This is a genomic window from Aristophania sp. ESL1100 (assembly GCF_058511235.1).
In genome coordinates this window covers 90,001-515,000 of sequence record NZ_CP196394.1, presented here as the reverse complement: position 1 = coordinate 515,000, position 425,000 = coordinate 90,001, and the positions used below count along the sequence as shown (strand labels likewise).

Below are 425,000 nucleotides of genomic sequence, written 5' to 3'. Positions count from 1 at the left end.
CTGCTCCGTGATATGACATTGAAGGAGGAAAAATTCAAGCTTAAGACGCCTGATCCTTCTTTATCTTTTGCTGGTCGGGCTGCAATTGTTCAATTTGCCCCAGAAGGTCTTCTGCCAAATCAGCAACCTGTTGAAGTCTTTCTTCCTTACGTGTCTGGTTTTCAATAATCAGACGCGCATCTTCTATGGACTTCTGAGCATCATCGGTCAGCTGCCCTGCCTGCAGATCCTTGATTTCATCAGCCATAAGAAGTGCTGTCAGAAACAAAGCGTGAGTTTCATTATTTGGAGCAAGATTTGCCCTGACGGTATTTAAACGCCGTTCAACTTCCTGCGCGAGCGATTGAACGTGACTTTCCTCGCCATCCTTGCACCCGACGACATAGGTCGCCCCTGTGATATTGAGCGTAACCTGCGCCATGAATCACCCTTTCTTTTCTTCGACCGCAGCAGTCCCTTGCAGAATTGTGGTAATTCTGCTCTCCAAAGCATCAATCTGCGCTGTTACCCTGGCAAGTTCAGCCTCTTTCCGCTTCTTCTCCTCTGCAATGTAACTATCCCGCTGCTCAAGGATAAAGGCCATACGCACCAGCGCATTCTCCAGCCTTTCAACGGGATCATTATTATGGAGTTCCGACTCAGGATGCTCTGTCATATCCGCTTTAATTCCCTTATGTTTTTTCAACAGTATCAGGGGTTCTTCTTGTCTGAAAAGACTTTTCTTTCTCTTAAAAAGATTTCAGGCGGATTTTTGTATCCCTGCATGAGCAGGACTGGAAAGCCTTTCGAGACTCTGGCATCATGAGCCGAAATGAAAGATTTTGATCTCTACCCCTCCCTGACGTTCCAGAATGATAGCGAGTCTTTTGCGAACCATTTATCAGACATTGTCGCGCATCCTCGCGTCTCAGCCTTCCGGCTGGATTTCTCTGAATCCTTTTCTGGAACTTTCATCAAATCCCTGACGTCCCTCCTCCGCACTCACGACGTCGCCCTTATTCTGGCTCCCCCAGAAAAGCCCGACTTTGGAACACTTCCTCTAATAGAGAGTGACGGTATACATTTTCGTGACGTAGCGGCCCTTAAAGCGGGAATTTCAGCTTTAAAATCATTCAGACTGCAAACAGGCTGTTTCTGCCAGACCCTTGATGAGGCCATGTATGCCGGGGAAGCTGGAGCGGATTATGTCTCATTCCCAGCTGAAGCCCTGGACGTCATAGAGAAATGGAGCGGTTTTGCTGAATTGCCCTGCGTTGCCGAATTGCCTTCCTCTCCCGCCTCAGCTCTTGAAGCCGTGGGGAAAGGAGCGGAATTCGTCTCATTTTCCTTAAATGGAGAGGTTAGTGACCTGAACTGGCTCCGCTCTCTCACATCCGAAGAAATTTAATATTCCGTTGCCGACTGATCGGGCACAATCACGGTACTGACCACATATAAAGTCCCGTTGGATTGTGGATATGGCTGGCTTGTAATACGCGCTGTCGCCCCATTAGCTGAAATGACAATCACCTCTCCTGACGGGAGAGGTCTCAAAAAGATTTTCTTGCCCGTCAGAGTCGTTGCTTCAGCATTGCCGTCATAGAGACGTGCCAGATGACGCAAACGTGCAAGACTGTAATTGCCGCGCAAAATCGTATCGCCCATCAGATCAGACAGCCGCTTCTGGTTGGCTGGCGCCATCAGGCCACCTGACCAGTTATGGCCATAGGATTCGAGAACACCATTCGGTAAGGCAAGAACGGTATAAGGCCCCTCTGCCTGCAACCACCGGACCCATCCGGCCTGCTGCACCGCCGCGTAATAATCTGACAATTCGATGGACGAACTCAGATTCTCATCAAGGGTGTTATCCTCATAGGAAACGGTCGGCGTCATATGATAGGCCAACGGGCTGTTGGGAGCCTGCCCTTTTCCCGACGGAATATATTGATTGGTAACCGACTCCGCTTCCGGCAGAAGCTCCGCATAAGTCGACTGTTTGACATAATAATGTGTCTGTCGATCAGGCTCGTTGCTTCCACATGCGGATAAAAGCCCCATATATCCGATGAGAGATCCTATCTGACAGCATGTTTTCATAAATGACGCATTACGGGACTTCAACAGCCATCTCCTCTTTTGCGCCACGATATAACACGGTCATTCACCAGCTCAAACAGCGTCTGACATGATGTTGTGGAATAGCTGGGAGGAAGCCCCCCTGCCCCCCATGGGCCGGGGCCACCCCAGAATCCATAACCGCCGCCCCAGCCCCATCCCCAGTCTGGAGAGCCCGGGAAATATTGCGTATCCGTCACAAGATAAGACATGAAATCATGATTCTGCGTACGAAAAGTCGCTGAAGGGACCCCAAAAGTCCTCACGACTTCAAGCGATGACTGCCCGATAAGTGAATTAAGGAGCTTTTTCTGCTGCAATGGGGATGTTGCGCAACCTGACAGAAACAAACCCGTCAGAATTACCGAAAATGCGTATCCCCAAACGAATCGCCTACTCATTGTCCTCATTTCAGCCCCCTGCCCCTAATCCCTGATCCCTGATCGTATCATGATTCTGATCCTACCACGTGACGTCATCCAAACCAGAGAGTATCCTCAATCCGGGGTGCTCCTGTTGCGAGCATAACGAGACGATCAAACCCTACAGCGATTCCAGAACAAGGGGGCATATAAGGCAGATCCCGCAGAAGATCTTCGTCCAGAGGCCAATCACGCTCTTCGTAAAGCGATACTCTACGGGCTCTATCCTCTGTAAAACGCACTCTCTGCTCTGCCGCGTCTGTCAGTTCCTCAAACGCATTTCCCAGTTCCAACCCAGCCGCATAGAGCTCAAAACGAAGTGCCGCGCGCGGCTCCTGAGGATCACGTCTGGCCAGAGCAGCTTGCGGTGAAGGCCAGTGCGTCAGGAATGTGGGTCTCTCACGCCCGATATAGGGTTCTATTTTTTCCATCATCAGACGGAAAAACAGGTCCTCCCAGTTTTCACCTTCCCGCAAAGTAACACCGGCCTGACGTGCTAGCGCCGGGGCATCATGAATTGTGCCGAGCAGATCAGCCCCTACATATTGGCGGAAGGCATCCTGTAGCGTCAGACGTTCGAAAGGCTCTGTCAGAGTCACTTTATCCGGTCCATATACCAGAATCGGGGGCAAAACTGTTTTTAGGAATTCCTCGGTTTCATCCATCAGAGACGCAAGGTCAGCGCCGGGGCGATACCATTCCAGCATCGTAAATTCCGGCAGATGTGTCGCGCTTTTTTCACCATTTCTCCAGACACGGGCGAATTGATATAAAGGGCATTGCAAAGCTGCAAGAAGGCGCTTCATGGCAAATTCCGGACTCGTGTGCAGAAATCTTTTTTCTGATGGCGTGCCATCGGGCTTTTCGAGCCATGTTGAGAAGCAATGCAAATGCACCTCTTCGCCGGGCGTTTTCACGAGATAGGGTGTTTCCACTTCAAGATAATGACGTTCATCAAAAAATTTTCTGCCGGCACGCATCATTTCCATCCGTTTTTTAACGATGGGAGCCTTATCAGCCAGAGCACGTAAATGATGAGAAAGAGAAACCATAAACCCCGTCAGGTAAAATGCTGTATAATTTCATAGCAAAGCAGGAACAGTTTTTGTTGCATAACTCAGTCAAGCTTCGCTAGAGCCAATTTATGCAAAACGCCCATGAACCTTCTTCTCTCTCCACTCTTCGTACGCCTCAATCTCTCATAGACGCAGGACTGGCAACAGAAAAAGACTATGCCCTGCTTGAAGAAATTGGCCAGCATTATGCCACAGCCATTCCGCCAGCATTTCAATCTCTAATCGAAACTCCTTCAGACCCGATTGGGCGGCAGGTCATCCCCAGCGCTGAAGAGCTCGTTATTCAGGATTATGAAAGAGAAGATCCCATTGGTGATGAAGCCTATTCCCCTCTTCCAGGTTTAATTCACCGCTATGAAGACCGTGTTCTTCTCAAACCTTTATTAATCTGCCCTCTCTATTGCCGCTTCTGCTTCCGGCGCGAACATGTCGGCCCTGATGGCGGTCTCTTAAGCGAAGAAGCTCTGCTCAGGATTTTTGACTGGCTTCATAACCATCCGGACATTCAGGAAGTGATTCTCTCTGGTGGCGATCCTTTGATGCTTTCTCCCCGGCGTTTGCGATTCATCATGGAGCATCTGAATGCTATTAATCACATCCAGACAATCCGTATCCATTCCCGTGTTCCTGTTGCCGCACCTGAACGCATCACGAACGACCTGACAGAGGCTCTCGAAACCGAAAAAGCGCTCTGGATTGTCATCCATACCAACCATGCACGAGAGCTGAGTCCTGATGCCCGCATGGCAATCCGTACATTAGTCACATCAGGAATCCCGCTTCTTTCACAATCGGTATTGCTGAAAGGTGTGAATGACACCGTCGCTGCATTGGAGGAGTTGTTACGAGGTTTGATCCAGAACAGGGTGAAACCTTATTATCTGCATCATCTTGACCCCGCTCCCGGCACAGCTCATTTTCACGTCCCTATTGAGCAGGGCCGCGCGCTTCTCGCCGCTTTGCGTGGGCGTGTTTCAGGCCTCGCCTGGCCACATTATGTGGTTGATATTCCAGGTGGAAAAGGTAAAGTCCCCATAGGGCCAGAATATTTGCTCCCCAAAGAGAGCCCGGAGTCCCCTGAAGAGACTGTGAGATCTCCGAAAGGAACAATTCACCGGTTTCGTTAAAGAAGAAGGCAGAGGCGCCTTGCATCTCCCCCCTCGCTGACGCTAGAAACCGCTATAGAAATAAAACCGGGATTATCACCAAAGCGGAGAACCGACTTCCATGAAACAGCAAGCCAACCTTATCAGAGCTGGACAGGTTATTGAACATAACGGCCGTCGGTGGACGGTTCTGAAGCAGCAGATTCTTACTCCCGGCAAAGGCGGTGCCTTTATCCAGGTGGAAATGCGCGACCTGACAACAGGCAATAAAACCAATGAAAGATGGCGTACAGCTGACACGGTCGAGCGTCTTGTCACAGAAGATAAAGACTACATCTATTCCTACATGGATGGCGAAAATATTGTTCTGATGGATCCTGAGACCTTTGAGCAGACAATGCTGCATCAGGATATTCTGGGCGACCAGCTTGCTTTCCTTCAGGATAATATGCCGCTTAGCGTTAAGCTGGTGGAAGGTGATGCGGTTGCTGTAACGCTGCCTCCTCATGTCACACTGGAAGTTGCTGAGGCCGATCCTGTTGTCAAAGGCCAGACGGCCAGCTCCTCCTATAAACCGGCTCTGCTTTCCAATGGCGTCAAGACACTCGTGCCTCCTTTTGTTGAAGCTGGTGAACGTATTGTCGTCCGCACAGAAGACGGTTCTTACGTAGAACGCGCCAAGGACTAAGTTAATGCGCCTATCCCCCCATATGGCTGTTATGCACAATGCTGTGCAGAAAGCCGCCCGCTCTCTCTTGCGGGATTTTGCTGAAGTCGAACAGCTTCAGGTCAGTATCAAAGGTCCGGGAGATTTTGTCTCCCAGGCTGATATGAGAGCTGAAGCCACAATTAAAGAAGAACTGAATCGTGCACGCCCGGGCTATGCTTTCCTTATGGAGGAAAGTGGCGCATCAGGCAGCGATAACTGGAGCTGGCGCTGGGTTATCGACCCGCTTGATGGCACGACGAACTTTCTTCATGGGATGCCTCACTGGGCTATTTCCATCGGCCTGCAACGCCGTATGCCTGATGGAAGCATAGAGCTTGTCGCAGGCGTGGTTTATAACCCTGCCGCCAATGAGCTTTTCTGGGCAGAAAAAGGCGTTGGCGCTTTTCTGAATGAACGTCGCCTCCGCGTTTCTGCCAGACGCAAACTTTCAGAAGCGGTCTTTGCCACAGGGATCCCCTTTGCCAAAGTGTCTGAAGAACACAGAAAGCCCTTTGGTTACGTACTGGGTGCCCTGATGCCTAAAGTCGCCGGGATCAGACGCTTCGGCGCGGCAGCTCTGGACCTCGCATGGGTTGCAGCTGGCCGTTTTGAAGGTTATTGGGAACTTGGGATTCGTCCATGGGACTGCGCGGCAGGCATGCTTATCGTAAGAGAAGCAGGCGGCTACGTAACAGATGCGGCAGGAAATGATCTTAGCGCCCTCGATGAGGAAGAAATCGTGATCGTTGCGGGCAATCCGCATTTCCATGGGCCTTTGAAAGACCTAGTCCAAAGCTCGATTATCAAGGCCTCCACTCCCTGAAACAGACTTCCGGCAAGACATGAAGAGGGTTGCAGGAGAGAGCTTCCCCCGGTTAGGATTACATTATGAGAACCAGACTGACTGTCTCTTTCCTGTTATGCACTTCCCTTATTTCAGGTCTTGCCTGCTATAAGGATGCAATGGCGCAGATTTCGACCAATCTTGACGCCCTGCCTCCTTCACCCCCACCCTCTTCTCCAAAGACGCAGTCGGCAAAACCGGCACGGGTTCATACCCCCCCCCATGCGTCTGAGGCACATAGTTCGGTAAGCTCCACAATCTCCGCTGCACACAGATCGGAAAAAGCCCCCCCTTCTCCCCCCGGTTATACGACAATTCCTGCTGTGCCTGCCGCCGCCCCGACAAATGTCGTGATTGCGCCACCTTTTGTCCCTGTTCAGAAACATCCTCCAGTTGCTCCTGAAGAGGTTAAGGCTGATCCCAAGGCAAAAAGCTCTTTCGTGACGCTCAGCCCCACAGAGATACGAGTTCTTTTCGGCGCGCAATCGGCCGCCATTAATCAGGCGACCCTTGATTCAATCACGGCTCTTGCCAGAACACTCGCAGATCAGCCAACGAAACGGATCCGGCTTGAAAGTTATGGCGCTGCCGTAGCCGATGATGCCTCCATGCCGCGCCGTATTTCACTCGAACGGGCGATTATTCTGCGTTCTCTGCTCATGCTCAATCATGTTGCCAGCACGAGGATTTACCCAATCGCTCATGGTGCGCCAGAGGCTTCAGACAAGAATCCACCGGACCGTGTCGATATCCATATTCTTGAAAATCCTGTCAAAATTACGCCTGACTCTTCCATGCCCGAAGCGGCAGCCACCTCACATTAAGGAGAGCCGATAAGCCATGACACGCCCTACATCCTATCTGGTCAGAATGTGCCTGTTCCTTCTGATTATTACAGCTCTGGCTGGCTGGCTCTGGCCAATGCTTGTCCATGCGTTCATGTCCAATCCGGGACTGTGTGGAACGATCGTTGCAATTATGTTCATTGGCGTGATCTGGAATATTCATCTCGTCATCAGGCTTTATCCTGAAATTAATGGGGCCGAAAGTTTGCGTCAGGCTCGTTCCGGTCTGGCAACCCGGCGCAAGATGCGCCTGCTCGGCACCCTTTCTACTCTGGTCGGAAAAGTGGAGACTGATGAAAGAAAGCCTCTGGCACTTTCGCACCAGACGGCAGAAACAATTCTCGACAGTCTGAATATGCGCATGGATGAAGCGCGTGATATTTCACGTTATATAACGCAGCTTCTGATCTTTCTGGGGCTGTTGGGAACTTTTTACGGCCTGCTGCTCACGATCCGTTCGATTGCAGATGTCATTGGCGGCATGCCCTCAGCGGATTCTGACGTTGCTCTGATGTTCGACCATATTAAAAATGGTCTTGTAAAACCTCTCAGTGGGATGGCGACCGCTTTCTCCGGCTCCATGTTCGGGCTTGCCGGCGCTTTGATTGTTGGCTTTCTTGACCTGACAGCCGGGCAGGCTCAAAACCGCTTTTTCAATGAACTGGAAGACTGGCTCACCAACCAGACAACAGACATCGAACCGGCTGTCATTGCCGCAGCACCTTCTGCCCCTGTCTATGAAGCGGCACCTCTGCCTTCCAACTTGGAGAACTGGCTGCCTTACGTGCAGGATTTCATGAGCCTCACGACAGAAAATATTACGCTTCTACAACAAAATCAGGCTGTTTTACGTTCGATCGTGCGTGATAATCAGGAAAGCCAGCAGCAGCTTGTTGCCGCTCTGCGCGAGATATTGACGACCCTGGAACAACAGAACCGTGAGCAGGCCTCTATACAGATTCTTCAGGATATCGGCAGACAGATCAGAGTCATTCATGATGATTTGCGGGCCAGAGCCCATATGAGAGAAGAGCCATAACATCATGGCACGGCGCAGACGTAACGCACAAAAGGGAATCAATGCGTGGCCAGGCTACGTAGATGCCCTGTCCACACTTTTGATGGTCGTAACCTTTGTTCTGCTGATTTTTGTGGTTGGACAGCAGCTTCTTTCTGCATCGGTTTCACAAAAGGAACGCTCACTTTCTTCTCTCAAAGGGGAGCTTAGTCATCTGGCTGAACTTCTGTCTCTCAGTCAGAATGAACTCAAGCGGGCTCAAAATGATAACCAGCTTAAAGAAAGTCAGCTTGCCGCTCTTAAAACAGATCTTGCTGATAAAAGCAGTTCCATTGAAAAAATCAAAAATGAGAGTAACGCTTTCGAGGCCTCGCAACTCAACACGATGATCAGGCTTTCCAAACAGGTTACGGAACTCTCACGCCAGCTGGAAGTCCTTGCAAGTGCACTCGATATCGAGTCCAAGGCTGACCTTGCCAAAGACAAGCAGATTACTGATCTCGGGCAGAAGTTGAATATCGCTCTGGCCGATAAAGTCACGCAGCTGCAACGTTATCGCTCGGAATTTTTTGGCCGTCTGCGCGACATTCTTAAAAATAAACGTGGGATTGAAATTATAGGCGACAGATTCGTCTTCCCATCTGAAATTCTGTTCCCGACCGGCAGCGCTGAACTCACCGCTGAAGGCAAAAGGGAAATTCGGACATTGGCCCAGACCCTTCGGAGAATAGCCAAAACGATTCCCAACGATATCCCATGGATTCTGCGCGTTGATGGCCATGCGGATCTGCTTCCCATTCACACAATTTATGCCAGTAACTGGGAGCTTTCTTCAGCAAGGGCTATTACCGTTGTGAAAATGCTGATCTCAGAAGGGATTGACCCTCATCATCTTGCCGCGACCGGTTTTTCAGACTACCAGCCTCTGGCCAAAGGCTCGAGTCCGCAGGACCTTGCACGCAATCGCCGCATTGAATTCCGTCTGACAGATCGATGAGTCTTCATTAACAATCAGCCAATGCTGACAAACATTCCCGAATCACTTATAGACAGGCTATGACTGACACACCGCTCTCCCTTATCCGGAATTTCTCGATTATTGCCCATATTGATCATGGCAAATCGACTTTGGCTGACCGTCTTATCGAAGCGTGCGGTGCCCTGACCGCCCGTGAAATGAAAGGGCAGGTCCTCGATTCCATGGAGCTGGAACAGGAACGCGGTATTACCATCAAGGCTCAGACAGTCCGCCTGACATACCCGGCTAAAGATGGCAAAGTTTATACGCTTAATCTGATGGACACGCCGGGCCATGTGGACTTTGCCTACGAGGTCAGTCGTTCCCTGGCGGCCTGTGAGGGGTCTTTGCTCGTCGTTGATGCCTCTCAGGGGGTGGAAGCGCAGACATTGGCAAACGTCTATCAGGCTATTGATGCCAATCATGAAATTGTGCCTGTTCTCAATAAAGTCGATCTTCCTGCCGCTGAGCCTGAACGCGTCCGTGAGCAGATTGAAGAAGTGGTCGGCATACCGGCAGATGACGCTGTTGAAATCAGCGCAAAAACCGGCCTGAATATTGAGGGTGTGCTGGAAGCGCTGGTCCAGAAACTCCCTGCCCCTACTGGCGACGAAAAAGCCCCTCTTCAGGCTTTGCTGGTTGATAGCTGGTATGATGCCTATCTCGGGGTCATCATTCTCGTCCGCATCAAGGAAGGGCGCCTGAAACGCGGTGACAAAATCCGCATGATGCAGACTGGCGCCACGTATCATGTCGATCAGGTCGGTGTCTTCCTGCCTAAAATGAAGACTGTAGACTCCCTCGGCCCCGGTGAAATCGGCTATATCAACGCTGCGATCAAAACTGTGGCTGATTGTAATGTTGGTGATACGATCACTTTGGATAACCGCCCGGCAGAAAAAGCACTCCCCGGTTTTAAACCTTCTATCCCGGTTGTCTGGTGTGGTTTGTTCCCCATTGATGCAGACGACTTTGAAAAATTGCGTGACAGTCTGGGAAAACTGCGCCTCAATGATGCGTCTTTCCATTTTGAAGCTGAGACGTCAGCTGCCCTGGGCTTTGGCTTCCGTTGTGGGTTCCTTGGGCTTTTGCATCTCGAAATCATTCAGGAGCGTCTCTCGCGCGAGTTTGATCTCGATCTGATCGCGACAGCGCCTTCCGTTGTCTATAAAATTGAACGCACAAACGGCACGACTGAAGAGCTCCATAATCCTGCCGATATGCCTGATCTTTCCCAGATTGCTAAAATCGAGGAACCATGGATTAAAGCTTCAATCCTCGTTCAGGATGAATATCTTGGCTCCGTCTTGAGTCTCTGCAGTGAAAGACGCGGTATTCAGGAAGATCTGACCTATGTTGGCAACCGGGCCATGGCGGTTTACCGCCTGCCTCTCAACGAAGTCGTCTTCGATTTTTATGACCGCCTGAAATCACTGACACGCGGTTATGCCTCCTTTGATTATCAGATGGATGGGTATGAAGAGAGTGATCTTGTGAGGATCTCCATCCTCGTTAATCATGAACCTGTCGATGCGCTTTCATTTATCGCACATCGCTCTGCTGCTGAAATGCGTGGACGGGCCATTTGTGCCAAATTGAAAGATCTGATCCCCAAACAGCTTTTCAAAATTGCCATTCAGGCCGCCATCGGCTCCAAAGTGATTGCCCGTGAAACAATTGGCGCCTTGTCAAAAGATGTTACGGCAAAATGTTATGGTGGGGATATTTCCCGTAAAAGAAAACTTCTGGATAAACAGAAAGAAGGTAAAAAACGGATGAGGCAATTCGGTAAGGTCGAAATCCCTCAGAGTGCCTTCCTTGCCGCCCTGAAAATGGACTGAAATTTATGCCCAGAAGTGCAATCCTGCTCTGTGTTCGCAATGCGCGCAAAGACCTTCACTGGTGGATTGCACACCATCTGGCAGTGGGTTTTGACAGTTTATTGATCTGTGATGATCAGTCAGATGACGGTACATGGGAATTCCTGCAAATAGCGGCACACCGTTATGATATCAGGATTACCCGTACTGACCCCGCCATTTCCGATACCCTGGCGCGCCGGGAAGCCGCCCAGAGAGAACTGGTCCATCAGGCCAGTCAGTCTCTGAACTGGATTTTACCCTTATCTCTTGACGAATATTTCTACCCCGAAGGTGCTTCTGTCCGAGAATTCGTAAAGCAGTTGAAAGAAAGACATGGTGAAGAGATCTTCAAGCTGACAATGTCTTTTCCCATTAACTGGTGCATTTTCGGCTTAAACGGGCACGATGCTGATAAGTTGGATAGCCGCAGCCCTTCACCACGAAGTCTTTTTACCCATCACGCTCCCCGGGAGTTTGCAGACCACAGAATCGTCCGTTTTATCTGCCGCCCCGAAGCACTCCTGGAACATCTGCCGGACCCATTCAGCTGGACAGACCATGACGTGGATTGGTCGTTGGGGCGTATTTTACATGACGCCTCAGCAAGCTCCCAGGGGGCCATGCGTGACTATTACAACCATAATGAGGAATATTTTTCAGGCTCCAGGCGTTTCCTTGCTGAAAGTGATGCGATTGCCGCAAATCTTCTGCAAACCGCTCTTCTGGCTTTATCCTATCAGCTGAAAAACTCTGATCTTCCCGTCCCCTCAGAACAGAATGATCCCCCTCTCTTCAGGGTTTACGAAGTTGTGTCAGAGACCTCCCGCCTGGTGATCAATCCTGGTGAAGGGCAGCTTGTCTGGCAGGATAAGGATGAAATCGCCGAAACAATTTTCGTCCCATTCTATCTGATCGGTGATCTTAAAGATGAAGATCTCCCCGAGGAAGGATTATTTCTATGGGGATGGGCGCCCTCTGGAGACAAACCGGCTTCTTTCATGACGAAAAAGAATTCCGGCGGATGTCTTGAGACGTTACTGGACCTTCTTCCCCTCCATCTCAAGGAAGAAAAAGAGACAGCCTGTCTCATTAACAGACTGGACCAGAGCATCTTCCTTCCCGGCAAACCGGCTTTCTGGCTGGAAACTGTTGAAATCAATACGTCCCTTTTTCCTTCAGCGCCACGATTACTGACAAACTTGTCCTCCTTACTTCGTTATGGTCCTTCAGCATCAGGGCTTGTCAAAGCAATCAAGGAAAATTCCTGGGTCTCCCCGGCTCTTCTGGGGGCCGCCCTCTTCGCACTTTCTGACACGGACAGAGCGGCTTTGCTTCCCCCCTATCTTAGAGCGTTCTTCCGCACAGCATCAAACCCGTAACGGGACTCAGGGTTTCAGATGTCGGATATAACGTTTTCCAAGGCGATGATTCCTCCGTTCTATACATGAAAATACTATCATGATTTCCTCATGGCTTGACCGTTTTTTCCGCATTTCAGAACGCGGCTCCACAATACAGCGCGAGCTTACAGCCGGCCTGACGATTTTTAGTGCAATGGCCTATATCGTTGCGGTGAATCCATCAATTTTGTCTGCCACCGGTCTGGCCCGCCATGATATGGTGATGACCACCATCGCAGGTGCGATCGCCGGCACGTTGATCATGGCACTCTGGGCAAAATTACCCATTGCCCTTGCGCCTACCATGAGCAGCAATGTCCTGTTTACTGAAGTCATCATTGTACAAGGTCATTTTTCTCCCCAGATTGCCTTTACAGCTGTCTTTTTCAGCGGCTTATGTTTTACAGCCCTGTCTTTGACACAGATCAGGCAGAAAATTATCAGTGCCTTTCCTCCTGTCATTATTATCGGAATACAGGCCTCTATCGGGGCTTTTGCGGCACGATTGGGCCTCACAACGGCGGGCATCGCAGTCCCTTCCTCTGAAGGGCTGACATTTGGCTCTTTTTCAAACCCCTCCGTTCTGCTGACAATGGCAGGTCTCGTCCTTTGCGCCGTTTTTCTGATCCGCAAGATTCCGGCAGGATTTTTAATAACAGTTGCCCTGATGACCGTTATCGGGCTTTTCATCCCTGATAATCATGGGCATTTCATCACCCAATTGCCCGATCATTTTGCAGACTGGCCCCATTATCCCGTTCATTTGCTTTTCCCTTTCGATTTCGCCGGATTTTTCAAGCATATAGGGATATTGCTCCCTATCACGCTTTACCTTCTGCTCAGTGATTTCTTTGATGCAACCAGCACCTTGATGAGCGTGATACAACGCTCCAATGCCCAGAGTGCCTCTAAACCCTTAAAAGTGAATTCGCGCGCTTTTGTGGCTGACGGGTTCGCCAGTGTTATGGGCTCCAGCCTCGGCACCAGCACTGTTTCTGCCTATGTGGAAAACATCACAGGGGCAGAAATCGGTGCCCGTACGGGACTGACAGCTCTCATCGTTGCCTTACTCTTTCTCTGTTCCTGTTTTCTCTGGCCTTTAATCGCAGCCATTCCTCCCCTTGCAACAGCACCCGTGCTCATTATGGTTGGTCTTGGCATGGCAAGCTGCCTCGGGCAGCTTTCAGGCTCATTAGAGGAAATGCTTACCCCTTTATTGATGTTTCTGATTGCCGCTGTAACAGGTAATTTCATGCTCAGCCTGACGCTGGGGATGTTGTTTTACAGCTGCATCGCCTTCTTCACAGGGAAATTCTCTCGCCTGACACCGATCCTGCTGGGACTGGATGTACTGTTTGTTCTTTACCTGTTTCTACAAGGGCGTTTCTAAAAAAACCGTTTATCACTATATAAGAGAAATATGGCTTCAGCTCTGGACTGAAGCTATAACAGGCTTTAATGAGAAGCAGATTTTAAAATATGGTCAGACATTAATGATTTATGTATCAGTCTGGAGACAATTGAGGGGCTGGAAAAAAATGCTGCATCGCTGTAGATTCATTGCTCCATATTTATTTTTTCACAGTAAGCGGGCCTATTTGTAATTTGTCATGTCCCAGTCTGACCAGAAAACACTGAAATCTCTTTCTTTTGAAGAAGCTCTGTCCGAACTGGAGCGCATTGTGCGTGACCTGGAAAGCGGGCAATTAACACTGGAAAAAGCGATTACAGCTTATGAACGTGGCGCTCTTCTGCGCCAGCATTGTGAGGAAAGACTGGGCGAAGCTGAAATGCGTGTTAAAGCAATTGTACAGAAAAATGACGGGTCCCGGGCTGTTGAGGATCTGACTTCCACTCTTATCGCTCCTGAGGAGACTTCCTGAATGACTGCCCTTCCCCTCAAAGAAGCCCTCAGCCGATCCTGTCACGAAATTGAACAGACGATTGATTCTCTTCTTCCCATGGTTGAAGGTGATGAAAGCCTGCTCATCGAGGCGATGCGTTACGCCTCTCTCGGAGGCGGGAAACGCCTTCGCGGTTTTCTTGTGCTTGAGACCGCCTCTCTTTTTGGCGCCCCACATGACGCCGCGTTAAGAGCGGCTGCCTCGGTCGAATTTCTTCATGCCTACTCCCTCGTCCATGATGATCTTCCTGCAATGGATGATGATGATCTGCGCCGTGGACAGCCATCAACCCACAAGAAATTCAATGAAGCCATCGCCATCCTGGCGGGTGATGCTCTTCAAACAAGTGCTTTTGAGGTCATTCTGGACCCTGCCACCGGTCTGGACGCTTCCGTACGCGCTGAATTGGCTTTACACCTTGCCCGGGCCTCCGGAGCTGCCGGCATGGTCGGTGGGCAGGTGATCGATATTCGTGGAGAAGGACGCTCGCTGCCCTTAAACGAGGTCAGACGGCTCCACGCCCTGAAAACAGGAGCCCTGATCCGTTACTCGGCAGAAGCCGGTGCTATCCTGGCCGGGGTCGCTGTCAATGACCCACGGCGGCAGGCCCTGCAACGTTATGGAGCTGATATTGGCACAGCCTTCCAGGTTGCTGATGATATTCTTGACAGCACAGCCAGCACAGAAGAGCTGGGGAAAACAGCTGGCAAAGATGAAAATGCTCATAAATCCAATTATGTTGCCCTTTTAGGTATTGATGGAGCACGTGCAGAAGCACGTCGCCTCAGTGAACAGGCGCGCGAGTCCCTCTCTATTTTCGGACCACGTGCAGAAACTCTCCGCTCCCTTGCGGATTATTTTGTTGAGCGCAGGAGCTAAACGTCTCATGAGTCATTCAACTATTCCTACTTTTGGTCGTTACCCAACATTAGACCGCATTCATTATCCTTCTGACATGCGGAATCTTTCTGTTGAACAGCTCAAAAATCTCGCAGATGAATTACGCGCCGAGACCATTGATGCCGTTTCCTCAACCGGAGGGCATTTAGGGGCCTCCCTCGGTGTGGTCGAACTGACCGTAGCCCTTCATTCCGTTTTCAACACACCTGATGATCGTCTCATCTGGGACGTTGGGCACCAGGCTTACCCGCACAAAATTCTGACTGGCCGCCGGGAGCGTATCCGCACATTGCGTCAACCGGGAGGGCTGTCCGGCTTTACCCGCCGTTCTGAAAGTGAGTATGACCCGTTTGGCGCCGCTCATTCTTCCACGTCCATTTCAGCTGGACTGGGGATGGCCGCGGCACATCATATTCAGGCGAAAAAAGACCCGCGCTTTGAAGAGCGTAATGTCATAGCCGTCATCGGGGATGGCTCAATATCGGCAGGTATGGCTTATGAAGCCATGAATAATGCCGGTTATATGGGGGATCGCGGGGCCGATCGTCTGATCGTTATTCTCAATGATAATGAGATGTCCATCGCCCCTCCTGTTGGCGCGATGTCTAACTATCTGACGCGTCTCATGTCATCGCACCGTTTCCTTTCCATTCGTGATCTGGCAGGCAAATGGGCCAAGCGTCTTCCTTCAGGAATTGAACGCACAGCGAAAAAAGCTGAGGAATATGCCCGCGGAATGATTACGGGGGGCACCCTCTTTGAAGAGCTGGGCTTTTATTATGTCGGGCCGGTTGATGGCCATGACATGACCCAGCTTGTGCCTATTCTGCGCAATCTGCGTGATGCTGAGCATCGTGGCCCGATTCTGCTTCATGTCATCACGGAAAAAGGACGGGGATACAAGCCGGCAGAAGCGGCCGGGGACAAATATCACGCCGTCGCAAAATTTGATGTTGAAACAGGCAAGCAGAAAAAAGGCCCCGCCGGTCCTCCTACCTATACATCTGTTTTCGCTAAGGAACTGACAAACCGCGCTGCACAGGATGACAGCGTCGTTGCCATCACCGCCGCAATGCCTTCTGGCACAGGGTTAAATCTTTTCGCCGACAAATTCCCTGACCGCTTTTTCGATGTCGGAATTGCCGAGCAGCATGCCGTAACATTTGCAGCAGGTCTGGCAACTGAAGGACTGCGTCCTTTCTGCGCCATTTATTCCTCCTTCCTGCAGCGTGCCTATGATCAGGTCATGCATGATGTTGCCCTGCAAAATCTGCCCGTCCGCTTTGCGATTGATCGTGCCGGGCTGGTTGGAGCAGATGGTGCCACACATGCAGGGTCTTTCGATCTGAATTATCTCTGCTGCTTGCCCAATATGGTCATTATGGCCCCTTCTGACGAAGTGGAGCTGATGCACATGACCGCAACCTCATGGGCTTATGATTATGGCCCGAGTGCGGTACGTTATCCGCGCGGTTCCGGCCTTGGCCTCGAGCTGCCCGAACAGGGCGAGATTCTTGAGATCGGCAAAGGCCGTATCGTGCGCGATACAGACAAAGCCGGTGTTGCCATCCTCTCTCTTGGCACACGTCTTGAGGAATCCCTTAAGGCTGCCTCCCTCCTTGAAGCTGACGGCATTGCCGTGACAGTGGCCGATGCACGTTTTGCCAAGCCTGTTGACACAGCACTGATTGAACAGCTTGCCAAAAAGCATGATGTTTTCATCACACTTGAAGAAGGTGCCACAGGCGGGTTCAGCTCGCAGGTCGTGCAGCATCTGGCAGCAACGGGCCTCCTGGATAAAGTGAAATTCCGCCCCATGGCGTTGCCTGATATCTGGATTGATCACAACACGCCAGAAGCGCAATATGAAGAAGCGGGCCTGACTGCCCCCCATATTGCTGAAACAGCACGCAAAGCGCTTTCACGCTAAATGGCTAAACGCCGCGCAGACCAGCTCCTCGTTGAACGAGGGCTGGTTGAAAGCCGCACTCGTGCCCAGGCCTTGATCATGGCGGGACTGGTTTATGCCGGTCCTGATGGGGATAAACCCGTTAAAAAAGCAGGAGACCAGCTTCCTGAGGAGACGCCTCTCTGCGTTAAAGGTCAGGACCACCCATGGGTTTCACGCGGAGGCCTGAAACTTGACCATGCCATCAAGGCTTTCCAGCTTGATGTAAAGAATATGGTTGGTCTGGATGTCGGAGCTTCCACTGGCGGCTTTACCGATGTTCTTCTCACTCATGGCGCTGCGAAAGTCTATGCCGTTGATGTCGGTCATGGGCAGCTGGCCTGGAAACTCCGTTCTGATGAACGTGTCATTGTTCTGGAAAAAACCAATGCCCGTTATCTGAACAGCGAGCTCATTCCTGACACGATTGATATTGTTGTTTGCGATGCCAGCTTTATCAGCCTGAAAACAGTTCTTCCTGCCGCCTTGGACCTTGCCAAAGCAGGAGCCTGGGCCGTCGCACTCATAAAGCCACAATTTGAAGCTGGACGGGCCGATATTGGCCCTAAAGGTGTCGTGCGGGACCCTGCTGTTCATGAACGGGTCTGCCAGGAAATTACTGACTGGTTTAAGGCCCTTCCCGACTGGAACGTTATAGGACTGGAAACAAGCCCCATTACGGGACCAGAAGGAAATGTCGAGTTTCTAATCTGCGCAAAGAAAAGTGGCGCACAATAAAAGAATTCCGTTCTATTTTGAAGTATACTCAGGATAGAACTTATTCATATTCTTATTTATAATGAAATATTAATCATAAATACATAAAATAATATTTTTATTTGTATATCTTATATTCTTTCCCTATGCTGTAACCAAATCTGTTATATACTCATAAAGAGTAAGCGTGTAATATTTTTACTCAGTAGGGTTTGGAACATGGCGAACAACTCTAATAGTGATCAAAAAGAAATATGGCCATGGACCAGATTTCTAGCGCGTCTTGTCGATGCCGGAATATTCCTGCCAATTTATCTCACTATTGAGTTTTTTATATTATATGTGATCAATAGTAACTGGATAAAAAACTTTAATTTTGAAATTATAATTCTTTCCAACGAAACACTGAAAGCATCATTATCAACATACGGATTAATGATTCCGATCATTATAATAGCATTAATTTTTTATAGTCTCACTGATTCAGTCATATCTAAAAAATTTGGTCGCAATATCGGCCATAAAATTTTTGGACTTGAAATTGTAAATTTTACAAACCACGCCTTACATTATTCAGACTATCTTAAACGGTCCTTTCTCGTATCAGGCACATTATTCCTTCTGGCCCTCCCCGCCGGGATCATCGCTCTTCCGTTTTCTCTGGGAATTATCATCGCGATTCCGATTTATATCAATTACAGGAAAACCGGCAGCACATTCTGGGACAGGCGGTCATGTATGGCTGTTATGTCTCGTAATGCCAGCACAATGAGAACAGCGCTCTGTATCTCAGTGGGGCTAAATCTCTTTTTTATTCTATTGGTCAATCTCTGTATTTTCCTGGGATACCTATCCTATCATTTAAAAGCCACAACCCTGAACCCACAACAAAAGGCCTTTATAGAAACGCAAAATAGAGCACTTCCCCATCGTTTCAGTAATATTCTGATTGCTGAAAAAATTAATATCGAGGATGGAAATGTTGTTTTCCATTATGCCTTCCAAAAAGAAGGCAATGCTCCATTCACTAACAGAGATAGTATCAGGATGGGAATTATAAGACTGACTAGCCCCAGAACCGCTCTAAATTATTTATGTTCTTTAAAAGGAAGAAATGTTTTCATGTTTGGAAAGGAAGTCGTCTATATCTATACATATCAAGGAACAATCCTTTTTCAATATCGTATAAACCCTAAAATGTGCCCCCACTCATAAATAGATGCTTTGAATCCGTAAAACCTCCCGAAAGCGGTTACCTATGAGACCTCCTCTCCCCCCATTTACGAATGAAACTGCCACTATCAAGGTCCGCGCTGCTGAAAATGCCTGGAACAGCCGTGACCCTGAAAAAACTGCTCTCGCTTACACATCTGACTGTTTCTGGCGCAATAGGAATGAATTCATCCAGGGACGCAATGAGATCGTATCATTTTTGACCCGAAAATGGGCTCAGGAAAGAAATTACCGTCTCATAAAAGAGCTATGGAGCTTCCACCAGAACCGCATTGCCGTCAGGTTTGCGTATGAATGGCAAAATGACGCCGGACAATGGTGGCGCTCTTATGGAAATGAAATGTGGGAATTTGACGAAAAAGGTCTGATGTCCTCCCGTCACGCTTCTATCAACGACCTCTCCATTACAGCGAATGAGCGGAAATTTTTATGGGATACGCCCCAACGGCCGGATGATTATCCTTCTCTTTCCGAATTAGGTCTATAAAAGAAGGATTAACCAAAATGAATGAATATCAAATTTTAAATCTCTCCAATATTAAAGTCACTAACAAAAGAGTTATAATTAATGGATCAACTTATTTTATAAAACACATAAACTCGGTCTATATTAAATCTGGAAATGTTCCTTACAACGCAAGACACCCTTCAGATTATTATAAAAACCCTATGATGACAGGATCTGTTTTTACAGTTTTATTTATTTTCTTAGCAATGATGTTTTTAAATCTTTTCAACCTGTTTGCATTTTTATCTATATTTAGCTTTATATCAACTATTATATATCTTTGCTATTTAATGTTTATAAAATATTACTTTATAAGACTTATCATCGGGGGAGACGATACGGGTATATACACCACAAGAAATGAAAAATTGGCCTACCAAATTAAAGAGGCAATTGAAAGAGCCTGCCTTGAAACGACCACGTAGCTCAACTTCAACGAATTCTTCTTTAAAAATAGGGAAGACTTTTTAACAATTCACGCGCCCCTCTTCCCCAATAAAGATAGCTTTTCCGCTTTCTCTTATGCTATGGGACGCGCCTATGACTGATTTGGCTGCTTCTCCCCTTTCTTCTGACGCTTTGAACGATCTTAACGACGCGGAGCGTAAACGTATTCTGGCAAAATCCGCCCTTTTTGCCCCTCCTTCTGCCGTGACAGAAGACGGACGACGTGACCTTGTGGGCCTATCCCGGGAAGAGCTGGCAGAGCTTCTGGTAGAGATTGGGGAAAAGCCTTTCCGAGCCAAGCAGCTCTGGCACTGGATCTATCATCAGGGGGCAACTGACTTCTCCCTCATGTCCACAATCGCCAAGCCGCTCCAGGCAAAGCTGGCGGAACATTTCATTGTGGGACGTCCGTCCATCACGACAGAACAGACCTCCAAGGACGAGACGCGGAAATTCCTCTTCCGATTCCGCGACGGTCAGGAAGCAGAAACCGTCTATATCCCTGATCGCCGGGAAGACCGGGGCGCTGTTTGCATTTCTTCCCAGGTTGGATGTACCCTTTCCTGCACATTCTGCCATACCGGCACGCAGAAACTGGTGCGCAATCTCGGAGCTGCTGAAATCGTCGGGCAGTTTATGGCAGCGCGTGACAGCTATCATGAATGGCCCAGCCCCAAAGGGGAAACCCCTCGGCTGCTTTCCACCATCGTGCTAATGGGCATGGGCGAGCCGCTTTATAATTACGAGAACGTTGCCAAAGCCATGAAGATTGTCATGGATGGCGAGGGCATTGCTCTTTCACGCAGGCGCATTACCCTTTCAACCTCCGGCGTCGTGCCGATGATGGACCGTTGTGGTGAGGAACTGGCCGTTAATCTGGCAATCTCGCTCCATGCTGTCACAAATGAGCTGCGCGATGAGATTGTTCCGCTCAACCGGAAATACCCTATTGAAGAGCTGATGGCTGCCTGCCGTCGTTACCCGGCAGCTTCAAATTCGCGCCGCATTACGTTCGAATATATTATGCTGCGCGGCATTAATGACAGCGACGCGGACGCCAGAGAGCTTGTGCGCCTGTTAAAAGGGATTCCAGCTAAAGTGAACCTCATTCCCTTTAACCCATGGCCCGGTTCGGACTTCAAACCCTCGACCAAAGAGCGCCTGGCCCGCTTTGCCCAGATCATTATGGATGCCGGTTACTCCGCCCCCATTCGTATGCCCAGAGGCCGCGATATCCTCGCCGCCTGCGGGCAGCTGAAAACGCAGAGCGAGAGAGCACGCCGCGGAGCAAACGACATTTATAACGAGATGTCAGGCAACGATTAAAATCTGAAAAGGACATAACCTTGTTCAATGACAGGTTATGTCCGGAAACACGCACGCACCATTCCAATCGTCTTTCCTCTCGCCTGTGATGGGGAACAATACAACCTGATGGTTTTTATTTAAAAACTTTTCATACCCAGTGAAAATGATTAATGAATAATTAATGCAATCATATAGGCATTACTATTTTCTTTAACGGGTTCATTTTCACTTATGAAATTCAACGAGTCTTCTACAACATGCAGGATTTCTCTTCAGGCTCTTCAAAAGCTGCATTATCACTGCTCACAACTTAAGGACAGTTTACCTCTTGATGAGTCCTGCCAGGAAATTTCATTCAAGCAGCTCTTTACCCTTAATATTATTCTACTCTCCCTGCGTGATTGTCTTGCACGTTCAGGAGATCCTTTTACGATGTCCCTCCTTGAGCGGTTTGGTACACTTGATGAGGCCTCCATTACTGATATCCCTCCTAAAAGAGTCTGATTTATGTCCCTCCCTTTTTATGAAATCACGCGCTGGAAATCAGAGCCGCCTCTTTATTATCAGGTCAGTGCTGAAATCATGCAGAACCTCGCTCTGCTGACTTATTCACTGACGAAACTCTTTAATCGTTTTCTGGAAGAAGACGAAACCAATCAGGAAGATATTATTCTTCTTAGACTTCTCATAAGGCAAGTTGATTTTATTGTTTGCCAGATAGACTTACTTAACGAGAAGAATATATCATTTAATAAAATACAGAAAATTCAGATAAAGGAATAAATTAACTTCAAATTAACCGATTTAAAATTAAAAAAACACTTCTGGACAGGTCCTTATTATTTATATTTGATATATCCTCGCACAGCACAGAGAGCCGCACCTATAATTTCATAATGGCAATTTCCGCCATGCACTCTGGCCGTTTCCCCTTCTGCTATGGTAGTATGTCTCCAGCACTTTGTTGATAAATTCAAAAGAGGACAGGCGTTACATGGCTAAGACGTCAGATGTTAAAAAAGTTGTGCTGGCTTATTCCGGCGGATTGGATACGTCTGTTATCCTGCGCTGGCTGCAACAGCATTATGGGTGCGAAGTCGTCACCTTCACTGCTGATCTTGGCCAGGGGGAAGAACTGGAACCTGCCCGCAAAAAAGCAGAACAATTTGGCGTTAAAGAAATCTTTATCGAGGATCTGCGTGAGACATTTGTCAAAGACTTTGTCTTCCCCATGTTCCGGGCCAATACGCTTTATGAGGGGCAATATCTTCTCGGCACCTCCATTGCCCGTCCTCTGATTGCGCAAAGACAGATTGAGATCGCTGAAGCCGTTGGTGCCGACGCTGTTGCTCATGGCGCCACAGGCAAAGGAAACGACCAGGTCCGTTTCGAACTGAGCTATTATGCGCTGAAGCCTGACGTTAAAGTCATTGCACCCTGGCGCGAATGGGACCTGACGTCCCGCACTAAACTGCTTGATTTTGCTGAAAAAAACCAGATTCCTGTCACCAAGGACAAGCGCGGCGAAGCTCCTTTCTCTGTGGATGCCAATCTGCTGCATTCCTCTTCAGAAGGGAAACTGCTTGAAGACCCGGCCATTGCCCCGGATGAAATCGTATTCCAGCGCACAGTGTCTCCTGAAGCAGCCCCTGACAAAGCAACAGAAATCAGCATTGATTTTGTCAGCGGTGACCCCGTTGCATTGAATGGTGAGACACTCTCCCCCGCTACCCTGCTGACGCGCCTTAATGAGCTCGGACGCATTAACGGGATTGGGCGCCTTGATCTGGTGGAAAACCGTTTCGTCGGAATGAAATCCCGCGGTATCTACGAAACACCGGGTGGGACGATCCTGCTGACGGCTCACCGCTCCATGGAGACCATTACGCTTGATCGTGATGCCGGTCACCTTAAAGACAGCATTATGCCACGTTATGCTGAGCTGATTTATAACGGCCTCTGGTTCTCTCCTGAGCGCCGCATGTTACAGGCTCTGATTGATACGAGCCAACATTCCGTTACAGGGCGCGTGCGCCTCAAACTTTATAAGGGTAACGTCGTCTGCATTGGGCGCGAAAGCCCCAATAGCCTTTATGACGCCCGTGTTGTCACATTTGAGGATGATGAAGGCGCCTATAATCAGGTCGATGCCCAGGGCTTCATCCGCCTCAATGCGCTGCGCCTGCGTCTGGGCGCACAGATTGGCCGTAAAGGTGGTGCGCTCTGACGCACCTCCCCTTTCAACACTCTCCGCTCATTGATAAAATCATGTTAAAAAGGATGTCCAATATGCGCAGTCTGAGACGCTCTTCTAAAACGATTATCTCCGCCCTGGCTCTTACCAGTATGATTGGGCTCGGCGCTTGCAGCGCCCCTCCCAAACCTGCTCTGACCAGCGATCAGTTCATGGCTCAGGTTAGCAAGGAAAAGGGTGTTATCACCTTAAAAGACGGCCTGGCTTATAAAGTCCTCAAAGCCGGCCCCAAAACTGGCCCAACCCCCCATCAGGGATCAATGATGATGATCATTTACGAAGGTCGTCTGCCTGATGGCGGGATTTTTGACAGTTCTGAGCTGCACACAGGCGCTGCCTATATGGAAATGCCCCTTGATGGTGTGATTGAAGGCTGGATGGAGGGCCTGCCCCTCATGCATGTTGGCGATACATTTGAGTTTTATATCCCTGCCAAACTTGCCTATGGCAAACGCTCCATGGGGATTATTCCACCCAATAGCCCTCTGATCTTCAAGATCCAGCTTCTGGGACTTGATGATAATTCCGGGCTGTAAAACGTCCGTTATAATTTATATCCCTAAGCCGTCTTTTTCTCTTGCCCGAAAAAGGCGGCTTTCTTCCATCATTGAGGTATTTTATGCAACGTGTTTTTTCCGGTATTCAGCCCACAGGTGTCCCCCATCTTGGCAATTATCTCGGGGCTATCAGAAACTGGACCGCGTTGCAGGAAGAATATGAGAGCTTCTTCTGCCTGGTGGACCTCCATTCAATCACCATGCCCTGGGAGCCTGAAAAGCTCCGCCGTCAGACACTGGTCACCGCTGCCTGCCTTCTCGCCTGCGGGTTAAATCCAAACCATCTTTATAATCAGTCTGCCGTCAGCACACATGCCCGCCTTGGCTGGATTTTCAATTGCGTTTCCCGTCTTGGCTGGCTCAACCGCATGACCCAGTTTAAAGACAAAGCCGGCAAAAACAGGGAAAACCACTCAGCGGGGCTTTATGTTTACCCCAACCTCATGGCGGCCGATATTCTGGCATTCCATGCCACGCACGTCCCTGTAGGGGATGACCAGCGCCAGCATATTGAGCTTGCCAATGATATCGCGCAAAAATTCAATCATGATATGGGTGTTGAATTTTTCCCTGAAATCAAAGGTCTCATCCCACCTCACGCAGCCCGCGTCATGAATCTGCGTGATGGCACAAAGAAAATGTCCAAATCTGATCCATCAGAGCAAAGTCGCATCCTTCTGACAGATACTGAAGATGAGATCGCACTGAAAATCCGCCGTGCCAAAACAGATACTGAGGCACTGCCCAGTGAAACAGACGGATTGGAAGGCCGACCTGAGGCTTTAAATCTGGTGACAATTTATGCGTCTCTGTCTGATAAAACCCCACAGGACATCCTCACAGACTTTGGCGGCAAAGGCTTTGGTGATTTCAAAAAGGCCCTCACAGAGCTCATGGTCGAAAAAATTGCTCCCATCGCTCATAAAACAAACGACCTCTTGAACGACGAAGCTCACATCATCGCCCTTCTGCGCAAAGGCGCACACGCTGCCTCCGAAGTTTCAGAACCCATCGTGCAGGAAGCAGAACGTCTGGTCGGATTTATTCGGTAGAAATACGCTTTTTAAATTGGCCTGAGGCACTTTATAAGTTCAGCAGTCTCAGGCCGAAAAATTTTCTTCCGGGCCGCCGGAGCCAGGAACTTCCCCCTCTATCTCGACCTGTTCTTTTCCATCCAGAAGAGCCAGGATTTCCAAAGCCGCTGCATCAGCCGGGGTCATGCCAAAGGGCTGTTCCAACTTGTATAAAAGATGAGCGAAGGCCCCTTTCTGGGCACCTGCTGAAACGGGGTTCCGCAAAAGTTCCCCTACTTTTTGCGCAAGCATCTCGGGGTTACAATCTTCCTGCAATAATTCAGGGACGATTTTTGTTCCCATAAGCAGATTGACCATGGCAACATAAGGCACTTTTATCATTCGCCTCACCAGCATGGCAGAAAGTTTATTGACCTTATAGGTCACGACCATGGGCACACGCCCCATAGCCAGTTCAAGCGTTGACGTTCCTGATTTCGTTACAGCACATTGCGCTGCAGCATAAGCATCGTGCTTGTCCTGTAAGTCCGTGACGATACGGGGCTGGATTTCCCATTTTTCCACATAATGGCGCACCTGCACTGCCATAGCCGGCACAACAGGAATCACGAGAACAAGATCGGGAAAATCCTTCAGAAGCAATTTCGTCATATGATGAAACACCGGCATTAATTTCGGTATTTCGGAACGACGGCTCCCGGGCATTAAAATCAGCACCGGAGCCGTTTCGCTTATATCATGACGCAGGCGGAAACGATGGGCCTTACCTTTCGCGACCCCCGCCTGCAAAACGGGATGTCCTACAAAACGGGCTTCAAATCCCCTTTGCGCAAACCACTCCGGTTCAAAAGGGAATAGACATAAAAGCCGATCCCACAGACCTTTATAATGTTTGAGACGGTTTTCCCGCCATGCCCAGACCTGCGGGGCCACATAATGCACCCTTTTCAAACCCATGGACTTAATGCGCTTGAGTAATCTGAAAGAAAAACCCGGACTGTCAATCGTTACGACGACATCAGGGCACCTCAATCTGATATCAAACTCGGCTTCCAACAAACGTTGGGATAACAGCCTGACATGAGGCAGGACTTCAAGAAAGCCCATAACCGCAAGATCATCCATCGGGAAGAGACTTCTGAGGCCCAATGCCTCCATGCGCCCTCCCCCGACGCCTGCAAAAACAAGCTCGGGATCACGCTCATGAAGGGCATGCATGAGACGGGCACCGATCACATCCCCACTGGCCTCTCCAGCAAGAATCCAGACTATACGGCCCTTCTTCTCCATCTGCATCTGGCCTTGAACGGCAACTCTTGCCTCCATGGGGATGAACTCCTATGCCCGTCTTATTCGTCTCTTATGGCGCATTAACGTCTTAATGTCGCCCCGGTTGCTTTTTCCACGGCCTGTTCAACAGAACGAGCGAGTGTTTCAAGCTGCTGGTCTGTCAGACTTTCATCCTTAGGCTGAAGAGTCACCTCAATACCCAGAGACCGATAACCTTCAGGAAGTTTTTCCCCTTCATAGACATCAAAAAGTCGAACATCACTGATCAATTTCCGGTCAGCCAGACGGGCTGCCTTGAGAATATCCTGCACGGCAACATCAGCTCCGGCAAGAAAGGCAAAATCTCGCCTTACAGGTTGCAGAACGGAAAAATCCGGTGCTGTTTTGCGTTTCGCTTTAGGAGCCGGAACTTTATTAAGATCAACTTCAAAAATGGCAACCCGACCTGTCAGATTAAACGCCTGCACCAGCCGAGGATGCAGCTCACCAAAGCTTCCAAGCACAGATTTTGGCCCCTGACGCAACTGCCCTGAGCGCCCGGGATGGTAATAAGACGGTGCATCAGCCGTTGTGGAAAGAGAGGCTTCCGGCACACCCATAATTTCCAGAACAGCCATAAGGTCAGATTTTGCCTGCAACCAATCTGGCTCCCGTGCAGGAAGTCCTGGATAACGCGCGGTTACGCCTCCCCTGACGGCCGCCAGAAGTGTACGTGTGCCATTACGACCGAAAGCAGGCCCTATTTCGAAAAAAGCAGCCTCACCATTCTGACCCAGCCCACGAGCAAGATTGCGCTCAAGGGTGCGAAGCAAATTAACCAATGACGTTGGACGAAGCTGATCAAGATCAGACGCAATCGGGTTTACCAGACGCTCCGACAGGACTGTTTCTTCAAATAAAGACGCATCCTGATCTGAAACGAATGAAAACCCTACTGTCTCCATGAGCCCACGACCCGCACATAAACGACGCAGCATGGAAAGTGGTGCCTGTTGCAAAACAGGACGTTTATCCCGTTTCAGCGGTGGCAGAGGCTCTGGAGTGACATGCTCCAACCCCTTGAGACGAAGAACCTCTTCAATCAGGTCACATTCTGCTTCAAGCTGATTAACATGCAGAGCCGCTTTCTGTGCCTGCGCTTCTGAAAGGACTGGGGCCTGTGCCAAGGGCTGAGCCGCAGCAATATCATGACGCCATGAAGGCACCTTGAAACTGGCCTTTTCATCATTCCTTTCAATGACTTCAAAACCCAGATGTTCAAGATAATGCACCGCCTCGGCTGGATCCATATCCAATCCTGCGAGGGATTTCAGCCGTTCAAACCGCATAGAGGCGTGACGTTGCAGGAGAGGCTCTTTTCCAGCTTCGGTCACCGGGCCGGCTTCCCCTCCGCCCAGAGAGAGAATAAGCGATGTTGCTTTTTCAAGAGCATTGCGCACCATGGCGGGATCAACACCACGCTCAAACCGGTAGCGTGCATCTGTCTGCACACCAAGGCGGCGGCCACTCAGAGCAATCTGGACGGCATTAAAATAAGCCGCTTCAAGGAAAACATCAGTCGTGTTTTCATCAACAGCACTATTCTGCCCACCAATGATCCCCGCCAGAGACACAGCACCATTGGCATCGGCGATCACCATATCATTGGACGTAAGAGAATATTCCTTTCCATCCAGGGCAAGGAAATCAGCTGACTGCGCCTCTATGACATGCAGGACCTTGCCTTCAAGTCTGCCAGCATCAAAAGCATGCATGGGCTGACCGAGCGTCAGCATGACATAATTCGTGACGTCAACGAGCAAAGAGCGGGGCGTCAGCCCGACCGATTCAAGACGGCGCTGGAGCCATTCCGGGCTTGGACCATTTTTTACGCCACGAATAAGACGCCCAGTTATGAATGTGCATGCCCGATGATGGATTTCCCATTTGTACTCAGAGGTGCCTTTTCCCTCAACCATTTCAGTCAGGCAAGGCTTCAGATGCCCCACTCCAGCGGCTGAAAGGTCACGCGCAATCCCTCTGATACTCAGAGCATCACCTCGGTTGGGAGTAATGGCAATCTCTATGACCGGATCATCAAGTTGCGCATATTCCACATAATCAACGCCGATCGGCGCGGTTGGTGAGAGTTCAGCAATACCATTACTTTCCTCACCAAGGCCAAGCTCCCGAAGAGAGCAGAGCATTCCCTCGCTTTTCTCCCCTCGGATTTTGCCTGCCTTGATGGTGATATCGCTGCCCGGAATATACGTGCCTGGTGGTGCAAAAATGACATGCAGGTCAGCCCTCGCATTCGGCGCCCCGCAAACAACCTGTATATTTTCAAAACCGGCACCCGCATTGACACGACAGACCTGCAATCGATCGGCATCAGGGTGTTTGGACGCTTCGAGAATTTTGGCCGTGCGAAACCCGGCCAGTCTCTTTGCAGGTTCATCAACTGATTCAACTTCGAGACCGATATTGTTCAGGGTCGCGCAAATTTCTTCGAGGGAGGCTGTATAATCCAGATGTTCACGAAGCCATGATAGTGAAAATTTCATCTTAGAATCTCCCTGCGCCAATTTCATTCAAAGCTGAAAATCCATAATGTCGGAGCCAGCGCAGATCGCTTTCATAAAAGGAGCGTAAATCAGCAATACCGTTTTTCAACATGGCCAGTCGCTCAATTCCCATTCCAAACGCAAAACCCTGCCACTCTGAAGGATCGAGCCCACAATTAGCCAGAACGCGGGGATTTACCATACCGGAACCCAGAACCTCCAGCCAGTCAGAACCAGCCCCGAGCTCCCCTGTCTGACGAGACCAGCCAATATCAACTTCCATTGATGGCTCAGTGAAAGGGAAATAGGAAGGACGAAACCGGACAGGCAAATCAGGCTTATCAAAAAAGGCGCGCAAAAATTCGATCAGGCAATATTTGAGATGGCCTAACGTAATGGTGCGATCAATAACCAGGCCTTCACATTGATGAAACATGGGAGAATGGGTGGCATCATGATCAGCCCGGTAGGTACGGCCCGGGGCGATGATACGGATCGGCGGTTCCTGGCTCAACATGGTGCGAATCTGCACGCCTGAAGTCTGGGTCCGCAGGACAGGTGCTTCTGAAGCACCATTCAGAGCCGGGAGATAAAACGTATCCTGCTCTGTGCGGGCCGGGTGGTGATCGGGTGTATTCAGGGCCGAAAAATTATGCCACTGCGTTTCAATATCCGGGCCTTCAGCAACGACAAACCCCATAGCCCCAAAGAGCGCTGTCATCTCTTCTATCGTGCGGCTGATCGGGTGAATGAGCCCTTGTGGCATGGCAGGAGGCGGACATGTCACATCGACACGCTCAGCATTCAGGCGTGCCTGAAGTTCCAGCTCTTCAATCTCCCTGCCACGTTGTTCAATCAGAAGGGTTAATTCATCACGCAGACGGTTCAGATCCTGGCCCCGGGCTTTTCTCTCCTCAGCAGGAAATTGTCCCAACTGACGCAGGAGCATCGTCAGTTTTCCTGAACGCCCCAACGTGCCTACACGTACACTGTCCCACGCGCTTTGTGTGCTGACGTCTTTTAAAGCCTGAAGCGTTTCCTGCCTAAGAGCCTCGAGATCATTGGCCATTTACCCTGCATCTCCCCGGAATGGTTTTACCACAACAAAAAACGGGCCACCCTTTATGCAAGGACGGCCCGCCTGTCACGTTCCCTTCGACACAAGACGGAAGGGAAATAACATACTTACTGTAAAATTGCTCTTACAGAGCTGCCTGAGCCTTGCGGACAATCTCAGCAAATGCTTCAGAATTGTCAAAGGCAATCGCAGCAAGAACTTTACGGTCGATTTCAATACCAGCCTTGGCCAGACCGTTAATGAAACGGCTGTAGGTCAGGCCATGTTCGCGCACGGCAGCATTGATACGCTGGATCCAGAGAGCGCGGAAATCACGTTTTTTGTTACGACGATCGCGATAAGCATACTGAAGGCCTTTTTCAACGCGCTCCAGAGCAATACGATAGTTCGTGGAGGAACGGCCGCGATAGCCTTTGGCAAGTTCCAGAACCTTTTTGTGACGGGCGTGGGAGGTTTTGCCCCGTTTTACACGTGCCATGGTATCCTAATCTCCTTATGACAGCCCGTAGGGCGCCCACTGTTTGATTGTACGCGCATCCATCTCGGTCATGGTCTGAGGACCACGATTGGAGCGTTTCATTTTCTGGGGGCGATTGATCAGGCCATGGCGCTTATTGCCGGGTCCGCACATCACTTTACCGGTCGCGGTAATTTTGAACCGCTTTTTGACCGAAGACTTGGTCTTCATCTTGGGCATTTTACTCTCCCTGTAACATTCATTCAAACTTTCCACTTCATACGAAATGAAAAATCCCACGGCCGGGCATGCCACAATTCGCCCGGACGCGCGGCTGGTTTCTCCGTGCTTATAAGGAGCTTTTTCTTTCAGGGCAAGACAAAAAGAGCCCTGCCTTGCGCAACACTCCTCCCTCTAATCTCTGTATGCTACAAAATTTCATTTCTGTATTATAAAGAGATTATTAACGAAATAATCAGGTTAAATTTCCATAAATGATTCATAGTTAATTAATAATAAAGATACGATATATGATCGTTAATTATACTATTATTAATTATTTCATGAATTAACGAACTTATATGAATTTTTACCTGTATAAATATTCTTTTATAGAAGGCTCTTGCACCTTTTTAATATTCTTCTGATATATTTTCAGAGGGGAGGCTTTCTCTTCCTTTCCCTGAACAACAAAAATAGGGGGCGCTATGTCATCCATACCTGAAAAGAGAAATTCCGGGCTATCTTTCATTGCTCTTGGCGTTTCAGTCATTGGGCTGTTCTTCATCATTGGCGGCCTATGGGATGCCATTATAGGCGGCCCTCTCTATTATCTCCTTGCCGGAATTGGCTATTTCCTGACGGGTCTTTTCCTTTTCAGGAGAAACGCTGCAGGATTGGTTCTTTTCGCCCTCGTCATGCTGGGAACCCTGAGCTGGGCCATTATTCTTGTCGGGTTTGATTTCTGGTCCCTTCTTCCCTGGCTGGATGTTGCTCTCGTCGTTGGCATCATCCTTGCGCTCCCATGGGTGACACGCCCCTTATCAGCCCACATCATGACAACGGCTCCCCTCATCTCCATGATTATTGTGAGCCTTTCCATACTGGTTGCAAGCTGGTCGATGGACCCATCCGACATCAAGGGAAAACTTCCGACCCGTATTGCCAATACGGATCCTTATAACGGGAATCAGGTGCCCGACGATGAATGGCTGGCCTATGGGCGCACTTATGAAGGGGACCGCTGGTCTCCTCTGAAGCAGATCAATGACAAGACTGTAGGGAAATTAAAACTCGCCTGGGTCATGAGAACGGGGGATCACCCTACGGACCAGGATTCTGCTGAAGCTACAAATGAAGCAACGCCTCTTGAGTTTGATAACACCCTCTATTTCTGCTCACTCCATCAGAAACTTTTTGCCGTTGATGCCGCTACAGGAAAAGAAAAATGGGTTTTTGACCCGAAACTGGAGTCAAAACCCACATTCCAGCATCTGACGTGCCGCGGGGTAAGCGCACATACAGCGCCTGCTCAAGCGGTTGATTCGACGGGGGCGCCCGTGTCTCTCACAGACTGTGCCAAAAGAATCATTCTGCCTGTCAATGACGGTCGCATTATCGAGATTGATGCGGCAACGGGCAAAAAATGCTCTGCCTTCGGCAAAGATGGTGAACTTGACTTGCGTGTCAGTCATCAACCTTATGATGCCGTGGGCGATTATGAACCGACCTCCCCGCCGGTCATTACTGATAAATACGTCATTGTTAATAGTGCCATCACGGATAATGGCTCGGTACGTCAGCCTTCCGGCGCGACACGGGCCTATGACGTCTATACAGGCAAGCTGGCCTGGGTTTTTGATGCCGCCAATCCCGACCCCAATGAAATGCCAAGTGAAGATCACCCGGTTTTTCATGCAAATTCGCCAAATTCCTGGGGCGTTTCAGCTTATGATAAAGGGCTGAATCTGGTCTATATCCCTATGGGTGTCGGCACGCCTGATCAATGGGGTGGCTACCGGACAAAAGAAGCCGGACGTTACGTTCCGGGGATCCTGGCCCTGAACGCTGATAATGGAAAACTGGTCTGGTTTTATCAGACGGTACATCACGATTTATGGGATATGGATGTTGGCTCCCAGCCCAGCCTTATCGACATTGTGCAAAAAGATGGATCAAAAATCCCCGTCATTTATATTCCCACCAAAACAGGCGACGTCTTTGTTCTGGATCGCCGCACGGGCAAACCCGTTGTGGACGTCTCTGAAATCAAAGTCCCGCAACACCCTGTCACAGGGGATTATACAAGCCCGACTCAGCCTCATTCAGCCCTGAGCCTGCAACCCAAAGAACCTCTTGGAGACAAGGATATCTGGGGCGGCAGCACATTAGACCAGATGGTGTGCAGCATTTATTTCCACTCTCTGCGCTATAACGGACCATTCACGCCACCTTCGCTTCAGGGGACACTTGTCTTCCCTGGTGATTTGGGCATGTTTGAATGGGGCGGACTGGGGGTTGATCCACAACGTCAGATTGCTTTTGCCAATATACTGAGCATACCTTTCGTCTCGCAACTAATCCCTCGTGGCCCCAATAATCCCCTATGGCCCCCTTCTCACGCCGTAAAGGGCAAAGGCAGCGAAAGCGGTTTGCAGCATAATTACGGGATTCCCTACGCTGTAAAACTTTCACCTTTCATGAATCCTCTTTTGACGAAACTTGGCCTCAACATTCCATGCCGCACGCCACCATGGGGTGAAATTGCCGGGATTGATCTGACAACCAATCAGGTTGTTTATCGCCACCGTAATGGCACAATGCAGGATTCGCTGCATGGCTCCAGCCTGCCCATCGAGCTTCCACCTGTGACCATAGGTGTCCCTTCCCTCGGGGGCTCCCTTGTCACAGCCGGAAATCTTGCTTTCCTGACATCCACCATGGATCGTTACATCAGGGCCTATGATCTAACGTCAGGTCAGATTCTATGGAGTGACCGTCTACCAGCAGGAGCGCAGTCCACTCCCATGACTTACGCAATCAACGGAAAACAATATATTGTTACCTATGCAGGTGGACATTCGTCTTTTCATACAAAAATGGGTGATTATCTGATCGCCTATACACTTGATGAGGGAAATACTCAGACAAAATAGGAAAGAGGATTGATTTCAGGTCCATTTAACGGTTTTTTAAGATCGGGACGCCCTGGAAATAGGGCGTCCTTTTTTATTTTAAAAATCTCTCTTCACATTACAGAGCTTTAACTAGCCTTTTTTTTAAATTCGTCATAAAGTCCAGAAATCCTGTGATTTTACAGGGCTCATTTCCTATTCCTCATGAGGGGATTTATTATGACCTTACGTCGTTTTGCTGTTGCCGCTCTTGCCGTCGCCGCTTTCGGTGGTCAGGCTGCTCTTGCTCAGGACGCTTCTGAAGCTCCAAAGCATCACAAAGCTCATCACGCTCACAAAAAAGCTCATCATAAAAAAGAAGCTACAAAAGAGGCCGCTTCTCAGCAGACACAGGGTGATGAATCCAAAGCTGCTCCAGACGCCATGAAATCTGATATGGCTAAAGCTCCTGCTGACTCCGCTGCTGCTCCTGCTGCACCAGCACCAGCACCTGCTCAGTAAGTTCCGGACGGTCTTACATTTCAGTAAAAAACCCTGCTCCTTTAAAGGAAGCAGGGTTTTTTGTTGCCTTTACGTTTTTGAAAGACGATCAGGCAGAGTGAGCAAAACGTTGAATCGCCTGAGCCATTGCCTCCACACCGTTTCCTCTGTTGGTTGACAGGGCTTTCACCAATCCGAGGTCATGCAGAAACGTTGATCCTGTTGCCAGAATCTCCTCACGGGTTCTGCCTGAATAGACACGCAAAAGAAGAGCAACCAGCCCCTGCACGATTGACGCATCAGAGGCACCGGCAAAGAAGAGCCTGTCCTCCACTCTTTCCCCTTCCAACCAGACCTGACTCTGGCATCCAGGCACACGGTGAGCATCATTTTGCCATTGAGCTGGAAAAGAAGGCAGTTTCTTCCCCAGCTCAATGATATATTGGTAACGTTCCATCCAGTCATCGAAAAGGGAGAGCTCCTCACGAATTGCCTCGATCGCTTCCTGGCAGCTTTGTTCTTCAGGATTTACAAAAGGTGCCTCAGCATGGGTCATGACAAACTCTCTTCTCTTAGGGAACTGAAAAAGTGCTTTTTACAGAATGAAGCGACTTAAATCACCCTTTTCAGCCAATGGCGCCACTTTTTCCTTAACCTCCTGAGCTGTAATCCTGATCGCCTCGCCAGAACGTTCAGAGGCTGTGAAAGAGACATCTTCCAGAAGGCGTTCCAGCACTGTCGCAAGGCGGCGTGCGCCTATATTTTCAACCCGTTCGTTAATTTCTGCTGCCAGATCAGCCAACGCATCAATCGCATCTTCACTGAATGAAAGTGCAACCCCTTCCGTTCCCAATAAGGCAATATATTGCTTGATAAGAGAATGTTCAGGCTCCATCAGAATACGCCGTAGATCGTTACGGTCCAAGGCTCCCAGCTCTACCCGGATAGGCAGACGCCCCTGCAATTCCGGCAGAAGATCCGCAGGTTTGGCAAGATGAAAGGCTCCCGACGTGATAAACAGGATATGGTCGGTTTTAACGGGACCATATTTCGTATTGACCGTCGTCCCCTCAATCAATGGCAAGAGATCTCTCTGAACGCCTTCGCGTGAGATGTTCCCTCCGCGAACGCCTTGCTCGGATGAGGCGCAGACCTTGTCTATTTCGTCGAGAAAAACAATGCCATGACTTTGAGTATGCAGCAGGGCCTCATGATCCAGGACATCATCATCAAGCAGATTATCTGCCTCTTCCCGGCACAGCTGCTCTCTGGCACGGGCAACGGTCATTTTCCGTTTAACGGGTTTTTTCCCCATGATGCCACGCATCATATCGCTGAGATTAATCACCTGCCCGGGGGCAAGCCCTTGCGGCAGGTCACCATTACCCGCCTGGGCTTCTTTATCACTGCTTACTTCAAGCTCGATTTCCTTGGACTCAAAATCTCCATTCTGGAGCATCTGTCTGAAACGCGTGCGTGTATCAGCAGTCGCATCCTTCCCGACCAGAATATCAAGAATCCGCTCTTCCGCTGCTTTTGCGGCCTGAGGCTTAACTTCCTCACGCTTCTGTTTGCGCAACATGGAGCGTGAGACCTCAACCAGGTCACGGATGATACTATCCACGTCACGACCAACATAACCAACTTCGGTAAATTTGGTCGCTTCGATCTTGATAAAAGGCGCATTGGCAAGACGGGCCAGGCGACGTGCAATTTCTGTTTTACCGCACCCTGTCGGGCCGATCATCAGGATATTTTTCGGTACAATCTCCTCGCGCATCGCCCCATCAAGCTGCTCCCGGCGCCAGCGATTACGCAATGCAATTGCCACAGCCCGTTTGGCATCATCCTGTCCGACAATATAGCGATCCAATTCTGTCACGATATCTCTGGGCATTAATTCCTGACGTTTCATGAATTCTCTCCCTTGCCCATACCCAACGTTTCCACACGCACGGAATAATTTGTATAAACGCAGATATCTCCCGCAATTTTCATGGCTCTACGGGCAATATCTTCGGCCGAGAGTTCATCAAAAGGCAACAGCGCACGCGCTGCTGACAGCGCATAATTCCCGCCCGAACCAATCGCCACGATTCCATCTTCCGGCTCCAGGACGTCACCATTGCCCGTCAGGGTAAAAGAACGTTCCTTATCAGCAACGGCCATCATGGCTTCGAGACGGCGCAGGTAACGGTCAGTCCGCCAATCCTTTGCCAGCTCAACACAGGCACGTTCCAACTGACCAGGATAACGTTCCAACTTTGCTTCAAGGCGTTCAAGAAGTGTAAAGGCATCTGCTGTTGCCCCGGCGAAACCGGCAAGGATAGAGCCGCCCTGGCCTATCCGCCGAACTTTGCGGGCATTGCCCTTAATAACAGTTTGTCCAAGAGTTACCTGGCCATCACCAGCCATGGCAACCTGCTCTCCACGACGGACACATAAAATGGTCGTGCCGTGCCACCCGATCGGGTCATGCGAAGAATATGTCATCATTGTCTCCGTAAGTAATGTTTTGCTTCCATAACTCAAGAGGGGGAGGTGTGAGTTTTTTTCTCCATGACATCCTGCACAGCCCGTATCAACCGTTCCTGCGTAAACGGTTTGGAAAGAAGGGGGACACCTGCCAGGTCGAATTGTGCAACGTCACCACTCATAAAAAGAAACCCCATTTCAGGGAATTTTTCCTTGAAATAACGCGCACAGCTCGGCCCATCATGCCCGGGCATGCGCACGTCGAGCACGGCAAGGTCTGGCCTGTATCCTTGCGCAATCAGCTCTAACGCCTCTTCAAACGTGCCTGCCGTCTTTACAGAAAAACCATCCATTTCCAGAAAATTGGCCACGACAAGACGGACCATTTCTTCATCATCAAGCACAAGAATACGTGCTTTTTCTGACGTTGCGGACGTTTTGGCCCCTTCCTGTTCTATGGACCTGTTTTCCTGAAAAGCTCTCCGGATTTTTTGTGATCCACTCCCACCGTTTAAACCGGAATCAGCAGGCATGGCAGCCGTAATAGGCAGGTACAGCGTCATGGTCGTTCCCTGACCGCTTTTGCTTTGTACCTGAATATCTCCATGGCAGCGCGTTATAAAACCATACACACCTGAAAGTCCGAGACCCGTCCCCTTTCCCACTTCCTTGGTTGTAAAGAAAGGATCAAAAATACGGTCGATAATTTCCTGGGGGATGCCCTCTCCCTCATCGCTGACATCCAGCGCAACAGCATGACAGGACGAGCAGGAGGAAGGCACACCTTCAAGTGCATGCTCAACAAGACGCACCCTGATCTCTACCTTCCCACCACCAGGCATGGCATCACGTGCATTGACGCAGAGATTGAGAAGCGCCATTTCAAGCTGTTGTGGGTCAGTTAAAACCGGCGGAATTCCCTCAGGCACAGGGTGAATGATCAACTGGCACTTCTGCCCGGTCCCACGGAGGCTTTGTTCAAGAATATCCTGCAAATCAGCCAGACATTGCTTGATTGGCACGTCTTTCAGGTCATCCTGCCGGGAGCGTCCGAATTGCAGAAGACGGCGCGTCAGCGCAGCCCCTCGTTGCACGGCCTCCTGAGCCTGCGAAAGAATGTGCAGAGCCTGCTCATTGCCCTCACCAATATCATCTTCCAGAAGTTCCAGTGATCCTGAAATCGCTGCCAGAAGATTATTGAAGTCATGAGCAACACCTCCCGCCAGCGTCCCAAGGGATTCAAGCCGCTCTGCCTGACGCAACTGCGTTTCAACAATCACACGGCGCGTCACGTCACGATCAAGACATACCTGCCACATCTGATCGGGAGGCACATCTTTGGGCCAGGCAAGCGAAAGGCGGCTTAATTCGTGCCACCTTGTTCTGGTAGTTCCTTTCTGGGTTTCCACCACTTCAGGAACCAGACGTTCGGACTGTCCTTTCCGGGCGGTTTCCTCACGCATTTCCAGAATATCCTGCCTCAGGCTCCCGGGGTAATGCGTTAATTCCTCAGACCAGTTTTCAACCTTTTTATCGGGAAGATTGCTGCGAATGGCATGTCCCTCTGCGTCAGAAAAAACCAATCGCAGAGGCAGAGCGTCCATCAACCCCCTTAAAAGGGCCTGTTCGGTCCGCAAAGCCCTCTGGGAGAGAGAATGCTGCGTCACTTCCGCAACCAATGTGCAAAGCGCTCCGGCTTCCCACGGTTTGTGAATATAGGCCTGTACGTGACCATCATTCAGGGCTGAAACAACGGCATCAAGATCGGCATAGCCTGTGAGCAGAATACTTCTTGCATCTGAAATCTCTCCAGCCTGGGCAAGAAAACGGTCCCCCATCAGCCCTGGCATACGCTGATCAGAAATGATCGTTACAATTTCAGGATGTTCTGCCAGAAGCGTTAAGGCTTCATGGGGATTGGTCGTGCTGAGAAGTCTGTAATGATCTTCGAGAATATCACTTAAAGCTATAAGAATTTCTTCTTCATCATCGACCAGAAGAATCGTTGGCCTGTAATCATCAGGCAATGGGAATAAACGGTCCCTTTTTGCCAAACCTGTCGCCATTTATTTCACGCGTCCCTTCGCTCTCAGCCCTTCAGGCGTTTCTTCAACAGGAATAAAAAGCCTGAAATGAGTCCCCCTACGGCTCTCTTCCTGCCCGTTTGGGTCTTCCTGCCCTGGACCAACCTCAATGGTTCCCCCATGAGCTTCCACAACCCCATGAGCAATTGCCAGCCCTAATCCAGTCCCTTCTCCAACCGCCTTGGTCGTAAAGAAAGGGTCGAAAATCCTGTGACGGACTTTTTCATCAAGGCCCGGCCCATCATCACAGACCGACATAACATAAAAATTATTCTGTAAATATGTTCTGATCTCAATATGGCCTGATGGCATTTCCCCCGGACCGCTGATAGAGGCAATCGCATCTGCGGCATTGGAAATGATATTCATGATCGCCTGATTGATCAGCGATGCCTGACAAATCAGATAAGTGGGAGCCTCAAGTTTCTGTTCAACGATAATTTCCTTGCCCAGCTTGTGAGCCAGAAGCGTCAGAGTTGTTTCGAGGGCATCAGCAACATCCACTTTCTGAAAACTCGTTTCATCCAGGCGGGAAAAACGCCGCAAACCCAGCACAAGGTTCTGAATACGCTGCAAGCCGATTTTCATTGCCTTGAGGCGATCATATCCTTTTCCCAATTTCTGAAGGACATCATCCGGCAACGATTCTTTTTGCAGAATATGCAGATTTTTAGCCACGGTCTCAGCATGGCTTATGGTAAAGGCCAGGGGGTTGTTGATTTCATGGGCGATACCGGCCACCAGCTCACCCAAAGACGCCATTTTGGCGGTATGAACCAGCTTGGCCTGCGTCTGGATCAGTTCTTTATTCGTATTGGCAAGATCCTGGTTAGCCCGCTCCAGAGCATCTGCCATTTCTGCCTTGGCGCGAGCGGCTTCATAGGTAAGGGCGGCTTTCTGGCGCTCTGTTTCCTGCTGGCGGAAGCTTTCTTCCCCCATGCGGCGCTGGGCCAGAGTCCGGATGCGCAATGCCAGAACATCGAGCGAAATATCGCTGGGCACCAGATCATCAATGCCTGCTTCCAGAAAAACAACCGATGATTGCTGACGAAACAGGCCCGCTTCCACAATGCCCAGGATACGAAAAGGCGTCCCTCCTGCCCCCTGAATGGATTTCCTGCGCCTTTCAAGCAACTGACAGAAAGCAAGGTCATGACCACTTTTCCCCAGATCAACCAGTACCAGGCAATCAGGCGCAGCGCTCCCTCCCAGCCAGCCTCCCTCAATCAGATCAGAAGATCGCTCTACAGACGTGACGGTATAGCCATCACGCCATAAAAGCTCTCCCAGACCGGGCCCTTCATCCTCTTCTTCGTCATCCTGTTCTGCATCAGGCAATTCAAGCTGGGGATTATCCCAGAAACTTTGCAGCGAATCATCTGTGGGGGGGTTCACAATGACAATCCGCGCCCGTCTCAACTCCAGTGACGTTTCTTTCGGGAGACGTTCCACACCCGTCTGAAGCAAGGCCCGGATACGAAGTAATAACAGGTCCGGGTGAGCAGAACGTGAGATATAGGCATCAGCTCCGCTTTCCAGACCATCACGCTCCATGCCTGAAAGAACATCTTCCGTCAGCATCAAGACAGGGATGGAACGAAAACGGGAATCGAGACGAAGACGCCGGACCAGCTGCCCGGCGCTCATCCCATCAAGCCATGTACTCACGACAAGAAGATCGGGAACACGACCGTCTTTCAACCCGTTTTCCAGCTGAGGCAAAGCATTTTCCGCTGTGTCAACGCACGCCACCGTAAAACCTTGCGCACGCAGAAGCGCTTTAATCTTTCCTTTTTCCTCTCCCTCGGGCTCGACCAGCAGAATGGTGGTTTTTTCTACTTCTGAAGGGGAGAATATTTGCATAATAACCTCTTTATCTGCCAGGCAAGAGATAAGGGCAGGCTCATTGAACTTGCAGTTAACTACAACTGCACTAAAATCACAAACCCATCGGTGATACACGATCATGATGTACCGTCACACAAAGAGATTATGAACAAGGTCACAGGATATACGTTTATGGATCAATCTTCACACACCCAGAGTGACTCCCAGAAGGCCCCTTCGCCCGTTTCAAGATCTGAACGCATGGCCCAACCTCCTGGACCTTCCTCCTCTTTTCCCCGCCTCCCCGCGCATACTCCCTCTTCTGCTTCAGACTCTTTCGTCGTTTCGGGGGTAAAAACACTTCTCTGGGCCATCTTTCATTTTGCCTGCTGTTTTCTGCTTCAGGTCTGTGAATTATTTGCCCCGCTCATTTTGATTACCGGCTTTGGCTGGGCCTGTCTGCCGACATTGATCGGTGTGGTAAGCAAGAATGTTTCAAGCGTGAGTAATGACCCCCAGACAAAAGATCTCGTTGGCCATATCACCCAGTCCATTCCGACCAGACTTGAGTTTATGGGCCATGTCATCACCCCTCATGGGCTGATTTTCGATGGCTTTCTACTCATGGCAGGAGCCGCTTTCTGTGCAACAGCCGCCACCTGGCTGGGACGTCGCCTTTAACGACCCTCTATAACTCTTTTCCGCTCTATTAATGGCGACATCATGATTGATCTGCGCAACCTGACCTTGCCTCTTTCGCACGATTATCATCCACAAAAGCGACAGACACTCTCTCTCCACCTTGAAACCGGGAAGCATTACTGGCTGACCGGTCCAGCGGAAAGTGGCAAGACAAGTCTGCTTGAGATCCTTGCTCTGCAACGTAGTTTTTCATCAGGCTCTCTCAGCATGTTTGGTTTTGAGATCAATAAAAAGCTCCCTGCCGCAACTTTATCGCTTTTACGCGCCCGGACAGGCTACGTGGCTGACCAACCTGAATTTATTGAAAACTGGACCCTGTTTGATAATGTCGCTTTGCCTATGCGCCTTAATCACTATGACCGGAAGACCATTCTCCGTGATACAATGAGCCTGCTGAAATGGTTATCGCTTGATGACGCCGCACAAACCCTGCCTGGGAAATTATCTCATACAGAAAGGCTTAAACTCGCTATTGCCCGGGCGCTCATTATCAGGCCTGCTTTATTGCTCATTGATAAACTTGCCTTGAGTATAAACCCCACTTTACGGGACAAACTCTTGATCCTTCTCAAAGATATGATCGCTTCGGGAAAAACCATCATCGTAACGGCGACTGACACAACGGACATTATTCCCGCCTTGCCGGCGCCTCTCATCACACTCCCTGCTTCCAGCCCGGCGTCTGACGAGCCAGCGGTTTCTGTCCGTCTGGCTGAACGTTCTTTGACCCCCGGATATCAGAGACGGTGATATAAAGTGCCATGAGCCCTCTTAGAAACTTTCCACCGCTTGTTCCGCGCTTATGCTCAAATCTTCTCCCATTTTTTGCAGCATGTGCGCTTCTGCTCGTTGCGTCCGGTTTTAATGTCATGGTCGGAACAAGAACACTCGTCCAGAGCTGGCAAAATCGCCTGGTTAATCATGTTCTTGTGACGTTACCGCACTCATCATCCCCTGAGCAGACAGACAGTCCTTCGGAAAAAGAGACTCTCCTCCAGCTTCTCCACAACATCCCTCAGGGACGTGACGTAAAAATCATGACCAGAGGCGAAATCAGCCATCTGATGACCCAATGGGGAGGATCATGGACGGCTTCCTACCCTCTGGTGGCCAGTCTTACCTATAATGGGGACAGGCAGGTTTTTGAGAAGACCATTAAACAGACATTTCCACAGGCCATGGTCATTTTTCCGCCAGATATGATGCAATGGCTCCCAGGCGTTATCAAACCTCTTCAGCTGGCAAGTGGCGTCGTTTCGTTTTTCCTGATCTTTACAGGGGAAGCAATTTTTGCCCTGAGCTTTGTCCTCTCTCTCTCTCATGGCTGGCAGAAACACCTTGCTGCTATAAAAATCCTCTTTTACAGTGGGTGCCCGGAACGCGTTTTCTGGCATAGTGTGAGACGCCAGACAGGATGGCGTTGCCTCGTAGGAGGTTATGCAGGTCTCATAATGATGATACCACTTCTCAATAGCGTGGCCTCTATCTTGCGGCCTGTTCTTCACTTACCTGCTCAGCCGGACGGCCTGAGTGACATTTTCTTTCATAACCCCTTTGGGCCCTTCCTCACCGTTATCCTGCTTTTATGGCCCTTGCTGAACTGCCTGGCAGGATGGGGGATCGCTACCTGTTTTTTCCGCCATCCCTCCAGTCGTTTTTATGTATAAGGCCGGGAGCACTGCCAAACTACGCACTTGCGCAGTAAGGGCGGCTACCTGTCTGCTTAGCCTTTATCTTGTTGGCTTTATCATCTTCAGTGTTTCTGTCATGAAACAGACTTCAGCCCCTACTCCCCTTCTTTCGGGGAATTTTGACATTGTCGTGTTCACAGGCGGGAAGAACAGAGTCAAAACCGCTTTGACGCTCCTGGAACAAAATCCTTCTGCCCGTCTGCTCATTTCCGGTGTGGATAACAGGACTGGATTGCATCAGCTCCTTTACAGCACTGAGAACCAGGCATTTCCCGCTTATTTATATCCTCACATCACATTGGGACACCGCGCCCTCAGCACCACCGGAAATGCCGAGGAAACAGCTGATTGGGTCGCACAGAACCACAGCCATACACTCCTGATCGTCACGTCCTCCTACCATATGCCCCGCGCCCTGGCTGAGCTCCGCAAAGCCGAACCAGATGTGCAGTTCATCCCTTATAGTGTGCAATCTCCAGACACCGATCTGTTTTTCAGTCTGAGCGGACTTAAAATTCTGAGCCGTGAATATATAAAATTTACAGGTGTGCTTCTGCGGGATGTCCTTTAAGATTAACGCTTCTATTCAACCTAGGTAACATAAATTCATTTGCAGGAGATGTTATGAGCTTTCTTCGTGGTGCTGCTTTTAATCTTTACCTGCTGCTCCTGACCTTCACGATGGGCCTTGGCGCCCTGCCCATACGCTTTCTGGGCCGGGAAAAACTTGCCTTACATTACGCCCAGGCATGGTCTCGTGCCGTTTTATGGGGACTTTCCCATATCTGTTCCATCAAAATTGAGATTAGAGGACGCGAGAACCTGCCGAATGGCCCCTGTCTTATTGCCTCTCAGCACCAGTCTTTTTTTGATGGGTTTGTATGGATGAATAATGTCCCTTACCCTGCCTATATCATTAAAAAAGAACTGACGCGCATCCCCTTTGTGGGCCCTATGCTCCTTTTAAGCGGCATGATTCCCGTTGATCGCCAAGGCGGCTCCCAGGCATTGCGGGACATGATGGATGCAACCTCAAAAGCGCAGAAAGCTGGGAAACAAATTATCATTTTCCCACAAGGAACACGCACACTCCCCGGTCTCAAAGCTCCTATCCAGAACGGAATTGTTGCGATCGCCCGGCAAATTACGGGACCAGTCATCCCGGTCGTGACAAATTCCGGTCTGTTCTGGCCCCGCTCCCCCTGGCGCAAATATCCTGGCACCCTGATCGTCGCGATTGGAGAAGCGCTTCCTCCCGCCAAAGGACGAGACCTGATCCCGGCCCTCGACCATGCATGGGACGAGTTATGTGAAATCCACAACATTGCCTATCACTCTGTGGATAACTCTGTGGATTCAAAAATGGATAAAAAAGCACCCTCCCCATGACCTCCTGAAAAATCAGAAGGTTATGGTGAAAACACGCTCTTTCCTCTTTTTCCATAGTGCGTTTAAAAGCCGCAGAATTCCGCCAAACAAGGTTGGATAGCTCTTAAAAAGTCTTCTTGACAAATAGGAGGCTCATTTTTCCATGAACACAATGATGTTATTACAAACACTATACAAGAACTGGGGATAAAATCATGACCAATCACTCTTCGATTACTATAAAAGAGCGGACACCATCCTCTCTCAAACTAAAGATCTTTACCCTTATCGGCGTGATTGTCGCGATTCTTCTGATCATCGACACGGTCTTTTATTTCCAGTTCCAAAGCCGGATAAGCCATCACATTGATTTAATTAAAACCCAGGCCCGCTCATTAGGCGACAAAGCTGAGTTTAACATTACAAAACGTGGGGGCTGGCCCTTTGGTGCGTGGGTCAGAATAGACCAACCCAAATTTAGTGATAGCGATGAAAAAGGCACTGTTTCATTTCTTGGCACAGCAACACGGATCGGAGGGAGTTGGTCGGAATGGATGAAAGGATTTACCCGCTATCATGGAACTCCCATTACATTTGTCGGTAAAAACGTCATCGCCGTATCAGATGTGTCGGGCACGGCTACCATTCTTTTTGAAAATGGGCATTTCTATCAATCAGGCGATCCTTCTCATAAGGAATCCATCAATTCACCTTTTCATGTTCAGCTGATCCATATTGATTTTAAACAAATTGATCATACGGTCAGCTCAGTCACCTTTCATGATGTCAAAGGCCTTGTAAAATATAAGGGTGACACCACTGCACGGTCTACACAGGTCTCCCTGGAAAGTTCCAGCAAGCATGTTGAGACTATGTTCCATTATCAAAATACGCCCATACCACTTGAGGTCAGTCATATGCATCTGGCGTTTAACGCCCGTCGTGATGCTGATAAGGCGCTCGTTACGTTGCAGGATTATAGTTTCCAGATTCCTTCACTGGCACTTTCATCTCCCTCACCGGCATCCGGTCGCCCAGATAAGCCTACCCAAAACAGCAATCCGGTTCCTGCCATTGCCGTATCGGGCAAATATGCACCCGACACGAAATCAGGCGATATTACCCTCAGGATTGATGCCTGGCGTGACCTGATTCAATCAACCTATCATCATTTTGGTAAAGCGATTACGGGAAATGAGGTTTCTCCTTATGGAGATGCGTTATTAGCTAAGTTCTTCAGTGGCGATTACGATGAATATCGCAAGCCTCTTATCATATCAGCCACAATAAAGGATGATAAACTCGTCAATCTTGATATGGGCGTCCTTCAACCTCTTGTTGAAATGTTCTCTGAGCTCAGCAATTCAGGCAACCAATCTCAATAAAGGATCCAGCTCCATGCCCTCAATGCTGTGCGAAGTCGACCTGATTGCAATCCTCGTAACATTGGGGAAATCGGCTCCCATGGTTCTCATAAGAGGGCAGGATACGCTCCCCTCCGGCCCTCTTGATGCACAACGCGCCTCCCTTCAGCGCGGCTTTCATCATTGGGCTGAAAAACTGACGGACTGTGGTTCCATTAATGCAATGGAACAGCTCTATACTTTTGCTGACCAGACAGCTGATGGGGCTGCACGCCGCCTTATCAGCATTTCCTATCTGGCTATTTCGCGTAACCTTTCTGAGGATGCGACGGCTCTCAAGTCTTTTTATGAATATTTTCCATGGGAAGATCGTCGTTCTGAAAAAAATGCGGCGTCTCTTGAGGAACTTGTTTCACAATTACTGAAATGGGCAGGGCAGAATTCTCAGAAAATAGCACGTATTCATCATTATTTTGGTCTGCAGGCCAATGGATGGGATGATGAAAAGGTGCTTGATCGCTACGAACTATTATGGGAGGCCGGCCTCGTTGGCGAGTCATCAACCGGCGCCATATTACCTTTCAGCGGCTCTCCCATGGCGCATGATCATAGACGGATTCTGGCAACAGCATTATCGCGACTCCGTAGTAAAGTGCGCTATAGCGCCATGATCTTCAGCTTTCTCCCTGATATATTTACGTTTAATCAACTCCAGCATGCTATGGAAAGTGTTTCTGGCAGGCCTATTCATAAATCAAATTTCCGAAGACTGGTCCTTAATCAGAAATTATTAGAGGAAACCAGCCATTTTAAAGGCTCTTCCCCCGGTCGGCCGGCACGTTTTTATCGCTTTTGCCAAAAACGTGATGTGAGTTGTTACCTCGCTGGTGCTAATTTGCCCCTCAAAGAAAAATAATATTTCCTACATCTGGTTATTTGCCTTTTTTATGCCCACTTTATACTCAAATTGAGTATAAATAATTCACATGAATTTTTCAGGAACAACTCGATGCTTCGAGACACTAAGGTAACCTCCTCCACCGCTTCTTTCCTTTCCATGACGGGATCAATCTCACCTGAAAAGTGGGAGGCCGATTATGCTGAAGATGCTGCGGCGATCCAGAGACTGAAAAAAGAGCGCGATGCGGTCATTCTGGCGCATAATTACCAGACTCCGGAAATCTTTCTTTCTGTCGCAGATATTAAAGGCGATAGTCTGGCACTGGCGCGTGAAGCACAGAATCTGAAAGAACAGGTCGTCGTCATGGCCGGTGTGCATTTCATGGCAGAAACCGTGAAATTACTGAACCCGGAAAAGACCGTGCTCATTCCAGATCTGAAAGCAGGCTGTTCTCTGGCTGAGGGTATCACAGCAGAAAATGTGCGCGCTCTTAAGGCCGCACATCCCGGGGTGCCTGTTGTCACGTATGTAAACAGCACAGTTGCCGTCAAAGCCGAGACTGATATCTGCTGCACATCGGGCAATGCCCGCAAGGTTGTTGAAAGCCTGGGAGTGCCGGAAGTCATTATGATCCCTGACGAAAATCTGGCACGCAATATTGAAAAAGAAACAGGCATCAAAATGTATACGTGGCCTGCCTATTGCGAAGTTCACAGGGAATTCACACCAGAAGAAATTGCCACGTACCGGAAGAATTTCGCCCCTGTAACCGTTATCGCCCACCCTGAATGCAGCCCGGACGTTGTTGCCGCTTCAGACATGGCTGGTTCTACAGCAGAAATGCTGCGCTACGTTGCAGAAAAAAAACCGGAACGGGTTTTGTTGATTACTGAATGTTCCATGACGCGCAATCTGGCAGCACTTTATCCGCAGACCCAATTTATCGGGCCCTGTAATTTCTGCCCGCATATGAAGCGCATCACGCTCAAAAATATCAGACGGGCACTTGAGACCCTTTCTCCCGAAGTGACCATTGACCCCACCCTCCAAGCCCCGGCTCGCCGGGCCGTTGAACGGATGTTGCAGGTGTGAGCCCGCTCCTCCCCATCCTTGACGCCTACAAGGATTGGCCGGTCATTATCGGGGGTGGCCTTGCAGCCTATTCGACGGCTCTGCACCTTGATCGTCCTTGCCTGATTGTCACGCCCGACATTCAGGCAGAGCTTACATCCAGCCATTTGGCACAGGGAGGGATGTGCGCGGCAATCGGACCGGGAGACAGCCCTGCCTCTCATGCTGAAGACACTATCAAGGCAGGGGCCGGGTTATGTGATCAGGACGTTGTAAAGGCCTTTACAGAAGCAGGCCCTTCAGCAGTTGAAACACTTCTGGAGTGGGGCGTCCCGCTCGCGCGTGAGGACAATGGTTCGCTGGCGCTTCATCTTGAGGCAGCCCATCAACACCCGCGCATCGTGTTCGCCGGGGGGGATCGCACCGGCGCCAGCATCATGAAATCTGTGCTGAAACAGGCACAGACAAGGAACACGATTCATCACCTATCCCCCCATCATCTGATAAAGCTTGATGTTGAAGGAAACAGCCTCAAGGGGCTTTGGACGAGTGCGGGCTATATTCCCACAACATGCTGCATTCTTGCTGCCGGGAGCATAGGCGGTCTTTACCATCACACAACCATTCCCCTAACCAATAAAGGGCATGTCCTTGGGATGGCCCTGAGAGCGGGCGTTGAGGCGATTGATCTGGAATTTACCCAGTTCCACCCGACAGCCTTGCGAAGCCCTCTCCTTAAAGGACGCCTCCCTCTGGTCAGCGAAGCTGTACGGGGGGCCGGAGCGCTTCTGACGACAGAAGCAGGCGAACGCTTTATCGATGAGCTCGCCCCACGTGACGTCGTAGGGCGTGCCATCGCCGCCCGGATTACAGAAGGGCATGAGGTCTTTCTTCGGGGAATGTCCTTGCCAAAAGGACGTTTCAGCACACTTTTCCCCGGTATTACGCAATCCTGCCTTGCGATAGGCATTGACCCTGATACACAGCCAATCCCGGTGCAACCTGCCATGCATTACCATATGGGTGGTCTCAAGGTTGACCTGCATGGACGGACCTCTGTGAAAGGGCTTTGGGCCTGTGGTGAAATCGCCTGCACAGGCCTCCATGGAGCCAACCGTCTGGCTAGCAATTCTCTGCTTGAAGCGCTGGTCGCGGGGAAATGGGTTGCAGAAGATATCAGGGAGCATTCTTTCCCACAAAGTCCTGGGACACCGCCCACTTTAGAGTTTTCCCCATCTTCGTCGGAATGGACTGATCAGTCCCTCATGGAAACATCTCTGGGGATTATCCGCACTGGAAACGGGATCAGGGAATTTCTGGACCATACCCTTCCTCTGGCCTCTTCCAATGAGTGCGCTCTGACAGCGTCCCTTCTGGGATGGGCCGCCCTTAACCGTTCTGAATCACGCGGGGGGCATTGGCGGAGCGACTATCCTGAAACCCTGCCTGTTGCAAAAAGACATAGCTATACGATTAGCGATTTACCCATGCTACGGAGTTCGTGACATCATGACTGAAACGCTTTTTCTTCCCGATCTTTTATGGGAACCCATTATCGCAACAGCCTTGCGTGAGGATTTCGGCACAGGGGGCGATGTCACAACACAATCTTTGCTTGCAGGGCCTCAAAAACGCCTGAAAGCCTATTTCAAGGCCAGACAGAATGGTGTGGTCGCCGGTCTCCCCGGCGCACGCCTGACGTTCCAGCTCCTGGAACGGGATGTGCATTTCCATCATCTCAGACGTGACGGCGATATCATTGCACCCGGCGACGTCATTGCAACAATTGAAGGACCTGCCGCTGCCGTTCTGGGCGGAGAGCGTGTTGCATTGAACCTGCTCTCACATCTAAGTGGCATAGCCTCCACCACGGCAGAAATTGTTAAAGCTGTGGAAGGATGTCCTGTCGATATCTGCTGCACACGCAAAACTCTGCCTGGGTTAAGAGCCTTACAGAAATATGCCGTCCGTGCCGGTGGTGGAAGCAATCACCGCCACCGCCTGGATGATGCCATTATGCTAAAGGACAATCATATCGCCCTTTTTGAAGGTGACCTGACCGCCGCCCTAAAAGCCGCACGCCAAAGGGCCGGTCACCTTATGAAAATAGAGCTTGAGGTTGACTCTCTGGAGCAGCTGGAGACAGCGCTATCTGTGAATATTGCAGATGCTTATCTGCTGGATAATATGGATCCAGATACGCTGCGGCAGGCCGTTAAAATGATCAATCACCGTGCCATTGCTGAAGCATCAGGCGGCATCACACCTGACACCGCTCGCTCCATTGCAGAAACCGGCGTCGATGTCCTTTCTCTCGGCTGGCTCACTCATAGCGTAAAAGCCCTCGATATCGGACTTGATTCCCTACCGTAACAGAAGGGTTTCTGATCATTATGCCCAGGAGTTTCCAATAGGTTTCTTCTGGGCATAACGCTATTTTCCCCCAGAACTACTAGAGTCTTTAATGTAATGCCTTGGGGGCTCTTAACATGCCAACATCTCTTTTAACGCGCGCTCTTCCCATAATCGTTGGAAAGCCCTTTTCCATTCTCTCTGAAGCTTGCTCATAATTTCCTTTGAGAAAATCATTCCATAGGGCATATCAGAAGGAACTTTTATTCCTTGTAATAGGTATATCCTGCACACCCATAATATTTATCTTTAATATTAAGGTCATCTTCATCTGTTAACCGCATTGAAAACAAGCCGTCACTCATAAAAAAATAGGCAAACTTAATAGGTTTATCCCCACACAGTTGATTACTTCTTATAAGTATGGAAGTCGTGTCCCCAGAAATTTTATAGGCAACAGTATGTATACCGGTATCTGTAGTTAAATACTTTATGATTTTACTTCCTGCATACTCAGCCTCCATCACATGATGACCATAAAGAATCTCAATATGATGTTCATCAATCTTAATTGGCCCTGTTATCGAAATGGCCGTCGTTGAATAAGGCTGCCATAGTCCCCAGAATTGTTTGTTTATTCCTTTCGCTGTGGCAGAAGAAATAGGCATAACAAAAGCCAATATTATGAGAAGATAACGCATTATTCCTCCGGTAAGTTTTTCAGATTTAAGATTGCCTGCGCTCGCTTGGATATCTGCTCCCCTAGAACAGGCTCTCCGTTCTTACCTATTGCTGGGAACTAATCCGACAAATCATGAACTGCAATAATTGATGCTTTATTGGCCTTTTCTATTCGGGAAAAAACTTCTTTCAGAAAAGCTTTCATGTCCGGTGTGTTCTTACCTTTACGGATAAATGTCCAAACTTCCAAAGGAAAGTGTGGCATTTTCTTCTCTTTTAACCTATCAGACATTTCCTGGGCGAAAGGGCTGGTCGAGGAATCCTCAACAGGGTAGGTATAAATGACCATCCCTATCAAATTCCCCTCTTTGTCAAAAATATTGCTATGTATATTATCACTACAGGCATGTTTCTGACATATTGAAGCTAATGAGAATTTATCATTACTATATTCAGCATCTTCTATATCTGCCCCCCAATGAGTATTATTATAGGAATCCAGCAAATATTCTTGCATTTTTTTCGATTGTCGCAAAAAATTATTCGTCTTTATTGTTCTTACCTCGCAATCTATAAGATGCTTTCTATCTTTTTCGGAAGTTTCCCAATAATAATCAAGCATTGTTAAATAATTGTCATCTTTAAAATATTCATACTTAGGTTTAAGTCGTTTTAATAAAACATCAGGATTTATAAACTTACAATTAGATTGATCTATCAGACTATCTGCCTTCGCATTAACGATCAAACACATAGCTAACGAACAAAAAAGGGCAAAAATACCCATATATTTAGATAATTCTCTCATTTTTCACCTTTCAAGATTTTAATGTCATCGTCTGCTCTTACATGACCTATATTGTCCTCATATTTCTTTATTTCCACGACCGCCGTATCGACATCCCGATCAATAAGAGCCTGCCATAATGTTTGATATTTCGCAGAATTGCAGAAATTCTGTCCCAATGGATAAGCTAGATCAACGATAACTGTTCTCCAATTCTCAGGTAAATCGTCAAAACCTACTGAGGGATTACTATGATCGTAATGTTTCCCTATCTGATCCGATACCGCATTCAGTGTCAGTGACGATAAATAATCAACTTCATTCTCTGTAAAAGTGAGGGAATGCTCTGTAAGATACTTTCCTGCCGCATTTCCTGTTAAACCATATTCATGCTCCCCAGGGTGCGCCGAATTTGGACCATGCAGTAAAATATCAGGGATTTTATCAAGAAGTTTGTCTGGGTATCCCCATTGATGCAGTTCTTTCCGTGTATGCGCATGAAGATCAATCCCATAGCCAATCGTCGCACCTGAGTTCTTATCAGGAACATAACCTTTTGTTCTTTCTTTTACGCTTCCCCCCTCGTGATCATCAATCACATCGACTCTTATAGGGCCGTGCTTCACAGGAGCCATTGTGTATATTTTGCCATTGCCAGTTAAATGTTCTTTCCAATTAGCCACCTCCGGGCTATTGCCGATTTCGGTCTGGACGGTCTTCCAGTCTTTGCCCTGGGCTAATTCAGCTGAGTAGCGGTTTTTGAAGTCATCTGTCGCCTGGACACTATTTTGCGTGTAAGAGGCCAGAGTCTCATTGATTTTGTTCTGAGTCACATCGCTATAAGCAATATCGTGCTTGATCGTGTCAGACCCATTACCGGCATTCAGCTTATCATGATATTGCGCCATCTGAGCATCAGTCGCATCAGTGCCGGTCATCAGCTTTGTCTGGTCATGGAGCCATTTATTGACTTCATTGCAATTGAGAATCTGGTTGTGCATCTCTTCCCAACCCGTCCCCTGATACATCTCGTTCTGGTACCATTGTGTAAAATGATCTGAAGCCAGGGACGGGTCACCCGTTATATAGGTCAGGGCGTTATCGATTTGCTCTTTAGCCGCATCGCTATAGGCAATGTCATGTTTGATGGTGTTAGAGCCTTCACCAGCATTCAGCTTATCATGATACTGCGCCATCTGGGCGTCTGTCGCGTCTTTGCCTGTCATGAACTTCGTCTGATCATGCAGCCAGCCATTCAATTCGTTACAATTGAGAATCTGGTTGTAAATCTCGTCCCAGCTCGTGCCTTTATACATTTCCTCCTGGTAATATTGGGTGAAATGGTCTGAGGCTAAGGACACATCACCTGTCATATAGGTCAGCGTCTGGTCTATTTTCTGCCTGGCTTCTGCTCCATAAGCGATGTCGTGTTTGATGGCATCTGCCTTGTCCCCATCATGCAGGCGTTCATGATAGTAATTCATCTGGCTGTCAGTCGCGTCATCGCCCGTCATGAATTTCGTCTGATCGTGCAACCAGCCATTCAGCTCATTAGAATTCAGAATCTGGTTGTAAATCTCATCCCAACTTGCCCCTTGATCCATCCAGTTCTGATACCACTGTGTAAAATGATCTGAAGCCAGGGACGGATCGCCTGTTATAACCGTCAGCGTTTCGTCTATCTTATTTTTAGCCTCGCTGCCGTAAGCAATATCATGCTTGATGTCTGTAGAGCTTTTCCCATCACGCAGTCGCTCATGGTAGTAATTCATCTGACTGTCAGTCGCGTCATCGCCCGTCATGAACTTCGTCTGGTCGTGCAGCCAACCATTCAGTTCGTTACAATTGAGAAGCTGGTTGTGAATCTCATCCCAGCTTGCACCATGATACATCCAGTCCTGATACCACTGTGTAAAGTGGTCTGTGGCAAGGGATGGATCACCTGTCATGTAAGTCAGACTGCCGTTTATTTGTTCTTTAACGGCATCACTATAGGCGATATCGTGCTTGATGGTGTCAGAGCCTTCACCTGCATTCAGCGTATCATGATACTGCGCCATCTGGGCATCCGTCGCATCTTTACCCGTCATGAACTTCGTCTGATCGTGCAGCCAACCATTCAGCTCGTTGCTATTGAGAAGCTGGTTGTGTATCTCGTCCCAGCTTGCACCATGATACATCCAGTCTTGGTACCATTGCGTAAAGTGATCTGTGGCAAGAGACGGATCACCCGTCATGTAAGTCAGACTGCCGTTTATTTGTTCTTTGACGGCGTCACTATAGGCGATATCGTGCTTGATGGTGTCAGACCCATTACCGGCATTCAGCTTATCATGATACTGCGCCATCTGGGCATCCGTCGCATCTTTACCCGTCATGAACTTCGTCTGATCGTGCAGCCAACCATTCAGCTCGTTGCTATTGAGAATTTGGTTGTGGATCTCGTCCCAGCTGGCGCCATGATACATCCAGTCCTGATACCACTGTGTAAAGTGGTCTGTGGCAAGGGATGGATCGCCTGTCATGTAAGTCAGACTGCCGTTTATTTGTTCTTTAACGGCATCGCTGTAAGCAATGTCATGCTTTATGGTGTCAGCCCCTTCACCGGCATTCAGCTTATCATGATACTGGGACATCTGGGCATCCGTCGCATCTTTACCCGTCATGAACTTCGTCTGATCGTGCAGCCAGCCATTCAGTTCGTTACAATTAAGAATCTGGTTGTGAATATCGTCCCAGCTCGTGCCTTTATACATTTCCTCCTGGTAATATTGGGTGAAATGGTCTGAGGCTAAGGACGCGTCACCTGTCATATAGGTCAGGGTCTGATCTATTTTCTGCCTGGCTTCTGCTCCATAGGCGATGTCGTGTTTGATGGCGTCGGCCTTGTCCCCATCACGCAGTCGCTCATGATAGTAATTCATCTGACTGTCAGTCGCGTCATCGCCTGTCATGAATTTTGTCTCATCATGCAGCCAGCCATTCAGCTCGTTGCAATTGAGCAATTCGTTATAAACAGTGTTCCAGTCCTTATCTCCTGCCAGTTCATTCTGGTAATATTGTGCAAAATGATCAGAGGCGCGCGAAGGATCCCCTGTCATCTGGTTTAACGTATCCTTCAGATGATCTGCCGTAGCCTGACTGTGAGCGACCTGATCTTTAATGGTGGAAATTGTTGCTTTTGACTTGCGAATTTGCTCCTGCCAGGAGGAGATCGTTTTTTCATCCGGTGCTGTACCGGTATAGTCCTGATAAATCTGTTTTATGAGATCGTGAGCCTGACTGCTGTTGGCGACCATCGTTTGAAGGTTGCCCCGCATATCTTTTCCGTCATCACCTCCCCTATGATGCTTACCTCCCCATTGATAATTCCAACGATTATCTTCGGTGATGTTATTGACTAGATCATTCAGGCCCTCAGGGGTCGGTGCTGTACCAAGAAGCTTGTAGTTCATATCTACAGCTTCGCAGGTTTCTATATATTTCCAATTATCATCGATATATCCAATCGGGCCGTTTGTGGTCCAATTCCCATTGCTGGTATCCCCTCCGAGGTGGGAATTGGGCATACCATGCGCAACTGTTGCCGGATTAACCTTACCTTTTGCGACTCCTCCTCCATCATCTTCATCACTTCCGCTACTTCCCCCACTGGGGGGAGCGCTATGGTGGCTTCCACCGCCGCCATAGCCCCAATAGCCGGGATCCACCATCCCGTAATCTCCCCCGTCTCCATCAACTTCATAACCAAAATCACGAGTGCCGATGCCTGAAGAACGTGCTGACAGCTTACTCTGAGCGTTAGGCGCACCACCTACAGATTCAGCGGATCCCCTATGTCTCGCATACTGCGTCTGATTCAGGCTGCTTCCTCCCAGCAGGCTGTTGGTCATGCTATGAAGCGCTGCCTGTTTTTCTGCCTCCGTCGCATTGGGGGATAAAACCGGCATCTTCAAACCAGCATGAAGCGAGGTACCATCACCCTTTGTCGTAAAGGCACGCTCTGTTACAGAACTGCCTCCCTTTTCCCTACCAAACAACGTCCTTTTTTCTGAACCAGAGATAAACTCCTTCTGATGGGTCTCATCAGCAGGGGAATAGCCCGCTATTCTGCCCTCACCCAGAGGATTGGCCTGATGATTGGGTACAGCATGAGTCTGTGGCTGAAACAGGTTATGAACGTCAGTCATCACGTAAAGATCACTTCTATGTAAGTAAGGGGGTTATTTTGATAAAATTTTCCCGGAACTATAGAAGTGAAATGATTGATATTTTATTAAGAAAATACTATAAATTCAAATATACTTATAATTACTATAAAAACTTCTTGCGAATACATATAGCTCCTTGAAGGAAAATGCCGGATTTCCTTCAATTCAGAACCCTTTTCGAAATCCTAGAACTGGTCCTTCAACTTCCTGACCAAGGCAAATTCCTCGGACGTTTTTGCCCTGATAAACGGGTTATAAGCGCGCTCTATGCCTAACGTAACCGGCAATGTGGGTTTGTGCTCCTGGCGCAATTTTTTCACCTCTTCTTCTCTTTTTTGGAAAATTTTCTGATCAATTGACGAAAGTGAAGGCGGAAGAGATTTAATGAACTCCAGATTTCCCTGCGTATATTCATGGGCAGCGCAAAGAAGTGTCTTATCAGGAAAGACATCATAAGCTTTGATACTGTTAAAAAGCTCTGACGCTGTGCCCTCAAAAAGGCGCCCACATCCCCCACTGAAAAGAACGTCCCCACTCACCAGGGCCGGGATTTGCGGATTATAATAAGTCAGATGCCCCTTTGCATGGCCCGGGGAAGACAGAACATCAAGTGTGATATCACCAAACTCAAGCGTTTCGCCCCCTTTAAGCACATAATCAGGCACAGGATTACAATTTGCAGGGCCATAAATCGGGGCATTATAGAGTGTTCTGAGGCGTGCTGCCCCGGCGGTATGATCTCCGTGATGATGGGTTATAAAGATGGCTGTCAGTTTTCTGTTCTGAAGTGCCTGTTCAATCGGAGCGGCCTCTCCCGGGTCAAAAAGGAGCGCTGCTTCCTCTGAAAAGAGAAGCCATGCATAATTATCCTTGAGGATACTGATGGGCTCGATTTTGACGGACATTTGCAATACTCCTCCTAAAAGGCTATTCCCTTAACAGACTATATATCACATAAAGACAGACCTTCTGCCTCTTTTAACCGGCAGATTATCGAGAGCATAATGCCATGTCCCTGCTGAAATCCCTCAAACTTGTAATTTCCCGCCCGCATCCTGCCGGCCTTCCTTTTATCATGGGTGGGCTATTGGGAGGCATGATCGGCAAGGTGACACCCTGGCGCCTGAGCAAACGCCTCGGCTGTGCCAGCCTCTGGTTTGCTGCATTCAGTGCCTATTTTTTCCGTAACCCCAAACGCGTGACACCTCCTGGAGATGAACTTGTTATCGCCGCTGCTGATGGCCGTGTTACCGGGATTGCCCAGGTTCCCCCTCCTGCGGCACTGGAAATGGGATCTGCTCCGGTCTGGCGGGTTTCAATATTCCTCTCTGTGCTGGACGTTCATGTCAACCGCATACCCGTCAGCGGTGAAATTACCAAAATCGCCTATCATAAAGGGCAGTTTCTCAATGCAAGTCTGGATAAGGCTTCTGAGAAAAATGAGCGCAACGAACTGCGTGTTACCATGAAGGATGGCCGACAGGTCGCTGTTGTGCAGATTGCCGGATTGATTGCCCGCCGGATTGTGTGTGACGTTCATGAGGGTGACACTCTGCAAGCCGGTGAACTCTTCGGGTTGATCCGCTTTGGCTCCCGCACAGATATTTACCTTCCCCCAGGCGTGATGCCTTGCGTTCTTGAAGGACAGACCATGATCGGCGGGGAAACCATTATAGCTCACCTCTAATCGATAACATCAGACAACGCGACATTTATGGCTGCACACAAACCTTCACCATCTTCTTCACACAAGAAAGTCCATAACCGCCCCCGTTATATAAGGCGGCGGGCCCGGATCAGGGGGCTTTCTTTCAACAGGTTGATTCCCAATCTTCTGACCATGCTTGGCCTGTGTGCCGGATTGAATGCGATCAAGTTCGCTTTCCTGCATAATTTCCAACATGCGGTCATCGCTCTTCTGATTGCTGCCTGTATTGATGGACTGGATGGGCGTATTGCCCGTTTGCTGAAGGGGACGTCGCGTTTCGGGGCTGAATTTGACAGCCTCTCTGATTTCGTCTGTTTCGGGGTCGCGCCTCCCATCATTCTTGCAATGTGGGGGCTCCCTTTTGCAGGGCGCTTTGCCTTTATCCCCTGCGTCATGTTTACAGTCTGTATGGCTTTGAGGCTGGCTCGTTTCAATGCCGCTCTTGATGATAACACACCCCCTTACGCGGCTGGATTTTTCTCAGGCGTTCCGGCCCCTGCTGGTGGTGGCATGGTGCTTTTTCCGGTCCTGCTTGGTCTGGAAGCGCATCAGAACAGCTGGAGCGGAATTGAGGCCTTTTCTCACTCACCTTATCTCGTCGCATCCTGCCTGATTCTGGTCGCGTGCCTGCTTGTTTCCACACTCCCGGTCTGGTCATTCAAAAATTTCAAGGTTCCTGCGCCAGCAATCCTGCCTTTATTACTCGGCACTGGTCTTTATGCGGCGGTTCTGATTTCCGCTCCCTGGGCTGCACTGGCAGGGGCTTGCTTCCTCTATCTATGCCTTTTGCCATTTTCCCGCCAATCCTACTGGCGGATACGCAGGAATGCAGAACAGGCTCATTCCGGACTTCCTGACGACGATGCCCCCTCCCAGACGCTTTCAGCCAAAGTGCCTAAAGCCTGAAGGATATCCTGCGGTGATGGGGGACAGCCCTTGATGGCCTGATAATGGCGGCTCAGAGACTGGACCCCTCCTAAGACAGCATAACCTGCCGTAAAAGGCCCACCATTCAGGGCACATGCCCCCACGGCAACCAGCATTTTACGACGGGGCATAGCCTGCCATACTTCCAATAACGTGCCAGCGTTACTTCTTGTCACAGCGCCTGTTACAAGCAGCCAATCTGCTTCACCGGGAACGGTTACGAACTCAAAACCGCCTGACTTGAGTGCAAAAGCACCGCCTGCCAATGTTTTCAGTTCCATGGCACAGCCTTCGCAGCTCCCTGTTTCAAGGGCATAAAGCCGGATCAGGGATGACGCTTTTCTCTGCCCTGGTTGCAGGACCTTAAAATGTCGTGCATCCCATAAAGCCTGTAACCACGTGACAGGAGGGATATGTGAAGACATGATCAATGCTCCTATAAGGCCAGACCCGCAGGTGAAAACCCCAAAGAGGCCAGGATCAACGGTACCTGCTCTGGCAAAGCTCCCTGAAAAATCTCTTCAAAAGCTGTCATAACGGGAAGAGCCGGATCTCTGATCTGAAGCGATTCAATCCGCCCCTCTTTTAATATCAACCAATACCAGAGGTCGCCCCGTGCTGTTTCAACAACACCCAGCCCCTCCCCGGTTGCGCTAAAGGTGGTTGTTTCGTCTTCAAGGGAAAAACTGGCACTTATTTCATCCATTAAGGTCAGTGAATCCCTGATTTCTGAGAGGCGCTGCACATTGCGGCCATGCGCATCACCGCCATGCCCTCCTGATGACCGCAAGGCTTCCAGGCGCATACCCACATCCCCGCGGCGCATATCGATATAACGGCCACTGGCACGCCCGGCTGCCCCGCCAATAGCGTAATGCCAGACTGTATCATTTGATAAAATGCCAACAGATTTAAACCGGTCTTCGTAAAGCGGATAAAGATCTGAAATAAGCTTGCATTTTGGCTCTATAGCGTCTCTGAGAGCCTGAACCAGAGGAAGAACCTCTATCGTTTCACGTTTTTTTTCATCCAGCGTTATGATGTCGGTCAAGCGCCGTGTAAATCCATGCGCCTGGCATAGTGAAGCGATCATTTCACGAGCCTGGTCACATTGTGTCGCCAATAAATCAGCCTGAGCCAGACGCGCTGTCTGAGAGAGGTCGAATAAATGAAGACTGATTCTTTCAATTTCCAGCAATAATAAACGTGTATCACGCTCATGCGGAACGGGATAAATCCCTTGAGCCTGCTCTATAGCCCGCAGAAATGCCACGGGATGGGCAACAAACCCTCCCGCGCTGATCCGTGAAACCAAAGGCAAAGCGTCTTCAGGGGTTATCCCTTTTAATTGAGACAAAATACCGCGGTGAGCCGGTGCAAGAGAGGGGGTTACTTTCTCGAGCCGCCCTTTTTTGAGACTATATTCAAGCCCGATCAGCCCCGGCAACAACGTACAACAAGGCGCAATATGAGCGCCCTGTTGTTGAGCCGGTCCTGCCCCTTCCATATTAATGGCCTCTTTAGACAAAGGCCATGTTTTCGCCCAGCTTCCATCATCAAGGGCAGGAGCATCATCTGCGGCGGATAAGGCCTCAACGCCCCATAAATCACGCGCCATGCGCTCACCCCATGCTGCGACAGGATACAGGCTTGAAGGAGCGTGATAACGCCGCAATTCCAGAGCTGTGCTGACAAGAAGAGGCCTTTCTCCATCAAGAAGAAGAACTGTCGCTTTCTGCTCATCAGCCCATGAAGCCAATAGAGGAAGTGGCCGCCCTGGCAAGCTAAAGAACCTGATCCAGTCATCACGGTCCACTATATAGCGAAATAACCCTGCCCGGGTTCTGGAGCGCAGAAAGCCTATCATTTCACTCATGGATACCACCCGATTGGAAATGATTGCCCGGAGAATGTAAGCGCCGTAAGACTTATAACGATCATGACACCAGGCACAAGACAGAGTTTCAAAGCGGAATATTTACCCATATTCAAGGAAATATCGGGAGAAAAAACCTGTTGGAGAGATCTGAGATTGAACCCTGCCAGAAGAATCAGTGCCCCTACGTAAAGAGGTGACAGCTGTTGACCAATTAACAAAAGAGCCACGAAAATCAGAGGGATCACTGAATAGCTGATATCTGCCGACTTATCTTTCTGCCAGATCCTGAGTCCAAGCCCTCCCAAAGCGGCTGCCATAAGCAGAAGAAAAGCCATCAGGGATTGAGTAGACGCAGCCATCGTGGCCAGAGCCGCCAGGAAAGGAAGAAAAGCCTCATTACGCTGTTTGATAAATCCACTGAAGACCAGACCGATCAAACCGGCTCCCAAAAGAACAAAATGCGCTAACGGATAATGACCCAGCCGCGCCATCAGACACAAAGCAGCAAAACGCAATCCGCCATCCAGTAGGGCAAAAGAGGGTTTTTGTCCTGTAACGCTCCCAAGACCTGCCATCATACCCAGCCCTGTTACCAGGAATACCACACCCCATTGTGTCTTAACCCCCTGCGCGAGAGGAGGAGTGTCTACAGTCTGCAGCAAAGCCGCCCCAAGAACAGCCAGAATGACACCACATAATCGCACTCTTACCATAGCCCAGGCTGCCATGGCTCTACGAGGCGAAAGGCCATCCCACCATGCAAGAATGACGCAACCCGCTCCGATAAAAAGGCTTGAAAGTAACGCTGAAAACAAACTCAGCGCCATCAGAATACATCCTGTAATCAGAAATGGCAGACGCTCCCCCCTCACCTGCGCTGCAACACTCTCTTCCCCACTCTCATGGGTCTCGCTATCTTTCTGGATATCCGCAAAGCAGAAAAGCATCATAGGCAGGAAACCTGCCAACCCGACAGAGACTTTCCCCAACATATCAAGCCTGGAAGGAAAGAGGCATACGGCCCCTATTGTCATAACTGCTCCCGCAATTGCCAGGCTATGTACATGACCTGTGCGCCGTGAGATCCATAAAAGCCAGGCAACCAGAAAAGGCCAGCACAGAACAGCAAAAATCCCGGTAGACGGAAGAAGGGACGCAAAGGAGGAAAACATCAGAAATCCTCAATCTTTCGCCAGACAAGACGCGGCAGTAAAATAAAACCCAACACGGCCATAACGCCCCATAGACCCAGCGCTGTCAAAAAAAGCGGCCATGAGGAAATAATGGCCGCCTCCATAAACACGCCATCAACCGCCATGAGAAGCCCGCAAAACTGCACGAGGGGACCACCACTGGCCACAACACAGATCCCAGCGAGGATCAGACCAAGCGCAAGACTTGAAACCCCGCCTATGCCAGCGCCCCCCAAAGCCACAATGAGTAAAAGAGCAATGGTCAGGATCACAGACATCAAAAACGCCAGCTTTCTGAACCCATAAGCCTCATTACGGTCAGTAAAATTGCGTAGGAAATACCAGGCGAGGCTATTGAGGAAAAGAAGCATGAAGAAAACTGAACCTGCCAATCCACCTTTCCCCACCATGGCGACTGTCATGGCGCATGAAGCTCCGTAAAAGGCGAGCCATTTTGCCCCCTTTCCCAAAGACAAAAACAAAAAGACGAAATTCAGGGCAAATCCGAAGCTCACGATCCCAGCCGTCCAGACAGAGCGAAAAGAAGTCCCAACCCCAAGAACAGAGCAACACAATGAAGATTTCTCTCCAATCTGGTCAGACGGAAAATCGTGCATCCTGTAATGACCAGGAGAACCCGCCAGAAAAAGCTCCCTGAAAACGCACGCCATCCGCCCGTAGTGACTGGCAGCACGACAAGATCGCTCAGGAACATAATCCAGACTGCCTGAAAAAAGACAAGTAACCCACGCTTACGGTCAGATTCTGCCCGATTATAATGCCCAAACCCCGTTTCATTCTGTGGCAAACGACATAAATCAGAAGCCATCGGCAAAGGGACTGCAAGCATCAGTGCCAGCAAAGACGCCGTTAAGACTCCATTGACAGACGCATTCTCATGCTCTGCCAGAGTGAAAAAATCATAGCCGTGAGGGGCACTCAATAATAATAAAAGATAGAGCCATAATAATACAAATGCACCACTTGCCAGAAGAAACAGAGATTTCTCAGGAAGCAGATAAAACCGAGCCAATAAAAGACTGCTCCCAATCAAGAGAGGGTCTGAAAGAAAATTAACCGGCATTTTTCCTGAAATCTCATCTGGGAGAAAAAATCCCGGCAAGGATAAAAAAGCCAGCATGATGCAGCCGCAGCATAAGCCTTCTTTCAGATCTGTCCCTGTTTTCCCTATTTTTTTCAAAAAAGAGAAGGCCTGCCTATAACTGAGGTAAAGGGAGAACCCTTTTTGGCCTGAACAGAACACCGGTGCCGTTTCAACCAGCCAGCTCCCTAAAGGAAGGAGCGTCCATAAAATAATTAATTCTGCTCCCCAGCCTCCCACAAGGCCCAGTATATAAGGCCAGCTCATCATGATGAAAGCCCGATCATCAAAAAGAGAAATGCCAGAGCGCATAGCCAGACAAACAGGCTGAAATCAGGCTGCCCCTCCCACCATTCACTCAGTGAGAGTTTTATCGCCTTACTCTGTCTTTTCAAAAGGATTCCCTGCCAGACCATAGAACGATGAGGCTTGCAGAATGTCGGTAGGGAAACACAGAAAATCTCTTCAATTTTCATCTTTGCCGCCACAGGACAGGAAAGAAAAACCGGTGGTTTGCGAAAAGTCATGCGGGGATTAATACAGAAAAACCAGATAAGCCCCCATAATATCCATAATAATGGCTGAAATAAAAATGCCTGACCACTTTCGCTCTCATACCATAAACCGATCCACTCCCAGATCCGGCCATAAGAGGGCAGTAAGACCCCCACTCCATGAGGAGAGATGGAAAAAGCAATGACGGGCATAACGCATGAGAGCAAACCGGCAATCATCATAAAAGAACCATCAATACGCACGGCCGGAAGTGTGACCGCAACAAGAACCGTTTCAATAATGGATAAAACCCCAATAACAAGTCCCAGAGCCAACCCCAGCAACGTCCATGACGTATGGGGCCCCGCAAGTAAAAGGGCTGCATGGAGCCCAAACCATAACACCGCAAAGCCCGGCAGAAGCGGAAATGCCAGGAGCAGACTGCGCCATTGCACGCTCCAGCACGCGCTGACCTGGCATGTCACATCCAGCAAAAGAGCACATAAGGCTGCCTGAGCGCAGTCATAAAGAGGCACATGAAGCGCAATCTGCAAAAGCTCTACAAGAAGGAGGGAACGTATCAGCGCGCAAAATTGCAGCAAAAACGAAAAATTCTTCTCTGAATGTTTATAAACGCTCCACAACACAACCAGAAGTGCGAGCATAATAATCGCCAGGAACCCGAAGAACGGATCTCCTGCGGCATTTTTAAACGTATAACCGACAGCCAGAATATAGGAGATGCTGACCCCGTCTTCCTCCCTTCCGCTTTCCGCTGAGCTGTTCCCAATCCAGAACAAGGCCGGGATTACCAGGCAGACACTCCAGAATGAAGGATAAAGCCCGAAAACCAGCAAGGCCATCAGACTATAGGGCAGGAAAGCAATACGAGACCTGCCCCGATTGATCGAAACCAGATAAAGCCCCAGCCAGAAAACCTGAAAAAAAGATCCGACTGAAAAGAGGCTGAAGCAGGCTGCGAGAGACGAAAAAAATGGACGAAGGCCTGCGCCCCCTTTCAGACCACCTTCCTTAAAAAAAAGGCGTATCTGCCTGCCTAAAAGCAAAGCCAGAAGACCCGTCAGATAAATCAGAAAAGGATCACGATACCACATGACGCCCATCATCCCGCCTGCTGCCAGCCCTTAGCTTCCTGCTTCCAGTAAGCGAGCTTGTACCCCTCTTTTTTATATGATTTCCAACGGAGACGGGCCTGCGCGACAGCGTGCTCATCATGACCATCAAAAAGGTCAAAGACACGTTTGAATTTTTCTAAACCTGCCGTTTCTGCACCATTAATACGAAATAAAAAACCCGCCTCATTAGGAGGAAACCCAGTGTCACTCATCAGCCAGATTGGTTGCCGGGAAGCATGATCGCTCCCTTCCATCCCATGAGGGAGCCACAGATAGTGGGCGTTTTCCCACAATGACGTGTCTAACTGTTTCATTTCTTCTGCGCCAGCACAATAAATGACAGCGCGTTCCCCACTGGAGAGCGTACGGTCCAGCAACGCAGGAAGGGCTTCCTGCACGCTTGAACGCGTAAGATGGTAAAAACCGATCTGCGGGAGAGAGGTTTGTTCCCCCTCTCCTTTCTGTATGTGTGCAGAAGGAAGTTCCTGCCCATCGGCCATGTTTCTCTCTCCAGATAGCCGTCCCGAAAGACTTATTTTTCCCGGTCAGCCACAAACTGGTTCAGTAACTGAACACCAAAACCACTGGCCCCTTTCGGAATGCAGGCAGAGCCTTTATCGCACCAGGCTGTCCCGGCAATATCCAGATGTGCCCATGGCGTCTCTCCGACAAAACGTTTCAAAAATTCTGCCGCCAGGCTGGAACTGCCCGGACGTCCACCAATATTTTTCATATCGGCGATATCTGAATCAATGCGGCGGTTATAGGCTTCACCCATCGGCATACGCCATAATTTTTCGTCTGTTTTACGGCCAGCCTGCTCAAGCTCTGCGCTCAGGGCATCATCATTACTGAAAAGACCGGCATATTCATGACCCAGAGCCACAACAATCGCTCCAGTCAAGGTTGCCAGATTCACCATAAGAGCGGGGGCATATGTGTCTTTTGTGTAGGAAAGCAGATCAGCCAGAACAAGACGTCCCTCTGCATCAGTGTTCTGAACTTCAATGGTCTGGCCACTATAACTTCTGACCACGTCACCTGGACGTTGCGCGTCACCAGAGACCATATTTTCCACCAGGCCGATCACGCCAACAGCATTGATTTTAGCTTTACGGCGAGCCAGCACACTCATAAGCCCGACAACCGCAGCTGCACCCCCCATATCGGTCTTCATTTCCTCCATTCCCGCTGCAGGCTTGATGGAGATACCACCTGAATCGAAAGTGACACCCTTTCCAATAAAGGCCAAAGGTGCTTCAGCTTTATCATCCGCTCCCTGATAGCGCAGGATAATCGTGAAAGGCGGTTTTGCACTCCCCTGTGCCACACCAAGCAGAGCACCAAATCCGAGCTCTGTCATGGCCGCCCGATCCAGTGCCTCAATTTCCAGCCCCAAAGACTGCAAAAGCTCAATACGAGCCCGGAAACTCTCTGGATAAAGAATATTTGCAGGTTCACTCACCAGATCACGCGTAAGGGTAACTCCCTCTCTCAGAGCTTCCAGATTTTTCCACTGAGCTTCAAGAGCTGAAGCTGACAGACCGGATGGGTAAAATACGGTCAGAGCCGTTGGAGCCGCTTCTTTCTGTTCAGAACGATAAAGAGCAAACTCATAGGCACCTAATTGCGCACCAAAGGCGATAAAGGCTGCCTGAGCTCCCAGAGAGTCCGGGATCACAAAAGCGGCTTCACCGTCTTTCACTTTGGTTTTCTTCAATGCCTGAAACGCGTTCCCGCCCGCCTGCTGAAAACGCACCTGATCTGAAACGCTTTCTTTCCCTTTTTTCCCGACTCCAACCAGATGGAGCTGGATCATCGTTTCAGAAGGGGCGAGCAGACTGAGCGTCTGTCCTGTTTCTCCTTTGAATTCCTGCGCTTTTGCCGCCTGATTCAAACGGCCTTGCAGAATTTTATCGAAAAACTGAAAACACCCTTCCTGTTCAAAATTATTTCCGTCACAAAACAGAACAATTGAGCGACCATGCTCCGACAGAGGGAGGGAATAGTCTTTAAAATTAACAGATATCATTCTTTGACCTCATTTTCTTCAGGCGGTTCACATTAGCTTGAGGACTACGTTTTTAAAGCGTTAAGGAACACACAGACATTCAATTATTGCAACGTATCAGATAAGTGTTTTCGTGACGAACAGTCCTAAATAGGATAGCCTACATAAAATGAACTCTCCTGCTGCTGCAATGCCTGATCTCCATACTCTTATGGAATTGACTGTCGAAATAATATCGGAAGCATCTGCTATTATTCTGCAAATCAGGGAAAAGGGCTTTCAAACCAGGCAGAAAGCTGATTTCTCACCAGTAACAGAAGCTGACCAGGCTTCTGAAACATATATTCTCAGCCATTTGCGAAAAGCCTGCCCTGACATACCGGCTATTTCCGAAGAAGAGTTCTGCTCAGGAATTCACCCTGAAACCCGGAACCTCTACTGGTTGATCGACCCCCTGGACGGCACGCGCGGTTTTGCTGAGGGCGGAAATGATTATGCGGTCAATATTGGCCTTATTTATAATGGTGAACCCGTTTTAGGCACGGTCGCCATTCCTTCAACAGGACAGATTTATATGGGGGGGAAAGGTCTTGGTGCCTTTCTTCAGGACCAAACTGGACGCCGTAAAATCCACACCTCTCCCATCCCTGATGAAGGGATACGCGTTCTGGCCTCGCGTCATTTCGGCTCTGAACAGAAACTGCACGACCTTCTGGCCGGTAAAAAGGTTCAGTCCATCCATCATATGGGATCGTCGGTAAAGATCGTGAGAATTGCCGAAGGCGATGCCGATTTTTACCCCCGCTTCGGCCCTACCATGGAATGGGATACAGCCGCTCCCCAGGCAATCCTTGAAGCTGCGGGAGGACATCTTTATACAGAAGGAGGAGCTCGCATGACTTATGACAAGAAAGACAGGCTTAACCCGCCTTTTTATTGTTCAGGGCCTGTCATGATTGCCTCCTCCGGCCAATCCCAAGCGACTTAACGCTCAAAACAAGGACCTTATACTTCCGTGACTGAATGGCTTGATGCAGGCTTTGACCATATTCGCCGGGCGGCTGATATCATAAGCCAGGGCGGGATTGTTGCCTTCGGGACAGAGACAGTCTACGGACTTGGTGGCCTTTCCCGCTCCGCCTCTGCCATCAGCCGCATTTACGAAGCCAAGGGACGCCCCTCTTTTAATCCCCTCATCAGTCATTTCGCTTCAGCTGAGGACGCCTTCAGAGAAGTTGATCTTTCCGGCCCACTGGGACAGGCGGCACAGGATCTTGCTGCCCATTTCTGGCCTGGGCCACTGACGCTCATCCTCCCTCGCCACCCTGAAAGCCATATTTGCGATTCAGTCAGTGCCGCCCTTCCCACATTGGCCCTGCGTGTCCCTCGCGGGCGCGCTGTGCAGGAACTCCTTCAGCTCGTGAACGCTCCTGTTGCCGCCCCCTCAGCCAATCGCTCCGGACGCGTCAGCCCCTCCTGTGCCGCGCATGTCAGAGAAGAACTTGATGGGCGCATTGATGCCATCCTTGATACAGGACCCTGCACCATTGGTCTTGAAAGCACTGTGCTTGATTTAAGTGGAGAGAAACCGCGCCTTTTGCGGCCTGGCGGACTGACGCAGGAACGTCTTGAAGCTATCATCGGCCCTATTGAACGGGCTGCTCCTCTCGCTGCCGATGATCAAGCCCCCCATTCACCAGGGCAATTAAGCTCACACTACGCCCCGACCCTGCCTTTACGTCTTGACGCACGCTTTCCTCGCCCGGATGAAGCGTGGCTTGGCTTTGGTCCTTCAGACCTTGATCTGGCCAATATTCCATCCTGGAATCTCAGTTCAGAAGGGGATCTGAGTGAAGCCGCTGCCAGACTTTATACAGGGTTGCGCACACTTGATGAAAAAGGACTTTCACAAGGCTGCTCAGCCATTGCCGTGCAGACAATCCCTGACAAAGGACTTGGAGAGGCCATTATGGACCGCCTGAAACGCGCCGCTGCTCCCAGGCCGTCTTCGCAGATGTGACTTTATGGCCGGCCCTGCTCCCCCTCTGGATCCCAAGGAGTTACGGCTTCTTGCTGACATTCTTGCCCTTGTTCTCGATGACGAGGCAGGGCAGGCTCAGGCAGCATTGGAGCGGCTTCGTGAAAGAGCCAGAAAGCAGGATATTTCCGGGGGGACTTTCAAAAATCTGATCATCACTCTGGCTGAAACATCAGAAGGCCGATCTGACCTGCTCAAAAGACGCCATGAGCTGGAATTAAAGCGCTATCAGGACAGCCTGTCAGAGCTCGGTGCTAAACACAGGAAATTGCAGAAATACGTCGCTTATCTGGAGAAGGATAATCAGCTTATCCGTTATAACAGCGCCCAAAATGACACCCTGCCCTGGCAGCGTATCAAATTTATTCTCGCATTGATTACAGGACTTTTCATCGGTATAGCAGCCAGTCAGATTGTCCATGATATGGGCTCGTCACATAAGATAGACCGCGCCCTTTGCCTGCCCAAACCGCTTTCTGACAGTTCATCCTGAGCGGGTCATAATATCACCTGATTTGAATTTTACCCTTTTTTTGCTTTTCCCATAGACGTAAAAAGGGACCATGGCGAATCTGGACAACATTGCGGAAAGACGCTTTTTCCGGCTCATAGATGCCTATGTGCTCCGCCAGCTTTTCATCGGCCTTTTGGGATTAACGTTCGGGGCGATCGCCCTTATCTGGCTGACGCAGTCCCTCCATTTCATTTCACTGATTGTGCAGCATGGCCTGTCTTTGCGTGCCTTTTTGCATCTTACCCTGCTTATGGTGCCGTCTTTCGCCTCTGTCATTCTGCCAGTCAGCACCTTTCTGGTCATCCTCTTTATATACCAGAAGCTGACCCACGACCGCGAAATGGTCGTACTGGCTGCTATGGGCCTCCCCCCCCTCAGATTAGCCAGACCAGGCATTCTATGTGGACTTGCCGCCACCCTTATGGGGTATGTTCTGACATTATGGATGGCACCCACCTCTTATCACGCCTTTCATCGTTATGAATTTCAGATCCGCAATCGTATCGCTGCCTTTTTGCTTGAAGAAGGCGTTTTTACGCCGGTTTCCTCCAGCATGACGATCTATATCCATGAAAAAAAGAATGGCGATGAATTGCGCGGTGTCATGATACAGGATGAAAGAGACCCAAAAAATCCCGTCACAATTTTCGCCGAACGCGGCATGATCTTTTCACGCCCGGAAGGCCCACGCCTGATCCTTTCAAATGGCACAAGACAACAGCTGAATCGCAAAACCCTGAAAATCAACGAATTACAGTTTGCAAATGATACGCTTGATCTGACCAGTTCATCGGCCCATAAATCCACCTTGAGCGAAGACCCATCAGAGCTCCCTCTTCAAGCGCTTATTTCCCCTCCCGGCGACACACCTCCTGCCTTAAGTCATAAATTGAAAGTGGAAGGCTGGAACCGGCTTATCGCGCCTCTTTTCACATTTTCCTACAGTATGATTGGCATTCTCTGCATTTTAAGCGGGCGTTTTTCACGCCGCGGAAATGTTATTCTTCCCCTGCTTGCCATTCTGGGTGTCGTAGGACTTCTGACCCTTTCACTGATGTTCAAGAGTATGGCTCAACGCCATAATGAACTGATTTTCCTGCTTGCTTTCGAGGCGATCCTGCCGGCCTTTCTGGCGTTCCTTGCCCTTGCTTTAATGTCACGACGCGGATCCTCATATTTTTCAGCAGGAATTCGTTAACCATGAGCCACTTTATGGGAGCCGGGCGGTTCAGGCGCCCCTCGCTCCATCAACTCTATCGCGCTCTGGAAGAACAGGAAATTTCTGACAATTTTGGTTATTCATTCACATTTGCCCGTTACCTGGCCCGCTGCTTCCTGACTACCAGTCTCCTGATTGTCCTCGCTCTTACTCTTCTTATCTCACTTTTTGATTTTATTGATCTTTTAAGGCGCGCTGCCAGCCATCCTGCGGCCGGCTTTGCAACAGTGCTGGAAATTGCGGGATTACATGTCCCTTATTACAGCCTGTATGTTCTTCCCTTTGCCATGTTGCTGGCCGGGATTCTGTCATTTTCCCGCCTTGCCCGTTCATCAGAACTGGTCGTGGCACGGGGAGCCGGTATTTCAGCGTGGCAAATTCTCATAAGCCCAGCTCTCTGTGCATTCTGCATCGGCCTGGTCTTTACGATGCTTGTTTCACCGCTCTCTTCCATGATGTATGGAGAAGCGGACAGGCTGGATAATCTCTATTTGAAAAATGCGGTTTCCACACTCGATTTCAAACAGGATTCATTATGGATCTGGCAGAAAAATGATTCCATAAAAGGAAACACGCTTTTTCATCTCAAAGGGCTCCGCCTTAAAAACAACCATCTGACCTCATCACATGTCACGCTTTTTGACCTTGATTCCCATCATCATATTCAACAGCGTATCGAGGCTTCAAGTGGCGAGCTTTTTAAGGAAAAATGGTTTTTTAATAATAGCATTCGCCTTTCTGCCACAGCCAGGCCACAATTTCTGGGAACAATTTACGTTCCGGCTCATTTAAGCCTGAACCAAATGCTGAAACATGCTGCCCCGGCTGACACTCTTTCCGTCTGGGCTCTTCCGCGTGCAATTCGCCTTCTTGGACGGTCTGGTTTTTCGACAATTCACATGAAATTACGTTTTCAGTCCCTGTTGGCTCTTCCCTTCCTTGCTGGTACCATGGTACTGGTTTCAGCCGGATTTTCGATGCACCCTACGCGCAGGGGAGGCATCGCTCGACTCCTGGCGAGTGGTGTTTTAACGGGATTTGCGCTATTTGCAGTCTCCAAGATTGCTGAGCAATTAGGAAAGTCAGGTGCCCTGCCTCCTCTGATGGCGGCCTGGGCGCCCACAATGGCGGGGTTATGCGTTGCTGTGACCCTGCTCTTATTTATGGAGGACGGTTAATGCCTAAGCCCGGAACTTTTCCGTCCGGTATAAAGAGACGATTCTCGTTCCTTTGTTTTACCCTTGCAGGCACAGCTTTAGGCATGATGTCGGCACCTTTTTCGTACGCACAGACGGATTCAGCAAAACGGAAAACAGCCACGAATGCTGCCGCTCCACCGCAAGTCTCTTCCAAAGAGCCACTGACCTATCTCGCTGACCATGAGAGCTATGATAAAACCGGCCTTGTGATCTGGCAGGGAAATGTCCGTGTCTGGCAGGGTTCACAGGCTTTACGTGCCGATAAAATCACCTATGACCGTGCCAGCGGCATCATGAAAGCTGAAGGCCATGTTGCCCTTGTTCAGGACAGTGGCAGCACGACTTATGCTGACCATGTCGAATTTTCAAACGGGCTTACAGACGGCATCGGTTCTTCGATCTACATGAAAATGCAGAACAATGCCAAAATGGCGGCGACTGGAATGAGACGGACCAATACGCAAGTGACCGATTTCTCCAACGTCGTTTACACAGCCTGTAATCTCTGTGAAAAGCATCCTGATTTTCCTCCTTTCTGGCAGATCAAAGCCTATGGAGCGACGCAGGATAAAGAGCATGTCAACGTGGAATTCAACCACGCATGGCTGAAAATTCTGGGCCTTCCTGTTTTCTACTTCCCCTATTTTCTTGTCACTGATCCAACGGTCAAACGCCATAGCGGCTTTTTGATGCCGAATGTCAGCCCCCATGACCGTTATCTTGGAACTTATTTCAACATCCCCTATTTTCTGGTTCTGGATGACCAGCAGGATCTGACTCTCGACCCTCTGATTGCCACCAAGACCGGACCGCAGTTGACGGCCACCTACCGCAATTGGATGAATTTCGGGCGCTTAAACATTACTGGTGGTATTGCAGACGATACAAGACGTAACCAACCCTATATCAATACATTTGGAGACCAGCTTAATCGTTCAGGCCGACATGGTGCTCAGGGATATATTTTTGCCAATGGTGACTTTACCCTTTCTGACCATTGGCGTGCCGGTTTCAAGGCTAATGTCGCCAGCTCTGCTAACTATATGCGTGATTACCGTGTTCCCGGTTACGGTAATGACGTTCTTGATTCCAATATTTACCTCGAAGGTTACGGCGTAGGCTCCTACCTACGCGTGGATGCTCAGGCCTATCAGGGGCTTAACCGAGGGATCATCAATAACTCCGCGCTGCCTTTTGCCCTCCCACGCTTTACCTATGAATTTCAGGGCCAACCTGATGCTCTGGGAGGACGCTTCAGCCTTCATACAACTGACTTCTTTGTCTATCGTTCCAAAGGCACTGTTGACCAGCGTGGGGAACTCGCCATGCAGTGGGACAGGCCATTTACGAACAAGCTGGGGCAGAAATGGCTTCTGACAGCACGGCTTGATACCACACTTTATCACGCCAAACATCTTGAAGAACAACCAGGTTACGGCCATGGTGGCAGCCACCTCAGAGGCACGGTTCTCCCGACACTTGCCCTGAAAATGAACTGGCCCTTCCTGCGGACCTTCGACCAGGGACGTGGCAGTGAGATCTTTGAACCCATTATCCAGCTTATCGCGGCGCCCAATATGGGGAACTCCATTAACCGAAACATCCCCAATGAAGACAGTTTCTCATATGAGTTCAGCGATACAACGCTCTTTGCCCTTAACCGTTATATGGGTACAGACCGGCTTGATAGTGGGCTGCGCGCTAATGTGGGGATTCATCAGAACTGGACATGGAATGGTCACAGCATAGACATGCTTGTTGGTGAAAGCTTTCAGGAACATATTGACCATAACCGCATTCCCTATTCCGGTCTTGACCACCATATTTCAGACCCTGTCGGACGCATTACCATTACGCCGAATCAATATGTCGACCTGACCGCCCGCGGACGTTATAACCCATGGCGTGGCAACCTTGATTATGGTGAGGCCCTGGCATCGGTTGGTGTGCCACTTTTCCGCCTGACAGGTGGTTATGTCTATGAGCCGGTTACACCGTACTATATGTACCGCATGAACTACCGTGAATTGCGGAATCTGCCTTATCTGAAGCCAACCAGTGAATTCACAGGACGTGTGACGTCCCAATTCGGGCAGTATCATATCTCCGCCTATACAAGACGCAGCCTGCAAGCCAATAAAGCCGTCGCTTATGGTGGTGATGTCGGTTATGAAAATGACTGTTTCGGGCTGGACGTGATTTACATCAAGCAGTACACCTATGTCGGTGGCGAGAAAAGAGGTTCGACAGTTCTGCTCAATTTCTACTTCAAAACCATTGGCACATTCGGGGTAAACGGTTGAATTTATGTTAATATCTCTGCGTTCTGCTCTTCTGACATTTACAGCATGCTCATGTGCATTACTGGGTTTCTCCCAGCCTCTCCTTGCGGCGCATCATCACTCTGCGAAAAAGGACCAGGCAAGCTCCTCAACTAGGAAAGCTGATTCTGCAGACCAGGAAGAGATTATTGCTGTTGTAAACGGCCAGATTCTTACAAAACGCGATGTTGACGACCGTGCACAGCTTTTTGTGCTTTCCACCGGCCTGCCTGTCAGCCCTGAAATCATGCAGCGCATGCGTGGGCAGATTATTCATCAGCTGATTGATGAAAAGCTAAAAATGCAGGAAATCCTGGCGCGCCATATCAATATTGAGCCAGATCAGATTGCTGCGGCCATTGGCACAATTGAAGCCCGTAATGGCATGCCCAAAGGGGCTTTGCGTAAACGCCTCTCCCAAGATGGTATTTCACTGACCACATTGATTGACCAGATTCGTGTGCAAATTGCCTGGATGCAGGTTCTAAGGCAGGAACTTGGACCACGCAGTCGTGTCACACCTGAGCAGATTACCCAGCGCGAAAAAGCCTTGCAGGCTGAGGCAGGTCGCACCCAATACATGCTCAACGAGATCTTTGTCCCGGTCGAAGATCCCCGCCATGATGAGGCTGAGCTGGAATTCACGCAGACCATTATCAACCAGCTACGCAAAGGGGCGCCGTTCCCTATTGTTGCAGCGCAGTTCTCTCAGGATCAGAGCGCCCTGGATGGTGGCTCCATGGGATGGGTGCAGGAGGACCATCTGGATCCTGCTGTTGTCGAAATTGTGCGCCAAATGCCTGACAAGGCCATTTCCAACCCGATCAAGGTGCCTGGAGGCTACGTCATTGCTACGGTTCAGGGGCGCCGGCAGGTTGGCAAAGAAATGGGGACCTTGCTGGAATTGCGTCAGGTCTTCTTTCCATTTCAGACAGTCCTTGACCCGCAAAACCCGACGGATTCCCAGAAGCTGATTCTCCAACAATCAACGCGGGCTGCCCAGACACTGACAAGCTGTCAGGCTATGGAAGCCCTGAATAAATCACTTGGAGAGAAGCATCCCTCCAATCCTGGCGTGCAGGTACTTGAACGTCTCGCCCCTCAAATGCGTGAAGTGCTTGAAAAACTGCCTCTCAATAAATCAACGCACCCCCTCGTTGCGCGTGATGGCATCGCCCTTCTTATGGTATGTTCACGTGAGCAGAGGAATCTTGCCCAGCAATCTCCCGGTCAGATTGCCGACCAGCTCATGAATGAACGGATTGAACAATCTGCTCAGCAATTGCAACGCGCTTTACACCGTAGAGCGGTGATTAAAATCCGCCCCAGTGTGCAGGAATTCCTGAATCGTCGCAAACAGGAAGCCTCTGAACAGAATAATGAGGCGGCAGCGCAGTCTGAGAAAAACGCCAAAGTGCCGACAAAAAATACAACAAAAAAAGCTAAAGACCTTCTTCAAAAAGACGACTGAATGCCCACCGTTACAGAAAGACTGAAAACACTTCCCTCTCTTAAAGACTCTATTCTGCAGTATAGCCTTGATGCCCGAAAGGCACTCGGGCAGCATTTTTTGCTGGATCCGGGAATATGTTCTCATATTGCTGCTCTGGGAGGGGACCTGAAAGGGCGTCACATTATTGAGATAGGCCCCGGACCGGGGGGGCTCACACGGGCCCTTCTTCTCAGTAAGGCTGAAACCATCACTATTGTTGAGATTGATCCACGCGCCTGGCCACTTCTTGAAGAGCTCTGCGCCACGTTCCCGGACAGGCTTTCACTGGTTAAACAGGATGCCTTAACGCTTGATGCCACAACCCTGGCGCCTGCCCCTCGCCAGATCATTGCCAATCTGCCTTATAATGTTGCGACCCCTCTCCTCGTAGGGTGGCTTAAACAGGCTGCGCAATGGGAACGCCTGGTTCTCATGTTCCAGAAAGAAGTCGCTGACCGCATTTGCGCTACCCCCGGAAGCAGTGCTTATGGGCGCCTTTCAGTACTCTCACAATGGTGTGCTGACTGTTCAGTCGCAATGACGCTTCCGCCAGGGGCTTTTTCTCCTCCGCCCAAGGTCAGTTCAGCGGTTGCCTGCCTTATTCCGCACAAAGATCAACCCTCCCCCGCCCTCTTTAAAGCGATGGAACAGGTCACAGCCGCCGCTTTCGGGCAAAGACGGAAAATGCTGCGCGCGTCCCTGAAGCCTATCGGCGGAGAACGCTTACTTGCCCAGGTCGATATAGACCCGACACGACGGGCAGAAACCCTCACTATTGAGGAATTCAACAGATTGGCCACCCAGCATCTTATCAATAGTGGAAACTAGGCTTTATTCCGGGCAAACATATAATCCCGTGTTAATGGTACGGCATTGATGTCAGACGTCAGTTGCAACTGAAAATTCATATGTCCCTGAACACGGAATGCCTGCTCACTTGCCAGTAAATAGAGCTCAAACATTCGGACAAAGCGTTCGTCATAGAGCGCTTTTATCTTCTCACGATTCTGCACGAAACGTTTATACCATTCGGCAATCGTTTTCGCGTAATGCAGACGCAGAATCTCACAATCCGTGACCCATAATCCCGTTTTTTCAACGGCGGCAAAAACTTCACTCAAGGCAGGAGAATAGCCACCAGGGAAAATATATTTGGCAATCCAGGGATTTGTTGTCCCCGGCCCATCCATCCGGCCAATGGAATGGATTAAAGCAATGCCGTGTCGTTTCAGGCAGCGTTTAATATCCTGAAAGAACGTCTTATATTGCTTGAGCCCCACATGCTCAAACATCCCGACTGAGACAATCCGGTCAAATGTGCGGTGCAGATTCCGGTAATCCATCATTTCAAAGCGGACCTGTCCATCAAGCCCCGCCTCTTTTGCCCTTTGACGCGCCACGACCAATTGTTCAACAGACAAAGTAATGCCCATGACTTTCGCCCCATATTCACGGGCAAGAGTCAGAGCCATTCCACCCCAACCACACCCAATATCCAGAACGTCCAGGCCTGGGTGATCGAGACATAACTTGGCAGCGATATGACGTTTCTTCGCCGCCTGCGCTTCTTCCAACGTCATATTATCGCGTTCAAAATAGGCACATGAATATTGCAGATCCTTATCAAGGAACAAGGCATATAAAGCCCCATTAAGATCATAATGATGGGCAACATTCTTCTGAGAGCGGCTTAATGAGTTAAAGGGCTTAATCAATCGAAATAACTGCCTCAGACGTGCCCCTATTTCATTACTGAGCAATGTATGATTTTCCAGATTCTGCATCACAACATGAAGCAGCTTTTCAAGAGAGCAGCCTTTTGGCCGGACGTGCCCGTCCATAAATTCCTCTCCAAAAGAGAGGGCAGGATTCAACGCTATGGCATGTTCCGCTTTCAGGGTCGTAATTTCCAGAGCGGCTTCGTCTCCTGGGTTCTGCCCTACGTAACGACGAACCGAACCATCGCTATAAATTACAGTTAAAGCACCCGTTTGAATAAAATTCCTCAGAAGAATATCCAATACCCGTCTCATAGCCCGCCTCCTGATCATGATCTGCCTACAACTCACATAACATCACCATTATAAAAATAAACTTTACAAACCATGTAAAAACCAAAATATAAATTTCCTGAATACCTGACTTATATATTGGCCTTTACCTGCCTCATATCAAGATGGGCATAAAAAAACCCGGAAGATTTCTCTACCGGGCTTTTTACTTATAGAATCTGAAATTTGTTTCCAAAAACCAGATCTATATTACTTGCTTCGCAGGATTAAGAGGCAAGTTCAGCTTCTTCAGCTGCCTGTTCTTCTGCAAGCTGTTCTGCGTGCAGTTCGCCGAGGATGTTTTCCTCTTCTTCATGCACAACAGCTTCTTCACCGCGAGCCTGACGCTCTGCTTCTTCTTCAGAACGGGCCACATTGACCACGATCTTGATTGAAACTTCCGGGTGAAGAACGACTTTTGCTTCAGCCAGACCCAGGAACTTGATTGGTGAATCAAGCACAACCTGCTGACGTGTGATTGTCAGACCAGCTTCTGTGGTAGCGGCTGCAATATCACGGGTTGAAACAGAACCATAAAGGCTTCCGCTATCACCAGCCTGGCGGATAATGACAACGCTGAGCCCTTCCATACGTTCTGAAAGGCGTTCTGCCTCTTCACGTTTGTGAAGGTTATGCGCTTCAAGCTGAGCGCGCTCTGTTTCAAAACGCTTGCGGTTAGCCGCATTTGCGCGCAGAGCTTTGCCTTGTGGCAAAAGATAGTTACGTGCGTAACCAGGTTTTACACGGACGATATCGCCCATCTGACCCAGATTTTCAACGCGCTGCAAAAGAATGATTTCAGTCTGTGACATAACGCGCTCCTTAGCTTACAACATAAGGAAGCAATGCAAGGAAGCGTGCCCGCTTGATTGCCTGCGCCAGTTCACGCTGCTTCTTTGCTGAGACAGCCGTAATACGGCTTGGTACGATTTTACCACGCTCAGAGAGATAACGGCTCAGAAGTCTTACGTCTTTATAGTCAATCTTGGGCGCATTCGCACCAGCGAATGGGCAAGATTTACGACGACGGAAGAAAGGACGACGTGCCCCGACAGCCATGCGGCGTGTAGCGGGATTCACTTCAGCTGTATTGGTCGTATCAGACATGAATTTTACTCCCCGTCTTCGAAGGCAAGGTCACGAGCCTCTGGAGACTCATTGTTACGACGGCCACGACCGCTCTCAAAACGGCCACCGCCGGAACGTGAACCCCCACGGGAAGACCCACGCTCACCACGATCATCGCCCTTGCGGGACAGGATCGGAGATGGTGTGTCGTCAATTTCTTCAACGCGCAGTGTCAGAACACGCAGAACGTCTTCATTCAGGGAAAGCTGACGCTCCATTTCGCGCATAGCGGCAATCGGCGCATCGATTCCGAGAAGAACGTAATGTCCTTTACGGTTCTTTTTAATGCGATAAGCAAGTGTACGAAGGCCCCAGAACTCACGTTTCAGGACTTTACCTTCCTGCTCTGCAAGCTGGGCTGTGATGGTCTCAACCAGGCCTTCGACCTGGGCCTGAGAGACATCATTACGTGCAATCAGCACGGTCTCATAAAGTGGCATGTGAACCCCTTCGGATAAAATCAACCCGGACAAGCCCTACGCCAGTCTCACTCAGTCCGGTCAAACCAGACTGCGGGTATAGCCGAACATCGCCATAATGCGCGGCAGGGAAAGAGCGTTTTTATGTTACAAAACAGAGAAAATTACAAGAAAAAATCGCTAATACACGTCTCTTTCCACAGATGTTACGGAACAGGACGTAAAAAATACTTTGGAATTCAACTAAAAAGAAAACCCGATATCAGCATGACTGACACCGGGTTCAATAGATTCAGAAAAACGCAAAAACCTCAATCATCAAGGAATGAACGCAATTTCCGGCTGCGGCTGGGGTGCTTCAATTTACGCAGTGCCTTGGCCTCAATCTGGCGGATACGTTCACGCGTCACGTTAAATTGCTGCCCGACCTCTTCAAGCGTGTGATCTGTGTTCATCCCAATCCCGAAACGCATACGCAGGACACGTTCTTCACGCGGAGTCAAAGAAGCCAGAACACGCGTCGTGGCTTCACGCAGATTGGTCTGAATGGCGGCATCCAGCGGAATAACCGCATTCTTATCCTCAATGAAGTCACCCAGGTGGCTGTCTTCCTCGTCACCGATCGGGGTCTCGAGCGAGATCGGCTCTTTGGCAATTTTGAGAACCTTGCGCACTTTTTCAAGCGGCATACCGAGCTTCTCAGCCAGTTCTTCAGGGGCCGGCTCACGGCCGATTTCATGAAGCATCTGGCGTGACGTACGCACCAGCTTGTTGATCGTCTCGATCATATGCACAGGAATACGGATCGTCTTTGCCTGGTCGGCAATAGAGCGCGTAATCGCCTGACGGATCCACCACGTCGCATAGGTCGAGAATTTATAACCACGGCGATATTCGAACTTATCAACCGCTTTCATCAGACCGATATTGCCTTCCTGAATCAGATCAAGGAATTGCAGACCACGGTTGGTATATTTCTTGGCAATGGAAATCACCAGGCGCAAATTCGCCTCGATCATTTCCTTTTTGGCACGTGTTGAATCACGCTCACCACTGGAAATGCTCTGATAAACCACACGGAACTCGTCAACAGGCAGGCCCATCTCATAAGCCAGAGCCTTGATATCCTGACGCAGGCGTTTGAGCGGCTCGATATATTTGGTGGTCAGAAGCTTCCAGCCCTTACCGGGCAGGGCAATGATCTCATCAATCCAGTTCGGGTCCATCTCATGGTGACGATAATAGGACATGAACTCGTCACGCGAAATCTTGCAGCTTTCTGCCAGACGCAACATGCGCCCTTCAAGACCGTTCAGCCGCTGAACTTGGCCTTTAATCAGCTCAACCAGTTCTTCAATACGGTTATTATGAAGATGCATGCGCTCGACGATAGCGACCAGTTCGTTACGAAGCTGGTTATAGCTTGCTTCTGCCTCGTCTGATGTTTCCTGACCTTCAGCCAGTGACTTGATACGCTCACTCTGCATAGAAGAGAGTTTCTGATAAAGAGTCTCAAACTCCTCAAAGAGAAGCATGATTTCAGGTTTCAGCTTCTCTTCCAGAGCAGCGAGGGAGAGGTTATTGCCCTCTCCATTATTTCCATCACCCTCTTCTCCGGCGGAATCGGAATCATCACCTTCCTCTTCGTCGCTGTCATTCTCACTTTCATCAAGATCGTCACCGAGCTCGCCATCCCCTTCAGGATCGCTCTGGCTGGCTTCAAGATCGATAATGTCACGTAACGGCATGGAACCTGCCTGAAGGCTTTCATACCATCCAAGAATAGCAGAGAATGTCAGAGGGCTGCGGCAAAGGCCGCCAATCATCTCACTACGGCCGACCTCAATACGTTTGGCAATCGCAATCTCACCTTCGCGGGACAGGAGCTCCACGGCACCCATTTCGCGCAGATACATCCTTACAGGGTCGTCTGTGCGGCTTGCTGTTTCAGCATTAACATTGCCGCCGACTGCTTCGTCCGCATCCCCGTCACTGTCTTCAGAGGCAGAGGCTTCCTCCCCTGACTCATCATCACCTGACGAAGAACTGTCCTCATCGCGATCTTCGCTTTCAATGACCTGAATATCCATTTCGGACAAAGCTGCCATGACATCTTCAATCTGTTCGGACGTCATTTTATCCTGAGGCAGAACGGCATTCAGCTCATCAAACGTGATATTGCCGGTTTCCTTACCCTTTAGGATAAGCTTCTTAACGGCAGCGGACTGTATATCTAAAGGCGAACCATCCTGTTCCGGAACATTCTGACCCGATCCAGAAGCTGTTTTCGTCGCCATTCGTCTCTCCGTTGCGTTTTACTCAAAATCAAAAAATATGAGGCCAAGATGCAAGTGGGCAATTCCTGCACACAAGTCAAGACCGATCGCTCTTAAAAAGGCTCCCTATAAAGAGATTCGTAATTTTTTTTGAGTTATCATCATGGGTTCAGGCTGTTATCCCTCCCCCTGTAGCAAATCATTCAAGGCCTGCATCTTCGCCGTTAACTCAAGAGGAAACGTTGCGCCCTGAGACGATTCGTCCAAGGGGCGCTCATATGATTTCATAATCGCCTCCTTCACGGACCGATCAACATCCGCTTTAAAAGCCGCAAAATTGACCAGCCCGTAAAAATGCCACCACATCTCAGCGACACTTATAAAAAAGAGGTCCTCTTTTTCTTCCCGGCCTGCTTCTTTCACCACAGGCTTATTACGGGCTGCCTGAGGGAGAATGTCTTCCATGAGCTCTTTTGTAAGCTGTGACTGCCCCTGTTTTTTCATCCATTCCTGACAGGTCCGTGACGTAATTTTTTCCGCCTGACTGGCCCACTCCAGAAAAACGGACCGGTAACGAGACAGGTCTTCAGGCAAGGTCAGCTGATAAAAAGACTGTTCGACCTGCGGCAGGATTTCAGGATGAGCCACCAGCAGCGCCACAAGAATTTTCAGCCGCTCTGACGTCCCTTCAGTGATAAGGCGCGGTGTTTCATAACTGACTGCCTGACGCCTACCAAAAGAACCCTCTGTTTTTCTCCCATTATGATCCCGTTTTTTTGGCCTATTGCGGAAATATTCAAAGAACAGATCCAGCAAGGTACTTTTATATTCTCCCGCCAGAGAACGATCTGGAATTTGATAGGACAACTCAACCAGCTTTTTGCGGATAGCCGCACGTTCTTCAGGCCCTGCTCCAGTTTTACCGGCGACCATCAAGGCAAATAATTCTTCATATAAAGGGCGTGCCGACTGCAATAACGCTTCAAAAGCCTGCGGCCCCTCCCTCTGAACCAGACTGTCAGGGTCGTCCCCATTCGTCAGGCGGCAGAAGCGCAAACTCTGTTCTGGTGTGATCAACGGCAAGGCAAGCTCACAGCTGCGAAGGGCTGCTCTCTGACCGGCTGCATCGCCATCGAGGCAGATAATGGGTGCTTTTGTCTGACGCCATAAAAGTGTCAGCTGCTCTTCACCCAACGCCGTTCCCAAGGGAGCGACAGCTCCTTTAAATCCGGCCTGATCCAGGGCAATGACATCCATATACCCTTCAACAACAACCAGCTCAGCACCTTTTCTGACGACTTCAGAAGCACGATTGAGATTAAAAAGGGTACGTTTTTTAGAGAAAAGAACCGTCTCAGGGCCATTCACATATTTAGGCTGGCCCTCTCCTAAAATGCGCCCCCCAAAAGAGATCAACCTTCCCTTTCGGTCATGAATAGGAAACATCAGCCGGTTAAAAAACAACTCTCCACGGACTGCACCCTGTTCATCGCATCGTAACAACCCTACGCGAACAAGCTGCTCCTGGGTAATATCGTAAGGCTTAAGGGATTCCAGCAAAGAGCGCCCATCCCCGGACCACCCAAGCCCAAAACGGGCAATCGTTTCCTGCGACAATCCTCTTTTCTTCAGATAATTGCGTGCAGCTTCGCCCTGTTTCGCAGCAAGATTGCGCTGATAATAGGCCTGCACATGCCCCATGACCTCTTCCAGAGACGCGACCTGCCTGGCTCGTTCCTCGGCACGGGGGTCCTCTCGGGGCATCTCCAGACCCACTTCATGCGCCAGCCGTTCCACAGCATCCCGAAAGCTGACACCCTCACTCTGCATGACGTACGAGATCGCATCACCATGGACCCCGCAGCCAAAGCAATGAAAATGATCTTCATAAATATAAAATGAGGGCGTCTTCTCTCCATGAAAGGGACAGCATGTCTTCCAGTTCCGCCCCGAGCGCACCAGCTTGTTGCTACGCCCGATCAGAGAAAAGAGGGGCATCCTCTGGCGTAATTCATCAAGAAAGGCAGAGTCTATGGCCATAAATTTTATATCTGATATCTAACCCGAAATTGAAAATTGGCGCTCTTTATGCCAGAGAGCCCGGTCACTATAGCATTATTTCTGCAAAAAGGATTTTTCCGTGAGATCGAAATCTGCACTCGGTTTATTTTATGGGATCAGTGCAGGTGCTTTGTGGGGATTTGCCCTTTTGGCCCCTTTGCTCATTCGCCCTTTCTCATCGTTTCAACTCGCCTGCATGCGCTTTTTATTTTACGGCCTCATCGCCGGAATATTAAGCCTGCCCCGCTGGAAGAAACTGTTTGCACCACTGGGCCGTCAGGAATGGATGGGTCTTCTCATGCTCAGCCTGACCGGCAATATTATTTATTACGCTCTTCTTGGCACGGCGATTCAGTTCGCTGGCGTCACGATGCCGACATTAATCGACAGTCTCCTTCCGGTCTCCGTTATGATTATTGGTTCTCGTGAACCCGGCGCCGTCCCTTTGAGAAAATTAGTGCCGACAATTCTGCTCAGTATTGCCGGATTATTATGCGTCGCCTTCCACGCGTACCACCAGACGAACCATTCGGAAAATAGACATACCCTTCAGACGCTCATCGGCCTGCTCTGCGCTTTTGGCGCCCTGATTTCATGGAGTTATTACACGGTCAGCAATACAAGATGGCTCCATCGCCTGAGCACCGTGTCAGAACATGACTGGAGCCTTCTCACCGGTCTCGTGACGGGGCTCCTATCGCTTGGTCTTCTGCCTTTTGCTTTTATAGGCCATATGTCTTTCCCCCTGTTTCAGTGGAAATGGTTTTTGGGCATTACTTTTATAACGGCTTTCCTTTCCTCTATTCTGGGGAATGTCTTCTGGAACAAGATGAGCCGGCTACTTCCTATGACCATGGGAGGACAGCTTATTTTATTTGAAACATTTTTTGGGCTGTTTTACGGCTTTCTTTACGAAAAAAGACTTCCAGTTTTTTCAGAAATCATGGCGATCATCCTTATCTCCATGAGCATCCTCAGTTCTGTCCAGATTCATCGCCGACACGAAATGACACACATAAAAACGTCCTGACTATCGTCAATCCGGATTTTTCTCTGTTTATTTCGATTTTGTATTGAAATAGCGTTTACCTCTCTGCATAAAAGATAGTCACGAACACGTTATCAGGTGGGAAGTGTCTTTTATGATGGAGCGTAAAACAGCTCTGGGCTTTTTCTGTGGCGTCGCTGCCGGGGCTCTTTGGGGCCTGGCCCTATTGGCTCCCGCCTTGATTCGTCCCTTCTCTCCTCTGCAACTGGCCTGCGCGCGCTTTAGTTTCTACGGAGTTTTTGCAGCTCTGCTCATTCTTCCCCGGTGGAAAAAAGTCTTTTCCCATATTGGCCGTCAGGAGTGGCTTGGCCTGCTGGTTTTAAGCCTGTTCGGCAATATTATTTATTACGTTCTGTTCGGCACAGGGGTACAGCTTGCCGGCTCTGCCATGCCAACCCTGATTGTCGGGTTTCTCCCTGTTACGGTTACAATTATCGGCTCTTTGGAACATGGCGCTGTCCCCTTACGGAAACTCACACCTTCCATTCTGCTCAGTATCGGCGCAATGAGCTGCATTGCCTGGCACGCTTACATCCTCGCCCGCAATGCCCCTCATCATAGTGAAGCCCTTAAACTGGTGATCGGGCTTCTCTGTGCCATCGGCGCCCTTCTCTCATGGAGTGCCTATGCCATTAAAAACGCCCGGTGGCTGAACCGCCTGAATCATACTTCAGAGATTGAATGGAACCTTCTGACCGGTCTGGTAACCGGGATCCTGGCTCTCTGCCTCATTCCCTTCAGCTTTTTGGGAAATATCTCCCCGCTCCCGCAGGAAGGATGGCTCTGGTTCCTGACAGTCAGTTCTGCCACGGCTCTTCTGGCTTCCATTATCGGCAATGCCTTCTGGAATAAAATGAGCCGGCTTCTTCCCCTGACGATGGTCGGGCAAATGATCCTGTTTGAAACACTCTTTGCCCTGATTTACGGCTTTCTTTATGAAAAAAGATTGCCAGCTCCCTCAGAAGCACTGGCCATTCTGCTGGTGGGCAGCAGTGTCATTACCTGCATGCACGCCCACCGCAAACCCGTCGAATCAGTTGCTGAGGGGCATGGATAACGCCCCTCATTTCCCTTATTTTCAGCTCAGGCGAGCTTTCACCATGGCACTGGCCTTTGCTGGGTCAAGTGCTGCTCCGAAACGTTCTTTCAGAGCCGCCATAACACGGCCCATATCTTTCATGCTGGAAGCCCCCAGCTCAGATACGATTTTCTCTATTTCAGCAGAAAGGGCATTTTCATCCAGTTCGGGAGGAAGATAGTGACGGATGGCATTAATCTCTCCCTCTTCTTTCTCCGCAAGCTCAGGGCGTCCCCCTTTAAGATAGAGCGCGACTGACTCTGTCCGTGACTTGATCATGGAACGCAGAGCCGAAAGGATCTCCTCTTCAGTCACCTCAGCCTGTTTGGCACGTGCGGCAACATCCAGATCCTTTATTTTGGCAGTAATGCCACGTAATTGAGCCACTTTTTCAGACTGCCCGGCCTTCATGGCCGCTTTGAGATCATCCATTATCTGCGTGCGCAAGCTCATAATCGCTCCTGTAAACTATAATAAATCAGAAAAATTCACTCTCTCTGGGATTTATAACCCATAAACAGTCCGGAAGGAAAACATGGGAAAAAATTTCCCATATCATTAACTGGAAATTAATTTTTACATTGTCGGAAAAAACTTCCCATTTCCCCATTATCTCTCATATAAAGGAGGAGACTATCCCGTTCCTGAAAGCAGAGTGTTTCCCCATGGATATTGACGATCTTATCACAAAGGCAGGTGGTGCGGCCCGTATCGCGGAACTGACAGGAGTCGGCACTGAAGCGGTCCGTAAATGGCGCCAATCCGGCGTGATCCCGGCCCGTCACTGGCCCGCTCTGCTTACCATAACCGGCATCACTCTCACTGACCTCAATCGTGCCCCTTCCGAAAGTTCTGACATAATGTCCGACCCTACCCTCCCCCAACAACCTTCTGGCACAAATGCCGCTCTTGTCCTGGCTGACGGAAGCATCTTCTGGGGGCGTGGTTTTGGAGCCCATAGTGAAAGTGCGGTCGGTGAATTATGCTTCAACACAGGCATGACCGGCTATCAGGAAACACTGACTGATCCTTCTTTTGCCGGGCAGATTATCACATTTACCTTCCCCCATATCGGCAATGTCGGCACTAACACTGAGGATAATGAAGCCCCGCATATGGCAGCCTTAGGCCTCGTGGTGAAAGAGGATATCACGGCTCCAGCCAACTGGCGCTCAAACCAGCCTCTCCAGAACTGGCTTGTCAGTCAGGGGAAAAGCGGGATCAGCGGAATTGATACACGCGCCATCACACGTATTTTACGTGAAAAAGGCCCGCAAACAGCCGTGCTGTCCTTCCCCGCCAAAGGAACAATTTCACCGGAGGCGCTCCTGAAACAGGCTCGTTCATGGCCGGGTCTGGAAGGGATGGATCTTGCTAAAGACGTGACACGTCCAGCACGCAGCTGGGATAAACCGGTCTGGCATAATCAGCGCCCTGAACGTGATATCAAACGCAAGGTTGTTGCTATTGATTATGGTGCAAAAGACAATATCCTCAGATGTCTTGTCACAGCTGGATGTGAGGTGCATGTCCTGCCTGCAACAGCAACCGGCAAGGACATTCTCGAGCTGAAACCTGAAGGGGTTTTCCTCTCAAACGGCCCTGGGGACCCGGCTGCAACAGCTACTTATGCCCTGGGCGCCATCAGGGCAGTCCTTGATGCGGATATCCCCATTTTTGGCATATGCCTTGGGCACCAGCTTCTTGCGCAGGCCCTTGGTGGAAAGACCTACAAGCTGGAACAGGGCCATCGCGGCGCGAACCAGCCTGTGAAGGATCTGACCACAGGGAAAGTCGAGATCACCAGCCAGAATCACGGTTTTGCCGTTGATGAAAAATCTCTTCCCGCTGATGTCAAAGTCACCCATATCAGCCTGTTTGATGGCTCCAATGAGGGCATAGCCTCCACGACGAAAGACGCTTTCTCAGTGCAGTACCACCCAGAAGCCAGCCCTGGTCCCAGCGATAGTTTCTATCTTTTTGAACGTTTTGTTTCCGTGATGGACAGACGCGCCAACTCTCTTAAGTCTTCACCCAAAGCGGGAGCCTGAACCATGCCCAAACGCACTGATATCAAATCCATTCTCATCATCGGGGCTGGCCCTATTGTCATCGGGCAGGCCTGTGAGTTTGACTATTCCGGCGCTCAGGCCTGTAAGGCCCTGAAAGAAGAAGGCTACCGGGTCATTCTGCTCAACTCCAATCCCGCAACGATCATGACAGATCCCGGGCTGGCTGATGCGACCTATATCGAGCCGATTACCCCGGAATTTGTCGAGCGCATCATCCTCAAGGAAAAACCTGACGCCGTTCTGCCCACAATGGGGGGGCAGACAGCCCTTAATGCCGCCATGGCCCTTGATAAATCCGGCTTTCTGACCAAACATAATGTCGAGCTGATCGGCGCCCGTGCTGACGTTATTGACCGTGCCGAGGACCGGCAGAAATTCCGCGAAGCGATGGATGCTATCGGGATTGAAAGTCCCCGCAGCGCGATTGCCCATACACTCGAAGAGGCCCATGAAGCCTTAAAAACAGTCGGGCTCCCTACCATTATCCGCCCTTCTTTCACGATGGGTGGGTCCGGTGGCGGCATCGCCTATAACAAAGAAGAGTTTGAGCAGATCGTCCGTAGCGGACTTGATGCCTCTCCCACGACCGAAGTGCTCATTGAAGAATCCATCATTGGATGGAAAGAATTTGAGATGGAAGTCGTCCGCGACGTGGCTGATAACTGCATCATTGTCTGCTCTATCGAAAATATTGATCCTATGGGCGTCCATACGGGGGATTCCATTACGGTTGCCCCTGCCCTGACCCTGACAGACAAGGAATTCCAGCGCATGCGCGATGCCTCCATCGCGTGCCTGAGAGCGATCGGCGTCGAAACAGGCGGGTCGAACGTGCAATTCGGGGTGAACCCGAAAGATGGCCGCATGGTCGTCATTGAGATGAACCCCCGCGTTTCACGCTCTTCAGCACTCGCCTCCAAAGCAACAGGATTCCCGATTGCAAAAATCGCAGCCAAGTTAGCGGTGGGCTATACGCTGGATGAACTGAAAAACGACATAACAAAAACCACGCCGGCCAGCTTTGAGCCGACGATTGACTATGTCGTTACCAAAATTCCTCGCTTCACATTTGAGAAGTTCCCCAATACCCCGGCCCTCCTTTCCACCTCCATGAAATCGGTAGGGGAAGCCATGGCCGTTGGGCGCAGCTTTGCAGAATCCCTGCAAAAGGGCCTGCGCTCAATGGAAACAGGCCTTACAGGGTTGGACCCGGTTCCGGCACCGGGTGATGGCTCTCATGAGGCCTATAAAGCAGCCCTTTCAGAGCCACGCCCGGAACGCATACTGATGGCAGCACAGGCTTTCCGCGCGGGACTGACGCTTGAAGAGATTCAGGAAGCCTGTCAGTTTGAACCCTGGTTCCTGCGTCAGATCGAAGCTCTCGTTGCAACAGAACGCCAGATTGAAGCGGAAGGATTGCCACAGGATGCCATTTCGCTGCGGCATCTCAAAGCGCAAGGTTTCTCCGATCGCCAGCTGGCCCGCCTAAGCGGTAAGGATGTAAAAGAAGTTGCCGCTTTAAGGAAAAAACTGAACGTTACACCGGTCTATCGCCGCATTGATACCTGTGCGGCCGAATTCGCTTCGGACACGCCGTACCTCTATTCCACCTATGAAGGTGGGTTTGGCACGCCGCTTTGCGAAAGTGAGCCGACGGGTCGTGACAAAATCATCATCCTTGGTGGTGGCCCCAACCGGATCGGACAGGGGATTGAATTTGACTATTGCTGTGTCCACGCCGCCTATGCCCTGCGGGAGGCCGGCTTTGAAACCATCATGGTCAATTGCAACCCTGAAACAGTCTCAACAGACTATGATACGTCGGACCGCCTCTATTTCGAGCCTCTGACCGCTGAAGATGTCATTGCGCTTATTCGCACGGAAATGAGCAATGGTCGCGTCCTGGGCTGCATTGTCCAATATGGTGGCCAGACACCGCTGAAACTCTCTCACGCTCTGGAAGAAGCCGGGATCAAACTCCTGGGCACCCCTGCCGATGCCATTGACCGTGCTGAAGACCGTGAGCGTTTTCAGGCCATGCTCCGCAAGCTGGGACTGCGCCAACCACGCAATGCCATTGCCCGCGGACCGGAAGAAGCCCTGAAACTGGCTGAAGAAGTGGGCTATCCCATCGTCGCACGCCCTTCCTACGTTCTGGGTGGACGCGCTATGGAGATTGTGTTCGATCAGGCAGGCCTGACGCATTATCTCAACACAGTCCTGCGTCAGGCGGGAGAAGATATCGCAACCGGCCCCATTCTGCTGGATCATTATCTCAATGAGGCCATTGAAGCCGATGTGGACTGTATTGCCGATGGCGAGAGTGTCTATGTCGCAGGCGTTATGGAGCATATCGAAGAAGCCGGCATTCACTCTGGCGATTCAGCCTGCTCCCTGCCGCCCTACACGCTCTCACCAGCTCTGGTCACGGAACTGAAAGCCCAGACAGAGGCAATGGCGCGTGAGTTGGGCATAAAAGGGCTGATGAACGTGCAATTTGCCATCAAAAATGATGAAATTTTTGTGCTGGAAGTAAACCCTCGTGCCTCACGTACGGTTCCCTTTGTTGCAAAAGCAACTGGCATCCCTGTTGCAAAAATTGGTGCCAGAGTGATGGCTGGGGCAAAACTTTCGGACTTCAACCTTGATGAACGCCCGATTGTCCCGCACGTTGCCGTTAAAGAAGCCGTCTTCCCGTTCAATCGCTTCCCCGGTGTGGATGTCATCCTCGGCCCCGAAATGCGTTCAACGGGCGAAGTGATGGGACTGGATACAAGTTTTGAGATGGCTTTTGCCAAATCGCAGCTTGCAGCAGGTGTCAATCTGCCGCGGGAAGGAACGGTATTTCTTTCCGTGCGTGATAGCGACAAAGTGCATATCCAACCTCTGGCACGCAGACTGATTGATGCCGGCTTTAAGATTATGGCAACACGCGGCACAGCGGCCCGTCTTCAGGAAGCGGGACTTGACGTCATTATCACCAACAAGGTTGCGGAAAGGCGCCCCCATTGCGTGGATGCAATCCGCTCCGGTGACGTGCAGATGATTATCAATACCGCACGAGGCGGACAGTCCACTCGCGACAGTTTTGACATACGTCGTTCTGCCCTGACGATGGGTATCCCCCATTATACAACGATTGCAGGGGCTCGGGCTGCCATCCACGCTATTGTGGCTTTAAAGAATGGCAAAGAAAATGTTGCACCACTACAGTCATATTTCAGTCACACATTTTAATGGACTGAAAAACTTGCAGCATCTTTAATCTGCTGTATTCTACCGGGTCGAAATAACCTGGAACTCCCTTCCCCTTCCTTTATAGACAGGGGGAAGGGTTTTTCTGTTCAAAACTTGATGTTTTTCTTTAATTTGGGGAAAAAATGTGCAGAAAAGTCCAATGACCGCACAGGGACTAAAGAGGCTGGAGGATGAACTCTGGCGTCTGAAGTCAGAAGATCGTCCCGCTGTGATTCGCGCTATTGCAGAAGCGCGCGCCCATGGAGATCTCTCTGAAAATGCGGAATATCATGCAGCGCGGGAACGCCAGTCATTTATTGAAGGGCGTGTGCTTGAGCTGGAATCCCTGATTTCCACAGCCGAAGTTATTGATCCCTCCAAGCTTTCGGGCACGCGGGTGCAATTTGGTGCAACCGTCACACTCGTGGACGAAGAAACCGATAAGGAAAACACCTATCAGATCGTCGGCGTGCATGAAGCAGACATCAAGGACAGGCGGATTTCTGTCTCCTCCCCGATTGCCAAGGCTCTTATTGGCAAGGAAACTGGTGATACTGTTTCTGTCCCGGCCCCCGGTGGTGACAGGACTTATGAAATACTGAAAGTGGTTTATCAATAATGACACACTCTACCCCGCACCGTCTGAGCCTTGATGATGTCTATGATGCGCAGAAACGTATTTCTGCAACCATTACAAAGACACCCACCATCAAGAGCATTGCGCTCTCACGACTGACCGGGGCAGATATTACCTTAAAACTGGAAAACCTTCAGGCCATTGGTTCCTTCAAGGAAAGAGGCGCTGCAAACCGCATCGCCCTCTTAAGCCCTGAAGAAAGAAAACGGGGAGTCATTACCGTCTCTGCTGGCAATCACGCTCAGGGTGTTGCCCGTCAGGCCAGCCTTCTGGGGCTCGATGCAACAATTGTGATGCCGCGCTTTACGCCAGCGACCAAAATCGCTGCGACTGAAAGCTGGGGGGCCAAAGTGGTCCTGGCAGGTGAAAATTTTGATGAAGCCTGTGCCACAGCCGCTCAATTGCAGGAACAGCAGGGAAGCATTTTCATCCACCCATTTAACGACCAGGCGGTCATGGCTGGTCAGGGAACCTGCGCACTTGAACTTCTTCAGGATGCCCCTGATCTGGATGCTGTGATCGTTCCTATTGGCGGTGGCGGCCTTATGGCAGGCTTCGTGACGGTCTTTAACGCGCTAAGCCCCAAAACAAAAATTTATGGGGTGCAGGTCGCCTCTTATTCTCCTTTTGGCGATTATCCCGGCCCGCTCAGAGCTGCCAAAGGTGGCCCTACCCTGGCTGAAGGCATTGCTGTTGTACAACCTGGGGACCAGTGTATTCCGGTCTTTGATCATAAGCTGGAAAAAGTCTTTGTTGTCGACGAGCTTCAGATTGAAAGCGCGATTACCATGCTGGCAGAAAAAGCCCGGCAGGTTTGCGAAGGTGCCGGTGCCGCCCCACTGGCAGCCCTGGTTGCCAATCTGGATCTCTTCAAAGGCAAAAAAGTCGCCCTCCCCCTTTCGGGCGGCAATATCAATGCCCGCATTTTCTCTCATGTTATTTTCCGCTCTCTGCTCAATGAAGGGCGCATCCTCAGACTGGTCTTCCAGATCCCTGATCGACCGGGGCTGTTAGCTGACATTTCAAAGAGAATTGGCGATTCAGGTGGTAATATTATCGAAGTTTCTCACCACCGCCTCTTCGCTGCTCCTTCAGTGCAAACAGCAGAGCTGGTCGTCATGATTGAAGCGCGCGATACGCAACACGCCAAAGAAATCGAAGCGGAACTCGCCCGGCATTATACCGTTACCCGGGAGAAATAAATGACCAGGTTTCAGTGTGCCTGACCTTATTTTTAAAATAAAATTTAAACTTATTGTGTGAAATTTAACGACATTCGGCACACTGAAACCAGGTCATTTCAAATCAAAGCGAGCTTTCTTTCTCAAAACTTTCTCACAGGCTCGTCCAAAAAGCGATATATCCCGCAGATAACCAGGGATTACAGCGCTTTCATGTCTTTTCTGTAAAACAGGATTTTGATATATTCCGCGCCCTGCGGAAAAGCACTGCGTGTTGCCCCTACACCCTGATTAATCCCGCTTTACTCTTGTGGGCCTCTCATGCTCATATTGAAAAAACTGAAGAAGGTATCACCTTAATTTATTAGATAATCTGAGGTGATATCTTCTCCCTTTACATCTCTGCTTAGGGGAAAAACGTGACTATTAAAATTGCCATCCTGAGGGAAACGCAGCCTGATGAAAAACGGGTTGCCATGATCCCCGCAGTAGCCCAGCGTCTTTCCAAACTCGGGGCTACACTCGTTCTGGAAAAAGGTGCCGGAACAGCCGCGACTTACACTGATGATGCTTATAATAAGGCAGACGTTAAAACAGAAGCTGATCTTTCAACTCTGGTTTCTGATGCCGATATTGTTCTGGCTGTTCAACCGCCTCCTGTTGAAACAATTCAGAAAATGAAACCGGGCGCTCTGCTCGTGTCTTTTGTTCACGCACAGGCCAACCCGGACATCACCAAAGCGCTCCGTGACCATAAGATCACGACATTTGCCATGGAGCTGGTTCCCCGTATCAGCCGCGCCCAGGCGATGGATGCCCTTTCAAGTCAGGCAGCGCTTTCGGGCTATTATACGGTTCTGCTGGGCAGCACTCATATGCAGAAAATCCTGCCTATGATGACGACAGCCGTCGGCTCACTCCGTGCCGCTCGCGTTCTGGTTATGGGGCTCGGCGTTGCCGGTCTTCAGGCATTGGCAACCGCGAAACGCCTTGGGGCCATCTGCGAAGGCTATGATGTGCGCCCTGAAACCCGGGAACAGGCTGAATCCGTTGGTGCCAAATTTGTTGATACCGGTATCGATGCCCGGGGCGAAGGTGGCTACGCCAGAGAACTGACGGCCGAAGAAAAAGCAAAAGTCCGGGACGTTGTCTCCCAGCATATTGCTCAGGCTGATCTGATTATTACAACCGCTGCCATTCCCGGCCGCAAAGCCCCCCGCCTTATTGATGCCGGGCAGCTTGCCGCCATGAAGGAAGGATCCGTCGTTGTTGATATGGGCGCTCCCAACGGTGGGAACTGTGAAGGCACGAAAAACGGTGAGACTGTCAAAATCGGGCCTGTCACGCTCATTGGACCGACCAACCTTCCTTCCGCTCTCGCGCAGCAATCCAGCGAACTTTACGCCAAAAATATCCTTAATCTGCTCCAGCAGGTTCTCAAGGACGGTATCCTGAACCCCGACTTCACAGACGAGGTTATCAGCGGCACAACGCTCACACGCGATGGCAAAATCACAAACCAGGCGGCACAAAAAGCCATTGAAGGCACAGCCGGGGAGAAAGCATAATGGTCACTGCTACGTCCATGACGTTCATCATCGCTCTCTATATCTTCATGCTGGCCGCTTTTACCGGCTTCGTGGTGATCAGCAGGGTGCCGTCCATTCTTCATACCCCGCTCATGTCGGGCTCCAACTTCATTCACGGTATTGTCGTCGTCGGAGCGCTGGAAGCTCTCTTTAATGCGACAACATGGTTTGCGCAGCTGATTGGTTTTCTGGGGGTGTTTTTAGGCGCTGCCAACGTCATGGGCGGTTACGTCGTAACAGACCGCATGCTGGCAATGTTCCGCCCCAGTGCCAAAGACAAAACGGCCTCAAAAGAAGAAAAGAAAGGTCAGCAGTAATATGTGGATTGAATATATTGTTGGCCTGGCAGGGCTCGTGGCAGCAGGTCTGTTTATATACGGCCTGAAAGCCATGTCTTCTCCCGTAACAGCGGTCAAAGGGATTGTGACTGCCGGTTATGGTATGATTCTGGTCATTGCGGTTTCATTTCTGAATGTGTTCCGTGTCGGACCGGAGGCGCACCCTCACCTGATGGTCAATCTGGCACTGGCCGTCGTTGCTCTTGTTGCAGGTTGCTTATGGGCCGGCCTTAAAGGCAAAAAAGTCCAGATGACCGAAATGCCGGAAATGGTTGCCCTGTATAACGGTATGGGTGGTGGCTCTGCTGCGGCTCTGGCAGCCGTGTCTCTGATGTCAAACAACCCTGACGTCAGCAGCCTTCATCTTGGCATCACCTTTATTGGTGCTTTGATCGGCTGTATTTCGCTGACAGGGTCCGTCATTGCCTGGGCCAAGCTGAATGGCACAATCAAGAAGCCAACCCGCTTTGCCGGACAACGGATTTTTAACGGGCTTGTCTTTCTCGCAGCTATAGCCCTGGGTATCTTCACAGTTGTCAGTTACGGGACGTCTGCGGCTCTATTGCCGGGGATCCTGTTCTTCGTTGCGGCTCTCTTCTTTGGTATCTGCATGACACTGCCGATTGGTGGTGCCGACATGCCGGTTGTGATTTCCCTTTACAACGCCTTTACCGGTCTGGCTGTCGGGCTTGAAGGGTACGTAACCGATAACCCTGCCCTTATGATCGCCGGTATGGTTGTTGGTTCAGCGGGAACATTGCTCACCGTTCTGATGGCAAAAGCCATGAATCGCTCATTGACCAATGTGCTCTTCAGTAACTTCGGCGACACTTCCGGAAGCGCCAAAGGCCCTGAAGGAGAAATGAAATCCGTTGATGCCGCTGATGCTGCGACGTCAATGAATTATTCATCCAGCGTTATTATTGTCCCGGGATATGGTCTTGCTGTCGCTCAGGCCCAGCAGAAACTCTATGAGTTTGTAAAACTGCTGCAAGCTGATGGCGTTGATGTCAAATTCGCCATCCACCCTGTTGCAGGGCGTATGCCTGGTCATATGAACGTGCTCCTGGCCGAAGCCGGTGTTCCTTATGACATGATTTACGACATGGACGACATTAATGACAGCTTCGCCAATACCGATGTTGCCCTCATTATCGGTGCGAATGACGTTGTTAACCCTGACGCCCAGACCGATAAGTCCTCACCGATTTATGGCATGCCTATTCTGAATGCCTATAAAGCCCGCCAGGTATTTGTCATTAAACGCGGACAAGGCACAGGATATTCCGGCGTGCAGAACTCTCTGTTCTTCAGAGATAACTGCACCATGGTTTATGGTGACGCCCAGAAAGTCATGTCAGAAATGGTAGAGGCTGTGAAAGCCCTCGGCCACGCATAAGACGACCTTTTATACGCCATTAAGAAAAGGGAGCCGCCTTGAAAGAGGCGCTCCCTTTTCTTATGTCAGTCTTCCCATAGTTCTATCCTGCAAAAACCATCTTTTTCCTGATAAGGCATTATAAGAAACAGCTTTTACAGGCGCATGAATAAGAGTTAATCTGTCACACGATAAGTTGATTATGTTTTTATTTAAATAACAACCTCAATATCAAATAGATTAACATAGTAAATATACATATATTCATTATATAAGACCATATTTTTATTGATTTTTAAAATATAAATAAGAAATATAATTAATTTTAGACACATTATTATCATAATTATATATTTTATTTAAATTTTATGTATTACGATTATGTTTAAAAAAAATAATCTTCTTTCAAAAATTGTTTTTATACGAATTTATCATAATAAAAATGCCAGATATTTTCTTTTTTTATGAAAAAAATAAGGCAGTGCCGGATATTCCATGCTCTTGAAAAGTCCTGCTATATACTTAAGTCTTTAAATATTGATTTAAAAAAGAGGATGTTAAAATGGCTTATCAGACAATAAATCCCTTTACCGAAGAAAAAATCAAAACTTTCCCTGATGCAACAGATGCTGAAATTAACGCAGCTCTGGATACAGCAGAGAAAGTATTCCAACAGTGGAAAAAGACATCCTTCGCTGAGCGCGCTAAAGTCATGCAGAATGCTGCTGATATCCTCCGCGCCAAGAAAGATGAATACGCAAAGCTTCTGACCCTCGAAATGGGCAAAACCTTTGCTGAAGCAAAAGCTGAGACCGAGCTTTCAGCCGAAATCCTTGAATATTATGCTATTCACGCTGAAAGCCAGCTTGCTGCGGAAATTCTTCCAGTTTCCAACGCCCGTGGAACACGCGCACAGATCGTTTATGAACCACAGGGCATCCTGCTCGCAGTTGAGCCCTGGAACTTCCCTTATTATCAGATCGCCCGTATCATTGCCCCACAGCTTTCAGTTGGGAACGTCATGCTTCTGAAGCATGCTGCCAATGTGCCACAATGTGCGGCCAAATTTGTGGAACTCATGCACGAAGCAGGTCTTCCTAAAGGCGCTTTCCAGAATCTTTATGCGTCTCATGAGCATCTTGCCAACATCATTGCTGACCCACGCGTCCGCGGTGTTGCGCTGACAGGCTCAGAAAGAGCCGGCGCAATCGTCGCTGCACAGGCCGGGAAATCTCTTAAAAAATGCACCATGGAGCTTGGCGGGTCCGATGCCTTTGTTGTGCTGAATGATGCCGATGTTGAAAAAGCCGCTAAATGGGCTGCTTTCGGCCGTCATTGGAATGCTGGTCAGGTCTGCGTCAGCTCAAAACGCCTGATTGTTGAAGCCGGCATTTATGACAAATTCCTTGATCTTTACCGCAAATACGTCAAGGAACTGCGCATGGGTGATCCCATGAAAGAGACGACAACACTCGCTCCCCTCTCCTCTCGTGGCGCTGTTGACGCGTTGCAGAAACAGGTTAAGGAAGCTGTTGCCAACGGTGCTCATGCAGAAGAAATTCCTTTGGATATGCCTTCAACAGGCTGCTTCTTCCGCCCTGTTATCCTGACCAACATTGACGAAAAGAACCCTGCCCGTCACGTCGAATTCTTCGGCCCTGTGACATCCCTCTTCAAAGCCAGAGATGAGAAACATGCGATCGAAATCGCCAATGACTCTCCTTATGGCCTGGGTGGCTCCATCTTCACACAGGATGAAGAAAAAGGGGTACGTCTGGCTCGTCAGATCTATACCGGAATGGTCTATATCAACCATCCCACCATGGTTAAGTCAGATCTGCCTTTCGGTGGTGTCAAGAATTCAGGCTTCGGCCGTGAATTGCTTGAACTTGGCCTGAAAGAATTCGCCAATGCCAAGTTGATCGGTGTTGCTGAAATTGATTCAGCATTCTGATCTCTAAAGCCTGAGGCTTTAAGGGTGGGAGCATAATCGCTCCCACCCTTTTTTTTATGTACCGTAAAATCTGTCTCCCGCATCTCCCAGACCGGGCACAATATAACTGTCAGCATCCAGACCCTCATCAAGGGCGCATGTAATAATCCTGACATCCGGATGGATATTATGAAGATGCTTCACCCCTTCCGGGGCTGCGACAAGGCAGGTAAAGATAATATTCTCAGCCCCGGCCTGCTTTAGCCGCCGGATTGCCGCTACGGCAGAATGACCCGTTGCAAGCATTGGATCCAGCACAATTGTTAAACGTTTTCCGAGCTCTGGCGGAGCTTTGAAATAAAATTCTTCCGCTTCCAGCGTGGCATGATGGCGCTGCACAACAATATGCCCCACGCCAGCCGTAGGAACAAAATCGAGCATCCCTTCAAGCAGAGCACTCCCTGCCCGCAAAATAGGAATAAGACACAACGTGTCATTCTCCAGCTTATGGGTCAGACACGTTGAGCCATCGGGCAATGCAACCTTCTTTTCTTTCAAAGGCAGCCCCCGCGTTGCTTCATAAGCCAATAACAGGCTCAACTCTTTCACAAGAGCCCGAAACTCAACGATCGAAAGTGAACGGTCCCGCAAAAAGGAAAGTTTATGCTGAATGAGAGGATGATCAATAATCTGTAAATATGAGGACATGACCAGACATCTTTCTTATAGACTGAGTTGGTATCATGTCCTTATAGAGCACCCGGCTCATTTCAAGCAAAAGGATATAGCTGCTTTGAGAAAAAGAAGCTCTTATCAGGAAAAACAAAAGGTTTCCTGTTAAATGAGCCAGCCATTTTAAACAGGAAATGCTTCATCTCTAGTTTGTGGTTCAGGAAACAGAGACAGGAATAGTGACTTTCCCTCTTCCAAGAGCCTCAACACGCTTTGCTAATTTATGGGCATATTTCAACGCAGGTTTTTCAATAAAAAACCAGCTGATTACCGCAAAGGGAACCGTACAAAGAAGATTGATTATGAAGATTTCTAAATATCCCATGTGAGGAAAATAAGCGATTAACGTACGTTCTACCGGCCAAGCATAAACATATAGACCATATGAAAAATCATTTTTATTGTTAATAATGGTCGTAATGCCTTTATTGCTCAATAATGCAAAAGAAATAAGCGCGTAAGCCCCAAAAACAGACATCCCAAGTCCTGCATATTTTTCATAATTCAAACTCAAAATAAAACAAAAAAACGAAAGTAATGTCCATTTCCATGCAAGAGGTATATGCTTTCTATATACGAACATAATTGTACCGGAAAGAAACATCGTTACCAGTCTGAAGCCATTATCATCATGGTAAAATACAAATATAAAAGCAGACAGGGTCCATGCAGGAAACAACAGGTATTTCCTAAAAAATCCTAACAATCCAAATAACATTATTAAAATATAACACCGAAATTCATATTTTAATGTCCACATGGAACCATTCATAGATATCCCTGTTAATTTGGGTGCTTTTAAGAATAATAAACGATTCCACTCTTTTAATGTCTGGTGAAAAAGATGAACGTAATGCACGCCACCAATATGCCCAAATACAAGCATGCTAATCAGAAAAGCGACAACAAACCCCGGGTATAAGCGTCCTACCCTTTTAATCAGATATGAGTAAATACTACCGGAAGAAACCAAACTTTTTGTTATTAAATAACCGCTTATTATAAAAAACCCATCAACAGCAAAATCACCTATAGAAAGACTCCCAAACAAACGCACAAGCATGTCATGATCATTATTTTTATCTTTCATAAAAAATGCATGATTATTTATAACACATATTGCTAGAAATAACCTTATAAAGCCAAACGAGTTTTTATGTGTTATGTTTCCATCCATTATACAAACAACCTAATAACTAAATATAAATTAAGGTCGTCTGTAAAATCATAAAATATCAAAAATAACAATGATAAATTGTAAATTTATTTAAAAACAAACTCCAAACATATTATAACAACACAAAAAAGCCAAAATTAAGCCTTTTATCGAACACATTTCTTAATATATATCGACAAATTCACCCCTCCATAGGATCAGCAGGCGTCACGAAGTTTCTTTGATAAAAAGCCAGATCGAGCCATTTTCCAAATTTATAGCCTACTTCCGGTAATGTCCCGACGTGACGGAAGCCAAAGCTTTCATGTAATTTGATGCTGGCAACATTGGCAGCGTCAATTCCACTAATCATGGCATGCATATTCGGATCCTGTGCGAGATCAATCAGACGCTGCAAAATCATGCGGCCTAATCCATAACCACGCTGGTCTGCACGAACATAGACAGCCAGACTCGCTAAAGCCATACCACTATGATTTATATTAACCATCCAACCACGGTTAGATCAGCCTGCCTTTCAATAGGATCAAGGAGTCAGGCTCAGACACTCTTCTATAGTCTGTGTCGGTAGCATTGTGTCCTTATAGTACATACTTTCATTCAGCTGAAGAATATACGTGCTTTCAAGCAAACTGTCCCAATGCAAAAAACATAAAAATTTTCTGCATTGAGAATAAAGGCTTTTAAAAGGAGGCCTTCATTTTAATTACAACCCAAGGGGAAAACTCTACGCTATTTTGCTATTTCAGGGACAGGAATATTAACTTTCTCCTTACTATCAGCTATTCTGCGTTTTAAAAATTTGTGCACATAATTCAAGACAGGCTTTTCTACAAAAAACCAGCTAATAACCGCGCACGAAAATGCACCTGCAAGATCAAATGTAAAAAGTTCTATATATCCTATTTTAGGAATATAATATAAGAGCGCGCTTTCTATTGGCCATGCATAGAGATAAATTCCATATGAAAAATCATTTTTGTTATTAATATTAACAGAAAATCCATCATTATTTAGAATGGCAAATGAGATAAAAGTATAAGCTCCAAATATAGCTACTCCAATCTCTGCATATTTGCCACAGCATAGACTCAATATCATGCACAGAAATGCAGCAGCCATACCTCTCTTTGAAAGAGGTATATATGCTCTATACACATACATGGAAGCGCCAGAAAGAAACATTAAAAATAATCTAATATCTTTCTGCATTGGTATAAATGCATATAGAACCATAAGAAATATAATCAAAATAATTAATCTATATTTTTTAAGAATACCTAACATTGATAAAAATACAATAAGAATATAACACTTTGCCTCATAAAAAAGTGTCCACATAGCAGCGTTTGTTGTTCCATTATTGTAAGAAACAGTAGAAAAAATATGCTTTATCTTTGGTTTTTGCAAAAATAATATACGATAACACTTTTTTAATGTCTGAAAGAATAGGTCAGGATAATGACCTCCTCCGATATACCCAAAAAAAAGCATGAATATCAGAAAAGCAACGATATAACCGGGATATATTCGTGAAGCTCTCTTAAGAAAATATGCATAAATATCATTGGATTGTGTAAAACTTTTTGTAATCAGATAACCACTTACTATAAAAAATCCATCTACAGCGAGTTCTCCAAATGAAATACTATGAAATAACCATGTAAGTATTTCATGATCCCTATTCCCATCCCTTACCTCTACAATATGCGACAATATAACCCATATAGAGAATATCAACCTTAAAAACCCAAATGAATTTTTATGAAATATCTTATCATTCATTATGAAAACAGCCTAAATAATATATAATCAGGCTGGCTTTTAGGGAAAAATATACAGAAAAACAAGAAAAATTAATAAATTGTTAAAGATATTTATATATAATAGTATTCATGAAAAATATATTTTGAGAGATAATACGCTGCGTTATCCATCTCCAGGATCAGCAGGCGTCACGAAGTTTCTTTGATAAAAAGCCAGATCGAGCCATTTTCCAAATTTATAGCCTACTTCCGGTAATGTCCCGACGTGACGGAAGCCAAAGCTTTCATGTAATTTGATGCTGGCAACATTGGCAGCGTCAATTCCACCAATCATGGCATGCATATTCTGATCCTGTGCGAGATCAATCAGACGCTGCAAAATCATGCGACCTAATCCATGGCCACGTTGGTCTGCACGAACATAGACAGAATGCTCGACGGTATAGTGATAGGCTGGAAAGGCCCGAAACGTTCCATAACTTCCAAAAGCGACCAACTCACCGGCCTCATCTTCAAGTCCGATCACAGGAAAGCCGCCTTTTTCTTTTGCTGCAAACCATGAAACCATACTGTCCATGGTCCGCTCTTTATAATCATAAAGGCTTGTTGAATTGAGAATAGCCTCATTAAAAATGGCAAGGATAGGGGCCGCATGGCGTTCAAAACAGCATGAAACAAACCGCACCTTTCGTTCAGACACGAGCCTTCTCCTTAGCTTTTTTCGCGACTATTACGTCATACTAAGCGCTAACCCATATTGGGCAAAAGCAAAAATAAAATGGGAAACAATCAATAATTTTATTTCTTTGAAACGATTGGGAACTTTTGCTGCACAGAGCCCCCCTCCCAGACCAGGGATCAGAATAAACAGACCTGCAAAACTTGCCAACACAACCCCGATCAGAAAAGCCGGAAAGAAAGTTGGGTTCAGTCTGTAATGAGTGCCCCAGATCAGAAGGAGAAGCGCTGCATAAAACACACCTACCCCATAATGAAAAAGCCAGCCCAGAATGCGTTCCCAGCCGCTGGTCTCGGGGTGTGTATCCTGAAGGACAAGCTGTCCCCGCAACAGACCTAATAACCAACGCCCGGGCAGTCCCCAATTCATCACAGGTGATTTCGTCACTTTACTAACGAGCAACAACCATAAATCCAGAATAAAAGTCGATCCGACCCCTATAATTGCTATAAATTCAAAATTACCTGGCCCTTGAATCATATGCTGTCTTCCTCCTGCTGCATTGTATCATTATTCATGGAATAGAGATTCCTTAATCTGATACATTACTGAAGACATCACGTCACAATAATATGATTCATTCCTCTTCAGGACGAAAATCAAGAACGGCCCCATTCATACAGTAACGCTGCCCTGTAGGGGCCGGTCCGTCGGGGAAAACATGCCCCAAATGTCCCTGACATTTTGCACAATGCACCTCTATACGGTGCATGCCATGGCTTTTATCTTCGGTTGTACCGACGGCATCCTTTTTAACATCATAAAAGGAAGGCCACCCTGAACCACTGTCATATTTGGTCCGGGAGGAAAAAAGGGGCTCTCCACATCGGACGCAATAATAGGTGCCGGCCCGTTTTTCGTCATTTAATGGGCTGGACCCTGGTGGCTCTGTGCCATGATGATCCATAATCTGTTCCTGCACGGGGTTAAGTGAGCAACACGATAAATTCTTTGTCATAAAAAACATCCTCTTGCGAAGCGACGTGGCCGAAAACATATAATAATGAAGGGATCGTAAAATCATAAGCGGGGAAGCTGTGGCAAATTCTATTTCAGCCAATCGCTTTTCGCCATATGATGCGATAATAATCTCCTATCCCCTATTAAAGGGAGGGATCACTTCCTCCCCGGATTATTATAAACCAAACGTTGGCAGGAGCGGTTAACATGACCCAATCCACAACTCCCCGTCCCGTTATGCTCGTCATTCTTGATGGTTTTGGCTGGCGTGAAGATGCTGCAGACAATGCTCCCAGAATGGCCAGAATGCCCCACTTTACAAAGCTCTGGGCTGAAAGCCCGCACAGCTTTCTCCAGGCCAGTGGCGAGGATGTCGGCCTGCCAGATGGGCAGATTGGCAATTCAGAAGTCGGGCATCTGAATATCGGGGCTGGCCGTGTGGTCATGCAGGAGCTGCCACGTATCAGTAAAGCATGCGCTGATGGTTCCCTTGCAAAAAACCCGGTTCTGACAGGCTTTATTGAGAAATTGAAGCTCTCTGGAGGGACCTGCCACCTGATGGGACTAGCCTCAAAAGGAGGGGTCCACTCACATCAGGATCACATAATCGCGCTATCCAAAATCGTTCATGAAGCAGGTGTCCCTGTAAAACTGCATCTCTTCACTGATGGGCGCGACGTCCCCCCCCATTCAGGTGAAGCGTTTCTGCAGGAAATCCTGAAGTCCCTGCCGCAAGGGGTGGAGGTTGCCACGGTCAGTGGCCGTTATTATGCCATGGATCGTGACAATCGCTGGGACCGGGTGCAAAAAGCCTATGACGTCATTCGTTATGGTAAAGGGCCCCATTTTGCAAACCCCATCGAGGTTCTGCAAGACCAATATGCCAAAGATAAACGGGGCGATGAGTTTGTCATACCCGCTGTCATAGGACATTATGACGGGATGAAAGATGGGGACGGCATTTTATCTGCCAATTTCCGCGCAGATCGCATCCGCCAGCTTTTGAACGCATTTCTGCTGCCGGATTTTGACGGGTTTGACCGTGGCGCCCCCCTGACACTCGCTGGTGTCTGCACCATGACCTATTATTCTGACACGTTAAAACCATATGTCAGCGTTTTATTCCCACCTGAAATTCTGAAAAATCTTCTGGGAGAAGTCGTTTCGAAAGCGCATTTACACCAGATGCGTATGGCAGAAACGGAGAAATATCCACACGTTACCTATTTCTTTAACGGGGGGCAGGAAATCAAGCTGGAGGGGGAAGACCGTATTCTTGTCGCCTCTCCAAAAGTTGCAACCTACGACATGCAACCTGAAATGTCCTCAGCCGAACTGACCGATCAGGCCGTCAAAGCCATTTCATCGGGTAAATATGACATGATCATCCTGAATTTTGCCAATCCGGATATGGTCGGTCATACAGGCTCTCTTGAAGCGGCCATCAAGGCTGTTGAAGCAGTCGATGTAGGACTTGGACGCATTGGTGATGCCATCCAGGAAGCCGGAGGGGTGCTTCTCATCACGGCAGATCACGGTAATTGTGAAACGATGAAAGATCCTGAAACGGGGGGGCCTCATACGGCACATACTATCAATAAAGTGCCTTTTATTCTCGCTTACGATAAAAGCAGGATAACAGTCCATGATGGAAGGCTGGCCGATATTGCCCCTACGATCCTTCAGCTCATGAATCTTAAGCAGCCTCCTGAAATGAAGGGCCAGTCGCTGATTGATAAAGCATAACGTTTTAATGTGCCGCAACAAGCTGGGGGGCGTGTGCCTCCTGGCCTTTTTTATTTTTGGAAGTGGTTTCGCTACACAGACAGAAGCAACCCCTGAGCAGAATGCGCTTCAGAAAATTCAAAAAGCCCGTAACGACCTGCAGAAAACGCTTGAGGCTCAGCAGGATGCTGTTACGCAGCATGAAGCTCTGATGCGCAAGGCAACGTCAAAAGCCAGGCTCAGCTCCAGGCAGTTACAAGCTCTGAACAGAAAACAGAAAAGATTGGAGATCGTACTTCAGCGCATGAAACTGCGCATGAAAAACCTGACCCAACGTCAGGAACAACTGGAAAAAGGGGAGGCCTCCCTCAAAGACCAGCAAAATGACGCGACATTTGCCTTTGTCAGCGCTCTTCCCGCCGCTGAAAATATGCAGCAGGCCCCGGAATTACTTCTTCTCTCCCCTATGGCGGATAAAGCAGACCCCCTCCTTGCCCCTTCCCTTCTTCAGGCACGCTTAAATATGACTCAACAGGAAGCAGCCTCGCTGGAGACAGAAACAAAGCGCATCCATCAGCAACAGCAGGCACTTGACCATCAGACAGACCACCTTCAGCACCAGAGTCTGCTTCAGCAAAAGCGCAAAGAACGAGACGAGCAACAGGCACAACAGGTTTTAAAACAGAATCTTCTGGACCAGAAAAATCTTGAAATTGAAAAAAACAAGCTTCAGCTGGCACGTAAAAATATGGAGGATCTCACAAATGAGATCGAGCTTATTGCCAAACGGGAAGCCTTATTGAAAAAACGTCTGGAAGCTGAGGCAAAACGTCTGTCAAAACATCACAAAATTGCCCAGGCCCGCAAGGCCGAAAAAGCAGCCAGAGCCTTGAGCACAGGCAAGGGAATCACACAAGGACAGGGTGTTGCCCCTGTGCACGGTACGCTCGTAACACGGTGGCATCAGAATACTGAAGCAGGCCCTGCAACTGGCCTGACCTATAAAACGACCCATGCCGCTCCAGTCGCAGCACCATGTGATGGAAGGCTTCTTTATACGGGAGCGTTCCGCTCATTTGGAAATATGGTGATCCTTGATTGTGGCCATAGCCAGCGCTTTGTCCTTGCCGGGTTTGATAAAATTTCTGCCTCAACCGGGCAGCATGTTGCCCGCAAGGCCACATTAGGCACCATGCCTCCCTCAGAAGGTGCTCTTTTTGTCCAGCTGAGACAAGGCACACATATCGTAAATCCTTCACCTTTCCTGAGATAGGCTTTTTGTTTCATGATATTTGAGAATGGAAAAACCTCGGAAAGTTGTGAAGATTAACTCTTGGAGCGGGCACGTAAAAACTGTAGACTGCTCCCCCGTTACTGTGACTGGATGTTTATTATCCCTGACACCATATTCTTCCGCTTTCGCGAGGATGGCACGTTCATGAAGTTTAAAACGACCCTGCTTACGGGAATTGCCTTTACCGCAGGCATCGGCTTGACCAGTACTCTTTATTCGCTTCATTTTTCCGCTGGTTTTACACCGGCTCTGGCCAAAGAAGCCCCGAAGCAGACTCCAGACAAGACCGGGCAGAAAGACGCTTCTCAACAAGAAGAAAATAATAATGCTGAGACGGTTCGGCTGTTAACGTTATTCGGGACTGTCATGGATGTCGTGCATTCTGAATATGTTACGCCAATCAGTGACAAGACACTGATTACGAATGCCCTTGATGGTCTGGTAGGCAATCTGGATCCTCATTCCTCTTACATGACGCCCGAACAATTCAAGCGTATGCAGGATGAAATCTCGGGACAGTTTGGTGGGCTCGGTCTTCAGGTTCAAGCCGATGCCGGTCACGTTCGTGTTGTTTCTCCCATTGACGGCACACCCGCAGCCCGGGCCGGGATTATATCGGGCGATGTGATCACCATGATTGATCATAAAAATATTGCCGATCTCACGCTTGACCAGGCTGTGCGTAAAATGCGCGGCAATCCGGGCACTAAAATCAATATTACCGTGCTTCGTCCGAAAACCGGCAAAACCATTGACTATACTCTGACACGCGAGATCATTCATGTGCAGGTTGTCCGCTCTGCCTTATATGGCCGCGTTGGTTATATCCGCCTGGCAGAATTTGATGACACGAGTGAACATGAAGTGCGCGTCAATTATGAGAAACTTGTCAAGCAGGTTTCTAAAACACCAGGCAAGACGTTAATCGGCCTTGTCCTTGATCTTCGCGCTGACCCCGGCGGAAAGCTGGACCAGGCCATCGCCATATCGCGTGACTTTATCAAATCAGGTGAGATTGTCTCTGTAAGGGGCCGTCATCCGGAGAATAACCAGCATTGGCGCGCCAATGGCACTGATATTACGCACGGTCTGCCCATGGTGGTATTGGTGGACTCTGCCTCAGCGTCAGCCAGTGAAATTGTCTCCGGCGCGCTAAAAGATCATAACCGCGCCATCATCATGGGGGATCGCACCTTCGGGAAAGGCTCTGTCCAGACATTGATTCCTATTGGTGACCAGGGAGCCATTCGCCTGACGACCGCCCGCTATTACACCCCCTCTGGCAATTCCATACAGGGGCGCGGGGTCACACCGGATATCAAGGTCGCGGCAGCTCATGGTGAAAATGAGCTCTATACATACCGTGAATCCGACCTTGCTCATGTCTTGAGCAATATAGGGGGAACGGGCAAAAAAAATGCTTCTGAAATGAATATACCGGAAAGTCTTCTGAAGACGATTCCTTCTGAACCCCCTGAGAAATGGCCTGCCTTCAACCCCGAGAAACCTGAAACCGACTTCCAGCTCCAACAGGCTCTCCATCTTTTGAATGGTGTCTATTCCTTGAAATCTGCTTCCAAGGGAACAGCACATAATGACGCTGTGAAGGAAAAGAAATGACATCCCCTGTTGCCGGATTAAATCTACCCTATCGTCCCAATGTCGGGCTGGCTCTCTTTAATAAAGAGGGCAAACTTCTTCTTGCCCGCAGGACAGATCTGGCAGGAAATGTCTGGCAATGCCCACAGGGAGGGGTCGATCCCGGAGAAGACCTTCATGAAGCCGCCTGGCGGGAAATGAGGGAAGAGATCGGGACAAATCATGCTGTTCTGCTAGCCGAACACCCTGACTGGGTCACGTACGACCTTCCCCCTCATCTGCTCGGTCATGCCCTTGGGGGACAATTTCGGGGACAAAGACAGAAATGGCTTGTTTTTGGTTTCACCGGCCGTGATTCTGACATCAGGCTTGATGCCCAGACACCTCCTGAATTTAATAAATGGAAATGGCTGAGTATTCAGGAAGCGTTAAGCGGGCAGTATAATCTCGGCTTCAAAAAAGGGATGTATGAAACATTGCTTCCCGAATTAAAACAGCTTTTTCAGGATGCATCCTCGCCTGAAGACTGGGCAAGCACGAGCCGGGTATAAACACCATTCTTTGATAGCAGCTCCTGATGTGAGCCGCTTTCAACCATTTTCCCCTTTTCCATAACAATAATCAGGTCTGCGTGCCTCACCGTTGAAAGACGGTGGGCGACCATGATTGTCGTCCGGTTATGCCGTAAACGAGTCAGTGCGCTCAAAACGCGTAATTCCGTTTTGGAATCCAGCGCACTGGTCGCTTCATCCAGAAGCAGAATACGCGGATCACTCAATAAAGCCCGCGCAAGCGCCACACGCTGCCTTTGCCCACCGGACAGGGTCTGCCCCCCTGTTCCGACCCGTGTGTTCAGCCCTTCAGGCAATGATTCAAGAAAATCCAGCGACGCCCCATCACAGGCGATCTTTACCTCTTCACGCGTCGCCTGCGGTTTACCCAGACGGATATTTTCTTCAATCGTCAGGTCAAATAAGGCCGTCTCCTGGCTCACATAGGCAATAGAGGCACGCAGACTTTCCAGCGTTACGTCTTTTTGATTGCTCCCTTCCAGACAGACAGCCCCTGTACTCGCATCATAAAGGCGCGGTATCAGAGAAAGGGCCGTTGATTTACCAGAACCACTGGCACCAACCAAAGCCACCATCTGACCGGGCTTGAACGAGACCGTCAGATGGTCCAGCCCTATACGCCCATCCATATAACGATAGGAAACATCCTTAAAATCGACCTGCCCTTTTCCTTCAGGTAAGGGATACGCATCAGGCTTCTGGCTGATTTTTGAGGGCTCAGCCAACACGTCATAAATGCGTTCCATGCCCGCCATCCCTTCCTGCATCGCTGCATTGAGGGACCCCAAAGCTCTCAATGGCCGGGAAGCGGCAAATAACGCTGCAATAAAAGCTGTAAAACCTCCCAGAGTGGCACCTCCTGTTGCGGCCCTCCACCCGGCAAAACCAAGAACAAACGCTATGGCCACGCCGCCAATTGCTTCAAGCATCGGGTCAAGCCGGGCACGAGAGCAGGCAATATGAAGATAGGTGTCATGAAGCTGGTCAAGCGCTTTGCCAATCCGTTTTTTCTCCTGCGCTTCAAGACGATAAACGCGCACCTGCCTTGCCAGAGAGAATGTTTCAGTCAGTAAACCGGCAACAACACCGACATGCTCCTGCATCCCGCGTGATGCCCGGCGAATTCTACGCCCGAGTTTCTGCACAGGGATAATCGCCAGGGGATAAAGCACAAGCCCGATAAGGCTTAGTTCCCAATCCGCCCAGATCATGGCTACCGCGAGACCGAACAATGTTACAACGTCACCCAATGCATTAACCGCCCGGGTCAGGGCTTCTCTCATACTCAGGGCATCTGTCGTGAAACGGGCCGCCCATTGTGCCGGGGATTCCGTTTCAATGGTTGCAATATCTGCTTTGAGGCTATGATCGAACATCCGCTCCTGCAAGCTGCGGATAATCGTCCATATCAGGGATTGAACCGAGACATTCTGGGCATATTGCGCAAAAGCTTTCGCCCCTGTGATCAGAATCACAATAAGCGGAATTTGATACAGGATACGGGGGTCATGAGCTGTAAAGAGATCAATAGCATGCTTGATTACAACCGGGTAAGCCGCTGTTAGAACCGCCATGGCAATTGTCAGAAACAGGATCAGAAACAATTTGCCCTTATGATACCGTATATGATCACGCCATAAATATTTCAGTAATAAAGGCGTTGTTCGAGTGTCCGCAGAGCGTAATTTCATCATAAACGCGCCCCGTCAGGCGCCTGAAATTCTGAAGAAAGTTGCTCTTTTAACCATTTCTGACAGGCCTCTTTCCCCGGTCGGCAGCCTTGCTCAAGCCACCAGAGCTGGACTTTTTTCAGCCATGCTCCCAGATCCGGTCCTGCTTTTAACCCGCAAGCCAGCCCGTCCTTACCCGTCAGGGGAAAAACAGGTTGGGAGGTAGCCAGCAAATTCTCCCGGAAGTGCGACCATAAATCACTTTTCTGCCCTATCTCACGTGCCTGAACCAGCCATGAGCGATCAATCAACAGAGATATATCCTGCTGAAAGCGCAAACGACGAAGATCATCTTCTGAAGCTTCAGGCCATAAAACCGGTTCCGGTTCTCTATAGGCTTTCAACGCTGCCTGTTGCGCACGGGATAATTTAAAATGCTCACCAAGAGATCGATCTTCCGGAGCAAGCGCATATAAATAGGTCAGCGCCTTGGGAGGGGCGCCACAATTTAGAAGACGTTCCAAAAAAGAAAGATCAGTTTGTGGCAGGATTTCGCCTAATATGGCCGTCTCTTTCATGAGCAGGAGCGTTGGCCATAAGGCTGGTCCCTCAAGAATCCTGAAGAACTCCGAAACCACACGTTCAATAGAGAGTGACTGCACCAGATTACGGCACTCATAAATAGCCCTGATCGCTGCCTGATCAGGCTTACCCTTGCCATATCTGGCCTGAAACCGGAAAAACCGTAACGCTCTTAAAGCGTCTTCCCTGATTCTCTTTTCCGCATTTCCAACAAAACGGACACGTCCATTTTCTAAATCTTCACGTCCCCCGAAATAATCATAAAGCCGCCCATATTGGTCCAGTGACATGGCATTGATTGTAAAATCACGCCGTTCAGCATCTTCCTGCCAGTCATGGGTCCACGCTACCACAGCATGACGGCCATCAGTCTCGACATCACGCCGCAAACTCGTAATTTCATAAGGAATGTGGTCAATCAGGGCCGTAACTGTCCCATGATCCAGACCGGTTGGGATGGTTCTGATGGCATGGGCTTCCAGCAGTTTGACCGTCTCATCAGGAGCACAGGGAACAGCAAGATCAATATCATGAACCTCACGACCTGCAAGGAGATCCCTTACACACCCGCCGACAAGACGGGCTTGAGGAATCGCTGCCCAGAGACATTCAAGCCCGCCATATCCAGGCAGGTTTCTGATTTCATCATTCATGACTGTCTCTTTATTACAAACCAGTCGGTCCAGACTAGCCTTCAGAAGACAGACGCGATAGCGGGAAAAAACATTTCTGGCTCCATACCCCCAGGCAAGCCTGCCCCTCTGCATATCCTGGTGTCGCCAGAGCCGTCAGCTCCAATAAAACCGCCCGGCTGACACGTGCGAGAATCGGCTTTCCTCCCTCGCCATCGCGAACATGCAGGTAAGGAACCGCACCGTCATTAACAGGGTGTTTCCAGTCACATAATAATGGATTTTTAGGACCTACACATATCAATTCATCAATATTTGTTCTGAAGCATAGCGTCTGGCTATGATTGCACGACCCTTTAAAATCCAGCTCTGTCACAAGAAAAGGAACATCATCAACGTGAATCAACCCCGATTCAGTCGGTGTGTGCAGCCAGTAACAACCACGCTCATCACGTTCAAGCAATGAAGAGAAAAGGCAGATAACCGCTTTCCGGCGGATCGGAGTGCCCCGATACAGCCAGACTCCATCGCGCCGGATCTGAAAGGGCAGAATCGGCTCATTTAACTGTGCTCCTTCCCTCCTGTCAGGCTCCAACGACGCATCATTAACTTCGGAAAAGCAGGTAACCCCCGTTTCGCACTCCAATTCCAACTCCTTTCCATGAGCAATATGGCAATCAAATTTCCGACTTTTTGAGCTTAAATTTCAGTCTGATATGGCGTTTCTGAATTAAAGTCCCATTAAGCGTCTTTGATATAGGTCCAAATTCTGGCTTTAATAAGGGGATAAGAACTATATTTCCGTGCCTGGTCTCGTAATTCATGACACAAGTGCGTAAAAACGGAGAATACAGCATATTATCCAGAGGGCATATGACTGAGCAGACTGTAACCGATCTACAGGCTCCCTTACAGAATCAGGGACAGGACATCATCAATGACGTCGACTCGCTGGCACCGGGCCTCCAGGCTCTGAGCACGGAAATCAGCAGATTCGTCCTGGGACAGGAAAAAGTCATTGAACAAGTACTCGTAACACTTCTTGGGAGTGGCCATGCCCTTCTGGTGGGGGCACCAGGACTGGGCAAAACGCTTCTGGTCAATATCTGTGCCAGAATTCTGGGACTGCAAAATTCCCGCATTCAGTTTACGCCTGACCTGATGCCTTCCGATATTACGGGAGCCGAAATTCTTGAACAGGATCAGACCGGTCATCGGGAATTCCGCTTTCTGCCCGGTCCTCTCTTCAGTCAGCTTGTTCTGGCTGATGAAATCAACCGTGCAAGCCCCCGGACACAATCCGCCCTGCTCCAGGCCATGGCAGAGGGAACTGTGACACAGGGAGGGAAAAACTGGCCCCTGCCCCGTCCTTTTCACGTTCTGGCAACGCAGAATCCTATTGAACAGGAGGGCACCTACCCCCTTCCTGAAGCACAGCTTGACCGTTTCATGTTGCAAATTCCGCTGGAATTTCCTGCCCTGGAAGCTGAACGCGATATGCTGGTCATGACAACTGGCGCAACGCAGCCACAGGCTGAAACCATTTTAAGCGCTGAACATCTGATCAAAGCGCAAACGCTTGTGCGCAAGCTTCCCGTTGGTGAGAAAGTCGTTGAAACAATTCTTGCATTGGTGCGGGGACTTCGCCCACAGGATGGCACCGCCTCTGAGGCCGTAAAGCAGGCCCTTGATTATGGTCCCGGCCCCCGAGCCTCCCAGGCCTTAATGATGGCTTCACGCGCACGCGCTTTGTTAAATGGCCGACTTTCACCTGATCTAGATGATGTTTTCAGTCTTGCTCCGGCTGTTCTTTCTCATCGCCTTGGTCTTTCTTTTGCAGCACAGGCAGAAGGATTAACCGCAACGCAGCTCATCCAGACCCATCTGGCACGTTTTTCCTGAACGGAGTACCACGCTGAGTGTTACGCCATGTTTCTTTTCTGAATCGCATTCGCAAAAAAAGCCCGGCTCTTCAGCAGGGTGTTCCTGCGTTGCCCGACCTCATTCTGGCTGCGGGCAAACTTGCCGTCATGCTCCAATCAGGGCGGCATGGACAGAAAAGACACGGCACTGGTGAGGATTTCTGGCAGTTCAGACCCTATAGCCCGCATGAACCAGCCTCTCTCATCGACTGGAAACAATCAGCACGATCGCCAGATGAAACAGTGCTGTGGGTCAAGGAACGTGAAAAACAGATGCCTCGCCCGCTCTGCCTCTGGGTCGATCCCTCTCCTTCCATGAAATGGCGTTCCTCTCCAAAACTTCCGACCAAATACGAAACAGCCATGATTACAGCCCTGGCTCTGGGACAGGCTGCGTTACATGCCGGGGAATCTGTGACGGTTGCGGGGCAGAAACATTTTGTGAATGGCTCCCATTTCCTGCCCAGACTGGCTTTGGATTTAAATCATATTACGCACGACTTTCCTGATTTCAGGACTATTCCGGCTCACGCTACCATCATTATTATCAGTGATTTTTTCTGGAGTGATGCCTTATTGGAAAAACTTGCCACTGAGTGCCGAATAAGGCCGGGCAGGCTGGTACTTTTCAGAACTCTTGATCCTGCAGAGTTTACACTCCCCTATAAAGGCCTGCTTAAATTTACCAGTGAAGAAAATGAACCCCCTCTTGACCTGACCATTACCAGGGACGCTCAGCAAAATTATCAGACGCTCCTTTCCAGACAGTCGCAGATTTTATCGCATCTCTGCCAGACATTACCGGGGGTCTTCTATCACGCTCATCACACTGAAACGCCTCTTCTTCCCTCTCTCCTGGCGGTAAAAACCCTGATAGGAGACAAGGCATGAATTTTCTTTCTCCATGGATTCTGATTGCTTTCGGTGTTTTGCCTCTGCTCTGGTGGCTGATCCGCGCCTTACCACCACGGGCTCATATCCAGCCTTTTTCTTCCCTTATCATTCTTGAGAGACTCTCTATCCGTCAGAAAAAGGCCGTACACACGCCATTCTGGCTTCTGCTGTTACGGCTGCTGGCCGTAACGTCCCTGATCATCGGTCTGGCCGGGCTTTACAGAACGCCCACACAAAAAGGGCATATTTCACAAAAACTCCTGCTTATTATGGATAATGGCTGGGCTGCCATGCCACAATGGAACCAGCGACAGCGTGCTGCCCTGCATCTGGGGCTTCAAACCCTGCATAAGGGTGGGAAACTGATCCTTCTTCTCAGTGCAAAAGGCGTCAATGGGCAATGGGCCGAGCCTTTCGAAACGACGGATCCTCAACAATTTACGACGGTCATTCACCAGTTGAAGCCTTCTCTCTGGCCTTCGGACCGGCAACATCTGGTCTCACAATTATCGCATGGTCCCTTACGTGACTTTCTCAAAGAGTCTGATAGTGCCGTGCTTTCTGATGGTCTGGCTGAAACTTCCGATCCGGCACTGGAGCAGACACTGGCTGCCAGCCTTCACGTAAGGGATGTACGCTGGGCTGATTGTTCGCTCATAGGGCTCCATGCCGTTTTGCGGGACACGCAACTCAGGGTGATGGCTGAAACCATGGAGCACTGCCCGTTAAGAACAATCTCACTAAAGGGCCTTACGTTGGATAATAACGGGCACTTTACGCCTTTGACGGAATGGTCACTCCAAAGCAATACGCCGCAAACCGTGACCATTGACTCGGCACTTTATCCTTTCCTTCATGCCGTTGCTCTCTCGGACGTTCCTGCTCCTGCCGGGTTTTCTCTGCTGAAAACACCTACTTCCCTCCTCACTGTAGGGTTATTACGCCAGAATGGTGATGATAACCCTCTGATCGGGGATATGTTCTACATTAAACGAGCCCTGAAGAACTTTACAAAAACTCAGGATATTGCGCCCCTGCACCTTAAGGAACATTCTGTTTCCGTAATCTTTGCTTCTGACGAGACACTCAGCAGTAGTGAGAACCGTGCAGCCCTATCAGACTGGGTCCGCAAAGGTGGTATCCTGATCCGTTTTGCCGGAGCTGAGTTGGCAAAGGCCGCCGCCAATTCAGATGACACATCGTCACAATCCCTGATTACTGTTCCCTTGCGGTCAGAAATCCGTTCCATGGGTGGGACAATGTCATGGAACGCCCCCCAGACGCTCGCCCCTTTCCCTGAAAATACGCCTCTCGCGGGTTTGAGTATCAGCAAAGATATTACCATCAGGCGTCAATTGATTGCCCAACCATCAGAGGATTTATCAGAGCATGTCTGGGCGTCCCTGGCTGACGGCACGCCGCTTATTACGACGCGTCAGGAAGGGAAAGGCCGCATTGTCCTTTTTCATATCACCCCGACGGCCGACTGGTCCAATCTGCCATTGTCAGGTTTATTTCCGCAGATTCTGGAAAGACTGGTCAATCACATCCCGCGTAATGCCTCTTTAGCGGCCTCTTCCTCCAACCAGATGGAACAATTATTACTTCCCTGGAAGACCCTTTCTGCCGAAGGGACACTGAAAACGCCTCCTCCTTTTGTCATGCCTCTCAAAATGCAGGAAAGTGCGACCGTCAGCGCTGAGCATCCTGTCGGCTTTTATGGAACGTCATCAGTCAGCAATCCCTTGAACCTCCTTCCATCAGAAGCTCCGCTCACTCCTGAACCCGCATTGGGAGAGCTTACCAAACCGGACTTCAGCCCTTCGCGCATCTTATTGGGGCCTTTTTTCCTTCTCTGTTCCCTGATCCTTTTTTTAATCGATATAACATTCAGTATTGCAAAATCGGGCGCTTTGAGAATTCCTTTCAGGAAAACGGGAATGGCCGTTATCTGCCTTATCGGGCTTTCCTCTCATACCGCCCAGGCGGCGCCGGTTCCTCCTGAAGCATTAAACCCGGGGCTTGCTTTTATTCTCTCAGGGGACCCCGATTTAGACCAGCTTTCACAGGATGGGCTGAACGGCCTGACACGTTATATCAATCAACGGAGCACAACCCGTCTGGGCCCTCCACGCGGCGTTGACCCCGGACAGGATGATCTGGCTTTTTACCCCGTCATTTACTGGCCACTTTCTGCCTCAACACATATTGATGACCGTCAGGCGGCAGCGTTAAATGATTATATGGCCCATAATGGTTTGCTTCTCATTGATGAAATGGGCGCGGGAACAGCCATTAACCCGACCAGCCTGAGCACAATAAAGGGGGTTCTGGCACGAATTGGCCAAAAGGTAACAATTCCTCCTCTTACGGCCATAAATAATGAGAGTCTTCCGGCCCGTACTTTTTACCTGTTACATGATTTTCCAGGCCGCGTTACGGGAGAGAGTGTTTATAGTGCCAGGACCCATTTCAATGAAGGCGAAGATATCAGCCCGATTATTATCGGTAATAATGACTGGGCTCATGCCTGGGCTGTTGATGATAAAAACCATACTCTTTATGCCACGATCCCTGATGACGAAGAGCAACGCGCCCAGTCTTATCGTTTCGGCATGAACGTCGTTATTTATGCTCTTACGGGCAATTACAAATATGATCAGCGCTTTTACTCAGACATGCTGAAAAAGTTTGGCGGAGATAGCGCTACACAGACTGACCAGGAACAGAGCGATTACGGCATCTATAGTCAGGAACCCTACGCGCCATGAACTTCAGCTGGTCTCCTTCCCTGCCACTCTGGCTCCTTGTCTGCCTGGCTGTTCTGGTCTTACTCTTTGGTCTCTGGAGTGTGCTTGGCAGAGTTCGTGGACAGATTCCCAGAATAGCGGCGCTAGGGATCATAATCCTGTTTTTATCAGGTCCGGGTCTGCAAAAATCGAGTTTTCACACCCAGCCGCAAGAAGTTCTTATCCTTGTTGACCACAGCCCCTCCATGCTGCTCCGCCACAGGCAGGAAATGGTTGATAAAGCCGCTGATGAGCTGGAAAACAAGCTACGTCCCTTACCGGGCGTAACGGCCTATCGTGTCGTTGTTTCTGACAGTAATGACCATGACACGCGTCTTTTTGAAACACTGAAACAGGAAACCCAGAATCATCCTGATCTTTCGGCCGTCTTTTTGCTGACTGATGGTATGAATCATGACACTCCTTCCTCGCTTAAAGCTGCTTTCCCTTCTTTCGAACATAAGCACGTTCCAATTCATCTGCTTCTTGCCAGCAAAGGTGAAGAAACAGACCGCACCTTGCAGATCCTTTCAGCACCACCTTATGGAATGGTGGGGTCAGAGGCACATATACGCCTGCTGATTAAAGACCTCGGCAGCCAGACCGGGGAAAATGCCAAAATTTATGAACGCCAGAATAGTGACCAACAGCAACTGGTTTCTGAAGGTATGTCCGGGCAGACCATTGACGTTCCCATAAAGATTTCTCGTAATGGCGCCAATCTTGTAGAGCTTTCGGCTTCTGAACTGCCGGGGGAGGTTTCAACCCGGAATAATCACTCGGTGATCTCCATTCAGGGTATACAGAACCACCTGAAAGTCATGCTGGTTTCAGGGGCTCCGACCCCGAGTGCCCGTGTCTGGCGCAACCTTCTGAAAGCAGATCCTTCGGTTGATCTGGTTCATTTCATCATTCTGCGCTCGCCTGAATCAGCTGATGATACACCGAGCTCTGAGCTCGCCCTGATTCCTTTTCCAACACATGACCTGTTTGTCGAAAAAATAAATCAGTTCGATCTGATTATCCTGGACGGGTTTGATGCCTCCAACCTGATCCCTCAATCCTATATCGATAATATCACCCAATATGTCCTTAAAGGAGGCGGGTTGCTGGTCATATCAGGTAAGGATCTGGCACAGCTCGGCAGCCTTCAGGATACCTCTCTGGGCAGTATCTTACCGGCTCATGTCATGCCCAATAATACACGAACGGCTCTTATCACCCCAAAACTCTCTGCTTTGGGGCAGGTTCACCCTGTCACTAATATGCTCAAGCAGGAAGGACCATGGGGGAAGACATGGGGACCATGGTATCGTTTTCTGAAAGCCGACCATATCAAGGGATCTGTCCTTTTAACGACCGATGATAATGACCCCCTCCTCCTTCTGAATACGGCTGGCAAGGGGCGCGTGGCCCAACTCCTTTCCGACCAGATATGGCTCTGGTCACGAGGAAGTCATGGCGGGGGGCCCCAACAGGAACTCCTGCGTCGTTTATCACATTGGCTGATGAAGGAACCTGACCTCGAAGGTGAAAGACTACAGGCTCATCTTGAAGACCGTAAAATCATGATTGATCGATACAGTCTGACAGAACGTGAAACCCTGACGGCCACTATCCTTTCCCCCGATGGGAAAAATTACACGGTCAGTCTAGCGCCCCTTCAGGGTAACCATCATCATTTGCATGGAACGTTGGTATTAACGCCAAATGACAAGGAAGATCACGGAATCTGGACGATACAACAGAATGATCTGACGGCCACAATTGCTGAAACCACGCCTCAAACCCCTGAAGATAAAGATCTGCGCAGCACCGCTTTAAATCTGTCACCTCTGGTCAAAGAATCAGGGGGGGGAATTTTCTGGCTGGGACAAAATCCTGTGCCAGAAATCCGGCAAGTTAGTGAGAATGAAACGACATCGGGACGTGAGTGGGCTGGTCTGGCTTTGCATAAACAGAAACTGCCAGGTGCAGACCATTTTTACCCTCTTTTGCCCCCCTGGCTGGCTTTACTTCTCGCCCTGCCCTTATTATCACTTGGCTGGTGGCGTGAAGGACGCTAAGCAGTAAAGATTATTGCCTATTTACTCATCTCATGACTCGCCACTGACATTAGAAGAGGCTACAAAGAGAAGATGCGTTTGTTCAATTCCATCAGGCCTTGTCTGTTCCGTTCTGCTCTGGCTGCTTTTCTGGTAAGCGGGGCTTCTGTCTTCTATCACCCGCATTATGCCCATGCTCAGGCTGTGGATGAAGCTGAGGCTCAACAAGATGCCATGGCCGCACAGCAACGCGCTGAAGACCAGCAGAAAGCCAAGCATGCGGCTCCGCCTTCCGCTATTCCGGGAAGCGATCAGGAGGGTGAAGACAATTCCCATTCCCGGCTTGATCTCAACCCGACGGCCGCCTTGTTTGATGCCGTCAATAAAGGCTCAAGCCTCGCTACCAAGGAAGCCCTGAGCCGCGGCGCTGATATCAATGCCCGCAATTCCCTTGATCAGACCCCACTTGATCTGGCGATTGATCTGGGCCGTAACGATATTATGTTCCTTCTGCTTTCCATGAAAAGCTATAATCCAGATGGCCGTCTCATCACCTCTGCCGAGCATCAGACCGTGAAAGACGAAAAAGGGAACGGGAAAATCGTTGTCAGCGGACAGGCCAATATGACCAGAATGGCTCCTAAAAAAGTTCATTATGTCGGTAATAGTGGCTATCCGCAGCCAGGGGCAGGATTTTTAGGCTTTAACAGCGGGCAGACTACACACTATAGCCCTCAGCCTGTTGTTACGAAGAAAAAGACCAGATCCCATAAACACTACACTCATCATTGAGACATTTTCGGTGTTCTCAATAACTCTCAGGCGGTTTGCCTGAGAGTGTGTGTTTCCTGCCTTAAAAGATCTATGGGGTAAAGTTTTCCTTCCCTCTCGAAATACCAGAAGGTCCATCCATTACAGGAAGGGGCATTGGTCAATTGGGCCCCAAGCTTGTGAATCGAGCCACGCTGCTTTCCCGATACCAATGTGCCATCAGGAGAGACTGACGCCCGCAGACGTCTCTGACGATCATAAACATAGGTTCCTGCTGGCAATGAACCATTTTCGACGAAGAAACCAAAAGGAATACGCGGCATTTCCCGCTTTGCTGGCGTAATGGCCAGTTTATCAGGGGGAAGCACTTCCACCCCTTCAACCCGCCTGCGGGCAGCCTCCAGATAGGGCAGGTGACGTTCTATCCCGAGATAATGACGTCCCAGTTTCTTTGCGACAGCAGGCGTTGTTCCTGTTCCACAGAATGGATCCAGAACCACATCATCGGCTCTGGTTGAAGCCAGTAAAACGCGATGAAGCAGACTTTCCGGTTTCTGGGTAGGATGAAGTTTCAACCCCGCATCATCCTGTAAACGCTCTTTTCCGGTACAGAGAGGCAAGTACCAGTCGGAGCGCATTTGAAGATCGTCATTCAGGGCCTTCATCGCCTGATAATTAAAACAATATCTGCTTTGCGCACTTCGTGCCGCCCAGATCAATGTTTCATGAGCATTGGTAAAGCGGCGCCCCCTGAAATTGGGCATCGGGTTGGCTTTGCGCCAGATAATATCATTCAGGATCCAAAATCCCAGATCCTGTAAAATAGTCCCTAATCTGAAAATATTGTGATAGGAGCCGATCACCCATATCGTGCCATCCTTATCAAGCAGCCTTCGTGCTTCAGAAAGCCAATCCCGCGTGAAATCATCATAGGCACGATAATCTGAGAACTTGTCCCAGTCATCATCAACGCCGTCGACGACTGTTTCATCAGGGCGGCGCAATTCACCCTTGAGCTGCAGATTATAAGGAGGGTCAGCAAAAATGCAGTTTACACTACCCGATGCCAATCCTTTCATAACGTCTATACATTCGCCATGCAGTAATTGATCAAGAAATAAATCTTTTGTCATATGGAAGAAGCCTCAAGCGGAAGTAAATGACGTATAGGTGCAAAAGAACGCCGATGATGTGCTGTGATACCGCGCTTTTCCAACCCTTCACGGTGGAGGGCCGTGCCGTAACCTGCGTTACGCGCCCAGCCATAGTCCGGGTAACGCTCTGAAAGACGCTCCATAAGCCGGTCACGCAGGATTTTTGCCACGATAGACGCAGCCGCTATAGAAAGACTGATCCCGTCGCCTTTAATCACCATTTTGACCGGACAAGGAAAATTTTTGGGCGCATGTTTCCCGTCAACAAGAGCGATGACAGGAGGTTTTCCCACTAAGCGGGTCAGACGCTCCAATGCCCTCCGCATGGCCAGGTGCGCTGCTCCACTGATATTGAGTGTTTCAATTTCAGCAACAGACGCGGCTCCGGGAGCCACATAGGCGTAATTGGCTTCATAGAGGGCGTCAAAGGCTTTTTGACGTTTCAAGGCTGTCAGTTTTTTGGAATCATCCAATAATACTGCCAGCTCAGTTTCAGGGGGGGCGCTAAAAGCAACAGCAGCGGCAACGACCGGACCAGCCAGAGGGCCGCGTCCCACCTCATCCACACCAGCTACAAGCCCGTGAAAGGCTGATTCAAGCGTGTAATCTGGCATTCCCTCTCCTAAGACATCACGTTACCAACGGCACATCAACCGCTCTGCTTAGGTTTTGAATCAGATCGAATCGAAAGGGAAGGCCTAAAATGAAAAAAATTAATGAGTCAAGAAAAAATGAGTCTTTTCATGATGTTATAAAAGACCCAATAAACGCCTCAAAGCCTGATCTCATCCGAGTTTGATGAATCATGATTATTTTCAAGGCTTTTCTGCTCTGGACTGCTTTTCTCTGAAGGCGTCTGCTCATCCTGCTTCGTCTTTTCATGATGCGTCGCCCAGGGGAGAGTTTTTAGGTCTCCGCCCTGACTTTGCTCAACCTGAAAATTAAATTTCTCGGGATGCTGATATAAGTAATAGCCCCCCAAAGCAGCCATACCTGCCCACATGATAACCGCCAGGATCGCCTGAGCCATCCCTTTTTTCAGAATAAGGCAGCGCGACCATAAGTAGCATGGAGGACATAACCCCAAAAGAAGCAACCATAGGAACGTCGGTGGTCGATAACCATATCGGCTCAACGTATTTCTGTCCTGAAGCACGGCGGTGATCAGGATCATACCTATAAAGAAAATCCCCAGATTTGGGACATCGAAAAGTTCACGTTTCCTGATGACGGCGAGCCCATAAAGCAGGTAATTCAGCAAACCGGGCAATAAAATAAACCAGCTCCACACGGAGGGAACCTTGGCAGGATCTGCTTTTTCGGCAGGGACAGAGGGATCAGCGTTGTTCCCAGTGGTCATAAATTTAACGGATAGAGGCGCAATCAACCCTGCTTTTGCAGCCGGGCGCCACTGATCACCAAATTCAGCTGTCCATACAAGTGTATGGGGATGAATACGTCTTTGTATAATCAAACGGATGATTTCCGCCCGAGACACTGGCCCGACCTGTTGGCCATTATGTTCGTAATACCACTCCATAAATCAATTCAAATCCTGTTTCCCAACAATCGCGGTTTCATCTTCAGCACCGTCATCTCTATCATTATATAGTGAGGCGATCATGGGAGAAAATACCTCTTTCTCTCCTCACTGACAAAATCCTTTAATGATCTCTTCATTATCAGCAGGAAATCTGTCCTATAAATAAAAAAACAGGCCTGAGAGCGTTACCACCCTCAGAAACCTGCTTCACAAAAGACAATTTCTTATAAAATTCAGCGTTTTCTGAACAGTAGGCGCCCAATTACCAACCCGACAAGACTGACAATTATCAGAGAAACAACCGGACGATCCTGAATGAAGCTCGTTGCTGCTTCCAGTTTCGTTTCATTTGCATCATACAGATCAGAGAATTCCTGTTTGGCGTGCCCCCTGAAAGCCTGGGCCTTCCCACCCATCTGCTGACCGAGATCACCTGTCAGGCCACCAACAGCGTCTTTTACCCGACCACTGGCCTCATCAAGAAGACCCTCTGCTTTCATACTGACTGAGTCAACCATGAGATAATCCTTTTTGATAATGAGTGATAAAAGTCACAGCCAACAAACCACAACTCTCATCTCGTAGTTCTTATGATATGGGGCTTTTAGTATAAACTGCAAGAGGGCTAAAGTTAAACTTACCGTAACCATAAATTAAGATATTAATCATCGCTAAATAAAGTGTTTTATCTTGATTAATAGAGGTAATCCGCCTGATTATCCCCTTTTCATGCGCTAAAAAGTTCCTTGAAAGCGAACCTGCAAGTTTAGGTGCAATCAATTAAGGAACCGATTATAGTCCTCCTTTAATAAATCAGAATCATGAAGCCCTTTTCAGGAGCATACACTCTTTTATGACGACCCAAGATCCTGTCTCTTCCCCCGCCCCGAAAAGAAAAAGCCACAAAAAAATTATTCTGGTGGGCCTTATCCTGGTTTTTATTGTCTGCTGGCTGTTTTTTATGCACAACCCTTTTAAGAAGGCCAAAGGTCATAATCACGCCCATCCTCAGGCTGTTGCGATCGCTCTCGCCCATAAAGGGGACATGCCGGTTACGCTGCAATTATTAGGCACGGTCGTTCCTATCGCAAATGTGACCATTACGCCCCGCGTGAACGGCCATATTCTCAAAATCTCTTATCAAGAAGGACAACATGTAAAAGCTGGTGATGAGCTGGAACTGATTGACCCACGCCCTTACCAGGCAACTCTTGAACAATATGAAGGCACATTGGAGGCTGATCGTGCGCAATTGGCACGAGCCCGGATTGATAATGCCCGCTATCAAAGATTGATCAAGCAGGATTCAACTTCTGCCATGACAGCCAAGGATCAGGAATATACCGTCAAACAACTGGAAGGGCAGGTGAAATTTGATGAAGCCAATGTCGAGAATGCCAAACTGAATCTCTATTACTGCCACATCATCGCCCCGGTTGATGGACGCGTCGGGATCCGTGCACTTGATATCGGGAATTATGTCACGGTCGGACAATCCGGCGGATTGACAACGCTCACCCAGATGCAGCCTATTTCCGTCATCTTCACCTTGCCCCAGAATAACCTTCCCGACGTGCAGGAACAGCTTGGCACGCAGAAAACCCTGCCCCTTGAAGCCTGGAACAGTGATAATACCCAAAAGCTGGCATCCGGCACAGTCAAAGCTCTTGACAGCCAGATCGACACGTCAACCGGAACCGTGCGCCTGCGTGGTCTTTTCACAAATGAAGATGAGCGCCTTTTCCCCAATCAGTTCGTCAATGCCCATCTTCTGGTCAAAACCCTTCATAATGTCATTCTGGTTCCTGGCAGTGCTGTGCAGACAGGGCCTGATGGCACGTTTCTCTATCTTGTCAAAAATGATGACACGATTGAAATACGTCCTGTCAAAACAGGCGAAACTGACGATCAGAATACGGTCATACGCAGCGGTCTCAAGGGAGACGAAAAGGTCGTTACGGATGGGATCAACCATCTGAAAGAAGGAAGCAAGGTAACCATTGCTGCGACACAAGCTCCTCCCTCTCATTAATCTTCCAGCCCCTTTTCCTGACTGAAAGCGTCCCTCCGTGAATCCCTCTCGCCTGTTTATTAACCGTCCTGTCGCAACCAGCCTTCTGATGGTGGCTATTTTACTTGCAGGCCTGCTGGGTTACCATTTCCTCCCCATCTCTGCCCTGCCGGAAGTTGAATATCCGACCATTACCGTTTCAACTTTTTATCCCGGCGCCAGCCCGGATGTCATGGCGACGTCCGTCACGGCGCCTCTGGAAACACAGCTTGGGCAAATGGCTGGACTGGATCAGATGACCTCTCAGTCATCGGGAGGGGCCTCCGTCGTTACGCTGCGTTTCGGGCTGGACATGAATATTGATATCGCTGAGCAGGAAGTGCAGGCAGCGATCAATAATGCTGGTTCTCTGCTCCCTAACGACCTGCCGGCACCCCCTATTTACGCCAAGGTCAATCCAGCGGATACGCCCGTTCTGACGCTGGGAATTACGTCCCGCACCCTCCCCCTTCCGGAGGTTGAAGATTACGTCAATACACGACTTGAACAAAAAATCAGTCAGATCTCAGGCGTAGGGCTGGTCAGCCTGTCAGGTGGAAACCGCAAGGCATATCGCGTCCAGATCAATATTCCAAAGCTTACTTCCTACGGGATGGCCATTGATACAGTACGCACGATTATCGGCACTGTGAACGTCAATTCTCCTACTGGGACATTTGATGGCCCCCAACATTCCACCTCACTGCGTATTGATGGGCAGATCCAGTCTGTCAAACAGCTTCTTGACCAGGTCATTGCCTATCAGAATAACGGGCCGATCCGTTTGCGCGATGTTGCAACAGTTGTCGAAGATGCCGAGAATAACCAGCTGGCTGCCTGGGCCAATAACAAGCCAGCCCTGATTTTAAATGTGCAGAGACAGCCAGGCGCTAATGTGATCTCGGTTGCTGACAACGTCCGCGCCATGTTGCCCCGCCTGAAGCAGGATCTTCCTCCCGGTATTGAGATCACCCCCCTGACCGACCGGACTTCGACCATTCGTGCTTCAATTCATGATGTCGGGTTCGAGCTCGCCCTAGCGATTTTCCTGGTCATTGTGGTTATTTTCCTTTTCCTCTGGAACATTCCTGCAACCCTTATTCCGGGTCTTTCAGTGCCCCTTTCTCTCATCGGCACTCTGGCGGTCATGCATCTGCTGGGGTTTTCACTCGATAATCTTTCCCTGATGGCCCTGACAATCGCTTCAGGCTTCGTGGTTGATGACGCAATCGTCGTTATCGAAAATATTTCCCGTTACGTTGAAGCCGGAGAAGACCGCTATAGCGCCGCCTTGAAGGGAGCGCAGGAGATTGGCTTTACCATTATCTCCCTGACCATTTCATTGATCGCTGTGCTGGTCCCACTGCTTTTTATGAGTGATGTTGTCGGCCGCCTCTTTCATGAATTTGCCATGACTCTGGCCATCACGATTGTTATCTCGGCCATTATTGCCATTACGCTCGTGCCCATGATGTGCGCACGGATGCTCAGTGAGAAAAGAGAAACGCCAGAAGATTTATCGGGTCACAATCATTCTTTTTCAGGGCGCATGGTCTCTCTCATCCATAAGGCCATCACTTATTATGACCGCGCCCTGGCCGTCGTTTTCCGTCATCAACGCCTGACGTTACTGGTTACCGCAGGCACGCTCATTCTGACCGGAGTGCTGGCCTGGTCCATTCCTAAAGGCTTTTTCCCTGAGCAGGATACAGGGGTTGTGCAGGGTGTTTCCGTCATGCCCCAAAGCATTTCCTTTGAGGGGATGAAAGAGCGTCAGGCTGCGTTGGGAGCGCGCTTGTTGAAAGACCCTGACGTAGAGAGTCTTTCTTCCTTCATCGGGGTTGATGGACAGAACATGACGCTTAATGTCGGGCGTTTCCTGATTAATCTGAAACCAAGGGAAAAACGCACTTCCTCTCTCACTGCCATCCTACACAGGCTGGACGAGGTCGGGCATGATCTGGTTGGCACAAAGCTTTATGTCCAGCCTGTGCAGGATATTTCCCTTGATTCAACAGTCTCAGCCATGCGCTATCAATTTGTGCTCGAGACGCCTGATTATGACTCCTTCAAAACCTGGCTGCCCCGTTTTATGGACGTCTTAAAACAGCAACCCTCTATTGCAGGCACAACATCCGACCAGCAATCAGATGGTTTGACAGCCATGCTAACATTGGACCGCACGAATGGGGCCCGTTACTCCATCACCCCTCAAACCGTTGATAACGCTCTTTATGACAGTTTTGGCCAAAGACAGGTTTCCACGATCTATACTCAGGCCAACCAGTACCGGGTTATTCTGGAAGCGAAGCCGCGCCTGCAAAAGGATATAAGCAGCCTGTCACAGCTTTACCTGCCAGGGATCTCATCTGAGGCAGGCAGCAGCACCTCAGGCCCTACCAGAAAACCGACCTCAGGACTTGTACCGCTTTTACAGGTCACGCAGCTGAGCCGCACTACGTCACCTCTGCTGATCACTCATTTCGGTCAATTCCCGGCCGCAACCATTTCTTTTAACGTCACACCGGGTTACGCCCTGGGAGATGCCACAAGTGCGATCGAACAGACGAGAGATAAAATTGGACTGCCTGCCAGCTTCCAGACCAGTTTTCAGGGAACGGCGGCGGCTTTCCAGACATCAATGGGGCATGAACTGGCTCTGGTGGTCGCGGCAGTTGTTGCTGTCTATATCATTCTGGGAATGCTTTATGAGAGCTTCATTCATCCCATAACCATCCTTTCCACCCTGCCTTCAGCGGCAATTGGGGCATTGCTGGGCTTATATATTTTCAACATGCCGCTCGATATTATGGGGATTATCGGCATCGTCCTTCTGATTGGCATCGTCAAGAAAAATGCCATCATGATGATTGACTTCGCCCTCACGGCAGAACGGCATGAAAATCTCTCACCGCAGGAATCCATTCATAAAGCGGCCTTGCTTCGTTTCCGTCCGATCATGATGACAACATTAGCCGCCCTATTTGGTGCCTTGCCTCTGATGTTATCGACGGGAACAGGTGCGGAGCTACGCCGCCCTCTTGGCGTGGCCATCGTTTGTGGACTGACTTTGTCACAACTTCTTACGCTTTTTACGACGCCTGTCATGTACCTCTTTATGGAGAGACTGGCCCGTTGGGTCAAAACGCGCCTCAATCTGCCCGGGACAGCTGTCTCTCATCATGAAACTGAACCTTCGTGAAGCTCATAAGCTTTTTCGTTCATCGTCCTGTAGGGACCACACTGCTTGCCCTGGCAATATTTCTGGGAGGATTACTAGGATACAGGCTCCTCCCGGTCGCAGATCTTCCTAATGTGGATTTCCCGGTTATTATGGTGACGGCCACCCAGCCAGGTGGTTCTCCTTCCGAAATTGCCAGTACGGTTGCCGGTCCTCTTGAGCGCCATCTTGGAGCCATTGCCGGGATCAGGGAAATTACCTCCCATTCAACAGCAACGCAGGCTCATATTCTCCTGCAATTTGAACTCTCACGCGATATAAATGGTGCCGCCCGTGACGTTCAGGCCGCTTTGAGGGCCGCGCGGCAGGATCTGCCAACCAGCCTGCGGCAGGACCCCAAATATAAAAAGGCGAATGCCAACGGCCCCCCTATTCTTATTCTCACACTTCATTCCAGCACGCGCACACCGCAACAGCTTTTTGATTTTGCTAATAACATCATCATGACCGGGTTAAGCCAGGTGCAGGGCGTTGGCAATGTCGTCATAGGCGGGAGCGCCCTCCCGGCAGTGCGTGTTGAAATCAACCCTTTAAGGCTCTTCCGCTACGGGATTGGTTTCGAAGATATTCGCGCAGCGCTTGCCTCTGCCAATGCCCATACACCCAAAGGGTTTATCACACTGGAAGGGCATCGCTTCACCATTGCAACGAATGATCAGGTCTCGAAAGCCAAAGCCTATCATGACCTGATTATTGCCTATCGCAATAACCAACCCGTCCGGCTTTCAGACGTGGCTGAAATTGTGGATAGTTCCGAAGACATCAGACAGGCTGGTTTCGCTGATGGACAACCGGCGATTATCTGTGCCGTCTTCGCCGAAAGTGGTGCCAATATCATCAAGACCATTGACCAGATCAAAGCGCGCCTCCCCACTATTAATGCCAGTCTACCCGGCAATAGCGAGCTTACAATCAAGCTGGATCGCTCCAACTCCATTCGTGCTGCTTTAGATGATACAGAGAAAACCCTGCTTCTGTCTGTGCTGCTGGTCGTTATTGTCGTTCTGGCCTTCCTCCATGACCTCAGAATGACCCTCATTCCCGCTCTTATCGTGCCGCTTGCCACAATAGGAACATTCGGGGTGATGTACCTCGGAGGATATCAGCTTGATACGCTTTCCCTCATGGCGCTAACGATTGCAACCGGTTTTATTGTTGATGATGCCATTGTCGTTCTGGAAAATATCACGCGCTATCGGGAGAAAGGTCTTTCTCCACACAAGGCCTCTATTATGGGAGCGGGAGAAGTCGCGTTCACCGTTATTTCAATCACGCTCTCCCTGATTGTCGTTTTCCTTCCCATTCTGCTTATGGACGGTCTGACGGGGCAATTTTTTCATGAATTCGCCATTACAATCATTATTGCCCTGTCGCTCTCTCTCCTGCTCTCTCTGAGTCTGACCCCCATGATGAGCGCCTATTTCATGAAAGACAAAGCAAAAGGCGCCTCTGTCAGCGATCACGTTTCGACAGGTTATCTACTCACGCTTCAATCCCATCTGACGGTCTGTTTCGACAAACTTCTGGCACTTTATGAGCGTTCTCTCACAAAAGCGCTTCATCATTCACGCCTTGTTGCCCTTTCTCTGCCACTGACAATTCTCATCGCCGTTCTGCTCTTCATCACACTCCCGAAAGAACTTTTTCCCAAAGAGGATCAGGGACTGATTATGGGCAGGCTGGTTGCCGACCAGTCCATTTCCTTTCAGGCACTGTCTTCAATGACGGACAAAATCCAGCGGGAGTTACGTCACGACCCCGATATTCAGAGTGTCGTTACAAGAATTGGCCGCGACACGACAAATGCTTCAGATTTCTTCATTGCCTTACGCCCCCGCCAGACACGCAAGGACATCATTGATACGACGATTGACCGTCTGAACAGGCACTTCTCCCATTATGCCGGTGCGCGTCTGAGATTGCACCTTCCCCCCGCTATCGGCGGAGGGGCCCGCTCTTCTGATGGTGCCTACCAATATAGTCTTCAGAGCAGTTCTGCCGAGGATCTTGCCGAATGGACCCCCAGAGTTGTGAATGGCCTCTCTCAGCTCCCTTTTCTGACTGATATCACAACGGATATTGAAAACAGCAATAGTGCCATGCTTTTCCTGAACCGGGATGTTGAGGCACGGTATAAAGTCACACCACAACTGGCAAGCCAGGCTTTATATGATGCTTTCGGCCAGCGAACAGCTTCCATCATTTACGGAAAGCTCAATCAATATCATATCGTCATGGAGGCTGCTCCTTCTTTTCAGCGCAGCCCTGTGTTCCTCAAACAGATGTGGGTCAGTGTTTCCGGCGGGACCGCGCAGGGCGGCACAGCGTCCAATAATCTGCGCGTCAGATCCGTAAACAATAATAAATCCACGTTAAGCCAAAGCGAACTTTCCTACCGGAATGCCATGGCCAATTCCCTGGCAGGGGGAAAATCAGCATCAAACGGAGCCGCCGTTACAACCGCACGGGAAAATATGATCCCCTTGCTTCTGCTGGGCCACGTTAAAACAGTCAGCACACCACTGGCTGTCAATCATCAGGGGCAATTTGTCTCAACAACCATTTCGTTCAACCTGGCACCAGGCACAACAATCGGCACAGCGATAGAGGCGATTGAAAAAACGCTGGTCAGCTTGCATATTCCCCAATCAATTCAGGGTAGTTTTGCCGGAAATCTGGCCCAGTTCAAAAAAACCGTTAATCAGGAGCCCCTTTTGATTGCCGGGGCCCTGGCAGCTATTTATGTCGTTCTGGGGGTTCTTTATGAAAGTCTGATCCATCCTCTGACCATTCTTTCAACTCTTCCCTCTGCCGGCGTAGGGGCGCTCATCGCCGTCTTCTTCTGTGGGGAGCCCTTTTCCCTCCTGACCCTGGTCGGTATCATTCTGCTCATTGGTATTGTTAAAAAGAATGCCATCATGCTGGTTGATTTTGCTCTTCTTGAAAAGAAAAAGGGAACCCCTCCCTATGATGCCATTCTGAAAGCAAGTCTTTTACGGTTTCGCCCCATTCTCATGACCTCTCTGGCTGCTGCATTCGGAGCTGTGCCACTTCTGCTCGGCCATGGTTATGGCACAGAAATGCGCCACCCGCTTGGCCTCTCCATTTTAGGAGGTCTCTGTCTCAGTCAGCTTCTGACCCTTTATACGACACCCGTTATCTATCTTTATCTTGAACGTTTCAGTATTTTTTCAACAAAATGGTGTCGAAAGCTTCTTAATCGTTTCTCTGTTACGTGATCCTTTTCTTTAGTCCTGGGAATTTATTACGTGTCTCGTCTATCATTTCGCAGTTTTTTAATGTTTTGCCCCTTACTTCCTGCCCTGACAGGATGCATGGTGGGACCAACCTATCACCGCCCAAAAGCCATTATTTCCGAGCGTTTTAAAGAAGCCCCGCCCCCGCAAGGCTGGGTCAAAGGGCGCCCGGATATGGCGGCGATTCCAAAGGGGAAATGGTGGCTGATTTTCAATGATCCTACCTTGAATGATCTGGAAGACCGCGTGGATCATTCCAATCAATCACTCAAGCAATATGAAGCCCAATACCGCCAGGCACGTGCCATGATTGACTCCGTCAGGGCCAATCTTTTCCCAACCCTAAATAGCCAGTTTACCTTTAACCGTAATGGAAAAGGCACCGTTCTTCCTGATAGTAACGGAAACAGCTATACGAAAAACCTCGCGACCAATACATGGACCACAGGGCCTAGTGCAAGCTGGACTGTCGATGTCTGGGGGGCCATACGGCGCCAGGTCCAGCAACAGGTCACAGCGGCACAAGCCAGTGCAGCACTCCTTGCCAATATGCGCCTCTCCTACGAGTTGGAACTCGGCACGGAGTATTTTAATTTACGATATCAGGACAGTCTGATTGCCCTCTTCAGACGGAATGTCGGCCTTTACCAGCATAATCTTGATATTCTGGAAAACCAGCTTGCTGCTGGCGTGGCAGATCCCACCAGCGTCCTTCAGGCGCGCTATCAATTGCAATCCACACAAGCAAGCCTAGCCAATGCCCATGTCACACGTGCTCAATATGAACATGCTATTGCCGTATTAACAGGACGCCCACCAGCTGACCTCACCTTGCCTGAGGCACCATTACCTTCAACAGTGCCGCCCCCTCCTGAAGCTGTTCCTTCAATCCTGCTGCAACGGCGTCCGGATATCGCCCAGGCGGAACGTCAGATGGAAAGCTATAATGCTGAAATCGGCTATAGAATTGGCAGTTTCTACCCGGAATTCACTCTTAACGCGAGCTACGGTTATAGCGGCAATCCCTTAAATAAACTTATTCAGACCGCTATGAGGACCTGGTCTCTTGGCGCAGGAGCCAGTGAAACACTTTTTGCCGGGGGTGCCAGAACAGCCGCTGTGCGTGAAGCAGAAGCCGATTACGACAATGCCGTCGCCTCATACAGACAGACCGTATTATCCGCCTTACAGGATACGGAAGACCAGTTATCAAACCTGCATTATTTAGCGGACCAGATGAGCTATCAGAATATGGCCCTTAAAAGTGCCCAGGAAGCCATCCGTGTCTCTATGAACGAATATCTGGCCGGCACTCAGATTTATACAACGGTGATCGCTGCCCAACAGACAGCCCTTCAGTATGAAGAAACCAAATTACAGATCCAGCAACAACGTATCTTATCTGAAATTCGTCTTATAACCGACCTGGGTGGTGGCTGGAGTGTCAACAACCTGCCGAGCAAGGATTCGCTTCAGCGGGACAATCCTTTCCTTCCCGGCTTTATACAAAAAGATAAAAACTGATACCCGTCAGGCGCGTTACACGATGGGTATCAGTCCAAGCCAAAAAGGGCTCTTAGCTTTTTTTGGCTTTATTCCGGCGGCAGCGATGACGGCCCAGGAAAATCCCTACAACAAACAGGGCGCCAACCCACAACCAGGGATGATCGTTAACCATGTCCTTAACCAGGCACTTCTTTTCTCCAGTCATCGGACAACAAGTATCTTTCTGAAAATCACTCATCACACTAATCTTTCATGCTGAACGAAAATAATTCGCCTCAATAAAAAAGGGACGACACAGTAATGCCGTCCCTTTATTATCTGCTTTTATGAGAAAAAGCTCAAGCCGCTTCTTCAGCAGGAACCTGTACCGGGCCGCTATCTTTGCCTTTAGCTTCGATATCACGCTCTACGAGTTCAATGACAGCCATGTCAGCATTATCACCATAGCGCACACCTGCTTTCAGGATACGTGTATAGCCACCATTGCGGCTGCTATAACGATCTTTCAGAGCAGAGAACAACTTTGCGACAATGGCATCATCACGCAAAAGTGAATAAGCCTGGCGGCGAGCATGAAGGTCGCCACGCTTGCCCAATGTGATCAACTTTTCAGCAACAGGGCGCAGCTCTTTCGCTTTCGGCAGAGTTGTTGTGATCTGCTCATGTTTGAGCAGGGCAACAGCCATATTGCGAAACATTGCCGCCCGGTGAGTTGACGTTACGTTTAACTTACGTCCGCTTAGATTATGACGCATTTTTTATTCCTAATCCTTACCCAAAGCTTCCCAGCTGAGGCTTGTCAGAATGTCTCATCAAGACGACGAGCGAGATCTTCAATACTTTCAGGGGGCCACTCAGGTACACTCATACCCAGTGAAAGTCCCATACCTGTCAGCACTTCCTTGATCTCATTAAGTGACTTACGACCGAAGTTCGGCGTACGAAGCATTTCCTGCTCTGTTTTCTGAACAAGATCGCCAATATAAACGATATTGTCATTTTTCAGGCAGTTCGCACTACGGACCGAAAGCTCCAGCTCATCAACCTTGCGAAGAAGATTGCGGCTGAATGGTAGGTCATCTTCTGTCTCTTCCTGCTGAACAGGACGTGGCTCATCAAAATTAATGAAAAGCTGAAGCTGATCCTGCAGAATACGCGCAGCTAAAGCCAAAGCATCCTCAGGTGTGACAACGCCATTTGTCTCGACAGTGAGACGCAGCTTGTCATAGTCAGTCACCTGCCCGACACGTGTCGGATCAACCTTGTATGAAACGCGAGATACAGGAGAATAGATCGCATCAATCGGAATCAGACCGATTGGAGCATCTTCAAGCCGGTTTGCTGAAGCAGGAACATAGCCTTTCCCGGAATCAACCGTAAACTCCATGCCGAATTTAACATCGTCATCAAGAGTACAAATCACAAGATCCGGGTTCATGATTTCAATATCATGCCCTGTCTGTATCTGACTTGCCTTAACCTCTCCGGGCCCCGTCGCGGTCAGAACCATACGCTTTGGTCCCTCTCCGTGCATCTTGATGGCAAGCTGTTTGACGTTCAGAATAATGTCAGTGACATCTTCACGAACACCAGCAACTGAGGCGAACTCATGAAGCACACCGTCAATCTGAATGGCGGTAACAGCAGACCCCTGCAAGGAGGACAAAAGAATACGGCGAAGCGCATTGCCCATTGTCAGGCCAAAACCACGTTCCAGTGGTTCTACAATGACTGTTGCAATACGGGAGGGAACCGGGCCGGGCTCGACTTCAAGCTTCTCCGGTTTGATGAGGGACTGCCAGTTTTTCTGGAGAACCAAGGTCATGGCCTTTCAAACAACGAAGCCCACCTTAAAATTAAGGTGGTGCCTGGCCCGCACAATCGTGCGGTAAAACTACACCACGGTGGAGATTATTTCCTGATGGGAAATATCTCCACCCCTTTTAAAACCTCGAATTAAACGCGACGGCGCTTACGAGGGCGACAACCGTTATGCGGGATGGGGGTCATATCACGAATAGATGTAATCGTGAAACCAACAGCCTGCAAGGCCCTCAGTGCGCTCTCGCGCCCTGAACCTGGACCGGAAACTTCAATCTCAAGTGTTTCCATACCATGTTCACGAGCTTTACGCCCTGCATCCTCAGCAGCAACCTGAGCTGCATAAGGTGTAGACTTACGTGAGCCTTTGAACCCCTGAGCCCCGGAAGAAGACCACGCAATTGCGTTGCCCTGGGCATCAGAGATTGTGATCATTGTATTGTTGAATGTAGAAAGAACATGCGCAACACCGGAAATGATGTTTTTGCGCTCTTTCTTACGAAGACGTGGGGCAGGAGCCTTGGCCATATTATACTCGTCCTATCAGTTGGCAGATGCTTGAAAGATAAGTAACCGCTTAACGTGTTACTTTTTTCTTACCAGCGATTGCCACAGCCTTGCCTTTACGTGTGCGGGCATTCGTATGAGTTCTCTGCCCACGAACAGGCAGCCCACGACGATGACGGAGACCACGGTAGCAGCCCAGATCCATCAAACGTTTGATGCTCATGGCCACTTCGCGACGAAGGTCACCCTCAACACGATATTCACTATCAATAAGCTCACGAATCTTGACGACTTCATCGTCAGAAAGTTCGTTTACGCGCTTAGCATCAGGAATCCCGAGCTTACTGCAGATAGCCTGCGCGCTCGACGGACCAATGCCATAAACATAGCGCAGACTGATGACCACACGCTTGTTGGTCGGAATGTTTACGCCGGCAATACGTGCCACGCCAATTCTCCAATCAACGCGGCACTTTCACCGCGTTCCCATTAATTTCGAGCCCTATTGGAAAGTCTCTGACAGGGTTGTCAGCATACTCTCCCCTTAAAGGCGATTCCAGCTTTAACGTTAAAAGCCACACCAAATATCTGCTGGGCGAAATATACCGCCCTGCAGATTTAGTCAAATTTTATTGATCACTTTTTCGTGATTATACAGGAACTGTTACTTCCCTGCAACGTCAAGAATCCTATCAATTGATTGACCAACATCCCCGATTGCCTGCAATCCGTCAACCCTCTTAAGGCGTCCATCCTGCTCATAATAAGGCAGTATCGGTTTCGTCTGCGCATCATAAACTTCCAGACGGGACTTGAGAACCTCTGGAGTATCGTCAGAACGCTTTGAACCATCATCACCGACACGCCCGGCAATACGCTTCATCAGCTCTTCACGCGGAACGTCAATCAGGATGACAGCATCAATCGCGATATGTTTCCTCTTGAGCATTTCATCCAGTGCCACAGCCTGGCTGGTTGCTCTTGGAAAACCATCGAGAATAAAGCCTTTCGCACAGTCCGGCTGGCTGATTCTTTTTTCAATCATGGCAACCATGATTTCATCGGGAACCAGCTTGCCAGCTTCCAGGATCGCTTTCACTTCCTTGCCAATTTCAGACCCGGCAGAAACCTCGGCACGCAACATATCTCCCGTCGAGACCTGTTTCATGCCGCGTTCGGTTTCGAGTCTCTTGGCCTGAGTGCCCTTACCTGCCCCAGGAGGCCCGAGAAGAATGATATTCATTCCTACTTTCCTCTTTCTTTTGTTCGATAGGCGCTGCGTCCACGCTGTTTGCGGATGAGGCCCTGATATTGGTGCGCCACCAGATGAGACTGGATTTGTGTCACCGTATCAATCGTAACAGACACGATAATAATCAAACTCGTCCCGCCAAAATAAAACGGCACATTATAATGGCTGATCAAAATCTGCGGGAGCAGACACACCAGAACCATATAGGCTGCACCGATTGTTGTCAGACGAGAAAGAATTTTATCAAAATAACGCGCTGTGCTCGCTCCCGGACGAATACCAGGCACAAAGCCCCCCTGCTTACGCAGATTCTCAGCTGTTTCTTCCGGGTTAAAGGTTACCGCAGCATAGAAATAGGAGAAGAACACGATCATCAAGGCATAAAACGCCATATAAAGTGGCTGACCCTGAGAAAAGAGCTGTCCGACCTTACCGAGCATACCCGTATTATTATGTAGGAATCCTGCCAATGTGGCCGGAATCAAAAGCACGGATGACGCAAAAATCGGCGGAATAACGCCCGCTGTATTCACCTTTAAAGGCATATGCGTTGAATCACCGCCATAGATCCGGTTACCAACCTGCCTTTTGGGATATTGGATAATAACCCGTCGCTGTGCCTGCTCCATGAAAACAATAAAAGCAACAACAGCAAGCGCCATAACCAGAAAAATAGCCACAAATACAGGAGAAAGAGCCCCTGTACGCCCTAGCTCAAAAAGACTTGCTGTCGCATGGGGCAGATTGGCCACAATGCCGGAGAAGATGATCAGGGAAATGCCATTACCAATTCCGCGTGAAGTAATCTGTTCACCGATCCACATCAGGAACATAGTACCCGTCACCAGCATGACAACATAGGAAAAAACAAAACTCGGGCCAGGAGAAATAATGGCACTGAGGCCACTCTGGGTATGCAGACTTCTCAGCCCCATTGCAAAACCATAAGCCTGCACAATGGCAATCAGCACTGTGAGATAACGCGTATACTGGTTAAGCTTTTTTCTACCGCTCTCCCCTTCTTTCTTCAGGGCTTCCATAGAAGGCAGAGCCGTCGATAAAAGCTGAATAATGATGGAGGCGCTGATATAAGGCATAATATTGAGGGCAAACACTGTCATGCGCCCCAGTGCCCCACCTGAGAACATATCAAACATTCCCAGAATACCGCCTTGGTTCTGAGACATGATTTCACCCAGAACAGACGCATCGATCCCCGGCACTGGAATGAATGTTCCCAGACGGTAAATAATTAATGCCCCAAGGGTGAACCAGATACGTTTTTTCAACTCAGTCGCTTTAGAGAATGAGCCAAAATTCAGGTTCGCGGCTAGCTGCTCGGCTACGGAAGCCATATCCACGTCCTTTCATGAAAACAGCGTCACCGCACATAGTACGGGACGCTGTTTCAACAATCACTAAACCCTGAAAAGGGTTATGGTGAACATATTAAGCCTCAGGCTGAGTTGCGCCTTCAGAAGCTAAAACCTTTACAGTCCCACCAACTTTTTCGACTGCTGCAACAGCAGTCGCAGAAGCACCGGCGACCTCAAAGTTCAGCTTGGAAGTCAGCTCGCCTTTTGCGAGGAGACGGACACCTGCCACTTTGCGAGAACCAACAAGACCTGCTTTACGAAGTGTCTCAATGGTTACCACATCAGAAGCAGACAACTTGCCGTCTTCAAGGGCTTTGGAAACAGCACCGAGATTAACCGCAGCATATTCCTTGCGAAAAATATTCACAAAGCCACGCTTAGGCATACGGCGATAAATCGGGAGCTGACCACCCTCAAAGCCATTCAGAGCAACACCCTCACGGGCTTTCTGACCTTTATGACCTTTACCGGAGGTTTTACCCTTACCAGATCCAATGCCACGACCAAGACGCTTCTTGCGATAGCGGGCGCCTTCATTGTCGCGTAATTCATTCAGATTCATCTTAGTCCTCCACCTTCAAAAGATGAGCGACCTTACGGATCATCCCACGAATTGAAGGAGTATCCTCAAGCACACGGGAAGTCCCGATGCCACGCAGCCCCAAACCCTTGATTGTTTCAGCCTGACCAGGCTTGCGCCCGATCACAGAATAAATCTGTGTAACGCGAACAGTCTTACCTTGTGATTCAGACATTAGCAGCCTCCGCTTCCGCATTTTCACGACGGCCGAAGAGCTCAAATGTCTTTTTACCACGACGCGCAGCAACCTGGCGGGGGCTTGCAACACGTTCAAGGGCATCAAATGTTGCCTTGATCATGTTATGCGGGTTACGGGTCCCGGTGCTTTTAGCGACAACGTCACTAATACCGAGACTTTCAAAAACCGCACGCATTGGGCCACCAGCAATGATACCCGTTCCGGCATCAGCTGCACGGATCGTCACTTTACCAGCACCAAAATGCCCGAAAGCATCATGATGAAGGGTACGGCCTTCCTTCATAGGAACGCGGATCATGTGACGACGTGCACGCTCTGTAGCTTTACGAATGGCTTCAGGAACTTCACGAGCTTTACCGGCACCGTAACCGACGCGACCTTTCTGGTCACCAACGACAACAAGCGCAGCAAAGGCAAAACGACGTCCACCTTTAACAACTTTAGCAACGCGGTTAATGGTTACGAGTTTGTCAACAAGCTCATCACCCTGCTCACGTTCACGACCACCACGGCCGCCTTCTTTTGGCTCACGTGCCATGTGTGATCCTCCTTAGAACGAAAGCCCGCCCTCACGGGCCGCCTCAGCCAGCGCTTTCACCCGGCCATGATAAAGATATGCGCCACGGTCGAAAACGACTTCCTTAACGCCTGCCGCGAGAGCACGCTCTGCGACGAGCTTACCGATAACGGCAGCAGCCTCAATATTCGCACCTGTTTTACCAGCACTGCGAATATCCTTCTCAAGTGTTGAAGCACTTGCCAAGGTGTGACCATGCGCGTCATCAATGACCTGAGCATGAATATGTTTGCTAGAACGAAAGACCGACAAACGCGGCCGGCCGCCGCTCTTGCGACGAAGCTGGAAACGTAACCGCCGGCGGCGACGTTCCTGCAATCCTTGCAGCGATGCCATTACTTCTTCTTACCTTCCTTACGACGCAGAACTTCAGTCTCATAGCGAACGCCTTTGCCTTTATAAGGCTCTGGGCGACGGAAATTGCGAATATCCAGTGCTACTTGACCAACACGCTGCTTATCATTTCCCTCAACCATGATCGCCGTTGGACGCGGCGTTGTAATTTTAACATCCGAAGGAATCGGATAAATTACATCATGAGAAAAGCCAAGGTTCATGACAAGATTTGAACCTTGCACCGCTGCACGGAAACCAGTTCCCTGAATCTCAAGACCTTTTGAGAAGCCTTCAGAAACACCTTTGACCATATTGGCCAACAGAGCACGTGTGGTTCCCCACAACGTCCAGCTCTCACGGGAACGACCACCTAACGGCGATACGACGATCTTTCCATCCTCAATCTTGACGTCAACACGTGAAGAAAGAGAGAATTTAAGCTCACCGCGCTTGCCTTTTACAGAAACGACACCATCGGCAATCGTTGCTTGCACACCAGCAGGGAGCTCAACAGGATTTTTACCTACGCGAGACATTCTTCCCTCCCTTAGAAGACGCGGCAGAGGATCTCGCCACCAACGTTGGCAGCACGAGCCTCAATATCTGAAAGAACGCCACGAGGAGTGGAAAGAATCGAAACACCTAGTCCGGCATAAACGCGCGGCAATTCCTTGATTTTGGAATAAACGCGGCGCCCAGGGCGTGAAACACGATTGATTTCACGAATAACAGGCTGACCATCGCTATATTTCAGCTCGATACGCAGCTGTGAAATCCCTTTACGGACCTCTTCAGTCTGGTAACCGCGAATATAACCTTCGCGTTTAAGAGCTTCAAGAACATTGGCACGCAATTTCGAAGCAGGTGCAACGCAGGCAGTGTGACGAGCGCGCTGTGCGTTACGGATGCGGGTAAGCATATCACCCAGCGGATCAGACATAGACATTTAAACTATCCTCTTACCAGCTGGATTTTACCATACCGGGAATTTGACCCGTAGAAGCCAGATCGCGCAGTGCAATACGGCACAACTCAAACTTACGGTAATTCGCACGGGGACGCCCAGTGATTTTGCAGCGCAATCTCACGCGGGTCTGTGACCCGTTGCGAGGAAGCTGTGCAAGCTTCAAAGTCGCCTCAAAACGCTCTTCCATAGAAAGCGAGCGGTTTTTAATAATATCTTTTAATGCGGTCCGCTTCTCACGATCGCGCTTGGCTAATGCCGCGCGATGATTGTTGCGGAGAATCGCAGAGGTCTTCGCCATCTCGAATTTTCTCCCGGAACCTGTCAGGACAATCCCAACGGTTTTCCAATTGGTCATCATTTAGCGAGATTTAAGGATAAGATAAACCCCTAATCTCGCTAAAATGATTATTAAACTTCAGAGTTAGGACAGGAAGGGCAGATCAAAAGCCTTCAGAAGGGCTTTTGCTTCTGCATCTGTTTTCGCTGAGGTTACGAAAATGATGTCCATTCCGCGGACGGAATCAATCTTATCATAATCAATTTCAGGGAAAACAATCTGCTCTTTGATACCCATGGCAAAATTACCACGTCCATCAAAGCCTTTATTTCCTGGCAAGCCACGAAAATCACGAATACGTGGCATTGCAATCGTCACAAAACGATCAAGAAACTCATACATACGGGCACGACGAAGCGTAACCTTACAGCCGATTGGCAAACCTTCGCGAATCTTAAAGCCGGCAATAGCCTTTTTAGCTAAAGTCTTGACAGGCTTCTGACCGGAAATAAGCGTCATCTCAGCCACAGCAGCGTCAAGTTTTTTCTGATCGCCAGCAGCTTCACCAACGCCCATATTCAGGACGATCTTCTCAAGTTTAGGAATCTGGAAATCGTTCTGATAACCAAACTGCTCTTTAAGCTTCGCTTTTAAAACGTCCCGATAATGCTGTTGCAAACGGGGCAGCTCATGTTGATTGTTGCTCATCGTTTGCTCCTTAGCCTTCGATCACGTCGCCTGTTGCCTTGGCAACACGCACTTTGCGACCATCCTCAAGCACACGGAACCCAACGCGTGTCGGCTTACCGCTTTTAGGATCAATCAGCTTCAGGTTGGAAAGATGGATTGGCATTTCCTTGTTGATAATGCCGCCATTCTCACCCATACGATTAGGCTTTGTGTGACGTTTTGCCACTGCAACACCGCGAACCAGTGCCTTTTCTGTTTTTGGAAAAACAGAAAGCACTTCACCACGCACGCCTTTTGAGCGACCAGTCAGAACCAGAACCTGGTCCCCTTTTCTGATACGTGCAGCCATTATAGCACCTCCGGAGCCAGGGAGATGATTTTCATGAACTTGCGTGCACGCAGCTCACGAACAACCGGGCCAAAAATACGTGTTCCGATTGGTTCCTGCTGCTTGTTAATCAAAACGGCAGCATTGCGATCGAAACGGATCGCTGAACCATCAGGACGACGTACCGGGTATGAAGTGCGGACGATCACTGCCTGATGCACATCGCCTTTCTTCACTTTACCACGGGGAATGGCTTCTTTAACGGACACGACAATAACGTCGCCGACCGAAGCAGTCTTCCGTTTGGAACCACCCAGCACTTTGATGCACTGCACCCGACGTGCGCCAGAATTGTCTGCAACGTCAAGGTTGGTCTCGGGATGAATCATCTGTCAGCTCCCTTACGCGCCAGCTGAAGCTGATGTCGTTTTCACAACATCAACGCCATTGCATGAAACGACCGTCCAGGTTTTGCGTTTGGAAATGGGGGCGCATTCTTCAATACGCACCACATCACCGATCTTGCATGCATTCGCATCATCATGCGCTGCATATTTCTTGGAACGGCGGATAAACTTTTTATACAGGGGATGCATGACGCGACGATCGACAAGAACGGTAACCGTCTTGTCCATCTTATCGCTTGTCACACGCCCTGTCAGGACGCGCCTTGGCATCGTCCGTCTCCTCTCAGGACTTGTGCGCGGACGTTTGTGCGCCCGTGCTGTTCTTCGATTGATGCAGCAATGTTTTAATGCGAGCGACAGCGCGACGCACTTTTTTCACATTGCTGGTGTTCTCAGCCTGACCTGTGGCGGCTGAGAAACGCTGATTAATCTGCTCACGCTTCAGCTCTACAAGAAGAGCCTGCAACTCATCGGCAGATTTCGCACGCAGATCAGAAACTTTATAAGCTTCAGCCATATCAAGCCTCCTCAATGCGCTGAATGAACTTCGTCTTAATCGGCAGCTTCGCAGCTGCCAGACTCAGGGCCAGACGCGCTACATCAGGTGGCACCCCTTCGATTTCGAAAAGGATACGACCTGGCTTCACGCGAGCTGCCCAGTACTCCGGGTTACCTTTACCGGAACCCATACGCACTTCGGCAGGTTTTGTCGAGACCGGAAGGTCAGGAAAAATACGAATCCAGACGCGACCGGCACGTTTCATGGCACGTGTAACAGCACGACGAGCCGCCTCAATCTGCCGAGCCGTAATTCTTTCCGGCTCAAGCGCTTTAAGACCGTATGCTCCAAAGTTCAGCTGGGTACCCCCTTTAGCCAAACCATGGATGCGGCCCTTACGGACCTTGCGGAATTTTGTCCGCTTTGGAGAAAGCATCTTTTATACCCTCATTTTAAACACCAATGACGTAGTTCGAAGACATTATGCTTCGTCTTAACGCTGAGGTGCTTGCTCCGCAGCTCTACGGTCCTGGGCCATTGGATCATGAGCGAGAATCTCGCCTTTGAAGATCCAAACCTTCACACCACATGAGCCATAAGTTGTATGGGCCGTTGAAGTCCCATAATCGATATCTGCACGCAATGTATGCAAAGGAACACGTCCTTCACGATATTTCTCATCACGAGCAATCTCAGCACCACCAAGACGACCACTACATGTGATACGAATGCCCTGGGCCCCAAGACGCATTGCTGACTGAATTGAACGCTTCATCGCACGACGGAAAGCAACACGACGTTCCAGCTGCTGAGCAATAGAGTCAGCAACCAGTGTCGCATCAATTTCAGGCTTGCGAATTTCAACGATGTTCAACGCAACATCTGCATTCACCATACGGCTGAGCTCTTTGCGCAGTGCATCGATATCCTGGCCTTTTTTACCAATAACCACACCTGGACGGGCGGCATAAATGGTAACGCGTGGCTTTTTGGCAGGACGTTCGATTACAACGCGTGAAACGCCAGCACTGTTTAATTTCTTACGAAGGAAATTACGCAGCTTCAGATCTTCATGGAGAAGACGAGCATAGTCATTTCCTGCGTACCAACGGCTGTCCCAAGTACGATTAATACCCAGCCGAAGACCGATTGGATTAACTTTATGTCCCATGACTTAAGCCGCCTTCTGCTCTTTGACGCTTTTTTTCGATGCTGTTTCTCCCTCAGGAGCTTCAGCACGCTCAGCGACAACAATCTTCAGATGACTGAAAAACTTCTCAATACGGGCAGAACGACCACGGCCACGTGCATGAAAACGCTTCATGACGATTGACTTGCCGACTTCCGCTGATTTCACAACAAGACGATCAACGTCGAGCTGATGATTATTTTCAGCATTTGCCACAGCGCTCTCAAGTGTCTTCTTTACCTGCTGAGCAATACGGCGACGAGAAAATGTCAGAGCTGCAATTGCCTTGTCAGCAGGCTGATTACGGATAAGAGCCGCCACCAGATTAAGCTTACGCGGGCTGACGCGGATATTGCGAGCAACAGCCTGGGCCTCTGTCTCGGCCAATGTACGAATATGCTTCGGTTTGCTCATAATCAGCCCCGCTTCGATTTTTTATCGGAGCCGTGACCGGTATAGGTCCGTGTTGGTGAGAATTCACCAAACTTGTGACCAACCATATTTTCCGAAACCTGAACAGGCAGGAATTTATGACCGTTATAGACACCGAAAGTTAAGCCGACAAACTGAGGCAGAATGGTGGAACGACGTGACCAGATTTTGATCACTTCGTTACGACCAGAAGCCCGCGCTTTTTCGGCCTTGCCAAATAGATACCCGTCGACGAACGGGCCTTTCCAGACGGAACGTGCCATCTTAATGCCCTCTCTTACTTACCAGACTTGCGACGACGGATGATCAGGCTGTCCGTCCGCTTATTAACACGGGTTTTGTAACCCTTTGTTGGCACACCCCAAGGCGTAACCGGATGACGACCACCCGAAGTACGTCCCTCACCACCACCATGTGGGTGATCGACTGGGTTCATGACAACACCACGCACATGAGGACGACGGCCCAACCAACGACTGCGACCTGCCTTACCAAAATGCTGGTTCATATTGTCTGGGTTAGAGACGGCACCAACTGTAGCCATGCATTCGCCACGCACGATACGCAATTCGCCAGACTGAAGTTTAATCTGGGCGTAACCGGCATCTTTACCCACGAGCTGAGCATAGTTACCAGCAGAACGAGCCAATTTGCCGCCTGCACCCTGTTTCAGCTCAATATTGTGGATAATGGTTCCGACTGGCATTGCTGCCAGCGGCATTGCATTGCCTGGACGAACATCAACCTGGAAGCCGGAAACGACCCGGTCACCTTCTTTAACGCGCTGCGGAGCGATAATGTAGGAAAGCTCCCCATCATCATAGCGAATGAGCGCAATGAAGGCTGTACGGTTCGGGTCATATTCCAGACGTTCAATTGTGGCCGGAACATCGAATTTACGACGTTTGAAATCCACATAACGATAGGACTGCTTATGCCCGCCCCCACGGAACCGAACCGTGGTACGACCATAGTTATTACGACCGCCAGAATGGCTCTTACCTTCAGTAAGCTGTTTGACAGGCTTACCTTTCCAGAGACCACTCCGGTCAATGAGTACTGTGCCTCTTGCACTCGGCGTCGTGGGATTAAAGTGCTTTAATGCCATTGTATCTTCCCCGCGCGTTAGCTGATCTTCGCGGTCAGATCGATAGACTGACCTTCGGCTAGCTTAACATACGCCTTCTTGATATCAGAACGACGTCCCGGACGCCCTTTGACACGTTTTGTCTTTCCTTTTTGAACCAGTGTGTTGACAGCCAACACCTTGACATCAAAAAGCTTCTCTACAGCGGCCTTGATCTGAGGCTTTGTAGCAGAAAGAGCAACCTTGAAAACGACCTGGTTACGCTCAGAAAGAAGCGTTGCTTTTTCCGTAATCAGCGGAGCGCGAACAACATCAAAAATTGCTTCATTTGAAAGAGCGGCTGCGCTTTTACGCGCATTCATCACAGCGTTTGTTGTCATGCCAGACGCTCCTTAAGCCCTTCTAGACCAGAACGGGTAATAACCAGCGTTTCATGGTTCAGAATATCGTAAACATTCGCACCAACAGTCGGCAGAAGGTCGATCTTGGGCAGATTGGAAATCGCTCTCAGGAAAGCACCATCAACGTCTTTATCTACGATCAGTGCAGATTTCCAGCCAAGAGCGGCCAGCTTCTCTGATGCTTCGCGTGTTTTGGAAACACCCTGAGCACCGTCGAGCACAACCAGCTTACCTTCAGCAGCTTTCTGGGAAAGTGCGGAAAGAAGGCCGAGACGACGAACTTTCTTGGGAAGATCATAGCCATGATCACGAACGACAGGTCCATGAACCACGCCACCAGTACGGAACTGAGGAGCTCTCAAAGAACCCTGACGAGCTGAGCCCGTTCCTTTTTGACGATAAGGCTTTTTAGTCGTGCCGGAAACTGCACCCATGCCTTTTGTTGCATGTGTACCAGCACGGCGCTTAGCCAACTGCCAATGGACGACACGCGCCATAATATCCTGACGCGGAACAATTCCGAAAATCTCTTCCGGCAGTGCGACAGTGCCTGCACTCCCGTTATCGAGGGTTTTGACTTCGTATTCCATATCCCTCACCCGGCGGCCGCAACGGTCGCAGCCGGATAGGGCGCGTCCGCATGGCGGGCCTTCTTGATTGCATCGCGAACCAGGACATAACCATTCTTGGCGCCAGGAACAGCACCACGAACCATAATCAGGTTACGTTCTTCATCGACAGCCGCAATTTCTAAATTCTGTGTCGTTACGCGTTCATCACCAAGATGACCGGCCATCTTCTTACCTTTGAAGACTTTGCCAGGATCCTGACGTTGCCCTGTCGACCCATGAGAGCGGTGGCTGATTGAGACACCGTGCGTGGCTTCAAGACCAGCAAAGTTGTGGCGTTTCATAACACCAGCAAAACCTTTACCTTTGCTCTGCCCGGTCACATCCACTTTCTGACCTACCACAAAATGTGAGGCAGAAATTTTTGTGCCTGGCGTCAGCAGCGCATCTTCAGCAACGCGGAACTCAACAAGCTTGCGCTTGGGTTCAACTTTTACACGGGCAAAATGTCCGCGGTTCGCTTTCGTGACGTGTTTTGTCTTTGCGTTCGTAATACCAAGCTGGACAGCTGTATAGCCATCACGATCATTGGTACGGGCATCAACAACCTCGAGATTATCGAGGTACAGAACCGTCACAGGCACATGTGTGCCATCTTCTTTAAAGAGCCGGGTCATCCCCAGCTTTTTTGCAATCAATCCGGTACGCATCGTCTGGACCTTAAAGTTTAATCTCGACATCTACGCCAGCGGCGAGATCGAGCTTCATGAGGGCGTCCACGGTCTGCGGTGTTGGCTCAACAATGTCAAGCAGGCGGCGATGAGTTCTCATTTCGAACTGTTCGCGACTTTTCTTATCCACATGAGGTGAACGATTCACGGTAAACCGTGCAATATGCGTGGGCAGAGGGATGGGACCCCGAACCCGCGCACCCGTACGTTTCGCCGTATTAACGATCTCCTTTGTGCTATTATCGAGCACACGGTGATCATACGCCTTAAGGCGAATTCGGATGTTCTGGTCGTCCATGGTCTGTTTTTATCCAACTAAATTTTCCGACTGTCCTCTTATAGCCATTTTAAGCGAAATGGAACCCCGGCCGATAAAAAATCGACCGGGGCCCCAGAGTCAATGGCTAATCAGGGGACTTAGGCCGTGATTGAGGCAACCACGCCGGCACCTACCGTACGACCACCCTCACGGATAGCGAAACGGAGACCTTCATCCATAGCAATCGGAGCAATCAGCTCGACATCCATAGTAACGTTGTCACCAGGCATGACCATCTCGATGCCTTCTGGCAGATGAACAACGCCGGTAACGTCTGTTGTACGGAAATAGAACTGTGGACGATAGTTTGTGAAGAATGGTGTATGACGACCACCTTCCTCTTTCGTCAGCACATATGCTTCAGCTTTGAACTTGCTATGAGGCGTAATTGAACCTGGCTTTGCAAGAACCTGACCGCGCTCAACGTCTTCACGTTTCGTGCCACGGAGAAGAGCGCCAATATTGTCGCCTGCTTCACCACGATCAAGCAGTTTGCGGAACATTTCAACGCCTGTGACGGTTGTCTTTGTTGTGTCACGAAGACCAACGATCTCAATTTCGTCACCAACGTTGATAGCACCACGCTCGACGCGACCTGTCACAACGGTTCCACGACCAGAGATCGAGAAAACGTCTTCGATCGGCATCAGGAACGGACGGTCAACCGGACGCTCTGGCTGAGGAATGTACGCATCAACGGCATCCATCAGGTCACGAACGCGGTTTTCACCCAGTTCCGGGTCACCGTCTTCGAGAGTCACAAGAGCGGACCCTTTAATGACGGGAATTTCGTCGCCAGGGAACTGATAGGAAGACAGAAGCTCACGAACTTCCATTTCAACCAGCTCAAGAAGCTCTGGATCATCAACCTGATCAACCTTGTTCAGGAAGACAACAAGAGCAGGAACACCAACCTGACGAGCAAGAAGGATGTGCTCACGTGTCTGAGGCATTGGGCCGTCAGCAGCGGACACAACCAGGATAGCACCATCCATCTGAGCCGCACCGGTGATCATGTTCTTCACATAGTCGGCGTGACCAGGGCAGTCAACGTGAGCATAGTGACGCTTTTCGGTCTCATACTCAACGTGAGCTGTGGAAATCGTGATACCACGTGCGCGTTCTTCAGGTGCTTTATCGATCTGGTCGTAAGCACTGAAAACAGCGCCACCTGTCTTAGCGAGTGTTTTTGTAATAGCAGCAGTCAGCGAGGTCTTGCCGTGATCGACGTGACCGATGGTGCCGATGTTGCAGTGCGGCTTATTCCGCTCAAATTTAGCCTTTGCCATCGTCTCTCTCCATAACCCTTATCCACTATGAACAAGGGATAAGACTAAAAACTTTAATCCAGTACCCGCCTTAGCAGATACTGGAAACAAGATCACTGATAATATCTTACCAGCGATAATGACTGAACGCTTTGTTCGCTTCAGCCATACGGTGCGTGTCTTCCCGCTTTTTAACGGCAGCACCGCGATTATTGACCGCATCCATCAATTCGTTTGACAGACGGTCCTGCATGGTGTTTTCACCACGCTTGCGGGAAGCGTCAATCAGCCACCGGATAGCCAGTGCCTGGCGGCGTTCTGCACGCACTTCGACTGGCACCTGATATGTAGCACCACCGACACGGCGGGACCTGACTTCAACAGCAGGCTTTACATTATCAAGCGCAGAGTGGAACATTGCGATAGGATCTGCTGAAGCACCACCACGGCGACGCAGAACTTCAAGCGCCCCATAAACAATACGTTCAGCAGTTGATTTTTTCCCGTCGTACATCAGAGCGTTCATAAAACGTGTAATGACGACATCTCCGAACTTCGGATCAGGAAGGATCTCACGCTTTACAGCGCGATGACGGCGACTCATTCCAAATACCCCTTATTTCGGCCGCTTCGCGCCATACAGCGAACGACGCTGACGACGTTTGGCAATACCTTGTGTGTCAAGCACACCACGAAGAATGTGATAGCGAACACCCGGAAGGTCTTTTACACGTCCACCACGAATCAGAACAACACTGTGTTCCTGGAGGTTGTGACCTTCACCGGGGATATAGCTAACCACCTCATACCCATTGGTCAGACGCACTTTGGCAACCTTACGCAGGGCGGAGTTCGGTTTCTTCGGTGTTACTGTATAGACACGCGTGCAAACACCACGCTTTTGCGGACATCCCTGCAGAGCAGGAACCTTGTTCCGCTTGGCGGCCGGCTCACGGCCCTTTGCGATCAACTGGTTGATGGTCGGCATGCGCCCTTCCCAATCCTTTGTCCATATGCTGACAGAAGACAACCTCCTGTCATGACATCCGTTTAAACCGACACGCGGTCTAAACCGCCTGTCTTTGCACAATAAGCCCGAGGGAAATGATCTCTCACCCCCCGGACCACTCGAATATGCCCGGTCTTTACCTCTTTCCTCAAGAAAAGGAAAGCGTAGATTCGGGCACGATTTGTTAACCTGTGAGCGATTCCTTTATAAATAACGCTATAAAGGAATCGTCTTTCGTGCGGACCCTAAAAGGGCACGCCCCTGAAGTCAAGCCTCTCTCGCAGAAAGAGAGGCTTTAACTCACACAGATTACTCAGCAGCATCCTCAATCTCTGAAGATGTCTGCGTGATTTGTGACTGAGCCTGTGAAGCTGCAATCGCTCTCAAACGCCGCATTGTGCCACCCGTCCCCGCTGGGATCAGACGACCGACAATAACGTTTTCTTTCAGGCCACCCAGTGAATCAACCTTGCCGGACGTTGCCGCTTCGGTCAGAACACGTGTGGTCTCCTGGAAGGAAGCCGCAGAGATGAAGGAGTTTGTCTGCAGCGAGGCTTTGGTAATCCCCTGCAGAACCGGGATTGCCTGCGCAGGGGTACGCCCGTTTGCCAGCATGTCCTCGTTCTCTCTCTCATACTCAACACGATCAACAGTCTCACCAATCAGATAGGTCGTATCCCCTGGCTCTGTGATTTCCACTTTCTGCAACATCTGACGAACAATGACTTCAATATGTTTGTCATTGATCTTCACACCCTGCAGTCGGTAGACATCCTGAATCTCGTTAACGAGGTAGTCGGACAATGCCTCTACGCCCATGACTTTCAGAATATCATGTGGAACGCGAGGACCATCAACAAGCGGATCCCCCTTGCGGACAAAGTCACCTTCCTGCACGGAAATATGCTTACCTTTCGGGATCAGATAGCTTGTTTCCTCGCCAGTCTCATCGTTTTTCACGATAATGCTGCGCTTGGCTTTATAATCCTTACCGAACTCAACGCGTCCATCACCTTCGGCAATAATCGCATGGTCTTTAGGACGACGTGCCTCGAAGAGCTCCGCCACACGTGGCAGACCACCTGTAATATCGCGGGTCTTGGAACCTTCACGAGGAATACGGGCAAGCACGTCACCAGCATGAACCGTCGCACCATTTTCAACAGACAGAATACTATCTGGAGACAGGAAGTAGCGAGCTTCATTGCCATTAGCGAGATGAACCACATTGCCCTTCTCGTCTTTCAACTGAAGACGTGGACGCAGGTCAACACCTTTGGAAGACTGCTTATAGTCCACCACCACGCGGGATGTCAGACCAGTCACCTCGTCCATACGCTCGACAAGCGTAATAGAGTCGATCAGGTCGAGATATTCAACCGTTCCTGACTGCTCAGTGATGATCGGCAATGTGTATGGATCCCACTCGGCCATTTTTTGGCCACGTGTCACCTGCTGACCTTCAGACACCATCAAACGGGCACCGTAAGGCACGCGGTAACGAGCGCGTTCGACGTCGTTCTCATCAAGAAGCAGAATTTCGCAGTTTCTTGACATGACGACGGGAACTTTTTGTGAGTTCTCAACAACGTTGAAGTTATTGATTCTCACAATACCATCACGAAGCGCCTCTACCATGGATTGCTCTGCACCACGTGTCGCGGCACCACCAATATGGAAGGTACGCATTGTCAGCTGAGTACCAGGCTCACCGATGGACTGTGCCGCAATAACACCAACAGCCTCACCGATATTGACCGGTGTGCCGCGTGCCAGATCACGACCATAGCAACGACCGCAAATACCAACGCGGCTTTCACAGGTCAGCACGGAGCGGATTTCAACGCTTTCAACATTGGCATTTTCCAGAATCTCAACATCAGCTTCGGAAAGAAGTGTGTTGCGCTCCAGAAGAAGCTCGCCCGTTGCAGGATGATGGACATCGCGCGCCAATGTGCGGCCAAGTGTTCTTTCAGAAAGTGAAGAAACCACTTCGCCACTATCCATGACAGCACGAACTGTCAGACCGCGTTCTGTACCGCAATCTTCTTCAGTAATAATGCAGTCCTGGGCAACATCAACGAGACGACGCGTCAGATAACCGGAGTTAGCTGTTTTAAGCGCTGTATCAGCAAGCCCCTTACGAGCACCGTGAGTAGACGTAAAGTAGTCAAGGACCGACAAACCTTCTTTAAAGTTTGCGATAATCGGCTGCTCAATAATCTCACCCGACGGCTTCACCATCAGGCCACGCATACCAGCAAGCTGTTTCATCTGTGCCGGCGACCCACGAGCCCCGGAATGGCTCATCATCCACACAGAATTGGTTGGTTTACCGATCACCTGCTTGGAAATTTCTTTCAGCATCGCAGCCTGCACTTCATCCGTGCAACGTGACCAAGCGTCAACAACCTTGTTATAGCGCTCGCCAGCAGTAATCAGACCTTCCTGATATTGCTGCTCAAACTCTTTAACCTCTGCCGCTGTACGATCAACCAGAACAGCCTTTTCGGCTGGAACGATCATATCGTCCTTACCGAAGGAGATCCCCGCCTTGGCAGCATGACGGAATCCGAGAGCCATCAGACGATCACAGAAGATAACCGCTTCTTTCTGACCGCAATGACGGTAAACCGCATCAATCACGTCTGAGACGTTCTTTTTCGTCAGCTGTTTATTGATCAGGCTGAAAGGAATGGCTGCGTGCTGAGGAAGAACCTGCGCAATCAGCGCACGACCTGGTGTTGTGACAAAGGTCTTGCGAATTTCCTGACCGTTTTCGTCAACCGTATCCATACGCAGACGGATCTTGTCATGCAGCTTCAGAACACCGGATGCAATGGCAGACTCAATTTCAGCAACACTACCAAATGCAGGAGGTCCTGCTTTAACAATCTTGCCGTCTTTAATCTCGGGCTCATCTGGAGTCAGAGCATATTCCGGCACTTCCAGGCTCAGATAATAAAGCCCAAGGACGATATCCTGAGATGGAACGATAATCGGCTTACCATTGGCAGGGCTGAGGATGTTATTGGTGGACATCATCAGCACGCGTGCTTCAAGCTGCGCTTCCAGAGATAATGGCACGTGAACAGCCATCTGGTCGCCGTCAAAGTCCGCGTTAAAAGCGGTACAAACCAGCGGATGAAGCTGAATGGCCTTCCCTTCAACCAGAATAGGTTCAAACGCCTGAATCCCCAGACGGTGAAGCGTTGGCGCGCGGTTGAGCATCACAGGATGTTCGGAAATAACCTCTTCGAGAATATCCCAGACTTCCGGACGCTCTTTTTCAACCATACGCTTTGCAGCTTTAATGGTTGTCGCGTGGCCATATTTCTCCAGTTTGGAGTAAATAAACGGCTTGAAAAGCTCAAGCGCCATTTTCTTGGGCAGACCACACTGATGCAATTTCAGCTCAGGCCCGACCACGATCACGGAACGGCCTGAATAGTCAACGCGTTTACCCAGCAGGTTCTGACGGAAACGGCCCTGCTTTCCTTTCAGCATATCTGAAAGAGATTTCAGTGGACGCTTATTGGCACCCGTAATCGCACGACCGCGACGGCCGTTATCAAACAACGCATCAACAGCTTCCTGCAGCATGCGCTTTTCGTTACGGACAATAATGTCAGGCGCGCGCAGTTCGATCAGGCGTTTCAGACGGTTATTACGATTAATAACACGACGATAAAGGTCGTTCAGGTCGGAAGTCGCAAAACGGCCGCCATCCAGAGGCACAAGTGGACGCAATTCCGGGGGAATAACCGGAACGATATCCAGGATCATCCATTCAGGATGAGCCCCGCTCTCGACGAAGGATTCCACCATTTTAAGGCGCTTGACCAGCTTTTTACGCGCTGCCTCAGAGGTCGCCTTACGCAATTTCTTGCGCATGATGGTTTTTTCGGAATCCCCTTCCATGACTTCTGCGTCATAATCGAAAGGATCGGGCTCACCACGTTCTTTGGCTGCTGCGCTTAACTCGCGTTCCTGAGCGTTTGGAATACCCCAGTCATAGCTTGCAAGGGCACGCTTGATGGCTTCTGCCCCGATACCGACTTCAATCCCGGCATCAGGATAGGTATCAAGCAGCTCTTCACAACGCACTTCATCAAGAAGATACTGGTCACGACGTTTGCCGAGTTTATAAGACTCGATCTCGTCTGACTCGTAAACACCTTTATCGAGAACAAGGAATTTCTCGAAATAAAGTACTGGTTCAACATCCTTCAGAGGAAGGTCAAGCATCGTTGCAATACGGCTTGGCAGTGATTTCAGGAACCAGATATGCGCTACTGGAGAGGCCAGCTCAATATGACCCATGCGCTCACGACGCACCTTGGCCAGAGTGACTTCAACACCGCATTTTTCACAAACGATACCACGGAATTTCATCCGCTTATATTTACCGCACAGGCACTCATAATCCTTGGTAGGACCAAAGATACGCGCACAGAACAGCCCATCACGCTCAGGCTTGAACGTACGGTAATTAATCGTTTCCGGCTTTTTGATCTCGCCGTAAGACCAGGAACGAATCTGCTCGCTTGAAGCAAGCTGAATCCTGATCTGGTCAAAAGAAACGGACTGACCAGATTGCCCCAAAATCTTCATGAGTTCGTTCATGCACCGAAACCCCGCTGTGCCAGACGGCGTCCCGCCGGCACGTTAAAAGAGAACTGTAGAGAGAAAGCTGAAAGCACCGGTCTTACGATGCTCCCTGCTCAAGTTCAACATTCAGACCGAGTGACTTCAACTCTTTAACAAGCACGTTAAAGCTCTCTGGTATCCCGGCCTCAAAATCATCCTGCTCACGGACAATCGCTTCATAGACCTTTGTGCGGCCGGAAACGTCATCGGATTTAACCGTTAACATTTCCTGCAATGTGTAGGCAGCGCCGTAAGCTTCAAGTGCCCACACTTCCATCTCACCAAAGCGCTGACCACCGAACTGAGCCTTACCACCCAGAGGCTGCTGGGTAACCAGCGAGTAAGGACCAATCGAACGAGCGTGAATTTTATCATCAACAAGGTGATGCAACTTCAGCATATAAATGTAGCCGACCGTTGTTTTACGCTCAAAAGGCTCCCCTGTACGTCCGTCAATCAGCTGTGACTGGCCTGATTTATCAACGCCTGCTTTTTCAAGCATCTGCTCGATATCAGGAATTGACGCACCATCAAACACTGGTGTTGCAATAGGCACACCTTTGCGAAGGTTCTCACAGAGCTCAATCAGCTGATCATTGGAAAGAGTCGCAATGTCATCATTATAGACACGCTCACCATAGACTTCCTTCAGGCGATCAAGCAGCTCCTGACGGCGCTCACCTGTGCGCTGATATTCATCAACCATCTCACCGATGTTCTGACCAATATTAGCGCAGGCCCAGCCGAGATGTGTTTCCAGAATCTGCCCGACATTCATACGTGAAGGCACACCGAGCGGATTGAGAACAAGATCAACAGCCTGACCATTTTCAAGGAACGGCATATCTTCGACAGGAACCACGCGTGAAACCACACCTTTGTTTCCGTGACGACCGGCCATTTTATCACCAGGCTGAAGCTTACGCTTCACGGCAATAAAGACCTTGACCATTTTCATCACACCAGGTGGCAGTTCATCACCACGCTGAAGTTTTTCGACCTTATTATCAAAACGCGTATTGATCCGGCGCATCGCGCTGTCAAACTCGCGACAAAGGGTCTCAAGTTCAGCTGTAACAGCCGCATCTGCAACCGGGATATTACGCCAGCCACCACGGGGAATATCCGCAAGAACCTGCATCGTGATCTCGGTGCCGGACTTCAGACCTTTAAAGCCCGCAGCAGCGACCTGCCCTGTCAAACGCTCTTTCAGGCGGTTATAGAAACTTCTTTCCTGAATATAACGTTCATCGTCACGGTCTTTTGCCAGATGTTCGATCTCAGCACGCTCAATAGCCATTGCGCGTTCGTCTTTATCGACACCACGACGAGAGAACACACGAACGTCAACAACCGTACCACTTGTTCCAGGAGGAAGCTTCAGGGATGTATCACGAACGTCAGAGGCTTTTTCACCAAAGATTGCGCGCAGAAGTTTTTCTTCCGGCGTCATCGGGCTTTCACCCTTTGGCGTTACTTTCCCGATGAGAATATCACCCGGATTAACTTCAGCACCGACATAAACAATCCCGGCTTCGTCAAGATTTCTCAGCGCTTCTTCACCAACATTGGGAATATCACGCGTGATTTCTTCCTGACCCAGCTTGGTATCACGGGCCATGACTTCAAATTCTTCAATATGAATTGAAGTAAAGACGTCGTCACGGGCAATACGCTCAGAAATCAGAATTGAGTCTTCGTAGTTATAACCATTCCAGGGCATAAACGCGACGAGCACGTTGCGCCCCAGCGCCAGTTCACCCAGCTCTGTGGAAGGACCATCAGCGATGATGTCACCAGCTGCAACCCGATCCCCTACTTTAACCAGAGGACGCTGATTCAGACAGGTTGACTGATTGGAGCGCATATATTTACGCAGACGGTAAATATCAACACCAAGCGTTGCGCCATTCTCATCTGTCGCACGGACGACGATACGGGCACCATCAAGCTGGTCAACAATACCACCGCGTTTGGCGATAATTGTCGCACCAGAATCATGGGCAACAGCGGCTTCCATACCGGTACCAACCAAAGGCGCATCCGCCTTCAGCAACGGCACAGCCTGACGTTGCATGTTCGAGCCCATGAGAGCACGGTTCGCATCGTCGTTCTCAAGGAACGGAATAAGCGCTGCAGCAACAGAGACAAGCTGTTTGGGTGACACGTCACAGGCTGTAACCTGCTCAGGCGGCACCAGACGGAAGTCACCCTGCTGACGCACGGTCACAAGATCATCTGTCAGGCGCATACCGTCCAGTTTGGCATCAGCCTGTGCGACGACGAGCTTTTCTTCTTCCATGGCAGACAGGTATTTCCACCCATCCTGCAACACGCCATCCTTAACCAGGCGGTAAGGTGTCTCGATAAAGCCGTACTTATTGACCTTGGCGTAGGTCGCCAGAGAGTTGATCAGACCAATATTCGGCCCTTCAGGCGTCTCAATCGGGCAGATACGACCATAATGCGTTGGATGAACGTCACGCACCTCAAACCCTGCACGCTCACGTGTCAGACCGCCTGGACCAAGCGCTGAAAGACGACGTTTATGCGTTACTTCAGAGAGGGGATTCGTCTGATCCATGAACTGGCTGAGCTGAGATGAACCAAAGAACTCACGCACAGCAGCTGCCGCTGGTTTTGCATTGATCAAATCATGAGGCATGACCGTATCAATATCAACTGACCCCATACGCTCACGAATAGCGCGCTCCATACGAAGCAGACCAATGCGATACTGGTTTTCCATCAACTCGCCGACAGAACGGACACGACGGTTACCAAGGTTATCAATATCGTCAACCTGTCCGCGCCCGTCTTTCAGATCACAGAGAATCTTGATCGTGCGGATAATATCTTCCTTACGCAAAGTGCGGTAGGAATCATCCACCTCCACATCAAGACGCATATTCATCTTAACGCGACCAACGGCTGAAAGATCATAACGATCTGAGTCAAAGAAAAGACCATGAAGCATGGCTTCGGCCGTTTCACGGGTCGGCGGCTCACCCGGACGCATAATCCGGTAGATATCAATCAGCGCTTCTTCACGTGAATGATTTTTATCAGCCATCATGGTGTTACGGATCCATGGACCATGCATGCTATCAATAGCAAGCGTTGGAAGATCTGTAATACCGAGCGCTTCAAGTGTTTCGAGAAGCTCTTCTGTCAGCTCCTCACCAGCTTCAGCGTAAATCTCACCTGTTTGTTCATTCACCAGATCACGCGCGATATAACGCCCGATAACATCCAGACGACCAACACGAACAATTTTGGTGTTTTCAGCGATTTTACGAACGGTACGTGCCGTCAGCTTTGTTTCAGCCTCAGCGACGATCTCACCTGTATCAGCATCCACCAGAGGACTGAGCAGTTTCAGGCCACGAAAAGCATCCGGCTCGAAAGGACGGGCCCAGTCTTCACCCATGCGAGTAAAGGGTACTACGCCGTAGAAGTTGGCAAGGATTTCGTCTTCATCCATACCGGAAACTTCGAGCGCCTCGACGTCTCCACCTTCAAGGCGTTTTTCCTCTGCCATATTCAGGTAATTTGCGCCCTGCATTGCATAAAGCAGGGTCGTAACCGGCAGCTTGCGCTTCCGATCGATACGGACATGAATAATGTCTTTCGAATCAAATTCGAAATCGAGCCATGAACCACGGTAAGGAATAATGCGGGCAGCGAACAGGAATTTACCTGATGAATGGGTTTTACCCTTATCGTGATCAAAGAATACACCCGGACTACGGTGCATCTGAGAAACGATCACACGTTCTGTGCCATTGATGATGAACGTGCCATTCTCAGTCATCAGGGGCATATCGCCCATATAGACTGGCTGTTCTTTCAGGTCACGAATGGAACGTGTCCCCGTATCCTCATCAATATCCCATGTCGTCAGACGCAGGACGACCTTCAGCGGCGCTGAATAAGTCAGACCCCGTTGAATACATTCCTCAACGTCATATTTAGGCTCCTCGAATTCATAATTAATGAAATCAAGACGCCCCTTCCCTGCAAAATCATGCACAGGAAAGACAGAACTGAATACTTCCTGAAGACCTTCCATCCGGCGGCTGTCAGGACGCACATTCATCTGCAGAAACGCTTCATAGGAAGCGCGTTGCACATCTATCAAATTGGGCATGGGCGCAATCTCGGGAATGCGCCCAAAGCTTTTGCGAATTCTTTTACGACCTGTGAACGATTTCGTAATTGCGTTCATCTCTTCCTGCCTCTGCACCAGACCTCCGAGTCGCCTGCCTGTACGTCACCCGCCATGAGAGACGCTGTCCTTTGTCAGACGACTTGAACGACTGGCTCTGGTTCCTAAACACAAAAATTCAAAGAAGTACTTATATAAGCACTTTCTCTGCAAACGGCAACAAAGCGGGCGCTGATTCCAGCACCCGCCTGTTTTTCGTTCCATTGGACATTCTTTAACAGAATGCCCTCTGTCCGAGATTTATTTAATTTCGACTGTAGCGCCGTTTTCTTCAAGAACTTTTTTGATTTTCTCAGCTTCGTCCTTGGAAACGCCCTCTTTAAGAGTTTTAGGAGCGCCTTCAACGAGGTCTTTAGCTTCTTTCAGGCCAAGACCTGTGATGCCACGGACTTCTTTAATGACGTTGATTTTCTTGTCGCCAGATTTAGCGAGGATAACGTCGAATTCTGTTTTGTCAGCAGCAGCTTCGCCACCAGCAGCAGGAGCAGCAGCAGCAACTGCAACAGGAGCAGCAGCAGAAACGCCCCATTTCTCTTCGAGAAGCTTGGAGAGTTCAGCAGCTTCGAGAACGGTCAGGGCTGACAGTTCGTCAACCAATTTTGCCAAGTCGGCCATGTTAGTTTCCTTAATAATGCAATAAATCTATTATTACCCTCCGCAAGGAAGGCAAAGATTGTGTTTAAGCGGCTTCTGTCCCGCCGGTTCTGGCATAGGCACCAAGAACACGAGCAAGCTGACCAGCCGGAGCCTGAGTGATACCAGCGATGCGTGTGGCAGGTGTATTAATCATACCCACCAGCTGTGCACGCAGTTCATCAAGCGACGGCAGCTCGGCAAGGGCTTTAACGGCTTCGACACTAAGTGCCTGACCGCCAATTGCACCACCGAGAATGACGAGCTTCTCATTTTTCTTGGCGAACTCGACCAATGCTTTAGCCACTGCCACAGGCTCATCTGACCACGAAAGTGCAGTCGGGCCTTTCAGCAATGGAGCAATACTGTCGAATGGGGTCCCATCCAGAGCACGGCTGACCAGCCGGTTTTTCGCGACCTTGTAGGAGGCTCCCACCGCGCGGATGTTGCGACGAAGCTCAGTAACATCAGCAACCGTAAGACCTTTATTTTCGGTCACGATTACAATGTTTGCGCTGCCAAACACCTTTGCGAGGAAGTCAACAAAGGCCCGTTTTTCCGTACGGTCCAAAACCTGTCTCCTCGTTGGCCTGTTTTCACAGACCGGATTACCCATAGGTTGCCTCTGATCACTCAAAGTTCAACCCGCTCGCCTGTCCATAACAAGGGAAATCCGCAAAAAGCACTATCAAGTACAAAACGGTTTCCACCTATCTGACGTCCGCGATCTTTCGACCCTTAGAAAACCCTTTAACAGGGTTTTACGTACGCTCTTGGACAGGAATGGGGCAGTTTCCTGCCCCTGACGTCACTCCGAAGAGTAACGATCTCTTTATCAGGGATGACCCCTGATTAACCTTCCAGACCGGAAACGTCCAGAGCCACACCTGCACCCATTGTGGATGTCAGGGAAGCCTTTTTCAGATACGTTCCTTTAGCGCCTGTTGGACGTGCTTTCTGAACAGCCCCAACAAAAGCTTTCAGATTGTCAGCAAGCTGCTCTTCAGTGAAGGAAGCCTTACCGATACCAGCATGCACGATACCAGCTTTCTCAGCGCGATATTCAACCTGACCGGACTTTGCTGCTTCGATCGCAGATTTAACGTCCATGGTGACTGTACCGAGGCGAGGGTTAGGCATAAGTCCACGTGGACCAAGCACTTTACCCAGACGACCGACCAGAGCCATCATGTCTGGTGTTGCAATGCAGCGATCGAAATCGATTTCACCAGCCTGAATTTTCTCGGCAAGGTCTTCTGCACCAACAACGTCAGCACCGGCTGCCTGAGCTTCTTCAGCTTTGGCACCACGAGCAAAAACGCCCACACGGATGGTTTTACCTGTTCCATGAGGAAGAGAAACCAGTCCACGAACCATCTGGTCAGCGTGACGAGGGTCAATTCCCAGATTCAGGGAAATTTCAACAGTTTCGTCAAACTTGGCGGTTGCATTCTTTTTTACGAGCGCAACAGCTTCGCCAACGGCATAATTTTTATTGGCGTCGATTGTCGCACGGATTGCTGCCAAACGCTTATCTTTTGCCATGGACTTAGCCCTCCACCACGTCAATACCCATTGATTTGGCAGAACCGGCAAGCATGCGCACAGCCCCGTCAATATCATTGGCGTTCATGTCTTTAAACTTCGTCTCAGCGATTTCACGCAGCTGGGAAATCTTGACAGAACCGACAGAAGCAGACTTGCCAACTGTCTGGCTGCCTTTGGAAATCTTGGCAGCTTTCAGAAGGAAATATGTGTTGGGTGGCGTCTTCGTAATAAAGCTGAAAGTACGGTCCGCATAGGCCGTAATAACAACTGGAATCGGCATACCTGGCTCAAGAGTCTGCGTTTTGGCGTTGAACTCTTTGCAGAACTGCATGATGTTCAGACCACGCTGACCGAGAGCTGGACCCACTGGAGGGGAAGGATTGGCCTTACCGGCCGGAATTTGCAATTTGATGTAGCCAACGATTTTTTTGGCCATATCCGGGACTCCCTGTTATCTGTTCCCGAACCGTGGTCTTGACAGAGGACAGAATCCCCCTCCCACGTTCGATGTATGACTGCGCCTATATGAGAATAAAGGATCTGTCAAGATTTATGTCCTGCCACCGTTCGGGTGGAAAGGTTATTAACATCCTCTCTGGTCTGACTTTCCACACCACCGACCGTTTTCGGATGGTCAAGGTTCTCATATTGCAGAGGACCAAAGGGATCAATTTCCTTGATTGCGGGCAATTGTTTCTTATTCCAGCCGCCGCCAAGTGCACGGATCAGCCTGATTCCTGCCTGGATCTGTGAGGTCTGGGCCTTGACTTCCTGCAAGCGCGCCAGAAGAGCATCCTGTTGGGCCACAAGGGCATCAAGATAGTTGGACAGGCCGCCTGTATAAAGGGCCATCGTCATACTCTGTGTTCTCAAGGCCGCATCAACAGCCTGATGCTGATGAATCTGTTCCTGATGGAAAAGCCGGATCTGGCTCAGGCCGTCCTCCACTTCACCAAAGGCACTTAAGACGACACTTCTGTAATCATCAACACTTTGGCGATATTGCGCCCAGGCTCTCTGAAGCGCCGCTCTGCGCAACCCACCCGTAAAAACAGGCTCAACCGCCTGAACCGCTATACTCCAGAACGCTTTGGAAATACTGGCCAGATCAAAGCCACCATCTTCAAAGCCACCTGTCGCACTGAAGGTGATATGGGGATAGAAAGCCGCACGGGACACCCCGATCGCTCGCGACGCTGCGGCCATATGCCGCTCAGCTGAAGCAATATCGGGCCGACGCTCCAATAAAGTGGAGGGCAATCCTGCTTGAACGGCCATCACATCAAAATTCAGGTGAGCGCCTTTAACAGGTTTGATATGAAAGGCAGCCGGCACTGTATTAAGAAGTATGGCGATCGCATGTTCCATCACATCACGGGCAGCCTGCACACGATCATGCTCCGCCTGTGCCGAGTAAAGCTGGTTTTCCGCGCGGGAAACGTCCAACCCTGCCCCGATGGCTCCCCCTTGCCGCATACGGGTAATTTCAACCGCAGCCTGGAAGTAGCGGATGGAATCTTCATAAACGGACAATTGGGCATCAAGTCCACGCAAGGCCACATAATCACTAGCAAGCTCTGCCTGAAGGGAAAGACGCGTCAGAGCGTAATCAGCAGCGCTGGCCTGGGCCAGATTTTTTTCCAACCTCGTTGAATTACGAATTGAATCCCAGAAATCGGGCTCCCATGTTGCCGCACCGCTATAAGCTTCATTCGACTCATAGGTAATGGAGTTCCCGTTTTCACGGTGGAATAAACGCCCGGTTGAGGCTTTATTCTTACTCATTTTCCCCGAACCCGTGAATTGGGGATAAAGCCTGCTTTCACTTTCACGGGCAACATCTCTCGCCTGCGTGAAACTTTCAGCGGCCGCTTGCAGGTCAGGGTTCGTTGCAAGCATCCTTTCCTCAAACTGGTCGAGAAGCGGATCTTTCAACACGGTCCACCAACGGCCTCTGGGATCAGAATCTGCCGGCTGGGCATTCTGCATAATCCCTTTACCGGCCCAGCCCTCAGGATAAATATAGTGAGGCAGTTTATAGGAAGGCGTCAGATCACATGAGGTCAGCCCCATGGAAACAGACGCAAATAATAAGGCCGCCAACCGTTTATGTTTAAGAGAAGGCATCATGGCAGCTGCTTCTGCCCTGGAACAGTTCCCCCAGCCGTCTCTTTTCCAGCTTGTGCACCCTCTCCGGCAGGCGCGGATTCATCCTTGTCGGAAGGTTTTTTATCCTCATCAGCGATCGTATCTTCGGGAGAAGCCGCAGCAGCCCGCCGCATATCACCGGGTGTTTTATTCTTGAGCGGCTTTGGCACGGCTGCAGCATGAGAATTATAACCATGCGTCGTCGGGACGATCTTGACCTGATCACCCTCCAGGAGATCGGCCGTCGGGTTAGCGACAATTTTGTCTGTCGTTTTAATCCCGCTTAAAATCTGAAGAGTTGTGCCGAAATTGATACCTGTTTCGACCTTCTCCAAATGGACGTGATTTCCGACCACTTTGGCAAGCTGGGTTCCCTGCGCCCTGAAAATCAGGGCACCAGACGGCACAATCAGAATGGAAGGATCTCCCGGTGCCATAATCTTTGCCGTTGCATAGGAATTAGGCCACAACATACCTTCCGGGTTATCCAGGCATAGTTCCGTCGTAACAGTGCGGGTTCCCGCATTGAAGGCCTTGGCTGTTGCCAGAAATCTTGCATGGAAAATACGTCCGGGATATTGCGGCACAGTCAGATCCGCACTGATTTTAGGCGAAATAACGCTCGCATAATCCTGCGGGACAGACACAAACACACGGATCTTATGAACGTCCGCTACTGAAAAAAGCTCAGCAACGCCACCCCGTGAGTTGAGGTTACCCCCCTCCCCATTGACATAATCACCAACATTCACCAGTCGTGAGGTCACGATCCCATCAAAAGGAGCGACAATTTTCTTAAAGTTTTCCAGAGCCTGAAAACGCTCAACGTCATGAGCGGCTGCCTCAAGCTCTGCTTTCTGGGCAGCAGCATTGGCAATCTGGACGTCAACTTCCTGACGGGAAACGGCCTGGGTGCTTTTCAGGGCACTCCAACGTTCCGATGTGATCAGGGCCAGTTTGTAACGGGCCATTACCACATCATAATGTGCTTTGGCCGCTGCATATTGCGCGTCCAGACTTGGCGTGCTGATCTCTGCCAGAACGTCCCCTTTTTTGACGTGGGCGCCATAATCTTTGTACCACATTTTAACGTAGCCTGAGACCTGGGCGTAAATAGGCGCCTCATACCAGGCTGCCAGATTTGCCGGCAGGCGCACAGTCCGTGTTGTAGGACCATGCTGCGGGGAGATCAGCGCCACTCTTGGAATGGAAGCGTCTTCGGTTTCCACCACCAGATTGTGACTATGGATGCTTCTCTGAGCAATCCCCCAGCCCGCAAGCGATAGCGCAATCAGTAAAATACAGAGCAGGATGATACGGATACGAACGCGCGAGGAACCGGCTTTGGAATGATGAACTGACTTCACGCGTTTTCCCTTTCTGAGTGCAGCCCTTCCGCATTGAGGGAGGAATTTTCAGGTGTTGTTTCTTTATGATGTAACCATGCAAAAACGCATGGCACCAGCAGGAGAGTTGCGACCGTCGCCACCATCAGGCCACCAATGACAGCCTTACCCAGAGGCGCATTATCAGAATTACTGATGGACATGGGAATCATACCGATCATCATAGCCAGAGCCGTCATGAGAACCGGTCTGATACGTTCATATCCCGCCTCTACAGCGGCTTTGAGCGCATCTCCGTGCACATCCAGCCTTTCACGGGCAAATGCCACGACCAGGATGGCATTGGCTGTGGCCGTTCCCATACACATGATGGCCCCCGTCAAAGCGGGAACAGACAAGGTTGTATGCGTCAGAAACAGGCTCCATGAAATACCGGCGAGTGCGCCCGGAAGAGCCATGATAATCACAAAAGGATCCAGCCAGGACTGAAAATTCACAACAATAATCAAATAGACAAGCGCAATGGAAAGAGCCAGACCACCAATGAGCTGACTATAGGCACTACTCATGGTGACAGCCTGCCCTCTAACCGTCATGGTCGCCCCACGAGGGAGGTTTTTATTTTCCTTTTTGACCAGCCTTTTCACAGCACGAGATACGGTCCCGAGATCAATATTCTCAGGAGAGGCATAAATATTGAAAACAGGCATGATATTATAATGTGAGACTTCTGCCGGCGTTCCCGTCGGGGTGATATCGCTGAGCCCTCCTAAAATCTGCATAGTCTGCCCTTTAGGGTTACCATCACCTTTATCAACAGGAATCATCTCAAGCTGATTCATCCCCTGCAGGTAGCGGGCAGGCATCTGCACATCAATCAGCTGGGAAACACCTTGAGGACTCAGGTAATAGGTCTGACCTACCTGCGAACTGCCGGAAAGGGCAATAAGCATATTCGAAGCGATATCTCTTTCCGTAATACCGGTCCCTAGCGCAAAACTCCGACGTGCACTGACTTTCAGGGTCGGTTGGGTCATGGGTTCCTGAACAGAAACGTCCGTTATCCCAGGAATATGACGCATTTTGCTCGCGATTTTCACGGCAAACGCATAATTTTCCTGCAGATTGGTCCCTACAATCTGAACATCAATTGGCGCAGGCAGACCGAAATTAAGAATTTTTGCTGTCAAATCCCCCGGCTGAAACGTAATCGATGTTCCCGGAAAAGACTCCCTTAATCCTGCGCGGACGATACGACGATATTCGGGAATGGGACTTTCCGGGTTTTTCAGCTGGACCGTAACGTCGCAATCCTGTGTGCCGACCGTAGGTGTCGGGAGCATGGCCTGATTCAACTGGCTGGCGGGCAACCCGCAATTATTGACAACTGTTTCAACCTGCCCCGGCAAAAGCTGACGGATCTGCTTTTCCACCAGCCCATTGATTTTCGCCGTTTCTTCAAGGCGGGTTCCGATAGGGGCCCTCATATGAAATTGCAGTGTGCCGGATTTGATTTCAGGGAAAAAATTCTGCCCTGCGAAAAACAGCAAACCTGTCGAAGCCAGTGAAACACCCAGAAACAAGAGAATAAAACGCCCTCTTATGCCCACAAGAACCATTAATAGAGACTGATAATGATGTCTGAATTTTTCAAAACTAGCTTCAAAACCCTTTTGGAAACGCTGTGCCAGACTTCTACGCTGGTCTTGCCCTTCCCCATGAACACCATGAGCCATCTGAGCGGATAAAAGCCACTGTGCCATCGTCGGGACAAGAGTGCGGGACAGTATAAAAGACGCAACCATGGCAAAGATAATCGCTTCAGCCATCGGCATGAACAGCCAACCGGATATACCCGTCAGTTCAAAAAGCGGCAACCAGACAATACAGATACACGTCGTCGAGACAAAGGTCGGCACGACAATCTGATTAGCGGCATCAATGATGGCTGGCTCCAGCTCTTTGCCCATATGAATATGAGCATCGATATTCTCGATCATCACGGTTGCATCATCAACCAGAATACCGACGGCAAGAGCAAGGCCACCCAGCGTCATGACATTGATGGACTGACCAGCCAGGGAAAGACCGATCAGGGCAGAGAGAATAGCCAATGGAATTGACGTGGCCACGATGACGGTTGAACGCCATGACCCCAGGAAAAGAAGCACTGTGAGGCTTGTCAGGATTGCGGCCATGACCATCTCACGCACAACGTCAATGATAGACTCTCTCACAAATTCCGACGCATCAGTGAGCACACTCAGGGTCGTACCTTCGGGCAGGGTTCTTTCAACCTGCGGCAGAAGTTTCTTGATTCCACTGACAACAGAAAGTGTCGAGGCATCACCGCTTTTGAGAATAACCATCATCACAGCCTGCTTGCCCCGTACAAGCACGGCATTTGTCTGAGGGGGCCCTCCTTTATGAACCCAGGCGACATCCCGCAGATAAACGACGGCATTACCGACCTGTTTAATCGGCATATCATTAAAGGCCTGAAGATCCATTGGGGCAGAATTGGTCCGCACCATCAAATCGAGCGCACCAATACGCTGATCCCCCGCTGGCAGGACGATATTCTGCCGGTTCAAGGCCGCTGAAACATCCTGTGGTGAGACCCTGTGTGCCAGAAGTTTGAGGGGATCCAGATCCACCATGATATTTGCCGCCTGTCCCCCATAAGGGTGCGGAATGGCAGCCCCTGCGACAGAAACAAGCTCCGGCCTGATCAGGTTCATGGCCATATTATAAACTTCGGAGGCAGACATCTTTGGATTATTGACCTGCAGCGTCAATACCGGAATTGATGACGCATCCATTGCCAAAATCAGTGGCGGCGTAGCGCCTGTTGGCAATTGTTTGATAACCGTCTGGGAAACTGACGTGATCTGCGTCTGGGCAACAGAGGAATCTGTCCCGGGCTGGAAAAAGATTTTGACGATACCACGGCCGTAATAGGAATCACTTTCAATATGTTCAATATTGGCGACCGTCGCTGTTAAAGCACGCTCGTAGTAATAAACAATACGTCCCGACATCTCTTCAGGCATCAGGCCCGTATAGGACCAGATAGCCGCCACAACAGGAATGCGAATACTGGGAAACACATCAGTCGGTGTCGTAATAATCGCTTTAACACCGAAAATAACGATAAAAATAGATAGAACAACAAAAGTATATGGCCGCTTTAAAGCGGTAATAACAATCGCTTTCATTGTCTACACAACCTCACATAAGGAGGTAATCATTATACAAAATTCTGGAATTGAAATTTTCACACGTATTTTTCCCGAAGGATGACCTCTTATCTCATAAACCTTTTGATATAAGGCACTATCCCCCTCAGTGGTATCCTCTTTATTATTAAAAGGTTTTAAGTTTTTTCACACGCTCCTGAGACACTGTAGTCTCCTCATCCCAAAGGAGAGGAAACACAACTCTGAAAATAGTGCCTTTGGCATTCTGGTTATAGACGTTATGGTTAATCTCCAATGTGGCATCATGCAGATCCACAATCGCCATAACAAGACTCAGTCCAAGACCATGACCGGGGATCATGCGGGTTTTATCTGTGCGATAAAATCTGTTCAGGACAGCCCCTCTCTCTTCCTCTGCAATGCCTGTTCCCGTGTCACGCACTTCGATCCATGTGTGATGAGTCACATCTTCACCCAGAGCAATGCAGACCTCTCCCCCTGGGGGCGTGAATTTTATGGCATTATCAACAAGATTGGCCATAACCTCATTAAGAAGATCAAGATCCGCATAAATCCTGCGTTCCTTAAAAGGAATCATCACCGTCAGTGAGACATTTTTATTCTCGGCAATCGGCTCATAAAGATCAGCAATATCGACAATAAGAGAGACGACATCAAGCTCTGCAAAACCCTCACGACGGCGACTGCTTTCAATTTCGGCAATTCTCAGCAGGGCCTTGATCATGGTCAGACACTGACCAATATCGGCTCTGTTGCGCTCAAGGGCTCTGTTAAATCTTTTAATTTCATAGGGAAGAGGCAGATCCGGCAATTCGGACAAGCGTGCCATTCTGGCCTGAAGACGCGCAAGAGGCGTCCGCAAATCATGAGCAATATCATTGCCAACATGACGCACGGCCTGCATTAACCGCTCAAGACGGTCAAGCATCTGATTAACCGTTGCGGCAATATATTCCAACCCGTCACGGTCTTTGCCTACCGTCAGGCGTTCCTGCCAGTTACCATTCATAATATGTCTGATCGTATCGTGAATACGCTCGACACGCTTGAGAATGCGCTGACTGACCAGAAAGGCGGAAAGGAGCGCTATGATAATGACGGGCAACATGGACAACACGGCCAGGTGAGCCACGATGTGAGAAAAATTCCGCCCAATCAGGTCACTTTGTGCCAGAACCAGATAACGAGGCTTTTTTGCGTTGTCTATCGGCACAACCAGGACATGCATCCGCGATATCCTGCCATCCCCGGAATGGAAATTTATGGTCTGTACCTGTGGAGACACACGCATTTTACGGGGCCAATGATAAATATCGCCTGCAATATAATGCCTGTCCTGATCAAAAATCGCAGCTCCATTCAGAGTCACCTGTAAAACGTTCCTGCTGCGATCCCTGACTTTTTCCTCTAACTCTCCCTGACGATCCTGAAGAAGCAGCTGAGCCGTACGGTGTAACAAACCGTATGACACCTCATCTTCGTTGGATTTTACCTGTTCGTAGATAATAAAAAGCTGTATGGCCATTCCCAGTATGACGACACCGACAAGTATAACAGCAAAACGAAAGGCCTGGGTCCGAAAGGGGTTACGGCGTAACATTCAGACTGAACCCAACCCCTCTGATGCTTTTGATCAAGGGAATTTCATTTTCCCCATCCACCTTCCGTCGCAATTTCCCGATATGCACATCCACGAGATTGGTCTGAGGCGTAAAACGATAATTCCACACTTCTTCCAGCAACATTGAGCGTGTCACGACCGTATCAGGGCGGCGCATCAGATATTCCAGAAGCCGGAATTCACGCGGCAGAAGTTCAAGCTCACGCTGGTCACGCCAGACCTTGCGTTCGATAAGGTCCATTTTGAGCGGGCCAACCTGCAGAATGGTCTGACGGGGGTCTGTCAATGGTCTGCGCAGGAGGACTTCCAGCCTCACAGCAAGCTCTTCCGGAGCAAAGGGTTTGGTCAGATAATCATCGCCCCCCGCTTTCAGACCCGTCACCCGGTCATCAACCGCTGAGAGGGCTGAAAGAACCAATACAGGCATTGTCACACCCTCATTTCTAAGGGTCGCAACAACCGTCAGACCGTCCATTCCGGGAAGCATGCGGTCAATAATCATGAGATTATAAGGATTCTCACGCGCCAATTCCAACCCCTGAGTGCCAGAAGTCGCGTGTTCGACATAATAGCCGCGCTCTTCCATATCCGCCTTGATTTCAGCGGCCAGCTCGCTATCGTCCTCTACCAGTAACAAACTGGTTTTACCTTTGCTACGACCTTCAGAGAGGTTTATTGTCTCGCACAACGTTTTATCCATTTTTCCTTCTTTCACCTCTTTGGAACCGTAAACAGGCTTATGGACGTCTGTAGCTCTTACCGGGTTTGACAGTCTTTCTATGTTTTTAGTCTGCTTTCACGATATTTTTTCATGCTCGGTAGATGTTTCTCCCAGGGCATTTAATTTACGCCCCAGAACACGTGACCGACGCCTGGCCTCTTCAATCGTATTCCCCATAGTCCCGGCATTACGCTGTAATTTTTCCAGCACCATATCCATTTTCAACATTTCCTGACGCGTCTCTCCCAACAGAGCCGCTATCATTTCCGTTCTTTCTTCCAACGCCAGCGTAACATATCCTAAATGAACTGTCCTCAAGAGAGCGGGCAATAAAGCCGGTCCCATAATCAATATGCGGTGTAGACGGCCAATTTCATCTATAACGCCGGGCAGACGAGCGATTTCTGTATAGAGGCCATCCGTTGGCACATAGAGTACAGCAAAATCCACTGTAACGGGAGGACGAATATATTTCTGGGCTATTTTCCTGGCCTCGAGCTTTACAATCTGCTCCAGTGCCTTGGTTGCCTGCTTTTCTGCCTCATGATCGCCCATTTCATTCGCCTGGATCAGACGCTCATAAGCTTCTGTCGGGAATTTACAATCTATGGATAGAAAGGGGGCTTCCTTCCGGCCGTTAGAGGGCATCCTTACTGCAAATTCAACGACTTCGTTACTATCAGGGGATAATCGGACGTTACATTCATAATGATCGGGGGACAAAATATCATCCAGAATGGCCCTGCATTGGGTTTCCCCCCACCCCCCTCTGGTTTTGACATTGGTAAAAAGGCGTTTGAGGTCGTTCATCTGCGCTGTCGCCTGCCGGACTTCCCCAAGAGCCTTCTGCATCATGGCAAATTGCTCTACAACACGCTGAAAACTGCTTTGCATCTGTTGTTTGACGGCACCTTGCAAGCGTTCATTGACGCTTTGCTGCAATGACGCCATCTGCATCTGTTGGCGTTCTGCCATTTCCCGCAAAGATTCAGACAATAAAAGCCGCATATCGCCCTGGTCTTTCTGCGTTCTCTGGAACGTTTCATCAAAGAGCTGCCTGTTTTCAAGACGTATCTGTTCAAGGCGCCCACCAAGTGCTCTTTCCAGCTCGGAAATCTGCTGCCTCTGATATTCTGCATCCTGCGCCTGCCGCTGGGCTTCTCTTGTGGCAAGCTGATTTCCCCCCTGACCACGCAGAAAAATAATAATGGCCAATAAGGTAACGCAGCCCGCCACAATCCAGGGGAGTATCGTTTGTGTCATAACAGGTCCTGACCTTTACCCTGACTGTCTTGCGTAATGAGACGCAGCCCGTCCCGCCACATAGCCACTTGACCAGGCCCATTGGAAATTATAGCCACCCAGCCAGCCCGTCACATCCACAGCTTCCCCCACAATATAAAGACCAGGAACGGACGGCGCTTCCATTGTTTTGGAAGACAAGGATTTTGTATCGATGCCTCCCCTCATAACCTCCGCTTTTGCGTAACCTTCAGAAGCGACAGGCTGGAGTTCCCATCGTTCTATCAAAGACGCAAGAGCACGCAGGGATTTCATGGGCTGTTCATTCAGGGGACGATCATCACATAATGTGCTGACGAGAACGCGTCCTAGTCTCTGAGGTAGTTTTTCCAGAAGAGCCAGAGGCTGAGCGTGAGGTCGCCGCGTTCTGATCTCCTCAAACATATCCATAACATTTACCCCCGGTAAGAGGTTCAATGTCAGAGGATCCCCTTTCTGCCAATAAGAGGAAATCTGCAAAATGGCCGGACCGGAAACACCTTTATGCGTAAAGACCATTCCTCCGGTAAATTTTGGCTTTTTCCGTCCCAGAGAGGCTTCAACCGTTACAGAAACCCCTGCCAGATCCGGATAGGCCTGTTGGAGGACGAGCGGCACAAGGGCTGGGAAAGGCTGAATGATTTTGAGGCCGAACTGTCTGGCAATCCGCAATGAAAGATCCGTCGCCCCCAATTTCGGGATTGGAAGGCCGCCTGTCGCAAGAATAAGAGACCGGCCGCGCACAACACCCTGAGAAGTCTGAATCTCAAAATTTTCTTCATGTCGCATGACCGAGATAATCTGGCAGCGAAGCTGAAGCTCAACGCGCCCTTTACGGCACTCGGAAAGCAGAAGATCGACGATCTCCCGCGCAGAGCCCTGACAAAAGAGCTGCCCCTGCTCTTTCTCCACCCATTTTATATGATAATTTCTGACGAGTTCGCAGAACATGGATGGTGTATATTGGGCAAGGGCTGAACGCGCGAAATGTGGGTTCAGTGAAAGATAATTGCCAGCCTGTGCACCCAGATTTGTGAAATTGCACCGCCCTCCACCGGAAATCAGGATCTTCCGCCCCGGCTCCTCTGCATGGTCCAGAAGAAGCACGCGCGCTCCCGTCTGACCAGCCTGAGACGCCGCCATCATGCCCGCAGCTCCTGCGCCCAGAACAATAACATCCCAGTCTTTCTGAGGCATTTTCATTTATGTCAAAGCTTTCTATAAGGCTCTTTTAGAAATCAAGATCTGCATAATGCGGGGACGCAACAAACCCGCTGACCTTGTCGGCCAGCAATGTGCGGAAACAGGGCCTTGATTTCACACGGGCATACCAGTCCCTGACTGAAGGTGCCTGTGGCCAGTTGATATCACCCAGAAAATCAAGGGCTGAAAGATGTGCCGCTGCTGCAAAATCCGCCGCTGACAGGGAAGGGCCGGCTAGCCATGTCCTCGTTTCAGCCAGATAACCAATATAATCAAGGTGGAAGCGCAGGTTTTTATACCCCACCCTTAAAACCGTCCCGTCAGGATGACCAAGGCCGAAAAGACGTTTTTCCACTTTCTCGCCCAGAAGATTCAGACTGACTTCCTGCTGGAACAACCGATCAAACCAGTCAAGAAGACGACGGACTTCGACACGTTCCGCTATCGTGCGGCCCAACAGGGAAATATCAGGATAAACATCCTCAAGATATTCCGCGATCACCATCGCACCCGGGACGACCTGACCGCTATCTTCGACCAGAACAGGCACCTCACCTGACGGGTTCAAAGCACGAAACTGATCTGTCTGTTCCCAGATTTTTTCGTAAATAAGTTCACAGGGCAAACGTTTTTCACCAAGCAGAAGCCGGACGAAACGAGATTGCGGAGAGAGGGGTAAATGGTGCAGTACGCGCATCACTTCTATCTAGGGCACAGAGATGAATTGTCCAAGCCTCTTATTACAAAAAACCTGTCTGATATACGATGGATTTGCCATAAAACCATGCTATAAATTCCCCTTATGACCCATGACCTTTCTTCTGTCTCGGGGGAACCTTCCTCACTCCCCCGTATCCGCGCCAGAGGGCGTTCTTTTCTTGCCCTCGTTCTCTCCCCTGAAGCGCCTCTCGAAGCCTGGCTCAGAGGCCTTGATGTGCAGATCAGCCATTCAGTCAGCTTTTTCAATAGTCGTCCTGTTATCCTTGATCTCAGCCTTTTGGAGGCTGAAACGGAGGGACTGTCTGACCTTCTTCCTTCCCTGAAGGAACGTAACATCCATATTATCGGCATAGAAGGCGGTGACCGCTCATGGCCGGCACTGGCTCAGTGGGACTGGCCAGCCACCCTGCAGGGGGGCCGCCCCAGTGGAACCGTGGCTCTGCCAGAGGCTCAGGACACCATCTCCCCGCCTCCCCCACAGGAGCCCCCTTCCTCTCCTTCGGAGACGCTGGTTATTGACCGCCCTGTGCGATCAGGCCAGGTTATTGAAAATCTGGATGGCGATATTGTCATTATTGGCGGGGTCTCTTCCGGAGCTGAAATCATTGCTGGTGGCTCGGTCCATGTCTATGGCCCTCTGAGGGGACGCATTATTGCGGGGATTAATCACCACCCGGAAGCCCGAATCTATACATCCCGCCTGGAAGCAGAGTTTCTGGCCATTGATGGCTATTATCTTGTCGCTGACGAGATTGATCCCTCTTTGATCGGACAAGCAACCCAAATTTGTCTTGAAGAAGGCCGGATTAAGGTTAAGCCACTATCGGAGAAGCGTCTTCAGGATAATGGGAACCAGGCTGATCCTGTAAAATAAATTAAAAAAATTGCTTCAAAATAATTTCTTTAATAATAAGATAGCGTTTGTACATTAGATTACGTAGTGATTACTGAACTTATGTTTCTGGCGTTCTCTCAATGATATAAAAGAAGGTTGGCAGGTTTATGGCAAAGATTATCGTTGTAACGTCAGGAAAAGGGGGCGTTGGAAAAACGACTACGACCGCGGCTTTAGGCGCTGCCCTGGCACGTAACGGGCAGAATGTAGTTGTCGTTGATTTCGACGTGGGGTTACGTAACCTTGATCTGGTGATGGGGGTTGAACGGCGCGTTGTATTTGATCTGGTCAATGTCATTCAGGGAGATGCCAAGCTCTCTCAAGCTTTGATCCGTGACAAGCGGTGCGAAACGCTCTCCATCCTTCCTGCCTCCCAGACACGCGATAAAGATGCCCTGACCCCGGAAGGGGTGGCAGCCACGATGGAGGAGCTGAAGGAGAAATTTGACTGGATCCTCTGTGATAGCCCGGCCGGCATTGAACGCGGCGCCCAGCTGGCCATGTATCATGCTGACCATGCCGTGATCGTCACAAATCCGGAAGTCAGTTCTGTACGTGATTCAGACCGTATTATTGGTATGCTGGACAGCAAAACAGCCCGCTCTGAAAAAGGGGAACAGGTTGAAAAACATCTCCTGATTACCCGTTACGATCCGGCTCGTGCTGCTCGTGGCGAGATGCTCAATATCGATGATGTTCTCGAAATTCTTTCCGTGCCTCTGATAGGCGTTATCCCGGAGAGTGAGGATATTCTCAAAGCATCCAATGTCGGTAGCCCTGTTACATTATCATCTCCTGACAGTGTTTGTGCTCAGGCTTATCTGGAAGCCGCCCGCCGTCTTGAAGGTGAAAAACTTGAGGTGACCATTCCGGTCGAAAAACGTGGTTTGTTTGACTTCCTGTTCAAGAAGAGGGGCGCATGAGTTTCTTTGACAGTTTTTTCTCACGCAAACAGTCCTCTTCAAGTAACGTTGCCAGAGACCGCCTGCAAATCCTTCTCTCTCATGAGCGTTGCTCCAGTAGTGAGGGAGATGCAGACCTTATCCGCAAATTGCATAAGGAAATCCTTGAGGTCTTGTCACGTCACGTTTCTGTGGATCAGGATAAGGTTCAGGTGAAGCTGGACCGTGGCCAGCAATTTTCCACACTGGAAATTGACATAGAAGTACCCGAGGAATTGGAAAAAAAGAAAAAGAAGAAATCAGCTCCGTAACAATTTTACGGTTACTGAATCTTCTTTTGGGGATATCCCCTCAAGAAGGTCTTCTTTTTCTTAAAAGCCACTATAATTCTGACCAGCATCTAAGAAGATTGTGATAAATATTGGTCAGGTTTAATACTTCTCCGTCTTTAGGGCCTCGCTCAGCTGTCAGCCTCTGAATACTCTGATCGAGATCAAAGAGAATAGAGCGCTGCTCCTGTGAGCGTATAAAAGATTGCGTCCAGAAAAACGATGCTAGGCGGCTGCCGTGTGTAATAGGCAGGACAGCATGAAGAGCAGTCGTCGGATAAACAATCATATCCCCTGCCGGTAATTTAACGCCCTGCTGTTCTGAAGGCCCATAAATCACCAGCTCCCCTCCTTCATATTCCTCCGGATCTGAAAGAAATAATGTGCTGGATACATCTGTGCGAATACGCTGTCCCATCCCGGGAATAGGACGAAGCGCATTATCAACATGGGCTCCAAAAGACATCCCCTCATCATACCGGTTAAACAGAGGAGGAACGACACGGAAGGGCAACACAGCACTGTTAAAAAGGGGGTTTGTACCCAGTTTTTTCAGAAGAAAGGTCGAAAGCTCACGCCCTAAAGGACTATCAGGAGCGATCTGCAGATTATTCTTCGATGCAGCTGATTGTTGACCGGCTGTCCCCTTGCCATCCACCCAGGCCCCCTCATGCAACCTAGCGCGTAACTGGGTTACTTCCTCTCTGGTAAGAACTTTCTCTATATGTAAAAGCAAAACCTGGTCTCCTTTATTGCAAAAATGAACAATCCATTGATGGCAACATGAATTTCAGAAACTCTCCGAACGTGACCATAAATACTGACGTTGGCTGATTTAATAAGACAGTCTTAAGTTCTGATTTTTGACAAAAACATAAGATGCCGCTCACATAACAGGGAGTCACTCGCACCGGTCATTTTACATTTTATTTCAAGAGTTTGGGTCTCGTGATAAACTTTATCAAGCATTGTCAGGGAAAAACGCTGCAATGCCTTCTGGAATAGTTCTTTCCTTTTAAAAAAAAGAGGCGGCCTTAATGAGCTGATTGCCTGCTGACGGGAAAGTCCTTCTGACTCCTGCATCAAAACAGTATAAATCTTATCAGCCACCTGAAACACGGCTCTGGCATAAGCAACAGGAGCAGCGCCATCAGCCAGAGCTCTGGATAATAAAAGATCAGCCTGTGGAAACTGCCCCGCAAAAGCAGAATAAACGGCCTCTTCTAAAGAAGTACTCCCCGAATCTCCAATACAGAGACGAACGTCATCCAGCCCCAATGTCTCACCAGGACGCGCATAGAGTCTCAGTTTCTCGATTTCACTACGCACCAGAGCTCTATCAGCCCCCAAACGCGCCTGTAACCACTGAAGGGCACTTCGTTCAAGATGGACCTTATCCTGAAGCAGGCTCTCCTGAATTGTTTGTGATAAGGCCCGTCCTTCTTCAGGATAACAGGCAATAGAGGCAATTCGGGGATGTTTTTCTGCAAAAACACGCAATTTCGAGCGAGGGGACAGGCTCCCTGCCTCCATAATCAGAAGCGTATCTGTCTCGCTCGCCATGACACGTTCAAGCCGGGAAGCCAGACCATCCTGCGCCTCACTGATCCAGACAACACGCCGACCACCAATAAGCGATAGAGAGGCCATTTCCTCATCAAGTCTGGCCTGCTCATCACCTTCCAGCCGGGTCAATCGAAAGGGATCCTGCAAATCCTCGACAATCTGCCTGGCGGCTTTTATCGCCCTCTCCCGGATTAGGCCTGTATCTTCTCCATAGAGGAGAATCGCGCGCCAGGCACCGCAATCGGCCAGAGTGCGGTCAATATGGCGCGTTTCAATTTTCAAGGTTGCTGGTCATATAAATTACCGGTCGAATAGTCACGCTTGACACGACCTGTCGCCATAGCCGGGAAGCCATCACTGTCAAGATTACGGAAACGACCGCTATGGTCATCCTGAATCTCGTCAGTGTCTATATACTGACCGCGCCTTGGCTCTTTCGTTGCCCCAGGCGCTACATGGGCCTTGAACCAGATCGCAACCTGTTGCGTAATGTCATGCGCCAAGGTCTCTGAAACCCGCTTCATGATGGTTTCATCATTCAGGGTCTGGGCAAAATATTGCTGAATTGTCGGATCATAACCATCCAACGTACGAGCAAAACCCTGCGCCAATAATTTTGGCTCTTCCCCGACGCTATATAATTTCCAATTTGCCCGACCGATGACTCTGGAACGACCCGACGTATTATCAAGGTGGATATCGACCGATTCAAAAGACGCTGTGCCGTCCACCTTAAGCGTATAGCCATCAGGCTGCACTGACCCATCGCCCGCCATATCCTGCTGTAATGCCAGGCGCATCGTCTGCCCAAAACGGGTGGGAATATTCTCCACATAAACACGTTTCAACTCATTGGAAGCATCCACTCCCACCCCTTGGCTGGATTTATCACCATAAAGGGGGTGAAACCCGCACCCTGATAAGCCTATCATGCCAAGGCTCAGCAGAGAGAGAATTCCATATTGTTTCAACAGGGCCCGTTTGGAAAGCAGACGAAACTGGATCATTTTGGTTTCACGACAAAATTCACAATCCGGTTGGGAACGTGAATCTCCTTTATAATGGACTGTCCTTCAAGCGCCTTGACGACATTCGGTTCCGCACGTGCCAGTGCCAGGACTTCCTCTTTCGGGGCGTCGGGACGGCAGGTGATTGTCCCTCTCAATTTACCAAGCACTTGTACAGCAAGTGTGACCTCATTAACAGTCAGCCATTCCGGCTCTGCTTTCGGCCAGGGGCGCTCAGCCACCAGAATACCCTCTGGCTCCAGTAAAGCCATCAGCTCCTCGCCCAGATGAGGCATCATGGGAGAAATGAGCATAGCCAGCGTTGCCGCAGCCTCACGCCTTGCTGCCCCCAGCCCTTCGGCCTGCTTTTTCTCAGCATCAGCCAGGGCGGACGTCAGTTCATGAATACGCGCCACGGCCACATTGGGGCTGAAACCCTCCAGCGCTTCCGTAACGGCCGCAATTGTGCGATGTGTCACGCGGCGAAGGTCATCCCCCCCTTTCCCATGAGCTGCACCAGCTTTATCCTGAGCAGCGACTGACTGCACCAGACGGTAAAGACGCTGCATAAAGCGGCCCGCTGCTGCCACGCCGGCAGCCGTCCACTCCATATCACGCTCTGGCGGACTGTCAGATAACACAAACCAGCGCGCTGTATCAGCACCATAACGCTCAATGATATCAACAGGTGAAACGGTATTACGTTTCGATTTGGACATTTTTTCTGAACGTCCAACCGTTACAGGGGCACCATTATCCTTACGGACAACCTGCTCACCACGCCGTTCAACCTCTTCAGGATAGAGCCATTGCTGCCCGTCACGATAGCTTTCATGCGTCACCATCCCTTGCGTGAAAAGCCCGCTAAATGGCTCATCAACTGCCAGATGACCTGTTTTATGCATCGCTCTGGTAAAGAAGCGGGAATAAAGCAGATGCAGAATCGCATGCTCAATCCCACCGATATATTGATCGACGGCCAACCAGCCATTTGCCGCTTCAGGCACGGTCGGGGTGGCGGCATGAGGGCTGGTAAAGCGTGCAAAATACCAGGAACTATCGACAAATGTATCAAATGTATCTGTCTCGCGCCGCGCTTCCTTGCCACATTGCGGGCAATGAACATGCTTCCAGCTTGGATGATAGTCCAACGGGTTGCCTGAACGCTCAAATGAGACATCCTGCGGAAGTGTGACTGGAAGCTGGTCTTCCGGCACGGGCACGACACCACATGAGTCACAATAGATAATGGGGATCGGACAGCCCCAGTAACGCTGACGGGAGACCCCCCAGTCACGGAGGCGCCAATTTGTGACTTTTTCCCCTATTCCCAGATCTTCCAGGCGTTTGATGGCCGCTTTTTTAGCGTCCTGCGTCTCTTTGCCACTTAAAAAACCTGAGTTATAGAGGGTTGCCTCTCCGGTGATGGCTTTATTACCGAGCCTGAATTCGGCTTCTTCCTCACCAGAGGGAAGGAGAACAGACGGTGTTTCAAGGCCATATTTACGGGCAAAATCCAGATCGCGCTGATCGCCGCAAGGACAGCCGAAAATCGCCCCTGTGCCATATTCCGTCAAAACAAAATTGGCAATCCAGACAGGCACAACCTGCTCAGGTTTAAATGGATTAACAACCGTCAGCCCTGTATCAAAGCCACGTTTTTCCGCTGTATTAAGCACTTCCTCCGAAGTCCCCAGACGGCGACATTCCTCGATAAAGGCTCTGGCTTCTGAATTCTGTTCAGCAATTTTCGCAGCAAGTGGATGATCGGCCGCAATCCCGACAAAACTCATACCAAAAAGCGTATCTGGCCGCGTTGTGAAGACCTCAAGCCCATCTTCTTCAGCATCAAAACCTGCTGGCGGATTATGGAGAGGGAAGCAGATTTTTGCCCCTTCAGAACGACCAATCCAGCGCTCCTGCATAATCTTGACGCGGTCAGGCCAACGGTCAAGGGTCTTCAACCCTTCCAGTAGTGGCTCTGCGTAATCACTGATTTTCAAAAACCACTGAGAGAGTGTTTTTTTCTCAATCAGAGCACCGGAACGCCACCCGCGCCCATCCACAACCTGCTCATTAGCCAACACTGTATGATCGACTGGATCCCAGTTAACCGAAGCATCACGCCGCTCAACAAGTCCGGCCTTGAGCATATCAAGAAATAATTTTTGCTGCTTGCCGTAATATTCCGGCTGACAGGTCGCAATCTCACGTGACCAGTCGAGCGAAAAGCCCAGACGCTGCAGGGTCTTCCGCATAGTCGCAATATTCTGCATGGTCCACTCACCTGGGTGAACCCCACGCTCACGTGCTGCATTTTCTGCGGGAAGACCAAACGCATCCCACCCCATTGGATGGAGCACAGCAAAACCTTGTGCCCGTTTATAACGAGCGACAACATCACCAAGCGCGTAATTCCTTACGTGACCAACATGAAGCTGCCCTGAAGGATAAGGAAACATCTCCAGCACATAATATTTGGGCTGATCTGCCGGAGGCACATCAGACACCTTGAAGACATTTTTTTCTTCCCAGCATTTCTGCCAGTGAAGTTCACGCTTATGAAAGTCAAACTGCGCCGAAGCGGCTTGTGATGTTGTATTGTCGCTCATTAAAACTTACTTTCCACCGCCATTTTCAGATCTTAACTGGCGTGCACGTTCCAAAATACGTGCTGTAATATCAGAAACTGTCGTCGGAGCCACGGGGGCATCCTGCCATTCGCCCTCATTTAAGCGCGTCTGGCGGAAAATTGTGACTCGAAGCGCATCAGAGCGTAAGCGCCGGTCAAGAATATAGGCTGAAATCTTGAAGCGTTCACCCTGTGTGCTGGGAGGCTGGAACCAGTCTGTCAGAATCACACCACCCTGCGCATCAGCTGAGAGCATGGGCATGAAGGAAAGCGTATCAATCGCTCCACGCCATAAATAAGCATTTACCCCACCCTTGAGCTGATCTTTCCCACCATGGGCACCACGGTCTGCACCAAGAAGATGGTTACGGGGACGCGCAAGGCTATCAGGATTTCGGGCACTGCCACCACAGGCAGAAAGACCACACAGGCTAATAACAGCAAGACTGGCTAAAAAAGTCGACGTACGGGGTAATGACATTCCCTTTAATCGACGCAACACTATGTTGGAAGTCTGTGATATTCGGGACATGATGATCCTGTTCCGGCCGTGCCAGGGCAAGATGATGAAAGTAAATCGTCAGGCTGGCAAACCTGACAGACAATGATTCCCCTCCTTCATAGAACGCGAAACGCGCAAGGCCAAGTCATGAGTTGAAAATCTATACTTGCAGCCTACTTCATTTAAGGTTAGTGAACTCGTGTGTGTCCACGTAGCTCAGCAGGATAGAGCACAGGATTCCTAGTTTAATTGGGCGCTGGGAGTGGGAAACCCCCCAGTGGATTCGCTCAAATTCGGGGAAAGCTCTGGTTTATACCGTGCCAATCCCGAGCCAAGCTTTCAGCCTTACAGGCGGAAAGAAGGTGTAGAGACTGAACGGGCGATACCTAAGAGCCTTTGGCTTTTATGCTGCAAGGCTTAAGGTAAAGAGACAGTCCAGCTCACAAACACTTCGCTTTTGTGAAGTGGCTATGAAAATAGTAGTGGGATGAATCCTGGGGCCGAAGGTTCGAATCCTTTCGTGGACACCACTCAGCTTTTATGACCATGAATGATGCATAGTCCTACTTCTGAGAGACGGATCTCTATAATTCCGCCAGGCGAGTAAGTTATTATAGACAAATTGCCTGCTCACCTTGCCACCCGCAATACTGATTTGCCAGCCAATCTCCATGAAAGACCACTGAATGACGACTACTCCCTCTTTTCTTTTTGTCTGTACCGGCAATATCTGCCGCTCTCCTCTCGCAGAACTGGCCATGAGAGAAGAAACCCGCAAAAGAGGCATTGAGGTCAAAATTGATTCAGCTGCAACAGGAGACTGGCATCTTGGCTATCCACCTGACCCGCGCGCCCAGGCTATCGCCCGGCGGGAAGGGCATGATATCTCCCATTACCGCTCACGGGCCGTAAGAGACAGTGACTTCAGTGAATTCACCCATATTATAGCGCTCGATCACACACATTACAGCACACTGAAAAAGCTTCAGCCCTCTACGTCGAAAGCCCGGATATTTCTATTGCTTGATTGTGTTAAAGGCCGTGAGGGAGAGGATGTTGCCGACCCCTATTATGGCACTGAGAAAGATTTTGAAACAACATGGTGTGATGTGCAGCAGGCTTGCCAAGCCCTGGCTGAGCAGGCACTTTAAACTACCTGCTCAAACATGTCCGAGGATTGGTCATTATGTCTTCTCTCGCCGATATTCTTGTCATTGATGCTTACGCACCGCCTATTCTGAAACAGCTTTCAGAGCATTTCACGCTTCATCATTACGAAGATACTGCAAGCCTTGCCCCGCTTGCCGCGCAGATAAAGGGTATCGCCACCACTGGTGCCGCTGGTATCCCTTCCGGTGTCATGGAAGCACTTCCCAATCTGGAAATCATTTCCGTCAATGGGGTCGGGACGGACCAGATTGACCTTGAGCAGGCCCGGCAGCGCCAGATTCCCATCAGCGTCACAACAAACAGCACAACAAATGATGTCGCTGACCTGGCCATGATGCTGCTTATGACACTTAAGCGTCACTTCCGCTTTAATGAGGATTATACAAGAGCAGGCCGTTGGGCACGTGAGGGTTACCCTCCTCTTTCTCATAGCCTGGAACATAAGCGTATGGGCATTGTCGGATTCGGTGCCATCGGGCAGGCTATTGCACGCCGCGCCCTCGCTAGTGAAATGGACGTTGCCTATTACAGCCGGCGTGCCCGCCCTGAAAGCTCATGCTCTTTTGAACCTGATCTCCTGAAACTGGCTGAATGGGCTGATGTGCTGACACTGGCTGTGCCTGGAGGGTCTGCCACAAAAAATCTCATTGACAGCCCTGTCCTCAACGCACTGGGGCCTCAAGGCGTGCTCATCAATATTGCCCGTGGCTCAGTTGTCAATGAAGAGGACCTAATTGACGCCCTCGAAAATGGAACCATCGCCGGAGCCGGACTGGACGTGTTCTGCAATGAGCCCGCAATTAATCCGGCTTTCCTGAAATTCAGTAATGTCACGCTTCAGCCTCATCAGGGGTCTGCCACGGAAGAAACGCGCCAAAGCATGGGAGAAAATGTCGTTGCCAACCTATTGGCACATTTCAATGGGAGACCACTGGTAACACCGCTTTTCTAAACCAGTGATAATCACAGACACCGGAGCCATTATCTGAACCCCTTCCGGTGTCTTTCTTCAGACCCTCTACCCTCCGGCAAATTGTTCAGCAATGATTCTTTCTGACAAACTATGACCGGGATCAAACAAGAGCGTCGCCTTGATGCTACGCTCTTCATAAATCGTCACTTCTTCAACATCACGAATTTCTTTTGACCCCGCCACTGCTGAAACCGGGCGTTTCTCCGGCTGGTTCATAATAAAGCGAACCTTGGCCTGTGCGGGTAAAAGTGCCCCACGCCAGAAGCGGGGAGAAAAGGGTGACACAGGTGTCAGAGATAATAAATCTGCCCCTAAAGGTATAATGGGGCCATGGGCCGAACGATTATACGCGGTCGACCCCGCAGGCGTGGCAAGAATAACCCCGTCACACGTCAATGACTCAATACGGCGTTTCCCATCTATTTCTATCGTGATCCGTGCCGTCTGCCGCGTTTCACGATAAAGATAGACATCATTAAAACTCAATCCCTGATGGACGTCCCCCCTACAGGTTCTGGCGATCATATGCAGCGGAGAAATGACCGTTGGTTCAGCAATGGTCAGACGTTCTATCAGATCATGATGATCACGGTCATTCATCAGAAAACCGACCGTTCCATAATTTATACCAAAAACGGGAACAGAACTATTTAATGTCTCCAACAGGGTTTCAAGCATAAACCCATCTCCGCCGAGACAAACAAGAACGTCAGCCTTTTCCAGCGGAACGCTGCCATAATAGTCAGTCAAATGAGAAAGAGCATTCTGTGCCAGCTCAGTAGAGGCTGCGGCGAAAGCAATTTTCATAATGCGTGGCAACTTTCGGGATGAGATCTATCAAATTCCCCTGATTTTAAAGTATGAGCTAAACTATATCAAGACAGGTATTTCTTATGAGAAAAATCACTTACGTCTATAGAATATCTTTATAAGATAAAAATGTTATAATAAAGCACCATATTTAATAAGATAATAACGGAGTAATTTCATGAAAAAAGTATTTTTCACTTTATTATTCGGGCTTATACTTAACATCCCGTTAAAAACCATGGGACAGCCCTCTGATAATGGGCTTCCTGAATCTGGTATTAAATCGCCCTATAGTCCGCTGGCTATTCCCACAATATTACAGCCTGTTGACAAATCTATGGCCAACTTGATGAGACAACAAGGTTACTCTGTCGTGACGACCTCTTCTTATGGTGACTCAGGACTGATTTTCACCCTGAAACGTAATAAAGATGTCGTCCTCTGCATCCTTAATCCCCCCTCATCTGCTCCTGGGTCAGACCAGACTGTCCCAACATCACGTTGCTGGAAGCTTGATTAAGACACCATACGCCCTTACTTCTCCGGCTGTTCCTCATCATTATCAATGATGTCATAGGAAGAAGAACCGGGATAAGGGCCTTTTTCAACATCAACATTTGATGGGCAGATCAGGTTATTGCCTTCCTGCAAGGCTAGAGCCAGAAATTTATGACTCTTCAGACTACGAAGTCCCCGGGCTGTTATTTCATGGTCAAGCCGAATACGGGGCAAAAGTGTTTCTGAGAGAATAACTTCAGTTCCATCTGTCAGCAAAATACCTTGCGGTGTAACTCTGGTGACATCGCCCGTCACTGTAGGCAGGACTTTCAGATCATAACTGCATTGAGCTGCCTGTGCCTCTTTTGCAAGAAGCACAGTGCCTGTCACTAAAACCAGACCTGTTAGAAAACGGAATATGCTCATCTTTCAACGCCCGATTTTAATCACTTATTCTGGTTAATATTAATGCCTGAAATGGCGCATACCTGTAAAGACCATGGCAATGCCAGCTTTATCAGCCGCGTCAATCACTTCCTGATCGCGGATAGAGCCACCAGGCTGAATGACGGCCGTAGCTCCCGCCGCAACAACACTTTCCAGACCATCAGCAAAGGGGAAGAAAGCATCAGACGCTGCGACTGAACCAACCGTCAAGGCTTCGGTCAATCCAGCAGCATGAGCCGCGTCCTCGCTCTTACGGGCGGCAATCCGGGCACTATCCACGCGTGACATCTGGCCCGCCCCGATGCCCACTGTTGCCTGATCCTTCACATAAATCACAGCATTGGACTTCACATGCTTGGCAACACGGAAGGCAAAGAGCATATCTGCCATTTCCTGCTCTGTTGGTGCTCTTTTGGTCACCACTTTCAGAGACTCAAGGCTGACATGTCCATTATCACGGCTTTGAGCAAGGAACCCACCTGAAACAGAACGCACAACCAACCCTGCCTCTGCCGGATCAGGAACGCCACCGGTCAGTAACAGGCGGAGATTTTTCTTTTTAGCCATGACATCAAGAGCCGCCTGATCTGCATCCGGCGCAACAACAACTTCCGTAAAGATTGTGCTGATCTGCTGTGCCGTCGCTTCATCGAGAGTGCGGTTCAGAGCCACAATTCCACCAAAGGCAGAAACCGGATCACATTTCAGGGCTGCTTCCCATGCCTCCAGCAAATTGGAACGTGTCGCAACACCGCAAGGATTGGCATGTTTTACAATAACAACACTTGGTTCTGTGAATTCTGCCACAGCTTCAAAAGCGGCGTCAGTGTCATTCAGGTTATTATAGCTCAGCTCCTTACCCTGAATCTGGCGGGCTGTGGCCAGACCGGCACGTTTGCTTCCATCACGATAAAAAGCTGCTTTCTGATGGGGATTTTCACCATAGCGCAAAAGGCTGTCACGCTTCCCGGCCAGAGTCAGCACTTCAGGCAGAACCACGTCACCCGGTGCAGCTTCCTGCCGGGCAAACCAGTTGGCAATCATGCTGTCATAAGAAGCTGTATGCGCGTAGGCGGACTGCGCCCAGTTACGGCGTTCAGCCAATGTTGTGCCCCCTTGTGACAAGGAGGACATGAAATCCTGATATTGCGCAGGAGATGTCAAAATCACAACATGCTGGAAATTCTTGGCTGCAGCCCGCACCATAGCTGGCCCACCAATATCAATATTTTCAATACATGTCTCAGCATCAGCACCAGAAGCGACAGTCGCTGAAAAAGGATAAAGATTTACGCATACGAGATCGATCTGCGCAATTTTATGAGCATCCATCTGTTCCAGATGCTCCGGATTATCACGGCGCCCAAGAATTCCCCCATGAATCCAGGGAACCAGTGTTTTAACACGCCCATCAAGGATTTCAGGAAAGCCAGTATGCTCAGAAACTTCCTTTACCGGCACGCCTGCTTCACGCAGAGTGCGGGCTGAACCACCCGTTGAGAGAATTTCAATATCCTGCGCGACAAGGGCACGCGCAAGATCAACCAATCCCTCTTTATCAGAAACGGAAAGAAGGGCACGGCGAAGGGGTAATCTTTGTTCGGCGGTCATATTCTGGAAGTATCGTCCTGTTTAACGTGTGCGGTTTATTGTCTGGCCGGTTGATATTTATACGGTTTCCTGAGCGCTCTTAGAAAAAGCCGCCCAGGTTGGCAAAGCCGGTTTTTACCTTTTTATCAGGTGGAACAAAAGGCTGCCAGCCCCCACCCAGGGTTCTGTATAAATTAACCGTTGCGATATTTGTATCTGTCCGGCTCGCAGCCATTAATATTTCATTGGCCAGAAGAAGGGATTCAGCACGATCCACCTCAAGGAACGGAACAGCTCCTTCCTTGTACTGATCCTGCGCTGCTGATAACGCCAGTTTATTCTGACGGACCGTCTCCTGCAAATCCTTATAACGGACCTGAATATGAGCCAGATCTGTGATAGCGTCATCAACCTCGCGCCAGGCATTCAGAACAACACGCCGGAACTCAAAAGCCGCTTCCTTGGCCTGTTGTTTACGAAGTTTCAAAGTGCCACTCAGACGACCGCCCTGAAAGACCGGTACACTGACAGTCGGGCCCAACTTGAAGTACTTCGCTGAAGGCATAAAGAAATCACCCGCAGACAAGCTTTGAGATCCCAGATCACCTATAAGATTGATATCAGGATAAAAAGCTGCCGTCGCCGCCCCGATCCGCGCTGTTGCCGCGTGGAGGGCTGCATCGGCTTGCATAATATCCGGACGGCGCTGCGCCAGAGTGGACGGCACACCGACCCCGACAGAAACCGGCGCCGATGGTTGTCCTTTGCGCGGCAGGAGCTGTTCCTCCAGCTTGCGTGGTGGAAGGGCCAGCAAATATCCGATCGCATTCACCAAAGCAGCCTGAGACTGCCTTAAGGGAGGCAGGTCACTCTTTGTTTTTTCAACCTGCCCTCTGGCCTGAGCAACTTCCAACGCATTGGACGCCCCCTCTTTCTGGCGTTGAAGCACCAGATTTAGGTCACGCTGAACAAGCCTGAGATGTTCTTCAGTATAATCAAGCTGTTCCTGCACCCCTCTCAAACGCATATAGCTATCGACAAGGTCCGAAAGACTTGCCAGAACCACGGCCTTGCGGGCCGCTTCAACGGCGACGAGATCGGCATTGCTTGCCTCAACAGCCCGGCGGATGGCTCCAAATAGGTCAAGGTCCCAGGTAGCGGAACCTATATTACTATATTCCTGATATTGTAGGTCGGCACCCGGCTTGGGCTGAACCATGCCAAACATGCCTTTTTCACTCTGTTGCGTCCAGGCATATCCGCCAGCCCAACCGACGTGAGGCAATCCCGCTGAAGCAGCAACCTTCAATTGCCCTTTTGCCTGACTGACCCTTGTTGCTGCTTCCTGGATGTCCAGATTCTGCTTTCCCAGAGTCTCGATCAACTGATTTAGAACCGGGTCATTAAACCGTCGCCACCAGGTAAGATCAACCTGCCCCCCATAGGTCAGACCGGCTTTCTGGTTTTTGGGCGCATCAGCTGCTTTGGACCATTGGGCTGGCTGCTCAGGAGACGGAGGCGTCTTGTAATCCGGCCCCATCCTGATGCACCCGGCCAGAGCCGTTGTTAACAAGGCCAGACTTACAAAGCGCTGCCCTATTTTCTTCCCGAGATTGTAAGGAGCAGAGCGACCAGAAAGAGACTTGGTTCTCATCGCGCAGTCACCGAGCGGTTGGTATGGCGCTGTGCCTCAACAATATTGGCCAGACCCGTGTGAATCGTCGTTTCAACCGAGAAACCCATTCTTAATAATTTTGCGAGAGGCTGACCGGGAATCAGTGTGATTTTTACAGGAAGACGCTGCACGATCTTTGTGAAGTTTCCTGTCGCATTTTCAGGAGCCAATGGTGCGAAGGCCGCTCCGGAAGATGGAGGCACACTATCGACAATCCCTTTGAGATCAATATCATAGGCATCAACGTGGATATCGACTTTCTGGCCGGGTTTAACGTGGCGGAGAGCGACTTCACGGTAATTTGCCTGAATCCACAAATCATCAATCGGCACAAGGGCCATAATGGGCGTGCCAGCAGGCACAACATTACCTATCTGCACATTACGTTCGCCAACCATACCGTCAAACGGGGCTCTGAGTTTTGTATAGGACAGATTAAGCTCCGCCTGATGGACACGAGCCATATCAACCATGACCTGTTTCTCAGCTGCCGCATTTTTGGCTTTCAGAACGAGCAATTCATCACGTGCCGCTTCCAACTCAGCTTTGGCGGCATTATAGGAGGCCGTCATTTCCGCCAAGGTTGCATGAGTTTTCTGGCCTTCCTGCAAGCTTCCTGCACCGGTACGGGCCAGGTGGCCGTAACGATCGGCATCCTGACGAGCAAAAACCAGCTCAGCCTGTAATTGGTCAACCCGTGCCTGTGCATCATCAATCAATGCTGGCTGACGAGCGACATTCGCTGCGGCATCCATAACCTTAGCCCTGTCATCCGCCTCAGTTGCACGGGCCTCATCAAGGGCGGTCTGATAATCGTTGGGGTCCAGCTCCGCCAACACATCCCCTTTATGGACGGATTGGTTATCTGTGACATTGACAGCAACGACCTGACCATAAACACGCGGAGCAATCACGGTGTGATGGACTGTCACATAGGCATCATTTGTCCAGACCCGTGAGGTCGGCACAAAGATGATTGCCAGCACGATCGCGATGAAGACGACCACCACGCCTCCAGCCAGGAAATAAGGCCAGCGAGCGGTTTTACGAGGTTCAGCCATGAAGATTAACCCTTACAGTAACCATTATTTTGACGGCGTGGAAACAGGATCAGCAGGAGGAATCATACCCGCCAGCGCAATCCGGGGAGGATAAGCCCGCACGGGCACAATCAGAAGCCATAGCAGCAACAGCCCCGCAATGCAGGCCATAATCATGAAAAGATCTTCAATCACCAGTGTCGAAACCTGGTGATGAAGCTGCTTGCTTAAAGCAGCGACTGCGCCGGGAGAGCGACTGGTCCCATTTGGCAGAAGAGGAGCCGGATGCTGCCAGTCAGGATTTGCCCCCTGGAATAATCCATAATGATATTGCCCGAGACGGTCTGTCAGACGCTCAGAATGAAGATTGCCGCGCCAGTGAAAAGCTAGCTGCACGAGCCACGTTCCCATCACCTGCACGACAGCTCGCGGTGCATTCACCATTCCTGCGGCAAAAGGGCCTTCCTGCGGCATGACGGCATTCGTTGCACCCATTAGAATCGGCATAACAATCATGGCAGCTCCCAGAGCCTGAGCCACTTGCCATGCGTAAAACTCATTACGATTCCATTCTGCTGTAACAAAGGAATTGGCAGCGCAGGCCGAAATCATCAGGACCAGACCGATGAAGCTGACAACGCGTGAATCCACCCATTCATAATTCAGCAAAATCGCCATAAAGGGCAGGAAGATCAATTGTAACGAGGCAATAACAGCCGTCACGAGATAAATCTGTTCTGGCCTATATCCTGCGACGGCCGTCAGATACTGACTTGGAATGGCGGAACCTGAGATCGACAACAGCACAAAAATCTGCAGACCAACAACCGCATAGAGAAAATTCCGGCGCCTTAACAGGGAGAAGCGAAAAAACGGTTCAGGTCTCTTCAGCTCATTCATCACAAAAAGCGGCAGAGTGACAGCTGAAATCAGGGCACAGACGCAAACAAGTTTGGAATTAAACCAATCCAGCCGGTCCCCTAGCGCCAGCATGATGACTAATGGCGGGGTTGAAATCAGCAAAAGGGCGGCACTCAACCACATGCGCGGCTCTTTAAAGCGCTCCATACGGCCTGCGGTTTCAGGGAGGCCAAAATAGAGCAGCGCCATGGCTGCTCCGCCCATAGGCAGAATCTGAAAGAAGATAAAGCGCCAACCGACAAGATCAGTCCACAATCCGGCGAGCGCCGTACTCAGATACGGGAAACAGGTTGCGGTCAGGGCATAGGCAGCCAGACCAAAAAGCCTGATTTCAGGGGCCAACACTTTAAGAGCGATCGCCATCAGAAGCGGAATACTGCACCCCCCGGCAAAGCCCTGCACCGCCCTCAATGAATAAAGAAGTGTCAGATTTGTCGTAAAGGCCAATGGAACTGTACTGATAATGGCAACAGCTGCCACGATCAGCACAAAGCGTTTCATACCAACCGTTATGGCCATCCATGGAGCAACGCCCATTCCTGCCACTTCTGTCGCGCTGTAAACGGTTGTAAACCATGTGCCCGGATCATGGCTGATTCCCATCCCACCGAGAATATCACCGAGCCCCTGAGAGGAAACCTGCTCATTAAACGACGTCGACATAGCAAGACAGATAATCCCCGCCAGGCCGAATAAGGAACGAGTTTGGGGAGTCACAGTCTTTTTACCAATGCGTTAATCATAATCATCACGTGCTGTTTTAACATAATAGCGAGAGATCAGCCTCTGACGTGACCTCTGATCCTCTTTGTCCGATTCCATGAAAGAACGGACAAGGGAGCCTCTCACCGTAATCAATGCCTGTAAAGATACCTTGATAAGCAGCCATCGTCTCTGCAACCCTTACTATGGTATAGTAACACTGGATCACGCATTTATTCCGTACCGATGTCAGTCTCATTAACATGACGCCCCTGTCTAATGGGGTATATTTATGATTGCAACAAATTTTATTTTTTAATAATAGATCGTTATTAAAAAATATATCGTTCCAGTATGCATTTTTATAACAGATAAAATTATGAAATATATTTATGTATTTTTATATACAAACATTTCTTAAGCCTGAGAAAATTTAGACTCTATATCATCATATAAATATAGTTAATCTATGATGATAAATATGATTCATTTTTAAAAATGACATATTACTTAACAATATTTTTCAATGTGGTTTATTATAGAGTACGAATGAGCATAAAATGAGAGTAATAGTGCTCTTCTCTTCCTTTGATGATTTCTTATAATTTAACTATATGGTGATATGGATGATCCCATATCACCATAATAATATCCATTAACCGTGCGAGGTTCCGATCTCTTTTTCAGAGGAAACTGTCGGCCACTGACGGTCCGCAAGAGACATAAGAGACGGTGTCTCCAGACCCATTTTCCGGGCATAAAGCCATGTTGTTTTCAGGACATCATGGACGTAATTTCTGGTCTGATCATTCGGCAGGGTTTCAATAAAATAGAGAGGATCCCGCTGATTGGGATGCAAAGCCCGCCAATGCAGAATGACACCAGGGCCCGCATTATAGGCAGCCAGGACCGATATGAGATTTCCGCTCTTATTGCGCTGATCAGCCCTACTGCCCAGTGTTTCAATATCCTGCACAGCCGTTTCAGCCAGATACAGGATATAAAGCTGTCCCACTTCCAGATTATAAGCCGGGTCATGCAGCCGTTTGGCCATATCTTCAGGAACTTTTATAATCGCCTCACCATGGGCATCAAAACGGATGTGATCGGCTGTAATGAAACTGGCTGTTCTAGGCTGAACCTGCATAAGCCCCCTCGCCCCGACGGGAGAAACAGCATTGGGATTGAAGTTGGATTCCATACGCGCCACCGCATAAACCAGAGCCGGATCAAGACGGAATCCATGCTGGGGCTTAAGGTCAGGCAAATCAGATTTTACTGTATTGACCAGAGGAATCGTCTGATGTTCTTCAGCCTTGTCCATCTGATCAGCAAGCCCGATCATCCCCGCTTTGCGGACAACCAATGCGAGGGAATGAGCTCTTACCAGGTCCTGCCTCACAAGAACCGGCCACATATAACGCGCCAGAGCTTCTGCCCTGCCCTGTTCCTCAATCTGGAGTAACGCAAAGAAATGCCGCCCTTCCGGTGCATTCAGAACCGTATCAACGTCATTGCGGTTCATATGTTTATGACGGAGAGCCTCCAGTTCCGCTTTCGCACTCTCAGGTTTCTTTTCCTGTTTATTGTCCTTTTGTGCCAGAACCGCTGCAGCGACGATTCCATAAAAACAATCTTTGTACGAAGCAGCCCGCTTCAACCAGAATTTATAATCATTTTCGGAATGCAGACGCTCCTGCGTCCGTGCTTCCCAGAAAGCCGCTGCCGCCTGTACGTAGCTATCTGTTTTGGGAGCATTGGTAGCATCCTTAAACGAAACAGCTGCTGCTTCCCATTTTCCTTCATGCCACAATGCCAGCCCCTCCACATAGGCAGGCAGCCCTATTTGTTTCCCCCCTTTTAGAAAGGCGGAATGGGCCAGGGACATTGCGGAACTGACTTCTCCCTGACTTAAATAAGCCAGAGCGATTTCACCCTCAATCTGGGCATGATAGTCATTCGGCAATCCGGAAAGTTTACGAATAAAGGCAGCAGCCTCTTTTGCGCTGGTCAGTCCCTTATTTAATAAGGGCTGGACGATGTGATCGACCCGGACATTCCTGGTAACGACTGCTCCACCATCCCCGGAAGAAAAATTGATCTCCGTTTTTCCCGGCGCCAATGAGGGCTGGAGGGAAGGCGCTGATCCCGCCTGGGCAGCATATAGCTCTGCCATACGAGTATATAGATGTTGGGTGTCAGGAAGGTGGGAATAGAGCTCCAACCAGCTTTGCATCGTCGCCAAGGTTGGGACGACCCCACTATGCAGATAATATTCTGCCAATATATCAGATTTCAGAACAGGGTCTGGAATTTTTTCCACTGACGAAGTCAGGGACGTAAAATCCTCATTTCTAACATTATGAAATAAGGTTTTATAGTGTCTCGCATTTTCCTCTGTAAGAGGATGAGGGAAAGGAACCGGGTTTCTGACCAAAGCCGTAGCTGGGTCCGGTACAACGCCTTCCTCACTGCCGGAGAGCAAAACAATCTGATTAGCAGACTCGTCTTTTATCAATAGGTTAAAGAGCGAACCCTGCGAAATGACAACAGCACCTAAAATAGTAAAAAATGCTGTCCAGGTAAATAGTGATAACCGCCGCGTGTTCATAGCCGAGGTTACATAAGGATCATGATTTTAAAAATCAAGCTTATAAATAAGCATAATTCCGAACTGTGTCATCTATGCCTCATCTCTATCTAAAAAACTTTTCACGTAGTTTTCATATATACCAGAACTATTATTTTTTTAAACTATATTTTCAAAGTATCCAAAAGTAAAAGCATATCATTCCAAAGTCCGCGCTTAACAACAGAACCTGCCTTTAACTGTAAAGGATGATAGGTCGGCAGAAAGCGAATTTTAAAATTATGCTCCGGCGCCATAAAATCATGCCAGACTCCCCGGGCTCTGATAATAGGAGTTGCTTTCCCTTTCATAAGCCGCAAGGGCGTTGTACCCATTGTGACAACAGGGACTTCTTTCACCAATCCCAGCGCCTTTAGCAAAATATCACCGGCAATTTCCAATTCGTGAGGTAAAAGAGGGCGCCCACCCGGTGGCCGCCACGGAATAGAGGGAATAAAATTTATGTCATTTCGTTTTAGGCCCAATGAGCGCATTATTTTCTCAAGATAAAAACCCGCTTCACCTGAAAAGAGATTTCCTGACCGGTCCTCATCGGCATCCGGTATTTCACCAATAATCGTAAAACGCGCATTCTGGTGCCATTCCGGCGTCAGATAATGCGTGGCCGTGCGGGCCAGAGGTATATCCTTGAACTGGTAAATAAACGCTTCAAGAGCGTTACCATCAGTGACCTCTTTTTTCTCTGATTCCTGCTTTTTTACGGGTAACCCGACAATTTCTCTTAATGGCGCAGCCTCAGAGATCTCCGCCTTACGAGGCAGGATTTTCGGAGCCGTTCTGAGAGTTACCGCTTCTTCAACCGGGTTCCATGGAAACGATTCAGTGACTGTTTCCACACCCCATGCAAGCTGAAGCTCCAGAGCTGCCCGCAGGCTTGCGTCAGATATTGGGGGCATCGGAGACGTTATCACTTATAACCTGCATTTTCTCAAAGATAGCCATTTCTGTAATCTTTTGTTACATCGTCCTGATCGACAAAGGAAGTTTTCTAAAAAACCTCCTGCAAAATACATAAGCGCCATTCACGGTCTGATACAGACCAGGGTTTTTATGAGAAGGTCTCATGATGTTTCCGCTAGAAGAGATAGCTCACGCCAAAATTAATCTTTATCTTCATATCACAGGTCGGCGTGAAGATGGTTACCATCTCCTTGATAGTCTCGCTATATTCGCAGGAGCTGGAGACAGGCTTTTTCTAACGCCTTACAAACCGTCAGATGAAACAGAAACCATAACGCTCTCTTTGACTGGTCCCTTTTCTGAAGGATTGAAAGCAGAGCCCGATAACCTTGTACTTCGTGCCGCCAATAATCTGCGGCAAAAAGCCTTTGCAGAGACAGGGCACCTTCCAGATCCTGTCAGTTTTCTTCTCGAGAAGAATCTTCCCGTCTCCTCAGGGATAGGCGGAGGCTCAGCTGACGCAGCTTGTGCCCTGCGCCTCTTGACCGATTATTGGAAACTCCCTTCTTCTTTCGCCACTTCAATTGCCCCCTCTCTGGGGGCTGACGTCCCGGTCTGCCTGAAACAGGCCGCACAGCGCATGAAAAATATCGGGGATCATTTATCCTCTGGTCCGCCATTACCTGCTCTGGGTATGATTCTGGTCAATCCCCGGATCGCAGTTTCAACGCCTGTTATTTTTCAGGAACTGAATTTACCCAAAGGGTCTATAAAAACTGATGATACGTCCCTTCCCACGAAGGGATGGCAGAATACCAAGGATTTCATAGCGTTTCTTAAAACAACCAGAAACGACCTTCAACCAGCAGCTTTAAAACAGGTTCCGGCCATTGGTGACGTCTTACAGGCACTGTCTTCCTTACCGGAATGTCTTCTGGCAAGAATGAGCGGTTCCGGTGCAACCTGCTTTGCTCTCTTTGAAACACCCGAAAAAGCCCGGGCGGCACATCAATCGCTTTTAGAACAGACTTCATCCCGGAACTGGTGGAGCTGGGCTGGAAACATTCTCCCCTGAATATAAAAAAGGTCCGTCTATAAAACGGACCTTCATCCTACTAGGCAGAACCTTACTGTGCCTGTGCACCTTTCAGGTGAGCATTACATTCCGACCAGTAACCGCCGCCTTTCTGAATCCACTTCAGAGCACCATTACCACCATTTTCCTTATTAGCGTTATATTGGGCAACGCAGGTCTTCATGCGGGCTTTCCCCGGCGTTAAGGACGCATATTGGGGATCAATTTTATTGGGGAACACGACACTGCCACTCACAGCAGGAGCTGATGACGCTGTCGTCGCTTTATTGCTGGACTGTGCAGGTTTTTCTTCTGACTTTTTCTCTTCAGTCCCGGCAGAAGCGCCACCGGCACATTTCGAAGCTTTATAAGCTTTATAGTCCATGCCGTTTAAGGTGCCATCCTTCTTCGCAGCGAAAAAAGCCTTGCGACAATCCCTGCCTGACATAGCGGAACCATTGTCCTGCGTTGAAGATGCTGCCATGGATGAACCTGTTGCCATAGCCGCTGCCATGGCCATAACTGAACATAAATGTGATAATTTCATTAAATCACTCCTTCAGATAATGGTTCGACATCCAGAATCCTCCTGACCCGGAAGAGTCGCACCCTCTTAATCTATACAGCCATCTGACATGTCTGTGAGAAAAAACTTTATGAGAAACGGGGAGATAAAAAGATCATACAGGCCCCGGCCAGACAGAATATGGCTCCAAGAACATCGAATAAATGCGGAGGATTTCCCTCAATCACCCACATCCAGAGCAGAGAGGCGACAATATAAATGCCCCCATAAATCGCGAAAGCCCGCCCTGCTTCATCTGAAGGGCTGAAGGTCAGACACCATGCAAAGCAAATGAGTGAAACCAGCCCGATACCCAGCCAGAACCAGGGTTTACCTTCACGAAAGAAAAGCCAGAATCCGTAACAGCCGCAAATTTCGGCGATAGCAGCAAGACTATAAATAAGGAGTATTTTTATAAAACCTGCTGCCATGGATCTGCCCTTCCCTCTCTCTTTTTTAATTCAACCGCTCTCCATGCTGAGTCATATCCAGCCCTTCAAGCTCTTCATCGCGACTGACGCGCATCCCGATCGTACGGTCCAGAACAAAAACAATAATGGCTGTGACAAGAGCGCACCAGACGACCGTCACACCCACTGCCTCTGCCTGTTTTAAAAGCTGAGAAAAACTGCCAACCGTCCCTTCGGGAGAGAGATCAGTCGCCGACAGAGGGCCATAAGCCAATATGCCTGTCAGTAAGGCCCCGACAATGCCCCCCACACCATGAATCCCGAAAGCGTCGAGGCTGTCATCATAGCCGAGTTTTCGTTTTACAACACTGACAGAGCCAAAACAGATCACACCGGAAATCAGACCAATGATAACCGCCCCGATTGGCAGAACAAACCCGGCTGCCGGCGTAATCCCCACAAGTCCCGAAACAGCGCCTGAGATAATTCCCAGAGCTGTTGGCTTTTTGGTATAAATCCATTCCATCGCCATCCAGGCCACGGCACCTGCGGCTGTCGCAATCTGCGTTGTTAACATCGCCATGCCGGCACGCCCATTTGCGCCGAAAGCGGAACCTGCGTTAAAGCCGAACCATCCTATCCATAGCAGGGCAGCCCCAATAATGGCATAAGCCAGATTATGAGGTGACATATCTTCCCGCCTGTACCCTGTGCGCTTGCCAATCATCAGAGCACAAACCAACCCTGCGATCCCGGCATTGATATGAACAACCGTTCCCCCGGCAAAATCCACAGCTCCAAGCGCTGCAACCCAGCCATTCGGGCTCCAGACCCAATGGGCTACGGGCACATAAACCAGCAGGCCCCATAAAATCATAAACAGGCACATAGCTGAAAACTTGATTCTCTCAGCGAAGGCTCCTGTTATGATCGCGGGGGCAATAATTGAAAAACTCATCTGAAACGTCAGAAATACACTTTCCGGGATCGTCATGGGCGTAGCGGCGGGCGTTCCTGCCCCCAGCGTGAAGGCACTATCAACCCCATGGTGAAAATGATCGACAATTCCATTGAGAAAAAAGCGGGACGTATCGCCAATCCAGCTGGTACCAGGTGTAAAAGCCAGACTATACCCACAAACCATCCAGACAAGAGACGCCAGGCAACAAACCGCAAATGACTGCGCCATTGTCGAGAGCACATTCTTCCTGCGGACCATTCCTGCATAAAAAAGAGCGATACCAGGAACCGTCATCATGATTACAAAGGCGGTACTGGTTAGCATCCAGGCGGTATCACCTGTATTAATCGGCTGCATTACAGTGCCCCTTCCCCGCTCTCGCCGGTGCGTATTCTGATAATCTGCTCTAATGGGGTCACCATAATCTTACCATCACCAATACGGCCCGTACGGGCCGCCTGCATAATCGCCTCAACCACTTCAGGGACAATGTCTTCCCGAACGGCAATTTCAATCTTAATTTTTGCTATGAAATTTATATGATACTCAGCGCCTCGATAAATCTCTGTCTGGCCTTTTTGGCGCCCAAATCCCCTTACCTCTGAAACTGTCAGCCCCTGAATTCCCAGTTGCGTGAGTGCCTCGCGCACGTCATCAAGCTTGAATGGCTTTATAATTGCCGTAACCAGTTTCATAGTAAAAAACCCCTTGATAATGGCCTCGGAAATCTATTTCCTGGCAAATTTTCCTGCCTTCGAAAAACGTATCACTATCGCAACGATATGAGCAAGACTTTCTTTTCTTATAAAGCCGGGCTAGGAGGAAGAGACACTAAAGGGGCGTAGTCATGACACAGCATTATGATGTCTGCATTAATGGAGCCGGACCTGTCGGCAGCACACTTGCCTGTTTGCTTCTTCAGGCGGGAATGCGCGTTCTATTGCTGGAAAAACAGAGCCTAGCCACCAATGCCGGTCCCTCTCTCGATGGGCGCACATACGCTCTGACAGAAGGTTCCAGACCCCTTTTGGAAGAAGCCGGTATCTGGCAGAATCTGCCCACAGCGCCAGAGGCTATCAGACTCATCAATGTCGCTGATGGTGACGGTTCTTTCCCCCGGCGTTCTCCTGAAGTGACCTTGAGCTTTACCCCCGATGATTCCCCGGAACATCAGCCTTTTGGTTGGATGGTTGAAGCCAGCACGTTATTGGCTGCCATTGGTATCACCATGCAGACCCAGACCTCGGCTCTCAGACTATGCTCTCCCATGACAGGGCAGTTTTCCTTTTCTCCCGACCATGTCTCTATCACATTGGAAACAGGGGAAATCGTAAGGGCGAGTCTGGTGATTGCTGCTGATGGTCGCCGTTCCAAACTGCGCCAGCAGGCCGGAATTGGGCTGACAGTGATCCCTTACAATAAATCAGCTCTTGTAACAGTGCTTGCCCATACACGCCCGCATAATGGCAGTGCTCTGGAAAATTTTCTGCCTCAGGGACCGTTCGCCCGTCTCCCTCTCCCTCCTACAGATGCTCACTCCCATCGCTCAGCCGTTGTATGGACTGACCGACCTGACCGGATCGAACATTTCAGAAATCTTCCTGACGATGTTTTTGTTGAAAATATTTCCGCCCGTCTGGCTGGTGAAGAGTTGGGAGAGCTTGAAATTATTGGCCGGAAATGGCTGTATCCCCTCGCGTCCCAATATGCCCATCGCTATATCAACCATCGGCTGCTCCTTATAGGAGATGCCGCGCACGGGCTGCATCCTGTAGCAGGGCAAGGCATGAATCTGGGCTTTAAGGATGTTCGCATCCTCGCCCCTTTGCTCTGTGAAGCCTTCCAAAGCAGACGCGACCTCGGAGAGGCCGCTCTTTTAGCAGAATATCAACAGCAGACACGCCCTCATAATCTGGCCATGCTGGCCGGATGCGACTTGATGGAACGACTTTTCAGCAATAATAAACCGTTTTTACAATTTATCCGACAGAGTGGTTTACGGTTCCTGAAGCGGAGTCCTCGACTCAGACAATCCTTTGTCAAACAGGCTATGGGGTTATAACGTCATTCCATGCGTCACAGTCATTGCTCTCCCCAAAACTCACCCACTCTGGCCCAATTCTGGGCGCAGGTTCAATCTCAGGCATGCGGCTGTCCTGACCCGCTTATCAGCGATCTTTATGCCATTAATATCTGTGACCATAGCGACTTCCCGTCCGCTCTTGCCTCCCTGCTCGGTGCAAAACTGGCAGATCGCTCTATAACAGAAAGCACCCTGACACGTCTGGTCGCGAAATCGATCGAAGAGGATATCACGATTGCTGAAGCCGCTCAGGAAGATATCCTCGCGACTTTTGAGCGTGACCCCGCCTGCACTGACCTTGTAACGCCTTTCTTGTTTTTTAAGGGATGGCAGGCCCTGCAAGCCTACCGCATCAGCCATTTTTTATGGGAAAAGGGCAGGCGTCCTCTGGCTTATCATATACAAAGCCGGATTAATGAGCAGTTCAGTATCGATATTCATCCCGCTGCCCGAATCGGGAAAGGATTAACAATCGATCACGGCACAGGAATCGTGATCGGAGAGACCTCTATCATTGAAGATAATGTTTCCCTTTTTCAGGATGTGACCCTCGGTGGAACTGGGAAAAATGAGGGCGAGCGCCACCCAATTGTCCGATATGGTGCCATGATTGGCGCCGGTGCCAAAGTCCTTGGGCGACTCGAAATTGGTGCTTATGCCCGAATCGGTGCTGCCTCTGTCGTTCTGGAAGACATTCCAGCCTATGCGACGGCCGTCGGGAATCCAGCCCGAATCGTCCGTCTGGAGTCGCCTTCTACATAAACGCGAACAACCTGCTGTTCACAAACGTAAACAGATCCCTCTTATAACTTACCCTCATTGATCATAAGCTTATTTTTTTGGATTCGGGTGAGGGGTTTTTGGGGGTTTTTGGGATTTTTTGTGTGTGACGGGTGGCTTTTCGAGGCGGGTTTTTGAGACTTCTTTGGGGAGTCCAGAAGGGGTTGCGGCTTGGTTCAAATTTGTTTGAGCCTTGGGGGTGGTCAGTTTGTGGTCTGGTTTGAGGGTTGGGCTTTAATTTCTGGGGGCGACTCGGAACAAGGAGTAGCAAGGTTGTGTCTGGGCTTAGGTGAGGCCTGAGAGAGACATTCCGGTGCGTGTCTCTTCGTGACTTCTTTGGGTAAATCTGATTCGGGCAAGGATTCAGGGGAGAACCAGAGAAAATTTTTGGGACTCGTTATGGTTCTTGTCGGGATAGAGCATTTCTGAAGAGTGTCTGAAAAAACGAGGAGATACGGCGCTTTTCTGACACAGAGAGCCTCTGGGACGGGGCTTAGGAAGGAATATCCGAGGCTTATTATGATCGCTAATGAGACCAGAGCATTTCCGAATGTGAGCTTTAAAATGGGGAATCCAGGCATTTCCTGCACAGAAAAGGGGTTCTGCAAGAGGGGCCTGAAGAAGAACTCTGGGGCTTATCATGAGTGCATCTGGGATAGAACGTTTCTGAAGATAGGCCTTAAAAAAGTGGGAATTCCGCGCGTTTCTCGCTCAGGACAAGGCTTCCGCGAGCGGGGCTGAAGGGGACCTCTGGGAGGCGTCAGGCCTGTCGACGGAGTAAAAGTTTCTAAGGGTAGGCCTCAAAAAGGTAGGAATTCCGGGCCGTTTCCTACCTCGAAATGGCTTCTATGAAGGAGCCTGACGGAGAGCGCTGAGGGGCGTCATGAGTGCTACTGGGATAGAGAGGTTTCCGAGGGTAGGCTCAATAAACGTGAGAATTCCCAGCGTTTCCGGCCTTCGTAGAGAGGCTGTCACGTTAGTACAGAGGGATCAGGACGGCCGCCCCAAAGACGCCGTCCTGATGCGGGGTTAGTGATCGAGGTGGATCGAGCCTGTGATTTTGCCGAGCAATCTGATGGAGCCCTCTTTGCTGTCTTTGTCCCAGGTGACGGAGTCTATGGGGACTTCGAAGCCGCTATATTCTTTATTATCGCTCACAATTTCAAAGAGTTGTGTGGTTTTGATCCCCAATCGCCGGATCAGGATCATATCGCCAACAGTCATGAGATAGACCCCCGGGCGGATGGTGTGGTCACTGCAGGTGACGATCAGCACATCCTGTGGGCGGATTGTGGGGTGCATACTATCATCGCCGCGGGCCTGCATGAACAGAATACCCTCTGGATCTGAGCCCAGAAGGGAGGCGATGAAACTTCTGGAAAAGGGGATTTTCCGCGCTTTTTTCCAGTCATCTGACACAATGGCAGCCCCAGCAGCGGCTTCTGTCTGGAAATAGGGAACCGCCATCATCACCTCCCCCGCACCCTCGGTGGGCAGTGCGTTCATTGGGCCGGGAGGGCGGAGGGCCCCGCTGGAGGAATCAGAAAAGCTGTGAGGCAGCGCGCCCTTGCGCTCCACCCCGCGCACGAGCCAGTCCAGCGTGACGTTGCACGCCTCGGCAAGTTCGGCGAGCTCCCTGAGGGGCGGCTCCCCTCCCTCCATATAATGCTCGAGCATTCGGGGCGGGATCGCGGTCCGGTTGCTGATGACGGCGATGCCGCCCCCTCTCTGGATGGCGAATTTCAGCCGGCGCGCCCTGGCCTGAAGGGCGGGCTTTTTCCGCGCTTCGGCAAGCTCCTCCTCCTTTTCCGCAGCGGTGAGCTCGCCTTCGGGCTTTCTGCCATGGCGTTTATCGGCCCCCGACATGGAGCCCTCTCCGCTCAGAAGCCACTCGAGCGACACGCCGCAGGCAGCGGAAATAGCCACGGCGGCGCTGGCTTTCATGTCCCTGCCTGAAGCATAGGTGCTGAGTGTTGGTTTGGGGATGCCGGTTGCCTTGGCAACATGGCTATTTCCGCCCCCGAACTGGATCGCCTTTGCGAGGCGCGTGCACCGGTCTTGCACGGACTTCTTTTTTTCGTAAACAAGTCTGCTTGCCGGTAAAAGTGATTCTGCTGACATAGTCCCTCAAATACGCACTCTTCCGCAAAAAACACACGCAACGGGAACATCAGTGAGAAACGTAAAGATGTCTGTTCGCGTTATGAGTAAGTTTTGTAAACTCGCGCATATTATATGGCGTGGAAACGCGGTGTAAATCTGGAAGTCATAACGCGTTCCTGCTGTGGTTGAAGAAAAAGGGAGGCCTTACCCTCATACTTATCTAGATTTACGCCTCTTTATTATAACAAAAACAAATGAATTATTGAAGCGATAAAAGAAGCGCCAAAATGATAGATCCATTTTCCTGTCTCTATACTCTCCTCCTCAAGTCACAACGTGTAATTAAGCGTAGTGTTTACGCTTAATAAGGGCGATTACGGCCGGTTCTGCTTGGAAGAATGTCCAGACAGAATGAAGAGACACACGACCGGAATCAAAACAACAAGCCATCAAGACAAGACGGGTATCGTTTCCTTAATAAAGCGTTTTTACGCCAATAAATAACCTTTAAAATTGGTATAAATATGATTTATGGTTTTATTATGGAAAGTAATGTTGAGACATAATATTTACACAAATGTAAACATTACAAAAAATTAAGGTTTTTTGTTCGCGTTATACATTGTTTTTTGTAAACCTGTACCTATTATGAGGACAGAAACGCGGTGTAAATCTGAAAATAATAACGCGTTTCAGTGGTTGAAAAGACGGGAGAGCCCTTCTCCCACAAGACGGATTTACATTTATGAACTATTGCAAAAACGGAATGGATATCGAAGACATCAAGGGAGCCCTGCGCAAAACATACGGGCCATTGACGGCTATTTCTGAAAAGCTGGGCTTTAACAAAAATGCGATCAGCTCGGCTATTCGCGTTTCGGGCTATTCTATTAATCTTGAGCGCATTATTGCCGAGCTTCTGGGAAAATCGCCTTTTGTGGTGTGGGGTGACCAACGCTTCAATGAAGATGGAACGCCGGTCAAACGTTCCCCCTCCCCGCGGAAATTCAAGGAAATTCCCTCCAAATTCTGCCGCCGGACGGAGATGGAGCCATGATACAGGAATTTGCAACCATCCCTGAAATTGTGGCGATGAACCTGCCGACCTTGCCGACGCGTGTGCCGCTTCAGGTCCGGGCAGAGAAAAACCGCTGGGCGCGGCCGGAATGGGAAGGCATTTATTGGCGGCCCCATAAGGGACTGGGCGGCGGCGTTGAATATTCCTACCTGCTTATGCCGAAATTGGCCCAGCTTGAATGGGTCCGCCGGCTGGTGGCCGAAGATGCCACCGCGCAGACAGAAGAGGAAAAAGCCCGCGCCACCGCCGCTGCTACGGGGCACGCTGCGATCTGGGCGGCCTATCAGGAGGCGAGTGAAAACCAGAAACGCGCCGGGATGCGGGCTTTGCAGATCCTGCTTTCGCTCGAGCATCTGCGCCGCGCGGGATGGAGAGTTGAGGAAGCCGTTGCCGCCCTGAAATGCGAATATAAGACCAGCCGCGCCAGCGTCATGAGGTGGCGCCAGAATGTGCGCCCCTTGCCGCGGGAGCATTGGCTGGCCTATCTCACCCCGCAGAAAACCGGGCCGAAAGCCCCGCGTTATCACTGCTCGGAAGAGGCATGGTCCTTCCTCAAAACCGACTGGCTCCGGCCGGAAAAACCGACCCTCGCCGCCTGTTACCGCCGCCTGAAAACGGCCTCGGAGCGCAATGGATGGATCATCCCCTCGCGCAAGACCTTCTCACGCTGGCTGGCCGAATTGCCGATCGAGGTGGTGACCCTGGCACGCGAAGGGCGGGAAGCAGTGAGGAAACTTATTCCGGCTCAGGAACGAGATAAGAGCTGCTTTCATGCCATGCAGGCAGTCAATGCGGATGGGCATTTATGGGACGTGCGCGTTCAGTGGCCTGACGGCACGATCGGGCGGCCGCTTATGGTGGCGTGGCAGGATATCTATTCCAACATGATTTTGAGCTGGCGGGTGGACCGTTCTGAAAACACCGATGCGATCCAGCTGGCTCTGGGTGATATGGTGGAAAAATACGGCATTCCCTCGCGCGCGTACCTTGATAATGGGCGGGCTTTTGCCTCCAAGCGCATGACGGGCGGGGCGAAAACGCGCTTTCGTTTCAAGGTGCGCGAGGGCGATGCGGCCGGTGTGATGACCATTCTGGGCATTGAGACGGTTTTCGTCACGCCTTATAGCGGGCAGTCCAAACCCATTGAGCGCGCCTTTGGCGATCTGGCGAGTGATCTGGCCCGCCACCCGGAATTGGCAGGCGCCTATACCGGCAAAGACCCGCTCAACAAGCCCAGCAATTACGGGGAAAAGGCGATCCCGATCGAAAAATTCCTGAGCGTGATTGCCGCCGGAATTGAGGAATATAACGACCGACCCGGCCGCCAGAACGCGATTTGCCGCGGCTTTAAATCCTTCCGCCAGGTCTTTGAGGAAAGCCTGGCGCATGTGGCGGTGCGCAAACCCACACCCCAGCAGCGCCATCTCTGGTTGCGGGCGGCCGATAACATCACCGTCAACCGCCAGGATGGCTCCTTCCGCTTTATGGGAAACCGCTATTGGGCGGCCTTTCTGCGCGAGCATCGGGGCGAGCATCTCATTATTCGTTTCGACCCCAAAATGTTGCATGAGCCGATCCATGTCTATAATCCCGCGGGCGCCTTTCTGGGCGATGCGGATGTGATTGAGAAAACGGGTTTTGACAATCTCGCCGCCGCTGCGGAGAAAAAACGCGCAGAAAAGCAGCTCCTCAAGGCCGCAAAAATGCAGCTTGAGGCGGAACGCGCTCTGGCAGTCTCCGATCTGGCAAAATTATTACCAGATCGGAATGATACAAACGTGAACATTACGCAACAGAAACTAGTGACGCCTTTCCGCCCGGGTCCGGTCGCTGTTACGCCCAAAGAGCCGTCAGAGAGTGCCAGGATCCAGAATTGCGGGGAAGAGGATGAGGATCAGGGAACGGTAAGCATCCTCAATTTCATCCGCCATCAGGGCTGACCGTACGAAACGCAAGCGAAACGAGTAATGACATGAATGATGACACACACCCGCAGAGCGGGGCGGATCATGCTGCCCTGATTGCCAAGATCAAGGCCCTTCAGGAAGGCGCTCAGGGCGTCACCGGGGGGGAACCTCTAAGCCTGGCGCAGATCAGCCGTGAATCCGGTATTCCCAAATCCACTTTGAGCCAGTTTCTCAACGGGCTTTATGAGGGCAATAATGAGAAAATAGCCCGTCAGGCGCAAAGCTGGGTGGAGAGCCATAGTGCCCGCCACCAGATCAGCGCTGCGCAGAAGGAGGCGCCCGGCTTTCTCATGCTGCCTTCGTCGCGGCGCTGGTTGCAGGTCTTTGAATATGCCCAGCTGGCCCATGATATCGGGGTGGTGACGGGCGCTCCTGGCACGTCGAAAACCTGGAGTGCCGAGCATTATTGCCAGACGCACCCCAATGCCTGGCTCATCACGGCCGATCCTGCCTTGCGCACCCCGCGCGCCCTGCTTCACGAGATTGCCGAAGCGGTGGACGCGCCGGTAAAATCCGGCCCCGGGCTGGTGCGTGCTCTGATCGGGCGGCTGAAAAACACGGCGGGGCTGCTGATTATTGACGAGGCCCAGCACCTCACGACCGAGGCGCTCGACCAGCTCCGCTCGCTCAACGATCAGGCCGGGATCGGGATGGCCTGGATCGGCAATGAACCGTTACGGGGCCGGATTGAAGGGATGGAGCAGCAGGCCGCCAATGCCCAGATTTTCAGCCGGGTGGGGATGTGGAAATCCCGCAAAAAGCCGACAAGTGCCGATATTGAGCAGCTTCTCACCGCCTGGGAGGTGGAAAATGCCGAGCTGGAGCCGCTATTGCGCTGGATCGCCCTGCGTGAAGGGGGGTTGAGGGAGCTCGATAAAACGCTGAAATTCGCCTTTTATATTGCCGGAAATGAGAAACGCAGCGCCCTGCTCCGCTCCGATATCGAGGCGGGGTGGAACCAGCGCAAACCCACCCTTCTGCCGCATATGGCTCCCTCCCGGAGCGTGACAACACACGAGATGGGAGCGCGGTCATGAGCCATGTCCTGACCGAACGCCTCTCCCATATCCTCGCCCTGTCCGAAGATGTGGCCCTGACGCGCACGGAGATCATCGAGGCGCTGAGCAATGTCAGCCCGGCCCTCGGCACGGTCGGCATTTTAAGGGACGCCCTGATCTCCCAGCAGGAGGTACGGGGCCTGCCGCATCATTGCAGGCTCTGGAGCATTCTGGTGTTCTATCTCGAAACATTGCCCCGCACACTCTCCCTGCCCGATCTCTGCCGCCAGCTGCAAAGGGAGGCCCAGCCCCCGGCCCTATCCGAACTCTTCCGGCAGGATGCGCGCCAAACCTTCTGGCCCCACCGAAAATTCCGCTTCCTCCGCGCCGCCCACCGCGCCCGACAACGCGAAGAGATCGGCCGAGGCAGCGCGTAAGGAGGGCCTATCAGAGAAAGGGGTGCCGGAAGGGTGCCCCTTTTTTGGAGGGGAGCTCTTACAACCTGCCCCCTCTGAGGTCAAAGCGCGCTGTTATTGGAAGCGATAATGCTTTGTTTTTTGGCCATATATTGTGTCCAGCGGGTCCTGCTCTCCACCTTTTTCGTCGATTAATTTGTGAAGGAAGGTCACATTACCGACGAGAATATCATGGGTGATTTCGCCAGGTTCTGGGCCGCCACCCATATCTCCAACCTCGACAAAACGAACCTTCCCGGCATATTTATGGTCCATTTGCGTTATAACGTCACGTAGTTGCGTCACTGACAGTGAACCATAGTTCTTGCGGATATATTCTTCCGTCCCTGGAATAACGCCCTTCGCCGTATATTCACTATATAGTTTCATACTACATCTTTGTTCTTTTATAACATTCATATGGCTACATTTTTGCTTGTCTTCCTGCTTCATCTTCAAATCCACGGCTTTCCACTCAGGATCGATAACCGGCGTCAATTGGGCCAGTGCGACGCAGGGTAAGGAAACGCCGAGGCAGAGGGCTAAGAGGGACTTTTTCATTAGGGTGGTGCTCCATTGGGACGTTCTGGAACGTGCCGGTTAAGAGACAGAACATGCTAGGACCTTATTTAAAGAGACATTGCGTCTTTATTAAGGAAGCGTAAATGCGTGGTGAGAGATTCCCACGCCCCCCTCTGACGTCAGAACCGTTCGGTTATTCATAGCGATAATGAACGGTCTTTTTGCCAAAGAGCGTATCAAGTGGCTTTTGCTCCCCGCCTTTTTCATCGATTAACTGGTTGAGAAACGTAACGTTATCGACAAGAATATCATGGGTAATTTCGCCAGGCTCTGGGCCGCCATCTACATCTCCAATCGAAACATAACGGACATGCCCTGCATATTTACGGTTCATTTGCGTGATCACGTCTCTTAATTGCTTCACAGACAAAGACCCATATTTTTTGCGAATATATTGTTCAGTGCCCGGTTCAACACCTTTGTCAGTGTATTTGTTATCTACATTTGATGCACATTTTTGTGCTTGTACGATACCAAGACCACTATGATTGCATCTATTTTTTTCCTGCTTTATCTTTAAAGCCTCAGCTTTCCACTCAGGATCTATAACCGGGACAAGTTGAGCCATGGCTACACACGGCAAGGAAACGCCAAGGCAGAGGGCTAAGAGGGATTTTTTCATTAGGGTGCTCCATTGGGACGTTCTGGGACGTGCCGGTTAAGAGACAGAACATGCTGGGCGGTTATTTAAAGAGACATTGCGTCTTTATTAAGGAAGCGTAAATGCGTGGTGAGAGATTCCCACGCCCCGCCTTTGGCGTTAGAACCGTTCGGTTATTCAAAGCGGTAATGTTTTGTTTTTTTGCCAAACATTGTGTCCAGCGGGTCCTGCCGGCCGCCTTTTTCATCAATTAACTGGTTAAGATAGCGGGCATTTTCCTCAACCATATGATTCGTGATTTCGCCAGGCTCTGGTTTCGTGGAGCTTATATTATCGACGTAACGCACATGGCCCGTATATTTGTGATTCATCTGCTTTTCGACATCTTCCAACTGTGACACAGACATGGAGCCATATTTTTTGCGAATATATTCTTCTGTGCCAGGCACGACGCCTTTCGAGATATATTTTTGTCGGACTTCCACGGTACAATTTTGTGCTCTTACGATATTCAAACGGTCACAGTTCTTTTGATCCTGCCTCATCTTTAAATCAATCGGTCTCCATTGCGGATCGATAACCGGCGTCAATTGGGCCAGTGCGACGCAGGGTAAGGAAACGCCCAGGCAGAGGGCTAAGAAGGACTTTTTCATTAGGGTGCTCCATTGGAAAGTTCTGGAACGCGCCGATTAAGAGACAAAACATGCTGGACCTTATTTAAAGAGACATTGCGTCTTTATTAAGGAAGCGTAAATTATGGGGTCAGAGGTAATGATCGAGAGAGGTTATTTCCACGGCGCCCTGACATCGAAACCGCCTTGTTATTCATAGCGATGATGAACTGTTTTTTTGCCAAAGATCGTATCGATCGGATCCTGCTCGCCACCTTTTTCGTCGATTAACTGACTCAGATTACTGACATCCTGGACAAGCATATCATGTGTAATCTCGCCTGGCTCCGGGCCACCTCTGACGTCTGCAATATGCACATAACGAACCTTACCGGCATATTTATGGTTCAGCTGATTTATAGTATCTCTTAATTGTGTCACAGACATGGAACTGTAATTTTTACGGATATATTCTTCTGTACCCGGAATCAATCCTCGTGATTTATAGGAATTTCTAAGATTTCTGGAACAGATTTGAGACTGTACTATACCAAGCTTATCGCATTTTTGATGATCTTCCTTTTTCATCTGTAATTCAGTGGCCCTCCACTGAGGGTCGATGACCGGGACAAGTTGAGCCATGGCTACACAGGGTAGAGAAACGCCGAGGCAGAGGGCTAAGAGGGATTTTTTCATTAGGGTGCTCCATATGGACGTTCTGGAACGTGTCGGTTAAGAGACAGAACATACTGGGCGGTTATTTAAAGAGACATTGCGTCTTTATTAAGGAAACGTAAATACGTGATGAGAGATCGCTCACTCTTTGGAGCTTTTGCTTTCCTTCACTTCCTCACGGGAGGAAGTGTGAGAGACGTCGAAAGGGAGGGTGCCTTGTTGGGCGACGTGGCGGAAGGTTTGACGGATCAGCTCGGAGCTGGTCAGGCCCATATGTCTGAGCACATGCGTGGCCTTTTCTTTCACGTCCTTCGAAATTCGGGCGCGGATAATGGTGTCTTCAGGCATTTGTCTTCTGGCATTTCTTTCACAGTTTTTTCAGATAGGGCTGACAGTGCCTGTCATTAGGGATAAGGCTGCGCATTAAGCTGTTCCTGAGGCGTAATCCAGATAGCAGGGATGCGCAGCTTACGTATCTTTGGTCTTATGGGGGCTCTGTTTGGAGGGACTGTTTACAGAGGAACCCTTAGGGAGAATTCGTTAGACAAAGAAAAGGCGGACACTCTCACACTGCCCGCCTATGATGTCAGAGCACCTTCCTACTCATAGCGATGATGAACGGTCTTTTTGCCAAACAACGTGTCGAGCGGGTTTTGTTCTCCGCCTTTTTCGTCTATTAATAGGTTAAGGTACGTCACATCATCGGTAGCAATATCATGTGTGATTTCGCCAGGCTCTGGCCCGCCATCTATATCTCCCACCGAGACATAACGAACATGGCCTGCATATTTATGGTCCATTTGCGTGATCACATCTCTTAATTGCGTCACAGACAGGGAACCATATTTTTTGCGGATAAATTCTTCCGTCCCCTCAACGACGCCTCTTTCTCTATAGGCCTTTCTAAGATTTCTGGAGCAGATTTGAGACTTTACTATATTCTTTACCTTATCGCATTTCTGGTGATCTTCCTTTTTCATCTGTAATTCAGTGGCCCTCCACTGAGGGTCGATCACCGGGACAAGCTGAGCCATGGCTACACAAGGCAAGGAAACACCCAGACAAAGGGCTAAGAGGGATTTTTTCATTATTGTGTTCCTGTATTACTGAAATTCTGAAGATTCTGAGAGCTCTGAAGATCGGCTTCAGCTCGTTGATTTTCCAGCGCACTCTTTGGCGATTTTGTCTTCCTTCGCCTCCTCACGGGAGGAAGTGTGAGAGACGTCGAAAGGGAGGGTGCCTTGTTGGGCGACGTGGCGGAAGGTCTGGCGGATGAGCTCCGAGCTGGTCAGGCCCATATGTCTGAGCACATTTATGGCTTTTTCTTTCACATCCTTCGAAATTCGGGCGCGGATAATGGCGCCTTCTGGCATTTCTTTCACAGTTTTTTCAGATAGGGCTGACAGTACCTGTCGTTAGGGATAAGGCTGCGCATTAAGCTGTTCCTGAGGCGTAATCCAGATAGCAGGGATGCGCAGCTTAAGTGTCTTTGGTCTTATGGGGGCTCTGTTTGGAGGGACTGTTTACAGAGGGCCCCTGGGTGAGAATTCGTTAGACAAAGAAAAGGCAGACCCTCTCCCACGGCCCGCCTTTGGCGTCAGAACGCCCTTTTATTCATAATGAACATGTTTCGTCTTTCTGCCGAAGATCGTATCGATCGGATCCTGCTCGCCACCTTTTTCATCCATTAATTTATGTAACCAGGTAACATTACCAACGAGAATATCATGGGTAATTTCGCCAGGTTCGGGACCGCCATCAATATCTCCATCAGTCTTGTATCGAACACGGCCGGCATATTTGCGATTCATCTGTTTTTCGACATCTTCTAATTGTGTCACCGACATAGAACTATAATTTTTGCGAATATATGCTTGTGTTCCTGGGACCATTCCCTTTGCCACATACTGATTATAAACTTTCACAACACAGTCTTGTGATTTTATAATACCAAGACGACGACAATTTTTCTGCTCTTTCCGCATTTTTAAATCGTCTGATCTCCATTGCGGATCAATAATGGGCGTCAGCTGAGCCATGGCTACACAAGGCAAGGAAACACCCAGACAAAGGGCTAAGAGGGACTTTTTCATTATTGTGTTCCTGTATTACTGAAATTCTGAAGATTCTGAGAGCTCTGAAGATCGGCTTCAGCTCGTTGATTTTCCAGCTCCAACTCTCTGATTCTTTTTTCTTGCTGAACATCAGCTTCAATTTTTTGAAGCTTTATGTCAGCAGACTTTTGATGTTGAAGAATACTATTTTGAGTCGCAATCAATTGTAATGTAGCACTCAAACTATTATCTCCGAGTGAAGCGATTTGTTCTTCCTGTTTTTCAATTTCTTTATCTAGTTTATCATTTTGTTTTTGAATCGCTTCAGTCGCCTGCATCTTTTTCATAAGATTATCAGTATCGCGATTAGCCTTATCGGAGGTCGAGGACTTGGAAGCAGAGGAACTAGAAGAGGTGGAACCTCCTCCGTCAAAGATGTTTTGCAATTTCGCTTCAGCGCTGACGCCATCTTTGGGGATGTTATAGGCTTTTGTGAGATCTGCCCGGAGGTCTTTTATAAAGGACTTGGAAGAGGGATCGAGCTTCTTGAAGGCATCGATGGAATCCTGAACATCCTGGACGGTTTTCAGAGCATCATCTATGCCTGACGTTAAGTTTTTAATGGCGCCTTCTGGCATTTCTTTCACAATTTTTCAGATAGGGCTGACAGTGCCTGTCATTAGGGATAAGGCTGCGCATTAAGCTGTTCCTGAGGCGTAATCCAGATAGCAGGGATGCGCAGCTTAAGTGTCTTTGGTCTTATGGGGGCTCTGTTTGGAGGGACTGTTTACAGAGGGCCCCTGGGTGAGAATTCGTTAGACAAAGAAAAGGCGGACACTCTCCCACGGCCCGCCTTTGGCATCAGAGCACCTTTCTATTCATAGTGATGATGAACCGTCTTCCGACCAAAGATCGTATCAATCGGGTTCTGTTCCCCGCCTTTTTCATCGATTAATACATTAAGGTAAGTCACATCATCGACAAGGATATCATGTGTGATCTCCCCAGGCTCTGGCCCACCGTCAGCATCTCCAACCATGACATAACGAACATGGCCCGCATATTTATGGTTCATTTGCGTGATCACATCTCTTAATTGCGTCACAGATAGGGAACCATATTTTTTGCGGATAAATTGCTCCGTCCCTTCAACAACTCCTTTTGCTCTATAGGCCTTTCTAAGATTGGTGTGGCAATTTTGACGTTGTACAATACCAAGCTTATCACATTTTTGATGGGCTTCTTTTTTCATCTGTAATTGAGTGGCTCTCCACTGCGGGTCAATAATAGGAACAAGCTGGGCCATAGCTACACAAGGCAACGAAACACCTAAGCAAAGGGCTAAGAGGGATTTTTTCATTTTGTTGCTTCCGTATTGATTAAAGTCTGCGCACCCTTAAGAGCATTTAGATTATCTTCGGCGCGTTGATTCTCCAGCTCCAACTCCCTGAGTCTTTTTTCTTCCTGAATATCAGATTCAATCTGTTGAAGCCTTATATCAGCAGCCTTTTGATGCTGAAGAATACTATTTTGAGTCGCCATAAATTGTAATGTAGCGGCTAAACTATCATTCCCAAGTGAAGCCAGTTCTTCATCTTGTACTTCGATTTTGTTATTTAAATCATCATTTTGTTTTTTAACAATTTCAATTGACTGTATTTTTTTCATAGAGTCATTAGTATCGCGATTAGCCTTATCAGAGGTTAAAGACGCGGAACCAGAAGAGCCGGATGAGCCAGAACTACCACCATTGAACATTTTTTCCACTTCGGCAGCCGCACTGATGCCATCTTTAGGGATGTTATAGGCTTTTGTGAGATCCCCTCGGAGGTCTTTGATAAAGGATTTGGAAGAGGGATCAAGCTTCTTGAAAGCAGCGATAGAATCCTGAACATCCTGGACGGTTTTCAAGGCATCGTCTATGCCCGACGTTAATTCTTTAATGGTGTCTTTACCAAGGCCAAGTGCATTCTCAATTTGCTGCTCTAATTGAGTAGCCGTATTCCCGGCTGTTTTAATATTACTAACGTCTGTGGTCTGGATGCCTGTGGGATCGTCCCCGGCCTGTGCTTTATCAAGGGCGAGGCCTGAGAAGAGAGCGATGCCACAATAGAGCATCAGACTATTAGAGCATTTATTGCGATACCATCGATACTTCATACCCGCCATCCCTGAATGGTGATGTTTGCGAAAAGAGACTCCAGTTACTATAATTTTATTTAATCATTAATTATGTCTTTATTATGTCCACTAAGCGATAATCGCCGCGTCTTCTGCGCGGTCAGTTCAAACGCCCTATTCAGGGCCGGATTCAGGATCGAAAGCCCCCCCCTCCCCTAATTCCCGGCGGTGCGGATCAGGGTGGGCCAGTCGCCGGGGAGGACGTTTTTGCAGAAATGGGCGCGGTAGCGGTAAGCGGTCATGACGAAATTCCGGCCATCGAACCGCCAGGTGCCGTTTTCCCCGCAGCCGGCATTTCCTTTGGCAGTGAAGGAGAGGCTGGCGGATTTTTCATCATAATCGGGGTCGATCAGCATATTGCCATCGCCTTCCTCCTGCGTGCCATTGATTTTCGGGTAAGGCAGGTTCAGAGGCTCTGAGGTTGTCGGGTCTTTCAATGAGGTGGTAAAGAGCAGCGCATTGCCCTGATATTCCCCCACCGAACAGAACAGGATCACCAATGCTTTGCGGTCATTCAGGGCGTAAGCGCCGTCTGTATGTTGTTCGGTATCGCATTGATGGGCCTTCAGCGCCTTGAGCTGTGCGGTGCGGACGGCATGTGTGATCGCCTTTTCCCGCTCGCGCGACAGAGAGGGAGCGGGCGTTATAGGTGCCACAAAAGGCAGAGGGCGGGGGGCGGGCACGTGATCGTCAGAAATCTGACCCGGCTGGATGAGGGCGGTATCGGTGCCGGTCCGGCCCTGAGCGTCATCCATCGCCCCAAGTGCCTCTTTCAGACCGCTCAGCGAAATGGTGCGGTCTTTCGTCACAGACAGGGTGGTGCCCTGAGAAAGCCTCCCCACAAACGCTTTGACCGCTATGGGATCTTCCAGCGTGTAGCCTGTATCAGACAGGCTCCAGCTCTCTTTTGCGATACCGAGTGGTGCGCCATTGAGTGTCACCTTACCGGGCGAGGCGGCCGCGCCCTCAAGAGTGAGTGCCAGCTTTCCGCTAGGGCCGGCCTCTCTGGTGATTTTGAGGGTGGTGGGCAGGGCGTCCCCTTCCTTCTCGGAAGCAGAGCCCTCTGCCAGGCACGCGCCGGTGTTATCGCAGGTCAGAAGCCAGTGAGTGAAGGGCTTGTAAATCGGGAAAGGATTTTCCTGCCCGGCCAAAACTCCGGCCAGTGCTCCGGTCTGCACTCCGGCCAGTGCTGATGACGCGGAAACCAATAATGGGACGGCTGCGATGAATGACCTTACCAGGCGCATAAAACTCCCTTTCTCTCATTATTACGTCATGGAGTGTCAGATTCTTTGAGCAAGCCTGACATTTATTTTATGATTGGTAAATAGGATTATGACCGGCCCCGTATTTATAAGAGCTTTATTTATAAAATAGGCGATTGATCACGCCGGGATTCAGACGTAGTGTTTCCTGGGAGGGTTGCTTCTGGTGATCTTTTAGGCGTCCCCCCTTCTATCCTGACGATAAGATAAACGCTGAGTGAGGCCATCACTTCCATGAAAACTGAACGTTATCTTTTAAGAGTGCCCGATGACACTGCCAGGGCTGACCGGCATTATGAGGATAATGAGGGCCCGCTTTCCCCCACGCAGCTTGAGCAGATCCGAACGCTGGCCGCGCTGGAAGCTCTTGAGGATGAGGATTTTGAGGAGCGGCTCTTTTAACGCCCATATTGCCGGATATGAGGAGAATGCATGGATCGAGGCACAGTCTTAAAGCAGGTTCTCCAGACGCTGAACCTCTCCCCAAAGCGATTTGCCGAGCTGATCAAGGGCAATGAGCTGACGGTCCGCAGTTGGGCCCGTGGCAGGAGTCACCTGCCCGCAGATATAGAGCAATGGGTGCAGAAAATGGCCCATTTCCTGCAGGAAAACCCGCCGCCAGTCAGGAATAGAGAGGAAGACCGGTAACGGATCCCTGTTTCCCTGAAAAGGACGTTACCCCCCGCTCCCCAACATCTTCGTCACCAGAGACGGGTCTTTATCCAGCATGGCCAACAGCACCATGGCGGGGCCTGTGGGGGCCCTTCTCCCCTGCTCCCAGTTAAGAAGCGTCCCCTTCGCCACGCCAATCGTCTGGGAAAATTCCTGCTGGGAGAGGCCCGTTTTAGCGCGAATTTCTCTCACATTAACCGCCGGGACACGGATATGATGCAGGGTCACCGTGCCCCCCATATCACCGCCACTCTCTCTTTGGGCAAAAGCGAGTGCTTCATTCAAACCCTGCATGATACGATCGGCTGCCTTACTCATAACGTCCTCCATAGGCTTCCACCAAGGCGCGTGCCAATTTTACCGCCTGGAGAAAGCCCGGCTGTAGGGTTTAATGCCATAACCCCTCACCACGCGATGGAGGCGCGGTAGAGGGTTGGCCAGAGATGGACCGCGCGGGGGTCGCATTGATCGCTCCTGCGGTGAAAGGAGATCAGGTTGAATCTCTGCCCGTCATAAGCCCACCGGCCACTCGTGCCGCAAGTGTCAAAACGGGCCGTCCATTGTGTAAAAGAAAGAATGCCGGTCCGGGGGTCATAAGCGGGGTTGGTCAGGTTGTTGCCGGCATCCGGCTCAGCCTCGCCATTGACCGCTGGATAAGGCAGAGAGAGGGGCTTTGCGTGTGCGGGGTCGGAGGCCGGGGCGATATAGAGGTGGTAGTCGCTTTGAGGGGGCCTCGCCTGGTCGGCTCTGGCTTGATAGGACCCGGCCACATTGATCAGCATCACCAGCACGTTCTGACCGGGGCCGGGGAGGCTATAGGCGACGTCGCGCTGTTTGCAGAGCGCCGCCTTCTCTGCGCAGGGGAGATTCTGAAGTTTGCGGATTGTGGAAATAATGGCGCCATAATCCGGTTTCTTCCCTTTTTCATAAAACATGGGCGGCCTGGCTGGAACGACAGGCAGAGGCGGCGCAGTGGGCACTGTGCTCGCCGGGTTCATCCCCGGCCGGATGAGGGCGGTGACGGTGCCGACCCGGCCCTGGGCGTCATCCATCGCCAGAAGGGCGGCTTTCAGCCCGTTGAGCGAGATCGTATGACCCTCCGTTACGGTCAGGGTCGTGCCATCACCGATCCGTGCCAGAAACTCCTTTGCCTTTTCAGAATAAGTCAGGCTGTATCCGCTATCGACAGACTGGCCGTTACGTTTCTTCAGCCCCAATGTCACACCATCAAGCGCCACATTCTCAAGCTGGAAGATCTTTTTACCATCAAGGATGATCAATAGGTGCCCCGCCGGGCCGCCATCGCGCACGATATAGAAGATCTCCCCCTCGCCCTCACCGCCGCTTCCGACTGTGCTGAACGCATCGCACCGGGCGGTGTTATCGCAGGCCAGAATCCAGTTTTTGAAGGATTTATAAAGGGGCAGAGGCGTTTTCAGCCCGGAAGGTGCGTCGGAGGAAAAGGCTGGAAAAGCGGGCACCATGAGTGTGGCGGCCACGATTACGGACATGACAGGGCGCATAAAGCTCTCTTTAGTGAGGATCAAAGCTCTTCCCATAACCAGTTCTTTATTGATGAATCGTTAATCAGAGTCAAACCGGAGTCTCTGCTGAAATAGGTCCATTTTTGAGAAAGAATGGGGCTGCCTTATTTAGGACAAAATTAGTCCCTATAACTGCCTTAATGTCATAGAGGGCCCTGATATTTCTATCGAAATCTCATCCGGGCTCGCAGTCTCTTTGTGGTTTATTATTAATCAATGGTTGGCACTCATATGGTTACTTATATTAAAACCCCTTCTCTGACCCCGGAGGCGCTGATTGAGTTCAGCGTTACCGAGATTACCTCCATGATTCTGGCGGGCGCCTTTACCCACCATTCCCCGCAGGAAATCAGCCTTCTGATGGAAGGCATGGCCCATATGAGCGCGCGGACAGCGGCGCATTTCCTTATCGAACAGAACGGTGCCGACCTCAGCGAGGACGATCCGAACATCATTGCGGGCTTTCAGCAAACCGTGGAACGTCGCGTCCTGACCTGCCTCAGGGAGCTCAATAATGGCTGACCGTGAGACATCCGCCCCTGAAACAGTTCTTGAGGGGCCAGAATCTTTTCTGAGCGACATTCTCTCGGAAATCCGGCGTCATTACGCCCGCAGCGATGCCCGCCGCGCCCGGTCCCCCTCTGCCCGATCACTCGAAACGTTGGAGTTCGGCGCGATCGAGCCCGAAACACTCAGCCATTTCATCACAGAACTGACCCACCTCCACCAGAGCCCCACCCGCCCAAGTCTCAACATAATTATGACAAAACTTATGGGCAGGAACGAGGAGGAAATGGGGCTGGGGGCTGTGTGAGGGGGGGGCTGGTTACGATTCAGGAATCTTCCGGTCAGATTGAGAAAAAGAGTTCCAAAGAATAGCAGCATCGTGGCTTCTCCCAGAAGCGCAAAAATACTGATGTCATAGCCGAAAAAGCTCCTATGAGGCAGGGAACCATAGGCTTCAAGATGCCATACGGGTAACTGAAAGATAAAAAAGGCCGTCCCCAACATTATTACTGAGAGCCCCAATATCATGACCGCCCCCCTGAAGAGCCATCTCTCAGCTTTAGAAACTTCCTCCAAGCGGGAAAGGAAATGCCTGATCCTTACCAGGGCAGGCACGCCAAAAGCCACGTAAATATGGGTATAATACTTTAAAATCCCGAGAAACAGTTCATAATGATAATGCATGAAGATAGCTACCAGGTCATTCATGGAGAAAGTTCCTTTCGTCACTCTTTCATCATCCGTAAGGGCTGACGGCGCAGTGCCGGCAAAGAGGCCTCTTTCAGCGTTCCTTTTCCGGCTCCATCCTTTTCTGCTCCAGAACAGCCCTGATGATTAATCCACCTCCCGCAAAGAAGAAAAGCCAGGAGAGCATCAGAAACACGGTCGTCATCACATGATAATGCTGGATTTCTTTTTGGAAATCGGCCGGAACAAAATGCTCGTTCATGGGATAGAGAAAATCCCACATATGGATATAAGCCCCCATAAGGAGCGCAATATCGAAGATAAGAGCTATGCCGAAGCAAAATACCCCCGCCGGAATTTTCCACCAGACGGAGTGAGGCACCTTGCGTAGGTCGGGTAAAAATATCTTCAGAATGGCAAAGGCCACCCCGAAGGAACCGCCATAAACGAGCAGGAGGCGTTTGGCGATATCGACAACAAAGCCGTAATCATATTTAAGAAAGCCTGCAATAACCGCATTCATCTCGCGACCTCGGACAAAATCTTCAGGATTCAGATGGTTTTTCTACTGCTAAAGATGGCTAGAATGATTAGTAAAACTCCCATGAAGAAGAACGATAATGAGTAGGTAAATGGTTGATAAAGATTCTCTAAATTCTTTACGAATATGTCTTCATACCAGACATTAGAGAACTGATTACTTTCTCTATGATGCACCACAGTCAGCATGCTAAAATAATTCATTGCATATGAACAAATTACTCCGAAAATGGCCATAACTACACATAACTGTCCAAAAGAAAGACACCATTTAGCAGAACACGAGATTTTTCCCGAAAGTGCAAAAGAAGCTATAAGAACAGATACATAAAGCGAGAAGAGAGTTTTAACGCCCGTAAATATGGGAGCGTAATCATACGTAATGAAATTCATTGCGAGATCATTCATAGGGGACCCTCTTTACAGCCTATACGTCTCATCATTCAGCCCCTATTTGCGGCAATTGAGACGGGATTTCCGAGATTCCGAGGAAGTATTCACCCCTTTTATGGCGTAAATAAGGTTGTCAGGGTTTGGGGGACATAAATTTTTATCCAGCCTTTACCTGAGTAATCGGAACATAATTAAGGTATTTCCTTACAAAACCATGTGTAATTTCAGGATATTAGGGTCCGAAATACTGTAAAATCCTTTTTTTACTTGCCCTGAAAGAGCCTGACAGCCTATATTCAGGATAGAAATTCGCCTCTTTCGGCACGAATGTCAGAGAGGGCCGCAGGGCCGCGCTTGTGGGTTTTTCAGTGGGAGATCATGTCATGTTTGCGGTACCGCTGATTGCAGATTTGGGAAGTGCCGCGCTTGCAGCCGCTCCAGAGGCGTGGATACCCCAGACGGAAGCCTGCGTGAGCCATGTCTGCTCTGAAAGCGGTCTGTTAAAAGCTCGTGCGAAGGAATTTGCCGACCATATCAGGCAGCAGCGCCAGGAGCTATGCACGACCATCGCCCATATAACCCTCCTGATGGATCTCTCTACGGCCAAGGCGACAGATTTGATGCTGGGCGGCTATCCGTCAGAGGCAGAAGAGATCCTGAAAGCCTTTGAACGCTTCGCCGAAAGGAATATGAAGCTGGCCGAAGGGAATATTGAAAGCGCCCGGAAGGCGACACACACGCTCGCAGGCTTTAAAAGTTACGCCTCCTTGATAGAAAATGAACTCGATCACTACCTGTCTTTAAACAAAGAGGTCATATCGAGATTGGAAGAGACATCAAGAAAGATCGCATTCTCTGAAACAATCAATAAAGAGATTAATGGGAAAGGCTTCATCTCCAGCGCCGTCAATGTCTATAAGCAGGCGATTTTTGAGATATGCCATAAAAAAGCAGAGCCGATACGCCTCAAGGATGATGATGGTTACGGGGCGATTTTTTCCTTTACGGTCCCCCTCCCCAAAGAACAAAGGCGCGACCGGGCTTTTAAACGGGATCTTGAGGGCCGGATTCACGATCAGGTGGAAAAGACCGATCCTGACGCTGTGGGGAAAATAGGCATTATCTGGGCCACTGAAGACGCTGAAGAAGCCGCATAAGAACGTGAAGGGGGAAGAATTTTTCACCGCTGCGAACGCTCTTTTCAATAAAGACCATCTTGGGGAGGCAGAGTGCCGGAGCATCGTCCATATGGCCTATTACGCGGTCTATCACACATGTGCGCGCATTCTGGGAGAGGAAGTCCAGGAAGGGAAACCCGCTGAGCGGATCACTCATCGGGGCCTGCGTGACATTATCATAAAATCGACAAACACCACCCCCGTCATCAGGGAGGCAAAACGCTTTTATAGCGGCTTACTAGCCCTGCGCATCAAGGCTGATTATGACTTGGCCGACAGCATGGATGCAGACCACGCAGATGACGCTCTGGAAAAAGCGGAAACGATCTTATACGCTCATCAAAGCCGGTAATCCCGCTTACTTCTTATGAAGTAACCATAAATAATGCGTTAATCACTCTGACATTACCTTTTCTTCTAATCACCTGATTTCAATCAGTTATGATGTATCGGTCGTTATTTGGTGGGAATATGCGCAATTGACCTTGCAGGGATATTGGGAATCTTCTTAATATGTTGGATGGATTCATCCGCCGTCAGGGGAAGATATGTTCAACCTTACTTTGTCACAGATCGTATCGAAGGTTCTTGGCACGCTTCATTGCTTTGCTGACAGGGATATCCCTGCCCTGATGACCGAGATTAAGCAGAATTCCTTGAAGGGGGAAGACGGGCATTTCCACCGGCCGCCGCAGATCATGGATGTGACGCAGGAAGGGCTGGCGGAGTCTCTGGCGGGCGGGCTGGACCGGGAGCAGAAGATTGATCTGGCGGATTGCCTTATCAACTCCCTTGAAGAAGCCTATCACTCAACCGTCCGAGAGCAGAAAAACCAGCTTTTCACCCATTATGTCGAAGCAACCGATGAGCGGATTGAGGCCCTGATCGAGATCCTTTTTCAGGAAATCCTGATGATCGCCTGCAAAAGCCTGCTCAGTGACGCCATTCTCCAGGTTCTGGAAGAGGAACGCCAGCAGAGATGGCCCAGCCACCGCACCTTTGCCGGCTGCCTGACATGGGGCGATATCCTTGAAAGACTGGCCCTGATCGACGAATTCCACACCATTTTCGATTTCGATAAAGAGAGCGTCTACCCCACGCCACATGGCTATTTTGAAGAAATCATGAATGTCTGCGTTGAGGATCATGGCTGGATTTCTGACAAGGATGGCTCCGTCCTGCCTGATGAGGAGGATTTCTATTTCCGGATTACCGAGGAAGGCTCTGCCCATTTGCAGGCGGAGCGTCCCCAGCCATAGGCAGGGCCGGAACGAACGGGTCATGAAAAGGGTGCTCGCGGGTGCCCTTTTTTTGCGACTCTTTTTTGCGAACAGATACGGCGTATGATTTTGTAAATAAAGCGTCTTTTATTATCTGACAGGATTTAATAAAGTCCCTTGAACGGGCAAATAATACTCATAAAGTACGGATAATATCTTTTTATAAATAAGGAGATTATTTACGATTCACGATTGTATAGTGTCTTTTTTATGTTATTGTAAAACGTAAATAAGCCCCATTTTTTTCCCGTTGCGGAAGAGGAAACTTTAATCAGGAGGATCGCGATGATCTTCTCTAAAGAGTCAGAATTGCTGACCCATCTTTTGTCCGAAAAACTGTCAGACGAACAATTGACGAAGTTGAAGGACCTGCTGAGCCGGCCTGGAACCTCGGGGGAAAGCCCGTTCCAGGCACCGCAGGAACGCAGCGCACCAGGGACAGGGCGTGAGGGCTTTTGTGACCAACAGCATGACCAGCAACGTATCCAGCACATTCTTCAGGCCCTGCTGGCCCGGGCCTATAAGCAGTGCAGCGCGGAGAACAAATCTGAAAACGGGGAGCCCCTGCCCCTTGTCCTGCTCCCGCCCGAAGCGCTGGCTCGTCACCTGACCGGGCTTTTGATCAAGGATCGGGAACCGCAGGATTGTGCCGCGCTGATCCGCCTGCTCATCATGCTTCTGAGCGAAACGGAAAAAGCCCCCTATCTCAAGCGCCTTGAGACCATCACGCCGGAACATTACCGCCTGCTCTGCAATGCGCGGGAAGGCGAAATGCCGACCTGTTATGAATGTTTCGAAAAACGCGAACTCGAAAAGCTCCTGACCGCACTTTTGCAGGAATTTGTGCGTGAGACACGGATGCTGCCCCTCTGCTATAGCGTGCTTGAAATCCTCAAACAGGAGCGGGACACCGCCTTCCCCCGCTATTCAAAAAATATGGGGCTGAATCATTATCTCAAATGGGAAGATATCGCCCAGAGGCTGCGGGGCCGGCTGAGCGCAAAACACGCGAAAAACCCGCCCTTTATGCCCTCTGAAGGGTTGGGCGAAGCGGCCTCCAACCCGTATGGCTTCTGGGGCACGCTGATTAAAATGTGCATCGACCGTGAATGGGTGGACCTCCGGGAAGTCCCGGGCGATGAGATCAGCAAATATTACTTCAAAATCACCGAAAAAGGCATACAGCGCCTCCAGGCCCTCCAGCAGCCACTTCAGACAGAATCCGAAGCCGCCTGAAAAGGCAGGCTGGGACAGGCTGAGGATAAGAGGGAGGCCTGAGGATTAATTAGCCCGGGGAGAACGTGACTGACCGCTGCGGATCTCTCAGAAGAAGGACTGCCGGCCAAGCACGGATAGGCCCGCTCTACCAACGCCTCTGACCCGGTTAGATCCTGTCATTTCTACCCATCGTGATGGAAGGCGCGAAGAAAGGGCAGCCGGTTTTCTGCCCTACAGTCCTGCCCCTTTTTACCAACCATCACCCTTCTTCCGGATTTCTCTTCGGGCCTTCTCTTCTGATCTCCTCTTTTGGCCTTTCAGCCTGATATGTCCGTCTGAGAGCCGGGTTCTGGAAGTCGGGCTTTCATGGTCCCCCATTATGTCCCTTTAATTCAGCGTCTCTCATTCTGGCAGCACGCTTTTGGGCACCATGATTTTGGCCACCCTGCTCCAAGATCCTGGCCCTGGGCCTCTGTCCCTCTAGTTCTGAGATCCTGCTTCTGGGAAGCTGCCTCTGGGATACCGGTTCTGGGATACCGCTTCTGGGATCCCACTTCTGGCGCCGTAATCTGAGATTACGGCACTCTGGCACAAGGAAAAACAGTACTGATTTTGTTCTAAATTCAAGCCGCGGAAAGGAACCGATTTTCATCAGAAAAACAGGCAGGATGCAGCGTGGAATTTATACGGAGGTGAGTGAGGTGTCAGGACTTCATCACAAAGACCTTTTCCCCTCATCAGGGCCATCCGTTCCCTTTTCCGGTCTGCTGGGATAGGGCCTCCCCCCTTTAAAGGGAAAGGCCACCCTTGCCAGCATTTGTCCCCTTCTCCGTGCGAAAAGAGAAGAGTGAGCCTCACCCGGAGGAAGCGAGGCTCTTTGGCAACTTATTTGGAGTCTGAGGAGTCAGACTCTTTTTTGCTGTGCTCTTTGGACTCTTTTTTGGATTCCTTGGCAGCCTTTTTATCCTCTTCAGGAACGGGCAGTTTTGCTTCAGCTTCCTGAGTTTCAGCCGCTTTGGCCTCATCCTGCGTCATCCATTTTGCCAGGCGGGCTGGTTCGGCGCTGTCAGAATGTTTGGTCATTTTTCTGCCTTTACCGGCATGGCAGTAAAGAACCGTATCAGCTGCCTTGATCAGAGCGCCATCTGAATAGTTGGAACCCTCATAATAGCAGAAATGAATAAAATCAGCATGATGGTGAGGACGGTGAGCCGCAGCTTTACCTTTGCCTTCACCCATATCGCCTTCAGCATGGGCAGCAACGCCTGTAAAGCCAACGCCAACCAGACATGCGGTAAGTAAATACTTGAAATTCTTCATTATCAGTTCCTTTCCTAGTTCTGATTCCCCTCTGCGTATCACACTCTATTTAAAATAGATACACTTATAATGAGGTAAATTTATGAGATTTTTATTTTTTATAGTCTGCGTGACAATCATGCCATAAATCTTCTTCTTCAAGTCGAAAAAGATATAGTTCACGATATGACATGATAGTTTCCAATTATTATGTTATTAATGTGGTTCAATTATGTCTATATTATGTCACAAACGCGTGAATAAGGCAGACACACCATAAGACCCGCAGTTTTCCGTCTCTTAATAAAAATCAAGAACAAAAAAATGCCTTATTTTCGTCAGAATCGTCATAATCAAATTGCAGAACGTTTCGAGTTGTTATAGGATTTAACCAGTTCTTGAGAGAGAACACCCTATTAGAACCTATTAATAATTACCCGACACGGAACCCCGGGTTGTTTATGAGAAAAATTTTTACGTATCAGGATATGAAAATGGCACCCTTCGACGACTATAACAGGGTCTCAACCGCGCATTCCCTTACATCTGAAAACAGGCGGGGTCTTCATGCTCTTATGGAATTTCTGACATTGCAGAAGTTTTTATGGTTCCTGGGGTTTCTGCTCGCCCTTTTTGACCTCTACCTGCTCACACACTAACCGCCCGGAAGCCACCAGGCGCGACTCAGTTCGCGTTTCTGGTCCATAAATGGAAACAACTGTTCCCGTTTATTGTTATTGGGACGCAAGAGCCACCCGCTTTGGAGCAGAGCGCTCAATCACGCGTTGCCAGCCCCGGATCACCAGCGGGCGCACCGGATCTCCACCCTTCTTTTGCAACCCCGGCATTAAGGAAAAGCCCGTCAGGCGTTCCAGCTCGGCCAGCCCTGTCAGGCGGCATTGGGCCGGTGTTTCATTGAGGCAGAAGATCGCCGTTTCTCTATGATCCATCGCGTCATAAACGACCTTGAACAGCCCGATCGGCACCCTCCGTTCCCGCCCCGCCTTATAGACAGGACCCGTCACGATATAGAGCAACCCGTCATCCAACGCTGCCTGCCGCGTGGCTTGCTCGATCTGGTTCCAGGGACCGGAATTCATGGGGCCGTCCTGGGGCACAATGTTGGAGTCACGAAAGCTCTCCTCCCGCGCGACCCTGTCGCCCATATCGCCCGCAGGGGTCAGATGCCCGCGGACGTACGCGCCCCGCACAGGGCGATAGTCCGGCAGGCGCCCGTCAAGGTGAAAATGCGGCCGCCCCGCCCCCTTGCGCGGGAAGCTCCGCGCCGCCTGCACCTGCTCTTCGCTCAGACGCTCGGCCGACCAGAGCGGCACCCGCAATGACGCGGAATACCCCACCGCATAGCCCTTATTACACAGCACCACCCCCGCAGAAGGCGCTACCGCTCCCGCGAAGAAATGAGCACACGCTGGAGCTCCGAGCGGTGCAGCCACAACAATAATAGAAGACGCACCCCAAACTCCCCCTGCCACTATCATATTCCAGAATAATCGCGTTAAATATCGACTCACAACCACATTCCCATCATGGGACGGGTCTATAGCCCAGCATCTCTTAAGAATTCGTTATCGGGACATAATAAATACGAAACAAAGGAAGCCTTAATATGCGTGAAGTGCCGATTGCAGTATTTTTTATGAGGCTGGCCTTCCAAAAACCTACTTTGACGAAGAGCCGGATTTTTAGTGATATTTCTTCCCGCTCCTCTATTTTTCAAAAAGAGAAGGGAAAGGAGACCGACCCCTTTCCCTTCAAAATCGCCATTCCCTGGATTAAGGAGTGCAACGGGCCGTACTGAGCTTTCGACCAGACTATGTCAGACACACATCATAAAGGCCTGATTTCTGATCTCTACTATCAGAAACCTCCCACTTCACCCCTCTCAATTCGGGCTGTGATAATTTTTCCTGACCTCCTGATACAAAGCCTCTTTACGCTCGAAAAACATACCGCTCTGAAACTGAGTAACCATTTCAATATCAGAACCTGCGCGTTCCTCTTTCACATCACGATCCATATATAAACGAGCAAAAGAACAGCCTGTAAGGCCTGCTTTCATATATAAATCGTGTAAATGATTATATAGAGTCTCATCTAAGCATAATCTGTAATAAAGAATCTTTTCCCCAATGTTATCAAGTAAAGTAAGACATTCCATAAGAAGACTCTTATTCATTTTATCGGATAACATCTTATGAGGATATGGCATATTACGTATTATAAGCGTATCAATTAATGAAAGACTGATAGAGATTTTTTCGAATGAGAACCATATGTCCATCAGGCCCTCTATTTCCTTGTCGGCAATTCTTTTTTTCCGGTCCAGAACATAGGCTTCATGAAGCAGCCTCATCTCCTCTCTTTTTGTTTTATAAACGAGCAGATTAGAAAAAAAATCAGTTACTGACCTGGCCAGAGGAATTAAACTCAACAACTGGAGATGACCATCTCCAGGAAAAAGGTCAATCATTACAATTAACTCCTTTTTTTAAAATTATAAACGCATGATTATCACGCGTTTTCCAGATATTCATATAACATTAAGCAGAAACAAAATAAGGTATTGACTGCTAGATATCGTTTCAAAATTTTATAAACCAGTCAAAATACTGATTCGTCACATTAAAAATATAAGGATTTACCTGATTATTATCTCATTCACTTTCATCTTTTCTTGAAAAAATATTTTTTCTTCACAAAAAAAGATCATCCTGAAATACTCAAAAAAAATGGAAAATCTTCCACTTAACTGTAAAACACGCCTCTCATATAATTTCTTTATAAAATGTCACTTAAAAACCACACAAAAAGAAAAGTTATACCTATAAGTCATCTTCTCCCAGTTCCTATATCCATACATATACGCACCTCAGGCCATAGGCAGGAAAAAGAAGGAGGGTGTTCCTGATTGTGAAGAGCTCGCTACGATTAGGAAAGATAGCCTCCCCCCGCCTTATCCCGGATAATCAGAACCCTTATCCGCGTACGCAGCGTTTTAGAAGCAGTAAGGTAGTGCCCACACAGTTTGAAAAACCTCCTTACGCGGCTTTGAAATCGCCCAGATAGCCCCGGATCAGCTGGAAGATTTCGTCTCTCTGTTTCAGCACCTCGCCGAGGATATCGGCAAAGGCGTTATCTCCCTTGACGTAGAGATTCATCGGGAGGTTATAGCGTGTCTGGCAATAATTCAGGGCGTTGCGGAAGTCGCTGCAACAGGTTTTTAACCGCTCATACAGGGCGCTATCCATAAAGAGGCTGTATTTGCTCAGGGCATCATTCATCGCATTATAGAGCGTATAGAGCTCATTGAGCTGCTCTTCATACCGGCTGCTTTTGCCGAAATTGACGGGAAACCCGACCTTGGGAGAGGTAAAGGACTGTCTGGAAAGATCTTCAAACCGGCTGACGGCTTTTTCAATATAGGACCAGACGTCCATATAGCCTTTCAGCTCCAGCTCATTGATTCTCTTCTGTTTATCAAGAGCCGTCGCCCGGGAGACGCGCCGTGCCTCCTGTTCCTCGGGGCTTTCCTCTTCGGGTTGGGCCGCTTCGTACTCCCTTTCACGCTTATAAGAGCTCTCAGCAGGGAGCGAACCGGCACGCCCACTTATCCGCCCACTTATCCGCTGGCTCAGCGTCCAGCCAAACCACGCGGCCGCCATGGAGCCAAGGGCGGCAATCATGGTCACAATCGTCATGATCCAGCCCACAGCCCTGAGCCCTTTTGGGGGCGGAGGAGCGGGCGGTGCCTGAACCCGGATGACCATCGGGGGTTGCGGCGCCATGCTATAGGCGGAGACCGGGAGCGTCTTCTGCCCATAGACCGAAACGACGTACGATCCTTCCTTATTATAGGAACGCCACAAACTGTTTTTCAGGCAGTTTTCAGTCTGATCGGCGCGCAGATTGGCCCAGTTATCGCAGCTCGTCTCATCTGAACCGAGAAAAGAGGCCGCCTGCGCTGAAGACACCAGAGCCAGCACGCAAGCTGATAACATGCCGAAAAAGCCTGTAACGCGATATCGTCTCATCATAACTGCCTGTTTTCCCCCTGTTTCTCCAAAGGTCCGATCCGAAACGATCATTCTTAGAACAGAATTGTGGCTTTTCTTTATCCATCCAATTCTGGCCAATTCTGGCCCCATGATGACGGCGGGCTGCATTGACAGCAGGGCGTGATCCTGCTCCCTTGGCAGAGCGCGCGGTTTAAAGCCGCCCCCGGAGGATTTTAAAATGACCGGACATGAAACAGGGCGTGTTGTGACACTTGGCGTTTCCTCTCTTGAAGAAACAAAACGCATGAACATCCTCAGCGTCATGACAGGGCAAGGCCCGCTCTCCATGCGTGAAGTGTCCCGCCGTGTGAAACGCGACGTGAAATCCGTGCATAGCGACCTCCACGCCCTGCTCTCAGCCGGGGTGATTGACCGCACAGAAAGCGGCGCCGTCCTCTTCCCCTATGACCAGCTGCATGTGGATTTCTACGTCACACCGGAAAACGACCCCCGGGTGGCCTGAGCTCTGGATGTCTGAAGTAAAAGCGTTTCTCCAGGAAATAGGAATAACACCATGAGCATCATGATCTCACTAGGATCCTCAGGCCGAGGCTATCAGGCGCGTGTCTCTTTCGAGGCGGAAGATGGCGTCTTTGTCGGGCGGCTGGCGGGGATCAGGGACCGGATCCTTTTTGAGGGAGAAAGTGTGTCCGAGCTGAAGAGCGCTTTTGAAGCGGCGGTTGATGATTATCTGGAAACCTGCCGGAAACATGGAAAAGCCCCGCAAAAACCCTATAGCGGACGCATGATGCTGCGTATCGACCCCCACGCCCATGCCAGAGCGGCTCTGGCAGCAGAACTTTCAGGAGTCAGCCTGACAAAATGGGTGGAAAAAGCGATCACCCATGAGGTCGAAAAAGCGGGCCTTTAATCGCGTTACTTAAGAGTTGTTACCTTGCCTGATCGAGCAGGTGCATCACGGTCTGGGAGGTGGCGAACTGAAGGGTCAGATCCGGCTTTTCCTTGCACAATCTGGTAAAATTCGCTTCAATCTTCTCAGGTGACATGACATCAGGGTTCGGCGTGGCTTTCCCCTGAGTCAGCCCCACCATGACCGAATTGACCCCGGAAATATAACCCTCCACCCAGGAAAGATCAGCGGATTTGTCCTTACGCGCCAGAAACGCCCGACACGTCCCCTTCCCCGCCCCGACAATCCATTGCGAAGGTTGGGACGGTTGTGAAGGTTGAGCCGCCCCCTCCTCAGCAAAGCCGGCAGAAGGCAGAAAAACAAGCGCTACCAGAAAGCCCCCCATGACAGACTTCATCATATCCTCTCTCCTTGTGGCCAACCTGAAAAAGAAGGCATCACACCGCTTTTGAATTACCCTGATAGAACAGGCGTGGTTTGTTTCTTTATAACGTAACCGATGAGAGGGAAAAACCCTGTCTGGTTACTGGGAAAGAACCAATCGTTATAGTGGGGCACATGACCATTAGTGAGTAGCCGGTTCTTCTATTGATGAGTGAGGTTCCACGTTCTGGACAGCCTTTTCCTCTGCCCGATACAAAGCCTCCCTGACTTTTTCAAACAAGGCTTCTTTATTGGCCTCCCAATTTAAATCTCCAAATTTAGCGAATTTTTCTTCCGCAGCTTTTTTTTCTTCCGTAGCTTTTTTAATATCTGCGTCATAGGGTCTGAAATCTTCTTCAGGATTTAGTAACTTCAGAAAAGAATAGAAAACATCCATAATATTCATGTGAAATTTTTGCAATAACACAAATAAATCTTTATCAATTAATATTTCATACATATTCATTTTGTTAAAAAATATGTCATTATACTTATTATATTTATTAAAACATTCATAATATTGATAATTTTTTATTTCTTTGTTTATTTCATTCTCTGCATAATCCTCTGAAATTACCTTGAAATAATGTATTTTCATCCCAGAAAGATTTATATACATCATTTGAAGAGCTTCCCATATCTCCATCAAGCTAGTGATTTCTTTCTCGTTAATCCGCTGTTGCCGGTCCAGGGCGCTCCCTGTTGCGATCTTGAATGTTTCCATAGACTTATTGAATTGATTATTGCGGTTATCGCTTTCCTCCTTCAATTTACGATTTAACTCAGCACTTTCTTTATTTAAGCGCCCGTTAATAAATAACCCTAATAATCCCGAACCAACTACCGAACAAATTGATGCAAAGGCCGCAATTCCTGACGCAATAACTGTCGCAATAGCTCCACCATCCATAACCATAATCCCTTTACCAGAAATAACCTGCCATTATTCTTATCATCTAAAGCTGTTTCGTAAATACAAAACATCAATAAGCGGTTTTTATAGATGATTAATGGACACTATTACCTCCCTCTTTACCACACCATCCACGCCCCCTATAGTAAAACACCTCCAGACCCTCGGTCCTTTTTTCCATAAGGGCCTTTTGGACTCTCTCATTCAGGACAGGTTCCCCCCCATGAGCACTGAAACATTCTCTCATTGTGAGGTTACGGATTATCTGGAGACAGAAACCGAGATTGAGGCGTTTTTGCGGGAGGCGGAGACGTATGGGAACCCTGCATTCATGCGCCGTGCCCTTGTAGTTGTGGCCAAAGCGCGGGAGAGGAAGAGGAGCCGGGAAAACTCTTGATAGAGAATGCCTGTGTTTAAAACAGGAGTGATTTATAGACGCAAAATAATGGAATTATTTATGGGTATCGTTATGGGAATCCCTCGAAATGCCGACCTTGCTGAAAATCCCGACCAGATAGGAAAGAATAGCGGTCACACAGGTCGTTAAATAGCCTTCTTCATTATTATTAAGCCAGCGCCATTTATCGGGAAGTATTATATTAAGCACCCAGGCACATACTATAAGAAGCGAGAAACTTCCTGCTAACCTTACAGACCAATGTAAAATCCAGATCTGCATTTTACAGGCATGATCTTTTATAGTTTTATCATGCTCATAATCATCCCTGTTTTTCAGTTTATTTATTTGGGATTTCGAGTACCCATCATTCACCAGGTCTGTTTCTTTATCAGCCTCTTCGAAAGAGATGTCCTCATCCGTATCGTCAGGTAAAGGATCCATGTTGGAATGAGACATCACCTGACCCGTATTTACTTTTTCGCAGCTTGGATTTTATCGGAATAGTATTTTTCTATAACTTCATTCGGGATGACAGACCAATCCCCGTGTAAATCGTGAATTTGAGACCAGGGCGTCCCCGGCATATGCGTCAAGGCGCTTAAATAGACGCCTCTTTTACCTTTATAGGTTTGATACGTCCTGTTTATAATAGCAGCCGCCTCATCAGAAATCGCTTCAATGGGTGCGGGAATTGTCTCGGTAATCTCTCTTCCCTTATAATGGCGAATAGAGTCGTATAAATCCGCCACAACCGGACCATATTGCCAGGCTTCCACAGGTTCCCTGATAAGTTTCTGGTGATGATATCCCAGCATCCACCCATGAGCCAGATAGACAAGCTTCAGTAACTGCATCGGGTCAAGCGCGCTATTCTCCTCACCAGCCAATCTGAGAAAATAATTGGCAACTGTTTTCGCACTTAAAGGACGATGATCCAACACATGATCCAATGTATGATCTGGCAATGGAGCAGAACTTTCGTGAGATTCAGGGCTTGAAGACACTGTTTATAGCTTCCCTCTGGTTAAGCTGGAATCAAATTTATCATAATTCAAAAATGTTCGATATAATTTTGCGAAAAATTTTAACAGCTTGATGTAAGTTGAATAGAAAGAAACGTTCCAAAGAACGCTCTATAACCTTAAATAATCACACCTTATAACAGAAAAAACCATAAAAGTCATTAAAAATCTCATAAAATCATCCAGACATAATAAATGATACACCATCCTGAACCATCAATACAATAAATAACGTCCATCAATATTTTATGAGACTGTGATTAATACTTATAACGTGCTCCATATTCTGGTAACGTAACTCCCAATACATCAAGAAAAAATGGGGATGGACGTGTTGATAATTCCGGTGCCGGTTGAGGTGGGGTGGATGGCGGAGTGTGTGGGGGAAGAGCTGACCTTCCGCTTTATAGAGGCCATGGCGGGGCAGAAGATCTGGGTGCCCCGGCTGCGTATTGAGCAGTCCCACCTCGCGCAAACCTGGGGGAGTGCGCTGGCTCATTGCCTGGCGGAGCGTTATGGCGGGGAGCAATGGCAGGTGCCCATGCTCAAATCATGGCGCATCAGGCGGCTGGCCCTGCTCGGATTTTCCAATAACGAGATCATTGCCCGCGTGGGCGTGGGGCGCAGCTACGTCAAGCACACGCTCCATAATGTGCGCGAGCAGCTCAGACCCACCCAGCCTGCCGAGCCGGACGCCAGACAACCAGCCGGACAGCTCCGCCTCTTCTGACACCATACTATCAGGGGGGGTGGTTCTACCCCCTGATTCTGCCAGCATGGCTCTTCTAGGCTCGCTTTATGAAACAGAGCCTTGAACCCTCCCTCGCTTTTACCCTTCATTGTGAAGGGGGCTATCAGTGCCTCCGCTCAGACCCCGGTAACTGGACGGGCGGGTCTATTGGCTCGGGCCATCTTGTCGGCTCGAAATACGGCCTCTCCGCCCCGCTCATCGCCCGCGACGTGCCTCAGCTGACCGCACAGAAAATGCGGCTCCTTACCGAGGGTGACTTCCGCAACGTCGCAGCTGAGCAGTTCTGGGACCCTCTGTCCTGTGACGATCTCCCCCCGGGGCTGGACCTGCTGGTCTTTGATCACGGCTTTAATAGCGGGGTGGGAAACTCCGCCAGACTGCTCCAGCAGCTCGCCGGGGTGCGAACGGACGGCGTGATCGGCACCGATACGCTCACCGCCGTGTCCCACGCCACGGTTGTGACGCTGACGCCCTATCTCAATCACGATATGACGCTGCTGCTGCAAAAGGAAATGATGATCGACGAGACCGGCAGCCTCAATAGCGATATGCGCGCAAAGCTGAATTGCCTGAAATGGCGCCCCTCCCTCTGGTGCTGCGCCCTCGCCTCCATGCAGGCGGTGGATTACCGCCGGAAACGCCATTTCAGCATTTTTGGCCGCGGATGGCTCGCCCGGGTGCAACAGCGCGCTCAGGCCGCACTCGAACTCTGCCGCAGCTCACGTCTTGAACAACCCCCGGCAAGCTGACCCGTCCCCCCTTTCCCCCACCGGGCGCGGCAGGGGGCGATATCAGAACGCGCAGGACGCAGGCGCATTGTGAGGCATTATGAAAATTCTGGACTGGCTGGAGACACTTATCCCGGCGATCAACACAGCCCTGGAGCCCACTCTTGAGGGCACGTTATCGAAATATTATGACGCGGCCAAAACCGCCATCCGCTCCGCCCTGACGAAAATTGACGGCGGCGCCGATCACCTTCTGGCCGTCTATCGCAGCTATGAAAGCAACCACCCTCTGGTGCAGGAAGCCATTAACGAAGCCTGCAAACTGCTCAAGGTGGCCGGGGTTGATCTCCCCGATGCCGATATTGTGGAAACGCACATCAAGGCCGCCATTCACGATCTGGCCGCCGCTTTCGTCCCGCCTGATAACAGTGCGTCCTCCACAACCACAAAACCGGCCCCATAACACCGGTTCCCCTTTTCCCCCCGGCTTTTTCCTTTCCCCGGGGGGAAATCCTCCCCTCATGACACCCCTCAGGAGCCCCGCCATGCCGGACCTCGATTTCTCGTCCCTGCTGCTCTGGGTCATGGCGGTTCTCATTCTGTCTCTGGTCATCATCCTGCTGCTCACTCATGACGACCAGCAGCCCCCTTACTGGTGAGCCCCTCCCCATGTCCTCCCTTCCCAATCAGCCCACCGGCCAGCGCAAAGAGCCCTTCTGGAACATTCTGGCCTTTCTGGCAGGCGTCCCCGCCCGCAGCCTTAATGAAGACGTGCTGCTGCTCTGCTTTCATGAATTCGGCCTCCCCCTCGGCAAGGCGGAGCTCCGCCACGCTCTTGACGTGCTGGAGCGCAAGGGCTGGCTGCGCCTGATCTCCTATCGCCTCAGGCAGGGCCGCTCCCTTCTGGTGGTGCAGCTGACCGCCGAGGGGTTGAAGAGCTGGCTCTCCCCCCAGTCCCTTTCCTGCCTCCCTTCAGGAAAGCCCCTCTGACATGCCCCGCACCTCAGCAGCCCCCTCCAGAACGCTCCGCCTGCCCCCGCTTCTGCGGCAGAGTGTGACCCGCCTGCTCAAGGCCGGTTACAGCGCTGAGGATCTGCTGGCCGCCCTTTCCAGCCTTGAGACCGGTCGCCTTGAGACCGGTCATGGCGCCTCCATCGAGCAGCAGCAGAAACAGCTCCTCACGCTCTTTCACAACGCCCTGCTTGAGCTCTTTCTGTCCCCCGAAAGCGAGGCGGGCGCGCTTTCCGTGCGGAAAAACCCGCGGGAACTCTCCATTCTGGCGACCACCCTGCTCACGCTCGCGCGCATCCGCAAGCTGATGACCGAACAGGCCTCTGACGAACGGTCCGATGAGGGCGCTGACGAGGATGAGGAGTTCCCGCCCGGCAAACCCGCCCACCCCACTACGCATTCCACTACCCGCAATCGGGGCCTTTCGGCTGAGACGATCGAGCAGATCATGAGGGCCGCTTTCGGGGTGTCCTCATGAGCAACCCGCTTTTTCTGCCCTATCAGACGGAACTGATGCGCTCGGTGCGGGACCATCCGGTCACGATTATTGAGAAATCCCGCCGCACGGGGGTGAGCTGGGCGGCCTCTTTCATCGCGGATCTGACCGCCGCGGCCGGGCCGCAACATGGCGGGATGGATGTGTTCTATCTCGGCTATAATCTCGAAATGGCGCGGGAATTCATCGATTACTGTGCCGATCACGCCCGGATCATGCAGACTGTGGCCCATAAGGTGAAAGAGAGTTTCTGGAAAGACCCGGACCGCGAGGAAAAGGACGTCAAAATCTTCCGCATTGATTTTGCCTCCGGCCACAAGATCCTCGCTTTGCCCTCCCGCCCGCGCGCCCTGCGCGGGATGCAGGGTCTGGTCATTATTGACGAGGCCGCCTTTCATGACGCGCTGGAAGAGCTGCTCAAGGCGGCCATGGCGCTGCTCATGTGGGGCGGGAAGGTGCTAGTCATCAGCACCCATAATGGCGAGCAGAACCCCTTTAACAGGCTGGTCAATGACGTGCGCTCAGCCCGCAGGCCGGGCCATGTGCTGCGCCTCACCCTTGATGACGCCCTGTCTGACGGGCTTTACCGCCGGATCTGCGCCCGGCAGAACCGCCCCTGGAGCGCCCGCGCCCAGCGCCTCTGGCGGGAGGAACTCATCGCCACATACGGCACGGATGCCGATGAAGAGCTCTTCTGCATTCCCGCCACCACGGGCGGGGCGTGGCTCCCTCCCGGCCTGATCGAGGCACGGTGCACGCCGGACATTCCCGTCATTCGCTGGGGGTGTGAGGACGGGTTCGTGCTGCTTTCCGAGCAGGTGCGCCTTGCCGAGACGGCCCATTTCCTCCGCACCGAACTCACCGCCCCGCTGGGGAAGATGGAGGCCGCAACGCCGCATCTCTTCGGGGTGGATTTCGGCCGATCGGGGGATCTGACCGTCCTCTGGGTGCTGGCTCTGGAGGCTGACATGACCCGCCGCACCGCTCTGGTGGTGGAGCTGCGCAATGTGCCTTTTGAGCAGCAGAAGCAGATCCTCCATTTTGTGCTGGACCGCCTGCCCCGCCTGCGCGCCGGTGCGATGGACGGGCGGGGAAACGGCCATTACCTCGCGGAAGTCACCATCCAGAAATATGGCCCGCGCATTGAGGCCGTGATGCTGAGTGAAGGCTGGTACCGCACCACCATGCCCGCCCTCAAGGCCGCCTTTGAGGATGGGCGCATCACCCTGCCCTGCGACCGCGACATTATCGACGATCTCCGCACCCTCACCCTTGTGCAGGGTGTCGCGCGCATCCCCGACCAGCGGCGGCAGGGCACGACCGGCCCCCGCCACGGGGATGCCGCCATGGCGCTGGCTCTGGCCTATGCCGCCAGCCGGTCTGAAACGCGGTCCTATGACTATATCCCCGTTCCGCTCTCCCGCCCGGCACACGCCGCGCCCTCCGGTTTTACCGCACGCGATGAGGAAGAGCGCGACCGCACCCGGTCCACCGCACCCTGGAAGAGCGGGGGGCAAAGCAGGTGGCAGAACGAAATGATGATGTGATGAAAGGGATTTTATGACTGACCTTGTAAAAGACACCGAGAACGAACAGGCTGCTCTCCTCCTGCTGCTCCTGCTTCTGGGGCTGGCCGGACTGGCGTGGCTCTCATGGCGGGCGGGTAAAATGAGCACGCTGAGCAAAGACACCGGCAAGGCCCTTGAGCAGAGCCGCCAGACCCTGACCCTCACCCAGCAGGCTGACAACGCCGCCGCCAATGCCTGCCCAACCAATAACGCCCTGGAGGAGGCTTTGAATCATGGCACGTTCTAGCCGGTGGCTCCTCCTTCTCTTCCCAAGCGTTTGTCTCAGTGGCTGTCAGGCGCCGGAGCGTGTGGCGCTGTGTCCGGCGGTCGTCTCTTACAGTGCGCAGGATCAAAAAGCCCTGCTGGCTGAATTGCAGGCCGGGCGGCAGGCGGCTCTGCCTCAGGAACAGACGTACCGCTTCCTCCGCGATTATGGAAAGCAGCGTGCCGCCTTGCGCGCCCTCTGCCCCCATTCCTGACCCCCACTCTTTGCCGAAAGGACATGACATGACCACCACGCCTTCCACTTCTCACGAAACCCTACAGGAAACCCCACAGGAAATTATGGGGGCCTCGCTGCTCGGGGCGCGCCCTGCCCTGGCGGACCCCATTGCCACATTGGGGCTCAACCCTGCTGATGTGGGCGCGCTCCTCCATGCGGCGTCTCATGGCAGTTCGAGTGACTGGCAGGCGCTCTGTGAAGTGATTGAAGAGCGCGACCTGCATTATCTCGGGGTGCTGGGCACGCGCAAGCGCTCGGTCATGCAGCTGCCTTTCACGGTCAGGGCGGCAGGCGGGACGGCACTTGAGGCGCAGCAGGCGCGCTTTGTGCAGGACTGGCTTGATCGTGGCCTCATTCAGCGGGCGAGTTTTGACATATTGGACGCGATTGCCAAGGGCTTTTCCGTTCATGAAATGATCTGGCACTGTGAGGCCGGCAATTACTACCCGGAGCGCCTGATCTACCGCCCCCAGCGCTGGTTTGAAATCTCCTGGCAGGATGGGGAGACGATCTGGCTGCGTGATGAAAAAAGCACCGCCACCCCCGCCATCGCCGGGGCCGTGGCTGAAGACGGGATGCGCGCGCTCGACCCTGTTCGCGCCCTGGTGCACCGGCACCCTTCATGGTCGGGCCTGACCATCCGGGCGGGGCTGACGCGTTCAATCGTGTTTAACAGCCTGTTCAAACTCTTTTCAAACCGTGATTGGGGGGTGTTTGTGCAGTCATTCGGCATTCCCATCCGGGTGGGGAAATTCGACCCCGCCAGCACGAAGGAAGACCGCCAGACCCTCTGGCGTGCGGTGTCGGACGTGGCGGGCTCGCTCGGCTGTCTGATCCCCACCTCCATGGAGCTGGAATTTATCGAGCCCAAAGGCGGCCCCGGCTCCAGTGACACCCATGAGCGGCGGATCAAATGGCTCGATGAACAGACCTCCAAGGCCGTTCTGGGCCAGACCGGCACAACAGACGCCCCTCAGGGAAGCTACGCCTCAGCAAGTGTGCACCGGCTGGTGCAGGAGGATATTGAACGCTCGGACGCCGCCCTTCTGGCGGCAACCCTGAACAGCCAGATCATCCGGCCCATGATTGATTACAGCTTCGGCGCCCCACCATCCGGCCACTACCCCACCCTCTCCATCGGCCGGCCCGATGAAGTGCCGGTCGAGGTCCTGGTCGACGCCGTGCAGAAACTCGGCCCCCAGGGCTTCAAAACCCGCGCCACAGAGCTCTATACCCGCCTGAACCTGACACCGCCAACGGAGGGAGAGGAAGTCGTGGGTGGGGGTAAGTGAGGGGTGATTGAGCGGTGCGTGAGGGCGTAAGAAGGGGCCTGAAAGAGGCACAATCCCCCTCATTTGACCTGCCTGTTTTATAGGCAGAAATATCGGTAGATTTCTTGACAGGCTTTTTCAGCAGGAATAACAATAGCTTCCAACAAGAGTGTTCCCCGCACACGCGGGGATGAACCGCATGGACAAGCTTAAGCCGTGGGGTTCTGTCAGTGTTCCCCGCACACGCGGGGATGAACCGAGTATTTCAGACTTAGGTTCACTACTGGTGTTGTGTTCCCCGCACACGCGGGGATGAACCGTAGTCCATTATTGCATGATGGACATGATGCTAGTGTTCCCCGCACACGCGGGGATGAACCGCTTCTTTAGTGAGGAGCCCTACAAACGTTACGGTGTTCCCCGCACACGCGGGGATGAACCGTAGTTTGGCCGTCCCTGTGTGTCAGCTCTATAGTGTTCCCCGCACACGCGGGGATGAACCGCCCCTACCGCTGCCAGATAATATCTCCAATACGTGTTCCCCGCACACGCGGGGATGAACCGTTCAGGCGGTTTCTCAGGGAGTAGGACCCTTTGTGTTCCCCGCACACGCGGGGATGAACCGATTGCTGTCTATCCCCTGCTCTTTACAGGCTTGTGTTCCCCGCACACGCGGGGATGAACCGCAACGTCTGAGATTGCCAATAACGTTCTCATTGTGTTCCCCGCACACGCGGGGATGAACCGAACGCGTGCCATGTTTTTACTGGGCCAATAGGGTGTTCCCCGCACACGCGGGGATGAACCGACTATCAATGAGTGCGATGACATGATGCGGACGTGTTCCCCGCACACGCGGGGATGAACCGTCGCTACAATGGGAGATCGTTATCAAATTCTTGTGTTCCCCGCACACGCGGGGATGAACCGATTCGCAATTCAATATCAATATCAGCCGACACGTGTTCCCCGCACACGCGGGGATGAACCGAAATTCTACTGGCCCAGTAAAAACATGGCACGGTGTTCCCCGCACACGCGGGGATGAACCGCTACGGCGAATCGCAATTGAGGGACCCGGCTTGTGTTCCCCGCACACGCGGGGATGAACCGCTTTTGCCACTGGTTTATTTGACGGCCTGAAAGTGTTCCCCGCACACGCGGGGATGAACCGCAGGTCCAGAGAAACATGTGCGCGTCATGCAAGTGTTCCCCGCACACGCGGGGATGAACCGGCACATGGTCAGTGCAGTCGGTTAATCATGAAGTGTTCCCCGCACACGCGGGGATGAACCGCCGTGCTCACCTATCACGCCGTCCGGGCTGTAGTGTTCCCCGCACACGCGGGGATGAACCGGGTGAAAAGGGACGCGTTACACTAAATGCGCTGTGTTCCCCGCACACGCGGGGATGAACCGCCGGCATTTGAATGGATGGCACCGTACTGGGAGTGTTCCCCGCACACGCGGGGATGAACCGTGCCAATGTAAAATGACGCCCGGTATAGCTCAGTGTTCCCCGCACACGCGGGGATGAACCGCCTGACGGTAACTTTACCAATCCGCCTAATTAGTTTTCCCCGCACACGCGGGGATGAACCGGGCGATCAGTCTTATCTCTGGATTTCGTTCCCGTGTTCCCCGCACACGCGGGGATGAACCGTGTTACACGTATCCATGAGAAACGACAGCGCGGTGTTCCCCGCACACGCGGGGATGAACCGCAAGCGAATCCATTACAGGCCCCAGAATTTCGGTGTTCCCCGCACACGCGGGGATGAACCGACACTGCTCAAACTGGCCCGCGCTGGCTCTGCGTGTTCCCCGCACACGCGGGGATGAACCGATGCAGCTCGATATGTTGGCAGGCGGCAAGAAGTGTTCCCCGCACACGCGGGGATGAACCGCAGTGGTTGAATTTTTAACAAACCAAGAATTGGTGTTCCCCGCACACGCGGGGATGAACCGTAATCAAACAGTTCTTCCTTATTCATTTGCTTGTGTTCCCCGCACACGCGGGGATGAACCGAGGGGCGCGGCGCATAGTGAGCGTAAAAATTGGTGTTCCCCGCACACGCGGGGATGAACCGCAGGGTTCACAGGAGTGGCTTGACGCGCGACTGTGTTCCCCGCACACGCGGGGATGAACCGCGGTCCTGTGCACCGATTTCCAGCTGTATCGAGTGTTCCTCGCACATGCGGGGATGAACCATATTGTCTGAATATAGACACAAAGAGGCGGCAGTGTTCCCCGCACGCGCGGGGATGAACCGGTGGGGCGCAACTATGCAACCGGCAATGTTGTGTGTTCCCCGCAACCGCGGGGATGAACCGTGTTTTCAATAAACGGGATCGGGTATCCATCAGTGTTCCTCGCACATGCGAGGATGAAGCTATATAAATCAATCCTTGCTGATCCTATTTTAAATGATATCCAACATATCAGGGTTGGAATTTTCGTCCCTCATGAGCCGGATATTAAAGATAAAGGCTGTGGAAATCCGGCCTCCCGTGCAGCTTGAACTTCTTGAAGGGGTGCGTCGTGACCGACTTGTCCGACGAACTGGCGGCTAAGAGGGCCGCCATCCTCAAGGCCCGGAACAGCGCCAAACCTGCTGTCCCGGCCGAAGACGTGCTGAAGATCCTTAAAGCCGATCGGACACGCATTCAGGCAGCCATCGACGTTCTGCCACGCGAGGAACGGCGTGCAGGTTGAATGATCCGATGAAGCCCTGACAGATCGGGCCGCCATTATTGATGATCTGCTTCCTCGTAATCCTCACGCGGCCAAGCGGATTTTGCTCCGGCTGATCGACGCCACCACGGACCTCGCTACGCCCCCCAACATCGGGCGCTAAGGTGAGGACGGCACCCGGGAGTGGGTCGTCGCCATACCCTATATCCTGCTATACGAAATTGATGAAACCGCCAAGATCGTGCGCGTTCTGCGCATCTGGCACATGTCACAGGATCGTCTATAATTCACAAATATTTTTCTATGGAGACCAGCGCCGCAGAGCTCTCTGCCCCCTAAGGGAAGGAGCCAAGCAGGAAGAGCGCTCCCCCATCTTCCTTGCCGGTTTTATAGGCAGACATTCCGGTGGATTTCTTGACAGGTTTTTTCATCAGGCATAACGATAGCTTCCAAGAAGAGTGTTCCTCGCACAGGTGGGGATGAACCGAACCTACAGACCAGGACGAGCGCAGAGCGGGACTGTTCCTCGCACAGGTGGGGATGAACCGTTCTGTTCTTTGAGCCATGCGCCGAAACTGGTGTATTCCCCGCAATTGACTGTCCTTTTATAATTACGCTACAAAAACACAAGTCGAGAACGTTATCAAGGTTCTCAAATTCCAGGAATCCGCGACAGCTCTGATAAGGTTTTCCTTGAAGAGTCCTCGCGGATTTCCGCTTTTCAGGCCTATAAATTTCTGCTCTGTCAGGCATCCCCGTTCTCTCCGGCGGGTGTTCCCTCCTGGCGCTTTATGTTCCAGACGCGGTTCATCCAGAAGATAAAGACAGGCACCATGCCGACCGAAGAGAGGGAAAAGAGGACTGCATTTGGCGGGAAATAAAGGGCGTACATCCCCATAAATGAGAGAAGCGGGACCAGAAGCAGCGCTATGAAAAGCACTGGGCGGGCGTGCAGCCTTGTCACGACCAGCAGGGCTGAGATCACGATATTGGCGGCCAGAAACAGCGCGATGAACTGACCGAGCATCACGCCATAGAGCATGGTGGTCACAGCGAAATAGGACACCCCGCCGATGAGAAAATCGACCGGGTCCAGAATGCCTCTGATATAGGCGCCATCACTGTCAAAAGCGTAGAACAGGACCGCCCAGAGCGCGCAGCTCTGAAGCACGGCCTGTGGATGGACGTAACGCAGGAAGGACACGCCCTGAAGGCGCGCCCGCAGCCCGGCTGACCGCTCACTTGCTGAAAACAGGTAGAAAATCAGCGCTGCGAGGAGAACCAGGACCGAAAAGGACAGTGTCATCCCAAAAGGCGGCAGCCTCGTATGGCTGAGCCTGTCACGGAAAACGGCAAAAGCGAAAATGGGAAGCTTACCCAACATGACAAACCCCCTTTCTGACAAAAGGGCGGACGCGCAGACCCCACCATATGAAAGGGGGGATCGCAGCGACCAATGTGAGGGAGAGGAGCAGCCATGAGGCGTGCGGATTGTGCAACGCTGTGTACACCTCACCTAGGCGCGGTACCCAGAGGACGATGACCGGCACCAGAAAAAGAATGCCGCCAATCATCACCCTTGAGCGCACGCGCAATGCTGAAAGCAGCACTGAGAGTACGGCCGAGACTGAAAAGAACATGATGATGACCTGATTGAGCAAAAGGAACACCCAGCTCCCACAGCTTATCTCAAGGCTATCCAGCGTCATGCCTTTCGTGCCGACGACCATGGAAAAGACGTAAAGAATGACCCAGAGGGTTCCACACTGGAAAATCGTGCGCGGCATGACGTAACGCAGGCCCGGCGCCTGCCAGAACGCCCCTTCAGGCCGGTCTGATTTCCCGAACCACCGCCTTGTATAGAGCCATGACAGGGCTAGCCCGATCACAAGCGATGTTCCCAGATTCCATAAAATCAATTGTCGTGCAAAAGGATCATGCAGGAAGGACTGCATCATGGTCATATTCCCTCACTTTCAACGGTAGGGGGAGAAGCGTCCGTTCGGAGATGGCAGCCCACGCTCAGCCCCCACAGAATGATGGGGATAAGCGCGCTGCAAAAGGGGCCTGTCAGAGACAGGAAAGCGGCTCTCCCATAGGTGCCTTGAAGGATTTTCGTCGAGATCGGCCCGATAACGGCGCAATCCATCACCAGAAAGGTGATGACCGGCACGCACGCCAGCAGCCCTGTCCGGACCCTCAGGGACGCTGGCTGTAAATGAGACAGCAGCCACGACATCCCGGCATTGGCGGCCAGAAACAGTATCAGGGCCGGCATTGTGCAGAAAAGCGGGAAGTAAAAAATGAGCCTTTCTGAAAACACATCAAGATTATGATTGCAGAGAGAGGCGGCAGACATGAAAAGAACAACCCAGAGCACCACACAGGCGGCGATAGAGCCGGGATAGACGTATTTCAGCCAGGGGGACCGCCACAGAGCCTTCATGGTCGGCGTCGCAAACAGGCCCGCGTTCGTTTCAAGCGCGGCGCGCCGGCTGAAAGCGCCCATGATAAGGAGCACAAAAGCGGGCATATAGAGCCTGCGCCCCAAAACAGCCACCCAGAATAGCGGGCCTCCCGGATCTAAGGTCATTTTCTTCCTTTCTGTAACAGGAGCGATCAGTGAAAAGGCCTACTCAGCGCCCTCACTTTCAGGCGTGATGTGTGGCGCGATTTGTGGCAGAGCTTCTGGCGCGGCTTGCGTTAGGGCGCGCGGTCCGCCTGCGGGCACAATTTCGGGCACAACTTCCGGCTCTGGCTGAAACAAATCGCCCTTTCTGAAATGGTCCACGATATTCCAGCCCCATATAATGATGGGAATAAGGGCGCTGCAAATAGGGCCCGTCAGGGTGATGGTGGCCTTACTATGATAGCCGGGATGGCCGCCGAGCCCACGCGCCAATCCCTCAACGATCGGCCTGATGGCCACAAAATCCGTCCCCAGCAGGGCGATCACCGGGACCGCCAGGAGCAGCGCCATCCCGACCGCAGCAGAGCGCGGCTTCATAAAACATAACAGCCACGACACCCCGATATTGACGACCAGGAAGACGAGCAGGGCCATCCGGACATAGACGAGCGGGAAGGTCAGAAAAATGATGCCCCCTGAAATCAGATCAAGATTATGGTTGCAGAGAAACAAGACGAAGAGGAACAGAATGGCCCAAAGGCTCGTACACATAAAAATAGAGCCAGGATAGACATATCTCAGCCAGGGGGACCGCCACATGGCCCGCATTGAGTCATTGGCAAACATGCCCACATTCGTCTCAAGAGCGCTTTTCCGGCTGAAATATCCAAGGAGCAAGATCACAAAAATCGGCAGACTAGCCAAATGACCCAGACCTTTCAGCAATAGAACATAGTGATATAAATGTGTGTGCATGTTCATCCTGTTTATAAATATGAATCAATAAAACAGCTCAACGTGATGCGCCCTTCTCAGTCATGTGACACCACATTCATAACAAATGAGGCCATCCAGGCAGGTCACCGACAATGAAGCACCCCTGTTGGAGCTATAGAGTGCGGCATTTAGGATGAAATTAAGTCTTTATTATGATCTTATTCATTATTTTTTAAATGATTTGACTGTCTGTTACGCATCATGATGTCGCTGAAAGGTGGCCTCGAGGCGGAGCTTTTGCCAGACGCCCCAGCCCCAGTAAAAGACGGCAGCACGGACACGGCGCTGTTGAGCAGCAAAAAGATCGCGATGGACAACCAGCTTATGATCAGGGGAAAATAAACGAATTTCAGCACCCTGCTGCCAGTGCCGCCCAAAGGTGTGAAACTCAGCGATGTGAAGCTCAGGGGCGCGCACCTTTGAGGGCATTTTCTTCCTTTCTGTAACAGGAGCGATTAGTGAAAGGGCCTACTCAGCGCCCTCACTTTCAGGCGTGATTTCTGGCGTGATGTGTGGCGCGGCTGGCGGCAGGGCTTCTGGTTTTGGCTGGGACAAATCTTCCCTTTTGAGAGAGTCTCTCATGATCAGGCCCCACTGAATGATGGGAAAAAGAGCGCTGATAAAAGACAGCAACGCCAGAGAGAGGGGAGCGTTTTCACCATAGCGCGCTTTCATCACTTTCAGGGCAAAAGGCCCGATGAACGCTAAATCCATCCCCAGCAGGACGATCACCGGCACCAGCGTCAGCAGCAGCGTCCTGAGTGCGATGGAGTGCGATTTCATAAGGGACACCAGATAGGACATCACACTGTTAATGGGCAGCATGACCAGCATGAGCGGGACGGCGCAAAAAATCGGGAAGGTGAGAAAAGCGAGGTCTCCTGAAAACAGCTGAAGGTCGTAATGGCAGAAAAGGGACATAAACGTAAAGAGAGATGCCCAGATAAGAACACATCTGGCATTAGCGCCAGGATAGACATATCTCAACCAGCGGGACCGCCACAAAGCCCTGATAGGCGCTTTCGCAAACAGGCCCGCATTCGTTTGAAGAGCGCCTCTCCAACTGACATAAACAACAAGAAAAAGCACAAGACCCAGTAACCAGGTCCCTTCCACAGACATAGTGACCAGAATCGTCTGAGTGGCTGGGTCGTAATACATCTTATATCCTTCTATAAACATAAGAGCTCAAAGTAACGTGACCGTACGTGATGGTCGCCGACTATGAAGTTTTCATATCAAAATAAGTGAGTGCGGCGTTTAGACTGAAATTAAGTCTTTATTATGATCTTATTAATTATTTCTTAAATAATTGAACGGTCTGTTACGCATCATGATGTCTCTGAAAGGTGGCCTCGAGGCGGAGCTTTTTCCAGACGCCCCAGCCCCAGTAAAAGACGGCAGGCAGTCCAACCACGCACAGACCCAGATTTTCCATGCCCTTTTCACCCAGTCCTAAACGGAAATTGTGAAACAGGTAATCATAGGGTGCGATAAAGGCGATCATGGGAAGTGGCAGAAGAGCCAGCGTCACCCCTATGGGAGAGCGCACCCCTGTTAAAGACAGCAACACGGACACGGCGCTGTTGAGCAGCAGAAAGATCGCGATGGACAACCAGCTTATGATCAGCCCAAGAATGACAAAAAAAGGAAGTACAATCAGCACCTTACCGCGAAGAAAACACAGAAAAAGGACACCCCATAAACCAACCCAGATCAGGGTGCAGCGAATGATCAGGGGGAAATAAACGAATTTCAGCACCTTGCTGCCCGTGCCCCTCAGAGATGTGCCCCCCAAAGGTGGGAAGCTCAGGGGGGACGCACCTTTGAGAGCGTTTTTCACACTCACAATGATAAAGCCGATAATCAGCATCATCATTACGAGCTGCAGGCACCCCGCCAGGATCATGACACTGAGAGGGGGAACGTGGTGGGTCATCACTCTTTTCGGGTCATGTCATCAGGACGATTGAGGCGGAGCTGCCTGCGCATTTTTATGCCCCAATCGATAACGCCGGGAAGCGCCAGGAGGAAAAAAAACAGATCCATCACGATCCTTACCCCCCTTCTCTCATAGAGATTATGGAACAGATAAGAGCATGGCCCGATAAAGGCGATGAAGGGAATGGGCAGGAGAACGAGCAGAATAAGGGACGCAGAGCGCACCCCCCTCCAGCACAGCAGGGCTGAGACCACGCAATTGAGGGCCAGAAAGATCATGGCAGACAGGCCGCACAACAGGGCAGCCATCCCAAAGCTCCCTATAACGAGCGTCAGCGGCTTTGTCATCAGTAACTTACTGTTACAGACTATAAACAGAATGCCCAACAGAATGCCCAACAGAACGGCCCAGATCACGCTGCAGCGGATTATGAGAGGAATCTGAACAAATTTCAGCGCTGAAGGCATCGTGAAGGTTCGAAGCGGTTTGCCCCTGATATGATTTTTAACCATCACAATGATCCGTATAGAAACCAGCACAATCACACAGAGCAACAGTATTTCTGAAATCGAGGTGAGCTTGTACAGTAAAATATGGCCTTTATGGATCATCTCTCTCCCCTTTGCATGAACCCGTCATAAAGACGCCGAAGACAGAGCTTTTGCCAGACGGCCCAGCCCCAGAAGAGCGTAGGCGGCATAACGCTCGATAAAAGGAGGATGTCCTGCTCACGCCATGTCTGCCCAGAAAAAATATGAGAAAAAATATGGAAAAAAATATGGGGAGACAGAAAGAGGCAGAACACAGGAACCAGGAAACTGATGATCGGCACCGTAAGAAGGACGAGGATAATCAAAAAGGGCGAGCGCAGTTTCATCCACGTAAGCAGGGCTGATAATGCGCAATTCAGGACGAGAAACGGCGCGATCAACAGAGAGGCAAAACTCATGATCGCAATAATGCTAAGAGGGAACACGATCAAAAAGAGAATATTGGAAACAGACAGGGCGATGAAACAATAGACACCCCAGAGACAGCAACAACCGGCGGCACAAGGACCATAAACATAACGCATCAGAGGATTCCGGTCTGAAAAGCGGGTGATCGCTTTGACCTCTGAACGTCTCACAATCTTCATAGCGCAAAGCAAAGGCGGCAGGACGAGCAAACACGCCAGAACCACCGTAACTATATTGCCTATCAGAGCGTTAAACACGGCACGGCTCATTTCCCATCCTCTTCCGCCCCACTCTCTTCGGAAGGAGGAAGGCGCCCGGATTCTGTGGTCCAGTACGCGTCCTGCCAAATCTCCATGGCCCAGAAAATAGCGGAAGGGATCGCCAGGAGGCCCAGGCCGATATCAATCCCGATCCTCGACCCCAGTCCGTCGTGAGGATCATGACACAGATAATCATAAGGTCCGATGAAAGCGATGAAGGGGACCGGCAGAAGGGCCGACATGATCAGCGTGGCAGAGCGCACTTTCGCCCAGGATAGCAGCACCGAGACCATGGATGTGCCGATCAGGAAGAGTGAGAAGGGCAGGATGGACATGGCAATGATCACCATGATCAACACGGGAAAGGCGATCAGCGCCAGACCCATAGTGACAACCAGGAACAGGACGCCTATGATCCCCGCCCAGATCAGGGTGCAGCGGACAATCAGGGGCAGATTTACAAATTTCAGCACCGGGGGCATGGTGACGCTCAGCCCCTCTTCGCCCCTGAGATAGTTTCTAATCCTCACAATCAGGAGGGTTACAACCGCTATAACCATAAAGAGCAGCACCCAGCCCCCCAATATGGTGAACCTGGACAGATACAGATCATCATGACTATGAGCCATGGTTCCCTCCGCGATCAAAAGATCTCATAAAGACGCCCCGCTCTGCCATCCTGCGTTCCTCAAGGCGGGCAGAGTGCTTTGTTTCTGAAGAAACGTCCGGGTCATGTGCTGCCCTCTTCTGGGCCGCCCTCTTCCGAAGGAGGAAGGCGCCCGGGTTCGCCGGTTCGGTAAATGCCGCGTCTTATCCCCCTGGCCCAGAAAATAGCGGACGGAATCACAAAGACGCACAAACAGAGATCGAACATGATCTTCAGCCCCACTTCCTTGTGAGAGCCGTGACCCAGATAAGCAATAGGCCCGATAAATGCGATGAAGGGGACCGGCAGAAGGGCTGACATGATCAGCGTGACCGAGCGCACCTTCGCCCGGGTCAGCAGCAGCGAGACCATGATGGTGAGAGGCAGAAAAATCGAGAGGAACAGGGTGATCGACAGGGCTATGACGCCAAAAATCCCAATAATGAATATAAAAGGGGAAATCGGGGGGCCAGGAAACACCTTACCGCCAGAAGCATGCAGGCACATCAGGGCGACCACAACGCCCATGATCACGACCCAGATCAGGGTGCAGCGGACGATCAGGGACAGATTTACATATTTCAGCGCCGGGGGCATGGTGAAGCTCAGCCCCTCTTCGCCCCTGAGATAGTTTTTAATCCTCACAATAAAGAGGGTTAAAACCGCTATAACCATAAAGAACAGCGCCCAGACCACCAATAGGACGGACCTGAAATCATGGAGAGCATCATGATTATGAGCCATCGTTCCCTCCGCGATCGAAAGATCTCATAAAGCCACGCCGCTCTGCCATTCTGCGTCCCTCAAGGCGGGCAGAGTGCTTTGTTCCTGAAGAAACGTTCGGGTCATGTGCTGCCCTCTTCTGGTCCACTCTCTTCCGAAGGAGGGAGGCGCCCGGATTCTGTGGTCCGGTAAGCGCCCCGTCTTATCCCTATGGCCCAGAAAAGGACGGATGGGATTGCCATGATGCCAAGGCCGATATCAATCCCGGTCCTCGAAGCCAGTACGTTGTGAGAGTCACGAAGCATATAATGATAGGGTCCGATAAAAGCGATGAAGGGGACCGGCAGAAGAGCTAACATGATCAGCGTGGCAGAGCGCACCTTCGCCCGGGTCAGCAGCACTGAGATCATGGATGTGACAGGCAGAAAGATCGAGAGCGACAGGATGCTCAACAGAGCTATGATGCCAAAAATTATAAGAATAACCATAAGAATCGTTAGAAAAAAGGGAAGCGGAGAGGAAGGCAAGAACTTACTGCCAGAAACAAACGCCTTAATCAGGATCACAACATCTGTTATCCCGGCCCAGATCAGGATGCAGCGGGCGATCAGGGACAGATTTACAAATTTCAGCGCCGGGGGCATGGTGAAGCTTAGCCCCGCTTTACCCCTGATATGGTTTTTAATCCTCACAATAAGGAGGGTTAAAACCGCTATAACCATAAAAAACAGCAGCCAGTCCCTCATTATGGTGACCCTGAACGGATCCATAATATTATAATAATTATGAGCCATCGTTTCCTCCGCGATAAAAAGATTTCATAAAGATGCGCCTCCCTGTCGTCCTCTCTGGCTCCTGCGCCTGTCACAATGGGCATTCCACCAGACCGCCCCGCACCAGAACAGCAGGGCTGGGATAACACTCGTTAAAAGATCACTTTCCCCCTCGTTCCATCCCCATGGTGATTGGCGGGCAAGAGACAGCAGGACGATAAAAAGCGGGATCAGAAAGCAGATGATCGGGACGGGCAGAAGCATGAGTGTCACGACAAGGGGGCGACATTCTTTCATGCCCGTCAGGCAAGCCGACGGGAACGAGCTCAAGGCGATGAATCCCGTAATGAATGGAAATGCCAGAAGCAGCACGATCATCAGGTAACAAGGCAGAAACACCAGGAAAAGCGGTTGTGTGACACACAGAGCCAGAAACAGGCACGACACCCAGACGAGATAACAGAGAATGATATCGCGCTTGTAAACATAGCGCGTCAGGCTGTCAGGTGGGGCGCTCTTTCTGTCGGGGTTGGCTGCGCAGAACGCTGAGCACAACCCGGCAAAGAACAAAGGCAACAGATCAGCGACCATCAGTGCCAGAAAGAGCTGAAGGGTCATGTGCCACCCTCTTTGGACCCAGCTTCTTCAGACCCACCCTCTTCTAAAGGGGGGAAGCGCTGGTACAGATGCCGGCGCCAGAGCTGCATGGAAGGCAGAGCCGAGTAGAAAAGCAGAACGTCAGGAATGAGCCTGGCAAGCGGGTTACCAGGGAAAAAGACACGGACTGATAAATAATCACAAGGTATGAAAAAAGCGACGGCAGAAACGCCGATAAGGGCCCTTCTGATCACGGTGGAAGAGTGCCGCCCCCTCAGGAAAACCAGCCCCGACACCATCATGCTGCCCAGCAGAAAAAGCGCCATGGAGAAAGGAAGCAGATCAAGTGAGGCGATGAGCACAAAGGAGGTCCATGTCTGGAACGAGAGCACGACGTACCCAGCTGACAGGATCGTGCTCAGGATCGTAAAAAGCACGAACAGGCATCCCCCTGAAAAACTCCAGAGCAGCACAGTGCGCGCAATCAGAAATGGGTCAACAAACTGCAACGCCTCTTTCCCCTCGCGCCTGTTTCTGAGCGCCGGAATAATGAAAGGGGACAGCAGAACCATGACCGCCAGCGACGACCAGCAGGCCGCGCGGAAAGCCGCCCCGATATCAAGCACCTCCATCCTTGCGTTCTCCCTCTGTCAGACCCCCATTAAGGACAAACGCGACCTTATGTGATCGGCAATCATAATGAAAGGACAGTATTTATGAAATATAGGGACATATCTATTACGATATAAACGCCAATTACGTCACCTTTAACCCTTCATTAATGAGATATAAAGGCGCGTTATTGCGCAACAGCACTCTGGAAGATATTTAGTGAAAACAGTTATTTAAAGTGATGTGATAGGGATTACAGGGAGGCCTCAGACCACACGCGCCCCACCCCTTTCAGGAACGCGGCAGAACAGAAAACCACCCCGATCCCTGACAGACACATTTTCGTGAGAAAGAGAGGGAATGGTGTGTCACAATAAAACGCTCCGTTTCGAATGGTTTACAAAAAGTAAATCGCTTGCGTAACTTTTAGAGACGTGGAAGTGTGAGAGCGTGGGCATCATCTCTGGGACTGATTTCCTCACTGTCGTAAAAGAAGCGGACAATCATATATGGCGGGTAAGACGATTTGGGACGAATGCTCAGCGTCATTTAACAAGCTGGCAAAAGATGGCGTCATCGGGTTTTACAAAAGCTTCGACGTTGTCGAGATCTTCGCTTTCCAGAAAGACAAGCCTCCTTTCAATGTGTTCTCCATCCTTGTTGCGAAAGAAGAGGACACAGAGGACGGAAACACTGCCAAACGTCTGCTTCCCCCTATCACACTGGAAGGACTCCCTGATTGGCAGTTCGTTATCCAGCGTTCCACCCAATCAGTCGATACGATCGGTAAGGCCATTAAGGATTATGGTGATCACCTCACATGGAACGCAAGCGGGACCTCCCTGAAAAGCGGTCCCCTTACCCCGATCCTGGGAACCTTCGTTCCGGCGGACCAAAAAATTCCTGGTTTCCATAATAAAGGAGACGCTTCCCTTAATCTTGTCTTGAAAAACAATTTCTGGAACGGCTCGCACATCATCGAGCTGGCGGATCCCGAGAAAAAGGACATGGCCTTCTTTTTCGAGACCCCGTCCCTTTTGCAGGAACTCTCTACCGAGATCTCAAAGATCATCCCAATTCGCATTGCAGCACTTTCTGACAGGCTGGGAAACATCATCATCCAGTTTCCGGTAACGGTCATTTGGACCACTTTTCACTATGATGTCACCGCACAACATTATAGCATCCAGCTCGCATGGCACCCTCGGGCAGAACCGCGTACTCTGCAGGCACAATGTGACATCAGCTATGACGGCGCTATTTCAGGATTTGCCTCACGAACCATTCAACCAGGAGAAACTATTCTACCAATAAGACAGAACAGGCACACTCTCGCCAACGGTAACGGCCCGCGTTGCATAATTTACGATGATAAAGGAAGGATCCTGGCCGCTACGCAGGTGCCGGATTTGGCAGAACCAGACACGTCTCAAGACCATCGCTGTGAAGGAGAGGGGCCACGTCGTTTTATTCAAAAGGAAAAAGATGACCAGGGAAAAACTAGTATAATAGAAATGGAAACCTATCTTTTCCAGCGTTCTTCCTTTCTGGACAAAAGGGACAAGCCTGAAGATGCAGATCGGAAATTTATTATACAAAGAGAAGACCATGACAAAAAGCCCATAGAAATGGCTCAGGAATTCCCTCTTTATGATGACGCTATTGCTGATTTTAGGAACTATGTTGCTAAAAACAATCGTGCGAAAAATGAATATTGGGCGGAAAAAAGGATTTACAAAGAAGAACTGGCAATTTTAAAAAAAGAGGTCCGTATTAAACAATATTATGGTCTCGATAGTGATAAGGATGACCTCCAAATCACGTCACTCAAGGATCTATGTTCCCTTATTATAAAACATAATAAAGCAGGCACTTTGTTATCAGACGACCAGTTTCAAAAACTTAAATCTATTCATAATCGTATCGTTACTCAGGACGAGCGTCTCATGACGTTATCCGATGAAGAGATAAGCGGCCTTCAAGAACTTTGCCGCTCGATACAGGAAAATAAAATCACTCTCCTAGAGGAAGAAAATCAACGTAAATTCAAAGCGATCCACGATGTGATCCGTGACATCAATCTGGAAAAACCGTTAATAAAAGAAAAATATATCGAACAGCTCAAATTTCTTTGCGACATTTTAGAGAAAAATAAGAAAGACCAGAAAGATATCGGCTTAAAACCTCAGTTCCTTGACGTTCTGGTAGAAATTTATGAAGAGATTAGCAAAAATGAATGTTCACGCCTAAAATTAGATGAAAATATAATTAATATACTTAAAGAGTTATACGATTATCTTAAGATACAGAAAAAAGACTCACTAGTTAAATTAGATAAATCTTACCAAATATTAATACATCGTTTATATGGCTACTTTAATAAAAAGAAAGACCGAAAGTCATGTTTGAGCGAGGACCAGTTCAAAAAACTTGAAGCCCTTGAGCACGAAGTCAAAAAGTCTCAGACGAATCAGCAACAAAGCTTACAACTTAATGTTCTCAATGACCTCTCAAACCGATTCAACGAACAAAGAAGCATATGGTTAGACGATCGTGACCTGATAGACCTTCAGGATATCTGCGACCAGGTCAGAAAACAGAATGCTCCCTGGTTACAGGATACCGATCTCCAGGTCCTTAATGAGTTCTCTCGTTACCTTAAAAAAAATACCTCAAATGGCTTCTGGTTATGGAACCTGCACCTCAAGGCTCTCAAAGATATTCGCTATCTCATCAATAGATATGGGACAGAGGGTGCCTGGTTATGGGACCCTTACCTTAGTGCTCAAGACATTCTCGAAACACTTTTTTATTGCCGGCATCCAGGCGTTGAACTCCGGGCTCTGGCAATCGCTCGAAAGATCTCAGATAAGGATAAAAAGGGAGAGGCTATAAAAGGGAAAATAGACAAACTACGGGAAAAACTTAATACATATAAAGGAAATACTTCTTTCCTTAATCTGGAATATAGAGCCAAAATCGACACTATTGGTTCTGACTTCCATGACAGGTTCCTGATTTTTCCAAATCAAGGACATGGTGCACGAGCATGGTCACTTGGCACATCAGTCAATACTGTCGGTAAGAAACACCATATCATACTGGAATGTCCAGACGGACAGAGTATCAAAGATGCCTTCGAAAAATTATGGAATGAGCTGACACGTGACGAAGAAACCAGCGAGAAAACCCTTATCTGGAAGTCCCCATCATGACGTGGAATGAGCATTTAAACAGAGCCTTTGAGGAGGCACGTGCGATAATACTGCCAGTCCCTCCTCCCACATCATTTGAGCGCGTCCGCGAGCGCTGCTCGCAACTCCCGGAGGGCAATTCAAAACTTTGGGAACCATTCTTAACTGAATTTTATTTCCTTTGCGATATTAAGGACAATGTGCCCGTTTCATCAGAAGAGTGCGTCTCTCAGAAATGGGCGAATACCCTTGCCTGGCTGATACAGGGCCTGATTTCCTGGCGAAAGGGCAGTCCTGACTCTAAAATAACACTGAATTTCATGCTTAAGCTGGCCAATGCAATGGATCGGGACGATCATTTCTGGCCTCAAATGCCAGAAGAGATTAAAATAAATAATGAATTACTTGAAACCCTGGCTGATGAAATTTCATCCATAGAGTCAAAATATGAGATAAAAGCATCAGGGTCATCTTATGATATAATAGCGCAGTTCGCAGCTGCCGACAGAGCCAATAACTGGTATGAACTGCTGCCCCTCTACAATCATCTGAATGGACTTCAAACTGATGGCTGGCCTGGTTGGTATGCACATATGCTGGCCTATTTCAATTTTGATGCGCTTATTGATGCGACACATAATATCAAACAAACAATTTCAGCACGATGTCTTATTGAATACTTGGATGATGATGAAGCCTTTAGACTGGCGCTTGGAACTGAAAGCCTTCATCTGAAATTCGCCGTTATTTACAAAAATATTTATAAAAAGACGAAAGAAGCTTTAGCGCAGAATCTCCCAGCGCCAAAGCTTCTCACGGAACCCCTCACAGAGCTCCTCATTCAGATCAGCGAAATACCTGACCTCTGGCAGGCATGGATGAAAGTTTTTAACAGCCAACCTAACGATTTTCCGAAATTGCAGGAACCATTGGGAGCGGCCCTTGCGGAAATGACACCAGAGGCGATTGGCGCCTATATTGATAGTTTCGGCCTACATATAAACAACTCTACTCCACACTTTATCCTTTACTCATATAATCAAGATAGAAAGAGTGTTACATCCTGCCTGAAAAGTTTCAGACAAAACGCTTCGCTTGCAAAACGGAACATATTATGGAAAGCAGCTTTTAAACGCTGGATGGAATGGGACTTTCACAGAGCTTCAACAAAATACGTGCCTTGCAGGATTACGTTTTCTATATTGGACTTTGCAATTATCGGCTATCTTCTTGAATCGTGTAATGACCAAGAATGTAAAGAGCACCTAGTCGAATATTACGACAAGCTGAATAGATTATCAGACAACTGGTATTTTTATCATGAGGAATATCAGAGAGAAAAATGGCGCCTTCTGTCGCATATGCAGCCTTTTCTTCATGCATATAATATTCGTGGCACAGATCAGGACTGGCTTATGGAAGAGCCTTACCCAGCCTATGATCCGGAAACCGACCCCTATTACGCCCTGAAGTTTAACGATACAGGGTCTTTTTAATGAACGCCCTGAAACGATTAGGCCATGTTCTCCCCCTCGCCCCAGGCCGCTTTGAAGCAGTATCCGCCAGTGGTAGATCACGCCGTAACGCCTTATTTCGAAGATTTCTCAGGCTTCTTTTCGTGCTTCCCGGCAACGAACAACCCTCTCAGCACGATAGCAACCAGGCTGACAGCGGTGCTGCCGATCAGAATGGAAAAAGGTGTGTCGGATAAATGGAAAATGCCCAAATGCCAGACAGAGCCAAAGCCCTGAAGCAAAATCACAAATGCTGCAAAGGCCGGAATAGATCCTCCATCCCCCCCCCTTTTAGAAGGTTCTGACGGTGGGGATCTCCCTGATATGGGTTGTGTAGCGAGGGGAGCGCATGGTGTTGCGGGCGGTCCAGAGGGGGGTGGCGGGGACTGAGGAGGACCGTATTGTTCCGCGGCCGTAACGGGCATTCAGCCTGTCGAGAGACTGCATGAGCACGCGCCTCTTTTCATCATTATGGGCGCTGAAAAGACTTTTCGTGCTGGACGCTGCTGTCAGATCATCGAGCAATATGCCAGCCTTGTTATAGCGGTAGCCATGTTTCCAGATCGGCTTTACCAGACGCAGCGCTTCTGAAATCAGCAGGGTGGTATCACTGGTGGGTTCAATGGCCGCCCCTCTCTGATTGGCATAATAGGGGTCTTTATTATGACGGTTGGTCTGAATGAAGACCGAAAGATACCCCGCCTCCAGATTTTCAGCGCGCAGTTTTTCAGCCGCACGGGTGGCATAAGCGGCAATGGCCTCGCGCATTTCCTTCCATTGCGTAATCGCCCTGCCAAATGATTTTGATGTCGTAATGGATTTTCTGGGAGAGGAGCGTTCCTTGAGCTCCGCACAGGAGACCCCCTGCAGCTCAAGCTGGACCTTCCTGCCCTGGCTGGAGAGGAGCCGCCCCACGAGAGGCGGCGGCATGGCCAGGAAATCGGCGATGGTCAAAACACCATGAGCCCTCAGTTTTTCCTGGTTTTTCCGCCCTATGCCCCAGACCTCGCCCACCTCCAGCTTCGCAAACCAGTCCGCCCGCACGGCCTCATCGGTCAGGTCACAGATCCCTTGCAGATGGGGGGTTTTCTTGGCGAGGTCATTGGCCAGTTTGGCAAGGGTTTTCGTCGGGCCCCAGCCTATGCAGGTCGGAATTTTTGTGATGGTGAAAATATCGTCCCTTACAGAGCGGCATAATTCTGCAAGATTGTCCATTCCGCTCAGATCGAGAAACATTTCATCAATGCTATAGGGCTCAACCCTGGGCAGACGCTCCCCCAGACCGAGGAAAACGCGCCGTGACATATCACCATAAAGCACATAATTGCTGGAAAACCAGCGCACAGATGAAAGCTCCGGCCGGTTGCGGCAAAGATGATAGGGCTCCCCCATTTTAATCCCCAGCGCCTTGGCCTCAGCTGAGCGGGAGATGGAACAGCTGTCATTATTGCTCAGCACCACCACAGCTTTATCGCGCAGCTCCGGGGCAAAAACCTTCTCACAGGAACAATAGAAGTTATTGCCGTCAATCAACCCGAAAACCGGCTTCATACCGCCTCACGCACCAGGCTGACCACCATACCCCAGAGCGTTGCCTCTTCATTCTCAGTCAGACAGACCGACCGGCCCGTCTGAGCCGAGACCAGAAACCAGTCCTGCCCGGCCTGTCTGATCTCTCCCACCAGAAATTCATTGGCGACACTGGCGACAGCAATCCCGCCGGATTTCGGCCGGGCATCGGTCTCGATAATGAGAATATCACCATGCTGGATATGGCGGTAGGCCAGATCATCGCCTTCAACACGCATCAGATAACGGCTCGGCCTGCGGAGCTCCAGCGTATCTGAAAGGTCTATGGTATTTTCAATGTAATCCTGCGCGGGCGAGGCAAAACCCGTCGTCTGGTCGCCCTGATAGTCGTGATGTGCAAACTCGTCTTTCATTTCAGAAGAAAGATAGGATCGGGACCTGAAAATATCAATATTGTGACTCTTTTCCCTCCCCCCCTCATTTTTCAAACGCGCTTCAAACAATTTCGAACGGGGCTGGGGGCGTCCGGGAGTGTCGGATGGGGGATTTATGCGGCGGGGGGTGGCTAAACGCTCTGCGGGCAGAAAAACGGTCCCCGAAAAAAGACACATCCTCACCCCGGCAGCGCCCCACCTGAAAGGGGGATGGTTCCGGCCCCTGACGTAAAGGGAGGGAGCGGCGCATTCTGCCCTGTATGAGCGAGATGACATTACTCCCCTTGCCTGAGCAGAAGAGCGGCGCTGTGCCTGAGTGGGTGCATGTGCTTCCCTCGGGTTCCTTCCCAGCGCTTGGCGGGTCGAAGACCTACCGCGCAGAGGATCTCCCTTCCATTATTGAGCGCTCGCTCAAGAGCGGCAAGATTGTGCTTGATGAAAATCACAGCACGGACCTCGCCGCCCCGCGCGGCAAAGCCTCTCCTGCCATGGGGTGGATCACCGCGATGGAAGTCCGCCCAGACGGGATCTGGGGACAGGTGGCCTGGACCCGGCGAGGCCGGACCGCGATGGAGGACCACGCCTACCGCGCCATCTCCCCGGCATTGAAAACCCGGCCGGACGGCACGGTTCTGCAGATCCTGCGGGCGGCCCTGACCAATAACCCCGATCTCAGGCTCACAACCCTTCATTCACAACAGATAGAGGAGGATGCGTTGGCGTATCCACTTTCGGCACTCTGCTCGCGCCTTGGCCTGCCGGCCGGGTCTGACGAGGCAGCCATCAACACGGTTCTGGACGCGGCCCGAAGCCACATCACCCTTCACGCCAGAGCCGCAGAGCTTGCCGGGCTTGACGCCACGGCCTCTGACGAAACCATCCTCTCCCATCTCAGGGCGCGCCAGGAGCAGCTCACTCTTCACGCCGCTTCCGAGCAGAGCCTTCAGGAAGAGCTCGAGGCGCTGAAAGCCAGCAATGCCAGAATGACCGGTGAACGCTTTATCGAGCAGGCCGGCCGGAAGAAAGTCATTACCGACGCGCTCAAAACCCAGCTCATCGCCCTTTTCGTCACCAATCCGGAGCTGGCCCGCAACATCATTGCCAGCCTGCCGGACGCCCCCTCTGCGCCTACCACAAGCCTGCACGGTGCGCCCACAACGCCCGCCCTCACAGGGTCTTACGTCGGAGTGGACGCACGGTCGCTCAAATCCATTGATGAAGCCCTCGGCCTGACAGAGGCCGATCTGAAAGCAGGAGGATTGCTCTGATGCTCAAACAGGACCGTGTTCTTTCTGAAAAGAACGTCCCCCACGCCCCTGAATTCGCCCATGACGTCGCACAGGGCTTTACGCTCTATCGCGGCGCGCTGAGTGCTGTGTGCCAGGATGGGACCATCGTGCCCGTCGGCGCCACCAACACCCCCTCTCCCATCATTGCCTGTGTGGGCATTGCCTCCCGCGGGAGTGAATGCGGGAGTGAGGGCCTGCTGGTCTGCAAGGGCTGTTATGCCCTGCCTTTCGATACAAAACCTGATTGGTCCTCGATCGGGCAGGACGTGTACGCGCTTGATGATGAGACCGCCTCTCTCGGCAAGGGCTCAGACGACCAGCAACCCCCGACAAGGCTGAAAATCGGCACACTCGCCGGCATTGAGGGCGGAGACGCCTACGTGCTGATTTCCTGAGAAAGAAGGTGAATCATGGATATTTCAATCGGTAAAATCAACGCCCTGACCGCGCGTATCAATCTGGCCTTCAATAAATACATCCAGACGATCGATACGCATTATAAACCCTTCACGCTCGATGTCCCTTCCTCGGCAGGGGAAGAGGTCTATCCCCGCCTGCTGGAGCTGCCGGGCTTTCGTGAATGGCTGGGCCAGCGCATCATCCACCGCATCGGTGCGGACGGGCGCATGACCATCCGCAACAAGACCTTTGAGCAGAGCTTTTCCATCCGCCGTGAGGATATTGAGGATGACCGGCTCGGCTTTCTCACCCCCGTGACGCTCCAGCTCGCCTCGGACGCAGCCAGCCTGCCTGACAAGCTGGTGTTTGAATTGCTGGAAAATGGCCATAAACAGAAAGGCCTCGACGGGCAATATTTCTTCGATACCGACCATGAGGCCCATGACCAGAACGGCCAGGAAACGGTTTTCTCCAATATTCTGCGCCCCGGTAATGGCGAGGGTGCGGTGCCCGCCTGGTACCTCTTCAATACCAGACAGCCTTTGAAACCCATGATCTTTCAGCGCCGGCGCCCCTTTACCATTCAGGCCCGCACCCAGCTGACGCAGGAAAATGTCTTTAACGGCAATGAATTCGTCTGGGGGGCTGATGGCCGCTGCGCCGCTGGCTTCGGTCTGCATAATTTTGCCCTGCGCTCCACAGCCCCGCTCACAGCGGAAAATCTGGGCACGGCGATCAGCCAGATGCAGGCCCAGTATCGCCGCGACGGAACCCCTTACAACACACGGCCAGACACGCTTTACGTCCCCGCCTCGCTCGAAGGGCCGGCACGCCAGCTGGTGGAAAAGGACTTCCTGCCCACATTGGCCCCTGACAACAAGACCTATGTCACAGGCTCCAACCCCTGGGCAGGCACGGTCAAGCTGGTGGTCTGCCCGTATCTCAACACGCTGGCGGTGAATGACTGATGAGCCGCTCAGACGACACACGCACCCCGCAGAGGGTGCAGCGCCTCACCGCTTCCGGCCCGCAGGACATTCCCCCCGGCTCTGTCCTGATCATCTGTGCGACACCCGGCTTCAGACGCGCAGGCCTCACCCATGAAAGGGTAAAGCTCTGGCCGCGCCATGAACTGAGTGACGAGCAGCTTGACGCCCTGAAAGGTGAATCTGAACTGACGATCATTGAGGTCTGCTAACCATGGCCTATGCGACACTGAATGACCTGATTGCCCGTTACGGGCGCAGCGAAATCGCCGCCACCAACCCTGATCTCGACGTGCCCCGCACGACCCTTGATGAGGCGCGCGTGAATCAGGTGCTCTCAGACGTTTCAGCCCTGATGGACAGCTACCTCCAGCGCCGCTACCGGCTGCCCGTCAGCCCGGTGACGCCCATATTGGTGCGGATCTGCTGCCAGCTGGCCCGCTTTGACCTTGCCACGGGGGGCGACAACATCCCCTCCGAGCAGATCAGATCCGGCTGGCAGGACGCCATGAACTGGCTGAATGACCTCGGTTGCGGCCGCGCCACGCTGGACGCCCAGCTGATTGCTGAATTCCGTCAGGGCTGGTCGCGCATTGCCGGCAGACCCGCCGAACTGAAGGCTGAAACCCTATGGTAGGAGACACAACACAGCCCGCCAATACAACGGTGGATACACCCGCCGCTACAACGGCCGCTGGAACACCGGAAGATACAACACCGGCGGACACAGCGACAGGCACAACAGCGGCCGACACAAATCCGGCGGACCCGACAACACAGAATGACCTCACCCCGCAAGGCTATCCTGAGGCCATTCTGAAAGGCGACGTGCTGGCAGAGCTTTTCAAGGCCGTGCAGGCACGCCTCAAGGCGCTGCTGCCCGAGAGCATTTTTGCCCATACGATCCTGCCCTCCAATCCGGGCAAGACGACCTGGCAGGCTCTGGCCAAAAATGGTGCGACCGTCGCGATGGGGTTTGGCAACTGGCACAGCCCTGAGCTGACGGGGGCGACTTTCCGGGGGAATGTCTCATTTCCGCTCTGGGTGATGCTCACCCAGGCCACAGGGGAAGAGCTTTACCTCGGCACAGGCCAGCTGCGCGGGATCGGCATCACAGGTGTGATGGCCGCTCTGGCGGGCGGGCTGCATAACTGGCGCGTTCCGGGCATTGGCACATGCTGCGTCCGTAACCTCAACATCCCCCCCACACCCGACTGGTTTGATGAGCGCAGTGCCATCATCTGGGCGGAGCTGGTCTTTCACGGGGTCAGCCTGGGCAATGCGGAAACGCGGGCCCTGCTGGAGGATTTCATCACGCAGGCAAGCCGGATTGAAACAACATTTCCCGCCCCTGCACAGAAAGGAGACAAAGAATGAATGACATGATTCTGGTCAAAACCGGGGAAGGACGGCGCATGGTCACCCCCCAATGCCTGGAGGTGCCCAAAGGGCCCTTCAAGGTCAATCGCCATGACCCCTATTGGGCCCGCGCCCTGCGTGTGGGCGATCTGGTCGTCGTAAACGAACCCGCCTCTTCAACACCGGCCCCTTCAACACCATCGAACCCGGCACCTTCAACACCGGCATCAACACCATCAGCGGCATCTTCAAAAGAGGATCACACATCATGAGCGTCATGTTTCAGGAAATTCCAGGCGAGTGGCCTGTTCCCGGCTCCTATACCGAAATCAGCTCCACCCCCGCTCCGGGCTCCCTGTTGGGGATGCCACTCAGGGCGGTCATTATCGGCCCGACCAGCAATAAGGACCTTTCCAATCAGTTGCAGGAATATATCACGATTGGCCAGGCGGAAGCACTTTATGGTATCGGCTCTATCCTGACACAGACAATCCGTGCGTTCCTTACGGAAAACCCGACCATGAGTGTGGATGCCATCGGCGTTGCCGTGCCTGATGCCAATATCGGTACAGCCAAGGGGTCCTTCGCATTCTCAGGCACGGTCCTCTCTGACGGAACAGCCGTCGCACTCCTTGGCGGTGTGCGCGTCAGCTGGCCTGTGAAACAGGGTGATGAGGCCCCCACAGTTGCGGCCAATATGGTAGCGGCAGCCAAGGCAAATTCCGAATTTGCCCGGACAGGCTTGCTGATCGAGCAGGGATCGGATGACAACAACAACCAGGTCATCATCACAGCTGGTGAAGCAGGCGAATGTTGGAATGCCGTTAATCTCGGCTATGACACTGCCAACAATAACATGATTTCCGGCATCAGCATCCTGATTTACCCCATGGAGGGCGGAGCGGGCATCTTCCCGGTTGATGATGCCCTGCTCGCTCTGGGAGAAACATGGTACACAGACCTGATTTACGCAGGCACAGATGACAGCACAACATTGACACTTGCTGCCGAGGCAAAACGGCGCAAGGAGGCCATGGTGGCCAAGGACATGCGCGTCTATTATTCAGATTGCTCCACACTGGGCCAGGCCATAAGAGATAAGGGCAGCGTCGCCACCTCTGACGACGGGATCTACATCCCCCTTTATAAAGCGCGTGCCTGCCCCTGGCAGGTCAGTGCGGCAGTGGCAGCACAGGTTGCCCAGTCCCTCACAAATGACCCGGCCCGCCAGCTGCGCACTCTGCCGCTCAATACCCTGACCAATCTCGGCCCTGAACCGATTGACCAGTTTTCACAGACGCAGCGCTCTGTCCTGCTCCAGAATGGCTGCTCGACGGTCAATATCCAGAGTGACGGCACCATAACGCTGGAGCGCGTGATTACAACCCGCACAAAAGACCCTAAAACAGGGCAGGCTACTGGTGTGTGGGACGTAATGATCCCCGCTATTGCCGCGCGCATCCGCTATGAGTGGAACAGCTACGTCAATGAGGTCTATAACCGCGCCAAGCTGGCCGATGATGACAGCCCGCTTGCCGATGCGGACGGCGTTGTCACATGCCGGACACTCAAGGCCTCATGGATTGCGCAATGCCTGCTTTACCAGAAACAGGGCTGGATTGACGATGTCGCCACTCTGGGCGCGCAGGCACGCTTTGAACGCAACGCTGAAGACCGCTCCCGCGTTGATTCCTTCCTTCCGATCAAGCCAATGGGCAGCCTGATTGTCCTGGCAAACTCTCTGCAATTACAGGTGTAAGACATGGCACAGACACTCGGCATTATCCGCTTTTTCTGGCGTGGCAAACAGTACGATACTGATAAAAGCTCCTCGGTCAAACTGAGCGGGGTCAAAAATAACGACGTTCACGCCAATTTCCGCACGCTCCGCTCCTCTGAATATCAGGGCGGGCAGGTCAAGGTGAATGTCAATCTGACAGGCGACATGTCGCTCAATGACTTTGACCCGTCCCTGGGTGAAGGCGAGCTTCAGCTCCAGACAGATCTTGGCGCAACGATCGTCATTTCAGATGCGTATGTGCGCGACCAGCCTGAATGGGCCGCCGGCGGCAAGGCCACCAGCGTGACCTTTACCTTCAACACATGGCAGGAAGTTAAATAATGTCCAAAGACATAATGTCAGGCGAATTAATGCCAGAAGGCGTCACAAGAGAAGGGATGGGAGCTGAACAGCTCCCTCCCGGGGCTGAGGCGCTGGAAGATGGCTCCATCCGCTACGTTCTTGCCCGCCCTGTCTCGCTCGAGATGCAGGGTGGTGCGCCCAAAGAGCTCTCTGAACTGGTTTTTCGTGAACTGACAGCGGGCGATCTGATTGACAGCAGCACAAGCGGGGTCACGGCAAAAACCTCGCTCGACATGTTGCAGCGCTGCACGGGCCATAAAGGACTGGTGGGGGAAAAACTCCTGCGTGCCATGAGTGCGCGTGACTATGTGCGCTGCCAGAAAATCATGGCCCTTTTTTTGGACGATGGGGAGAAGACTGGCCTGTAAGGCTGGCTGCTCTCGCCAACACGCTGCGGTTCAACCGCAGCGACCTCCGCGCCCTGACCCGGCGCGAGCTCGCCTTCTGGACCGCAGCACAGAATGACTATGTGACGATAGCCCTCAAACAGGGAAAACATACAGAGGATTAAGCCATGGCCACAACCCTGACAGGAAGTATGACCGGCGATGAGGACAGCCTGATACGGACGGTCACGGACCCTTTGGAAAAAATCCTGGATAAATTCACGAAAAGTGCCGGGAAGCTGAACGACCTCATCGATAAAACATCGGATAAGCTCAAGGGAGTTTCGGGCTCCTCTTCGAGCTCGTCTTCCAGCGAGGATAAGGGGAAAAAGGACGCCCACAAAAAGCTGGAAGAGCAGGCTGACAAGGTCAAGGATACACTGGGCACGATCGGCCAGAAACTCGAAGCCTTGAGCCCGCTCGATAAATCCAGCGAATTTGACAAGACCCTCCGCTCGGCTGGTGAACAGATCGGGCTGGCCGGCAGCATTCTGGACAAATTTGTGCAGGATGAAAAAATCAATATTGAAAAACTCTCTGCCACGACCGGCCAGTTAAGTGAGACGCTTGCCAGCCTGCCGGAAACGCTGATCAAGGGCGGCACCAGCCAGTCTGATCTGAACCGCACCCTTGAGCTCAGTGCCCAGGCTGCCACAGCTTATAATGTCTCTCCGGACATCGCTGCCAAAGCCGCCCTGATGCTCCACAACTCTCTGGGCATTACCGACCAGGCCGGGACGCAAGGCGCCATGGCGGCAATTAATGATACAGCAAGACTGGGTGGTTTCTCAGTCACAGACATGGTACCCCTGCTTGAGAAATTGCTTGCCACACCACAGGGCGAGAAGTTCCAGGGGCGGGAAGGGCTCAATGATCTGGCCACCACCCTTTCTGCCTTGAGAAATGTCACAAATCACAATCAGGCCAAATTTGATCAAGCCACCGCCTATCTGAACACACTCCTCTCCACCAAAGGGCCGGCAAATTGGAGCAAGCTCGTCCCCACATCAGACGCTGATTATGGTCATTTCATGCAACAGGCCCGGAACCAGGGGAAAAACCCGGTTGAAGAGGCTTTGAAACTTCTCAAGGAAGGCTATGACAAATCCTCGAATAAAGAGAAATTCCTGGCCACGGCCGCCGGGCCCGGTGATAAAATCAACCCGGGGACGTTAACGAGCGTCCTCGGTAATTTAGATCAGTTTAACAAAATTCACCAGACAGCCGCCTCGGCCTCTTCTGCCTCCTTCAATCAGGCTTTCAGTCAGAATCAGAACACGCAATCAGCGAGTGTCAATCGTTTCAATGAGGCCGTCTCACGCTTTGCCCGGATCGTCGGGGATAGCGCCGTTCCGCTCCTGGATGGTGCAACAGTCTGTCTTAACAAGGTAAGTGATGGTCTGCTCTATCTGAACCAGCGCTTTGGTCGGTGCACCACAGCCATCCTTGCGATGGGGACGGGGCTCTTTGTCCTCACGACAGGCTTCAAGGTATTAAAGTTCCTCTTTTCCGGCCTGTCCGGCATTGCAAAATTCTTTGGCGGCACTTTTGCTCGCCTGATACGCGTGCTGAGATGGGGGGCCAGCCTTGTGGAAATTGCCGTCGGAGCCCTTGCCACATTGGGGATCCCTTTTGAAGCGGTCGTGGCTATTATCATTGCCGCTGTTGCCGCAATAGCGCTCGGGATTTACGAACTCTGGCAACATTGCGCGTCATTCAGGAACTTTTTTCACGCGATTGGCGACGAAATCAGCAATTTCTTCCATTATGTGAACTCCAAGCTCCCGAGCTTTCTGCAATTTGGCAACAGCACGCCTGCCAAGCCTGAAGCCCCCCTGCCGGCCCCGCCCCCTCTTCCCGCTCCCCCCAAGCCGGGAGATCCCTTCGGCAAGTCCCTTTTTGCCGGCCAATCCGGGCCGGAAGATGCCCTTGCCCAACCGCTTCCTTTCCAGATGGGGGCAGCGGCAGGAGCGCAGGATTATAATGTTAAAATCATGATTGAAACAGAAAAGGGCCTGAAGGCCACGGGCCGTTCCTCTGATCCAGCCGTCATGATTGATTATGGCGCCATGATGGGGAGAGCCTGACATGTCCTTACTCGATTCACCCCTTCTCGACACTCAGGGTCTGGGCGGCCTTGCCGGGCCGGAGATCTCTCAGCTGGGCAGCGGGCTGGGTGGGGGGCTTTTTGCCCGCTTTACCCAGCAGAGCACGCTTGCCGGCATTTCCTTCTCCATCATTGACTCACGAGAGCAGGCTGGCCGGCGCATCAACCGCATCCTCTTTCCCGATCAGGACCCCACGAAACAGCTCTTTCAGGATTTCGGCGCCATTGACACGCCTCTATCGCTCAATGGCGTGATTGTGGGCGATGATTATGTGATCCGCACCAGGCGGATGCGCACGGCCCTGATGAAGACCGGAAAAGTGACGCTGGTTCACCCCTGGTGGGGCAATCTCAAGGTGCGGCTGGTCCGCCCGGCCAGTTTCCAGTTCCGTGAAAATGCCATTCGCTGCACCACCTTTCAGGTCGAGCTGGTGCGCGACCCGGACCCACCGGCCAAAAAGGGGCTGTTTGCCCGCATTAATGACACGGTCAATCACGTTCTGGAAAAAGCCGATGATTTGATGGACCAGGCCCAGAGCATGATCTCTTCCGTGCTTTCCACCGCCTCCATGCCGCTGGCAGCGGTGAACGGGGTGAGCTCGCTGGTCTCCCAATGTCAGGGGATTTATGACTCTGTGACCATCAGCGCGCCGGAACCCGTTCAAAGTGCGATTGCCCCTGTCCTCACCCAGGCCTCTCAGGGGGTGTCACCGGCCCAACCTGATTATGCCGGACAGGTGGGGGACGTCCTGTCCGGGATGCCCGCTGCCATTGCCTCAGCCATTACGGAGCCGGATCAATCACCCATTGCCGACCCCACCCCGCTTACCGACGATGCTGGTGGAACAGAAAAAGTCACGGGCCAGACCGCGACGAAACTGCTCCTCACCGCCACCCAGGCCATTGGCGCGACCGCATCCGGCCTGGCGGAAGTCAGCACCATTCCGGGCACGATGCTCTCACTGAGCAGTGCGGCGCAGGCTTTTGCGATCAGCCAGCTGGCCTCCAGCTGGGCGGCGTCTGACTTTACCAGCAATCAGGAGGCCGAACAGGCACGCGACCAGATTGTCGCTGCCATTGACGGGCTGATCGGCCTGATTGAACAGGCTGCCATGCACCATAATGCCCAGGCGGATGGTGGGCAGGCACTGGGAGGGTTGTTCAGCGTGGCACGCGCTCTGAGGGCCGGGCTGATTGCTGATGCCAATAGCCGCATTGGCAGCCTGCCGCAGGTTCTTGAAGTGCCGGTTGCCGCGACGGCGTCGCTCTGGGCGCTCTGTTATGCGATGGAGGGGGATGATAACCGCAATGTGCAGACGATCTTTGATGATGCCGTTCTGCGCAACCATATTCGCCACCCAGCCCTGATCCAGCCCGGTCTGATTGAAATGCTGGAGGTCACTCATGGCCTCTGAAACCCCGAAGAGCCATGCCCGGCTTCTGATTGAAGGGCAGGTTTTTGAGCACTGGACCAGCCTTGAAGTGGGGATGGATCTTGGCAATCTGGCCGGGATCTTCCGCGCGGAGCTTGCCCTCTCCTTCCCGCCGAAAGCGGGAGAGCGGCCGGGGCTTGGGGCCTCGGTGCAGATTTACATTGCTGATTTCCCGGTCCTTAAAGGCTGGATTGAGGCGGTGAATTCCCGCGGGGATGACCATTCCCTTTCCGTAACAATATCGGGGCGCGATCTTGCCGGTGACCTCGTTGACTGCACGGCCCAGCCTGAGGGGCCCGGCCGGATGGACCATGTCCGGCTCGAAACCGTCATTGGCTCACTGGCCAATCCCTATGGTCTGAGCGTCAAAAGGGTGGTCGATACGGGCGCGCCTTTTGAGGTTGTGGCCTTTGAGGCGGGGAGCTCCGTGCTGGATGCGATTGAAAAACAGAGCCGCCAGCGCGGTGTGCTGGTCACATCGGACGGGCTTGGCAACATTCTGCTCACCAAACCGGGCCGGAGCCGTGCTGATGAGGATCTGACCTTTCCCGGCGGGAATGTGGTGCAGTTTGAGGAGCAATTGAAGCAGAATTTCTCGGACCATATCGTCAAGGCCCAGGGCGCGCCGGAGCAGCGCGGCACGCAAAGTGCGCTTTCCACCCAGGCCGCAGCGGGGAGCCGCCCTCTGACCACAGGCCATACCGCCCATGAAAAACAGGCGGCCTGCGCCTTTGGTTATTGTTATGATGAAAAAGTCGGGCGCTACCGGCCAAAAGTTTACGTTTCCGGAACGACCAGCCGGGGCGCGCAGCAGATTTCCCATAGCGGGGCTGATCTTGGAACGATCCTGCAACAATCTCAGGCCACGCCGCGGGCTGGCTGGCATAAAAAGAGCCCGCCAACCCAGGCCCCCACCCCGCCCCGCACAGCGGACCAGCCTTATAGCCTGGATGACCAGGCCGCCTGGCGGATGCGGACCGGGCGCGCCCGGAGTGCGGGGCGTGTCTATAATGTGCCGCGCCTGCTGACAAAGAACCAGACCCTCTGGCGGCCCAATCAGCTCGTTCGGGTCAAAGATGATATTTGCGGCGTGGATGGCGATATGCTGATTGGCGCGGTCACATGGTCTGTCTCGAACGGGCGGTGCGAAACGCGCATTTCCGTCGTCCCGCCGGATGCCTATGACCTGACAGGGCTGGAGGACCATACCCCCCAGAAAGGCCAGATTGCCCGCCGGAGCGGGAGAAGCTGGCGCAGGCCCCGTGTCACAGTAACGGATAATCTGGAGATTCTAAAAACGTGAACATCATGGACGTTATGCACATAATCCGTTCGCAAATATCGCGTGGAATTGTAAACTCTGTTTACGATCGTGACCGCGAACAGCAAATTGATGTCAATCTGCGCGCTGGACAAACACAAACGCGAATTCCTGTTCACTTTCCATTCGGGTTTTCCTCTCACGTTCCCGTTGACGGGGCGGTGACCCATCTGGTCAGCACCGGCGCAGACCCCGCCGACCTCATCGCCCTCCCCCCTTCCAATCCCGCAGCGGCGAGAATGGGGGATTTGAAAGAGGGGGAAAGCGTGCTTTATGATGCCGCAGGGCAGAGGCTGCTTTTTAAAGATGGTGTTGTGGCTGAAATCGATGTCGTAACGTCTTTGATGGTGCAGGTAAAAGGCGCACCTGTTATGACAGTGAATCAGTCAGGCGTGTCGGTTACAGGAAACCTCACCGTCTCCGGCACCATCCATGCAGGCGGCGATGTAACAGCCAAAGTCTCCCTCAACAGCCACACCCATAGCGGCGTGCAACCCGGAAACGGCAGCACAGGAGGGCCGTCTTAGAAACTATTGGGCGGGATATCCTTTAAGGGGATGAAATGCGTCATCTCCTCAAACGGAATGCCCTTTTTCTCATGAGCCTGAATAATTTCATCAATCGTCATATCATTCGGCACATCACAGAGCCAAAGCGATAAAGGCCTGAACATAAAAGCCCCGGGTTTTTCGCCGCCAACCAGACCAAAATTTGGATAAGGCTCATTTGACAAACGGGCGGGCAGCGCTTTTTTACTCTCAGGTTCCAACAGGATAGCCAGCTCAAAACGGGCACCTACCCCCCCCCAACCATCAGAGAAATAACTAAAAGACAATTTCTCACCATGCGTGGCAACATCCAGAATTTTCGGACATCTTTTCAGAAGAGCCGCCGCCGCCACCTTCAGGGCCGGCCAGTTCTCTTTCGGCGTATAATTGTACTCAATCGTCGCCAACATTCTGTTCGCGTTTTCTGCCCTCTGCCTTTCCTGGCTTATGGAACTCGCTACAAACGCGAACAGAATGACACATATCGCGACCAATACCACTATAACACGCATAAGCATACGTTGCGTCTTGAGATTATAAGCAACCATAAAGACTCTCCCGCACTTTACCTAGGATATCAGGATCTCTTCACCGATTATACATCATTTTATCAGAAAAGACAAAGTTACTGATATAATGAGATGTGTTTATATTTGTAAACTATAACCGCGAACATTGTTTTTAAAGAATAATTTTAGACGATTTACCTGAAATTGAGCTGATCGACAGAATTATAAGAACTATTACCCCAAACAGGCACAGCCACTGTTCACAAACAAAAACAGAATTTCAACATTCGTGAACAAACAAGAGTTGATCTTACAAATGAGAACTAACACGCACCCCTATCATGCCCTTAGTGATCGACAATTCACATTTGTAACCTAAAAACGTGAATACAACCTCCTGAGAAACACATTTGGAAACTATTTGCCCCCCTACCCAACCCCGCAACAGCGTGGATGGCGATATGCTGATTGGCGCGGTTACATGGTCTGTCTCGAACGGCCGGAGCGGAAGAAGCTGGAGATTCTAAAAACGTGAACATTAGGAACGTTATGCACATAATTCGTTCGCAAATATCGCGTTGAATTGTAAACTCTGTTTACGATCGTGACCGCGAACAGCAAATTGATGTCAATCTGCGTGCCGGACAAACACAAACGCGAATTCCTGTTCACTTTCCGTTCGGGTTTTCCTCTCACGTTCCCGTTGACGGGGCGGTGACCCATCTGGTCAGCACCGGCGCCGACCCCGCCGATCTCATCGCCCTCCCCCCCCTCCAACCCCGCAGCGGCGAGAATGGGGGATCTGAAAGAGGGGGAAAGCGTGCTTTATGATGCGGCGGGGCAGAGATTGCTCTTTAAAGATGGTGTCGTGGCTGAAATCGATGTCGTAACGTCTTTGATGGTGCAAGTAAAAGGCGCACCTGTTATGACAGTGGACCAGAACGGGGCCTCCATTACAGGAAACCTCACCGTCTCCGGCACCATCCATGCCGGCGGCGATGTAACGGCCAAAGTCTCCCTCAACAGCCACACTCATGGCGGCGTGCAACCCGGAAACGGCAGCACGGGAGGGCCGTCTTAGAAACTATTGGGCGGAATGTCCTTTAAGGGGATGAAATGCGTCATCTCCTGAAAAGGAATCCCCTTTTTCTCATGAGCTTCAATGACCTGATCCATCGTCATATCGTTTGGCACATCACAGAGCCAAAGCGATAATGGGTCCAATATAAAAACTCCGGGTTTTTCATTTCCAAGCAGACCGAATTCAGGATAAGGCTCAAGAGACAAACGATTGGGAAGCGCTTTTTTACTTTCAGGTTTCAACAGGAAATGGAGTTCAAAATGCGCACCTACCCCCCCCCAGCCATCAGAGAAATAGATGAAAGATAATTGCTCACCATGTGTGGCCACGTCCAGAATTTTCGGACATCTTTTCAGAAGAGCCGCCGCCGCTACCTTCAGGGGCGCCCAGCTCTCCTTTGGCACATCACTAAAATCAATCGTCGATAACATCCTGTTCGCGTTTTCTGCATGTTCTTTTTTCTCCGCCCGGGAACTCACCACAAACGTGAACAAAATCACAATGAAAGACAAGGCAATCGCAATGAAACAAACGCGAACAAGCATCCGCCTCCCCTTCGTGTTCTCACCAATCATAAAACACTCTCCCGCACTTTACCTAGGATATTCTTGCCCATACCCCTATTATACATCATTTTATCTAACAAGACAAAATATATAAGACACCACTACACTGTTTATATTTGTGAATGACACTACTACAAACGCGAATACAATCAACACATTCGCGAACAATCTATCCCCACTAACAATACTCTCCCTGAGCGGGACCGCCTGGTCTGATTGAAGGGCAGGTTTTTGAGCACTGGACCAGCCTTGAAGTAAGGTAACGGATCATCAGGAGATTCTAAAAACGTGAACATTAGGAACGTTATGCACATAATTCGTTCGCAAATATCGCGTGGAATTGTAAACTCTGTTTACGATCGTGATCGCGAACAGAAAATTGATGTCAATCTGCGCGCCGGACAAACACAAACGCGAATTCCTGTTCACTTTCCGTTCGGGTTTTCCTCTCACGTTCCCGTTGACGGGGCGGTGACCCATCTGGTCAGCACCGGCGCAGACCCCGCCGACCTGATCGCCCTCCCCCCTTCCAACCCTGCAGCGGCGAGAATGGGGGATTTGAAAGAGGGGGAAAGTGTTCTTTACGACGCGGCAGGACAGAGGCTGCTTTTTAAAGATGGTGTTGTGGCTGAAATCGATGTCGTAACGTCTTTGATGGTGCAGGTAAAAGGCACGCCTGTTATGACGGTGGACCAATCAGGCGTGTCGGTTACAGGAAACCTCACCGTCTCAGGCACCATCCATGCGGGTGGCGATGTGACGGCCAAAGTCTCCCTCAACAGCCACACCCATAGCGGCGTCCAACCCGGAAACGGCAGCACGGGAGGACCGTCTTAGAAACTATTGGGGGGAATGTCCTTGAGGGGGATGAAATGCGTCATCTCCTCAAACGGAATGCCCTTTTTCTCATGAGCCTGAATAATTTCATCAATCGTCATATCATTCGGCACATCACAGAACCAGAGCGATAATGGCCTGAACATAAAAGCCCCGGGTTTTTCGCCGCCAACCAGACCAAAATTTGGATAAGGCTCATCTAACAGACGAGCGGGAAGCGCTTTTTCACTCTCAGGTTCCAACAGGAAATGAAGTTCAAAACGCGCACCTACCCCCCCCCAGCCATTAGGGTAATAACTAAAAGACAATTGCTCACCATGTGTGGCAACGTCCAGAATTTTCGGACATCTTTTCAAAAGAGCCGCCGCCGCCACTTTTAAGGCCGGCCAGTTCTCTTTTGGCGTATAATTGTACTTGATCGTCGATAACAACCTGTTCGCGTTTTCTGAATGTTCTTTTTTCTCCGCCCGGGAACTCACCACAAACGTGAACAAAAGCACAATGAAAGACAAGGCAATCGCAATGAAACAAACGCGAACAAGCACCCGCCTCCCCTTCGTGTTCTCACCAATCATAAAACACTCTCCCGCACTTTACCTAGGATATTCTTGCCCATACCCCTATTATACATCATTTTATCTAACAAGACAAAGTTACTGATATGATGAGATGTGTTTATATTTGTAAACTATAAACGCGAATATTGTTTTTAAAGAATAATTTCAGACTATTTACCTGAACATAACCAAGAACATGCTCACAAACGAAAACAAGATTACAACATTCGTGAACAAACAAGAGTTGATCTTACAAATGCGAACTGGCTTGCCCCCTATCATGCCTGCGGCGGTCGGTAATTCACGTTTGTAATATAAAAGCGTGAACACAACCTCCTGGGAAACACATTTGGAAACTATTTGCCCCCCTACCCAACCTCGCAGCGGCGTGGATGGCGATATGCTGATTGGCGCGGTCGCATGGTCTGTCTCGAACGGCCGGAGCGGGAGAAGCTGGAGATTCTAAAAACGTGAACATTAGGAACGTTATGCACATAATCCGTTCGCAAATATCGCGTGGAATTGTAAACTCTGTTTACGATCGTGACCGCGAACAGCAAATTGATGTCAATCTGCGCGCTGGACAAACACAAACGCGAATAAAATGCAACATTCGTGAACAAGCAGGGATTAATCTTACAAATGCGAACCGGTACGCACCCCTATTATGCCTGTAGTGGTCAGTAATTCACGTTCACACTATAAAAACGTAAACACAACCTCCTGGGAAACATATTTGGAAACCATCTGAAAGAGAATGGCCCCGTCCGAGAAAAGGGCCGAGATCGTGTCGAAAGCGGGGTGTTGGTGTTCCTAAAAGAAGCGTAACGACTGAAATGTTTCTTCCCGTCGTTTCACTCCCCTTCAGAGTTTTTCATGACGATGTGCAGACCGAAGGGGGGCTGGGTGAAAAGATTTCCCTCAAAGCTGTTGGGCGGCACGTCTTTCAGCGGGATGAAATGCATCATATCCTTGAGGGGTTTTGTTTGCTTGATAAGAGCGGTTAGAATTTCGTTCATGGTGATCTGACTGGGCACATTACAGAGCCAGAGCCCTACGGGCCTGAAAATATACAGCCCTGGCTTTTCCCCGCCCATCAGCCCGAAATTCGGGGGGACTTCCTTTTGCAGGCGGGCCGGGAGTGCTGCTTTACTCTCCGGGGTCAACACGAGCTGGACCATAAAACGCACGCCCCCCCACCAGGTACCGGGGTAATAGACCACATCCAGGGTCTCTCTATGGGTGGCAATTTCCGAAATTCGGGGACAGGTTTTCAGTAAAGACGCAACAGCCACTTTCAAAGGGGGCCAATATTCTTTCGGGATATAATGAAAATTGGCCTCACGAAGAAGTCTGTTCGCGTTTTCTTCACGATGTTTTTTCTCTATCGCCGAATTCTCTATAAACGCGAACAAACATGTAAAGAGTGACAGGGCGACGACACCCAGCGCGGAAAGAATAACCAGACGCTTCGCCCCTTTTTTCTCACCAGTCATACAGCTTCCCCCTGTTCTTTACTATAAACGCGAACACTGTTTTCATGAGGGTCTTAAAAACTATAGGGAGGGGCATCGAGAGGCACAATGACAAGCGTGTCTTTCTGTGCCTCAGAGGATGTCCCGCTCTCCTGAGGTGGGGCTTTACCGCCCTTCTTGCAGATCCATGCCAGTTCGGAGAACATGACCAGCTCAGGCTTTTTTCCCCCATTCAGGCCAAATGTCACCCGGACATGATCGGACGGAAAAGCCAGATGCTCACCCTTTTTTGCAAGATGATCCAACCGGGCCGACAGAAGATAACGGACTTTCCCCCCCATATAAACCGGAGAGGCATCCTGAAGGGCAAACCGGTCCGCCGGGGTGGCCCTCTCAAGAATGCCCGGGCAGGCCCGCAGGAACGCGAGTGCCGCATTCTGTGTTTTAAGACGCCGCTCGCCCGGGCTTTGCCCCTCAAGACGCCCCAGATACGTCCGACCGAGAAGCGATGAAAATCTGGGCAGTAGGCGTTTGATAGCGGCGTCTCTCTGATGCTGCTTCTGCACCTCAAATGAGGTGACAAGCACCACCAGCCCCATGACGATCACAGCCCCCGTCAGCGCAGAGATGACCGCCTTATGACGCTTTTTCCCGCTCTGGCTTTCTCTCATAGATCCTCCTTTCTTCTGTCTCTAGGAACGACCAGGCACGAGGAGTGTGAGCGGGATGAATGTCATCATATGCTCATAAGCAATCCCGTCCCTTTTATGGCGCTGGACGAGGTCATAATCCGAGAAGGAATCCTCTTTATTGCAAAGCCATCGTGGGAGGGCCCTCAGTGCCAGAATACCGGGCCTGTCCCCGCCGAGAAGCCCGAATTCCGGGAAGGCGCTACCGGCGTAACGGGCGGGAATTTTTGCCTCGCTCCCCGCCGGTAACGTGACCATCAGGCCGAAATAGGCGTTTGTGCCCATCCATCCATGAGGGGCCTTATTGCCATAATAATAGACCGTCACCTGTGGGTGGGGCCCCGTTATTTCTGCCAGGCGTGGGCAGACCTTAAAAAGCTGGGTGGCCGCCAGGTAAAGATAGCCCCTGTCACCATTGCCTACAGGCTCTGAATCCCCCTCCATGGAAAGAGCCTCGATTGAAGAGGCTTTTCCGGCTTTTTTGAAATCCTCTTCAAAATGGCTGTTATGAAGGGGTTTATATCCCTTATTGGCACTGCCATAGAGCTGTTCGAGATTTAAGACCGCCGGCACCATGAGGGCGACCAGAGCGACGGACAGGGCCGCAATGATGAGTCTGGCCGTCCCGCTCCGGCGGATCTCCCTTCGCTTTTCCTTCTCAAGGAGGGCGCGTTCCTCTTCCTCCAGCCGGTGCGAAGGGCGTATAACCGCAAATAAAAAGCGCACCAACCAGATAAGAAGCACCCCTGAGACGATATCACGGGCCGCCCTGACAAAAGACCTTACTTTCAACGCCATAAAATCCCGCCCCTCCTGATGAAAGTCAGCACGCCCCCAAAAAGGCGCTACAGATTAGCCAGCCTGCCCGTCATGGGAACGACATAAGGGCCGGAAAAGGAGGACATGCCCTCTGTCTCATGGGCCCTGTAATAGGCACTCACCCCGGTGGGACCCTCACACATCCAACGCGAGACGGGGTCAGCCGTCATGACAGCGGGTTCCCTGCCGCCCATCAGGGCAAAGCGCCCCCCTTTAAACAGCGGAGAGACAGGCTGCTGCGTAATATGGCGCAGAATGAAGGGAACGCGGTCCCGCCCGACCGATCCTGTCAGAAAAATGGCCGTATAGAGTGTGTCCGGCCCGCCGAGCCACTCTGTTGGCAGCCGCACCACCCCGATCGCGGCCGTAGGATCATCCTCTGCGACGTCAAGGATCCGCGGGCAGGCCTCCAGCAATTCGGAAACGGCTTTTTTAAGGGCGGCCTGTTTCCTTTTGGAGATCTTTTTGCTCATCACAATCCGGCTTTCCAGCACCGTTTTGGTCGCCTCCCGCCGGGCCGGATCACCCTGGTCCAGATCTCTCATGGTCTGGGCTGAAGCGGCCTGGGGCTGAAACGGGCTTACGTGCCCCGCTCCAGCGGAAAACCCCGCACCGAAAAAGCACGTCACGGTGGAAAGGGACAGAAAGGCGGCCGGGAGGAAAGAGCGCCGTTTTGCCTGGGAGGGTGTTCTTTCAGAGTTCTTGCAAGTCATGAAAAATACGTCCTTATGTTACAGAAGCGGCCTTTCAGAATGAGCCGGGTTTGAGGGTTGTGAGGGGGAGAAAACGGACCAGAGCGCGATAGGAGATATGCTCTCTCGTTGCGTCTGAAAGCTCTTTGAGGGACTGACTGCCGGACACGTCGCAGAACCAGAGCGGCACGGGCAGAAGCAGTTTCACGCCGGGATGAGCACCCCCTATCAGGGCAAACTCCAGCGGCACGCCAAGTGTATGCTCCTTATCAAGTTCCGCCCGGATCGGCGCTGGCAATGTGTCCAGACTGTCAGACTGCATGGTCAGCCGGGCATCGAAATAAGCGGGCTTTCCATACCAGCCCAATGGTGAGGGGGACGGATAATAATAAATGGTAAAATAATCCCCCGGCAGGACGTAATCAGTGATACGGGGGCACGCTTTCATCAGGGCGATCAGAGCGGCCTTCACGGCTGGTTTTTTACCCTCCGGCACGTCCGGCCTGAACTTCACCCTTTTCATCATTTCCCCAATCATCGCTTCCCGCCCCGGGCGAGGGGGGTGGTTGAGGCGGTAGGACAGAAACCCCACCAGAGCCAGCAGGACGAACGTCAGCGCAGCCAGCCCCGGCACGATGAAGCCGATCCTCTTTTTCACACGGAAAGGCGCGTTCTCCGGCTTCATTACCGGACAATCCCGAAAGGCAGATGGGCGATCCCCATGGGGGACCGGGGCGGGAAATCCCGGAAGGGGATAAACACGGAGTGCGGCGAGGATGCAGCGCCTTTCCCATGGTCCTTCCCATCATGGCCCTTCCCAGGGCCATCATCGCTCAAAGGTTCCCCACATAACCAGCGCGCTGAGGGACTGGTCACGACGATCCCGCGCTCGGGCCCTGCTGTGACCGTAAAAGTGGTATAAGGCCTGCCCTCCTCATTAAGTGTGTCTGTATCGAAGAGGAAAAGGGGCATATTGCGCCAGGACCCCTCGCCCCATTTGATATCAATATCGAACGCCCCCGGATGATCCCCCTCTCCCTCTGCCAGATGGAACGGCGTAGGCGCGCTCTGGCGGATTTCAACGCTCTGTTCCACAGCCACATCGAGGATAAGGGGGCACGTCCTCAGCAAGGCTGCGTAATAATTCATGAAAATCAGTTTATTGAACTCAATCTCATCGCGCCCACTGGACATGACCTCTTTCATCAGGGCTTTCCTGATCCTCTCATGGCGGTCTGTGTCACTTTCATTTTCGGGGGGAAGGACCGGAATGGGCACGGGAAGCTCCTTCAGGACAGATTTTCCGATCATTTTGCGCTCATCAAGGTCCCGCATCATCGCCATACGCTCATCGCGCTGATACAGCCTGACCGCCAGAAGGGCCGCGATCATGGAAAGAACGATCACCGCCACAGAAAGCAGCGCTATGAGCTTTCCCGAACCATAGTGTGGTGTTGCCTGTGTCTGTGCTTGTGCCTCTGCCTCGCCTGTCACATCCGCCCCTTTCAGAAACGATCGGGGGGGAAATTCTTGAAGGGAACGTAATGCACCAGCACGCTATAGGGGGCGTTTTTCCTACTGGCAGCCTCCAGATCAGAAAGTGAGCTGCTTTCATTTACCCCACAGAGCCACGAAGCGACGGGTCTGAGCACCCTCACCCCCGGCTGCTTGCCCCCGACCAGGCCAAAACTGGGGGGAACCCGGCCAAAAGCGCTTTTCTGACTTTCCGCCCATAAGGCAGGGGGGATTTTGGGCAGACCCTCAGGCCCGGGGATGAGCTGCACTTCATAATGAACGTCTTTGCCAAACCAGCCATTGGGAAAGCCATGAGGCACGTAGGAAATCTCAAAATGATCCGCCATGGTCACAGACTCCGTGATCCGGGGGCAGGCCACCAGAAGGGCGGCAAAAGCGCGCATAAGAGTGTGTTTCTGCCCCTCCGGCATTCCGGGATAGAAATGCACCCTGTTCATGACACGGGTCATGGCAACGTCCGGCGGCACATGAGGCGCCCCAGTGCGATCCGACCCGTTTTCGAGATAAACGATCAGAGCCGAGAGCGCGGCAATGACGGCCAGAAGTAACAGGATGACGCCTATCCCTCCTTTCTGGCGAACTTTCGGAGCCTGTTTTTCATCGCTCATCATAGGGGTACCTTATTGCCAGAAACGGAGGTCATAAACTGAAGGAACCAGGGCTGTTTTCAAAATCCGTCCCGGACGCAGCGTCCCCTTCCAAAGGAATGAAACGATAGGGTGAGGACGGTGAAACCGCCCCGGGAGGCCCCGGCTCCTCAGGCGGTTTGGGCGCCTCAGGGCAGAACCAGCGCAGCGCCTCCTCATCCCGCACCCAAACACCAAGTGGGGCGCCCGATTGATCGCTCCCGCCTAAATTTCCCCCTAAATTTCCCCCGGCAAAATCAAAGGTAACCGAGGGCGTCTGATCATAAGGTCCATAGTTGCGCGTCAGAGAGACGGGCACATATTGGAGGCTGTTTTTCCTGAAAGAGACCACAAGGCTGTACGTCCGTCGATAGCTCTTCACAACCCTCTGCTGCACCCACTGCACGACCGGGCTGGGCGCATCATTTTTCACCACAATCCCCCGGTTCTGATCCACCGCCACATCCAGAAGGGCGGGGCATCGTTTCAGAAGGGCCGTCACTGCCTGGCGGAGAGGCAGTTTTTTCTCATCAGGCACAGATGTGAGATCCACCTGATCCAGCAAATCCGCAAGCCCGTCCATTTCCTGCGGGGCAGAAGGCGGGGGTGCGGGGGGAGCGAGCGCAAAATCCGCTTCCGTGACGTTATAGCGCAGCATTTCCTGCTGCACCGCCGGTGCCTCCCACGACACAGGGCGGCGCATAATCAGGACGAGGCTCACCCCAGCCAGAACCAGCATGATGACTGTCAGAAGAGCCATCACCCCTTTCCGGCCCCTGAATGTCTCCTCCGGCTGCACCTTCTCACCGCTCATAATAGTCCCATAATCGTTACACAAATCTTTACTTCAGGACGTGACATAATTCATACGACCTGTAAACCATGATTACTTGACATGGTAAAGTCATAAGAGTGAATTGATTCCAATGGATTGATATCGTTACTTTTCACACACTAATCAAAAGCTCTCAGGTGGAATGTCCCTGAGCGGGAGGAAATGCATCATCTGCCCGAAAGGCACGCCTTTTTTGTCATGCGCCTGGGCGATTTCCTCATCTGACATGGTGCCCTTCACGTGGCAGAACCATAAAGGCAGGGAGCCGAGCATCATTGTACCGGGCTTGTCTCCCCCCATCAGCCCGAAGGTCGGGTAAACGCCATTGGCAAGGTTGGGGGGCAAATCGTCCTCACTATCAGGTTTGAGATTAAAAGTGGCTTCAAAATGCACATCGGTTCCCAGCCAGCCATTGGGCGCGTTATCGGGGTGGTAGAAAATGGAGAATTTCTCCCCATGAGTGGCAATATCGGCAATGCGCGGGCAGGCATTAAGCAGCGCGGTGACAGCATTCTTAAGCGCCGGCTTCTTTTCCAGCGGGACGGCATCAAACTCGATCGTATCGACCATATGCTGGATGAGTTCCTTGCGTTCCGACTTGTCATTCTCCCCGACCAGATAAACCACGAAAAAAGAGAGAATAATGACCAGAACCGACAGAAACGCGACCAGACATGAGAGAATAATCAGCGCCTTTTTCGGCCCTTTCCGGCTGAGCCCATGCATTGCGGCTGCGTCACTCATTCTTTATCTCCCACCCTGCTGCAGAACGATCGACCTACGCCCCCCGTCCTAATGAGACAGGCAAGACATAATTCCAGAGATGGGTGAGGATTTAGTCGCAAATAATGTTTTTAATAAGGCATTCTCTCAGGGAAAAGCCTTAACGGCGCCGCATGAAATCAGCAAAGAGGGGGACGGTGAAATCAAGATAGCCGTGATCTGTGCTGTAAATCATGCCTTTGGCGATGATGTTTGAGCGGGCAGGCCCCAAAGAGCGTTGTGTGCGCTTCATCACATGGGCAATATCGGCCATGGCGTAAGGGCCATCGCCCAATTCTGCCATGGCTTTTACAAATTGCGTCTCCGCTTTTGTCAGGCGGTCAAGGCGCACCTTGAAGAAGCCTTCATCGAGTTTTGCCAAGGTTTCTTTATAAGAACGCCGGACGTCATCAAGCGTGATCTGCGGCCCGGGAGCATCATCCCAGACAACAGACGCCCATTCCTGCAGAAAGAAGGGATAGCCTTTCGTGCTTTCCACCATCAGCGCAAGCGCGTCCTCAGCCATGGAGGCCCCTTCCTGCAGCAAGGGTTTCTCGATCGCCTGGGCCGCTGATTGGGGATCCAGCGCGCCGATGGAGGGATATTGAAACAGCCTTTCCGCGTAGGATTTCGCCTCGCCAGCCAGACGGGCAATCTGCGGAAGGCCCGCCCCTACCAGAACGACCGGTAACCCCTCCTGTGAAATGCGGTGCAAGGACACAATCAGGGCGGAGAGATCAAAATCAGAGAGATATTGGACCTCATCAATGAGCAGGATCCAGCCACGCCCGGCTTTCTGCGCGGCTTTTCCAATCAGGATAAAGAGATCGGGCAGGTCATATTGCAGATTGCCACTTTCCGCCAGGCCGGGCTCAGGCTCCACCTCCAGATCGATACCGGCAACCTCAATCTTGAAAATCGAGGCGAAATTTCTCAGCCCACGCAGCCCACGCATGGCATTTTGCTTTGCCGCTTCCACATAGGAAAGGGACCTCAGGATCTTCCTCATTTCCGGGTAGAGAAGCCGGGCAAGGCTTTCCTTTTCAGGGGATTCAACCCTTGAAACAATGAAATGGTCCTCCTCGGCATTACGGCCGATTTCATTGAGCAGAACCGTCTTGCCAACCCCGCGTAACCCGAGCAGCATCATGGGACGGGCATTGCCCCTCACCGCTCTCCCACAGGCAATGCGCGCCCCTTCAAGCACCTGCGCCCGTCCGGCGAGCTCAGGAGGGCGGCTGCCGGCACCAGGGGTGAAAGGGTTGTTCAGCGGGTCCATGATTCTTCTCCCGATCGATGCCTATTCTAGTGAAGACTAGTGAAGACTAATAAAATTCCGTAGTTTTTGATAGTCTTTGGTAGTCTTTGGTAGTGTTTGATAGATTCAGGGTAAAATCCCCTCTCCGCCTCTCTCTTCATGACTGAAGACAATTAGACACCATAGCTCCAGAATACAGATATGAAAACACACCTTACTCTATAAGTTATCAGAGTCTGAGCCACAGTGATGGACGGATCCTGAAATATATTTCCCTCTCGCACATTACGCTCAATAGTTTGAAATATTTATCATATTACATGATCACCTCATCATGACTTCGTGAAAACCGGGAGCGCATAATTGACCGGGCGGAATCCCTCGCTCATAATCCGCACCAATAGCCCGCTATGGGGCGGCATTCTAATGAGGCACCTATGAAGATTCTGATCCTCGGGGGGTATGGCCGTTTCGGGGGCCGTCTGGTGGAACTCCTGTCGGATATTCCGGAGATAGAGTGCCTCATTTGCGGGCGTGACCGCGGCCGGGCGGAAGCGTTCTGCGCGCAGTATAGAGGGCAGGGCACGGTTCGTCCCCTCAGGCTCGATCGTGCCGATATCGAAACGGCTTTGCGCGCGGAAAAGCCCGATCTGGTGGTCGATGCGTCCGGCCCGTTTCAGGATTACGGCACAGACCCCTATCGCGTGATTTCAGCCTGCATCGAGGCGGGTATTGACTATCTCGATTTTGCCGATGGGGCCGATTTCGTCTTCGGGGTCTCCCAGTTCGATGACCGGGCAAAGGCGGCGGGTGTGTTCGTCATTTCCGGCGTGAGCAGTTGCCCCGCCCTGACCGCCGCTGTTCTGCGCGAACTGGCCGGAACGATGCAGATTACCGCCATTAAAGGCGGCATTGCCCCCTCGCCTCACGCCGTGCTCGGGCTGAATGTGATGCGTGCGGTCCTCGGCTATGCTGGTGCGCCCGTCACAGTGCTGCGCGACGGGAAGCCCTTCCAGGCTGTGGGGCTGGGCGAAAGCCTGCGCTACACCATCGCCCCTCCGGGAAAGATGCCCCTTCGTAACATTCATTTCTCGCTGGTGGATGTGCCGGACCTTCAGGTGATACCGCCAGAATATCCGAGCCTGACCGATCTCTGGATCGGGGCCGGGCCGGTGCCTGAATTCCTGCACCGGCTGCTTAATCTGCTGGCAAAGGCACGCGCCCGCTTCCACCTTCCCTCTCTCGAACCGCTCTCGAAGCTCTTTTATAGAGTGCTCAAACAGTGCCAGTTTGGCGAGCATCGGGGCGGCATGTTCATCCATGCGCGCGGGCTGGCCGGCGGCGTGACGATCGAGCGGAGCTGGCATTTGCTCGCCGAAGGGGATGACGGCCCCTATATCCCCTCCATGGCGAGCGAGGTCATCATCCGCAAGCTGGTGGCCGGTCTCCGCCCCCCGCCCGGTGCACGCTCAGCGATTGACGCTCTCGAACTTGGCGAGTTTGATGATTTGTTTCGGAAACGGAAGATTTTCACCGGCTTTAGAGAGGACGCTGTCACGATGCCGCTTTACCGCACAATCCTTGGTTCCTCTTTTGCCACGCTGCCGCCGCGCCTTCAGGAGCTTCATGGCAATAAAATCGCCCGGCAATGGAGCGGCTTTGGTGAGGTGATCCGCGGCAAGGGGCTGCTGGCGAGCCTCGTCGCTTCCATTGTCGGCTTTCCGAAAGCGGCGAAAAATGTCCCGGTAACCGTGACCTTCATGCCCGAGAACGGCGCTGAACGCTGGACCCGCCGCTTCGGGAAGAAGTCATTTTCATCGGTGCATTCCCTGGGCACGGGCCGAAATGAGCACCTTCTAGTGGAACGTTTCGGGCTCGCATCCTTCGCGCTGGCTCTGGTCATTGAGGGCGAGAGCCTGTTTATGGTGCCGCGCCGCTGGTCCGTCCTGGGCATCCCCATGCCCCGCTTCCTCCTGCCGGGTGGAGAGACGTTCGAGACCGAAAAAGACGGCCAGTTCTGCTTTCATGTCGAAATTGCAATGCCCCTGATCGGCCTCATCGTGGCCTATAAAGGCAGGCTTGACCCGAATATTGCGAAGGAAGGGTAACGTTTCGCCCCCAACATCCCCCTACTTCCCGGCAATGGCACCCTGCGTTTTTGTGGGGATCTCGCCATATTTATAGGTTCTGAAATCTGAGTGCAGGACGAGTTCTTCGGGGATGAGGGTCTCGATTTCGGCTTCAGTGAAGGGGTAGCCGGCCATGGAGAGCAGCAGGTATTTATTGGCCAGCGCAGTATAATAGCCCCGTTTTTCCTCAAAGGACTGCGCCAGAGTGCAATAAATGTTGCTTGGGTCATGCATAAGGAAGGGGACGTCATATTGGTCGTACCCGCCCAGCTGGAGGCCGTGCCCCTGGGAGACGACCTCTCCGTGATCAGAGGTATAGATCAGTGTATAATCGCCCAGCTCTTCATCGGCGAGCTGCATGATCTGGCCCAGCACCCGGTCTGTATGATGGATGGAGCGGTCATAATCATCGGCCTGGGGCAGGGCCTCCCGATCCTCGCGCTTGACGCGGTCCTTATAATGGAGGTGGCTGCCATAAAGATGGATGACATAAAGCTTATAGGGCGCCTGTTCGGCAAATTTCTCCCTGATAACCGGGATGAGGCTGTCATCTTTCTCGATCTTGACGCCGTTTTCCTTATTATTGAGATCACCGCGCGTGACATAATCACTGAATTCGGAAATATAGCCTGCATTGCGCGCATAAGGCCCTGTGCCGCCCTGGGCGGAAATCCAGAAAGTGCGGTAACCGTGATCATGGGCCAGTTCGAGCACATTTTTCTCACTCAAAAGGGAGTCCTGGCTTTGCGGGCTGTAGAATGAGAAGGACATCGGCACGGAAAGGCGCGTGATATTGGCCGCAGAATGGGAATTTTTAATCACGCAGATCTTTCCCTCCTGCTGGAGTTTATTGAGCACTGGCGTCGTATCCGCGCCCTGATAGCCATAAACGCCATAGCGCTTGCCCAGAGAGGACTCCCCCATCACAAACACGATATTGCGGGTTTTGGGGCCGTTTCTGCCCACCACTGACGGGTTGGCAACCTCATGGCGGGCGACGGGCTGGGTATAGACGGGGTCCCACGGGTGGAGGGCCACCGCCGTGCCGAAGATTACGTCACCGGGCATGCCGGCCATGCGGTATTTGATATTGGCCGCCACATCGAGAAATTTGTTGCTATAGACGTGGTCCGTCCCGTTCAGATAATCCCGCACATGGGTCGAAATCTGCCAGCCCGGCAGCGCGATGAGACAGAGCGAGGCCAGAACGGCCTTCCCGTTAAAGCGCGCCAGCTTCCAGGACAGGACGCCGCTCAGGATGAGCACGGCAAGGGTTGCGAGCAGGAGAAGCGGATTGACCGTATGGAGCATGGAAAGGCTCTGATGGAAATCACTCCCCACCACAGCAATAATATTCCCGTCCGTCAGAATACCGCATTTATAGGAAATCACCGCATCAAAGATGAGCAGAAACAAAGACGTGACATTAAAAAGAACAGAAAGGACTTTTCCCACATTGAAAAACAGGAATGTCACAATAAAACTGATAATGATAATGAGTGATTGATTGTATTTTATATCAGCGTGATTTATAATAGTACATTGAAGAGCGACAATAAGAACTGCGTAAAGCAAAATAAAAATATATCTCTTTTTCATGAGACCTTCTCAAAATACGCGTCACGTCTTCACTATGGGACTGGTAATTAAATTTATACCTGTTCGCAAGCAATAATTTATGAAATTTTCTACAGATTCAGTCACATTTCCTTGTCTGAAACACGCTCTATAGCCTTCCCCCTCTAGCCTTCCGCGCCCGGCAGTGATCCTTACCGAAAGGGGGCGGTTCTGTCCCCTGACCTTTCCTGGCTCCATCGCCTATCTCTGGGGCTATGAGCATTGGCACCCTTCATATCGGCCCGGACTCCCGCGGCCAGACTGACCTTGTCATCACTCCAACGGGGGGAGGACGTGGCACAATTTCCTTTGACTTCACCATCGCCTCCCCCCTTCTGATCGCGCTGGGCTCTTACCGCCGGGCCGATCCTGATGACGTGATCCCCTCCCTGCTGACCGCCCCTGACGGCACGACGCCCCCCCTTGGCGCAAAGCGCGGGTGGGTTGGCGATATTTTGCAGGAGGATGATCAGCGTCTGGGCTCACGGCTCTGGCTTTTGGAACGCGCCAAACGCAGCGAGGCCACACGCCTGACCGCCGAGGATTACGCTCAGGCCGCCCTGGAGCCGATCGGCACCTATCATGGCCAGGAGATCAGCGTTTCCGCCCAGTGGAGGAAAAGCACCCTTGTGATTACTGCCAAAAACTCACGGATTTCTGTCACACAACGCGTGGAGACATTATGAGCGCGCCCATCCCCACCCCTTCCGAGCTGGCACAACGTTACATGACGGGCTTTGCTCAGGCCTGGTTCAAGGCGGAAGATGGCAGTATGGTCACATTGGACCCGACAGCCCCTTCCACCTTTGAGCAGGTGCTGGCGACGATCCTAGCACTTTCTGATTACGAAACCTACCTCTATATTCGTGACCGCTTTCTCGAGCTGCTCCCCACCACAGCCACAGCGGGAAAAGACGGGCTTCTGCCCCAACATGGCCAGATATGGGGTGTCCCCCGTCTGGCGCCACAGGCCGCTATTGGCAAGGTGGTTATCACGGTCGCCCAGCCTGTCTCGCTCCCACAGGGGGCGGCTCTGAGCCGTGATGGCTCGGTCCAATGGGTGCTTGATCAGCCGATCAGCCTCCCGGCTGGTGGATCAGGCAGTGTGTCTGTGACCTGCCAGAGCACAGGGACGGCAGGCAATCTGCCCGCTGGCAGCACGCTCAGCCTCGTCAGCCCCGTTGCGGGGGTTCGAACCATCACAACCGATCAGGACGGCCTTGCCGGCGGGACGGATCTTGAAGCCGTCGAAGACTGGCGAGCGCGCATCATCGATATGATCCGCACGCCCTATAATGGCGGCGATGCGGAAGATTACCGCAAATGGGCCCGCAGTACCGGGGCGAAATACGTCAATGTCGTGCCCTCTTTTACCGGTCCGGGCACGGTGGGCGTCATCATCGCCTTTGCCGGAGAGGACGGCGCAACACCGCGCGTCCCCTCGGAAACAGAGCTTGCGCGTGTGCAGGCCTTTATTGATGAAAAGCGCCCCATTGTGGGCCATGCCACCCTTTACCCCGCCCAGCTGGTCACGCAGGACATGACGGTCCGGCTGGGGCTTGATAACCAGATCACGCGCGACAAGGTCCTTGCAGCGTTCCGCTCGCTCTATAACGGGGTCGAGATTGGCGGCACGCTTTATATCGAAGCCTTTCAGGCCGCACTCTATAACGCGGCGGGGGGCAATTCCGCCATTCTTTCCCCCACGAGCGATCTTGTTTTCAAGGAAAACCAGATCCCCGTCATGGGGGATATCACCTGGCAGGAAAACGGCAAATGACCGATTTCCCGCCCCCTCGCTCGGCTGAAGAGATTGCCCATGAATGGTGCCAGGCCCTGCTCCCGCCCGGCCCGGCCCTGAACGGGTCGAATATCGCCTCATTGATGCTCGCCCTTGCCATGCCGCGGGAAACGCTGGAGGGTGACGTCTCTGCCACCGGCTATGAGCTCTGCCCCGGCACGTCGCGCCTGCTGCTCGATGATTACCGCACGCTCCTCGGCCCTGACCCTCTGGGCCGCGATCAGGGCGAACTGACCGACCGGGAGTGGCATTACGTCCTGCAACAGCGCTGGACGGCCCGCGGCGACCAGAGGCCCGCTTTCTATTTCGCTCTGGCCAAAAGTTATGGCGTTTCCATTTCCATTGAGGAACCTGACTGCCCGATCTGTGGCGTCCCTCACTGTGGGGATGGCTCGGTGGTGGCTGATGAGACGGTGAATTTCACCTGGATTGTCGAACTGCCCAAAAACTCCCTGGAGGCCATATGCGGCGATGGCTATTGCGGCATGATGGAGGCATCCCAGGACGATAAGAGCGGTTTTGCCGCCCTGATGCAGGTTTTCAGGCTTTTGAAACCTGCCCATAGCGAGGTTTATTTCAGACATGATGGAGTATGGGTAAATGAGTAACCCCAACTGGCCCCTCTTCCCCGGTGTGCCGAATATGACCGTTGATGAGCAGGGCCGCCCCGGCGTGCTTGATCTGGTACCGGGCAAGCAAGAAGGCACACCGCTCAATCAGGCATTTTTTGACCCGATCATTCACACACTCTGCAATCTGGGCGACGCTCTGGACGGCTACCTGCCCCTGAGTGGCGGCGATATCAGCGGCAACCTCACCCTTCGGGGCATGCCCGTTGCCACACAATATGATCTCACAAAACTCCTCCCCCTGACCGGGGGCACCCTGTCTGGCACCGTGCTGGTGGACGGCCAGTTTGCCCAGAAGGGCGAAACCCTGTCCCAGACACTCGGCACTCAGGTGGGGGCCGGGCAGTTCTATTTGCAGGCCATTCAGCCCGATAATGTCAATCACCTCACAGGCCGGCTGGTCATCAAGGATCTGGACGGGACGTTCTACCATGTGCTGGAAGCCACAACGGACGGCACTCTGAAGAACGCTGCGGGGAAAGCCCTGGCCATTAATGACGATGTGCAGGCGGAAATCACCCGCGCCAAAGGGGTGGAGCAGGCCACGTCCGACCAGCTCACCACCTTACAGAACCACGCCATTATCAGTGACGCCAGCAGCGATCAGGAAACGCCGATCAACACGATGCGGATCGTCCATGACACGCCCAATCCCCACGTCATGGTGGGGGGGCGCGGCACAAGCGATTATGACCTGAAGCTGCCCAATTATGAAGACGTCATCAAGGAAAAACAATATTTCAGCGTTGATGCCAAACATGGGGACTGGATCACCTTCCCCCATGCTTTTTCAAGTTTCCGCGCGGTCGGTAATGACACGAACATCGCCGTTTTTCTCTCCGCTGTTGGCGCATGGGGGAATGATTATGATGGCCATGGGGGCAATAATTTCCTCGTGCCCATTCTCACCACAAACGCGGACGGCTCAACCAATATGGATGCCAGCGGATTCCGCCTCAATCTGTTTCACTACTGGACTGAAAAAGACGGCCATGGGGAAATCTGGGGCGGGGTCACGCACATAAAAGTCTGGGCCATCGCCCTGCCCTGATCCGGAGATTACTGATGACAGACACACCCATCACGTCACGGGAGGCCCCCTCTCAGTCTGACACTATTGCTCTGAGAGCGCTCTCTTATCCTGCCCGCTATTACGGTGTTTACGACCCCTCTGCCCCTCGTCCGGTCCAGGTGACAGGCTGGTTCGACCTCTGGCGGACCGATTATCCTGAAAGCCTGATCCCTGAAAAGGAACACCTCTTTGCCCTCACGCCCGAGCAATGGGCATGGCACCTGGACGGGCATTCCCAGGCACAAATTGGCACTGATAACACTCTGGCCGATTACGTCTCTCCGCCCCTGCCGCCGCTCCCTCTGTCCCAACGGGCTGAGAATGCCCTTTCTGACGTGCAATCCCAGGCGGCGATGATTGTGGCGATGGGTGAAAGTTTTGGACCCGAAACGAAGTCCTATGTGCAGGCCTTGCAGGCCATCATCAAGGGTACCGACACAACCAGCACAGAGCTGCCCGCCAAACCTGATGATCTGACGAGTTAGTCCTGATTACGCCCTTATTTCGGCGTTTCTTTCAGACAAAATGGAGTATGGGTATATGAGCAACCCCAACTGGCCCCAATTTCCCGGTGTGCCAAATATGACCGTTGATGAGAAGGGCCGCCCCAGTGTCCTGGATCTGGTACCGGGCCAGCATGAAGGCACTCCCCTCAGCCAGGCTCTCTTCAACCCGATCATTCACACACTTTGTGACCTGAGTGACGCCCAGGGAGGAGGCGCCTATCTGCCGCTGAGTGGGGGCGATATTACTGGCAGCCTCACCCTTCAGAATGTGCCCGTTGCCACGCGTGATGACCTGACCAAACTCCTCCCCCTCACAGGAGGCACCCTTTCAGGCACTGTGCTGGTGGGCGGGCAATTTGCCCAGAAAGGCGAAACCCTGTCCCAGACACTCGGCACCCAGCTGGGGGATGGGCAGTTCTACTTACAAGCCATTCAGCCGGACAATGTGAATCACCTCACAGGCCGTCTGGTCATTAAGGATCTGGACGGAAATTATTACAGGGTGCTGGAAGCCACGACGGACGGCACTCTGAAGAACTCTGCTGGGAAAGCCCTGGCCACTAGTGACGATGTGCAGGCGGAAACCACCCGCGCCAAAGGAGTTGAAGACACCAGGCTGGCCCTTGCAGGCGGCACCATGAATGGCGACATAGACCTACACGGCAATATAAACGACGATAATCTATTCAGCAAAACACTGACCTTGAGTGTGGATGGAGACAATGCCCGTGGAGAACTGCAACTCCTGGGCACAAAGACAAGTCCTACAACAGCACTATCAACAATCGCTTCTGACGGAACACAAGCCTCCCTTTTTCTGAATGCTGATAATAGCGTGACGACAGCGCGCGGCACCTGCCTGCCGGAAATGATGGTGACGTCAGACCAGGCAGCCGGGCGGGTTGTGATGCAGATTTTCTCGGCCATGGCGGCAAATGGCACCGTCATCACCTTCCCCAATGAATTCCTCCAAACCCCTTATACCGTCATTTTGGATACAGAGAGCGAACTAAGTAACAGCAGTACCAATAACGTCCTCGTTAATGTTGCCATCGGAACGTTAACCACAAAATCATTCGAAATTCGCAAACGCTGGGTGGAAGGAGGCGGTGACTCTCTTGATACCGGAAGTGCCATCGTAAGAATTACAGCCATAGGAGTGATTGCCTGAGATGAGCCAGATGTCTGATTATTACGTCGTGATTGATGAGAACAGGCACGTCACGACACTGGTCCAATGCCCCGGTACGGTCACGTCACCGCGCTATATCAATGTCACAAAAGACATATATGACGCGGTTGCAAAAGATTTCGTGACCGAAAAGTGTGGCGTAACCTATGGGGAGGATGGCACCATTACCACCTTCACCCTGCCCCCGCCCTCTCATGCTGAGCTGAAAGAGCAGGCGCAGAGTGCCCTCTCTTCCGTGCAGTCCCAGGCAGCGATCATCGTGGCGATGGGTGAAAGTTTTGGCCCCAAAACGAAGTCCTATGTGCAGGCCTTGCAAGCCATCATTAACGACACAGACACAACCAGCACAGAGCTGCCCGCCAAACCTGATGATCTGACAAGCTAGCCCTGATTACGCCCTTATTTCGGCGTTTCTTTCAGACAAAATGGAGTATGGGTATATGAGCAACCCCAACTGGCCCCAATTTCCCGGTGTGCCAAATATGACTGTTGATGAGAAGGGCCGCCCCAGTGTCCTGGATCTGGTACCGGGCCAGCATGAAGGCACGCCCCTGAGCCAGGCTCTCTTCAACCCAATCATTCACACACTTTGTGACCTGAGTGACGCTCAGGCAGGAGGCACCTATCTGCCACTGAGTGGGGGTGATATTACCGGCAGCCTCACCCTTCAGAATGTGCCCGTTGCCACGCGTGATGACCTGACCAAGCTCCTTCCTCTCACAGGAGGCACCCTTTCAGGCACTGTGCTGGTCGGCGGGCAATTTGCCCAGAAAGGCGAAACCCTGTCCCAGACACTCGGCACCCAGCTGGGGGCCGGCCAGTTCTACCTGCAAGCCATTCAGCCAGACGGCGTCAATCACCTCACAGGCCGGCTGGTCATTAAGGATCTGGACGGGAATTATTACAGGGTGCTGGAAGCCACGACGGACGGCACGCTGAAGAACTCTGCCGGAAAAGCCCTGGCCACTAGTGACGATGTGCAGGCGGAAACCACCCGCGCCAAGGCGGCTGAAGATAGCCGGCTGTCTCTTGCAGGGGGTGCCTTGTCAGGGGATCTGGACCTACACGGTACTGTTTCTGATGACGGGCTGGCAAGTCGCCTTCTGAGCCTGTCAGTCGAAGGGGATGGGGCGAAAGGCACGCTTCAGCTCCTTGGCACCAAAGACAGCCCGGTCACGACCCTTGTCCTGACGGCCTCTGACGGGCGCAAGGCCGCTCTGACGCTCAATGCCGATAACAGTGTGACGACAGCGCGCGGCACCTGCCTGCCTGAAATCATCGGGGATAATTTCCATGGTTCCCGGATCGTTATACAGGCCTTTACCTTTACAGCAAGCGGGGGAAATGCCGATATCAATTTCCCGCTCCCGTTCAAGGAAGGCACATCACCGGTTATTTCCGTCAATGAGAACTCAGATGGTGGCAGAATGAATTGCGGGGTAACCATTACCGGAGACCCCGATAACACAAAGTTCAATATCACCCGACTCAGTTTCGAGTACGCAACGGAAGATCTTTCCGGATTTACCTATAGATGTATCGCAATTGGGGAGATGGACGCCTGATATGACCTATTTTGCTTTAATTCGTGAAGACGGAACCATTAATGTAATGCTGAATGGCACTTACAGTAACATAAGCGACGCTTACACCAGAATCACCGATGATGAGGGGCAAAAAGTTGACGCCGCTTTCAAATCCGGGCTTGGAGTCAGGTTCAATAAAGAAAAGAATGCGATAGAGACCTACACATTGCCTCCACCGCCGCTTAAAGACGTTGCTCAAAACGCCCTCTCTTCCGTGCAGTCCCAGGCACCAATGATTGTCGCTATGGGAGAAAGTTTTGGTCCCAAAACAAAGTCCTATGTGCAATCATTGCAAGCCATCATTAACGGCACAGACACAACCAGCACAGAGCTGCCTGCCAGACCTGATGATCTGACGAGCTGAGCTGGGGGGGCTTTCGCACAGTCGTGACCCCGCAGGAACTGCTGGAGCTCGCCAAAGGATGGGAAGGGGTCATTGGCGGGGCTCTGGGCATGGTGGCAGGATGGTTCGGCCAATATATCCGTGCCCGCCTGCGCCATGAACGCAACGTGATTGACACAAAATCGCTCGAAAATGAGCAACTCCGCCTCGCTTTGGAGCGCGAACGCTTCCTGACCGACAAGCTGACCGAATGCGGCACCCGCTACGCCGCCCTCTGGAAGCGCTTCTACCACCAGGAAAGCCACTCCCATCACCGCCCCGGCTTGCCGGAACCGGGAAGAAAGACCTCACCGAAGAAAGGCTGATCGCCCTTCCTCATCCCTCAGAAGGGGTGCTCTTCTCCTTACCCTGCTCTCCTTCTGCTCCGGGGCCTCTCACCCTCCGGGAACTGTGCTGTAATAATCCTCTTCTGTGGACCAGCCTTTATTGGTCTGGAGCAGGACCATCCGGGCGGACTGGTCTGTTTGCAGCTGGGCTTTCAGGTCAGGCCATTGCTTTTGCAGAGAGGCATTTTGCGCCCAGTCCGCAAGGTTGTGGGGGGATAGGGTGAAGCTGACTTCAGAGGCGTTGATCCCGTCATCGGTCGCGTTCATCATCACGAAATCCTTGATATTGGCAACCTGGTAGTGACCAGCGCAGAAAATGGTGCCTCTCAGCAGGGCGGCCTGGCCTTTGGCGGTGGGACTATAGACTTTCTGGTGTGTGAGCCGGCTATTGCCCCAGACGCGTTCTGTCCCGTTCTGATCTTTCACCTTCAGCAGGCCGGCCTCCACCAGGGCGTCCCATTTTTTGCTTTCCTCATTATCGCCCTCGCCCCACAGACTAATAGCGGCAGAGCTGTTATGGTCGTGAATATCGAGTGTAATGGGGAATTCATGCCGGTAGCGACTTTCCCCGACGGTAATGCTGCAATATTTCTCGTAATGTCTATTAAGGGCCTGCTCGAAATTATGTTTATTCGCGGCGGTTTTATGATCATGACAGGATGTCAGCATCATAACCGGGAAAACGAGCATCATCAGGGACTTTATCTTCATTCTGCGCCACACATGTCAGTCTTGTCACCTCTTTTCAGAACAATGAGCGTTCGGAGCGGAGAGCCCCTGCTTCCTCATTTATGGAAAGCTGGACATAAAAACACATCATGGCACTATTATGACGATACCACTCAAAGAGGCGATATTATCCAATCATTAATCATTTTGACTGTTTTTGACAGCAATGCCGGACGCAGAATACGCCTTTAACAGGGCTGATTATTGGTCGCGCTGGTAATACTCATCAGCCGTGACCCAGCCATTTTTACCGAGGATGAGGAAAATCTCCCGGCGGTGATTGGGGCGGAACCCCTCTTTGAGCTCCGGCCAGATCGCCTGAACGGACTCATTTTTCACCCACTCCTCCTCTTCCTTCGGAGAGGTTGTGAACACAACCCTGGACGCCGTGGCGCCGTCTTTTGTGGCAAAGGGGCGCGTCATGGTCTTGATCGATGCAACCTTATAATGGCCAGCACAGAAATACATGTCATGATCGAGCACGGATTCCCCTTTTTCCGTCAGGAAATAGGTCCGCTGATGCGTTGTGATGACATCCCCGATATTTGACGAGATCATGCCGGTTTTATCGGTCACATTCAGCAATCCGACATCGGCCAGCGCATCGAGCTTGCTGCTTTCGATGATGCGCTGCTCTTCCTCCTCGCGGGAGAAGATATCGAGCGGGGCGCCCCCATCATCGCGCAACGTGACCGATACGGGGAAATTATCCCGCCCCTCAATGGTCAGCCCGATCGTCGCACCGCAATGGCTGGCGTAATAGTGACTGAGGACGTCTTTGAAGTTCTGTCCCGTAACGGCCTTTTTGTCATGGCAGGCGGCGAGCATCACGACCGGCAACAGGGCTATTAAACGTATTCTCTTCTTCATGTCTCAGCCTTTACGCTCCTCATCTCGCCGACCTGCTTCCCATACGCATAGTATGAGGCAAAAATGGGGCAGAACGGGCGGAAAGGTTAAAATTCCTCCTCCCGCTCTCGCCCCTCCCGCAGGCCTGTTTTATTTGGAGGCAGGTGTTGCAGCGGGTGTTGCGGCCGATTTTACTGCTGGTTTTACCGCTGGTTTTGCCGCGTGTCTGACCACATGTTTGCGCGTATGTTTCACCGTATGTCTGACAGGTGCCGGCGCAGGGGCAGCGGGGGCTTGCGCACTCGGGTCGGGATTAATGACATCTGGCGAGTGACCGCCTGAATTATAATCCTCTTCGGTAACCCAGCCGCTGCTTGTCTGGACCAGAACCACCTTCATGGGTCGCTTCTTTTTCAGCAGAAGGCGCATTTCAGGCCAGAGCATACGGACGTTATAATGACGGGCCCAGTCCGGCATTTTCACGGGCGACATTCTATATTCGACCGTCAGGGTCGGCTCACCGGCCGGTCCCGCTGCGCCGGGGGTTTTGGTTTTGATGTCATCCACCTTGTAATAACCCGCGCAGAAAGCGCCATCCGGGCCGAGGGCGGCCTGGCCTTTTGGCGTCAGGTAAAAGGTTTTCCCCTGGCTTGTGTCAGCCTGTGGCCCGACGGGGAAACCATCGGCAGAGCCCTGGTTCTCTGTGCTTAACAGACCCTGTTTGACAAAGATGTTCCATTTATCAGTCCGGTGATTGCCGTCTGAATCAACAAAGTCGGTTGAAGGCAGGACGGTAATGGGGAAGCCGCCGCCAATCTGCTTTTTCCCGATGGATATGCAGCGCCCGACATAGTGATTGTCAATCGCGGCTCTGATCATCGCATTGGTGAGGTCAGGCCCCGCAACACCGGCCCCGACCGGTGTGATGCTGGACGCCATGCCGGTAATGACCGCAGCGCTCGTCCCGCTGGGAGCTTCAGCGCCAGCAGCGTTGCCAGCATTGCCTTTGCCGGCATTTCCGTTTTCACCGGCACAGGCAGCGAGCATAAGAGCCGGGAGCAAAGTGACTAAGGGTCGTAATTTTTTCATGTTTCAACCTTTAAAGTTTCGTTCCCCGTCCGTCTGGTCCTCTCCCCGTCAAAGCGGGGGAAAAAGGAGCAGTCGGTAACCGGGAGATGAAAATCGTTGCTTTGCCCTCTGGCCGCCATGCTGTCAGGCTGTGTGCCATAAAAGGCTCCCTGCCTTTCTCAGGCAGGGCCCCCATTCCAATCCCCAAGGATTTTAATGGGCGGACGTGTAATCCTCCGATGTTGTCCAGTCAGAGCCGTTCTGGATCAGGAGGGCATCGACATGTCTCTTCTTGCGCAGGAGTGTCCGCAGCTGGGGCCATGTGCGGCGCAGAACGTAACGCTGTGCCCAGCCCGGCACTTTGGTGGGGGAAATCCTGTAATCAACGCTGACGGTCGGCTCACCGCCGGTCCAGTTCGCGCCGAGGGTCTTGTTTCTGATGTCATCGACCCGGTAATGACCGATGCAGAAGGAGAGATTATGGTCCAGTGCGTCCTGCCCTTTCTGGGTCAGGGAATAGACTTTCTGCCCACTGCTCTCAGCACCACCAACGGCCACTGCTTCCTCGGGGTTTTGCCCCTCAACCGTCAGCAGCCCTGCTGTGACGAGGGCGTCCCATTTCTTGCTCTGATTATTGCCCCGGTCATCAACCACATCCTGTGAAGGGTCCACCGTGACGGGGAAATTCTGGGTGCTGTTTTCCTCCCCGAACGAAATGCAATGTTTGGCGTAATGGTCATTCAGAGCCTTGCGGGCCATCTCATTGGACAGACCGGCAACATCTTCACTACAGGCAGCCAGCATAAGGACGGGCAATAACGTAAGATAGAAAGGGTATTTCATTATTCTTCAGCTCCAGTAAATTCACGTCCCTCACGATGTCTGGTCTTGTATAAAATACAGGCAATCCCGGCAGGCCCTGCAATGACAGAGGCCATAAAGAGGAAAAAATTGGTCATAAACCCCAGCGGGAGGGCCCCAAAGGGGCGCATGACAGGCGCTGCCCCCCCCAGATGCTCCCTGACCGCCAGCCAGACATATTTCGAGAAGGGAAAGAGGATCGTCTCCACCGTCATAAACACGGTCAGATCAAGAATATGAGTGAGATTCCGGTCAAAATACGCCACTCCGGCAGAGATTTCCCCGGCCAGAATGAGGGACATGGTCAGCAGGAAAAAACAGGCTGCACTCTGATAAGAGCGTTTCAGATCGGCTGTATTGAAAGGCGAAAAAAGCCTGTGCACCGTCAGAATCAGCAATGCTTTGAAAAATCTGATGTGATGTTCGTTAATACCGTTTGAATTATACATCGTTCCATATTCCAGAATCGTCATATTCAGACGCGCGGACATTAATCCTGAAACTTAAATCATGGCAATGATTCTTTTTACACAAATATGGTATTAGCGAGGATGCGCAGGTTCTATCTCCTTTATTCCCCGTTACTTCATGAACAGAGACAAAATACGCCTGAACTCTTCCCCGTTTCATATAGGCTCTCACCAATAATGTCCTTATAGATACGCAGCCTTCCATAAGGATGGATTAGGGCTTTTTTAAGGACAGTTAATGATTTATTTACAAAAAGCGGACTTTACGGGGATTAATCGTTAAAATCATCTTCCACCGCCCAGCCTTTTTCCGTCTGGACGAGGGTCATGTTTCTCTGCCGGTCTTTGGCCAGACGCTCACCCAAATCCGGCCAGAGGGCCTGCACAGCGGGATTTTTGGCCCAGCTGGCAATTTCCTTTGGCGAGACGGTATAGGAGACCGATGTCACGACCGAGCCATCAAGGATTTTCCCCGGGGCGGTGAAGGCCTTGATCTGTGAGACCTTGTAATGCCCGGCACAGAAATAGGTCCCATAAGCCAGCAGGGACTGCCCGATTTTCGTCAAAGAATAGGTCCTGCGGTGGGTCACTTCATGATCGGGCTTCTCAGAAGGCGTCTGGGAGGAGGCCTGAACAGGAGCTGGCTGGTCCTGAACGCTGAGGAGCCCTGTATCGACAAAGGCGCTGAGTTTGCGGTCTCTCAAAGCGACCGGGTCATTTCTCTTCTGCGCTGAGAGAGCCAGTGTGAGGGGGAATTGCTCGCGACTTGTCCCTTCCCCCACCGTAATGCAGCGCCTGGCATAATGTTCATTGAGCGCCTGCTTGAATTTCTGGCGATCAACTTCATTGGGGTCACGGTGGCAGGCCGCCAGCAACAGAACGGAACAGAACGCCGCACTTACGGAAAATCTCATCATCCGACCAACCTCCCTGCCTTATCTCCCTGACCCCCACCCGCACGGGAGGGGAGATCCGCCTCAAATTTATCAGGCAGAAATAAGGCTTTTTCAAGGAGCTGGAAGAAAAGTGATCAGACCCCGTGCTTCAAAGGGTGTCTCTTAAGGGGCCGGAGGGGGGGACTGGTCGCCATTCTGCATGGTGCTGACATCTTTGACATCGGGCGTATCGATCACATTATGCATCCGGTCCCAATTCACCTGGGCCTCGGTCAGCCAGCCTTTATTTTTTGTCTTGATCAGCCCATACCCGATCTGCTTGACCGTCGGCACACCGGCCAGCGCGCCGCCCAGCAATTTCTGATAGCCCGGCATGTTCGTCCAGCTCGAAACCGTGCCGGGAGAGAGATCGACAATGGCGGTCAGATGCGCCCCGCCCTCTTTGACATTCTCCGTCTCCTGGAGCTCCACAACATTGGTCACCCGGAAATCCCTGATACAGATATGGGTATATTCATTGGGATGAGAGGTGATCTCCCGGCCCTTTTTCGTCAGATCATAGATTTTTACGAGAACAGGTTTGGCGAGCTTCCGGCCGTCGCGGTCATAATGAATGGTTTTCTCCCGCGAAGACAGCACCCCCAATGCGACAAAGAGATCCGATTTCTCGCGTTTTTCCTGAATGCGCTGAGCCTTTTTTGCGAGCTTGATATCAGGGGTTCTCAGCGTTTCATCCTTGACGGGAAGGGCGAGCGGGAAGAGATTGGGGTCCATTTTAATGGGCAGGGCAAAGCCGCAATGCTTCTTATCGAGATAGGTGTTAATAACCGTTTTCACCTGATCTTTTGAAGGGATCTCTCCGGTCCATCCACCCAGCAGACAGGCTGCGAGGGGAAGCATCCATAAAGGGCCAGATCTCATATCATACTCTCCAATCCGCTTTATTCATCGCGCGTGTCATAGGCATTGAGGAACGTTGCAGCACGTGGTTGCGGGCTGTCCTGGGTGAATTCCCGCTCATCGACCCAGCCGCTATCGGTCTTGATCAGGGCGCGCTGCTTTGGCTGGTCAGGCTTCAGGAGCACCTCCAATTCAGGCCAGGCTTTCTGGACGGCTTCGTCCTTTGTCCAGTCAGGAATGCCCTCGGCTGAAGCGGTGAAACTGACCGTCACCCCCTGACTTCCGCCCGGCAGAGGGGCGGGTTTCGTCGCACTCTGAACAGCGGTCACCCTATAATGCCCCACACAGATCCCCTCATAAGGGGAATAGGCGGCCTTGCCCTGCTCTGTCAGGGAATAAATCCGGCTATGGGTCGGATGAGTGGAGCCGAACTCATCTTTGGCAGACCCGCGGCTTTCCTTCACGCTCAACAGACCCACCTTCACGAGGGAATCCCATTTCTCCCGCGTCTGCTGGTCTCCGGAATAAAGGATCCCCTTGCGGAGCCCGTCTTCATCGTGAAGCGCAACCGTGACCGGGAATTCCCGCCCCTGATAGGTGTCATCAATAAAAATGCAGTTTTTGGCGTAATGATCATTCAGCGCTTTTTCATAAGCCTTATACGCCCGAACGTCAGCCTTCCCCCCGGCCTTTGCCCCCTTTGCATGGGCAAGTCCGATGGTCATCACAAAAGCTGGCACACAGGCCAGAGCCATGTAAAATCGTCTCACGCCACGGTCTCCATTACCGAGATCACTGTCAACGGCCTTAAGAAGGGAAATAACTCTTTGAAATGACTGAATAGAATGGACAATAAAAAATTTCCCATACCGACCGATTTATGTGTTTTTATATAAAACGCGCAATATCAGACCCGTATCTCATAAATATGTCAAAACTATGTTTATTGGAGAGACTGCATAGAGACACTGTCATCTGTCACACAATACATATAGGAAAGAGTGCCTCTCAAACTGTTTCAGCCTCCCTTGAAACAAAGAAAAAGGAAAACAATTCCTCGCTATAAAGCCCTATTTCTGATAGAATGACCGGGCACGTATCTGCTATAGGTAAAGAACCTTGCAACGCAGATTCATATCATGATTACTAAAACATAGGTTCACCTTGACATGGCGTCTGCCCAGCAATTGATAGGCCTGGTAAAAAGCCACGCCGAAGGAAATGCCGCCCGCTTTTTTGACCTCGCCATGCAGCTTGCTGCCGCCGAGGACCAGAAAGGCCATAAGCGACTGGCTGAGCAGCTCCGCACATGGGCAGAGGCCGGATCAGGCCGCCCTCAGGAGGCGGCAGCCCCAACCCCCATTATCGCCCCACGGGGGGAGCTGGGTGAATTCCTCGCCGCTTCCTATCCGCGTGCCCGTTTATCCGATGTTATCGTGCCGTCTTTTATTGGAGATGAGCTTTCCCAGATTGTGACTGAAACACTGCAGACTGAAAAACTGGAACTCAAGGGGCTTAAACCACGGCGCCGGATTTTGCTTTCAGGCCCCCCTGGCACGGGAAAAACCATGACGGCGGAATCCCTCGCCGGGCAGCTGCATTATCCTTTATTTACGGTCCTGCTTCACGGGCTCATCACCAAATATATGGGGGAAACAGCGCAGAAATTGCGCATGATTTTTGACTCGATCCGCACGACGCGGGGCGTTTATCTCTTTGATGAAATTGATGCCCTGGCCGCCCAGCGGGCTACGGAAAACGATGTTGGCGAGGCCCGGCGCATTCTGAACTCATTTCTGCAATTTCTCGATGAAGATACAGGGCCGTCCCTTGTCATTGCCACGACGAACCTGCCTGAAATTCTCGACCGGGCTGTGTTGCGGCGCTTTGAGCTGGTTCTCCCCTACGACCTTCCCCATGCAGCCGCGATAGAAAAAGCCATGAAGCGCCGTCTGATTGGTTTTGATGTCGAAAATATTCAATGGGACGACATCACCCATGAAGCGTCCGGCCTTTCAACGGCTGATGTCATTGCCTCGGCCGAAGATGCGGCCAGGCGTGCGGTCATCAATGACAGTAATGACATTGATACAGACATGCTGATGGCGTCCCTAACGCGACGTCGTTCATTGCTCGGGATAGGATTTATCGATCATGACGCAGGAGCACAGGCACTTCATCCTCAAGGGATACGGAAAGGGGCAGGACTTTCGGTCGCCAAAAGGCGGCGGTCCGGCAAATAAACCAGAGAAGGTTCCTGACCCGCAGGCCCACGGCCGGAAGCTGCTAGGAGAGCTTGACGCCCTGCCTGATTGTGAGGCTGAAGGGCGGCCTGGCCTGTATCTTTCCATCATAGGGCGCGCAGACCAGCCCATGGTGAAGGACCGTCTCCGTAATAAAAATTTATCCCTTCTCAATATTCATAAAAACGATACATCAAAGATAATCACCGCGACCCTTTATTCCACACCAGAAGGGGTAGAGGATCTCAAGAAAAAAATCAGTGACTTTGCCGGACCGGAACGGACAGAAAAGGGTCACCGCAAGAATGCCGATCTGGCACAGAGTATTGATCATATTCATGAAGCTGATATGCGGGCGCTCTGGCGGGGCCCTGAGTCTAAATACCCTTCGGGAGAGGGAAAACATTTCTGGGAATTATGGCTCTCACGGGAAAAAGGGGAAGATTTTATTGAGCACGCCCGAAAACAGGGCTTTTCCATAGGCCATGAAACACTGGAGTTCCACGAAGATCTGGTCGTCATTGCCGAGGCAACCACCCAGGAACTGGCAGAGCTGATCAAAAAACATGAAGGGCTCAAAGCGCTGGCAGCTACCGCCACAACAGGCGAATTTTTCCTCGATCTCCCCATTGAAGAACAGACTGACTGGGTTGAAAATCTACAGCACCGCCTCACATCTGCGCCTGATTGCACAAGCTACGTAACATTGCTTGATACGGGAATTGCCCTCACCCATCCTCTTCTAAATCCTTATATCCACCCCGGTGACCGTCATGCGGCCTATCCGCAATGGGACGTAACAGATCATGAGGGCCACGGGTCAGAACTGGCTGGGCTGGTGCTTTATGGAGATTTAGGCCCGGTTCTTCAAAGTTCCGGCCCGGTTTTTGTGCGCCACAGGCTGGAATCTGCAAAGGTGATCCCTGATAAGGGGGAAAATCCCCATCACCTGCTCGGCTTTGTAACAAGACAGGCCATTAATGCTGTTGAAGTCACACAACGCCGCAGGGTCTTCTGCATGGCCACTACGACCAAAGATGATTCCCCTCATGATGGGGCACCGACCTCATGGTCCACTGAAATGGATCAGCTTGGCGCAGGGATATCAGGAAAGGAACACCATCAACGGCTGATCCTGATTTCCGCTGGTAATAGCGATCAGGACCGTCGTTTTACAAGCTCTGATTACCTGCCTGTTTGTGATCGTCCGGATAATGAGCTGGAATCTCCGGCGCAATCATGGAACCCGATTACCGTCGGGGCCTATACGACGAAATGTACCTTACCTGAGACGATCCCGGGGCAAGTCCTTGCTCCGATGGGAGACCTCTCCCCCCATTCCAGAACGGCAAGCTGGGACAAACATTGGCCGATAAAGCCGGATGTTGTTTATGAAGGGGGCAATTTATTATTAAGCAGCCCTCCCCCAGCATACCCCCATGATTCCCTGATGCTTTTAACCACGTCCCATAATTACCCCGAACGTGCTTTTTCCTCTACAGCGTGCACAAGTGCGGCCACAGCCCTTGCCAGCCGGGAGATTGCAGAATTATGGGCTGATTACCCTGATTTATGGCCAGAAACCATCCGGGCCCTTTTTGTTGCTTCGGCCCGCTGGACCGAACAAATGAAAAGCCATCTCCCTCCAAAGCCTCAAAAGGGAGATTATGCGAGGCTCTTTCAGCGTTATGGCTATGGCGTCCCCAATCTCAAGCGGGCAAGGCGCAGTGCCTCCAATGCCCTGACACTCGTCATTGAAGACACGATCACGCCCTATACGGCCCAGAATACTCTTAATGAGCTGAAACTCTACACCCTGCCCTGGCCCGAACACGAATTACGCAAACTGGGAACCGTGCCCGTAACGTTACGCATTGCTTTAAGCACCTTTATCGAGCCAAACCCCTCTGAAGCAGCCAGAGGAAACAAATATGGTTACGCCTCCCATAATCTCCGTTTCACATTGATCAAGCCCGATGAAGATCCTGAGCCCTTCATGGAGCGGATCAATAAAGCGGCAAAACCGACCGGAGTCCCCAGAGACGAGAGCGATGATGGGTGGGAGTTCGGTCCCAAGAGGCGTGATGTCGGTTCCCTACAGATCGATCAGATAACGTGCCAGGCCTATGATCTGACCAAGCGTCATCTGCTTGCCGTTTACCCTGTGCAGGGATGGTGGAAATCAGCTAAGCATTCAGAACCACCCGTGGCTCGCTTCGCCCTGATTGTGGAAATAAACGCTCCCGAGACGCAGGCTGATCTCTATTCCGAGGTCAAACAGGCGATAGTCAAACAGGCGATCGACGCGAAAAACCGGGTGCCTGTGGAAGTCTGACACCCGGTCAAGGCCCCCTTTCTGAAAAGAGCGCTTAACTGGGCAGGTAATCTTTTTCAGCAACCCAGCCTTTCTTGCCATTAATCAGGCTCATATCGCCTTCCTGATCCGATTTCAGCAGGGGGCCCAGTTCGGGCCAGGCATCGGTCACGCGCTTATCTTTTGCCCAGTCAGGGACGTTGGTCGGGGCTCTTTTATCGCGGACATCGACCACTTCGATATTACCCAGCCAGGGCACGAAATGCGGGCCGTCAAATTTCCGTATGGATGTGACCTTGTAATGGCCGACACACATCGTCGTATTATCCTCATCCTGCAGGAAGGGACGGCCTTTTTCTGTCAGGGAATAGATCCTCATATAAGAGGTGTGTGGCTGGCCGAGAAAATCCTTACTCGTGACATCCTTATCTTCCGCACTCAGCAGCCCCACCGCGACCAGTGCGTCCCATTTTTTCCTTTTCTCAGCATCAAACGAACTGGAATACCCATCCTTGTCATGAATGGCGATCTCCAGCGGGAACTTATTGCCGAAATAATCTGTCCCGACCGAAATACAATGTTTGGCATAATAGCGATTCATGGCCGCTTCGAAATTACGTTTGGTCGGAGCCCTGTTATCATGGCAGGCAGACAGCATAAGGGCCGGAAGAAGGGCCATAAATGTGGGAAATCGCTTCATCGTGATACTCTCTTCAAATGTAATAACGGAACAATAAACAAAACCATTCAAATAACGCCCTAATCTAGAAAACTCCGTGATTTGGAAATTTTTATCTGGACTGCCTTTATCGGCACATAATGGCGATAATATGATGTTCTCCACAGAAATCCGGCTTCTGGCCAGCGGAGCGAAAGAACGCTATGAAAGAAACGCCGCGTTTCTCTGTTTCCTTCGTGGCCTGTAAGGAAAATCCCCCATGCACGATATTACCTGCCCCCATTGTCACAAGGCTTTCAAAGTCGATGAAGCCGGTTATGCGGCGCTGCTCAAGCAGGTGCGCGATCGTGAATTTGAGCAGCAGCTGCAGGAGCGCCTCGCTTTGGCCGAGGGGGAAAAACGCGCGGCTCTGACCCTGGCCCAAAGCCGTGCGGAAGGCGCGCTTCAGACCCTGTCCTCGCAGAAAGAGGCGGAAATTCAGGCCCTGAAGGCCAAGCTTGAGCAAAGTGACGTGGCCCGCAAGCTCGCCATTAACGAGGCTCTTTCTGACGTGCAGAAAGAAAAGGACGGTCTCGCCACCGCGCTGGAGCAGGCGAAACAGGAGCTCCAGACCGCCGCCCTACTGGCCGAGGCGAAGCGTCAGGCCGATCTTCAGCAGGAAGCCGCGCGCAAGGAGGGCGAAATTGCCCGCCTGAAGGCCGCTCTCGAGGCTGCGGATGTGACGAAAAAGCTCGCTCTGCATGAGGCGGTCGGCACGGTGACGCAGCAGCGTGATGCCCTTCAGAACGCGCTTTCCCGGCTGGGGCTTGAAAAGCAGCTTGCTGAAACGGCCCTGAAAGACAAGTACGAAACCCAGCTCAGGGACCGTGACGAGGCCATTGAGCGCCTGCGCGACATGAAAGCCCGCCTCTCCACCAAAATGCTGGGAGAAACGCTGGAGCTCCATTGCGAGACGGAATTCAACCAGCTGCGCTCTGTTGCGTTTCAGAAAGCCTGTTTTGAAAAGGATAATGACGCCCGCACCGGCAGCAAGGGCGATTATATCTTCCGTGATTATGATGAAGCCGGGACCGAAATCATTTCGATCATGTTTGAAATGAAAAATGAGGCGGACCAGACGGCGACGAAAAAGAAAAACGAGCATTTCCTCAAGGAGCTCGATAAGGATCGCAGCGAGAAACGCTGCGAATATGCAGTGCTTGTCTCTCTATTGGAGCCGGAAAGTGACTTCTATAATAGCGGGATTGTCGATATGTCGCATCATTATGAGAAGATGTACGTCATCAGGCCGCAATTCTTCATTCCCATCATCAGCCTGTTGCGCAATGCGGCCCGGAATTCTCTGCAATACCGGGCGGAGCTGGCTCTGGTGAAAGCGCAGAACATCGACATCACCAATTTTGAAACCCGTCTCGATGAGTTCAAAACCGCTTTCGGCCGCAATTGGCGCCTCGCCTCGGACGGATTTGCCGACGCCATCAAGCGCATTGATGACGCGATCAAAGACCTCGAAAAAACAAAGGAAGCCCTGCATAAATCAGCCAATAATCTGCGCCTTGCCAATGACAAGGCCGAGGACCTCACCGTCCGTAAGCTGACAAGAGGCAACCCCACCATGACCGCCCGCTTTGCCGAACAGAAAGGCTGAGCCCTCCAGAGGGGGGACGGGAGGGAGGACGGGGGTCATGGCGTCATTATTGTCTCATTAACACTCTCTTAACGCCTCATTATGGCCTCAATAAAGGATGATTATAGTCCTGTTATAATCATGACCCTATCAAGAGGCCTTATGACGGACCTGTTACTTTCTCGCACTTCTATCACACCATTGAAACATGCCCTCAGAGCGCTGTGCATTCTCAGTATCGCAGCGCCGTCTCTTGCCCTGGCCCAAACCACGCCAGCCCAGACGACACCTTCCCAAAGCGCTCCGGCCCCAAATAATGCGGAGCAGAGCGCCGCTGTGAAAAAGCCGGCACCAAAACGGTTTATCCTCACAGGAAGCGTGATAAGGGAGATCTTTGCCAAGACAATAGAATATGACAAACACGTCAGCTCCATACACGGGCTTGATACGGACACAAGGGTCAATAGCAATACGACGCGCACAACAACCACCTTCCTGAAGTTTGACGACAGATTTGGCCTCAATAAACTTATGCTGGTGAATTTTTATGGCCCGACAGGCGTCCTCTTCGAGAGTTTCGCCGGATCAATGGAGGACGACACTGACAAACTGATGTATGATAACAGCGATCAGCTCTATAAACCGGACGGGAAAACCGTTCTGGCCGAGGAAATTTTTGAAAAAAATGCGCCCCCGCCCCTGAGTCACAGTAAATACCTGAAAACCATCTCTTTTTATCATATGTTCAAGGACTGTCCCAGCGCTGTGATGACTCTCTCCCATAAGGGAGATCAGGAGGACAAACTTCAGCAATCAATGAACTGCACGAAACATAACGGCACCAGCGTGACCGTGGACATCCCTTCAGAGACCGCCCCTGACTTCACTGTTTCATACAGGAACGCCCATCACGCCCTCCTGAAAACCGTCTCCTATGAAGCGGACCACCAGAGCCCGGACAAGGCGCATCCCTCTTACCGTCTCACCACAACGGACGCAAAGACCCATAAGACAGAGACGAAACCCGCCCCTGACACACTGTCCCCCTCGTCCTATATGCCTGACGGCGTTCCCGCAACGGCCAGGGCCGCGTCAGACCTCTTTGACAAAACCGGTACTTCTTTAAAGAACAAGGCGATCCTGGACGGTCAAAAGAAAGAAAAACCCCACCCGTAGAGACCCGTTCTGCCCGGTCAGAAGACGCCTGGGCAAAAGGCGCCCGCTCAGAAGGCGCCCAGTCAGAAAACGTAAAACCGTCGGGACGTCTTCCGGCGGCTTCTATGGCCTCGTCACGCCTCATTAACCCTTCCTTAACGCCTCAATATTGCCTCAATAAAGGATGATAATAGTCCTGTTATTATAATGACATTATTAAAGAGGCCTTATGACGGACCCGTTACTTTCTCGCACTTCTTTCATACCATTAAAACACGCTTTGAGGGCGCTGTGCATTCTCAGTATCGCAGCACCGTTTCTTTCCCTTGCCCAAACCGGACCTTCCCAGAACGTTCCTGAAACGGAACAGACTACAGGCAAAACTGTCATCACAGGACAAGAGATCAAAGACATCATAACCCGGGCGGTGGAAAAGCAGAAACGTGCCAGCCTCCTTGCATCAGGAGGCCCCCATGAGACCACAGTATCGGTCAATACGCAGGTCCATGATGATACGACCTACACGACAATCTTTTACATAATGGCAAACCCCAAAACCGGCATGAGTGGTCTTATTTTGAACAATACACATGATGCGGTAGGGGTCCTCCTCATGAGTGTTGCTGGAGCCATAGATCACGATACTGACAAAAGAGCCTATGAAACCCTGATTGAGCTCTATGGCCCTGACGGGAAAACCGTTCTCACCAGGACCATCGCTGCCGGAGAACCAAAAAATGCACAATATGGCACGAAACTCCTGAAAAGCGTGTATTTCAACCATGTCTCCAAAGACTGGGCCAGCTCGATGATGACTTTCTCCCATAAGGGAGACGAAATAGCGTCATGGTCCGTAGATTGCATAAAAAATGATGGCACCAGTGTAAAACTGGATATTCCTTCAAAGACCTCTCCGGAATTTACGGTTTCGTACCGGGACGCCCATCACGCACTCCTCAAGACCGTCTCCTATGAAAGGGACCCCGGCAGCACTGATAAAGCGCACCCCTCCTATCGTCTCGCCACTCGTGATGAAAAGACCCATAAAACAGACTATAAACCCGCACCCGGCAAAGTGTCCGCTTCCTCCTATCTTCCTGAAGGCGTTCCCATAAATGATGTAGAGGCTGGAAAACTCGGCCGGAAGCTCTATAATGACGCCGTAGCGGCTTCTATCGTCAAATCCAAATTACGTCTGGAAGCGTGGGATAAAAAATACAGGCGCCACCCCTGACCTTCCCATTGGGAGCCGGCAGAAGCCCCTTTCCTCTGGCCTGAGCCAGAGGAAGAGAATGAACCAATTTCATGGGAAAAATGTTACGTAAAGACGAGCCCAGACTGAAAGATAATATAATGGCACTCTTCCGGCACTCTCTTGCTTTTCTTTCCCTGATCGCTTTGGGCTGTCCTGTCATGTGGCAAGTGCGGCAGCGGCGAAGCCTGATATACCGAGTTTATGCGCCCCGGATGAGCAAATTGCTTTCAGTTGCCCGATTGCGAACAGCAAAAGCCACAAGATCGTCTCTCTCTGTCTGGAGCTGGTGCTGTACGGCGCCTCATTAACCCTTCCTTAACGCCTCATTATTGCCTCAATAAAGGATGATAATAGTCCTGTTATTATAATGACATTATAAAGAGGCCTTATGACGGACCCGTTACATGCCAGCACTTCTATCACACCATTGAAACACACCTTCAGGGCGCTATGCGTTATCAGTATCGCAGCGCCGTCTCTTGCTCTGGCCCAGACTGCGCCCGTCCAGACTGCGCCTTCCCGGAACGTTCCTGTATCGAAACAGACTACAGAAAAATCCGTTCTCACGGGCAAAGAGATCAAAGACATCATGACCCGGGCCATTGAGCAGCAGAAACGCCATGGGTCCCTGACCGGTAAATTGTCGCTCGAGATAACGGTCAATGCGAATATGACCTATTCGACCACCGCTATCCTGCAGCCAGATCCCAAAACCGGCCCCAACCCGCTTATTTACGCAACGACCACCAGCTCGAAAGGCGTGCTCCTGCAGAGTATGGCGGGGTCATTGGGCCATGATACGGACACAAAAACCTACGAAACCATGATTGATCTCTACGGCCCGGACGGGAAAACCATTCTGGCCGAAGAGATCTCTTCGGGCGATATAGAGGGGGCTCAACAGGGGGAAAAACGCCCGAAAACCATCTCTTTCACCCCTTTATCCAAAGAGTGTCCCAGCGCGCTGCTCACTTTCTCCTATAAAGGGGACGATCCCTCGCGCTCCATCAGCTGCACAAAAAATGACGGCACCAGCGTGAGCGTGGACATCCCTTCCGAAACCGACCCAGCCTTTACGGTTTCCTATAAGGACGCCCATCAGACACTCCTCAAAACCATCTTTTATGAACCAGACCCGGCAAGCCCGGACAAAACGCACCCCGCCTATCGCCTCGCCACCCGTGACGAAAAGACCCATCAGACAGACACGAAACCCGCCCCCAGCCCCCTCTCCGCCACCTCCTATCTGCCTGCGGGCGTGCCCATAAATGCTGAAGAAGCGACGCAACTCCTTGAAAAGACGTATAATTCCATGCTGGCCCAGGTACCCCCGTCAGGCGGGACAAAACCAAAACAAGGCTCCCATCCATAAAACCCGCTTTACCCGGGAGCACAGTCTCCATAAGGATGCTGTCATGGTTTTAGTGTAACGTCTGAATATCACTTATAATGAAATTTTAACGTTACAGTAAAACCGCCTCCAAAACAGGTCATAAAATCCCCTGATAAACGCCTTATGATTGTCTCAATTATAGTGTTCATAATCACACCATCATAAGAGACATGTAAAGGACCCATCATGGCCGATCAGAATCCCTATCCCCTTCCTGACGATATTCTAACGCAGCTGGAAGCACATCTTTCCTCGCAGGGGAATACGAGCTCCAAACCCGGGGACACAGACGACAGCCCCTCCCCTATTGCGGGCTGCTATACCATCCTGCGTAATTATATAGAGGCGCAGCAGGGCAAGACGCTTAATCTCGATGGCGAAACACTTTTCTGGTACAAACAGACCTTCCAGAGCACTGATGCCGGGGACAGATTCTATTCTTTCATCCGCAATTACAGCAAAACAGTCACACAAAGCGGTTTCCTTTTTGACCATCTCACCCTGACCGACAGCGATGAAGGTAAAATGTCTGATGATGTCGGCACAAATATCATCAAAGCAATCCTCAAACGCAAAGGATTGCTCGCCATTCAGGATCTCCTCGGCATTGATACAGCTGTGTCCCTTAATGACGGGGCTCATATCGGGGGCTGGGGGGACAGCCTTTTTTACTGGAAAACAGAACCCACACAATACGCCATTTCCTCACCGAAAGGCAGCAATTTCCAGACTGAGGGAACGCTGACCGGCACCCCTGGGCCGGCCCTGGGAGACCAGCTGACGGCCCATCTTATTTCAAAACGGGAGCCTGCAAATTTTGATAATGGGGGCGAATATGACAGGCTCATCGCCGCCCATGCACTGACCATACACGAGGTCATAGACCCGATAACAATTTCCAAATGCGCTTTGGGCTTCAGAGATGATGCCCCTGCTGGTGCGCTCTTTTCCCTGCTCTATCTAGGGTCTAAAACGGCGACCGATAGCAGCACGCCCGATGATAACACCCTGGCCATCCTGAACGCCATGAAAAATGATCAGGCCCCCAAATGGGTTCTGAAAGACGTTTTCGCCCGTGCCCTGGAAATCTTCCCTGGCGCTGCTCCGATGGTGGGGAGCATCAATGTCATTGGCGGTCTTGCCTATGACGAAGCCTCGAAACTCTGGGTCCGCTTCCCTGAAATTGACCGCACTCTTCCCAGCGGAATATCCCCCAATGACATCACGACCAATATTGTTGATGCCAATCTGACAGACCAGCGCAATTTCAGGCTCGATTTTCAGAAAAAGGCCACCGCCAGCGGGATTCCTTCAGTCATCACCTCTGGACCGACCCCTTACATGGGCGCCACGATCAATGATAACGGCACCTATACAACCATTTCCTACCTGCAGGCAGCCGACACAAGCGGAGAGGGGAGCATTTATACAATAGACCAGAATGTCACCCTGCAACTGCCTCTCCTTTCCCGCACGGGGTCAGTCGGGCCTAACAGCAATAACAGCTATATCACCTCCTATACTCTCTATACTCCCGATAAAACAGTGTCCACCGGATACAGAATTGTTGCTACGGCCTCGCTGACCGCCGATAAGGAAAAAGACAAACAACACCTGAAGCATGTCACTTTTAAAAATGTTTCTGAAGACTGGTCTGAAGTCTCAATGTACTTTTTATTTGATGGCGATAAGTACCAATGCACAACAGACTGTAAAAAACCTGATGGCAGCACCGTGACAGCGGACATCAATACTGCAACCCCCGGGGAATTCAGCGTTACCACCATGGACGCCCATCACGAGAATCAGGTTGAGATTTCAGTTAAACTGAGCTCGGAGCTGGACTCTGGCTCGGACTCAGATGACAGGAAACACGCTCAGCCGACCTATGTGTTCGTCATAACGTATGCTGATTCTGATAAGACAGAAACACGGCCCGCGACCGACGCTGACACAATCACTTCCTACGTCCCCAAAGGCATGCCCACAAATTATGAGGAAGCAGCCGCTTTATGGGGAGCAATCTATGACGCATCCCTTAAGGCAGCCATAGCCGAGGTGGATCCCTTTTCTGACAAAGCAAGCGGAAACGCTCCAGCTGGCGATAGCAACGCACCCTCCGAAAAGCCTTCTGATGGAGGATCTTCAGGCACTGATAACACACCGCCCTCAGAGCCGTCGCCCGCAGGATCGCCGTCCTCAGGGAGCAGCGGGAACGCGTCTCAGAAACCGGGAAATGGCGGCCTTATGAGCTGAATCATGGATTTTCTGCGTCAGGCCTTTCGTCTGGCGCAGGCCCCTGATGGAACGGGCCTCTTTATGTCTGCGCAATAACGTCCTTAAGAAAACTCAGGTAAAAGGAGAATTTTCAAAGAAATAGATCCTCTTTATGAGGCAGATTTAATGTTATCGCCCCAATATTGTCTCAATTATTGAGGATCATAACAGTATCAATTACCTGATTCGCAAAAAGGAGACGCGATGGTGGATCAGATCATTCGCCCCGGCAGATTCATCAGACATCCACAAGGCCCCGCTTCTAAAGGCAGAGCCTCTTTTTTTGCCCTGATCGCCGCTGTGAGCACGGCTCTCTCCCTTTCTTCCGCTCCCATGGCCCGGGCAGAAGACACGCCCCAAAAGGCGCAGCAACCCGCCAACGCTGCGGATTCAACTGGCACATCGCCAACCGCCGCCCCTCAGGAAACGGTCCCCGCTCCCGCCCCTATCACGGTCAAAAAGCCCGATGGTTCCTCGCTCAGCGTCATCCTCCCGACTGACGCTGCGCCGGGTTGGTCCGTCTCCTTTAGGGATGCCGAGCAGAAACTCGTCAAAACCATCACAGGCGAGCCCGCTGCCGGCCTTTCCCATACGGGGAAACCCTCCTATCTCGTGACGACTGAAAATCTGATAACGGGTGAAAAATCAACTGCTTTCAAGCAGATCGACCCCCATTCCTACCTCTCAGACACCCCGGCTACAGCCCCGCTATCGCCCAAAGCCGCCCCCACCGCTCTCGCCGAAGAAGCACCCCCTCCTTCCTCAGACGATGCCACCAAACCGGCTATCCCGTCTGACCCATCTGACGACGAGGATAATTAAGCCGTTTTATAAGAGATAACCGTCCGTACCAGACACCCACACCTGGTACAGACGGCGGGATCGCGATGGTTTTTCCTTTGAGGGAAGGGCGCTGCCCCTGGACAACCATATAGCCAGACCCGTCCGCCTTACTATATAGGTCGTACATATAAATAATGTACAGAACTGAAGAAAGGCGTGCGTTCTATGAAAGACTATGAATGGGCGGGTCCCAATAAACCCATTATAGAAAAAATAAATGATTATTGTGACGGGAAATATAAACCCCCCTTTTGCACTTATGCTTAACGGAACATGGGGCAGCGGGAAAACATGGCTCGTCCGTAAATTTCTTGAAGAAAGATCATCAGCACGGACAGGGTATTATCAAAGGGTAAAAAAAACTTTTCTGAGCTCCATAAAAACATGGATTGTCCATAAATTTTCTAAAAAAAAGTCGACAACACAGACGGAGGATTATCAGAGAGACATATCTATCTCTCTTTATGGAATAAGCAGCAAAGAAGAAATTGCTCAAGCCCTCTATGTTGCCATGCATCCATTTTGGGGTGGGAAAGCGGGGCAATTAACGAAAGTCATTGCTAAAGGTTTTCTAAAATCGACTGTAAAGATTGATTTGGATAACTTCGTGAAGGGTCCTGTTTTGGATAAGTTAGTGAAAGGTACTGAGGCGACTATCTCTTTACCATCATCTGAAGGAACTAAAGGTGAACATAACCTGGAGGCCCAAAAGAGACTCTTAATCTTTGACGATCTGGAAAGAGCCAAAATGGATCTCTCCGAGATCCTTTCCTTTATACAGCCTTTAGTCGAAACTAAGGAAAATCGTGTTATTATTATAGCCAATGAGGACGAGATCTATCGAAACGATCAAGAAAACAAAGACACTTATAAGCGTATTAAAGAAAAAACTGTTTATCTGACTTTAAAGATCGAACCCCATATTGAAGCAGCCTTTAATGAAGCTATTGATATGGTTTCCAGTAAAAAATTCAGAGATTTTTTAGAGAATAACAAAGAGGAATTTATATCTTTTTTCACTGAAACCAAGGTTGCCAATTTACGTACATTGACCTTTCTTATGGTTTTTGGGGAAGAGTTATTTGATCATATAGATTTCAACAATATAGATAAATATTACAATAAATATAATGAATATGTCACAGATGAAAAACATCCTTTACTACCAGATCTTATAAAATTTCTCTATATTATCATCTTTGAACAACGAATAATGAATACGTCTTTAAATATTTTGTCTAAAATATATGATGTTACAAAAAATCAGAAGAAAGGAAGCCTCACTGAGGAAGATATAGGGCTTAAGCAGCACATCGAACGTATGAAAACAGCAGGTTATTTTGATATTTTCATACAGATGAATCCATTTTTGGAAATTTTTTATAAGTTTGTCATTCAGGGAACTTTAAACAAAGAAGAATATTCCAATAATCTAGCACTATTATTTTATAATTATAACTATTTTCCTTCATGGAAAAAATTATGGAGTATTAATAATTATCCCCAATCTAAATATGACAATCTTATAAAAGAGTTTTTATATGATTTTGAAAACACTACCTATCAGGATGAACAGTGCCTTCATGTTTGTGGAATTTATCTTTATTTAAACAAGATCGGTGTAAAAGACATAGCAACAGATAATACGATAGAAATTTTGAAAAATTACCTGGATAGGACGTTAGAAAAAAGAAACATCTCTGACGAACAAGCTGAGTCTTATATGGTTCATAGCGTTTTCATATGTGATGATAATCAGTTTGATAATTGTGTTTATAAAGAACATACGACTTCTGAATTTAAAGAATTATTGGAATATTATAAAGAAAAGTCAAAACTATCATTGGAAAAACATTTTTTGTTAAAAATTAATGAGCTAGTGAATAATAAGGGTCTTTCAGACTTTGAAGCATTAATTTATTATTTTGATATTCCTTATTTCAAAGAAAACCCTTTATTAAGCCTATGGGATGTGACAGACGTATTCAGCCTCATAAAAGACGTGTCTCCTAATAACAGGCGTACTATTTTAAAAGCTATAGCGCAACGTAAACAGAGTCTTGATTTGAGCAATGACAACATGAAAGCGGAGACTGACTGGATCGATCAATTCGGTGCGCTCATTAAGAAAGAAGCCGATAACCCTTCTTGTCATCCGCTTCAAAGGGAAGTTTTTAAAGGTGAGTTTGAGACTTATGAGGAATATTCCAAGTCTTCCTCATAATTCCCCATAGAAAAACCCGCGTCATGTACAAAAACAGGCCATAGTTTGGAACATCCAAAAGGACCTGTTCTTTATCATAATGTCGAAGCGGTAACTTTACGTGAGGTATGAAACAAGAGTTGGATGGGCAGGCCCATAAACGGTGCCTCATCCCCCCCCTCTCTTGAAGCCACCATGCCTCACAGGTCTCACAAATTGAGACAGTGCGGAGACTACTGTTTCGATGAAGCTTCACCGTGCGCCCCATCATACTGCCACTCTCTCGGGCCATTCCCATAGTGAAAAGATTGAACTTCAGACGCCTTCAGTCGCTCAAAAACGACAAGCCAGAGAAGATCTGCACATCTACTTTCAGAAGGAAACGGCCTCATCCAGCCGAGCTACGGCCCCAGCGACTGCCCATCTTTAGACATTCACAGCGCCTTGGTTTAGCGCTCTCACTGGCCGCTTAAACCCGCTTTCAAGAAGGAGAGCCCGAAAGCCCTCCCAATAAAACCCGGCGACGTGAAAAAATAACGTGAAAACCGGATTTATAACAACAAAAGCTTAGAAAGCCCCTGCTGAGCCGGAAACAGCTGATTCACTCATGGAATGATGCCAGACGACATTCCCATTGAAGATCACCGTCAGATGTTTTTCCTTACCATGGCTGCCACTATGCAGACTGCCATAGACAGGGATAAAGTTGGTGGCGTCCGCCTGGGCCTTCCGGAAAACATATTTCCACTCTTCATGGCCACTATCGGTAAAGGTTGAAGCGACCGGATCCCCAAAGAGCTGACGAACCTGATCTTTCGTCGTAACCCCATCCTGGATTTTCTGATCAACCGTCGCAGAAGTCTCATTTTTAAGGGACGTATTACCACCAGACGAACAGGCAGAAAGTGCCATAGCGGCTGTTAACCCAATAACAGAGGCTAATTTCCTAAAGCTCATATAATAATTTCCGTTTTAAAAATTATAATTCATTGAATCATATTCAACGAATGACTGCTTATATTTAAATCAAGATTGATTCAAGGTCCTGCCAATTCAATCATCATCATAAATAGACAAAACATCTCACAAACAAAGCCCCAAACCCCCTCCCACAAACTCCGTCCCCAAACCCCAAAAATTCTGCCCTGAAACAGCGGAAATGATTTATCCCCAGAAAAGGGGACAAGCTCGGGTATGACTCTGTGAGCGGTGAGGGATAATATGTGAAGAAGAGTCATTTTCTTCAGCATTCTCCTGCCTTTCAGGCTGTGTGCAAGATTCCGTGAACCCTCTTTTTAGGGTTTTTCAGGGCCTGTTCTTCCGGCGCAAAAGAGACTTATCCCCAGAACAGAGGACAAGATCGGGCACGACTCTGTGAAGATTTTTCGGGATTATGGGGATAAAAATGAGTCAAGAGCACTGACTGGCTTATTTCCCCATTTTTCCAGCACATTCTGCAGGCCAAGCTCTAGTTATGGGAGAACTTGAAAACCGTCCAATGGTCGTAAACGTCCCCGGGTTTTAACTCGGTTGTTGGAAATTCGGGATGATGGACACTATCGGGAAAATGTTCCGGCTCAAAGGCAACAGCATCCCCCTGCCGGTAGGCACGCCCTGAAGAGCCAGCGTAACGGCCATCAAGAGCGTTGCTGGTATAGATTTGCAATCCAGGCTGATCGGAAAACACTTCCAGAATACGACCGGAACGGGGATCGGTCAGACGTGCATCCAATCTGATTTTCCCCGCCTGCGCCTTTTCGTCCAACACCCAGCATTTATCATAACCATGCGGCCAGAGCATTTGTGACTCATTGCTGCGCAAACGGTCACCTATGACGTGCGGCTTGTTAAAATCAAAGGCCGTGCCCGCTACCTTGACCAACCTACCTGTTGGAAGAGAGGATTGATCTGTCTCCACATAACGGTCCGCTTTGACCTGAAGAATTTCAGGCTCTATGGAGCCACTCCCCTCTCCATCAAGGTTCCAGTAAGTGTGCGTTGAAAGATTAATGATCGTCGGGCGGTCTGTCTGAGCCTGATAATGGATAGAGAGACGATCCTCTTTATCCAACTTATAGGTGACCTTTGCCGTCACAGCTCCCGGGAAACCCTGATCGCCATCGGGGCTGAGCAATTTCAGACGAACGTACGCCCCTGACGGATCCTGACCTGCATTATCAATGGCCCATATTTTCCGGGCAAAACTTTCCGGTCCGCCATGGATTGCATTCGGCCCATCATTAAGGGGGATATGATAATTTTTCCCCTCAAGGGTGAAGGTTCCTCCTGCAATACGATTCGCCACGCGGCCAAGTATCGCGCCGAAAAAGGTGCTTTTATTATGGTTTGCGTATTCTTCTATTGTTGGAAAACCAAGAGCAATGTCAGCCGTCTTTCCGTGCCTGTCCGGTGTTTCCACTGATTGGATGATCCCACCATAAGTCAGGACGGTCACAGTGATATGATCATCATTGGACAGGGTAATGGCCTTAACCTGCTCACCATTTTTCAGATGACCCCAATTTTTTATCGTTAATTGGGGAGCCGCCTGCACAGATCCGGACAGTCCGAAAACAAGAAGTAACGTTGCAGACAGAAAATAGCGTTTTCCAATTCCATATAACATACTCTTGTCCTTTTCTTTTCCGAGGCAAGTCCCGCTTATTATAGACCCATTTATGAAAATATGACCGTCCTGACTGATTAATTATCACCAGAGTTATGAAACTTCTCTTTACAGACGTGACTGATGAGTCTGATTAAGAAAATGGTTTCACTTAAAAAGATAGAAGAAAAGAGGATGCAGGAGAGAAATTTTTAGATTATAAGAGCCGCAACGCTATTTTTCTCGTGAGAGGGGGCTGTCTGATCCTCTCTGTCTTTCAGCATCAGGAGTGGTGGATAATGGCCCGTAGAGCCTGCAAGAAAATACGCCTTCAGCGTCGGACGGTCTCTCCGCGCATTATGGCAGGCGCTCTCGCTCTTTTAACGCTCTCCGCTTGTGGTTCATGGCGGAAACCACCACCGAAAGATCCGGAAGCCCTCCAGGATTACAAACAGGCAAACGACCCTTATGAGCCTGTCAACCGCAAGATGTTCGAAATCAATAGCTGGGCTTATCATAAAGCCCTGCGTCCTGTCGGGCGTGGATGGAAGAAATACGTCCCCGGGCCTATTCGCCACTCCATCGCCACCGTCAATGAAACATGGCGCGCTCCCTCTGTCTTCTTTTCGGACGTAGGGGCCGGGAAATCACGCCGCGCGGGTGACGCTTTCATGCGCTATCTCATTAATATGAGTGCAGGGCTTGCCGGGTTCATTGATGTCGCCAGCTATGCCGGTTACAAACAGCACGAAACTGACCCGGGCATGGTCATGAGTTTATGGGGCGTTAAATCGGGGCCCTATCTCTTCCTCCCCTTCCTGGGCCCTTCCAATTTCCGCGACATGGCTGGATATGCCATCAGCCAGGGTCTGATGCCTATCAATTACGTTCCACGCGGTTATGGCTTGCTGAGCTTTAACTGGGGCTATAACATATTGGGAACGTTCAATACATTTGCCGACAGCACAGACCAGCTTGACGAACTTGAGCATCAGAGCCTCGACCCCTATGCCTATCTGCGCAGTGCGTGGCAGCAAAACCGTCAGGGGCAGATTGATACGTTAAAAGCGGACCACAGGGCTACGACACCAGATTGGTATTAACCATTTTTCGGATTGTTTGCTTTAATATGATAGTATGTTCAGACACACTCTGATTCAGGAGACCCATCAATGATGCTTCCCCGCTTGTCACGCAGAATTGTTCTGGCTGCTATGGGTTCACTGTGTCTGCTCCCCGGGCTGGCTTTTGCCTCGCCAGCCACAGATTTTGTCGGACAGTTCGGAGCAGAATTAACCAGGATTCTGGATTCCTCTGATTCGTTGCAGAAAAAACGTGAAGAGATCCTCCCCCTCCTGAAAAAACATGTCGATATTGAAGGGATCGGGCGCTATTGCCTCGGGCGCTACTGGCGCGTTGCCACGCCCGCTCAGAGAGAACGTTACCTCGCTCTTTTTGATCAGGTCCTGCTTTATGCGGTGACCATACAGGTCGGTAATTATCAGAATGTTTCGCTGAAAATCACGGGCGAGGTGCCCAGCCCTGCTGGTAAAAAAGTCGATATCCTGATCAGCCGCCCCAAACAGCCTGACGTTACCATGACCGTTGTTGTTGACGGTCAGCCTCTGCGGGTTATTGACCTCTATGGAGAAGGGGCAAGTATGCGCCTGACCCAGAGGAGCGACTATACAGCCTATCTGTCCCGCCATGGGGATAATGTGGACGCCCTTATTCAGGCTCTGTCAGAACAGGTTGCCCGTAATAATACCCGCCTGAACAACCTGACTCAGAAACATCATTAATATAGGTCCTTTCTTCCTTTTGAGGCCATAATCAGGATTCTCTCTTGAATATGGTCTCTTCCCTCTTTAGAGAGCATCATCATGACTGATGATCTTGCTCTTTTCGATTTCCATCTCCCGCATCATAATATCGCAACTGAACCGGCACGCCCCCGCGAGGCAGGCCGCCTGTTGCATATTGATCCACATACCTCCCCCGAGAAGCAGTTTCATCTTGACGTTATCGGCAATCTGACCAATTTTCTGAACGAAAATGATCTGCTGGTAGTCAATAATACCAAAGTCATAAAAGCCAAATTAACAGCCCACCGGGGGCAGGCAAAAATCGGCATCACGCTTGACCGTATCCTGCCTGATGGCACATGGCACGCTTTGGCGCGTAATGCGCGCAGGCTCCATGAGGGGGATGAGCTTACCTTCGATGATGAGCAGAACGTGACGGCACGCGTTGAAAAACTTGAGGGCGAAGGCGCGGTTACGTTGCATTTCTCGGTAGAAGGCAAAGCGTTCGATCAGTTTATTGAACGCCAGGGCGTATTGGCCCTTCCCCCTTATATCGATCGCCCTCACGGCCCGACGGCGCAGGATGCTCTGGATTATCAGACGATATTCTCCCGCTATCAGGGCGCGGTTGCAGCACCCACAGCCGGGCTTCATTTCACAGACACACTCATGGCTGCCTTAAAAGCCAGAAATATCCGCCATTGCAGCCTCACGCTTCACGTCGGGGCCGGGACATTTCTGCCCGTGCGCTCCACGATTGCTGAGCATAAAATGCACGCTGAATGGGGCCATATTGATGAAGAGACAGCTCAGCTCATCAATGAAACAAAAGCCAGAGGCGGCCGTATTGTTGCGGTCGGGACCACGACGCTCCGTCTTCTGGAAAGTGCCGCCCGGGAAGATGGAACGCTTGCACCATGGAGCGGAGAGACCAGCATTTTCATCAAACCTGGCTATCAGTTCAAAATTGTTGACCGCCTTCTGACCAATTTCCACCTTCCCCGCTCAACGCTCTTTATGCTCGTCTGTGCCTTTACCGGGACAGACACGATGCGCAAAGCCTATCATTACGCCATAGAGAACGGTTTGCGCTTTTATTCCTATGGCGATGCCTGCCTCCTTGAACGCCAATCATAAGGCAATGACCATGACGCAGAAATTCACCCCCGCTCCTGACTATACACCCAGCGATAAAATGCACTGGCAGGAGGAGGCCCGTTGCGGCAAGGCACGCGCCGGTTTCCTTCATACGCGCCACGGCACAGTCCCGACACCGACCTTCATGCCTGTTGGCACGGTCGGCACGGTCAAGGGAATGACCACAGATGCCGTTCGCTCAACGGGAGCGGGCATTATTCTGGGCAATACCTATCACCTCATGTTGCGCCCGACGGCAGAGCGCGTTCAGAGGCTGGGTGGATTGCACCGCATGATGGACTGGCCCGGCCCGATCCTCACAGATTCCGGCGGGTTTCAGGTCATGTCCCTGGGGCCTCTGCGCCAGATGGATGAAGATGGCGTGACGTTCCGCTCCCATATTGATGGCAGCAAGCACCGCCTTACGCCTGAAAGCTCGACCGACATTCAGTTCAAGCTGGATGCCACCATTACCATGGCCTTTGATGAATGCCCTGCCCTGCCCGCGACCAAAGAAACGCTGGAGACCTCCATGCAGCGTTCCATGCGCTGGGCAGCCCGCTCACGTGAGGCCTTTACGGCACGCCCGGGCTATGGGCAATTCGGTATTGTGCAGGGCGGCACAGAAGAGGACCTTCGTAAATATTCCGCCAAGGCTCTGCGTGACATCGGCTTTGAAGGCTACGCCATTGGTGGTCTGGCCGTTGGGGAAGGTCAGGAACTCATGTTCTCAACCCTGGATTATACAGTCCCCGAACTGCCAGAAAACCAACCCCGCTACCTTATGGGCGTCGGCACACCGGATGACCTCCTTGGAGCTGTCATGCGCGGATGTGACATGTTTGACTGCGTCATGCCCTCACGCGCCGGACGTACGGCACGCGCCTATACCGAACGTGGCACGATGAATATGCGCAATGCCCGTTTTGCTGACGATACGCGCCCGATCAGCCCTGAAGATGACAGCCCCCTGGCGGGCCGTTACTCACGGGCCTATATCCACCATCTTTTCCGCTCCAATGAAATGCTCGGCCCTATACTGCTGACATGGCACAATCTTGCCTATTATCAGAGGCTTATGCGCCAGATCAGGGCCGCCATTCTTGATGGCACCCTCCCTGAACTGGCCGTAACCCTGCGCGAAAACTGGGCTAAAGGGGATTGGAGCGAGGACGAATTTCCGAAACCTTCATTTATTTGAAGGTTTCGCGCTCGTAACGAAGCGTGACGTCACAAAGGCCAGAAGGGCTGCCAAGATGAGAAGAAGGCCGCTTGCCGAAAAGGTCCATTGATAACCGCTATGGTCAAATAAGTAACCTCCTGCAATAGCACCGATTGTAATAGTGCATTGGATGATAGCGACCATCAGTCCCCCTCCCAGCTCTACATTTCTGGGCAGGGAGCGTGCGAGCCACGTCCACCATGTGACAGGCGCGGCAGTTGACGCCAGGCCCCATAAAAGAAGCAATAGGACGGTCAGTAACAGGTTTCCCCCGCCAGCCACCAGTGAGAATGCGATCACCATCATTAAAATGGGAATCAGAACCAAGACACTGTAAAGATAGGCTTCCAGGAAGAAGCCGACAAGAAGTGTCCCGACCAACCCTGCACAGCCAATCCCAAAGAAAGTCGCTGATAAGCCGGCTGGCCCCACATGCGTCACCTGTTCAAGAAAGGGACGGATATAGGTAAAGAGAGTAAACCTCCCCATAAAAAAGATACCGACCGACACCATACCCAAAGCAATCAGCGGATCGCGTAAAATCCTGACAACATCGCCCAGTTTGGGTTGCGTTTCAGCCTGCATGGGAGGGAGGCTGATCCATTGCCATATAAGAACAATCACTGCGACTGGAACAACGCAGAAAAAAGCACCCCGCCAACCAATGACGGCGCCTAAAAAACTGCCAACAGGGGGCGCAACGACAACGGCCAGCGCATTCCCGGCATTAAAAATCGCCAGAGCTTTTGAGACCTTTGCTTTTGGCACAAGGCGCATGGCCGTCGCGGCTGAAATTGACCAGAAACCGCCTATGACAATGCCGATCAGGGCCCGCCCCACCATAAAAAGAATGTAATTGGGAGCCAGGGCAACACCTATCCCGGACAGAATCATAAGGGCCGTCAGCGCAAGAAGGAGTATTTTACGGTCAAGCTTGCCTGTCAGAGAGGAAATAAACAGGCTCGTAACGACCGCAAACGCCCCTGAAACTGAAATAGCCTGTCCGGCCTGACCTTCATGCACGTGAAGGTCAGCAGCAATTGGCGTCAGGAGGCTGACCGGCAAAAACTCCGAAGAAATAAGGGCAAAAATACATAAAGACATAGCGAAGACGCCGCTCCAATGAGCCTGTTCCTTTACGGCGTTATTGGTCTTTTCAGCAGATTGCACGGATAAATCCTGATTCACGTCAGCTCCCATAGAATGGCTATAATAGAGTTACGGCGCAGAAGACTTGCCCCTCTTCTCCAGGCAGGGCACAGACATAAAGGATGCATACAATAAAAACCAGAAGCCCCGGCTCGCATGTGGTTATGAATATCATTCATGAATGGATCGTGACCAAGGCGGTTTTTCCATAAAATATGGCAATAGAGAACGTTATCATTCATGAAATAAAATCATGACTTCATCTCTATAAAGCCCTCTAATCAATCATCATCCATCCCACTAGAATAAAGGCAGAACAGTCTGTGACAGGAAGATGTAAAGATGGCGGAACACTCACCATTGAAAGCAGATTTTAAGGCTCGTCGCCGTCATTTCCTTAAAGGAGTCAGTGCCGGCATTACGGCTCTGACGGTTTTCCTGTCTTTTCACCGTTCCACCCTTTTTTCAGCAAAGGCGCACACAATGTCTGACTCATGGGATAAAACATTTCCTCAAAACCCGGACGTAACGCACCAGAAAGTCACTTTTAAAAACCGCTATGGCATAACCCTCAAAGGCGATCTTTATGTGCCGAAAGCGGATGCCGGGAAAAAATTACCGGGTCTGGTCGTGTGTGGCCCTTTTGGTGCGGTCAAGGAACAGGCCTCAGGTCTCTACGCCCAGACTATGGCCGCACGCGGGTTTACAACGCTCGCTTTTGATCCCTCCTATACAGGCGAAAGCGGGGGTGAACCCCGCAATGTTGCCTCAGCTGATATCAATACAGAAGATTGCAGTGCCGCAGTGGATTATCTGGGGCTTCTTCCCATTGTGAATAGAGAGCAGATCGGCATTATCGGCATATGTGGCTGGGGTGGCATCGCCCTGAATGCAGCCGCTGTTGATAAACGCATCAAGGCTGTTGTCACGAGCACCATGTATGATATGAGCCGCCTGATGTCCAAAGGCTATAATGACCGTGTGACACCGCAGCAACGCACCGAAACACTCGAAGTCTTGAGCCTTCAGCGCTGGCAGGATGCCGCACAAGGGGCCCCTGCCTACCAGCCGCCTTATAATGAACTGCATGGCGGTGAGCCACAATTCATGATTGATTATCATGATTATTACATGACGCCGCGTGGCTTTCATAAACGCTCTGTAAATTCCGGCAATGCCTGGACGAAAACAACGCCCTTCTCTTTCATGAACTTCCCTCTTATGACCTATATAAAAGAGATTTCACCACGCCCCATTCTGTTCATTCACGGAGAAAAGGCTCATTCGCTTTATTTCAGCAAAACAGCTTATGAAAATGCCGCCGAACCCAAGGAACTGCTCATCATTCCGGGTGCCAACCATACAGACCTTTATGACAAAACAGAGATCATTCCCTTTGAGAGGATCGCTACATTCTTTCATGACCATCTTCACGCCTGAAGCACGCTGAATGGTGCGTCCCAATATCAATGATCTGCTGGCTTTCCTCGCTGTGGCGCGGACACGCAGCTTTACAAAGGCGGCGGCGCAGTCTGGTATTTCGCAATCGGCCCTCAGCCACACGATGCGCCGCCTTGAAGAACGGCTCGGTTTGCGCCTGCTGACGCGCACAACCAGAGCCGTTGCCCTGACAGAGGCCGGGGAAAGATTTCTTGCCCGGATAGGACCGCATTTCGAACAGATTGATCTTGAAATTGACGCCCTGAATGAATTGCGTGAAAAACCGGCCGGAATGATCCGCATTAATGCCCCTGATTATGCGATCAGCCATATTCTCGTGCCGAAACTTGAAAAATTCCTGCTGGATTATCCCGATATCAAAATTGAGCTTTTTCTTGATAATAGTCTGTCAGACATTGTCACGGACCGTTTTGATGCCGGCGTCCGTATGGGAGAGCAGCTTGCCAAAGATATGATCTCTGTCCGGATCGGGCCGGATATCCGTTTTACCGTTATTGGCACACACGCCTATTTTGCCCGGAACCCTCCCCCGGCCACCCCTCATGACCTGACCGGCCATGAATGCATCAATTGCCGCTTTTCGGCCTCCGGAGCTCTTTATGCGTGGGAATTTGAGAAAGAGAAGCGTGAGATCAAGGTCCACGTGGATGGCCAGCTTGTCTTTAATAACATCAACCTCATTTTAGACGCAGCCCTTGCAGGGAAAGGCCTGGCCTACGTCCCTGAAGAGCTCGCCCTGCCCCATATCAAAGAGGGCAGGCTTCAGCCTGTGCTCCAGGAATGGTTCCCCTATTGGGACGGCTATTATCTCTACTACCCCAGCCGCCGCCAATCTTCACCCGCTTTTCGGGCCCTTGTGAAGGCCCTTCGCTACAAAGAGCCTCCCTAGGGGGTGGGAAGTGTGTTTTTATAGCGGTCCCAGTGGGTGGCAAGGTCTCTGACAACAGGGCTGGCCACGTCATAGGCGGCCTGTGTAGCCAGTTTCAGCCCGACAAAGCTCTCTTCATGTGCTTCTTCAGCCAGCATGGATGCCGGGTTTTCACCGGAAGGCGGCCTATCAAAATTACTGGCTGTGCGTAGCACAAGGACGCGGTCTGTACGCACGCGGCCCACTTTTTCCTGATAGCTCAGAGCCTGACAGAGGGCGATTTCCTCCATCGCGGTGGTTGCCATTGCCCCCTTCCCATCTGTCCAGTAACGCACCCAGCGTTCCGCCCAGTCATTCATGCGGGCTCCCAGCCAGAATGTCTCTGACGTAATGGTATCGCCCAAAATGACCTCCGGCTTTGCCATGGCTTTGGGGAAATCATGATAGCGATCGCGCTTAGCCTGAGCCTCTGCACTATCAGGGAGTGGAATGGATTTCGTTTTCTGATACGCCCAGTTCACAAGCTGCGGATTTAACGCGTAAACCATATCAGCTGCGATGGAATGAACAGGCGGTCTTGGCTGCTCGTAAGGTTTTGACCCTTGCACAGGGGTAAAGCCATCCTGCCAGTCTGAAGGAATTTCCCGTGAATCAATGAGGTGTGCCGCGCCCCCATTCACGGTATAACGTGCCCAGGCGGCCGTGCCGATGGTGCCTGCACGCGGGTTGATCCCCGCAATTCCAGCCAGAACAAAATAAGCATGGGTTAGATCAAAACGTGGGTCAGAGGCTAGAGCCGTGATAGAGGCGGCGATCCGCGTTGGCCCTTCACCACCGACAATCCCTAAAACATGGAGCTCGGGGTTATAACGATAAACGCCATGATAGGTTGCGGGTGCCGGGATTGTCTCCCTTAAAGGCAGCTTCTCAACCCAGTTCTGAAACTCACCGGCAATGTCGCCCTCATCTTTCCCGATTTCAAAGGCTGTTACCACAACCACGCGGACTTCGATCGGCTTTGTCTTCTCGGCATTTCTGCCAGAAGCAGCATCGGACACGCCGGTCAGCCCCATAAACAAGGTTGTGGCTGCCAGCATCGTTCCTAAAAAACGGGAAACTCTTCTCATCATTTTTTCTTCACATCAGGTCGTATCATTAACTTCCAGTTTGTAAGGGAAAAAGGAGCAGAGAACCATTTTTTTATGGTGTTTTGGGACTTTCAGTCTTCCTATCCCGATAGCCCTGCCCTGTCAGCCATTGATCAGAAATTGTGTACGTCTTCCTGCAGATTTCCCTAACATCTCCACTCCCATTGGCCTTTCCGCTCAATGAGTAAAACGCTACGAAAGAACCATCCTTCTCATTTCGGATGTAATGAAGCTCAAATACATAAAGCTCCTGATCGATCGTCCCATATAAGAGGTCATTTGATACATAGAGAGATCCACCATCAAATAAAGGCCTTAGACCAAGGCCACCAACCGAACCAGCTATATGCGCTATTTTCCCATCATAATAGGCAATATAATCTGTTAAAAAATCCCCGGTCCCCTGAACATCAGAAATCAGGTAACGTTCAGGGCCTATTTTCTTTAATTCTGGCCCTATGCCATACTCACCATTCGTCAGAGATACCAGATAATCGTCCTTCGAAATTTTTTCATATTGACCATTTTTGTCATATACAAAATTCCCGGACTTCAGATTATCCAGAATGTTATGGTAGCCTTCATCATCAGGAGAAAAGACCTTATCGCTTAGACTCTCATCTTTCCAATGAGGAATATCTTTCCTGATCCGGGGATCATCATTGAACAATGACCTCAAACGGTCGAGAGAACAATAATCTCCGGCCTCTGCCGTTACATTAAACACAAAAGCACAGAACGTCATAAATAACAGAATGTTATATTTTAACATGACCTCTACTTACGTCAGTCACAGATAAGAGGGAAAATACAAAGGAACTATAAAATTCCGGTTAAAATTCATGGAGGAGGGTGCTTCCCATAAGATATCCCTACTCTTTCAACCATTGATTGGAAATCATATAGGACCTATGCCTTAAATCCATAACACTGGGCCCTGAAGGAAAATCCTTCTCTATCTGGGAATTTCCTCCAAAAAAAGCCTCTTAAACGATCCATAGAGCACTGATCTTCTGCAGAGGCATGTAAAGGATGCATTTATAATGAGACGATCAATAAAATATAACCAGATATTATGTCTGGTTATACTTTAAAGAGATCACCCATTATCAAGATCATTTCATTGAAGTCTTATCCCGCAATAAAGCGCCGAAACGGCCACTTCAAACGCCAGGGCCTCCCGGTAAGCCCGATTGGTCATAATTTCAGCACAGGATGAAGGGCTGGGGATTATGGCGCCGTCAGCTTTCATAATACTGAGATGGTTCATAAGAACCTCACGGGCCATTCGCTTGGCACCCGCAATCGTGGAGCCCGCGGTCATACATCCGGGAAAATCCGGGAACATAACATGATAGACCCTGTTCTCGTCCTCACTGAGGAGTGCGATATAATCAATCATAGATCACTTTTCCTGCGATTATGCCCCCATTACCGGAAAGCAATACCATTTTAGTCCCTTAACGTGTCAGAACTATGTTCCCAGGCATGTCAGAAGCGAATTTTTTTAAGGAAACTTCCAGCTGCCATTCCAGCCTTGCTTTGGTATTTTTCTGAAGATATGCCGCACAAACCCGGCCTGGTGAGGCCGTTACAGCTTCTGTAACGCAGGGTTTTACCTTTTGGCCGAAGTGACCATTCACCCATAGAGAATGCCCCTCAAGAAAGGACTGTTCCAGCGAATTGCGTGATAATGTCACAAGGTCTGTATAGGATAAGTGATAACGACTGGCTGCCAGAACATATTGTTCACTTAAATCTGAACGGAAAATCCCTGCATTATCACTTGTCAGCACGACAGGCACATGAGCACGTTGAAATAAGGTGAAAGGATGATCCTGCCCTTTTACGTCTGTTAACCATTCATTACGGGTTATATTCAATTCCAGAGTAACCGGACGTTTGGCCATACGCTCAAGCAGGGCGGCTGAATTCTCTTCATATGAAATATCAAGTCCCTGTGCGATCCGGCTGGCACCCGCATCCTCTACGGCAGAACGCATATGGAAAGATAGATTTTCGGGAGGGGTAAGACGGGGTGTCAGCTCACCCGCAGGCAAAGCCAGTTTCACATCCTTGTACATAGTGTTGAGGAAACGAAACATATCCATGTGCAGGGCATAATCTGCGGCTGCTTCAGGGGCGTCCTCAGGGGCGGTCAGTGTCACACCCACAAAGAGCGGATTATTCCTTGCGAGGAGATAACCCATTTCCAGTTCGGTAAAAACCACCAGGGGAGACGCGTTGCGTGGTGCCTGGGAGAGATAGCGTATTTCAATCCTGCAGGCGCGGTCCTCGTTTTTTTCACCACAATGCAGAAGCGCCCGCGCCTTGTCCTGCATGGCTGTGACCTCATGCTGCACCTTATGGGTGAGATCAGGCAGAGCCTTCAGCAGATCTTCATGCACGTGCGGCAGGTCAGAGGCCTCAGCAAGTCTGGGCTTGCCAGCGACCGTAACATTGGCACTGACGGACGGTGTTAGCACAAATTCGATATAGCTGACCTGATTACGGGCGGCTTCTTTCATGGCCTCGGCCAGAAGCTCCCCCTGATGGGTCCGCTCAACAGCGGAAAAACGCTCAAATGTGCCAAAAAAATGATCATGGGCGGAGCGATCGCCAACCGTTGGCACAAAATCACGAAGCGAAAGAGCGGCGATCAGGTGGCTCCAGCTCGTAAGATCCTTGGGAAGAAGGGAAGCTGGCTGCTCATTATGGGTGGCAACGCCGCAAGGAGAGGGCAGGATTTTCCCCATATTGAGAGAGACGCAGAGGTTATCTTTCGCCGCCCACTGCAATAATGTCTCGGCATAGACTGAGCCATCCAGCTGGTTACGCAGGTCCCCTCCCTTGGGGAAATTCTGCATGAAAATCCTTAAAAGCTGGGGATCCTGCCTGATATGATCATAAAGCTGGTCTATCGTCCGGGCCGTTTCACCAGCGCGCGCAGAAGCCAGGGAGCCAATGACGCCCAGCAGGCATAGGGCCATCAGCACCCTATTGAACGTTTTGATAAGCAGATATTGCAATTTCGTTCCGATCCACGCAAAGACTAACAGCAAGAGGCCTGTTTCTAACAAAGGAGAGACGTTCTGTCTCACAAACTCCGCACGATTGAAGAAAAAATTGAGGCCCATGCCCGTGAGCTGGGGTTTGACGCCATCGGCTTTTGCGAAGCCTCTCTTGATCCCGGCATTGAAGCAGGATTGCGCGCTTTTGTCGCCTGCAATTATCACGGCACCATGACATGGATGGAAGAGCGTATCGAGCAGCGGGCCCAGCCCCGGAAATTATGGTCCGACGTAAAAACGGTCATTTCCCTCGGCCTCTCCTATGCCCCACCCGGTAACGCCCTGGCAGGGCTTGAGCAGAAAGAGTGCGGCAATATTTCTGTTTACGCCCGCAACCGTGACTATCACGACGTTATGAAAGGCATGCTCAAACAACTTGCTCAATTCGTGGTCAAATATGGCGGGGCGGGAACGCAGGTCAAAGTGTTTGTCGATACAGCGCCTGTTTCAGAACGTGACCTTGCTGAAAAAGCGCATCTGGGCTGGCGCGGAAAGCATGGATGTCTTGTCTCGCGCACGCATGGTTCATGGCTCTTTCTAGGAGAAATCTTCACAAATCTTTCCCTCACCCCCTCTCTTCCAAAAGGCGGGAAGTGCGGATCCTGCACGCGCTGTCTGGACTCATGTCCTACGCAGGCTTTTCTGGCCCCCGGACAGATGGACGCCCGAAAATGCATCTCCTATCTGACCATTGAATATAAAGGCTCTATCCCCGTTGAGCTGCGCCCTGCCCTGGGTAACCGCATCTATGGCTGCGATGATTGCGTGGCAGTCTGTCCCTGGAACAGCTTTGCCCAGACAGCCCAGACCCTTAAATTCCATGCCAGAAGCGAAAATATTGCCCCGCCCCTTGCTGAGCTGGCAGCTCTTGATGATGCTGCTTTCCGGCAACGTTTTTCCGGCTCACCCATTAAGCGCATCGGGCGTGACAGCTTTATCCGCAATGTCCTGATCGCCATTGGCAACTCGGGAGATCAATCGCTCCGTCCTGAAGCGCTGCGCTTAACACAGGATTGTAATCCCATCATTTCTGAAACCGCTTTATGGGCCCTTGAGCAGCTTGAGCTTCAGAAAAACCCGAAAGGATCCTTATGAGCGGGCTTGTCAAACGGAGTATCACGCTCAGCCGCCACCGCACCTCCATCGCCCTTGAAAGAGAGTTCTGGGACCTTCTTGAAAAAATGGCACGACGCAGCAATCTTTCACTCGCCGCTCTGGTCATAAGCATTGATTCACGCCGTGACCCAGAGACGGGCCTTGCCTCCTCCCTCAGGATCGCAGTTTTAAAGGATCTATTGACGCAGCTCGCTGCGCCTGCGCAAAATGACCAGGGTTAACCACTCTTTTATAAAAGGCATTTCACCCTATTATTGAAGATCAGTAGAGCAAGAGTGACTTTATGGCCGTATGGGGAAAATTATTTGGATGCACAGCGGGTCTCTTTACAGGGGGCCCCGTAGGAGCTGTCATGGGGCTCGCTCTGGGGCACCTGGCCGATAAAAAGAGGCTTCTGAACCCGCCAACGGGGACGTGGGGCGATCATTTCAGAAGCAACGGCTCTCCCGATCCTGATAATGCTGTCATGTTCACAGCGGCCAAAATGGCTTCTCTCATGGGCAAAAATGACCAGCTTTTCGGCCTTGCTGTTGTCGCACTGAGTGCCAAGCTGGCCAAAATTGATGGAACGGTTAACCGGACTGAAATTCGGGCCTTCCGTCATTGCTATCACTTCCCGGAAGATGCCCTTCATAATATCGGTCTGATTTTTGACCGCGCCCGCAACCGCACTGATGATTTTGAGCTCTATGCCCGGGAATTGGGGCGTGCCTATGCCAACAATCGTGCGCCACTGGAAGGGCTGTTAAGTTCGCTTTTCTATATTGCGCGCTCTGACCTTCCTCCCGGCGCCCCTCTTGATGAGCGGGAGCTGGATTATCTCAAACGCGTCCACAAGGCATTCGGCCTTTCTGAAAATGCCTGGAACCGTGCCGAAAGCGGCCACCCCAGAAGCGCCTCATCGGACACTCTTCCTGATCCATACCGTATTCTTGGCATAACCCAATCCGCCACAATTGAGGAAATCCGCCTTCGCTGGCGCGTTCTGATGCGGGAAAATCATCCTGACATTCTGGCCCAGCGGCCTATGACAGAGCAACAACGCCTTCAGGCACAGGAGCGTGTTGCCAAAATCAACGCCGCCTGGGACCAGATCAAGAGAGATCGCGGCTTGTAGAAGAACTCAAGCCGCGGGCGCAAAAGCGCGCTTTAATATGAATCGGTCCAATGGGCTAAAGGAAGAGGAAGCCATACCAGGCCCTCTTTATCCTGTATTAGAAACAGGACCTCTTTCTTTTTCAGATCCGCCACATTTTTAACAGCGCGGGCAAAAGCATCCGGTGTATTGACCTCTATTTCCCCGACCTGCTTGATCATCATCCCCTCTTTAACACCGCGCTGATCGGCAATGCTGTTTTTGATGACCTCGGTGATAAGGACCCCACGCTGACTGTCCGAAAGGGCATATTGCGTGCGCATATCGGAATCAATGACGCTGACCTTGATCCCCAGACTGGCCACGGTCCTGTTCATATGTTCCGGCAGGTGAACATCTGAGGGCAGAGGGTCATGTTCCTCTGGTGATTTTTCCAAAATAAGCGGCACTGTCTTACGCGTGCCACGGTGCCATATATCCAGTGAAACCGTTTCACCTGGCTGATGATCGGCAATAAGGCGCGGTAAAATCGTCCCTGTAATATCCTGCTGGTTTATTGCCAGGATCACATCACCAACAGCCAGTCCCGCTCTGGCAGCGGGGCCTTTTTCCTTTATCTCCGATAAAATGGCGCCTTTGGCGGGATTACCGTTCGAATCATAAATATCGAGATCCTCTGCCATGGAGCGGGTCAGATCCTGAAAGGAAATTCCCAGCCAGCCACGCTGCACAAACCCTTTCTGGCGAAGCTGCTCAATAATTCCCCGCGCATCATCTGAAGGAATGGCAAAGCCGATCCCGATCGAATCTCCCCCCGCGCCTCCATAAATCAGCGTGTTGATACCGATCACCTGCCCTTTGAGATTAAAGAGCGGCCCCCCGGAATTCCCTTTATTGATCGCAGCATCGGTCTGAATGAAATCATCATACAGACCATGTTCGACATTCCGTTTGCGCGAGGAAATAATCCCCGCTGTGACTGTCCCGCTCAGCCCGAAAGGGTTGCCAATCGCCAGCACGACATCGCCAATACGCGCCTGATCACTTTTCCCCAGTTCAACATGCGGCAAGGGGTGAGGCGATTTTACCTGTAGAACAGCCAGGTCAACCTTGCTGTCACGTCCGACAATTTTAGCTGGCAGTTCAGTCCCGTCATGCAATGTCACACTGACCTGATCGGCATTATCGATAACGTGATTATTCGTGACCACAATGCCTGACGGGTCAATGATAAAACCTGACCCCAGAGCCTGAACCTCCCGTTTAGGCGGTTCATCCTCTTTATGCTTCATATAATCATGAAGGAATTTATTCAGCGGGGAGCCCTTGGGCGAATTCGGGGTTTGAGGGCCATTGGGACTATTGGCGTCCGGGCCGTCAGATTTCTCGTCATCAGCGGGACGAATCACACGCGAGGCTGAAATATTCACCACCGCCGGCAAGAGCTGATCCACCAGATCAGCAAAGCCAATGCCCTGTCCTGCAAGCCCTTTTACCGCCGCTGAGGAATGTGGCAGAGCGGCAGGATTCTGCTCTCCAGCCTGACCCATAGCGGGAGACAGGAAACTTCCTGCCGCCAATAATGCCATGCAGGAAACAGGGAAACGGAACGGAAAATGAAAGGCATTTTTATCCATGTCCGAAACTCTACCTCATTCCTGAAGAAACGTCATCTCCCCCTTCTGTCGCTTTCTGATTTTCTCCTTTTCGTAAGGCGCACAACGTGAGAAACTCGCCCCCATGTCACATGATATCGATTCCATGATCGCCCTGATCGGGCAAAATTGCGCAGAATTTCTACGTAACCATGACCTTGCCGGTCGTTTCAGCCTTCAGGACGTTACCGTCAAAGAGGCCCGTGCCTTTCTCAGTCTTGAAACGAAGGTCAAAAACAACGCTTTTCTGGCAAAGCTTCAGCAGAATCTCTCCGCTTTTCTGAAAGAGAAAACCGGGCTGGATGCCGTGACATTATCCTTTATGACGTCTTCATCTCCTGAAAGCTCTCACCGCCCCCTTGGTGGCAAGGCAACGGCCGGGCCGACGGTTCCAGGTGTGAAGGCAGTTATTGCCATCGCTTCCGGCAAAGGGGGCGTCGGAAAATCGACAACAGCGCTCAATCTCGCCTGTGGACTGGCCTTGAACGGTCTGAAAACCGGCCTTCTTGATGCCGATATCTATGGCCCTTCCATCCCTGCCATGCTTGGTGCGTCCGTCAGGCCGGATGTTGTTGACGGCAAGATCATCCCTATCGAAAAATGGAATCTGAAAACCATGTCCATCGGCTATCTGGTCGATGAAAAACAGGCCCTGATCTGGCGTGGCCCGATGGTCATGGGCGCCATCAACCAGCTTCTTGATGACGTGGAATGGGGCGAGCTCGATGTGCTTGTGGTGGACCTGCCCCCCGGCACAGGGGATGCCCAGTTGACCCTTACCAAAAAACTTGGCGATAAGCTCGAAAAAGGAGGCGCCGTTATCGTCTCCACCCCACAGGATATCGCCCTGATGGATGCAAGACGGGGCATTACCCTTTTTGAACGCACGAACACGCCTATTCTGGGACTGATTGAAAATATGTCCTATTTCTGCTGCCCCCATTGTAAGGAACCGACCGCCATTTTCGGCCATGGGGGTGTGAAGAATGAGGCAGAAGCGCTGAATTTACCCTTTTTGGGAGAAATTCCACTTTCTGTTAATATCCGTCAGGGAGCAGACGGAGGTACCCCTCTTATCGTGACTGACCCTGAGAGCGAAGAAGCCAAAGCGTATCGTCATATCGCACAAAAACTTGCCCGGATGCTGGAAGCCAACCTTTTATGAAACTGTCTTTTGCTGCACCTGCCATAGGTTTTCTCCTCCTCACCGGGTGTGCTGCCCAAAAAGGGGTTCATCATCCCGGCTTGTCAGAAGATGGTTACGGCTATGTTAAAAATGGCCCGACTCTCCCCCCACCTAACGGGCTGGTCACCCATATGTCCCCGCAGGAAAGTCAGGCTCTTAAAGCAGCCGCTCATTCCACCCCTGTAACGCCTGTTCCCTTCATCCCTGGCGCAAACGCACTTCCGGCCCATAATATAACACCCGTTCCTATGGCACCGGTGACACCGGTTCAAGCGGCTCCACGCGCTGCTGCTCCTGTACCTGCTCCCGCTCTGTCTCATCCAATCCTGCCACAAAAACCCCGGGCACCGCTGCATAAAAAGACCGTCACTGCCAAACCCGCGCCAATAAAACCGGTCCCGACAAAACCGGCACCCATAAAACCCGTCCCCGCTGCACCACCGGCGCCGGTTAAATCTGTAGAACCCACACCCGCGAAACCAGCCCCTGTTCAGACAGCGCCGGTTACAACACCAACGCCCGTACCGCCTCCCCCGGCCAAGCCGGCTCCTCAGCCACCAGCTCCCATAAAAGCCGCTGTGAAACAGGCACCGGTTATTGATGATAACATCCTGCCGGATGGAGGTATTCTATCGGCCAACCCGTTACCCAAAGCGAAACATCGCAAACGCCATAAATAGCGTTTCAGCCGTTTTTTACCGGGGGAAATGATATATTTTTATAAAAATATGATTTTCCCCCTTGATTAATATTACCAGACGTGGCATTTCTCCGCCCGCGCCGGATTAGCACAGTGGTAGTGCAGCGGTTTTGTAAACCGAAGGCCGGGAGTTCGAATCTCTCATCCGGCACCATTCCCCCCAATATTTTATGATATTTCAGCATAGAACGCGTGAAATATATTCCAGGCCGGATATAAACGGATTAGAGCTCACTGGAGCCACCTGACCTGCCAAAGCAAGACGGCTTGCTCGCCCTGATTATGGACTGCTCTCCTTCACGTGCCTTGCTGATGTGCCAGCTTTTCCCGGGCCGCTTCTGCCAGAAAGGCGGAACGGTTGCGGTGCTTGCCGATGGCCTCCAGAACAGAACGGGGCAAGGTCACATTGACCCTGACAGAAGGATCATAGTCCTCCGGTGAAACTTCAAAGGCGAAGGTACCGTGATTGTTCGGATCTTTCATCACTTCATCGTAGGAGGAGGGTGCTGGGATCATGTCACCATCTTCCCGCATCAGGGAGATATGCCCAGCCAGGGCCTCCATCGCCATGCGCCGGGCTTCCTCCACTGTAGACCCCGCCGTGACACAACCGGGAAAGTCGGGAAAATGAACCCCGTAATCACTGTCCGGATCCTTGCTCATGATAGCGATATAACGGGTCATGTCAGTTTAATTCCTGCCTGTTTTTCTATGGATTTCATGACGAGACGGCTGAGGTCCTTCTTTGGATGCGTCACGGTCACTTTCCCCGGTTTGGTAGGGTGTTTGAAGTGCCAGTGATCTCCCGTCGTCTTGACGTGATACCATCCGTCCTCTTGCAGCCTCTTAATAGCTTCCCGGCTTTTCATGTGTATTGGATACACATAAAGTCCTGCTGTGTCAATAATGCCCTATCCCATATCGCTGCCCTGCTATATGCCTGCAATATGAGAGACTATGCGCTAAAACCTTCCTTAATCATTTCCCTGTTATCATGTTCCTGACATCAGCCGGGAGGGTTTATTATGATCGAAGGGTACACCCAACATGATTTTCATATCATTACGCTTCCGGCCTCATTATTGGGACTGCTGATCTATTTTCTCCCGACACTGATTGTTTTTGGCCGTCAGGTGGAAAATAAGGCGGGCGTCATTTTACTCAATCTCTTTTTAGGCTGGACAGTCGTCGGCTGGTTTATTGCCCTTGTCATGGCCCTTTCACTCCAGACGAAAAGCCAGTCCGCCAGAACACGATGAGGACAAGTCAGTAAGATGAAAGTTTTTTATATCGACTTCATAATATTATAAAACTATTACTTGAAATATTATTTAATTTACTTATTAAAATACAAATCACGATTCAGATAGCATCATTCTTTCTACATTCATAAAATAAATTTTAATAACAGTCATCACAATTTCGTATTCACTTGATTGTTATCTTTCTGATTATTGTCATTCTATTTTTACAAGCGCAGAAATACCCACATAATCTCTCAGGAAAACAAAGAACCTGTCGCCTTTCGCTCTGAAGATAGGGCAGGCAGAGCGCACTCTTGAGACATTTTTTTAAATTATGTTCTTTTTATGGCGGTATTATGCGCAACACTTCTCATTCATCGGGCCATGACCCGGCCAGAATGCAACGGCGCTCATTTTTGAAAGCAGGGCTTGTCCTGGTTGCTTCAGCGACTGTCGCCACAATCCTGCGTCCGGCAGGCGCGCTTGCGAATGTGCTGATGGGGGGCACCAAATGGGCCCCTCGGGATCTGCAACCTCCCAAACCGGTTGATCCTTCAAAACGCGTTTATTTTACTGAAGAGGAAGCCCGTCAGGTTGCGGCAATTTTTGACCGTCTGATACCAGCTGACGAGCTTGGCCCCTCCGCCTCTGAAGCGGGATGTGTCGTCTTTACAGATTATCAGCTCGCCGGCCCGTGGGGAAATGCTGATTACCGCTATAAAAATGGTCCTTATCTGAAAGGCACGCCCGAGCAGGGTTATCAGTCCGCCCTCACCCCGGCCCAGCTCTATCGCCTGGGCCTGAAAGATATGGACGAGTGTTGCCAGAAAAAATACGGCAAAAATTTCCAGTCCCTCTCCCCTCAGGAACAGGATCTCTGTCTGGAGGATATGGAAGCGGGCAAATGCGATTTCGCTCACGTTTCTTCTGCTGACTTCTTTGCCCAGCTTCTGGCCAATGCGCAGGAAGGATATTTCGCAGACCCCATTTATGGCGGCAATAAAGACATGGCTGGCTGGAGAATGATCAATTTCCCCGGAGCCCGTTATGACTACCGCGATGTTGTTCATATGAAGGGAAAGCCCATTATCCTTGAGCCTGTCAGTATCGCCCAGAAATTCACTTCCTCCCAGCCTGCCTGACCCCTGACCTTTATCAAGAGACATAAGGACTTTCCATATGGATTATAAAAGACCCAAAGCGGATGTCGCTATTATCGGGCTCGGTTGGTCAGGCTCGCTTATGGCTGAGGAACTGACACGTGCCGGGCTGAATGTCGTTGCGATCAATCGCGGCCCGTGGGAAACAACAAGCCAGAACTTTCCCCCTTCCATCGTCGCTGATGAATTGCGCTTCGGGGTAAGAAAAGGCGCCCTTCAGACACCCGCAACCGAAGCCTATACCTTCCGTAATACAGGTGAACAGGTGGCCCTGCCCGGGCGCGAATGGAGCACATGGCAGCTGGGCAATACAGTGGGGGGCGCTGGAAAACACTGGGCTGTCAATTCATGGCGCTTCAATCCTTCCGACTTCGAAATGGAAACACGCGTTAAGACCCGTTATAAAGACATGAAGCTGGCAGACGGGCTGATTGTGCAGGATTGGGGTGTGAAATATGACGACCTCGAACCCTATTATGACCGTTTTGAAAAAATTGCCGGTATTGCCGGGAATGCCGGTGTCCTGAACAATGTTGTCCAGAAAGGGGGGAACCCTTTTGAAGGATCACGCAAAAACCCTTACCCCACCCCGCCTCTGGTCCGCTCTCACTGGAATGATATTTTCCATAAAACCACTGAAAGCATGGGATATCATCCCTTCCCTATTCCTGCCGGGACCATAGGCGCCCCTTACCGCAATGCCCTGGGTATTGAGCTCGCTCCCTGCACCTATTGTGGGTATTGCGGTTTTTATGGATGTGGGAATTATTCCAAATCCAGCCCCAATATCTGCGTTATTCCCGCTCTCATGGAACGGAAAAACTTCACCCTTCTGACAGAATGTACCGCTCTCAAGGTTGAAAAAGCCAGTGACGGGAAAACGGCCAGAGGCGTTACGTTCCGCGATAGTGATGGCAATATCGGGTTTCAGCCTGCTGATATTGTCGTTATTGCCGCCTATCAGCTTGATAATGTGCGTCTGCTGCTTCTTTCTGAAATCGGCACGCCTTATAATCCCAAAACAGGTGAAGGCACGCTGGGCCGCGCCTATAACTGGCAGACCATGTCAATGGGCTTTCTGTATTTTGAAAATGAATACATGAATTCCTTTATTTCAACAGGGGCTCTCTCAACACAGATTGATGATTTCAACGGCGATAATTTCGATCATTCCGGGCTGGGCTTTATAGGCGGGGCCGGCATACAGGCAATCTCCGATCAGGGTACCCCTCTGGCCATGCTGGACCGCGTTCCGCCTGGCACAAAGAAATGGGGATCTGAATGGAAAAAAGCCTTCAAACATTCTTATAGCAATTACGGAAAAATCCAGGGACAGGGCACATCATACTCCCATATCGGGTCCTATCTCGACCTCGACCCCACCTATAAGGATGCAAACGGCCAGCCTCTTTTACGCGTGACATTCGATTATAATGAAAATGACCGCCTCATGGCCCGCTTTATCCAGCAAAAGATAGAAGAAATCTGCCGTAAGACCGGTGCGAAATCCTGGATGACAGAAGCATTCCCCGATAAACCGAGCGACCCGTTCCGCCCTTATAATAGCGGGCATACAATTGGCGGGGCCGTTATGGGACTGGACCCAAAAACGTCCGTTCTGAACCGCTACCAACAACATTGGGATATGCATAATCTCTTCGTCGTTGGAGCGTCTTCCTACCCCAATAATGCCGGCTATAACCCGACTGAAACGCTTGGCGCCCTCACACTCTGGACGGCCCGCGCCATTATCGACACCTACCAGCATAATCCTGGCCCTCTGGTCGGTTAAGGGAGAAATTTATGTCCAGTGGATTGAAAAAAGGGCTCATCGGGGGTGGCATTGCCATAGTGGCCGCATTGGGGATTGCAACGGGTTATATCGAACTGAAATTGCACCCATCATCTCCTTTACAGGAGGATCATAGTTCGGGAGACGCTTTAAAGGCGAAGATCGAACGCGGTCATTATATCGCCCTCGCCTCGGATTGTGAGGCCTGCCATACGCAGCCCGGGCACGCCCCCTATAGTGGTGGCTTCGCCCTGCACACACCTTTTGGAACGATCGTTACCTCCAACATCACCTCTGATAAAGAAACCGGTATCGGGAACTGGACGGAAAAGCAGTTTGACGCTGCGGTCCGTCATGGGGTGGGCAAACCCGGTTTCCTCTATCCGGCCATGCCTTATAATGCCTACGCCAAACTGAGCGATCAGGATGTCAGCGATTTATGGGCTTATATAAAACAGCTGCCCGCCACCCCTCACCGTGTGCAAACCAATCACCTTCCCTTCCCCTATAATCAGAGAATTCTTCTGGCAGGATGGAATTTCCTTTTCTTCAAGGAAGGGACTTTCAAACCTGACACGCAGAAAAGTGCTGAATGGAATCGCGGTGCCTATCTTGTAGAGGGCGCAGGACATTGTGCCACCTGCCATACTGGGAAAAACAACCTCGGTGGCAATGTGCGGGAAGCCTTTGGAGGCGCTACACTGCAAAACTGGCATGCCTCTGATATCACACCCAATAAAACCATCGGGATTGGTGCCCTCAGCGACGCACAGCTTTTCAGCTACCTCAAAACCGGAACAAACGAGCTTTCTGTTGCGTCCGGCCCGATGGGAGAGGCTGTTGAAAAGTCCCTCCAATATCTGACGGAAAATGACATCAAGGCGATTATAACCTACCTCAGATCCCTCCCGGCAAGCCCTTACCAGGCTCCAGCGCCTTTGCCTGCTTCTGATCCGCTTATGCAGCGGGGCAAAAAAGCTTATGAGGCTGTGTGCGAAGCCTGTCATATTTCCAACGGGGCGGGTGTTCCCAATATGATCCCGGCCTTTGCTCATAATCCCATCATCAACGCACCGGATCCTTCATCTCTGATCCATAGTGTGCTGACTGGCGTTATGGGGCCGCAGACGGCTGGAAACCCCACAGGTGCAGGAATGCCACGTTTTGACTGGACGATGTCTGATGACGATATTGCGGCTGTTCTGAGCTATATCCGCAACCAGTGGGGAAATGCTGCCCCCCCTGTCACAGCCCAGGCTGTTGCCACCATGAGGCAGGAAGTGAAAGCCAGACCCTGGCTTCATCCGGAAGGAAAGTAACCTTCCCCCCCTTTATACAGAAAGCCCCTTCTTTCGAAGGGGCTTTTTCTTTAGAGAGGCGATGATTTTTTTGTCTGAAAACCCGACAAAGCCGCATATAGAAGCGTCGTTATAACAAGGCCGGCTAGCCATGAAATATCAACACCCCCCATTCTGGAAGCCAGAGAGCCGGTAAAAAATTCTGTTTTCAGAAAAGGCAGTTCCACCAGCACGCCAATCACATAGCAGAAAGCAGCCCGGTAATTGACGAGACCATAACGGCCACCAGAGGGTTTAAAGAAATCATCAACCTCATAATGACCTTTTTTGAGAATATAGTAATCATAGAGGTTAATGGCCGTCCAGGGCACAAGCACAGCCAGCAGGAAATCAAGAAAGGCTGTATAAGACTGTAAAAAGGTCTTTGACATGCCAAGCCCTATGAACAGGGCAATGACCAGAATCAGCGTTGTGACTGTTACGCGGGAGAAACGTCCCAAAGACCGTCTGGCATAAAATGTCTGGATAAAAGTGAGGCAACATAAGCCCCCGCAATAAACGCTCATCGCGCTTCCCAGAGGAATGGCCAGGGCCAGAACCCAGACGACAGCGCGCCCGACAGGCCCTGCCAGATGAATAATCGCCTGGGAGGGAGAAAGATCAGGCCATAAAATGACAAGCAGGCTCCCCAGCATCATGGGCAGGATCGCCCCAAGAACCGTGCCGCCATAACAGGCCCAGAAGGTTTTTTCCCCCGATGAGGCCGTTAAAGGCAGGTAACGCGATGAATCAGAGACGTAGGGGGCATAGGCGATCTGCCATAAGGCTGAGACTGAAACAGCGCCCAGAATGCCGGAGACCGAACCATGCATGTCTGTCAGCAGAGACCAGGAGAGAGCGTGAAGCCCACAGGCAATGGCATAAAGAACGGCCGTTGCTGAAAGCCAGCTGGCAATTTTCGAACAGAGGTGAATAACCTTATAGCCCAGCACACAGGGGATAAAGGTCAAAAAAGCAATCAGGAGAATGCAGTTCGTCCCCCCCAGAGAGGGCATGATATGGGAAAGGGCCTCCCCCCCCACCACGCAATTGGACGCTGCAAAGCCGATATACATGACGATCACAAGCCCGATGACCGGCACGGAGCCATAAAGGCCGAACTGCCCCCGGCTCTGCACCATCTGGGGCACGCCGAGTCTTGGCCCCTGCGCTGCGTGAAGGGCCATAAAAATCGCCCCGATCATATTACCGACCACCAGTGCAATCAGCGACCAGAGAAATGACAGCTTGAAAACAACCGGCCCCAACGCCCCGGTCACAACAGTAAGAAGCGTCATATTGGCGCTGAACCAGACCGGAAACAGATCTGACGCCTTGCCAAAGCGCTGGGAAAGCGGAATTGGGTAGATTGTGTGGTGTTCAAAGCTCTGTGTCATAAGCCGTGCTTTCCCACATTTACTGCCAGAAGAGAAGGGTTATTCCACCCATTTTGTAAAAAGAATTCACAGAAGAGATGTCATCGCTCCCCGTCGTAAAGAGAAATCCACTTTATTTACTTTCCGTAACGGTCAGCCCTGCCCTTCTTCCTACGTTACTCAAGAAAAAATGATCTGCCTTTCCCTACCGACCGGTCGGAAATTCTGTATAATGAAAAATGTAAGTTCTGTATTTTGAGAGGGTCTTTACAGCACGTTGAGCCTTGGCAGATTCAGCAATCACACACCACTGATTTCCAGAAAGGAGTATCGATATGGCATCTTTCAAACGCGCCCAATCCTATGCCGTTTCCATTTTCTCTCTGGCTACGTTTCTCCTTGCCGGCACTGCGTTTGCAGACCCTGCCTTAACATCCCATGAAACCGGGCGCATCACATCTGCGCAGCAGGTCAAAGACCATTGGGAAAGACTGGAAGAGCGCCTTTCCTTCAATGAATTATCCAGGCAGAGCCTTCAGGCCCTTAATGCCATTCTGGACGCTGACAAGCTGATTGAACTGCACAATCCCAAAGAAGCAGAAGTTAAACTCTCTTTTGCAGAGAAGGAACTGCAATCTGCCCTTCAGTCACATCATGACCTTTCGGAAGCTGCGGCCTATATTGAAAGAATTCATAAAAATAACCCGGGCATGACCTGGCTTGACCGTTATAATATGGCAAACTGGGCCCCTGTGGGGGGCAAATTTATTGCCAGAACAAAACTTTCACCGGCTGAAGATAAGGTTTTGGCTCAGGCCAATGCTGATTTAAGGGCCGGGAAAACGGATATGGCCTATAAAGCCGTTAAGCCTTTCCAGCCAAAAGTCCAGATTTCCATCGCTATTGCGCCTTTGGAACCTACTTTGAAAATGGTTGAAACGGCTTTGAAAGCCCTTCAGAACCATGATGAAGCCCGTGCCCGTGCCCTTTTGAACGAGGCCCTGGAACATTACGTCTTTATCCCGCAGAATGATTTGAATCTCAATGTTCTTGCCGTGGAACAGCCTACCGAAACGCCTGAGCTGATCGCCCGCCGTTAAAAGAACGGCTCTATCTATAAAAAAGGGGCCGTCCTTACGCGAAGGATGGCCCCTTTTCTTGGCATTTTTTTGACGTTTATTTCTGGCGTTCTTTAATAACGGTAACGAAACAGAAAACCCTTACCCGTGCGCTGTATGTTTAGATTGTTTCATCATTTTTGCGTCGGGCGAGGTTTCCTGCCAGCCACCCCCTAATGCGTTATAAAGACGGGCAAGATCAATCGCGACGGTTGAGTCACTTTTTGCCAGGTCCATCTCTCCCTGCTGGACCTGAATCTGCGCATTCAGCACATCGAGATAGGTGCTTAAACCTGAGCGATACTGGTTCAGCGCAAGATCATAGGAGCGCTGGCTGTCCTGCACGCTCCGGGACAGACCTTCCCGGCGATTTTGCTCATCATGATATGCCTGAAGGGCATTATCCACTTCGTGCCATGATTGCAAAACCGTCTGGCGGTAGGAAATCGCTGCGGCTTTCTGCCCGGCCTTTTTCAATTTGAGCTGGCCACGAAGCCGCCCACCCTGAAAAACAGGAAGGGAGATGCTCGGCCCCACATTCCACGCCCGTGAGCCCCAGAATCCCAGATCCTTAAAGGACAATGTCTGGAACCCGAAATCGGCATTGATCGTGAGTTTCGGATAAAAATCGGCTGTCGCTTCCCCCACCTCGGCCACACTTTCCCGTAGGCGCGCCTCGGCCTCTCTCACGTCAGGCCGGCGATGTGCCAGTTCAGAGGGCAATCCAGCCGGAATAAAGGGAGGCACAACCGGAATGTCCTGCCCCTGCTCCAATTCCTTTTCCAGGCTTTGAGGGGGGGCTCCCAGCAGGAAGGCGATGGCATTTTTTTCCTGCGCCAATGTCTGGGATAATTCCGCGATCTGGGCTTCCACCTGATGAAGACGCGACTGAACCGAATCAACATCCAGCTCAGTCACCAGCCCTGTTTTATAACGATTATCCGTCAAATGATTTAACTCGGACAAGGTCTTGTGGCTGGCCTTGAGAACCCTCATCCGTTTCTGATCGCCCCGTAATTGCAGATAGTCACGTGCCATATCCGCCTGCTGGGCAATCAGGACGCTCCTGCGCTCTTCCTCAGTCATTTCCATCATGGCCTTGGAGGCCTGATATTGCCGGGCGACACGCCCCCACAAATCAACCTCATAAGTCGCATCGATGGAATAAGCCCACTGATCGAGCAGAGGAATCACAGTGTCACGCGGTGCTGCCTGCATACCACCGGTCTTGCTTCCTATACGGCGGATGATCCGCCTTAACTGCCGGGAGCTGTTCTGGGTGCGGGCATAAGAACCTTGCGCCGAGAGCATCGGGAAACGTTCCGCACCGGCAATCATCATTTCTGCACGGCTCTGGGCAAGGTTGGCGGTTGCCAACTCAAAAGCAAGGTTCTGCGTGGCAATGCGTTCTTCAAGAGAGGCAAGTTCGGGGTCCTTGAAGGATTTCCACCAGCTGTCATCAAAGGGGAGCTCTGTCACGACACTTTGGGGAGAGGTTTTTCCATTTTCACGCGCATGCGTATCGTAATGCGGCGGGGACCAGGGCTTGGGCGCATGATATTTCGGCCCGACCATACAGGCACTTAACGCGCATAAGGACACCAGAGGCAGAACGGTTTTTGTGATGTGACGGCTGGCTGAACGGCGTATTTGAGACAATTCCACAAAAACGCTCCTGTCTTTTTTCTGCATGATCAATGCCCTCCGACCGCGTCTCCCCCACCTTTGATGGGGCTGATCAGAAAACAGAGTGGAACAATACAAAGCGTGATAATGCCCAATATATTAAAGACCTGATTATAGGCGAGCATGGCAACCTGCTGAGAGAATTCCTGATAAAGATGTTGCATGGCAAAAGACTGCGATTGCAGAAAAGACATACCGCGCGCCTGTGCCGCTGCCTGAAGCTGAGCCAGATAATTATGCACTTCCGGCCGACCCAGGATCATATGGCTGGAAAGTTCCGTCTGATGAACCTGCTTTGTCTCAATAATGGCAGCGGTCGCCAGAGAGATGGACAGTGAGCCGAAATAATTCCGCACCATACTGAACAGAGCTGAGGCATCAGCATTCAGCTCCCGGGGCAGAGTGGAATAGGCAAAAGTTGAGATCGGGACGAAGAGGAACGCCAGAGGGGCCGTCTGTATGATACGACATTCGACAAGGAAGCGAAAACCCACTGCCTGATAAAGAACGGCTGAACAGAATAACGCCATGGCCATCATGAAAAACCCGAAGGCAATCAGATAACGCAGCTGTATTTTCGTCATCAGGATTGAGACAATGGGAATCAGAACCATAATCGTCATCCCACCTGGTGCCATAAGCCGCCCGGCAATCGTTGCCGGATAATCCTGAATCTGCTGGGCAAATTGCGGAACAATCACGGCAGAAGCATAAAGAAGAACGCCGAGAACCCCCATCATAAGGGTTCCCAGAGTGAAATTACGGTCCTTGAAAACGCTCAGATGAACGAGCGGCTGTTTTGCCTTTAACAACCAGATAATGGCGGCAATAAAGGTAATACCGCCGATCAGGGCCAGTTTGACAATGAAGGGGGAGCCAAACCAGTCATCATCCTCACCCCGGTCTGCCATGACCTCAATACAGCCAAGCGCCAGAGAAATAAGGCTGATCCCGATGACATCGACTTTCTCGCGCTTTGCCTTTTCCCAGGGGGGGTCTTCCAGCAGGGACATAACCGCAAAAACGGTAATGATACCAAAAGGCACATTGACGTAAAAAATCCAGCGCCAGCTGTAATTATCGGTCAGCCAGCCACCGAGCATCGGCCCCAGAACGGGCCCCACCACTGTGGCAATAGCAGTCAGGCCAAAAGCCTGCCCCCGTTTTTCAGGGGGGAAAATATCAAGAATGATGGATTGCTGACATGGCTGAAGCCCGCCGCCAAAAAACCCTTGAAGCAGACGGAAGACAATCAGCATCGGCAAAGATGTTGAAAGACCACAAAGGAAAGACGTTATCGTAAACAGCAAAATACAGAGCAGAAAATAACGCTTGCGGCCAAAAAAACGCGAGAGCCACCCTGAAATGGTCAAAACAATCCCGTTTGCGACGAGATAGGACGTCAGGGCCCAGGTGGCATCGTCATAAGAGCTGCCTAATGAGCCGGAAATATGCGGCAGGGCCACATTCACAATCGTGGTGTCCAGCACTTCCATAAAGGCTGCCATGGTCACAACAACGGCAACCAGCCATGGATTATGTTTCGGCTTCCACGAGCTGTGATCAGCGTTTGACGCTGTCTCTGCTGTTGCCGCGCTCATTCAGTATAAACCGTTGGTTCAACAGAAAGCCCGATGGCCAGCGGAATTTTAGGATCGCGCCCGCTATCAATCAGGATTTTGACGGGAATACGCTGGACGGTTTTAACAAAGTTCCCTGTTGCATTTTCAGGCGGGAAGGCACTGAAGGACTCACCTGACCCCATCTGAAGGGAATCAACATGCCCTTTGAGATGAAGCTGAGGATAGGCGTCAATCTCAATATCCACCTTCTGGCCGGGGCGCATATGAGTGAGCTGCGTTTCCTTGTAATTGGCAACAATCCAGATATCATCGGGCACGATTGAGAACATTTCCTGCCCGGTCTGAACGAACGCACCCTGCTCGATATTACGCTGTGAAATACGCCCGTCACGCGGTGCCGTGATATTGGTCCATTCCACATCAAGTCTGGCTTTTTCCAGATCTGCCTGTGCGGCGGTCAGATTGGCAAGAGCCTGAGTGACGTGGGCATCTGCTGTATCGATATTGGCTTTGACCGGCTCAGCCTGGGTCAATTGCCCCTGTGCCTGCACAACGGCGGCGGTTGCTTCATCAAGGGCTGCCTTGGCGTAATCTATATCCTGCTGGGTCGTCGCGGCGCGTGCAACACGATGCTGCCGACTGTAATCGGTCCGCGCCTTGAAAAGCTTTGCCTGTGCGGCGGCAACATTTCCCTGCGCCGTCACCAGACGGCCGGGAAAGTCCTTCTGCGCCACGATCAGAGTCATTTTATAGGCATTCATATCAGCCTGTGCCTGCTGCACAGCAGCCTCAGCCCGATGTAGGGTTGCCAGATAGTCACGCCCGTCAAGCTGGACGAGCAGGTCCCCTTTATGGACAAACTGGTTATCATCAACCAGCAATTTCGCAACAAACCCACTGACATGCGGTGCAATGGAAATTTTCCGCCCTGTTGTATAGGCGTCATCCGTGCTCACATGGTTGCGGGTCAGGAACATGTAAAGCCCGACCCCCAGCAGGACGATCACAACAATACCGATCAGAATCACCCTTTTAAGGGGGCTCCCCTTTTCAGCCCCTTTTTTCCCGGCTGTGTTATCGGGGGCTGTATTCTGTTCTTTCTGTTGCGTATCATCCAGCGCCATAGAGTCCCCATTGAAATTATCTGGTCTTTTCAAGGTTCGGAGGAACAAAAATTACACGAAAAAATTTAAGGCCCTTTTAAAATCCGTACCTTTCACATCCCCCGATCAATGACATGTTTCTTCGCCTTCTGACAAGAGCAGCCCTATTCTTTATAGGTCGCTTTCGCAGCCTGAAGCGTATTATGAAGCAGACCTGCAATCGTCATAGGGCCCACTCCACCGGGGACTGGCGTTATATAACCCGCCACTTTGCTGACCTCTTCAAAATTGACATCGCCAACAAGGTGGCTGCGACCATTTTCCTGCATGACGCGTGTTATCCCGACGTCAATCACCGTTGCTCCAGGTTTGACCCAGTCTCCTCTTACCAGCCCGGACTTACCCGTTGCCACGACGATGATATCTGCCTGCCGGGCAAGGGAGGGGAGATCGCGCGTATGAATATGAGCAATCGTAACCGTGCAATGCTCTTTTAACAGGAGCTGCGCCATTGGCCGCCCTACCAGAATGGACGCACCAATAACAAGAGCGTTCATACCGGTCAGATCCGCATGAACCGATTGGAGGAGTTTCAGACATCCCAGCGGTGTACAGGGCACAATGCCATCGGTCATGCCCAGAGCCAGACGCCCTGCATTCACTTCCCCCAGACCATCAACATCTTTTTCCGGCAGGATTGCATTTGTCACGGTCACCGGGTCAATCTGTGCAGGCAGTGGAAGCTGGACCAGAATGCCATGAATCTGGGGGTTTTCATTCAGATCAGCAATCAGGGCAAGCAATTCTTCCTGCGTTGTGCTCTGGGGAAGCATATGCATAAAGGAGCGCATACCGGCATGGTGCGTCTGGAGCGCCTTGTTTTTAACATAGACCTCTGAAGCGGGATCATTGCCCACCAGAACCACAGCCAGACCCGGCACCATGTGCCCTTTCAGGAGCAGTTCTTCAACTTCCTGCCGGATTGTCTCTGTAAGTTTTCTGGCAATTGCTTTACCATCAATCAAGGTAGCAGAAGTGGATGTCATGATGGGCGCCCTCCTCAGGCAGGATGTCACGGAAGGGCGAAAATCTGGTTTTTCTCGCCGGCTTCCTATAATTTAGTCCGGTCACATGCAACGAACTAGCCGAGATTCATGGCTAAGAAAACAAAGATTATGCATTTTAAGGAATTTTTCATTAATGCCCTCTAACATCCGTAAAAACTTTGCCAGCGATAACGTCGCACCAGCGTGCCCGGAAATTCTCGCGGCTCTCGCCCAGGGCAATAATGACAGTCTCCATTCCTATGGAAATGACCCTTATACCGAGCAGCTTATCCCTTTATTTGAAAAAGTCTTTTCAACAGAGCTGGCTGTTTTCCCCATTGCTACGGGCACTGCCACCAATGCCATCGCCCTTTCAGCGCTGGTCAGACCTTATGGCGGCATTATCTGCGACCATAGTGCCCATATTGACAATGATGAAGGGGGCGCCCCGGAATTTTATACAGCAGGGGCAAAAATTACGACCCTGCCCTCCCCTCAGGGGCGCATGGCCCCTGACGCCTTGCAGGAAGCCATTGCCCGCAATAAGGAAAAAGGCGTTCTTTCCCCTCCTCTTCAGGCACTTTCCCTCACTCAGGCCACGGAATGGGGCACTGTCTATCCCGTTGAAACACTGACGGCTTTAAGCGACATTGCCCACCAAAATGACCTTTTCGTCCATATGGATGGGGCGCGCCTGGGAAATGCGATTGCCCATCTGGGCTGCACCCCGGCTGAAACAACATGGAAAGCCGGTATTGACGTCCTGAGTTTTGGGGGAACAAAAGCGGGAGCCATGGCTGTTGAAGCATTAATCGTGTTTTTAAATGACCGGACACGCCCGCTTCTCCGCGCATTGCCTCACATTATTAAACGCAGTGGCCACTCCTGGTCCAAAAGCAGATTTCTGAGCTTGCAGCTACAGACCTTATTGCAGGATGATCTCTGGCTGAGAAATGGAGCTCATGCCAATAAAATGGCTGCTCTCCTGCGCGCTGAGCTGCAACGCCACCCGGGAGCCCACATGCCATTTGATGTGGAAAGCAACGAGGTTTTCGTTGTTCTGCCGGAAGCCCTGCTTAACACACTCGAAGAAAATGGTTTTGGATTTTACCGCTACCCGACACCAGAAGGTGTTCCCGGCCAGCTTGTGCGTTTTGTGACCAGTTATTATACGCGCAAACAGGATGTTGAAGCGCTGGTCCACGCTCTTAACCAATAAATAAAAGAACCCCTCATTATGATCTCTCACAATGAGGGGACACTACTGTCAGAAGACCCGCCCGAAAGTGAATCTCAGGACGTTTTATTCATCTCCATTGCCTGTTTCATCTGATCCATCAGGGGAAACAGCGACAAATAATTGCTGCCCGTCACGCAAAATCCGCAATAAAGGGGGCTGCTTATTTGTGAGAGCCTGTTTGATCAGTGACGCTGCCGCGTGAGGCGTCGTCGTTACATGATTACCCACAGCCACGATAATATCGCCAGGATGAATACCGGACCGCGCAGCAATGCTTCCTTGAGCAACATCGACAATGACCGCTCCTTTCACAGTTTCATCAAGCCCTAATTCCTGACGCGTTCTTGGTGTGATGGCCCCCAGAGAAATTCCGATCTTGCCCGAAGCATTCATATCTGAAACACCATTTGTTCCATTTGAATCCTTATCATCCTGATTACCGGGCGTTACCGTAATGGTCTGTGATTTCCCGTCACGCAGAATAGCAAGTTCGGCCTTTGTGCCGGGAGGAAGGGCAACGGCCTTCATGGCAAACCCATGAGCACTGCCAACAGCATGACCATTGAGACTCAAAATCACGTCGCCTGTTTTAAGCCCTGCCTTCTCAGCCGGGCCACCTGCCACCACTGAGGCCACAATAGCACCATGCGCTGTCTGCCCTGGATCGGTGGAAGGCAGTTTGAGCGCCTGAGCCATTGTTGGCGTGACCGTCTGTGTCACAACGCCGAAATAGCCGCGGACCACATGACCGGATTTGCGAAGCTGATCGACCACGGACCGGACTGTATCAGACGGAATGGCAAACCCAATTCCGATCGACCCGCCCCCATTAGGCGACATGATCATGGAATTAACTCCGACCACCTTGCCATCAAGTGTGATCAGAGGGCCACCTGAATTTCCCCGGTTAATCGGGGCATCAACCTGGATAAAATCATTATAGGCATCTGTGTTCAATTCCCGGCCGAGAGCGGACACGATGCCTGAGGTCACTGTCCCTCCCAGCCCGTATGGATTGCCAACCGCGACAACCCATTGCCCTGGCTGGACGGTGTCTGAATCCCCCAGGTCAAGATAAGGCAGGCGCTTTGTCGTTTTTACACGAAGCAGGGCAATATCTGTTTTCTGATCACGACCAATGATTTTGGCTGGCAGGACGGTCCCATCATCAAATTTGACGGTTACTTTCACCGCCCCGTTCACGACGTGATTATTGGTTACGATATATCCATCATCCGAGACCAGGAAGCCCGATCCTCGCGCATCAATAAGGCGATTGGAAGGTGCAGGCGCCATCTGGAACGGGAAAGGAAAGGGGAAAGGCATTCCGTTCATGGAGGGCTGTCCATTATCGCCCCCGTCATCTAAATCACTTTCCTTGATTTTGGCAGAAATCGAGACGACAGCCGGTTTGACCTGTTTCACCAGATCAACAAAATTCGGCATATTCTGCATGGTTACCTGAGGCCTGATCGGCTGGCTTTCTTCGCCGGCCTGGACCGGACTGATACCAACACCAATAGCGATCAGTGGTAAAGTCGCCAGACATACTAACGACAAACGAGAAGCTGAAGACATTAGAGCTGGTCCTGTAACGTGACTAAGAGAAATTTCCCATAATATGGCAAATTCAAGATGAGCCAGACCTATCCATTTTATGAAAGATTAGTAATAAATGGTTCAGTCAACGACCCCATAAAGTAAAAAACCCGCTCTTTTCCGAGCGGGTTTTCTCCAAGCGATCTGAATGATCACTTTATTCGTTACTTATTTGTTATCAACCGTATAGGCAATGACGTAATCGCCTCTATTGGGTGACTGACGGGCACCACCTGCAGAAATCAACACATATTGTTTATGTGTTACAGGAGATACGTAAGACATGGGGCCACCCTGGCTGCCAACAGGCAGACGGGATTTCCAGACTTCTTTGCCGGTCGAGCTGTCAAAGGCCCTCAGATAGAAATCCTGCGTCCCTGCAATAAAGACGAGACCGCCTTTTGTTGCGAGCGTACCCCCTAATGTCGGCATACCGACTGGCATTTTCGCATGCATTTTGATCCCGAACGGACCTGTATCCTGCACTGTTCCTACGGGAACCTGCCAGACGATCTTATGAGTCTGCATATCAATGGCAGACAGCGTCCCGAAAGGCGGTTTCTGACAGGGGACCTGGAGAGGAGACATAAAGCGGTTTTTCACCACTGAATAAGGCGTTCCCTTCAGAGGGACCAGACCCATACCCGCATTCACGGATTCTCCACCTTCATTCTTGGTCTGCGCGCCAGCGGGGTTCGGTGCCATACGGACCCATAGACCCAGACGCATATCATTAACGAAGATATAATGATGGTCCGGATCAACAGAGATCCCGCCCCAGTTCATACCCCCCAGAGAGCCGGGGAAGCTCAGGGACGTATCTGTTCCAGGCGCTGTAAACAACCCTGTATAGCGCATGGATTTAAATGAGATACGGCATGCAAGCTGGTCAAAAGGTGTCGCCCCCCACATATCAGACTCTTTAAGAGGGCCTGAACCGATTGAAGGCATCCCGACAGAGAAAGGCTGCGTCGGAGAATATGGCTCGTTTGGAATATTCGCTTTGGGAACCGGTTTTTCTTCCACCTTTGTCAAAGGCTGGCCTGTATGGCGGTCCAGCACGAAGATCTGGCCTGTTTTAGCCCCGAAAACGACAGCCTGTTTTTCCCCCTCAGCAGTGGGGACATTCATTAATGTCGGCTGCATGGGAATATCAAAATCCCACAGATCATTATGAACGGTCTGATAAACCCAACGTACTTTACCGGTTGTAGCATCTAGAGCCAGGATGGAAGAGGCGTATTTATGGTCTTCTTTGGTCCGTGGAACACCCCACAGATCAACTGATGAGCTTCCCATTGGGATAAAGACCGTATTCATGGAGGCGTCATAGGACATGGGCGCCCAGGAATTCGGCGTGCTCCGGCGGTACGTCTCACCTTCTGCCAGAACATGGTTATGGTCAGGGTTACCTGGATCAAAGGCCCAGCGTAACTGACCTGTTATAACGTCATAGCCGCGGATAACCCCACCTGGCATATCTGTGCTGACATTATCAGCCACACGCCCCCCGACAACGACCGTCGTCCCGGCAAGGGTGGGAGGAGAGGTCAGCTGATATTGTGGGTCAGGAGCTGATCCGAGACCGCTCAGAAGGTTGACCGTGCCATCAACACCGAAATTGGCACATTTCTGGCCATTATCGGCATCAACCGCAACAAGGCGCGCATCTGGCGTATTGACGAAAATACGGCGCTGACAGGGAAGTGCCGGGTCAAGAGAGATGGGTTGCGGTTGAGAGAAACCGTCATCGGCCTTCGCCAAAGGGGCCTGGGCATCAAAATAGGCCAAACCTCTGCAACGCTGCCAGATCTTTGACTGGGAATTGATTTTGGCTTCCCAGATTTTCTGACCATTATCAGCATTGACGGCAATAATATTATTATGAGGCGTGCAAAGGAAAATCTTATCGCCGATCTGTAAAGGCGTTTCCTGATCCTCTGCGCCATTGCCATCCGGGCTTAATGGCGTATCTCCGGTATGGAAAACCCATGCCTGATGAAGATGTGCAACATTATTGCGGTTGATCTGTGTGAAAGGCGCAAAACGGCTTCCTCCATGATCACGGCCATAAGCCTGCCAGTTTCCCTGACCATCTTTCCCCATCTCAAGCGCAAGCTCTTTATCAGGGCCGGAAACCGTCGGATGAGGGATGAACATAGCCCCGAAAGCTGCCAGAACACCCATAAGAGAGATAAACGCAGCCCCCCATGACGGCACAACCAGGGAATTTTTACCCCTGAATGTGCGCAGGTAAGGATAGGCGACGAAAAAAAGCATCAGAAAGACGGAAGGAACCATCAAGCGGGAGAGTAAAGGCCAGAACTCACATCCAGCTTCCCAGAAGGCCCAGATAACCGAGCTTACGTAAAAAATCAGGTAAAGAAGAAATGATTTTTCACTTCGTTTTGCCAGAAAAACAGCCGTTACCAGCAGAAGGAGCCCTTCTGGAGCAAAATACCAGCTCCCCCCGAGAGAGAGCAGCCAGCCCCCTCCTATCAGGAAGTATAATCCGGTAACCGCCAGGCCGAGCACCAGAATCCAGGTCACACACATGGCAATGCGACTGGTTAAAGAAAAAGAGGGTTGCACGAAATTCTCCTCTGTCAACCTCATAGACCCCTCCCATAGAGTCGGGGAGAGATTTTTAACTAACTATATGTTTAGTTATCTCATAACAAAGAGCGCTTTGAAACATCCCATAAAAATTGGCTGTTTTTCTTGTTCAAATTGTTGTTACGCCATTGCCTGTGCTAGAGTGGGAGACATAAAAGCTCCGGAGAGTTAACTCGGGTAATCGGGAAAAAATAAGAATGACCAAGGCTCCCCACACCTCACGCGATGCAGAACAGACAAAAAGAGATATTCTCCACGCGGCCCTTGAAGAGTTCGCAACCTTTGGCCTCGCTGGCGCACGTGTGGACCGTATTGCAGAAGCCATGCAGACCACCAAAGGGATGATCTATTATTATTTCAGCAATAAGGACGGGCTTTATAAAGCAGTTCTGGAGCAGCTTTATACGGAGCTCCGGCAGCAGGAAGAGGCCCTTTCGCTTAAGGAACTCCCTCCTTTGGTCGCTCTTGAGAAGCTCATCGACTTCTCAATAGATTATCACGAAAAACATAGCGCTTTTGTGCGTCTTGTCATGATTGAGAACATTAATAATGCCCGTTACCTGCAGGAAACGGGGCTCGACAGCATTGCGCGTTATAAAATACTGCATGCGCTTGATGATATTATAGAACGTGGCCGGATTTCAGGCGTTTTCAAGCGCGATATTTATCCTGTGGACCTTCATCTTCTCTATACATCATTCTGTTTTTATCGCATCAGCAACCAGGCCACGGTCAAAACAATTCTGGGCCTGAATATGCTCAATAGTGACAATGCCAAACGTCACAAACGCATGATCAAGGATGCCATCCTTGCCTTTATGACCAGCTCACCGGGCGATCAGGCGCCTTCTCCAGAGCTCCAATAAGCCAGATATTAAATAACTTTTCATAGTTTTTCACCAAAGAGTGACTTTCCAGAGCCTGGTAATCTGTTTTATCCGCTACCATTCCAAAAATAACTAACTAGATAGTTACCTATCAAACGAATGGTAAAACAGGTTTTTCATGTCACTCTGCCCCGATTTTTCAGAGGCTTCACTTTTTAAAAGCTCTTTCCTGAAATTCTGCTCTGCAGGGTTCCATTCCCTCCTGATCGTCCTTCTCCTTTCCGTGACAGCCAGCCTCCCTGCCTCTGCAAAGCCTGACGCACTTCGGGATCCGGATTTCAGGACGATCACATTAACACCGCCCCCCGCCCCCAAAAAACGTTTCAGCAATAAAGTCCTTGGCGATCCCTTTGGTGCCCGCAGCTGGCTCTATGATAAGGGCATTGATCTGACACTGACCTATCTTTCTGAAACACTGGCCAATGTGTCGGGAGGACGCCGGAAAGGAATGGATTATTCACACCAGATCACAATGGGTGTTGATGTTGATCTGGAAAAACTTCTGGGGGCAAAAGGGCTCAGCTTCCGCATGTTGGGCGTGCAGCGTGCCGGCCGTGACGTGGCCAAGGATTACATAAGCCACCTGACCTTATTTGAACCCCAACAGGATTTTGGTGTTGGCGGGAACGTGGTTTACCACCTTGTTCAGCTTTATGTGCAACAGAAACTGGCCCATAACAGAGTGACGATAACGGCCGGTTATTACCCCCCCAATATGAGTTTCGGTTCATTCCCTCTGGGATGTTACGCGCTTGATAACGTCACCTGTGCGCACCCTACAGGTGTGTCCGTTTCCTCCCACTGGCGTTCCTGGCCTTATGCAGAGCTCGGTGCGCAAGTCGAGTTCGACCCGACAAAAAACACCTACGCCCGTGTTGGCCTCTTTCAGGCAACCAAAAAAGATGGCGGCCATAGTGGCTTCTATATCTCAGCAAACTCAATGGGTATTGTTATTCCCATTGAACTTGGCTGGAATCCTCACTGGGGGAAGGATAGATTACCCGGTCACTATAAAGTCGGCGGATATATCGATACCTCAGACAATAAAGACCTTTATACCTCTGTCACAGGGGCCCCGATCGCCACATCAAAACAGCCTGCCCGACTGGAACCTCAGAGAGGGGCCTGGTACGTCGGTGGTGACCAGATGCTTTATCGTTTCGGCCCGGGCGAACGTGATGGTCTGATGGCTTTTGGCATTATTACCGGAACAACCGGGACGTCCGTCCCTTTCAGACATGATTTCTCAGCCGGGCTGATCGCACAACATATTATCCCCGGTCGCCCTGCCGATTACGTCTCCGTCTTCTGGTCTGAGCTGATCGTTAATCCCAGTCTGACCAAAACCCAGGAACTCCAGATGTCGCACCATATGGCCCTTCAGAATGGTGTCAAAGCGGTCGAAACCAACACGGAAGTGCTGGAAATGAATTACGGGTTCCAATTCTCCAACGGCATTAAATTCGTCCCGGATTGCCAGATCCTTTTCCGGCCCGATGCTGCCCGTTATTATAAGGACGCTCTTGTTGTCGGCTTCCGTTTCCAGGCTGACCTTTAACGTTTCTCTTTAAAAAACGTCCTTAACATATCAGCGGCCTCTTGCTCACACAGGCCGCTGATAATCTCTTCCGGCCTGTGGAGGCATTCTTTTCTCTGGAAAAGACGCGGGCCGTGATCAATCCCTCCGCCTTTGGGATCATACGCTCCATAAATCACACGCCCGACGCGAAAATGGCCGATAGACGCCGCACACATGATACAGGGCTCAAGCGTTACAACCAATGTACATTGGCTCAGGCGCGGCGTTTTCAAAAGGCGGGCAGCCTCTCTGAGGGCCAGAATTTCTGCATGAGCTGAAGCGTCATGACACGTTTCCACAAGGTTATGAGCTTTTGAAATAACGCGCCCATCCCCATCAAGAACGAGTGCCCCAACAGGCACCTCCCCTTTCTCAGCCCCTTTTTGAGCCAGAGCCAGAGCCTGTTTCATGAAAACGGACCATCCTGGAGCCAGGTCTGTCAGGTTATGCACACTCTCACCCATTCTGATAACCATCCCGATAACCCTTGGGGAAATGTCTCTTCCCTGGGTTTATTCCCTCTAAAAGACTTTATAGTAAGAAGTCCGTTGCGTTACCATCATCTGCACGGTATGTGCAGTTTATGAACAAAGATTCCTTTTCCGACCCTTCAAACGCTCACCAGCGCGGTGAACGTATCGCCAAAATACTGGCCCGCTGCGGCGTCGCCAGTCGCAGGGATATTGAACGCATGATTGAAGAAGGGCGCATTTTTCTCAACTCTGAGAAAGTAATGCACCCGGCAACGTTTGTGCAGACAGGCGATATTATGAGGGTCGATGGGAAAATCATAGAACCTCCTCAACGCACACGGCTATGGCGTTATTATAAACCAACAGGGCTTGTCACCACACATCATGACCCGCAGGAACGCCCGACTGTTTTTTCATCCCTCCCGGCAGCGATGCCCCGGGTTGTCAGTGTCGGGCGGCTTGATCTGAACTCGGAGGGGCTCCTGCTGCTCACCAATGACGGAGCTCTGGCACGCGAGCTGGAGCTTCCCTCCCGTCAATGGATCAGGCGCTACAGGGTCCGCGTCTTCGGCCTTGTTGACCCCAAACGCCTTGAAGCCCTCGCCCATGGGTCGGAATTTGAAGGCATTAAATATGGCCCTATCAAAGCTGTGCTGGATTCCCAGAAGGGTGATAACTCCTGGTTGACCGTCAGTCTGACAGAAGGGAAAAACCGTGAGATCCGCCGCGTCATGCTCGGCATGAATCTGCATGTTAGCCGCCTGATCCGCCTCTCTTACGGTCCTTTCATACTGGGTTCACTCAGGCCGGGAGATCTTGAAGAGGTTTCCAGCAAGGTCCTTGCTGAACAGACGTCTTTTTATAACCCTGCCGGCAAAAAACGTCCGTCCTGATGAGAATCATTGGCGGCCGCTTCAGAGGACGCACGCTCAAAGCCCCCGCAGGCGAGAGCACACGCCCCACCTCCCAGCGTGCCAGACAGGTTATTTTTGACCATCTGATGCACGCCCCCTGGTATGGCAGAACCATGCTGGAAGAGGCCGTTGTTCTGGATTGCTTTGCCGGGACAGGCGCACTGGGACTTGAGGCCCTTTCCCGGGGGGCAAAATGTGCCAGTTTTATCGAAAAAGACCGCTCTGCCGCCGCCATGATCCGGCAGAATATCAAAAGCTGTTCCGTTGAAGACATCACTGAAATTATAGTCAGCGATATCACACGGATCGGCAAAGCGCCGCGGCCGCATAATCTCGTCTTTCTCGACCCACCTTATGGGAAAAATCTGGTCCCGCTGGCTTTGAAAGCCCTGTCTCAAAAAGGGTGGCTGGCTGATCATGCCCTCATCATTGCTGAAAGCGAGCATCAGAATGATGAAACAGAGCTCTCTGACACTCTTTTGCTCAAACGCAGCATCGGGGTCGCTGAAGTGCGTTTCTGGTTTTTGTAAAACCGCATTTTAACCCTCAGCGAGTTATCTGACTTCCCTTGAACCGGGAAAATCGCTAGTTTAGCATAATCATATGAAAATTACGGGGGTGCCTTTTCTGCAAAGGCTTCTCTTTCCCAGATGCCGAGAGGCGAAACTCCAGAGGGTAAGTTGTCTTGCTTTTCCTGAAACGAGCGCGTCGCAAGTCACAAACGCCCGCTCCCTATAACACATCATCATCTCCAGTCAGGGCCGATCACCCTTTTACGCGCCTTATGTCGGCACGTATGATGGAATTCTGTGGTCTGATTCTCCTGATTATTGCCATCGCAATTGCTGTTTCCCTTTTCAGTTTCAACCCGCAGGACCCCTCATTCAACACCGCCACCGGCACACAGCCCACCAATCTCCTGGGGCGTGCCGGAGCAACGATTGCCGACAGCCTTATCCAATGGCTGGGAATTGCCAGTATTTTCCCCCCTCTGATTCTTCTGGCCTGGTCATGGAGGCTGGTAAGAACACACACTCTGGGCACCCCCCTTCTCCGCTTTATCGCAGCTCTCCTCCTCCTCCCCACAGGGGCTATGCTGATAAGCCTGTTTCAGATTCTGCTGGGCGGGGGCGCTATTACCTGGCCGTCCAATAGTGGTTTTGGGGGCCAGATTGGCCGCAGCTTTGCCTCCATGCTGCTCAATGCTCTGACAGGCGAACTGGGAAGGGGCTTTGGCAGTTTTTCTGCGCTTATCCTGGCCCTCCTCCTTCTGATGCTCCTCCTCCCCATTTCCATGGGGCTGAGCGGTCATGAATGGCGGAGCATGGCCTATGGGGTCACGACATTTTCAAAACGGCTCTACAGACTGATCCGTCACCAGAAGCTCGAAAGAGACAATTCTGAGGAAATGCCTTCCAGGATCTTCACGCCTCAGCCAGGAACACCTCCGCGTTATAGTGACCGGTTTGCCCCGAGAGGCGGGGTTCCCACAGGATTTCTGCGCCGCAATTTCATCCGTGAAGACCCGCGCCTTCCGCCCCCACCTGAGACCCCCAATAATAACTGGCTTCAGCCGCCCTCCCCACAGACCGCCACCCCCTGGGAACATATTTCCCGGGAAACGACACCTGTCCTCCCAGAAAAAACGGAAGAAAGCGGTTATACAAACCCTTATGGGGAAAAACTGGCCCAGATTAACCGCACACATGATGCGCCACCCATAACACCGCCTGTATCATTCCTTCCTGAAGAAGAGGATGATCCTGAAGATAATGATGTTATGGAACATAAAGCGCCCGGTGAGACTGAACATGGTTATGGCCAGTTCTTAAAACGCATGGTCAATAAAGGGTTAGGCGTTTTCCCCTCCAGCGGGGAAGACAGCCCGGCACCAGCCCCGGCGGAAGAGAGTCCAAGAGTTCCCACATCAGAGATTTCTCCACTGCGCGCCCCTGCAAGCTGGGAGCAGGGAAACCAGTCTCTTGTCCCACCGCAGGCTGAGCAAAGCTGGGTTCTGCCCTCCCTGTCCCTTCTCAACCCTCTTCCCAACCAGACTCTGGTTGGCCCTTCGGAAGAGAGCCTTCAGGAAAACGCTCACCTTCTGGAAAATGTTCTTAATGATTACGGTGTGCAGGGCACAATCACGGATTATCATGCCGGGCCCGTTGTCACACTTTATGAGCTGGAACCTGCCCCGGGTGTGCGCTCCTCACGCGTCATCGGCCTGTCAGATGATATTGCCCGCTCACTCTCCGTTCTGAGCGTCCGCATTGCAACCGTCCCCGGGCGCAATGTTATCGGAATTGAAGTACCTAACGCCACGCGCGACACTGTTTATTTCCCTGAACTTCTGCTCGATCCAGGTTGGGAGGAAGGCAAGGCGAAACTCAAGCTGGCTCTAGGAAAGGACATTGCCGGGCAACCGGTTTATGCTGACCTGGCCAAAATGCCGCACCTTCTTGTCGCCGGGACGACGGGATCAGGGAAGTCTGTGGGGATCAACGCGATGATCCTCTCCCTGTTATACCGTCTCAGCCCTGAAGAATGTCGTCTTATCATGATTGACCCCAAGATTCTTGAGCTCTCAATCTATGATGGCATTCCTCATCTGATGACCCCTGTCGTGACCGAACCCTCCAAGGCTGTGAGTGCCTTGAAATGGGCTGTGCAGGAGATGGACCGCCGTTACCGCCTGATGGCTGACCATCAGGTCCGTAATATCAGTGGCTATAATGACCGCATTAAAAAGCTGCGCGAATCTGGTGAGGCTCCGACGCGCCGCATCCAGACAGGCTTTGACCCCGAAACAGGGCGCCCGGTTTTCGATGAATGTCGTCTGAAACTCGAGCACCTGCCTTATATCGTGATTGTCATTGACGAAATGGCGGATCTGATGATGGTGGCCGGCAAGGAAATTGAAGCCGCTGTTCTAAGGCTGGCCCAAAAAGCCCGTGCCGCAGGGATCCACCTCATCATGGCCACACAACGCCCCTCCGTGGACGTGATTACCGGGACAATCAAAGCCAATTTCCCGACACGTATCTCCTTCCAGGTGACCAATAAATATGACAGCCGCACCATTCTGGGTGAGCAAGGGGCAGAGCAGCTTCTGGGGCGCGGTGATATGCTCTTCATGCAGGGGGGAGCGCGTATCACCCGTGTACACGGACCTTTCATTAGCGATGAAGAGGTCGAAGCTGTTGTGGAGGACCTGCGCGCAAAAGGGGCCCCTGTCTATAATGATGATGTCATTACAGAAGAAGCCCCCGAAGAACCCGCTGCACGCTCAGGCAAAACCAGCAATGACAGTGATGGCAATAACGATCTTTATGAACAGGCTGTTGCCCTCGTCATAAGGGAAAAACGCGCTTCAACAAGCTTTGTCCAGCGTCACCTCTCCATCGGCTATAACCGTGCGGCCAATATTATTGATGAGATGGAACGTCAGGGGATCATCAGTGCCAGCAATCACGTTGGTAAACGCGAGGTCCTTGTGTCACATAATCCACTGGATCATCATGACTCTCTTGATGATGACGATGAATGAGCGAACGTCCCCTCTCTCATACTGGCTTTCATACTGGAAAAGAACTGCCTGTCCTGTGGGAAAACAGGCATTTCATTGTCATCAATAAACCTGCCGGTCTAGCCTCACATCCCGGTCCACGCACAGCTGACAGCGTTGAAACGCGTCTGATCCCCCAAAAGAGAGGGGGGCCGTGGCTGGTCCACCGGCTGGATAGGGACACGTCAGGCTGCCTGCTCATTGCGCGGCGGAAAACAGCGCTTATTGCCGCCCAACAGGCCTTTGCGAACCGGCAGGTCCGTAAAAGCTACTGGGCCCTTGTGCAAGGCACCCTTCCTGCGTTGCAAGGCGAAATTACGGCGCCTCTGAAACGTATTAAAGTCCACAATGGGTGGAAGGTCCAGACGGCGCCCAAAAATGACCAGGATGCCCAGAAGGCGCACACAATCTGGCGGGTTATGGGGCAGACAGAAACATGCAGCTGGGTTGAACTTGACCTTCTGACAGGCCGCACGCATCAGGCCCGTGTTCACCTCGCCTCTCTCGGCACCCCTATTCTCGGAGACCCCGTTTACGGACCGTCCCTTCCTGAAAAGTCCGGGCAGCCTGCCTCCTTGCAGCTTCTCTCCCGCAGTCTGGACCTTGAACTTCCTTTTGAAGAGACGCTCATAAAAGCACTAGCCCCCCCTCCTCCGGAAATGGCAGCCCTCCTGAAACAGTTCGGTTAAGGAGGGGTCAGGCGGCGGGGTCCATCAACATATGAGTGACAGCCTTTTTGAAAGGCATGAGCCGGTCAGCAATACGGAGCCCGATCCGCCGTGCCAGCAGGAATGGCATTTCATCACGCGTGTAAGTCGCCGCAATCATATTGGTTGCCGCAAATAATGGGAACGTGTCCTTACGATGCCGCCATGAAAAGGCCTCAAGACACCGCCTGTCTCCCGGATCTCCCGGTCCTTGCGCTAAAGACCTTACGAGCGTCTCCTGCCCTTTCAGCCCAAGATTAAAGCCGTGGGCCGTGATGGGGTGCATCCCAACGGCAGCATCCCCAATCAAGGCAAAGCGTCTTGCATGGAAGCGGTGAGCAAAAACCGCTTTCAGAGGATAAGTGACGCGGGAACTCACCAGCTTCAGCTTCCCCAGCCGCTCATGTGTGCGCTCTGTCACCTCTTTATTGAAAATCTCAGGTTCCGCTTTTTTCAACCGGGCAATTTCCGGCGCAGGCAGGGTCAGGACCAGTGATGAAAACCGCTTTGTCTGATGTTCATCAGAGACGGGCAGCAAGGCAATCGTCTGGTGCTCATCAAACCATTGAAGGGCAATATTCTCATGCGGTTTTTCATGTTCAACGCGGCAGACCATAACATCTGTCCCGAAATCATGAATAATCGCCCCAATCCCCGCTTCAGAACGTAATTTTGAGAAGCGCCCATCCGCCGCAACCAACAGGCGCCCCTTGATAATCTCTCCATTGGTCAGCGTCACAATCGCTTCAGAAAGCGTGGTTCTGAACGCTCTGACAGCACGCCCGGTCTTCAGGGTCACAGATGCTATCCCGCTGATACGCTGATATAGAGCCTGACGGATCAGGTGGTTCGCAACCAGATACCCTAAAGGCTCTCCGCTTTCCCCGTCTGAAGGGGCACTGAATATCAGGGGCGGGCCACCGGCCTCACCGCTTTCAATCCGGGCCACTTCCAGAGGGCATACCGCGTGAGGCGCGATAAGCGACCAGACCCCGGCCTCCTGCAACCAGTGCCGGCTATGATGGGTCAAGGCAATCTCCCGCCCATCAAAAGCCGGGTGCGCCAGCGCTTCTTCTGACTGATGCTCTATGACACACACGCTCCATCCGGACCGTGCAAAGGAAAGGGCACTGGCAAGGCCGGCCGGCCCTCCACCGGCAATAATTACGTCATAATCCTGCTGTGGAGGACAGTCTGCCATTATTTCTTTCCTTTATCTGCACCAAAAGAAGGCGTTTGTCCCTGATGCCAATAAGCCATATAGTCCCCGATGTCAGGGCGTTTGGCTGTCTTTTCCGAATCAGTCGGCGTACCTACCAGTAAAATACCTGCCAATCGGTCTGTGTCAGCAAGGCCCAGTCTGGAGATCAGTCCGGGTTCATCACAATAATCACCACTGACCCAGACACCTCCGAAACCTTCGGCGTAAAGGGCATTGAGAATGTTCATATTTCCCGCTGCCGCCGCCATGATCTGTTCAGATTCGGGGATTTTATGTCCCGGCTGAAGGGACATGCCCAGCACAATCAAGGCAGGCGCTGAAGAAAAACGATGCAGGATTTTCTGTTTTTTCTCTTCAGGAATTCCGGGATTCCGGCGTTCAAGAGCGGCTACAACTTCCTGCGCGAAAGCGGGGCGTTCCTCACCTGCGACAACGATATAGCGCCAGGGACGCAATTTCCCGTGATCGGGTGCCCGCAAGGCCGTCGCTAAAATAAGCTCCATCATGTCCTTTTGGGGGGCAGGCTCCTGGAGGGCATCGGTTGAAACCCTTGAGAGCAGCAGATCGAGCGCCGAAGAAGATAAAGACTTAGTCTGCATAACAAACCCTTTGCACACTGGCAGATTACAATAACTTCTGACAGGTCTTGACGTAATCAGTTTAGAGTAATCTAACCATTCCTCTTGGAAAATTCCAGAATAATGGTGTAGCAGGGAAGTATGACAACGCACAGTCCCCGTATTGTAAACGTGACTCGTCGCACCGGCGAGACCGATATTACCCTCTCGCTCAATCTTGACGGGCACGGCAATAGTGACATTAAAACCGGCATTGGTTTTTTTGATCACATGTTGGATGCTCTTGCCCGTCATGGTGGGTTGGATCTCTCTATTTCAGTCAAGGGAGACCTGCATATTGATGACCATCATACGATTGAAGATGTCGGCATTACGCTGGGGGATGCGCTTTACAAGGCGATAGGCGATAAAAAAGGCATTGAACGCTTCGGTCAGGCCCTCGTCCCGCTTGATGAAGCTTTGTGCGAAGCGGTTATTGATATTTCCGGCCGCCCTTTCCTGGCATGGAACGTCTCTTTCTCGCGTGAAATGATCGGGACAATGGCCACTGAAATGATTGAGGAATTTTTCCGCGCCCTCGTCATGTCGGCCCGCATTACGGTTCACCTGACAGAAAAAAGCGGGAAAAACGCCCATCACATGGCCGAGAGCACCTTCAAGGCCTTTGCACGGGCCTTGCGTATGGCGGTCTCTTATGATCCGCGTTCAGCCAACAAAATCCCCTCGACAAAGGGGATCCTGTAAGTTCCTTTTCCTCCTGCCGGAGTATCATTATGCGTGTGGTCGTTATTGATTATAATGGGGGAAATCTGGCCTCAGCGGCGCAGGCAGCCAGCCGGGCAGCCGGGCAGCTTGGGCTCGATGCCGAGATTCTGATCTCCAGACAGGAAGAGGATATTCTGAGCGCTGACAGGCTGATCCTGCCCGGGCAAGGTGCCTTTGCCGATTGCGCCCATGGGCTGGAAACAGGCGGCCTTCACGCCCTTCTGGAACAGAGCACCCGGAAGGGCACGCCTTTTCTGGGCATTTGCGTGGGGATGCAGCTCATGGCTGATTACGGGCTGGAGCATGGCAGAACCAAAGGTCTTGGCTGGATCAAGGGCCATATCGCCCCTATGAAAACCCCTGAGACTGCGAATTTGAGACTGCCCCATATGGGCTGGAACGAACTTGAATTCACACCTGGGCAGCATCCTCTGACAGAGGGATTAACGCCGGGGGAGCATGGTTATTTCGTCCATTCCTATGCCCTTCAGGACTATGATCCAGCTGATATGGTTGCCTCATCACATTACGGGGCGATCGTTCCCGCTATCGTGGCCCGCGGGCGACGATGCGGTACGCAATTTCATGTCGAGAAAAGTCAGGAAGTGGGCCTTACCATCCTGCGCAATTTCCTGACCTGGTGCCCGGAATGAGCCACTATGCCTCATAACCTTTCCATCACCCGGGTTACGAAACCTCTGTCAGAGGACGATCTGCATCATCTGACTGATTCGACCATGGCGGCCATTCTTGACGGTGGCACCTTTGGCTGGCTGGAACCGCCTGACCGCCAGGTGCTGGAACGTTTCTATAAAGGGATTCTGCTGGTTCCCGAAAGAGAGCTTTTTGTGGCCCGCTGCCCTGGCGGAAATATCTGTGGGGCCGGTATTCTGGCCCTGCCTCCGACTTATCTGGACCTGCATAGCTCAAAAGCCCGCATTAACGGGTTTTACGTGGCTCCCTATGCACGCGGGATCGGCCTTGGGCAGGCTCTTCTGGCCGCCATGCTTGAGCGTGCACGCGCGCTCAAGATCAAAGTTGTCGATTGTGAAGTGAGGGAAACACAGAAAATCGCCGTCGACCTCCTCCTCAGGCTTGGTTTTGAGCATTGGGGAACGCACCCTTATTACGGCCGGATGGGCGGCCAGACGGTGAAAGGGCTTTTTTTCTCCAAATATATCGGCCGGACGCCCCCTCTCCCCCATTGGGATCCCTCACATCCTGCTTCTTTCCTTTCATGTGATATAGAGTCTTCCCCTATGCTTCCAAAACTTACTCTTTACCCTGCTATTGATCTTAAAGAGGGCGCCTGCGTGCGCCTCAAACAAGGGGATATGGAAGCCGCAACCCATTATTCTGATGACCCCGCTGCACAGGCCCAGCTCTTTGCTGAGGCGGGATGCCGCTTTCTCCATGTTGTCGATCTCGATGGCGCCTTTGCCGGGAAATCAGCCAACACAGAGGCGATCCAGCAGATCATTAAACGCACCTCTCTGCCCATACAGCTCGGCGGAGGGCTGCGCAGTCTTGAAGCGATTGAACGCTGGCTGGAGGCAGGCATCACGCGCGTTATTCTAGGCTCAGCGGCGGTCAAAAATCCTGAACTTGTCCGCGAGGCTGCCAGAAAATGGCCCGGGAAAATCGTTGTCGGGATTGATGCCCGTCACGGTTTTGTGGCCACTGAAGGCTGGGCAGAAGCCTCGGAACTCACGGCTGTGGACCTGGCGCAACGCATGGAGGATACCGGGGTTTCTGCCATTATTTTCACAGAAATTTCACGTGATGGCATGTTGGGCGGCCTTGATCTTGACCAGACGGCAACCCTGGCCCGCAAGGTCTCCATACCGGTCATTGCCAGTGGTGGTGTCGGCTCCCTGGAAGACCTCAAAGCACTTTACCACACAGCCAGAGACGTCCCCGGGATCGAAGGCGTGATTGTCGGCAAGGCAATTTATGACGGGCGTATCAATCTGCCTGACGCCATAAAACTTCTGGAGGGGACATGCTGAAACTTCGCGTCATTCCCTGCCTCGATGTCCGTGATGGGCGCGTCGTAAAAGGCGTTAATTTTGTGTCTTTGCGTGATGCGGGCGATCCTGTGGAACAGGCAAAGCTCTATGATGCTGCAGGCGCTGATGAGCTCACATTCCTCGATATTACAGCCAGCGCTGAAAATCGTAGCACCATTTTAGATGTCGTCAGCCGGACGGCTGCTGAAATATGCCTCCCTTTTACCGTTGGAGGCGGCGTCAGAACAACAGACGATATGAGGCAGTTACTCCTTTGTGGTGCTGATAAATGCGGGATCAACTCCGCCGCAATCCGTAACCCCGGCCTTATTAACGAAGCTGCAGAACGTTTTGGCAGCCAGTGTGTTGTCGTCGCTATAGATGCCCGTTCAGACGGTCATGGTGGCTGGGAAGTCTATGCCAAGGGAGGGCGCGAGCCGACCGGTCTGGACGCCGTCAAATGGGCTGAAGAGATGGCTGCCCGGGGGGCAGGGGAAATCCTTCTGACCAGCATGGACCGTGACGGCACCAAATCCGGTTTTGATCTGGAGTTGCTTCAGGCCGTCTGCCGCAAGGTCTCTGTGCCCGTTGTGGCATCCGGCGGGGTAGGCACGCTTGAACATTTTGTCGAAGGTGCCAGAGCTGGTGCAACGGGCCTTCTGGCTGCCAGTATTTTTCATTTCGGCCAATTCACCATCAAGGAAGTGAAAAAAGCCCTTTCTGATGCTAAACTGCCCGTGCGGCTTAATCGATAGGTTTACAGCATGACACAGACCCAGGACCACGTTCTTCAACGGCTTTTCGATACAGTGATAGCGCGCAAAGGGGCGTCACCCAACTTAAGTCACTCCGCCAGATTAATGGCGAAGGGACGCAATAAGATTGCGCAGAAATTTGGCGAGGAAGCCGTGGAATGTGTCATTGAAGCGGTTGCCGGGAACCGGGACGCATTGATCAGCGAAAGTGCTGACGTGCTTTATCACCTCGTTGTTATGTGGGTTGATGCCGGCATTGACCCTGATACTGTCTGGCAGGAATTAACCCGCCGGGAAGGGACAAGTGGTATAGAGGAAAAAGCTTCCCGTCCCCGGTGAGTCTCTAAAGGAGTTTTTCCATTATGGTTAAAGACAATACCAATCCCAATTATGATCCAGAAAATGTCTTCGCCCTGATTCTGCGCGGGGAAATCCCTTCCAAAGGCATTTACGAAAGCAGCGATACCTATGCCTTCTGGGATACCAACCCGGTGGCTCCTGTGCATGTTCTGGTCATCCCTCGCGGCGCCTATATTGATTTCCACGATTTCACAACACGCGCTTCAAAGGACGAAATTATCGATTTCTGGCAGAGTGTTGACAGCGTTGCACGCGACCTGGACCTGTTAAAAAGTGGCTTCAGACTCGTCACCAATACAGGCAAGGATAGCGGGCAGATTGTGCCGCATTTTCACGTCCATATTCTGGGCGGTGCCCCTCTCGGGCCCCTTCTCTCAGCTTCCGACGCCTAAAAACAGGCCGTAACGTGTAATTTCCCTTGCACGTTATGGTTTAATCCTCTAGAGGAAGGGACACCTCTGGTCCCGTTCGTCTAGAGGCCTAGGACACCGCCCTCTCACGGCGGCAACACGGGTTCGAATCCCGTACGGGACGCCATTATTTCATTAAAAATTCGCAAAAACCGTCCGATATCCGGCAATGGGGCTCTATTGTCTGAAGGCTCCGAACTGACGCGGTCACGACCGTGACATGGGCAATGCCACGTCACGGTGGGGATCATCAGGCCAGAGGCCCTTCGAGATGTTCCTGCTGGCAGGCTGTTTTGACGTAGGACTGGGCGTCAAGCTTATCCAGAAGGGTGGCTATATGGGCATATGAACGTGGGGGTTTTTCAGAATCCCTCAGAGCGCGGCAGCTCAGGGCAAAATGGAAATCTGCCACCGTGATCTGCTCTCCCATAAAATAGGGGCCATTTTTGGCAAGATGCTGGTCGATAACCTCCAGATAGTGCTCGACACAGTGAGAGGCACCCTTACTGACAGCGTTGAGAATCTCTTCTGAGACCTCTCCAACAAGACGGTATGGGTATTTGCTGTTAAGCATTGTCGCCTGAAGCGAATTGGTCAGAAAGAACATCCATTGCAGAAAGAGCGGGCGCTTCGGGTCATCAAGCCGCGGGGAGAGCCCTGAATCAGGATGAGAATCAGCCAGCGTCATTAAGATGGCGGAAGATTCATAAACAACCTGACCATCTTCCAGCACAAGAGCGGGAATCCGGCCATTAGGGTTGATTTTCAGATAATCGGGGGATTTCTGTTCACCATTTTCCAGATCAAGATATTTAATGTCATAAGGCACCTTAAGGGCCTCAAGTGTGATATGGACAGGCAGGCTCATTGTTCCATAAGCCGCATAGAGTTTATACATTGTGCTTTACTCCTGGTATTGAGGGCTCCTGATTGACCTTCATAGGGAACCCTTCTCACTATATCTTTCTGTAACAGGGAGCCAATCAATGTCGCAAGAAACAGCCGCCACACAGTTCCTTGAAGCACAGGCGATCACTTTCACCGCAAAAACCTATCATTACGCTCCTGAAAAAGGCCATATTGGCGAGCAGGCAGCCCGGGCGATTGGCGCTGATGCCGCTCAGGTTTTCAAGACGCTGGTTGTCAAGCTGGATGGACAGAGAGGCGCTTTTGCGGTGGTCCCTGTAGAAAAACAGGTTGATTTCAAGATATTGGCAAAAATACTGGGGGCTAAAAAAGCTAAAATGATGCAGCCCCAGGAAGCGCATTCCTGCACGGGATTTATATCCGGTGGCACAACCATTTTCGGGTCACGGCAAATATGGCCTGTTGTCATTGATGAGACCGCCTTTAATTACCCGGAAATATGGATTAACGGAGGCGCGCAGGGATTTCTTATCTGCATGTCCCCTCATGATGCCCTGCAAATTACGGGGGCAATCAAGGCCAATATTGCCAATTGATACCTCCCTTCTTATATGAATAAAAAATGACATTAATTTCACTCTACTTATGGAACGTAAGTTAATAAAATAAGAACATTCACAGAGGTGTAATGAGACATCCCTCTTAAGGAACGAATCTTATGTTGAAGTTGAACAGTTTTTTCTCAAAGACAACATGTGCAGCCCTGTTGGGCACAACGGTTCTTTTGGGTGTGTCGCCGGCACAGGCACATCATCATCATGGTGGTTATTATCACGGCTATCACGGTGGATGGCACCATCATCACGGCTTTGGCCATAGCTTCGGACGTGGATTAGGCTGGGGTCTTGGAATGGGCCTCGGGATGGGCGCTATGGATTATGCACTCGGAGGCTATGGTTATGGTGGCTATGGTTATGGCTATCGCGGGTATGGCTATGGTGGCTACGGCTATGGTGGGCCGACTGTCATTAATAATGCGCCGACAATCGTCAATCAGGCTCCCGCCCTTCCCCCGGCTTATCCCTATCCTGTGCCCGGATATACAAATTATAGCCAGGGCTACGGTTATACATCCGTCCCTATGACAGTGCCGCCTAATTATTACTGAAATCGGGAAGGTTGTATTTCATGAACAGGCTTCAAAGCGATTGGGAGACCAATATGATGCAGCCTGAAGAAGTTTTTTCCTGCGATGCGTTTGTTTTCTGAAATACAGGAATTTGCAGGGCTCTGAGAATTTCCGTATTGGCGTTAATAAAACGAGTCTGAATGATTTTATACCGAAAACTGATCATTCACCCCTATTATTGACAATGTTTATTTAAGTACATTAAATCACAATGACTTTTTATAAACACCACAACAGACTTATTTATATCTTTTACCGGTGGGGCATCGCTTAATAGTCTTCTCATAAAGGATAGAGCTTTATGATCAACAGGTTTTTCTTAAAGACAATATGTGTCACATCTCTGACAACAGCGATCCTGCTTGGACTATCGTCAGTCGACGCCTTAGCCCATCACCACCACCATCATCACGATAGTTCTTCCGGTGGATCAGCCCCGAGCTCTGCTCCCACTCCCAGTAGCTCTTCCCCCAGTAGTCCTCCATCGAGCCCTCCATCAGGTGGGGAACATCATCATCACCATATGCGGCCGAGCAGTTCTCCATCAGGCAGTCCGTCTCCCGGCTCTCCTTCCGGTGGAGGACGCTTTCATCATGGTGGACCGCCGCCCGGTTTCTCCCAGAATAATTCCGGCGGAGGCCACGATGGAGGGCATAAACACAAACATAAACACCACCATCACCACCACGGTTATTATGATGATGACGACGATGATGATGATTCTTTCGCCGAAGGTCTGGGCTATGGAGTGGGCGTGAGTGCTGGCGAAGATGTAACCAATTACGTGGATGGAGATGGGGGCAGCGGTTACGTGGATAATGATGATTCTGGCGGCTCCCATTACGTCCAGTCGCCAACTGCAGGGCTGCCACCGGCCTATCCCTATCCAGTACCTGGATATACGAGTTATACGCCAGGCTATGGCTATACGGCCGGTACCATTCCAGTGCCCTCAAATTTCTATTAAAACATGAGTGAGAGAGGAGCCGTTTCCCCTCCTTGCTTTAAACCAAAGTCTGTAAAATGGAGACGGGCACGTGGCCTTTAGCCGTTTTTTTATCGATCGTCCCGTCGCAACGATTCTTTTTGCCTTTGCTATATTTCTTTCAGGCCTGATCGCCCTCCCTCTCCTGCCTGTTGCGACCATGCCGGATATGACGGCGACCTCCATCATGGTCGTGGCCAATCAGCCAGGGGCTGACCCACAGCAAATGGCAACATCTGTTACAACCCCGCTTGAACGGCGGCTTTCTTCCATTGCAGACCTTAAGACACTGGAATCAGAAACGCAGAGTGGGCAGGCTTCATTATTTCTCGAATTTGCCCCTTCGCGTAATATTGATGGCGCCTTGCGCGATGTGCAGGCAGCCCTCAGAGCCTCCCGCAGTGACCTCCCTGTTGGAACGCTGGATTCTGACCCTAAAGCCTTCAAACTCAATAGCGGGGGCATGCCGGTCTTCCTGCTCAGCCTGACCTCTGCCCAGCTTTCCACGGCCGATCTTTATGACCTCGCCACAATTCGCGTCCGCCCTCTTCTCGCACAGATTAATGGGGTCGGCCGTGTTGAAGTCGTCGGCGCTTCAACGCCGGCTGTGCGTGTCGAGGTCAACCCCTATCCCCTTTATAAATGGGGGGTCGGTCTTGAGGATATACGCTCAGCCCTGGCCTCTGCCAACGCCTTCACACCAAAAGGATTCCTGACCCTCAACGGCCAGCAATTAAGCCTGAAAACCAATGATCAGGCTGTAAATGCCGCCGCCTATCGCGACCTGATTATCGGCTATCGTAACGACTTCAACCCCCTTTATCTGCGCGACATTGCCACAATTCATGACAGTGTTCAGGACATCTACCAGACGAGCAGCTTTAATGGTGAACATGCTGTCACCCTTCTGGTCATGCCGCAGCCTCACGCCAATACCGTTGCCATTGTAAAAGATATCAAAGACCATCTCTCCACTCTGAGGGCGGCTTTGCCGGGCGCTGTTTCTCTGCATATCGGCATTGACCTCTCCAAAACCATCCGGGCGTCTCTGACGGATGCCAAACTGACACTTGTCATTTCCATCCTGCTTGTTGTGCTCGTTATTGCCCTGTTTTTCCGGCATTCTGTCAGCACGCTCATCCCGGCAGTCACGGTGCCAGTTTCTCTTTCAGGCACGCTGGCCTTAATGAATTTCCTGCATTTCACCCTTGATATTCTGTCCCTCATGGCTCTGACCATTGCGGTCGGTTTTGTCATTGATGATGCCATCGTTGTCATGGAAAATATCGCCCGCCACATGGAAGAAGGAATGGAAAGGCGTGAAGCCAGTATCAAAGGTGGCTCTGAAATCACCTTTACAGTTCTTTCTATCTCGCTGTCCCTGATTGCTGTTTTTATCCCGCTCCTCTTTATCCCCGGCACGTTAGGCTCCATTCTCTATGAGTTCGGAATGACGACCGTCTCCGCCATTGCTGTTTCGACCGTCATGTCACTGACGCTGACCCCCATGATGTGCGCTCACCTCCTGCAGGTGAGCAGCCCGGCGCAAAAAGGGAAAACCGTTCCTTCAGGCAAACTCGCAAAACTGTCTCTGAAAATAGAAACCACCCTCACAGCCATAACGCAGGCTTATCAACGCTCCATCAATTGGGCACTCAGGCACCCTGTGCTAATCGGGCTGACCCTGCCGGGAAGTTTCTTCCTGCTGATCATCGGCCTGATAATCCTGCCCAAGGAACCTGTCCCTTCCATGGATATGGCTGTTGTTATGGGGCGCATAAAGGGAGAGCCCTCTCTTTCCTTTCAGGCCCTGAGGAAAAGAATGGAGCAGATAGAGAGCATATTGCGTAAAGACCCGGCGGTTATCTCTGTTTCCGCCATGTCACAAAGCAGTAATAATGCACGGTTTTTCCTACAGCTTAAGGATAAATCAGAGCGCCCCGATATCAATACGGTGATCGCCCGGCTGCAGCGCGCAATCCCGCCCCAGCCTGGGGCCGAGGCCATGTTGTGGGCCATGAGCAATAGCCGCAAGGGAGGGAGTGGCGATAACGATACCGGCAATTTCCAATATGTCCTTCAAAGCGATGACCCCATTCCTCTGATGAATATTCTTCCGCACCTGATGGATAAGCTCCGTGCCAGTGGGAAATTCTCCAACCTCTCTGCCGATAATGAACAGCCTGCCTTTGCAGCCACTGTGATGATCCTGCGTGATCTTGAAGCACGTTATAATGTCACGCCCCAGCTTGTTCAGAACGCTTTGTACGATTCATATGGTCAGGCCGTCGCTTCAACCATTCATCTGCCTTTGACCGATCACCGCGTTGTTCTGGTTCTGGGCCCGCAATGGCGTGAAAACCCGCAGCTGCTCCATCATCTCTGGCTCTCGACCTCAGCAGGGTCGGCAGCGGGAGGCATTGCCTCCAACCTCATCCGCGTCAGAGGGGGCGGTAAGGAGAGTCAGGCCGCCTCACTCGCGCGTGCCTCCATTACCAATAATCTTGCCAACCAGATTTCCGGTAACAGTTCCAGCGGGGCGCCTGTTTCTGCCTCGAAAGAAACGATGATCCCCCTTGATAATGTGGCTCATATTGAACAGGTCCCCCAACCTTTGACGATCACGCATCATGATGGAAGTTATGCGGCGTCTCTCTCTTTCGATCTGCCAAAAGGTGTCAGCTATAGTGACGCTGTCGCTCTTATTGAACAGACCCTTGTCAGCCTCCACGCCCCTGCGCAGATACATGGAGGCTTTACCGGAACGGCCGGAGAAACCAAGGAACTGATGATCAATGCGCTGATTGCCTTTATCGCTGCAATCGCGGTGATGTATGTCACGCTTGGCGTGCTTTATGAAAGCCTCATCCACCCGATTACGATTTTATCCACCCTTCCCTCAGCAGGGATCGGTGGGGTTCTCGGATTATGGCTGGCAGGAGATACGTTCAGCCTTATCGGGATTATTGGAATTATTCTCCTGACCGGTCTGGTCAAAAAAAATGCCATTCTCGTGGTTGATTTTGCCCTCCAGGCCGAGCGGGACGAAAATCTCTCCCCCGAGGAAGCCGTTTCAAAAGCGGCTGTTACCCGGTTCAGACCTATTTTAATGACCAGTCTGGCAGCGGCTCTGGGGGCGATCCCTCTTGTGATAGGAAATGGCTATGGCTGTGAATTGCGCCATCCACTCGGGGTTGCCATTCTTGGAGGAATGATCGTAAGCCAGTTGCTTACGCTTTATACCACTCCTATAGTTTATTTATGGATGGAGAGGCTGAGTGCCTTTATGCACAATTTTGTGCATCGGCTTTTCCCTCCTTCTTCTGTTAAGGAAGATGTCGTCCGTTAAGTTTTTCTCTTAACCTTGAAAATCAGAACCTGTTTATGAGTAACAAGCCCCCGTTCCCAGAAGAGCCGTCAGAAACAGAAAGACCGTCCCCCACTCGCCGCCAGATTCTGACAGCAAGCACCGTGGCTCTGGGGGGAGCGGGCGCCTGCACACTTGCCGTCCCTTTTATCGAAAGTCTGAAAAACCCCAATGGCAGTCTGGAATCAGGCAAGGCCGGTGAAGGTGCGGCCATTATTGAAGTGGATGTCTCAGATCTGAAGCCGGGGGAGCATAAACAGGTTATCTGGCGGCGCTGGCCTGTTTTTATTTTGCACCGCACAGCTGAAATGATGGCCGTCCTGAAAGATCCGGCTCTTAAAGCCAGACTGAGTGACCCTGATTCAAAAGTGCTTCAACAACCCAAAGATGCCGTCAATGATTACCGATCCATCAATCCGGCCTATGCCATCCTGATCGGCATCTGCACGCATCTGGGATGTGTCCCGAAATTTTCTGATAATCGTGTCCCTTACCTCAAAGGTGGTTTATTCTGTCCCTGTCATGGGTCGGAATATGATAATGCCGGGCGCGTTCTGACCGCTATGCCGGCACCTTATAATCTGCCTGTGCCTCCTGCGCGTTTCATCAACCCTACGACTCTGAGACTGGGCGAAAGTGCCGGTGACCCTCATTTCTCCATGAATGATATCCGCCAGCTCTAGCCTGGATAATTATTTCCTATGACCCCTGATTTCCCTGAAGATAATAAGCCACAGCGCCGCGCTATTTTTCAAAAATGTCATGAACATTTTGCCAGCTTCCCCATACCGGCCGTAAACTGGTGGTGGTGTCTGGGGGCCTGCCTGATGGTAGCCTTAGGGTTTATGGGGTTGAGTGGCTTGTTCCTGGCGATTAATTATCAGCCGGACGTTCAGCACGCTTTCTCTTCTGTCATAACAATGGAGAGACGCGTCCCGGCAGGGTGGTTTATCCACGCCCTGCATATGGGCGGCGCAACGATGCTTTTCGCAGCCTTATACCTCCATATCGGTCGTGGGCTCTGGTATGGCTCCTATAAGGCCCCGCGGGAATTTGTCTGGTTAAGTGGGCTGCTGCTTATGGCCCTGTTTATGAGCACAGCCTTCGCAGGCTATATCCTTCCCTGGGGGCAGATGTCCTATTGGGGGGCAACCGTTGCCACTCATGCGCTGGGTGCCATCCCCCTCATTGGCAAACCCCTTGTCACCTTTCTTCTCGGCGGCCCTGAACTGGGAGATATTGCGCTGAGACGGCTTTTCGTCTTCCATTTTGCCATAGGGTTTATCGCCGTTGCTCTGGTCATGATCCACGTCCTGTGTCTTCACAGCGTTGGTTCCACCAATCCGACCAGAGATTCTGCCAGACCTGATCTGACCATGCGTCCATTCCATCCTTATTACACCATCAAGGACGGGATTGCCGTTTGCCTGTTTTTGATCCTTTACGCCATTCTGGTTTTCTTTCTGCCACAACTAATTGAAAAACAAGCCAATCTTTTCCCGGCTAATCCTTTCCGGACCCCTCCGGCCATCAGCCCTGAATGGTACCTTGCGCCTTATTTTGCCATGTTGCGGGCCATTCCCTCCCAGCTGGGGGGCTTGGTCATTGCCATGGGGAGCGTGCTTTTATTATTCGCCCTCCCCTGGCTGGACCGGTCCCCTCGTCATAATGCCCGCTTCAGGCCCCTTGTGCGTGCAGGGTGGATTCTGTTTTTTGCCTCTTTTATCATTCTTATGATTGCCGGATTGCAGCCACCTTCCTCTTTATGGCTCATACTAAGCCGGGTCGCGATAGCGGTCTGGTTCGGTGTTCTGCTGATCATACTTCCTTATGCTAGCTGGCATGAAGGCCAGAAGAATCAGAAGGAGGACCGGATATGAAGCGGCTCTCTCTCGGAATTTTTCTTTTGGGAATGGCACTCTGCGGCCTTTCATCACGTTCCTATGCGGATGATAAGACCCTTCAGCACGGCCTTTATGTTTTCCAGCATGTCTGCATGGATTGCCACGGCATGACGCAGAGCCGTTATAACGACATGGCCGCTCTGGGGATTCCCCCCTCATCACTCAAAAAATGGGCTGAAAGCCGACATGCCAGCCCAAATGACCCCATTGCCTCCCCTTTCCCAACGCTTGAAGCGGCAAAAGCTGCTTTTGGGGGAGACGCGCCACCGGATATGTCCATCCTTGCCCGGCAGGTTGGAGGCGGAGCCTATATTGAGGCAATGCTGAAATCCTTTACTCCGCCGCCCCCGGGTTATGAGCTCAAACCGCAGACCTATTACAATAAGGTCGGGCTGACCCGTCACCATGTTTTTCGTATGCCGTCCCCATTTCTGAAAGACACGATTACGTACCCGGACGGGACGAAGGCAGACATCCCCCAGATGGCTCATGATGTCTCACATTTTCTGGACTGGGCTGCATCACCACGCACAACGCACCGCAGTTTTTATGGGGTCGTGACGCTGATTTACCTTTTCCTGATGCTTGGCCTGCTTCTCTGCCTGAAACGGACAATCTGGAAATAACCCTGCCTCTTCTTTGATAGAGGAAACAGCGTTATTTCCTCGACGGTTCTAAGGGGTCGGGTTGGCATTCAGCTGATGAATGGCGTTAATTTTTTCTTCAATCTCAGGGGTGATCATCTCTGCTTTTGTGTCCAGTAAAAGAGAGAGCTGTTTTTGTGAGGTTGCCCCGATAATGGTGCTGGTTACAAAAGGACGCGACATCACAAAAGCCAGCGCCATCTGGGTGAGATTCAACCCCTCCTGTTCTGCCAGAGCTTTATAGGCTTTAATCGCTGTTTCCGTGCCAGGTTTTTCGTAACGCTGCCCACGATTGAAAAGCGTGGTCCGTGCGCCTGCCGGGCGTGCCCCATCAAGATATTTTCCTGTCAGATAGCCCTGTGCAAGAGGCGAATAGGCCAGAAGGCTGACCTTTTCCCGCAGGCACATTTCCGCCAGACCGATCTCAAAGGTGCGGTTCGTCAGATTATAGGCATTCTGGATGGAGGCGATGGGAGGCAGCCCCCTTTTCTCTGCTTCAGACAGGAATTTTGAGACGCCCCATGCCGTTTCATTTGATAAACCGAAATGACGAATTTTCCCTTCTGTGACAAGGTCGCTTAAAGCGCCTAGGGTTTCTTCAATCGGCACTTCATCAGCTTTTGAAAGGTCTCCAAAGGTTGTGCCCCCTTCCCCGAACAGACCAATCACCCTGTCAGGCCAGTGAAGCTGATAAAGATCAAGATAATCTGTCTGAAGGCGCTTTAATGAGCCTTCAACCGCATAACGGATTTGCTCCGGGGTCAAACGGGGGGTCACACCATCGGGCCGGTACCAGTCATTTGAGGAGCGCCCCACAACCTTGCTGGCCAGAATGATCTTGTCACGCACAGTCCCACGCGCTTTAAGCCAGCTGCCAATAATGCGTTCTGTCGCGCCATAGGTCTCCGCTTTGGGAGGGATGGAATAAAGCTCGGCTGTATCAATAAAATTGACACCATGCGCGAGCGCCTGGTCAAGCTGTGCATGACCCTCTGCCTCTGTATTCTGTTGGCCGAACGTCATGGTCCCCAGGCAGATTTCACTGACCTGAAGGCCCGTTTTTCCTAATTCGTGGGTGCGCATTGATACTCTCTTTCAAAGATAGACCGGAATCTGTCAGAGCCATTACTGCTGATTAGAGACAGGAAAGTGAAGGAAAGGATACCTATTGCATCCTTTCCTCATCTCCTCATTTTGTCTTTGGTAATGATAGGACATGAGCAATCCAGCTCGTCTCACAATATGTGGGATCACTATAAGAAGCATTTGCACGTGAAACAGGAGGACATGTACGATTAACATCTGTAAGGTCCATGTTCCAATCAGGATCCCACGTCCACCCCCATATTCTAAGTTGATACTGAGGATTCTGACGCCACAGCTTAACCTGCTGTGACCAATCCGGACCTGAACTGATAATCTGAACTGGCTTAATATAACTTGATATGCCAACCAGCATCATCAGGATAAAGCCGCAATTAAAAACAATCTTATAATTGCCTTTTGAATAATACGCCATAAGGACTATGGACATCCCCAGGAAGACAAACGGGATGAAATTATAACGTTCTGAATATTTGACATGAAACCAGGCACTAGGTTCCATGGCTATTACCCCTCCTCCAAAAGAGACAACAGCGATCAGGAACGAAACAAGTATAAACCAGAAAACCACGGTTTTACGAAATTTATATAAAAGATAAATAATAAGAAACGCATATAACACAGGAATTATATAATAAGTCAGACCATTATTAATATATCCATGATATATAAATTCTCCAATTTTTTTGCCTAATTTATTTCCAAAAAACGGATAGACACCCATTCGCACAAAAAGAACGGAAAATATCTCAGAAGGTGTTAAAACCTGACCACGAACAACACTCGATGAATAAAATAAACATAACTGCAGCAAACCCCCAAGAGACAAAATAATTGTTTGACAGAGGCGTGAAACAGAGCGGTCGATAATAGTACGTAATAAGAATAAAGGCGTTAGTACAATGGCACCTAGACCACAAAGAGGCGCCAGAAAAAGAATTATAGACTGGTATATCCATCCTAAATATTTTTTTGGCGTATCTATGGCTAATAGCAATCCACAACATAACATAAGTTGATATTGAATATGCATGACATTAAGCCATACTTCTTCGCAAAAGGGACATAAAGCAATGACAAGAAGAAGTTTTATTTTAGTATATGTGTCATTTAACCAGTCAGCTTTACCCCATAAAATAATAATAGCAGCCTGCATCTGGAAAAAAAGCGCTATTATTGTCGTAACATAAGGAGCTTTCTCTAAAGTAACGATACCTGATTTAACAAGAGAGGCATCCAGGAAAGTTGACGCATTGGCCCCTAAATTGAGATAACCTGCAAAAGGGCGCCATAGACTGCTGAAGCCAGGAAAATGCCATGCATAAGCAAAAAAGACAGCGCCTTCTTCGCATAGAAAACGTCCTGTTTTCCATATTTCAGGTAAACGAAATATAATAAGAATAACAAATGAAAATAAAATAAATAAATTCATTATATTTTTATTTATTTTTATTTCTTTGAAAACTTTATTAATTGTTCCCATAATAAGAACCCTTTTATTACCATAACGAATATGAAAAATATTCGATACAATCTAATATGATAAAAATTATGCCCGATCCTGTGTAGACCTTTGAGCAAATTTTTTGTAACGAAGCAATTGAAATCTTTATACTGATTATTTTGAGAACAGACAGGCTAAGTACCAGAGAATGATAGATGGAAAACGTATAGCAGTTGTTCTGCCTGCATATAACGCTGAAGCGACTCTTCAAAAAACAGTTTCTGAAATTCCACGAGACATTGTGGATGATATCATTCTTACAGATGATTGCAGCCGCGATAACACAGTCGAGCTGGCAAAAAAGCTCGGGCTGCACGTTGTGGAGCATACTCAGAATAAAGGCTATGGGGGCAATCAGAAAACCTGTTATAAAACAGCCCTCGACCGTGGGGCTGACATTGTCATTATGCTGCACCCGGACTACCAGTATTCACCACGTCTGGTACATGCGATGTGTGCCATGCTGGTCTCTGGTCATTATGACGCCGTTATTGCCTCACGAATGTTGGGAAAAGGTGCGCTCGCAGGCGGGATGCCTCTCTATAAATATATCGCCAATAAAGGGCTGACTTTTGCCCAGAATATTCTTTTGAATTCAAAGCTTTCTGAATATCATACAGGCTACCGTGGATGGACTCGCACTGTTTTGGAAACATTGCCTTTGGAATTATGTTCTGACGATTTTGTGTTTGATAATCAAATGTTGGCCATGACGATTAATTCAAATTTCCGAATTGGTGAGATCTCATGCCCTACACGGTATTTTCCTGAAGCATCATCGATCAATTTGAAACGGAGTATTATTTACGGCCTAGGCTGCCTGAAAACATCCGTTCAATATCGGCTATGTAAATGGAAAATATTATGCCTGCCTATCTTCAAAAAATAAAGAACAACAAAATCATATGGTTAATATGTTTTTTTATCATATTAACCATATGTGCAGGCTTTCATTTTAGTGGCTCTGACAACCTTCATAGAGCGGTCAGTTTCTTCGATGCGTTCAAAAACAACCACCCTCTGGAAAGCTTTATTATTTTCTTCTTTCTTCAGATATTTATAGCTATCTGTGGGATTTTACCTGCCTCTGTTGCCGCCCTTTCCGCAGGTATGGTTTTTGGACTCTGGGAAGGATTTCTGATCGCATCTACGGCAACATTGAGTGGCGCGCTCATAGCCTTTTTATTAAGCCGATCTATTTTCCGGAAACCCATCCAATCTATCCTTACCAGATATAGATTTCTTACGATGCTGGATCATATGGTGGAAGAGGAAGGCTGGAAAATGGTCTTTCTTTTAAGGATTTCACCTATATTGCCATTTGCCGTTACGAGTTATGTGCTTGGTTTCACGGAAATGACCGTCTCTGATTATCTATTGGGCACTCTTGCATCCCTACCTGCCTTATTTGGTTACGTTTTTATTGGAACATTGACACAAAATGGCCTGAACCACAGCGCAACAGGGACCATATTTTACATAAAATTATTAATGATCTTTATTGCAATCATTGGAACGTTATTAATTATAAAGCTTATAAATCAAACATTTAAAAAATATTTAAAGGAAAAACAGGATATTTCATGCTGAACCTTAATATAACAGCATGATCCCATATTTTACCTGAACACCAATTAAAACCGGTACGGGAGCACTTGGAACCTATTACCGGAAATGAACAAATTCTTACGAAATTATAACCTGGTGGGAACCTTTCATTCGGTGTGCCAAAAGGCTATCGTCAAACTCAATCAATGATCCTTAAGCATTCCTCATATCAACACTGAAGAAAGAATTCGGACTGATGCGTATCCTTCTTGTCGAAGATGACCCTACTGTACGCTCATATGTATCAAAAGGTCTCAAGGAAGCAGGCCATACAGTTGATGAAGCTGATAATGGCAAGGACGGCCTTTTCCTTGCTGTGAGCGAAGCCTATGACGTCATCATCCTTGACCGCATGTTACCAGGCGGGATTGATGGGCTCAATATCGTCGAAACATTGCGAGGGCAGAAAAACAAGACCCCGGTTTTGATTCTTTCCGCACTGGCAGAGGTGGATGAACGCGTCTCCGGTCTGAAAGCAGGGGGAGATGATTACGTCACAAAGCCATTTTCCTTTTCAGAATTACTGGCCCGGGTAGAAGCACTCTGCCGGAGAGGGCAGACAGATACCCCGCAAACAACAAAGCTTGTTGTCGGTGATCTGGAACTTGACCTCCTCGCCCGGGAAGTCAGGCGCGCAGGAAAAAGAATAGACCTCCAACCCCGGGAATTCCGCCTCCTCGAATTTCTGGCACGCCATGCCGGACAGGTCATTACGCGCACCATGCTTCTGGAGAAAGTATGGGACTATCATTTTGACCCTCAGACCAACGTGATTGACGTCCATGTTTCACGGTTGCGCCAGAAGGTGGACAAACCTTATGCACACGCCATGATCCATACAGTGCGCAATGCCGGCTATATCCTGCGTGTCCCTGATAAAACGGCCTGAGTTTTAAATCTGTCTTTATGAAACAGTGTTTATGACTCCGGTTCCTTCCACCCCTTCTCCCCGCTGGTGGCGCTGGCCTATCCGCTCAATTGGTGTCAATTTTGCGTTGGCCTATAGCGTGGTCTTCATCCTCTCAGCGGTCGTGTTTCTTTCCTTCACCTGGTGGAGCACGGAAAATCTTTTTAATCGCCACGTGGAAAAAGCGATTGAAGCAGATGCTTCAGACCTTCTTCATCGCTGGCAAACAGGAGGGCCACACGCCCTTGCCCTCGCCATTGAGGAGAGGCTGGATCAGAATGTGGATGATGATGCCCTTTATCTCCTCGTCGATGGATTGGGACGACGTGTTGCCGGGAATCTGCCAGGATGGCCGGTCAGAATTCAAAAAAACGACCATTATTACGAACTGCCGATAAAACGCTATTCCTTTAGAATTACCGCCAAATTCAGGGCCTATAACCTCCCCAGACAATACCGCCTTATTATCGGACATGACATAAGGGGCCGCTCGTTACTCAGCCATATCATTACTGAAACACTTGTCTGGTGTTCCCTCATGGTTTCCCTTCTGGCGCTAGGGGGAGCTTTCGTTTTCCGGCGTCTTTTCAGACATGTGGTCTATTCCATCGCCCGCACCACGCGTGCCCTGGCCAGTGGGGATCTCAACCATCGCATTGCCTTGAATGGGAGTGAAACGGATCTGGTTGCTGAAACCGTCAATACAATGCTCGAACGCATCAACCGCCTGATGGATGGGGTCAAACAGGTTTCCAATGCGATCGCCCATGATTTGCGAACCCCGATAGCACGCGCAAGAACCCGCCTTGAAGACGCGATTGAACACGCGAAAACAGAAGACGAAATCCGCGATGCCGTGACGGCTGCCATTGAAGACCTTGACCATATCACAATGATTTTTGAGGCACTCCTGCGCATTGCACAAATTGAAGCAGGCGCCAAACGGGCAGCCTTTGCGCAAGTGGATCTTGACCTTCTTCTTGAAACAATGGCCGATTTCTACAGCGTCTCTGCTGAAGAAGCCGGGATCAGACTAACCCTTGAAATCACCCCTCTCCCAACCATCATCGGCGATAAATCACTTCTGCAACAGGCGGTTGCCAACCTCCTCGATAATGCCATCAAGTTCACCCCCTCCGGACGGTCCATCACCTTGAAAGCCCATCTGGCCCGGTCTGACGAAACATCCTCTGAAAATGTGATGATCACCGTCAGGGATGAAGGGGCCGGTATGACTGAAAAAGATATCTGCCGCGCTCATGAACGTTTTTTCCGTGCAGAAACAGCACGTAATACACCCGGTTCCGGATTGGGTCTCTCACTTGTACAGGCCATTATGGACCTCCATAAAGGAAAGTTGATATTACGTAATGAAAATCCCGGATTAAGTGTGACTTTAACTCTTCCCTTAAAAGACTAGTCATTTTATGAGTCATGTTATGTTTTTTCTTAATCATCCGGTAACCTCTACAAGGAAAATGACAAAGCTCTGTTGCACTCTGGCTATTGTCTCTTTCCTCACAGGCTTTATCCCGGAACAGTCCTTTCATCCTGCACGCGCTGATACCTTTCCCCAGACACAGAGCACTGATTCGGCAAAGGGGCTGGAAATCACAAGTGACAAGCTTGATTACTGTCTGAAACTCGACCGGATCCTGACACGTAAGTTACTGAACCCTCACAGCATTCCCGTCAGCGTCATGGAAGACGCTCACCTTCTGCAACGCAGAGGCATGGAGCTTTGCACACAAGGCCACGTAAGAGGGGGGATTGAGCGATTAAGGCGGGGCCTCGTCATGCTGAAACCCTATAAATACAAACAAAAGACCGACCCGGCGAAATCCAGTAAATAAAAAGAGTTATTAATTTTATCTTTCGGTTTTTACGTGATGATAAACATAAATCATCCGCATAAATCAGCACACACGCAGCCCAATCGCCGTTAGCAAAATATTGTTTATTTGCGAATACCATCTACGTAACAACGTCTTTTCAGGATGGAGATCATTGTGAAACATCGCTCTATGCTCAAAGCAGCCTCTCTGCTGGCTTTCAGTGGAATTCTCAGCAGTTTTTCTGCGGGTACAGCTGCCTATGCTGAGCCCTTCGCTCCCCCGCCCCCTCATCAGGGAATTAACCTTACATTCATGACAGAGGGCAGCGCGCACGCAAAGCCAACGAAACTCACCATTGAATTTATGGCAAGGACGGAAAATACGTCCCCCACCTCAGCGCAATTAAAGCTCAATCAGCTAGTTGATGACGTCTCCAAAGCGCTTTCAGGCGAGGATGATATCAAGATTATTGTCGGAAATTATTCCATTTCCCAGCAATATACTCAGAAAGGGCCCGAGAAATGGAACGCCCAGCAGAGTATCAAGATCAGCGGTACAGACAGCCGTAAACTGCTCTCTTCAGCTGAGAAACTGCAAAAAATCGGTCTGAATATTGATAATATGGCCTGGTCTCTTGATGCTCAGACGCGGCAGAAACTTGAGCAGAAAGCACGGACTGAAGCATTGAAGAAAGTGCAGGCGCAAGCTGAGTCTGACGCTCATGATCTGGGACTGAAATTTGTAAAACTTGAAACAATCATGGTCCACACAGGCGGGATGCCAGGTCCTATGCTCCCACGTCCTGGAGTGATGATGCTCTCCCGTTCTGTAGAAACCGCTCCTCCTCCACAGAGCACACCGGAAGATCAGTCCGTCACGGTCACCGTAACGGCAGCGGCACGACTTGATAACCCGTAAAAAGCAGAATGTTCTAATCGGAAGCAGGGCGCTTTCCCAACATGATGGAAAGCGTCTTTTCTTCATTATTGCGTTTGATCGTAAAAACAAAAACGGTGCCCGGGAGGGCCGCAGCAACACTTCTTAAAACAGTACGGGCATCTTTGACCTGCACCTTGCCCATCGCCAGGATGGCATCTTTTTTGCGCAATCCACCCTGCCATGCCGGACCGTCCTGATCGACATCCTCAACAACCATGGGCACAGCGGTGTCATTAAGGGTCACGCCCAGCCAGCCGTGATCAACATGGCCGGTTTTTTCAATCTGGTCGACAACAGGGGCCACAATCTCGGCAGGAATTCCGAACCCAATTCCGACAGAGCCATCACTTGGTGAGGCAATCGCAGCATTTACGGCGATAACCTGCCCATGGAGATTAAAGGCAGGCCCGCCGGAATTTCCGGGATTGATGGGCGCATCGAGCTGCATGAAATCATCCATGGCGCCAATCCCCAGGTCACGCCCAACGGCAGAGATAATCCCCGCTGTTACAGATGAGCCAAAACCGAAAGGATTGCCTGCAACCAGGATCCAGTCCCCAATTTCCACCTGACGGCTATCACCCCAGGTGACACAGGGTAAAGGGGTCGCTGTATCAACCTTGATCACGGCAATATCGGTCATAGGGTCACTCCCTAACAGATGCGCCGGCAGACTGCGCCCATCAGAGAGGGAAACCGTCACTTTTGTCGCGCCCCCAATGACGTGACGATTGGTGACAATCAGACCCGTCGGGTCAACAATGAACCCTGAACCGGCCCCCGTCATATCCTCATCAGCGGGCCTGACAATTTTCCTGCGATGAAGATGATGCGTTTTTTGGTGAAGGGTGCCCGGACGGGGCGAATGAATTCTGCGCTCCTGCTGCACTCTTTCCTGAGGCTCTCTTTTTCTGGCGGCCGGGGGAGCTTTCTTTACAGCCACCGGTGTCTGTTTGGAAGGGGGCTCCCTGTCAGCAGGATTACGGGAGATGGAGATATTCACAACAGCTGGGATAACCTGCCTCACAAGAGGCGCAAAACTCGGGAGATCCGCCATCATGGCCATAGTGACCGAAGAAGCAGCCGCCTTCTCCGCCTCCGGTTTCTTTTTCTCTTCAGACGCGATAACAGGACTAACGGGTGATGTCGGCCTCACAAGGGGGGCAGAAATCGGCACAGGCGGCTGATGACGATGGAAAAAATGGTCCTTGATGGTCAAAGGCGTTTGAGAGACTTTCTGATCGGGAACCTCGGCCATCTCTTCATAGGTCAGAAACACTGTGCACACAGCCCCTGCCGTCAGACCGCCTGCCAAAGCGGAAATCAGAACTGTCTGTATAAGCGGCTTCATGGTTGAGATATCCCGAAAATCATGACCTCCGATCCTGCCTGCCGAAAGCACCCTGAAAATGAAGTGCCTTTTAGTAATAGCATCAAAACATCACACTGCTAAGCGGTAAAATATCTTCCTTTTCTTAATATTGGGCGAAATTTTATGATGCATTATTAATGAGTTACTAAATTCGTACCTCTCTTCAACACCCTCTTTTTCATGCAGGATTTTCAGGCCAGTCATGTTTGGGGTAACGCCCCCTCATATCCTTGCGTAAATCAAGCCACCCCTGTTTCCAGAAGCTCTCCAGATCGGAGGTAATGGCCTGCGGCCTGTTGGCGGGGGACAGAAAGACCGCTTGCAAAGAAAGCTTTCCCTGCGCCAGAACCGGCAGGGTTTTCAAACCGTAAAATGCCTGCGCCCGGGCTGAAACTGTCGGGGCAGAACCCGTATAGTCAATCTCATACACTCTCCCCTTCAAGGTCAGGTGGGCAGGGAAATTTTTGTCAAGAAACTGGCGGTCCTCATAGGTAAGGAAGCTCTGGAGAAGAGCCACCATATCCAGCTCCTTAAGCTGGACCAGACTATAAAGCCCTGCCAGCCAGGGCCGGAGCCATTCACTTTCTTCCGACAGACCCTCATCAGAAAGATCAGGCCAGTGTGGTTTGAAAAGACTGCGGGCCAGCATAAGGCGTGCCTGTAACTGGCGGGCACGGTCAGTCCAGTCCAGCAGGGAAAGATCTTTCCGGACACCTTCAAGCAGGAATTCCATAGATTCTTCAGGTTCCGCAGGCAGATTTTTATCCTGTAAAATGACAGAACCCAGCCGGACGCGCTCCCTTGCCCATAACCGCCCCGTCTGCGGGTCACAGCTCAGCTCCCGCTGGCGGCTCATGGAATTATGGAGCGAAGAGGGAAGCGCATCCACCTGAAGAGGAACCGCAAGGGTAATTTCGTGAGAGCGCTTTTTATGCACGCCCAGAGCCAGCAATAATGTCTGACGCGCGAGAGGATCGCTCAAAGAGAGAGAGGCACTCCCCCCTGATGCCAGCCTGTAGCGCCCTTGTGCGCCCGATTGCTGGGCCAGCCTGTCAGGAAAGCCTGCTGCCAGTAGAAAAGAGGTTGCGTCCTCTTCAATCAGGGAAAAATCACTTTGTTTCAGGCCAAGACGGCGCCCATAACGCTGAGCCATTCTTTTCAGATGATCGCTCAAAAAGGCTGAAATGAGAGACCGCCCATGCCCAAACAGGGCAAGGCGCTCCCTTATATCTGACGTAACGGTCTGGCCGTTCTCACCGCGCCTGAAAGGGTCCCGTTCTTCCAGAAGGGCAACAAGACAGGAAGCCGTTACTTTCTCACGTTCATTCCGGGCGGCGCAGAGCACGGCTGCCAGACGGGGATGCGCCCCCATTTCTGACATTTTCTGACCCAGAGGGGTCAGGAGCCCCTCCTCGTCAATCGCTCCCAGATTTTTCAATAATTCCCGCGCTGATGCCAGATTTCCGGAAGGAGGCGGCTCAATAAACCCCAGCTCCTCGGGGATTGTGCCCATAACAGCCCGCCAACCCGCCATGAGCAGAGCCAGGGAACTGAGATCGGCCTCCCTGATTTCGGGAGTGTCCTGTAGGGAAAGCCTGCGCTGCGTGGCTTCTGACCATAATCTGACTGCCTTGCCCGGCCCCTGACGGCCCGCACGGCCTGCCCGCTGTTCACTCGTTGCGCGTGAAATCCGGTGGGTTTTCAGCACCGGCAGCCCTGTCACAGGGTCACGCTCCGGGCTGCGCCGCCAGCCGCCATCTATAACCACCCGCACCCCCGGTACAGTCACAGAGGTTTCGGCAAGTGAGGTTGCCAGAACGATATGGCGCGCCTGCCCTGCTGCCAGCACGCTCTGTTGTTCTTCAACAGATTGCTCGCCATAAAGCAGGCTTACAGGGAGGGAGGAATCAAGGAGGGAGGCAACGCGTCTGATCTCACCAATACCGGGTAGAAAGGCCAGAATGGAGCCTTCTTCTGTGTCCCACGCTTCATGAATGGCTCTGGCGCATAATTTCGGCAGATCACGCACATCAGAAAGATCAGACGTGTACGTAACGGAGACAGGATAGGAACGTCCCTGACTTTCAAGCAGAGGAGCCTGAAGAAAGCTGGTAAAAAGCCCCGTATCCAGCGTGGCAGACATAGCCAGCACCCTGAGTTCCGGCCTGAAATTTTTCTGAAGATCCAGACAGAGCGCAAGACCTGCGTCACAATCGAGGGAGCGTTCATGAACTTCGTCAAAAATAACGATACCGGTATCATCGAGCAGAGGGTTGGCAAGAAGGCGCCTTAGAAGCATCCCCTCGGTCAGCACCTCAATGCGTGTCTGCTGAGAAACGGCCTGATCCAGCCTTGTGCGATAGCCGATGACGCCGCCCGGTTTTTCCCCCCTCTGCTGCGCCATGTAGAAAGCAGCTCCCCGCACGGCAACGCGGCGGGGCTCAACGAGGATGATTTTCTTCCCCTCCAGCCAGTCAGGCTCGGCCTTCAAAAGACAGGGGGGCACAAGTGTTGTCTTGCCGGCACCGGGCGGGGCCATCAGAACAAGGTTGGCCCCTTGATTGAGCCGCTCGAGAAGTGCGGGGAGAACATCTTCAACCGGAAGAGACATATCACTTCCCATAATTTTACAGGATCATCCGAATAAGAGACGCTTATTTCAGCGGAAATCCGAGTTTATGGAGCACCTCCCTCATAACATGACGCCCTCCCAGCCCTTTGATGCTGGAAACACGCTCTGCCACAATCCGGGACCATTGCCGGGAGGGAAGACCCTGCTCTTTCTGGTAGGCATCGGCTTTCAGATCATACTCTGTGATCTGCTCACTTTCACCTTCAGTCTGATAACGCTCTTTATGCACAACCACAGCCTGACTTAAACGCGGCTTGATATGGCGGGTTTCTGCCCCGGAAGGATAACCCACACATAACCCCACAACCGCGTAAGCCCGTGGGGGAAGCTCCAGAAGCCGGGCCACCTCATCAACATGATTGCGCAACCCGCCGATATAGACGGTTCCAAGCCCCATGGATTCAAAGGCTGTTACGGCATTCTGCGCCGCTATACCCACATCAAGCACGGCCATAAGGTGTGCTTCTTCATAATCGAGGGCGGTCTGGGCAAGCCCTTCCCGTTCTGCGAGGCGGGCCAGACGGGACTGATCCACAATCCATGCCAGGAAAACAGGCACCTGGCTGATAAAGTCCTGATTTCCGGAAAGTTCGGCCAGTTTATCGCGTTTTTTCTGGTCTGTTACGACAATCACAGACCAGTTTTGCAGGTTACAGGACGTCGCAGCAGAAGAGGCCGCTGCAAGCCCCGCTTCAATCATCCCGTCAGGCACAGGGTCCGCTTTATAGGCACGCACACTCTGATGAGAAAGCTGCACACGCAACACCTCATTATCAGGGAGCCCGGCTGGAGCCGCCTGACGGTAGCGTGCCTGCCAGAGTTCATGGGTGGTGCGGCCTGAAAAAAGCGGAGCCCGGGTCATCGGCCTAATCCTCGTACGTGATCAGTGATGTGACAGGCACGTCGATTTTCTCACGCCCCTTCAGCCCCGCCAGCTCAATCACCACGGCTGCCCCGACGACCTCAGCGCCGACCTTGCGCAACAGCTCGATAGAAGCTGCCAATGTCCCGCCTGTTGCCAGAAGGTCATCCAGCACCACAACGCGCTCACCCGGTTTGACCGCATTTTCCTGGATATGGAGTTCATCCTGACCATATTCCAGGCCATATTGATAGGAGATGGTTTTGCCGGGCAGCTTGCCGGGTTTACGCAGCATTGAAAAACCACAGCCCAGACGCATGGCCAGCGGGGCGGCGGTCAGGAAGCCACGGCTCTCAATCCCGGCCAGACTGTCCGGGCTGAAGCGTGACACGGTCTGTGCCAGACGCCCCGTCGCAATCTGCCAGCCTTCTGCATTATTGATCAGGGTTGAAATATCATAAAACAGGATTCCCTTTTTAGGGAAATCCGGCACCGTGCGAATGTATTTTTTCAGATCAATCGGGGCTGGTTCTTGAAAAGACATGACAAAAAGAATTCCTCAAAATGGGACATCATCGACACAAAGGCTTCCTTTGTACGCAAGCCAGCCCAAAGGCTCAACCCCTTCTCTTCAGGCAGCAGGGAGGAAGACTTGCCTCACCTTTTCAATAAGCTCGGATTTCCGGAAGGGTTTGGGCAGTAAGAGGGCGTCGAACTCGTCATGCACGGTCTGTGTTCCGTCATAACGGCCGGATGTCAGGATCACTGGCAGGGTAGGGAATTTTTGTTTCAAAGTCCGGGCAAGAGACACCCCATCAAGGGGGCCTGGCAGATTGACGTCGGCAATCAGCAGGGCAAATGTTTCCTTTTCCGCCACTGCCAGGGCCTCCTGCGCATCAGAGCAGTGGCAGATGCCATACCCTGCTTTTTTCAGAGCTGATTGCGCCACCAGAGCGATGATTTCCTCATCTTCAACCAGCAGGATTTTCAAGGGTTCTTTCATCAGACTTTCCTCTGGAAATGGCGTGCCCTGATTTCGCCTGTCAGAACAAAGCCGAGCATCACCACATCGGCCAGCAGCAGGATCCCCGCCATGGGAATGGCCGTCCCCAATGGCAGGCGGGCAAAAGCGTATGTTGCCACAATCCCGAAAACGTAAAACCCTGTTCCCCCCAATGCGGCGGCGGACCCCGCATTCTGGGCCTGACGGGATAGGGCGATTGCCGCGGCATTCGGCCCCACTGCCCCGCCCGGCGTCAGGGTCAGCACCATGGAGATGGTCAGAGGCCAGAAATAGATCTTTTTGAGATGGCCTGAAGGATCAAGATCACAGGCGGACCAGATGGCAATGGCTATAAAAATCAGCCCGAATACCACACCCATCCCCAGCACGGCCTTCAGCAACGTATTGCTATGGAAATAGCGCAACATAAAGGCATTCACCTGAGAAGCGCCGATCATGCAGATGGCAAAAGCTCCAAAAAGCATGCCATAATGGGCGGGGCTGAGGTGAAAAACCTCCTCAAAAAGAAAAGGCGCTGCCGTCAGATAGGTGAAAACGACCATGCCCTGCATCATCCAGACAATCCCTGTAAAGAAAAAGCTCGGATCCATCATGATCGTCACGTAACGCCGCAGAACAATCCCGACCTTTAACTCCCGGCGGAAATGCTGTGGCAATGTATCGGGCAGGAACAGGATAACAGCCACCGCACTCAGGGCGCCATAAATGGCCGTCCCCCAGAAAATATCCCGCCAGCTTATATATTTCAGAAGGAATCCGCCTATGGCCGGGGCAAGGATCGGGACAATGCCCTGAATGATAATCAGCCGTGACATGACCCGGGACATGGCATCACCTGACACGACGTCACGAAGGCAGGCATTCGGCACGACCAGACTTGCCGCTCCCATCAGGGCCGCAAGAACACGGAAAAAACAAAGCTGCGAAAGGCTCTGCGATAACGCGCACCCCACTCCTGCCAGAGCATAGCCAATGGTGCAGAGGATCAAGGGCCAGCGACGGCCAAAGCGGTCAATAATCGGGCCGATGCTGATCTGCCCTATTGCCAGCCCCGCGACCCAGGCCGTCATGGTCAGGCTGCCTGCCCCCGGCTGGGTGTGAAGCTGATGCTCAATCTCAGGGAGCGCCGGCAGATAAATATCTGTGGAAACCGGCGCAACCGCGGTCAGCCCCCCCAGAAGAATGGGAAACCATAAAGGGAGAGAGCCGCCTTTTACGTCTCCATCTTCTGTTCTTTCCACATGCAAATGCGTCAGCGTCATTTATGGCTCTCCATTTGGCAGGAACTTCTTCACTTATCAGGTTTGGAGGTCAGATTGAAATGAAGTCTTGTTTAGAAACTCCTTCTTCTGCCTGAAATGCCTGAGCCCCATCCATCCTGTGAGAGACGAGACAAGAAACAGGAAGGCCGCCAGAAAAATCTCATAAAAACGTCCCAGAGACGTCCCTGCCCCCATCAGGGTGAAAATAAGGCTCTGCGGGAGGCCACCAATCAGGGTTGCCGCAGCAAATCTCCAGAAAGAAAGCTCCGCCAGCCCTGCGGCAACCGAGACCAGCAAGGCCGACCCTATAGGGAGAAAACGCAAGGCAAGAACCGATAAAAAAGGCGAAGCCCGGCAGAATTCAGCCAGGTGATGCAGCTTTGTCCTCTTCTGACTCTTCTGTTTTTTCAAAAAGCGCCTTCCCAGAAACCGGGCCCATACATAGCTCAGGCACGCCCCTGCCTCATAAGCCATCATGCAGAAAAAGAGCCCTCGCCCCAGACCGAACCCTAACCCGGCTGCAAAACATAAAGCCTGACGTGACAGCCCGAAACTGCAATAAATCACCGCAAAGAGGCAGAACCACACCCACCCCCACGGATTGTCCTGCCATTGGCGGGCATGTGCGAGGTAGTCTTTGACAACAGGCACATGCCAGAGCAGGAGAGGAACCCCTAAAAGCCCTCCTGTCAGGCAGGCCAGTTTTACGAGTGCCCTTCCCTGAGAAGACAGACCTTTCACGCTCACTCTGCTGCTCTCACTCTCATACCAGTCCGCGCGCCCGGATCTGGGCAAAGGCCGCGATGGTCACCATACAGGTTACTTCCCCATTTCTGATCATCTCTTCAAAATCAGAGAGAGAGACGTCACGCACGATCATGTCAGATTCCGTTTCTTCCCGTGCTGCTTCCCCACGAACAAGGTCCCGCGCTAAAAAGACGTATCCTTTCTGGGTTGAATAGCCTGCACCCTGATATAATTCCCCGGCAGGAATCAGTTCTTTTGCAGAGAGGCCCGTTTCTTCCCGCAACTCTCCCAGAGCCAGCTCCTCTGCCTTGACGTCTTTTTTCGTCTCCCACATCCCCATGGGAAACTCCCACAGGCGCTTGCCCACCGGGTATCGGAATTGCTGGACCAGCGTCACATTTCCGTTAGCATGAAGGGGCATGATGACCGCAAATGTGCCGCGCTCCACCACACCATAAAGTCCCTTCTTCCCACTGGGATGAATGATGATGTCCTCGCGGACAGCCGTCCAGGGATTTTTATAGGCCAGCCGGGAGGATAAAATCCTGAACCCTGCCTCTTCGCGGGCTTTTCTGAGGGCGTCTTCCTGATTATCATGCGTCATTGGAAATAAGGGCCTTATCCGTTAAATAATATTTTACTTACAGGATCATTGATCATCCAACCCTTATTAACAGATTTCACGTTATATCCCCATCATTGTCTCGTGACTATCAGGCTCATGACTGTGCCCCCGCTTCCGGTTCGGGCTTTCTTCCTTTAAAAAGCACCTATAACCTGACCGTTATGCGCGCAGGGACCAACAGATTACGAAACGGTATTCCATGTCATCACACATTTTGACAGAAGAACCTCTTGTGGGATCACCGACATTAAAGGTCATCCCGGTCGTTATTTTCAATTTTCTTGTCTATTTCATTATCGGCCTGCCCAATGCTGTGATCGGGGCTTTATTTGTTCATGATATATTAGGGTTCAGCACGGCCATTGCCGGGATGACCCTCTCACTTCAATATCTCGGCACATTCAGCACGCGTCTGGTGTCCGGACACCTGGTTGACCGTTACGGACCCAAGAAAATATTATGTTACGGGCTAGGGGCAACAACCTTCTCAGGGTTGTTCATGTGTCTGGCCGCTTTGATTGCCGGGGTGCTTCCCCCCTCTGAGGCTGTGCGCTACGCGGCTCTGGCCATTGCCCTTTTGAGCCGCCTGCTTCTGGGGTGGGGAGAAAGCTGGACGGCCACATCTGTCACGACATGGAACATACGCCGCGTTGGCCGGAAGCATATCTCAGTCGCTATCTCATGGAATGGTGTCACTTCTTATGCCGGGATCGCCATTGGTGTCACAATCGGGAAATATCTCAGTCACTTTGACCCGCATATGCCCCTCCTGCCGGTGGGTGTGGCCTCTGCCCTTCTGGTCTTTACCAGCCTGCTTGTCCTGATCCGCTTTTACCCGGCCATAAAACCATTGCCTGTCAGAAAAGGGGCTCATATGTCCCTTCCCCGGGCCTTGCGGAAGGTTCTGCCTTATGGAGCCGGGCTGGCGGCGGGGTCATTCTCCTTTGGCACTATCAGCAACTTTCTTGCCCTTTATTTCAGCGATCACCACTGGAAGCATATCGGTCTTGCTTTCAGCATTTTCTCTGTCGTTTTTGTTCTGGGCAGGCTCTTTTTCGCCTCGCAGATTGAAAAACGTGGTGGCATCCCTGTTGCTTTTGCGTCCCTCATTGTGGGAGGGATGGGTATGGCCACGTTCTGCCTGGTCCATACTGAAACCGGCGCGACGATTGGAGCGGCCCTGACCGGAGGGGGCTTTTCCCTGCTGTTCCCCTCACTGGGAACGCTAGCTGTCAAAACCGATGGGCCGGAATATAGTGGCATTCTTCTGGCTGCCTACTCGGTTTTCACCGACCTGACCATTTTCATCGTTGGTCCCTTTATGGGCTTTATTCAGGTCAAGGCAGGATGGAACATAATGTTTGCCATTGTCGGGATTCTTTGTTTGAGTGGCATTCCTCTCATCACCCTGCTCTCACGCCTGCCAGGCAGCGGGATTGAAAAGCGTTCCGGCCCTTGAGCACGGTCAACCGGTTTGATTGTTAATTCTACAAAGGTACCTAGTTTTATGACGATTCAGAAATGTACTGTTTTTTGTGGTTCACGGACCGGCCACAACCCAGCCTACCAGCACGCCGCAACAGAACTGGGAACCGCCCTGGCACGCGAAAAACTGACCCTTGTTTATGGGGGCGGTGGCTGCGGCATCATGGGAGCACTGGCGCGGGCCGTCCTTAAAGCTGATGGCTTTGTAAAAGGGATTACGATCTCCCTGCTTGAAGAGCAGGAACTCCGTTATAGAGGGCTCAATGACATGGAAATTGTCGCGGACATGCCCACCCGCAAAAAAGCCTTATTTGAAGAGGGAGACGCCTATATCATTCTGCCGGGCGGCTTCGGCACATTTGATGAATTTATGGAGGTGCTGGTCAATCGTCAGCTTGGCCTCCATAAAAAACCGATTATCATCCTCAATATTGAACAATGGGCTGAGCCTCTTCTGACCCTGCTGAAGACCACGATCCAACAAGGCTTTGCCGACCAGGACGTCGCCGGGTTTTATACGGTTGTTGACGACGTCCCTGCCCTCATAAAGCTCCTGAAAAGCTATTAGGCGGCAGAACCACCAATCCGCCTGATCGCACCCCCACAGGCGGCCAGTTTACGTTCGACTTTTTCATAGCCACGGTCCAGATGGTAGACCCGGTGGAGCTCGGTCACACCCTCTGCCACCAGGCCAGCCAGAATCAGGGAAAAAGACGCTCTTAAATCGGTCGCCATAACCGGCGCGCCAGATAGTCTGGGAACACCGCGAATAATGGCTGAACGCCCCTGAATATGGATATTGGCGCCCATACGGTTTAATTCCGGCACGTGCATGAAACGATTTTCGAAAATCGTTTCAGTGATCATGGCTGCCCCTTCTGCCACTGTCAGGAGGGCCATGAACTGGGCCTGCATATCTGTCGGGAAGCCCGGGTAAGGCTCTGTCATCAGATCAATTCCGGTCAGTTTTCCTGAAGCGGAGACACGCAAGCCCTGTGCATCTTCTCTCACCACAGCGCCCATTTTTTGCAGAGCACCCATAACGGCTTCCTGATCCTCCAGACGGCCGCCTTTGAGCAGGAGATCGCCCCCCGTAATCGCCGCCGCACAGGCATAGGTGCCACATTCAATACGGTCCGGCATGACGCTATATTCGGCCCCATGGAGCGAAGGCACACCTTCAATCACCAGGTTCCCGCTTGTTTCGCCTGTAATGCGCGCTCCCATGGTTCTGAGGAAGCAGACCAGATCCACAATTTCAGGCTCGCGGGCAGCATTGATAATTTCAGTTTTACCCTGAGCAAGGCAGGCTGCCATCAACAGATTTTCAGTCGCACCGACACTGGCGAAAGGCAGGATAATCCGCCCCCCATGCAAGCCTTTAGGCGCCGTTGCATTGATATAGCCGTTTTCAAGGATGATTTCCGCACCCATAATCTCCAGCCCTTTAAGGTGGAGATCCACCGGGCGGGTGCCTATGGCACAGCCACCGGGCAAGGACACTCTGGCCTCACCCACGCGGGCTAAAAGGGGCCCCAATACCAGAATGGAGGCCCGCATTTTGGAGACGATGTCATAAGGCGCTTCCACCGAGCAGATCGGCCCTTCAATGACAAGGCTATGAGCGTCTTCATCCTTGCTGATTGTTTTGCCTAACGTCGTCAGCAAGGTGCACATGGTCTCAATATCAGCGATATTGGGAACATTATGGAGCGTGACAGGCTCTGTTGTCAGAAGGGAAGCCACCATCAGCTTCAGGCCGGAATTCTTGGCCCCGCTGATAACAATCTCACCCTGGAGGGCGTTACCGCCTTCAATCGTAAAATAGCTCACACCCTGCCCCTTATAAACGCGGTGGCGTCACACCAGACTGGCGCATATATTTCCCGGCACGATCAGCATAGCTGACCTCGCAAGGGCTCGCCCCCTGGAAGAAGAGAAACTGGCAAATACCCTCATTGGCATAAATACGGGCCGGAAGCGGCGTTGTATTGCTGATTTCGATCGTCACCTGACCTTCCCACTCCGGCTCAAGAGGGGTCACATTAACGATAATTCCGCACCGAGCATAAGTCGATTTACCAAGACACACCACCAGCGTATCACGGGGGATACGGAAATATTCGATGGTATGGGCAAGGGCAAAGCTGTTGGGCGGAATGGTGATATCACCACGGCGCGTCACAAAACTATTGGCTGTGAAGTTTTTGGGGTCAACCACGGCATTATCAACATCGGTAAAGATGTGAAATTCATCAGCCACCCGCGCATCATACCCATAAGAAGAAAGCCCATAGGAAATCACCCCCTCGCGTTTCTGCGCTTCGACAAAAGGTTCAATCATCCCTTCATCCTGCGCCATACGACGAATCCAATGATCTGGCATAATAGGCACGTTACTCTCTCCTCATCTAAACAGCTTTAAATCGCTTAGCTGGTCACAGAACTTAACGCAATCGCCCCGATGGAATCTAGCGCTTCGGCGAAGGCGTTATGGACACTTCCGGCGTAGGCGATTTCTGGGCTGGTCGAGGCCAGACTTCTTCTGGATAACGGACCCACAGGTCCCCCATGGCCGGCATTCTGGGCCGCACGGCTGCCCCCCTGAATGTGCGGCGCAACCACAGCCTGCGGGGGCGCAATTCACTTGAAATCACGCCACAGATAATGAGGAAAGCTCCCAGAAGCGTCGTCGAGGAAAGGGCTTCCCCCATGAAGTGGCCAATAATCCCGCCCCATATTGGCTCTGTAGAATAAATAACCGTGGCCTTCGTCGCGGGAACCGATTTCTGCGCCCAGTTCATGACAAGCTGAACAGCCGCACTTAACAGCCCCATCGCCAGAGCGCATAAGACCCAGCCCCACGCAAAAGGCGGAATGTGCTCCCCGGCGAGAGGCATCCCGATAAAGGCGACAATCCCCCCGACCACCAACTGAACAATTGTGATGCGCCGGCTGTCCGCCCCGACCGCACAGACACTGATCAACAGGATTTCAATGGCAAAGGCAAAGGTTGCCAGAATGGTCAGCAGATCCCCATGGCTGATCGAAATTTTGCCCCCTTGCGGCCCGGCGAGAAAGATCAGCCCCGTAAAGGCCAGTGTCAGCCCCAGAAGGCTCATGGCATGAGGGCGCTTGCGCAGGAAAATCCACTGCATAAGCGGCACAAGCGGGACATAAAGAGCCGTCAGAAACGCTGACCGGCTGGAACTGATTGTTTCCATCCCCTTGAGCTGCAACAGATACCCACAGACTAAAGACAGACCGATCAGGGAGCCGTTGATCATTTCCCTCCGGGTTATGCCGACAAGGCAGCGTTTACCGGTCAGAAGCATGACGATGATGGCCGCAATTAAAAAGCGGACCCCGACGAAAAAGAAAGGACCGCTTGTCTGCAATGCCAGGTGAAGCACATAATAGGTGCCTCCCCAGAACATCGTTATGATGGCAAGAGCCACTTCCTGCCGTGATGGCAAAGGAAGATGAAATCTCTTCGTCAAGATTTTGTCTCTTGAGGGTAACCGGCAAGCGCCTCTGTCTCATCAGGTCGCAGACGTTTCTGCTGTTTCCGGCGCAGGAGATTGGCCCTCAACGCTTTTGCTTCCCGCTCAAGACGCTCTTCAAGCTGTCTCTGTGCTTCTTCCTTGAGGACGGTCTGTTTTTTCATCAGCGTAAAAAAGCCTCATTATACGCAAATACCACTACGGCCCGTCTAACACGGGCCGCGGAGAGAACCAACCATTGAGTGCATATGCCCACGTCATGACAGCCATGACAAAATCATATCGCTCACAACAGAAGTGATGAAAGCAGAGTCTTTCCTAAGCTTTTGTTAAAAAAGGCCCCACAACCTTTTTGGCTTGCGCAAGATACTGATCTTTCTCTCCCACAGGAGCAACGTAGAAAAGCGCCTCTTCCGCATCTTTGACAGACCCACCCTGCGCGATCAGCCAATGAGCAAGGTACTGGGAGGCCAGACATCCCCCCGCCGTCGCGACAGAGCCATTGGCCGTAAAAGGCGCGTTAATGACATTTACCCCAGCCTCTAGAACCCAGGGTTTTGTCAGCAAATCCGTGCAGGGCGGCACAGTTCCTATCAACCCCAATTTAGCCAGTAAAAGCGTCCCCGAACATTGGGCCGCGATCAACTGACGCTCGGGGTCACATTTCAAACGGGCCATCAAGGCAGAATCTGCTGCAATATCGCGTGTTTTACTGCCACTTCCAAACAGAACCGCATCCGCCTCGGCAATAAACTCCAAAGGATTCTGGCGCTGAATCGTCACCCCATTCATGGACGTAACCTGCTCAGAAGGAGAGGTGATATAGGCCGCCCACCCTTTTGAGGCCATACGATTTAAAATACCGGCGGCAATAAATGAATCCAGCTCATTAAATCCCTCAAACGTCAGGACAGCGATTTTCCATTCTCTTTGACTATAAGTAAAACAAGTCGTTAATTATAACAGCTTTGAATTTCTGATGCCACCTGACGCGCTACTTCCTCACGACGGGCCTGAAAACTGGCTGATGCTGCCTTAACAGACTCTACCAGAGCCTTATCAGCCCTTGAAGGGCTACCGTCGCAGAAGGGCGGTGCCGGATCATACTCCATGGAAAGCTGAATTTTCCTTGCCTGTATCTCACCAAAAATTTCAGCACAGAATGTCAGGGCAAAATCAATGCCTGAGGTCACACCGGCCCCTGTCACACGATTACGGTCCCTTACAACTCTTTGGTGAACAGGGTGTGCCCCGAAATAGGCAAGCTGGTTAATTGATAACCAATGGCTGGTCGCCTTATAACCCTTCAATAATCCAGCCGCAGCCAGAATAAGGGAGCCCGTGCAAACCGACGTCAACCATTGTGCTGACTGCGCCTGCTGGCGAATAAAATCCAGCACTTCCTGATCCTGCATCAAAGGCAACTGACCCGGACCACCGGGAATGAACAGAATGTCAGCCTGCGGACAATCAGAAAATGAATAATCCGGCTTGAATAAAAGCCCCAGATCGCAGGCAACAAGATCTGTATTCTTCCAGACCAGCCTGACGTTCAGGTCAGGAATACGGGCCAGAACCTCAAAGGGGCCCGTCAGATCAAGCTGCGTAAAGTCTGGATAGACAAGCATTATGACATTCATCATTGGTGTGCTCCTTCCCGTTTATTGAGACGTCCCCATCGTAGAGGCCAGAAAACGCTCAGCCAGATTGGTCCTGAGCAGTTCATCATAGATCTCCAGAGTGGCATATTGCATGCGTTCCTTGGTGAAATAATGCAGGACATGCTCACGGGCTTCACGGGCAATCTCTTCGAGGGATGCAGGATCGGTGTTTAACACACCCATAATCGCCTGCTTCAGAGCCTCAACATTGCCGGCAGGAACCAGCACGCCCGTATGGCCGTCTATAATGGTTTCAGACAGTCCCCCTTCCCGGGTCCCGATGACCGGCCGCCCCATCATCTGGGCTTCAATGGCAACACGGCCGAAAGGTTCCGGCTTCAAAGAAGGGACGAGAACCAGATCAGCCGTGGCGTAAGCGGCTGGCATATCGGAGCAGTTCCCGACAAAACGCAGGTGGCTCTCCAGGCCCGCTTTCTGCACCTGGGCAAACAGCTTGTTAAAAAAGCCGGCTTTTGTCTCTGCTCCGGCAAAGACGCACACCCAGTCCTTGCCCAATTGTTCCCGCAGCCCTGCCAGAGCTTCAATCAGAAAGCTCTGCCCCTTCCAGGGGGTCAGACGCCCTGCCATGAGAATGATGCGGCTCCCATCGGGCACGAACCATTGCTCGATCAATGCCTGAATACGCGGCCCGGAGACGGATGCAGGATCATAAAGGACCGGGTCACACCCCCGGGCGATCAGGCGGAGGCGGTCATCCACCCCTTTATAGGTCTGCCTGATTTTCTGTGTAATATGCTGGGAGACCGCAATAACACGCTGCCCCTTCACCAGCGATGAATTATAAAGCCTTTTGAAAATTGTATGAGCGTCATGAACGCCATGCCACGTGGTCACTAAAGGGATTTTTTCTTTCCGCGCTGCTTTTGCTGCAACCCAGGCCGGATAACGCGAGCGCGCATGGATCAGATCCACGCCATATTCCCGGCAGATAGCCCTTAGCTGTTTGACGCGCCGCCGAAATTTGAAAGGGGAAAAACTTTTATCGAGCTTCAGAACAATATGTTCGCCCCCGACATAGCGTAAACGCGGCAGAAGGCGCCCCCCGCCACTCACGACCAATGCACGCCCTCCTGCCTGGGCAATGGCCTCGGCCATATCAAGCGTCCCCTGCTCAACACCACCGGCCTCAAGATCAGGCAGAATCTGCAAAATACAGGGTTTTGCTGTTTTCGTCATAAGGGTTCTATCCACCGGTCGGAATTGTCACAATAGCGCCGGCACCATGACTGGTTGCTGCAAGCGCGCTAATAACCTGCACCATTGTAAAAGCCTCTTTGCTCTGGAAATCCGTCTCATCAATCCAGTACCACCGCCTTTTATATTGTACGGAGGTATAGGTCTCTCCCGGTACATGCTTACCGGAATGGATGACGACTTCAGGACGACTTTCAATACCAATCTGCCCGATGGTCGGCGGTGTGCGTCCTGATTTGACATCCTCATCGGGCACTTCCATTTCATAGGAAAGCTGGGTTAACATTGCGAGCATGGAACGCGTCAAAATGGCGATCTGCCCCGGTCTTTTGGGGTAAGGACCATAGACGATTTCCGCTTCCTGCATCTGTGCGGGGAGATGCAGAAGCCGCCTGACCTCTGCCTGAACGGCCAGAAGCCTGTTATCAGACGTGTTGGCAAGCACCAGATAGACATGCTCACTCTTCTGAGGCGCGCTCTCCCCTCCTGAATGATCTCCTTTTTTCTTTTTCCCCGCTCCTGCGTCAGGGGCGACTTCATCACTGGAGATCCGCACCGTCAGGGCCCCGGCAAGCTGAAGCTCCTTTAAATCATGTAACAGAAGATAGAACCGCACGGATCCTCCCCCGAAAGGCCCGGCGCCCAGCCCCCTCACATTGGAGAGCCCATCAATGGATTGGGCTGTCAGGCGCAACAAGGTATCAATCGACATGCCCCCCAGACATAAAGGCATAATCACCGTCGGGGGGATTGGCCGGACCACATTCTCTGCATATTGCTGGCCTGTCAGAGGCTGATAGGTAATGGTCGGGTTTTCAGCCAGAGACATGGAGCCCTGCCCGAAAAGATAATTACTGATCGCCGAGGCCGGATAACCGTAATATCCCCCTGAAACACTCCGCGAAAAACTATAACCGGCAATCACCTGCGTGGTATCCAGAAAGGTCGGCGGGTCGGCATAACGACGGCGCACGATATTAAGCAGCATCTCACGTTTCTGCGTCTCACCCAGTGCACGGGTATAGGCAAGCTGATCATTTTGCATTTGTGACGGGCCAATTCTCAGGCAACCACTCAAGCCCAGGAAGCAGAATAACAAGACAGGGGAAATCATAGAACGCAACGAGATAAGACGTCCCTCCACAACAAAAGGAAACCACAAATTGGAAAATCAGTCCCTCTGCTTCAAGGACTTCCCTGCAACAGAACTGCATTTCCCCCTGGGCTTCGGTTTATAAACCCTAATCTTGGTGAAAAAATGATCAACCATTTTCCCGGGATCATTTTTCGCAAAAACGCCCTTGAAACAAACGGCCTTTCTTCCTAGATCACAATAGTAAGAGACAGAATGTAACATACCTTCTGCCATAATGTCATATAGGGTTGCATTCGATGCCTGAATACAGGGTTGGATATAACCGCTGAAAGGACTGGGATATGAGTAAAGTTATTGGTATCGATCTTGGTACAACCAATTCCTGCGTTGCTGTTCGCGAAGGGAATGAAACAAAGGTTATCGAAAACAGCGAAGGTGCGCGCACCACGCCTTCCATGGTGGCCTTCACCGATAACGGGGACGTTCTTGTTGGGCAGGCTGCAAAACGTCAGGCCGTTACAAACCCCACAAACACACTTTATGCCGTCAAGCGTCTGATCGGGCGCCGCTTTGATGATCCGACCGTCAAAAAAGACCAGGCTATGGTCCCTTATGAGATCGTCAAAGGTGAGAATGGCGATGCCTGGGTCCGCGCTCAGGGCAAGGACTATGCTCCTGCACAGATTTCCGCCTTTGTGCTTGGCAAAATGAAAGAGACCGCCGAGGCTTATCTCGGTGAGAAAGTGACGGAAGCTGTCATTACAGTTCCTGCCTACTTCAATGATGCCCAGCGCCAGGCAACACGTGATGCCGGCCGTATCGCAGGCCTCGACGTCAAACGTATCATCAACGAACCGACAGCAGCGGCTCTGGCTTACGGCCTTGAGAAACGTGATTCCGGTCATGTGGCTGTTTATGACCTTGGTGGTGGCACATTCGATATTTCCATTCTTGAAATTTCTGACGGCGTTATTGAAGTTAAATCCACCAATGGTGATACATTCCTTGGTGGTGAGGATTTTGACAACAAGATCATCGACTTCCTTGCTGACGAATTCAAACGCGAACAGGGCATTGACCTGCGTTCCGACAAGATGGCTCTTCAGCGCCTGAAAGAAGCCGCTGAGAAGGCTAAGATTGAACTGTCCTCCTCCAAAGAGACAGAAGTCAACCTGCCCTTTATCACCGCCGATGCCTCAGGCCCGAAACATCTTGTTGTCCGTCTGACACGCGCTAAACTGGAAAGCCTGGTTGAAGATCTGGTCAAACGCACATTAGAGCCTTGCAAAGCAGCTCTTAAAGACGCCGGTCTGTCTACAAAAGAGATCAATGAAGTGATCCTCGTCGGTGGTATGACCCGTATGCCACGCGTTATCGAAGCGGTTAAGGACTTCTTCGGTCAGGAACCAGCCCGCAATGTGAACCCTGATGAAGTTGTGGCCATTGGCGCTGCTGTTCAGGGTGCCGTTCTGAAAGGTGACGTCAAAGACGTTCTCCTCCTCGACGTCACACCTCTTTCACTCGGTATTGAAACACTCGGCGGCGTCTTCACACGTCTGATTGACCGTAACACGACCATCCCGACCAAGAAGAGCCAGACCTTCTCCACTGCTGAAGACAATCAGCCTGCTGTGACCATCAAGGTCTTCCAGGGTGAGCGCGAAATGGCTGCCGATAACAAACTGCTCGGCAATTTCGACCTTCAGGGCATTGCCCCGGCACCACGCGGTGTGCCTCAGATTGAAGTGACATTCGATATTGATGCAAACGGTATCGTCAACGTCTCTGCAAAAGACAAGGCAACGGGCAAAGAGCAGCAGATCCGTATCCAGGCTTCCGGTGGTCTGTCAGAATCTGACATTGACCGTATGGTGAAGGATGCTGAAGCCAACGCTTCTGCCGACAAGGCCCGTCGTGAACTGGTTGAACAGCGCAACACGACTGAAGCCATGATTCATCAGACTGAGAAATCCCTCACAGAAGCGGGCGACAAAGTCCCTGCTGCTGATAAGAGCGAAGCAGAGGAAGCCATCAAGGCAGCCCGCGATGCCCTGAATGGTGACGACCTTGAAACACTTAAAAGCGCGTCTGAGCGTCTGACGCAGGCTGCGATGAAAGTCGGCCAGGCTGCCTATCAGGCACAGGGTGAGGCCCCGCAGGAAGCTCAGGCTTCTGCCAAGAAAGATGAAGAAAACGTCGTCGACGCTGATTTCGAAGAAATCAACGACGATGAAAAGAAGAAATAAGCTTCACTAAATCATTGTGAGCGGGCTCTCCCCGGGCCTACTCCGAGAGGCGTCTGTGTCTTTTCTATAGACCAGACGCCATTTTTCTATCAAAAGGATTAACAGCTCCTTTTCTTTGGATATGGATAGTTAGAAGCTGACATGGTCACAAAAGTCGATTACTACGAAATACTTGAGGTCTCGCGCACGGCCACACAGGATGAATTGAAAAAAGCTTTTCGCAAGAAAGCCATGCAATATCATCCCGATCGCAACCCCGGAGACAAAGAGGCCGAGCAGAAATTCAAGGAAATCAACGCCGCCTATGAAGTCCTGCGCGATGCAGACAAGCGGGCCGCCTATGACCGATATGGTCACGCCGCTTTCGAAAATGGCGGTGGCGGCGGTGCTGGCGGATTCGGCGGTTTTGGAGGATTCGGTGGTGGTGGCCTGGGAGACATCTTTGAACAGATGTTCGGCATGGGCGGTCAAAGAGGCTCCGCTCAGCGCAGCGCAGCTGATATCCAGGTCCAGGTTGAAGTCAGCCTGACAGAAGCTTTTACCGGGGTTAAAAAAGAGGTCACAATCCAGACCAGAGTCAGCTGCTCCAGCTGTCATGGCTCCGGCTCCTCTGACCCTGCCAAAGGAAAAGTCACCTGCGCGAGCTGCCATGGCCGGGGTGTTGTCCGTGTTCAGCAGGGCTTCTTTGTCGTCGAGCGTCCCTGCCCTACCTGCCACGGAAGCGGCCAGACCGTTGAAAGCCCCTGCAAGGTCTGTCATGGCAGCGGAACAGAGGCCGCAACCGATACCATCTCTGTTGATATTCCGGCAGGGATCGAGGATGGCACACGGATTCGCATTGCCGGGAAAGGTGAAGCTGGTGGCGATAATGTTCAGCCCGGTGACCTCTATGTGCTCGTCACTGTCACGCATCATGACCTGTTCCAGCGTGAGGGCGCCCATATTTACTGCCGCGTACCGCTGCGTATGACGCAGGCTGCTCTGGGAACAGAAATTGAGGTACCCGTCATTGATGGCTCCTCAGCCAAGGTCAAGATCCCGGCTGGCACACAGAGTGGTGAAACCTTGCGCCTGCGGGGCAAGGGTTTTTCCATCCTGCATTCCCGTGCGCGCGGGGATATGTACCTGCAGATGAACATTGAGACACCACGCAATCTTACAAAACGCCAGCGTGAACTCCTTGAGGAATTTGAAGGCGATAACGACGATCACCATAAAGCCAGCCCCGAAAGTGCAGGCTTTTTCAAACGCGTCAAAGACTTCTTTGAAGGCAATTGACCGGAAATGATTTTGTCCTGAAGTGATTTTTCTCTTGCCTCTCCGTAACAGGAAGGCAAGAGTCACCTCATGACAAACATCCAATCCCCCAAAATCGGTATCGCCGGTATTTCCGGCAGACTTGGTTCGCTCTGTGCAGAAGAAGCCGCTCATCATCTCGTCGGCGGGCTATCGCGTCAGGCAGACCCTTCACGTTTTATCGTTACGGACCCTCTGGAACTTGCCAGACAATGTGACGTCATTATTGATGTCAGCCATGCAAGCCGGATTATCCCCCATGCCAAAGCCTTTGCCGAAGCAGGATGCGCCTGGGTTCTGGGCACAACAGGTCTGAACGAAAAGGACCAGCAGGCCGTTGATGAGGCGGCAAGGACAATCCCTGTCCTGCAGGCAGCTAATTTTTCACCCGCTTTGACCATGCTGCTTGACCTTGCCAGCCAGCTGGCCGCGGCTTTACCCGATTATGATGCGGAAATCCTTGAAACACACCACCGCCAGAAACTCGATGCCCCTTCCGGCACGGCCCTGGCAATTGGCCGGGCCGTCGCCAGAGGGCGCCATGTCTCTTTTGAAGAGGTCAAAAGGCTGGACCAGAATGGCAAACGACCCGATGGTGCCATTGGATTTGCCTCTTTAAGAGGGGGGCAGGTCATTGGTGAACATGAGCTGCGCTTTCTGACAGCCGATGAAGAAATTACTCTTTCCCACCGTGCGCTGGACAGACGCGTCTTTGCCCGTGGTGCTGTAAAGGCTGCGATCTGGCTGGCCGATCATAAACGTGCTGGACACTACACCATGAGTGATGTAGTGAAGGGGAACATAGTCTGACGTAAGATGTTGGAGTTGTTTTCCATCTCGCATGATTTATTCATGAATCTGTCAGGCCAATCTGTCTCCTGATACTGCTGTAACGCCTGAAGACCGGGCGTTACGTAAGTATCTTTTCCTTTCCACTCATTCCCTGTGAGGTCCCTGAGTGCGCAATTACGGCGATTTTCTTTTTACTTCCGAATCCGTTTCTGAAGGTCACCCTGATAAGGTTGCTGACCGTATTTCCGATACTGTTCTTGATGCCTATCTGGAAGCAGACCCCGAAGCCCGGGTTGCTTGTGAAACATTGGTTACGACGAACCGCGTTGTTCTCGCTGGTGAAGTTCGTGGACCGGAAGCTGTAGAAAAGACCCTGATTGACCGCGCTCGTGAAGCCATCAAGGACATCGGGTATGATCAGGAAGGATTCTCCTGGAAAAAGGCTGATATCAAGTCCTATCTTCACGCCCAGTCTGCTGACATTGCTGTCGGCGTTGACAGCGCTGGTGATAAGGATGAAGGCGCTGGCGATCAGGGCATCATGTTCGGTTTCGCAACCAATGAGACCAAAACCCTCATGCCTGCTCCGCTTTTTTATGCGCACAGCATTCTTGAGCGCATGCGTGACCACCGCAAAGCGGGTGACGTACGTGGGCGGGGGCTGCTGCCTGATGCCAAAAGCCAGGTAACATTGCGTTACGTTAACGGCAAGCCCGTCGGTGTGACATCCGTTGTCGTTTCCACACAGCATGAAGCAGGGCTGGGTCAGGACCAGATCCGCGACATGGTTCGTGAAACAGTACGCGACGTCCTGCCTGAAGGCTGGATGTGCCCGGAAGACCATCTCTACGTCAACCCGACAGGCATTTTTGTCATTGGTGGCCCTGATGGGGATGCCGGTCTGACAGGACGCAAGATCATCGTTGATACCTATGGCGGCGCTGCCCCTCATGGTGGTGGAGCTTTCTCCGGTAAGGACCCGACCAAGGTTGACCGTTCCGCTGCCTATGCGGCCCGCTACCTGGCGAAGAACGTTGTGGCTGCCGGTCTGGCTGATCGCTGCACCATCCAGCTCAGCTACGCCATTGGTGTGTCACGTCCGCTTTCTGTCTATGTTGATCTCGACGGCACCGGCAAAGATGTCAATGAAGAGAAGCTGGGTCTGTTGCTCAATGAGATCATGGATCTGTCTCCGCGCGGCATTCGCAAACATCTGCGTCTCAACCGCCCAATCTATGTTCCAACCTCTTCTTATGGGCATTTCGGGCGCACGCCTGATGCCGCTCTTGATAACTTCACCTGGGAACAGACAGACCTGGTTGACAGCCTGAAGAATGGCCTGAACCGCTAAGTTTTAAGTCTTTTTCCTTTTAAAGCGAAAAGAACAGTTTCCCCTTTCCTTCCTCAAGGGAAGGGGATTTTTTCATTTTACGATTTAGAAATGACGCATACGTTGTTTGACGACCTGAAACCCCAACCAGAACGCCTTTATGGCCGCCAGCGTGGACATCCCCTGCGTGCACGCCAACAGCTCCTGCTGGATGAAGCGCTCCCTCGTGTCACTTTCAAGAACTTTCAAAACCCGCTTGAAGGATTTTCACGCCCTGTTTCCAAGCTTTTTCTGGAAATCGGTTTTGGCGGAGGAGAACACGCTTTAGGGCAGGCTGAAAACAATCCAGATGCCGGCTATATCGCCTCCGAAGTCTTTGAAAACGGCATATGCTCCCTCTTGTCACGCATTATGCCGGAAGGTGAGGAAGAGACGGCTCCTCCCCCAGAGACTTTACGCCTCTGGACCGATGATGCACGGCTTTTAATGAAAGAGCTGCCCGATCAATGCCTTGATCAGGCTTATCTGATGTTCCCTGATCCATGGCCCAAGGCACGCCATGCCAAGCGGCGGTTTGTCCACCCTGAAAATATTGCCCAGCTGGCACGCCTCCTCAAGACCGGTGCCCAATGGCGCATTGCCAGTGATCACCCTGTCTATCAGGAATGGGTGAACGAAGTGATGTCCGCCCAGCCTTATTTCGAGCTGGCCTCTTTCTCAGAAATCCGGCCCGAAGGCTGGTCCCCAACCCGGTATGAAGCAAAGGCCTTCCGTGAAGGAAGACAGCCTTTCTACTGGACTTTTGTCCGCCGCCCCTAATTCCCCTTCAGGAGACTCATCTCATGACTCAGTCTGCGTCTGAACAAACCCCTATTGAACGTGAAGAAATGGAGTTTGATGTCGTAGTCGTTGGCGGTGGACCGGCAGGCTTGAGTGCTGCCATCAAACTCCGCCAGCTCAACTCCGACCTCTCCGTCTGCCTCCTTGAAAAAGGAAGCGAAATCGGTGCCCATATCGTTTCAGGCGCAGTGATTGAGCCGCGGTCTCTTACCGAGCTTTTCCCGGACTGGGAAGAACGCGGCGCCCCCCTCAACACCGCTGTTTCAGAAGAAAAACTCTTTTTCCTGACTGAGAAAAAAGCCTTTTCCATCCCGGGGCTGCACACTATCATGCCCCAAATGGATAACCGGGGGAATTATGTCATCTCCCTTGGTGATCTCTGCCGTTGGCTCGGAGAACAGGCGGAGGCACTGGGCGTTGAAATCTATCCCGGCTTCAGTGGCAGACATCTTTATGTCGAAGACGGACGCGTTTGCGGCATTATCACCGGTGATATGGGGATCGCCCGCGATGGAACGCATAAACCGGACTTTACACCCGGGATGATCCTGCGCGCCAAACAGGTTATTCTTGCTGAAGGGACACGCGGCTCTCTGACAGGCCATGCCGTCAGGCATTACGGCCTCCGCGATAAATCCGACCCGCAGACCTATGGCCTGGGTATCAAGGAAATCTGGGAAATCCCCAAGGAAAATCACAAACCCGGCTTTATTCAGCACAGTTTTGGCTGGCCACTTGACGGCAATACCTATGGAGGGGCCTTCCTCTATCACTTTGGTGAAAATCTGGTCAGTTACGGGTTCGTAACCGGACTGGATTATCGTAACCCGTGGCTTTCCCCTTTTGAGGAAATGCAGCGCACCAAATTACACCCTGCTTTCAAGCCTCATTTTGAAGGGGGGCGGCGTATCAGCTATGGAGCCCGTGCCCTTTCAGAAGGCGGATTCCAGGCCATTCCGAAACTCAGCTTCCCCGGTGGTGTGCTGGCAGGCGATAGTGCCGGTTTTTTGAATATGCCAAAAATCAAGGGCACTCATACAGCCATGAAGTCAGGGATTCTGGCCGCAGAAGCGGTTTATGACGCTTTGCAGAGCAATGAGAGTGAAGCCACAAACTACCTTTCAAAATTGAAGGAATCCTGGCTCTGGTCTGAGCTTTATGAAGCCCGTAATATTCGCCCTGCTTTCGCCAGATGGGGCAATGTTGGGGGGGCCCTCTATAGCGCCATTGACAGCCTTATCTTCCGTAACAGAGCTCCGTGGACGCTTCATTTCACCCATGCGGATAATGAAAGCCTGCTACCTGCCTCGCAATGTCAGGCCCCCTCTTACCCCAAAGCCGATCATAAGATAACGTTTGACCGGGCAAGCTCCGTTTTCCTCAGTAATCTGAGCCATGATGAAGACCAGCCCATACATCTGCACGTCAAGAGCCTGAGTTTATGGGATGAAGTCAATGCAAGACATTTTGCCTCACCTGAAACGCGTTATTGCCCGGCAGGTGTCTATGAAGGCACGAAAGATGATGACGGAAACTGGTCTCTGATGATCAACGCCCAGAACTGTGTTCATTGCAAAAGCTGCGATATCAAGGATCCGACCCAGAATATCAGATGGGTCCCACCAGAAGGCGGGAGCGGGCCAAATTATTCTTCCGGAATGTAGGCAGAACGGAACAGCATTTTCTTTTGCCGGTTTTTCCAGAAGAGATGATGTGACTTTTGCTTCAAGACACGATAATCTGGCAGGGATATTGTGATTTATTCTGGATTTTCTGGCGGCAACAACGACGAAAGATGACAATGAAGATTCTTGTCCCCGTCAAACGGGTTGTTGATTATAACATCAAACCGCGCGTAGCGGCTGATGGCAGTGGTATTGAAACGCAAGGCGTGAAAATGTCGATGAATCCCTTCGACGAAATCGCCCTTGAAGAAGCCATAAGACTGCGTGAGAAGGGCGCTGCAAGTGAAATTGTAGCCGTTTCCATTGGTCCACAGGCAGCGCAGGATGTCCTCCGCACGGCGATGGCCATGGGGGCTGACCGTGCGATCCTGATCAAGACAGACGCTCTGATTGAGCCTCTGGCTGTTGCCAGGATTCTGAAACTCATCATTGAGCGCGAAGAGCCTGGCCTTGTCAGCATGGGCAAACAGGCCATTGATGACGACATGAATGCAACAGGCCAGATGCTGGCTGCCATGCTTTCCTGGCCACAGGCGACCTTTGCCAGCAAAGTGACAATTTCTGACAATCGTGCAGAAGTTTCACGTGAGATTGATGGCGGGATTGAAGTGATTTCCATCCCCCTCCCCGCCATTATCACGGCTGATCTCCGCTTGAATGAGCCGCGTTATGCGTCACTGCCCAATATCATGAAGGCGCGCAAGAAACCGCTTGAGACGATTGAAGCAGAGAGCCTCGGTGTGGATCTGACGCCTCATCTGACACTCGTTAAAGTTGAAGAGCCAGCTGAGCGCAAACCCGGCATATTGGTCAATAGTGTTGAAGAGCTCGTCTCAAAGCTTAAAACAGAAGCAAAGGTGCTCCCATGACCGCGCTTGTTCTGATTGAAATCGAAGAGGGCAAAGTCCGTCAGGCAACGCGCTCAGCAGTGGCAGCATCCCGCTCTTTCGGAGAGGTGGACGCCCTTGTGATTGGTGCCGGGGCTGAGGCCGCCGCGCGCCTTGAAGGTGTGAGAAAAGTTCTTCACGTCACGAATCTTGACCATGCTCTTGCTGAGCCAGTGGCGGATCTGCTCGCAAAATTGGCGTCTGATTACAGTCACATCGTGGCAGCTGCCTCAGCGACGGGGAAAAATATTCTCCCCCGTCTGGCCGGTCTTCTGGGTGTTCAGCCTGTTTCTGACGTGATTGCCATTAAAGATGAGGCAACCTTTGTCCGCCCTGTTTATGCAGGCAGTGCTCTGGCCACTGTGCAGTCACGTGATTCCGTCAAGATTCTGACAGTTCGTGGTTCAAGCTTTGACCCGGTGAAGGATTCTGACGGCACGGCGCCTGTTGAAGCCCTTGAAGCGCCGGAAAATGACAAAGGTGTTCGCTTTGTCCGTGTTGAGCTCAGCCAGTCCAACCGGCCTGAGCTTGAAACAGCCCGCATTGTCATCTCCGGTGGCAAGGGTCTGAAAGATGCGGCTAATTTCGAGCGTCTTCTAGCGCCCGTCGCGGATAAACTGGGAGCCGCTATCGGAGCGTCCCGCGCGGCGGTGGATGCCGGTTTTGCCCCTAATGAATTACAGGTCGGGCAGACAGGAAAAGTCGTCGCCCCGGATCTGTATATCGCTGTTGGGTTATCAGGGGCGATCCAGCATCTCGCAGGGATGAAAGACAGCCGCGTGATTGTGGCGATCAATATCGACCCTGAAGCCCCTATTTTCAAAGTGGCTGATTACGGCATGGTGGGAGATCTCTTCGAAATCCTGCCTGAACTGGAAAAAGCGCTTTAAAACAATAGCCTCCCGAAAAAAGACTTTCACCTTTTAAAGTGAAAGTCTTTTTTTATTTCATCATCTCCCCTCTTGCTTATCGGGCAAGAGCACGGTAGGAAATCTTTAAGAAGCTCGGAGTATAGCTCAGCCTGGTAGAGCACTGTGTTCGGGACGCAGGGGCCGGAGGTTCGAATCCTCTTACTCCGACCATTTATGGGCTTCTTTCTTCATTATAGAAATGAGGGACATTTTATTGACGGTGTCTCATCTATAAAGATGATGGAAGCATACGTCCCTTAATCTCCGATACAGATCTTATCAACGCAGGATCGTCCATGCCGAAAACCGGGAGAGGACTGTGTCCCCTGCGTATTATATGGTTGTTCTATAACCATTTCTCCACCCTGATAACCTCTATATCCATAAGGAGGATTGACTCTCATTGGGGAGAAAGGGGGACGAGCGTGACGAGGAGAAAAAGGCGGATGATGCGGCGATTGACTCATATGCGGAGGGCTCAAGAGCGGAGGACGGGGCGCGGGATAAGTGGGGAAAGGGCCATGAAATATCACATCAGCAAAAGCGGGCGGCATGTCCCTGAGAACACAGAAAAACCCTGCCATCGCAAAAAATAGTCCTCGGGGCCAGACAGGAAAAGGCTTCATTGACAAAAACACCCCCTGATAGAAAAAACATGTCCCACCACAAAAAAAGGCGGTCCCTCAAAAGAGGAAACCGCCTTTTCAATCAGTGCCGTTACTGTTTCATGGCAATGGTCTGCTGAAGCAGTGTGTCAGCCGTCGTAATCACCTTTGTATTGGCGCTATACGCTTCCTGCGCCACGATCAGGGCGGACAGGTCGCTGGTCAGATCAGTTGTTGAACCTTCAACCTGACCGACATTCAAGGCTGTTCCGCCATTTTCACCGATATATCCAACGACAGGCATCCCTGAATCCGACGTTGCCTCATAGGCCTGCCCATTAACGGCCTGCAACGCATTCATATCACTAAAGGTTGCCACAGGAATTTTCCCCGTTATCTGTGAATAACCATTATCAAAAATAGCTGTCACAGACCCGTCACTACTGATTTTGGTTGTCTGATATCTTCCCTGCACAATACTGTCATTAATCAGAGCCGAACTATCCCTGTTGACAGACGTCGCTGTTGTAAGCTGGACACTCGTATTGGCATTGAGGTTATAAGAGGCCCCATTCACCGTAAAACTTAATTGAGACGCGTCAGCCGTCCCGCCATTCGCATCTGTGACACTCTCAATCCCGCCTGTCGCATTAAAGACAACGGAATAAGACCCACTGACAGATGTGGAAGCAGGATTATAAGGGTCAACCGCCTTAACACTCCATGTCGGTGGAGAGGAGGACGTTTGGGCCCAGCTTAACGCCACTGAAACGGGATTGCCATCACTATCGAGAACGGGATTGCCCTGATCATCCTTCAAGGATGTGGGAGAGGTCATGTAACTCTGGCTGCTCCCGGTTGTTGTGCCCAGGATAATGCCATTGCCCATATTCAGATCACTTCCTGAAAGCGATACTGATACGGACTGAGAGCTTGAAGGCTGGTTGCTGCCAGTGGCCATGATTGTCCCTGTCCGGCCACCAATTGTGCCGAGGGAAAAGACCATATCCAGGGTATTATTATCGCCATATTTAGCATGAACCGGAATTTCGGCAGGAGCCCCAGGAGCTGAGGAACTGACCTGATTGCCCTTGGAATCCGCAATTGCTGCCAAAGTGCCATCAGCGTTAAACGTGACCTGATAATCCCCAGACGAAATAGCCCCCTTGCCATCGGCGTCATACACATTGACCGTCCAGACCAGCGGGTTACTCGGGCTTTGCGTCCATTGGGCTGCCAGATTATGGGGCTGATGCTGAGCATCATAAACCGTTGTGGAAGGTGTCGTATAAGTCTGGGCGTCGTCCGGCGTATAATCGCCCATATTTGTCGGGACTTTCCCGACCGTTGCATTCTGGGTGACGGTATTTGTCTGTGTCGGCCTGAACGTCACGTTCCCAACCTGTAAGGGACCCAGAGCATTGCTCAGAGAGCCATTCTCATCAACGGAATATCCCTCCAGATAATAACCGGACGTGTTGACGATATAGCCGTTTTTATCAATATTGAAGTCACCATTTTTGGTATAATATTGTTGCGTCCCGAACGTGACTGCGGTGCCGGCCGTCCCCTGAGGTTTGGTCACGATGAACATCCCTTTGCCGGAAACCATCATGGCCAGGGCATTATTACTATTGGTGGCTGCACCATCATTATCGACATGCTGGACGGTCGAGGCCGAGACAGAATGGGCATAAGCCCCGGCCAGATTTGCGTTATTACCTGCAACAAAGTCCTGAAAAGAGGTTGAGGTCGCTTTATAACCGACTGTCTGACTGTTTGCGATGTTATTACTTAGATTTGTAAAGGCATCTGCCTGGGCATTAATACCGCTGACTGCAGTTGATAGTGCATTAAAAACACCAGCCATAGAATATCGTCCTAAACTTACAGGAAATTACTGAATTTTCCCAGAAATAACCTTTAAGAAAAGGCAATGGATAATTTCCTGACACAATTTCACCATAATTTCATCATGAACAGATAATCTTTAAAAAGCAACCTTTAACTTATCATTAGAAAATTCTTTAATAATTTCCCTTATTGATAAGTTCCTGCGCGGGCTCCAGGCGTTTTTAATTTGATAATATAGGCAATAATAGCTGCAACCGGCTTCCAGAACTCTTCAGGTATTTCGGATTCCAGTGGAAGCGTATAGAGAGAACGCGCCAGAGGCGGATTGGAAATAACAGGCACTTTTGCCTCTTTTGCCATTTCTCTCATACGAAAGGCCAGTTCATCGACGCCTTTTGCAGACAGCAACGGGGCTGCCCCGCTCTTGCTGTCATAATAGAGCGCCACGGCATAATGGGTCGGGTTGACAATCACAACGGTTGATTTCCGAACCGCCTCACGGATTCTCTGCCGGGAGCGACGTATTCTTATATTGCGCAATCGCGATTTAATGAGAGGATCGCCCTCCGTCTGTTTCATCTCATCCTTGACTTCCTGAAGACTCATTTTCAACTTTGAAAAATGGCGGTACCTTGTCCAGACTTCATCGAGGACCGTAATCAGGCACTGGGTCACAATGACCAGAAAAACCGCGTAGATGAACCAGTTACTCAGTTCCTTAACAAGGCGAAGTGTCGTCCATCTTTCTGTCTGCGGGGAAATATCCAGCGTTTTATAGGCAACACCATATAAGATGAATCCGAATACGGAGCATTTCGCGATATTTTTGAGGAGTTCTATGACGTTATTCAGGCTTAAAACCCTCTTCAGCCCTTTCATGGGAGAAAGACGGGTTATGTCGATTTTAAGCGCCTGAGGCCTGAACAGAAACCCTGTCTGCATCATCCCGAACAGGACCGTGATCCCCACTCCAAAGACCAGAAAAGGAATGGCAACGGCCATACCATTTTTAAGAGCCTGCCTGCCTAAGGCAAAAATAGCCTGCGGGTCATCCTCCACAAGCCAGAAACGCGAGATCAGATCCTTCATGGACGCCAGAAACTGCGCTGCTGAATCGGACATAGTCAGAATAAAAATCAGCAGAAAACCACCCAGAGAAACCAGTAACAAAAGTTCTCTGGATTGGGGGACGTTCCCTTCTTCACGGGCTTTTTTAAGTTTTTCCGGGGTCGGGGCCTGCGTTTTCTCGCCCCCGCCTCCTCCACCTTCTTCGGCCATAAAAGGCTTCCTTTAGGAAGGAGGTGATGGATGGAGTGATGAAAAACTCGAGATACCAGGCAATGCTGATAAAAGCCCTTCGATTTTTTCCACCCACGTCCCGGTAATGACCTGCATCAGAAGCGCCAGAAGAAAAACACCGCCGAGAATCTGCGCCGGCATAGCTATTCCGTAAACCTGTATGGCAGGCATCAGACGGTTCAGAACGCCCAGCATGGCCGGCCATAAAGTCCCCACCAGAATAAAGGGAGAGGCAAGCTGCATGGCAATCCGGAGTGTTTCGGTAATAGCGGTCGTCAGACTCATGGCCATATCACCAACCATCAATCCCGTAATATGGCCCGCAGGAAAAACGACGTAAGACCCCGTTACAGCCAGTAAGGGCAGTGCATAAAGGCCCGTGCTCAGAAAAATCACCGGCATCAGGACATTCATTAAATGAGCGACCGCCGTACTTGAGGCACCCAGCTCACTATCAGACTGGATCACACTGGATAACCCCGTGAAAATGGCGATCATCTGGGCAGCCACCACCAGTGACATGGCAATCAGGCGTGCCAGAAGTCCTATAAAAATTCCGCAAAGCAGCTCTTCAGCGACGATCCCCATGGCCAGTGCCGGCACACGCAGCACCTCTCCAGCCAGAGACGTCACTCTATCCTGTAACACAGGAAGGATGGCAACCGTCACACCCAATGCGACTCCGGCTCTGATCCGCATGGGAATCACGGTCTCCCCCAGGCCGGGAGAGGTCATGATAATCGCACTGACGCGGCAGAGGACGATCAGAAATACCCCGGCAAGAACAGCCATTGAACCATTCACATCTCCCAGAGCGGGCGAGGCCAGAGCAGACGAGGCTGGAAAAGCGGAAGGAACAGGCAATCAGGACCCTCCCACCTTAATAATCTGGTCAAAAATCATGTGGGCATAAGTGTGCATGATGGACCCCATGAAAGACCCCGTCAGCAGCAAGGTAAACATGGCAACCGTAAATTTGGGAACAAATGAGAGCGTCGCTTCATTGACCTGGGTCATGGCCTGAAAGAGAGAGACGCATAAACCCGCCAGCAGAGATGCCAGAAGTGAAGGTGCCCCCAACTTGACGGCAACCATCAATGATTGCCGCAGAATTTCCTGAATATCGACCGCATTATTCACTGAATTCCGCCCTTAAACAGACATTCTCATCACTTCCTGATAGGCATTGACGAACTTGTCTCTCAGCGTTGTGACCGTCTGCAAGGTCAATTTGGCTTCTTCCACAGAGGCCACAACGTCAGAGAGATTCCCTTTTCCTGACAGCGCCTCTGCTGTCTGTGTCTCTGCCACTTTTCCGGTCTGAATCGCATTGCCGATCGCCTGATCAAGCACCTGACCGAAGCTCGATACCGCGTCAGAGCCATGAGAAGCAGCCCCTGTTTCCAGAGCGGAGTCCGTCTCGGAAGAGGCATTGGCCTCTCTTAATTTCTGGGCATTACCATATGCCTGCATGGCATCAAAATTCTGCATGGAGAGAGAAGATAGTCCGTTTGCCGCCATGTCCTGAAAACCCTTTATTATGGCTGGTTTTACTCAATCTTTTGCTGTTTCCCCTTATCAAGGCGAGGTACAGAAATATCAGTGACTTGCCGAACGCTCTATCCAGACAGCAAAAAATAAATAAAGGTTTATTTTAGCAGAAAATATTGTCATTACCAGTGTTATAAATGTGGCATTTATTAAAAAAAACTTGGACTAAAGGAAAGCTTGGTTTATTTTGAAAATGGTTAACAGCTTGTGACCTTTTTAAAGGTCTGGAGGAAGCCTCATGTCCGATATTTATGCAGCAAATAAGGCAAGTTCAGTACTTCATGCGGCGGTTACGCATCAGGCCTCCATCAGCCGTATTAAAAATCGGCCGGAAAATACCACCAACGCAACTTTTAAACTGGTTTCAGAACAGGGCAGACATGCCAGAACGACCGTTCAATTCGATGCAACGGGGCAGATTGTTCCTTCGGCCCGGAATGTAAAAAAACAGTCTGCAACGGCTGATTTCGTTAATCTTCTGGCCTGATTTCACCTTCCGGGAAATGACGGAAAAACCATTTGGAGCATGCGCAAGCCTGCTTACGGTCTGTCCTTAAATGATGTTTCGCCTTGTTTTGGAAAGAGTATTTTAATGCTGCCGGTTTCTGATAAGATTTTTTCAGGTCCTGTCATTAAAAACAGTGCGGTATTTAAAAAGGGATCTGCCAGTTCCCGAGGGTATGTATCGAGATCTTTATTACTGGCCTCCTGTCTGACGCTTCTCTCTTTTCCAGCTCTGGCAGCACCTCCTTCAACAACATCTTCCAGTGAGGATAGGCTCCTTAAAGGCCTGCCCGAAGGATGGAACGCTCATGTGATCGGAGTCGGTGCACCACGTCAGGACGCTCCGCCCGCTCCTTTGAAAGTCACCGGGAAAATCACTGGGAAGAAATCTGCCCTTTCCACCAAGGCACCCCTTCCAAAAACAGCGCGCCCTCCTGAACAGCCTGCTTCTGCGGAGGCGTCACGCAACCGTATTCTGCTCCCCATTCCCACGGATATGGGGATAGCGGCTTATAAGAGCGGCTCTAAATTTGTCATCGTTATTGACAGCACCCAGCCGATGGACACCTCTTCCTTAAGAGGTGACGGCATTTTTTCCAGACTGACGGTTCAGTCTCTTCCGCAAGTTACGCTCATTACCCTTCCCTTACCTGATACAAGAAGGCTGTTTCTTTCCCAGCAAAGTGAAGGATGGGTCCTGGGGGATGCCCCTCCCCCCGGCGGAAGCTACAAACTCCGAAAAGAAATTGTTCCCCGACTGACCCCTGAAGGGCTTTTACTGCCCATGAGAAAGCCGGGCCGGATTTTTTCCATAACGGACCCTGCCTCCAATCAGAAATTGCTTGTTGCTACATCAACTCTGGATGATGGGGGCATTCTCTCTCTGCGTCATGGGGCCCATTATGATTTATGGCCGACTCTCGAAGGAGTCGTCATTAACGACAATACGCCTACGCACTCTATCGAAATGCGTCGCACCCATAATGGTGTGATTCTTTCCATGGGAGGAAAAGCACTCCCTGATCTTGACCAGGCAATCTATGCCAATGATGTTGATCTGAAATGGCTCGGGCTGAGACACAATGCGCTTCCTGAAGCGAAAGAACGTTACCATCAGGCCCTTCTTGCCGCGGCGGACTCCCCCCCTCAGGAACGGTTTCAAAAACGCATAGAAGCCGCTCAGGCGGCCCTGAATGTCGGGGATTTTACCTCAGCACGGACGATCATGACCGTTGCCCTCGATGATGATCCCGAAGAAGCCATAAGACCCGATATACGTTTTCTTGCAGGCGCCATCGCCCTTCTGAAGGGGGACCTCAGTCAGGCTGACCTGCTGGATGCCAGATGGCCCGAAGATGACCTGCGGGCAACACAACTCTGGAAAGGTCTTTATGACGCTGTTCTGGGAAAGAACAATGAGGAATCAGCCCATCTTCTTTCCAATGATTTTCAGCGCCTTCAAAGTTATCCGGACGTCCTGAAACCGATTCTCCTTCCCATCGCAACAGAGCAGATTGCCCGTTACGGCACGATTGAGGATATGAAAATTCTCGATTCCCTGCCGGAAACTCCCGATGTTTCTCTCGCTCTTGCGCTCAGGGACCTCCGTATCGGAAAGAACGGTGAGGCCAGAAAGAGACTGGACTCTCTGAGTTCAAGTCCTGATGTCATTCTTGCTGAAAAAGCAACCGAGGCAAAATTATCCCTGGACCTCAATGAAGGGCGCCTGAAACCTGAAGAAGCGATTAAAAAATTTGCGACCCTTCAACCAGATGCCCGCCTCGCCAGACGAGAAGCCCTGGTACTGATGCTACAGGCTGATGCTGCCATGCGCTCCCAACAATGGGAACATGCTCTTTCAGCTCTGGATCAGGGGAAGGACCTGTCTTTCCAGAAATATAATCAGCGTTATCTCCCCATGCTGACCCATATTCTAGATCATATTGTCAGTGAGCCGCAAAACGGCCCGTCACAATCCTCTGGTCAGACGATTCCTGAACTCCGCAAAGCTGCCATTTTGCGCGCTCACCTTCCCAACCTTCCTGATGGACCGGACAAGGCGACGCTTCTTGTAGCCTATGGAAAGCTCCTCTCCAGCCTTGGTTTGCTGAAAGAAGCCTCCCAGACCTATTCGGCGGCTATTCCCATGTTGCAAAATCCTGCTGAGAAAGTGGAAGCGACAAATCTCCTTGCCACCTCTTATCTGCAAAGAGGCGATTATAAAGAGGCGAATCACGTGCTTATATCAGCCGGTAATGCCGGTTCCTCCCAGGAGGAGAAAGCCACAAGAACCAGGCTTATTGCCCAGGTGGCGGCTGCTTCAGGCAAGCCGGAAGTGGCCTTGTATCTCCTTAATAGCGATACAACCATAACAGCCGCTGATATGAGAGCCAGAATTCACGAAAACCGCAGTGAATGGGATTCAGCGATTCCTGATGTAAAGAAAATGGTTGAAACGAACGTCCCTGATACAGGCGATCTGACCCTCAATCAGCAATTACTCGCCTTACGTCTTGCTTCCGATGCGTCCCGCGCAAAAGACGCAACAACACTTAACTGGTTGCTGAAGAAAATAAACTCCAGACCTTTTGACAGTAACACTGACCACATCTTCAAGCTTCTTGTAACACCAGAACCGACTGATGAAGAGACAACGCCATGACTGATATAAGCCGGATCATGTCCCAGAACATCAAAGGCACTGATCTTCTCCACCTCGCAGAGCAGCGGATGGACTGGCTCCAGCGCCGTGAATCTCTTCTGGCAGGCAACGTCGCCAATGCCAACACGCCTGATTATAAACCGAAAGATCTGTCTCCTTTTCAGGGCGTTCTGGCCTCTCATAATTCTCTTGCCCTGACGACAACAAACCCGAAACATATTGAGAAAAACGTCTCAGAGAGCACATCTCACGAAACAGGAACTCTTTCCACACTGACAGGAAACAAGGTTTCTCTTGAAGATGAACTCGTCAAAATTGCTGATACGAACGACCAGCACCGTTTCGCCACAACCGTTTACGGGCGCTATATGAGCATGTACTCCATGGCGCTCGGAAGCTCCGGTTCTTCTTCTTCGTAACTGACTGTAGGGAGTAACGATTATGGATTTCTCCAGTATTATAGGGATTTCAGCCAGCGGCATGCACTCTCAGGCTGAAAGATTACGCATCGCCTCTGAAAATCTGGCCAATGCCGAGACAACAGGCTCAACCCCTGGCAGCGACCCTTACCGCCGCAAAACAATCACTTTTAAAGAAGCGCTCGACCGGACAAGCGGCACCTCCAATGTGGAGGTCCAGAAAATAGGTCTTGATCGTTCTGACTTCCAGACACGTTATGACCCCAATCATCCCGCAGCGAATGCACAGGGTTATGTGAAAGTCCCGAACGTAAATCCTTTAATTGAAATTATGGATTCACATGACGCCCAGCATGCTTATGAAGCCAATCTGAACACCATGCAGATTACGCGCTCCATGTTGACGCGTACGATTAATATGATGAAATCCTGATTCCGCGTCCTGACTTATGCTTTTTTCTCGGCTCTCATTCTCTTTTGGCAGGACGCTCCTGGAACCATGAAAAATAACAGCCTGTCCTTGAGCAAGATCGTCAATATCTCAACCGCTCTGATGCTTGTGACCCTGGCTTTCAGCCTTCATTCACTCGCTGCGGAGGTAAAGGAGGAGCTCGATAAACCGTCTCCCCCTGCTCAGCCTAAAGTAGCCAAAACTGAGACAGCAAAAGAGAAAAAAGCATCATCTTCCCAAAATGAAGAAAAAAACTTTGTCACGGAAGAAGCACTGGGCTGGAAACACACGACGCAGCCCAAAGGGAAAGAGCCTGAATCTCCAACAGAGGATTCCGCTTTATCTGACCCTTTAACCCATGCAGCTGAACAGAAACTCGAAGAGACGATTCAGAAAAGAAGGCAGGAAAATCAGTCCCGGTTTCAGTATCTAGACAATGAAAAAACAGCGCTTGAAGCGGAAAAAGAAGACCTCAATAACCAGTTCAAGGAACTGAATCAGAAAACAGCAGAACTGTCACAAGACCAGGAAAGCAGAAAAAAAAGCACAGAGCAAAAAATCCTTCGCCTTGCTCATATTTACGAACAAATGCCCCCTCGTGACGCCGCCGCTGTTTTCAATGTGCTGGATATGCGCGTCCTCGTCCCTGTCGCACGGCATATGTCACCGCGTAAAGTCTCTGCCGTTATTGGAGGCATGTCCCCCGACCGCGCTAATATCCTGACCCAATATCTCATCGGCGCCAGGAAGTTATCTTCGGACAGATAGACCAATAGGACCTTTTTGGCATCCGTGCCATTACCTGAGATAAGGTATCTGAGCTGATATGGGCTTGGATATACGTAACAACGACAAAGGCGTTTCATATGGAGCGGCGGGTGGTGGTGACAATCGCTACAAGAAGTCGTTTTTAATAATCTTTGGGTATTATTTTTAGGTGGGGGGATGAATTGGAAGCGGGGGCAGGATTTGAACCTGCGGCCTTCAGGTTATGAGCCTGACGAGCTACCGGGCTGCTCCACCCCGCAGCGGTGGTGGGTAAAGAGAGTGAGCGAGGGGACCTGGCGGCGACCGACTTTTCCGCACCTTAAGGTGCAGTATCATAGGCGCTAGGGTGTTTTACGGCCGAGTTCGGGATGGGATCGGGTTTAATCCCCCTGCCATAGCCACCAGGTCTTCCCGCTCACTCTGTAAAGAGAGAGTAAGAAGTGTTAGTGCGTATTTTTATGAGAAGTGTTTTTGAGTAGGAGATGACTGTGCATGTGTTTATGTGTGAGAGATATGAGCGATTAGTATCAGTTAGCTAAGAGAGTTACCTCCCTTACACACCTGACCTATCAACGTCCTGGTCTTGAACGGCTCTATGAGACCTAGTTTTGAGGCTGGTTTCCCGCTTAGATGCTTTCAGCGGTTATCCATTCCGAACTTAGCTACCCGGCTGTGCCACTGGCGTGACAACCGGTGCACCAGAGGTTCGTTCATCCCGGTCCTCTCGTACTAGGGACAAATCCTCTCAAGTCTCTTACACCCACGGCAGATAGGGACCGAACTGTCTCACGACGTTCTAAACCCAGCTCACGTACCACTTTAATCGGCGAACAGCCGAACCCTTGGGACCTGCTCCAGCCCCAGGATGTGATGAGCCGACATCGAGGTGCCAAACCTCCCCGTCGATGTGGACTCTTGGGGGAGATCAGCCTGTTATCCCTAGAGTACCTTTTATCCGTTGAGCGATGGCCCGTCCACGTGGAACCACCGGATCACTATGGCCGACTTTCGTCTCTGCTCGAGCTGTCACTCTCGCAGTCAGGCGGGCTTATGCCATTGCACTCGACAGTCGGTTTCCGACCGACCTGAGCCCACCATCGCGCGCCTCCGTTATCCTTTAGGAGGCGACCGCCCCAGTCAAACTGCCTGCCATGCAGGGTCCCGGACCCAGCTAATGGGCCTCGGTTAGACATCAGAAAAAGTCAGGGTGGTATTTCAAGGACGGCTCCACAGGAACTGGCGCCCCTGCTTCGATGCCTCCCACCTATCCTACACAGAATTTTCCTGATGCCACTGCAAAGCTGCAGTAAAGGTTCATAGGGTCTTTCCGTCTGACCGCGGGTACCCCGCATCTTCACGGGGAATTCAATTTCGCTGAGCCGATGCTGGAGACAGCGGGGAAGTCGTTACGCCATTCGTGCAGGTCGGAACTTACCCGACAAGGAATTTCGCTACCTTAGGACCGTTATAGTTACGGCCGCCGTTTACCGGGGCTTCAATTCAATGCTCTCACATCTCCTCTTAACCTTCCGGCACCGGGCAGGCGTCAGGCCCTATACGTCATCTTTCGATTTCGCAGAGCCCTGTGTTTTTACTAAACAGTCGCTACCCCCTGGTCTGTGCCACCCATACATGGTTGCCCACATATGGGTCTCGTTTATCCCGAAGTTACACGAGCAATTTGCCTAGTTCCTTCAGCATCGTTCTCTCAAGCGCCTTGGTATTCTCTACCAGTCCACCTGTGTCGGTTTCGGGTACGGTCTATATGCCAGAGCTATTTCCTGGAATGGTCCAAAAGCATGCTCAATCCGTTAAGAGCATACAACATTTCTCATTCGTCACTTCTGGCAGGCCTGGGAATATTTACCCAGTTCCCATCGACTACGGCTTTCGCCCTCGCCTTAGGGGCCGGCTCACCCTGCGGGGATTAACCTTGCGCAGGAACCCTTGGACTTTCGGCGACAGTGTTTCTCGCACTGTTTGTCGCTACTTATGTCAGCATTCTCGCTTCTGATACCTCCAGAGAGGGTCACCCCGTCTCCTTCGCAGGCTTACAGAACGCTCCGCTACCGCGTATGATAAATCATACACCCACAGCTTCGGCACGTGGCTTGAGCCCCGTTACATTTTCGGCGCAGGGTTTCTATTAGACCAGTGAGCTATTACGCTTTCTTTAAAGGATGGCTGCTTCTAAGCCAACCTCCTGGTTGTTTTGGAATCCCCACATCCTTTCCCACTTAGCCACGATTTAGGGGCCTTAGCTGGTGGTCTGGGCTGTTTCCCTCTCGACAATGGACCTTAGCACCCACTGTCTGTCTGCTGCGCTCTACTCCTTCGGTATTCGGAGTTTGGTTAGGTTTGGTAAGGCTTTGGGCCCCCCTAGCCCATCCAGTGCTCTACCCCCGAGGGTAATACGCAACGTTCTACCTCAATAGATTTCGCGGAGAACCAGCTATCTCCGAGTTTGATTGGCCTTTCACCCCTAGCCACAGCTCATCCCCGACTTTTTCAACAGGCGTGGGTTCGGCCCTCCAGTACGTGTTACCGCACCTTCAGCCTGGCCATGGCTAGATCACTCGGTTTCGGGTCTTCTACCAGTAACTAATTCGCCCTATTCAGACTCGCTTTCGCTGCGCCTACACCTATCGGCTTAAGCTCGCTACGGACAGAAACTCGCTGACCCATTATACAAAAGGTACGCCGTCACCCCATTTGAGGCTCCGACTGCTTGTAGGCATTTGGTTTCAGGTCTCTTTCACTCCCCTTATCGGGGTGCTTTTCACCTTTCCCTCACGGTACTTGTTCACTATCGGTCACCAGGGAGTATTTAGGCTTGGAGGGTGGTCCCCCCATGTTCAGACAGGGTTTCACGTGCCCCGCCCTACTCAAGTCCTTCAATACGATATTCAAATACGGGGCTATCACCCTCTTTGGCCGGACTTTCCATTCCGTTCTTCTACTTCATATCGAAGGCACTGGCCTACTCCGCTTTCGCTCGCCACTACTCGCAGAATCTCTGTTGATGTCTTTTCCTCCAGGTACTGAGATGTTTCAGTTCCCCGGGTTCGCCTCTTATACCTATGTATTCAGTATAAGATCCTCTTACGAGGGGGTTGCCCCATTCGGATATCCACGGATCAATGCCTGCTCACGGCTCCCCATGGCTTTTCGCAGTGTGCCACGTCCTTCGTCGCCTCCTGGTGCCAAGGCATCCACCAAATGCCCTTCTCTTTCTCACACCACATGCACAGTCACTTCCCACTCAACCCTCATCCATCGCCAGGATCACTCGCGCTCCCCCAACAATAAACAAGAATTTCACAGTCAATAACCACACATCAGTGCGTCATCTTCTTTTCTTCTCACCATATGAGTTTCCCCTTATGAAACCCTCAGATCAGCGTCGCAATCTCTTACAACCCCAACCCAAGTGGTCAGACTTTCATAAGTCACCCACATGGCGCACTAACAATTCACTCTTTAAAGACCACAACTCACCTTACGCAGCATATCTCTATGCAACATAGGTCAGTATCTCTCTTCCCTCTTTCCCTATCATCTTCCAGTCCAGAT

General features: G+C 51.0%; 423 protein-coding genes, 4 tRNA genes, 2 rRNA genes, 1 other RNA gene, 1 pseudogene and 1 CRISPR repeat array (1 of these 432 running past the window's edge). Of the genes and pseudogenes, 208 read left to right on the top strand and 223 right to left on the bottom strand.

From position 1 onward, the window contains the following. The 3 genes from ssrS to ACSYSY_RS02530 form a co-directional block, all read right to left on the bottom strand. A non-coding RNA gene (gene ssrS / locus ACSYSY_RS02540) (6S RNA) lies at positions 1-3 on the bottom strand (it extends 156 nt beyond the left edge of the window). A gap of 37 nt (positions 4-40) precedes the next feature. Beyond that, on the bottom strand, positions 41-421 hold the full coding sequence (locus ACSYSY_RS02535) for a cell division protein ZapA (protein WP_491707762.1): 381 nt from the start codon (positions 419-421) through the stop codon (positions 41-43). A gap of 3 nt (positions 422-424) precedes the next feature. Beyond that, complete coding sequence (locus ACSYSY_RS02530; protein WP_491707761.1) at positions 425-655, bottom strand: hypothetical protein; 231 nt, start codon at positions 653-655, stop codon at positions 425-427. 156 nt (positions 656-811) lie between these two features. On the opposite strand from ACSYSY_RS02530, the gene ACSYSY_RS02525 reads away from it, so the two are divergent. Then, positions 812-1,387: a hypothetical protein gene (locus ACSYSY_RS02525; protein WP_491707760.1), complete on the top strand. Its 576-nt coding sequence runs from the start codon at positions 812-814 to the stop codon at positions 1,385-1,387. On the opposite strand, the gene ACSYSY_RS02520 is transcribed toward ACSYSY_RS02525, so the two are convergent. The 3 genes from ACSYSY_RS02520 to epmA form a co-directional block, all read right to left on the bottom strand. Next, complete coding sequence (locus ACSYSY_RS02520; RefSeq protein ID WP_491707759.1) at positions 1,384-2,103, bottom strand: fasciclin domain-containing protein; 720 nt, start codon at positions 2,101-2,103, stop codon at positions 1,384-1,386. The two genes, ACSYSY_RS02525 and ACSYSY_RS02520, sit on opposite strands and share 4 nt — an antisense overlap. Then, positions 2,100-2,498: a hypothetical protein gene (locus ACSYSY_RS02515; RefSeq protein WP_491707758.1), complete on the bottom strand. Its 399-nt coding sequence runs from the start codon at positions 2,496-2,498 to the stop codon at positions 2,100-2,102. The genes ACSYSY_RS02520 and ACSYSY_RS02515 overlap by 4 nt, the downstream gene beginning before the upstream one ends. 74 nt (positions 2,499-2,572) lie before the next feature. Then, a complete protein-coding gene (gene epmA / locus ACSYSY_RS02510; protein ID WP_491707757.1) occupies positions 2,573-3,571 on the bottom strand; it encodes an EF-P lysine aminoacylase EpmA in 999 nt (332 codons plus the stop codon). A gap of 92 nt (positions 3,572-3,663) precedes the next feature. Here epmA and ACSYSY_RS02505 point away from each other — a divergent pair, with 92 nt between their 5' ends. From ACSYSY_RS02505 to trpS, 22 genes are all read left to right on the top strand, one after another. Beyond that, positions 3,664-4,722 (top strand): lysine-2,3-aminomutase-like protein, encoded by a 1,059-nt coding sequence (locus tag ACSYSY_RS02505; RefSeq protein WP_491707756.1) that lies wholly within the window; start codon positions 3,664-3,666, stop codon positions 4,720-4,722. A gap of 100 nt (positions 4,723-4,822) precedes the next feature. Beyond that, complete coding sequence (gene efp / locus ACSYSY_RS02500; protein ID WP_491707755.1) at positions 4,823-5,389, top strand: elongation factor P; 567 nt, start codon at positions 4,823-4,825, stop codon at positions 5,387-5,389. A 4-nt stretch (positions 5,390-5,393) separates the two neighbouring features. After that, positions 5,394-6,233 carry an inositol monophosphatase family protein gene (locus tag ACSYSY_RS02495; RefSeq protein ID WP_491707754.1) on the top strand — a complete coding sequence of 280 codons (840 nt, stop codon included), beginning with the start codon at positions 5,394-5,396 and terminating at the stop codon, positions 6,231-6,233. A gap of 65 nt (positions 6,234-6,298) precedes the next feature. Further along, entirely contained in the window at positions 6,299-7,078 is a 780-nt protein-coding gene (locus ACSYSY_RS02490; RefSeq protein ID WP_491707753.1) for an OmpA family protein, read from the top strand. Between the two features lie 16 nt (positions 7,079-7,094). Beyond that, complete coding sequence (locus ACSYSY_RS02485) at positions 7,095-8,138, top strand: flagellar motor protein MotA (protein WP_491707752.1); 1,044 nt, start codon at positions 7,095-7,097, stop codon at positions 8,136-8,138. Positions 8,139-8,142: 4 nt separating this feature from the next. Continuing rightward, positions 8,143-9,114, top strand: a complete 972-nt coding sequence (locus ACSYSY_RS02480) for a peptidoglycan -binding protein (protein WP_491707751.1) — start codon at positions 8,143-8,145, stop codon at positions 9,112-9,114. Positions 9,115-9,173: 59 nt separating this feature from the next. Continuing rightward, on the top strand, positions 9,174-10,976 hold the full coding sequence (gene lepA / locus ACSYSY_RS02475) for a translation elongation factor 4 (RefSeq protein ID WP_491707750.1): 1,803 nt from the start codon (positions 9,174-9,176) through the stop codon (positions 10,974-10,976). Between the two features lie 5 nt (positions 10,977-10,981). Next, positions 10,982-12,376, top strand: a complete 1,395-nt coding sequence (locus tag ACSYSY_RS02470; RefSeq protein ID WP_491707749.1) for a glycosyltransferase family 2 protein — start codon at positions 10,982-10,984, stop codon at positions 12,374-12,376. Between the two features lie 79 nt (positions 12,377-12,455). Next, positions 12,456-13,787 (top strand): NCS2 family permease, encoded by a 1,332-nt coding sequence (locus ACSYSY_RS02465; RefSeq protein WP_491707748.1) that lies wholly within the window; start codon positions 12,456-12,458, stop codon positions 13,785-13,787. A 220-nt stretch (positions 13,788-14,007) separates the two neighbouring features. After that, complete coding sequence (locus ACSYSY_RS02460; protein WP_491707747.1) at positions 14,008-14,280, top strand: exodeoxyribonuclease VII small subunit; 273 nt, start codon at positions 14,008-14,010, stop codon at positions 14,278-14,280. After that, positions 14,281-15,180 (top strand): polyprenyl synthetase family protein, encoded by a 900-nt coding sequence (locus ACSYSY_RS02455; RefSeq protein ID WP_491707746.1) that lies wholly within the window; start codon positions 14,281-14,283, stop codon positions 15,178-15,180. Between the two features lie 7 nt (positions 15,181-15,187). Then, a complete protein-coding gene (dxs, locus tag ACSYSY_RS02450; protein WP_491707745.1) occupies positions 15,188-17,131 on the top strand; it encodes a 1-deoxy-D-xylulose-5-phosphate synthase in 1,944 nt (647 codons plus the stop codon). Beyond that, positions 17,132-17,887 carry a TlyA family RNA methyltransferase gene (locus ACSYSY_RS02445; protein ID WP_491707744.1) on the top strand — a complete coding sequence of 252 codons (756 nt, stop codon included), beginning with the start codon at positions 17,132-17,134 and terminating at the stop codon, positions 17,885-17,887. A gap of 198 nt (positions 17,888-18,085) precedes the next feature. After that, positions 18,086-19,081 (top strand): RDD family protein, encoded by a 996-nt coding sequence (locus tag ACSYSY_RS02440; protein WP_491707743.1) that lies wholly within the window; start codon positions 18,086-18,088, stop codon positions 19,079-19,081. 43 nt (positions 19,082-19,124) lie between these two features. Beyond that, entirely contained in the window at positions 19,125-19,586 is a 462-nt protein-coding gene (locus tag ACSYSY_RS02435; protein ID WP_491707742.1) for a nuclear transport factor 2 family protein, read from the top strand. 17 nt (positions 19,587-19,603) lie between these two features. After that, positions 19,604-20,032, top strand: a complete 429-nt coding sequence (locus ACSYSY_RS02430) for a hypothetical protein (RefSeq protein ID WP_491707741.1) — start codon at positions 19,604-19,606, stop codon at positions 20,030-20,032. Between the two features lie 115 nt (positions 20,033-20,147). Then, positions 20,148-21,380: a dual-specificity RNA methyltransferase RlmN gene (gene rlmN / locus ACSYSY_RS02425; protein WP_491707740.1), complete on the top strand. Its 1,233-nt coding sequence runs from the start codon at positions 20,148-20,150 to the stop codon at positions 21,378-21,380. A 213-nt stretch (positions 21,381-21,593) separates the two neighbouring features. Next, on the top strand, positions 21,594-21,866 hold the full coding sequence (locus ACSYSY_RS02420) for a hypothetical protein (RefSeq protein ID WP_491707739.1): 273 nt from the start codon (positions 21,594-21,596) through the stop codon (positions 21,864-21,866). 3 nt (positions 21,867-21,869) lie between these two features. Continuing rightward, positions 21,870-22,145 (top strand): hypothetical protein, encoded by a 276-nt coding sequence (locus tag ACSYSY_RS02415; RefSeq protein ID WP_491707738.1) that lies wholly within the window; start codon positions 21,870-21,872, stop codon positions 22,143-22,145. A gap of 211 nt (positions 22,146-22,356) precedes the next feature. Continuing rightward, entirely contained in the window at positions 22,357-23,589 is a 1,233-nt protein-coding gene (locus ACSYSY_RS02410) for an argininosuccinate synthase (RefSeq protein WP_491707737.1), read from the top strand. 62 nt (positions 23,590-23,651) lie between these two features. Beyond that, positions 23,652-24,152, top strand: coding sequence for an FKBP-type peptidyl-prolyl cis-trans isomerase (locus tag ACSYSY_RS02405; protein ID WP_491707736.1), 501 nt, complete (start codon positions 23,652-23,654; stop codon positions 24,150-24,152). A gap of 83 nt (positions 24,153-24,235) precedes the next feature. After that, a complete protein-coding gene (gene trpS, locus ACSYSY_RS02400) occupies positions 24,236-25,225 on the top strand; it encodes a tryptophan--tRNA ligase (protein WP_491707735.1) in 990 nt (329 codons plus the stop codon). 48 nt (positions 25,226-25,273) lie between these two features. On the opposite strand, the gene lpxB is transcribed toward trpS, so the two are convergent. The 5 genes from lpxB to rpmI form a co-directional block, all read right to left on the bottom strand. Then, positions 25,274-26,533 carry a lipid-A-disaccharide synthase gene (lpxB, locus tag ACSYSY_RS02395; protein ID WP_491707734.1) on the bottom strand — a complete coding sequence of 420 codons (1,260 nt, stop codon included), beginning with the start codon at positions 26,531-26,533 and terminating at the stop codon, positions 25,274-25,276. 44 nt (positions 26,534-26,577) lie between these two features. Continuing rightward, a complete protein-coding gene (gene pheT / locus ACSYSY_RS02390; protein WP_491707733.1) occupies positions 26,578-29,040 on the bottom strand; it encodes a phenylalanine--tRNA ligase subunit beta in 2,463 nt (820 codons plus the stop codon). 1 nt (position 29,041) lies between these two features. Further along, on the bottom strand, positions 29,042-30,109 hold the full coding sequence (gene pheS / locus ACSYSY_RS02385; RefSeq protein ID WP_491707732.1) for a phenylalanine--tRNA ligase subunit alpha: 1,068 nt from the start codon (positions 30,107-30,109) through the stop codon (positions 29,042-29,044). Positions 30,110-30,242: 133 nt separating this feature from the next. Beyond that, positions 30,243-30,596: a 50S ribosomal protein L20 gene (gene rplT, locus ACSYSY_RS02380; protein WP_489804958.1), complete on the bottom strand. Its 354-nt coding sequence runs from the start codon at positions 30,594-30,596 to the stop codon at positions 30,243-30,245. Between the two features lie 15 nt (positions 30,597-30,611). After that, a complete protein-coding gene (rpmI, locus tag ACSYSY_RS02375) occupies positions 30,612-30,815 on the bottom strand; it encodes a 50S ribosomal protein L35 (RefSeq protein ID WP_489804957.1) in 204 nt (67 codons plus the stop codon). A gap of 467 nt (positions 30,816-31,282) precedes the next feature. Between rpmI and ACSYSY_RS02370 the strand changes: the two genes are divergently transcribed. Then, positions 31,283-33,730 (top strand): membrane-bound PQQ-dependent dehydrogenase, glucose/quinate/shikimate family, encoded by a 2,448-nt coding sequence (locus ACSYSY_RS02370; protein WP_491707731.1) that lies wholly within the window; start codon positions 31,283-31,285, stop codon positions 33,728-33,730. 198 nt (positions 33,731-33,928) lie between these two features. After that, on the top strand, positions 33,929-34,210 hold the full coding sequence (locus ACSYSY_RS02365) for a hypothetical protein (RefSeq protein WP_491707730.1): 282 nt from the start codon (positions 33,929-33,931) through the stop codon (positions 34,208-34,210). Positions 34,211-34,298: 88 nt separating this feature from the next. Here the strand turns inward: ACSYSY_RS02365 and ACSYSY_RS02360 are convergent, their stop codons facing one another. Genes ACSYSY_RS02360 through ACSYSY_RS02340 form a run of 5 tightly spaced genes read right to left on the bottom strand, consistent with a single transcriptional unit; the run spans position 34,299 to position 40,611 of the window. Then, positions 34,299-34,745 (bottom strand): SufE family protein, encoded by a 447-nt coding sequence (locus tag ACSYSY_RS02360; RefSeq protein ID WP_491707729.1) that lies wholly within the window; start codon positions 34,743-34,745, stop codon positions 34,299-34,301. A 39-nt stretch (positions 34,746-34,784) separates the two neighbouring features. Then, the gene (gene hslU / locus ACSYSY_RS02355) at positions 34,785-36,104 is read right to left on the bottom strand and encodes an ATP-dependent protease ATPase subunit HslU (protein ID WP_491707728.1); all 1,320 of its coding nucleotides are present in this window, start codon (positions 36,102-36,104) and stop codon (positions 34,785-34,787) included. Continuing rightward, complete coding sequence (gene hslV, locus ACSYSY_RS02350; RefSeq protein WP_491707727.1) at positions 36,101-36,685, bottom strand: ATP-dependent protease subunit HslV; 585 nt, start codon at positions 36,683-36,685, stop codon at positions 36,101-36,103. The genes hslU and hslV overlap by 4 nt, the downstream gene beginning before the upstream one ends. A 32-nt stretch (positions 36,686-36,717) precedes the next feature. Continuing rightward, a complete protein-coding gene (locus ACSYSY_RS02345; protein WP_491707726.1) occupies positions 36,718-38,730 on the bottom strand; it encodes a response regulator in 2,013 nt (670 codons plus the stop codon). Beyond that, complete coding sequence (locus ACSYSY_RS02340) at positions 38,731-40,611, bottom strand: hybrid sensor histidine kinase/response regulator (protein ID WP_491707725.1); 1,881 nt, start codon at positions 40,609-40,611, stop codon at positions 38,731-38,733. 225 nt (positions 40,612-40,836) lie between these two features. On the opposite strand from ACSYSY_RS02340, the gene ACSYSY_RS02335 reads away from it, so the two are divergent. The 10 genes from ACSYSY_RS02335 (at position 40,837) to nadC (ending at position 50,045) form a co-directional block, all read left to right on the top strand. Further along, on the top strand, positions 40,837-41,256 hold the full coding sequence (locus ACSYSY_RS02335) for a hypothetical protein (protein ID WP_491707724.1): 420 nt from the start codon (positions 40,837-40,839) through the stop codon (positions 41,254-41,256). A gap of 42 nt (positions 41,257-41,298) precedes the next feature. Beyond that, on the top strand, positions 41,299-42,027 hold the full coding sequence (locus tag ACSYSY_RS02330; RefSeq protein ID WP_491707723.1) for an ATP-binding cassette domain-containing protein: 729 nt from the start codon (positions 41,299-41,301) through the stop codon (positions 42,025-42,027). Between the two features lie 11 nt (positions 42,028-42,038). Then, a complete protein-coding gene (locus ACSYSY_RS02325; RefSeq protein ID WP_491707722.1) occupies positions 42,039-42,944 on the top strand; it encodes a hypothetical protein in 906 nt (301 codons plus the stop codon). Between the two features lie 100 nt (positions 42,945-43,044). Further along, a complete protein-coding gene (locus ACSYSY_RS02320; RefSeq protein WP_491707721.1) occupies positions 43,045-43,539 on the top strand; it encodes a YdcF family protein in 495 nt (164 codons plus the stop codon). Positions 43,540-43,592: 53 nt separating this feature from the next. Next, the gene (locus ACSYSY_RS02315) at positions 43,593-44,357 is read left to right on the top strand and encodes a lysophospholipid acyltransferase family protein (RefSeq protein ID WP_491707720.1); all 765 of its coding nucleotides are present in this window, start codon (positions 43,593-43,595) and stop codon (positions 44,355-44,357) included. Positions 44,358-44,551: 194 nt separating this feature from the next. Then, a complete protein-coding gene (locus ACSYSY_RS02310; protein WP_491707719.1) occupies positions 44,552-45,721 on the top strand; it encodes a hypothetical protein in 1,170 nt (389 codons plus the stop codon). 13 nt (positions 45,722-45,734) lie between these two features. Next, on the top strand, positions 45,735-46,616 hold the full coding sequence (locus tag ACSYSY_RS02305; RefSeq protein ID WP_491707718.1) for an NUDIX hydrolase: 882 nt from the start codon (positions 45,735-45,737) through the stop codon (positions 46,614-46,616). A gap of 141 nt (positions 46,617-46,757) precedes the next feature. After that, positions 46,758-47,693, top strand: coding sequence for a quinolinate synthase NadA (gene nadA / locus ACSYSY_RS02300; protein ID WP_491708201.1), 936 nt, complete (start codon positions 46,758-46,760; stop codon positions 47,691-47,693). Then, positions 47,690-49,177 carry an L-aspartate oxidase gene (locus tag ACSYSY_RS02295; protein WP_491707717.1) on the top strand — a complete coding sequence of 496 codons (1,488 nt, stop codon included), beginning with the start codon at positions 47,690-47,692 and terminating at the stop codon, positions 49,175-49,177. The genes nadA and ACSYSY_RS02295 overlap by 4 nt, the downstream gene beginning before the upstream one ends. Positions 49,178-49,181: 4 nt before the next feature. After that, entirely contained in the window at positions 49,182-50,045 is an 864-nt protein-coding gene (gene nadC, locus ACSYSY_RS02290; protein ID WP_491707716.1) for a carboxylating nicotinate-nucleotide diphosphorylase, read from the top strand. Positions 50,046-50,287: 242 nt separating this feature from the next. Here nadC and ACSYSY_RS02285 read toward each other — a convergent pair whose 3' ends face one another. The 4 genes from ACSYSY_RS02285 to gloB form a co-directional block, all read right to left on the bottom strand. Continuing rightward, complete coding sequence (locus tag ACSYSY_RS02285) at positions 50,288-50,725, bottom strand: hypothetical protein (protein ID WP_491707715.1); 438 nt, start codon at positions 50,723-50,725, stop codon at positions 50,288-50,290. Between the two features lie 98 nt (positions 50,726-50,823). Then, positions 50,824-51,513 carry a hypothetical protein gene (locus tag ACSYSY_RS02280; protein ID WP_491707714.1) on the bottom strand — a complete coding sequence of 230 codons (690 nt, stop codon included), beginning with the start codon at positions 51,511-51,513 and terminating at the stop codon, positions 50,824-50,826. After that, positions 51,510-55,682 (bottom strand): pesticin C-terminus-like muramidase, encoded by a 4,173-nt coding sequence (locus ACSYSY_RS02275; RefSeq protein WP_491708200.1) that lies wholly within the window; start codon positions 55,680-55,682, stop codon positions 51,510-51,512. Before ACSYSY_RS02275 ends, ACSYSY_RS02280 begins: the two co-directional genes overlap by 4 nt. Before the next feature lie 206 nt (positions 55,683-55,888). Then, positions 55,889-56,608 carry a hydroxyacylglutathione hydrolase gene (gene gloB, locus ACSYSY_RS02270; RefSeq protein WP_491707713.1) on the bottom strand — a complete coding sequence of 240 codons (720 nt, stop codon included), beginning with the start codon at positions 56,606-56,608 and terminating at the stop codon, positions 55,889-55,891. A 104-nt stretch (positions 56,609-56,712) separates the two neighbouring features. Here gloB and ACSYSY_RS02265 point away from each other — a divergent pair, with 104 nt between their 5' ends. Together ACSYSY_RS02265 and ACSYSY_RS02260 are read left to right on the top strand one after the other, a co-directional pair. Further along, the gene (locus ACSYSY_RS02265) at positions 56,713-57,390 is read left to right on the top strand and encodes a phosphatidylserine decarboxylase (RefSeq protein WP_491707712.1); all 678 of its coding nucleotides are present in this window, start codon (positions 56,713-56,715) and stop codon (positions 57,388-57,390) included. Between the two features lie 27 nt (positions 57,391-57,417). Continuing rightward, on the top strand, positions 57,418-58,317 hold the full coding sequence (locus tag ACSYSY_RS02260; protein WP_491707711.1) for a CDP-alcohol phosphatidyltransferase family protein: 900 nt from the start codon (positions 57,418-57,420) through the stop codon (positions 58,315-58,317). Here ACSYSY_RS02260 and ACSYSY_RS02255 read toward each other — a convergent pair. Genes ACSYSY_RS02255 through ACSYSY_RS02220 form a run of 8 tightly spaced genes read right to left on the bottom strand, consistent with a single transcriptional unit; the run spans position 58,251 to position 66,175 of the window. Beyond that, positions 58,251-58,763, bottom strand: coding sequence for an NADH-quinone oxidoreductase subunit B family protein (locus tag ACSYSY_RS02255; RefSeq protein ID WP_491707710.1), 513 nt, complete (start codon positions 58,761-58,763; stop codon positions 58,251-58,253). The genes ACSYSY_RS02260 and ACSYSY_RS02255 overlap by 67 nt on opposite strands. Positions 58,764-58,774: 11 nt before the next feature. Then, complete coding sequence (locus ACSYSY_RS02250) at positions 58,775-60,214, bottom strand: NADH-quinone oxidoreductase subunit D-related protein (protein ID WP_491707709.1); 1,440 nt, start codon at positions 60,212-60,214, stop codon at positions 58,775-58,777. Beyond that, positions 60,211-61,389 (bottom strand): hypothetical protein, encoded by a 1,179-nt coding sequence (locus ACSYSY_RS02245; RefSeq protein WP_491707708.1) that lies wholly within the window; start codon positions 61,387-61,389, stop codon positions 60,211-60,213. Before ACSYSY_RS02245 ends, ACSYSY_RS02250 begins: the two co-directional genes overlap by 4 nt. Next, the gene (locus ACSYSY_RS02240) at positions 61,389-61,925 is read right to left on the bottom strand and encodes a hypothetical protein (RefSeq protein ID WP_491707707.1); all 537 of its coding nucleotides are present in this window, start codon (positions 61,923-61,925) and stop codon (positions 61,389-61,391) included. Before ACSYSY_RS02240 ends, ACSYSY_RS02245 begins: the two co-directional genes overlap by 1 nt. Then, entirely contained in the window at positions 61,922-62,782 is an 861-nt protein-coding gene (locus tag ACSYSY_RS02235; protein ID WP_491707706.1) for a hypothetical protein, read from the bottom strand. Before ACSYSY_RS02235 ends, ACSYSY_RS02240 begins: the two co-directional genes overlap by 4 nt. Further along, positions 62,779-64,134 (bottom strand): hypothetical protein, encoded by a 1,356-nt coding sequence (locus tag ACSYSY_RS02230; RefSeq protein ID WP_491707705.1) that lies wholly within the window; start codon positions 64,132-64,134, stop codon positions 62,779-62,781. The genes ACSYSY_RS02235 and ACSYSY_RS02230 overlap by 4 nt, the downstream gene beginning before the upstream one ends. After that, complete coding sequence (locus tag ACSYSY_RS02225) at positions 64,131-64,643, bottom strand: DNA polymerase III subunit chi (protein ID WP_491707704.1); 513 nt, start codon at positions 64,641-64,643, stop codon at positions 64,131-64,133. Before ACSYSY_RS02225 ends, ACSYSY_RS02230 begins: the two co-directional genes overlap by 4 nt. Positions 64,644-64,675: 32 nt before the next feature. Next, positions 64,676-66,175, bottom strand: coding sequence for a leucyl aminopeptidase (locus ACSYSY_RS02220; protein WP_491707703.1), 1,500 nt, complete (start codon positions 66,173-66,175; stop codon positions 64,676-64,678). A gap of 148 nt (positions 66,176-66,323) precedes the next feature. On the opposite strand from ACSYSY_RS02220, the gene cysQ reads away from it, so the two are divergent. The 8 genes from cysQ to rsmA all read left to right on the top strand — a co-directional run bounded on the left by cysQ (position 66,324) and on the right by rsmA (position 75,765). After that, the gene (cysQ, locus tag ACSYSY_RS02215; protein ID WP_491707702.1) at positions 66,324-67,142 is read left to right on the top strand and encodes a 3'(2'),5'-bisphosphate nucleotidase CysQ; all 819 of its coding nucleotides are present in this window, start codon (positions 66,324-66,326) and stop codon (positions 67,140-67,142) included. A 27-nt stretch (positions 67,143-67,169) separates the two neighbouring features. Further along, positions 67,170-68,174: an L-threonylcarbamoyladenylate synthase gene (locus tag ACSYSY_RS02210; RefSeq protein ID WP_491707701.1), complete on the top strand. Its 1,005-nt coding sequence runs from the start codon at positions 67,170-67,172 to the stop codon at positions 68,172-68,174. 4 nt (positions 68,175-68,178) lie between these two features. Beyond that, positions 68,179-68,685, top strand: coding sequence for a hypothetical protein (locus ACSYSY_RS02205; protein ID WP_491707700.1), 507 nt, complete (start codon positions 68,179-68,181; stop codon positions 68,683-68,685). A 70-nt stretch (positions 68,686-68,755) separates the two neighbouring features. Beyond that, a complete protein-coding gene (locus tag ACSYSY_RS02200; RefSeq protein ID WP_491707699.1) occupies positions 68,756-69,904 on the top strand; it encodes an LptF/LptG family permease in 1,149 nt (382 codons plus the stop codon). 2 nt (positions 69,905-69,906) lie between these two features. After that, entirely contained in the window at positions 69,907-71,103 is a 1,197-nt protein-coding gene (locus tag ACSYSY_RS02195; protein WP_491707698.1) for an LptF/LptG family permease, read from the top strand. Then, the gene (locus ACSYSY_RS02190) at positions 71,103-73,427 is read left to right on the top strand and encodes an LPS-assembly protein LptD (RefSeq protein ID WP_491707697.1); all 2,325 of its coding nucleotides are present in this window, start codon (positions 71,103-71,105) and stop codon (positions 73,425-73,427) included. The genes ACSYSY_RS02195 and ACSYSY_RS02190 overlap by 1 nt, the downstream gene beginning before the upstream one ends. Before the next feature lie 4 nt (positions 73,428-73,431). After that, complete coding sequence (locus tag ACSYSY_RS02185) at positions 73,432-74,916, top strand: peptidylprolyl isomerase (RefSeq protein WP_491707696.1); 1,485 nt, start codon at positions 73,432-73,434, stop codon at positions 74,914-74,916. Beyond that, positions 74,917-75,765 carry a 16S rRNA (adenine(1518)-N(6)/adenine(1519)-N(6))-dimethyltransferase RsmA gene (rsmA, locus tag ACSYSY_RS02180; RefSeq protein ID WP_491707695.1) on the top strand — a complete coding sequence of 283 codons (849 nt, stop codon included), beginning with the start codon at positions 74,917-74,919 and terminating at the stop codon, positions 75,763-75,765. On the opposite strand, the gene ACSYSY_RS02175 is transcribed toward rsmA, so the two are convergent. The 6 genes from ACSYSY_RS02175 to dnaG form a co-directional block, all read right to left on the bottom strand. Beyond that, positions 75,762-76,970 (bottom strand): class I SAM-dependent methyltransferase, encoded by a 1,209-nt coding sequence (locus ACSYSY_RS02175; protein WP_491707694.1) that lies wholly within the window; start codon positions 76,968-76,970, stop codon positions 75,762-75,764. The two genes, rsmA and ACSYSY_RS02175, sit on opposite strands and share 4 nt — an antisense overlap. Before the next feature lie 245 nt (positions 76,971-77,215). Then, positions 77,216-77,800 carry a 50S ribosomal protein L9 gene (rplI, locus tag ACSYSY_RS02170; RefSeq protein ID WP_491707693.1) on the bottom strand — a complete coding sequence of 195 codons (585 nt, stop codon included), beginning with the start codon at positions 77,798-77,800 and terminating at the stop codon, positions 77,216-77,218. Positions 77,801-77,810: 10 nt separating this feature from the next. After that, positions 77,811-78,095: a 30S ribosomal protein S18 gene (rpsR, locus tag ACSYSY_RS02165; RefSeq protein ID WP_491707692.1), complete on the bottom strand. Its 285-nt coding sequence runs from the start codon at positions 78,093-78,095 to the stop codon at positions 77,811-77,813. A 5-nt stretch (positions 78,096-78,100) separates the two neighbouring features. Continuing rightward, on the bottom strand, positions 78,101-78,556 hold the full coding sequence (rpsF, locus tag ACSYSY_RS02160) for a 30S ribosomal protein S6 (RefSeq protein WP_491707691.1): 456 nt from the start codon (positions 78,554-78,556) through the stop codon (positions 78,101-78,103). A gap of 290 nt (positions 78,557-78,846) precedes the next feature. Continuing rightward, entirely contained in the window at positions 78,847-80,832 is a 1,986-nt protein-coding gene (gene rpoD, locus ACSYSY_RS02155) for an RNA polymerase sigma factor RpoD (protein WP_491707690.1), read from the bottom strand. Between the two features lie 156 nt (positions 80,833-80,988). Beyond that, a complete protein-coding gene (gene dnaG, locus ACSYSY_RS02150) occupies positions 80,989-82,851 on the bottom strand; it encodes a DNA primase (RefSeq protein WP_491707689.1) in 1,863 nt (620 codons plus the stop codon). 100 nt (positions 82,852-82,951) lie between these two features. Between dnaG and ACSYSY_RS02145 the strand changes: the two genes are divergently transcribed. Further along, complete coding sequence (locus ACSYSY_RS02145; protein ID WP_491707688.1) at positions 82,952-83,902, top strand: DMT family transporter; 951 nt, start codon at positions 82,952-82,954, stop codon at positions 83,900-83,902. 112 nt (positions 83,903-84,014) lie between these two features. Continuing rightward, positions 84,015-84,977: a DMT family transporter gene (locus ACSYSY_RS02140; protein WP_491707687.1), complete on the top strand. Its 963-nt coding sequence runs from the start codon at positions 84,015-84,017 to the stop codon at positions 84,975-84,977. Between the two features lie 21 nt (positions 84,978-84,998). Here ACSYSY_RS02140 and ACSYSY_RS02135 read toward each other — a convergent pair whose 3' ends face one another. Then, entirely contained in the window at positions 84,999-85,451 is a 453-nt protein-coding gene (locus ACSYSY_RS02135; protein WP_491707686.1) for a GatB/YqeY domain-containing protein, read from the bottom strand. A 212-nt stretch (positions 85,452-85,663) separates the two neighbouring features. On the opposite strand from ACSYSY_RS02135, the gene carA reads away from it, so the two are divergent. The 8 genes from carA to ACSYSY_RS02095 all read left to right on the top strand — a co-directional run bounded on the left by carA (position 85,664) and on the right by ACSYSY_RS02095 (position 97,384). Then, positions 85,664-87,049, top strand: coding sequence for a glutamine-hydrolyzing carbamoyl-phosphate synthase small subunit (gene carA / locus ACSYSY_RS02130; protein ID WP_491707685.1), 1,386 nt, complete (start codon positions 85,664-85,666; stop codon positions 87,047-87,049). A gap of 3 nt (positions 87,050-87,052) precedes the next feature. Continuing rightward, a complete protein-coding gene (gene carB / locus ACSYSY_RS02125) occupies positions 87,053-90,307 on the top strand; it encodes a carbamoyl-phosphate synthase large subunit (protein WP_491707684.1) in 3,255 nt (1,084 codons plus the stop codon). A 145-nt stretch (positions 90,308-90,452) separates the two neighbouring features. Beyond that, positions 90,453-90,926 (top strand): transcription elongation factor GreA, encoded by a 474-nt coding sequence (gene greA, locus ACSYSY_RS02120; protein WP_491707683.1) that lies wholly within the window; start codon positions 90,453-90,455, stop codon positions 90,924-90,926. Next, positions 90,926-92,146, top strand: coding sequence for a threonine ammonia-lyase (locus tag ACSYSY_RS02115; protein ID WP_491707682.1), 1,221 nt, complete (start codon positions 90,926-90,928; stop codon positions 92,144-92,146). Before greA ends, ACSYSY_RS02115 begins: the two co-directional genes overlap by 1 nt. Before the next feature lie 398 nt (positions 92,147-92,544). After that, positions 92,545-93,693 carry an NAD(P) transhydrogenase subunit alpha gene (locus ACSYSY_RS02110; RefSeq protein WP_491707681.1) on the top strand — a complete coding sequence of 383 codons (1,149 nt, stop codon included), beginning with the start codon at positions 92,545-92,547 and terminating at the stop codon, positions 93,691-93,693. Then, the gene (locus ACSYSY_RS02105) at positions 93,693-94,031 is read left to right on the top strand and encodes an NAD(P) transhydrogenase subunit alpha part 2 (RefSeq protein WP_491707680.1); all 339 of its coding nucleotides are present in this window, start codon (positions 93,693-93,695) and stop codon (positions 94,029-94,031) included. The genes ACSYSY_RS02110 and ACSYSY_RS02105 overlap by 1 nt, the downstream gene beginning before the upstream one ends. Position 94,032: 1 nt before the next feature. Beyond that, on the top strand, positions 94,033-95,451 hold the full coding sequence (locus ACSYSY_RS02100; RefSeq protein WP_491707679.1) for an NAD(P)(+) transhydrogenase (Re/Si-specific) subunit beta: 1,419 nt from the start codon (positions 94,033-94,035) through the stop codon (positions 95,449-95,451). A 541-nt stretch (positions 95,452-95,992) separates the two neighbouring features. Beyond that, a complete protein-coding gene (locus tag ACSYSY_RS02095; protein ID WP_491707678.1) occupies positions 95,993-97,384 on the top strand; it encodes an NAD-dependent succinate-semialdehyde dehydrogenase in 1,392 nt (463 codons plus the stop codon). 54 nt (positions 97,385-97,438) lie between these two features. Here the strand turns inward: ACSYSY_RS02095 and upp are convergent, their stop codons facing one another. The 7 genes from upp to msrB all read right to left on the bottom strand — a co-directional run bounded on the left by upp (position 97,439) and on the right by msrB (position 102,735). Next, positions 97,439-98,071 carry a uracil phosphoribosyltransferase gene (upp, locus tag ACSYSY_RS02090; protein WP_491707677.1) on the bottom strand — a complete coding sequence of 211 codons (633 nt, stop codon included), beginning with the start codon at positions 98,069-98,071 and terminating at the stop codon, positions 97,439-97,441. A gap of 181 nt (positions 98,072-98,252) precedes the next feature. Then, positions 98,253-99,272, bottom strand: a complete 1,020-nt coding sequence (locus ACSYSY_RS02085; RefSeq protein ID WP_491707676.1) for an acyltransferase family protein — start codon at positions 99,270-99,272, stop codon at positions 98,253-98,255. Between the two features lie 181 nt (positions 99,273-99,453). Beyond that, the gene (locus ACSYSY_RS02080) at positions 99,454-99,738 is read right to left on the bottom strand and encodes a GNAT family N-acetyltransferase (protein WP_491707675.1); all 285 of its coding nucleotides are present in this window, start codon (positions 99,736-99,738) and stop codon (positions 99,454-99,456) included. Between the two features lie 266 nt (positions 99,739-100,004). Continuing rightward, positions 100,005-101,057, bottom strand: a complete 1,053-nt coding sequence (locus ACSYSY_RS02075; protein ID WP_491707674.1) for an acyltransferase family protein — start codon at positions 101,055-101,057, stop codon at positions 100,005-100,007. 144 nt (positions 101,058-101,201) lie between these two features. Next, positions 101,202-101,738 (bottom strand): GNAT family N-acetyltransferase, encoded by a 537-nt coding sequence (locus tag ACSYSY_RS02070; RefSeq protein WP_491707673.1) that lies wholly within the window; start codon positions 101,736-101,738, stop codon positions 101,202-101,204. Positions 101,739-101,768: 30 nt separating this feature from the next. Then, positions 101,769-102,257: a DUF2938 family protein gene (locus ACSYSY_RS02065; protein ID WP_491707672.1), complete on the bottom strand. Its 489-nt coding sequence runs from the start codon at positions 102,255-102,257 to the stop codon at positions 101,769-101,771. A 97-nt stretch (positions 102,258-102,354) separates the two neighbouring features. Then, the gene (gene msrB / locus ACSYSY_RS02060) at positions 102,355-102,735 is read right to left on the bottom strand and encodes a peptide-methionine (R)-S-oxide reductase MsrB (protein ID WP_491707671.1); all 381 of its coding nucleotides are present in this window, start codon (positions 102,733-102,735) and stop codon (positions 102,355-102,357) included. 209 nt (positions 102,736-102,944) lie between these two features. Here msrB and gpmI point away from each other — a divergent pair, with 209 nt between their 5' ends. The 4 genes from gpmI (at position 102,945) to ACSYSY_RS02040 (ending at position 107,906) form a co-directional block, all read left to right on the top strand. Beyond that, the gene (gene gpmI / locus ACSYSY_RS02055) at positions 102,945-104,483 is read left to right on the top strand and encodes a 2,3-bisphosphoglycerate-independent phosphoglycerate mutase (protein WP_491707670.1); all 1,539 of its coding nucleotides are present in this window, start codon (positions 102,945-102,947) and stop codon (positions 104,481-104,483) included. Next, positions 104,470-105,735, top strand: coding sequence for a murein hydrolase activator EnvC family protein (locus ACSYSY_RS02050; protein ID WP_491707669.1), 1,266 nt, complete (start codon positions 104,470-104,472; stop codon positions 105,733-105,735). Before gpmI ends, ACSYSY_RS02050 begins: the two co-directional genes overlap by 14 nt. A gap of 165 nt (positions 105,736-105,900) precedes the next feature. Continuing rightward, positions 105,901-107,376: a S41 family peptidase gene (locus tag ACSYSY_RS02045; RefSeq protein ID WP_491707668.1), complete on the top strand. Its 1,476-nt coding sequence runs from the start codon at positions 105,901-105,903 to the stop codon at positions 107,374-107,376. Further along, positions 107,373-107,906, top strand: coding sequence for an RNA pyrophosphohydrolase (locus ACSYSY_RS02040; protein ID WP_491707667.1), 534 nt, complete (start codon positions 107,373-107,375; stop codon positions 107,904-107,906). Before ACSYSY_RS02045 ends, ACSYSY_RS02040 begins: the two co-directional genes overlap by 4 nt. Here ACSYSY_RS02040 and ACSYSY_RS02035 read toward each other — a convergent pair. Genes ACSYSY_RS02035 through ACSYSY_RS02025 form a run of 3 tightly spaced genes read right to left on the bottom strand, consistent with a single transcriptional unit; the run spans position 107,858 to position 111,457 of the window. Continuing rightward, a complete protein-coding gene (locus ACSYSY_RS02035) occupies positions 107,858-109,618 on the bottom strand; it encodes an ABC transporter ATP-binding protein (protein ID WP_491708199.1) in 1,761 nt (586 codons plus the stop codon). The two genes, ACSYSY_RS02040 and ACSYSY_RS02035, sit on opposite strands and share 49 nt — an antisense overlap. After that, a complete protein-coding gene (locus tag ACSYSY_RS02030) occupies positions 109,618-110,832 on the bottom strand; it encodes a CCA tRNA nucleotidyltransferase (protein ID WP_491707666.1) in 1,215 nt (404 codons plus the stop codon). The genes ACSYSY_RS02035 and ACSYSY_RS02030 overlap by 1 nt, the downstream gene beginning before the upstream one ends. 34 nt (positions 110,833-110,866) lie before the next feature. After that, the gene (locus tag ACSYSY_RS02025) at positions 110,867-111,457 is read right to left on the bottom strand and encodes a DUF1285 domain-containing protein (RefSeq protein ID WP_491707665.1); all 591 of its coding nucleotides are present in this window, start codon (positions 111,455-111,457) and stop codon (positions 110,867-110,869) included. 227 nt (positions 111,458-111,684) lie between these two features. On the opposite strand from ACSYSY_RS02025, the gene ACSYSY_RS02020 reads away from it, so the two are divergent. The 5 genes from ACSYSY_RS02020 to ACSYSY_RS02000 all read left to right on the top strand — a co-directional run bounded on the left by ACSYSY_RS02020 (position 111,685) and on the right by ACSYSY_RS02000 (position 119,253). Further along, entirely contained in the window at positions 111,685-112,713 is a 1,029-nt protein-coding gene (locus ACSYSY_RS02020; protein WP_491707664.1) for an AAA family ATPase, read from the top strand. Between the two features lie 17 nt (positions 112,714-112,730). Next, positions 112,731-113,624 (top strand): DUF58 domain-containing protein, encoded by an 894-nt coding sequence (locus ACSYSY_RS02015; RefSeq protein ID WP_491707663.1) that lies wholly within the window; start codon positions 112,731-112,733, stop codon positions 113,622-113,624. Beyond that, the gene (locus tag ACSYSY_RS02010; protein ID WP_491707662.1) at positions 113,621-116,398 is read left to right on the top strand and encodes a DUF4159 domain-containing protein; all 2,778 of its coding nucleotides are present in this window, start codon (positions 113,621-113,623) and stop codon (positions 116,396-116,398) included. Before ACSYSY_RS02015 ends, ACSYSY_RS02010 begins: the two co-directional genes overlap by 4 nt. Further along, positions 116,395-118,482, top strand: coding sequence for a VWA domain-containing protein (locus tag ACSYSY_RS02005; RefSeq protein WP_491707661.1), 2,088 nt, complete (start codon positions 116,395-116,397; stop codon positions 118,480-118,482). Before ACSYSY_RS02010 ends, ACSYSY_RS02005 begins: the two co-directional genes overlap by 4 nt. Positions 118,483-118,554: 72 nt before the next feature. Next, positions 118,555-119,253: an ankyrin repeat domain-containing protein gene (locus ACSYSY_RS02000; protein WP_491707660.1), complete on the top strand. Its 699-nt coding sequence runs from the start codon at positions 118,555-118,557 to the stop codon at positions 119,251-119,253. A gap of 26 nt (positions 119,254-119,279) precedes the next feature. Here the strand turns inward: ACSYSY_RS02000 and ACSYSY_RS01995 are convergent, their stop codons facing one another. The 4 genes from ACSYSY_RS01995 to ACSYSY_RS01980 all read right to left on the bottom strand — a co-directional run bounded on the left by ACSYSY_RS01995 (position 119,280) and on the right by ACSYSY_RS01980 (position 122,447). Continuing rightward, the gene (locus tag ACSYSY_RS01995) at positions 119,280-120,365 is read right to left on the bottom strand and encodes a site-specific DNA-methyltransferase (RefSeq protein ID WP_491707659.1); all 1,086 of its coding nucleotides are present in this window, start codon (positions 120,363-120,365) and stop codon (positions 119,280-119,282) included. Then, positions 120,362-121,000 carry a ribonuclease HII gene (gene rnhB / locus ACSYSY_RS01990; protein ID WP_491707658.1) on the bottom strand — a complete coding sequence of 213 codons (639 nt, stop codon included), beginning with the start codon at positions 120,998-121,000 and terminating at the stop codon, positions 120,362-120,364. Before rnhB ends, ACSYSY_RS01995 begins: the two co-directional genes overlap by 4 nt. Before the next feature lie 158 nt (positions 121,001-121,158). Continuing rightward, positions 121,159-121,926 (bottom strand): DUF4339 domain-containing protein, encoded by a 768-nt coding sequence (locus tag ACSYSY_RS01985; protein ID WP_491707657.1) that lies wholly within the window; start codon positions 121,924-121,926, stop codon positions 121,159-121,161. Between the two features lie 236 nt (positions 121,927-122,162). Next, complete coding sequence (locus ACSYSY_RS01980) at positions 122,163-122,447, bottom strand: CsbD family protein (RefSeq protein WP_491707656.1); 285 nt, start codon at positions 122,445-122,447, stop codon at positions 122,163-122,165. A 443-nt stretch (positions 122,448-122,890) separates the two neighbouring features. On the opposite strand from ACSYSY_RS01980, the gene ACSYSY_RS01975 reads away from it, so the two are divergent. The 4 genes from ACSYSY_RS01975 to ACSYSY_RS01960 are packed head-to-tail and all read left to right on the top strand — an operon-like array spanning position 122,891 to position 132,001. Then, positions 122,891-123,961 (top strand): efflux RND transporter periplasmic adaptor subunit, encoded by a 1,071-nt coding sequence (locus ACSYSY_RS01975; protein ID WP_491707655.1) that lies wholly within the window; start codon positions 122,891-122,893, stop codon positions 123,959-123,961. A 37-nt stretch (positions 123,962-123,998) separates the two neighbouring features. After that, positions 123,999-127,181: an efflux RND transporter permease subunit gene (locus ACSYSY_RS01970; protein WP_491707654.1), complete on the top strand. Its 3,183-nt coding sequence runs from the start codon at positions 123,999-124,001 to the stop codon at positions 127,179-127,181. After that, positions 127,178-130,459 carry an efflux RND transporter permease subunit gene (locus ACSYSY_RS01965; protein ID WP_491707653.1) on the top strand — a complete coding sequence of 1,094 codons (3,282 nt, stop codon included), beginning with the start codon at positions 127,178-127,180 and terminating at the stop codon, positions 130,457-130,459. Before ACSYSY_RS01970 ends, ACSYSY_RS01965 begins: the two co-directional genes overlap by 4 nt. 60 nt (positions 130,460-130,519) lie before the next feature. After that, complete coding sequence (locus tag ACSYSY_RS01960; protein WP_491707652.1) at positions 130,520-132,001, top strand: efflux transporter outer membrane subunit; 1,482 nt, start codon at positions 130,520-130,522, stop codon at positions 131,999-132,001. A 320-nt stretch (positions 132,002-132,321) separates the two neighbouring features. On the opposite strand, the gene rplQ is transcribed toward ACSYSY_RS01960, so the two are convergent. From rplQ to ACSYSY_RS01740, 44 genes are all read right to left on the bottom strand, one after another. Continuing rightward, complete coding sequence (rplQ, locus tag ACSYSY_RS01955) at positions 132,322-132,738, bottom strand: 50S ribosomal protein L17 (RefSeq protein ID WP_491707651.1); 417 nt, start codon at positions 132,736-132,738, stop codon at positions 132,322-132,324. 44 nt (positions 132,739-132,782) lie between these two features. Further along, positions 132,783-133,802, bottom strand: coding sequence for a DNA-directed RNA polymerase subunit alpha (locus ACSYSY_RS01950; RefSeq protein WP_491708198.1), 1,020 nt, complete (start codon positions 133,800-133,802; stop codon positions 132,783-132,785). Between the two features lie 137 nt (positions 133,803-133,939). Beyond that, entirely contained in the window at positions 133,940-134,332 is a 393-nt protein-coding gene (gene rpsK / locus ACSYSY_RS01945; RefSeq protein WP_160618958.1) for a 30S ribosomal protein S11, read from the bottom strand. Between the two features lie 49 nt (positions 134,333-134,381). Beyond that, positions 134,382-134,759 carry a 30S ribosomal protein S13 gene (gene rpsM / locus ACSYSY_RS01940; RefSeq protein WP_489804883.1) on the bottom strand — a complete coding sequence of 126 codons (378 nt, stop codon included), beginning with the start codon at positions 134,757-134,759 and terminating at the stop codon, positions 134,382-134,384. A 216-nt stretch (positions 134,760-134,975) separates the two neighbouring features. Further along, positions 134,976-135,554: an adenylate kinase gene (locus tag ACSYSY_RS01935; RefSeq protein WP_491707650.1), complete on the bottom strand. Its 579-nt coding sequence runs from the start codon at positions 135,552-135,554 to the stop codon at positions 134,976-134,978. 2 nt (positions 135,555-135,556) lie between these two features. Then, a complete protein-coding gene (gene secY, locus ACSYSY_RS01930) occupies positions 135,557-136,918 on the bottom strand; it encodes a preprotein translocase subunit SecY (protein WP_491707649.1) in 1,362 nt (453 codons plus the stop codon). A 94-nt stretch (positions 136,919-137,012) separates the two neighbouring features. Continuing rightward, the gene (gene rplO, locus ACSYSY_RS01925) at positions 137,013-137,501 is read right to left on the bottom strand and encodes a 50S ribosomal protein L15 (protein ID WP_491707648.1); all 489 of its coding nucleotides are present in this window, start codon (positions 137,499-137,501) and stop codon (positions 137,013-137,015) included. 1 nt (position 137,502) lies between these two features. Beyond that, on the bottom strand, positions 137,503-137,694 hold the full coding sequence (rpmD, locus tag ACSYSY_RS01920; RefSeq protein ID WP_489804879.1) for a 50S ribosomal protein L30: 192 nt from the start codon (positions 137,692-137,694) through the stop codon (positions 137,503-137,505). Then, positions 137,687-138,256: a 30S ribosomal protein S5 gene (gene rpsE / locus ACSYSY_RS01915; protein WP_489804878.1), complete on the bottom strand. Its 570-nt coding sequence runs from the start codon at positions 138,254-138,256 to the stop codon at positions 137,687-137,689. Before rpsE ends, rpmD begins: the two co-directional genes overlap by 8 nt. A 12-nt stretch (positions 138,257-138,268) precedes the next feature. Then, the gene (gene rplR, locus ACSYSY_RS01910) at positions 138,269-138,631 is read right to left on the bottom strand and encodes a 50S ribosomal protein L18 (protein ID WP_489804877.1); all 363 of its coding nucleotides are present in this window, start codon (positions 138,629-138,631) and stop codon (positions 138,269-138,271) included. Continuing rightward, on the bottom strand, positions 138,631-139,167 hold the full coding sequence (gene rplF, locus ACSYSY_RS01905; RefSeq protein ID WP_491707647.1) for a 50S ribosomal protein L6: 537 nt from the start codon (positions 139,165-139,167) through the stop codon (positions 138,631-138,633). The genes rplR and rplF overlap by 1 nt, the downstream gene beginning before the upstream one ends. Positions 139,168-139,178: 11 nt before the next feature. Then, positions 139,179-139,577, bottom strand: coding sequence for a 30S ribosomal protein S8 (gene rpsH / locus ACSYSY_RS01900; RefSeq protein ID WP_491707646.1), 399 nt, complete (start codon positions 139,575-139,577; stop codon positions 139,179-139,181). Positions 139,578-139,590: 13 nt separating this feature from the next. Beyond that, entirely contained in the window at positions 139,591-139,896 is a 306-nt protein-coding gene (gene rpsN / locus ACSYSY_RS01895; protein WP_491707645.1) for a 30S ribosomal protein S14, read from the bottom strand. A gap of 123 nt (positions 139,897-140,019) precedes the next feature. Beyond that, entirely contained in the window at positions 140,020-140,583 is a 564-nt protein-coding gene (gene rplE, locus ACSYSY_RS01890; RefSeq protein ID WP_491707644.1) for a 50S ribosomal protein L5, read from the bottom strand. 10 nt (positions 140,584-140,593) lie between these two features. Beyond that, complete coding sequence (rplX, locus tag ACSYSY_RS01885; RefSeq protein WP_491707643.1) at positions 140,594-140,914, bottom strand: 50S ribosomal protein L24; 321 nt, start codon at positions 140,912-140,914, stop codon at positions 140,594-140,596. Beyond that, the gene (rplN, locus tag ACSYSY_RS01880) at positions 140,914-141,282 is read right to left on the bottom strand and encodes a 50S ribosomal protein L14 (RefSeq protein WP_489804871.1); all 369 of its coding nucleotides are present in this window, start codon (positions 141,280-141,282) and stop codon (positions 140,914-140,916) included. The genes rplX and rplN overlap by 1 nt, the downstream gene beginning before the upstream one ends. 12 nt (positions 141,283-141,294) lie before the next feature. Next, complete coding sequence (gene rpsQ, locus ACSYSY_RS01875; protein WP_489804870.1) at positions 141,295-141,570, bottom strand: 30S ribosomal protein S17; 276 nt, start codon at positions 141,568-141,570, stop codon at positions 141,295-141,297. Between the two features lie 13 nt (positions 141,571-141,583). Further along, complete coding sequence (gene rpmC, locus ACSYSY_RS01870) at positions 141,584-141,817, bottom strand: 50S ribosomal protein L29 (protein ID WP_491707642.1); 234 nt, start codon at positions 141,815-141,817, stop codon at positions 141,584-141,586. A gap of 1 nt (position 141,818) precedes the next feature. Next, on the bottom strand, positions 141,819-142,235 hold the full coding sequence (rplP, locus tag ACSYSY_RS01865) for a 50S ribosomal protein L16 (protein WP_489804868.1): 417 nt from the start codon (positions 142,233-142,235) through the stop codon (positions 141,819-141,821). 57 nt (positions 142,236-142,292) lie between these two features. Further along, a complete protein-coding gene (rpsC, locus tag ACSYSY_RS01860; protein WP_491707641.1) occupies positions 142,293-142,970 on the bottom strand; it encodes a 30S ribosomal protein S3 in 678 nt (225 codons plus the stop codon). 3 nt (positions 142,971-142,973) lie between these two features. Continuing rightward, positions 142,974-143,402 (bottom strand): 50S ribosomal protein L22, encoded by a 429-nt coding sequence (gene rplV / locus ACSYSY_RS01855; RefSeq protein WP_491707640.1) that lies wholly within the window; start codon positions 143,400-143,402, stop codon positions 142,974-142,976. A 2-nt stretch (positions 143,403-143,404) separates the two neighbouring features. Beyond that, entirely contained in the window at positions 143,405-143,683 is a 279-nt protein-coding gene (rpsS, locus tag ACSYSY_RS01850) for a 30S ribosomal protein S19 (RefSeq protein WP_489804865.1), read from the bottom strand. A 14-nt stretch (positions 143,684-143,697) separates the two neighbouring features. Beyond that, entirely contained in the window at positions 143,698-144,528 is an 831-nt protein-coding gene (gene rplB / locus ACSYSY_RS01845; protein WP_491707639.1) for a 50S ribosomal protein L2, read from the bottom strand. Positions 144,529-144,545: 17 nt separating this feature from the next. Next, positions 144,546-144,887, bottom strand: a complete 342-nt coding sequence (locus ACSYSY_RS01840) for a 50S ribosomal protein L23 (protein WP_491707638.1) — start codon at positions 144,885-144,887, stop codon at positions 144,546-144,548. Then, on the bottom strand, positions 144,884-145,498 hold the full coding sequence (gene rplD / locus ACSYSY_RS01835; protein WP_491707637.1) for a 50S ribosomal protein L4: 615 nt from the start codon (positions 145,496-145,498) through the stop codon (positions 144,884-144,886). The genes ACSYSY_RS01840 and rplD overlap by 4 nt, the downstream gene beginning before the upstream one ends. Positions 145,499-145,503: 5 nt before the next feature. After that, entirely contained in the window at positions 145,504-146,187 is a 684-nt protein-coding gene (rplC, locus tag ACSYSY_RS01830) for a 50S ribosomal protein L3 (protein WP_491707636.1), read from the bottom strand. 10 nt (positions 146,188-146,197) lie between these two features. After that, positions 146,198-146,506: a 30S ribosomal protein S10 gene (rpsJ, locus tag ACSYSY_RS01825; protein WP_018980179.1), complete on the bottom strand. Its 309-nt coding sequence runs from the start codon at positions 146,504-146,506 to the stop codon at positions 146,198-146,200. A 119-nt stretch (positions 146,507-146,625) separates the two neighbouring features. Next, positions 146,626-147,816, bottom strand: a complete 1,191-nt coding sequence (tuf, locus tag ACSYSY_RS01820; protein WP_491707635.1) for an elongation factor Tu — start codon at positions 147,814-147,816, stop codon at positions 146,626-146,628. Between the two features lie 106 nt (positions 147,817-147,922). After that, positions 147,923-148,399, bottom strand: a complete 477-nt coding sequence (gene rpsG, locus ACSYSY_RS01815; RefSeq protein WP_489804859.1) for a 30S ribosomal protein S7 — start codon at positions 148,397-148,399, stop codon at positions 147,923-147,925. Between the two features lie 12 nt (positions 148,400-148,411). Further along, entirely contained in the window at positions 148,412-148,783 is a 372-nt protein-coding gene (gene rpsL / locus ACSYSY_RS01810; protein ID WP_023979007.1) for a 30S ribosomal protein S12, read from the bottom strand. Positions 148,784-149,113: 330 nt separating this feature from the next. Continuing rightward, positions 149,114-153,430, bottom strand: a complete 4,317-nt coding sequence (gene rpoC / locus ACSYSY_RS01805) for a DNA-directed RNA polymerase subunit beta' (RefSeq protein WP_491707634.1) — start codon at positions 153,428-153,430, stop codon at positions 149,114-149,116. A gap of 82 nt (positions 153,431-153,512) precedes the next feature. Further along, complete coding sequence (gene rpoB, locus ACSYSY_RS01800; protein WP_491707633.1) at positions 153,513-157,682, bottom strand: DNA-directed RNA polymerase subunit beta; 4,170 nt, start codon at positions 157,680-157,682, stop codon at positions 153,513-153,515. A 240-nt stretch (positions 157,683-157,922) separates the two neighbouring features. After that, positions 157,923-158,297 (bottom strand): 50S ribosomal protein L7/L12, encoded by a 375-nt coding sequence (gene rplL, locus ACSYSY_RS01795; RefSeq protein ID WP_491707632.1) that lies wholly within the window; start codon positions 158,295-158,297, stop codon positions 157,923-157,925. Between the two features lie 64 nt (positions 158,298-158,361). Then, the gene (rplJ, locus tag ACSYSY_RS01790; RefSeq protein WP_491708197.1) at positions 158,362-158,886 is read right to left on the bottom strand and encodes a 50S ribosomal protein L10; all 525 of its coding nucleotides are present in this window, start codon (positions 158,884-158,886) and stop codon (positions 158,362-158,364) included. 281 nt (positions 158,887-159,167) lie between these two features. Further along, the gene (gene rplA, locus ACSYSY_RS01785) at positions 159,168-159,860 is read right to left on the bottom strand and encodes a 50S ribosomal protein L1 (protein WP_491707631.1); all 693 of its coding nucleotides are present in this window, start codon (positions 159,858-159,860) and stop codon (positions 159,168-159,170) included. A gap of 4 nt (positions 159,861-159,864) precedes the next feature. Next, positions 159,865-160,299, bottom strand: coding sequence for a 50S ribosomal protein L11 (gene rplK / locus ACSYSY_RS01780; RefSeq protein WP_491707630.1), 435 nt, complete (start codon positions 160,297-160,299; stop codon positions 159,865-159,867). A gap of 107 nt (positions 160,300-160,406) precedes the next feature. Next, positions 160,407-161,993, bottom strand: a complete 1,587-nt coding sequence (locus ACSYSY_RS01775; RefSeq protein WP_491707629.1) for an efflux transporter outer membrane subunit — start codon at positions 161,991-161,993, stop codon at positions 160,407-160,409. Beyond that, entirely contained in the window at positions 161,990-163,378 is a 1,389-nt protein-coding gene (locus ACSYSY_RS01770) for an efflux RND transporter periplasmic adaptor subunit (RefSeq protein WP_491707628.1), read from the bottom strand. Before ACSYSY_RS01770 ends, ACSYSY_RS01775 begins: the two co-directional genes overlap by 4 nt. Beyond that, positions 163,375-166,575 carry an efflux RND transporter permease subunit gene (locus tag ACSYSY_RS01765; RefSeq protein WP_491707627.1) on the bottom strand — a complete coding sequence of 1,067 codons (3,201 nt, stop codon included), beginning with the start codon at positions 166,573-166,575 and terminating at the stop codon, positions 163,375-163,377. Before ACSYSY_RS01765 ends, ACSYSY_RS01770 begins: the two co-directional genes overlap by 4 nt. 148 nt (positions 166,576-166,723) lie before the next feature. Then, a complete protein-coding gene (locus ACSYSY_RS01760) occupies positions 166,724-168,178 on the bottom strand; it encodes a sensor histidine kinase (RefSeq protein WP_491707626.1) in 1,455 nt (484 codons plus the stop codon). After that, positions 168,165-168,899: a response regulator transcription factor gene (locus tag ACSYSY_RS01755; protein ID WP_491707625.1), complete on the bottom strand. Its 735-nt coding sequence runs from the start codon at positions 168,897-168,899 to the stop codon at positions 168,165-168,167. The genes ACSYSY_RS01760 and ACSYSY_RS01755 overlap by 14 nt, the downstream gene beginning before the upstream one ends. Positions 168,900-168,995: 96 nt before the next feature. Next, positions 168,996-170,183, bottom strand: coding sequence for a DNA recombination protein RmuC (locus ACSYSY_RS01750; RefSeq protein ID WP_491707624.1), 1,188 nt, complete (start codon positions 170,181-170,183; stop codon positions 168,996-168,998). A gap of 15 nt (positions 170,184-170,198) precedes the next feature. Continuing rightward, on the bottom strand, positions 170,199-171,398 hold the full coding sequence (locus ACSYSY_RS01745) for a BaiN/RdsA family NAD(P)/FAD-dependent oxidoreductase (RefSeq protein ID WP_491708196.1): 1,200 nt from the start codon (positions 171,396-171,398) through the stop codon (positions 170,199-170,201). Between the two features lie 34 nt (positions 171,399-171,432). Then, the gene (locus ACSYSY_RS01740) at positions 171,433-172,101 is read right to left on the bottom strand and encodes a glutathione S-transferase family protein (protein ID WP_491707623.1); all 669 of its coding nucleotides are present in this window, start codon (positions 172,099-172,101) and stop codon (positions 171,433-171,435) included. A gap of 105 nt (positions 172,102-172,206) precedes the next feature. Here ACSYSY_RS01740 and minC point away from each other — a divergent pair, with 105 nt between their 5' ends. The 3 genes from minC to minE all read left to right on the top strand — a co-directional run bounded on the left by minC (position 172,207) and on the right by minE (position 174,232). Further along, entirely contained in the window at positions 172,207-172,998 is a 792-nt protein-coding gene (gene minC, locus ACSYSY_RS01735; protein ID WP_491707622.1) for a septum site-determining protein MinC, read from the top strand. A gap of 128 nt (positions 172,999-173,126) precedes the next feature. Next, positions 173,127-173,942 (top strand): septum site-determining protein MinD, encoded by an 816-nt coding sequence (gene minD / locus ACSYSY_RS01730; protein WP_491707621.1) that lies wholly within the window; start codon positions 173,127-173,129, stop codon positions 173,940-173,942. Next, the gene (gene minE, locus ACSYSY_RS01725) at positions 173,939-174,232 is read left to right on the top strand and encodes a cell division topological specificity factor MinE (RefSeq protein WP_491707620.1); all 294 of its coding nucleotides are present in this window, start codon (positions 173,939-173,941) and stop codon (positions 174,230-174,232) included. The genes minD and minE overlap by 4 nt, the downstream gene beginning before the upstream one ends. A gap of 70 nt (positions 174,233-174,302) precedes the next feature. Here minE and ACSYSY_RS01720 read toward each other — a convergent pair whose 3' ends face one another. The 5 genes from ACSYSY_RS01720 to ACSYSY_RS01700 all read right to left on the bottom strand — a co-directional run bounded on the left by ACSYSY_RS01720 (position 174,303) and on the right by ACSYSY_RS01700 (position 179,936). Continuing rightward, positions 174,303-174,986 (bottom strand): Fe2+-dependent dioxygenase, encoded by a 684-nt coding sequence (locus ACSYSY_RS01720; RefSeq protein ID WP_491707619.1) that lies wholly within the window; start codon positions 174,984-174,986, stop codon positions 174,303-174,305. A gap of 113 nt (positions 174,987-175,099) precedes the next feature. Beyond that, entirely contained in the window at positions 175,100-176,098 is a 999-nt protein-coding gene (holA, locus tag ACSYSY_RS01715; protein WP_491707618.1) for a DNA polymerase III subunit delta, read from the bottom strand. Beyond that, positions 176,095-176,823: a hypothetical protein gene (locus ACSYSY_RS01710; RefSeq protein ID WP_491707617.1), complete on the bottom strand. Its 729-nt coding sequence runs from the start codon at positions 176,821-176,823 to the stop codon at positions 176,095-176,097. Before ACSYSY_RS01710 ends, holA begins: the two co-directional genes overlap by 4 nt. After that, the gene (leuS, locus tag ACSYSY_RS01705; protein WP_491707616.1) at positions 176,820-179,435 is read right to left on the bottom strand and encodes a leucine--tRNA ligase; all 2,616 of its coding nucleotides are present in this window, start codon (positions 179,433-179,435) and stop codon (positions 176,820-176,822) included. Before leuS ends, ACSYSY_RS01710 begins: the two co-directional genes overlap by 4 nt. Positions 179,436-179,441: 6 nt before the next feature. Continuing rightward, a complete protein-coding gene (locus tag ACSYSY_RS01700; RefSeq protein ID WP_491707615.1) occupies positions 179,442-179,936 on the bottom strand; it encodes a DUF3576 domain-containing protein in 495 nt (164 codons plus the stop codon). 707 nt (positions 179,937-180,643) lie between these two features. Here ACSYSY_RS01700 and ACSYSY_RS01695 point away from each other — a divergent pair. Then, positions 180,644-181,108: a low molecular weight protein-tyrosine-phosphatase gene (locus ACSYSY_RS01695; RefSeq protein ID WP_491707614.1), complete on the top strand. Its 465-nt coding sequence runs from the start codon at positions 180,644-180,646 to the stop codon at positions 181,106-181,108. A gap of 35 nt (positions 181,109-181,143) precedes the next feature. Beyond that, positions 181,144-182,079, top strand: coding sequence for a 2-hydroxyacid dehydrogenase (locus ACSYSY_RS01690; RefSeq protein WP_491707613.1), 936 nt, complete (start codon positions 181,144-181,146; stop codon positions 182,077-182,079). 66 nt (positions 182,080-182,145) lie between these two features. Here ACSYSY_RS01690 and ACSYSY_RS01685 read toward each other — a convergent pair whose 3' ends face one another. After that, positions 182,146-182,907, bottom strand: a complete 762-nt coding sequence (locus ACSYSY_RS01685; protein WP_491707612.1) for an NAD kinase — start codon at positions 182,905-182,907, stop codon at positions 182,146-182,148. Positions 182,908-183,088: 181 nt separating this feature from the next. Here ACSYSY_RS01685 and ACSYSY_RS01680 point away from each other — a divergent pair, with 181 nt between their 5' ends. Next, positions 183,089-183,430, top strand: coding sequence for a hypothetical protein (locus tag ACSYSY_RS01680; protein ID WP_491707611.1), 342 nt, complete (start codon positions 183,089-183,091; stop codon positions 183,428-183,430). Positions 183,431-183,444: 14 nt separating this feature from the next. Here the strand turns inward: ACSYSY_RS01680 and ACSYSY_RS01675 are convergent, their stop codons facing one another. The 7 genes from ACSYSY_RS01675 to ACSYSY_RS01645 all read right to left on the bottom strand — a co-directional run bounded on the left by ACSYSY_RS01675 (position 183,445) and on the right by ACSYSY_RS01645 (position 193,344). Then, complete coding sequence (locus ACSYSY_RS01675) at positions 183,445-183,834, bottom strand: hypothetical protein (protein WP_491707610.1); 390 nt, start codon at positions 183,832-183,834, stop codon at positions 183,445-183,447. A 39-nt stretch (positions 183,835-183,873) separates the two neighbouring features. Beyond that, the gene (gene purH, locus ACSYSY_RS01670) at positions 183,874-185,466 is read right to left on the bottom strand and encodes a bifunctional phosphoribosylaminoimidazolecarboxamide formyltransferase/IMP cyclohydrolase (protein ID WP_491707609.1); all 1,593 of its coding nucleotides are present in this window, start codon (positions 185,464-185,466) and stop codon (positions 183,874-183,876) included. Positions 185,467-185,545: 79 nt separating this feature from the next. After that, a complete protein-coding gene (locus tag ACSYSY_RS01665; RefSeq protein WP_491707608.1) occupies positions 185,546-187,099 on the bottom strand; it encodes an efflux transporter outer membrane subunit in 1,554 nt (517 codons plus the stop codon). Then, positions 187,096-188,181 carry an HlyD family secretion protein gene (locus tag ACSYSY_RS01660; protein WP_491707607.1) on the bottom strand — a complete coding sequence of 362 codons (1,086 nt, stop codon included), beginning with the start codon at positions 188,179-188,181 and terminating at the stop codon, positions 187,096-187,098. Before ACSYSY_RS01660 ends, ACSYSY_RS01665 begins: the two co-directional genes overlap by 4 nt. 24 nt (positions 188,182-188,205) lie before the next feature. After that, entirely contained in the window at positions 188,206-189,798 is a 1,593-nt protein-coding gene (locus tag ACSYSY_RS01655; protein WP_491707606.1) for an MFS transporter, read from the bottom strand. 640 nt (positions 189,799-190,438) lie between these two features. Then, on the bottom strand, positions 190,439-192,268 hold the full coding sequence (locus tag ACSYSY_RS01650; protein WP_491707605.1) for a lytic transglycosylase domain-containing protein: 1,830 nt from the start codon (positions 192,266-192,268) through the stop codon (positions 190,439-190,441). A gap of 269 nt (positions 192,269-192,537) precedes the next feature. After that, positions 192,538-193,344: a uracil-DNA glycosylase gene (locus ACSYSY_RS01645; protein ID WP_491707604.1), complete on the bottom strand. Its 807-nt coding sequence runs from the start codon at positions 193,342-193,344 to the stop codon at positions 192,538-192,540. Between the two features lie 155 nt (positions 193,345-193,499). Between ACSYSY_RS01645 and ACSYSY_RS01640 the strand changes: the two genes are divergently transcribed. Then, positions 193,500-194,408 carry a 4-(cytidine 5'-diphospho)-2-C-methyl-D-erythritol kinase gene (locus tag ACSYSY_RS01640; protein WP_491708195.1) on the top strand — a complete coding sequence of 303 codons (909 nt, stop codon included), beginning with the start codon at positions 193,500-193,502 and terminating at the stop codon, positions 194,406-194,408. A 52-nt stretch (positions 194,409-194,460) separates the two neighbouring features. On the opposite strand, the gene ACSYSY_RS01635 is transcribed toward ACSYSY_RS01640, so the two are convergent. The 4 genes from ACSYSY_RS01635 to ACSYSY_RS01620 form a co-directional block, all read right to left on the bottom strand. After that, positions 194,461-194,955: a hypothetical protein gene (locus ACSYSY_RS01635; RefSeq protein WP_491707603.1), complete on the bottom strand. Its 495-nt coding sequence runs from the start codon at positions 194,953-194,955 to the stop codon at positions 194,461-194,463. A 107-nt stretch (positions 194,956-195,062) separates the two neighbouring features. Continuing rightward, the gene (locus ACSYSY_RS01630; protein WP_491707602.1) at positions 195,063-195,404 is read right to left on the bottom strand and encodes a YnfA family protein; all 342 of its coding nucleotides are present in this window, start codon (positions 195,402-195,404) and stop codon (positions 195,063-195,065) included. Positions 195,405-195,429: 25 nt separating this feature from the next. Next, the gene (locus tag ACSYSY_RS01625) at positions 195,430-196,701 is read right to left on the bottom strand and encodes an ammonium transporter (protein WP_491707601.1); all 1,272 of its coding nucleotides are present in this window, start codon (positions 196,699-196,701) and stop codon (positions 195,430-195,432) included. Continuing rightward, positions 196,701-197,039, bottom strand: coding sequence for a P-II family nitrogen regulator (locus tag ACSYSY_RS01620; protein WP_491707600.1), 339 nt, complete (start codon positions 197,037-197,039; stop codon positions 196,701-196,703). The genes ACSYSY_RS01625 and ACSYSY_RS01620 overlap by 1 nt, the downstream gene beginning before the upstream one ends. A 152-nt stretch (positions 197,040-197,191) precedes the next feature. On the opposite strand from ACSYSY_RS01620, the gene ACSYSY_RS01615 reads away from it, so the two are divergent. Together ACSYSY_RS01615 and cysE are read left to right on the top strand one after the other, a co-directional pair. After that, on the top strand, positions 197,192-198,406 hold the full coding sequence (locus ACSYSY_RS01615) for an FAD-dependent monooxygenase (protein WP_491707599.1): 1,215 nt from the start codon (positions 197,192-197,194) through the stop codon (positions 198,404-198,406). 9 nt (positions 198,407-198,415) lie between these two features. Further along, positions 198,416-199,189, top strand: coding sequence for a serine O-acetyltransferase (gene cysE, locus ACSYSY_RS01610; RefSeq protein WP_491707598.1), 774 nt, complete (start codon positions 198,416-198,418; stop codon positions 199,187-199,189). 1,047 nt (positions 199,190-200,236) lie between these two features. Here cysE and ACSYSY_RS01605 read toward each other — a convergent pair. Then, a complete protein-coding gene (locus ACSYSY_RS01605) occupies positions 200,237-201,328 on the bottom strand; it encodes a S24 family peptidase (RefSeq protein WP_491707597.1) in 1,092 nt (363 codons plus the stop codon). A 727-nt stretch (positions 201,329-202,055) separates the two neighbouring features. On the opposite strand from ACSYSY_RS01605, the gene ACSYSY_RS01600 reads away from it, so the two are divergent. Genes ACSYSY_RS01600 through ACSYSY_RS01585 form a run of 4 tightly spaced genes read left to right on the top strand, consistent with a single transcriptional unit; the run spans position 202,056 to position 205,790 of the window. After that, positions 202,056-202,367: a helix-turn-helix domain-containing protein gene (locus ACSYSY_RS01600; protein ID WP_491707596.1), complete on the top strand. Its 312-nt coding sequence runs from the start codon at positions 202,056-202,058 to the stop codon at positions 202,365-202,367. Beyond that, positions 202,364-204,328 (top strand): transposase domain-containing protein, encoded by a 1,965-nt coding sequence (locus ACSYSY_RS01595; protein ID WP_491707595.1) that lies wholly within the window; start codon positions 202,364-202,366, stop codon positions 204,326-204,328. The genes ACSYSY_RS01600 and ACSYSY_RS01595 overlap by 4 nt, the downstream gene beginning before the upstream one ends. 32 nt (positions 204,329-204,360) lie before the next feature. Then, positions 204,361-205,392: an AAA family ATPase gene (locus tag ACSYSY_RS01590; protein WP_491707594.1), complete on the top strand. Its 1,032-nt coding sequence runs from the start codon at positions 204,361-204,363 to the stop codon at positions 205,390-205,392. Next, on the top strand, positions 205,389-205,790 hold the full coding sequence (locus tag ACSYSY_RS01585; protein WP_491707593.1) for a hypothetical protein: 402 nt from the start codon (positions 205,389-205,391) through the stop codon (positions 205,788-205,790). The genes ACSYSY_RS01590 and ACSYSY_RS01585 overlap by 4 nt, the downstream gene beginning before the upstream one ends. A gap of 93 nt (positions 205,791-205,883) precedes the next feature. On the opposite strand, the gene ACSYSY_RS01580 is transcribed toward ACSYSY_RS01585, so the two are convergent. The 12 genes from ACSYSY_RS01580 to ACSYSY_RS01525 all read right to left on the bottom strand — a co-directional run bounded on the left by ACSYSY_RS01580 (position 205,884) and on the right by ACSYSY_RS01525 (position 213,759). Next, entirely contained in the window at positions 205,884-206,369 is a 486-nt protein-coding gene (locus tag ACSYSY_RS01580) for a hypothetical protein (protein ID WP_491707592.1), read from the bottom strand. Positions 206,370-206,523: 154 nt separating this feature from the next. Then, positions 206,524-207,012, bottom strand: coding sequence for a hypothetical protein (locus tag ACSYSY_RS01575; protein ID WP_491707591.1), 489 nt, complete (start codon positions 207,010-207,012; stop codon positions 206,524-206,526). Between the two features lie 152 nt (positions 207,013-207,164). Further along, complete coding sequence (locus ACSYSY_RS01570) at positions 207,165-207,644, bottom strand: hypothetical protein (protein ID WP_491707590.1); 480 nt, start codon at positions 207,642-207,644, stop codon at positions 207,165-207,167. A 168-nt stretch (positions 207,645-207,812) separates the two neighbouring features. Then, a complete protein-coding gene (locus tag ACSYSY_RS01565) occupies positions 207,813-208,298 on the bottom strand; it encodes a hypothetical protein (RefSeq protein WP_491707589.1) in 486 nt (161 codons plus the stop codon). Between the two features lie 120 nt (positions 208,299-208,418). Beyond that, positions 208,419-208,625: a type II toxin-antitoxin system RelB/DinJ family antitoxin gene (locus ACSYSY_RS01560; protein WP_491707588.1), complete on the bottom strand. Its 207-nt coding sequence runs from the start codon at positions 208,623-208,625 to the stop codon at positions 208,419-208,421. Positions 208,626-208,876: 251 nt separating this feature from the next. Next, positions 208,877-209,365 (bottom strand): hypothetical protein, encoded by a 489-nt coding sequence (locus tag ACSYSY_RS01555; protein ID WP_491707587.1) that lies wholly within the window; start codon positions 209,363-209,365, stop codon positions 208,877-208,879. A 57-nt stretch (positions 209,366-209,422) separates the two neighbouring features. Continuing rightward, entirely contained in the window at positions 209,423-209,650 is a 228-nt protein-coding gene (locus tag ACSYSY_RS01550; RefSeq protein ID WP_491708194.1) for a type II toxin-antitoxin system RelB/DinJ family antitoxin, read from the bottom strand. Between the two features lie 237 nt (positions 209,651-209,887). Then, positions 209,888-210,370: a hypothetical protein gene (locus ACSYSY_RS01545; RefSeq protein WP_491707586.1), complete on the bottom strand. Its 483-nt coding sequence runs from the start codon at positions 210,368-210,370 to the stop codon at positions 209,888-209,890. Next, positions 210,370-210,978 carry a hypothetical protein gene (locus tag ACSYSY_RS01540; protein WP_491707585.1) on the bottom strand — a complete coding sequence of 203 codons (609 nt, stop codon included), beginning with the start codon at positions 210,976-210,978 and terminating at the stop codon, positions 210,370-210,372. Before ACSYSY_RS01540 ends, ACSYSY_RS01545 begins: the two co-directional genes overlap by 1 nt. A 227-nt stretch (positions 210,979-211,205) precedes the next feature. Further along, positions 211,206-211,691 carry a hypothetical protein gene (locus ACSYSY_RS01535; protein WP_491707584.1) on the bottom strand — a complete coding sequence of 162 codons (486 nt, stop codon included), beginning with the start codon at positions 211,689-211,691 and terminating at the stop codon, positions 211,206-211,208. Then, complete coding sequence (locus ACSYSY_RS01530; protein WP_491707583.1) at positions 211,688-212,491, bottom strand: hypothetical protein; 804 nt, start codon at positions 212,489-212,491, stop codon at positions 211,688-211,690. Before ACSYSY_RS01530 ends, ACSYSY_RS01535 begins: the two co-directional genes overlap by 4 nt. A gap of 176 nt (positions 212,492-212,667) precedes the next feature. Next, complete coding sequence (locus ACSYSY_RS01525) at positions 212,668-213,759, bottom strand: DUF1176 domain-containing protein (protein WP_491707582.1); 1,092 nt, start codon at positions 213,757-213,759, stop codon at positions 212,668-212,670. Positions 213,760-214,011: 252 nt separating this feature from the next. Here ACSYSY_RS01525 and ACSYSY_RS01520 point away from each other — a divergent pair, with 252 nt between their 5' ends. After that, entirely contained in the window at positions 214,012-214,179 is a 168-nt protein-coding gene (locus tag ACSYSY_RS01520; RefSeq protein ID WP_491707581.1) for a hypothetical protein, read from the top strand. Between the two features lie 30 nt (positions 214,180-214,209). Beyond that, positions 214,210-214,425, top strand: coding sequence for a helix-turn-helix domain-containing protein (locus ACSYSY_RS01515; protein ID WP_491707580.1), 216 nt, complete (start codon positions 214,210-214,212; stop codon positions 214,423-214,425). 27 nt (positions 214,426-214,452) lie between these two features. Here the strand turns inward: ACSYSY_RS01515 and ACSYSY_RS01510 are convergent, their stop codons facing one another. Continuing rightward, complete coding sequence (locus ACSYSY_RS01510; RefSeq protein WP_491707579.1) at positions 214,453-214,767, bottom strand: helix-turn-helix domain-containing protein; 315 nt, start codon at positions 214,765-214,767, stop codon at positions 214,453-214,455. Positions 214,768-214,853: 86 nt separating this feature from the next. Further along, positions 214,854-216,008 (bottom strand): DUF1176 domain-containing protein, encoded by a 1,155-nt coding sequence (locus ACSYSY_RS01505; RefSeq protein WP_491707578.1) that lies wholly within the window; start codon positions 216,006-216,008, stop codon positions 214,854-214,856. Positions 216,009-216,224: 216 nt separating this feature from the next. Between ACSYSY_RS01505 and ACSYSY_RS01500 the strand changes: the two genes are divergently transcribed. Both ACSYSY_RS01500 and ACSYSY_RS01495 read left to right on the top strand, forming a co-directional pair. Then, entirely contained in the window at positions 216,225-216,515 is a 291-nt protein-coding gene (locus ACSYSY_RS01500; protein ID WP_491707577.1) for a hypothetical protein, read from the top strand. Beyond that, positions 216,508-216,807, top strand: coding sequence for a hypothetical protein (locus ACSYSY_RS01495; protein ID WP_491707576.1), 300 nt, complete (start codon positions 216,508-216,510; stop codon positions 216,805-216,807). Before ACSYSY_RS01500 ends, ACSYSY_RS01495 begins: the two co-directional genes overlap by 8 nt. 474 nt (positions 216,808-217,281) lie before the next feature. Here ACSYSY_RS01495 and ACSYSY_RS01490 read toward each other — a convergent pair whose 3' ends face one another. Continuing rightward, a complete protein-coding gene (locus ACSYSY_RS01490; protein WP_491707575.1) occupies positions 217,282-217,710 on the bottom strand; it encodes a hypothetical protein in 429 nt (142 codons plus the stop codon). A gap of 793 nt (positions 217,711-218,503) precedes the next feature. On the opposite strand from ACSYSY_RS01490, the gene ACSYSY_RS01485 reads away from it, so the two are divergent. From ACSYSY_RS01485 to ACSYSY_RS01470, 4 genes are all read left to right on the top strand, one after another. After that, entirely contained in the window at positions 218,504-219,277 is a 774-nt protein-coding gene (locus ACSYSY_RS01485; protein ID WP_491707574.1) for a hypothetical protein, read from the top strand. A gap of 4 nt (positions 219,278-219,281) precedes the next feature. Next, entirely contained in the window at positions 219,282-219,650 is a 369-nt protein-coding gene (locus ACSYSY_RS01480) for a hypothetical protein (protein ID WP_491707573.1), read from the top strand. 196 nt (positions 219,651-219,846) lie between these two features. Next, a complete protein-coding gene (locus ACSYSY_RS01475) occupies positions 219,847-220,557 on the top strand; it encodes a hypothetical protein (protein WP_491707572.1) in 711 nt (236 codons plus the stop codon). Between the two features lie 306 nt (positions 220,558-220,863). After that, positions 220,864-221,814 (top strand): hypothetical protein, encoded by a 951-nt coding sequence (locus tag ACSYSY_RS01470; RefSeq protein WP_491707571.1) that lies wholly within the window; start codon positions 220,864-220,866, stop codon positions 221,812-221,814. 867 nt (positions 221,815-222,681) lie between these two features. Here the strand turns inward: ACSYSY_RS01470 and ACSYSY_RS01465 are convergent. Next, the gene (locus tag ACSYSY_RS01465) at positions 222,682-223,116 is read right to left on the bottom strand and encodes a DUF1496 domain-containing protein (protein ID WP_491707570.1); all 435 of its coding nucleotides are present in this window, start codon (positions 223,114-223,116) and stop codon (positions 222,682-222,684) included. A gap of 473 nt (positions 223,117-223,589) precedes the next feature. Between ACSYSY_RS01465 and ACSYSY_RS01460 the strand changes: the two genes are divergently transcribed. Then, positions 223,590-223,754: a hypothetical protein gene (locus ACSYSY_RS01460; protein WP_491707569.1), complete on the top strand. Its 165-nt coding sequence runs from the start codon at positions 223,590-223,592 to the stop codon at positions 223,752-223,754. Positions 223,755-223,829: 75 nt separating this feature from the next. Here the strand turns inward: ACSYSY_RS01460 and ACSYSY_RS01455 are convergent, their stop codons facing one another. Next, positions 223,830-224,627 (bottom strand): DNA/RNA non-specific endonuclease, encoded by a 798-nt coding sequence (locus ACSYSY_RS01455; RefSeq protein WP_491707568.1) that lies wholly within the window; start codon positions 224,625-224,627, stop codon positions 223,830-223,832. 95 nt (positions 224,628-224,722) lie between these two features. Between ACSYSY_RS01455 and ACSYSY_RS01450 the strand changes: the two genes are divergently transcribed. After that, positions 224,723-224,914: a hypothetical protein gene (locus ACSYSY_RS01450; protein WP_491707567.1), complete on the top strand. Its 192-nt coding sequence runs from the start codon at positions 224,723-224,725 to the stop codon at positions 224,912-224,914. A gap of 84 nt (positions 224,915-224,998) precedes the next feature. Here the strand turns inward: ACSYSY_RS01450 and ACSYSY_RS01445 are convergent, their stop codons facing one another. Both ACSYSY_RS01445 and ACSYSY_RS01440 read right to left on the bottom strand, forming a co-directional pair. Beyond that, complete coding sequence (locus ACSYSY_RS01445; protein WP_491707566.1) at positions 224,999-225,586, bottom strand: hypothetical protein; 588 nt, start codon at positions 225,584-225,586, stop codon at positions 224,999-225,001. 568 nt (positions 225,587-226,154) lie between these two features. Beyond that, positions 226,155-227,150: a hypothetical protein gene (locus tag ACSYSY_RS01440; RefSeq protein WP_491707565.1), complete on the bottom strand. Its 996-nt coding sequence runs from the start codon at positions 227,148-227,150 to the stop codon at positions 226,155-226,157. 199 nt (positions 227,151-227,349) lie between these two features. Here ACSYSY_RS01440 and ACSYSY_RS01435 point away from each other — a divergent pair, with 199 nt between their 5' ends. Both ACSYSY_RS01435 and ACSYSY_RS01430 read left to right on the top strand, forming a co-directional pair. After that, the gene (locus ACSYSY_RS01435) at positions 227,350-227,634 is read left to right on the top strand and encodes an HVO_A0114 family putative DNA-binding protein (protein ID WP_491707564.1); all 285 of its coding nucleotides are present in this window, start codon (positions 227,350-227,352) and stop codon (positions 227,632-227,634) included. A gap of 51 nt (positions 227,635-227,685) precedes the next feature. Further along, the gene (locus ACSYSY_RS01430) at positions 227,686-228,042 is read left to right on the top strand and encodes a type II toxin-antitoxin system HicB family antitoxin (RefSeq protein ID WP_491707563.1); all 357 of its coding nucleotides are present in this window, start codon (positions 227,686-227,688) and stop codon (positions 228,040-228,042) included. Positions 228,043-228,061: 19 nt separating this feature from the next. Here the strand turns inward: ACSYSY_RS01430 and ACSYSY_RS01425 are convergent, their stop codons facing one another. Both ACSYSY_RS01425 and ACSYSY_RS01420 read right to left on the bottom strand, forming a co-directional pair. Continuing rightward, on the bottom strand, positions 228,062-228,442 hold the full coding sequence (locus ACSYSY_RS01425) for a hypothetical protein (protein ID WP_491707562.1): 381 nt from the start codon (positions 228,440-228,442) through the stop codon (positions 228,062-228,064). A 165-nt stretch (positions 228,443-228,607) separates the two neighbouring features. Next, the gene (locus ACSYSY_RS01420; RefSeq protein ID WP_491707561.1) at positions 228,608-229,375 is read right to left on the bottom strand and encodes a hypothetical protein; all 768 of its coding nucleotides are present in this window, start codon (positions 229,373-229,375) and stop codon (positions 228,608-228,610) included. A gap of 226 nt (positions 229,376-229,601) precedes the next feature. Between ACSYSY_RS01420 and ACSYSY_RS01415 the strand changes: the two genes are divergently transcribed. Next, positions 229,602-229,775, top strand: a complete 174-nt coding sequence (locus ACSYSY_RS01415; RefSeq protein WP_491707560.1) for a hypothetical protein — start codon at positions 229,602-229,604, stop codon at positions 229,773-229,775. A gap of 54 nt (positions 229,776-229,829) precedes the next feature. Here ACSYSY_RS01415 and ACSYSY_RS01410 read toward each other — a convergent pair whose 3' ends face one another. Both ACSYSY_RS01410 and ACSYSY_RS01405 read right to left on the bottom strand, forming a co-directional pair. Next, positions 229,830-230,234: a hypothetical protein gene (locus ACSYSY_RS01410; RefSeq protein WP_491707559.1), complete on the bottom strand. Its 405-nt coding sequence runs from the start codon at positions 230,232-230,234 to the stop codon at positions 229,830-229,832. Positions 230,235-230,248: 14 nt separating this feature from the next. Continuing rightward, on the bottom strand, positions 230,249-230,782 hold the full coding sequence (locus tag ACSYSY_RS01405) for a Panacea domain-containing protein (RefSeq protein WP_491707558.1): 534 nt from the start codon (positions 230,780-230,782) through the stop codon (positions 230,249-230,251). A 343-nt stretch (positions 230,783-231,125) separates the two neighbouring features. Between ACSYSY_RS01405 and ACSYSY_RS01400 the strand changes: the two genes are divergently transcribed. The 12 genes and pseudogenes from ACSYSY_RS01400 to ACSYSY_RS01345 all read left to right on the top strand — a co-directional run bounded on the left by ACSYSY_RS01400 (position 231,126) and on the right by ACSYSY_RS01345 (position 240,107). Continuing rightward, positions 231,126-231,530 (top strand): hypothetical protein, encoded by a 405-nt coding sequence (locus tag ACSYSY_RS01400; RefSeq protein WP_491707557.1) that lies wholly within the window; start codon positions 231,126-231,128, stop codon positions 231,528-231,530. A gap of 68 nt (positions 231,531-231,598) precedes the next feature. Continuing rightward, positions 231,599-232,300, top strand: a complete 702-nt coding sequence (locus ACSYSY_RS01395) for a glycosyl hydrolase 108 family protein (protein WP_491707556.1) — start codon at positions 231,599-231,601, stop codon at positions 232,298-232,300. Between the two features lie 79 nt (positions 232,301-232,379). Next, positions 232,380-232,742 (top strand): hypothetical protein, encoded by a 363-nt coding sequence (locus ACSYSY_RS01390; RefSeq protein WP_491707555.1) that lies wholly within the window; start codon positions 232,380-232,382, stop codon positions 232,740-232,742. Between the two features lie 58 nt (positions 232,743-232,800). Further along, a complete protein-coding gene (locus ACSYSY_RS01385; protein ID WP_491707554.1) occupies positions 232,801-232,938 on the top strand; it encodes a hypothetical protein in 138 nt (45 codons plus the stop codon). After that, complete coding sequence (locus ACSYSY_RS01380) at positions 232,910-233,269, top strand: hypothetical protein (RefSeq protein ID WP_491707553.1); 360 nt, start codon at positions 232,910-232,912, stop codon at positions 233,267-233,269. Before ACSYSY_RS01385 ends, ACSYSY_RS01380 begins: the two co-directional genes overlap by 29 nt. A 64-nt stretch (positions 233,270-233,333) precedes the next feature. Continuing rightward, on the top strand, positions 233,334-233,768 hold the full coding sequence (locus ACSYSY_RS01375) for a hypothetical protein (protein WP_491707552.1): 435 nt from the start codon (positions 233,334-233,336) through the stop codon (positions 233,766-233,768). Further along, complete coding sequence (locus ACSYSY_RS01370; RefSeq protein WP_491707551.1) at positions 233,765-235,333, top strand: hypothetical protein; 1,569 nt, start codon at positions 233,765-233,767, stop codon at positions 235,331-235,333. The genes ACSYSY_RS01375 and ACSYSY_RS01370 overlap by 4 nt, the downstream gene beginning before the upstream one ends. Positions 235,334-235,346: 13 nt before the next feature. Continuing rightward, a complete protein-coding gene (locus tag ACSYSY_RS01365) occupies positions 235,347-235,601 on the top strand; it encodes a hypothetical protein (protein WP_491707550.1) in 255 nt (84 codons plus the stop codon). After that, the gene (locus ACSYSY_RS01360; RefSeq protein WP_491707549.1) at positions 235,588-235,833 is read left to right on the top strand and encodes a hypothetical protein; all 246 of its coding nucleotides are present in this window, start codon (positions 235,588-235,590) and stop codon (positions 235,831-235,833) included. The genes ACSYSY_RS01365 and ACSYSY_RS01360 overlap by 14 nt, the downstream gene beginning before the upstream one ends. Positions 235,834-235,861: 28 nt before the next feature. Further along, positions 235,862-237,148 (top strand): DUF935 domain-containing protein, encoded by a 1,287-nt coding sequence (locus ACSYSY_RS01355; RefSeq protein WP_491707548.1) that lies wholly within the window; start codon positions 235,862-235,864, stop codon positions 237,146-237,148. Between the two features lie 148 nt (positions 237,149-237,296). Next, a CRISPR array of direct repeats spans positions 237,297-239,521; the repeat unit is 29 nt; unit sequence GTGTTCCCCGCACACGCGGGGATGAACCG. A gap of 147 nt (positions 239,522-239,668) precedes the next feature. Further along, positions 239,669-239,842, top strand: a complete 174-nt coding sequence (locus ACSYSY_RS01350) for a hypothetical protein (RefSeq protein ID WP_491707547.1) — start codon at positions 239,669-239,671, stop codon at positions 239,840-239,842. A 16-nt stretch (positions 239,843-239,858) separates the two neighbouring features. Beyond that, positions 239,859-240,107, top strand: a pseudogene (locus tag ACSYSY_RS01345) (type II toxin-antitoxin system RelE/ParE family toxin). A 459-nt stretch (positions 240,108-240,566) separates the two neighbouring features. Here ACSYSY_RS01345 and ACSYSY_RS01340 read toward each other — a convergent pair. From ACSYSY_RS01340 to ACSYSY_RS01285, 12 genes are all read right to left on the bottom strand, one after another. Beyond that, the gene (locus ACSYSY_RS01340; protein WP_491707546.1) at positions 240,567-241,205 is read right to left on the bottom strand and encodes a hypothetical protein; all 639 of its coding nucleotides are present in this window, start codon (positions 241,203-241,205) and stop codon (positions 240,567-240,569) included. Then, complete coding sequence (locus tag ACSYSY_RS01335; protein ID WP_491707545.1) at positions 241,195-241,779, bottom strand: hypothetical protein; 585 nt, start codon at positions 241,777-241,779, stop codon at positions 241,195-241,197. Before ACSYSY_RS01335 ends, ACSYSY_RS01340 begins: the two co-directional genes overlap by 11 nt. Before the next feature lie 2 nt (positions 241,780-241,781). Continuing rightward, positions 241,782-242,414 (bottom strand): hypothetical protein, encoded by a 633-nt coding sequence (locus tag ACSYSY_RS01330; RefSeq protein WP_491707544.1) that lies wholly within the window; start codon positions 242,412-242,414, stop codon positions 241,782-241,784. Between the two features lie 39 nt (positions 242,415-242,453). After that, the gene (locus ACSYSY_RS01325) at positions 242,454-243,206 is read right to left on the bottom strand and encodes a hypothetical protein (protein ID WP_491707543.1); all 753 of its coding nucleotides are present in this window, start codon (positions 243,204-243,206) and stop codon (positions 242,454-242,456) included. Positions 243,207-243,419: 213 nt separating this feature from the next. Then, complete coding sequence (locus ACSYSY_RS01320; protein WP_491707542.1) at positions 243,420-243,656, bottom strand: hypothetical protein; 237 nt, start codon at positions 243,654-243,656, stop codon at positions 243,420-243,422. A 39-nt stretch (positions 243,657-243,695) separates the two neighbouring features. Continuing rightward, positions 243,696-244,388 (bottom strand): hypothetical protein, encoded by a 693-nt coding sequence (locus tag ACSYSY_RS01315; protein ID WP_491707541.1) that lies wholly within the window; start codon positions 244,386-244,388, stop codon positions 243,696-243,698. A gap of 163 nt (positions 244,389-244,551) precedes the next feature. Continuing rightward, entirely contained in the window at positions 244,552-245,166 is a 615-nt protein-coding gene (locus ACSYSY_RS01310; protein WP_491707540.1) for a hypothetical protein, read from the bottom strand. Further along, positions 245,166-245,780, bottom strand: a complete 615-nt coding sequence (locus ACSYSY_RS01305) for a hypothetical protein (protein WP_491707539.1) — start codon at positions 245,778-245,780, stop codon at positions 245,166-245,168. The genes ACSYSY_RS01310 and ACSYSY_RS01305 overlap by 1 nt, the downstream gene beginning before the upstream one ends. Then, a complete protein-coding gene (locus ACSYSY_RS01300) occupies positions 245,777-246,397 on the bottom strand; it encodes a hypothetical protein (protein WP_491707538.1) in 621 nt (206 codons plus the stop codon). The genes ACSYSY_RS01305 and ACSYSY_RS01300 overlap by 4 nt, the downstream gene beginning before the upstream one ends. Further along, entirely contained in the window at positions 246,394-247,017 is a 624-nt protein-coding gene (locus ACSYSY_RS01295; protein ID WP_491707537.1) for a hypothetical protein, read from the bottom strand. Before ACSYSY_RS01295 ends, ACSYSY_RS01300 begins: the two co-directional genes overlap by 4 nt. Before the next feature lie 101 nt (positions 247,018-247,118). Then, entirely contained in the window at positions 247,119-247,778 is a 660-nt protein-coding gene (locus ACSYSY_RS01290) for a hypothetical protein (protein WP_491707536.1), read from the bottom strand. Positions 247,779-247,879: 101 nt separating this feature from the next. Next, positions 247,880-248,167, bottom strand: a complete 288-nt coding sequence (locus ACSYSY_RS01285) for a hypothetical protein (protein WP_491707535.1) — start codon at positions 248,165-248,167, stop codon at positions 247,880-247,882. Here ACSYSY_RS01285 and ACSYSY_RS01280 point away from each other — a divergent pair. Further along, positions 248,166-248,537 carry a hypothetical protein gene (locus ACSYSY_RS01280; protein ID WP_491707534.1) on the top strand — a complete coding sequence of 124 codons (372 nt, stop codon included), beginning with the start codon at positions 248,166-248,168 and terminating at the stop codon, positions 248,535-248,537. The two genes, ACSYSY_RS01285 and ACSYSY_RS01280, sit on opposite strands and share 2 nt — an antisense overlap. Before the next feature lie 38 nt (positions 248,538-248,575). Here ACSYSY_RS01280 and ACSYSY_RS01275 read toward each other — a convergent pair whose 3' ends face one another. Together ACSYSY_RS01275 and ACSYSY_RS01270 are read right to left on the bottom strand one after the other, a co-directional pair. Next, entirely contained in the window at positions 248,576-249,148 is a 573-nt protein-coding gene (locus ACSYSY_RS01275; protein WP_491707533.1) for a hypothetical protein, read from the bottom strand. After that, positions 249,145-249,759: a hypothetical protein gene (locus tag ACSYSY_RS01270; protein ID WP_491707532.1), complete on the bottom strand. Its 615-nt coding sequence runs from the start codon at positions 249,757-249,759 to the stop codon at positions 249,145-249,147. Before ACSYSY_RS01270 ends, ACSYSY_RS01275 begins: the two co-directional genes overlap by 4 nt. Before the next feature lie 489 nt (positions 249,760-250,248). Here ACSYSY_RS01270 and ACSYSY_RS01265 point away from each other — a divergent pair, with 489 nt between their 5' ends. Beyond that, positions 250,249-252,954, top strand: a complete 2,706-nt coding sequence (locus ACSYSY_RS01265) for a VPA1262 family N-terminal domain-containing protein (protein WP_491707531.1) — start codon at positions 250,249-250,251, stop codon at positions 252,952-252,954. Further along, positions 252,951-254,429, top strand: coding sequence for a hypothetical protein (locus ACSYSY_RS01260; RefSeq protein ID WP_491707530.1), 1,479 nt, complete (start codon positions 252,951-252,953; stop codon positions 254,427-254,429). Before ACSYSY_RS01265 ends, ACSYSY_RS01260 begins: the two co-directional genes overlap by 4 nt. Before the next feature lie 92 nt (positions 254,430-254,521). On the opposite strand, the gene ACSYSY_RS01255 is transcribed toward ACSYSY_RS01260, so the two are convergent. From ACSYSY_RS01255 to ACSYSY_RS01245, 3 genes are read right to left on the bottom strand one after another with little or no spacing between them, the layout of a single operon-like run. Next, positions 254,522-254,695 carry a hypothetical protein gene (locus ACSYSY_RS01255; RefSeq protein WP_491707529.1) on the bottom strand — a complete coding sequence of 58 codons (174 nt, stop codon included), beginning with the start codon at positions 254,693-254,695 and terminating at the stop codon, positions 254,522-254,524. 43 nt (positions 254,696-254,738) lie between these two features. Beyond that, positions 254,739-255,998: a Y-family DNA polymerase gene (locus tag ACSYSY_RS01250; RefSeq protein WP_491707528.1), complete on the bottom strand. Its 1,260-nt coding sequence runs from the start codon at positions 255,996-255,998 to the stop codon at positions 254,739-254,741. Further along, complete coding sequence (locus ACSYSY_RS01245) at positions 255,995-256,687, bottom strand: LexA family protein (RefSeq protein ID WP_491707527.1); 693 nt, start codon at positions 256,685-256,687, stop codon at positions 255,995-255,997. Before ACSYSY_RS01245 ends, ACSYSY_RS01250 begins: the two co-directional genes overlap by 4 nt. Here ACSYSY_RS01245 and ACSYSY_RS01240 point away from each other — a divergent pair. The 14 genes from ACSYSY_RS01240 (at position 256,672) to ACSYSY_RS01175 (ending at position 268,361) form a co-directional block, all read left to right on the top strand. Next, on the top strand, positions 256,672-257,679 hold the full coding sequence (locus ACSYSY_RS01240) for a phage protease (protein ID WP_491707526.1): 1,008 nt from the start codon (positions 256,672-256,674) through the stop codon (positions 257,677-257,679). The genes ACSYSY_RS01245 and ACSYSY_RS01240 overlap by 16 nt on opposite strands. Then, positions 257,679-258,095 carry a hypothetical protein gene (locus ACSYSY_RS01235; protein ID WP_491707525.1) on the top strand — a complete coding sequence of 139 codons (417 nt, stop codon included), beginning with the start codon at positions 257,679-257,681 and terminating at the stop codon, positions 258,093-258,095. The genes ACSYSY_RS01240 and ACSYSY_RS01235 overlap by 1 nt, the downstream gene beginning before the upstream one ends. 15 nt (positions 258,096-258,110) lie before the next feature. Beyond that, positions 258,111-259,067 carry a Mu-like prophage major head subunit gpT family protein gene (locus ACSYSY_RS01230; protein WP_491707524.1) on the top strand — a complete coding sequence of 319 codons (957 nt, stop codon included), beginning with the start codon at positions 258,111-258,113 and terminating at the stop codon, positions 259,065-259,067. Beyond that, positions 259,067-259,297 (top strand): HI1506-related protein, encoded by a 231-nt coding sequence (locus ACSYSY_RS01225; protein WP_491707523.1) that lies wholly within the window; start codon positions 259,067-259,069, stop codon positions 259,295-259,297. Before ACSYSY_RS01230 ends, ACSYSY_RS01225 begins: the two co-directional genes overlap by 1 nt. Before the next feature lie 2 nt (positions 259,298-259,299). Next, positions 259,300-259,722: a gp436 family protein gene (locus ACSYSY_RS01220; RefSeq protein WP_491707522.1), complete on the top strand. Its 423-nt coding sequence runs from the start codon at positions 259,300-259,302 to the stop codon at positions 259,720-259,722. After that, positions 259,716-260,462 carry a hypothetical protein gene (locus ACSYSY_RS01215; protein ID WP_491707521.1) on the top strand — a complete coding sequence of 249 codons (747 nt, stop codon included), beginning with the start codon at positions 259,716-259,718 and terminating at the stop codon, positions 260,460-260,462. Before ACSYSY_RS01220 ends, ACSYSY_RS01215 begins: the two co-directional genes overlap by 7 nt. Further along, on the top strand, positions 260,459-260,716 hold the full coding sequence (locus ACSYSY_RS01210; RefSeq protein WP_491707520.1) for a hypothetical protein: 258 nt from the start codon (positions 260,459-260,461) through the stop codon (positions 260,714-260,716). Before ACSYSY_RS01215 ends, ACSYSY_RS01210 begins: the two co-directional genes overlap by 4 nt. Next, a complete protein-coding gene (locus ACSYSY_RS01205; RefSeq protein ID WP_491707519.1) occupies positions 260,713-262,203 on the top strand; it encodes a phage tail sheath subtilisin-like domain-containing protein in 1,491 nt (496 codons plus the stop codon). Before ACSYSY_RS01210 ends, ACSYSY_RS01205 begins: the two co-directional genes overlap by 4 nt. A gap of 3 nt (positions 262,204-262,206) precedes the next feature. Further along, a complete protein-coding gene (locus ACSYSY_RS01200) occupies positions 262,207-262,566 on the top strand; it encodes a phage tail tube protein (protein ID WP_491707518.1) in 360 nt (119 codons plus the stop codon). Continuing rightward, complete coding sequence (locus ACSYSY_RS01195; protein WP_491707517.1) at positions 262,566-262,955, top strand: phage tail assembly protein; 390 nt, start codon at positions 262,566-262,568, stop codon at positions 262,953-262,955. The genes ACSYSY_RS01200 and ACSYSY_RS01195 overlap by 1 nt, the downstream gene beginning before the upstream one ends. A 146-nt stretch (positions 262,956-263,101) precedes the next feature. After that, the gene (locus ACSYSY_RS01190; protein ID WP_491707516.1) at positions 263,102-265,060 is read left to right on the top strand and encodes a phage tail tape measure protein; all 1,959 of its coding nucleotides are present in this window, start codon (positions 263,102-263,104) and stop codon (positions 265,058-265,060) included. Position 265,061: 1 nt separating this feature from the next. Next, positions 265,062-266,495 (top strand): DNA circularization N-terminal domain-containing protein, encoded by a 1,434-nt coding sequence (locus ACSYSY_RS01185; RefSeq protein ID WP_491707515.1) that lies wholly within the window; start codon positions 265,062-265,064, stop codon positions 266,493-266,495. After that, positions 266,485-267,816 carry a phage baseplate assembly protein gene (locus tag ACSYSY_RS01180; RefSeq protein WP_491707514.1) on the top strand — a complete coding sequence of 444 codons (1,332 nt, stop codon included), beginning with the start codon at positions 266,485-266,487 and terminating at the stop codon, positions 267,814-267,816. The genes ACSYSY_RS01185 and ACSYSY_RS01180 overlap by 11 nt, the downstream gene beginning before the upstream one ends. A gap of 5 nt (positions 267,817-267,821) precedes the next feature. Continuing rightward, entirely contained in the window at positions 267,822-268,361 is a 540-nt protein-coding gene (locus ACSYSY_RS01175) for a phage baseplate assembly protein V (protein ID WP_491707513.1), read from the top strand. Here ACSYSY_RS01175 and ACSYSY_RS01170 read toward each other — a convergent pair. After that, positions 268,358-268,930, bottom strand: coding sequence for a hypothetical protein (locus tag ACSYSY_RS01170; protein ID WP_491707512.1), 573 nt, complete (start codon positions 268,928-268,930; stop codon positions 268,358-268,360). The two genes, ACSYSY_RS01175 and ACSYSY_RS01170, sit on opposite strands and share 4 nt — an antisense overlap. Positions 268,931-269,473: 543 nt before the next feature. Between ACSYSY_RS01170 and ACSYSY_RS01165 the strand changes: the two genes are divergently transcribed. Next, positions 269,474-269,722, top strand: a complete 249-nt coding sequence (locus tag ACSYSY_RS01165) for a phage baseplate assembly protein domain-containing protein (RefSeq protein ID WP_491708193.1) — start codon at positions 269,474-269,476, stop codon at positions 269,720-269,722. After that, positions 269,685-269,972 (top strand): hypothetical protein, encoded by a 288-nt coding sequence (locus ACSYSY_RS01160; RefSeq protein WP_491707511.1) that lies wholly within the window; start codon positions 269,685-269,687, stop codon positions 269,970-269,972. The genes ACSYSY_RS01165 and ACSYSY_RS01160 overlap by 38 nt, the downstream gene beginning before the upstream one ends. Here the strand turns inward: ACSYSY_RS01160 and ACSYSY_RS01155 are convergent. Continuing rightward, positions 269,969-270,547 (bottom strand): hypothetical protein, encoded by a 579-nt coding sequence (locus ACSYSY_RS01155; RefSeq protein WP_491707510.1) that lies wholly within the window; start codon positions 270,545-270,547, stop codon positions 269,969-269,971. The genes ACSYSY_RS01160 and ACSYSY_RS01155 overlap by 4 nt on opposite strands. A 297-nt stretch (positions 270,548-270,844) precedes the next feature. Here ACSYSY_RS01155 and ACSYSY_RS01150 point away from each other — a divergent pair, with 297 nt between their 5' ends. After that, positions 270,845-271,375: a phage baseplate assembly protein V gene (locus tag ACSYSY_RS01150; RefSeq protein WP_491707509.1), complete on the top strand. Its 531-nt coding sequence runs from the start codon at positions 270,845-270,847 to the stop codon at positions 271,373-271,375. Here ACSYSY_RS01150 and ACSYSY_RS01145 read toward each other — a convergent pair. The 11 genes from ACSYSY_RS01145 to ACSYSY_RS01095 all read right to left on the bottom strand — a co-directional run bounded on the left by ACSYSY_RS01145 (position 271,372) and on the right by ACSYSY_RS01095 (position 280,645). Continuing rightward, a complete protein-coding gene (locus ACSYSY_RS01145; RefSeq protein WP_491707508.1) occupies positions 271,372-271,950 on the bottom strand; it encodes a hypothetical protein in 579 nt (192 codons plus the stop codon). The genes ACSYSY_RS01150 and ACSYSY_RS01145 overlap by 4 nt on opposite strands. A gap of 836 nt (positions 271,951-272,786) precedes the next feature. After that, on the bottom strand, positions 272,787-273,428 hold the full coding sequence (locus ACSYSY_RS01140; protein WP_491707507.1) for a hypothetical protein: 642 nt from the start codon (positions 273,426-273,428) through the stop codon (positions 272,787-272,789). Between the two features lie 53 nt (positions 273,429-273,481). Continuing rightward, positions 273,482-274,078, bottom strand: a complete 597-nt coding sequence (locus tag ACSYSY_RS01135; protein ID WP_491707506.1) for a hypothetical protein — start codon at positions 274,076-274,078, stop codon at positions 273,482-273,484. A gap of 21 nt (positions 274,079-274,099) precedes the next feature. Beyond that, the gene (locus ACSYSY_RS01130; protein ID WP_491707505.1) at positions 274,100-274,894 is read right to left on the bottom strand and encodes a hypothetical protein; all 795 of its coding nucleotides are present in this window, start codon (positions 274,892-274,894) and stop codon (positions 274,100-274,102) included. A gap of 47 nt (positions 274,895-274,941) precedes the next feature. Next, positions 274,942-275,628: a hypothetical protein gene (locus ACSYSY_RS01125; RefSeq protein WP_491707504.1), complete on the bottom strand. Its 687-nt coding sequence runs from the start codon at positions 275,626-275,628 to the stop codon at positions 274,942-274,944. Positions 275,629-275,662: 34 nt separating this feature from the next. Next, complete coding sequence (locus ACSYSY_RS01120) at positions 275,663-276,292, bottom strand: hypothetical protein (protein WP_491707503.1); 630 nt, start codon at positions 276,290-276,292, stop codon at positions 275,663-275,665. Beyond that, the gene (locus tag ACSYSY_RS01115) at positions 276,292-277,101 is read right to left on the bottom strand and encodes a hypothetical protein (protein WP_491707502.1); all 810 of its coding nucleotides are present in this window, start codon (positions 277,099-277,101) and stop codon (positions 276,292-276,294) included. The genes ACSYSY_RS01120 and ACSYSY_RS01115 overlap by 1 nt, the downstream gene beginning before the upstream one ends. A gap of 11 nt (positions 277,102-277,112) precedes the next feature. Next, positions 277,113-277,754, bottom strand: coding sequence for a hypothetical protein (locus tag ACSYSY_RS01110; protein WP_491707501.1), 642 nt, complete (start codon positions 277,752-277,754; stop codon positions 277,113-277,115). A gap of 28 nt (positions 277,755-277,782) precedes the next feature. Then, positions 277,783-278,583: a hypothetical protein gene (locus ACSYSY_RS01105; protein WP_491707500.1), complete on the bottom strand. Its 801-nt coding sequence runs from the start codon at positions 278,581-278,583 to the stop codon at positions 277,783-277,785. 144 nt (positions 278,584-278,727) lie between these two features. Continuing rightward, complete coding sequence (locus tag ACSYSY_RS01100) at positions 278,728-279,348, bottom strand: hypothetical protein (RefSeq protein ID WP_491707499.1); 621 nt, start codon at positions 279,346-279,348, stop codon at positions 278,728-278,730. Positions 279,349-279,487: 139 nt separating this feature from the next. Beyond that, positions 279,488-280,645, bottom strand: a complete 1,158-nt coding sequence (locus tag ACSYSY_RS01095) for an ATP-binding protein (protein WP_491707498.1) — start codon at positions 280,643-280,645, stop codon at positions 279,488-279,490. A 416-nt stretch (positions 280,646-281,061) separates the two neighbouring features. Here ACSYSY_RS01095 and ACSYSY_RS01090 point away from each other — a divergent pair, with 416 nt between their 5' ends. Further along, on the top strand, positions 281,062-282,732 hold the full coding sequence (locus ACSYSY_RS01090; protein ID WP_491707497.1) for a saccharopine dehydrogenase family protein: 1,671 nt from the start codon (positions 281,062-281,064) through the stop codon (positions 282,730-282,732). A 21-nt stretch (positions 282,733-282,753) separates the two neighbouring features. Here the strand turns inward: ACSYSY_RS01090 and ACSYSY_RS01085 are convergent, their stop codons facing one another. Next, positions 282,754-284,352, bottom strand: coding sequence for a phosphoethanolamine transferase (locus ACSYSY_RS01085; RefSeq protein WP_491707496.1), 1,599 nt, complete (start codon positions 284,350-284,352; stop codon positions 282,754-282,756). Positions 284,353-284,585: 233 nt separating this feature from the next. On the opposite strand from ACSYSY_RS01085, the gene ACSYSY_RS01080 reads away from it, so the two are divergent. From ACSYSY_RS01080 to ACSYSY_RS01035, 10 genes are read left to right on the top strand one after another with little or no spacing between them, the layout of a single operon-like run. Further along, positions 284,586-285,056, top strand: coding sequence for a phage GP46 family protein (locus ACSYSY_RS01080; RefSeq protein ID WP_491707495.1), 471 nt, complete (start codon positions 284,586-284,588; stop codon positions 285,054-285,056). Beyond that, complete coding sequence (locus ACSYSY_RS01075) at positions 285,053-286,150, top strand: baseplate J/gp47 family protein (protein WP_491707494.1); 1,098 nt, start codon at positions 285,053-285,055, stop codon at positions 286,148-286,150. Before ACSYSY_RS01080 ends, ACSYSY_RS01075 begins: the two co-directional genes overlap by 4 nt. Next, positions 286,147-286,779 carry a hypothetical protein gene (locus ACSYSY_RS01070; protein WP_491707493.1) on the top strand — a complete coding sequence of 211 codons (633 nt, stop codon included), beginning with the start codon at positions 286,147-286,149 and terminating at the stop codon, positions 286,777-286,779. Before ACSYSY_RS01075 ends, ACSYSY_RS01070 begins: the two co-directional genes overlap by 4 nt. Further along, positions 286,772-287,851: a hypothetical protein gene (locus ACSYSY_RS01065; RefSeq protein WP_491707492.1), complete on the top strand. Its 1,080-nt coding sequence runs from the start codon at positions 286,772-286,774 to the stop codon at positions 287,849-287,851. The genes ACSYSY_RS01070 and ACSYSY_RS01065 overlap by 8 nt, the downstream gene beginning before the upstream one ends. 14 nt (positions 287,852-287,865) lie before the next feature. Next, complete coding sequence (locus ACSYSY_RS01060) at positions 287,866-288,357, top strand: hypothetical protein (RefSeq protein ID WP_491707491.1); 492 nt, start codon at positions 287,866-287,868, stop codon at positions 288,355-288,357. A gap of 55 nt (positions 288,358-288,412) precedes the next feature. Next, complete coding sequence (locus ACSYSY_RS01055; protein WP_491707490.1) at positions 288,413-289,549, top strand: hypothetical protein; 1,137 nt, start codon at positions 288,413-288,415, stop codon at positions 289,547-289,549. 1 nt (position 289,550) lies between these two features. Further along, positions 289,551-289,955: a hypothetical protein gene (locus ACSYSY_RS01050; protein ID WP_491707489.1), complete on the top strand. Its 405-nt coding sequence runs from the start codon at positions 289,551-289,553 to the stop codon at positions 289,953-289,955. Positions 289,956-290,010: 55 nt separating this feature from the next. Beyond that, positions 290,011-291,135: an AsmA family protein gene (locus ACSYSY_RS01045; protein ID WP_491707488.1), complete on the top strand. Its 1,125-nt coding sequence runs from the start codon at positions 290,011-290,013 to the stop codon at positions 291,133-291,135. 1 nt (position 291,136) lies between these two features. Further along, on the top strand, positions 291,137-291,520 hold the full coding sequence (locus ACSYSY_RS01040) for a hypothetical protein (protein WP_491707487.1): 384 nt from the start codon (positions 291,137-291,139) through the stop codon (positions 291,518-291,520). Positions 291,521-291,543: 23 nt separating this feature from the next. Then, a complete protein-coding gene (locus ACSYSY_RS01035; protein ID WP_491707486.1) occupies positions 291,544-291,864 on the top strand; it encodes a hypothetical protein in 321 nt (106 codons plus the stop codon). A gap of 69 nt (positions 291,865-291,933) precedes the next feature. Here ACSYSY_RS01035 and ACSYSY_RS01030 read toward each other — a convergent pair whose 3' ends face one another. From ACSYSY_RS01030 to ACSYSY_RS00990, 9 genes are all read right to left on the bottom strand, one after another. Continuing rightward, the gene (locus tag ACSYSY_RS01030; protein ID WP_491707485.1) at positions 291,934-292,596 is read right to left on the bottom strand and encodes a hypothetical protein; all 663 of its coding nucleotides are present in this window, start codon (positions 292,594-292,596) and stop codon (positions 291,934-291,936) included. Between the two features lie 219 nt (positions 292,597-292,815). Continuing rightward, positions 292,816-293,484 (bottom strand): hypothetical protein, encoded by a 669-nt coding sequence (locus ACSYSY_RS01025; RefSeq protein WP_491707484.1) that lies wholly within the window; start codon positions 293,482-293,484, stop codon positions 292,816-292,818. Between the two features lie 129 nt (positions 293,485-293,613). Next, positions 293,614-294,552, bottom strand: coding sequence for a hypothetical protein (locus tag ACSYSY_RS01020; RefSeq protein WP_491707483.1), 939 nt, complete (start codon positions 294,550-294,552; stop codon positions 293,614-293,616). Between the two features lie 10 nt (positions 294,553-294,562). Then, positions 294,563-294,691, bottom strand: a complete 129-nt coding sequence (locus tag ACSYSY_RS01015; RefSeq protein WP_491707482.1) for a hypothetical protein — start codon at positions 294,689-294,691, stop codon at positions 294,563-294,565. 53 nt (positions 294,692-294,744) lie between these two features. Continuing rightward, a complete protein-coding gene (locus ACSYSY_RS01010) occupies positions 294,745-295,374 on the bottom strand; it encodes a hypothetical protein (RefSeq protein WP_491707481.1) in 630 nt (209 codons plus the stop codon). Beyond that, positions 295,374-295,883 carry a hypothetical protein gene (locus ACSYSY_RS01005; RefSeq protein ID WP_491707480.1) on the bottom strand — a complete coding sequence of 170 codons (510 nt, stop codon included), beginning with the start codon at positions 295,881-295,883 and terminating at the stop codon, positions 295,374-295,376. The genes ACSYSY_RS01010 and ACSYSY_RS01005 overlap by 1 nt, the downstream gene beginning before the upstream one ends. 251 nt (positions 295,884-296,134) lie before the next feature. Beyond that, positions 296,135-296,779, bottom strand: coding sequence for a hypothetical protein (locus ACSYSY_RS01000; RefSeq protein WP_491707479.1), 645 nt, complete (start codon positions 296,777-296,779; stop codon positions 296,135-296,137). 141 nt (positions 296,780-296,920) lie between these two features. Next, positions 296,921-297,679, bottom strand: a complete 759-nt coding sequence (locus tag ACSYSY_RS00995; protein ID WP_491707478.1) for a hypothetical protein — start codon at positions 297,677-297,679, stop codon at positions 296,921-296,923. Positions 297,680-297,699: 20 nt separating this feature from the next. Next, the gene (locus tag ACSYSY_RS00990; protein WP_491707477.1) at positions 297,700-298,428 is read right to left on the bottom strand and encodes a hypothetical protein; all 729 of its coding nucleotides are present in this window, start codon (positions 298,426-298,428) and stop codon (positions 297,700-297,702) included. A 399-nt stretch (positions 298,429-298,827) separates the two neighbouring features. On the opposite strand from ACSYSY_RS00990, the gene ACSYSY_RS00985 reads away from it, so the two are divergent. Both ACSYSY_RS00985 and ACSYSY_RS00980 read left to right on the top strand, forming a co-directional pair. After that, a complete protein-coding gene (locus ACSYSY_RS00985) occupies positions 298,828-299,901 on the top strand; it encodes an AAA family ATPase (RefSeq protein ID WP_491707476.1) in 1,074 nt (357 codons plus the stop codon). Next, positions 299,813-302,236: a S8 family peptidase gene (locus tag ACSYSY_RS00980; RefSeq protein ID WP_491707475.1), complete on the top strand. Its 2,424-nt coding sequence runs from the start codon at positions 299,813-299,815 to the stop codon at positions 302,234-302,236. Before ACSYSY_RS00985 ends, ACSYSY_RS00980 begins: the two co-directional genes overlap by 89 nt. A 34-nt stretch (positions 302,237-302,270) precedes the next feature. On the opposite strand, the gene ACSYSY_RS00975 is transcribed toward ACSYSY_RS00980, so the two are convergent. After that, on the bottom strand, positions 302,271-302,915 hold the full coding sequence (locus tag ACSYSY_RS00975) for a hypothetical protein (RefSeq protein WP_491707474.1): 645 nt from the start codon (positions 302,913-302,915) through the stop codon (positions 302,271-302,273). 238 nt (positions 302,916-303,153) lie between these two features. Here ACSYSY_RS00975 and ACSYSY_RS00970 point away from each other — a divergent pair, with 238 nt between their 5' ends. The 9 genes from ACSYSY_RS00970 to ACSYSY_RS00930 all read left to right on the top strand — a co-directional run bounded on the left by ACSYSY_RS00970 (position 303,154) and on the right by ACSYSY_RS00930 (position 314,077). Further along, positions 303,154-304,542 (top strand): DUF2130 domain-containing protein, encoded by a 1,389-nt coding sequence (locus ACSYSY_RS00970; RefSeq protein ID WP_491707473.1) that lies wholly within the window; start codon positions 303,154-303,156, stop codon positions 304,540-304,542. Positions 304,543-304,683: 141 nt separating this feature from the next. Next, the gene (locus tag ACSYSY_RS00965; protein WP_491707472.1) at positions 304,684-305,697 is read left to right on the top strand and encodes a hypothetical protein; all 1,014 of its coding nucleotides are present in this window, start codon (positions 304,684-304,686) and stop codon (positions 305,695-305,697) included. A gap of 208 nt (positions 305,698-305,905) precedes the next feature. Next, a complete protein-coding gene (locus ACSYSY_RS00960) occupies positions 305,906-306,910 on the top strand; it encodes a hypothetical protein (protein WP_491707471.1) in 1,005 nt (334 codons plus the stop codon). Between the two features lie 181 nt (positions 306,911-307,091). Beyond that, a complete protein-coding gene (locus tag ACSYSY_RS00955; protein WP_491707470.1) occupies positions 307,092-307,250 on the top strand; it encodes a hypothetical protein in 159 nt (52 codons plus the stop codon). A gap of 69 nt (positions 307,251-307,319) precedes the next feature. Next, positions 307,320-308,303, top strand: coding sequence for a hypothetical protein (locus ACSYSY_RS00950; protein ID WP_491707469.1), 984 nt, complete (start codon positions 307,320-307,322; stop codon positions 308,301-308,303). A 207-nt stretch (positions 308,304-308,510) separates the two neighbouring features. Beyond that, entirely contained in the window at positions 308,511-310,580 is a 2,070-nt protein-coding gene (locus ACSYSY_RS00945) for a hypothetical protein (protein WP_491707468.1), read from the top strand. 225 nt (positions 310,581-310,805) lie between these two features. Continuing rightward, positions 310,806-311,423 (top strand): hypothetical protein, encoded by a 618-nt coding sequence (locus ACSYSY_RS00940; RefSeq protein WP_491707467.1) that lies wholly within the window; start codon positions 310,806-310,808, stop codon positions 311,421-311,423. A 238-nt stretch (positions 311,424-311,661) separates the two neighbouring features. Then, a complete protein-coding gene (locus ACSYSY_RS00935) occupies positions 311,662-313,668 on the top strand; it encodes a P-loop NTPase fold protein (RefSeq protein WP_491707466.1) in 2,007 nt (668 codons plus the stop codon). Positions 313,669-313,891: 223 nt separating this feature from the next. Then, the gene (locus ACSYSY_RS00930; RefSeq protein WP_491707465.1) at positions 313,892-314,077 is read left to right on the top strand and encodes a hypothetical protein; all 186 of its coding nucleotides are present in this window, start codon (positions 313,892-313,894) and stop codon (positions 314,075-314,077) included. A gap of 137 nt (positions 314,078-314,214) precedes the next feature. Here the strand turns inward: ACSYSY_RS00930 and bamE are convergent, their stop codons facing one another. Then, positions 314,215-314,604 (bottom strand): outer membrane protein assembly factor BamE domain-containing protein, encoded by a 390-nt coding sequence (bamE, locus tag ACSYSY_RS00925; RefSeq protein WP_491707464.1) that lies wholly within the window; start codon positions 314,602-314,604, stop codon positions 314,215-314,217. Positions 314,605-315,115: 511 nt separating this feature from the next. Beyond that, the gene (locus ACSYSY_RS00920; protein WP_491707463.1) at positions 315,116-316,273 is read right to left on the bottom strand and encodes an aldose epimerase family protein; all 1,158 of its coding nucleotides are present in this window, start codon (positions 316,271-316,273) and stop codon (positions 315,116-315,118) included. 278 nt (positions 316,274-316,551) lie between these two features. On the opposite strand from ACSYSY_RS00920, the gene ACSYSY_RS00915 reads away from it, so the two are divergent. The 4 genes from ACSYSY_RS00915 (at position 316,552) to tgt (ending at position 320,395) form a co-directional block, all read left to right on the top strand. Continuing rightward, a complete protein-coding gene (locus tag ACSYSY_RS00915; RefSeq protein ID WP_491707462.1) occupies positions 316,552-317,355 on the top strand; it encodes an MlaA family lipoprotein in 804 nt (267 codons plus the stop codon). Positions 317,356-317,424: 69 nt separating this feature from the next. Continuing rightward, on the top strand, positions 317,425-318,054 hold the full coding sequence (locus ACSYSY_RS00910) for an MlaC/ttg2D family ABC transporter substrate-binding protein (protein ID WP_491707461.1): 630 nt from the start codon (positions 317,425-317,427) through the stop codon (positions 318,052-318,054). 81 nt (positions 318,055-318,135) lie between these two features. Then, positions 318,136-319,194, top strand: coding sequence for a tRNA preQ1(34) S-adenosylmethionine ribosyltransferase-isomerase QueA (gene queA / locus ACSYSY_RS00905; RefSeq protein ID WP_491707460.1), 1,059 nt, complete (start codon positions 318,136-318,138; stop codon positions 319,192-319,194). Positions 319,195-319,252: 58 nt separating this feature from the next. Next, positions 319,253-320,395, top strand: a complete 1,143-nt coding sequence (gene tgt, locus ACSYSY_RS00900; protein WP_491708192.1) for a tRNA guanosine(34) transglycosylase Tgt — start codon at positions 319,253-319,255, stop codon at positions 320,393-320,395. Here tgt and ACSYSY_RS00895 read toward each other — a convergent pair. Then, entirely contained in the window at positions 320,384-321,604 is a 1,221-nt protein-coding gene (locus tag ACSYSY_RS00895; protein ID WP_491707459.1) for an MFS transporter, read from the bottom strand. The genes tgt and ACSYSY_RS00895 overlap by 12 nt on opposite strands. Next, positions 321,601-321,807: a hypothetical protein gene (locus ACSYSY_RS00890; protein WP_491707458.1), complete on the bottom strand. Its 207-nt coding sequence runs from the start codon at positions 321,805-321,807 to the stop codon at positions 321,601-321,603. Before ACSYSY_RS00890 ends, ACSYSY_RS00895 begins: the two co-directional genes overlap by 4 nt. Positions 321,808-321,907: 100 nt before the next feature. Between ACSYSY_RS00890 and ACSYSY_RS00885 the strand changes: the two genes are divergently transcribed. After that, complete coding sequence (locus ACSYSY_RS00885) at positions 321,908-323,005, top strand: alpha/beta hydrolase (protein ID WP_491707457.1); 1,098 nt, start codon at positions 321,908-321,910, stop codon at positions 323,003-323,005. Between the two features lie 10 nt (positions 323,006-323,015). Further along, complete coding sequence (locus ACSYSY_RS00880) at positions 323,016-323,915, top strand: LysR family transcriptional regulator (RefSeq protein WP_491707456.1); 900 nt, start codon at positions 323,016-323,018, stop codon at positions 323,913-323,915. Here the strand turns inward: ACSYSY_RS00880 and ACSYSY_RS00875 are convergent. From ACSYSY_RS00875 to ACSYSY_RS00860, 4 genes are all read right to left on the bottom strand, one after another. Then, positions 323,912-325,024 carry a purine nucleoside permease gene (locus ACSYSY_RS00875; protein WP_491707455.1) on the bottom strand — a complete coding sequence of 371 codons (1,113 nt, stop codon included), beginning with the start codon at positions 325,022-325,024 and terminating at the stop codon, positions 323,912-323,914. The genes ACSYSY_RS00880 and ACSYSY_RS00875 overlap by 4 nt on opposite strands. A gap of 70 nt (positions 325,025-325,094) precedes the next feature. Then, positions 325,095-325,814 (bottom strand): hypothetical protein, encoded by a 720-nt coding sequence (locus tag ACSYSY_RS00870; protein WP_491707454.1) that lies wholly within the window; start codon positions 325,812-325,814, stop codon positions 325,095-325,097. A 348-nt stretch (positions 325,815-326,162) separates the two neighbouring features. Further along, positions 326,163-326,444, bottom strand: a complete 282-nt coding sequence (locus ACSYSY_RS00865; RefSeq protein ID WP_491707453.1) for a type II toxin-antitoxin system HicB family antitoxin — start codon at positions 326,442-326,444, stop codon at positions 326,163-326,165. Between the two features lie 58 nt (positions 326,445-326,502). Beyond that, entirely contained in the window at positions 326,503-328,032 is a 1,530-nt protein-coding gene (locus ACSYSY_RS00860) for an adenosine deaminase (RefSeq protein ID WP_491707452.1), read from the bottom strand. Positions 328,033-328,134: 102 nt separating this feature from the next. On the opposite strand from ACSYSY_RS00860, the gene queG reads away from it, so the two are divergent. The 3 genes from queG to ACSYSY_RS00845 all read left to right on the top strand — a co-directional run bounded on the left by queG (position 328,135) and on the right by ACSYSY_RS00845 (position 330,346). Continuing rightward, positions 328,135-329,208 carry a tRNA epoxyqueuosine(34) reductase QueG gene (gene queG / locus ACSYSY_RS00855; protein WP_491708191.1) on the top strand — a complete coding sequence of 358 codons (1,074 nt, stop codon included), beginning with the start codon at positions 328,135-328,137 and terminating at the stop codon, positions 329,206-329,208. Next, entirely contained in the window at positions 329,205-329,450 is a 246-nt protein-coding gene (locus ACSYSY_RS00850) for a ribbon-helix-helix domain-containing protein (RefSeq protein ID WP_491707451.1), read from the top strand. The genes queG and ACSYSY_RS00850 overlap by 4 nt, the downstream gene beginning before the upstream one ends. Before the next feature lie 62 nt (positions 329,451-329,512). Beyond that, positions 329,513-330,346: a TerB family tellurite resistance protein gene (locus tag ACSYSY_RS00845; protein WP_491707450.1), complete on the top strand. Its 834-nt coding sequence runs from the start codon at positions 329,513-329,515 to the stop codon at positions 330,344-330,346. Between the two features lie 32 nt (positions 330,347-330,378). Here ACSYSY_RS00845 and ACSYSY_RS00840 read toward each other — a convergent pair whose 3' ends face one another. Further along, the gene (locus ACSYSY_RS00840; RefSeq protein ID WP_491707449.1) at positions 330,379-331,962 is read right to left on the bottom strand and encodes a Do family serine endopeptidase; all 1,584 of its coding nucleotides are present in this window, start codon (positions 331,960-331,962) and stop codon (positions 330,379-330,381) included. Between the two features lie 103 nt (positions 331,963-332,065). On the opposite strand from ACSYSY_RS00840, the gene ACSYSY_RS00835 reads away from it, so the two are divergent. The 3 genes from ACSYSY_RS00835 to ACSYSY_RS00825 all read left to right on the top strand — a co-directional run bounded on the left by ACSYSY_RS00835 (position 332,066) and on the right by ACSYSY_RS00825 (position 334,020). Next, the gene (locus ACSYSY_RS00835; protein WP_491707448.1) at positions 332,066-333,145 is read left to right on the top strand and encodes an Mrp/NBP35 family ATP-binding protein; all 1,080 of its coding nucleotides are present in this window, start codon (positions 332,066-332,068) and stop codon (positions 333,143-333,145) included. After that, positions 333,142-333,846 (top strand): hypothetical protein, encoded by a 705-nt coding sequence (locus ACSYSY_RS00830; protein WP_491707447.1) that lies wholly within the window; start codon positions 333,142-333,144, stop codon positions 333,844-333,846. Before ACSYSY_RS00835 ends, ACSYSY_RS00830 begins: the two co-directional genes overlap by 4 nt. A gap of 99 nt (positions 333,847-333,945) precedes the next feature. Then, positions 333,946-334,020: transfer RNA gene (locus ACSYSY_RS00825), tRNA-Thr, on the top strand. A gap of 143 nt (positions 334,021-334,163) precedes the next feature. Here ACSYSY_RS00825 and ACSYSY_RS00820 read toward each other — a convergent pair. Together ACSYSY_RS00820 and ACSYSY_RS00815 are read right to left on the bottom strand one after the other, a co-directional pair. Continuing rightward, positions 334,164-334,550, bottom strand: a complete 387-nt coding sequence (locus ACSYSY_RS00820) for a type II toxin-antitoxin system HicB family antitoxin (RefSeq protein ID WP_491707446.1) — start codon at positions 334,548-334,550, stop codon at positions 334,164-334,166. Further along, a complete protein-coding gene (locus tag ACSYSY_RS00815; RefSeq protein WP_491707445.1) occupies positions 334,547-334,735 on the bottom strand; it encodes a type II toxin-antitoxin system HicA family toxin in 189 nt (62 codons plus the stop codon). The genes ACSYSY_RS00820 and ACSYSY_RS00815 overlap by 4 nt, the downstream gene beginning before the upstream one ends. A gap of 156 nt (positions 334,736-334,891) precedes the next feature. Between ACSYSY_RS00815 and ACSYSY_RS00810 the strand changes: the two genes are divergently transcribed. From ACSYSY_RS00810 to ACSYSY_RS00795, 4 genes are all read left to right on the top strand, one after another. Then, positions 334,892-335,125 carry a superinfection immunity protein gene (locus tag ACSYSY_RS00810; RefSeq protein WP_491707444.1) on the top strand — a complete coding sequence of 78 codons (234 nt, stop codon included), beginning with the start codon at positions 334,892-334,894 and terminating at the stop codon, positions 335,123-335,125. Positions 335,126-335,466: 341 nt separating this feature from the next. Next, positions 335,467-336,252 (top strand): gluconate 2-dehydrogenase subunit 3 family protein, encoded by a 786-nt coding sequence (locus tag ACSYSY_RS00805; RefSeq protein WP_491707443.1) that lies wholly within the window; start codon positions 335,467-335,469, stop codon positions 336,250-336,252. Positions 336,253-336,289: 37 nt separating this feature from the next. Next, positions 336,290-338,062, top strand: a complete 1,773-nt coding sequence (locus tag ACSYSY_RS00800; RefSeq protein ID WP_491707442.1) for a GMC family oxidoreductase — start codon at positions 336,290-336,292, stop codon at positions 338,060-338,062. An 11-nt stretch (positions 338,063-338,073) separates the two neighbouring features. After that, a complete protein-coding gene (locus ACSYSY_RS00795; RefSeq protein ID WP_491707441.1) occupies positions 338,074-339,381 on the top strand; it encodes a c-type cytochrome in 1,308 nt (435 codons plus the stop codon). 50 nt (positions 339,382-339,431) lie between these two features. Here the strand turns inward: ACSYSY_RS00795 and ACSYSY_RS00790 are convergent, their stop codons facing one another. Continuing rightward, the gene (locus tag ACSYSY_RS00790) at positions 339,432-340,796 is read right to left on the bottom strand and encodes a purine-cytosine permease family protein (RefSeq protein WP_491707440.1); all 1,365 of its coding nucleotides are present in this window, start codon (positions 340,794-340,796) and stop codon (positions 339,432-339,434) included. 314 nt (positions 340,797-341,110) lie between these two features. Here ACSYSY_RS00790 and ACSYSY_RS00785 point away from each other — a divergent pair, with 314 nt between their 5' ends. Continuing rightward, positions 341,111-341,875 (top strand): YfdX family protein, encoded by a 765-nt coding sequence (locus ACSYSY_RS00785; RefSeq protein WP_491707439.1) that lies wholly within the window; start codon positions 341,111-341,113, stop codon positions 341,873-341,875. Positions 341,876-341,995: 120 nt separating this feature from the next. Here the strand turns inward: ACSYSY_RS00785 and ACSYSY_RS00780 are convergent, their stop codons facing one another. The 4 genes from ACSYSY_RS00780 to ACSYSY_RS00765 all read right to left on the bottom strand — a co-directional run bounded on the left by ACSYSY_RS00780 (position 341,996) and on the right by ACSYSY_RS00765 (position 347,311). Further along, complete coding sequence (locus ACSYSY_RS00780) at positions 341,996-343,585, bottom strand: efflux transporter outer membrane subunit (RefSeq protein WP_491707438.1); 1,590 nt, start codon at positions 343,583-343,585, stop codon at positions 341,996-341,998. Positions 343,586-343,587: 2 nt separating this feature from the next. Next, positions 343,588-345,180 (bottom strand): DHA2 family efflux MFS transporter permease subunit, encoded by a 1,593-nt coding sequence (locus tag ACSYSY_RS00775; RefSeq protein WP_491707437.1) that lies wholly within the window; start codon positions 345,178-345,180, stop codon positions 343,588-343,590. Then, positions 345,177-346,286, bottom strand: coding sequence for an HlyD family secretion protein (locus tag ACSYSY_RS00770; protein WP_491707436.1), 1,110 nt, complete (start codon positions 346,284-346,286; stop codon positions 345,177-345,179). The genes ACSYSY_RS00775 and ACSYSY_RS00770 overlap by 4 nt, the downstream gene beginning before the upstream one ends. Positions 346,287-346,429: 143 nt before the next feature. Beyond that, positions 346,430-347,311, bottom strand: coding sequence for a bifunctional 5,10-methylenetetrahydrofolate dehydrogenase/5,10-methenyltetrahydrofolate cyclohydrolase (locus ACSYSY_RS00765; protein ID WP_491707435.1), 882 nt, complete (start codon positions 347,309-347,311; stop codon positions 346,430-346,432). A gap of 154 nt (positions 347,312-347,465) precedes the next feature. Between ACSYSY_RS00765 and ACSYSY_RS00760 the strand changes: the two genes are divergently transcribed. Then, positions 347,466-348,530: a threonine aldolase family protein gene (locus ACSYSY_RS00760; RefSeq protein ID WP_491707434.1), complete on the top strand. Its 1,065-nt coding sequence runs from the start codon at positions 347,466-347,468 to the stop codon at positions 348,528-348,530. Positions 348,531-348,614: 84 nt separating this feature from the next. Here ACSYSY_RS00760 and ACSYSY_RS00755 read toward each other — a convergent pair whose 3' ends face one another. Both ACSYSY_RS00755 and ACSYSY_RS00750 read right to left on the bottom strand, forming a co-directional pair. Continuing rightward, entirely contained in the window at positions 348,615-350,129 is a 1,515-nt protein-coding gene (locus ACSYSY_RS00755) for a Do family serine endopeptidase (RefSeq protein WP_491707433.1), read from the bottom strand. Between the two features lie 189 nt (positions 350,130-350,318). After that, the gene (locus tag ACSYSY_RS00750; protein WP_491707432.1) at positions 350,319-352,766 is read right to left on the bottom strand and encodes a membrane-bound PQQ-dependent dehydrogenase, glucose/quinate/shikimate family; all 2,448 of its coding nucleotides are present in this window, start codon (positions 352,764-352,766) and stop codon (positions 350,319-350,321) included. Between the two features lie 197 nt (positions 352,767-352,963). Between ACSYSY_RS00750 and ACSYSY_RS00745 the strand changes: the two genes are divergently transcribed. Then, positions 352,964-353,632, top strand: coding sequence for a TetR/AcrR family transcriptional regulator (locus tag ACSYSY_RS00745; RefSeq protein WP_491707431.1), 669 nt, complete (start codon positions 352,964-352,966; stop codon positions 353,630-353,632). 139 nt (positions 353,633-353,771) lie between these two features. Further along, a complete protein-coding gene (locus ACSYSY_RS00740; protein WP_491707430.1) occupies positions 353,772-355,211 on the top strand; it encodes a carbohydrate porin in 1,440 nt (479 codons plus the stop codon). On the opposite strand, the gene ACSYSY_RS00735 is transcribed toward ACSYSY_RS00740, so the two are convergent. Continuing rightward, positions 355,208-355,642 (bottom strand): nucleoside deaminase, encoded by a 435-nt coding sequence (locus ACSYSY_RS00735; RefSeq protein ID WP_491708190.1) that lies wholly within the window; start codon positions 355,640-355,642, stop codon positions 355,208-355,210. The genes ACSYSY_RS00740 and ACSYSY_RS00735 overlap by 4 nt on opposite strands. Before the next feature lie 173 nt (positions 355,643-355,815). Here ACSYSY_RS00735 and ACSYSY_RS00730 point away from each other — a divergent pair, with 173 nt between their 5' ends. The 4 genes from ACSYSY_RS00730 to ACSYSY_RS00715 all read left to right on the top strand — a co-directional run bounded on the left by ACSYSY_RS00730 (position 355,816) and on the right by ACSYSY_RS00715 (position 360,873). Next, a complete protein-coding gene (locus ACSYSY_RS00730; RefSeq protein WP_491707429.1) occupies positions 355,816-356,598 on the top strand; it encodes a pseudouridine synthase in 783 nt (260 codons plus the stop codon). Next, positions 356,598-357,149 carry a 16S rRNA (guanine(966)-N(2))-methyltransferase RsmD gene (gene rsmD / locus ACSYSY_RS00725; protein ID WP_491707428.1) on the top strand — a complete coding sequence of 184 codons (552 nt, stop codon included), beginning with the start codon at positions 356,598-356,600 and terminating at the stop codon, positions 357,147-357,149. The genes ACSYSY_RS00730 and rsmD overlap by 1 nt, the downstream gene beginning before the upstream one ends. A 254-nt stretch (positions 357,150-357,403) precedes the next feature. After that, positions 357,404-360,166 (top strand): DNA translocase FtsK, encoded by a 2,763-nt coding sequence (locus ACSYSY_RS00720; protein ID WP_491708189.1) that lies wholly within the window; start codon positions 357,404-357,406, stop codon positions 360,164-360,166. Then, positions 360,163-360,873, top strand: coding sequence for an RluA family pseudouridine synthase (locus ACSYSY_RS00715; protein WP_491707427.1), 711 nt, complete (start codon positions 360,163-360,165; stop codon positions 360,871-360,873). Before ACSYSY_RS00720 ends, ACSYSY_RS00715 begins: the two co-directional genes overlap by 4 nt. 7 nt (positions 360,874-360,880) lie before the next feature. Here ACSYSY_RS00715 and ubiM read toward each other — a convergent pair whose 3' ends face one another. Together ubiM and ACSYSY_RS00705 are read right to left on the bottom strand one after the other, a co-directional pair. Further along, a complete protein-coding gene (ubiM, locus tag ACSYSY_RS00710; protein ID WP_491707426.1) occupies positions 360,881-362,092 on the bottom strand; it encodes a 5-demethoxyubiquinol-8 5-hydroxylase UbiM in 1,212 nt (403 codons plus the stop codon). Continuing rightward, positions 362,092-362,712 (bottom strand): nitroreductase family protein, encoded by a 621-nt coding sequence (locus ACSYSY_RS00705; RefSeq protein ID WP_491707425.1) that lies wholly within the window; start codon positions 362,710-362,712, stop codon positions 362,092-362,094. Before ACSYSY_RS00705 ends, ubiM begins: the two co-directional genes overlap by 1 nt. Before the next feature lie 120 nt (positions 362,713-362,832). On the opposite strand from ACSYSY_RS00705, the gene hisB reads away from it, so the two are divergent. From hisB to ACSYSY_RS00670, 7 genes are all read left to right on the top strand, one after another. Beyond that, on the top strand, positions 362,833-363,435 hold the full coding sequence (hisB, locus tag ACSYSY_RS00700; RefSeq protein ID WP_491707424.1) for an imidazoleglycerol-phosphate dehydratase HisB: 603 nt from the start codon (positions 362,833-362,835) through the stop codon (positions 363,433-363,435). A 29-nt stretch (positions 363,436-363,464) separates the two neighbouring features. Continuing rightward, complete coding sequence (hisH, locus tag ACSYSY_RS00695; protein ID WP_491707423.1) at positions 363,465-364,109, top strand: imidazole glycerol phosphate synthase subunit HisH; 645 nt, start codon at positions 363,465-363,467, stop codon at positions 364,107-364,109. Positions 364,110-364,115: 6 nt separating this feature from the next. Continuing rightward, on the top strand, positions 364,116-365,465 hold the full coding sequence (hisA, locus tag ACSYSY_RS00690) for a 1-(5-phosphoribosyl)-5-[(5-phosphoribosylamino)methylideneamino]imidazole-4-carboxamide isomerase (protein WP_491707422.1): 1,350 nt from the start codon (positions 364,116-364,118) through the stop codon (positions 365,463-365,465). Then, positions 365,459-366,220 carry an imidazole glycerol phosphate synthase subunit HisF gene (gene hisF, locus ACSYSY_RS00685; RefSeq protein ID WP_491707421.1) on the top strand — a complete coding sequence of 254 codons (762 nt, stop codon included), beginning with the start codon at positions 365,459-365,461 and terminating at the stop codon, positions 366,218-366,220. Before hisA ends, hisF begins: the two co-directional genes overlap by 7 nt. Positions 366,221-366,229: 9 nt before the next feature. Continuing rightward, a complete protein-coding gene (locus tag ACSYSY_RS00680) occupies positions 366,230-366,559 on the top strand; it encodes a phosphoribosyl-ATP diphosphatase (protein ID WP_491707420.1) in 330 nt (109 codons plus the stop codon). 23 nt (positions 366,560-366,582) lie between these two features. Continuing rightward, positions 366,583-366,972: an HIT domain-containing protein gene (locus ACSYSY_RS00675; RefSeq protein WP_491707419.1), complete on the top strand. Its 390-nt coding sequence runs from the start codon at positions 366,583-366,585 to the stop codon at positions 366,970-366,972. 69 nt (positions 366,973-367,041) lie between these two features. After that, positions 367,042-367,117, top strand: a tRNA-Glu gene (locus ACSYSY_RS00670). Positions 367,118-367,240: 123 nt separating this feature from the next. On the opposite strand, the gene ACSYSY_RS00665 is transcribed toward ACSYSY_RS00670, so the two are convergent. After that, positions 367,241-367,888, bottom strand: a complete 648-nt coding sequence (locus tag ACSYSY_RS00665; RefSeq protein ID WP_491707418.1) for a glutathione S-transferase family protein — start codon at positions 367,886-367,888, stop codon at positions 367,241-367,243. A gap of 88 nt (positions 367,889-367,976) precedes the next feature. Here ACSYSY_RS00665 and ACSYSY_RS00660 point away from each other — a divergent pair, with 88 nt between their 5' ends. The 7 genes from ACSYSY_RS00660 (at position 367,977) to ACSYSY_RS00630 (ending at position 375,928) form a co-directional block, all read left to right on the top strand. Next, positions 367,977-368,453 (top strand): YbaK/EbsC family protein, encoded by a 477-nt coding sequence (locus ACSYSY_RS00660; RefSeq protein WP_491707417.1) that lies wholly within the window; start codon positions 367,977-367,979, stop codon positions 368,451-368,453. 122 nt (positions 368,454-368,575) lie between these two features. Next, on the top strand, positions 368,576-369,025 hold the full coding sequence (locus tag ACSYSY_RS00655) for a hypothetical protein (protein ID WP_491707416.1): 450 nt from the start codon (positions 368,576-368,578) through the stop codon (positions 369,023-369,025). A gap of 322 nt (positions 369,026-369,347) precedes the next feature. Next, on the top strand, positions 369,348-370,013 hold the full coding sequence (locus tag ACSYSY_RS00650) for a hypothetical protein (RefSeq protein ID WP_491707415.1): 666 nt from the start codon (positions 369,348-369,350) through the stop codon (positions 370,011-370,013). 70 nt (positions 370,014-370,083) lie between these two features. Further along, the gene (locus ACSYSY_RS00645) at positions 370,084-373,380 is read left to right on the top strand and encodes an efflux RND transporter permease subunit (RefSeq protein WP_491707414.1); all 3,297 of its coding nucleotides are present in this window, start codon (positions 370,084-370,086) and stop codon (positions 373,378-373,380) included. Positions 373,381-373,415: 35 nt separating this feature from the next. Next, positions 373,416-374,081, top strand: a complete 666-nt coding sequence (gene petA / locus ACSYSY_RS00640; protein ID WP_491707413.1) for a ubiquinol-cytochrome c reductase iron-sulfur subunit — start codon at positions 373,416-373,418, stop codon at positions 374,079-374,081. A gap of 18 nt (positions 374,082-374,099) precedes the next feature. Continuing rightward, complete coding sequence (locus ACSYSY_RS00635) at positions 374,100-375,278, top strand: cytochrome b (RefSeq protein WP_491707412.1); 1,179 nt, start codon at positions 374,100-374,102, stop codon at positions 375,276-375,278. Further along, positions 375,275-375,928 (top strand): cytochrome c1, encoded by a 654-nt coding sequence (locus ACSYSY_RS00630; protein WP_491707411.1) that lies wholly within the window; start codon positions 375,275-375,277, stop codon positions 375,926-375,928. Before ACSYSY_RS00635 ends, ACSYSY_RS00630 begins: the two co-directional genes overlap by 4 nt. Positions 375,929-375,976: 48 nt before the next feature. On the opposite strand, the gene ACSYSY_RS00625 is transcribed toward ACSYSY_RS00630, so the two are convergent. Both ACSYSY_RS00625 and ACSYSY_RS00620 read right to left on the bottom strand, forming a co-directional pair. After that, positions 375,977-377,029 carry an aldo/keto reductase gene (locus ACSYSY_RS00625; protein WP_491707410.1) on the bottom strand — a complete coding sequence of 351 codons (1,053 nt, stop codon included), beginning with the start codon at positions 377,027-377,029 and terminating at the stop codon, positions 375,977-375,979. Between the two features lie 106 nt (positions 377,030-377,135). Then, entirely contained in the window at positions 377,136-378,533 is a 1,398-nt protein-coding gene (locus tag ACSYSY_RS00620) for a hypothetical protein (RefSeq protein ID WP_491707409.1), read from the bottom strand. 169 nt (positions 378,534-378,702) lie between these two features. Between ACSYSY_RS00620 and ACSYSY_RS00615 the strand changes: the two genes are divergently transcribed. From ACSYSY_RS00615 to ACSYSY_RS00590, 6 genes are all read left to right on the top strand, one after another. Next, positions 378,703-379,443 (top strand): glycosyltransferase family 2 protein, encoded by a 741-nt coding sequence (locus tag ACSYSY_RS00615; RefSeq protein ID WP_491707408.1) that lies wholly within the window; start codon positions 378,703-378,705, stop codon positions 379,441-379,443. Then, complete coding sequence (locus ACSYSY_RS00610) at positions 379,419-380,144, top strand: TVP38/TMEM64 family protein (RefSeq protein WP_491707407.1); 726 nt, start codon at positions 379,419-379,421, stop codon at positions 380,142-380,144. Before ACSYSY_RS00615 ends, ACSYSY_RS00610 begins: the two co-directional genes overlap by 25 nt. A gap of 214 nt (positions 380,145-380,358) precedes the next feature. After that, the gene (locus tag ACSYSY_RS00605) at positions 380,359-381,051 is read left to right on the top strand and encodes a response regulator transcription factor (protein WP_491707406.1); all 693 of its coding nucleotides are present in this window, start codon (positions 380,359-380,361) and stop codon (positions 381,049-381,051) included. A gap of 31 nt (positions 381,052-381,082) precedes the next feature. Further along, positions 381,083-382,489 carry a sensor histidine kinase gene (locus ACSYSY_RS00600; RefSeq protein ID WP_491707405.1) on the top strand — a complete coding sequence of 469 codons (1,407 nt, stop codon included), beginning with the start codon at positions 381,083-381,085 and terminating at the stop codon, positions 382,487-382,489. Between the two features lie 19 nt (positions 382,490-382,508). After that, on the top strand, positions 382,509-382,922 hold the full coding sequence (locus tag ACSYSY_RS00595) for a hypothetical protein (protein ID WP_491707404.1): 414 nt from the start codon (positions 382,509-382,511) through the stop codon (positions 382,920-382,922). Positions 382,923-383,078: 156 nt separating this feature from the next. Further along, positions 383,079-383,822: an SIMPL domain-containing protein gene (locus ACSYSY_RS00590; protein ID WP_491707403.1), complete on the top strand. Its 744-nt coding sequence runs from the start codon at positions 383,079-383,081 to the stop codon at positions 383,820-383,822. Between the two features lie 13 nt (positions 383,823-383,835). On the opposite strand, the gene ACSYSY_RS00585 is transcribed toward ACSYSY_RS00590, so the two are convergent. The 8 genes from ACSYSY_RS00585 to ACSYSY_RS00550 form a co-directional block, all read right to left on the bottom strand. Beyond that, a complete protein-coding gene (locus tag ACSYSY_RS00585; RefSeq protein ID WP_491707402.1) occupies positions 383,836-385,194 on the bottom strand; it encodes a S1C family serine protease in 1,359 nt (452 codons plus the stop codon). A gap of 199 nt (positions 385,195-385,393) precedes the next feature. Then, entirely contained in the window at positions 385,394-387,826 is a 2,433-nt protein-coding gene (gene hrpB, locus ACSYSY_RS00580) for an ATP-dependent helicase HrpB (RefSeq protein WP_491707401.1), read from the bottom strand. 43 nt (positions 387,827-387,869) lie between these two features. Then, positions 387,870-388,709 (bottom strand): NADPH-dependent oxidoreductase, encoded by an 840-nt coding sequence (locus ACSYSY_RS00575; protein WP_491707400.1) that lies wholly within the window; start codon positions 388,707-388,709, stop codon positions 387,870-387,872. A 4-nt stretch (positions 388,710-388,713) separates the two neighbouring features. After that, positions 388,714-389,253: an adenine phosphoribosyltransferase gene (locus ACSYSY_RS00570; RefSeq protein ID WP_491707399.1), complete on the bottom strand. Its 540-nt coding sequence runs from the start codon at positions 389,251-389,253 to the stop codon at positions 388,714-388,716. An 87-nt stretch (positions 389,254-389,340) separates the two neighbouring features. Continuing rightward, entirely contained in the window at positions 389,341-389,712 is a 372-nt protein-coding gene (locus tag ACSYSY_RS00565) for a response regulator (RefSeq protein WP_491707398.1), read from the bottom strand. After that, positions 389,712-390,995, bottom strand: a complete 1,284-nt coding sequence (locus ACSYSY_RS00560) for a multidrug effflux MFS transporter (protein WP_491707397.1) — start codon at positions 390,993-390,995, stop codon at positions 389,712-389,714. Before ACSYSY_RS00560 ends, ACSYSY_RS00565 begins: the two co-directional genes overlap by 1 nt. Before the next feature lie 36 nt (positions 390,996-391,031). Next, positions 391,032-391,742, bottom strand: a complete 711-nt coding sequence (locus ACSYSY_RS00555; RefSeq protein ID WP_491707396.1) for a TVP38/TMEM64 family protein — start codon at positions 391,740-391,742, stop codon at positions 391,032-391,034. A 16-nt stretch (positions 391,743-391,758) separates the two neighbouring features. Further along, positions 391,759-392,346: an NUDIX domain-containing protein gene (locus ACSYSY_RS00550; RefSeq protein WP_491707395.1), complete on the bottom strand. Its 588-nt coding sequence runs from the start codon at positions 392,344-392,346 to the stop codon at positions 391,759-391,761. A gap of 220 nt (positions 392,347-392,566) precedes the next feature. Between ACSYSY_RS00550 and ACSYSY_RS00545 the strand changes: the two genes are divergently transcribed. Both ACSYSY_RS00545 and ACSYSY_RS00540 read left to right on the top strand, forming a co-directional pair. Continuing rightward, complete coding sequence (locus tag ACSYSY_RS00545; protein WP_491707394.1) at positions 392,567-393,826, top strand: MFS transporter; 1,260 nt, start codon at positions 392,567-392,569, stop codon at positions 393,824-393,826. Positions 393,827-393,874: 48 nt separating this feature from the next. After that, a complete protein-coding gene (locus ACSYSY_RS00540) occupies positions 393,875-394,420 on the top strand; it encodes an LOG family protein (protein ID WP_491707393.1) in 546 nt (181 codons plus the stop codon). Here ACSYSY_RS00540 and murA read toward each other — a convergent pair. The 8 genes from murA to ACSYSY_RS00500 form a co-directional block, all read right to left on the bottom strand. Further along, positions 394,417-395,685 (bottom strand): UDP-N-acetylglucosamine 1-carboxyvinyltransferase, encoded by a 1,269-nt coding sequence (gene murA, locus ACSYSY_RS00535; RefSeq protein ID WP_491707392.1) that lies wholly within the window; start codon positions 395,683-395,685, stop codon positions 394,417-394,419. The genes ACSYSY_RS00540 and murA overlap by 4 nt on opposite strands. Before the next feature lie 10 nt (positions 395,686-395,695). Next, positions 395,696-396,247: a dCTP deaminase gene (dcd, locus tag ACSYSY_RS00530; RefSeq protein WP_491707391.1), complete on the bottom strand. Its 552-nt coding sequence runs from the start codon at positions 396,245-396,247 to the stop codon at positions 395,696-395,698. 76 nt (positions 396,248-396,323) lie between these two features. Beyond that, the gene (locus ACSYSY_RS00525; protein ID WP_491707390.1) at positions 396,324-397,352 is read right to left on the bottom strand and encodes a DMT family transporter; all 1,029 of its coding nucleotides are present in this window, start codon (positions 397,350-397,352) and stop codon (positions 396,324-396,326) included. After that, complete coding sequence (locus ACSYSY_RS00520) at positions 397,349-397,519, bottom strand: hypothetical protein (protein WP_491707389.1); 171 nt, start codon at positions 397,517-397,519, stop codon at positions 397,349-397,351. Before ACSYSY_RS00520 ends, ACSYSY_RS00525 begins: the two co-directional genes overlap by 4 nt. Positions 397,520-397,673: 154 nt before the next feature. Further along, complete coding sequence (locus tag ACSYSY_RS00515; RefSeq protein WP_491708188.1) at positions 397,674-398,264, bottom strand: type 1 glutamine amidotransferase family protein; 591 nt, start codon at positions 398,262-398,264, stop codon at positions 397,674-397,676. Positions 398,265-398,308: 44 nt separating this feature from the next. Beyond that, complete coding sequence (locus ACSYSY_RS00510; RefSeq protein ID WP_491707388.1) at positions 398,309-398,998, bottom strand: DJ-1/PfpI family protein; 690 nt, start codon at positions 398,996-398,998, stop codon at positions 398,309-398,311. An 18-nt stretch (positions 398,999-399,016) separates the two neighbouring features. Beyond that, positions 399,017-400,213: a glycosyltransferase family 4 protein gene (locus ACSYSY_RS00505; RefSeq protein WP_491707387.1), complete on the bottom strand. Its 1,197-nt coding sequence runs from the start codon at positions 400,211-400,213 to the stop codon at positions 399,017-399,019. Between the two features lie 7 nt (positions 400,214-400,220). Continuing rightward, complete coding sequence (locus tag ACSYSY_RS00500) at positions 400,221-401,276, bottom strand: hypothetical protein (RefSeq protein ID WP_491707386.1); 1,056 nt, start codon at positions 401,274-401,276, stop codon at positions 400,221-400,223. Positions 401,277-401,668: 392 nt separating this feature from the next. Between ACSYSY_RS00500 and dnaK the strand changes: the two genes are divergently transcribed. From dnaK to ACSYSY_RS00455, 9 genes are all read left to right on the top strand, one after another. Beyond that, positions 401,669-403,573, top strand: a complete 1,905-nt coding sequence (gene dnaK / locus ACSYSY_RS00495; protein ID WP_491707385.1) for a molecular chaperone DnaK — start codon at positions 401,669-401,671, stop codon at positions 403,571-403,573. 141 nt (positions 403,574-403,714) lie between these two features. Next, positions 403,715-404,851 (top strand): molecular chaperone DnaJ, encoded by a 1,137-nt coding sequence (gene dnaJ, locus ACSYSY_RS00490; protein ID WP_491707384.1) that lies wholly within the window; start codon positions 403,715-403,717, stop codon positions 404,849-404,851. A gap of 69 nt (positions 404,852-404,920) precedes the next feature. After that, the gene (gene dapB, locus ACSYSY_RS00485) at positions 404,921-405,679 is read left to right on the top strand and encodes a 4-hydroxy-tetrahydrodipicolinate reductase (RefSeq protein WP_491707383.1); all 759 of its coding nucleotides are present in this window, start codon (positions 404,921-404,923) and stop codon (positions 405,677-405,679) included. A 148-nt stretch (positions 405,680-405,827) separates the two neighbouring features. After that, on the top strand, positions 405,828-407,012 hold the full coding sequence (metK, locus tag ACSYSY_RS00480) for a methionine adenosyltransferase (protein ID WP_491707382.1): 1,185 nt from the start codon (positions 405,828-405,830) through the stop codon (positions 407,010-407,012). Between the two features lie 90 nt (positions 407,013-407,102). Next, complete coding sequence (gene trmB / locus ACSYSY_RS00475; RefSeq protein WP_491707381.1) at positions 407,103-407,810, top strand: tRNA (guanine(46)-N(7))-methyltransferase TrmB; 708 nt, start codon at positions 407,103-407,105, stop codon at positions 407,808-407,810. 23 nt (positions 407,811-407,833) lie between these two features. Further along, complete coding sequence (locus ACSYSY_RS00470; RefSeq protein WP_491707380.1) at positions 407,834-409,495, top strand: electron transfer flavoprotein-ubiquinone oxidoreductase; 1,662 nt, start codon at positions 407,834-407,836, stop codon at positions 409,493-409,495. Positions 409,496-409,632: 137 nt separating this feature from the next. Then, positions 409,633-410,385 (top strand): electron transfer flavoprotein subunit beta/FixA family protein, encoded by a 753-nt coding sequence (locus ACSYSY_RS00465; protein WP_491707379.1) that lies wholly within the window; start codon positions 409,633-409,635, stop codon positions 410,383-410,385. Beyond that, a complete protein-coding gene (locus tag ACSYSY_RS00460; RefSeq protein ID WP_491707378.1) occupies positions 410,382-411,293 on the top strand; it encodes an electron transfer flavoprotein subunit alpha/FixB family protein in 912 nt (303 codons plus the stop codon). Before ACSYSY_RS00465 ends, ACSYSY_RS00460 begins: the two co-directional genes overlap by 4 nt. A 115-nt stretch (positions 411,294-411,408) precedes the next feature. Further along, positions 411,409-411,485, top strand: a tRNA-Pro gene (locus tag ACSYSY_RS00455). Positions 411,486-412,031: 546 nt separating this feature from the next. Here the strand turns inward: ACSYSY_RS00455 and ACSYSY_RS00450 are convergent. From ACSYSY_RS00450 to fliE, 5 genes are all read right to left on the bottom strand, one after another. After that, complete coding sequence (locus ACSYSY_RS00450) at positions 412,032-413,789, bottom strand: flagellar hook-basal body complex protein (protein ID WP_491707377.1); 1,758 nt, start codon at positions 413,787-413,789, stop codon at positions 412,032-412,034. A gap of 170 nt (positions 413,790-413,959) precedes the next feature. Continuing rightward, a complete protein-coding gene (locus ACSYSY_RS00445) occupies positions 413,960-415,051 on the bottom strand; it encodes an EscU/YscU/HrcU family type III secretion system export apparatus switch protein (protein ID WP_491707376.1) in 1,092 nt (363 codons plus the stop codon). Positions 415,052-415,063: 12 nt separating this feature from the next. Further along, positions 415,064-415,936, bottom strand: a complete 873-nt coding sequence (locus tag ACSYSY_RS00440; RefSeq protein ID WP_491707375.1) for a flagellar biosynthetic protein FliR — start codon at positions 415,934-415,936, stop codon at positions 415,064-415,066. Continuing rightward, positions 415,937-416,212, bottom strand: a complete 276-nt coding sequence (locus ACSYSY_RS00435; protein WP_491707374.1) for a flagellar biosynthetic protein FliQ — start codon at positions 416,210-416,212, stop codon at positions 415,937-415,939. It abuts the gene before it with no gap. Positions 416,213-416,224: 12 nt separating this feature from the next. After that, on the bottom strand, positions 416,225-416,593 hold the full coding sequence (gene fliE / locus ACSYSY_RS00430) for a flagellar hook-basal body complex protein FliE (protein WP_491707373.1): 369 nt from the start codon (positions 416,591-416,593) through the stop codon (positions 416,225-416,227). 268 nt (positions 416,594-416,861) lie between these two features. On the opposite strand from fliE, the gene ACSYSY_RS00425 reads away from it, so the two are divergent. The 5 genes from ACSYSY_RS00425 (at position 416,862) to ACSYSY_RS00405 (ending at position 421,427) form a co-directional block, all read left to right on the top strand. Beyond that, the gene (locus tag ACSYSY_RS00425; protein ID WP_491707372.1) at positions 416,862-417,110 is read left to right on the top strand and encodes a hypothetical protein; all 249 of its coding nucleotides are present in this window, start codon (positions 416,862-416,864) and stop codon (positions 417,108-417,110) included. Positions 417,111-417,215: 105 nt separating this feature from the next. After that, positions 417,216-419,789 carry a tetratricopeptide repeat protein gene (locus ACSYSY_RS00420; protein ID WP_491707371.1) on the top strand — a complete coding sequence of 858 codons (2,574 nt, stop codon included), beginning with the start codon at positions 417,216-417,218 and terminating at the stop codon, positions 419,787-419,789. Continuing rightward, positions 419,786-420,208 (top strand): flagellar basal body rod protein FlgB, encoded by a 423-nt coding sequence (locus ACSYSY_RS00415; RefSeq protein ID WP_491707370.1) that lies wholly within the window; start codon positions 419,786-419,788, stop codon positions 420,206-420,208. The genes ACSYSY_RS00420 and ACSYSY_RS00415 overlap by 4 nt, the downstream gene beginning before the upstream one ends. 22 nt (positions 420,209-420,230) lie before the next feature. Continuing rightward, positions 420,231-420,641, top strand: a complete 411-nt coding sequence (flgC, locus tag ACSYSY_RS00410) for a flagellar basal body rod protein FlgC (protein WP_491707369.1) — start codon at positions 420,231-420,233, stop codon at positions 420,639-420,641. Positions 420,642-420,707: 66 nt separating this feature from the next. Continuing rightward, the gene (locus ACSYSY_RS00405; RefSeq protein WP_491707368.1) at positions 420,708-421,427 is read left to right on the top strand and encodes a MotE family protein; all 720 of its coding nucleotides are present in this window, start codon (positions 420,708-420,710) and stop codon (positions 421,425-421,427) included. A 183-nt stretch (positions 421,428-421,610) separates the two neighbouring features. Here ACSYSY_RS00405 and ACSYSY_RS00400 read toward each other — a convergent pair. The 3 genes from ACSYSY_RS00400 to ACSYSY_RS00390 all read right to left on the bottom strand — a co-directional run bounded on the left by ACSYSY_RS00400 (position 421,611) and on the right by ACSYSY_RS00390 (position 424,667). After that, a tRNA-Met gene (locus ACSYSY_RS00400) sits at positions 421,611-421,687 on the bottom strand. Positions 421,688-421,718: 31 nt separating this feature from the next. After that, positions 421,719-421,833, bottom strand: a 5S ribosomal RNA gene (gene rrf / locus ACSYSY_RS00395). A gap of 94 nt (positions 421,834-421,927) precedes the next feature. Further along, positions 421,928-424,667: ribosomal RNA gene (locus ACSYSY_RS00390) — 23S ribosomal RNA — on the bottom strand. Positions 424,668-425,000 lie beyond the last annotated feature (333 nt).

Coding starts and splice junctions, on each gene's coding strand:
- ACSYSY_RS01005 (WP_491707480.1), bottom strand. CDS start 295,883: ATGTCCGCGCGTCTGAATATGACGATTCTGGAATATGGAACGATGTAT.
- ACSYSY_RS00420 (WP_491707371.1), top strand. CDS start 417,216: ATGCTGCCGGTTTCTGATAAGATTTTTTCAGGTCCTGTCATTAAAAAC.
- msrB (WP_491707671.1), bottom strand. CDS start 102,735: ATGACAAAGAATTTATCGTGTTGCTCACTTAACCCCGTGCAGGAACAG.
- ACSYSY_RS01505 (WP_491707578.1), bottom strand. CDS start 216,008: ATGGGAAGAGCTTTGATCCTCACTAAAGAGAGCTTTATGCGCCCTGTC.
- ACSYSY_RS02175 (WP_491707694.1), bottom strand. CDS start 76,970: ATGAGACGGGTATTGGATATTCTTCTGAGGAATTTTATTCAAACGGGT.
- ACSYSY_RS01200 (WP_491707518.1), top strand. CDS start 262,207: ATGGCACAGACACTCGGCATTATCCGCTTTTTCTGGCGTGGCAAACAG.
- rpsL (WP_023979007.1), bottom strand. CDS start 148,783: ATGCCGACCATCAACCAGTTGATCGCAAAGGGCCGTGAGCCGGCCGCC.
- ACSYSY_RS00865 (WP_491707453.1), bottom strand. CDS start 326,444: ATGATTGATTATATCGCACTCCTCAGTGAGGACGAGAACAGGGTCTAT.
- ACSYSY_RS01665 (WP_491707608.1), bottom strand. CDS start 187,099: ATGAGAACCAAGTCTCTTTCTGGTCGCTCTGCTCCTTACAATCTCGGG.
- ACSYSY_RS01430 (WP_491707563.1), top strand. CDS start 227,686: ATGAGCATCATGATCTCACTAGGATCCTCAGGCCGAGGCTATCAGGCG.
- rpsS (WP_489804865.1), bottom strand. CDS start 143,683: ATGGCACGTTCCGTCTGGAAAGGCCCGTTCGTCGACGGGTATCTATTT.
- ACSYSY_RS01445 (WP_491707566.1), bottom strand. CDS start 225,586: ATGATTGACCTTTTTCCTGGAGATGGTCATCTCCAGTTGTTGAGTTTA.
- ACSYSY_RS00790 (WP_491707440.1), bottom strand. CDS start 340,796: ATGACACAGAGCTTTGAACACCACACAATCTACCCAATTCCGCTTTCC.
- ACSYSY_RS01660 (WP_491707607.1), bottom strand. CDS start 188,181: ATGGCTGAACCTCGTAAAACCGCTCGCTGGCCTTATTTCCTGGCTGGA.
- ACSYSY_RS01760 (WP_491707626.1), bottom strand. CDS start 168,178: ATGTTACGCCGTAACCCCTTTCGGACCCAGGCCTTTCGTTTTGCTGTT.
- ACSYSY_RS01675 (WP_491707610.1), bottom strand. CDS start 183,834: ATGAGCATATTCCGTTTTCTAACAGGTCTGGTTTTAGTGACAGGCACT.
- ACSYSY_RS00885 (WP_491707457.1), top strand. CDS start 321,908: ATGGCGGAACACTCACCATTGAAAGCAGATTTTAAGGCTCGTCGCCGT.
- rplI (WP_491707693.1), bottom strand. CDS start 77,800: ATGTCACAGACTGAAATCATTCTTTTGCAGCGCGTTGAAAATCTGGGT.
- ACSYSY_RS01160 (WP_491707511.1), top strand. CDS start 269,685: ATGGGGGATCTGAAAGAGGGGGAAAGCGTGCTTTATGATGCGGCGGGG.
- trmB (WP_491707381.1), top strand. CDS start 407,103: ATGACGCATACGTTGTTTGACGACCTGAAACCCCAACCAGAACGCCTT.
- cysQ (WP_491707702.1), top strand. CDS start 66,324: ATGAACTCTCCTGCTGCTGCAATGCCTGATCTCCATACTCTTATGGAA.
- rpsR (WP_491707692.1), bottom strand. CDS start 78,095: ATGTCTGATACGACCAATACAGCTGAAGTGAATCCCGCTACACGCCGC.
- ACSYSY_RS00560 (WP_491707397.1), bottom strand. CDS start 390,995: ATGACGCTGACGCATTTGCATGTGGAAAGAACAGAAGATGGAGACGTA.
- secY (WP_491707649.1), bottom strand. CDS start 136,918: ATGGCTTCCGTAGCCGAGCAGCTAGCCGCGAACCTGAATTTTGGCTCA.
- tgt (WP_491708192.1), top strand. CDS start 319,253: ATGCACTGGCAGGAGGAGGCCCGTTGCGGCAAGGCACGCGCCGGTTTC.
- ACSYSY_RS01280 (WP_491707534.1), top strand. CDS start 248,166: ATGGATGTGACAGGCAGAAAGATCGAGAGCGACAGGATGCTCAACAGA.
- ACSYSY_RS01585 (WP_491707593.1), top strand. CDS start 205,389: ATGAGCCATGTCCTGACCGAACGCCTCTCCCATATCCTCGCCCTGTCC.
- ACSYSY_RS02340 (WP_491707725.1), bottom strand. CDS start 40,611: ATGCAAATATTCTCCCCTTCAGAAGTAGAAAAAACCACCATTCTGCTG.
- ACSYSY_RS01755 (WP_491707625.1), bottom strand. CDS start 168,899: ATGGATAAAACGTTGTGCGAGACAATAAACCTCTCTGAAGGTCGTAGC.
- ACSYSY_RS01700 (WP_491707615.1), bottom strand. CDS start 179,936: ATGTCATTACCCCGTACGTCGACTTTTTTAGCCAGTCTTGCTGTTATT.
- ACSYSY_RS00760 (WP_491707434.1), top strand. CDS start 347,466: ATGCCCTCTAACATCCGTAAAAACTTTGCCAGCGATAACGTCGCACCA.
- rpoD (WP_491707690.1), bottom strand. CDS start 80,832: ATGGCGACGAAAACAGCTTCTGGATCGGGTCAGAATGTTCCGGAACAG.
- ACSYSY_RS01290 (WP_491707536.1), bottom strand. CDS start 247,778: ATGGCTCATAATCATGATGCTCTCCATGATTTCAGGTCCGTCCTATTG.
- ACSYSY_RS01500 (WP_491707577.1), top strand. CDS start 216,225: ATGGTTACTTATATTAAAACCCCTTCTCTGACCCCGGAGGCGCTGATT.
- ACSYSY_RS01995 (WP_491707659.1), bottom strand. CDS start 120,365: ATGACAAAAGATTTATTTCTTGATCAATTACTGCATGGCGAATGTATA.
- ACSYSY_RS01680 (WP_491707611.1), top strand. CDS start 183,089: ATGAAAAAAGTATTTTTCACTTTATTATTCGGGCTTATACTTAACATC.
- ACSYSY_RS01190 (WP_491707516.1), top strand. CDS start 263,102: ATGGCCACAACCCTGACAGGAAGTATGACCGGCGATGAGGACAGCCTG.
- ACSYSY_RS00425 (WP_491707372.1), top strand. CDS start 416,862: ATGTCCGATATTTATGCAGCAAATAAGGCAAGTTCAGTACTTCATGCG.
- ACSYSY_RS00565 (WP_491707398.1), bottom strand. CDS start 389,712: ATGAAAGAACCCTTGAAAATCCTGCTGGTTGAAGATGAGGAAATCATC.
- ACSYSY_RS00945 (WP_491707468.1), top strand. CDS start 308,511: ATGGCCGATCAGAATCCCTATCCCCTTCCTGACGATATTCTAACGCAG.
- ACSYSY_RS01620 (WP_491707600.1), bottom strand. CDS start 197,039: ATGAAACTGGTTACGGCAATTATAAAGCCATTCAAGCTTGATGACGTG.
- ACSYSY_RS01270 (WP_491707532.1), bottom strand. CDS start 249,759: ATGGAGGTGCTTGATATCGGGGCGGCTTTCCGCGCGGCCTGCTGGTCG.
- ACSYSY_RS02525 (WP_491707760.1), top strand. CDS start 812: ATGAAAGATTTTGATCTCTACCCCTCCCTGACGTTCCAGAATGATAGC.
- ACSYSY_RS01040 (WP_491707487.1), top strand. CDS start 291,137: ATGACCTATTTTGCTTTAATTCGTGAAGACGGAACCATTAATGTAATG.
- ACSYSY_RS01330 (WP_491707544.1), bottom strand. CDS start 242,414: ATGACCTTAGATCCGGGAGGCCCGCTATTCTGGGTGGCTGTTTTGGGG.
- rpsG (WP_489804859.1), bottom strand. CDS start 148,399: ATGAGTCGCCGTCATCGCGCTGTAAAGCGTGAGATCCTTCCTGATCCG.
- ACSYSY_RS02505 (WP_491707756.1), top strand. CDS start 3,664: ATGCAAAACGCCCATGAACCTTCTTCTCTCTCCACTCTTCGTACGCCT.
- ACSYSY_RS01460 (WP_491707569.1), top strand. CDS start 223,590: ATGGCACCCTTCGACGACTATAACAGGGTCTCAACCGCGCATTCCCTT.
- queA (WP_491707460.1), top strand. CDS start 318,136: ATGACTGATGATCTTGCTCTTTTCGATTTCCATCTCCCGCATCATAAT.
- ACSYSY_RS01250 (WP_491707528.1), bottom strand. CDS start 255,998: ATGAAGCCGGTTTTCGGGTTGATTGACGGCAATAACTTCTATTGTTCC.
- ACSYSY_RS02235 (WP_491707706.1), bottom strand. CDS start 62,782: ATGATGAGCTGGCCTTATATACTGGGCCTTGTGGGAGGCTGGGGAGCA.
- ACSYSY_RS00445 (WP_491707376.1), bottom strand. CDS start 415,051: ATGGCCGAAGAAGGTGGAGGAGGCGGGGGCGAGAAAACGCAGGCCCCG.
- ACSYSY_RS02280 (WP_491707714.1), bottom strand. CDS start 51,513: ATGAGAGAATTATCTAAATATATGGGTATTTTTGCCCTTTTTTGTTCG.
- hisF (WP_491707421.1), top strand. CDS start 365,459: ATGCTGAAACTTCGCGTCATTCCCTGCCTCGATGTCCGTGATGGGCGC.
- ACSYSY_RS00950 (WP_491707469.1), top strand. CDS start 307,320: ATGACGGACCCGTTACATGCCAGCACTTCTATCACACCATTGAAACAC.
- rpsF (WP_491707691.1), bottom strand. CDS start 78,556: ATGCCACTTTATGAGACCGTGCTGATTGCACGTAATGATGTCTCTCAG.
- ACSYSY_RS02035 (WP_491708199.1), bottom strand. CDS start 109,618: ATGAAATTACGCTCTGCGGACACTCGAACAACGCCTTTATTACTGAAA.
- ACSYSY_RS00600 (WP_491707405.1), top strand. CDS start 381,083: ATGACTCCGGTTCCTTCCACCCCTTCTCCCCGCTGGTGGCGCTGGCCT.
- ACSYSY_RS01310 (WP_491707540.1), bottom strand. CDS start 245,166: ATGACCCACCACGTTCCCCCTCTCAGTGTCATGATCCTGGCGGGGTGC.
- ACSYSY_RS02465 (WP_491707748.1), top strand. CDS start 12,456: ATGATTTCCTCATGGCTTGACCGTTTTTTCCGCATTTCAGAACGCGGC.
- ACSYSY_RS01695 (WP_491707614.1), top strand. CDS start 180,644: ATGACGACTACTCCCTCTTTTCTTTTTGTCTGTACCGGCAATATCTGC.
- ACSYSY_RS01750 (WP_491707624.1), bottom strand. CDS start 170,183: ATGACACAAACGATACTCCCCTGGATTGTGGCGGGCTGCGTTACCTTA.
- ACSYSY_RS01490 (WP_491707575.1), bottom strand. CDS start 217,710: ATGAATGCGGTTATTGCAGGCTTTCTTAAATATGATTACGGCTTTGTT.
- ACSYSY_RS00835 (WP_491707448.1), top strand. CDS start 332,066: ATGTCACATGATATCGATTCCATGATCGCCCTGATCGGGCAAAATTGC.
- ACSYSY_RS01395 (WP_491707556.1), top strand. CDS start 231,599: ATGAAACAGAGCCTTGAACCCTCCCTCGCTTTTACCCTTCATTGTGAA.
- ACSYSY_RS00965 (WP_491707472.1), top strand. CDS start 304,684: ATGACGGACCTGTTACTTTCTCGCACTTCTATCACACCATTGAAACAT.
- rplL (WP_491707632.1), bottom strand. CDS start 158,297: ATGGCCGACTTGGCAAAATTGGTTGACGAACTGTCAGCCCTGACCGTT.
- trpS (WP_491707735.1), top strand. CDS start 24,236: ATGCAACGTGTTTTTTCCGGTATTCAGCCCACAGGTGTCCCCCATCTT.
- carA (WP_491707685.1), top strand. CDS start 85,664: ATGGATATTGACGATCTTATCACAAAGGCAGGTGGTGCGGCCCGTATC.
- ACSYSY_RS01600 (WP_491707596.1), top strand. CDS start 202,056: ATGAACTATTGCAAAAACGGAATGGATATCGAAGACATCAAGGGAGCC.
- ACSYSY_RS01605 (WP_491707597.1), bottom strand. CDS start 201,328: ATGTCAGCAGAATCACTTTTACCGGCAAGCAGACTTGTTTACGAAAAA.
- ACSYSY_RS00880 (WP_491707456.1), top strand. CDS start 323,016: ATGGTGCGTCCCAATATCAATGATCTGCTGGCTTTCCTCGCTGTGGCG.
- ACSYSY_RS02315 (WP_491707720.1), top strand. CDS start 43,593: ATGAGCTTTCTTCGTGGTGCTGCTTTTAATCTTTACCTGCTGCTCCTG.
- rpoC (WP_491707634.1), bottom strand. CDS start 153,430: ATGAACGAACTCATGAAGATTTTGGGGCAATCTGGTCAGTCCGTTTCT.
- ACSYSY_RS01580 (WP_491707592.1), bottom strand. CDS start 206,369: ATGAAAAAGTCCCTCTTAGCCCTCTGCCTCGGCGTTTCCTTACCCTGC.
- ACSYSY_RS01535 (WP_491707584.1), bottom strand. CDS start 211,691: ATGAAAAAATCCCTCTTAGCCCTTTGCTTAGGTGTTTCGTTGCCTTGT.
- ACSYSY_RS01015 (WP_491707482.1), bottom strand. CDS start 294,691: ATGGCACACAGCCTGACAGCATGGCGGCCAGAGGGCAAAGCAACGATT.
- ACSYSY_RS01205 (WP_491707519.1), top strand. CDS start 260,713: ATGAGCGTCATGTTTCAGGAAATTCCAGGCGAGTGGCCTGTTCCCGGC.
- ACSYSY_RS02440 (WP_491707743.1), top strand. CDS start 18,086: ATGGCGAACAACTCTAATAGTGATCAAAAAGAAATATGGCCATGGACC.
- ACSYSY_RS02445 (WP_491707744.1), top strand. CDS start 17,132: ATGGCTAAACGCCGCGCAGACCAGCTCCTCGTTGAACGAGGGCTGGTT.
- ACSYSY_RS01570 (WP_491707590.1), bottom strand. CDS start 207,644: ATGAAAAAGTCCTTCTTAGCCCTCTGCCTGGGCGTTTCCTTACCCTGC.
- ACSYSY_RS01840 (WP_491707638.1), bottom strand. CDS start 144,887: ATGACAACAAACGCTGTGATGAATGCGCGTAAAAGCGCAGCCGCTCTT.
- ACSYSY_RS02000 (WP_491707660.1), top strand. CDS start 118,555: ATGCGTTTGTTCAATTCCATCAGGCCTTGTCTGTTCCGTTCTGCTCTG.
- tuf (WP_491707635.1), bottom strand. CDS start 147,816: ATGGCAAAGGCTAAATTTGAGCGGAATAAGCCGCACTGCAACATCGGC.
- dnaG (WP_491707689.1), bottom strand. CDS start 82,851: ATGGCCATAGACTCTGCCTTTCTTGATGAATTACGCCAGAGGATGCCC.
- ACSYSY_RS00980 (WP_491707475.1), top strand. CDS start 299,813: ATGACGCAGGAGCACAGGCACTTCATCCTCAAGGGATACGGAAAGGGG.
- rplT (WP_489804958.1), bottom strand. CDS start 30,596: ATGGCACGTGTAAAACGGGGCAAAACCTCCCACGCCCGTCACAAAAAG.
- ACSYSY_RS00780 (WP_491707438.1), bottom strand. CDS start 343,585: ATGCAGAAAAAAGACAGGAGCGTTTTTGTGGAATTGTCTCAAATACGC.
- ACSYSY_RS02330 (WP_491707723.1), top strand. CDS start 41,299: ATGATTGATCTGCGCAACCTGACCTTGCCTCTTTCGCACGATTATCAT.
- ACSYSY_RS00795 (WP_491707441.1), top strand. CDS start 338,074: ATGTCCAGTGGATTGAAAAAAGGGCTCATCGGGGGTGGCATTGCCATA.
- ACSYSY_RS02250 (WP_491707709.1), bottom strand. CDS start 60,214: ATGAGTGAAATGATAGGCTTTCTGCGCTCCAGAACCCGGGCAGGGTTA.
- ACSYSY_RS01130 (WP_491707505.1), bottom strand. CDS start 274,894: ATGGCGTTGAAAGTAAGGTCTTTTGTCAGGGCGGCCCGTGATATCGTC.
- ACSYSY_RS00650 (WP_491707415.1), top strand. CDS start 369,348: ATGATCAACAGGTTTTTCTTAAAGACAATATGTGTCACATCTCTGACA.
- gpmI (WP_491707670.1), top strand. CDS start 102,945: ATGACCCAATCCACAACTCCCCGTCCCGTTATGCTCGTCATTCTTGAT.
- ACSYSY_RS00405 (WP_491707368.1), top strand. CDS start 420,708: ATGAAAAATAACAGCCTGTCCTTGAGCAAGATCGTCAATATCTCAACC.
- ACSYSY_RS02360 (WP_491707729.1), bottom strand. CDS start 34,745: ATGACCCATGCTGAGGCACCTTTTGTAAATCCTGAAGAACAAAGCTGC.
- ACSYSY_RS00985 (WP_491707476.1), top strand. CDS start 298,828: ATGGCGTCTGCCCAGCAATTGATAGGCCTGGTAAAAAGCCACGCCGAA.
- ACSYSY_RS02275 (WP_491708200.1), bottom strand. CDS start 55,682: ATGACTGACGTTCATAACCTGTTTCAGCCACAGACTCATGCTGTACCC.
- ACSYSY_RS00550 (WP_491707395.1), bottom strand. CDS start 392,346: ATGACGCATGATAATCAGGAAGACGCCCTCAGAAAAGCCCGCGAAGAG.
- ACSYSY_RS00910 (WP_491707461.1), top strand. CDS start 317,425: ATGATGCTTCCCCGCTTGTCACGCAGAATTGTTCTGGCTGCTATGGGT.
- ACSYSY_RS02345 (WP_491707726.1), bottom strand. CDS start 38,730: ATGGCGACAGGTTTGGCAAAAAGGGACCGTTTATTCCCATTGCCTGAT.
- ACSYSY_RS01590 (WP_491707594.1), top strand. CDS start 204,361: ATGAATGATGACACACACCCGCAGAGCGGGGCGGATCATGCTGCCCTG.
- ACSYSY_RS01085 (WP_491707496.1), bottom strand. CDS start 284,352: ATGAAAAAGAGATATATTTTTATTTTGCTTTACGCAGTTCTTATTGTC.
- ACSYSY_RS02285 (WP_491707715.1), bottom strand. CDS start 50,725: ATGCGTTATCTTCTCATAATATTGGCTTTTGTTATGCCTATTTCTTCT.
- upp (WP_491707677.1), bottom strand. CDS start 98,071: ATGTCCTCATATTTACAGATTATTGATCATCCTCTCATTCAGCATAAA.
- ACSYSY_RS01010 (WP_491707481.1), bottom strand. CDS start 295,374: ATGAAATACCCTTTCTATCTTACGTTATTGCCCGTCCTTATGCTGGCT.
- minE (WP_491707620.1), top strand. CDS start 173,939: ATGAGTTTCTTTGACAGTTTTTTCTCACGCAAACAGTCCTCTTCAAGT.
- petA (WP_491707413.1), top strand. CDS start 373,416: ATGAGTAACAAGCCCCCGTTCCCAGAAGAGCCGTCAGAAACAGAAAGA.
- ACSYSY_RS00765 (WP_491707435.1), bottom strand. CDS start 347,311: ATGACATCCACTTCTGCTACCTTGATTGATGGTAAAGCAATTGCCAGA.
- ACSYSY_RS01150 (WP_491707509.1), top strand. CDS start 270,845: ATGCACATAATTCGTTCGCAAATATCGCGTGGAATTGTAAACTCTGTT.
- ACSYSY_RS02365 (WP_491707730.1), top strand. CDS start 33,929: ATGACCTTACGTCGTTTTGCTGTTGCCGCTCTTGCCGTCGCCGCTTTC.
- ACSYSY_RS01440 (WP_491707565.1), bottom strand. CDS start 227,150: ATGATGAGACGATATCGCGTTACAGGCTTTTTCGGCATGTTATCAGCT.
- ACSYSY_RS01435 (WP_491707564.1), top strand. CDS start 227,350: ATGACCGGACATGAAACAGGGCGTGTTGTGACACTTGGCGTTTCCTCT.
- minD (WP_491707621.1), top strand. CDS start 173,127: ATGGCAAAGATTATCGTTGTAACGTCAGGAAAAGGGGGCGTTGGAAAA.
- ACSYSY_RS02535 (WP_491707762.1), bottom strand. CDS start 421: ATGGCGCAGGTTACGCTCAATATCACAGGGGCGACCTATGTCGTCGGG.
- rpmI (WP_489804957.1), bottom strand. CDS start 30,815: ATGCCCAAGATGAAGACCAAGTCTTCGGTCAAAAAGCGGTTCAAAATT.
- ACSYSY_RS01090 (WP_491707497.1), top strand. CDS start 281,062: ATGAAGATTCTGATCCTCGGGGGGTATGGCCGTTTCGGGGGCCGTCTG.
- ACSYSY_RS01370 (WP_491707551.1), top strand. CDS start 233,765: ATGAGCAACCCGCTTTTTCTGCCCTATCAGACGGAACTGATGCGCTCG.
- ACSYSY_RS02420 (WP_491707739.1), top strand. CDS start 21,594: ATGAAATTCAACGAGTCTTCTACAACATGCAGGATTTCTCTTCAGGCT.
- ACSYSY_RS01060 (WP_491707491.1), top strand. CDS start 287,866: ATGACAGACACACCCATCACGTCACGGGAGGCCCCCTCTCAGTCTGAC.
- rsmD (WP_491707428.1), top strand. CDS start 356,598: ATGAGAATCATTGGCGGCCGCTTCAGAGGACGCACGCTCAAAGCCCCC.
- ACSYSY_RS02405 (WP_491707736.1), top strand. CDS start 23,652: ATGCGCAGTCTGAGACGCTCTTCTAAAACGATTATCTCCGCCCTGGCT.
- rpsH (WP_491707646.1), bottom strand. CDS start 139,577: ATGTCTATGTCTGATCCGCTGGGTGATATGCTTACCCGCATCCGTAAC.
- hisB (WP_491707424.1), top strand. CDS start 362,833: ATGACAACGCACAGTCCCCGTATTGTAAACGTGACTCGTCGCACCGGC.
- ACSYSY_RS01000 (WP_491707479.1), bottom strand. CDS start 296,779: ATGATGAGATTTTCCGTAAGTGCGGCGTTCTGTTCCGTTCTGTTGCTG.
- ACSYSY_RS00875 (WP_491707455.1), bottom strand. CDS start 325,024: ATGATGAGAAGAGTTTCCCGTTTTTTAGGAACGATGCTGGCAGCCACA.
- ACSYSY_RS01355 (WP_491707548.1), top strand. CDS start 235,862: ATGACCACCACGCCTTCCACTTCTCACGAAACCCTACAGGAAACCCCA.
- ACSYSY_RS01640 (WP_491708195.1), top strand. CDS start 193,500: ATGTTTCCGCTAGAAGAGATAGCTCACGCCAAAATTAATCTTTATCTT.
- ubiM (WP_491707426.1), bottom strand. CDS start 362,092: ATGGCAGACTGTCCTCCACAGCAGGATTATGACGTAATTATTGCCGGT.
- dxs (WP_491707745.1), top strand. CDS start 15,188: ATGAGTCATTCAACTATTCCTACTTTTGGTCGTTACCCAACATTAGAC.
- ACSYSY_RS00570 (WP_491707399.1), bottom strand. CDS start 389,253: ATGTCTTTTCAAGAACCAGCCCCGATTGATCTGAAAAAATACATTCGC.
- ACSYSY_RS01565 (WP_491707589.1), bottom strand. CDS start 208,298: ATGAAAAAATCCCTCTTAGCCCTCTGCCTCGGCGTTTCTCTACCCTGT.
- ACSYSY_RS00970 (WP_491707473.1), top strand. CDS start 303,154: ATGCACGATATTACCTGCCCCCATTGTCACAAGGCTTTCAAAGTCGAT.
- ACSYSY_RS00625 (WP_491707410.1), bottom strand. CDS start 377,029: ATGCGCACCCACGAATTAGGAAAAACGGGCCTTCAGGTCAGTGAAATC.
- ACSYSY_RS00660 (WP_491707417.1), top strand. CDS start 367,977: ATGTCGCAAGAAACAGCCGCCACACAGTTCCTTGAAGCACAGGCGATC.
- ACSYSY_RS02265 (WP_491707712.1), top strand. CDS start 56,713: ATGTCCCTGCTGAAATCCCTCAAACTTGTAATTTCCCGCCCGCATCCT.
- ACSYSY_RS01315 (WP_491707541.1), bottom strand. CDS start 244,388: ATGTATTACGACCCAGCCACTCAGACGATTCTGGTCACTATGTCTGTG.
- rplQ (WP_491707651.1), bottom strand. CDS start 132,738: ATGCGTCATAATCTAAGCGGACGTAAGTTAAACGTAACGTCAACTCAC.
- ACSYSY_RS00935 (WP_491707466.1), top strand. CDS start 311,662: ATGATTATTGTGACGGGAAATATAAACCCCCCTTTTGCACTTATGCTT.
- ACSYSY_RS01230 (WP_491707524.1), top strand. CDS start 258,111: ATGGATATTTCAATCGGTAAAATCAACGCCCTGACCGCGCGTATCAAT.
- ACSYSY_RS02065 (WP_491707672.1), bottom strand. CDS start 102,257: ATGATTCAAGGGCCAGGTAATTTTGAATTTATAGCAATTATAGGGGTC.
- rplP (WP_489804868.1), bottom strand. CDS start 142,235: ATGCTTTCTCCAAAGCGGACAAAATTCCGCAAGGTCCGTAAGGGCCGC.
- rpmC (WP_491707642.1), bottom strand. CDS start 141,817: ATGGCTGAAGCTTATAAAGTTTCTGATCTGCGTGCGAAATCTGCCGAT.
- ACSYSY_RS01475 (WP_491707572.1), top strand. CDS start 219,847: ATGTTCAACCTTACTTTGTCACAGATCGTATCGAAGGTTCTTGGCACG.
- lpxB (WP_491707734.1), bottom strand. CDS start 26,533: ATGGAGGCAAGAGTTGCCGTTCAAGGCCAGATGCAGATGGAGAAGAAG.
- ACSYSY_RS01185 (WP_491707515.1), top strand. CDS start 265,062: ATGTCCTTACTCGATTCACCCCTTCTCGACACTCAGGGTCTGGGCGGC.
- efp (WP_491707755.1), top strand. CDS start 4,823: ATGAAACAGCAAGCCAACCTTATCAGAGCTGGACAGGTTATTGAACAT.
- ACSYSY_RS01105 (WP_491707500.1), bottom strand. CDS start 278,583: ATGAGCGGTGAGAAGGTGCAGCCGGAGGAGACATTCAGGGGCCGGAAA.
- ACSYSY_RS01510 (WP_491707579.1), bottom strand. CDS start 214,767: ATGAGTAAGGCAGCCGATCGTATCATGCAGGGTTTGAATGAAGCACTC.
- ACSYSY_RS01125 (WP_491707504.1), bottom strand. CDS start 275,628: ATGACTTGCAAGAACTCTGAAAGAACACCCTCCCAGGCAAAACGGCGC.
- ACSYSY_RS00615 (WP_491707408.1), top strand. CDS start 378,703: ATGATAGATGGAAAACGTATAGCAGTTGTTCTGCCTGCATATAACGCT.
- ACSYSY_RS01470 (WP_491707571.1), top strand. CDS start 220,864: ATGATCTTCTCTAAAGAGTCAGAATTGCTGACCCATCTTTTGTCCGAA.
- ACSYSY_RS01220 (WP_491707522.1), top strand. CDS start 259,300: ATGGCCTATGCGACACTGAATGACCTGATTGCCCGTTACGGGCGCAGC.
- ACSYSY_RS00815 (WP_491707445.1), bottom strand. CDS start 334,735: ATGAAAAGCCGGGAAGCTATTAAGAGGCTGCAAGAGGACGGATGGTAT.
- ACSYSY_RS00740 (WP_491707430.1), top strand. CDS start 353,772: ATGTCACTCTGCCCCGATTTTTCAGAGGCTTCACTTTTTAAAAGCTCT.
- ACSYSY_RS00755 (WP_491707433.1), bottom strand. CDS start 350,129: ATGTCTTCAGCTTCTCGTTTGTCGTTAGTATGTCTGGCGACTTTACCA.
- rplR (WP_489804877.1), bottom strand. CDS start 138,631: ATGGCATCGCTGCAAGGATTGCAGGAACGTCGCCGCCGGCGGTTACGT.
- ACSYSY_RS01145 (WP_491707508.1), bottom strand. CDS start 271,950: ATGATTGGTGAGAACACGAAGGGGAGGCGGGTGCTTGTTCGCGTTTGT.
- ACSYSY_RS01155 (WP_491707510.1), bottom strand. CDS start 270,547: ATGATTGGTGAGAACACGAAGGGGAGGCGGATGCTTGTTCGCGTTTGT.
- ACSYSY_RS00720 (WP_491708189.1), top strand. CDS start 357,404: ATGTCGGCACGTATGATGGAATTCTGTGGTCTGATTCTCCTGATTATT.
- pheS (WP_491707732.1), bottom strand. CDS start 30,109: ATGGCCAATGATCTCGAGGCTCTTAGGCAGGAAACGCTTCAGGCTTTA.
- ACSYSY_RS02410 (WP_491707737.1), top strand. CDS start 22,357: ATGGCTAAGACGTCAGATGTTAAAAAAGTTGTGCTGGCTTATTCCGGC.
- ACSYSY_RS00890 (WP_491707458.1), bottom strand. CDS start 321,807: ATGAATGATAACGTTCTCTATTGCCATATTTTATGGAAAAACCGCCTT.
- ACSYSY_RS00540 (WP_491707393.1), top strand. CDS start 393,875: ATGACGATTCAGAAATGTACTGTTTTTTGTGGTTCACGGACCGGCCAC.
- ACSYSY_RS02310 (WP_491707719.1), top strand. CDS start 44,552: ATGACCAATCACTCTTCGATTACTATAAAAGAGCGGACACCATCCTCT.
- ACSYSY_RS01740 (WP_491707623.1), bottom strand. CDS start 172,101: ATGCGCGTACTGCACCATTTACCCCTCTCTCCGCAATCTCGTTTCGTC.
- ACSYSY_RS00595 (WP_491707404.1), top strand. CDS start 382,509: ATGTTTTTTCTTAATCATCCGGTAACCTCTACAAGGAAAATGACAAAG.
- ACSYSY_RS00465 (WP_491707379.1), top strand. CDS start 409,633: ATGAAGATTCTTGTCCCCGTCAAACGGGTTGTTGATTATAACATCAAA.
- ACSYSY_RS01385 (WP_491707554.1), top strand. CDS start 232,801: ATGACACCCCTCAGGAGCCCCGCCATGCCGGACCTCGATTTCTCGTCC.
- ACSYSY_RS00930 (WP_491707465.1), top strand. CDS start 313,892: ATGAAGCTTCACCGTGCGCCCCATCATACTGCCACTCTCTCGGGCCAT.
- ACSYSY_RS02095 (WP_491707678.1), top strand. CDS start 95,993: ATGGCTTATCAGACAATAAATCCCTTTACCGAAGAAAAAATCAAAACT.
- rplA (WP_491707631.1), bottom strand. CDS start 159,860: ATGGCAAAAGATAAGCGTTTGGCAGCAATCCGTGCGACAATCGACGCC.
- ACSYSY_RS01410 (WP_491707559.1), bottom strand. CDS start 230,234: ATGTCTCATTCCAACATGGATCCTTTACCTGACGATACGGATGAGGAC.
- ACSYSY_RS01340 (WP_491707546.1), bottom strand. CDS start 241,205: ATGTTGGGTAAGCTTCCCATTTTCGCTTTTGCCGTTTTCCGTGACAGG.
- ACSYSY_RS00915 (WP_491707462.1), top strand. CDS start 316,552: ATGGCCCGTAGAGCCTGCAAGAAAATACGCCTTCAGCGTCGGACGGTC.
- nadA (WP_491708201.1), top strand. CDS start 46,758: ATGACGGGATCAATCTCACCTGAAAAGTGGGAGGCCGATTATGCTGAA.
- ACSYSY_RS00850 (WP_491707451.1), top strand. CDS start 329,205: ATGAGCGGGCTTGTCAAACGGAGTATCACGCTCAGCCGCCACCGCACC.
- ACSYSY_RS00830 (WP_491707447.1), top strand. CDS start 333,142: ATGAAACTGTCTTTTGCTGCACCTGCCATAGGTTTTCTCCTCCTCACC.
- ACSYSY_RS00735 (WP_491708190.1), bottom strand. CDS start 355,642: ATGAAACAGGCTCTGGCTCTGGCTCAAAAAGGGGCTGAGAAAGGGGAG.
- ACSYSY_RS02255 (WP_491707710.1), bottom strand. CDS start 58,763: ATGTCTTCACATATCCCTCCTGTCACGTGGTTACAGGCTTTATGGGAT.
- ACSYSY_RS00655 (WP_491707416.1), top strand. CDS start 368,576: ATGTTGAAGTTGAACAGTTTTTTCTCAAAGACAACATGTGCAGCCCTG.
- ACSYSY_RS00545 (WP_491707394.1), top strand. CDS start 392,567: ATGTCATCACACATTTTGACAGAAGAACCTCTTGTGGGATCACCGACA.
- rplK (WP_491707630.1), bottom strand. CDS start 160,299: ATGGCCAAAAAAATCGTTGGCTACATCAAATTGCAAATTCCGGCCGGT.
- ACSYSY_RS01285 (WP_491707535.1), bottom strand. CDS start 248,167: ATGATCTCAGTGCTGCTGACCCGGGCGAAGGTGCGCTCTGCCACGCTG.
- ACSYSY_RS01020 (WP_491707483.1), bottom strand. CDS start 294,552: ATGAAAAAATTACGACCCTTAGTCACTTTGCTCCCGGCTCTTATGCTC.
- rplX (WP_491707643.1), bottom strand. CDS start 140,914: ATGGCTGCACGTATCAGAAAAGGGGACCAGGTTCTGGTTCTGACTGGT.
- ACSYSY_RS02470 (WP_491707749.1), top strand. CDS start 10,982: ATGCCCAGAAGTGCAATCCTGCTCTGTGTTCGCAATGCGCGCAAAGAC.
- ACSYSY_RS01425 (WP_491707562.1), bottom strand. CDS start 228,442: ATGATGAAGTCTGTCATGGGGGGCTTTCTGGTAGCGCTTGTTTTTCTG.
- ACSYSY_RS00745 (WP_491707431.1), top strand. CDS start 352,964: ATGACCAAGGCTCCCCACACCTCACGCGATGCAGAACAGACAAAAAGA.
- ACSYSY_RS01520 (WP_491707581.1), top strand. CDS start 214,012: ATGAAAACTGAACGTTATCTTTTAAGAGTGCCCGATGACACTGCCAGG.
- ACSYSY_RS01080 (WP_491707495.1), top strand. CDS start 284,586: ATGAGCATTGGCACCCTTCATATCGGCCCGGACTCCCGCGGCCAGACT.
- ACSYSY_RS01325 (WP_491707543.1), bottom strand. CDS start 243,206: ATGCACACACATTTATATCACTATGTTCTATTGCTGAAAGGTCTGGGT.
- ACSYSY_RS01135 (WP_491707506.1), bottom strand. CDS start 274,078: ATGAGAGAAAGCCAGAGCGGGAAAAAGCGTCATAAGGCGGTCATCTCT.
- ACSYSY_RS01100 (WP_491707499.1), bottom strand. CDS start 279,348: ATGAGTGACGCAGCCGCAATGCATGGGCTCAGCCGGAAAGGGCCGAAA.
- ACSYSY_RS00840 (WP_491707449.1), bottom strand. CDS start 331,962: ATGGATAAAAATGCCTTTCATTTTCCGTTCCGTTTCCCTGTTTCCTGC.
- ACSYSY_RS01710 (WP_491707617.1), bottom strand. CDS start 176,823: ATGATCCAGTTTCGTCTGCTTTCCAAACGGGCCCTGTTGAAACAATAT.
- ACSYSY_RS01575 (WP_491707591.1), bottom strand. CDS start 207,012: ATGAAAAAATCCCTCTTAGCCCTCTGCCTTGGCGTTTCCTTGCCGTGT.
- rlmN (WP_491707740.1), top strand. CDS start 20,148: ATGACTGATTTGGCTGCTTCTCCCCTTTCTTCTGACGCTTTGAACGAT.
- ACSYSY_RS00820 (WP_491707446.1), bottom strand. CDS start 334,550: ATGACCCGTTATATCGCTATCATGAGCAAGGATCCGGACAGTGATTAC.
- ACSYSY_RS02010 (WP_491707662.1), top strand. CDS start 113,621: ATGAATTTTCTTTCTCCATGGATTCTGATTGCTTTCGGTGTTTTGCCT.
- rplD (WP_491707637.1), bottom strand. CDS start 145,498: ATGGAATACGAAGTCAAAACCCTCGATAACGGGAGTGCAGGCACTGTC.
- ACSYSY_RS02005 (WP_491707661.1), top strand. CDS start 116,395: ATGAACTTCAGCTGGTCTCCTTCCCTGCCACTCTGGCTCCTTGTCTGC.
- ACSYSY_RS01765 (WP_491707627.1), bottom strand. CDS start 166,575: ATGAAAGCGATTGTTATTACCGCTTTAAAGCGGCCATATACTTTTGTT.
- ACSYSY_RS01365 (WP_491707550.1), top strand. CDS start 235,347: ATGACTGACCTTGTAAAAGACACCGAGAACGAACAGGCTGCTCTCCTC.
- ACSYSY_RS01320 (WP_491707542.1), bottom strand. CDS start 243,656: ATGCCCTCAAAGGTGCGCGCCCCTGAGCTTCACATCGCTGAGTTTCAC.
- lepA (WP_491707750.1), top strand. CDS start 9,174: ATGACTGACACACCGCTCTCCCTTATCCGGAATTTCTCGATTATTGCC.
- ACSYSY_RS00960 (WP_491707471.1), top strand. CDS start 305,906: ATGACGGACCCGTTACTTTCTCGCACTTCTTTCATACCATTAAAACAC.
- ACSYSY_RS01240 (WP_491707526.1), top strand. CDS start 256,672: ATGAGCGAGATGACATTACTCCCCTTGCCTGAGCAGAAGAGCGGCGCT.
- ACSYSY_RS01055 (WP_491707490.1), top strand. CDS start 288,413: ATGAGCAACCCCAACTGGCCCCAATTTCCCGGTGTGCCAAATATGACC.
- ACSYSY_RS00770 (WP_491707436.1), bottom strand. CDS start 346,286: ATGGCGCTGGATGATACGCAACAGAAAGAACAGAATACAGCCCCCGAT.
- ACSYSY_RS02485 (WP_491707752.1), top strand. CDS start 7,095: ATGACACGCCCTACATCCTATCTGGTCAGAATGTGCCTGTTCCTTCTG.
- rplB (WP_491707639.1), bottom strand. CDS start 144,528: ATGGCATTAAAGCACTTTAATCCCACGACGCCGAGTGCAAGAGGCACA.
- ACSYSY_RS01175 (WP_491707513.1), top strand. CDS start 267,822: ATGGACGTTATGCACATAATCCGTTCGCAAATATCGCGTGGAATTGTA.
- ACSYSY_RS00775 (WP_491707437.1), bottom strand. CDS start 345,180: ATGAGCGCGGCAACAGCAGAGACAGCGTCAAACGCTGATCACAGCTCG.
- ACSYSY_RS02495 (WP_491707754.1), top strand. CDS start 5,394: ATGCGCCTATCCCCCCATATGGCTGTTATGCACAATGCTGTGCAGAAA.
- ACSYSY_RS01550 (WP_491708194.1), bottom strand. CDS start 209,650: ATGCCAGAAGGCGCCATTATCCGCGCCCGAATTTCGAAGGATGTGAAA.
- ACSYSY_RS00810 (WP_491707444.1), top strand. CDS start 334,892: ATGATCGAAGGGTACACCCAACATGATTTTCATATCATTACGCTTCCG.
- ACSYSY_RS01530 (WP_491707583.1), bottom strand. CDS start 212,491: ATGAAGTATCGATGGTATCGCAATAAATGCTCTAATAGTCTGATGCTC.
- ACSYSY_RS00750 (WP_491707432.1), bottom strand. CDS start 352,766: ATGAGGTTGACAGAGGAGAATTTCGTGCAACCCTCTTTTTCTTTAACC.
- ACSYSY_RS00665 (WP_491707418.1), bottom strand. CDS start 367,888: ATGTATAAACTCTATGCGGCTTATGGAACAATGAGCCTGCCTGTCCAT.
- rsmA (WP_491707695.1), top strand. CDS start 74,917: ATGCCCACCGTTACAGAAAGACTGAAAACACTTCCCTCTCTTAAAGAC.
- ACSYSY_RS01380 (WP_491707553.1), top strand. CDS start 232,910: ATGACGACCAGCAGCCCCCTTACTGGTGAGCCCCTCCCCATGTCCTCC.
- bamE (WP_491707464.1), bottom strand. CDS start 314,604: ATGAGCTTTAGGAAATTAGCCTCTGTTATTGGGTTAACAGCCGCTATG.
- ACSYSY_RS02105 (WP_491707680.1), top strand. CDS start 93,693: ATGGTCACTGCTACGTCCATGACGTTCATCATCGCTCTCTATATCTTC.
- ACSYSY_RS00975 (WP_491707474.1), bottom strand. CDS start 302,915: ATGAAGCGATTTCCCACATTTATGGCCCTTCTTCCGGCCCTTATGCTG.
- ACSYSY_RS01360 (WP_491707549.1), top strand. CDS start 235,588: ATGGCACGTTCTAGCCGGTGGCTCCTCCTTCTCTTCCCAAGCGTTTGT.
- ACSYSY_RS01690 (WP_491707613.1), top strand. CDS start 181,144: ATGTCTTCTCTCGCCGATATTCTTGTCATTGATGCTTACGCACCGCCT.
- ACSYSY_RS01635 (WP_491707603.1), bottom strand. CDS start 194,955: ATGAAATTATCACATTTATGTTCAGTTATGGCCATGGCAGCGGCTATG.
- carB (WP_491707684.1), top strand. CDS start 87,053: ATGCCCAAACGCACTGATATCAAATCCATTCTCATCATCGGGGCTGGC.
- gloB (WP_491707713.1), bottom strand. CDS start 56,608: ATGTCCGTCAAAATCGAGCCCATCAGTATCCTCAAGGATAATTATGCA.
- ACSYSY_RS00450 (WP_491707377.1), bottom strand. CDS start 413,789: ATGGCTGGTGTTTTTAATGCACTATCAACTGCAGTCAGCGGTATTAAT.
- rpoB (WP_491707633.1), bottom strand. CDS start 157,682: ATGAACGCAATTACGAAATCGTTCACAGGTCGTAAAAGAATTCGCAAA.
- ACSYSY_RS02225 (WP_491707704.1), bottom strand. CDS start 64,643: ATGGCCGATGGGCAGGAACTTCCTTCTGCACACATACAGAAAGGAGAG.
- hslU (WP_491707728.1), bottom strand. CDS start 36,104: ATGAAACGTCAGGAATTAATGCCCAGAGATATCGTGACAGAATTGGAT.
- ACSYSY_RS01030 (WP_491707485.1), bottom strand. CDS start 292,596: ATGAAGATAAAGTCCCTGATGATGCTCGTTTTCCCGGTTATGATGCTG.
- ACSYSY_RS01025 (WP_491707484.1), bottom strand. CDS start 293,484: ATGAAGAAGAGAATACGTTTAATAGCCCTGTTGCCGGTCGTGATGCTC.
- ACSYSY_RS00730 (WP_491707429.1), top strand. CDS start 355,816: ATGAACAAAGATTCCTTTTCCGACCCTTCAAACGCTCACCAGCGCGGT.
- ACSYSY_RS00415 (WP_491707370.1), top strand. CDS start 419,786: ATGACTGATATAAGCCGGATCATGTCCCAGAACATCAAAGGCACTGAT.
- ACSYSY_RS01110 (WP_491707501.1), bottom strand. CDS start 277,754: ATGATGAGCGATGAAAAACAGGCTCCGAAAGTTCGCCAGAAAGGAGGG.
- ACSYSY_RS01215 (WP_491707521.1), top strand. CDS start 259,716: ATGGTAGGAGACACAACACAGCCCGCCAATACAACGGTGGATACACCC.
- ACSYSY_RS02200 (WP_491707699.1), top strand. CDS start 68,756: ATGGCGAATCTGGACAACATTGCGGAAAGACGCTTTTTCCGGCTCATA.
- ACSYSY_RS02045 (WP_491707668.1), top strand. CDS start 105,901: ATGAAGTTTAAAACGACCCTGCTTACGGGAATTGCCTTTACCGCAGGC.
- ACSYSY_RS02185 (WP_491707696.1), top strand. CDS start 73,432: ATGTTAATATCTCTGCGTTCTGCTCTTCTGACATTTACAGCATGCTCA.
- ACSYSY_RS02335 (WP_491707724.1), top strand. CDS start 40,837: ATGGCCCAACCTCCTGGACCTTCCTCCTCTTTTCCCCGCCTCCCCGCG.
- ACSYSY_RS00860 (WP_491707452.1), bottom strand. CDS start 328,032: ATGGCCCTATGCCTGCTGGGCGTCATTGGCTCCCTGGCTTCTGCGCGC.
- ACSYSY_RS01450 (WP_491707567.1), top strand. CDS start 224,723: ATGCGTGAAGTGCCGATTGCAGTATTTTTTATGAGGCTGGCCTTCCAA.
- ACSYSY_RS00505 (WP_491707387.1), bottom strand. CDS start 400,213: ATGACGAAAACAGCAAAACCCTGTATTTTGCAGATTCTGCCTGATCTT.
- ACSYSY_RS01140 (WP_491707507.1), bottom strand. CDS start 273,428: ATGACTGGTGAGAAAAAAGGGGCGAAGCGTCTGGTTATTCTTTCCGCG.
- ACSYSY_RS01515 (WP_491707580.1), top strand. CDS start 214,210: ATGGATCGAGGCACAGTCTTAAAGCAGGTTCTCCAGACGCTGAACCTC.
- ACSYSY_RS02030 (WP_491707666.1), bottom strand. CDS start 110,832: ATGAATGATGAAATCAGAAACCTGCCTGGATATGGCGGGCTTGAATGT.
- ACSYSY_RS01595 (WP_491707595.1), top strand. CDS start 202,364: ATGATACAGGAATTTGCAACCATCCCTGAAATTGTGGCGATGAACCTG.
- ACSYSY_RS01065 (WP_491707492.1), top strand. CDS start 286,772: ATGAGTAACCCCAACTGGCCCCTCTTCCCCGGTGTGCCGAATATGACC.
- ACSYSY_RS02320 (WP_491707721.1), top strand. CDS start 43,045: ATGAAACAGACTTCAGCCCCTACTCCCCTTCTTTCGGGGAATTTTGAC.
- ACSYSY_RS01980 (WP_491707656.1), bottom strand. CDS start 122,447: ATGGTTGACTCAGTCAGTATGAAAGCAGAGGGTCTTCTTGATGAGGCC.
- ACSYSY_RS01095 (WP_491707498.1), bottom strand. CDS start 280,645: ATGGACCCGCTGAACAACCCTTTCACCCCTGGTGCCGGCAGCCGCCCT.
- rnhB (WP_491707658.1), bottom strand. CDS start 121,000: ATGCCAGATTACACGCTTGAATCAGCCTTTCACGGGCTTGTAGCTGGT.
- rpsK (WP_160618958.1), bottom strand. CDS start 134,332: ATGGCCAAGGCTCCTGCCCCACGTCTTCGTAAGAAAGAGCGCAAAAAC.
- fliE (WP_491707373.1), bottom strand. CDS start 416,593: ATGGCGGCAAACGGACTATCTTCTCTCTCCATGCAGAATTTTGATGCC.
- ACSYSY_RS01170 (WP_491707512.1), bottom strand. CDS start 268,930: ATGGTTGCTTATAATCTCAAGACGCAACGTATGCTTATGCGTGTTATA.
- ACSYSY_RS00805 (WP_491707443.1), top strand. CDS start 335,467: ATGCGCAACACTTCTCATTCATCGGGCCATGACCCGGCCAGAATGCAA.
- ACSYSY_RS02305 (WP_491707718.1), top strand. CDS start 45,735: ATGCCCTCAATGCTGTGCGAAGTCGACCTGATTGCAATCCTCGTAACA.
- hisH (WP_491707423.1), top strand. CDS start 363,465: ATGCGTGTGGTCGTTATTGATTATAATGGGGGAAATCTGGCCTCAGCG.
- ACSYSY_RS01400 (WP_491707557.1), top strand. CDS start 231,126: ATGGACGTGTTGATAATTCCGGTGCCGGTTGAGGTGGGGTGGATGGCG.
- ACSYSY_RS01075 (WP_491707494.1), top strand. CDS start 285,053: ATGAGCGCGCCCATCCCCACCCCTTCCGAGCTGGCACAACGTTACATG.
- ACSYSY_RS01975 (WP_491707655.1), top strand. CDS start 122,891: ATGCACAACCCTTTTAAGAAGGCCAAAGGTCATAATCACGCCCATCCT.
- ACSYSY_RS01235 (WP_491707525.1), top strand. CDS start 257,679: ATGCTCAAACAGGACCGTGTTCTTTCTGAAAAGAACGTCCCCCACGCC.
- hslV (WP_491707727.1), bottom strand. CDS start 36,685: ATGATGACATATTCTTCGCATGACCCGATCGGGTGGCACGGCACGACC.
- epmA (WP_491707757.1), bottom strand. CDS start 3,571: ATGGTTTCTCTTTCTCATCATTTACGTGCTCTGGCTGATAAGGCTCCC.
- nadC (WP_491707716.1), top strand. CDS start 49,182: ATGACTGAAACGCTTTTTCTTCCCGATCTTTTATGGGAACCCATTATC.
- ACSYSY_RS01390 (WP_491707555.1), top strand. CDS start 232,380: ATGAAAATTCTGGACTGGCTGGAGACACTTATCCCGGCGATCAACACA.
- ACSYSY_RS00800 (WP_491707442.1), top strand. CDS start 336,290: ATGGATTATAAAAGACCCAAAGCGGATGTCGCTATTATCGGGCTCGGT.
- ACSYSY_RS00620 (WP_491707409.1), bottom strand. CDS start 378,533: ATGGGAACAATTAATAAAGTTTTCAAAGAAATAAAAATAAATAAAAAT.
- ACSYSY_RS00470 (WP_491707380.1), top strand. CDS start 407,834: ATGACTCAGTCTGCGTCTGAACAAACCCCTATTGAACGTGAAGAAATG.
- ACSYSY_RS00870 (WP_491707454.1), bottom strand. CDS start 325,814: ATGTTAAAATATAACATTCTGTTATTTATGACGTTCTGTGCTTTTGTG.
- ACSYSY_RS00585 (WP_491707402.1), bottom strand. CDS start 385,194: ATGAAGCCGCTTATACAGACAGTTCTGATTTCCGCTTTGGCAGGCGGT.
- ACSYSY_RS00920 (WP_491707463.1), bottom strand. CDS start 316,273: ATGTTATATGGAATTGGAAAACGCTATTTTCTGTCTGCAACGTTACTT.
- ACSYSY_RS01265 (WP_491707531.1), top strand. CDS start 250,249: ATGGCGGGTAAGACGATTTGGGACGAATGCTCAGCGTCATTTAACAAG.
- ACSYSY_RS00680 (WP_491707420.1), top strand. CDS start 366,230: ATGACACAGACCCAGGACCACGTTCTTCAACGGCTTTTCGATACAGTG.
- ACSYSY_RS02075 (WP_491707674.1), bottom strand. CDS start 101,057: ATGAATGATAAGATATTTCATAAAAATTCATTTGGGTTTTTAAGGTTG.
- ACSYSY_RS01420 (WP_491707561.1), bottom strand. CDS start 229,375: ATGGATGGTGGAGCTATTGCGACAGTTATTGCGTCAGGAATTGCGGCC.
- rpsC (WP_491707641.1), bottom strand. CDS start 142,970: ATGGGACATAAAGTTAATCCAATCGGTCTTCGGCTGGGTATTAATCGT.
- ACSYSY_RS02080 (WP_491707675.1), bottom strand. CDS start 99,738: ATGGCTTTAGCGAGTCTGGCTGTCTATGTTCGTGCAGACCAGCGTGGT.
- ACSYSY_RS01300 (WP_491707538.1), bottom strand. CDS start 246,397: ATGAGCCGTGCCGTGTTTAACGCTCTGATAGGCAATATAGTTACGGTG.
- ACSYSY_RS02415 (WP_491707738.1), top strand. CDS start 21,870: ATGTCCCTCCCTTTTTATGAAATCACGCGCTGGAAATCAGAGCCGCCT.
- ACSYSY_RS01295 (WP_491707537.1), bottom strand. CDS start 247,017: ATGGCTCATAGTCATGATGATCTGTATCTGTCCAGGTTCACCATATTG.
- hrpB (WP_491707401.1), bottom strand. CDS start 387,826: ATGTCTCTTCCGGTTGAAGATGTTCTCCCCGCACTTCTCGAGCGGCTC.
- purH (WP_491707609.1), bottom strand. CDS start 185,466: ATGACCGCCGAACAAAGATTACCCCTTCGCCGTGCCCTTCTTTCCGTT.
- ACSYSY_RS01195 (WP_491707517.1), top strand. CDS start 262,566: ATGTCCAAAGACATAATGTCAGGCGAATTAATGCCAGAAGGCGTCACA.
- ACSYSY_RS02480 (WP_491707751.1), top strand. CDS start 8,143: ATGGCACGGCGCAGACGTAACGCACAAAAGGGAATCAATGCGTGGCCA.
- ACSYSY_RS00605 (WP_491707406.1), top strand. CDS start 380,359: ATGCGTATCCTTCTTGTCGAAGATGACCCTACTGTACGCTCATATGTA.
- rplF (WP_491707647.1), bottom strand. CDS start 139,167: ATGTCTCGCGTAGGTAAAAATCCTGTTGAGCTCCCTGCTGGTGTGCAA.
- ACSYSY_RS02230 (WP_491707705.1), bottom strand. CDS start 64,134: ATGATGGGCGTCATGTGGTATCGTGATCCTTTTCTGATTTATCTGACG.
- minC (WP_491707622.1), top strand. CDS start 172,207: ATGACCCATGACCTTTCTTCTGTCTCGGGGGAACCTTCCTCACTCCCC.
- rplN (WP_489804871.1), bottom strand. CDS start 141,282: ATGATTCATCCCGAGACCAACCTTGACGTTGCAGACAATTCTGGCGCA.
- rpsQ (WP_489804870.1), bottom strand. CDS start 141,570: ATGCCAAGGCGCGTCCTGACAGGGCGTGTGACAAGCGATAAGATGGAC.
- ACSYSY_RS01120 (WP_491707503.1), bottom strand. CDS start 276,292: ATGAAGCCGGAGAACGCGCCTTTCCGTGTGAAAAAGAGGATCGGCTTC.
- ACSYSY_RS01225 (WP_491707523.1), top strand. CDS start 259,067: ATGAGCCGCTCAGACGACACACGCACCCCGCAGAGGGTGCAGCGCCTC.
- ACSYSY_RS00995 (WP_491707478.1), bottom strand. CDS start 297,679: ATGAGATCTGGCCCTTTATGGATGCTTCCCCTCGCAGCCTGTCTGCTG.
- ACSYSY_RS01070 (WP_491707493.1), top strand. CDS start 286,147: ATGACCGATTTCCCGCCCCCTCGCTCGGCTGAAGAGATTGCCCATGAA.
- rplC (WP_491707636.1), bottom strand. CDS start 146,187: ATGCGTACCGGATTGATTGCAAAAAAGCTGGGGATGACCCGGCTCTTT.
- leuS (WP_491707616.1), bottom strand. CDS start 179,435: ATGAGCGACAATACAACATCACAAGCCGCTTCGGCGCAGTTTGACTTT.
- ACSYSY_RS00845 (WP_491707450.1), top strand. CDS start 329,513: ATGGCCGTATGGGGAAAATTATTTGGATGCACAGCGGGTCTCTTTACA.
- ACSYSY_RS01960 (WP_491707652.1), top strand. CDS start 130,520: ATGTTTTGCCCCTTACTTCCTGCCCTGACAGGATGCATGGTGGGACCA.
- ACSYSY_RS02190 (WP_491707697.1), top strand. CDS start 71,103: ATGCCTAAGCCCGGAACTTTTCCGTCCGGTATAAAGAGACGATTCTCG.
- cysE (WP_491707598.1), top strand. CDS start 198,416: ATGCGTCACAGTCATTGCTCTCCCCAAAACTCACCCACTCTGGCCCAA.
- ACSYSY_RS02140 (WP_491707687.1), top strand. CDS start 84,015: ATGATGGAGCGTAAAACAGCTCTGGGCTTTTTCTGTGGCGTCGCTGCC.
- rpmD (WP_489804879.1), bottom strand. CDS start 137,694: ATGTCTGAATCACAAGGTAAGACTGTTCGCGTTACACAGATTTATTCT.
- ACSYSY_RS01775 (WP_491707629.1), bottom strand. CDS start 161,993: ATGATGCCTTCTCTTAAACATAAACGGTTGGCGGCCTTATTATTTGCG.
- ACSYSY_RS00635 (WP_491707412.1), top strand. CDS start 374,100: ATGACCCCTGATTTCCCTGAAGATAATAAGCCACAGCGCCGCGCTATT.
- ACSYSY_RS02020 (WP_491707664.1), top strand. CDS start 111,685: ATGACTGAGCAGACTGTAACCGATCTACAGGCTCCCTTACAGAATCAG.
- ACSYSY_RS02115 (WP_491707682.1), top strand. CDS start 90,926: ATGACACACTCTACCCCGCACCGTCTGAGCCTTGATGATGTCTATGAT.
- ACSYSY_RS01335 (WP_491707545.1), bottom strand. CDS start 241,779: ATGATGCAGTCCTTCCTGCATGATCCTTTTGCACGACAATTGATTTTA.
- ACSYSY_RS01045 (WP_491707488.1), top strand. CDS start 290,011: ATGAGCAACCCCAACTGGCCCCAATTTCCCGGTGTGCCAAATATGACT.
- ACSYSY_RS02530 (WP_491707761.1), bottom strand. CDS start 655: ATGACAGAGCATCCTGAGTCGGAACTCCATAATAATGATCCCGTTGAA.
- ACSYSY_RS02085 (WP_491707676.1), bottom strand. CDS start 99,272: ATGGATGGAAACATAACACATAAAAACTCGTTTGGCTTTATAAGGTTA.
- dapB (WP_491707383.1), top strand. CDS start 404,921: ATGACAAACATCCAATCCCCCAAAATCGGTATCGCCGGTATTTCCGGC.
- ACSYSY_RS01555 (WP_491707587.1), bottom strand. CDS start 209,365: ATGAAAAAATCCCTCTTAGCCCTTTGTCTGGGTGTTTCCTTGCCTTGT.
- ACSYSY_RS00460 (WP_491707378.1), top strand. CDS start 410,382: ATGACCGCGCTTGTTCTGATTGAAATCGAAGAGGGCAAAGTCCGTCAG.
- ACSYSY_RS00610 (WP_491707407.1), top strand. CDS start 379,419: ATGCCTGCCTATCTTCAAAAAATAAAGAACAACAAAATCATATGGTTA.
- ACSYSY_RS01495 (WP_491707576.1), top strand. CDS start 216,508: ATGGCTGACCGTGAGACATCCGCCCCTGAAACAGTTCTTGAGGGGCCA.
- ACSYSY_RS02430 (WP_491707741.1), top strand. CDS start 19,604: ATGAATGAATATCAAATTTTAAATCTCTCCAATATTAAAGTCACTAAC.
- ACSYSY_RS01485 (WP_491707574.1), top strand. CDS start 218,504: ATGTTTGCGGTACCGCTGATTGCAGATTTGGGAAGTGCCGCGCTTGCA.
- ACSYSY_RS01245 (WP_491707527.1), bottom strand. CDS start 256,687: ATGTCATCTCGCTCATACAGGGCAGAATGCGCCGCTCCCTCCCTTTAC.
- ACSYSY_RS01630 (WP_491707602.1), bottom strand. CDS start 195,404: ATGGCAGCAGGTTTTATAAAAATACTCCTTATTTATAGTCTTGCTGCT.
- ACSYSY_RS01935 (WP_491707650.1), bottom strand. CDS start 135,554: ATGAATATCATTCTTCTCGGGCCTCCTGGGGCAGGTAAGGGCACTCAG.
- rplO (WP_491707648.1), bottom strand. CDS start 137,501: ATGAATCTGAATGAATTACGCGACAATGAAGGCGCCCGCTATCGCAAG.
- ACSYSY_RS02100 (WP_491707679.1), top strand. CDS start 94,033: ATGTGGATTGAATATATTGTTGGCCTGGCAGGGCTCGTGGCAGCAGGT.
- ACSYSY_RS00510 (WP_491707388.1), bottom strand. CDS start 398,998: ATGATGAATGTCATAATGCTTGTCTATCCAGACTTTACGCAGCTTGAT.
- ACSYSY_RS02325 (WP_491707722.1), top strand. CDS start 42,039: ATGAGCCCTCTTAGAAACTTTCCACCGCTTGTTCCGCGCTTATGCTCA.
- ACSYSY_RS00500 (WP_491707386.1), bottom strand. CDS start 401,276: ATGCAAAATGATCAGCTTGCCTATACCCGTGCACTGGGTGAGACGCAG.
- ACSYSY_RS01210 (WP_491707520.1), top strand. CDS start 260,459: ATGAATGACATGATTCTGGTCAAAACCGGGGAAGGACGGCGCATGGTC.
- rplE (WP_491707644.1), bottom strand. CDS start 140,583: ATGAGCAACAATCAACATGAGCTGCCCCGTTTGCAACAGCATTATCGG.
- ACSYSY_RS00940 (WP_491707467.1), top strand. CDS start 310,806: ATGGTGGATCAGATCATTCGCCCCGGCAGATTCATCAGACATCCACAA.
- ACSYSY_RS02460 (WP_491707747.1), top strand. CDS start 14,008: ATGTCCCAGTCTGACCAGAAAACACTGAAATCTCTTTCTTTTGAAGAA.
- ACSYSY_RS02195 (WP_491707698.1), top strand. CDS start 69,907: ATGAGCCACTTTATGGGAGCCGGGCGGTTCAGGCGCCCCTCGCTCCAT.
- ACSYSY_RS01545 (WP_491707586.1), bottom strand. CDS start 210,370: ATGAAAAAGTCCCTCTTAGCCCTTTGTCTGGGTGTTTCCTTGCCTTGT.
- dnaK (WP_491707385.1), top strand. CDS start 401,669: ATGAGTAAAGTTATTGGTATCGATCTTGGTACAACCAATTCCTGCGTT.
- ACSYSY_RS02370 (WP_491707731.1), top strand. CDS start 31,283: ATGTCATCCATACCTGAAAAGAGAAATTCCGGGCTATCTTTCATTGCT.
- dnaJ (WP_491707384.1), top strand. CDS start 403,715: ATGGTCACAAAAGTCGATTACTACGAAATACTTGAGGTCTCGCGCACG.
- ACSYSY_RS02040 (WP_491707667.1), top strand. CDS start 107,373: ATGACATCCCCTGTTGCCGGATTAAATCTACCCTATCGTCCCAATGTC.
- ACSYSY_RS00630 (WP_491707411.1), top strand. CDS start 375,275: ATGAAGCGGCTCTCTCTCGGAATTTTTCTTTTGGGAATGGCACTCTGC.
- ACSYSY_RS01465 (WP_491707570.1), bottom strand. CDS start 223,116: ATGAAGAATTTCAAGTATTTACTTACCGCATGTCTGGTTGGCGTTGGC.
- ACSYSY_RS02455 (WP_491707746.1), top strand. CDS start 14,281: ATGACTGCCCTTCCCCTCAAAGAAGCCCTCAGCCGATCCTGTCACGAA.
- rpsE (WP_489804878.1), bottom strand. CDS start 138,256: ATGGCACGTGAGCCAAAAGAAGGCGGCCGTGGTGGTCGTGAACGTGAG.
- ACSYSY_RS00705 (WP_491707425.1), bottom strand. CDS start 362,712: ATGCAGACTAAGTCTTTATCTTCTTCGGCGCTCGATCTGCTGCTCTCA.
- ACSYSY_RS01525 (WP_491707582.1), bottom strand. CDS start 213,759: ATGCGCCTGGTAAGGTCATTCATCGCAGCCGTCCCATTATTGGTTTCC.
- flgC (WP_491707369.1), top strand. CDS start 420,231: ATGGATTTCTCCAGTATTATAGGGATTTCAGCCAGCGGCATGCACTCT.
- ACSYSY_RS02220 (WP_491707703.1), bottom strand. CDS start 66,175: ATGATATCTGTTAATTTTAAAGACTATTCCCTCCCTCTGTCGGAGCAT.
- ACSYSY_RS01275 (WP_491707533.1), bottom strand. CDS start 249,148: ATGACCCTTCAGCTCTTTCTGGCACTGATGGTCGCTGATCTGTTGCCT.
- ACSYSY_RS01615 (WP_491707599.1), top strand. CDS start 197,192: ATGACACAGCATTATGATGTCTGCATTAATGGAGCCGGACCTGTCGGC.
- ACSYSY_RS00575 (WP_491707400.1), bottom strand. CDS start 388,709: ATGACCCGGGCTCCGCTTTTTTCAGGCCGCACCACCCATGAACTCTGG.
- ACSYSY_RS01745 (WP_491708196.1), bottom strand. CDS start 171,398: ATGCCTCAGAAAGACTGGGATGTTATTGTTCTGGGCGCAGGAGCTGCG.
- ACSYSY_RS01985 (WP_491707657.1), bottom strand. CDS start 121,926: ATGGAGTGGTATTACGAACATAATGGCCAACAGGTCGGGCCAGTGTCT.
- ACSYSY_RS02245 (WP_491707708.1), bottom strand. CDS start 61,389: ATGTTTTCCTCCTTTGCGTCCCTTCTTCCGTCTACCGGGATTTTTGCT.
- ACSYSY_RS02435 (WP_491707742.1), top strand. CDS start 19,125: ATGAGACCTCCTCTCCCCCCATTTACGAATGAAACTGCCACTATCAAG.
- ACSYSY_RS00675 (WP_491707419.1), top strand. CDS start 366,583: ATGGTTAAAGACAATACCAATCCCAATTATGATCCAGAAAATGTCTTC.
- ACSYSY_RS01625 (WP_491707601.1), bottom strand. CDS start 196,701: ATGCAGCCGATTAATACAGGTGATACCGCCTGGATGCTAACCAGTACC.
- ACSYSY_RS02490 (WP_491707753.1), top strand. CDS start 6,299: ATGAGAACCAGACTGACTGTCTCTTTCCTGTTATGCACTTCCCTTATT.
- ACSYSY_RS02515 (WP_491707758.1), bottom strand. CDS start 2,498: ATGAGTAGGCGATTCGTTTGGGGATACGCATTTTCGGTAATTCTGACG.
- ACSYSY_RS01685 (WP_491707612.1), bottom strand. CDS start 182,907: ATGAAAATTGCTTTCGCCGCAGCCTCTACTGAGCTGGCACAGAATGCT.
- ACSYSY_RS00715 (WP_491707427.1), top strand. CDS start 360,163: ATGAGCGAACGTCCCCTCTCTCATACTGGCTTTCATACTGGAAAAGAA.
- ACSYSY_RS01180 (WP_491707514.1), top strand. CDS start 266,485: ATGGCCTCTGAAACCCCGAAGAGCCATGCCCGGCTTCTGATTGAAGGG.
- pheT (WP_491707733.1), bottom strand. CDS start 29,040: ATGAAATTTTCACTATCATGGCTTCGTGAACATCTGGATTATACAGCC.
- ACSYSY_RS02260 (WP_491707711.1), top strand. CDS start 57,418: ATGGCTGCACACAAACCTTCACCATCTTCTTCACACAAGAAAGTCCAT.
- ACSYSY_RS01560 (WP_491707588.1), bottom strand. CDS start 208,625: ATGCCTGAAGACACCATTATCCGCGCCCGAATTTCGAAGGACGTGAAA.
- ACSYSY_RS01050 (WP_491707489.1), top strand. CDS start 289,551: ATGAGCCAGATGTCTGATTATTACGTCGTGATTGATGAGAACAGGCAC.
- ACSYSY_RS02205 (WP_491707700.1), top strand. CDS start 68,179: ATGGCCGGCCCTGCTCCCCCTCTGGATCCCAAGGAGTTACGGCTTCTT.
- ACSYSY_RS01260 (WP_491707530.1), top strand. CDS start 252,951: ATGACGTGGAATGAGCATTTAAACAGAGCCTTTGAGGAGGCACGTGCG.
- rpsN (WP_491707645.1), bottom strand. CDS start 139,896: ATGGCGAAGACCTCTGCGATTCTCCGCAACAATCATCGCGCGGCATTA.
- ACSYSY_RS02135 (WP_491707686.1), bottom strand. CDS start 85,451: ATGAGCTTGCGCACGCAGATAATGGATGATCTCAAAGCGGCCATGAAG.
- ACSYSY_RS00520 (WP_491707389.1), bottom strand. CDS start 397,519: ATGAAAAAACAGACCGTCCTCAAGGAAGAAGCACAGAGACAGCTTGAA.
- rpsJ (WP_018980179.1), bottom strand. CDS start 146,506: ATGGACGACCAGAACATCCGAATTCGCCTTAAGGCGTATGATCACCGT.
- rplV (WP_491707640.1), bottom strand. CDS start 143,402: ATGAGCAAACCGAAGCATATTCGTACATTGGCCGAGACAGAGGCCCAG.
- hisA (WP_491707422.1), top strand. CDS start 364,116: ATGCCTCATAACCTTTCCATCACCCGGGTTACGAAACCTCTGTCAGAG.
- ACSYSY_RS01305 (WP_491707539.1), bottom strand. CDS start 245,780: ATGATCCATAAAGGCCATATTTTACTGTACAAGCTCACCTCGATTTCA.
- ACSYSY_RS01415 (WP_491707560.1), top strand. CDS start 229,602: ATGAGCACTGAAACATTCTCTCATTGTGAGGTTACGGATTATCTGGAG.
- ACSYSY_RS00785 (WP_491707439.1), top strand. CDS start 341,111: ATGGCATCTTTCAAACGCGCCCAATCCTATGCCGTTTCCATTTTCTCT.